Origin of the sequence: Alcaligenes sp. GCM10023179 (assembly GCF_042653705.1) — a bacterium.
Taxonomy (GTDB): Bacteria; Pseudomonadota; Gammaproteobacteria; order Burkholderiales; family Burkholderiaceae_B; genus Alcaligenes; species Alcaligenes phenolicus.
Map to the genome: position 1 here is coordinate 631,704 of NZ_JBHSIQ010000002.1, position 369,594 is coordinate 1,001,297.

Genomic DNA, 369,594 nt, shown 5'->3' on the forward strand with positions numbered 1-369,594 from the left:
GTGTCGCTGCGCGTCACGGGCAAGGCGTTGCAGCAACTCGAAGCGCAATTGCTTGCCTGCGCCGCTGCTGGCGCAGGTGTGGGCCTCGTCAACGATGATGCATTCGGGGGCGGTAGCGAGAAACTGTTCGCGGTGGCGTTCGCTCTTGATGTAGTCCAGGCTGACGACCACCACGGGATGATGGTCGAACAGGCGCACTCCATGCGGAAGATCACGTTCGATGCGGGAGGCCGAAGACGAAGTCAACGCCACGGCCTGAAGGTTGAAGCGGGTTTCCAACTCATTTTGCCACTGCTCGACAAGGTGTGGCGGGCAGAGAATGGCCAGGCGGGCGATTTCGCCACGGTCCATGAGCTCTCGTGCGATCAGGCCGGCTTCGATGGTCTTGCCGATGCCAACGTCATCAGCGATCAGCAGGCGCACAGTGGACAGGCGCAGCGCCATCAGCAACGGCACAAGTTGATAGCCGCGAGGCTCCACCGCGATATTGCCAAAGGAGCGGAACGGGCCGGCGCCTGCGCGCAGGGTCAGGCGCAAGGCATCGCGTAGCAACAGCGCGGCGGCATGGTTGCCGGCGCGTGCAGGATCGGGCCAGTCGAAGGTGGCAGGTTCGACGGGATGCAGTTCCAACTCGGGGATCAGGGCGATGCTTTCGTCATCGGCGCCGCTCAATGGGCGCAGGCGCAGCCAGTCGCGGCGGGAGTCGCTCTGCACCACCCATTCGCGGCCTCGGGCGCGCACCAGGTTGCCGGGTAGAAAGTCGTGTTCGAGGATCGTCATGCGCCTTTATTCCTTGGAACCGAACACATCGGCGTGCGCGGCGAATTGTTGTGGCCAGCGTGAAGCGTCCGAGAAATCGAGCACCTGCCAGCCTTTGTCCTGCAGTACGCTGGTGGTCTGATCATCCACAGCGGACAGAAACACCAAAGCACGAGATGCCTTGTACTGGGCCGCCGCAGTGGCTGCGCCATTGTTGACGGACACGTTGACCGCATCAGGTTGCACGGCCCCCGCCTGGCTGAGCGCGGACAGCCAGGCGTCGAGTGGCTCGTCTGCCAAGATCACCGCTGCAACGGGGGCCGCGCTGCATTCCACAGGCTGTACCTGAGCATTGGCCAGCGCGACCAGCAGCTTGAGCGCATCCGCATTGCGGCGGTTGATGTGTTCGTGATCCGGCTGGTTGAAGTAGGACAGCAGGCACTGATAGCAGCCGGCTTCGCACTGATGATTGCCAAGTGCATCGGTCTGTTCCAGCGACGGCAAATCGTCCAGCGTCCAAATGCCGCTCTGCGGTTTGCGATAGTGAATCAGTTGCAGGGCATTGCTGGCTACGAGTGCAAGGTCGTCGCGATTGTTTGCCAGGCGAGTGAGCACACCCGCACCGCCTTCCGCCGCTTCGTAGAACAGCAAGGCGCGGCGCTCATCGGACTTCGGCAGTGGCTCGACCACCAGTTCGGATTCCTCGATCTGGAAAGTCATTTCGATGCCGCGCTTGAGCGCGGCCTGCAAAGTGGCCATGGCCTCCAGCGACAGGGCATGTACGGGAGCGAAGATCAGCAGATTGCGATGATCTTCCACAAAAGGAACGATGCGCTGGTTGGGCACCTTCTCCAGCAAAGCATCGTCGCCGCCCTGATCGTCTTCCGCATCCGGTGCGTCCTGCTTGCTCCAGGTGCCCGTGATTGGGTTGATGTAGAAGCCCAGTTGCTCCTTGTCTTTGCGCCTGCGCCAGCCGCGATTGATGCGCCAGATTTGCGCAGCGGGCGCGTAGGTGAGCTCGCCTAGCACGTCCTCACCTTGTTGGATCGTGGCCTTCTGCCGCTGGATACGGCCATCGGGGCCGGGTAGAAAGCGGTAGGTGGTTTGCAGCTCGAAGCCCTGACGCTGGCGCTCCTCGTCGTTGATGGAGATGCGCTCGGTGGCCACGGTCTCCACGGTTTCGATGCGGTAGAGCTCGCGCACCCAATCGTGCTCGGTGAGCAAGGCGTCGCAGTTCTCGCAGCGATTGACCAGCGGCTGTTCGCCGCCCGGCTCGCCGAGATGGCCGTAGCCGCATTGGCTGCACACCAACGAGGCAATGGTGGCCAACTGGCTGTTGCCGGAAATGTGGTCTGTATTGCCTACGTTGAGTTTGGCACGCACCACGCGGTACATGCGGCCTTGGTGATAAATGAGGCTGCGGGGACCGAATTCGGACAGGGCCAGGAAGCGCGGCCGGCTGACCATGCTGCCTTCGTCATCCTTGCCATTGACGGCCTGGCCGCCACGGGCGGGAATCCAGGCCATCAGCGGTAGGCGCGGGAAGTTGTAGCCTGGCAGGAAGCCTTGGCTGGCCAAGTAGCGATAGGTATAGAAATCATTGTTCTGGCCGTTGCCGGACTTGAGCAATACGGCGTACTGGCGCGCAGCGTCGCCGTAGCGGCGCTGGGCATTTTGGCGTTCCGTGTGCGAGGCGGTATGGCTCTTGACGATGCGATCAGCCATATCCATCTGTTGGCGGGTGGCATCGAACAGCACGCGCCAGCGCTCCAGCGCCCCAGAGAACGCTTGCGCCGCGTTGTCGATGACCTGGCGCACATAGTCAGGAGTGAACCAGGCGCTGCCTTCAAGCTCGCCCTCAAGCTGGTCGATGACCCGTCCGGCACTGGCCAAGGCACGCTGCTGGACAGCCTGCGCCCGCAGTGCTTCGTGCAAGGGCTGTTTCAGTGGTTTACCGGGCTGGTCGAGATCCAGCATGGGCGCAATGCTGTCGTCCAGTGGCACCTGGGTACTGGCAAGCCAGACCGCTTGCAGGTGGCTGTCGATGAGATCACGATTGCTCAGATCGAGGGTTGGCGCGCGCACGACGCCATGCACCATCTGCTCGGCATTGTGGAAGAACCACTGGTCATGCGGACTGAGCGCCGCGCAATAGGTGATGACCAGCGCCTGCTGACCCGAGCGACCCGCACGACCGCTGCGCTGGGCGTAGTTGGCGGGGGTCGGCGGCACATTGCGCAGGTACACGGTGTTGAGCGCGGAGATATCCACGCCAAGCTCCATCGTGGGGGAGCAGAACATCACCGGCAGACGTTCCAACGGCGCTTCGTAGGCCGGGTTCTGCGCCCAGTCCTGCCTGTCTTTTTCGGTGTAGCGAAAACGCTGCTCCAGCAGTTGCCGGCGTGGCGCATCCACCTGGGCTGTGTGTTCCTGGGCCTCGAAGTCGAACAGCGGATGCGAAGGCTGACGCAGCAGGTCGGCAATGCCGAGATACAGGGCGCGGAAATACTGGTTGATTCGATTGCTATCAGTTTGCGGCTGATCGGCAATCAGGCACCAGTCCAGGGCAGCCGCGTTCAGGCGCCAGCCTGCGAGCTGGGCGTCGATAGGTTGGCGCTGCACATAACCATAGTCCTTGGCGGATTCCAGCAGCGCTTCGATCAGCTTAGCCCACTCGACATCTTTCCACTGCACGACCTCGCTGGCGCAGGCGCTGTCGCGCCAGAAGGCGGCCGTCTTTATTTGCCGTAGCAGACGGGAGCGTGGACCACCTGTCACCAAGTCGGTGCGCGGCTTGCCCTTGTATTCCGGGCGCTTGCCGAGGATGAGATAGCGGCCGGTATCGAGTTTCTCGTCTGGAGCGAAGGCCCAACGTTCATTCAGGTAGGTGTGGGCGCTGGTGCGTGCCTTATCCTGCTCAACCGGGTCGAGGTAACGACTTTCCAGGCACAGATGGCGGCGCAAGGCGTCGAACAGTAATTCGAACAGAACTGTCCGTTGCACTGCCGTCAATTTGGTCAAGGTGCTGTTTGCAGCAAAGATACTGGCGTCAGCGCAAAAGGCATCTAGGTCTCGATACCGAATCTGCAACAGGCCGAGTTGATCCAGATTCGGATTATTGAAACGCCAGCCACGCCGCAGATCACGCAGTAGCCGGTAGGCGATGATGAAGCGCAATGTGCGTTGCGCTTCTTGTCGGGCCAGTCCCATGAGCTTGGGGGTGCGCAGATACTCCACCAAGGTCGCTTCATCGACCCCTTGAAAGCCGAGGGCCTTGAATACGCTTTCGGCCAAGTGTTCTTCATCGAGTTGGCCGCCGCTGCCCTGTAGTGCACCGATCAAGCCGGCACGCAGCGTCAGCAGGAAAATGAAGTCGTTGAAATGTCCCGCCTGCAGAGCGGCATCCTGGCGGTTGTCGGTAAACCCAAGCAACTTGCGTGGGTCAGGCTGCCCTGGCGCAGGTTCGGAAAGTGCGAACAATTGCTGCAAGGCCGCCAGGGCAATCATGGTAGTGGCCGAAGAGCGGCCTTCGCCGGACAGACTGGAGAGGCGGTTGGCATCCTTGCCGTGGGCTTCGTGTGTCGTGCCGCAGTTCAGGCAGAAGCGGAACTTTCCTGGAATGAACCAGAACTCCGTCCCCGAGCCCGTTTGCCCTTTGGCATCGACCGTGACCATATAGGGAACGGCATTCTTGTAGGCTGGCTTGATTTTGGGTTCGCTCCGGCTGAGGTCGATCCAGGTTTCCGGCAGGTCTTCGAGCAGGCCGCCGTATTGCTGCCCGGGCACCAGGGGACACAGGAAGCCATAGCTGGCGTCGTCTTCTGCCGCGATATCGTCGATTTCACGTGAGCTGAAGCCGACCGGTTGCTGTGCGTACCAGACAGGTAGGTACTCCTGGCCGCAATCGCGGCAGAAGTGCGTCGGGTAAAGCAGCACATTCTCTTGCTGTCGCCCCGGCGCGAAACGCTGAGCATCGAGCGTGACATGGCGCTTACCTCGTGCCTCCAGCGTGGTGAGCACCTTGCCGGGACCGCTGATGAACTGGTGCAGCTTGAACGCGAAAGGCGGCCTGCCCTGGGGCGTGCGCACATCATGGGCAGCCACTAGGAAGCGCTGCAGGGCGGTGCGAGCGGCTTCAGGCTGGCAACCCGCGTCTTCGGCGAGACGGCGGCTGGCCTCTTCCAACATCATGGGTCTCGCCCGCCTAGGAGGCTCGTCGGCAGGTAGTTCGATACCCAAGTTCAATTCCACCCAGATGGATAACGGATCATTGCGAAAGGCGTCGAAGTCAGCCCAGATATCCTGCTTTCGCGTAATGGCCGCCGGTAGTTCTGTGCGGATGGCGTTGACGTCCTTGAGCGGGTTGGTGACGCGCTCCAAGGTCTCGCCGATGACGTCATGCTCGCTGATCTGGGTGCCAAAAAGTTTGCTAGCCACATCGGCCACCACGCGGTTGCGGTCGGCTTGGCTACCTGTGCTGGACATGGTGGCCGACGTGCCGATGCAGACCAGTTGCTCGGCTTTCAAGCGCTCTCGCAGGCGCCGCACTAGCAAGGCAACGTCCGCCCCTTGACGGCCACGATAGGTATGCAACTCATCCAGCACCAGGAACTCAAGTCCCTCGCAGTGTTCCACCACACGCCGATCCACTTCGTCGAAGCGCGTGAGGATGTACTCCAGCATCATGAAGTTAGTGAGCAGGATATCGGGCGGGTCATCCGCGATGGCGCTGCGTTCCGCCTTGCTTTCCTGGCCGGTGTAGCGCTTGACGGTGAAGGGACGAAGCTCTGGCGCATAGCCATGCAGAAACTTGTCGAGTTCTTCCAGCTGGCTGTTGGCCAGAGCATTCATCGGATAGATGACAATGGCCCTGGTACGTGCTTTGCCATCGGATTGCTTGGCCTTGAGTATGCGGTCGATGATCGGGATGAAAAAGGACAGGGACTTCCCCGACCCCGTTCCGGTCGTGACCACATAGCTTTGGCGTTCCTGGCCTTTGGCCAAGGCTTCCATCTGGTGCTTGTAAAGATGCAGGGGTTCTGGCGAACCTTCAGACTTCCCGACCTCGAAGATCTCTGCGCAGGCAGCATGCAAGACACCCTGTGCCGCCAGGTTCTGCACCGTGCCCTGGCGTTGGTAATTCGGGTTGATCTGCACCAGCGGCTCAGGCCAATAGCGACCTTGCGCATATTGATGTTCGACCTCGGCTCGGATATCAGGCGCAGCGATGCGAACGAAACTGCGGGAAAAGCTGCCGTATCGTTCGATGAGCTGGTCGCGGAATTGGAAAACGTTATCCATGGAGAGTCCTCACTGATCCATCTTGTGGCCAATCGCCAGAACCGCTGTACTACCGGATGTGCCTGCTGTGATGCGCTTCCATTTGGCCCCTCGCCCCTTGCCAGTCGATTCGATCACCCCCTCTGATTTCATCGCTCGCAGCACTAGTCGAACCATGTCCCGGCTCACGCCCGGGCAGGCCTCTTCAATCTCGGAAATCGAGAACGGCAGGGTGCGCCCCAGGACTTCCGCACGCACCCGGTCTCCTTTACTGCCACGGCCACGCTCGATGGTGCCGACACGCTCCTCGAACTCGCGGTATGCCCGTAGCAAGGCTCCCCAGAAGTAGTCGAGCCAGGGCTTTACGTCGTGCTGCCCCTGGTGCCAGCCCTGCAAGCTTGCTTCCAGCGTCTCGTAATAGCTTTCCTTGGTATCTTCGAAGATGCGTTCCAAGCTGATGTAGCGGCCCACGGCATAGTCGAAGTGGTAGAGCAGCAGCAGGGTCAACAAGCGGGACATGCGACCGTTGCCATCCGGGAAAGGGTGGATGCACAGGAAGTCGAGCATCGCCAGCGGCGCCAGCACCAGCGGATCGGCCAGATGCTGGTCCAGCGCGGTCGCGTAGCGCCCTGTTAGATCAGCCATGGCCATCGGCGTGAGATGCGAAGCCACCGGCTGGAAGCGCAGACGCGAAGTGCCATCCGGGTGACGCTCGACGATGTCGTTATTGGTGGCCTTCCAGCGTCCACCCGCCTGCGGCATGTAGCGGTACAGCAGGGTATGTAATTGCAGCACAACACCCTCGCTGAAGGGCATGTGCGCGGCGGACTCGTGGATCAGTGCCAGAGCATCACGGTAGCCGGCGATCTCCTGTTCGGAGCGGCTCTTTGGCGTTGCGTTGCGGATGACCAGAGACTTCAACCGCGAGGGTGCGACGACAACGCCTTCCAGCCGGTTGGATGACTCGGTGGACTCCACCACCGCGATCTGGCGCAGGCCCTTGAGGGCTTCGGGCGACTGCGCGGCGTAGAGTTGCTGCTTGCCCTGGTACTCGCCCAGTGTGCGCAACGTGGCGGCCTGGGTGCCATCGAAGCGAAGCGCGGAAAGGTACTCGGGTGTGAGCGAGTGCATGGAAATGTAAGCCCAGGCTGTCTAAATGGGGTAATCATAGCCTTTAAATGGGGCATTGTCTCTAGAAATACCTCATTAACAGTGTTTGACTCCCCCATTTCCTGAACATTGGACCGGTCGCGAGAGGTTGGCATGGCTGACCAAGAAGGAAATGAGCGACATGAGCCTCAAAAGGGCAATCAATTCAAAATTACCCCATTTATTCCATTGTTTACCCCATTCCCAGCACCCAGCCTTGGGCAAAGGCAAATGGCAAGGGAACGGCACTCAAGGGACAACGGCCCTATCCAGAAAAGGAAAAGGCCGCTCCTGTCCATTCGTTCTACAACACCCGGCCAACTCTTCCCTATGCTGTGCCGCTTCCCTCCGCAGCACTCAGATAGTCCGCCCAGTCCTGCAACAGCGTCCTTCTCTGATCCAGCAGCAGCGCCTTGTTGTACGTCGCCCGCACCTTGTTGCTTTCCACGTGGGCAAGCTGCCGTTCAATTGCATCAGGCCGGTATCCGTTCTCGTTGGCCCAGGTCGAAAAGGTCGTCCGCCAGCAATGCGGCGTCGTACCCCGCCCCAGATTCATGTCACGCATGGCGTAGGTCAGCCGGTTGGGTGTAGTAAAGCCCTTGCCGCTCCGGTGTGGGAATAGATAGCGCCCACCACTTGTGATGCGCTGCAAGTCTTTCAGTACCGCTATGGCCTGCTTGGACAAGGGCTGACATGGTCACGCCGCGCCTTCATCTTCGCCGCAGGCCGACGCCACAGCGCATCCTCAAAGTCGAACTCGCACCACTCGGCATCCGCCGCTTCCCCTGGACGGCAAGCCGTCAGAGCAATTAGCCGCAGACACAATGAGGTTTCCGGATAGCCCCGGTAGCCGCGCAACTCCTGATAGAACTTCTGGATTTGCTCTCGCGTCATCGCCGCCTTGCTCTCGCTGAACGGCACGCGCAGCAGCCCACGAAGACTGGGAATAGGATTGGCCTCGACTAAACCGCGCACCACCGCGAACTCGAAGATGGCCGAAAGATCGCCTTTGACGTGAATCGCCGCCCAGGCTCCGTGGGACTTGCATTCCTCCAGTAGCGGGCGAATCTGCTTCACGCCAATGTCGCTCATCGGCATCCCGTCGAATTTGGGCGACAGGTACTTCCTGATGCGGGACTCTTTTGTGCGGTAGGAACTGAGCGCAAAGACAGGCTTGATCTCGGCCAGGTAAGCCTGCGCCACCTTGGCAAACGAGCTTTCGCGAGCGCGCTTGCGCTCCTCCAGTGCTTCCAGGTTGCGCTGCTTGACCTGCTGCCGTTCATGGGCAGGATGGATACCTTGCTTGACCAAGGCACGCGCTTTCTCTCGGGCCGCACGCGCCTCCGCAAGGCTTACTTGAGGAAAGCCGCCAATGGCAAAAAGGTTCTCCTTGCCTTGCAGGCGGTACTTCCACCGCCAAAGCTTGCCGCCGTTGGGCTTGACCAGCAGGAACAGGCCCCCGCCGTCTGAAAGTTTCCAATCTCGATCAGTCGATTTGGCCGACCCGACCTTGAGGTCGGTGAGTAGGTTTTCGGGCATCGTTGGACTCCACTGCGGGGAGATGTACCCCCACGGTTGAACACGAGTACCCCCAACGCTACCCCCGAATTTTTCAGACCTCGATGAACAATAGGAACGCTCAGTAGACCGTATTGTTTATACAACCCATTGATTTCAAATGGTCCAACCTGTCTACCAAGCGCTACTGAGCGCCACCGAGATCCAGCAAAAATCGTCAGACGTTGAACAAGAAGTTCAGCACGTCACCATCTTTCACAACGTATTCCTTGCCTTCAGCGCGCATCTTGCCGGCTTCCTTGGCACCTTGTTCGCCCTTGCAGGCTACGAAGTCGTCAAAGGCGATAGTCTGTGCACGGATAAAGCCGCGCTCAAAGTCGGTGTGGATCACGCCTGCAGCTTGAGGGGCGGTATCGCCCACGCGGATGGTCCAGGCGCGGACTTCTTTAACACCTGCAGTGAAGTAAGTTTGCAGGCCCAGCAGGCTGTAGGCAGCGCGGATAACGCGGTTCAGGCCTGGCTCTTCCATGCCCAGATCGGACAAGAACTCAATCTTGTCAGCGTCGTCCAGTTCAGCGATTTCAGCTTCTACGGCAGCACATACAGCCACAACAGGAGCGCCATCAGCGGCAGCATAGTTCTGTACGGCTTCCAGGTGTGGGTTGTTGGTGAAACCGTCTTCTTTCACGTTGGCCACGTACATGGTGGGCTTGGCGGTGATGAAGCCGTAGGATTTGATCTGGTGCAGTTCGTCTTCGTCCAGCTTCAGCGAACGCACGGACTTGCCTTCTCCCAGTGCTTTCTCGATACGCTCCAGCAGGGCTACCAGCTTGGCAGCGTCTTTATCACCCGAGCGAGCCAGTTTCTGGTTACGGTGCACGGCTTTTTCAACCACGCCCAAGTCGGCCAGCGCCAGCTCGGTGTTGATGATTTCGATGTCAGCCAAGGGGTCAACCTTACCGGCAACGTGAATGACGTTGTCATCGGCAAAGCAGCGCACCACGTGCACGGTGGCGTCGGTTTCGCGGATGTTGGCCAGGAACTGGTTACCCAGGCCTTCGCCCTTGGAAGCACCGGCGACCAGACCAGCGATGTCTACAAATTCCACCACGGCAGGCAAAATGCGCTCGGGGTTCACGATCTTGGCCAGATCTTGCAAACGCTGGTCAGGAACTTCGACCACACCGACGTTCGGTTCGATGGTGCAGAAGGGGTAGTTTTCAGCCGCAATGCCGGCTTTGGTCAGAGCGTTGAACAGAGTGGATTTACCAACGTTGGGCAAGCCAACGATGCCGCATTGCAGTGCCATGAGTATCCTGAAAATCAAAGAGTTATATAAACGATGCGCTATTGTAGCGCCCTTGGGCGCTACAGAGCCTGCAGACGGGTCAGAACAGTCGTGCCGGGGACACAGGCTAGCGCCTTGAAACCCGGGCTTGCCTATACAGGAATGCCGTCAAACAGCTTGAGCAGGCCAATAATCAGCAAGACCGGGCCACCATTGAAGATGGCATGCAGCACGATCGATGCACCAATGCCTCGACGCACTCGCAGCCAGGCCAGTACCAACCCTGTCAAACATTGGGGCAGCACCAGCATGGGCAGCAAATACCAGCTCATACTGTTGAGCTGGAAGTTATACAAATGCAGCGCTCCAAAGGCCAGCGTTGCACCATAAAACACCCAGGGAAAGAAACGCCAATAGCGTCGCATGGATGAAAAGCGCCATGCCCTTCCCTGCAAGGCACCCACCAACTTGCGCCACCAGCTACTGCCTGCGGGCAAGGCTTGGCGTGGCATGCCGGTATAACGGCTGATCCAGATTGCCAGACAAAAGACCAGCAAGCCTTGTATCAACCACCAGCCTGGTCCCTGAAACATCAGGAACACCGCCAGCGGAACAACCGTCAGCCATTGTGACGGCCGTCTCAGCACGAAACGAAAGACCAGCTCTTCCACAATAGGTGCCCAGATAATGGCTTGCACCCAGGGAATACGCGTCGGGTCCAGGCGATGCTGCGCACCGCCCACACCTGCTACCGAGACAGCGATCGGGCCCAGTACCAGCGCATTAATCAGCCAAAGCATGCCCGCCCATTGCAGCAGACGCTTCCAGGGCAAGGGAGCAAACCAGTCCAGATACCAGCCGTCACCCTGGACTCTGCCAGGCAAACGCCGGGCGCTGCGAGGGTGACGCAGAAAATAAAAGAAATCTTTAAGCTCGTCCCGGAAACGCATCTGGCTGCTTGGCGCTGGCTTCATGCGTCAAGCCTTCTGGGGCGCGTAAAGCTGGCGGGTCGCCTGCTCAAAGTCGCCACGCAGCAAAGCAGGCATCATGACGCGGCAGCGATTCATGCCGTCCTCGATCTCGCGCAGCTCTTCATTGCGAGGGGTATGCAGTACAAAGTTCACCACTTGCTGGGCCAGGCCCAAGGTGCGAGGGTGACCAATGCCCAGGCGCAAGCGCCAGAAATCCGGTGTCCCAAAGGCGGACTGGATGTCGCGCAGGCCGTTATGCCCGGCGTGCCCACCGCCTTTTTTCATCTTCACCTGACCGGGCAGCAAATCCAGTTCGTCATGCAGGACCAGCACCTGTTCGGGCTTGAGCTTGTAGAAACGCATCAAGGCACCGGCGGCTTGCCCGGACTTGTTCATGAAGGTAATGGGTTTGGCGATGATGACGTTTTCACCTTCAAAACGCGCTTTGGCCACCCAGGAGAAAAAGGATTTTTCCAGGTTGAACGTTGCATGCAGATCATCAGCCAACTGGTCTGCCAACCAAAAGCCCGCATTGTGACGGGTGGTTTCGTACTCAGGGCCAGGATTACCCAGGCCAACAATCAAACGGATAGGCTCAGACATGAATGTTTTCGCAGAAAGCGCCTGCTCCGGCAAAGGCGCAGGCACAAATAACAAACCCCCGCCAGCATACGCTGACAGGGGTTGATTCGCCAAGCTGCGAGCCGACCGAAGCCGGCTGGCAATCTTGATTACTCGGCGCTTTCTTCTGTTGCTTCCGAAGCAGCAGCACCACCGCCAACTGGCAGAGCAGCAGCCAGCAGAGGGTTGGCTTCGTTGCCAGCGTAAGTCACGCCACGTGGCAGCTTGATGCTGTCCAGGTGCACGTTGGCGTTGGCAGTCATGCCGCTCAGGTCCACAGTGATGGACGCTGGCAGGTTGGCTGGCAAGCAGGTGATTTCCAGATCGGTCAGGATGTGGCTGATAACTTGGCTGCTCAGCTTGACGGCTGGGGACACGTCGCCACCTTCAAAGTTCAGAGGAACTTTGGTGGTGATGGCTTGCGAAGCCAGAACGCGTTGGAAATCAACGTGCAGAACTTGCTGCTTGTAAGGGTGCCACTGAACCGAGCGCAACAGCACTTTTTCAGCTTTACCGTCCAGTTCCATCGTCAGGATGGAAGCGTGGAAGGCTTCTTTGCGCAGGTTGTGGTAGGTCTCGTTGTGATCCAGAGCGATCACGACGGGTTGTTCGTCGCCACCGTAAACGATAGCTGGAACCTGGCCAGCGCGACGCAGGCGGCGGCTCGCACCCGTACCCTGTACATCACGCGAAGTAGCGGTGAATTTCATGTAGAACTCCAATTGCAGAACGCTTAATACGTACTGCGGAAAGTGGTAGCGAACTACCAAGTTGACGTGCGCCGCGACCAGCGCACGCTAAAAAACTTAATCAGTGAACAAGGAGCTGACGGACTCGGCGTTGGAGATACGCAAGATGGTCTCGCCCAACAGTGCTGCACAGGACAGCTGGCGAATCTTGCTGCATTCACGTGCCTTGGCGGACAAAGGAATGGTGTCCGTTACAACCAGCTCGTTCAATTGGGACTGCGTAATACGTTCGATAGCTTCGCCCGAGAGTACAGGGTGCGTACAGTAGGCGTAAACCGCCTTGGCACCGCGCTCTTTCAGAGCTTCAGCCGCTTTGCACAGCGTACCGGCCGTATCCACCATATCGTCCATCAGGATGCAGGTGCGTCCGTTGACATCACCAATGATGTTCATGACTTCGGAGACGTTGGCACGTGGGCGACGCTTGTCGATAATGGCCAGGTCCACTTCCAGTTGCTTGGCCAGTGCACGTGCGCGCACCACACCACCGATGTCAGGCGAGACAACCACCATATCCTGGTAGTTACAGCGCCAGATATCGCCCAGCAAAATGGGGGAAGCGTAGATATTGTCGACAGGGATATCGAAGAAACCCTGGATTTGGTCAGCGTGCAGATCCATCATCATGACGCGATCGACACCGACCACTTGCAACATATTGGCCACGACTTTGGCAGAGATCGACACACGCGCCGAACGGGGGCGTCGATCCTGGCGGGCGTAACCAAAGTAAGGGATGGCGGCGGTGATGCGACCGGCCGAAGCACGGCGCAAGGCATCGACCATCACCATGATTTCCATCAGATTGTCGTTGGTGGGAGCACAGGTGGGCTGCAGAACGAAAACATCGCGACCGCGCACATTCTCGTTGATTTCAACCATGGCTTCCCCATCAGAGAAGCGACCCACCGTCATTTTCCCCAGCGACATATCAAGGTGGTTGACGACATCGACAGCAAGGCGAGGATTAGCCGTGCCGGTGAAGATCATGAATCGGTCTTGTGCCATGATGGGAGATAGATTTTGATGCAGGAAAAGCAAAGCTGTTGATCGAAACCCCTACAAGGAAACGACTCAACAGCTTTACATTATCGCAGGCTAGGCCTGAAAGGTGGCTGGGGAAGAAGGATTCGAACCTTCGCATGCTGGAATCAAAATCCAGTGCCTTAACCAGCTTGGCGATTCCCCAAATACTTACTTAATCCAGTCGCGTAGCGGATGATCTTGCAAACCTGAACAAACCCAAGTTTGTTCGACAAGCAATTTACCACTATTTGATTCTTCGCTACCAGAAAAATCTATTTTACTGCTAATTTGGTCAATTTCAAACTGACCTGTCTTGGCGCTTTGTTCGTCTCTGCACTCAACAAACAAACAAGAACCTGAGCCCGTCATTCTAGCATTCAATTTTAATCTTTGCAAGCCCTGTTTTAAATTTCTTAAACCAGGATAAAGACTGAATGCTACTGACTCCAGATTGTTTCTGCCAAAATAAGGATTGCCGCCCTTGGCTTGCCAGAATTTTTCTTGCCAATCAGTAAAGAACGTCATTGTGATGGGTTTTTCATCACGTGTCAAGCATTCGGAAGTAAATATTTCCCCCGTGGATATAAATTGCGGCGGACGGATGATGATGTAGTGTCGTGGCGGCATTTGAATGGCCTGCAACTGCTCGCCTATCCCTTGCGCAAATGCGGCCTGTCCGAATATAAAAACCGGCACATCAGCACCCAGGGGCAAGCCAATATCCATCAAGGCCTGACGGCTCAGCCCCAGGTTCCACAAACGGTTCAAGGCAATCAAGGTCGTGGCCGCATCGCTGGAGCCACCGCCCATCCCCGCTCCCGAAGGGATGTTCTTGATACAAGAGATGTCTACGCCTTGCCGAGTGCCCGTCGCTTGTTGCAGGGCACGAGCCGCTTTGATCACCAGATCCTGTTCAGGCTCCACATTGCTCAGGGTGCTGTGTGCGCGATGGATCTGCCCATCGCTACGTGGAACGAAGCTCAGGTAATCATTCAGGTCCACAAAACGAAAAGCAGTTTGCAAGAAATGGTAGCCGTCCTCACGACGACCCGTAACGTGCAAAAACAGATTGATCTTGGCCGGAGCCGGGACGTTGTAGAGCGCCATTACACAAACCTGCTCGGGACTTTACTGATCCACGACCAAGCGCACGCTGATGGAGCGGTTGGCTTCATGACGATTCAATTGCAGCAGGCGCGGGCCTTGTTCGTCGTAACGCGAGAGCGTCACACGCCAGCCGGACTGCTCGAAACTGCTTAGCTTTTGCTGGTCATCCCGGCGTTCGCTTTGAACCGGGGCACTACCGGTGCGGCCATGCAGCCAGTCACGCAAGCCTGCAACAGGAACAGGACTGCCCAAGACCTGTTCAACCAGGGCATCGGGATGGGAGGCGATTTCCTGACTACCGTTTGTGCGTTCCAGAATGGCGCGCCCCGGTAACACCCAGACTCGCGCCAAGGTATTACCCAAAGGATTGCTCAAATCCAGCATCAGCTTTTGGCCGTCGTCGCGCCAGGAAAAGCCCCCCTGCACGGCTTCGACCTGCGAACTGGAATGAGTCACGCTCAGCGCAAAACGGCCTGAACGAGACAAGGCGCTTGCCTCTTGCGACGCATCCGTAACGCTGCCAAGGTCAGATTTGGGCGGTGTCGCACAAGCACTGAGCAAAGCAACCAGGGCCAAAGCCCCTGCTCGGGTCCAAGCCCGCTGTTTCAAGATACTCACGGCAGCGGTACTCCCAGACGCTTGATGGTTTCTGTCAGTGTTCGGTTTTCGGGGTCTTTGCTCAAGCCAGCCCGAAAGACCAGCATGGCATCATCACGACGGCCTTTGACCCACAGCACTTCACCCAAGTGGGCGGCAACGTCCGCTTCAGGCAGGCGCTCGTAGGAACGCTGCAAGTATTCCAGCGCGGCTTGCAGATCGCCAACACGGAACAGATACCAGCCCACGCTATCCAGAATATAAGGATTGTCCGGCTCCAGCTCCATGGCGCGTTCCAGCAAATCCTGGGCCTCGTCCAGACGGCGATTCTGATCCGCATAGGTGTAGCCCAAGGCGTTATACGCATTGGCATGGTCCGGGCGCAGCTCAATAACACGACGCATCAAGGTTTCAAACTTGTCGTGCTTGGCGCGCTGCTCGTACAACATGGCCAGGTTGTATTTGATCTCGGCACTATCGGGCAACTCACGGTCCGCCCGCTCCAGCACTTCCAGAGCCTGGTCGGTACGACCGCTGTCTTGGTAGATAGAAGAATACGTCAAAGCCACAACGACCTGTTCGCTCATGTCGCGTGGCCGGGAGTTTTCAAGGGTACGACGTGCTTGCGGCAGATTGCCTTGGCGAGCCTGCAGGACGGCTTTATGAATCTGGGCCTGGAAACGCAGCGCGGGCTCTTCAATCAAGTCCAGCTGGCGAATGGCTTCGTTCATATCGCCCTGAGCTTCAGCAATTTGCACCAAGGACAAGCGGGCTTCAGAAATACTGGCCAAAGCCGTATTGACGGCGTCGTTCAAGGACTGGCGGCGCTGCTGCTGGACCGCAATGTATTGCTCCAGCAATTTACGGGCCTGGTCAAACTCCTGGGCACGAATATGAATTTCGGCCTGGGTGTAGAGCAGATCAAAATCTTCAGGATTGGCGCGTTGCAAGGCGCTGACGATGGATTGGGCTTCGTCGAACTGCTGGCGCTCTACCAGCCGGTTGGCCAGCAGCAGTTGCAACTTGCGGCTATCCGGATTGGCTCGCACAAAGGTACGTGCACTTTGCAAGGCAGCCGAAGGATCAATCTTGATACCGTATTCCAGCACGCGCTGCGCGGCGGCTTCGGAATGCGGGTCCAGCTTCAGGGCTTCCCGTGCTTCGCGCTCGGCCCGGCTCATATCCCCGGCGCTCCAGGCAGTATCTGCCAAAGCCAGACGGGCTATGGGCAAGGAGCGCACGGGTTGCTGCAAGGCCTTGTCCAGCACTTCCAGCGCCAAACGGCGATCCACCATCTTGCTGACCATGCTCATGGCTTGGACCACGGCCTGCTCTTTATCCTGGGCGCGAGAGATACGCAGCCACAAGGCATCGGCCAAGCCTTCGGTCTGACCGCTGGAGGCTTCCAGGGCCAGAGCCGTTGCTTTAGCTTCGGGATCATTCGGGGCCAGCAAGGCCCATTCTTTAGCGGCACGCAGCGCACGACCCAAATCACGGTCGGCCATGGCGTATTGAAAGGCGTTTTGAGCCAGGCGAGGATCGCTGGTGTCACGCGCCAAAGACAGGAAAGTCTGGCTGGCAACGTCATATTCACCACGCGAAGCAGCCACTTCGGCAACCAGAATGCGATACAGAATGTCCGAAGTCAGGCTGACCAAAGGCAATTGCCCGCTGCGCAAACGAATCTTGTCAGCAGGCGGCTCCGCCTTGAGTATGGGAAGTGAGGGTTGGGCTTGCACCGAAACCGCTGCAAGCAACGACATCAGGCCCAGCTTTAGTGCTAAGGTCAGAGCATTCATCCAGAAAAACCCGTGCCCTGATACGCGCGACAAAACGCCCGATGGCACAATAAAGGAATCAGATTTGTTGATGGTATCACCCCCCCATGCCTGAACTGCCAGAAGTTGAAACAACTCGTCGCGGAATTGCGACGGTTATCCAGGGAAAAAATGTCCGACAATTCCTGGTTCACGAGCCCCGTTTGCGCTGGCCCGTGCCTGCCTCTTTGCCGCAATGGATTGAAGGCCAGGCCGTCCAGAATTGCACGCGTCGAGGCAAATACTTGTTGTTGCATTTTGAACAAGGCGTCCAGATCATCCATTTAGGAATGTCCGGCTCCCTGCGTCGTGTGGATCTGGATGAAGAACGCCGCAAGCATGATCATGCGGAATGGATCTTTGATGAGGCCCGCTTCCTGCTGCACGACCCACGACGATTTGGTGCGATATTATGGCACGCCCATAGGGACGGCCCTCTGGAAAACCACCTTTTACTACGTACTTTAGGCGTAGAACCTTTCGATCCCCTGTTCACCCCCGAGTATCTGCACCGACATCTGCAAGGGCGGCGCGTCGCCATCAAACAGGCCCTGCTGGGCGGCAAGATTGTGGTGGGAGTAGGCAATATCTACGCTTCCGAATCCTTGTTCCTGGCCGGTATTCACCCCGAACTGCCCGCCGGTGAAGTTTCCTTGCATCGCTGCGAAAAACTGCACTCGGCCATCTTGAGCACCTTGCAATCCGCCCTGGACTCCGGGGGCAGCACCTTGCGCGATTACGTCAATGCCAGTGGTGAACCGGGCGCTTACTTCGACATTCACGCCAATGTGTATGAGCGTGCCGGCAAACCCTGCCCACGCTGCCAACAGCCTATCAAACGGATAGTCCAAGGCCAACGCGCGACCTATTACTGCTCGCGCTGCCAGCGCCGCTAAACCCTCCCCCTTTTTTCTGACAGCGTCTGATGCCGGTTCCGGCAGGCAGGCGCTCGTCTATTCTTTTGCCAATTAAGCTTGCCCTATTCAGGTATTCACCTATATCTAACTGATTCACCATAAACTAATCTGACACCATCCCTATCGACTGTGGAGTCATTTTCATGAGCAAGTCCTTCGCCTCGCATAACGACCTGGAAGACAAAGTCGTTGCCTTTGAAAAACTGTCCGACAACGCCTACGCCTATACGGCTGAAGGTGATCCCAACACGGGCATCATCATTGGTGACGAGGCCATTATGGTGATCGACACCCAGGCCACGCCGGTCATGGCTGAAGACGTGATTCGCCGCATCCGCGAAGTCAGCGACAAACCGATCAAGTATGTCTTGCTGTCGCACTACCACGCCGTGCGCGTGCTGGGTGCCTCGGCCTACAACGCCCAGGAAATCCTGGCCAGCCGCGACACCTACGACCTGATCGTGGAACGTGGCGAGCAGGACAAAGCCAGCGAAATCGGCCGCTTTCCCCGCCTGTTCCGCAACGCCGAATCCATTCCTCCCGGCCTGACCTGGCCCACCATGACCTTTGAAGGTCATATGACGGTGGACCTGGGCAATCTGGAAGTACACCTGATGCAAGTGGGTCGTGGCCACACCAAGGGCGACACCATCGCCTGGCTACCCAAGCAGAAAATCCTGTTCGCCGGTGACCTGGTGGAATACCAATCCACCCCGTACGCAGGCGACTGCTACTTCCGCGAATGGCCACGCACACTGGACCGTCTGGGCGACTTCAAAGCTGAACAAATGGTTCCTGGCCGTGGCCCGGCACTGAAAAACGCCACCGAAGTGCGTCAAGCCCTGGCTGGCACACGCGCGTTTCTGACAGACCTGTACTCCAGCGTGCAGCAAGGCGCAGCCGCCGGTAAAGACCTGAAGACCATTTACCGCGAAACCTACGATTTCATGAAGCCTCGCTACGCAGACTGGGTCATTTTTGATCACTGCATGCCCTTTGACGTGTCCCGTGCCTACGACGAAGTCAACGGACACGAAGACCCACGCATCTGGACCGCCGAACGCGATCTGGAGATGTGGAAACAGCTCGAAGGTCAGTAAGACGCAAGGCCAGGGAGAAAGAAAATGGGAGACATTAATTACCAGACCCTGGAGCTGACGCAAGCGCCCCCACCGGCTACCCATGCCCGCCACCCCGTTGTGGTGGTGGGTGCCGGCCCGGTGGGGCTGACCATGGCCCTGGATCTGGCGGCCAAAGGCCACCGGGTCGTGATTCTGGACGACGACACCACGCTGTCCAAAGGGTCACGGGCCATTTGCTTTGCCAAACGCACCCTGGATATCTGGGATCGATTGGGCGTGGGCTCGCGCATGATGGACAAAGGCGTGTCCTGGAATGTGGGCAAGGTTTTTTTCCGCAATCAGGAAGTCTGGAGCTTCAATTTGCGGCCCGAAGAAGGCCACCAGCGCCCCGCTTTTATCAATTTGCAGCAGTATTACTGCGAAGGTTATCTCTACGAAGCAGTCTGCGCTCAGCCCCTGATCGAACTGCGTTCCGGCCATAAAGTGCTGAACGTGGTGAATCAGGCAGAAGGCGTGCATCTGGATATAGAAACCCAGCAAGGCAATTACACCCTGGAAGCAGAATGGCTGCTGGCCTGCGACGGCTCGCGCTCGGCCATTCGCCGTGCCTTGGGTGAAAGCAGCAGCGGACGCGTATTCAAGGACCGTTTCCTGATTGCAGACGTGCGCATGCAAGCCGACTTCCCCGCCGAGCGCTGGTTCTGGTTTGACCCGCCCTTCCACCCCAATCAATCTGTCTTGCTGCACAGCCAGCCGGACAACGTCTGGCGTATCGACTTCCAATTGGGCTGGGATGCCGACCCGGTTGAAGCCGTCAAACCAGAAAACGTGCTGCCCCGCATTCGTGCCCTCCTGGGTGCCGACGCCCCCTTTGAGCTGGAATGGGTCAGCATTTACACCTTTGCCTGCGAGCGCATGGAGCGCTTTCGCCATGGCCGTATTCTGTTTGCCGGAGACTCGGCCCACCGTGTCTCGCCTTTTGGCGCACGCGGCGCCAACAGCGGTATCCAGGACGCCGACAACCTGGCCTGGAAGCTGAATCTGGTTCTGAATGCCCAGGCTCCCGACAGCCTGCTGGACAGCTACAGCCATGAACGTGAATTGGCTGCAGACGAGAACATTCGCCATTCCAGCCGTTCAACAGATTTCATCACGCCTAAAAGCGAAGTCAGCCGCCTGTTCCGTGATGCGGCCCTGATTCTGGCGCGTCGCCACGCCTTTGCCCGTGTACTGGTCAATAGCGGCCGCCTGTCCTTGCCCAGCGCCTACCCAGACAGCCCCTTGAATACGGCTGACACACACGAGTTCTCCGCCACGGCCACACCGCTAGGAGCCTGCGTCCCCGATGCACCTATAGAACAAAACGGTCAGCAAGGCTGGTGGCTGGGTCAATTGGGCAGCGGCTTCACCCTGCTGGAATTTGGCGAAGGCCAGGCCAGCCAGTCTGAAGTGGTAGACGAACTGGTCGCCCAAGGTCTCTTGACCCGCCTGCGTGTCTGGCCCGCTGGCACCAGCGCTACCCAGGCCCAGGGCGGCATCATCGACAGCCAGGATATGCTGCGTCAGCGTTACGACGCCCAACCCGGTTCCTGCTATCTGATTCGCCCCGATCAACACCTGTGCGCCCGCTGGCGTCATCTGGATGGGCAAACTGTCCAGGCTGCCTTGCACAAAGCCTGTGGCCATTTCCTGGAGAGTGCTTCATGTCTACACTGAATACCGATACCCCCCTGGAACGGGCTGACGACTTCTACCAAATGTTGATCGATGCCCACCAAGGCCTGAGCACAGCACAAAGTCATGCCATGAATGCCGCTTTGGTGCTGTTGCTGTGCAATCATGTCGGCTCGCTGGATGTGATCAAGCAAGCCTTGGATGCCGCCCGCCAGACCTGCCTGGAGCAGGCTGCCTGAATCTGGAGACCCCTAATGAGCTCTTTGAATTATCAGATTGGTTTTGGTAACGCTTTTGCCACCGAGGCTCTGCCCGGCGCGCTGCCACTGGGACGCAACTCGCCGCAGCGCTGCCCTTACGGGCTGTATGCCGAGCAGTTGTCCGGCACGGCCTTTACCGCGCCACGCGCCGATAACCGCCGCTCCTGGCTGTACCGCATTCGCCCCAGCGCCAAGCAAGGAGCATTTACGGCATTTGAAGGCGCTCCCCACTGGAATGAAGACTTTGGTCAAGGCCCGGCCAACCCCAATCGCCTGCGCTGGAGCCCGCTGAATCTGCCCAGCAAGCCGACCGATTTTCTGGCTGGTGTCCATACCTGGGCAGGCAATGGCAGCAGCGACTCGCAAAGCGGCGTTGCCATCCATCTGTACGCCATCAACCAGTCCATGGGTCGGCGCGTGTTCTACAACGCCGACGCCGAAATGATGTTCGTGCCCGAACAGGGCCGCCTGCGGCTGGTCAGCGAACTGGGCATCATGGAAATCGAGCCTTGCGAGATTGCCGTCATGCCGCGTGGCGTGCGCTTCAAGGTGGAGTTGCTGGACGATGTGGCTCGCGGCTATCTGCTGGAGAACTTCGGTGCGCCTTTGCGTCTGCCCGAACTGGGTCCGATCGGCTCTAACGGCCTGGCCAATGCCCGTGACTTCAAAACGCCGGTAGCCTGGTACGAAGATGTCAGCGAGCCTCATGAGTTGGTCACCAAATTCACAGGCGGCTTCTGGGTTGCGCAACTGACGCACTCGCCGCTGGACGTGGTGGCCTGGCATGGCACGCACGCCCCCTACAAATACGATTTACGCGACTTCAATGTGATCGGCTCGATCAGCTACGATCACCCCGATCCCTGCATTTTCAGTGTATTGACCTCGCCCTCCGACACCCCCGGCACGGCCAACCTGGACTTTGCGATTTTCCCGCCACGCATTCTGGCCATGGAAAACACCTTCCGCCCCCCTTGGTTCCACCGTAACTTCGCCAGCGAATTCATGGGCCTGATCCAGGGTGTGTACGATGCCAAGGCCGATGGCTTTGCACCCGGCGGCTCCAGCCTGCACAATTGCATGAGCCCGCATGGCCCCGATGCCAACACCTTTGACAAGGCCAGCAGTGCGGACTTGAGCAAGGCAGACTATCTGCGCGGTACCATGGCCTTTATGTTCGAGACCCGCAAAGTCATCCGCCCCTCGCCACAGGCCTTGCAAAGCGGCAGCCTGCAAGCCAATTACGATGCCGTCTGGGACGGACTGGAAAAACACTTCTCTACGGAACAAAAGGCATGACCCGACCTTATCTGAATGACACTCACGACCCCAAGCTGCAAAGCTGGGTGCCCGGCGCCAACGAGGCCGATAACGGTTTCCCCATCCAGAACCTGCCCTTTGCCGTGGCCCGTCGCCGTGACAGTCAGGAAGACTTCCGCGTCATGGTGGCCATTGGCCCTTACGCGCTGGACCTGGGCCTGCTGGCCTGCGATACCCCCTGGCACGGCAAAGCCGCCGACGCTCTGGCCGCTTGCGTCAAACCGGCACTGAATGGCCTGATGGCTTTAGGACAGGAATACTGGAGCGCACTGCGTGCCGCCTTGTCGCACGACTTGCGTCAGGGCTCTTCGGCCGAATCACGCCTGCGCCCCATGCTGATCGAACGCAGCAAGCTGGAATACGCCCTGCCCGCCCAGATTGGCGACTACACCGACTTCTACATTTCCGTGCACCACGCAACGGCGGTGGGCAAACAGTTCCGCCCCGACGCCCCCTTGCTGCCCAATTACAAATGGGTGCCTATTGGCTACCACGGCCGTGCCTCCAGCATCGGCGTATCCGGCCAGCAGTTCCCGCGCCCCGTCGGCCAGACCCGCCCACCCGAAGGGCAGGAGCAGCCCAACTTTGGTCCTTGCCAGCGCCTGGACTTCGAGCTGGAGATGGGCATTCTGATTGGCAAAGGCAACGAAGCTGGTCACCGTATTCCTATCGCTCAGGCAGACGAACACGTTTTTGGTCTGTGCCTGTTCAACGACTGGTCGGCGCGCGATCTGCAAGCCTGGGAATACCAGCCTCTGGGCCCCTTCCTGGCCAAGAACTTTGCCTCGACGATCTCCCCCTGGGTAGTGACGCTGGAAGCCCTGGCTCCCTTCCGTCGCCCCTTCAGCCGCCCCGAGTCCGATCCCCAGCCTCTGCCTTATTTGCAGGATCAGACCAACCAGGAAAGTGGCGTTCTGGACGTGGAACTGGAGGTGTACCTGAGCACCGAGCAGTCTCGCCAGCAAAAGAAAGACCCCGCTTTGCTCTCGCGCAGCAACTTCAAGGAAGCGTATTGGACTGTGGCCCAACTGGTCGCCCATCACAGCGTCAACGGCTGCAATCTGCAAACTGGAGACCTGCTAGGCACCGGCACCTTGTCCGGCCCGGCCAAGGGTCAGGAAGGCTCCTTGCTGGAAATGAACCAGGGCGGCAAGAACCCCATCGACCTGCCTTGGGGCGAACAGCGTAAATTCCTGGAAGATCAGGACGAGATCATTTTGAAAGGCCTGTGCCGTCAAGATGGCTACCCGACCCTGTCTTTTGGTGAATGTGCCGGTCGAGTATTGCCTGCCGTTCCTTAAATTCAAGACACCTTTGTAAACGACACCCCGCAGCCGGTATCTGGCTTCGGGGTGTTTTTACGTAAAGCTTTATCGAAACAGGCTCGCAAAAACAAAAAAGGGACTTGAAGTCCCCTTTCTGCAAACTCGGAGAGCCTTAGGCAGGCAATTGCTTATGTCTGGCCCAAGACCAGAGGATATAAAACAGAACGCAGCCATACAGCCCCAGCACAGCGCCTGAAGCCAGCACCTGGCTAAGAAAATGGTAGCCCTGCATGATGCGTAGAAAGCCGAACAGCAAACCGGCGCTGATACCCAGCACAAAGCCCCCGGCGGCCAGTTTGCGGCAGCCTGTCATGACGCCCACAAAGGACAGGGACAGGAGCACAAAGCCGGATGCGGCATGAGCACTGGGCAAGGCATTGCCTGCCTCAGCCCAGGAATGCGCCCAGAAGTAGGTGGGCATGGATTCTATACCGCCAAACATGGCCAGATTAAAGGGCCTTGGCATGGCGGTCAGATGTTTCAGTACGCCTACCATTAACGGGCCACTACCCATGAAGAAAGCCGCCCCCGCCCAAGCCAGTTGGCGGCGGGAACCCTTGGGCTGCCGCCAGGCCACGATCGTCCATACCACTGCGCCGCCAAAGGGAACGAACCACACCAGCCTGCGCCCGAACAAATCGACAAAAGGCTGCAATCGCCAGGAAAAGTCCTGGATTTGTGGGTCATAGAAATAGGCACTGAGTGACAGGTCCGTTGCTGAACCCATCGTCACTGCCGCGACGATTCCCAAAACAGTAAAAAAAACGGCACTGGCAACGATATAAGGACGAAAAAACATCTACACACCAAGTAGCTTCAATCAGTCGGGCAATACTTTACCGGGGTTCATGATCCCCAAAGGATCCAGCGCCGTCTTGATCTGCTTCATCAAGGCCAGGGAAACCGGGTCTTTATAACGGGGCAGCAGTTGGCGCTTGAGCTGGCCTACGCCATGTTCGGCACTGATGGAGCCATGGAAACGGTGCACGCTGTCATGGACCAGCGCATAGATCTCGTCCTGACGCTTCAGCAGCTCTTCCTCCGTGAAGGCCGTGCCACGCGCAACGTTGTAGTGCAGGTTGCCATCACCCAAGTGCCCGAATGTCACGTTTTCCAGACCCGGGAAGGCTTCTTGCAAAGCCTTGTCTGTCTCGTGCACGAACTGGGACATCACGGACACAGGGATGGACACATCATGCTTGATGCTTTTCCCATAGGCTTTCTCTGCCAGTGGAATGCTTTCACGCAAATGCCAGAGCGCCTTGCTTTGTGCGATGGTCTCGGCGATAACGGCGTCTTGCACCAGATCTTGCTCCAGAGCCTGGCCGATCACGCTTTCAAAACGCTCGCGGGCATGCTCCAGGCTTTCGCTATCAGACAGCTCCAGCAAGGCATACCAGGCTGCTTTTTCAGCCGGGCCCTGGAAAGGCATACGTTGATCGGGATAGCAATGCAGCACGGCTTGCAGACAATTGCCTGCAATCAGCTCAAAGCCGGTCAAGGACGCCGCCAGCCCCTGGCGCGCCAATGCAAGCACCTGAACGGCATCTTCAATCGTATTCAATGCCAGCAAGGCGGTGCACGCTGCTACAGGCTGGGGATAGAGCTTGATGGTCGCGGCGGTGATGATACCCAGGGTGCCTTCGCTACCAATAAACAAGTTGCGCAGGTCGTAACCGGTATTGTCTTTGCGCAGCCCAAGCAGCCCATGCAGAATTTCACCTTGGGCAGTCACCACTTCCAGCCCCAGGGTCAGGTCACGAGCATTGCCGTAACGCAAAACCTGTGTACCGCCTGCATTGGTGGCCAGATTGCCGCCAATCGTGCAGCTGCCTTCTGCGGCCAGACTCAAGGGGAACAGACGCTGATGATCACGGGCGGCCTGCTGCACATTTTGCAAAATGCAGCCTGCTTCCACCACCATGGTGTCGTTGTCGGTATCCACGCTGCGAATCTTGTTCAGGCGCTCCAAAGACAGCACCAGCGCAGTGGCGCTGTTGTCCGGCGTTGCGCCCCCGCACAAACCGGTATTGCCGCCTTGAGGGACGATGGGCACGCGGTGCTGCGCGCATAGACGCACGACCTGGGCCACTTCTTCTGTCGTTGCAGGCCGGGCCACCGCCAAGGCAGTACCGGTATAGCGTCCACGCCAATCCTCCAGGTACTGCTGCATGGATTGTCCTGTCAGCACATGTTGCTGACCAATACGCTGTTCAAGTTCGTTCAGAAAAGTCATGACCCAAGCCACTCAAGAAAAACAATCAGGCGCTCTTGCTGTCGCGCTACAGCTCTTAATGGTAACTCACGAAAGCCGGTGGCATTCGCGCTAAACTTCTTTCTTTGTGTATTCGTTCAGGACGCGACAGTGACCCACATTCCCGCTCTACCGACCGCTGTATTCAAAGCCTACGATATTCGGGGCACCGTTCCCGAGCAACTGAATCCCGACTTCGCCTACCAATTAGGTCTGGCCCTGGCGGCCCTGGCCCGTGAACAAAGCGTGCAAACCCTGGTAGTGGGTTACGACGGCCGCCACAGCAGCCCTGCGCTGTCTCGTGCCCTGCAACAAGGGATCCAGGCAGGCGGAATCAACACAGTCGATCTGGGTATGGTTCCTACTCCCGTCGTCTATTTTGCGGCCAATGTACTGGAAACCGGCTCGGGCGTAGCCATCACAGGTAGCCATAATCCGTCCAACTACAACGGCTTCAAGATGATGATGGCCGGCAAGACCTTGCACGGCCAGGATATCCAGGGTCTGATGAAACGCATGCAAGCCGGTATTGAGCCTGCGGCTCAAGCAGGCACCGGCGAGAAAAAGGACTTGCTGGACCAGTACGTCAGCACCATCGCCGAACGTGTCAAACTGGCCCGTCCCATGAAAATTGCCCTGGACTGCGGCAACGGCGTGGGTGGCGTCGTGGCTGCCCGCCTGTTCAAGGCCCTGGGTTGCGAAGTGGACATGCTGTTTGAGGATGTAGACGGCAGCTTCCCCAATCACCACCCGGACCCGGCCGAGCCGCACAACCTGCAAGACCTGATCTCCCATGTTCAAAACACGGACTGCGAAGTGGGTCTGGCCTTTGACGGCGATGCCGACCGCCTGGGTGTGGTGACTCGAACGGGTCAGATCATCTGGCCTGATCGTCAGTTGATTCTGTACGCGCGCGATATTTTGCAGCGCGAACCTGGCTCCACGATTATTTTTGACGTGAAATGCAGCCGCCACGTCGCTCTGGAAATTGCCAAGGCCGGGGGTGAGCCCTTGATGTGGCAAACCGGCCATTCGCTGATCAAGGCCAAACTGGCCGAAACGGGTGCCCCTTTAGCGGGCGAAATGAGCGGCCACGTGTTCTTCAAGGAAGGCTGGTACGGCTTTGATGATGGCTTGTACACAGGCGCACGTCTGCTGGCGATTCTCTCGCGCGGTGACAACCCGACGGCAGAGTTGGAAGCCTTGCCGCAAGACCTGTCCACACCGGAACTGAAACTGCCGCTGGCCGAAGGCGAGCCTCATGCCTTGATTGCCCGCCTGCAAAAAGAAGGCCGTTTCCCCAGTTCCAATCAGCTCAACACGATTGATGGTGTACGTGCCGAGTACCCGGACGGCTTCGGTCTGGCTCGCGCCTCCAATACCACTCCAGTGATTGTGCTGCGTTTTGAGGCCCAGTCCCAAGAGGCGCTGGATCGGATCCAGGGAGAATTCCGGGCGGCACTGCTGGCTTTGAAGCCGGATGCAGCATTGCCTTTCTAAGGCCGTGGAAGTTCACTCATACCCAGATCCCTGCTCGCTGGTCTCTAGTCTCTAGTCTCTAGTCTCTAGTCTCTAGTCTCCAGCGCAGTATAAAAATGCCTCCACGCGGCAACTTTGGCTTGCTGTCCCCAAAGGGGGCACTTTTTACCGGGACGACTAGCCCTGGGGCAGCACAGCGATAAAAAAAGAGCTGCACTGCCTCTGAAACCTTGGATTCAACCCCAAGTCACAGCAAGCAGTTCAGCCCGTTTTTTATGCCTTGGCCCAAGCCCCAGGCAGCCAAAGCCTTAACGGCTCAAATACTGATACAGATCCAGATGAGCCTCGCTGATACGGCCTATATCAAAAGCCTCTTCAGCCAGACGGCGGCTTTCCGCCCCCATGGCTTGCCGCTTGGCCGTATCTTCACCCAAGTCCATCACAGCCGCCGCCAATGCCTGCGCATTACGCACTGGCACCAGTACACCGGTCACGCCAGGTTCGATGGCATCACGGCAACCGGGTACATCCGTTGTAACCACCGCGCGCCCGCAGGCTGCGGCTTCTACCAAGGACTTAGGCAGGCCCTCACGGTAGGACGGCAGCACGGCAATGTGTGATTGAGCGTAAAGCTGCGCAATATCGCTACGTTCGCCCAGACACTCCACCACGCCCTGCTTTTGCCAGCTCTGCCACTCCTGATCGCTGATACTGGCCGGATTACCGGGGTCGGGACTGCCAGCCAGTACCCATTTAACCGGGCTACCTTGAGCAGCGCTGATGCGTGCAGCTTCAACAAACTCACGCACACCTTTATCTACCAGCAGGCGCGATACCATCAGGGCAACGGGCGGGCCTTCGGGCTCTGGCAAAGCCTGAAACTGATTCAAGTCCACGCCTGAGCCACGAATCAGGACGCACTGATCGCGTTTGACAACACGGTCTTCCAGCAAGACATCACGGTCATTGCTGTTCTGGAAAATCACGCGGCTATTCGGATGTCCCAAGGCAATGCGGTAAAGCTGCAGGGCAATCCAGCGCACCGGATCAAAGGACTTGTCGCGCTTGGTAAATACATAGCCCAGCCCGGATACAGCGGCCAGAAAACCAGGCACGCCGGCCAGTCGCGCTGCAATCCCTCCATACAGAACCGGCTTGATGGTGACCGCATGCACCAGCTCCGGACGCTCACGGCGAAACAAACGCCACAGGGCCCAAATAGTTTGCAGCTCTTGCAAGGGGTTGGTCCCGCTGCGTGTCATGGGCAAAGCATGGTGATGCAGGCCGTGACGCTCGATCTCGGCAACCGCCGGGCCGTCCATGGTGGCGACATGCACGTCATAACCCTCACGTTGAGCGGCTTGCGCCAAAGGCAAACGATGCGACAGGAAAAAAGCGGGGTTATTGACCACGAACATCAGCATGCGCGTTTTCTTGCTGGTATCGTCCGTCAAGGCACTCAAGGCCTGACGGCTGCGCTTGCGCTTGGGGGGATACTGCGCCGTCAAGGTCTTCCAGGCCTGCGTGTAATTCTTGACCATGCCTTCCAGGGAGAACAGGCGGGCAACCCGTTCACGCGCATGCTCATGACGAGCCTGCCAGGAAGGCGCACCCAGTTCATCCACCGCGCTATTGATCGCGCCTGCCAAAGCTTCAGCATTGCTGGGGGGAACAATCCAGCCCTCATTACCAACGATCAAGGCAGCATCACCCACATCGGTGACCACATTGGACACCCCCGCAGCCATTGCTTCGCAGACCACGTTGGGAAAACCTTCTGCCGAGCTGGACAAGACATGCACGTCCAGCGCATTCATCAGGCGAGGGACATCGCTGCGTCGTCCCATCAGGATGACGCTCTCGCGCAACTGATGCTGATCCAGCAAGCGCATCAAGGTTTCGTTATTGCTGTCCATGCCATCGCCAATCAAAAGGCAACGCAAGCCCGGATGACGGTGCAGGCTGCGAGCTAAGGCGGCCAGCAGATTGGGATGATCTTTAAGCGGATTCCAGCGGGCCACACTGCCAATGACAGGCGTATCCAGTGACAGGCCCAATTCTTCGCGCACTTCTTCACGTGCCTGCGGGTCAGGATGCCAACGGCTTAGATCGTAGCCATTGGGAATCACTTTCATGATGTCGGCGCGATAGCCCCACTGCTTGTGACGTCGGGCGGCATTTTCTGCGCAGGACACAATCAAATTGGGAATAAAGCGTGACAGGCGGGCGCACAGCCAGGCCACCATACGAGCTTTCGGGCTGCCTTGATACAGATTCGCGCCGGAATTACGAATACCCCAGGACACAGCCGGAATGCCGACCAGTCGCGCTGCGGCACCACCGATCAGATCGGAGTGATACATCCAGGTCTGCACCACATCGGGCTGCAAATCGCGCAGCAAGCGCGTCAGCGATCGCAGACCTTTCAAAAAGCCCAGCGGCGAGTGCATGTGCAGGCAGTACAAAGGAATGTCTGCAGCCCGTAGTTGCGGCCCGAAAACATCTTCCTCGCCCAGAGAAATCACAATATGTTCGGTATCTTGACCGGGTGCTGTCACCAAGCGGAACAAGACGGTTTCTGCCCCACCCTGCCCCAGTCCCGCAATAATATGCACGACTCGCAAGGGCGGCGTTACTTTCTCCAGCTTGTCATCCACGGCGTCTGTGTCCTGATTGAACGACCTTGGCTGCATTGCACTCATGCTTTGGCTCCCTCTTCGATACCGCCACGGGCGGCCTGAAAGACCTGGTCCCAGTTAAGCAAAACCTGCTCTAGTTCATAACGCTGACGCACCGCTGCAGCGGCACGACGGCCCAAGACGCCCCGAAAGACGCCATCCCCCATCAGCTCGGCCAGGGCGGCAGTCAAGGCACCTTCATCCCCTACCGGCACCAGCAGGGCATCCTTGCCATCGGAACTGATTTCGCGCGGGCCGCTGGGGCAATCAACCGTCACGGCGGGCAGGCCCATGGCCATGGCTTCCAGCAACACGTTCGGAAAACCCTCTACTTCCGAAGTCATGACAAAGGCATGGGAGCGCGCCATTTCCTGCCAGGGCTCAGCGGTCTTGCCGGCCAGTTCGATACGATCGCCCGCGCCGGACATGGCAATCTGCTGCACCAATTGGGCTCGCTGCGGGCCATCGCCCCAGATTTTCAATTTCCATTCCGGATGCTCGGCGGCCAGGCCTGCAAATACGCGGATCAAGACATCAAAACGTTTGGAGGGCACCAGACGCCCCATGGCCATCAAGGTGCAGTGACGGTTCTCCTCCACCCGCACCTCGCGCTGCACGGCATTCAAGGCCTGCGGCAAGGGGTTGGGAACCACCATGACCTGCTTCATGCCCGGCACCATGGCCTGGAACGCCGCCACACTGGCTCGGGTTTGCACAGTCACTACCTGCGCCTTGGGGTACAGACGGCGGCGCAGGCTTTGCAGCAGCTTGCCTGCGCTGCTGCTAAAGGCCGGGTTGGTGCGTTCACCCACCACAATAGGGACGCCCATGCCGCCCAGCCCCAGCAACACATTGATATTCACATTGGTCAGAAAAGACACGATGACATCAGGCTGTTTTTCATGCACCAGCTTGCGCATGGCGCGCAGCTTGGCCAAGGGTTTGGGCAACCAGCTACCGCGCATGCGATGGGCCAGCCACACCAGTTCCACCTTGGAGTCAATAGGGTAAAAGGCGCTGCCTCCTCCACTATAAGTAGGCACCAGGGTGACCTGATCGCCCCGCAAACCCCAGGCATTGGCCAGGGTGGAAGCGACGCGCTCGGCGCCGCCTGCGTTCAGGGAGCTGACGAAAAACAGAATATTCACTGGGCCTCCGTGGGCTCATCGACCGGGTAGCTTGGGCCTGCTGGCACTAGGCAAAGCGCCATTTTAAGGCCGACGCAAGCACTGTTCCAACACTTGCTGCCATAGCGCCAGAACTCGGGCCGAGGAAAAACGATCGCGCACATCCGTGGCGCGGCGCGCCAATCGCTGACGCTTGTCGTCGTTGGACATCAGGTCGGATAAATGGGCTGCCAGGGCTTCCACGTCTTCAATCGGGCGTACCAAGACGCCGTCAATATTGGCACGGATAATCTCGCGCGGGCCGGTATCGCAATCAAAGGCAACCGCGGTCAAACCGCTGGCCATGGCTTCCAGCAGGCTGTTGGACAAGCCTTCCATGCGGGAGCTGAGTACATACAGATCTGACTGCTCGTACCAGTCCGCCATATTGCCGACGCGGCCGGGAAGCTGAATCCGCTCTTGCAGCTCCAACTCTTCAATTCGTGCTTCCAGAGGAGCACGCTGCTCGCCTTCGCCCAGAATCACCAAGTCCCAGTCCGGGAAATAGTTGGACAACATGGCAAAGGATTCGATCAGGGTGTCAAACCCTTTAACCGGGTGCAGTCGCCCCACAGCCAGCAAACGTTTGCGGCCTTCTGGCAGTTCGGGCACCGGCACGACAGGCTCGGCACTATCCATAGGCCAGCGTACGGCATTAGGAATTACCTGAACCTGGCTGCCGGGCACATGCTCGCGCAACCAGTCTGCAGTACCAGCAGTCAGCGCGATCACGGCATGAGCTTGCGGATAGGTACGCAAACGGGCTTTTTGCCAGAAAGAGGACAAGGATTGGGAGGGCGGATGCGTATGCTCGGTAGCAATCACCATGCAGGGCAAGCCTTTGGCGGCAGAAATGGCCAGTACCGAGGAAGTGGTCATCATGCCCAGAACCACATCGGGTTTGGTCTTGCGTATCAGGGATCGCACCCGGCTCACGCGCCGCCAGTTCTTCCACAAGGCATCCAGGCGGCCACGACTGCTGCCTGCCGTTCCCAGCACGTGGCGCTCTACGCCCTCTGCTACGGTATACGCGTCTTTGTCACGGCCGGCCTGCGTCACCAGAGACACTCGATAGCCGCGCGCCACCCAGGCTGCGCTTAAATCGACGGCGACACGTTCTGCCCCGCCCCCACCCAAAGAGTGGATAAGCAGCATGATATGAGGGCGAACTCCCGAATGACTGTGCACGTTTTCCTATTCCTGCGAACCAGGCGCAAAGGCACTGGCTGGCTTCAAAGCCAAGATGAAATAACAAGTGAAAGAAGCCGCATACATCAGGCTGGTCGCCAGCATGATGCCCGACGGACCCATGCGCGCCGCCAGAATCGGGTTCAGGGCCGCTTTCACCAAAAAATTGATCACGGCAATAATTGCCATGGATTTATAACGGTTCTGACTGGCCAATAGCTGCACCAGAATCAGCACCCCAAAATAAAAAGGCAGTTGCACCAGTCCCCAGCTAAAAACCTGGGCGACGGTGGCCGTATCCTGCGCGGTAAACGCGCCACGCTCAAACAGCAGTGCCACGCCCCAAGGAGCCAGCAGGACGCCGATGGACGCCGCTACTCCACCAGCCGCCAACATCATGACCGACCATTTCAAGGCCATGGAACGAGCACGGGCGTTATCGCCCCGACTTTGAATATCAGCCAGCACAGGCAAGGCAGCACGACCTACAGAGGCCGCACCCACACCTAGAACCAAGGCCAGCAAGCGCGTGGCATAACCCAAGGTCGCGTTGGCATTCGCGCCCAGATTGGCCGCCGTATATTGGTCGATAGGGCCGACAAAGCTCATGGCAACCTGCCCCACTAGCATGATCGTGGCGGCCTTGAGCAAATCCGGCCACTGTTCGGCACGCAAGCTGATCGTGGGACGAGCCCAGATCTGATCAGCCCGAGAAGCCAGAATCATCAGCCACACGGCCTGGATCGTCATACCCAGCAAGGTGCCCCACAACAAGGGGCCAATGCCGGCATTGGCGCCTGCGGCCAGCACCCAGATCAGGATGACAAAGGCAGGAACACTTTCCAGCAAGGTGTTGATGTGACGCTCATGCGCCCGCAAACGGGCGGCACTCAGGCCAATCATCAGGGTCAGAACCGCCGCTGGCGCAAAGGCAAACAGCAGTTCCTGGCTCATTTCATGGACTGCAGGACTTAAACCCTGTCCCGTCCATTGCAGCACCCAGGGCCAGCTAATCCAGATCAATGCACCCAGCACGCAGCCCAGCACAATGCACCAGGCCTTGAGTTCACCCAGAAAACGGCTGCGCGCAGCCGGTTCCAGACGATGCAAGCGCACCAGAACGGGAATCAGCACAACGGACATGGAGCCAACGATTGTCACTGGCAGCCAATTGGCCATGACCATCGTGAACTGATAGGCATCGACTACATCGCTCACACCGTAGCGATAAGCCACCGCCATTTCTTTGAAAGCGCCCGCTGCCTTGCCCAGCAACAGAAAAAACGCCACCCGCATCGCCCCCAGGGCGATGCGACGGTGGTCGTCATGCAAACTAGACAGACGTGCTTTCAGGCTGGCCCAAATCAACTCAGAAACGCCACGTACCAGGGCATGGCTGTGTTCAGGCCCTGCAAAATCGTGTGAGTCGGCTCGTAACCCAATTGGGTGCGAGCCTTAGTGATATCGGCTTGAGAGTGCAGCACATCGCCCGCGCGGAAGTCCGCATAGATGGGCTGTTTGGTGTAGTTCACACCATTTGCACTCAAGGTCTGCTTCAAGTGCTCGAACAGCTCGTTCAAACTGGTGCGAGCATTGACGGCCACGTTATAGACTTCGGCCACAGCAGGTTTTTGCTGCACGGCGGCCAGGATATTCATCTGAATAACGTTGTCGATAAAGCAGAAATCGCGGCTGGTTTGGCCATCCCCATTGATTTGCACATCCTGGTTCTGGATCATGGCCGATACCCATTTCGGGATCACCGCAGCGTAAGCACCGTTAGGGTCCTGACGTTTGCCAAATACATTGAAGTAACGCAGGCCCACGCTGGAAAAGCCATAGGCACGGGCAAACACGTCCGCATACAGCTCGTTCACGAACTTGGTGACGGCGTAGGGGGACAGTGGACGACCAATCGTATCCTCCACCTTGGGCAAACCGGGATGGTCGCCATAGGTGGAACTGGAAGCCGCATAAACAAAGGCTTTAACCTGTTCGTCACGCGCAGCCACCATCATGTTCAGGGCACCGTTCACGTTGACCTCATTGGAAGTCAGCGGATCGTTCAAGGAACGAGGCACCGACCCCAAAGCGGCCTGGTGCAGCACATAGTCCACGCCTTTAACAGCTTCGCGACAGGTATCCAGATTGCGGATATCGCCTTCAATAAAGCGAAAACGGGCCCAGCGCTCGGCACCAACCTGATCGCGCACTTCGTCCAGATTGTATTGATGGCCGGTTGCAAAGTTATCCAGACCTACCACCTGCTGATCCATTTTCAGCAGAGCTTCCAGCAGGTTGGAACCGATAAAGCCGGCACAACCCGTAACCAGCCAGGTTTTAGGCTGATTACGCAGTTGCTGGCTCGCCTGTTCAAATGCAGCGCTCATAATGCTTTCCAAAATTAAAGACGCAGATCGGATTGTTCGCGATCAAACACATACTTCAAGTCGTAGAGCACATGCTCGGGCTTACCCCATTGGCGCACACCCTCCACACCCAGTTCCTTGAACTGCTTGTGGGCTACAGCCACGATCACCCCGTCGTACTCACCCGCTTTAGGAGTTTCAACCGGAGTAATACCGTATTCATGTTGCGCTTCTTTAGGGTCAACCCATGGATCGTATACATCTACGTGAACATCGTATTGCTTGAGTTCATGCACGATATCGACAATACGGGTGTTACGCAGGTCCGGGCAGTTTTCTTTAAAGGCCAGACCCAGCAACAAGACGCGCGAACCTTGCACCTGAATGCGGCGCTTGGTCATGGCTTTAACCAGTTGGGAGGCCACATAGCCGCCCATGGAGTCGTTCAGACGGCGGCCAGCCAGAATGATCTCGGGGTGGTAGCCAATGGCTTGCGCCTTGTGGGTCAGGTAATAGGGGTCCACGCCAATGCAGTGGCCGCCTACCAGACCGGGACGGAAAGGCAGGAAGTTCCACTTGGTACCCGCCGCTTCCAGCACGTCCAGGGTGTCAATGCCCAGGCGGTTGAAGATCAGAGCCAATTCGTTGATCAGGGCGATGTTCACGTCGCGCTGGGTGTTCTCGATCACCTTGGCCGCTTCTGCCACACGAATGGAGCTAGCCTTGAAGGTACCCACCACAATGATCTCGCGGTACAAGGCGTCGACCAATTCAGCGACTTCAGGGGTCGAGCCGGAAGTGACTTTCTTGATGGTGGAGACGCGGTGTTCCTTGTCGCCTGGATTGATACGCTCCGGACTGTACCCCGCGTAGAAATCTTCGTTAAAGCGCAGGCCCGACACTTGCTCCAGCACAGGCACACACACTTCTTCGGTCGCGCCGGGGTAAACCGTGGATTCATAAACCACGATGTCACCACGCTTGAGCACTTTACCGATGGTCTCGGAAGCGCGGACCAGGGGAGTCAGATCAGGCTGTTTGAATTCATCGATAGGCGTGGGCACAGTCACAATGAACACATTGGCCTGGGCCAGTTCATCGGCCTCGCAGGAGTAGCTCAAGCCACTGGCCTGGGCCAGTTCTTCGCTCTCGACCTCCAACGTGCGGTCTACCCCTTCCTTGAGTTCGGCGACACGACGCGCGTTAATGTCAAAACCAATAACGGAACGCTTTTTGCCAAACTCTACAGCCAAAGGCAAACCGACATATCCCAAGCCGATGACGGCCAGTTTCACATTCTCAAGTTGCAACTTCATTCTCCAGTTAGCGCTATGCGCAAGGAATAATCTTGAACGCCTGACAGTATCAGTCCCGATCTATCCGCCGCCGTACCGAGGGTAGCAGCAGCCAGGAAGGGCGACGCCACGAAACCAGACGGGAATAGAGCCAGATATAAACCAGTGAGAAGGCCAGCATGCTGGCACACAAAGCCCAGGTATTGTCCCACCAGATCGTGGCCGGCACCAAACCGATCAGGGCCAGTACCCACAGGTACGGCGAGGTCATGGCATTACAAAACGCGGGCAAGGCTCCGCCACTGTCACGACTGAACGTGGAACGCACCAGACGACGGAACACCAGTTGATGCAGGTGCAGCGCGTCCGGCTGATCCACAGGCACACCGCGTTTGAAACGGCGACGCCAGATCGAAAACATGGTTTCAAAAACAGGGTAAAACAGCACGGCCAAGGCGTAAAACGGCGACACACTGGGGTTGCGCACCACCAGTTGCACAGCCAGTTCAGCCAGCATGAAGCCCAGGAAATACGCGCCGCCATCCCCCAGAAAGACCCGTCCAAAAGGAAAGTTCCATACCAGAAAGCCCAGGGTGGCCGACGCCAGCGAGGCGGCAATCAGGAAAATCGGAATGTCCTGCACCTGCAAGGCCACCAGAGCCAGGGACAGCGCCATCAAGGTGGCGATCATGCCGGCCAGGCCATTCATACCGTCAATAATATTCAGGGCATGGGTACAGCCGCCTACCGCAATCATGGTAAAGAGCAGCGAAATGGGCCAGAAACCCAGAACCCAATCAGCCCAGCTCACCCCAACACGCGACACACCGCCCAGCAACCACCAGGCAATCGCGGCCGACAGGAAAGCGGCCAGCAAGCGTTTCAGGGAACCTACGTCCTTGGTGATGTCCTCGACCAGGCCCGCCACAAATACCGGCATGGCAGCCAGAAACAAGACCGGCCACAGCCAGGTCAGTGTCATATTGCTGGGCCCAAGGACCAGCAAGCCAGCCAAACTGCCTGCCACCACGGCCAGACCACCCACACGCGGGGTAGGACGAGAATGGGACGCTTGGGGTTTACTAAGGTCGCTGTCCCCGGTCAGACGGCCATGCCAACGTTCGGAGGCCACGATCAGCCCGCCGACCATAAAAGCCACGACACAGATATACAACCAGGTAAGAGACTCCCCCATCTGAGGTAAAGACACCGCAAAACACCTGCTAGGTTAGGAACTACACATTATCAACCTGCCTTCCGGCTTGTGTCCGTGACCAGTCGCATTAAATGCAACAATTTCCGTCAAGTCCCGTATCACTTTCGTGTAGGCAGGAGTAGCTCGCTAATTTGCCCGAGCGCGAGCCCGAAAGCAAGTATTTTGCGGGATTGGGGCTCAGGAATCGGGTTGCGGCAACGGTTCTGTCGAGGCCAGCTGATTACCGCACTCGGTCAGGAGTCGCCGTAACCAGCGATGGCTGGGCGAATGCCGGTTACGTTCATGCCAGAGCTGATAAAAGCGCATGGGCGGAAACTCCAGCGGGGCCTCCAGAATCGCCAGGGGCAATAGTCGACAATAAAACTCGGCGAAATGACGCGAAGTCGTAAAAATCAGGTCTGTATTCTGTAGCAAATACGGTGCTGCCGAAAAGGACTGCACCGCCACGCTTTCATCACGCTGAATACGCAGGGTCGCCAAGGTCGTATCGATGACACCGCGCTGGTTGATGGAATACGGCATGGGCACCACATGGCGCGCCCGCACGTAATCATCCATGGTCAACCCCTTGCGAGCCAAGGGGTGCGTTGCCGCTACCAGGCAGACAATCTGATCTTCCAGCAGCACGGACAGGTGCATGCGATCGGGCGGTTCGGGCCAGTTCCCAATAACCATATCCAGGTCGCCTTCCGCCAAAGAACGCTCAAAATCAAAGCTGGCATCCAGAGAATGCAGATTCAAACGCGCCCCCGGTGCCTCGCGACGCATGCGCTCGACCACTCCGCCAATAAAGACAGGCGCCAGATAATCTGGCGCTCCGATATGAAACTCACTGCGACTTACCTGAGGGTCGAAACTGTCGGGTGCATTAACCATACAGTCGATCTCGGCCAGAGCTCCTTTAGCGTGGGCCAGCAGGCCAATGGCGCGCTCAGTAGGCACCATGCCCCCTTTTTCGCGCACCAGCAAAGGATCGCCAATAATGTCACGCAAGCGTCGTAAGGCCGCACTGATAGCAGGCTGCGACTGGTTCATTTTGAACGCGGTACGCGAGACGCTGCGCTCGGTAACGAGTAAGCAAAATACCCTCAAGAGATAGGTATCAAGCGGGTTATCCCCACGTCGGGCGGCCATCTTATTCTCTCCTTCTTACGCTTTTTTCCAGCATGATAATGACATACATGCACAATACGAGATGGCATATATCATTTATACGCCTAATTCTATTTTATTTATAAACAGAAAACTTAAACTGGTCCCATATAAGAAAATCATAGCCCACAGGCGGTGGTTTATAAGGGTTTGAATAAATCAAACATACCGTGTAAACGCCCACCCACTACCCTTGATAAAACGGCCTCCAGGCCTGGTCCTGGAGCCGCCTCGGCTCGCACTATTTACGCTTAGATAATCGGACTGACACATGACTACTCAAACCCTTACCACCACACAGGCGCTCACCGAACTCTCCAGCCTGGATCAGAGCCAATTTGTGGACAAGCTCGAAGGTATTTTTGAACATTCCCCCTGGGTCCCTGAGCGTAGCTGGAACCAGCGTCCCTTTGAAAGCGTGGATCAGTTGCACGCCTGCATGGTGCAAGTGGTCCAGGAAGCATCGCACGAAGAACAGAAGAACCTGATCTGTGCTCACCCCGAGCTGGCTGGTAAAGAAGCCGAGCAAGGGACACTGACCACCGCATCGACAGGCGAACAACGTGGCGCCGGCCTGGATCAGTGCTCGGCCGAAGAGCTGGCCCGTCTGCGTGGCCTGAACGCCCAATACCGTGAGCGCTTCGGTTTTCCCTTCGTGATTGCCGTCAAGGGTTTGAGCCGTTACCAAATCATGGATACAGTAGAAGCTCGTCTGAACAACAGTGCTGAAACCGAGTTTCAAGCTTGTCTGACTGAAATCGGCAAGATTGCCCGTTTCCGTCTGGATGCGCTGCTGGGCTGATTTTGCTGCCTGCCGGGTCTTGTTGACCCATCCAGTTCACGGGGTAGCGCCAGCCTGCGGGCACGCTGCCCTTTGTTTCCTCTGACCCTTCGTGGCGCGGCTGCTTTCAGCCCCACGCGGGTCTGCCCTACCAAGGACCTCTGCCATGACAATCACATTGAAGTTGGAAACCCTGACAGCCGAAGCCTTCGCCCCCTTTGGTGATGTCATCGAGGCCTCCGACACGGTTCAGCACTTCACCATCAATGAAGGCAATACCGAGCGCTACCACGACCTGGCCAAGATCGAGCCGGGTGCAGACGGCCACGCGATTGTGTCCATTTTCCGTGGTCAGCCACGCACCCTGCCCTTTACCGTGGAAATGATGGAACGCCACCCCAAAGGTAGCCAGGCCTTCATTCCGCAGTCCGGCCAACCGTATCTGGTGATTGTGGCCCCTGCTGGCCCGACTCCCAAGGCAAGCGATCTACGCCTGTTCCTGGCCCGTGGCGACCAGGGCGTGAACTACGCAACTGGCGTTTGGCACCACCCCTTGATGGCACTGAATCAAGTGGCCGACTTCATCGTGATTGATCGCAAAGGTCCCGGCGACAACTGCGATGTGATTCAGCTGGAAGAAAAAGCCATCATTGCTGAACTGGAAACCACAGCAGCGTGAGCCAGTCCTGCCCCATCACGCCGGACATAGCGGCCATTTACGCCCATCGTCCGGCCGATATTGATCCCGAGCACTGGCGCGCCCGTGTCAATCTGGCCGCCGCCTACCGGCTGGCGGCCCGCCAGGGCTGGGACGATATCATCTACACCCATATTTCCCTGCGCCTGCCCGGCCACGACGACACTTTCCTGATCAATCCCTTCGGTTTGCGCTTTGATGAAATCTGCGCTTCCAATCTGCTCTTGATTGATACCCAGGGCCAGGTTGTGGACGGCACAGGCCGTCGTGCCAACCCCAGCGGTTTTGCCATTCACGGCGCCGTTCACCGCGCCCGAGCGGATGCACACTGTGTCATCCACTTACATACAGATGCCTCGATTGCCGTCTCGGCTCTGTCCTGTGGATTGCTGCCTCTATCGCAACACGCCATGCGGTTCTGGCAGGATATTGGCTATCACGACTATGCCGGTCTGGCCTTCCCGCCCCAGGAGCAAGAGGCCCTGCTCCAGCAATTAGGCTCCTATCCCGCTCTGCTCTTGCGCAATCACGGCGCCCTGACCTGTGGCCGTACTGTTGCCGAGGCTTATGTCCTGATGGATGCCTTGGAGCGCGCCTGTCGCATTCAGCTCTCGGCCATGGCTGCCAGCCCGCAACTGCACCTGCCCCCAACGGATGTGCTGGATTTGACACATCGCCAGCTTTTACCCGGGGATGAGCCAGAGGGCTTGTTAGAATGGCCAGCCTTGCTGCGCAAGCTCTATCAGAGCGAGCCGGATTTTTGCCGCTAAGACCCTTTCCACCCCTACGGAGCTTTTATGCCTTCTATTAACGTACAACTATTCGACGGCCGTCCCGTGGAAATCAAGCGTGAGCTCGCCCAGGCCCTGACTAAAGAAGCCTGTCGCGTGCTTGGCTGTACCCCGGAGGCCGTCGATGTGGTCTTTACCGACGTCAAACGCGAGGACTGGGCCACGGCCGGCGTCCTGTGGTCGGACAAATAACTCAGACCCATGAAAAAGCGGCCACAGGGCCGCTTTTTTTATATCTTTCAGTACCTTAACGGCTCTTCAAACATAAATCAAACGGTAGTTTGGAGGCTGCTAACATAGATTTCCAGGACGGACTAGGTGGGCAATACCCCTAGCACTGAAAAATGCATGAAAAAAGCAGGAATCTGCTAGGGCGTGGCCTGAACACAGGCCCCATCTACAGGGCTTATATCCTTTCCCCCCTGTCAGCATCAGCCTGCCATACGCTTTTACGTATTCTACTTATCAAGCCGTACTGCCTTCCAGTGATACGGCCCATCCGATAACTTTATGCTTACGCGGCCCAGGCATCGGCTGCGCATAACGTATTAATAAGGAGACCCGGATGTCCGCCAACCCAGAAGTGTCCACACCTGCTGCTTGTGACGGTGTAGACGAACGCCTACCAACGGGGCGCCTGGCAACCCTTGGTTTGCAACACGTCATGGTGATGTACGCGGGCGCAGTTGCTGTCCCCCTGATCATTGGTGCGGCCTTGGGCCTGTCCAAGGAACAGATCGCATTCCTGATTAATGCCGACCTGCTGTGCTGTGGCCTGATCACCATCATCCAGGCTCGTGGCCTGGGTATGTTCGGTATCAAACTGCCCGTCATGATGGGCGTGTCCTTTGCAGCGGTCAGCCCCATGATCGCCATTGGCCTGGATCCGCAACTGGGCCTGCCCGGTATTTTCGGCGCCACCATTCTGGCCGGTATCTTCAGTATTCTGATTGCTCCGGTATTTAGCCGTCTGATGGGCCTGTTCCCCCCGGTCGTGACCGGCATCATCATTACCGTGATTGGCGTGACGCTGATGCGCGTGGGTCTGAACTGGATCGGCGGCGGCTCCCCTACTATTACTGACGCCGCCACCGGCCTGTCCATCCCCAACCCAGAATACGGCTCGCTGGAAAACCTGGGCATTGCCCTGATGGTGCTGACTGTGATCCTGCTGATCACCAAGTTTGCACGCGGTTTCCTGGCAAACGTGGCAGTGCTGATTGGCCTGCTGGTCGGTTTCTTTGTCTCTTTGGCCATGGGTCGCATCACCTTTGAAGGTCTGGATCAGACCAGCTGGTTTGCGGTGGTGACTCCATTCCACTTTGGCGTGCCTACTTTCAGCTGGGCCCTGCTCGGCGCAGCGGCAGTCCTGTCCCTGATCATGGTGGTGATCATGGTTGAGTCTCTGGGTATGTTCCTGGCATTGGGTTCCATCTGCGGCCGTCCTACCGACCGAGAAGCGCTGGTGCGCGGTCTGCGTACCGACGGTCTGGGTACCCTGGTGGGCGGCATCATGAACACCTTCCCGCATAGCTCGTTCTCGCAAAACGTGGGCCTGGTCAGCGTGACAGGCGTGCGCAGCCGCTGGGTATGTGTCATGGGCGGTGCCTTCCTGATCATGCTGGGCCTGTTCCCCAAAATGGCTTTCATTGTGGCCTCCATCCCCAACTACGTTCTGGGCGGTGCTGGCATTGTGATGTTCGGCATGGTGGCCGCTACCGGCATCAAGATCCTGATGTCGGCCAACCTGAACCGTAACCCTTACAACCCCTATATCGTGGCCATCAGCCTGGGCTTTGGCATGATTCCCCTGGTTGCCGAGCACCTGCTGGACAAGATGCCCCCTGCTCTGGCTCCCTTGCTGCATAGCGGAATCTTGCTGGCTGCCGTATCTGCCATCTTGTTGAACCTGTTTTTCAACGGCATGGAAAAATACGCCGACCAAGGTCACACCGTTGAATCCACCGCTGCTACCCAGGCCCGCAAACAGGCCGCCGCTCAAAACGCGACTGAAGACAGCGGCAATCACCTGGCCTCGCAAAACGGCTAAGCCCCTTTTTGATCAGCCGCCCTGCCTGAAATGGGCGGCTGTTCAAATTTCCGCAGTACCTTCATAAAAGTATCGACTGTCCATAATTAATCTAAGCAAGGTCAGTAACACCCACTCAAAGAAAACTAAGGCCGCAGGCCGTAAGGGACATCAGATCCCAAGGACCTGCTTGCGCTCAAACAAAGAGGAGACACCATGAAAAAGCTACATCCTGCTCGCTGGGCATGCGCCCTGCTGGCCGCCCCACTGCTGTCCAGCCCCGCCTTGGCAGCCGACTGGAGCGACACCTTTTTAGGCTACCGCTTCAGCACGCAATACACCGAGCCGATGAACGATCGGACTATCCAGAAGCACATCCTGAGCCTGACACACGTTAACGGCTACAGCCTGGGCCAGAACTTCTTTAACCTGGATATTCTGCAGTCGGATCGCTACGACCCGTCCAGCGGCAATGGCAGCAATGGCGCCACCGAGTTCTACGCCACCTACCGTCACCAGCTCTCCATGGGCAAGGTATTCGACAAGGATCTGAGCTTCGGTCCCGTGAAAGATGTGGCCATTACTGCAGGCTTTGACCTGAACACCAAGAACACTGCCTTTGCACCGCGCAAACGCCTGCTGGTACTAGGCCCGACCTTCAAATTCGATGTCCCCCGAGGTTTTGTGGACCTGAGCCTGATGGTAGGTAAAGAATGGAACCACTGCGGTCTGGGTGCTCCCGCCTGCCCGGACAGTCGCAGCTCCTTCCACACCCAGTTTCTGGCCAGCCTGAACTGGAACCTGCCCTTCGATGTGGGTTCGGTCCCGCTGAAGTTCCAGGGCTTTGCCAACTACGCCGGCCCCAAGGGTGACGACTACGCAGGCATCAGCACCAAGTCTGAAGTGCTGGTCCGTACCTCCCTGATGGCTGACGTGGGTAAAGTGGCCTTCGACAAGAAGAACACCCTGTGGGTGGGTATTGGCTACGAGTACTGGTACAACAAGTTCGGTAATCGCTATATGGCGAACGGCAACCTGAAGCCTGGCATCAAAACCAGCGCCCCCACCGTACAAGTGGAATGGCACTTCTAAGCGCCATGCAGCATAAAAAAACCGCTTTTCGAAGCGGTTTTTTTTATTCAGAAGACCAAAGCAGTTAGAACTGCACCTCGCCGTCCCAATAACCCGGGGTGTTGTAGATGGCTCGCAAATAGTCGATAAAACGTCGCACTTTGGCTGGCAGATAACGCTGCTGCTGATACACCGCCTGGATGTCGTAGCTGGGAATCTCGAACTCATTCAGCACCGTCACCAGCTCGCCCCGCTTGAGTTCTGGCTGAATTTCCCAGGTGGAGCGCCAGCCAATCCCCCAACCTTGCTTGACCCAATTAAAGAGCAATTCACCATCATTGCAGTCCAGATCACCATCAACCCGTACCGCCAAAGGACGACCATCCCGCAAGAAGGTCCAGCCGCGTTGCTGCCCACCCTGCAAGTTGAACGCCAGGCAGTTATGACGAGCCAGATCTTCCGGTACGCGCGGCACCCCGTGACGCTCGAAATACTCGGGCGTACCACACACCACACGCCGGTTCGGATACAGACGTACCGCCACATAGTTGGGGTCGGTGACCTCGCCAATACGCAAGGCCATGTCATAACCTTCGCGCACCAGATCTACCACGCTGTCGGTGAAGTTGAAAGACAGCTTCAGCTCGGGGTAACGCTTCTTGAAGGACAAGGCATGCGGTGCCACATGACGACGCCCAAAGGCAGCCGGAGCCGATACCACCAGGTGCCCGCGCACCACTTTACGCTGGGCGCTGATGCTGGCTTCGGCCTCTTCAAAGTCCTTCAGAATTTGTTTGCACTGCTCCAGAAACTGCTCGCCAAGATCAGTCAACGTCAGCCCGCGCGTGGACCGGTGCATCAAACGCACTCCCAGTCTCTGCTCCAAGGCATCCAGGCGCCTACCCATCACCACCGGGGTAACGCCTTCGATCACGGACGCAGCCGCAAAACTGCCTTTTTCAGCGACCAGCGCAAAACTTCGAATTTCGGTATAACGGCTCATTCAATACTCCAAGTATCGATAGAAACAATCGTACCACCATTTCTAGGCAGGGCTATCACTCCTTATTATCGAGTTGTGAATTTCGTCAAACGATGATCTAGGAGATATCAATGGCTCGAATGAGAGCAGTGGACGCCGCCGCCGCGATTTTACGTAAAGAAGGCGTGAGCACCGTATTTGGCGTGCCTGGCGCCGCAATCAACCCCTTCTACTCCGCACTGCGCAAGGAAGGTGGCTTTGATCACATTCTCGCCCGCCACGTGGAAGGCGCTTCCCACATGGCCGAAGGTTTTACCCGTGCCAATCCCGGCAATATCGGCGTATGTATCGGTACTTCCGGCCCCGCTGGCACAGACATGATCACCGGCCTGTACTCCGCATCGGCTGACTCGATCCCAATTCTGTGCATTACCGGCCAGGCCCCTCGTGCCCGCCTGTACAAGGAAGACTTCCAGGCCGTGGACATTGAATCCATTGCCAAGCCCGTGACCAAGTGGGCCGTCACCGTGCGCGAACCCGATCTGATCCCGCGCGTGTTCCAGCAGGCTTTCCACATCATGCGCTCTGGCCGTCCTGGTCCTGTGCTGATCGATATGCCTATCGACGTGCAAATGACCGAGATCGAATTTGATCTGGATACCTACTCCCCGCTGGAAGCCTACAAGCCTGCTGCCACCCGTGCCCAGGCTGAAAAAGCCATCGAACTGCTGAACGCTTCCGAGCGTCCGCTGATCGTATCCGGTGGCGGCGTCATCAACGCCAACGCATCCGAGCTGCTGCAGGAATTTGCCGAGCTGGTCAACGTACCCGTTATCCCGACCCTGATGGGCTGGGGTACTGTGGCCGACGATCACCCATTGATGGCTGGCATGGTTGGCCTGCAAACCTCGCACCGCTACGGCAACCAGACCTTGCTGGCATCGGACTTTGTATTCGGTATCGGTAACCGCTGGGCCAACCGCCACACCGGTTCCGTAGACGTCTACACCGAAGGCCGCAAGTTCGTGCACGTGGACATTGAGCCTACACAGATCGGCCGTGTATTTGGCCCTGATCTGGGTATTGCCTCGGACGCTGGCGCTGCACTGAAGCTGTTCATTGAAGTGGCCAAGGAGTACAAGGCTGCCGGCAAGCTGCGCGACCGCGCCGCCTGGGTAGCCGACTGCCAGAAACGCAAGGCCACCTTGCAGCGCAAGACCAATTTCGACAACGTGCCCCTGAAGCCTCAGCGCGTTTACGAAGAAATGAACCGCGCCTTTGGCCCTTCGACCACCTACGTCAGCACCATTGGTCTGTCGCAGATTGCTGCCGCCCAGTTCCTGCACGTGTACAAACCACGTCACTGGATCAACTGCGGTCAGGCAGGCCCATTGGGCTGGACGATTCCTGCTGCACTGGGTGTGGTTGCGGCTGACCCCGGTCGCGAAGTGGTAGCCATTTCGGGCGACTACGACTTCCAGTTCATGATTGAAGAGCTGGCCGTAGGCGCACAATTCAAGCTGCCTTACCTGCACATTCTGGTCAACAACGCCTACCTGGGTCTGATCCGTCAGGCACAGCGCGGCTTTGAGATGGACTATTGTGTACAACTGGCCTTTGACAACATCAACGCCCCTGAAACCGAAGGTTATGGTGTGGATCACATCACCGTGGTGGAAGGCCTGGGTTGCAAGGCCATCCGCGTACACAAACCCGAAGACATCCAGCCCGCCATTGAACAGGCTCGCGCATGGATGAAAGAGTTCAGCGTGCCGGTTGTGATCGAACTGATCCTGGAGCGCGTCACCAACATTGCCATGGGTACCGAGCTGCACAATGTGACGGAATTCGAGTCCCTGGCCGAAGCGGGTATTGACGCCCCCACCGCCATCTCGCTGATGGACTGATTGCTGATTTAAAAAACGGAGTAGCACTATGCCAAAATTTGCCGCCAACCTGACCATGCTGTTTAACGAGCACGACTTCCTGGATCGCTTCCAGGCAGCGGCCGAAGCTGGTTTCAAGGGAGTGGAGTACCTGTTCCCCTACGCCTACGACAAACAGCAGCTGGCTGACAAACTGCAACAACACGGTTTGACCCAAGTGTTGCACAACCTGCCTGCGGGCGACTGGGACGGCGGCGAGCGCGGCATTGCAATCCTGCCCGAGCGCGTGGGTGAATTCCAGGACGGCGTAGGCCGTGCCATTGAATACGCCACCGCGCTGGGCTGCAAACAAGTCAACTGCCTGGCTGGCAAGCTGGCCGAAGGTGCAGACCGCGAACTGGCTCACAAGACCTTGGTCAGCAATCTGCAGTTTGCTGCCGCCAAGTTGAAAGACGCCGGCCTGCGCCTGCTGGTTGAACCCATCAATACCTTCGACATTCCAGGTTTCTACCTGAACCGTACCGAACAGGCCGCGGCGCTGTTGCAGGACGTGGGTTCGGACAATCTGTTCATCCAGTACGACGTCTACCACGCCCAGCGCATGGAAGGCGAGCTGGCCGCCACCATGAAAAAGCACCTGGACAAGATTGCACACATCCAGATCGCGGATAACCCAGGCCGCAACGAACCGGGCACAGGCGAGATCAACTACGCCTGGCTGTTCAAGTACATCGACAGCATTGGCTACCAGGGCTGGATCGGCGGCGAGTACAAGCCCGCCGGCGTGACCAAGGATGGCCTGGGCTGGATGACTGAACTGACTGAAGTCACTGCCTGATCGTCGAATACCTGCAGATAATTATTAGGAGATTACACAATGGCTAAAATCGGTTTTATTGGTTTGGGCATCATGGGCGCACCCATGGCCGTCAACCTGATCAAAGGTGGTCATGAGCTGTTTGCCTACACCCGTGGCGACTTCCCCAAAAGCGTGAAAGAAGCCGGCGCCACCGTTTGCGCCAACGGCACCGAAGTAACCCGTCAGGCTGACATCATCATCACGATGGTGCCCGACACCCCGCACGTGGAAGATGCGCTGTTTGGCGAAGACGGCATTGCCGCCGGTCTGAGCGCTGGCAAGATCGTGGTGGACATGAGCTCCATCTCCCCCGTGGCCACGAAAGACTTTGCCGAGCGCATCGTCAAGCTGGGCTGCGAATACCTGGACGCTCCTGTGTCCGGTGGCGAAGTCGGTGCCAAGGCTGGCTCGCTGACCATCATGGTCGGCGGCAAGCAGGAAGCCTTCGACAAGGTCAAGCCCCTGTTTGAACTGATGGGCAAGAACATCACCCTGGTCGGCAGCTACGGCGACGGCCAGATCACCAAAGTGGCCAACCAGATCATCGTGGCCTTGACCATTGAAGCCGTGGGCGAAGCCCTGTTGCTGGCCTCCAAGGCCGGTGCCGATGCGGGCAAGGTTCGTGAAGCGCTGATGGGCGGTTTCGCCAACTCCCGTATTCTGGAAGTTCACGGTGAGCGCATGGTCAAGCGCACGTTTGATCCAGGCTTCCGCATCGAACTGCACCAGAAAGACTTGAACCTGGCCCTGACCACGGCGCGCCAGCTGGGTGTAGCACTGCCCAACACCGCAACGGCCCAGGAGCTGTTCAATACCTGCGCCGCCCACGGTGGCGCCGCACAAGACCACTCCGCCATGGTCCGCGCTCTGGAAATCATGGCCAACTACGAGATTGGTCAATAAGATCGGTTCAAGGATGCTCCCGTCCGGACTGGTTTTTTCCAGATATCAAGCCAGTACGACCGGGACATCCAGCAAGCGGGCTGCGGCCCGCTTTTTTTTACCGCCAAGCCCCCCCCAGACAGCACACCCTTTCTAGAAGGCTGCAAGTCAAAGCGGGGATGTGAAGGCGTGTTGTAGCGCAGTAAGATGGTTTGTTGCCGTCGCTCTGCATTAGGATTGACCCATGAAGATCGAGCCACAAGACTTACTCAGCAAAATGTTTCAAGCTGCCGTCAACGCGGCTCAGCCTGAACATTGCATCCCGCCTTATCTGCCCGATGCGCCCAAAGGCCGCACCATTGTGATCGGTGCTGGCAAAGCATCGGCGGCGATGGCCCAGGCACTGGAGCGTCACTGGGACAAAGGCCCCATCAGCGGTGTTGTCGTCACCCGCTATGGCTACGGCGTGCCTTGTGATCACATCAAGATTCTGGAGGCCTCTCACCCGGTCCCCGATCAAGCCGGTGAAGACGCGGCCCGCGAAATTTTGCGCACGGTCAGCGATCTGAACGAAGACGATCTGGTTATTTGCCTGATTTCCGGTGGCGGCTCGTCTCTGCTGCCCTTGGCCGGAGAAGGCATCACGCTGGCGGACAAGCAAGCCATCAACAAAGCGCTGCTCAAATCGGGCGCTTCAATTGGTGAGATGAACACGGTACGCCGCCACTTATCTGCCATCAAAGGTGGCCGTCTGGCAGCGGCTTGCGCCCCCGCCCGCGTCCTGAACCTGCTGATTTCCGATGTTCCCGGCGACAAGCCCATGGACATCGCTTCTGGCCCCACGGTGGCAGATCCCACCACGTGCGAGCAAGCGCTGGAAATCATTACCCGCTACGGCATCGAGATTCCAGCCGCAGCCCGTGCCCTGCTGGAGAGCGGCGATGGCGAAACCATCAAACCCGACGATCCACGCCTGGCTCATGTCACCACCCATCTGGTTGCTACACCCCAATTGGCCCTGCTGGCTGCAGCTCGTGTCGCTGAAGCCCGTGGCGTGCGTCCCGTCTTGCTGGGCGACAGCATTGAAGGCGAAGCGCGCGATGTAGGCAAAGTCATGGCTGGTATTGCCCTGAGCGTTTCCCAGCATGGCCAGCCTGCCCAGGCCCCCTGCGTGCTGCTCTCGGGCGGAGAAACCACCGTGACCTTGCGCGGCCAGGGCCGTGGCGGTCGCAATGTGGAGTTTCTGTTGTCCACCGCCATTGCCTTGAACGGGGCACCCGGTATCTACGGTTTGGCAGGCGATACCGACGGTGTGGATGGCCAGGAAGAAATTGCCGGAGCCTTCTGCGGTCCGGACACTTTGGAGCGTGCTTGGCAACAAGGTATACGCCCAAGGGCCAGTCTGGACAATAATGATGGTCATGGCTTCTTTGAAGCCTTGGATGACGCATTGGTTACGGGCCCTACCCTGACCAACGTCAACGATTTCCGTGCAATTCTGGTTTTACCCCCTAGCGATTAACGCTTTTCTTAAAGGACTGGACATGAGAGACACGAAAGTACTGACCCTGGCCGATGTTAAAAAAATTGCTGCTGCTGCCGAGCAAGAAGCGCTGAAGAACAACTGGGCTGTCAGCATCGCCATTTGCGATGCAGGCGGTCACGCGCTCTGGATGCAACGTATGGACGGCGCTCCCTTGATGAGCGCGCAGGTTGCTCCCGCCAAGGCACACACATGCGTGCTGGGCGGTGGCAAGCCCAGCAAGGTTTTTGAAGACATGGTCAACAATGGTCGCTTTGCCGCTCTGTCCATGCCCATCACGCCACTGGAAGGCGGCGAGCCGATTGTGGTGGACGGTCAAGTCATTGGTGCAGTCGGCGTGTCCGGCGTAAAGGCACCTGAAGACGCTCAGATCGCCCGCGCCGGTATCGCTGCTCTTTGAGCTATCGATCCCCCTAAGGACAACAACCCATGAAACGTCAACGTCATTCCCGCATTCTGGCTACCCTGGGTCCTGCCAGTTCTACGCCAGAACGCATTCGTGAACTGTTCGAGGCCGGCGCTGATGTGTTCCGCCTGAACTTCAGCCACGGCACACATGAAGACCATGCCGCGCGCTATCACACCATTCGTCAGATTGAAAAGGAAACCGGTCGCAGTATCGGTATTCTGATGGACCTGCAAGGGCCCAAGCTGCGCGTTGGCAAAATGCAAGATGGCCGCGTGACATTGGAAACCGGCCAGAAATTCCGCCTGGACCTGGACCCCGCCGAAGGGACCAGCCAGCGTGCCTACCTGCCTCACCCCGAAATCTTCGCTGCACTGGAAGATGGGACAGACCTGCTGCTCGATGACGGCAAGCTGCGTCTGCGTGTGGACAGCTTTGGTCCGGATTTTGCAGAAACCACGGTCATGGTCGGCGGCCCGCTGTCCGACCGCAAGGGCGTGAACGTACCCGGCGTGGTACTGCCTATCTCGCCCTTGACCGAAAAAGACCTGATCGATCTGAAGTTTGGACTGGAATTGGGCGTGGATTGGGTTGCGCTGTCCTTTGTGCAACGTCCTGGCGACATCCGTGAAGCCCGCGAGCTGATCGGCGACAAGGCCTGGATCATGGCCAAGCTGGAAAAACCGCAAGCGCTGGAACACCTGGAAGAAATTGTCCAGCTGTGTGATGGCGTGATGGTGGCACGTGGCGACCTGGGCGTGGAAGTCCCACCCCAGCGCGTGCCTGTGTTGCAGCGTCAAATCGTGCGTACTGCCCGTGCGGCAGGCCGTCCGGTGGTCGTCGCTACACAGATGCTGGAATCCATGATTACCTCGCCGGTGCCTACACGTGCTGAAGCTTCCGACGTGGCTACCGCCATCTATTCGGGTGCCGATGCCGTCATGCTGTCCGCCGAATCGGCCTCCGGCCAGTTTCCACTGGAAGCGGTGTCCATCATGGACAGCATCATCAAGGAGATCGAAAACGATCCTAGCTGGCGCACCATTCTGGAAGCCAACCACAGCACCGCTGAAGCCAGCACCGCAGACGCGATCTGCTGCGCCCTGCGTCGCGTGGCCAGCATTCTGGAACCGGCAACGAACGTGGCCTACACCACGACTGGCTTTAGCGCCTTGCGTGCCAGCCGTGAACGGCCCATCGCCCCTATCCTGGCACTGACACCCCGTGTGGAAACCGCACGCCGTCTGGCCTTGGCCTGGGGCGTCCATGCCGTGCCTTGCGAGGACGTCAGCGATCTGGGCGAGATGATCGACCACGCTACCGATATGGCAGCGCAACATGAGTTCGCCCAGGCGGGCGACACCATCGTGATGATTGCCGGTGTTCCTTTTGGCACCAGCGGTCGCACCAACCTGCTGCATGTGGCCACAGTTCCACAGAAGTAAGGTCGCTCGACCTTGGCGATAAAAAAAAGCCTTGTCCATCTACATGATGGGCAAGGCTTTTCCTATTCAGACTGTGCAGTATTTTTTTCACGTGAAGCCAAAACAGCGACGGCGAGCCGCACGGGCATCAACAAGGCCAGAAGCCCCGTGAATGCTGGCCCTTCAAGACAGGACACTCACAAACAAAGGATACGGGCAAAAAAAAACCCGAGATCTAGAGATCTCGGGCAAATCCACCAAAGGAGGAGGGTGGAGGAGACAATCGTGGCAAGTTGGGCTACCAGATAAAGTATCGAGCCAGAAAGCTAAGGGTTATTACGCTTGTGCTTTTTTCCCGCTTTCTTTTCAACATCCAATAACTAAAGTCTACCCACAAAAATGGTGCAATGCAAGATAAATGCTGTGGAAAACCCTTAGATGCCCATCTTGTCGCTTTAATGCATCAATTCCCTAGCGCAAATCTCATTCCAGGTATCTAGTCGTTAACCCTAAGCCGCCAAACAAGCTCCAAACCTACAAAGCAAAACGGGTCAATTACTGACCCGTTTTGCTACTTGCATCCATGAAGGCTCGGCACTCATCAATAAGTGATTTGGCCCAGAACCCCGTTTTACAGGCGATAAGCCGTCGTCGTCATGACTTTGGACATCATGCGCATCAAGGTTTTAACGGGTGGAGGCAAACCCACAGCCCCGTGATTCTCGGCGGTACGACGATGCTCAATCTCGTCATCGCGCATTTTTTCTACGATCCGGCGCGAGCGATTGTCTGTAGCAGGCAAGGACTCCAGATGGCTTTCCAGATGCTCTTCAACCTGGCGCTCGGTCTCGGCCATAAAGCCCAGGTTATAAGGCACCCCTGCCCGGCTGGCGAGCAAGCCTAACGCGAAAGAACCGGCATACCACAAGGGGTTGAACACGCTGGGGCGGCTATCGAGCTCGCGCAAACGGTCATCGCACCAGGACAGGTGATCCACCTCTTCCTGCGCAGCTTGCAGCAGCACTTCGGTTGCCTGGGGATCTTTGCACAACATGGCCTGGCTACGGTACAAGGCTTGGGCGCAAATCTCGCCTACATGGTTCACACGCATCAAGCCGGCAGCATGGCGGGCTTCGTCAGCCGTAATCTCGGACACTTCCTTGCCAGCGGGATTCGGGCGCGACGCGCGTGCCGAACGTCCCAATACTTCCAGGGCCCGATTCGTCTCGCTCAGAATCTGGTCAAAAAAGCTGTTGCGTCGGTACAGACGGGTATCGCTGTTGGAAACGGTATGGCTCATGAGGACACCTGCAAAACAAAATGGATGGGTATTATTGCCGCAAAAAGGCGATCACTGCCTTGCTCTCAGACAAGAGCCAAAGCAATGGCAGCACACAAGCCATGATAACCAGGCCTATGCCGGCAATCTCTTGGTCAGACTGCAGATAGAAATTACAGAGCCGAACCGGATTGTCGTAATACAGCAGACCAACAATGGCCATCATCCAACTGAAGTTACCAAAGAAGAACAGACGAAACACCAGATGGGCGCGGCGCCAGGACTCCATGAACAACATGCCCATCAAGACCAGACCGATATATTTGGCAGTGGCCATGGGAGGCGATACCAGCACATCGTCCAGTGCTTTGGGAACCATCCAGTAAGCCGCCGCAAAGCTGACCATGATCAGGCCAGGCAAACCATATTCATTCAAGGCGTAATACGGGCGTAGTAAAGACTGCATGGCAGCCGAACGTCCAACTCCCTGGTAGCGCAAGGCCAGTTGCAAGGTAATGCCCGACAGGACCAACAAGGGAATATGCACCAGCATGTGCAGACTCATGGAGGCGGTCAGCGGGCGATCCCAGAAGGCTGCGGCAGCAAACAGCAAAGCTGCCACCAATGCCAGGGCACTACCAAAATAAGGACGTACTTTAGGGGATTCGACGACACGTTTTAAAGACATTACATCGCTCCCTTCTTATCCAGATCCTCGAGGGCACGCTTGGCATACGCCAGGGCCAACATAGGTTCACCGTAATCCACGATACGACCCAGGCGCGGTTCGGCACTGACAACGTGATAGGCCGCGTTGTGCTCGTACTCATCAAAAGGGGCGGGAATAACGACGATACCAAAATCATCCAGCACACGTTGACGCTGTTCGCCGGGCATCATGGTGACAAATTGCCAGACATCCGGGTTGGCCTTCATGGTTTTGCTATAGCGGCGCAGGTGATCAGGCGAATCGGTGGGATCAAAACTGATGCTCAGCAGGCGGATACGGTCCTGCAAGCCTTCGTCCACAATCGCTTTTTGCAGTTGCTGATACTCCGAGCCCATCGCCAGACATAGCGTGACACAGCGGGTATAGATGAAATTGACGATGGTGATACGGCCATCGTTTTGCAGCAGAGAGCTTAGCTGGGTACTGCCCCCGGCAGGGAGCAGTACTTCGACATCGGAGATCAGACGCGGCGAAGCGGCAACATCATTGCGACGGGCCGTCTCGGCTGTCAGGGCGGAGAACCCTTGCGTCAAATGGGCCAGTGCCCCAATACCCAGGGCGAAGACCAGGAGAATACTTATAAATAGTCTCATCGCTGGCCCATCATTTCAGTCTTACTCTTCCATGGGAGCCAGATCAGCGTCCCCATTCCAATGATCGGTTTTATCAGCTGTTTTTTCACGTTCGGCTTTGACAAAGGCCACGTCCACAGGATCGGCGCTATTGCCACCCAATTCTGTACGCAGGTAATTAACAACGGCCGTCATTTCCTCGTCATTGAACTTCTCGCGGAACTCGGGCATCGCACCATTGTACTTATTCCCCTTGACCGTGATCTCACCCGTAATACCGTGCAGCATGATCTGGACCAAAACTTCAGGCTTGCGCAGTACCCATTCGGAACCCACCAGCGGAGGGAACACGCCTGGAACACCGGCGCCCGTTGCCTGGTGACAGGCGGCACATTGGGCTACGAACAGCTGCTGACCATCTACCGCGCCTTCTGGCAATTCGAAGTCGGCAACGATACGGTTGTCGCCCACGGTTGCGTCATGGCTCAGGTCACTGCTGAAAATATAGTAGATGCCCCACAGGAACAGACCTGCAATGATCAGCAGAACCACCCAAGGGATCGGTGCTGCGTTTTCTTCCGGATCGGAATGCTCACGCAGCTGTGCTTCATATTTACGATTGTCGCTCATTCTAATTCTCCGAGGCGCCCCGCCTTGCGGGGCGCGCTAGCTCAGCAATGCCTGTTTATTTGATAACGCTGGCTGGCGCTACGGGATACGTACGATCCAGCGCCAACAGGTATTCAACCAGGTCCAGGGCCTCTTGCTTGGCCACAACCACCTTGCCTTCTGGTGCGAAATCACCTGGCAAGTTGACAACCTTGTCGCCTTCCTCTGCCTTGTCCTTGAGCTCGAACATGAAGGGGTAAGAAGGCATATTGCTGCCAGGAGTATAAGCACGAGGCTGATACAAGTGACCCAGGTGCCAGTCCACGCTAGGCTGACGAGCACCAATATTGAGCAAGTCTGGACCAGTACGCATGGTGCCGAGCAGGTGAGGTGTGTCGTAGAAGTAGTCGCCTGCTACCGAGGCACGACCCCAGCCACGCTGGAAGTCAGGAGCCTGGTTCTGGCTGCGTGGCTGCTGCGAGTGACAGTAGACACAGCCCATATCAATGTATTGCTGACGGCCGCGCAGTTGCACTTCCGTGTAAGGCTTCAGGCCTGGAGAAGGCTCCACCTTTTTAACTTGCAGGTAAGGGACAACGACCAGAGCCGATGTGGCCAGGGCGAGCGTCACCATGGCGCCGCCCAATAGTTTGTATTCGCTTTCCATGACTAAATCATGCCTCCACTACATTGCGAGTTGCCGAGCGCTGGTGAAACAGGGCTGGACCAATACGACGGCTGCCATAGCGCAAAGCCATTGCCACAAAGTGGAAGGCAAACACAAGGTGACCCAGAGTCATCAAACCACCACCAATCGAGCGCGACTTCAGGTAAGGCATCGTGACAAACACCGATTCCATGAAGGCTTTGGCAGGATCAAGCATGGCCAGACCTTGCAGCCAACCGCCAATGCTCAGACCAATAGCGTAGATGGAGAAACCAATCACAACCAGCCAGAAGTGCAGGGAGATCAGTTTGGGGTAAGGCCACTCCCAGGACAGCACGCGCGGCATCACGTAGTAGATGGCACCGAACATCACGATGGTAAAGAAGCCGTACAAGCCGATGTGGGCGTGGGCAACCGTGAAGTGCGTGAAGTGGGTAATCGTGTTGATGCTGCGCAGCGCTTCAAAAGAACCTTGAATGGAGCTGACGGTGTACATCATGCCGCCCAGCACGATAAAGCGCAGGGTGGGCGAGTGAATCAGGGTACGGAAGTGACCCTTCATGGTGTAGTGCTGGTTGATCGAGAAAGCCAGCACAGGGATGATCATCATCATGCTTTGCACGATGGACAGGGTAACCATCCACTGGGGCACAGGACCGCCAACCAGGTGGTGACCACCAACCTGACCGTAGAAAAATGCCAGACCCCAGAAACCCACCAGAGACAGGTTGTAGGAGCTGATAGGCTGACCGATGATCTTGGGCAGGAAGTAATACACCGAAGCCAGAGCCATCGGGGTGTAGAACAGACCCAGCACGTTGTGGCCAAACCACCAGTTCATGGTTGCTTGTTCAACACCCACGTGCACGGCAGGCAGGTTACCGACCAGGAACAGGATAGGGAACCAGAACAGGGCTGCGCCCATGTACCACACCGACACATACAGGTGGTGAGCACGACGGTTTTGCAAGGTGAAGACCAAAGGCAAGGCAGCCAGAGCACCACCGATAACCATCAGGATATCAACCTGCCAAGGCATTTCCAGCCATTCCATACCGTCGGTGATACCCATCGCGATACATGTCAGGCCGATAGCCAGGCCAATGTTCCACAAGATCCCGCCCGTGATGGCATAACGCGCACCGATCAGGGGAGTCTTGAGCAAACGAGGCAGCATCCACATGGCAACGCCGAACGCGGCCATTGGAGCCCAGCCGTAAGCCACACCGTTCAGGTGCAGCGTACGCATGCGACCAAAGGTCATCCAGGCGTGTTGCGTCAGAAATTCGGGATCGTGCAGCTTGATCGAGCTGATCAAGCCTGCCGTCGAGGCAAAGATCAGCCAGAAGACCGAACAGGCCAGCAAAATGAAAGTGACCTTGGCGGAGGAGCGGTCGGCTTCCACGCGTTCTGCCAATTCAAGGCTCAGCGCCTGACGATCTTCAGCCGAAATTGCCTTGCGGCCCATTTCTTCTTGAAGTGCCTGACGTTGTTCAGGGGTGGCGGAGGGGTCATCTACCTGCCCGATTTCGCCTTTGGAGAAGATCTCTCGCGAAGCAGCGGGACTGTGGTCAAAGAAGTTACGGCGTAACGACCAGATGAAAACAAAGAGTCCTGTAACGGACAATATGAAAGCTAGTAGCAGTATTGAAACGGTATTCACAATGATCCAGGCCTGGTTAATGTGAAGCTGCCAAGCAGCTCGGCGGCACCTTGACGCGTCGCAGATCAAAAGAGCATGGACGCAAAAAATCTGCGACTGCCTAGGTCGCGAGAGCCGTCATGTTAAAACACCCGCTTGTGACGTCCGAATAAAGCCCCCATTGAAAGCAAGGTTTATTGAGACAGAACAAATACGAGCACGACATTTTTTGGTATACGGGCGACAGCCATTATAGGCGAGGGTAAACCCCTGTGACATATCTGTTTCAAAATGCCGTGTACCGCACAGCATTTTATCCTAGGACAAATAACAAAACCAGTCTAAATCTTACAAAGAGCATGGTTCTGCTCTGATTTGTCCATATGGAATTTCTTATACGGGTGCCACATCCGCCACCATCAGATGCCCTGAGAAGTAACAAGGCTCACATCCGGGCTTCACATTTCAATTAGCAATAAAGCTGCAAAAATCCGCGTCAAATCACGCTAAACCTGGTTTCCATCCAGGCGCGACACAGCCCTCATCAAAAAGTACAATCACCGCTATCAATCTACTGACGAGTCTTGGCTCGCACTGCAAACAAAGGAATTCATATGGAATGCACAATCGACTGGGGCGGCAAAGACGGAATGTTGTTCGTTGCCCGTACAGGCAGTGGTCATGTGACGGCCATGGACGGTGCACCCGAAGGTGGCGGCAATAACCTGGCTCCACGCCCCATGGAAATGCTGCTGACCGGCGCCGGTGGCTGCGCAGCCTACGACGTGGTGCTGATCCTCAAGCGTGGTCGGCACGCCATTACCGGCTGCCAGGTCAAGCTGACCGCCGAACGCGCCGACACCGACCCCAAAGTCTTTACCAAGATTCACTTCACTTTTGTGGTCACTGGCAAGGATCTGCCCCAGGCCGCGGTTGAGCGTGCCGTACAACTGTCGCACGACAAGTACTGCTCCGCTTCGGCCATGCTGGGCAAAACAGCCGAGATCACCTATTCCGTCGACATTCAGCAAGCCTGAGGCCACCATGTCCCTGTATCCCTACGAAGACCTGCTGCGCCTGGTCTACACCCAAGGCACTCCCAAAGGGGACCGCACCGGCACCGGCACGAACTCGGTATTTGGTCACCAAATGCGCTTCGATCTGTCGCAGGGTTTCCCGCTGATCACCACCAAGAAACTGCATACCCGCAGCATCTTTATTGAGTTGCTGTGGTTTTTGCGTGGTGAGTCCAATGTGCGCTGGCTGCAAGAGCGCGGCGTATCCATCTGGGACGAATGGGCCGATAAGGACGGCAATCTGGGCCCGGTCTATGGTGTGCAATGGCGTTCCTGGCCCACTCCCGATGGCCGTCATATCGACCAGATCAGTCAGTTGGTGGAACAGATCCGCAAAAACCCCGACTCACGCCGCCTGATTGTTTCGGCCTGGAACGTAGCGGATGTGGGCCAGATGGCCCTGCCCCCATGCCACGCCCTGTTCCAGTTTTATGTGGCAGACGGCAAGCTGTCTTGCCAGCTCTACCAGCGCAGTGCCGATATTTTCCTGGGCGTGCCCTTCAATATCGCCAGCTACGCCTTGCTGACTCACATGATGGCGCAGCAATGTGATCTGGAAGTGGGCGATTTCATCTGGACCGGCGGCGACTGCCACCTGTACTCCAACCACTTCGAGCAAGCAGAGCTACAGCTCTCGCGCGAGCCTCGCCCCTACCCCAAGCTGACGATCAAGCGCAAACCTGCCAGTCTGTTTGATTACGAGTACGAAGACTTCGAAATCACCGACTACGATCCTCATCCCCACATCAAGGCGCCGGTTGCCGTATGAGTTCCACTCCTTTCATTCGCCTGGTCGTTGCCTATGCGGCCAATCGCTGCATTGGCAAGGACAATGACCTGCCCTGGCGCCTGCCTTCCGATTTGCAGCACTTCAAACGCGTAACCATGGGTTTGCCCATCATCATGGGCCGCAAGACCTGGGAGTCGCTGGGCCGTCCTTTGCCTGGCCGTCCAAATCTGGTTATCAGCCGCAATGCGGATTACCAGGCAGAGGGTGCACAGGTGTTCAGCAATCTGGACGACGCCCTGGCCGCTTGCCCTGGCTTTGAGACGGCTTGTGTGATTGGTGGCGAACAGCTTTTCCGTCTGGCCCTGCCTGTGGCGCAGGAACTGATCGCAACCGAGATCAAGGCTGATGTGGACGGGGATACTTTCTTTCCCGAACTGCCCGCCGGAGAGTGGCAAGAAGTGGAGCGCCTGCCTCAGCCTGAGGAAAACGGTTTCACTTACGACTACGTGACCTACCGTCGCCGTAGTTAAGAAAACCGGCTACTTGGCCCAAGCTATCCGTCTCACTGCACGCTTAACCGCGTAGGCTCGAAACCAAATAAAAGGCCTGAATCCGATGACACGGATTCAGGCCTTTTTTGCGATCAGTCCGCCGAAATCAGGCAAGACCAAGGCGTATTCCTGCTAACTCAATATCTGAACTTACTCAGCCACCGCTGCATAAGCAGGGCCATCCAGCAAACCTTGCAGATCAGCCGGATTGTCAGCCTTGAGCTTGAAAATCCAGGTATCAAATGGAGCTTCATTGATCAGATGCGGTGCATCGGACAAGGCCTGGTTGAACTCCACCAGCTCGCCCGCTACAGGCGCGTAAATGTCGGAGGCGGCCTTCACCGACTCCACCACACCCGCTGTAGCACCCGCAGCCAGACGCGTCCCTGGGGTGAAGTCACCCACAAACACCAGGTCGCCCAACTGATCTTGAGCAAAGTCGGTAATGCCAACCAGCACAACACCGTCTTCATCTTTGGCCCACTCGTGGCTTACCACGTACTTTCTATCTCCTGGCAGCTGCATATCGCCTCCCTGACTGACCAGCCAACAATTCCGATGATTTCAGAAACGGCAGCAGACCATGCCCACTGCCCTTCCTGCTCGCATACTTAACCCCTGCTCTGCCTGTGCCTTCAAAGCACGTGCACACGCTGCTGCCGACGCCCAGGCCCATTGGAAGTTATACCCGCCCAGCCAGCCGGTGACATCGACCGCTTCACCGATGAAGTACAGACCAGGTACTTTACGCGCTTCCATGCTCTTCTGATTGAGCTCGCGTGTATCCACGCCACCGCTCATCACTTCCGCCTTTTTATAGCCTGCGGTGCCACTAGGTTTCAACTCCCAGCCATTAATCACCTGTCCCACCGTGCGCAACACGCGATCCGGCAGATCAGCTAGACGTTGCTGTCCCACGCCTTTGGGCAACAAGTCCGAGGTATCCAGCCACTGCTCGACCAGACGGCGCGGCCACAAGGTCGACAAGACCGTGACCAATTGCTGACGGTTACCCGCTTTCAGATCCAATAATTGTTGCGCGATGTCCTGACCGGGAGCCAGGTCCACACTAATGCTCTCGCCCGACTGCCAGTAGCTGGAGATCTGCAAGATACCCGGCCCGGACAAGCCACGGTGCGTAAACAGCAGATCTTCCAAAAAGGCCTGACGTTGCTTGCCCTGCCCTGTGCTGACCTCCACCTCCAAAGCCATGCCGCTCAAGGCAGAAAATGGCTTCCAATCCCGACCGTCAAAGGTCAAAGGGACTAGAGCGGGGTGTGGCTCAATCACTTTCAGCCCAAAGTGACGCGCCACGCGCAAGGCATAGTCCGTGGAACCCAGCTGCGGAATCGCCATGCCGCCCGTGGCAATCACCACTTGCAAGGCATTCAAATCCCCCTGACCGGTGCGCAGCACAAAGCCTTCCTCGGTACGGCCAATGGACTGCACCGAACAGGGCATGCGCCAGGACACCTGCCCTTTCAAACACTCCTGACGCAGCATCTGGATGATGGACTCGCTGGAGTCATCACAGAACAACTGGCCTTTGTGCTTTTCATGAAAGCCGATGCGGTACTCCCGCACCAGCTCCAGAAAATCCTGAGGGGTATAGCCCGCCAAGGCCGAACGGCAAAAATGCGGGTTCTTGGACAGAAAATTCTCGGGTGAGGTGCCCGTATTCGTGAAGTTGCAGCGCCCTCCACCGGAAATACGGATTTTCTCGGCCAGCTTTTCAGCGTGATCAATCAGTACCACTCGCAAGCCACGCTGGCCTGCGATACTGGCAGCCATCATACCGGCCGCACCTGCGCCGATGACGGCAACATCAAAAAAAGGGATCACGCGGATTTACTCGTTGGTTTCAGACTCAAGCACACAATCTACGTAGTAGCGTGGCAGTCCATCAGGGCCGATATCCTGCGCCAGTCCATGCACATAGGTCTCAAAGCCAGGGAAGCGGGCATTGAACTCGCGCGCAAATTGCAGGTACTCCACAATGCGCGAGTTAAAGCGTTCGCCAGGAATCAGCAAAGGAATGCCTGGGGGGTAAGGCGTTAGCAAGACACCCGTCACACGGCCTTCCAGTTCGTCAATGCCAACGCGCTCGATATCGCCGTGCGCCATCTTGGCATAGGCGTCCGAAGGTTTCAGAGCGGGAATCATGTCGCTCAGGTAAACCTCGGTCGTCAGGCGAGCCAGATCGTACTTGCGGTAAGCCTGGTGAATCTGCTGACACAGGTCACGCAAGCCCATGCGCTCGTAGGTAGGCTGAGTCTTGCAGAAGTCCGGCAAAATGCGCCACATGGGCTGATTGCGGTCGTAATCGTCCTTGAACTGCTGCAAGGCGGTCAACAAGGTATTCCAGCGGCCCTTGGTGATGCCAATGGTGAACAGAATAAAGAAGGAGTACAGGCCGGTTTTCTCGACTACCACGCCGTGCTCAGCCAGATACTTGGAGACCAGAGCGGCAGGAATACCCTGTTCAGCAAAGGTGCCGGAAATATCCAGGCCAGGAGTCACTACCGTGGCTTTGACCGGGTCCAGCATGTTGAAGTTGGTCGACAACTTGCCAAAGCCGTGCCACTCCGCATCGGAGCGCAGAATCCAGTCGTCGCGCTCGCCTATGCCTTCTTCGGGCAGATTGTCCGGTCCCCAAACCTTGAACCACCAGTCGTTCTCGCCGTATTCCTTGGACACCTTGCGCATGGCGCGACGAAAGTCCATGGCCTCGCAAATGCTTTCCTCGACCAGGGCGGTGCCGCCGGGCGGCTCCATCATGGCCGCCGCCACATCACAGGACGCAATAATCGCGTACTGCGGGCTGGTGCTGGTGTGCATCAGGTAGGCTTCATTGAACACGTTGCGGTCCAAGGGGCGGTTCTCCGCATCCTGCACCGTAATCTGGGACGCCTGCGACAGGCCAGCCAGCATTTTATGCGTGGAGTGCGTGGCGTAGATCATGGTGTCTTTGGTGCGCGGACGGTCCGCACCAATGGCGTGCATGTCGTGATAGAAATCGTGGAACGCCGCATGCGGCAACCAGGCCTCATCAAAATGCAGCGTGGGGATCTTGGAATCCAGAGTCTCCTTGATCATTTCCACGTTGTAGATCACGCCATCGTAAGTACTTTGCGTCAGCGTCAGAATACGAGGCTTCTTGTTCTTGGCCTTGCTGGCAAAGGGATTGGCCTCGATCTTGCGCGCAATGTTTTCCGGCAGGAATTCGTCTTGTGGAATGGGACCAATAATGCCCAGGTGGTTGCGCGTGGGGCGCAGGAACACTGGGATAGCGCCCGTCATGGTAATGGCATGCAGGATCGACTTGTGGCAGTTACGGTCCACTACCACCACGTCGTTATTGGCCACATTGGCGTGCCAGACGATCTTGTTGGACGTGGACGTTCCGTTCGTCACGAAAAAGCAGTGGTCGGCATGGAAGATGCGGGCAGCATTGCGCTCGGCCTCGGCCACCGGGCCGGTGTGGTCCAGCAGCTGGCCCAATTCATCGACCGCATTACAGACGTCGGCACGCAGCATGTTTTCACCAAAAAACTGGTGAAACATCTGGCCAACCGGGCTTTTCAGAAAGGCTACGCCTCCCGAGTGCCCTGGGCAGTGCCATGAATAGGAGCCGTCAGAAGCGTACTTGACCAGCTCGCGGAAAAACGGCGGCGCCAGGCTTTCCAGGTAGGAGCGGGCTTCGCGGATGATGTGACGCGCCACGAACTCGGGCGTGTCCTCAAACATGTGAATGAAGCCGTGCAGCTCGCGCAAAATATCGTTGGGGATATGCTGCGAGGTGCGTGTCTCGCCGTACAGATAGATGGGGATGTCCTCGTTGCGGAACCGCAGCTCGCCAATAAAGGAGCGCAGGTTCTTGATCGCATTGGCGACATCCTCCGGGGAATCCACATCGAATTCCTCATCATCAATCGACAAAATGAAGGCGCTCGCGCGGCTTTGCTGTTGCGCAAAAGAACTAAGGTCACCATAGCTGGTGACCCCGAGAACCTCTACGCCTTCGGCCTCTATCGCCGAGGCCAGGGCTCGAATGCCCAGGCCCGACGTATTTTCGGAACGGTAGTCTTCGTCGATGATGACGATGGGAAAACGAAACTTCATCCAGAACTCCTAGGTACGAGGCAGGGTAACGCCTAGCTGACCTTGATATTTGCCGCCGCGGTCGCGGTACGACACTTCGCACACTTCATCGCTTTCAAAGAACAACATCTGTGCACACCCTTCACCGGCGTAAATCTTGGCTGGCAGCGGGGTGGTGTTGGAAAACTCCAGGGTGACGTGGCCTTCCCACTCGGGTTCCAGCGGAGTCACGTTCACGATGATGCCGCAACGGGCATAGGTGCTCTTGCCCAGACACATGGTCAACACACTGCGAGGAATACGGAAGTACTCAACCGTGCGGGCCAGCGCGAAAGAATTGGGCGGAATAATGCACACATCACCGACAAAATCCACAAAGGATTTCTCATCGAAAGCCTTGGGGTCCACGATGGTCGAGTTGATGTTGGTGAAAATTTTGAATTCGTTGGCACAACGCACATCGTAGCCATAGCTGCTGGTGCCGTAGCTGACGATACGTTGTCCGTCTACATTGCGCACTTGGCCTGGTTCGAAAGGCTCGATCATGCCCTGGGCAGCAGCCCGCCGAATCCAACGGTCGCTTTTGATACTCATAAGAAATTAGCCGCCTTAAATCAGTAACCGGTTATTTTATCGTTTAGATACACACACAAGCCAATTGCGGCGCAAATATGTCATTTGCGCCACAATTCTCTGCCCGCTTTGCGCCGGGCAAGCCCGCATCAATCCTTCGAGAACCAGCGGTAAATCAGGGCCAGACCGTTTACCGTACCGGTGCTGACCTCAGCCGTCAGGCCTCGTGCCAGGCGGTAGCTGGCTCGACCCACCGTTCCGGTATCGGCCATGGCCTGCTCCAGGCTAACGGAAATATCCGCCGTCAGTGCCTTGGTGATCGCAATAAACTTGCGCTCTTCGTTGCTGGTGCCGCTGTTCAGGGATTTGACCACACTTTCCACCGGCAAAATGCTACCGGCACTGCCCAGGTCGCCCGAGCGCATGGCCACTTCATCAATCCCGAACTTGCGGTAGAAGGGCTCGCCATCGCCCAGGAAGGACGTTCCGACACTGAGCAGCAAGGCCATGTCACCACCAGAATCATCCGGCCCGTGGCCCAGCAGGAGCCAGGACAGTTTTTCAACTTCGCTGACTTCCGGGTAGGACACCAAATCAATTCTGGGCTTGCGAGCCGTACCGGCTACCTTAACACCTGCTTCTACTGCCTGACCGGTACGCAAGGCTTCGATGTCCAGAATAGGCGAGGTAATGTCACCCTGGAAGGTCACGGTTCCGCGCTTGAGCAGCAACTTCTGACCATAGAGCTCAATTCGCCCACCACGAGTGCGCAAGGCACCCATGCCGGTCAACTTGCCGCCGATCATGGTGACCCTCAGGCTGCCAACCAGACCGGAGTTCACGCCGTAACCCGTCAGGTAAAAACGCGGCCCCAGATCCACATCAATTTCCATGCTCATGTCGGTTGCAGCCTGGGAAGGCTCGGAAGCCGGTTCGTCGCCTGCCCGCACAATCACCACATCGCTATCAACAGTGGGAATACCACCCAACATGTCCAGGTTGAACCAACCCGCATCAGCAACAACCTTGCCGGTAATGGCAATACGCGGCAGTTCCATGTCCAGATTGATATTGCCGGACATCATGGCGTAACGATCGGAGCGCTGCAGAATCGGGAAGCGGAAAATATCCACGTCAAAGGCCCCTTGCTGAGTGCTCAGGTTCCACTGCCCCGACACAGTCAGCTTGCCATCCTTGGCGTCCGGGCTCTCTTTCAGCCAGGTTGCGGTACGCCATTCCTGCGGCTCTACTCGTGGGCGAGCCGGGAACGTCAAGGACTCCAGGCGGAAAATGTCACCATCGAAACGGGCATCCAACTGACCGTCAATTAGACGGATGCCGTCATCCAGACGTGTGAAACGCAACTCGCGGCCCCTTACCGTGCCACGACTGGTCCAGGCCCATTTCGCACCCACATCAATATTCACGTCTGCATTCAAGCGACCGCCCAGCTCCATGGCATCGCCCAGGAACAGGCGCGTCCAGCTCAAGTCATCAATATTGGCTTGTATGCTGACCGTTTTGCGATCGTTCTCATTCAAGGCCAGCCCGTGAAGGGGAGTCTGGGCCTTGGCTGTGACGTAACCCATTTCCTTGGTACGCACATCCATCTGAGCATCCAGACGGCTGGTCGTGGCCGAGGTAGGTTTCGCATTGATGACGATACTCAGATCTTCCAGCCCCAGGGACATGGGCGGCTCAGCAAAAACCTGTACATCCCCCGCCACGCGGTCGACGCGCACCTGGCCGGACAAGGCGCCATTAAATTTCAGGTCCCAGCGCGCTTTGATATCAATTTCGGGCGGCTGGGTTTTCTTGTTCTTGGCAATCTTGACGCCACCCTTGGCCTTGTCAGCGTTTTCTTCTACGCCGACTTTACGCAGCAAGCGCGCGATGCGAGGCTCGGACAGCACCAGATCCAACAACTCACCACGGCTGGCCCATTGTCCAGGCTGGTAAGTGGATTCCTGATGACGCAGATTGATCCAGGGTTCGCCATCAACTGTGGTGCTCAACGTACCGGCACCAACTCGCACTGACCAGGGAGCCAATGGCTCGGGTGCCTTGGGAGCGTTTGCTGTTTTATCGGCTGCGTTTTCGGGAACGCCAGCCTGTGCCTTCGCTTGCTCTGCTGCCGCTGAAGCAGACGGAGCAGCAGACTTAGTATCAGGGTTGTCCTTCGTTTCCGGATTTATACCGGCCTGAGCCGCTCCTTCTTCCTTGGCGGCCACCTGGCCTGCTACATCACCTTCAACCTTGGATTGGTCCTTGGCCTCTGCTGTGGCAACTTGAACAGGAGGCTCCGGCGCCCGCAGAGCATCGGTAAAACGCACAGGCAGTGCCGACTGCAAACGCACGATCAAACCGGCATGGTCGGCCACCAAACGGTTTACCTTGCCATCCCAATACGCGGCCTTGCCCTGATCGGCAAAATGCCAGCCACCTTCCAGTGCCAGATCGGCCTCGGCCATGCCTTGGCCCAACTGCCCCTTGGCCTTGCCGCCCAAGTCGTACTGGCCCTTCAACTGCAGGGTGTGATGAGCGATATCGCCACGCAACTGCCCTTCTGCCGACGCCTTGCCCAACTCCAGGCCAGGCCACAATTGTTCGGCACGAGGAATCTTCGCCAGCAAATCCAGCTCGGCCTTGCCGGACATGCCAAAACCACCTTTCAGCTGAACCTGGTTATCCCCGATCTTCATATCGGTGAGCACATCCGAAACCGACAGCAAACGCCACCAATCCGCTTGGCCCGGCTGAGCCGGAGCCGACGCTTTTGCCTTGATCTGCCCGATAGCGGCCTGCTTGTTCCAGCGACTGCCCTGCAAAAGCTGCACATCCACATCCGCGGAGAGCAATTGTTCTTTATCCGCCAAGACCACATCGAACTGGCCTTGGGTATTGATCAGAGCGTCGGGCAGCACATCGCCCAACAAGGCATGCAGATCCAGCTTGTCGCTGCGGAACTGACCTTTGAAATGATCCTGAACGTGCACACCTTCCTGCGTGGCATCCCAGGCGAAGTCTGCATCCAGCGAGGACTCGTCCGGCAGTTTCACCGCCACCTTGGCCTGACGCACTGGCACGGAATCCAGCGGGCTCAATTCTGCGCTGGCGTCCAGGCTATAGCTCTGGCCCTGACCGTTAAGCAGCAAGGTGGCTTGTTCCAGAGAGCCATTCAAGGTGATTTGAGCGTTGACCACACAATCGGGCAAAGGCTCGGGCTCAGGAACAGCAACTGGTTCCTGGATACGTTCTTCATCGACAAGACCCGTACTACCCTCGGGCTCGGAGCTGATGACTCCGGCGACACCATGGGCGTCTACGGGCTGATCGACTGGCGGGCTGGCAGGAGTTGCATGACTCGGGGCGCTGGCCTCAGCTTGACCTTGCTGTGTTATTGCAGCCTTGGCACTGGTCTTGGCCGTTTCAACCGTGGCTGTTTTTTTGGACCGATCGACTACTGCCTTCTCGGCAGGTTTGCCGGATTTCGACGGCTCTGCATAAGCAGGCAAATACTGTTTCGCACAAATAGGCGAATCGGCCGTCAAACCGCGAGCAATGATTTGAATATCGGCTCGTGCCGGGTAAGGCGCTTGCAGTCCCGCCAGTTCCACCTCACCCTGAAAGCCGGCGCGGATGGACTCATTAGCCACCATCAAATCGTACAGTCGAAGCTGCGCGCTGTCGGAATCCAACGCCAGTGCCGAAGACAAATCCGCAATCGCGACCGGCAAGGGCGTGCCATCCTGCGTTAACAAGAACTGCCCCAAAGCCAGCTTGTCCACGGCAATACTGATAGGCAGCTCGGGCATTGTGAAGAGCTCCTCGGACTTGGGCTCGTCCGAGGAGGTCAAGGCCACATCCACTTTCTGAGCACTAAGCTCTACCACGTGCAGGCGGCGTTCCCACAGTTCTTTCCAGTTGGCCTGCAAGCGCAAACGCTCGATATCCACATGGGTGTCCGGCAAGCCCAGCACCAGGTGGTCGATACTCAAGCCATCCCAAATGGTTCCGCGCACGCCTTGGGCGCTGCCCTGCGCATAGGGCAAAGCAGTGCGCAAGGCCCAGCTTGTACCGGCCTGACTGGCCAGCACCCAATACACAAAGCCGCAAACAAGCAGCAGGGCAATCACCACAAAGGGAATGCCCCACAAAGCGAAATATCGGAACCAGCGCCGAACCCAAGCCATTAAAATGCGATTCCCAAAGAAAAGCTCAAACGTACGCGTTTGTCTCGCTGACCATAGGCCAGATCAAGATTGAAAGGGCCAGCAGGGGTGCGCACCACCGCACCCAAACCGTAGCCCCAGGCTAAATCCATATCACCAAAGCTGGGCGCAGCATCACCCACGTCAACAAAAGCGCGCATGCCATACATGCTGGTGAAAAAGTGCGTGTATTCCACACTGGCTACGGCCATGGCTGGCGCACCCACCACGGCATCGCCTTGTCGAAGGCCAATGCTTTGATATTTGTAACCACGGACACTGCGAGCGCCCCCGGTGCGATAACCGAAGTCAGGCGGTGTGCGGTCCGTCATGCGCCAAACCTTACCGATTTCACCCCGCAGGGACAAAATATCCCGCTCCCCAACTGGCCACCACTGCTGCAATCGCAAATTACTGCGGTAAAAGGTCTCGCCCTTGTCCAGCGTGACACCGGCACCTACGCCGAAATCAATCAGATTGCCTTCGCGCGGATCGTACTTCTTGTCTACGTCTCGACGCAGCCATTGCCAGGTTGCAATGGCAGAAGGTGTTTCACGGGTGGGCAGACCGGAAATCTTGGTCTTGTCCCAGGCGCCCAGTAAGCCCCATTCGGTTTCATATTCCACGCGGCTATTGCCCGCTGCCTGTCGTTCCTGGCGCAGCTTCCAGCCCAGGGCCGCCCGCTCCGTGTCCAAACCTTCAATGTCGGAACGATCGTACAAGACACCAAAACTGTTCTTGTAGCCGCTAATGGTGGGCGGCAAGTGAATGTCATAAAAGGCCCGCTGACGTTTTTTATCCACGCCAATACCGGCCTCGGTCCAGATCGGCAGGCCAAACACAATATTCTTTCGATACAAGGCCTCAACACGCGCACCGTGGTCGCTGTCAAAACCCAAAGAACCGGTGAACTGCCTGGATGGCGCTTCTGTAACCCGTACACGTACAGGCAGTTCTACATCACCATCTGGAAGCTCTTTCTTTTTGCCGGCTTCTTCATCCAGGGTGACAAAGGCACCCCGGAAAAAAGTGGTGGCAGCCAAAGATTGCTGCCACTCGTCCAGCTTGTCCTGATCGTAAGGATCACCGGGGGTATAGCGCACATAGCGGTCTACCAGAGACTGGGGAACTCGCTTCAGGCCAGTGGTTTCCAGCGGCCCCATGCGAACCCTCGGCCCGCTATCCACTTTCAGGGAAAGGTCGGCCACGCCTTCATCGGCCAATACGGTCGCCCGCGTGTCTATGTAACGAGCGTAGTAAAAGTCCTGGCGCTGTACGCTTTCCAGTAGATCCGATTTGGCGGAGGACCAGACCGAATTCAAAAAGGGATCGTCCACTTTCAAAGGAAAGCTGGCTTTGATCCCTTCCAGACGCACCTGATATTCCGGCTCCTGAATCTTGCCTTTGAAGTCCAGGGCAATGTCTCGTACACGCGTGATTTCGCCCGGCTGAATAATGATGTCCCAATACTCACCGCTGGAATCCTCGCCCACCTCCAGCGTGACTACAGAATCAAAATAACCCTGAGTCTGCAAGGCGGAGACGGTCGCATCGTGAGCCCGGCGCCGCAGACGCGAGACCTCTCCCAAGTCCTGGTCTTCCGCCAAACGTGTAATGGCACTGACCGCGCGCTGAATTTCTTTCAGCGCCTGGGGGGGCACGCCCCCCGGATCAATAATGACATCGGGAACGGAAGACTGAGCCCATACTGCAGGGCTCAGGACTATCGAAAACAACAGGCAAAAGCCGGATTTGCGCATACGTACTCAAAGAGGACGAGGAACAACCTTGGGGCGCTGCCCCGACGTGTCTGGAGGAAGTTGCGACAAGTTAGCCGAAACGCGATTGGCAATCTCGTGATACAGGCGGGCCTCGGGACTGTCTGCGCTGGCAATCACCGTCGGGGTACCGGAGTCGGTCTGAGCCCGAATGCTCATTGCCAACGGCAAGGCACCCAGCCAAGGCACGTTGAACTGGCTGGCCATATCGCGACCACCATGCTGACCGAAGACCGGGTCAGCATGACCACAGTTCGAGCAGATATGGACCGACATGTTTTCCACAATACCCAGAACAGGCACATTCACCTTCTGGAACATGTTCAAGCCACGCTTGGCGTCGATCAGCGCCAGATCCTGAGGGGTGGTCACAATCACTGCACCCGTCAAAGGCACTTTTTGCGACAAGGTCAAGGCGATATCGCCAGTGCCGGGAGGCATATCGATAATCAGGTAGTCCAGATCATCCCAACGCGTTTGTGTAAGCAGCTGTGTCAGCGCCTGGGTTGCCATCGGGCCGCGCCAGATTGCGGGAGCGTCTTCGTCCAGCAGGAAACCAATCGAGTTGGCTTGCAGACCGTGACCGATCAGCGGCTCCATCATCTTGCCGTCTGCACTGCGCGGGCGCTCGTGCAGGCCCAGCATGGTGGGCACGCTAGGGCCATAAATATCCGCATCCAGCAAACCAACACGCGCACCTTGCATATGCAAGGCCAAAGCCAGGTTCACCGACGTTGTACTTTTACCCACACCGCCCTTGCCCGAGGACACCGCGATAATGTTGCGGATATTGGGCATGGGTCGCAACCCTTCCTGCACAGCATGCACGCCAATGCGGGGATTCAAATGCAGCTTGGACAGGGTGGCACCCACGCCTGCCAAGGCTTGCTCGATACGTTCGCGCAGCTGTCCCTGAATGTCATAAGCCGTATAGGGCAGGTGCAAAGTCAGCTCAACCTGGTTCTGGTCAATGCTCAGCTCGCATCGACCCGCATCGACCGATAACTTCTTTAACGTGTTGGGATCGGTCACACTCGCCAGGGCTTGCAACACGCGCTCGGAACTCACTGTCATTTATCCAAAACCTTGATATAAAGAAACATCACCATACCTTTAAACCAGAAAATTAGCGGTTCAAGAGGAATTTTTTTACACTTATGATGTCATACTAACCCTATGAACACATTTAACCAGATTATCCGCACAGCCCTCTTTGTCTTGCTGACAATTTTCGGTGCAATCATGGCGTTTATCTTCATGGTTTCTACCGCTATTGCGATCGGCATTTTATACATTGTGGCGCGTATTAGTGGCCGTCCTTTCGGCGTTAAAGCCTACTGGGACCAGCGCCGCCGCCCTGCCGCTGCCAGCAAACAGTCGACCACACCACGTTCGCGTGATGTCACCGACATCGAGATGCGCGAGATTCCTTAACAGTTCTTGACTGTTCGCCAAGCCTTTGACGAGCAGCAACGCTGATTAGGCACTGCCCCCGAACACCCTGAGTCGTCAAAGGCTCAGGGTGTGTGCATTTGTATCATTCGCAATTGCCGATCAGCACTTTGCCCGTGGACATTCCTCGGTCTGGCGCAGCACAAGTGTGCAATAGACCGTAGAATCCTTGTTCCCTTTCTCTTTTATTTTGTTAAGTCATGTCACGAACGATATTTGTTACGACCGCCCTGCCGTATGCCAACGGCTCGTTTCACATCGGCCACATCATGGAATATATCCAGGCCGACATCTGGGTTCGGTCCATGCGAATGTCGGGACATACTGTGCATTTTGTGTGTGCGGACGACGCCCATGGCGCGCCCATCATGCTCAAAGCAGAAAGCGCTGGCATTACCCCCGCTCAGTTGGTAGACAAGATCGCGGCCGAGCGCCCCACCTACCTGAACGGCTTTAACGTCAAATTCGACCACTGGCACCGTACGGACTCGCCAGACAACGTCGAACTGGCCCAGGATATCTACCGCACGCTGAAAAGCGCCGGCTTTATTGACACCCGCACCATCGAACAGTTCTACGATCCGGTCAAAGGCATGTTCCTGCCCGATCGTTACATCAAGGGCGAGTGCCCCAAGTGTCACGCCAAGGACCAGTACGGCGACAGCTGCGAAGTCTGTAGCGCGGTTTACGCTCCTACCGAACTGATCGAACCCTACTCCACCCTGACCAATGCGCGTCCGGTGTTAAAGACCTCGGAACACTTTTTCTTCCGCTTGTCCGACCCGCGCTGCGTAGCCTTCCTGCAAGAGTGGACCACGGGCAAGAACGCCCAGGGCAAGCCGCGTCTGCAATCGGAAGTGCTGGGCAAGACCCGCGAATGGCTGGGTACAGGCGAAGGCGCAGAGGCCTCTCTGAACGACTGGGACATTTCCCGCGACGAGCCCTACTACGGCATCCCGATTCCGGACGCTCCCGGCAAATATTTCTACGTCTGGCTGGATGCGCCTGTTGGCTATCTGGCCTCCTTGAAAGCCTACTGCGCCAAGGCCGGTCTGGACTTTGATGCCTTGCTGGATCCGGAAGGCAGCACCGAGCAGGTCCACTTCATCGGCAAGGACATCGTGTACTTCCACGCCCTGTTCTGGCCTGCCATGCTGAAGTTCTCCGGCCGTAAAGTGCCTGACGCCTTGAACGTGCACGGTTTCATCACAGTTAGCGGCGAGAAAATGTCCAAGAGTCGCGGCACCGGCATTTCGCCCCTGCGCTACCTGGAGCTGGGCATGGATGCAGAGTGGATGCGCTATTACATGGCCGCCAAGCTGAACTCGCACGTCGAAGACATGGATTTCAATCCTGACGACTTCATTGCCCGCGTCAACAGCGACCTGATTGGCAAGTACGTGAACATCGCCAGCCGTGCCGCCAACTTCATCAGCAAGCATTTTGATGGCAAGCTGGCTTACCAAGGCGACACCTCCGAACTGCAAAACCAGCTCAAGGAAGTCGCCGAGAAAGTCCGCGCCGACTTGGAAAGCCGCGAGTATGGTCGTGCCGTGCGCCAGATCATGGCTCAGGCCGACATCATCAACCAGGCTTTTGATACCGCCCAGCCCTGGGTCATGGCCAAAGGCATTGCGACCGCCGAGCAAGCTCAGAAAGATGCGCTGCAAGATATTTGCTCGCGCACCCTGGCTGGCTTCAAGGGCTTGTCCGTCATGCTGACCGCCATCTTGCCCACCCTGACCCATCGCGTGGCCCACGAACTGTTTGGTCTGGACCGCGACTTTGTCTGGGACGACGTGGCTGCCTTGCCTGATCACATCGCTCCCTTCAAGCATCTGATGCAGCGTGTAGACAGCGCCATGGTGGACGAGCTGCTGGCTCCGCCACCCGCTCCCGTCGTGCTGCCCGGTGGTGAAGCCATTGCCGACACCATCGACATCAAGGACTTCATCAAGGTGGACCTGCGCATTGCCAAGATTGTGAGTTGCGAAGCCGTGGAAGGCTCGGACAAGCTGCTGCGTCTGAGCCTGGACGCTGGCGAAGGCCGCTTGCGCCAAGTGTTCTCCGGCATCAAGTCGGCTTACCAGCCCGAAGATCTGATCGGCAAGCTGACGGTACTGGTCGCTAACCTGGCTCCTCGCAAGATGCGTTTCGGCGTATCCGAGGGCATGGTTCTGGCGGCCAGCCATGCGGATGATGCCGTGGATCAAGGTATCTATATTCTGGAACCATTCCCCGGTGCCCAGCCCGGTATGCGCATCAATTAAGACGCATTCCTGATACGCAAAAGAGCCTCGCCGAAAAAGCGAGGCTTTTTTGTCTACATATACCAAAGAACAGGCTCAAAACAGCCTGTCAAGCCCCTTTCAGCGACCCGTAACCCAGGAAAGCCGATACACTCTTTATCTTGAAACTGCTGTATTGATGCACAGTCTGCTGCTTTGAATGCAAGGACCTCTTGGCATGGAAAACATCCCCCCTTCTGAACTGGATCGGCACCTTGGTGCACAGCGCTCCACCTGGGTCAGTGTCATCGTCAATATCAGTTTGAGCGTGCTGCAAATTGTGGTGGGTCTGTTTGCTCATTCGCAGGCCCTGATTGCTGACGCCATCCACTCCCTGTCCGACCTGCTGTCGGACTTTGTAGTGCTGATCGCCAACCGCCATAGCCGTCGAGGTCCGGACGCAGATCACCCTTACGGACATTTGCGCTACGAAACGGCGGCCACCCTGGCCATTGGCGGCCTCTTGCTGGCCGTAGGACTGGGCATGTTATGGAATGCTGTGTCTTCCTTGCGCGACCCCAGCAGCATCGAAGCAGTACACCCGATTGCCCTGGCCATTGCCTTCATCGCGCTCTGTAGTAAAGAACTCCTGTTTCGCTACATGTTACGTGTCGCGAAGCGCTTGCGCTCGACCATGCTGGTTGCCAATGCTTGGCACGCGCGCTCCGACGCAGCCTCCTCGCTGGTCGTTAGCGTCGGGGTGATGGCCAACCTGGCAGGTCTGCCTTTGGGCGACCCCTTGGCCGCCAGTATTGTGGGTTTGATGATTCTGCGCATGGGCTGGAAGTTTTCTATTGGCGCATTTCACGACCTGACCGATAAAGCGGTCGATCAGGAAACGGAAGAGCGCATTGCCAAGCTCTTGCGCGAGACCCCGGGTGTGGAAGGCATACACCAGCTACGAACCCGCAAACTGGGGGACATGATCTGGGTAGAAGTGGATCTGGAAATGGACAGCACCCTGACTATCGCACAAGGTCATGCCATTGCCGTGGCCGCACGGGACCGTGTAATGGCCGAAGAGCCCGTGCTGGATGTCATGACACACTTTGATCCGGTCACACCCAAGCGCTAAACCCTGTCTAAGCTCTACGAGCCTCGCCAGCCCAACAGCAGGCTATCCAGGACGGCGGGCGCTCTCGGGCGCCAGCATCTCCACCAGCACACGGGACAAGGCCGTCACCATCTCATTGGCATGGGGTCGATGCAAAATCGCCAGTTCAAAAGCATCGATACGGGGCAGACCTTGTGCTTGGCCCAATTCAATATGGTCATCGCGCACCGCACGCCGCGGCAGCAAGCTGATCCCCATCCCGTCTGCCACCGCCCCTTGAATACCGCTCAAGCTGGAACTGGTAAAGCTGATACGCCAACGACGTCCCAAGGACTCGACAGCACTGATGATTTCCTCTCGATACACACCCCGACGCGGGAAGGTCACCAAGGGGATGGGGTCCAGATGAAAGACCGGATCAGTCGCGCTATCCACCCAGGCTGTCTGCTCGGGTAGACAAGCCACCGCTTCACGGGCATTGTGACGCTGCTTGACCAGCACCAGATCCAGCTCACCCTGATCGTACGCGGCCAGCAGGTCGCTGCTCAAGCCGCTACTGACTTCCAGACGCACCTGCGGGAAGCGACGGTTGAAGCCCGCCAAGGCCCGCATGGTCTGTCCATTGGTAAAGTCCTCAGGCACGCCAAGACGCACGGAAATAGTCACCAGAGAACCGGACAGGGCTTCAGACAGCTGATGATTCAAAGCCAGCATCTGGCGGGCGTAACCCAACAGGGTCTGCCCCGCTTCAGTCGTGCTGACACCCCGGCTGGCCCGGTCCAGCAGACGCAGCCCGGCCAGTTCCTCCAGGCGCCGCACTTTCTGGCTGATCGTGGACTGCGTGGAATGCAAACGCGTTGCGGCCGCCGTGAAGCTGCCGCAATCGACTACCGTCAACAAGGCCAGCAGCAGGTCCAGATCATACAAAGGCCGATTCAGGCTGGGACTGCTTGATAGTTGATGATCCATATGCTCAAACCCTTTCTGAAATCCGCCAGGGCAATCCACCCCACCGCCCTTTTATTCAAAAAACAAATACTAGAGATTTATACATTTAATTTGTAAATATCACCAGCAGTCGTTAAGGTGTATTGGTCCCGCGCATTACAACGACATCCCGCCTGTGCCTTTTGCCAGCCGCCGGGATTGCGCCGTGCCGTTCGACAGATTTTTCCTTACTGAATTTCAATGGGAATCAACATGTCCAAAGTCAATTACTACGCCCCTCCAGGTGGCCATCCTCCTCAGACTCAGTTGCTGACGGACCGCGCCATGTTCACCGAGGCCTATGCCGTGCTGCCCAAAGGCGTACTGCAAGACATCGTGACCAGCTACCTGCCCGGTTGGGAAAATACCCGTCTGTGGGTATTGGCACGTCCTCTGTCCGGCTTTGCCGAGACCTTCTCCCAATACATCATGGAAGTAGGCCCACAGGGTGGCAGCAACAATCCTGAGTCCGACCCCGAAGCCGAAGGCGTGATTTTTGTCGTCAAGGGCCAGCTGGAACTGGTTCTGGAAGGCACCAAGCACATCATGGAAGAAGGCGGCTATGCCTTTATTCCTCCTTCCACCAACTGGACCTTGCACAACCGCACGGGCGAGCTGGCCAACTTCCACTGGATTCGCAAGCGCTACCAGCGTGTGGAAGGCCTGGATGCCCCTGAAGCCTTTGTGACCAACGAAAAAGACGTGAAACCTGGCGTCATGCCCGACACCGAAGGCCGTTGGAGCACCACCCGTTTCACCGACATGTCCGACCTGCGTCACGACATGCACGTGAACATCGTGAACTTTGAACCCGGTGGCGTGATCCCCTTCGCTGAAACGCACGTGATGGAACACGGTCTGTACGTTCTGGAAGGTAAGGCGGTGTACCGTCTGAATCAGGACTGGGTTGAAGTGGAAGCCGGTGACTTCATGTGGCTGCGCGCTTTCTGCCCGCAAGCTTGCTACGCAGGCGGACCAGGCCGTTTCCGCTACTTGCTGTACAAAGACGTAAACCGTCATGCCAATCTGACACTTGGCGGCACTCGCTAATATGGTCTGAAACAGAACAGCCGCTGCCCGTCAGCGGCTGTTTTGCATTACAAACACGCCACGTCCCCCTGATGCCGCCTGTGCCCGCAGGGTTCCCACACGGCACAAATAGAGACTCTGGTTTCAAGGCTCATTCCAACCTTGCTTCTCTACAGGAGAAAAACATGAACGATAAACACTATCTGCTGCGCTCCATCCAGATCGCCGAAGAGAATGTCGCCCGCGGCGGCCAGCCCTTTGGCGCAGTGCTGGTGCGCGATGGTCAAGTTCTGGCCGAAGGGGTTAATGAGACCTACATTGCCCATGACCCCACCGCGCACGCTGAGATCCAGGCGCTGCGTACTGCCAGCCAGAACGTGAAAAGCAGCAGCCATGCAGGCAGCACCATGTATGCCAGTGGCATCCCCTGCCCCATGTGCATGGCCGCCATGATCGCCTCGGGCGTGGAGCGCGTGGTGTATTGCGCCGACGATGAGGAAGGCGAGCCCTTTGGCTGGTCTACCGAATCCTTCTACAAAAAAATGCAGCAGGACTTTGGCAAGCAGGGCGTGAAAATGGAGCACCTGCCCTTGCCGGAAAAACGCAAAGTGTATGAAGCCTGGCAAGCCCGATTTGGAAACGGCTCCAAGCAGGACTAAAACAAAGGCCATTCAAAACCCTGCCATCAAGCAGGGTTTTGCGTATTTACATAGACAGACAAGTCAGAAAAGTTTATAAAACAGAGCAGTTATAGTAACGATTCTCATTTATTGAATCCCAAAGGAAATACATGATTGCGTCCCGCCCAGCCTCTTTAAAAATGATTGTTGCCTCCGTAATGGGCGCTTTGCTGCTCAGTGCATGCCAGACTGCACCGCAATCGCAACAAGCGGGCCAAACATCGTCCTTTAATGCGACTGCGCCTCAGGCACAGGTCACTTTCCGTCAGGACACCATTGATGGTGCCTACGAAATTCTGGCCGCCAAGGACAGCAAGCAGTTGTTTGTTGCTGCTACTCCTTTGTTTGAAGACCGTGCTGCTGGCTTCCTGCACGTTCTGGACCAGGACACGCTGCGTGAATCGCAGCTGATCCAATTGCCGCGCCGTGCCTTTGCACTGGGCCTGAACCAGAAAACTCACACTCTGTACGTGGGCAACACCCTGGACGGCTCGCTGCTGGCAATCAACAGCCTGAATGGCACCGTCAAGCAACTGATCCAACTGGGTCAAAAAGAAGACAAGGGCGGCTGGGAACACACCCGTAAAGTCGTTATTGACGAGCAAGACAACCGCATCTTCGTGACCAATCCCTCCGAAGGAGGCCGCGTATGGATTGTGGATGGCGCCGACGGTCGTATCCTGCACAATATCGATAACGTGGGCTTGTGGCCTGCTGGCGCTGCCTACGATGCCAACACCAAGCGTCTGTTCGTGGGCCACGGCGGCAAGGATGAAATTGCCGTCATCAACCCGGCCACCGGCGCTATCGAACAGCGCTTCACCACTGGCGATGCAAAAAGCGATAAACGTGAAGATTCCCGCCACTTCTTCGTGAACATCGCCCTGAGCGCGGATGGCAAGAAACTATTTGGCGCTGACGCCAATACCGGCAAGATCTACCAATTCGACACCAGCTCCGGCAAAGTGGAAAACACGGCTGAAGTGGGTCTGGGGCTGCTGGATATCGTGTACAACGACGCTCGCAAAGAGCTGATCGCTACCAACCGTGGCGTGGATCGTGAAACACCAGCCGGTACAGGTTCGGTCACCATTCTGGATGCCAACACCTTGGCTGTTAAACACCGTATCAGCGCCCCTGTGCACCCCAACAGCGTCACGCTGAGCGCTGACGGCCAGACCGCTTTTGTCACTATCAAAATCCCTCATGGCGACAAGAGCCCGCACTACCTGAAAGGTGCCAAGGACAGCGTTCTGCGTCTGAACCTGAATCAGCTCTAAGCCCCTGGCTTAAAGCCTGGTCCCAAGCCGAGACTGCCCACAAGGCAGCTCGGCTTTTTTTGTACCTGCCACTTTGGTCTGCCAGGCGGCCTGCCCCTCATCTGTGCCTTGGCCGCAGGATAGTTTTGTCCGCTGTTCAAGCTCTAAGCCAAGGCCCGCCATCACTGGCTCTTGGGCGTTTCAACGCTGTTTTAGCAATGCGGTCTGGAAACAAGCAGCAAAGCGGATTGCTGCAACCGGCCACTTGCTCAATAGAATCAATTAGTGGCCTAGCAAGACGCCTCTTGTCTCCCGGCCCCACACTCCCTTTCCCGCCTCCAGCTGTGCCACAGATTGGCATTTCTGGAGCGTTTTCTATTGAAGACAAGTCATGGTTCAGCTGAACGCGTATCACCAGCCTATTGGCCCCTCGCTCCCTCATTGGCAGGCCCGCCCGCAGCCAGCACGCTGCGTTCTGCACGGCAAATACTGCCGTCTGGAAGCCGTGAACCCGGAACAACATGGCGACAGCCTGTACGAGGCCTACAGCAACGCCAGCGATGGCCGCGACTGGACCTATTTGTCTGTAGGCCCCTTTAACAACCGCGCACAGTTCGACCAGCACCTGCAAACCATCAGCCAGGCCAGCAATGCCGTGCATTACGCCGTCGTCGAACAAACCACGGGTCGCGCATTGGGCACCTTGTCCCTGATGCGAATCGACCCACAAAATGGCTGCATTGAAGTGGGCTTTGTAGCTTGGTCGCCCGCTCTGAAACAAACCCGTATGGCCACCGAAGCCCACTACCTGTTGATGGCTTATGCAATTGATGGACTGGGCTACCGTCGCTACGAATGGAAGTGCGACACACACAATGCCCCCTCCCAAGCCGCTGCACGACGATTGGGCTTTCGTTATGAAGGTATCTTCCGTCAGGCGATTGTGTACAAGGGCCGCTCGCGCGATACAGCCTGGTTCTCCATTACCGACCAGGACTGGCCAGCCCTGAAAGCGAATTTCCAGGCCTGGCTGGCACCTGAAAACTTTGACGATCAAGGTCGTCAGAAACATCGTTTGGGACAGCAAACAACTGTCGCTCCAGCCGGTCCCGGGGCCCGCCGCTTAAAGCAAATGCTGGCCCTGCAAACCGAGCTGAATCAGCTGATTGATCCGAACTGGCGAGTGGCCAAGCAGGACTACTACCGGGCGATCTGGGTGGAATGTGCGGAGCTGGCGAATTACCTGGACTGGAAGTGGTGGCAGCATAACGAGCGCAATCTGCCGCAACTCCAACTGGAGCTGATCGACATCCTGCATTTTGGTCTGTGCGATGTACTGCGTGCCAACGATGCGCTGCGCGAGCAAGAAGCCGCCACCGCACTGGATCAGCTCCAGCACGCTTCAGCCACCGCCAGCGACTCTACGACCATCATGACGGCTCTGGAACGCTTTACCTTGCGCGTTCTGGAGACACGCCAGTTCGATTTCAGCGGCTTTGCCCAACTGGCTGCTCTTTGTGGTCTGACACTGGACACGCTCTACCACTCCTACGCGGGCAAGAATGCCCTGAACCGCTTGCGCCAACTGCGCGGCTATCAGCACGGCCACTATCACAAGCAGTGGGGCGGGCAGCAGGACAACGAGCATCTGGCACAGCTGCAATTGCGTCTGCCCACCGAGCATGACAATTACCCCGAAATGATCCTGCATGCCCTGCAAGACAGCTACGACACGTTTTTTTCGGGAGACACTCAGGTCCGGAACGGAGCCTGCGTACCGCCTCCCCTTTCTTCACGTTGACAAAGGACTGTCCATGTACCTCGATTGCGATTGTTCCATCAATGTCTTTCTGGACTCGCCTAAACCGGACTCCAATCCCGTGGAAAGCAATGACACGCGACATCCACCCGACCCCCGGCCACAGCCGCATAAGGTGCAGCATCCTTGGTCCCGCTCGCGACGCCGCGAGCGCTCCCGCTGGCGCCAGGGCTAATGCCCTAGCGCTTGTCTCCCGGCCCGGCCCCACTGCCGGGCTCGTCCCCTTGATAAGGCCCCAAGCAAATGGAATAGGAGCTATGAGCCAGCGCGCATAGCTCCTCTTGATGTAAATCAAGACAATGAATCCCATCGTCGGCACAAGGATCGACGAGGCCTACCAAAGGAGACAAGCACATGGATACCCCACTCAGAGACAAATCCTATTTTGACGAACGCGCCACCAAAGAGATGGCCACTCATCTGCAGCAAGTGCAACGCGACACCCGCGAAACCATGGCATTTGCCTGCCGCATCCTGGCCATGACCGAGCAGGAAGCTGGTTTGGCCGGCCAGATCAGCGTCCGTTCCGAGCGCCCCGGTGCGTATTGGACCTTGCGCTTTGGTCTGGGTTTTGACGAAGCCACGCCCGAAGACTTCATTGAAGTTGACCGCGACTTGAATACCCTTAGCGGCGAAGGCATGGCCAACCCGGCCACCCGCTTTCACCTGTGGGTCTACGAAGCTCGCCCCGACGTCAATTCCATCATCCATACACACTCGCCCTGGGCCACGGTATTGGCCACCGCCCGCCAGCCCTTGGTGATTTCGCAAATGGACATGACGCCTCTGCACAATGACTGTGCATTTTTGGGCGAATGGCCTGGCGTGCCCATTGCCGATCAGGAAGGCGTCATCATCTCCAAAGCCCTGGGTGACAAGCGTGCCATTATTCTGGCCCACCACGGTTATCTGACCGCAGGTAAAAGCTGCCAGGAAGCCACTTACCTGTCGGTGTATCTGGAACGCGCCGCACGTCTGCAAGTGCGTGCACAAGCGGCCTTTGGCCCACTTACCCCTGTGGACGATACCTTGGCGGCCGAAGCGCACGACTATCTGCTCAAGCCCTCCATTGTTAACGCTACCTTTGACTACTGGTCCCGTCAGACCCAAGGCATTGCGCCCTTAACTAAAACTCGCTGACGCCCGCAACCAATACCCCGCTTCCACCAGGAGGTCGCCATGACGATGCCTAACAATGGACAGGCGCGTTCGTCGCGCCAGTACGTTACCGCTGGCTTGGCCAGCATGATGGGAACCACCATAGAGTGGTATGACTTTTTCCTGTACGGCACCGCTGCCGCACTGATTTTCAACAAGATCTTTTTCCCCGCCTTCGACCCGATTACGGGCACGCTGGCGGCCTTTGCCACCTACTCTGTGGGCTTTTTCGCCCGTCCTTTAGGAGGATTTGTTTTCGGCCATTTTGGCGACAAGCTGGGCCGAAAATCCATGCTACTGATCACGCTCTTTCTAATGGGAATCCCCACCATCCTGATCGGCCTGATTCCCTCTTATGAAAGCATTGGCTACTGGGCCGCTGTGCTGCTGGTGCTGATGCGCTTTCTGCAAGGTATCGCAGTAGGCGGAGAATGGGGCGGAGCCGTGTTGATGGCGGTTGAACATGCCCCGGAAGGCAAAAAGGGGTTTTTTGGCAGCTTGCCGCAAACAGGGGTAGCCCCCGGCCTGATCCTGTCTTCCCTGGCTATGGGAGCCGTCGCCAGCTTGCCTGAGGAAGACATGCTGTCCTGGGGTTGGCGCCTGCCCTTTCTAGCCAGCGTCGCCCTGCTGCTGGTGGGTTGGTGGATACGCGCCAAAGTGGCCGAATCCCCCGACTTCGAGCAAATGAGCAAAAAGGGCAAACAGGTTCCAATTCCTGCTCTGGAAGTTCTGCGTCATTACCCACGCGAAGTCCTGCTGGTCGTGGGAGGCCGTCTGGCAGAAGTGACCTGGTTCTACACCGTGGTGACCTTTGCCCTGGCTTACGCCACCACCACCTTGGGAGTAGAGCGCAGCGTCATGCTGGATGCCACCGTCTGGGGTGCCTTTGCGGCCTTGTTCACCATGCCCCTGTTTGGCGTATTGGGCGACCGAATCGGCTTCAAATGGGTCTTTATGGCAGGCACGATCTGCATGCTGGCATTCTCCTCCACCTTCTTTTCCATGCTGGGCAGCCTGGATTCCAGGACCATCACCCTGGCTTTGGTGATTGCGATTGGGCTGGTGTATGCCGCGCTGTATGGCCCGCAAGGTGGCCTGTTTTCCACGCAATTTCCACCTGAAGTGCGGTACAGCGGCATCTCCATTGCCGTGCAGGTATCCGGTGCCATCGGTGGCGGTCTGGCTCCCTTGGTGGCGACGTCCCTGCTGGCCTATGGCGACGGTCAACCCGACTACATCGTCTGGTACCTGAGCGCGCTGGGTCTGATTGCTTTTGCCAGTACCTGGTTCATGCATGGACCGACGCACTTCTCCCTTCCCGCCCTATCCAGCCGAAAGGTACGCACATGAACGCAGCCGGTATTCACTACTACTTCTGGATGAATTCGGACTGGGCCTACCTGGGAGCCGACAGACTGGAAGCGATTGCTCGCAAGCATGGCATCCCTATCCACTACAAACCCGTGGACTTGCCGCAAGTCTATGCACGTACAGGCGGTGTCCTGCTGGGACAGCGCTCACCAGAACGTCAGGCTTATCGCATTGCAGAGCTTAAACGCTGGTGTCGCAAATTGGGCATACATGTCAATCCCACACCGCGCTTCATGTGCCCAGACGCCACGCTGGCTTCCACCCTGGTGATTGCTATCAATCAGGCTGGTCTGCCGGTGCTGGATCTGTACAAAGCCATTTTGCGGGCACAATGGTGCGAGGAGCAGAACATTGCTGACCCCACGCAACTGGCTCGAATCCTGCAAGCACAGCAGCTGGATGCAGACTACTGGCTGAAACAGGCACCGCTGATGCAGGCGCAGTATCAAGCCCACACCGAAGAGGCCATTAAAGCCGGTGTCTTCGGTTCGCCCTCCTATGTGTATCAGGGCGAACTGTTCTGGGGTCAGGACAGGCTGGACATGCTGGACGAAGCCATCGCCCTGCATCCTGCGCCAGCTTGAAGCACAACCCCGACACCAAGCCTGACTGTTTTTAAAACAAGGGCGGGGCAAGGTTTATCCACCTTGCCCCGCTCTACTTGTTTACAGCTTGGTTCGCAGGCTCAAGCCCTGCCCCCAAGCCATCAAAATGATTCAAACGGTCTATCCCGAAATCGCTCTAATAGCCATAACAGTCATCAACGGCGAGCATCCGTGCTTGGTCAAAATCCAACAAAAAAGCGGCAAATAAACGCCTCGCTACGGGCTGCACTTGCTGCTTGAACAAATCGTCATCCAAAGAGCCTCACAATCTTCCCCGGACGGCCTCATCCAGATGCACACTAGTGCGGGCAAAACCGCGGCTGGCCTGCCTGGACATAGTCCTTTATTCAGAGGTAAAAGCCGTAGAATCACGCCTTTTCCTGCCAGGAAAATTCACCGATACGCCAGCGTAGCATTCCTGAAATTGGACTTTTGGGTCCGCCTTAAGGCCCGAGTTTCGGGCTTTCGGCATGCCGCCTGCCAAAAATGAAATGCAATGAGCAATTTTGAAAATTTACTTTTTCCATTGATACAGAATGTTATGTCTGCCGTACGAATCATATCGATAGATTTTATCTATTCATTGAGTCTGTATTCTGAGGAAATTGGCTACTTGAGCAATGCCAGTAAAGGTAGCCGTCTTCGTCAGAAGAAGGGCGCGGGGCTTTATATTGAACAAATACGCCACTATAAAGTATCAGCCAGATCAAAAAATCAGGATTCTGCTGATCTCCAATAACACTCGACAGCACGAACAACTTCTTCAAGCCCTGCTGGCTGGTGCTTTTCGGGTTTCTGTTGCTGCTGACGGAGTGCAAGGATATACCAAGGCCCAATTAACGCTACCCGAGCTTATCCTGATGGATAAGCAATTGACGGGGATAGACGCTTTGTCCTTGACCCATATGTTGCAAGGATTAAAAGCCACGGCTCAAATCCCCATCATCATTCTGGATTCACGCATGGATGGCAGCAGCGATGAATGCGTCACTTTTCTAAAGGCTGGTGCGGTTGATTACATTGGCAATCCGTATGCGGTCGATGAAGTCAAAGAACGTATCAACGTGCCCTTGCGCTGCCCCAAGCAGATGGCACCTGCACTTGTACCGGGCAAGATGCCAAGCCAGCGGCCCAGCACGACAGCCGAAACCAGCATGCTGATCCATGCCATTCAGAAAACCATTGATGCCAATCTGGGTGCACCGCCCAGTCAAAAAGAACTGTGCGATATGTTCAAGATTTCACGTCGAAAAATCATGAATATATTTCAGCGTAATTTTGGCCTAAGTGTGAGCAGTTATATCCGATTGCAGCGTATGTATCGGGCCGAGTATTTGCTGAAGACTACGGCCTTGAAAATTGATGTGATTGCAACCGATTTAGGATTTTCCAGCCCGGCCAATTTCTCTACCGCATTCAAAACGTATGCGGGAGTGTCTCCCGGAAAATTCCGCCAGGCTATGGAGAAGAACAAACCCTATACAGAAAACACACCATGTATTCGCTCCATGGGCCCACCTGTTTTCTCATCTGGATGGTGTCCGCCGTAAATAGCAACAGGAAAAGAACAAGGTCCACAGGAGACTCGCGCCAGACTCACACAAAAATAAAACAGCCGAACGAAACAATGTCAGGAAGGTGATAAAGGAACCCGCCCTTCACGCCTCCACCGTGGCCAGATACAGAAAAAGATGGCTGCACGCCACACAAATCCGGTTTCAGAGGGTCCGCACTTGCCGCCAAGGGGCAAGGTGATAAAATCGTGGCTACTTGAATAGTTCAATTCAAAACAGATCCGGGACGACCTGGATCTGCCTTTTCAGTACAGGGACGGCCCTACCTCTTTGGCGGAGCATCCACGATGGCCCACCCTGCATCACCCTCAACTCAACTCATTACTCCCATCACCTGGCTGCGTCTGCTCGGTTCCTGGTCCATTGTTGTCCTGTTCATGATTTTCGGCGGGCAATGGCTGGGAGACTCCCTGAACGGCACCACGGCGGCCATCGTCTTTCTGGTGCTGTTCGTGACCATCCTGGCGGCCTCGTTTGGTGTGGTCCGTGAAGCCGACCACCTGGCCCACCAACTGGGCGAGCCCTACGGCACCCTGATCCTGACCCTGTCCATTGTGCTGATCGAAGTTATCCTGATTGCCTCGGTACTGCTGGGGCCGGGCGACTTTCCCACCATAGGTCGGGACTCGATCTACGCCGTGATGATGATCATCCTTAACCTGATCACCGGCCTGTGTCTGATTGCCGGCGCAGCGCGCAATGGCGATCAGGAGTTCAATCGCCAAGGCACCAATACCTACTTGTCCATGATCGTCTTGCTGACCAGTGTGGGCCTGATTCTGCCCAACTACACCAGCAATGCGGGCGAATTCGGCACCACCCAGGCCATTGGCATTTCGGTTCTGACGGGCCTGGTCTATGCCACCTTTCTATATCTGCAAATGGGCAGTCACCGCCATGACTATGTGCAGCCTGATCAGGCGATACAAAGCACTGACGATACGACACCCACACCGCGTGATCCCCAGGCGACTCGCGCGATGCTGATACGCAGTCTGGTGCTGATCGCCCTGATCCTGCCTATCGTCCTGTTGGCACACGATCTGGCCATTGTGACGGACTACGGTATCGCCGCCTCGGGCGCCCCCGTTGCCGTCGGCGGTGTACTGATCGCAATTATCGTATTCACCCCGGAGTCCATCACTGCGATCAAGGCGGCCATGAATAATGAAATGCAGCGCGCCATCAATCTGTGTCTGGGTGCCTTCGTCTCTACCGTGGGGCTGACTGTGCCGGTAGTGCTGATGATTGGTCTGATCACCGGCAAGCAAGTGATCATGGGCATCAGCAATATGGAAATCGTGTTGTTTCTGATCACGGCACTGCTCAGTATCTTGAGCTTTAGCGGCAAGCGAACCTCGCCCATTCAAGGCTATATGCACCTGATGGTTTTCGCCGTGTTCGGGCTGCTGCTGTTTTATCCCTGAGAAGAACAAGGCAAACAGAGCCAAACCGGCTTTGTTTGCACCTATCCAACGGGACAGACAAGCATAGCGGGCCTTCGTGGCCCAAGCGCCTGTCACTCAAGGTCTATGATTTACTGACAGAAACCGAGCTGCTCAGGATCGATCCGGTTCCGAACGAACACACTTGTACTCGAACTCGTTCATACCATCGGCAAAGTCCACGTGCTCCCACCCCAAGCGCGTAAAAAAGCGGCAGGCACGCTGGTTTTCCGGGAACACAAAAGCCACCCATTTACGACATGGGGGATGGCCTGGCCAAGCCAATACCGCTTCCAGCATGGCTCCGGCCTGACCATTGCCGCGTAATGGCGGCGCAACGGCAATATCGGTAATTGCATGTGGCAGATTTCGCCCATCTCCCCAGGCACACCCAATCAAACCAATGGGCTGACCGTTCTGCTCGGCAACCAGCTGGGCGCCATCGCTTTGGTTCAACACGTGCTCCAGCCACTCCTGATCCAGTGGCCCCAACTCGCGGTTCAAGTCCTCGTCCTGGAACCATTGCTGTATCCAGTCCCAGTCCGTCGCACGAATTCTTCTGATTTCCATCGCTACCCCGTTTTGAGTTGTCCGCTGCAGCTTGGAGCAGCCCCAGACAAAAACGTTCGAGACCAGCCTCATTCCAAGGCGGAATGACGCAACAAATTTTCCAGCCAATCCGCAAACACCTGAAAACGACGCGACAAGTGTTGGCGATGCAAATACAGCAAGGACATGGGCATGGGAGCGGCACGGTGATCCGGTAGCACCTCCACCAATTCACCTGATTGCAAATGCGCCTGCACATCGTAAGCAGGGATCTGAATTAGCCCCAAGCCGGACAGACAGCAGGCGATATAGGCCTCGGCATTATTCACCGTCACACGACCTGGCAGATCCAGCACCTGACGCTTGTCCTGCTCCATCCACTCCCAAGGAGCCACACGCTCGCTGGTGGGCGAGGCATAACGCACCACTTGATGGTTTTCCAGATCCGTTGGCGTCTGGGGCATGCCATAACGGGCAAGATAAGCGGGGCTGGCTACATTGATCAAGGGCAAGCTGCCCATTTTTCTGGCGATCAGGCCCGAATCACTTAGGGGTCCCACTCGCAGCACACAATCCACCTGCTCCTCGATCAGATTCACCTCGCGGTCCGTCACGCCCAGATGCACATGGACATGCGGATAGCGCTCCAGAAACTCCGGCAGCGCAGGTGCCACAATCAGGCGGCCTACCCGCCCCGGCACATCCACCTTGATCGTGCCACTAGGCCCCACACTGGCCTGGCGAAACAGGTTTTCGGTTTCCTGCACATCAGCAATCACGCGCAGACAGCGCTCGTAAAACGCCGCACCATCTTGCGTGACTGTGACTTTGCGCGTGGTGCGATTCAACAGGCGAGCGCCCACTCGCCCTTCCAGCTCCTGAATGGCGGCCGACACCGAAGAGCGCGGCATACCCAAGGTATCCGCCGCGCGGGTGAAATTGGCACACTCCACGACCCGCGTAAAGATGCGAAACAGGTCAATGCGGTCTATAACTTTCTCCAGATAAGCAGCGGCAAAACACAGGCAGAATGGCTAGAGCCGGTGATTCAAGCAGCGGTGCGTATTGTTCGTTTTTTCAGACAAATGATGTCAGAACTAGATGATTTAAACAATTTCAGCGACTTATATCATGAAAAAACGAAAAGGCTTGCAGCCCGCAGCCCACACTAGCAAGGAGTCATCATGGCAAAGCACAGCATCAAAGGTAAAACCGTTCTGATTGCAGGCGGGGCAAAGAATCTGGGCGGCCTGATCGCCCGCGACCTGGCAGAGCAAGGAGCGCGCGCCATTGCCATTCACTACAACAGCGACAGCTCCCAAGCGGATGCCGAAGCCACCGTCAAAGCCATCCAGGCAACTGGTGCCCAAGCCGTCGCCTTCCAGGCCGACTTGCGTTCGGCTAGTGCCATGGAAAAACTGTTTAGCGATACCGTCGCCGCAATTGGCCGCCCTGATATCGCCATCAACACGGTGGGCAAAGTACTGAAAAAGCCACTGACCGAAGTGAGCGAAGCCGAGTACGAGGAGATGAGCGACATCAACTCTAAAACTGCTTTTTTCTTCCTGAAAGAAGCCGGCAAACACGTACAGGACAATGGTAAAGTCTGCACCCTGGTCACATCCCTGCTGGGTGCCTTCACCCCCTTTTACGCCGCGTATGCCGGCACCAAAGCGCCGGTAGAACACTACACCCGCGCCGCCGCCAAAGAATATGGCGCACGCGGTATTTCCGTCACGGCGGTGGGCCCTGGTCCTATGGATACGCCCTTCTTCTATCCAGCCGAGGGGGAGGATGCCGTGGCCTATCACAGGACCGCGGCCGCCCTGTCCCCCTACTCCAAGACCGGGCTGACGGACATTGAAGATGTCGTGCCCTTTATCCGTCATCTGGTCAGTGACGGCTGGTGGATTACCGGCCAGACCATTCTGATCAACGGTGGTTACACCACCAAGTAAGAAGGCAAGCCAGTGTCTGAGCCTGCAAGATCACTGCTTCGGGCTTGAGCACTGGCTTTTCCCAATACCTGCGCATGGATGTCCAAAAGGCATCCACAAGTGGGAATGCCAGCCAGAACGTAACCGTGTTCAAGCCCGAGATTCCTGATACGGGTTCTCGAAAATATCTTCTACGGTCTGCTCGAACAAGGCACTAATCTTGAATGCCAAATCCAGGGACGGTGCATGTTTGCCCGTTTCCAGCGCATTGACCGCCTGCCGGGACACCCCCAAGCGCTCCGCCAAATCTGCCTGCGTCCAGTTCGCCTCGGCCCGCAATACACGCAATCGATTTTTCATTTAATCGCTAGTCCGGACAAAGGGTGAAACCAGAGCGAACACCGCCCAAAAGAAGGGGTAAATCAGCCAGGCAGGAATATGGGGCGCAGCGGCGTAGGTTTCCCCAAAGCCCCAGGCTGTCCACAAGGTCAAGGTTGCGCCTGAGGCCAGCACAAAACACTTGGCCACGATCACCCGCACGAACTCATCGCTTTGCGCCATCAAGCGCAAGGTGGCCCAGACTTGTCCGGCCACAGGCAAGGCGACGGCTATGGCAATCAGCCAACCAACAGGCCGACCGAGCAGGCTGTCAAACAGGCCCAGAATGGTCAAGGCATTGACCAGGATATACACGCCCATAAAGAGCAAAGTGCGAATCAGATAGCTGCGACCTGGTGACGGCGCAGAGGAAGAGTTCCGGTTGGCAAGCATGGTTAAGCACCTGAATGTAAAGTAAACCTGACTTTATAGAAGTCAAAACTACTTGTCAATAAGTAATGTTTACTTTACATTTTTGAATATAGAGCCAGTCAACCAGCAAGCATTCCGATTGGCTGGCTGGTCTATTTGGGCCTACACGTTCTGCCCATAAAAACGAGATTTGCAGCTGGCACCTGCGCGCGTTGCTACCCCCCAACACGCAGCCTGGATATAAAGCCACTTGAACAGGCAAAGTTCAAGACCTGCCCGTGTAGCCTAGCGTCGAGGGAGATTGCCCAAACCGCGCCTGAAATAGACGGCTGAAATGAGAGAGGTCCTTGAAGCCACAGGCCATGGCCACTTCGGTCACCCGTTTAGGTTTCCCGCCCTCCAACAAACGATAGCTCTGGATCAAACGCTGCTCCCACAGCCATTGCATGGGTGTGGTCGCTTCAAGCGCAAAGAGCCGATACAGAGTGCGAGTCGCCATGGACGAAGCACGGGCAATCTGGTCCACATCCAGCCTATCCTCATGCAAATGTGCACGCATATAAGCCTGAACCTGCTCCAGCCGCCGCTCCTGATGAGTGCCCCGAGAAAGCGCAGGAGCGTCAGACTCGAATACCGCGGAGAAGATATCCAGCACAGAAGCCGTCACACGCCGATCCATACCGTCCGCTGCCGCCTCCCCCAAGCTAAGCAGTTGCTTGACCAAGGCACCAGCCATCGGCCCCAGACGCGAGTTGGCTGCAATACGACGCGCTGCCAGATTGCCCACCGAGGGCAAGCGCGATGCCAATAAGGGGCGGGGAATCATGACCATGGCCGCGTTAGCCAAAGAGCCCAGCTCCAGATCAAAAGGCCGAGATTGATCCTGAAGTACCAGATCCCCTGCTCCCAGGCTGACGTAGCGTCCGTCCTGGCTCAGTTGAATATGACCATCCAGCATGAGCCACAGCATGAAACAGTCGCGCTGATCTTTACGGATATCGGCCTGCCGTCTGCTCACCCGTATCGCCTCCCCCTGAGGGGTGACAGACCAGATGCTGCTCAGGCCCAAACCACCAAAACTAGTGAGGGTGACCCGCGCCTGAAACTGGGGCCGGGCAATCTGGCTGCACTCGGTCTGTGAAAACTGCCTGCAAGTGACCTCGTGCCAGTGCTCAAAGCTGTCTCCGGGCTTGACCGCTATGATCGCTGTCATAGGTTCAGTCTCCATAATCGGGGCTATCTGCACCGATGGATTAATCGTTTTTCAACAAGATTACGTCCATTACCCAAAGACAGACAAGCCCTGAAAATACCAAGCCTCAGCTCCCTGCCCGTGTACTGTCCAGGATGGCAGGCACAGTCAAAAAAAACGTAAAACTGGCAGTGGCAGCCAAGCCAGAACTGCGCCACCCTCCTACTCTACAAGCGTCTATGACACCGGCAGCGGCAATACCAAATACACAGTCGCCCGGCCGTGAACAAACCAAAGGAGAATGAAATGGCTATTCAGATTGATCAAATCAACCCCAGCAGCACGGCGGTCATTGTGATCGACATGCAGAACGACTTCATCGCACCCGGCGCCCCACTGGAAACACCCATGGGCATGGAGTTGATGCCCCGCCTGCAAAAACTGCTGGGCCACGCTCGCCAAACTGGCATGGAAGTGATCTTCACCGCCCACGCCCACCGCCGCAACGGCTGCGATATGGGCCTGTTCGGAGAGATTTACCCTCCAATTCAGAACCAGGTGGGGCTGGTAGATGAGACAGCGGGCGTTGATATCTACCCCGAAGTAGCCCCACAGGGGGATGAAGTCGTCATCAAGAAGCACCGTTACAGCGCGTTCTTTGGCACCGACCTGGACATCATCTTGCGTACTCGCAAGATCGACACCGTTGTCATCACCGGCGTGACCACCGAAAACTGCTGCCACGCTACGGCTCGCGATGCCATGTTCCATGGCTACAAAGTGGCCTTTATCTCTGATGCCACAGGCACCTACAACTACCCGGATATGGGCTTTGGGGCGATTCCGGCTGAAGAAGTACACCGCGTCACCTTGGGGGTGCTGGCGGTATCCACCGCGCATGTCATGACGACGGATGAGCTTATTCACAAATCCAGACAATAATCACGAACCGGACCAGAACCTGCATGCATTGAGCCTCCAGCTCATCAGGCAGCACCACAGGTCTTGTGAACCGCCCCACTTTTGAGGATCGCTTCCCAAGACCTGAGGTTATTTTTCTTGTGCCACAACAAGTTGCGCCAGCCGCTGTATGGAGAGCGGCGCACAGCCTTCCGCATCATTGCTGATCGTCACATATGCCGCCTGCCCCGCCCCCGTGATCCCGCGAATCGTGCGGGCCAGCACCGTGCGAGTATGCACGTCCTCGCTGACAATGGCATCGAATGGGGTATGCTTTTTTTGAGCATCGGCATAGCCGTAAGCACCAAACTCCCGGTTCAAGTTCCAGCGACACACCAAGGGTCCCGGCCACAAGGCGCGCAAGACGGGCAGTTGCTCTTCAATCGGCGGCATCTTGCCATGCAGCCCCAGACAAAATGTCGCGCCATTGGCCTTGAGTGTATCGACAAGATGTTGAGTCAACAGCTCTGGATCTCTTACCTCTACCGCAAGCACCACCTGTGAGCCTTGCGGCAAAGCCTCACGCGCCGCTGCCAGCATCAGCCCCAACTTGTCGAACAACTCTGCCGGACGACTCAACCAGCCCCAGGACAGAGGGCTTAACTGGAAGACCAAGACGCCCAACTTGGCACGCAAGCCCTCGACTGCAGGCTGCACGAACTGCTCTACAGCCAGACGAATATCCAAAAAGTCCGGATTAGATTTGCGTACCTTGCCCTGCTCATCACGAACTTGAGCGTCCGTAATCATGGAAGGACATTTCACAACGAAGCGGAAATCTTCATCAACCTGAGCGGCATAGGCGGAATACTGCGTGACCGTCAAAGGACGCCAGAAGGTGCGATCCACACAGACGGTGCGCATCAAGGGATGCTGGTGATAGGCCTCCAGGCCGTGTTTGGACAAGATGCTCGACTCGTACTCGCCATCCCAGATCAAGCCTTCCCAACCGGGGTAGGACCAGGTGGAGACACCGAAACGCAAGGTTTCAGGAAGCTGAGCGGCCAGATCGCTTAGCTCCAGCGCGGAAGCAGCAAGGCTGACTTTGGTGATTTTGCGTCGGGAAGGAGCAGCGGGCTTTGAGGCGGGTGGCTGGGGAATGGCATCGCCGAAAAGATCTTCTTGCATGCTGGGTATAGTGCCATGGGAATGAAGTTAAGCAAATGCCGGCTCAAAATCCACCAGATCCGTACTTTGCATGCCTAGCCCTTTGGCGACGCTACGCCAACGACTAACAGCCTGAACAATCTCCGCCCAGATTGCTTCTGCTTCCTTCACCGTTAACCTGAAGTATGGTGCCCCACAACATGCGCACTGGAACCTGGAACCCAGGTGCACCTCCAGGTCTGAGCGCTTGGCAGATCGTGTCGTCATCAGAAACCTTCCAACTTGTCAGGATTCACAGAGGCCGAATCATCTTGCGACTTGGCCCCCGAGGTTTGATCCGCTTTGATACGTCGTGGCCGCCTGACGCGCTGGGGCAACTGCTCACGCAGCAAGTCCATCCCCAAGGCATCATTTTCCATGGTCATTACTTTAGTCACATCATTCAGGCGTCCCAACACATGCAAAGCGCTTAAAAAGGTATGCAAGGCAGTACCGGCATTACCATCCTCCATGCGCCGGACTGTGCTCAACGACGTACCAATACGCTGGGCCAAATCCTCTTGGCTTAATCGTCGCGCACGGCGAGCCGCAGAGATATCCCGCCCCAGCCGCAGCAAGGCACGGTCTACAGGACGGGAGATGACACTACGAGGAGCATTTTTATTCTCTGAATCAGTCATATTTTTATCCATTCATATATGAACAAATATAAATCATAAGAACTCAAATATGAACAATAAGGACGCAGTATATGCTTTCAGTGAAACTCTCCATACCCAAGTGGGTACAGGTGCTTGATCACACGCCAAGAAGCGGCACAGCGCTACAAGACACCTGTACAAGCAAATGGCCAATATGCTCATCACGCGACAGTGCGGTGAACAGCCGATAAAAGTATTGGGGGAGATATCAGAACTGGAGCGGGTGATGGGAATCGAACCCACGACGGATGCTTGGGAAGCATCAGTTTTACCATTAAACTACACCCGCCCTGATGGAGAGGTCTGCCTCAAAAGCAGACGATCCCGCGAATGGGGAAGCGAAAATTATAGCGCGATCTTTTCTTCATGCGTCGCCCCGGCCCTATCTTTTTCGCGCGCCACCACATGAATTCGGCGGCAAGACTCACTACAATAGAGTTTTCCCGCTTTTAGCTGATACGCGAGCCATTCCTGATGCCCGCGCCACAACCATGACCTCCAGCAACGAAAAACAATCCCTGCTGTCGCCCAATGTCGCGAACAGCAATTCCGGCGAGACCCATATCCGTAGCTTTGTTCATCGGCGCGCGCACATTACGCCCAGCCAGGAGCAAGCCCTGGCGCGCCTCTTGCCCCTGTGGTCGATCAGCTACCGCGACAACATCCTGAAACCGGAAACGGTGTTTGGCAATGACAATCCCCTGATTCTGGAAATCGGGTTTGGCATGGGTGAAACCACCCAGAAAATTGCCCAGGCTCGTCCCGACGACAATTTCCTGGGCGTGGAAGTCTTTAATGCCGGTGTCGGTGCCTTGCTCAAGCGCATTGATGACAACCAGATCAGCAATATCCGCATCATCCAGCATGACGCGGTGGAAGTGGTGCGCGACATGATCGCTCCCGGCTCGCTGGCCGGTATTCATATCTACTTCCCCGACCCCTGGCCCAAGAAGCGCCATCACAAGCGTCGTCTGGTGCAATCGCCCTTTATTCAGTTGCTGACCAGCCGTCTGAAACCCGGTGGCTACATCCATTGCGCCACCGACTGGGAAAACTACGCCGAACAAATGCTGGAAGTGCTGTCCGCCGAGCCCATGCTCAGCAACACGCACGAAGGCTACGCACCCCGCCCCGACTTCCGTCCACTGACCAAGTTCGAGAACCGTGGGCTGCGTCTGGGTCATGGCGTGTGGGATCTGATCTTCACCCGCAATGACACCCCTACCCCTGAACTGAACTGGCCCAAGAAAGAACAATGAGCGCTACCCTGTTCCCGCCTATAGAGCCTTACGCCCAAGGCACGTTGCACACCGATGATGGGCACCATATCTACTGGGAATGCTGCGGCAACCCGGCAGGTAAACCGGCCATTTTCTTGCACGGTGGGCCGGGATCAGGATGTTCTACCGATCACCGTCGCCTGTTCGACCCGCAAAAATATAATGTGCTGCTGTTTGATCAGCGCGGTTGCGGGCGTTCCTACCCTCATGCCAGTCTGGAGAACAACACCACTTGGCATCTGGTTCAGGACATGGAGCGGCTGCGCAAGGAAAAGCTCAAGGCCGACAAGATGCTGGTGTTTGGCGGCTCCTGGGGCTCGACTCTGGCGCTGGCCTACGCCCAGACTCACCCCGAGCACGTCAGCGAACTGATTGTGCGCGGTATCTTCATGGCCCGTCCTGAAGAGCTGCATTGGTTTTATCAGGAAGGTGCCTCGCGCCTGTTTCCCGATATCTGGGAACAGTATCTGGCCCCCATTCCCAAGGAAGAGCACGGGGACCTGATTACCGCCTATCACAAGCGTCTGACAGGCGATGACCCCGCTGTGCAGTTACGGGCCGCACACGCCTGGTCGCAATGGGAAAGCAATACCATCACGCTCTTGCCTAGCCAGAATCACCTGGATGCCAAGTCCAGTGATAAAGCCGCTTTGGCCTTTGCGCGTATTGAAAACCACTATTTCATGAACCGGGGTTTTCTGGAGCCGGATCAGTTGCTGAAAAACGCCCACCGCTTGCATGGCATTCCCGGTGTCATCGTGCAGGGACGCTATGATGTGTGCACTCCGGCGCATACAGCCTGGCAACTGCATCGCGCCTGGCCCCAAGCAGAATTTCATATGGTTGCGGACGCAGGCCACGCCTACGACGAACCCGGCATTTTGGCCCGGCTGCTGGCCGCCACCCAGAAATTTGCCATCTGAATCACTCGTCCGGCCCTGGCCGGACCATATCCAGAGACAAGAATGAACATTACCCTGAACGGCCAGAGCAAGACTCTGGCAAACTCCGACACGGTTGGCACGCTGATTATCGAGCTGGGCTACGAGAACAAGCGTATTGCCGTGGAACTGAACGGCGATATCGTGCCCAAAAGCCAGCACGCCAGCACCCCGATCAAAGAAGGCGACACCATTGAAATCGTGGTTGCCGTCGGTGGCGGCTGATACTCGCCCTTTAAAATGCACAATTGCTGACATTCAGCTACGGCTTCGGGGATAAAAATGAGGTCATAATGGGCCGTCTCGCCTGCCATCAAGCAGGCAGCCGTAGAACCCTAACTTCAGGAGCAAAGCGATGGGCGTATTCAGTTTTCTTAAAGATGTCGGCGAAAAACTCTTTGGTGCCAACGAAGCCAAAGCAGCAACAGCTGACGAACTCCAGAAAGAACTGGCCAAACACCAACTTTCCGCCGACGGTCTGAATCTGACGGTTGATGGCGACAAAGTCACGGTTAGCGGCCAAGCCGCCTCCACCGAACAAGCCGAAAAAATTGTGCTGGCTCTGGGTAACACCCTGGGTGTCTCTCAAGTCGACAACCAGCTCAGCGTTGCTCAGCCTTCCGCAGAAGCCACCATGTATACCGTACAGAAAGGCGACACCCTGTGGAAAATTGCTGAAACCAACTACGGCAAGGCAAACGGCGCAAAATACACGGTTATTTTTGAAGCCAACAAGCCTATGCTCAGCCATCCTGACAAGATCTATCCCGGTCAGGTACTGCGTATTCCTGCGCTGTAACAACAACAGCTCAGGACGAAAAAAAGCCCGCGTATGCGGGCTTTTTTTGTTGGTGGTCCTGCCAGAGCGATTCACGCCTTTGCGGCAAGCTCCAAGCGCTTCTTAGCGAAAGCCCTTGAAGCCCTTGCCAGCCAGACCTTTCAAGGCACCCATACCGCCCAGGCCGCGCATCATCTTGGCCATGCCGCCTTTTTTCATCTGCTTCATCATGCCTTGCATTTGCTCGAACTGATTGAGCAAGCGGTTGACCTCTTGCACTGGCACGCCAGAACCGGCAGCGATACGACGCTTGCGCGAGGCTTTGAGCAGTTCGGGCTTGGCACGCTCGGCCGGGGTCATGGAGTTCAAGATCCCTTCCGTACGACGCAACTGCTGTTCAGCCTGACCACCTTGCAACTGGGACGCGGCTTGCGAGAACTGGGCAGGCAGTTTTTCCAGTAAGGAGCCCATATCACCCAGCTTCTTGACTTGCTGCAGCTGGTCACGGAAGTCATTCAGGTCGAACTTGTCGCCCGATTTGATCTTGTCGGTAATCTTCTGCGCTTCGGCGATGTCGATATTGCGCTGGGCCTGTTCGACCAGCGAAACAATATCGCCCATGCCCAGCACGCGCTGAGCCATACGCTCGGGGTGGAATGGCTCCAGACCATCCAGCTTTTCGGAAACACCCACAAACTTCAGCGGCTTGCCGGTGACATGACGTACGGACAAGGCCGCACCACCACGTGCATCACCATCCAGCTTGGTCAGCACCACACCCGTCAGCGGCAAGGCATCAGCAAAGGCCTTGGCCACGTTGACCGCGTCCTGCCCCTGCATGGCATCGACCACGAACAAGGTTTCAATCGGGTTTAGCAGATCGTACAGAGCGCGAATTTCGCGCATCATTTCTTCGTCAATACCCAGGCGACCGGCCGTGTCGACAATCAGCACATCAAAGTGATGACGCTTGGCGTGATCCAGGGCATTACGAGCAATGTCGGCCGGTTTCTGGCTGGGATCGGAGGGCAGGAACTCGACGCCCACCTGGGCGGCAACGGTTTTCAGCTGCTCGATAGCGGCTGGACGATACACGTCGGCACTGACCACCAGAACTTTCTTCTTGCCTGTCTTGCGGCCATGCTGAACGTGGCCGCCTTCGCTCAGCCATTTGGCGAGCTTACCGGTGGTGGTGGTTTTACCCGCACCTTGCAGACCGGCCATCAGAATAATCGCGGGTGGCTGAGCCGCCAGGGACAGCTCGCTGGCGTTGTCACCCAGGTCTGCGCCCATCAGATTGGTCAGCTCCTGGTGAACAACACCCACCAGTGCCTGGCCAGGATTCAAGCTGTCGGCAACTTCAACACCAAGCGCCTTTTCTTTGACCCGTGCGACAAACTCGCGCACGACGGGCAAGGCCACGTCCGCTTCCAGCAAAGCCAGACGCACTTCCCTCAACATATCCTGAGTATTGGATTCGGTCAGACGAGCCTGTCCGCGCATGGTTTTCACCACACGCGACATACGCTGGGTCAGATTTTCAAACATAGGACTGGGTTCGCTTAAACTAGGTTATCGTGTGGTCTACGAATAAGAATAAAATGGCCACTTGAGGTACGCCCCGTACCGTTTTTCAGGAAATCCGGGACTTATGTCTGCAAGTATTGTATTTCACTTGCTCGCCGCACTGGCGTACATCGTGCTGTCGATCTCGCTCTGGCGTCCGTTGACTCGCGGCAGCACCCGAACCGTACTGAATGCCCCCAGCCGGGTGGCCTTGCTCTGCGCCATCATTGTGCACGGAGCGGGCCTGCTGCTGACTATTGTGCTGCCCCAGGGGCTGCATCTGAGCTGGGCACTGGCCCTGTCAGCGGCAATATGGCTGGGCATGGTGGTGTTCTGGTTCCAAAGCCTGTATCTGCGTCTGGACAGCCTGTTGCTCATTCTACTGCCTGCAGCCACAATCGTCAGCCTGCTGGCCATGGCCTTTCCCGAAGGCCATATCGTCAACCATGTCGGCAATGAATGGCTACGGATTCACTTGATGATTGCGCTGGTCGCCTATGGGCTTAGCACCGTGGCGGCTTTGCACGCCGTCTTGATGACGGCTCTGGACCGTCAGTTGCACCGCCCTATTCTTCATCAGGAGCAACGTGGTTTGTTCAGCCGGGTTCTGGACACCATGCCGCCCCTGCTGGTGCAAGAGGAGCTGCTGTTTCGCCTGATCCGTGTCTCTTTCGTGATTCTGACCTTCACGATTCTGAGCGGTGCCGCCGTCTCCATGGCGATAGACGGTAAATTTTTGCCCGCCGACCACAAAACTGTCTTTACCTTGCTATCCTGGGTTACATTTGGTGGCTTATTATGGGGTCGGAAACAGTATGGATGGCGTGGTCGCGTTGCCTTGCGCTGGACCTTGGCCGGTTTTGCCTTCCTGCTGCTGGCCTATACAGGCAGCCACTTTGTACTAGACGTCATCTTGCAACGAGGGAAAATTGGGTAAAGTCTTATTTTGGGTTGTCGCCATCCTGGCGGCCATGATCATTGCCCGCATCGTGTCGCAAAACAAGGCCCGCAAGCGCAATCCACCCAACCCCACCATGCGTCCCCCGCGCAAGCAAGGTGCTGCTGAAGAAATGGTCCGTTGCGCACACTGTGGGATTTATCTGCCACGCTCCGAAGCCTTGATGAGCAATCATCACACCTGGTGCAGCCTGGAACACGCCAAGCGCGGCCCACGCAGCTAACGCCATGGCTCGCATGCACCACGCCTACGACCTGGACCGACAGGGCTGGCTGAAACCTCATGCCAATGTCTTGCGCGCCCTGTCACCCAATCAGGATGACCGCCCCGAGGGCGACACTCCGACTTTGCTGGTGCTGCACAATATCAGCCTGCCACCGCAAGAGTTCGGCGGGCCCTACATTCGGGATTTTTTTCAGAACAAGCTGGATATCAGCGCCCACCCCTGGTTCGAGAACATCCGGGACCTGAAAGTTTCGGCTCACTTTCTGATCCAGCGCACTGGCCACATCATCCAGTTTGTTCCCACTACCCGCCGCGCCTGGCATGCGGGTGTGTCGCGCTTTGAAGACCGCGAGCGCTGCAATGATTTCTCTATTGGCATTGAACTGGAAGGCAGCGATTTCGAGCCATTTACAGAAGCGCAGTACCGGGAGCTGTCCCGCCTGAGCCGCGCTTTACGTATGCGCCATAATTTGCGCGCCGTACGTGGCCATGAGCACATCGCTCCGGGGCGCAAGACAGATCCGGGCCCTTTCTTTGATTGGGAACGGGTGAAGCGGGAACATGGCTGGCCCAAAGAAACCTTGCCGGAACAAGAGTTGGGACCAAAGCAAAGACCAGAGCCAGATCAAGACCGATAAAGTAGTTCAGGGCCAATAACAAGAAAAATGCTACAGCATTCACTATCGTGATCCGCCCTAAAGCCCACTCATAGATACAGATGCAAAAAGCCCCAATCATCGTAAGACGATCAGGGCTTTACCTGATTAGTATCTAGCCCTGCTTGACGCAGAGCCAGCAAGATTCAGGTTTACAGATTCAACAGCAAGCGGTTCACACGCTTCACAAAACTGGCGGGATCTTGCAATGCGGCACCTTCGGCCAGCATGGCTTGTTCCAGCAGCAACTGTGCCCACTCACCAAAAGCCTCGTCGTCAGCGGCCTGGACTTTGGCGATCAAGGCGTGCTCCGGGTTGATTTCCAGAATCGGCTTGACCTCGGGAGCTTCCTGGCCAGCGGCTTGCAGCATACGCAGCAGGTGCGGGCTCAGTTCGTTAGCATCGACCACCACGCAAGCAGGGGAATCGACCAGACGGGCAGTAATGCGCACTTCCTTGACCTTCTCGCCCAGTGTGGTTTGCAGGCGCTCGACCAGAGGTTTGAAGGTTTCAGCCACTTCTGCCTGATGTTTCTTTTCTTCCTCGTCCGCCAGCGAATCCAGGTCCAGGCCACCCTTGGCCACGGATACCAGTTGCTTGCCTTCAAATTCGCGCAAGTAAGACAACATCCACTCGTCCACACGGTCGGACATCAACAGCACTTCGATGCCTTTCTTGCGGAATACTTCCAGATGCGGGCTGTTAGATGCAGCGGCAAAAGTGTCAGCCGTGACGTAGTAAATCTTGTCCTGACCTTCTTTCATGCGACCGATGTAGTCGTTCAAGGAAACGACCTGCGCCGAACCTTCCTGATTCGTGGACGCAAAGCGCAGCAAGGCAGCGATACGGGCCTGATTGCCCATGTCTTCGCCAGTGCCTTCTTTCAGGACCTGGCCGAACTGGTTCCAGAACTCGGCATATTGCTCGGGCTGGTTCTCGGCCAGATCTTCCAGCAAGGACAGGATGCGCTTGGCACTACCTTCGCGGATAGCGCGGACATCACGGCTTTCTTGCAGGATTTCACGCGAGACGTTCAACGGCAGGTCGGCCGAATCGATCACACCGCGCACAAAGCGCAGGTAAGCAGGCAGCAGCTGCTCGGCGTCGTCCATGATGAATACGCGTTTCACGTACAGCTTCACGCCACGGCGAGCATCGCGGTCCCACAAGTCAAACGGAGCCTGCTTGGGGACAAACAAGAGCTGGGTGTATTCACTACGGCCTTCAACACGGTTATGTGTCCAGGCCAGAGGATTCTCGTAATCGTGAGCGATGTGCTTGTAGAACTCCTGGTACTGCTCGTCGGTGATTTCCGACTTGGAGCGTGTCCACAAGGCGCTGGCCTGGTTCACGCTTTCCCACTCGTCCTGCTTTACTTGTTGCTGCTTTTCTTCGTCCCACTCTTCCTTGCGCATTTGCACGGGCAAGGAGATGTGATCGGAGTAGCGACGCAGCACGTTGCGCAGTCGCCAGCCGTCCAGGAAATCGTCCTCGCCTTCACGCAGGTGCAAGGTGATGGTGGTTCCGCGCTCGGCTTTTTCAGCGGCGGCAATGGTGAACTCGCCTTCACCGGCGGACTCCCACAGCACGGCTTCCTGATCGCCACCGGCACGACGTGTCAGCACGGACACTTTATTGGCCACGATAAAGGAGGAGTAAAAGCCCACGCCAAACTGACCAATCAGTTGGGTGTCTTTTTGCTTGTCGCCCGTCAGTTGGGAGAAGAACTCTTTGGTGCCCGAGCGCGCGATGGTGCCCAGGTTGGCAATGGCTTCATCACGGGACATGCCAATGCCGTTGTCGGAAATGGTGATCGTGCGCTGGTCCTTGTCGAACTCCACGCGGATACGCATCTCTGGGTCGCCTTCCAGCAAAGCTGGATTGTCGATAGCCTCAAAGCGCAGTTTGTCACAGGCATCCGACGCATTGGATACCAGCTCACGCAGGAAAATCTCCTTGTTGCTGTACAAGGAGTGAATCATCAAATGCAGTAATTGTTTGACTTCAGCCTGAAAACCCAAGGTTTCGGACGTATTCGCAGTGTCAGTCTGGCTCATGGTGAAAAAGCAAAAAAATGGGTTGATTGCCGCACGCCAAAGCGCGCCCTATTGCAGACAGATAGGGACGACCCACCATATTTCAAGAGACGGATCAGGCCGCCGGCCCGGATGTCAGGGCAATGACTCCGCTGATCATGATGGCGCAACCGAGCAAACTCCAGACATTGGCCTTTTCGCGCAGGACGACCATACCCAATATGGTGCCGGCCATCATGGACATTTCACGGGCGGGCGCCACCATGGACAAGGGTGCGCCCATGCTTAATGCCTGCAAGACCAGGATGTAGGACATGGGCGATAACAAACCCACTGCAGCCGCCAGTTTCCAATAAGGTTTGAACTTGACGAAGCCTGCCCGCCCCCGCTTGGCGATAAAAGGGGCCAGCATCCCCAGGCGCAACACATTGCTGAACCAGTCCAGCAGGAATGGCGAGATCAGCAGCACCTTGACGCCATAGGCATCGACCACGGTATAGGCCGCAATCAGAATCCCGGTCTGCATGCCCCAACGCACACCCGTCAGCGCTGCAGGGCTGAAAAAACGGCGCAATCGACCTTGCGTGGCGATCAGCAAAATCCCCATCACGACCAGCAAGATGCCGAGCACTCCCAAAGGACGCACAGGCTCGCCCAGCAGGATAAAAGCACCAATGGAAGAGAGCATGGGGCCCGTACCACGGGCAATGGGATACACCACGGACAGGTCTGCAACCTGATAGCCTTTTTGCAAACTCAGGCTATAGCACATGTGCAGCAAGGCACTAAGCACCAAACAGGTAATGGTCTCGCTGGTCCAGGGCATATTGCCTTGCGTAAAGACCACCCACAGCGTGATGGGGAAATAAAACAGAATGGCAAAAAAAGAGTACGCAAATACAAAATGCGCCCCTGCCATCGCCGCCCGTTTAGAGAGCAAGTTCCAACCCGCATGAATGAACGCAGCACACACCACCAACAACAAAGCGGTCCAGGACATGAGGGCTTCCACCAGCAAATAGCAAAAGAAAAACTATACGCCCCCTTCAAGGGGGAGGCCAGCCAATCACGGGCCTTTCAACGTCCCATGACAAATAAGAGACAGTACTGGACAATTCAAACATCAAGGTATGATGTTCGACACGTATTTTGATATGGAGCCGATCATGAGCACCCTGCTGTATGTTGATTTTCCTTACCCCGGCCCTTGGGGTTCAGAGATGAGCGAAGCCATGCAAGAACTGGCGCAATCCATCTGCCTGGAACCTGGCTTGATCTGGAAAATCTGGACCGAGAATAAAGAACAGTCCAAAGCAGGTGGCGTGTATCTATTCAGCGATCAAGCCAGCGCGCTGGCGTATCTGGAGATGCACAGCAAACGGCTCAACAGCTTTGGCATCACCGGCATTGATGCGCGCTTTTTTGATGTGAACCAGCCGCTGACAGCTATCAATTCCGGTCCCTTGTCAGCCAAATAAAACACAGACAACAGACGCAAGAAAACCCGCCTGCATATCAGCAAGCGGGCTTCCATATCGATGCTTAGGCAGTCAGCTCAACGGCCTTGAAATCCACCGGAACCTCCAGCGCATTGTTGATGTAGTTGGTGAACAGGTTCAAGGCAGTCACACCGACCAGTTCCACCACCTCACCTTCGGAAAAGCCGGCATCGCGCACGGCTTGCACATCGGCAGCTGAAACTTGCCCACGCTGATCCACCAGCTTGAGCACAAATTTCAAAGCGGCGGCGGTACGCGGGTCATCCGACTGACCACGCTGAGCCTGGGCCAGTGTCTCCGGACTTAGGCCAGCATTGGCACCCAGCACATTATGGGCAGCCAAGCAGTATTCGCAACGATTACGGTCGGCAATGGCAACCGCCAATTGCTCGCCCAATTTCGCACCCAGCTTGCCACCGGCAAAGGCGCCGAAAGAGCCCCACATGCTGCGCAAGGCGGCGGGCGAATTGGACACCATACGGAACATGGCAGGCACGCTGCCACCAAAGGCTTTTTGAATTTCCTGCAAAGCAGGCTGGCTGGCGGCGGGAGCTTGAGCAACGTCAGGCAATGTAAGACGGGACATGATGATCTCCTGGTGAAGTAGGCCGGGGTGGCCGGAAAAAGCTTGCAGGGATAGTGTCTCGCCAAGATCAAGATCATTGGATAAGATTAGTCCCGACAACTTACCTTTTCATCCAGATGAGGATGTTTTCATGAACCTGGATCGCCTCTCCCTTCTGCTGGAACAATTCCGTGTTCGGGCTCATTTGTTCTACAACGGCTCTTTGTGTGGCGTAACCCGCTTTGCGGCCCAACCCGGACGGGCCTTCTTGCACATTCTGCGACGCGGCCAGTTAAGCGTGCGCCACGATCCGCGCGATCCCGTGCCGGAAGTCCTGACCATTGACCGCCCCAGCCTGCTGTTCTACCCCCGTCCGCTGGAGCACGCTTTTTACGATCTGCCCAATGAAGGCTCGGATTTCACCTGTGCCACCCTGGATTTTGATGGGGGTGAGCATCATCCCTTGGCCCGCTCCCTGCCCGATCTGATTATTGTGCCGCTGGAAGAAGCGGCCGGCCTTGAACAGGCACTGGGCCTGCTCTTTGCAGAAACGGAGTCCGTGCGCTGCGGCCATCGCCTACTAGCAGACCGTCTGTTCGAGATCGTGTTGCTGCAATTGCTACGCTGGCTGTTTGACCATCCTGATCGTTGCGAGATTCCCGTAGGCCTGTTCCGAGGTTTGTCACACCCACCCATCGCGCGCGCACTGCTGGCTATTCAGGCCGATCCCGGTCGGGACTGGACCGTGCAAACACTGGCACAGGAAGCCAAGATGTCGCGCAGCGCCTTTGCCGTGCAATTCAAGCGCTGGGTGGGCGACACACCGGCAGACTATCTGGCCCAATGGCGCCTGTCGCTGGCCTGCCAGCGGCTGGCACAAGGCCAGTCTGCCAAACGTATTGCTCTGGATCTGGGCTACGCCAACCCCTCTGCCCTGTCCCGCCTGTTTCGGCAGCGCACGGGTCAATCCATGCGGGAATGGTTGGCCGCCCGTCAATCAGCTTGAGCGATTCTGTTCCAGCACCGCCAGAAAATTCACCAAGGCCGGGTTGGTATTGTCCGAGACATAAGCACTCATCAGCTCTGCCGCAATATCGTCTGCATCCAGCAGAGGCAGATACTCCAAGGTATCGGTGCGCAAGCGCGCCAGGGAAGCGGGAACAATAGCTGGAGCAATGCCCGCTTCAACCATGACCAGCACCGTGGGCACCATGCTTTCCTGTGCAAAGCGCGGCAGACAGCCTGAGCGCTGCAACATGCGCTGCTGCAAGAGATGAAAGTAACGCGACTGTTGCCGCGAATACGCCACCATTTCGTAAGAGAAAGCCTGGTGCAAGGTCAGCCCCTGACTATGCTCCTGAGCACGTGGATCATCCCGCCTGACGACAAACATCATGGGTTCGGACTCCACCAGCTGCGGGTTCAAATCGGGCACGGCAAAGGAAGGCCGAATCAAGGCCACATCCACCCGGCGCTCGTAAAGAGCCGCAGGCATATCGCTGGAGTTCATCTCGTAGATCTGTATATCCACCTGCGGGAAGTCCTGTCGAAAGCGATACAAATGCTTGGATACCCCCGCATAGGCGCTGCTGGGGGTCAGGGCTATGCGCAACATGCCAGTCTCGCCTCTATGCACTTGCTGTACCGCTTGCAAGGTCTGCTCCAGTTCGTTGCCGATCAAGCGCAGGCGGCGCTGCAACTCCGCTCCCGCCGCCGTCAATTGCACCGTGCGTGTGGTGCGGATAAACAAGGTCGCCCCTACCTGCTCTTCCAGCCTGCGTATGGCCTGACTCAAGGGCGGCTGGGTCATGAACAAACGCTGGGCGGCTCGACCAAAATGCAGCTCTTCCGCCACCACCAAGAACATCTCGCTTAATTTGGAGTCCAGCATATGCCCGCCAATTAGGTTAGGAAAAAGATCAATAACGATTATTTTTAATATTAGACAACATAATTAGCTCTTACTACCATCCGTCCTGACACTTATCAAAAACAGGGCCATACTGCACGTCACTGCGAATATTGGCCCAACGCAGGAGATAGACATGACGGTATTCAAGCATCGCGCCCCTTTACTGAGTGGCCTGCTCACACTGACTTTGTTGGGTTCCGGTTCGGCCATGGCCGACGCGGCTTACCCTTCGCAGCCCATTACGTTTGTGGTGCCCTACGCTGCAGGTGGCAGCTCGGATACCCGCTCGCGCATGCTGGCTCAAAAAATGAGCGACAGCCTGGGCGTGACAATCGTGGTGGAAAACAAGCCCGGTGCCAGCGGCAATATCGGCACCAGCATGATTGCGCGCGCCAAGCCCAACGGCTACACCATCGGCCTGGGCAACTTTGGCCCCATGTCGGTGAACAAGGCGCTGTACGGCAGCAACCTGCCGTTTGATCCTGAACAGGATTTGCAGCCCATCGCCCTGATCGAACGCGGTGCCATGGCACTGGGTGTAAACAGCAACTCGCCCTACCAGTCTCTGGCTGATCTGGTCGCCGACGGTAAGAAGAACCCCGAAAAACTCGACTACGCCTCGACTGGCGCTGGTGGTGCCTCGCACTTGCTGACTGAACAGTTCAAGGCCACCTCCGGCTTTGACGCCGTACACGTGCCTTACCGTGGTGGCGCTCCTGCATCGAACGACTTGCTGGCCGGCAATATCTCCTTTTATCTGGAATTGGCCAGTCTGTTCCTGCCCCACATGCAAATCGACAACCCACGCCTGCGCGTACTGGGTGTGACCTCGGAAGAGCGTCTGAAAGCCATGCCTGACACCCCCACCTTCAAAGAACAAGGCGTGGATCTGGTGGCCTCGAACTGGTTTGGCGTGATTGCCCCCGCCGGCTTGCCTGCTGATGTACTGGAAAAACTGAACAAGGCTGTCAACGACGCCCTGAAAGACCCCGACTACCGTCAGATTGTGGAATCCCAAGGCGCGGAAGTTGTAGGTGGCACACCTGAAGAATTTACCGCTTTTGTGAAAGAAGAAACCAAACGCTGGACCGCGCTGATCAAGGCACAGAACATCTCGATTCAGTAGTTCCAGTTCTCGCTTATGACTGCAAACCCTTCCCCTCTCGCTACGCAGGACCAGGCTATCCAGGCCTGGTCCTGGCTGGCTGATCCCGCCACCTGTATCAGCACCAATCCCACTGGCCCCTTGGCGGGTTTGAGCTTTGGTGTGAAAGATGTGCTGGATGTTCAAGGCATGCCCACGTGCTACGGCGCGCATTTCCCCAATGCGCTACCCGCCGAGCGGGACGCCGCCTGTGTCGCCCTGCTGCGTCAGGCTGGTGCCATTGCCCTGGGCAAAACCGTCACCGCCGAATTTGCCTACGCAGCCCCCGGCCCCACCCGTAATCCACTGAACCTGGAGCACACGCCCGGCGGCTCTTCCAGTGGTTCGGCTGCGGCCGTAGCAGCTGGCATGGTTGACTTTGCATTGGGCACCCAAACGGGAGGCTCCATGATGCGCCCCGCTGCGTTCACCGGCATTCTGGGTTTCAAACCCAGCTTTGGAGCGGTGCATCGCAGCGGTCTTTTCTTGTTGTGCGACAGCCTGGACACGATCGGCTACTTCAGCCGGGACTTGTCCGTGCTGCGCCGCGTGGCCACTGTCCTGCAAGGCTTACCTGATAGTCGAGTCCCCACCGCGCCGCGAATTGGCGTGCTGGATGGCAAAGATCTGGGCCCGATCACACCCGCAGCACTGGCCGCGTTGGAACAAGGCTGTGAGCATCTGGAGCAACAAGGCGCCCACCTGGAGCGTCTGCCTGCGGACCCACAACTGAAAGAGCTGCTGATCCTGCAAGGCCAGATCATGGCTTATGAAATGGCCCGCAGCCTGCTACCCGTCTGGCAAGCCAGCCCGGATGCCTTGCGCCCCATTACCGTGCAAGCCATCAAACAAGGCCTGGAATTGCCTGCAGCGGATTACCACGCCTGGCAGGCGCGCCGTCGCCAATTGCAAACAGAATGGCAGGATCGTTATGGTCATTTCGACGCATTGCTAACTCCAGCGGCTCCCGGCCCGGCTCCCTATGGACTGGATAGCACGGGCTCTTCGATACTGAATCGTCCTTGGTCCTTGTTGGGCTGGCCTACCTTGAGCCTGCCCGCGCCCGGTCAAAACAACCCACTGCCCTTGGGTTTGCAACTGATCGGACAGCCTCACCAGGACGCGGCTTTGCTGGATCTGGCATCGCTTATCTGCCCGGCTTGATGGGCCTGAAAAGCAATCAAAAGAACTACTCTGCAACAAGCTGAAATAGAGTAAACAGCAACCAGAATCATTAACAAATGCTTTAAATAACAAATATTTAGGAGTGCTTTGAGTTTTCTCAAAACACTCTTGAATATTGGCTCCGCAAACGGCTTGGCAGCGTACTAACATCAATAAGGTGTTCCCGGTGCGCTGCGTCGGTACGTTCATCACATCGCGACTACGCAGCACCCGGCTCTTTCAAACAATCCGGAAAAGACCATGCGTCGCCCTCTCTTACTGCTGCTCTCCACTTTCTTTCTGATCTGGGCTGTTGAAGCCCTGTGGCTGGCCCCCTCGCCACCGGGCGATATGCTGTGGGTGGTCCGACAAGAAGGCATGCTGTTAACCGGGATTCTGGCACTGGGCACCATGACGGCCATCATGATTCTGGCCCTGCGTCCCCGCCGTCTGGAACCCTGGTTAGGCGGCATGGACAAAGCCTACAGGCTGCATAAATGGCTGGGTATCATCGCCATTTTGCTCAGTCTGGCCCATTGGCTCAGCAAGGAATCCAAAGGTCTGATCTCGGCAGCGATCGGCACGGGCGGCCGTCTGGCCAAAACCCCGGTTCCTGAATGGGTCAGCCTGTTCAAGCCCTATGCAAAATCACTGGGTGAATGGACGTTTTACGCGCTGATTCTGATGCTGATCATCACCCTGGCGCACCGCACGATTTCCTATAAAAAGTGGTACAGCCTGCATCGCCTGATGCCAGTGGCCTATTTGATCCTGATCTTTCATGGCGTGGTACTGACGCCCCCTGCTTACTGGAGCGGTATAGGCGGCTGGGCACTGGCCATCACCATGGTGATCGGGACAGCAGCAGCCGGCATCCAGCTGCTACGCAATTTGAGTTCGGCCTACCCGCATACGGGCACCGTGATCTCCTGTACGTCACAAGGTGATGTGCTGGAAGTGCAATGCCGCATGGACCAATCCTGGCCAGGTCACCAGGCTGGGCAGTTTGCCTTTTTGCGTTTGAAGGGTGAATCCGAGTCCCACCCCTTTACCTTGTCCGATGCGGATCAGGACAACCAGATTGTGCGCTTTCATATCAAGCAGTTGGGCGACTGGACCCGCAGCCTGCCCGAGCGTTTGCATGTTGGCCAGAACATTGAGCTGGACGGCCCTTATGGACGCTTCACTCAGCCGGACCGCGATGACAAGGGCATTTATATCTGGGTGGGTGCGGGTGTCGGGGCCACGCCATTTCTATCCTGGTTAAGCCAGGAACATCAGGACGGTCACGCTCCCTACGCCTATCTGCAATATGCCTGTCAGCATGGTACTGACCCATTGGCTCAGGCCTTGAGCAAGGCTGCCAAAGAGCACCCGGACGTGAATCTGGAAATTTATGCCGATGGCCGTCGCTGGACGCCCAAAGAGGTGCTGCAGCATTACCATGCCGACAAACCTCTGCATATCTGGTTCTGTGGACCGGCTGCAATGGGCCGACAGTTGCGACGTGAGCTCAAGCAAACACTGCCTGCAAAATCCTGGACCTTGCACAAGGAACACTTCCAGTTCCGCTAAGCCTTTGCTCATCCAGCAACTGGCCTTGTTTAGAAATCAGAACAAGGCCAGTTCTGCGTATGCTGAGTGCAGCAATCCAGTGCGGCTAGAACAGCCTACATATTTTGGTGAGGCGGCGTCGCCCCGAGCATAGACACAAAAAGAGTCACCAGATTGTTCTCCATGACGGCCCACTGCTCTGCAGTTTCCAACCCCATATTGTCGACCGCGCCATGCATGCCCTGGTAGATCACCCAGGCGGTCAAATCCACGTCGGCCACAGACCAGGCCCCCGCTTGCTGCCCTTCGTTCAGGATCCTGTGCAAGGGCTCGGTTACCGTGTTGCGTTCGCCCTGGTAATTGCTGCGCATATGGTCTGAAAACACCAGATCATGCATCTCCAGCGTGTCCCTATAGGCCTGAACCGAAGCGCGAATCCAGCAAGCCAGACGCTGCACCCAATCCTCTGCCGGCGCCTGCTCCAGCGCCCCCTGCACCCGGTCATGAAACTGCTGGATGAACTGCTCTCGCAGGGCAGCCAGAATCTCTTGCTTGGAGCTGAAGTAGTGATAGAACAAGCCCTTGGACATGCCCGCCCGCGACACAATTTCATCCACCGGCGTGGCATCAAACCCTTGTTGCAAAAACAAGGTGGCAGCCGCCTCCAATAAGTCTCGGCGACGAACTTCAGAGGGTTGGGTACGAGGTGTTTTGGCAGCGGTCATGGATGTCAAAGTATCAGAAAAACCCCGACAAAGTGCCTCGTCGGGTGTCACGGCGCTATTTTAGCCAGCCTGTTTATTTTTCATTGACTGACAGTCAGTCAATATTTTATAGTCGTCGATAATAATTCTCATTTATCAAATATCATGACTCGCCGACTTGCTCTAACCATCGCCATTTACCTGGGGACTTTTATGGTCACCCTGGACATCAGCATCGTGAATCTTGCCTTGCCACGCATGCAACAAGCCTTGCAAACCGATATGGCCGGGCTGCAATGGATCGTGGATTCCTATGCGCTGTGCCTATCCGCCTTCATGTTGTCTGCCGGGCTACTGGGGGATCGCTACGGACGCAAGAAGAGCTGGTTGCTGGGCGTGCTGGCCTTCACCGTCGGCTCCATGATGTGCGCCTTGGCCGGTTCACTAAGCGCCCTGCTCTGGGGTCGTGTCGTGCAAGGCATGGCCGGGGCTTTACTTATTCCTGGAGCCCTGTCGATCCTGACCCACGCCTTTCCAGACCCGGCCCAGCGTGCCCGCGTCATTGGCGGCTGGTCTTCCTTCAGCGCCCTGGCTTTAGTACTGGGCCCGATTCTGGGCGGTGTGCTGGTCGATGTAGCCGACTGGCCTTCGATCTTCAGCCTGAATCTGCCACTGGGCCTGCTGACCCTGGGCTTGGGCATGTGGGGTATTCAGGAGTCGGCCAATCCCGAACACGCAGCTTTCGACCCTGTCGGCCAGTTGCTTAGCGTTATCTGGCTTGGCTCCCTGACCTATGGCCTGATCTGCGCGGGTGAGCAAGGCTGGCACGCCACCGAGACGATTCGTTCCCTGGGCGTGGCCGCGCTCACCTTCGTGGCGTTTATCTATGCCCAAACCCGTGTCGCCCGCCCCTTGCTGCCTCTGAGTCTGTTTCGGGACTACCGCTTCAGCACTGCCAATATCGCCTCCTTTGTGCTGGGCTTTGCCGCCTATAGCAATGTGTTTTTCCTGTCCCTGTTCTTCCAGAACGCCCTGGGCTGGAGTGCCACCCAAACCGGCTGGGGGCTGGCTCCCCAGTTCATTGGCATGGCTGTGCTGGCCTCCCGTTTCGGTGCCTTGAGCCAGCGCTTTGGATTGAAGCTGATCCTGACTGTGGGCTTTGGCCTGATGGCAGCCGGTTCCTGGTTGATGATGTTGCTGCAACCCGGCGCTTCCTACTGGATGGCTGGTTTCGCCTTGGCCGTACTAGGCATTGGCATGGGTTTGTCGGTGCCGGCGTGCAGTACCTTGGTCATGAATCTGGTGCCGCGTGAGCGTTCCGGCATGGCATCAGCCACCACCAATGCCATCCGCCAAACCGGCATGACCCTGGGCGTTGCCCTGCTGGCTTCCTTGATGAGCCAAGGAGCAGTCAGCTCCCTGTCCAGTCGTCTTGATCCGGTCAATCCCATGCTGGAACAGGCACAACAAATTATCAGCTCCGGTCAGGTGACTCTGCCTGCCTCAGCAGATTCCTTGTTCTGGATGCAAGCCATCCAGCACGCCTGGGCAGACGGCTTTCACCGCGTCATGTTCTGGGCCGGATTGCTGGCCGTCTTCAGTCTGGTTCTGCTGCTGCGTCTGCGTTTGCCTCGTGTACAGGCTGCTCCTGCCGCTGCGGTGGAACTGCATTAAGCCCAGCTTTTGCAGACTGGATTTACAATAGCGCATGGACAAATTACGACTGGATAAATGGCTCTGGGCAGCGCGCTTTTACAAGACGCGCAGCCTGGCTTCCGAGGAGATCACCAAAGGGCGGGTTTTGCTGAATCAGCAAAGCACCAAGCCTGCCCGCGAAGTCTCAATCGGTGATGTGATTACCTTGCGCAAGGAGACTCCTGCCATGGAGGTTCACGTCACCGCCTTAAGCAGTGTACGTGGCCCCGCGCCGGTTGCTCGCCAGCTGTATCAAGAGACGGAAGAAAGCAGCACACGACGCGCGCAAGCCGCCGAACAACGCCGTCTGGCACCTGAACCTGCACTGGACTTTGATGCTGGACGTCCGACCAAAAAAGATCGTCGTCAGATGCAGTTGCTGCGGGGGAAATAGACCGCTCCCTGCTCGTACTTCGCGACATAGAAAAAGCCCTGCCAAGCTGCCCTGCCTGGCAGGGCTTTTTTTATGATTCGTTCTTTCGATGAGTCTATCGCCAGCGTTTCACGGCGATCTGCACAGGGACTAACAACCCGCTCCTGCTTGCCTCTTCCCCGCCGGTCTACCTGCTTATGCCGCAAGCGCCTGCACTGCTTTTGAGCACCCCACAAAACGTCTGCACCCCCGTCCGCTAAAGCATCTGCCGATGCAGAAAACCTTCAACTAAAAACCTTAAAAACAACGCTGCAAACCCTTTTTGATATATCAGATTGCGCTTTTATATATCAATTAAATCAAGGGTTTACACCATTGATTGTGCTTGCAACAAAACGCTATAAACCTAAAACAATTACATGCAAACGCATTCAAAAAGCGTGAGGAGACAGGAAAATGAAAATCACGGCAGTACGCGCCATTCCCTTGAACGTGCCTTTCAAGTTCGATAGCGCGGGCATCCAGAAACCCACCAACCTGGCCATCTGCCATGTGGAAATCGAGACCGATGAAGGCATCACCGGCTATGGACTTAGCGCCATTACCGAAGAGCACCCTGTTGCCAGCACGATCAACGATATTCTGGCCAGCGACCTGATCGGGCAAGCCCCCCTGAACACCGAGCGCCTGTGGGATCGCATGTACTGGAACGTGTGCCCTCGTGGCCAGACGGGCTATGCCATGCACGCTATCTCTGCGTTGGACATTGCCTTGTGGGACATCAAGGGTAAAGCCCTGGGTCTGCCCGTATGGAAACTGCTGGGTGGTGCCCGTGAAAAAGTACCGGCCTACGCGACCTTCGGCTTTGCTTTCCTGGGCGAAGAAGAGTTGGTTAAAGTCGCGCGCGACTGCGTGGATCAAGGCTTCAAGGGCCTGAAGATGGTGGTAGGCCATCATGGCTTGCAACGTCGCGACGAACCGCGCCCCCTGTCCGAACTGATCCGCCAGGACATGCGCCGCATGAGCCTGGTACGCGAGGCCATCCCCGCCGACATTCCGCTGTACATCGACGGCAATTGCAGCCTGGACTATGTGCACGCCAAAGCCATCGCCCGCCACGCCCGTGATCTGGACGTCGGCTTTTTTGAAGAACCCATTACCCAGAACGACACGGGCCGCTTGCGCGAATTGCGTCAAAGCACTGGGATCACCATTGCCGCTGGTCAAAACGAAGGCCAGTCCTACCGCTTTCGGGATCTGTTGATGCAGCAGGCTGTCGACATTCTGCAGCCCAACGTGCTGATTTCTGGAGGTTTCACCCAGTCCCGCAAGATCTTCGCTCTGGCGGAAAGCTTTAACGCGTCCGTCGCCAATGGCGGGGCGTTCCCCTCCCACAACGGTCACCTGCACTGCGGATTGCTCAATGGAGGCGATGTGGAATGGCACCTGGCCGCCAGCGCCATGATGGCCGAGATCTACACCGGCCTGCCTCAGCCCGAACAAGGCTGGCTGCGCATGCCCGACGCCCCCGGCCTGGGGCTGACACCACGACAAGATCAAATCGACAAGCTGCGCAGCAACCCCGGCAGCCTGGGCTCCGGCAAAGGCTGAAACCGACGACTACCGAGGAGGTAAAAAAACATGAAACCCTGGTCCCGTGTTGTACTTGCCCTCAGTTTTATCTTTGCTGCCGCGCCCCAAAGCTGGGCAGCTCCCCCCGCCTGGGCCGAACGCCCGATGCGGCTGATCGTCCCTTCTGCCGCGGGTGGTTCGGGCGACACCCTGGCTCGTCCTCTGGCCGAAGCTCTGGGCAATGAAATAGGTCAAACCGTTGTTGTAGAAAATAAAGGAGGTGTAGGCGGCGTGCTGGGTGCCAGCATGGTGGCCAACTCCAGCCCCGCCGACAATCAGCTCTTGTTTGGTGCCGTGCACCACATGATTGCGCCTGCCGTGTTGAAGAACTTCCCCTACGACACACGCAAGGACCTGAAAGCCGTCACCCTGATTGCCGCCATGCCCAATGTGCTGGTGGTGAACGCCAATTCGCCCTATCACAGCGTGGAGGACCTGCTGGCCGCCGCCAAGCAAGGGGCTGGTGTGAACTATGGCACCAGTGGCGTCGCTACCATGCTGCATCTGATGGCCGGCAAGCTGGAAAAGAAATCCGGCACCACCATGACCGCCGTGCACTACAAAGGCAGCGGCCCGGCTGTGATGGCGCTGATCAGTGGCGATCAAGTGGACTTCATGTTCGAGACCATGCCGTCGGCCGTGGCGCAGATACGCAATGGTCGCCTGCGCGCCCTGGCCGTATCCAGCCCGGAACGCGCTCCTGCCTTGCCGGATGTTCCCACGCTGAAAGAACTGGGCATGGATGAGATCAGTGCCCAGACTTGGTACGGGATTTTCATGCAAGGCGATGTACCGGATGCCACCGTGCAAAGCGTGGCGGACAGCATTCACCGTGCCTTGAATACCGACAAGATCAAGGAAATCTGGGAAGGGAACGGCGCGACCCTGGTCACCAACAGCCCAGCCGAGTTCACGGTCTATGTGGATCAGCAGTTGAACTATTGGGCCGACTCGGTCAGTGATCTGGGGCTGAGCAACTTCTAACTCTAAAAACTGCAACTCACCTTCAGGGCTGCCACTGGCAGCCCTTTTTCTTGAGCCTGTCCTGCCCCTGCTGCTTCGCGTTATGCTGTGGCACCCGTTACAGCAAACCATAGCCATGTCCAGCCTGTTCCACCCCTTTGAAAAGCTTGCCGCCCAACTCCTGCCCCATAGCAGCACCAGTCACAACGACGGCTCCCACGACCAATCGCACTTGCAGCGCGTCTGGAAGAACGTCTGTGCGATTCAGGAAAAAGAAGGTGGGAATCTGCGGATTTTGCTGGCAGCAACGGTGCTGCACGACTGCGTGGCAGTAGAAAAGAATTCGCCATTGCGCTCTCGGGCTTCCACCCTGTCAGCAGAGCAAGCGCAACACATTCTGACCACTATGGGCTGGTCCGAGCAGGACTGTGAAGCCGTGGGCCAAGCAATTCAAAGCCACAGCTTTTCAGCAAACATCCCGCCCGTCAGTCTGGAGGCCCGCATCTTGCAGGATGCAGACCGCCTGGATGCCATTGGCGCTTTAGGGATAGCTCGCTGCTTCTATACAGCGGGGCGAATGGGCTCCAGCTTGTATGAGCCGGAAGACCCAAAAGCAGAGAGTCGTCCTCTGGATGACAAGCGCTACGCGCTGGATCACTTCCCGGCCAAATTATTCAAATTGGCCGAGGGTTTTCAGACTGAACGGGGGCAAGCAATCGCGCGTGAGCGACACGCGCGGATGGAACGGTTTATAGAGGAAATGCTGGGGGAGCTGTAATCCCTAGCCCCTTTTACAACTCCGTATATTTCTTGTTCGTCCCCCGCACTTTGTCAGCGGGGTATTTCCGGGCGTTTTTTACCAGCTTGTTGGTAACAGCCTCATTCATATCCACACCCAGAACGAAAGCCAGACGGCTCAGGTAGATTTGCACGTCAGCCAGTTCATCGCGCACGGCTTCAGCAGTTTTCGGGTCTTTGCCTGCTTCGCGGGACTGGTCTTCTGTCAGCCATTGGAAGATTTCGATCAGCTCGCCCACTTCGTTGGTCAGGGCCATGGCCAGATTTTTGGGGCTATGGAACTGGTCCCACTCACGCTCGCGGGCAAACTGGGCGACGGCCTCGTTCAGGCCAGTCAAATTCATCAAGGGGCGTTTTGAGTCTGTCATTACGTACTTCACTCTAAAAATTTCAATCCAGCGACAGACTCACACAAGGGCCGGGGGGATGGCAAGTCTGTTTACGATCTCGCAGCCGTTTGCAGGCTCATCATCAGGCGGTCCAATGCGTTGGCAAACTCACGCCGGTCGGCCTGGCTAAAGGGGGCCGGGCCTCCGATATCCACTCCAGTGCTACGCAGCTCTTCCATCATGTCGCGCATGGCCAGGCGCTCGCCTATGCTGTTGGCGTCCAGGCGTTCGCCCCTGGGTGTCAGGACCAGAGCTTTACGCTCCAGCACCTGGGCAGCCAGAGGGATATCGGCAGTAATCACCAGATCTCCCACGCTGGCGTGCTGGACGATGTAGTCGTCCGCCACGTCAAAGCCCCGTGCCACCTGCACCGCCCTCAACCAGGGCGATGGCGGGGTGCGCAGCATCTGATTCGCCACCAGGATCACATGGCGACTCCAGCGCTGCCCGGCGCGGTACAGAATCTCTTTGATGACTACGGGACAAGCGTCCGCATCGACCCAAATCTGCATGGGTTACAGGCCCAGAGTTTGAGCCAGCAGCCGATCAATGACCTCATTGGTCGAGACGCCTTGCTCGGTAGCACGAGCGCGCACGGCATCAATAACTGGCTGGGTCAGCTTGACGGGGAAGGACACCAGGCCAGCAGCCTGATCCAGACGACGTTGTTCGCGCCGATCGGCCACGGCGGAGTCACCTGCAAAGCGTTGTGGCGTACCCGCTTTTTTTACATTGCTCAGCAGTTTGACGGCGCTGAGTTTTTCCATATCGGTGCGTTTCATCGGATTTCTTTATAAGAATGGGCTGGTTCGCTCACGGTAAGCAAACAATACGGCGACAAGGCCGTTAGCCGGTATGGCTGGCATACTGCGCAGCTTGCAGGAAAATGTCCAGGCTTTTTATGTATAAGCCCTGATAATCAAAGCTTTAGTTTCTGTAAGCAGCCACCGCCCGGCCCCACACCTAACCACCAGTCACCAGTCACCAGTCACCAGTCACCAGTCACCAGTCACCAGTCACCAGTCACCAGTCACCAGTCACCAGTCACCAGATCAGCATGCGCAAAAAAACCCGCCGTAGCGGGTTTTTTATTGGCCTGATCGTATCAGTCCTGACGTGCAGTCACTTCTACCAGGTGGTAGCCGAACTGAGTCTTGACGGGGCCTTGCACAACGCCAACGGGGGCGCTGAACACAACCTGATCGAACTCGGGCACCATTTGGCCACGGCCAAATGTTCCCAGCTCACCGCCCATGCGGGCCGATGGGCAGCTGGAATTTTCCTTGGCCACCTGAGCAAAGTCAGAACCACCTTCGATAGCGGCTTTCAGTTCGTTCGCTTTCTCTTCGGTGCTGACCAGAATGTGGCGTGCGGAGGCTTGTGCCATGGTGTACTCCTTTTTTTAGAAAATCGTTTGAGCTTAACCCAGAACCATGCCGGAAGCGAAGCCCCCGGCACCGGTTCTACACCTGCTGTTTCAATTTCAGGCCTGGGCAGCTTTCTTGCGCTTGGCCGCGGCAATGCCATGACCCAGGGCAACGATCAGCAAGGCACCCACCACTTCAGCAATCAGCTTGGTGCTGGTGGAGGCTTCACCAAAGAACTCGATGAACTTCACGTCGGTCACGATCATGCCACCGGCAATCCAGCCCAGCAGCGCGGCGCCTAAGGTCACCACGATAGGGAAGCGATCGATCAGCTTCAGAACCAGGGTGCTGCCCCAGATAATGATAGGCACACTTACGACCAGACCAAAGACAACCAGACCGATCTGATGATCCGGATCGGCGGTTTGCGCCGCACCGGCAATGGCGATCACGTTGTCCAAGCTCATCACAAAGTCGGCAATGATGATGGTTTTAACAGCTTTCCACAGGGTGGCACTGCCTTCCACATTACCGTGGCCTTCATCTTCAGGGATCAGCAGTTTCACACCAATCCAGACCAGCAACAGGGCACCGACCACTTTCAGGTAAGGCACGGCCAGCAAGGTCAGGGCAAAGGCAATCAGGACGACGCGCAGGCCAATGGCACCGGCCGTACCCCACAAAATACCTTTGACACGTTGTTTGGCAGGCAAGTTACGGCAAGCCAATGCGATAACCACGGCGTTATCGCCCCCCAGCAATATATCGATCAGGATGATCTGAAATACTGCCGCCCAACTCATTGTTTGCAAAAACTCCATCATGTGTAAGACCGCCTTTTCATATTGTTTGATTGAAAGCTGACGACCATCTTGCATGACTGTACAACGAGAAAATGACGACTCGTGTACAAAACAAAAATGGCCTGATCCATTAAGGACGCAGGCCATATCGTTTCTAGAGGATACACCTTGCCCTTTAATGGCAAGGTCTTGCTTGCAACCCTAAGGTTGCCCGGGCACCGGGAACATGTGCAAAAAACACAGATTGCCGTGATGACGATGCGCCGGAAAGTAAGCTACTCCCCCTGATAGTTCGCAAGTATAACGATCTTGTATGAAACAACAAAGCTTTTCGCCGGACATGACGATTTTTCGATGCAAGTTCCGGATCGACGTTGCAAGCTGGCCTCACGCCCCGATAGGGCCTGAATAAAGCGCCATTGAGTTAATGAGAACTATTTGCAATAATTTGCTTTTTGTCATTCAAGCTCCCTGCCCCCATGTCCAATTCGGACCTCTCCCGCAAAAGCTGGCTGGCCTATTATGGCGAGTTCATGCAGTCCTGCCTGCGCCGCTTTGGCGGCGCCGCGGACGCGGAAGACGTCGCCCATGATGCGGTAGAGGCCCTGCTTCGAAAAGATCAGAAAACACTGACAGCGGTCCATGCACGCAACTTTCTGTACAAGTCCGCGCGCCATCGGGCCATTGATCTGTGGCGTCGCAACAGCCGCTTCCAGCACCTTGCCTGGGACGAGCTGCATGAAGACGCTCACCCCATCACCGATGGTGCCGATGCCCATGCCAGTGCGGAGCAAGTGCGCCACGCCCTGGTTGCGGCCCTGGAAGCCTTGCCTTTGAATCACCGACGGGCTTTTGTCTTGAATCGCATCGAAGGCTGGACCCAACCTGAAATTGCCCGTCATCTGAAACTGTCCATTGCCAGCGTGGAGCGTTATATTGCGCTGGCCAGCCAGTTTATCCGCGAGCGCCTGCGCGATGAGTTCTGAATCCCCTTTCTACCCCAGTGATGCCACCTCCCCCGCCGAAGCCGCCGCCCAATGGTCGGCCCGCCTGCATTCGGGCCGCTTCAGCCCGGCTGACGAGCAAGCGCTGGAGGAGTGGTTGCAGGCTGACCCGGAAAATGAGCGCGAATTTATGGCGGTGGAGCAGTTAAGCTCCCTGGCCAGCACGCTGGACAAGGATTTGGTCAAGCTGCTGTATGGCGGCAAAGTGCCCCAGCGGCCCGATCTGCGCCGCCGCAAACTGATCCGTAATACCGGCGCCCTGGTCGCTGTCGCAGGCTCTGCCGGTTTGGCAGGCCTACTACTCAGCCCCCAGGCTGTTTACGCTGCTAGCCTGCAAACACGTGTGGGCGAGCGCCGCTGGGTTCCTCTGCCGGACGGCTCCAGCCTGGAGCTGAATACCGCCACCCAAGCCGAGCTGCGGTTTTATGAAGACAGCCGTCATCTGGACCTGATTCAGGGCGAAGTGATGTGCGCGGTAGCATCCAGCCCGCAGCGCCCTTTTATCGTCAAAGCAGGCAATACGGTGGTGCGCGTTACCGGCACCAGCTTTACGGTTCGCCGCGATGCCGAGCAAGTCAAAGTGCTGGTCGAAAGCGGTAGTGTGGAAGTGTCCAGCGGTAGCTGGTGGAACCGCCAGACCCGGTATCTGGCCGCTGGCTCTGGCGCCACCGTTTCCGTTCAGGATGGGCTCAGTATTCAGCCCGAGGTTGATGTGGCCGCTGCCACCGCCTGGCGGCAAGGACGCCTGATTGTGCGGGACCTGTCCTTGTCCGAAGTCGTTGCTGAAATCAACCGCTATCGCGAGCATCCCATCCGCATCGCTGACACCAGAATCGGCCAGCAGCGTGTCACCGCGTCCTTCCTGCTGGACGAACAAAGTGCGGTGCTTCAAGCCCTGCAACAGATCCTGCCACTGCAGGCCAAGACACAAGACGATGGCAGTGTCTTGCTGAGCAGCGTCTCGTAATTACAATTAGTTTCAAATAAATCGATTCAAGCTGAGGGGTTTAGTAAGACTGACTCGTATTTAGATTCAGCGTTCCTCAACATCGCGTTTGACGAACATCTCTGAATCCGGGCGTCGCCCTGCCCGCCCCTACCCTGAATCTGCTCCGTGAACCGAACCGCTTTCCTACCCCGCCTGCGCCCCGTCCTGCTCGCTTTGATGCTGGCCAGTGCCAGCACCCCTGCCCTGGCCCAAGACAATCCTGTCCCTATTCACATTCCGGCCCAGCCCTTGTCTGAAGCGCTGCTGAAACTGGCCGAACAGACCCAGCTGCAGGTGTTTTTCTCTCCCTCGCTAGTGCAAGGTCTGAGTACGACACCGATTCAGGGCCGCATGCGCCCGGAAGACGCGCTACGCAGCCTGCTGCAAGGCTCTGGCCTGGAATACCGGCGCGAGAACAACACCATTACTCTCTCACGCCCCAATACGGACGCCACGATGCTGGACCCGGTGCGCGTCGTGGGCCGTCGCCTGCCCGTGACGGAAGGCAGCCAGACCTATGCCAGCCACGGCGCGACCACCACGGCCACCAGGCTGAACATGACGCTACGCGAAACACCACAAACTGTCAGTGTCATGACGCGCCAGCGTATTGAGGACCAGTCACTGGACAATATCGGCAGCGTGCTGCAACAAGCGCCCGGTATTTCCATCCAGCACATAGGCAGCGACCGCTACACCATCTACTCGCGTGGCTATGCTATCGACAACTATCAGCTGGACGGCCTGTCCACGCTGTCCGATATCGTCAGCCAGAACATCCCACAGGGGCTGGCGGATATGGCGATTTATGACCGCGTGGAAGTGCTGCGTGGTGCCTCTGGTTTGCTGGCTGGTGCAGGCGACCCATCTGGCGTCGTCAATATGGTCCGTAAACGTCCGACAGCCGATTTTCAGGGCCATGCTGAAGTGAGCTACGGGTCATGGGATCAGATGCGCGCTCAAGTAGACCTGGGCGGCCCGATTAACGAGAACGGCAGCCTGCGCGGCCGTCTGGTTGGAGCCCATCAGGAAGGCAACAGCTATATGGACTACTTCACAACAAAAAAAGATGTGGTCTACGGCATACTTGAGGCCGACATTACGGACACCACGCTTGTCACCTTGGGGATGGATTATCAAAAAAATGATCCGCGCGGCTCCTCTGGCTCCGGCTTTCCTTTGTTCTACGACACCGGCGAACAGACCGATTTTGATATTTCCACCAATGCAGGGGCTCGTTGGAACACCAATACACTGGAGTCTCACAACACCTTTGTGAAACTGGACCAGCAACTGGGGGCAGACTGGTCACTGGCCATGTCCCTGAATTACCTGAAGGCCCGCCGAAGCGGGAAAAGCGCGGATGCTTCCTGGGGCTATCCCAACCGTGAAACGGGCGACGGCGTGCAGCTTTACGGAGGTGTTTCAGATGCCACACAGTATCAAACCAGTTTTGATATTCACGCAAAAGGCCCTTTTCAACTATTTGGACAGGACCACGAACTGATCGTCGGCTTTAATTCGTCGCGCTACAAGAATCGCCATGACACCATGGACGACGATATCGAAGGCGCCTCCATCAATCTCCACAACTGGAACAACAACCCGGCCCTACCCAATACGACTGGAGAAAAGCTGTTTGACTATGATCTGACCGTCAAACAGTACGGTGGGTATTCGGCGCTACGCCTGAAACCCAGCGACAAGCTGGCTGTCATTTTGGGTGGTCGCCTTAGCAACTACCGCTACAGTCTTTCCCAAAGCTATCCTGACCCTGGTATGCAGCGCTTTAACAGCCTGAAAACCATGCACGAAGACAATGTCTTCACTCCCTATGCCGGCATTGTGTACGACCTGAATGAAGAGCATTCGATCTACGCCAGCTACACCAGCATCTTCAAGCCACAAAGCTATCGCGACCGTAGCGGCAACTTTCTGGACCCGCGCAAAGGTAATAACTATGAGATCGGTCTGAAAAGCGAAATGCTGGACGGCCGCGTGAACAGCAGCATTGCGCTGTACGAAATCCGCCAGGACAATCTGGCCGTGGCCGACAGTGGCTTTATCGTGCCGGGTACCGAGCGCGAAGCGGCCTACACGGCGGTCAAAGGCGCCAAGACCCAGGGCCTGGATATGGAAGTGACGGGCGAGCTGCTCGATGGCTGGAACATGGCCTTTAGCTACACCTACAGCCAGACCAAAGACGCCCAGGGCGAGCGCATCAAAACCCTGGTGCCACGCCATATGGCCAAGCTGTGGACCACGTATCGCCTGCCCGGCAGCTGGAATCGCCTGACGATTGGGGGTGGTGTGAACTGGCAAAGCCAGATCCATTTCACCGCCACACCGTGGGATTTGGGCAAGACTGTCACCGGAGAACAAAGCAGCTACGCCGTCGTCAACCTGATGGGCCGCTACGACTTCAGCAAGCAATTGACGGCCACCTTGAACGTCAACAATCTATTTAACCGCAAGTACCTGAGCGCGCTGGATCAGACCTTCTACACCGGCTATTACGGCGCACCGCGTAATGCCATGCTGAACCTGCGTTATTCCTTCTAATCACGTGAAAGCGGCTAGCAGGCAAACAGCCCCCGTAACCTGGAAAATAATCCAGGCCGCGGGGGCCACTGCGGGTTTGCTGATCGCGACCGCCTTGTGCCAGCGTTGCTGAACCCGGAAGGCTTACACGCACTTCAGGGCACTCAAGTCCCCCGTATACGGAAAGCGCAATTCCTCGTAGCCAAAGGGCTGAAAATGCACCGTCAAACCATCTGCGTTGGGCAAGATAAGCGCGTAACTGGCAGGCTCGAAAGTCGATGTTGCGGCCCCCTCGCGCTCCAGATCCAGTTCGTGCTGATGGTTGGTGCCATTGACCGTCACAAAATGCAGGCCGTTCCACACGCCACTGGCGCAGCGATGCACGTGGCCGGAGAACAAATGCACGGGCGCGGGATGAGCCTTGAGCAAAGGCAATAAATCCGACGCATTACTCATACGCAGCCAATCCATGGACGGATACTGCAAGGCAGGTAAAGGATGGTGCGAAAACAGCATGACCGGGCCACTATGCGCGGCCAGCTCCTGCTGCAACCATTGCAGACGCCGCGTGCACAAATAGCCGTTGGTGTAGCCGTCCTCCAAGGTATCCAGATAGATCAGGCGCCAATCGCCCAGGGTCTCGGCATGCTGTACAAAGCCGGGTAAATCGGTCGAGATCTGCGGAAATACACTGTAAAAAGCGCTGCGGCTGTCGTGGTTGCCCATCATCAAACGTACAGGCGGAATCAAATCCTGCAAGCCTTCACGCAGGCGCTCGTATGCGCGTGGATGACCGGCGTGGGTCAGGTCGCCCGTCAGCACGCACAAGTCTGCATCGGCATGATGACGATTGACGTGCTGTACACAGCTACGCAAGCGATCCAGAGGGTCCGAGCCAAACAACAGGCCATCGGGCGGGGTAATGTGCAGGTCCGAAAACTGGATGATCTTCATCAGAATTCCTTAACGAATGCCGGCGCGTAAAAAGGCCTGCATGAACTGCTTTTGAAACAGCAAAAAGCCCAACAAAAGCGGCAAGATAGTCATTAATGTGGCGGCACTGATCAGGGAGATACTGACCCCGCTTTCCGGTGCGCCAAACAGGGATAAACCTACGGTCAAAGGACGGGTATGGTCAGAGCTGCTGATCACCAAGGGCCATAGAAAATTGTTCCAGTGCGTCGACACCGACACCAGGGCATAAGCCAGGTACACAGGCTTGACCAACGGCACGTACACTCGCCAGAGCACACCCAGGCGGCTGCATCCTTCCAGTCGCGCCGCATCCTCCAGTTCACGCGGCACTTGCTTGAAAGCCTGGCGCAACAAGAACACGCCAAAGGCACTGGCCATATAGGGCACACCCATGCCCCAGACCGTGTCCGTCCAGCCCAGCAAGGCCACCATGCGGTAGTTCTCCACAATCAGCACTTCAGGCAGGATGAACAACTGCAAAAGCAACAGCATGAACAAAAACTGACTGCCAAAGAAACGAAAGCGGGCAAAGGCATAAGCGGCCAGGGTGCACAGCACAAACTGTCCGAGCAGAATGGTCAGCACCAGCACGGTGGTGTTGAAGATGTAGCGCAACCAGGGCGCACGGTCCCAGGCGGCTGCAAAATTGCTAACGGTCCAGCCTGCGCTCCAGTCAAAACTCAAGGCGGCGGACGGGTCGCGAAATGCAGCCCAGCAGGCGTATAGCAAAGGGGCAATCCACAGCAGGGCCAACGCATGTGCCCCCACCGTATCCAGGGATGGCAAACGCAAGCTGCGGCCCGGAGCAGTCAAAACAGTGTCCATGTTCATCACTGGTAGTGCACGCGTCGTTCAGCGTAGCGAAATTGAAAGATGGCGACAGCACCCAGCCCCAACAGGAGCACAACCGTCAGCACGGCGGCACTAGGCGTATCCATATAGGCAAAGGCGGTTTCCCAGATCCAGTACAGCATCAGCTTGGAGGCATTATTGGGGCCGCCCTTGGTCAAGATAAACAGGTGATCAACCAGCTTGGCCGAGTTGATCAACGCATTGATCAAGATGAACAAGGTGGTAGGTGCCAGCAAGGGCAAGAGCACACGGCGGCCATACTGCCAACGGGTCGCGCCTTCCAGACGAGCGGCATCGCGCAGCTCGGGCGGGATGGTTTGCAAGGCAGCCAGATAAAAGATCATGAAAAAACCGGCTTCTTTCCAGATCGTCACCACGATGACCGCGCCCAAGGCGGTTTGCGGCTGGCCCAGCCAGTTGGTGGCCCCGGCGCCAAACAGCTTGGCAATCTGATCCAGTAAACCCAGATCCGGTGTGTAGAAAAACAGCCATAGATTGGCGGCGGCAATCATGGGCAGCATGGTGGGCGTGAAGTAAGCACAACGCACCCAGGCCCGCATGCTCATGGCCCGGTTAGCCCACAAAGCCATCAATAAAGCCAGGGCCATGGACACCGGAATCACAATGGCGGCATACCAAAGATTGTTCTTCAGAACCAGCCAGAACGTCGGGTCAGCCAGCATGGCATCGTAGTTGTCCATGCCCACAAACTGGGCCGGACGACGCGCCGTGCCTTTACTCAACAGGCTGGACCAGAACGTGTGCAGCGCCGGGATAAAGGCAAACACGCTTAGCAGCACAAACAGCGGCGTCAACAAGAGGTACGCAAATACCCACTCTTTACGCAGCACACGCAATGGTTCAGCCATTCCTGCACCTGCTTAGTTGAAAGGACGCAGCAGACGTTCTGCAGCAGCCTGGGCTTCATCCAAAGCGGCCTTGGGCGTCTTGGCATTGGTCAGCACGGCTTGCACGGCGTTGGACAGCAGCTCGCGTACACGTGCTGTCTCGTAAGTGGCAAACTCGGGCGAAGCTACGGCCAACTGATCGCGGGCGACCACAGCCTGCGGGAACGTTTTGGCGTACTCGACCAGAGCAGGCGTTTCGTAGGCGGCAGGGCTGACACCGACATAGCCCGTAGCCATGGACCACTTGGCGGCACGCTCAGGGGCCGTCATCCAGCGCACAAAATCCAGAGCCGCTTTCTTCTGTTCCTCGTTCGCGCCCTTGAACAGGTAGAAGTTGCCACCGCCGGTAGGCGAAGCCGCTTTTTCCTTGGCGGGCAGCATGGCAACACCAAAGTCGAACTTGGCTTCATTCTTGACGGCCGTCAGGTTGCCCGTGGTGTGCCACATCATGGCCGTCTTGCCTTGGACAAAAGCCTGACGCAGCGTGCCCCATTCAATGGTGCCAGTGGGGCTGACTTTGTGCTTGTAGGCCAGGTCATGGAAGAACTGCAGCGCTTCCACCGACTTGGGGTCATTGAAGTAAACCTGCGTGCCTTCTTCATTCATCAGCTGACGGCCATTTTGCAAGGCCATGGCCTGGAACATCCAGTAGGGGTAGCCCGTCGACGGAATCATCAAGCCGTGATGCTGGTCATTAGTCAGTTTCTGGGCGGTTTGCACCAACTCGTCCCAGGTCTTGGGAGCTTGATCCGGATTCAAGCCTGCTTCACGGAACATGTCCTTGTTGTAGAACATGACGATGGTGGAGCGCTGGAACGGAATGCCCCAGACCTTGCCTTCCAAGGTGCCGTTAGCCATCAAGGCAGGATAAAAGCTTTTCAGCCAATCCTGGCTGGTGGCGTCCTGGGCGACATCGCTAAAGGCTTCAACCAGGCCTTGTTCCACCAGATCATGCGTATCCAGTGCGCCCAGCACAGAAAGCTGCACCGGCTCGCCCGCACGCAGGGCCGACAAGGCACGTACACGGGTTTCATCGTAGTTACCGGAGTAGACGGCTTTAACGGTGACTTCCGGGTTTTGGGCCTGATAGTCCTTGATCATTCCATCGACCACATCGGTCAGCGGGCCGCCTACGGCAATGGGGTAGTACATGGTCAATTCCACCGCGCTATGGGCATTGGCGCCCAGGCCCATCAACAGGGCGCTGGAGGTGGCAAGCAGACAATTCTTCAACATGGGTAGACTCGCAGTACGTTTAGGGAAGAACAGCAGGAGGAACAGCGAAAGGAGCAGCAGTCAGAGCATCCGCAGACGGCAGGCGAGCCCCGCTGTCCTGGTTAAAGTAAAAAGCGTGAACAGGGTCCCAGCTCAAGCCACAGCGAGCACCCGCCTCGACGCTGCGGCTGTGCGGCGCGCGCACGATCAGGGTGTGGCCATCATCAAGCTGCACATACACATAGGCATCGGCCCCTTGAAACTCCTGGTGCACCACGGTAGCAGCCACATACTGCTCGCCCGCTTCGTGCAAGTTCAGGTTCTCCGGGCGCACGCCCACCAGCACACGATGCGGCTGGTCGTACTGACGGCGCGAGGGCCACAACTCCAAGGGCACGTGGTCACTGTGAATCATCATCATGGGTGGGCTGCCGATAAAGCCGGCGGTAAAGACGCTATTGGGCTGCCCGTACAGGTCCTGGGCACTGCCCTGCTGCTCAATATGTCCAGCGTTAAGCAGCACCACGTGATCGGCCATGCCCATGGCTTCGGTCTGATCGTGGGTGACGTACACCACGGTCAAACCCAAGCGTTGCTGTAGAGCACGGATTTCATGGCGCACGGTGTGGCGCAGCTTGGCATCCAGGTTCGAGAGCGGTTCGTCCATCAGGCAGATGCGATGACCCGACACAATGCTGCGCGCCAGGGCTACACGCTGCCGCTGCCCGCCCGACAGCTGGCCGGGCTTGCGCTCTTCCAGACCTTCCAGATTGGTCAGCGCCAAGGCTTCACGCAAACGCTCTTTTTGCTGCTGACGATCGGCACGGCGTACTTGCAGGCCGAACAAGATGTTGTCAGCCACATTCAGATGCGGGAACAGGGCGTAGGATTGGAACACCATGCTCAAGCCACGCTTGGCGGGCTCCAGATAGGTGGCGTCCTGCCCATTAATAAAAAGACGACCCTGATCGGGGGTTTCCAGCCCGGCAATAATGCGCAGCAAGGTGGACTTACCGCAGCCCGAAGGCCCCAGCAAGGCCGTAAATTTACCTTCCTGAATGGACAGGTCCATTTGCTTGAGCACGGCCTGTTCGCCCCAGGCTTTGCCTATGCCTTGCAACTCGATAGCGGCGCGATTCATGCCTGCACCTCGTCAGCAATCACGATCTGAACACGCGCAGGAATTTGCTCGCGGTAAGGCTCGGGAATAGGCTGGTCACTGACCAGAATATCCACATCATCTAAAGAGCCACTGCGCACAGGAGCACGACGGCCAAACTTGGTGTGATCCAGCACCAGAATCCGCACACGACAATTGCCGCGCAGGGCTTTGTGGCAATCGGACTCGGCCATATCAAAGTCCAGCAAAGCACCGTCCGAGTCAAAGCCCCCTACCCCGGACACGCCAAAGTCCGCCTTGAAGCTGTTGAACAGGCGTTCGGCGCCGGGGCCCAGAATTTCGGGGTTGGGTTGACGCAGTTCGCCACCCGTCAGTACCACGCGGTGGCTCAAATTGTGGGACAGGGCCAGAGCGGCACTGATGTTGTTGGTGACCACGGTCAGATCGCGATGGTCGGCCAGCGCCAGGGCCACTTGCTCGGGGGTGGTGCCAAAACCCAGCAGCAGGCTGGCACCGGGAGGAATCAATGTGGCAACGGCTCGCCCGATACGGGCCTTGGCTTGCAAATGGGTAATGCGGCGCGTTTGGAAAGGCACATTACGCTCGACCACGTTCAACTCGGCACCACCATGGCGGCGGCGTACCAGATCGGCTTCATACAAGTGGTTCAGGTCGCGCCGGATAGTCTGCGGCGTCACCCCGAAATGCGCGGCCAAGCCATCCACTGACACCGCCCCTTGGGCGGCCAGCAGATCCACAATAATGCTTTGCCTGACAGATAGGTTCATAACACGGCGTATGGGTTTCGTTTGAATACCCGGCAGTGTAGGAACGCGAAGTTACGAGTCGGTGACGCTCAGATGAAAGTTTTATGACGCATAAATGTTCATATGAACATTTCAGACTGGAAAAAGGCGTTCGTTTCGCGGCCAGAAGCGGTGTGGCCGGTCGCCACAGGGGAACGAAACGAAGCTCTGCGACGTAAAGCCAAATCAGGCTACAGCTTTACTTCGCCCCTTGTTGCGCCGCCAGATCGCGCACGGCCTGCAAGGTTTTGCTGACATGCTCATCGGGATCCATAGCCGTGTATTCGTACACAATCTTGCCTTCGGGCGAGATCACATAAGACATGCGGGCAGCCCGTTCGGTATGCGTTCCCAGTCCTGCGTCATAAGCCTTGATAACCTGGCCTGTGGTGTCCGCCCCCACCGCGAACTTGCTACCGCAAGGCCCCGTGGAGAAATCTTTCAGGGTATCGATATTGTCCGAGGACAGCCCGATAACCGTGGCGCCAAAATAAGCGTACTCATCAATCGCCTCGGCGAAAGTATGCGCTTCAATGGTGCAACCTTTGGTGAACGCAGCGGGATAAAAGTACAGCACCACCGGCCCATTTTTCAGGGCTTCTTTCAGGGAGAAATCAAAGGTTTTACCGGCCAGAGCGGCCTGCACGGTAAAGTCCGGCGCGGGGGTGCCGACGTCCAAAGCGGCCTGTGCGCCACCTGCCCCCGCCAGCAGGGACAAACCCAAAGAGAAAGCTGCTATTGCCTGTTTCATGCCATTGCCTCCGTATGTGTGCGCTGCACCAGCAAGCAGCGTAATCCGCACAGACATGAAAGCACAAGGCCTGGTTTTCCGGTCCCGATCAGGGATGAACGATGCCGCTCCACAGCAGGACAAACACATTATGGGGTGCATCATGGCGGGCCAGACGGCCAGCTCGAATCAGCCTGGCAGCCTTGCCCAGCAAGGCAAACAAGGACTCGCATAACCAACTGGCCGCCAGATCGCGCCGCAAGTCCCCGCTTTCCTGCCACTGTTGAAACTGCTCAATCAACGCCTCTCGTACCGCTTCACTGCGGGCCGTGGAATACTCCTCTACCTGCAACTGCAGCTCAACGTACATGTACAGATCCACAATAGGCAGCAGTTCCTGGATTAGTCGTTGAATGGCTTCTTGTGCCCTCCCGTCGCACAGACGGGCGCGTTCAATAGCCTGCTCCGCACTATTTACCCCTTCCTGGAAGATCTCCATCATCATGGCTTCGCGAGACGGGAAGTAGCGGCACAGGGTTGCGCGACTCAAGCCCACCAGACCGGCCAATTGCCCCATGGACGCCCGCGGCTGGTCAGCCAAAGCGCTTACAAGGCGCAATAGCAATTCCTCGCGAGGCCGAGGCTTTGCTGCAGTCATAATTCTTCCCCTAGGTAATACAGGACTGGATCGGGCACGGGCTATTGCCAGATCGCTGCGAATCGGTCTTCTTGTTTGGCACCACTGGAGATCAGGAAAACGAACAGGCACGCTACCTGGGTGGAGCGTGCGCTAGTGTAACGTCATTCATTGAGAAACCGTATTTCACCCATGGAATAATGACTATGCGGGTGATTTTTTAAACGCTCAGACCGGCACGCGGAGCCGGCCAGAAAGCATCTGTCAGCAAGGTATCCGGATCCAGATCCAAAGGGCCGGGCCGGGTTTCCGGCACGCAGCGGCGCAAGGCTTGCTGCATCCGGTGCAAGGCCAGCTCGCCCGTGGCCCCGGCAGTGACCCGATCCCACCAGAAGCGATGCACATGGCGTACCTGCACGGGTACGCTAGGCAGGCCCAGCCTCTGGGCCATGGCCAATCGGTGCAGACCACGATTAATTTTCAGAATACGGCCATCACGAGAGATCACCACACCCAAGGCATCTTTGCCGCGCCTGGGATCAAAGCCATCACGAGCCATATCGTCCAGAAAACCCAGGTAAATGCGCAGGTACTCAATAATCTTTTCCGGCGTATCCAGAAATACACCTTGCTGATACGACTCCCAAGGATTGCCTTGTTCAATACGCTTCATCAGCTTTTTGAAACGCGCCGTTTGTTCCAGCTGATGCCGGTTTTCATCCAGATCGCTGATCAGGGAGTAACGCGTTCCGACGCGCAAATCCTCACGCCGCTGGTCCCAGCTTCCCTCCCAGATAAAGGCCAGGGAGGACGGCCGTTTTTCCTCTTTGCGAGGCGCCTGAATGGCCATGCGGATCAGCTCACGCGGGTTCACATGCAAGGTTAAAGCCTGCTCCCCCAAGGTTTCATGGACGATATGACGCGGCAGGCCAAACGCCTCGATCCGACGGCTGCCAGCTTTGCTGTGCATCCAGCGCTGCAGCATGATGCGGCCCAAGGGGAAACCCAAGTACTGCTGGGTCTTGTCCCGGCTATGGGCCACCCAATGGGCCAGCAGCACGCGCTGCCGAATCTCGGGCGCCGCCAAGCTGCTAAAAGCAGCATCCGCGCCAGGGCCCAGAACGACTGACAGCGGCCTTCTTGAGCAATCACAATACCAAATGATACATAATAGTCTCAAATAATACACATTTTCATTGAATCGATTCTCCGCAATCCGCAAGGCTGACAAAGATCAAACCGGCCCCACACCACATCCTTACCTGTTCAGACACACACGCCTCAACATCAGTACGCTCCCGCTGTTATCCGACGGGACGAGCTTCTTGAAACGCACGCTGCAAAAAAAAGCCCCTGCCAAGGCAGGGGCTTGTTCAAACAGAGCCAGAAAGTCAGATCACTCAGGCAGCCTTACGAGCGCCTCGTACAAAGTAAATCACGACCAAGGCAAGCAGGAACGGCACACCAAACAGCAAGGTGTAGTGAAAGATATTGATGAACCAGGTAGTCACCAAAATCGCCACAATGCCAATCAAGCCCAGCAAGGTGCCGATGGGATAGGCCGGCATACGGAAACGTAGCTGCACACCGTCCTGTGCCACGCGGCGGCGGAAGAACAAATGAGTCAGGAAGATCATGCCCCATGTGAACAAGGCGCCAAACATGGACAGGGCGATCATCACCGGAAAGGCGGTTTCCGGATTGTTGGCATACACCACTGCGGCCACGGCCACACCGCTGGCCGATAAAGCCAGGGCATTCAAGGGCACACCATTGCGCGCCACCTTGCCCAGCGCAGCGGGCGCATCACCGGCACGCGACAGGCTGAACATCATGCGGGTCGAGATATAGAGCATGCTGTTCATGGCCGACAAGGCCGCAATAATCACAATGAAGTTCAGGATGCTGTCTGCATAGGGAATGCCGACGGACTGCATCACCGTAATGAAAGGACTGGTTGTGCCTTCCGCTACCAGCACCTGCCAAGGCACCAGCATCACGATAAGCGACAAGGACAGCAGGTAGAAAATGATCAAGCGCCAGATGGTGGCCTTGAAGGCCTGGCGCACGGCTTGCTCGGGGTTTTCTGCCTCGCCCGCCGCCACGGCAATCATCTCGATACTCAGATAGCTGAAGATGGAAATGATCACCCCTACCCACACCCCATACCAGCCATTGGGCATGAAGCCACCCTGGCCAAACAGGTTTTCCTGTACCTGTGCGGGCTTGTAATAGCCCGTCAACATGCCAATGGCCAGCACGATGAACGCAATAATGGCAAACACCTTGATCAGGGCAAACCAATACTCCACCGAACCAAAAGCCTTGACGCTGTAGGCATTGACGGCAATCAGCACGGCCGAGAAAAAGGCGATCCAGATCCAGGGTGAGACGTCCGGGAACCAGAACTTCATATAGTCCGCCACCGCCGTCACCTCGGTGCCCACGGCCAGAACAATGCAGGCCCAATAGCTGTAGCGCACCAGGAACCCGGCCAGCGGATGAATATAGAACTCCGCATAGGCTCCAAAAGAGCCCGATGTGGGGTGTTCCACCGTCATCTCGGCCAGGCAGCCCATCAGGACCAGAGCAATGAAGCCGCCAATCACATAACTCAGTACAACGCCGGGACCCGCAAAGCCAATGGCAAATTTGCTGCCCAGGAACAAGCCGGTACCGATGGCGCCCCCGATCGCAATCATGCTCATTTGGCGGGCGCTCAGTTTTTTATGCAGCCCGGCTTCGCGCGATTGAATTTGCTCAAATCGGCTCATGTCTCCTCCTTTATGCTTATTTTTTATATCAGCCTGATCAGGTCACCTTGGAGCGTGTTTTATAGGCGGGCTTGTCCCATTCCTTATCGGTCAGTACCGCCTTGATATGCTGCACAGCCTGCCAAATATCCACAAAAGACAGATACAAGGGCGTAACACCAAAGCGCATCACTTCAGGCTCGCGGTAGTCCCCAATCACACCACGGGCGATCAGGGCCTGCACCACGGCATAGCCTTGCTCATGGGCAAAACTTACATGGCTGCCACGGTAGTGGTGATCGCGTGGAGTCACCAGACGCAGGCCAAATTCCGCACATTCCTGTTCCACCAACGCGATGAACAAGTCCGTCAGCGCCAGGGATTTACGGCGCACCGCCTGCAGGTCGGTTTGCAGGAACACGTCCACACCGCAAGCCACCAGGCTCAAGGAAACAATGGGCTGAGTACCGCACAAGAAACGCTCGATACCGTTGGCGGCTTCATATGACGGGCTCATGGCAAAGGGGTGCTTGTGGCCCCACCAGCCGGACAAGGGCTGGCTGATCTGGCCCATCAGCTTGGGGTTCACCCACAGCAGGGCCGGAGCACCCGGACCGGCGTTCAGGTACTTGTAGGTGCAGCCAATGGCAAAGTCGGACTCGCTGTCTTTCAGCTCGATAGGCAAGGCACCCACGGAGTGGCACAAATCCCAGATCAACAGGCCATTGTGTTCATGCACCAGGCGGTTGGTCGCCTGCATATCGTGCAAGTAACCCGTGCGGTAATTCACATGGGACAGCACCACCACAGCGGTTTCATCATTGACGGCTGTTTGCAGGTCTGCCGGGTCATCAATCAATTCAAGCCTATAGTCTTTGCCAAAGAAGGCGTTAAACCCTTCAATGATGTAAAGATCCGTAGGGAAGGAATCACGCTCGGCCAGGATCACTTTCTTTTCCGGATGGCGCTCTTTTTGCAAATTGACGGCGGCAGCCAGCACCTTGAACAGATTGACCGAGGTGCTGTCGCTGACGATGGTTTCACCTTGACCGGCACCGATCAGGGGCGACATCTGGTCGCCCAGACGCACGGGCAAGGTCCACCAGCCTGCCTTGTTCCAGCTATTGATCAGGTCGGTACGCCATTCCTGAGCAATAACTTCCTGGGCGCGCTCCATGGCGTGTCGGGGCATGGCGCCCAGCGAATTCCCGTCCAGATAAATCGTGTTGGGTGGCAGGTCGAACTTGGCTTTGAAGGCAGCCAGTTCATCGGCCTGATCCCACTGCTCGCATTGCTGCAAGGTAATCATATTCATGCTCCTCGATTCTGCTTTTTAAGCTATTTAGTCTAGCACCGAGCCTCTGGTAAATTATTCCAAAGCGATGAAGATTATGATTAATACTGGAAGAAAATTCGGTTTTTAAAAACCTTTTTCATAGAAAATTCTAAAATATGAGACTAGATGAGACAGACCTGAAAATCCTGCGTCTTTTACAGGACAACGGCAGGCTCAGCAACCAGGAACTAGCTGACCTGGTAGCCCTTTCGCCCTCCTCCTGCCACCGGCGCGTAAAGATTCTGGAGCAGGAAGGCTTCATCGAAAACTACAGCGCCAACTTGAGCGCAGGCAAACTGGGCTTTGCCATTGAAGCCTTTGTGGAAGTGAATATCGGGCAGCTCAACGAGAGCGAGCATCAGTACCTGAGCAAAGCACTGGCTACCATGGATGAAGTGCTCCATGCCTACATCGTGACCGGGCAGGCGAACTACATGCTGCACATACGCACGCGCAACTTCGAGACTTTTTCCAATTTTGTCATTCACAAGCTCAACACGCTGCGCGGCGTCACCAAGATCCATTCGCAGATCGTGCTGTCTTGCATCAAGGCCAAGGGGCAACGCTTGCCTGTGTAAACCGGCATACCGGCAAGGTCTGGCCAGGTGCCAGGCCGCGGGCTTAGTCGTAGTTCAGTTTGAAGCGTCGCTTGAAATGCTCGCTGCGCCACCAGCCCTTGCCGCTTTGCACCGGTTTGTTATCGGTATTGAACAGATCAATACGCTGCACAATCACGGCCTGGTTCTCCTTGATCCAGAGCTGCTTGGCCATGTCTGCCGACGCGTTGGCCATGCTGATCTCTTCTTGCGCATGCTTGATGGGCACGTTCAGCACGCCAGTCAGCATCTCTACCATGGTGTGTGTTTCCAGAGCCTGTTGCTCGATACGTTCTCCTATCGAGCGTAGCAAGTAGTTCTCAGCAAAATAAAGGGGCACCGCTGACCTGTAGCGCACCGCTTGCAGCTTATAAACCGGCTCATCGGAAGCGAAAAACTCAGCAATGTCTGCTGGCGGGGCGACCAGCCCCCAGCTGGCAATCTGGGTGGTGGTGTCTTTGCCCAACTGCACCAGATCATTGATGGAGCTCAGCTCCCAGGAGCCGGTGTTCTTGCGTTCCAGCACAAAGGAGCCTCGGCTGGGAAAACGCTCGATCAAGCCATTGCGCGTCAAGATCGCCAGGCCCTGGCGCACGGTGATGCGGCTGACGCCGAACATCCCCCCTAGCTCGGCCTCCGTAGGCAAGCGGTCGCCGGGCTTCAAGCGACCGTCCTGGATATAGCGGGTCAGCTTGTCGGCAAGCTGCTCATACAGTGGTTTTGTACTCACTTTTTTATCTCATCCCTGTTGATGACACTCTGCTGCTGGCTCTCCCTACGTGCTGTGTTCCACCTGCGGTATCAACAGAAAATCGTTGGTTCCCCTGCCAGTAAGCCATCTTCTTATTCGCGTTCCAGCAGGCCTTTGATCAGAAACATCTCGGCCTCATGGACACAGGAAATCTGCTCCCATGCCGCATCGCTTTGTGTAGCCAAACGCCAGGTCAGCAAGCTCACTACACATTTGTCTGCGCCCAGCTTGAGCACCTCGCCTGGGATAACACGCGACATATTACGAAACTGCATCGCCTCCTTGCTGGCGCCCACCTCGTAATCCACCTGAAAGCGGTCTGCATCCACATTCAGGCGCACATAGGTTTCCTGGCCGCTAAAGACCGAGGTCCCCTTGAACAGGCCCGGTTCCACTTCGCTGCGATTCGCACTGCCCCAGGCCCACTGACCTTGCAAGATGCCATCGGACATGATTTCAAAAGCGACCTTAGCCGGGCGCTCCACCAGGATGCTACTGGAATGACAATGTGGATCTTTCACGTACTTGCTCCTGTGACGAATGCTTATTGTTATGACAATGTTTTTATTGTCATGCCAAAGGAAAACCGAGACTAGACGGGAAAACACGTACAGTTCAGCGAAAGATTGTCCATAACAAAGCCGCTGCCTCTCAACCCGGAGACGCAGCGGCTTTGAAACCTGAAGCAAAGCGCTATCAGGCGATGGACTACTGTCTGTTATGTCCTAACTTGCTGTCACCCACTGCTGGATGAAAGCGCGCAGCTCGTCGGGGCTGGAGGCCACACCCCCGGGTACGCGATAGACCTTTTCCAAAGGCCCCACCATCTCCTGCAGGGCAGGCAGATTAGCAGGGTCATCGCACATCATCACAATCCCGCGGCAATAACGACCGAAGCCTTCACGATGTGCCTTTAACCACAACACCGCTTTCTTGCGCCCTTCCGGGTCGCCGGGAGTGGAAGGATCGGGCAGGCTTTCGTAGACCAGAACGAACTCTTTTTCGGCCTTGATCAGGGTTTCCATATCGTCCAGCCATTGCGTGGCCAGCTCCAGGGTCAAGGGAAACTCGCGCACCCTTGCTATCGGCAAAGCGGATGTATCCAGAAACTGGGTGGAAAAGTCAGGAGAAATGTCTTGCTCACTCATTGCTAAAGCTCCTTGAATCAGGGCTGTCATGCCCAATTGCAATATGCCCTCCATCTCGACCTCCTCCACGACCCGTTCCACGGCTGCACGTGGCTCCCGGCCAGCCACGGCATAGACCGTATCGGCAACCGCCAGGCAATGAAAGGCCACCGTTCCCATCAAGTAACGCGAGCGCTCAAAGGACACGCCATAAGCCTGAGCAATGTGCTCTTGATGCTCCCGGATCTTGTCCAGCATGGAAGGAGTCGCCACCAGCCTGCGTATCACATAGGGCGTGATGCCCGGATTGGCTTTCACAAAAGCCTGTGTCGCCGCACTGAACAGCTGCAGATAGTCTTCCAGGCTGCCTTGAACCGGAATCGTGGCCCGAGGTACTTGCCAGCGGCTGAAAATTTCTTCGGCCACCAGTTGTTTAAGCCCTTCCAGATTACCCACATGCTTGTACAGCGCCATCTGGCTGACACCCAAAGCGGCCGCTACCCCCACAAAGGTGATGTTGGGCAGGCCAATCTGAATGCCAGCGTCGGCAATCCGTGCTCGGGTGATGGTGGGAGGACGTCCGCGTGGCGCGGGCGCCTGAGGGGTTGGCATATCTATGTTGACCCTTTTGATGACAGCAGCGCGGTAGTACCTGCCACTGCCTCTTATTTAATTTATGAAACTCTACTAATTAGAAGCCTAGTTTACATCCACGATAATGATTCTCAATATCATTTTTTGCAAAGCGAGTGTTCCTGCTGATGAAGTCGCAAGACATCGACCTGAACGAGCAACAGCGTAACCCGATTCCTCCCGCCCTATCCTGGCAAAAATAGTCAGGCACAAAGACTTTTCACGCCTGAAAACCGTGTGACAGCCCCTGCCCGTTCCACCTCTCATTTCTGGTTTTTCACCTAAATTGGTCAGACCAATTAATTGAATAAAAAATTGTTTATTCTTGAATTGTTAGGGTAAACACTTAGATTCAATAAAATAATCCTTTCTATACAATGCGCTCTGTTCTTGACGATCTCAAGAAATGGTCAGACCAATTTAACGACCTTCAGGCTCGCTTGCGATACAAGCGCCTCCCATTTGCTCCTGCGGAGATAGAACAACATGCAACAAGCGTGGCTGCAGCAATACGATCCCACCGGCAATATCTGGCTGTCGGCACTGATCGCCCTTATTCCGATCATCTTTTTTTTCCTGGCCCTGACCAAGTTGCGCATGAAGGGGTATCTGGCAGGGACGATTACCGTCTTGCTGGCCCTGGGCGTTGCCCTGTTTTTCTATCGCATGCCGGTTTCCACTGCGCTGGCCTCGGTGGTGTATGGCTTTTTCTATGGGCTGTGGCCGATCGCCTGGATCATTGTGGCCGCCGTTTTTCTGTACAAGATTTCGGTCAAGACCGGTCAGTTCGACATCATTCGCGCCTCCATCCTGTCCGTCACGCCTGACCAGCGCCTGCAGCTGATTCTGGTGGGCTTTTGCTTTGGCGCCTTCCTGGAAGGGGCAGCCGGTTTTGGTGCGCCCGTTGCCATTACTGCCGCCTTGCTGGCTGGCCTGGGTTTCCGCCCCTTGTACGCGGCCGGTCTGTGCCTGATTGCCAATACCGCCCCGGTGGCGTTCGGTGCCATGGGTATTCCTATCATCGTGGCCGGTCAGGTATCGGGTATTGATCCCTTTGAAATCGGCCAGATGGCTGGTCGCCAACTGCCTTTCATGACGGTGATCGTGCTGTTCTGGCTGATGGCCATCATGGACGGCTGGCGCGGTATCAAGGAAACCTGGCCTGCCGTACTGGTCGGTGGCGGCTCCTTCGCGCTGGTGCAGTTCCTGACCGCCAACTACATTGGCCCCGAGCTGCCGGACATTACCTCGGCTCTGGTTTCCCTGGTTGTGCTGACCCTGTTCCTGAAAGTGTGGCAACCCAAGCGCATCTTCCGTTTTGAAACACAAGAAGGCTCGCCTGCTCAGGACAATCTGGCCGATCAGGCCCCTACCGTGCTGAGCACTGGCCGCATCATCAAAGCCTGGTCGCCCTTCATCATCCTGACTGCCATGGTCACGATCTGGAGTGTGCAGCCCTTCAAAGCCTTGTTTGCTGCCAATGGCCCGCTGGCGTCGACCATCGTGAATATTCCTGTGCCCTTCCTGCACAATCTGGTCGACAAGGCCCCACCCGTCGTGGCCTCGGCCACTCCGTATGGCGCGGTCTACTCCTTTAACTGGCTCTCTGCCACCGGCACCGCCATTCTGATTGCCGCCTTGCTGACTATCCTCTTTTTGCGCATGAAACCGGCAAAAGCGGTGGAAACCTTGGGCGAAACCTTCAAGGAACTGGCTGTACCGATCTACTCGATTGGCATGGTGCTGGCCTTTGCCTTTATCGCCAACTACTCCGGCCTGTCCGCAACTTTGGCGCTGGCCCTGGCTCACACCGGCAAAGCCTTCACCTTCTTCTCGCCCTTCCTGGGCTGGATCGGTGTGTTCCTGACTGGTTCCGACACCTCTGCCAACGCCTTGTTTGGTGCCTTGCAGGCAACCACGGCACAGCAGCTGGGTCTGCCTGAAGTGCTGATGGTGGCCGCCAACACCACAGGTGGCGTGACCGGCAAGATGATCTCACCCCAGTCGATCGCCATTGCCTGCGCGGCAGTGGGTCTGGCCGGCAAAGAATCCGATCTGTTCCGCTTTACCGTGAAACACAGCTTGATCTTTGCGGTTCTGATTGGCCTGCTGACTACCCTGCAAGCCTATGTGTTACCTTGGATGATTCCCTAAGGGCCCGCCCTCATCCTTCATCTGCAAGGCGCGTATACGCGTGCCTTGCAGATTTATTTTTCCGGTATCTCAAGAACTATGCGCCTCTCTGATCACGTTGCCCAACAATTGCTGGCGCTGATTCAATCCAGCGATTTCAAGGCCGGGCAAAGACTGCCTGCCGAGCGTACGTTGGCAGCTCAATTGAATGTGTCGCGTGCATCGCTGCGCGAGGCTATTCAGCAACTGAACAGCCAGGGCATTTTGCGCAGTCAGGTAGGTTCAGGCACTTACCTGGCCTCCCAAACGCCCCAATGGACCCAGCGCTCGGTAGACCCGCTGGCCGCCCTGATGCTGTCCGATCCCCAGTACCGTTACGACGTGCTGGAAGCGCGCATTGCTCTGGAGAGCAGTACCACCTGGCACGCCGCCCTGCGTGCCTCGCCCGAAGACAAGGACAAGATCCTGCAATGCTTCGAGCAAATGATTCGCTACCAGCAAAGCGGCGATACCGTGCAGTCCGCCCGCGCTGATGCCCAGTTTCACCTGGCCGTGGCCGAAGCCTCGCACAATCTGGTGCTGGTTCAGGTCATGCGGGGCCTGTTTGATCTGGTGCTCAGCAGCGTGACGCAAAACCGGGACATCATCATGTTCGTGCATGACTCACCCGAGACCATTGTCAATCTGACGGCGCAACACGAAGCCCTGGTCAAAGCCATTGTCGATGGCGATCCCGCTCAAGCACGCCACGTTGTGAACGAACACCTGGGCTACGTACGCAACACCCTTCTTCAGGCTGACGAAGACCTTGCACGCCGCGAACGTGCCGCGCGCCTGCAAACCCCTCCTTCCGTCTTATCCGACCCGACTCTGCCATGATTATTTCCTCCTCGACCGACTACCGGCGTGCCGCCCAAAAACGACTGCCTCCTTTCCTGTTCCACTACATTGACGGCGGTGCTTACGCCGAGCACACGCTGCGCCGCAATGTGGACGATCTGGCCAATGTCGCCCTGCGCCAGCGTGTCCTGAAGGACATGAGCCAGCTCGATACCAGCATTGAGCTGTTTGGTGAAAAACTGTCCATTCCGGTGGCCTTGTCCCCGGTAGGTCTGACAGGCATGTACGCGCGTCGAGGTGAAGTCCAGGCTGCCCAGGCAGCCGATGCACATGGCATTCCTTTCACCATGTCCAGCGTGTCAGTCTGCCCGATCGAGGAAGTTGCCCCGCGCCTGAAGCGGCCCATGTGGTTTCAGCTGTATGTGCTGAAGGACCGCGGCTTCATGCGCAATGCACTGGAACGCGCGCAAGCTGCAGGCTGCAGCACCTTGGTCTTTACCGTAGACATGCCCGTACCCGGCGCTCGTTACCGCGATGCGCATTCGGGCATGAGCGGCCCGAATGCCGCTCTGCGTCGCTATGCACAGGCTGTCATGCACCCGCGCTGGGCCTGGGATGTCGGTCTGCTAGGTCGCCCGCACGATCTGGGCAATATCTCGCGCTACCTGGGCAAGCCTACGGGTCTGGAAGACTATATGGGTTATCTGGGCGCGAACTTTGACCCCTCGATTTCCTGGAAAGATCTGGAGTGGATACGCGATTTCTGGAAAGGCCCCATGCTGATCAAAGGCATTCTGGACCCCGATGACGCCCGCGATGCCGTGCGCTTTGGTGCCGATGGCATCATCGTCTCGAATCACGGCGGCCGTCAGCTTGACGGCGTCTTGTCCTCGGCACGCGCGCTGCCTGCCATTGCCGATGCAGTCAAAGGCCAGATCAAGATTCTGGCAGATTCGGGTATCCGCAGTGGCCTGGACGTAGTGCGCATGATTGCCCTGGGAGCCGACGCTGCCATGCTGGGCCGCGCCTACATCTATGCCTTGGCCGCCGCCGGGCAATCCGGCGTGGACCACCTGCTGAGCCTGATTGAAAAAGAAATTCGGGTCGCCATGACACTGACCAGTGTCAGCAGCATTTCCCAGATCACCTCTGACCTGCTTGTACAGGAGTCTTGACCATGTCAGTTTCCACCAGCGCTGCGGATTTGTTGCAGCAACTGCGCTCTATTGTCGGCAACCCTCACGTCCTGACGGACGACCGCAGTACGCGTCGTTACCGCAAGGGCCATCGCACGGGTGAAGGCAAGGTATTGGCCGTTGTGCGGCCCGGAACGCTGCTGGAACAATGGCGCAGCCTGCAAGCCGCTGTCGCTGCGGATTGCATCGTGATCATGCAGGCGGCCAACACCGGCCTGACAGGCGGCTCCACCCCCGACGGAGACGACTACGACCGTGACATCGTGCTGATGAACACCATGCGTCTGCAAGGCATACAAGTCATCAACGATGGCCAGCAAGTTGTCTGCCTGCCCGGTGCCACGCTGGACCGTCTGGAACAGACCCTGGCCCCGCTGGAGCGTGAACCCCACTCGGTGATTGGCTCCTCGTGTATCGGCGCCTCTGTGCTGGGCGGGGTCTGCAACAACTCAGGCGGTGCGCTGGTACGACGCGGCCCGGCCTACACGGAATTGACGCTGTACGCGCAAGTGCTGGACGATGGCACCCTGCAACTGGTCAATCACCTGGGCATCAATCTGGGAGATACCCCGGAAGAAATTCTGAGCCGCCTGGAGCAAGGCAAATACAGTGTTGCGGATATCATCAACGACCCGGAACGCAAGGCCAGCGACCCACGCTACGCCGACGATGTGCGCGATGTGGATGCCCAGACCCCGGCTCGTTTCAATGCCGACCCTTCGCGCCTGTATGAAGCCTCCGGCTCGGCCGGCAAGCTGTGCATTTTTGCCGTGCGTCTGGATACCTTTCCCAAAGAAGCCAGTACTGTTTTCTACATCGGCACCAATGACCCGAACGAGCTCACGGCCGTGCGCCGTCACCTGCTGACAGAACTGCCCCGCCTGCCCATTGCGGGCGAGTACATCCATCGCACCGCCTACGATATTGGCGAGCAATACGGCAAAGACACCTTCTTGCTGATCGACCGTTTTGGTACCGCCAAAGTGCCATCCGCCTTTGCCATGAAAAGCCGTGTGGATGGCTTTTTTGAGCGCTTTGGCTGGCGCGGCGTCACTGATCGCGTAATCCAGGCCATCATGAACCGCCTGCCCAGCCACCTGCCGCCGCGTATGCGTGAATGGCGCGACCGTTTCGAGCATCACCTGTTGCTGCGCGTCTCCAACGACACCGCGCAGGCCACGCGCGAATTTCTGAGCCAGCAATTTGAAGGCAGCCAGCAAGGTGCCTATTTCGAGTGCGATGCCGAAGAAGGTCGCAAAGCCTTTCTGCACCGTTTTGCCATTGCCGGTGCTGCCATCCGCTACCGCGAGGCGCACCCCGACAGCGTGGAAGATATTGTGGCGCTGGACATTGCCTTGCGCCGTAATGACAAGGAATGGGTGGAGCAACTGCCGGACGATATGGAAAAAGACATCGTCCACAAGCTCTATTACGGCCACTTCCTGTGCCACGTATTCCACCAGGACTACATCGTCAAAAAAGGCGTGGTTCCTCTGGATATGGAACACCGCATGTGGAAGTTGCTGGATGAACGCCGTGCCGAATACCCGGCCGAGCATAATGTTGGCCACCTCTATATCGCCAAACCTGCCCTGGCCGGCTTCTACCGCGAGCTGGACCCGACCAACACCTTCAACCCTGGCATCGGCCACACCTCGCGCCGCAAATGGTGGAGTGTGTGCTGCGGCGGCAAACACGACTAGCCCCCCCTTTTCTTGAAGGCACTCACGGGTTGCAAGCCATTCCCTTGCTTGCAGCGCAGTCCGCCCCTTCAATAAACCGTCCTTCATGCAAACCAGCAGGCCCCCAAGCTCGACTTGGTGGGCCTGTTTTTTTGTGCATTGTGACAAACAGAACACAAAAATATTCTGCCGCCTTTCCTATTTAGTTTAATAGGTTCCACTAATTCAAAATTTAGATTACATTATCGATAATGATTCTCAATACCTTATATTGAAGAGCCGAATTCTCCGGCTTTTTAGATACATACCACCGCTCATGACCACTCGTGAAACTGCTACGGACGTGCGTAAAGAGCCTGGCCCCATCAGCCAGATCCTCAGCTCTATACGCTCACGTCTGATTGTTGCCGCCGTTCTGGCGGCCTTGGGTTCAATGCTGACCCTGGTGCCTTTGGCCGGAATCGCCCACATCGCCAAGCTGACTTTGGGCAATACCCTGTCTGGCGAGCTGCAAGGCGATATAGGCTGGACGGTGCTATTGAGCATCATCAGCATGTTTGCAGGCCTGGCCCTGATCTCGGCAGGCGAGCTGCTGGCCCACCTGGCCGACAATCAGCTGACACGCGGTCTGCGTCTGAGTGCCGCCCAGAGGTTAGCCAAGGTGCCCCTAGGCTGGTTTACCGGCCAGGCTTCAGGCGAAGTGAAACAAGCCATGCAGGATGACATCGCCACCCTGCACAGCCTGACCGCACACTTTTACACCTCGGTCGGCCGCGCCGTCGGTGCTATTGCGATCTCGGTGCTGTACCTGTTCGTCATGGACTGGCGTATGGCCATCGTGGCTTTGCTGCCCTTCCCCGGTTTTTTTCTGTTCCTGCGCCACGCCATGAAAGCCAGCAGCGCGAACATGCAGGGCTTTGTCGAAAAACTGGGTCGCTTGAACAGTGCCACTGTGGAATTTGTCAGCGGCATTCCCGTGGTCAAGGCCTTTGGTTCCAATGGGCAGGCACATGGCGGCTATAGCAAGGCCGTGGATGGCTTTGCCGACGCCTTTCTGAACTTTGCCCGCCCTTTGGTGGCCCGCATGGCTCACGCCCATGCCATGATCGCTCCGGTCACGGTTCTAGGTGTCGTGCTGATCTTCGGTGCCCTCTTCAGCTATTTGAACTGGATTGCCCCGGTAGACATTCTGCCCTTCGCCCTGGTGGCTCCTGGCATTTGCGCCCCCCTGCTCTTGTTGCATACCCTGCTGCACGATCTGGGTGGCGCAACGGGTGCGGCACAGCGCGTACAAGCCTTGATGAAAACACCCGTACTGGAACCGCTGAGCACTGATCAGCAACAAGTCCCGGCAAATCACGAAGTGCGAGTCGAAAACGTCAGCTATGCCTACGGCGAAGGCCATCAGGCACTCAGCAATATCAGCTTCACCCTGGAACCGGGCACAGTCACCGCGATTGTGGGCTCTTCCGGTTCTGGAAAATCCACCATCGCCCGCCTGCTGCTGCGCTTTTTTGACCCCAGCGAAGGCCGCATCACCCTGGGCGATGCCAATCTGCGCCAAATCGAATCCACCGAACTTTACCGCCGCATTGGCTTTGTGCTGCAAGAGGTGCGCCTGATCAATGCCAGCGTGCGCGAGAACATTGCGCTGGGCCGCCCCTCGGCCAGTCAGCAAGAGATTGAAGACGCCGCCCGCGCCGCCAATATTCACGACCGTATCTTGACCCTGCCTCGTGGCTACGACTCTGTCGTGGGTGAAGACGCCCAACTCTCGGGCGGCGAGCGTCAGCGCGTCAGCATTGCGCGCGCTGTCCTGCTGGACCCACCCATTCTGGTGCTGGACGAAGCCACCGCCGCTGCCGATGCCAGCAATGAAGTGGCTATTCAAGATGCTCTGTCACGCTTTGCCCAAGGTCGCACCTTGCTGGTCATTGCTCACCGCCTGGACACCATCATGCACGCGGATCGCATTCTGGTGCTGGAAGACGGCGCGATTGTGGAGCAAGGCAATCACACCAGCCTGCTGGCTGAACAAGGCCGTTACGCACGACTCTGGACCCTGGGTGGCTACGACAACCGTTCCAAGGACACATCATGCTAAAGACCCTGATTCAGTTGCTGGGTACGGATGCCCCCATTTTCCGCCGCTATGGCTGGATGGCTGTCTTATACGGCCTGCTGTGCGGCCTGACCATGACTACCTTGGTCCCCGTTTTCACTCATCTGCTCAATGGCGAACCCAAACAAGCAGGCGGCTGGTTGCTGGTCCTGCTGCTTGGCGTGGCTGTCTGCTGGGCTTGGCGCCGCCATGTGGAGCAAGCGGGTGTAAATGTTGGGGCCGCCATCCTGCAAGGTGGCCGGCATCGTCTGGGCGAACATATCGCCCAACTGCCCGTAGGCTGGTTCTCCGCTCAAAACACCGCACGGCTGGGGCACATCGTCACTCAAGGCATGATGTCGGTGGCCCAATTACCTGCACACGTCTTCACCCCGCTGATCGCCGGAGTTGTGACGCCGCTTGTGCTGGTCGTGGCGCTGTTCATTCTGCATTGGCCGCTGGGTTTGATTGCCCTAATCGCGTTGCCTTTGCTGGCGGGTGTTCTGGCACTGACTGCCCATTTGGGACGCAAGGCTGATGATGCCTTCCAGGCTCATTTCGCCCATGCCAGCCAGCGTGTGGTGGAGTTTGCCCAAGCCCAATCCGTGCTGCGTGCCTTCAATGGCGAAGGCGGTGGCACCCGTCTGCTGGAAGAAGCGATTGAACGCCAACACCAGGCGGGCAAGAAACTGATCTGGCAATCCACGGCCTCGGCGGTACTCAATGCCTGGGCCGTACAAGCAGCCTTTGCGGCCTTGCTGATTGCCGCCACGCTTTGGCTAAACAGCCATACGGGTCTGGGCCTGAGCAGTGCAGAAGTCATCGCCGTCATCGTGTCCTTGCTGCTGAGCGCACGCTATATCGACTCCTTGCTGGAAGTGGCCAGCTACGGTGAAGTGCTGCGCGGTGCACGCGGCCAACTTGATGCGATTCAAGAACTGTTTGCCGTTCAGCCCCTGCCCGAACCCGCTTCGCCCCAAACTCCAAGCGACGGCTCGATTGTCCTGAACAATGTGCATTTCCGCTATGCCGCCGACAAGCCCGATGTACTGAATGGCGTCAGCCTGAACATTGCACCTGGCAGCATGGTGGCCTTGATCGGGGAATCCGGCTCGGGCAAAACCACACTGGCTCGTCTGATTGCCCGCTTCTTTGATGTCAGCCAGGGCAGTGTCTCCATTGGAGGCGTGGATGTGCGCCAGATCGGCAGCCCCGTACTGGCCACGCAAATCAGCCAGATTTTCCAGGACGACTATCTGTTCGCAGGCAGCATTGCCGAGAACATACGCCTGGGAAAACCGGATGCAACCGAGTCCGAACTGATGGAAGCGGTAGAACAAGCCGGTGTCAGCGAAATCATCGCGCGCTTGCCAGAAGGTCTGAACACAACGGTGGGCGAAGGCGGGGCCCGCCTGTCCGGGGGCGAGCGTCAACGCATCGCCATTGCGCGCGCTCTGATCAAGAACGCCCCCATTTTGCTGGTGGACGAAGCCACCGCCGCACTGGATGCCGAAAACCAGGCGGCCATTGCCCAGGCTTTGGCCCGTCTGCGTGGCAAGCGTACCCTGATCGTGATTGCTCACCAACTCTCTACGGTAGCCATGGCCGATCAAATCGTGGTGCTGGAAAACGGCCAGATTATCGAGCAAGGCCCGCCGGCCCAACTGCGCGAAACCCAAGGCCTTTATGCCCACTTCCTGAACCAGCGTCATGCCGCCAAAGGATGGCGTATTGCCACCGCAGCCCAGAATAACGGTGTGTGATGCGAGCTAGATCTTTTGTGCTGGTGTTTCTGATCTTGTGCAGCCTGTCTTTGCTGATAGGTGCGAGGCAAATCAGTTGGGCACAATTATGGAGTTTTTCAGGCGATGCCTGGCTGACACTGAGCGCCAGCCGCCTGCCCCGTCTGGCGGCGCTGGTCTTGAGTGGCATAGGCCTGTCTGTCTGCGGGGTGATCTTGCAGCACATTGTGCGCAATAAGTTTGTGGAACCGGCCACCTCGGGCGGGCTGGATGCCGCCAAGCTGGGCATTCTGATCGCCCTGACTCTGGCCCCCACCAGCGGCACATTGGGCAAGCTGCTGTTTGCCCTCTTGTTCTGCTTTGCCTCCAGCCTGATCTTCATCGCTGTGGTACGCCGCATCCGCTTCAAGAACACCGTGCTGGTACCGGTGATTGGCTTGATGTATGGCGGTGTGCTTAGCGCCATTGCCGAGTTCTATGCCTACCAGCACCAGATTTTGCAAAGCATGCAGGGCTGGATGCTGGGCGACTTTTCCAAGATCGTGCAGGGCAACTACGAAATCATTTATTTGATCCTGCCCATTGTGTTGCTCACCTATCTGTATGCGCATCGCTTCACAGTGCTGGGCATGGGCGAAGGCATGGCCACCAGCCTGGGCCTGAACTATTCTGCCACCGTGGCCCTGGGTTTGATACTGGTCGCGGTTACCGTCTCGGCCACTGTTATTACCGTAGGGGCCATTCCCTTTATCGGCCTGGTCATCCCCAATCTGGTGGCGCTGCGCTATGGCGACAACCTGGGCCGTACCTTGCCCATTGTGGCGCTGGGTGGTGCTTGCCTGCTGCTGGCTTGCGACATTCTGAGCCGCCTCATTATCTACCCGTTTGAAGTACCCATCGGCCTGACCGCCGGTGGCGTGGGTGGCCTGCTGTTTCTGTTCCTGATCTTCTGGAGGAACCGATGAAACGGCAACATCTGGTCTGGATACTATTGCTGGTGCTGGCATTGAGCTTTGTGTTCTATCGCTCCGGCCTGGACTTCGACTACATCATCCCCAAACGCCTGAACCGTTTGGCGGCTATGGTGATTGGCGGCATCTGCATTGCCTGGTCCTCGATTATTTTCCAGACCATAACCGGCAACCGGATTCTGACACCCGCCATCATGGGATACGAAGCGGTTTACCTGCTGTTCCAGTCCCTGCTGATTTTGCTGCTGGGCACACAAAGTCTGGTGATGCTGGGCGCCAATGGCAATGTAGTGCTGTCCATTGTGCTGATGCTGGCCTACTCGCTGGCAATCCATCACTGGCTGTTTCGCCAGGGCAAGAACAATGTGTATTTCCTGCTGCTGATGGGGCTGGTACTGACCATGATCATCAGCACCTTCACCCAGTTTGTGCAGCTAAAGATCAGCCCCGGCGAGTTCTCCATTTTGCTGGGTTTTAGCCAAGCGTCCTTTAACCGGGCCGAGCCTTTGCAACTGCTGGTTTCCGCCCTTCTGGTGGGGGGCATTTGCCTGGGCAGCCTGCGCAGCTTGCCCACGCTGGACGTGCTGTCTTTAGGCCGCGAGCAAGCCATTTCTTTAGGTGTCGACTATCGCCGTACCGTGCGCATCCAGCTGGCACTGATTGCTGCCCTGGTGGCTATTTCCACCAGCCTGCTCGGGCCCACTGCCTTCATGGGGATTTTCGTAGCCAACACCAGCTATGCGCTGGCCCGCAGCTTCCGACACCGAATCACGCTGCCGCTAGGCTGCGCCATCGCCATCGTCATGTTTTTGCTGGCGCAGATAGCAGTGGAACATGTTTTCAATTACCGCACGACCGTCGGGATACTCGTCAACCTGGTGTGTGGCGCGTACTTTCTGGGACTGATGGTTCGTACCCGAGGCACTGCATGATTACGATCAATCAGCTCTCCAAACACTACAAGAACAAGACCGTGCTTTCCAAAGTCAGCACACAGTTTCCTGCCGGACAGCTCAGCTCCCTGATCGGCCCCAATGGTGCCGGTAAAACCACCTTGCTGATGAGTATCGCCCGCTTGCTGGAGACCGACGAAGGCCAGATCCAGCTGGACGGCCGCAACATTGCGGATATACGTATTGCCGACTATGCGCGCCGGGTAGCCACCTTGCGCCAATCTCCTGATTTCAATTTGCGCCTGACCGTGGAAGAACTGGTCGCCTTTGGCCGCTTCCCCTATAGCCGCGGCGTGCTGACGGATGAAGATCAACAAGCCATCTCCGACGCTATTCAGTTTCTATCGCTGGAACCCTTGCGCCAGTCCTATCTGGACGAGTTGAGCGGCGGTCAGCGACAGATGGCTTTTCTGGCCATGACCATTGCGCAGCAAACCGATTATTTGCTGCTGGATGAGCCGCTGAACAATCTGGACATCAAGCACGCTGTTCAGATCATGGGCGCCTTGCGTCGGCTCTGTGACGAGTACGGCCGTACCGTGATTCTGGTGGTGCATGACATCAACTTTGCCGCCAACTATTCCGATCACATTGTGGCCATGAAAAACGGTGCGCTGTACTGCGCAGGACCGGTGTCAGAGGTCATCACGCAAGCACGGCTGACCGAACTTTATGGCCTGGATTTCGAGATTACGCACAGCGAGCGTGGCCGCCTGTGCAATTACTTCACCCCATCAGGAGAACCAGCATGATCGCCAAACACAGATACGGGCTGATAGCCCTGTTTGTGGCCGCCAGCTTTGCCTTGCAAGGCTGCGAGAAAAAGACCCAGGCAGCGACGGAAACCCCGGCACCGCAAGCCGCCGTCAGCCCGCAGGCCAGTGCCCGCTATGAACCGATTGTGGTCGAACACAAGCTGGGCTCGACACGCATCGAAAAACTGCCACAACGCGTCGTGGCGCTGGACATGAACGAAGTGGATTTTCTGGATGCCTTGGGTGTCCCGGTGGTGGGCATGCCCAAAGACTTCATCCCGGCATTCCTGCACAAGTATAAAAATGCCCCTGAAATCCAGGACACCGGCGCAATTGTGCAACCCAATGTGGAACAGGTGTACGCCGCCAAACCGGACCTGATTCTGATCACCTCCTTGCAAGCCAATCACTACAAGGAACTGAGCCAGATCGCCCCCACCATTCACTTTGACGTGGATTACCGCGATAGTCAGGTCAACCACATTGAAGTCATCAAGAATCACCTGCTGACTCTGGGCTCGATTTTCAAGAAAGAAGAGTTGGCCCAACAAAAAGTGGCCGAGCTGGATGCCAAAGTCGCCCAGGCCAAAGAAATCACCCAGGATCGTCCTGAAAAAGCCCTGATTGTTCTGCATAACAACGGCTCGTTCAGCTCCTTCGGGGTGCAGTCCCGCTACGGTTTTGTATTCAATGCGCTGGGCGTACAGCCTGCCAGCCCGACGGTAGAAACCGGCCTGCACGGACAGCCTGTTTCCAGCGAGTTCATCCAGCAAGCCAATCCGGACATCATTTACATCATCGACCGTACCGCCGTAATGGAACGTCGCCCTGCCCTGAACGCCGACAGCCTGAGCAACCCGCTGCTGCGTGAAACCAAAGCCTGGCAAAACGGCCGTGTGGTATTTGCCAATGCCGAAGCTTGGTACGTAACTGCCGCCAGTGTCACCTCGCTGAAATTGATTATTGATGACGTGATCAAAGCCTACCAACAACCATGATCTAACGGTATTTACACGGGCAAATAGACAGTAACGCGACTCAATCCAATTTCTATTTGCCTTAATCAAAGCAAAGAAACACACCCCGCTACATAAAGGAAACTGGCATGTACACACCACGCCACAATGGGACGTTTGCGCCCTCGATACGTAAAATCGGCAGTTCCAGCCGCTCCGGCTTTGCCCTGGACCGCACGTTCAGCGCCGTGCAAATGGCATTAATACTGGGTTTGGGAGCCAGCGCGCTGGCCTTGATGGCCTCGCCTGCGCGGGCACAAAACAGTACGGCTGCCCAGGCTGATGAAGTCGTCACCCTGCCATCCGTTACCGTCAAAGGTCAGCGTGACAAGACTGTAGAAAGCTATGCAGGCGGACAAGTCGCCACCGGCGGACGTGTCGGCTTGCTGGGCACCAAAGACTTCATGGAAACGCCCTTCAACACCATCAGCTATACCGAGCAATACATAGCCGATCAACAGGCGCGTGACATCAGCGAAGTGATCGCCAAAACCGACCCCAGCGTGTTCATGAGCGGCATCGCAGGCGAGAGCAACGAAAGCTACTCCATCCGCGGCTTCCGCTCCGATGTGGGTGATGTCACCGTCAACGGTCTGGCTGGGATGGGCGGCTACTACCGCAACTCGCCCGAAGCCTACGAGCGCGTCGAGGTCCTGAAAGGCCCCTCTGCCCTGCTCAACGGCATGCCGCCCAAAGGCTCTGCAGGCGGCGCCGTCAACCTGGTCACCAAACGCGCCGGCGACGATCCCCTGTTTCGCGTCACAGGCAGCTATATGTCCGACTCGCACTTTGGTGGCCACGTGGATCTGGGCCGTCGCTTTGGCGAGAACAAACAGTTCGGCGTACGCCTGAACACGGCCTACCGCGATGGTGAAATTGCCGTCAAAGACCAGGACAAGAAAATTACCCAGACCTCTTTGGGCCTGGACTGGCGCGGTGAGCGTGTCCGCTTGTCTGCCGACCTGTTTCACAGCAAAGACCGCGCCTACGGCCTGACACGCGGCCTGACCTTGAATCCCGGCGTAGAACTGCCCAAACCACCCAAACCCGATGTGTCGTGGAACCCGCCTTGGGCTTTTTATGACACCACCGATAAAGGCGCCATGATCCGTGGCGAGTTCGATCTGAACGATCAATTCACCGCGTACGCTGCCGCCGGTATCAGCCGTACCAAATTCAGATCCAATATGGGCGCTGGTCAGGTAATCAATAACGCAGGCGACTTCAGGATCAACTTCAGCGGCGTGGCCGACGAGATGCGGCGCAAAACCGCTGAAGTGGGTCTGATGGGTAAGCTGCAAACCGGCCCGGTCAGCCATCAATTCGCGATCAACGCCACGCAGTACAACGAAGACTACGACCTGAGCGGCTTTCGCAACTTGCTGCCCACCGCATGGGAAACCAATATCTACGATCCCGTCTGGGGTCCAGAGCCTTCCTTGCCGAACAATATTCCGCTGATCAGCACCACTAAAACTCGCTTGAAGAGCATCGGTTTTGCTGACACCCTGTCCTTTGCCGAGGACCGCGTACAAGTGACACTGGGCGCACGCCGTCAGCAAGTGATCAACGAGAGCTTTAATGGCACCACCGGCCAGCGTACAGGCGAGCGCTACAAGGAAAGCGCAACCACTCCCGCCGTCGCTTTCCTGGTGAAAGCCACTGATCAAGTCTCGGTCTACGCCAACTACATCGAAGGCTTGTCCCAAGGCGCGATTGCTCCCAACACCGCCGCCAATGCAGGTCAGGTTTTTGCCCCCTTCAAAACCAAGCAGAAGGAAGTGGGCCTGAAGCTGGATCTGGGTGACTTTGCCCATACCCTGGCCCTGTACGAAATCAAGCGCCCCAGCAGCTATACCGACCCATTTACCAACGTGTTCTCCTTTGGTGGCGAGCAACGCAACCGGGGCATTGAATGGGGCTTTTTCGGCTCCCCCATGGAAGGTGTTCGCTTGATGGGTGGCGTGGCTTACTCCGATCCGGAAATCACCAAAGCCGCCAACCCGGCTGAAGAGGGCCGCCAGGCCACGGGCCTGCCCAAGTGGCAAGCCAAGCTGGGCGTGGAATGGGATGTACCCAACTTGCAAGGTCTGACCGTGATGGCCAACGCCACCACCTCATCCAAGCAATACCTGAGCGCGGACAACTCCCTGTCCATCCCAGGCCACACCGTGTTTGATCTGGGCGCACGCTATCGCACCAAGATCTCCGGCCGTCCGCTGACCTTGCGGGCGACGGTGAATAACGTAGCGAACAAGGCTTACTGGGCCAAGCCGCACTTCACCAGCCTGGGTGTGGGCGCACCACGGACTTTCATGTTGTCAGCAACGATGGATTTCTAAGCTGAAGAGCTGAATTTGATGACAGGGCCTTGTTGCAGCTGAGTGGTGTGACAAAGCCCTTGTTTGATGACAAGCAGATGCTGCCATCGGTATTTTCAGGTGAGCTCACCAGCGGTCGACTCACCAGTCAGCTAACTGGCGTACAACTGAGCAATTTCTTAAGCCACGAAGCACAACAGGTGAATATCTTCCGGGTCCAGCTCAAATAAACGCGGGTCTGGCTCTGGCGCGATTTCAAAGCCGTGAGCCATATAAAAATCCACCGTATTCACCGAAGGCGTGGCCGAGGCATAGACCGCCTTCGCGCCCCACTTAACAGCCTGCTTCTTGGCCTGATCCAGCAGCCATACGCCCATCCCCTGACCGCGCAAGGACTGGCTGACATGCAGAAAGAACAACTGACGCCACTCCCCCTGTGGTCCCAAGGGCAGGCTGTCCAGGCCGACGGCGGCCAGCAGGCTATCACCCTTGAATACGCCCATGAACCAGGAGCCTCGATGAAAAGCGTCCTCATGTTCCGGGTGATATTTCTCCGGGTCACCTTCCGGCCAACCCCGCAAATCAATATCAGCCGCTTGCTTGTGCAAGACGCCATCGCGCAGCTCGTACAAACCGTCAATCCGTTCACTACGGTCTATAGACCACAACAGATTCAGTTCGGTTTCTTTCAAAGGGCGCAGCGTCAAGCCTGGAGGTAAAGAGGGCATGGTAATCAAGGTGATGTATTTCGGGTTTGTAGAGGATTGAATCCGCCTCAACGCTCAACCAGGGAACTCGCCTGGCCAAGTCCCGCATGAAACTTGCCCCCTGAGTGAACGCGCCCGATTATAGGCGTACATCGCTCTGAATGCCTCGGCGAACAGGACGGCGCAAGACCGTAGCAGCTCGCAAATCGGGCTGTGGATCACGATCCTCTGCCTGCGCCAGCGTACTTAAAATCGAGCAGTCAGGCTGTTCATCACCCGGACAACAACCAATGGATGCTTCCAGCGCCAAGGCCATGTCCTGCATGTTTTTAATGCGGCTGCTCAGCTCAGTCAGATGCTGTTGCGCGACCCGCTTTACATCTGCACTCTGACGCGACGGGTCGTGCCACAGGCTCAACAAATCACCAATGGCTACCATGGAAAATCCCAGATCGCGAGCACGTCTTATAAAGCGCAAGCGCTCCACATCTTTTCGGCTATACGTCCGGTAACCCGCAGCAGTGCGCTCGGTTTCCGGGATAAGGCCAATCTGCTCGTAATAACGAATCATTTTGGCCGACACTTTGGATACCTTGGAGGCTTCACCAATATTCATCTTGCTCCCCTTGCTCAATGAAAGGACTCGAAAGTCGGGTGTCAGTGATGGCAAAAGGTGGCAGGCCTTGTCCAAAGCCCCATCAGTCTTTTCTGCCTGCCCAGGCCTGTGTTGCCAGCACTGACAACACACAGTGTGAAGATTCCCACGGTAGGAAGGTCAAGCGCCCGCGTGGCCCAAGCCTCCGGCTCCAGAACGCTATGGCGTAAAAAATACATCCACATGCAAATCCTGCACTTTCAAACCGCGCTTGAGCACCATGCCCATCGTGGCATCCACCATGGATGGCGAGCCCGCCACATAAACCTTCCAACCGCTTAAATCAGGCTGATCGTGGCCAACGATATCGGTGACAAGCCCCCGGCGATAGTGAGTGGCCGGTATCCCGGAGATGACAGGAGTAAAAGCCAGATTGGGGTATTGGCGCTCCAGCGCCCGGAAGTCATCAATAGCATATAAATCCCGCAGTTCGCGCGCTCCAAAATACACATGAATGGGCTGATTCATGCCACAGGCCAACGCCGTTTCAACAATCGATTTGATAGGGGCCAGGCCCGTGCCTCCCGCAATGCACAAGATAGGGCCGCCATGCCCCTCGCGCAGATAGGAGGAGCCGCGAGGCACGTCCAGGCTGAGCTTCTCGCCCGGCTGAAGCACGGTGTGCACATACGAAGACGTCACCCCACGGGGAACACGACGTATGTGAAACTCCAGCTCGGGTGCACCAGGGCGGTTGGCCATGGAGTAACTGCGCACGGGCGCCTGTCCGAATTTGATATCCGCGTACTGACCGGCAAAAAACATCAGAGGCTCAGGCTCATCCAGACGGATACGCACAAGGCGCACATCGTGCGTCAGTTCTCGCAACTCGGACACCGTACCGGTCACGCTACGCGAGGGTGCCAGCCCCCGCACATCATCCGTGCCAATCCAGTCTACGGTCACATCACTTAAGGGGATCGCCCTGCAGGCCAGAATCAGACCGCGGGCTTGCTGCTCCTCGGTCAGGGCAAAGCGGGAGTGCTCCAGCCGGTCAATTTGCCCATCAACCAGCCGGGTTTTACAGCCCCCACAACGTCCCAGACGACAGCCATGCGGATAGGCCAGGCCGCTTTGCAAGGCAGCCTGCAAAATGTTTTGCCCCTCCTGAGCGGCGATCTGCTGACCGGTCTGACGGATAAGAATTGTTTTGCTGCTCATTGCTGCCCCCTTCACGTATAGCCCCACGGGCCACGCATTACTCTCAGTTCCCGCCCGGTTCTTGTTGACCAATAGGGATCTGGCTGTCTCATTCTTGTATTTGACATGGCGACTCCACACAAAGTTGCTGTTTAACGACACAAAAGGCTTATTTCTCAATGCCTTGTGAACAAGCTAAAGCTTCCAACGATTGGAGAGTCAACACCTTCAACAAGGTGTGCAGACAAACCTTGACCTTCCAATCGTTGTAATGCCTAGCCTTGGCTAACAACTTTGCACAGACGCTTCGGAAGGGCCGAAGCCCTGCTGCAGGAAAGGGATACAGCCATGCGTCGAACATTCAAATTTGCTTTAGCGGCAAGCGCCATCGCCGCCATCGGAACCGCCTACGCTGCCCGCGATGGTTCCGATCATAAAGACAAGGCAGCAGAACCGCCACCAGAAGCCACCAGTGCGCCCGCAGGCCCCAGCGTGCCTGTTGCTCAAGTTCTGGAGCGCAGCATTCTTCCCTCTACGGATTTCACCGGATTTCTTGCCGCCCCTCAATCGGTAGAACTACGTTCGCGCGTAAGCGGAGCGGTCGAAGCGGTCAGCGTCCCGGAAGGCAGTCTGGTACGTAAAGGGGAGGCTTTATTTCATATAGACCCGCGCCCCTTTCAAGTAGCTCTGGATACAGCCACAGCGCAATTACGTCAGTCCGAGGTCCTGGCCAAACAAGCGCAAGACGATCTGAACCGGGTACAGAAACTGGTCGAGACCGGCGCCGTTTCCCGCAAGCAATACGATGATGCACTGGCCATACGCAACGCCCAGCAAGCCCAGGTCCAGGTTGCCAAAGCAGCGGTCGCCGCCGCGCAGCTGGACCTGTCCTACACCCATATCCGCTCGCCCATCTCGGGTCGGGTAGACCGGGTCCTGGTCACGGCAGGCAATCTGGTCAATGGCGGCGCCACTGACCAGGCCAGCCTGTTGACCACCATCGTCTCCACAGACCCTTTGTATGCGTACTTCGACATAGACGAAGCCACCTACCTGAAAGCCATCCGCCAGACCCGCCCCGAAAAGGATGACAACACCTCCGGGCTACCCGTTTCCGTTGGACTGGCAACAGATCAGGGCTTTCCGTATCAGGGGACACTGGACTTTGTGGGAAACCAGATTGATCGCAGCACCGGGACCGTACGGGCGCGCGCAGTCATTCCCAATCCCGACGGCATGCTGGCCCCCGGCCTGTTTGCGCGCGTCAGACTGGCTACAGGGGCAGAACAAACCGCTATTTTGATTGACGATCAAGCTCTGGGCACTGATCAAGGGAAAAGATATGTACTGGTTGTAGACCCGAACAATCAAGCCCAATACCGCGTGGTCGAACCTGGACCGATGGTCGATGGTTTACGTGTCATTAAAAGCGGTCTGCAAGCCGGTGAAAAAGTCATTATCAAAGGCTTGGTACGCCCCGGCATGAGCATCACTGCCCGCCTCGTTCCCATGCAGGCGAGCAGTGAAACAGCAAGCGCTGCGGTCCACCCCGCGGAGGCCCAGCCATGAAGTTCCCTCACTTTTTCATCGGCCGGCCCATCTTTGCCATCGTGCTGTCCTTGCTGATGCTGATCGCCGGTGCCATGGCCTTCTGGCAACTGCCACTAAGCGAATATCCGGCAGTCACGCCCCCTACCGTGCAGGTAACAGCCAAGTATCCAGGTGCCAATCCCGAGGTCATTGCCGACACGGTGGCCGCGCCGCTGGAACAAGCTATCAATGGCGTGGAGAACATGCTGTACATGAACTCCCAAATGGCGACCGACGGCCAGATGGTCCTGACCATCGCCTTCAAGCAGGGAACGGATGCCGACATGGCCCAGATCCAGGTGCAGAACCGGGTTTCTCGCGCCCTGCCTCGTCTGCCCGAGGAGGTTCAACGCATCGGCGTTGTCACCCAGAAAACCTCGCCAGATGTGCTGATGGTGGTCCATCTGGTCTCCCCGGAGAAACGCTACGACTCGCTGTATCTGTCCAACTTTGCCATCCGGCAGGTACGAGACGAACTGGCCCGCCTTCCTGGGGTGGGGGATGTACTGGTTTGGGGGGCTGGTGAATACTCCATGCGCATCTGGCTGGACCCGTCCAGCGTGGCAACACGTGGGCTGACAGCCAGCGACATCGTGGCGGCCTTGCGCGAACAGAACGTGCAGGTCGCTGCCGGTTCTGTGGGGCAACAGCCCAATACGGACTCGGCCTTTCAAGTCACCGTCAATACCCTGGGGCGTCTGTCCACGGAAGAACAGTTTGGTGAGATTGTGGTCAAGACGGGCGAGGACGGACAAGTGACCCGTCTGCGCGATGTAGCCCGAGTCTCTTTGGGGGCCGATGGCTACACACTGCGCAGTTTGCTTAATGGCGAATCCGCCCCTGCCCTGCAAATTATTCAAAGCCCAGGTGCCAATGCCATTGATGTCTCCAATGCGGTACGCGCCAAGATGCAGGAACTGCAAGGCGGTTTTCCGCAAGACATTGAATACCGCATCGCCTATGACCCGACAGTCTTCGTTCGGGCCTCCTTGCAATCCGTAGCCATCACCTTGCTGGAAGCTGTCTTGCTGGTGGTGATTGTGGTTGTCCTGTTTCTGCAAACCTGGCGTGCTTCCATCATCCCACTGGTCGCCGTGCCAGTGTCCCTGGTGGGCACCTTCGCCTTGATGCATATATTTGGTTTCTCCCTGAACACGCTCTCGCTGTTCGGGCTGGTCTTGTCCATCGGCATCGTGGTTGACGATGCCATTGTGGTGGTAGAGAACGTGGAACGGCACATGGCGCTGGGCGAGTCGCCCAAGCAAGCGGCCTTCAAAGCCATGGATGAAGTAACCGGCCCGATTATTGCCATCACATCCGTTTTGGCAGCGGTCTTTATCCCCTCCGCGTTTCTATCCGGACTGCAAGGCGAGTTTTATCGACAGTTCGCCCTGACGATCGTGATTTCCACCATTTTGTCGGCCATCAACTCCTTGACCCTGTCGCCCGCGCTGGCCGCCATCCTGCTCAAACCTCATCACAGCAAGACACGTCCAGACTGGCTGACACGGCTGATCGATACCCTGTTTGGCGGATTCTTCCGCCTCTTTAACCGTTTCTTTGACCGCGCTGCCAGCTCTTACGTAGGGACAGTGCACCGTGCAGTCCGTGGCAGTGCGATTGTTCTGATGTTGTATGCCGGCTTTGTGGGTCTGACCTGGTTGGGTTTTCACCAAGTACCCAACGGCTTTGTGCCCGCTCAGGACAAGTACTTTCTGGTGGGCATCGCGCAGCTTCCTAGCGGAGCCTCGCTGGACCGCACCGAAGCGGTGGTCAAGCAGATGTCGAATATTGCCCTGGCCGAGCCGGGCGTGGAAAGTGTGGTCGCGTTTCCAGGCCTGTCCGTCAACGGGCCGGTCAATGTTCCCAATTCCGCTCTGATGTTTGCCATGCTCAAGCCTTTTGACGAGCGTCAGGACCCCTCGCTTTCTGCCAACGCCATCGCCGGCAAGCTGATGGGCAAGTTCAGCCAGATCCCTGACGGATTTTTGGGGATTTTCCCACCGCCACCTGTCCCAGGCTTAGGCGCCATGGGTGGCTTCAAACTGCAAATTGAAGACAGAGATGGTTTGGGCTTCGAAGCTCTGGTGCAAGCACAAGGGCAAATCATGGCCAAAGCCATGCAGGCCCCGGAGCTGGCCAATATGCTGGCCAGTTTCCAAACGAATGCGCCCCAAGTGGATGTGGAGATTGACCGGGTCAAAGCCAAGACCCTGGGCGTCTCCATGACAGACGTATTCGAGACCTTGCAGATCAACCTGGGATCGCTGTATGTCAACGACTTCAACCGCTTCGGGCGCACTTACCGCGTCATGGCACAGGCTGACGCGCCATTTCGCGCCCAGGCTCAGGACATTGGTCTGCTGAAAGTACGCAGTAATAAAGGCGACATGATTCCCTTGAACGCCTTTGTCACCCTGACCGAAGGCTCCGGCCCCGACCGGGTGATCCGCTACAACGGCTTTCCCTCCGCCGACATCAGTGGCGGCCCTGCCCCTGGCTACTCATCCGGGCAGGCCACAGACGCGATCGAAAAAATCCTTAGGGAAACCTTGCCCGAAGGCATGGTCTACGAATGGACAGACCTGGTCTATCAGGAAAAGCAGGCCGGCAACTCTGCCCTGTACATCTTCCCTCTGGCCGTCCTGCTGGCCTTCCTGATTCTGGCCGCCCAATACAACAGCTGGTCCCTGCCCTTTGCCGTCTTGCTGATCGCCCCCATGGCCCTACTCTCGGCCATAGGCGGTGTCTGGCTATCCGGTGGCGACAACAACATCTTCACGCAGATTGGTTTTGTAGTACTGGTCGGGCTGGCCGCCAAAAACGCCATTCTGATTGTGGAGTTTGCCCGCACGCAGGAAGAGGCGGGAGCTGACCCATTGACGGCCGTCCTGGAGGCCGCCCGGCTACGGCTGCGCCCCATCTTGATGACCTCTCTGGCCTTTATCGCTGGCGTGGTTCCCCTGATGCTGGCCAGTGGAGCAGGTGCAGAAATGCGCCACGCCATGGGGGTGGCCGTGTTCGCCGGCATGTTGGGCGTCACCCTGTTCGGCCTGCTACTGACCCCTGTGTTCTACGTGCTGGTGCGCAAACTGGCACTGCGCCGCCAACAGCGCCGGGCCCCTGACCGCAACGACCAGCAACACGCATGAAGCCAAGGACAAGCATGAACATGATTTTCCCCTACCTGCCCCGCGTTCGACGCCTCAGCCCCCTTGCCCTGGCATTGATACTGACAGGCTGTACGCTGGCCCCCAAGTACGAGCGGCCGGCCGCCCCTATCGACGCTACGTATCCCGCTTCCCCCCTTACTACGGAAGAGGCTAGCTCTGCTGCAGTCATCGCTGCAGAAATAGGCTGGCGCGACTTCTTCCGCGACCCGCTACTACAGCAACTGATAGAAATTTCACTGGCAAACAACCGCGACTTTCGTACAGCAGCCTTAAATGTCGAAGCGGCACAGGCGCTGTATCGCATTCAGCGCGCCAAACTGCTACCAGAGCTGGGGGCGGCCGCCAGCGGTGCCTCCGAGCGCCTTCCCGCCGACCTAAATCCAACTGGCACCAGCCAGCTTAATCGTCGCTACGAGGTGGGCGGTGTCAGCACAGCCTGGGAGCTGGATCTATGGGGCCGCATCCGCAGTCTGAACGAACAGGCACTGACCAACTATCTGGCCCTGGATGAAACTCGCGTAGCGGCCCAAACCAGCCTGATCGCCGAGCTGGCCAATACCTATCTGACGCTGCGGGCCGACCAGGAGCTACTACGTCTGAGCAGCGACACGCTGGCAACGCAACAGCGCTCCTACGAATTAAGTCGCCAGTTAAAGGAACTGGGCCATGCCACCCAACTGGACCTGCGCCGCGCGGAAGTCGCTCTGCGACAGGCAGAATCCAGCTATGCCGCCTATAGCCGCCAGGCAGCCCTGAATCGCAACGCTCTGGTCCTGCTGTTGGGACAAGCACTCAGTGCCGATCTATCCAGACAGCTGGATGAGGCGGTTACGCTGCCCGATCAGATCCTTGTGGCGGATCTACCTGGCGGCCTGCCCTCCGACCTGCTGGTACGCCGACCCGACATTCGGGCTGCCGAGCAAACCCTTCGAGGCGCAAACGCCCATATTGGCGCAGCACGAGCTGCTTTTCTTCCTACCATCAGCCTGACTGGGTCCATCGGAACCGCCAGCGCTTCACTGGAAGGTCTGTTCGACTCGGGTACACGGGCCTGGAGCTTTTTTCCCAGCATTAATCTGCCCATTTTCAAGGGCGGTGCCCTGCTGGCAAATCTGGATGTCGCCCATGTGCGCAAACGGATAGAAATCGCCCAGTATGAAAAAACCATTCAGGTCGCTTTCCGGGAAGTTGCGGACGGGCTGGCAAGCAAAAGCCTGCTGGACCAGCAGATCCAATCCGAGAAGCTGGCGGTCACGGCCAGCCTTGAGGCTCAAACCCTGGCCGAGCAACGCTTTCAGGAAGGTATGGACGACTACTTGAGCGTTCTGGATGCACATCGCAGCCTGTACAGCAGCCAGCAAACACTGATCAGAACGCGCCTGGCACGACTGAGCAATCTGATTGACCTGTACAAGGCTTTGGGGGGTGGGTGGAAGGAGTACACAAACTCGGCGGATCACAACACTTGAACCTCGCTTTTGTGCCCGAGGCAGGACAGCATGTGCATGGCGTGCATGGATGGACCTCCCGCTCTGGCCCTGACACTGCTCTAGCAGTGCCAGGGCAGCACGGTTGATCTTAACGATTCCGACGGGCCCGCTCCTGCACGACGTTACTTTCCAGCATCAATGCCGCCCGGCTAGTAACCCGATCCAGCATGCTGCTCAGGGCCGATATTTCTGCTGCACTCAAATCCTGAAAGATCTCCTCGTTCAAGGAGGCAACAACCGGCATGACCTCCTCATAACGCTGCACTCCCAACTCCGTCACCGAGACATGCACAATGCGCGAGTCTTTGGTATCGCGCGTCCGCTTTAGCAAACCTTTCTCGCACAAAGTACTGACCGCTCGTGAGCAACGAGCGGTATCCAATGCTGCCGCCTCGGCCAAAGCCGTGCCTGTCAAAGCAGGATGCATGTTGGCAATTGCCAGAATGCGCCATTCACGGCGAGTGATATTGAAACGCCCCTCGCACAAGCGAATAAAAATCGGATTACTGGCAGACCAGGCTCGATACAGCTGGAACATCATCATGGCCGGCAGCGTAAGGGGCGCCGCACTGCCTGCAGTGCTTGCCAAGGCAGGGGAAGGCTTGGGGGAGCTGACCATGGGATGACCTTTAACCTTGAAGATACTTGATTAGAACAACTATCAGCCCCCTTGGTAAGCTGCGGTAAAAACTGATGGAAATCAAAAAAAAGGAGACAAATCATGGCCCTGAACCGCCTTCGCGCCACGGTAACAAGCTGTCTGCTGTCAGGACTGCTGTTCACTGGTTTATCCCACGCAGCAAGCCCCGTTGAAACCCTGACTGTCGTTGTGCCCTATGCGCCCGGAGGCGCGTCTGACCGGGCCGCACGCATTGTGTCGGACGGTCTGCACAAAAAACTGGGTATTCCCATTGTGGTCGAGAACAAGACCGGCGCCGGGGGCCGAATTGCCGCCCAGTATGTCAAAAGTACGGCGGCAGACAAAAATGTGCTGATCCTGGCCAACCCCGCCGTCATGGTCGTCGCCCCCCTGGTTTTCAATGACATCCCCTACAAACCCGACACCGACTTCCAGGCCGTTTCCATGGTGACTGAATACGGTTTTGGGGTAGCGGTGTCGGCAGACAGCGACATTCAAACCATGGACCAACTGATTGCCTGGGCCAAAGAGCATCCCGGTGCCTTCAATATTGGCGTCCCGGCCACCGGCAGCCTGCCGCACTTTTTCGGCCTGATGCTATCTCAGCAAATTGGCTCCAAGGGCGAGATCATCGGCTATCGCGGTTCGGCCCCAGTCATTACAGACTTGATCGGCGGCGTACTGCCCTTGGCTATCGATACGCTGGATGTACTGACGTCTCAGCACCAGGGCAAGCGCATCCGCATTCTGGCCACCTCGGGCAGCGAACGAGAGACCACCCTGCCAGATGTACCTACCTTGAAACAGTCCGGTGTGGACCTGGAAGCCTCAGGCTGGAACGCCTTCTTTGCCCCGGCCTCCATGCCAGCCGATAAAGTCGCCTTCCTGGGCACGGCCATTAAAGAAGTCACCAGCGACCCGGCCCTGCAAGAAACACTGCTGAAAAATGAATTGATTCCCGTATCTACCGATGCAGAAGAAACCCGCGTCCGCATTGAACAATTCCGCCAGCAATGGGCTCCGGTCATTCAAGCCTCCGGCTTCAAAGTCACGCAATAAACCAGCAACACAGACAACATGACACAACGCAAGAACGTCCTGTTCATCATGGCCGATCAGCTGCGGGCCGATCACTTGGCCTGCTACGGCCACCCTCATATTCGTACCCCCCATCTGGATGCTTTGGCCGCCAAGGGGGTGCGCTTTGATAGCGCTTTCGTCAATTCCGGCGTCTGCGGCCCATCCCGCATGAGCTACTACACGGGTCGCTACCCGTCGACGCACGGAGCCACCTGGAACCGCGTGCCCTTGTCGGTAGGCGAAGTCACCATGGGCGAATACTTGCGCGCCGGTGGGCATAAACTGGTGTTGGCGGGCAAGACCCACATCATGGTCGACCACAAGGGGCTGGAACGACTGGCTCTGGATGGTGGCAGCGAACTGGCCCGCCTGCTTAAAACAGGGGGGTTTGAAGAGATAGACCGTTACGACGGCCACCACGAACCGGGAGAAGAAAGCGGCTACCCGGCTTACCTGCGACGTCATGGTTATGAATCCGACGACCCATGGACAGACTTTGTCATCTCTGCGCACGGGCCCGATGGGCAGCCAGTCAGTGGCTGGCACATGCGCAATGCTTGCTACCCGTCCCTGGTAGAGGAAAAGCACTCGGAAACGGCCTATATGACGGACCAGGCCCTGTCCTTCATGGAGCGCATGGGGGATGAACCTTGGGTGCTGCACCTGAGCTACGTCAAACCACACTGGCCCTATATCGCTCCTGCGCCCTACCACGATATGTACAGCGCCGAGCAATGCCTGCCCGTAGTGCGCAACGAGGCCGAATTAAGCAATGCGCATCCGGTCGTAGAGGCCTACCGCCAGCAAGAGGAATGCGTCAGTTTCGCCAGCGAAACCTGCATCAACACGGTCAGACCCGCCTACCAGGGCCTTATTACCCAATTGGACGACCACCTGGGCCGCTTGTTCGACTTCATGTCCCGCAATGGCCTGATGGACAACACCCTGATCATCTTCACGGCCGACCATGGGGATTTCCTGGGCGATCATTGGCTGGGCGAGAAAGAGCTGTTCTACGACACTGTGCAGCGTGTACCTTTCATCGTCTACGACCCGTCACCGGAGGCGAATGCTACGCGGGGAACAGTCGATGACAGAATGGTCGAAGCCGTGGATGTGCTACCCACCATGCTCTCGTGGCTGGGCCTGCCGCTGGCTTCCCACCGCCTTGAGGGACGAGACTTGCTGCCCCTGCTACATGGCACCCAGCCACCTTGGCGCGACTGCGTGTTTTCCGAACTGGATTACAGCTATCGCCTGGCCCGCGTGAAACGCGATAAATCACCATCCAATGCCAGAGCCTGGTCCCTGCGCAGTGACCGCTGGCGCTATGTGTATTGGCTGGACGAGCCTGAGCAGCTCTATGACCTGCATGCCGATCCTGAGCAGTTCAACGACCTGGGCCAATCTCCAGACCACGAAGACGTACGGGTTGAATGTCGGGAGCGCTTGCTGCAGTGGTTCACAAGCCTGAAACGCCGAACGACCGTGACGGACGAAGAAGTAGAGCGCGGTACCAATGCGTATAAAAAAGCAGGGGTATTTTTCGGGCAGTGGTAAGCCCAAGAGCAGAAAGGGCAAGCGTGTAGCATCAAGCGCTTGCCCCCTTCCTAGTCCGGGTTCTTCGGACCGCGGCGCTTGGGCAAGATGGCGGGCGTATCGTCATGTGGCTTGAACAAATACGGACTCTTATCGGGTTCCGGATTCGGAGAACCATCAAACTGCGTGGCTTTATGGTCTACCGGCCACCTTCGCTCCTTGTCTTTGCCGCGTTCATTTACTTCTTTCAGGTCTTCCTGCACCCGCCCGGCAATATCCACTTGGGATTCGCTGCTGGGCTCCGGTGCTTTGGCTTGATTCGAGCCTTCGGTGTTGCCTTTGCGTGTGGGACTCATGCGGACTCTCCAAAGATCAGGTTTCACAGACAGGCTCCAGCAAACAGCGTGCCTGGCGGCCTTGGTGCTCGCCTCCAAGCTACTAGCCTGTCGGGCGAGGCCATGAACAGGCTGGGACTAAGGCTTGGCCTGACTGTGACCTTCATTGGCACGAGCCAGAAAAATCCGTATCAACTCCGGTGAGTGCTCTTCCAGCCAACGAGCCATCGCACGCTCTTGCTCCAGGATTTGATGGCACACCATCGCCGTCTCCGTATCGCCCACAAAATCAGCGGCCTCCTTGAGCTGGCTGTAAGCCGCAATTTCCAGGTTTTCGAAGGCAAAGCTGAACATCGTGCCTTTCACCACCTCATCAGAGGCAAAGATCCCGGAAAAGCCCTGAAACACTGCCATAACTTTCCCGCCCAGGTCTTTGAGCAAGGACGTATCCCCACCGCGCCGCTCTATACATTCGCGCACCAGCCCCTGCTGTGTCTGAGTTTCCTTGATATGTTGCTGAATACGCTGATGCAACTCCGGGTAGTTCTCCACCCGCGAGAGCATACTGTTGAGCATCGTCTCAGCCTGTTCTTCCATTGCATGCGCGTCTCGAAGCCAGTCCATCAAGTGTTTGTCCGCGCGTGATTTATTGGTATCCATGACATTCTCCTGTCGGTTTGCCTTGCCGCAACTGCGACAAGCAACTGATACCCAGCATATGGCGTTCCCAAGGCGCCAGCGCCCCGCGCACACCTTGAAAAACACCAAACAGCTACCTGCTTCCTCTTGAATCAGCCCCCACACATCCCGGACCGAAAAATTGGAGCCAGGCAATCACGCACGGCAAGCAAAACACTTAAATAATCGACATTAGAAAGGCGCCCAGCCCCGCCAAAAGCACAACCAACGCCGGTGGTACACGCCCCACCGTCAACAAGCCAAACAAGAGCAAGGCCAAGCCAAAATCCGCCTTGTCATGAATGGCACTGGTCCATACCGGGTCATACAGCGCGGCCACCAGGATACCGACCACCCCTGCATTAATCCCTGCCATCGCCGTGCGCACGCCAGCCCGATGTCGCAGCCCTTCCCAGAAAGGCAAGACGCCAATCAGAATCAAGAACGCTGGGATAAAAATAAGCGCCAGCAGAGCCAAGCCGCCCAGCCAGCCTTGCAAAGGCCATTGAGCCATCGCCCCGATATAAGCCGCGAAGGTAAACAGTGGGCCCGGCACTGCTTGCGCTGCTCCATAACCCACCATCAAGTCCGCATTGCTGACCATTCCTGTCGGTACGACAGAGGCCTGCAAGAGCGGCAACACAACATGCCCCCCTCCAAAGACCAGTGCCCCGGATCGGTACACCCCCTCCAGTAACTGAACAATCGATGAGCCTGTTGCCGCAGCCCACACGGGCAAAACAAGCAAGAGCCCGACAAAAGCCAGCAGGGCAGCCATCCCTAGCCTGCGAGACACCGGATACGAATGAGCCTGAGCCACTCCTGCTTGAGCAAAGTCCAATTTCCACCATGCGATCAAACCTGTCACCGCAATGGCCAGAACCTGCCCAAAGGCCGAGGGCAAGGCCAGACTTAACAAAGCAGCCACCATCGCCAATGCAGCACGAGATCGATCAGGGCATAAGGATCGAGCCATTCCCAACACCGCCTGGGCCACAATTGCTACCGCCACAACCTTGAGCCCATGTACCCACGCTGACTCTGCAATCCCCTGCTGTCCCGCCAATCCCAAGGCAAACAAAATCAATGCAATGGCCGATGGCAAGGTGAAACCCGTCCAGGCTGCCAGCAAACCCATCCACCCAGCACGCCCCAGCCCCAGCGCCATCCCGACCTGGCTGCTGGCCGGACCCGGCAAGAACTGACACAGGGCAAGCAGATCGGAGTAGCTGCGATCATCCAGCCAGCGACGGCGCTCTACGAACTCGGTACGGAAATAACCCAGGTGCGCGATCGGGCCGCCAAACGAAGTCAGCCCGAGTTTCAGAAAGGCCCAGAAGACCTCCAGCGGGCTGCCTGGCCTATCCGACGCCTGCCTCTGCACTTCTGCCGGTACTGATGTGGGTGTCTGTGTCTGCACAGGTTCGTTCGAATTATTCATTGCTGCCTGTTCCCCCCCTTGATCAACATCCGGCACACGTCATCTGCACCACCTGTTTTTACTGCTGATTAGTTGTCTGCTTACCGCCCGATAGACAAGCTACAGGCTCCTTAGCCTCGCAACATATGAATACTGTGATGTAGAGCGTCAGAACCGTCCTCATCACGCGCTATTTCGTTCCACCCAGCCCTGCCTCCCAGCACTCACTCAAATAGCTTACAAACGTGGAAATCCGCGCCGATAAAGCCGTATTGCGGTAGTACACCGCATTGATAGGCTGACACATCTCCAGCGTGCGTTTCGGGAACAACTGCACCAAACGTCCTGCCTCGCGATCCCGGTGCGTCATGAAGTCCGACAACGACACAATCCCCACGCCATCCAGCGCCAATTGCCGCAAGGTTTCCCCACTGGAAGCGGCAATACTTGGCTTGATATGCACCGGCATCCCGTCCTGCGCAGGCAAGGGCCATTCATTCAGGGATAGCGGCTGGGTAAAGCCCAGCAAAACATGATTATCCAGGTCGGCCACGTCACGAGGATGACCGTGCTTTTCCAGATAAGCAGGTGAAGCCATCACGCGTAGACGCGTGTTGCCAATAGGTCGCGCATGCAAGGTAGAGTCCTTGAGCCGACCAATCCGAATAGCCACATCCGTGCGATGCTCCAGCAGATCAATCCATCCTTCATTACTGGTCAGCTCCAGGCTGACCTGCGGATAACGCTCCTTATAGCCGCGCACAATCGGCACCACGCAATGCAGAATAAAAGGCGAGGCAGCATCTACCCGCAAGCGCCCTACTGGCTGCTGCCGGCGTATGGCCAAATCCTCCTCCGCCTCCTCCACATGGGCCACAATGGATCGGGCTCGCTCCAGAAAAGCCGCCCCTTCCTCCGTCAGTTCCAAGCGCCGTGTGGTACGCCGTAGCAAGGTGGTGTTGAGCTTCTCCTCCAGCCTGTTCAATGTGCGGCTGACCGCCGACACCGTCAGCCCCAGATGCTCGGCCGCCCGCGAGATGGCACCGGCATCCACCACGGCTATAAATGCCTGCATTTCATCCAGAGTTGTTTTCATTGTTGACTTTAAATCAAATGTATTTCGACCAACATGGACTTTTTAGACTAAATCATCAAGAACACAATGGCATCTTCTGCAATGCTCCACGCAAGGATGCCATCATGCCTATAGCTCTACTGGCGCTGACCATCAGTGCCTTTGCCATCGGAACGACAGAGTTCGTTATCGTTGGTCTTTTACCCACCATCGCCGCAGACTTGGCTGTGGACCTGCCCTCTGCCGGGCTGCTGGTCAGCTTGTACGCCCTGGGCGTTGCCGTAGGTGCCCCCGTCCTGACCGCCCTGACCGGCAAAGTCCCCCGCAAAGCCTTGATGCTGGGTTTGATGGCCCTGTTCACCATCGGCAATCTGGTGGCCTGGCAAGCACCGGGTTATGAATCCCTGATCGTGGCCCGTATTCTGACCGGCCTGGCTCATGGCGTGTTCTTTTCTATTGGCTCCACCATAGCGGCCAGCCTGGTCCCCAAAGAAAAAGCCGCCAGCGCCATTGCCATCATGTTCACCGGCCTGACCGTTGCCCTGGTGACGGGCGTACCGCTGGGCACCTTTATCGGCCAGCAGTTCGGCTGGCGCACCACCTTCCTGGCTGTCTCAGCCCTGGGTGTGATCGCCTTCCTGGGTAGCCTGCTCTTTGTGCCCAAGAACGTAGTACACAGCAAACCGGCCACACTGCGTCAACAAATCCGCGTCTTCGCCCAACCGCGACTGTTGCTGGTGTACGCAATGACAGCGGTGGGCTACGGCGGCTCTTTCATTGCCTTCACCTTTCTGGCGCCCATGCTGGAACAGATTACGGGCTTTTCCATTCACGCCGTGGGCGGCGTCATGCTGGCTTACGGGGTGTCAGTTGCCATCGGTAATCTCTGGGGTGGCAAGCTGGCCGATCAACGCGGCCCCATCCCCGCCCTGAAACTGATTTTCCTGCTGCTGGCCATCGTCCTGCTGGCCCTGACCTTTACCGCCGGCAACCCTTGGTTGATGCTGGCAACCGTACTGGCCTGGGGTGGTGTGGCATTTGGCAACGTACCCGGACTGCAGATCTATGTTGTTAACCAGGCCCAACGCTTTGTCCCTGAAGCAGTCGATGTGGCCTCCGGCCTGAACATCGCCGCCTTCAATATCGGAATTGCAATTGGAGCCTGGGGTGGTGGCCTGATCGTCGCCAACATCGGCCTGATTCATACCGCCTGGATCGGGGCCATCGTCGTCCTGCTGGCCCTGGGCCTGACCGTCTGGGCCGGCAAACTGGATCAGCGAGATCAAGAAGATCAACTGGACGTAAAGGCAAGGCCCCTGGCGGCTTGCTAAAAATCAAGCCCCAACAACGCATCAGCCCAGCAATACAGCTTCACCAAAGCACCGAGCACGCTCCCGAAATCAGCACTGGAAGCGTTCCCCCATACGCATCAACGGGCTGCTCTTGCTACCCGTACAAATTTACTCAAATGGAGTTACCACTATGTCTATCCCACAAATCGGCATCGGCACCTTCCGCCTGAAAGAACAAGCTGCCATTGATTCGGTACGCACGGCCCTGGACGTTGGCTACCGCGCCGTCGATACCGCCCAGATCTACGAGAACGAAGCTGAAGTTGGCCAAGCCATTGCCGAATCCGGAGTGCCTCGGGACCAACTGTTCATCACCACCAAGATCTGGATCGACGAGCTGTCTGCCGACAAACTGATCCCTAGCCTGAAAGCCAGCCTGGAGAAACTGCGCACCGACCACGTAGACCTGACCTTGATCCACTGGCCGTCGCCACAAGGCGCTGTGCCTTTAAAAGAGTCGCTCCAAGCCTTACAGCAAGCACGCGAACAAGGCCTGACCCGCCAGATTGGCGTGTCCAACTTCACCATCGCTCTGCTGGACGAAGCCATCAACGCCATTGGCGCAGAAAACATCGCCACCAACCAGGTAGAAATCAGCCCCTACCTGCAAAACGCCAAGCTGGCTGCCTTTGCACGGGAGAAAGGCGTGCACCTGACGTCCTACATGACCTTGGCTTACGGCAAGGCGGTGCAGGATACGGTGTTGCAGGAGATCGCAGCTAAACATGGAGCGACTGCGGCCCAAGTGGCACTGGCCTGGGCGATGCATCAAGGGTTTTCGGTGATTCCTTCGTCGACCAAACGGGCGAATCTGGAAAGCAACCTGAAGGCTGGCGAGCTGAAGCTGGATGCGGAGGATTTGCAGAAGATTGCAGAGCTGGATCGCGGGGAGCGTTTAGTTGATCCTGAGGGGTTGGCGCCGGTTTGGGATTGAGGCCAAGGATTCAATAAGCCCAAAAGCAGACGACACGTCTACGGGCATGTCGTCTGCTTGCCTTCTACTGCAGTGAACCGTTTAGAAGCGTGTGCGTATACCCACACCAAACGTATCGCCACGCAACAAACCAGTCAGTTTGTCGCTGTAATACGCGGCATAAACATCCGTGCGCTTGGAAAGCTCATAGTCGTAACCCAAGGCCCAACTGTTGCGCTTGACGTCACTCGCCCCGCTGCTACGAGTATGACCATACGAAGCCAGTACCTTGCCGCCGCCCATAGGGACAGACACACCAAACTGCCCGCCCTTCATCGTTATGTCGCCACTAGTAATGGTGTTCTTCACGTACTGAAACTGAGCAAAAACCTTGGCAAAATCAAAGTCATAAGCCATGCCTAACTGACTTGCTCGCTGATGACGAAAGCCCACAATGATGTTTTCCAGATCATCCGCCTGATTATCGAACTTGATCTGCTGATAGGCTAATGTCGCCGAGAAAGCACCATTGAAATACAGCGCATTGCCACCCCATTTATTGGAGCCAGACTTGTTAGGCTCGTTACTGAACCCGTAAATCAAGTTCGCCGTCAGGCCATTGAAGTCTGGCGTGGTGTACTTGACTGCATTGCTCCAGCCCGAATCGCCCAGCACACCTTGGCCCTCCATCCCCAGATACGTGTGAAACACCGACGGGGAGAAAGTGTAGGAATCGCCAAACGGGTTAAACAAAATGGTGGAGACGAAATAAGGCGTAGTCAGCCGCCCCAGCGTCAAAGCGCCAGCATCATCACTTTGCAAACCCACATAAGCACTACGCGAAAACATGGGATCGCCATTGAACCGCCCCGCCTGACCTGTCTCTGGTCGGAAAAACCCTTCCATGGCAAACACGGCGCGGACACCGTTGGACAACTCCTCCTGGCCTTTCAAGCCCCAGTAAGAGGTTGTCATCCCTCCCCCGCCTACCGTCCCTTCCCGCTTGTTGCCTCCTACAGGCTTATGTATGCCTGCCCAGGCATCAACCAGACCGTACAGCTGTACATTGGTTTGCGCGTGGGCAGTTGACCCTATTCCCAGCAAAGCGGCCAGCAGCCCGCCTGCCAATATCGGCATCTTTAGAACCATTGTGTCTCCGTTATCGTTTTCAGTATTGTGGTGATCCCCCTTCCCTTTTTCTAAGGGGGAGCCCTGACTGGGTGTCATCCACTTCGGCAGTACAAACAGGCAAAGCGAACAACCCCAGTTTTTCTAGGGGCTTTTAATTTTTACTGTCACTTACAAGTGGTTTGGAAAGATGCGGGTGATAACGGTTATTCAAGCTTGTGCGCTTAGTGTCCTTACAGACGGCTTGGATTTTTCTTCTGTGGCGTCGAGTGCTTAAGCAAGCGGCACTTCGACTCTGGAGGTTTAGTTTTTAAAAGTGGCCAAAGAAGATTCGCATAGCTTAATCGTAGATGCAACAAATGCACTCTTGCCCCTGCAGCGCAAATACTTGGAGAACGAGCTACACGCTCTGGTACATTGATGAGCTATCCGATACTCAAATTATGTTTTAAAGCTGATAGACGCCCGTGTGTTGAAACTCCTCATCGTCACGCCGTCTGGAACTGAAAATATGGCGAAAATGAGCCTTGATTGATCTACTTTCTGAATCCATCCCCATAAAGAAAGGGACTAATAAAATGAACTTCTAGAAGATGCTAACCCGGGCTTTGCATTAGCTTGACATCACCAATCCATCGATTAGTTTAATAATTTGTCTGCACTGTACAGGGCCTAGGAAAGTTCAGGTAGGATTCTTCCCTCGAAGAGAGCGCTAGCGGCATGCTTGTAACGGTGATATAAAGTCCGTACTGTTTTGTAATTTTTATTGAAGCACTCTATGGCGCAACCGCTCTTTGAAGTCTTTGGGTTCCCGTACTATTCTCAGTCAGCCGAAGCGATTCATCACCGAGCACGAAAGCTCTGCCCATTCCAGCCCGAAATGGTGCCTTGTACTAAAGTTTCTGTGTCGAACCCTCTTGGCGTCTGTTCCGTGGCAGACGGCTCAAGCGAGGCAATAACTTGCCCCACCCGCTTCAAGGAAGACTGGCTAATTGCACGTAACGCTGCTGCGTTCTTCTTTCCCCCTGGAGCCAAATACCACATTCTACCTGAGGTGCGCATTAAAAGTGGAACAGGAGAGTCTGCTGGGAATATTGATGTTGTGCTAGCTCAAGTTGACTCAGCTGGTGAAGTGGTCGATTTCGGCTCAATTGAAATACAAGCCGTTTATATCTCCGGCAATGTTCGCGAACCTTTCGAATTTTATATGCGCGACCCAGCCGCGAATGGGGCAATTGGCTGGACAGGAACAAATAGCCCTCGAGCCGATTATTTATCCTCATCTCGAAAGAGACTAGCACCTCAAATGCTAATGAAGGGAGGAATACTCAAGTCGTGGGGGAAAAAGCAAGCTATTGTGCTACACAAAGGCTTCTTCCAAACACTTCCCATATTGGAAGAGATCCCCGAAACCAAGAAGGAGTCGGCGGATATAGTATGGCTTATCTATGACTTAGTTCAGCATCCAACGGAAGAACGGTTTGTACTTACATTGGTAAAATCCATTTACACTGAGTTCGGAAGCGCGTTGGCTACTATCACGACCCGCCAAGCCGGAGAAATAGCGAGCTTTGAAGCAGTGTTGCGTAGTAAGTTAGCAAAAATTTGACGCTGGAGGGGTTATCACCAACTCCAACGTCTCTCGATGATGCGTTCCGCGCATGGGAATTCGACATACTTTTAAGCCTCGCTCGTTTGCCATCTCTATTACCTCCGGGTCGTCATCGTACGTCATTAAGAAATCACCTTTCGCAATCGCAGCTAAATTAAAAAGACGATGATGGTCCAATTCGAAGTGAGCATATAGTCGACTGCCAGCCCGCTTCCCTTTTGTTCCTGCTGTATACGGCGGGTCGATAAAGTAAGCAACGTCCGGGTCTGAAAGATGCTCTTCCATAATGGCCATGCCGTCTCCTTCAATGAAGGTAAGCTTGTGGCGTATAGCATCTATCGCTCTTATCCGCTTAGCTAAAGTTGCAGGATACCACCTGGACGCAATGCCTTTCCCAGCTTCTCCTCGCTTCAACATCCCAGAACCAGCAGCCAAGATACCACCGTGGTTAATTCGGTTCTTTAAAACTGTACGAAACGCTTCCTCTTTAAGCTCGACTTCTTGCCTGGCCAAGACGGTACTGCAATTTTCAACCGTTAATTCAAAGCCAAGTATGCGCTGAGCAAGCCACTCAGCATCGCCACTTAAAATGGTTTGCCATACTGCCGCAACCATGGGGTCTTTTTCTACAAGAATGACGTGATCAGCCAACCCTTCAAAGGCGGCTGTAAGCCCTACAATAGCCCCCCCAGCAAAAGGTTCGACTAGCAACCGAGGACTTTTTGCTGGGGCTAACCACCGTCGGAGCTCTGGTACGAACCAAGTTTTCCCCCCTGGATATCTAAACGGACTGCGCTGCGGTACAGACGCAACATTCGTAGGCTTACGCTGAGTACTCGCTGTCAGAGCAACAGGGAAAAAATCTGCTTGGTTCACGTACCGAGGCCTTTACAGAGGAGCTAGTTAACGAAGCTGGCTGTGAAAACCGCCGAGATTCATGACATGCATCTATAATAAGACATAGATTTATCAATGTCAATAATTTGAATAATCAAAACTATGAATTTGATGGTCAGTACACCAATTTTAAAGGAACTCGCTTTAGCTGGAGCAGTAGAAGCTGCAACCGCAACGCGGAAGGGAGACGGATTTTTGCTGACTATTCAAATAAACGGTGCGTGGAGAACGTTAGAAGCTCAGCGAGGAGGGCCACGGCTTTTCAAAACTCTCGACTCGCTGTCCCGCTACATTGAGGCGCTTGAAATAAAATGCTTTACGGTCTGTATGCGTTAATAACTACGTTTTGCTCCTGAAACGTAGCCAATTTCTTGTGCCTACCACCAGTAGTTGTTAGTAATACACCACTGTAGACTATTGAAAAAACGCAAAACCCGCATAGCTAAGGCTAGTGCGGGTTCTGTGTACTACAAGAGACTGCTGTAGATTGTAATTTGGTGCCCGGGGCCGGAATCGAACCGGCACGCCTTGCGGCGGGGGATTTTGAGTCCCCTGCGTCTACCAATTTCACCACCCGGGCTAGGTATGGCAACCTGGGAATCCAGGCTTGGAAGGAAAGATTGTTATTATACGCAGATTCCTCGGGGTTTTGGCAAGTGCTACAGCAATTTTTTTAAATTTAGCCTGGCACTGAAAACATTTCCACCTAAAGTCCGTCTGAAGCTCCGTTTTCCGCCTACTTTGTCACAACTGCTTAAGCATTAACGGACGGTTCTCGGCGGGCAGACACCTGCACCACTTTTGGCCATACTCAAACCTGGATTCCAAATAAAAAACAGGCCAGGTACACCGTCCTGGCCTGCTCAATCTTTTTGTTCTAAGTACGGGGTCCTTAGTCCCCTGCCACAGCCTGCCCGTTACGAATCCACTCTCTCCAGATCGCGACCAACAAAGCCATCAGGACCGGGCCGATGAACAAGCCCACGATGCCCATTGTTTGCACACCGCCAACCAAACCAAAGAAAGTCGGCAAGAACGGCAATTTTACCGGGCCACCCACCAGGCGTGGTCGCAGTGTTTTGTCGACAATGAACAGCTCGATAGCGCCCCACAGGAACAAGCTCACGCCAGCCACCAGGTGACCAGAGCCTATTAAATACAAGGACACCATTGTGAATGACAGGGGAGCACCGCCGGGGATCAACGCCATAAAGCCGGTGATCACACCCAAGAGTACGGGCGATGGAACACCTGCAATCCAATAGGCAATACCCAAAACCACACCCTCACCCAAGGCGATCAAGCCCATCCCGGTGACAGTGGAGTTAACGGTAGCAGGCACGACACGGGAAAAACGCTGCCAGCGGCCTGGCAGGATGCGCTCACCAACAATATCCAATTGCACCAACAGCCTGTCGCCATCTTTAAAGATGAAGAACAGCGTGATCAGCATAAACAGCACGGTCAGCAGCAGGTGAAAAACGTTGCCGGTAGCGGACAGTACCATGCGGTAGATATTGCCCAGATGCTGGCCGCTGACCATCTCGACCAGCTCGCCCAACGCGTGGGGTTCGCCTAAATAGACTTGCCAGTATTCGGTCAAGCGCTCGCCCATCAGGGGCATGGCTTTGATCCATTCTGGAGTGGGTGTGCCGTAGCGGTTGGCGGCCAGCGCCCAGGTAATGAAGCTGCTGGCTTCCTGGATCGCAAAGGACAAGGCCAGGGACAAGGGTACGACCAGGACCACGATGACGACCAGCAAGGCCAGTGTGGCCGCCAGTGCGGTGCGGCCATTGCAGCGTACAACCAGCCGTTTATATAAGGGCCAACCGGCCAGGCCTATGATCAACGCGGCGAGGACAGGGACCAGAAATCCCTTTAAAAAGTAGACGCCTGCGGCCAGCAAGAGCAGCAATAGCCAGCGAGCGATAAGGAATGCGGGTAAGACGGGTTGCATAAACGGTGGAGACCCTCTTGTCTATTGGTCTGGGCATGGGTCGGTGCCCGAAAGTTTTTTGACGATAGCATGATCACAGCCCGAGGAATACCCGTTTCTTACAACAAGCTGATAACACTTTTTAAGGTGGAAGCAGGCTCTAAGCGGCACCCGCGATCTGCATAGGGTCAAGACTCATCATTGCGGGCTGGTTAGCAGCATCAGGACTCGGTCGGTTCGATTGGACTGACTCGAATCTGACTCTTAATGAACTGCACCTCACACCGCGTCTTGCCAAGTCTACTCCTGCTGCTGTGAAGCAGCTTAAATGCTGCACACGAAAGCTTGAAATCTACAACAGAGGTTCAAGTCTTGTGATCCTCAGTCGCCTGAGAGCTGCAACAGGCATCACGTGCGAGTGCTGGTGCTGGTGCTGGTGCTGGTGCTGGTGCTGGTGCTGGTGCTGGTGCTGGTGCTGGTGCTGGTGCTGGTGCCTTCAGTCTGCTCTTGCAGAGCTCCCGACTTCTTTTTTTGTGGGCAATAAAAAACGCCCTTAGGCTGGATGCCTCAGGGCGTTTCTCTATATTCGGGGGCTTCTTTAGACAAAGCCCTGCCGGCTGTGGCTGTTTTTATCCCCTCAAGTCATGCTCAGGGCGCCACCGGCAATGCACGTTTATGCGCCGAAGCACGGAAGGTTTTGATGATGATCTGCGTGGCTTCATCATCAATCACCTTGCCTTCCAGAAAATCATCAATCTGGTCATAGCTGACACCAAAGGCGTCTTCATCCGGTTTCAAGGGGCTAAGGCTTTCCAGATCAGCAGTGGGGACTTTGAACACCAAGGCGTCAGCGGCGCCCATCGCACTAGCCAAAGCACGCACACGGCGTTTGTTCAAGCCAGCTAAAGGCGTAATGTCAGCAGCGCCGTCACCAAATTTGGTGAAAAAGCCCATCAAGGCTTCAGCGGCGTGGTCTGTACCGACTACCAGGCCACCGTTCGCACCAGCAATCGCATACTGCGCCACCATACGTTGACGGGCTTTAATGTTGCCCATCAGAAAATCCTGCTGTGCCGCGTCGCGGAACTTCAGGCCGGAGGCCAGCAATTGCTCCAGCATGGCGTCCGATGCGGGCTTCACATTCACGACCAAGGTCTGATCGGGATTGATAACCTTCAGACCGCCTTGGGCGTCTTTCTCGTCAGCCTGCTCACCGTAAGGCAAACGCACGGCGATGAATTGCGCTTGATGGCCTTGCTGACGTGCCTGCTCTACGGCTCGCTGAGACAGACACCCTGCTGCCAGGGAGTCCACGCCCCCGCTGATCCCCAGGACCAGGCTGCGGCAGCCGGTACGCAGCAGATAGTCACTTAGAAAGCGGACGCGACGTTCGATTTCTTCCTGAGCATCGAAATGATCCGTGATCCCCAATTCCGCACGGATACTGGCTTGCAAAGCGCGTTGATCATCAGTCATGGCGCAGGCTCTCTACACAAAGTGAACAATAGTTCGATTGTAAAGGACTGGGAGAGCTGTGCCATACCGCCTTATCAGGGGCTTTTAAAAAATTGGGATCCTTATTCATTAAAAATGGATTCTGTATATAATCTTCAGTCAAGAAAAACAAATCGCCCTTACTGAGACAAGCCCCTTAGCTACTGCTCGGGCACCATAAAACCAGCCCATGCCATCCGGTGCCTTGCGCGACATTGAGCGTGCCTACGCGCCCGGCTGGCAGCAAGCTCACCAGACGTATCCCATGAGATCCTCAACTGAAATCGCAGACGAAATCCTGAGACGTATTCAGTCCGGCCACTACCGGCCCGGCGACTCGCTAAGTCAATACGAGCTTGCGGAGGAGTTTCAGACCAGCCGCACCCCTGTTCGGGAAGCCCTGCGTTTTCTGGAGGCACGCCGCGTGACCTCGTTGACCAAGACCGGGCGCACGATTGTGGCTATTCCTTCTGCCAAATCAATCCGCGAGGCATTTCAGATTCGGGCCGAACTGGAAGGCTTGGCAGCGCAACTGGCGGTGGACTGGATCAAGGACTCGGATCTGGAGATCTTGATGCAGCATCAGTCCGACTATGCCCGCACCTTGCGAACGCGTGTGCGCAGCGAGGAGGGGTCAGAATGGTTGCAACACAACCGCGCTTTCCACGACTTGATCACGATCACCAGTCACAACGAGCGCCTACACGAGCTGATTCAGCAGTTGCAGAACGACAGTGTCTCCAGCGCCTTGAGCTTTGCCTCCAAAATGCCGCCGCGTTTGATGGAAGAAAATATTCTGGAGCACGAAGCAATCATCTCTGCACTGGCCGAACGCAATGGGACAGCAGCACGCGAAGCCATGACCGAGCATGTTGCCAAGACCATGAATCTGGTCCTGGACTGGTTGCCAGAGCGCTAAGCAAAAAAACAGTGCCACCCGCAAGGAGAGGTGGCACCGCACAATCAAGGTGGTTTGCGATCCCCCGGACAAACCACCCGACTGTTAAAACCGCGGCCTGCGCACCTGCAGGCAATCCTCTACCAGTTGGGCAACATCCACCAGCCATTCATCCTGATATAAACCCGCCACCAGTTGCAGCCCCACGGGCAAACCGGAGGCGCTGATACCGGCTGGCAAGGAAATGGCGGGCTGCCGCGTCAAATTGAAGGGATAGGTATAGGGATTCCAATCCAGCCAATTCTGCGAAGCGGTGTCAGACGGCGCTTCCCGGCCCGCCTCAAACGGCAATATCGGAACGGTAGGCGTCAGGACCAGATCAAACTGCGCAAAGTGTCTAAGCATGGCTTCACCCAGCTTTTGTCGGCCAATCAGGGCTTGGTAATAGTCCGGCAAGCTGTTCTTCTCGCCCTTACTGGCAACCTGGCGCAGACCTTCGTCCACTAAAGGACGCTGTGCCGCAGAGACTTGATTCACCAACCAGGCCGTACCAGCCTCCCAATGCGCTGTAATCAGCTCTTTTGCACCGGCCAGGGGTAGCTCGGTAGGCACAATATGCGCCCCCTGCTCTTGCAGCTTGTCAGCCGCCGCCTGGATGATGCCCCTGACCTCGGGGCTGCACTGCTCATCCAGATGCAAACCGATACGCAGGCCCTGCAAGGTACGAACGGGAGCTCGCACATGACGCGGCAAAGGTACCGAGTTCCAGTCGCGTGGGTCGGCTTGCATCATGACGCTCAGCAAGCCTTTCAGGTCCGCCACGGATCGGGCCATGGGGCCTACATTGGATAAAGTCAGCATCGGGCCAGCAGGCCAGGCCGGTACGCCCCCAAAGCTAGCTTTCATGCCGGTGACACCGCAAAAGCTGGCGGGAATCCGGGTGGATCCGCCGCCATCTGTACCGATTTGCAGCGTCCCCATCCCCGCTGCCAGCGCCGTGGCCGCACCGCCGCTGCTGCCTCCGCTGGTCAGACTGAAGTCCCAGATATTACGGGTGACTCCCGTTAAGGGACTGTCCGCCGTTCCCTTCCAGCCAAACTCCGAGGTCGTCGTTTTGCCGATCAGTACCGCCCCGGCCTCACGCATCCGCGCCACCGAAGGCGCGTCATCCTGGGCAGCGTCCGCCATCTTTGCTGCACTTGAACCATAGCCAGTCGGCAAGCCACGCACCAGAAGCAAGTCTTTAACTCCGTACGGAATACCATCCAAAGGACCACGTGCCGCACCTGCCATCCAGCGAGCCTCTGATTCGGCAGCCTCTTGCAAGGTCAAGGCACGGTCCAGATAACAGTAGGCATTCACAATGGGGTTCCAGCGATCCACTGCATCCAGCGTAGCCCGTGCCACATCTACAGGAGACACCACTTTGCTTTGATACAAGCGCTGCAGTTCATCCGCACTGGCATAAATCAGATCCATAGAAGTGGGAGACTTCATGTCCACGGCGCTCTCAGATTTGGCGATTGGCTCATCCTTATGGGAACTGCACATCATGCTGACGCCTCCATCAAACGAACCAGCACCAAGGAGATCTCAGGCACATAAGCCAGGATGAACAGAACGATGATGGCTGCAATGACAAAGGGCATGACCCCTCTCACTACCACCTCGTAAGGCTGGCCTGATACGGAGACCGTCGTAAACAGATTCAAGCCAAAGGGAGGGGTAAAGAAACCCACCACCAGATTGACGCAGAACACCACACCCAAATGGATAGGATCCACACCCAAGGCAATGCCGATAGGAACCAGAAGCGGTGCCAGGATCACAATGCTGGCTGCAGCATCCATCACGCAACCAACCAGCAGCAAAAACACCACCAGCAAGGCCAGGTACAGGAACTGTGTATCAAGCAAAGGCGTCAGTTCCGTCACCATCAGCATGGGGATACGCGCCGAGGCCAGAATCCAGCCAAAAATACCGGCTGCACCCAGAATAATGCCCACCATGGAAGAGGTTTCTACCGAGCTTTTCATGACTTGCCACAGAGTGCCTACAGTGAACTGGCGGTAGCACACGCCCAACACCAGGCTGAATACCACACCTACGGCGGCGGCTTCGGTAGGCGTGAACACACCACCATAGATACCGCCCAGAATCACAACAGGCATCAGCAAGGACGGAATCGCCTTCAAAGCCACCATGACCATCTCTTGCGAGGTATAGGAACGCGTTGCGCTTTTAGGCACTTTCAGCTTTCTGGTCAGCAGCATGTGGGTCAGCATGAAAGCCAGAGCCATCAACAAGCCGGGCAGGATATTGGCTACAAACAGCTTGGGGATAGAAACGTTGACGGTTGCGCCATACAGAATCAAGGCAATGCTGGGCGGAATGATATTGCCCAAGGCACCGGACGAAGCCGTAATTCCTGTCGCCAAAGAAGCCGGGTATTTCTGTGCGATCATCGCGGGCATCATGATGGCACCAATAGCCGCCACCGTTGCCGGAGCCGAGCCAGTCAAGGCACCAAACATGGCACAAGCAATCACCGTCACATAGCCCAGTGCGCCATGGACGCGCCCGACCAGCATGTCGATCAGATCAATCAGGCGCCTGGACAGGCCCGCCTTTTCCATCAGGTTTCCCATCAGGATAAACAGCGGCACCGCCAGCAAGGGGAAGGAGTCCAGCCCCGCCATCACACGCTGCGGCACAACAATCAGTGGCCGCATGCCGGTAAACAGCAAAAACAGCGCACTGCACAGCAATAAGGAAAAAGCGATAGGAATGCCCGCGATGAACAGCGTGAACATCAAGCTAAAAAGTAAGAGAGCTTCTTGCATTTACACCCCCTGCGCCGCTGGGCTGGGCTGATCCCGATACCCGTCCAGCAAGGCATTCACACACTGCACGGCAATGATGGCGCCGCCTACCGGCAAGGCCGCGTACACATAGGCCATGGAGATGCGCATGGCAGGACTAAGCTGTTGGTAAACGATGGCAATCAGTTGCAAACCCTGCACCAGCAGGACCAGTGCGCAGGTCAAAATCGCAATCTGAACCAAGCCGCTATGCACTTGGCGGGCTTTGCCTTTCAGTCGCATCACCAGCAGGTCAATCACGGCATGACCATTGCTTTTAACCAGCACAGCCGTTCCCAGCATGATCATCCAGATAAAGCTGTAGCGTGTGATTTCCTCAATCCACGGTGGGGAGTAACCCATAAAATAGCGCCCGGCCACCTGTATTGATGCGGCCAGCACAATCAGCCCCAGAAATGCCGCCCCCAAGGTTCTGCATAAGCTATCCAGGCGGGTACTGACTCTATCGGCCCAATCGAGCAAAGAGTGTTTCATGATGGTTATCCGCCAGGATTATTGAGCAAGCGCCGCAGCACGGGTGACCAGATCAGGATCAATCACCGTCTTGTATTTTTCGTAAATCGGCATGACGGCTTTGCGGAACTGCGCTTTATCCACATCGGCATTAATGGACACGCCTGCCTCCCTCAGTTTCTTCTCGATCTGCGCTTCGCTCTGGATCAGGAACTGACGTTGCTCCTGCACCGACTCGCTGGCCGCTTTCTGGAAGATGGCTTTTTCATCAGCCGATAAGGTGTCCCAGACCCGCCCGGAAATCACCAAAGGAATCGCCACATACACGTGCTCGGTTCGGGACAGATAAGGGGCCGCTTCGTAAAAGCGACTGGTATAGAACAAGGCCGTGGGGTTCTCTGCACCATCAATGGTTTTTTGCTGCAGGCCGGTAAACAGCTCCGGATACGCCATGGAGGTGACATTCACGCCCAGCGCCTGCCAGGTATCCACATAAATAGGACTTTCCGGCGTACGCACTTTCATGCCGCTCAGATCCGACAAACTGCGGATGGCGTGCTTGGAGTTATACAGATTCCGGAAACCGCCATGCCCCCAACCCAAAATTTTCAGGCCGGACTTTTCCAGATCTGCTTCAATCGGATCCGTGAAACTGGAGTCCAGGGTTTTGAAGGCGGTCTGGTAGTCCTTGAACAGGTAAGGCAGGTCAAACACCATCGCTTTTTTCTCAAAGGTGCCCAAGGTGAAGCTGGCCAGCAGGCTCATGTCCACCGTGCCCAACTGCATGCCTTCAGCCACATCGCGCTCGCCACCCAGTTGCGCACCACCCAGCACCTGGACCTTGATGGCCCCCTTGGTTTGATCTTCCACTCGCTTGGCAAAATTCGTTGCCAGGTGGTGGTACATATCTTCGTTCTGCTCTACCGAAACGTGGGCAAGCTGTAATGTTCGCGGGCCTTTGCTTTCATGCTTTGCCGTATCGCCCGAACCGCCCTTGCCACATGCGCTCAGTGCGCCCAGCATCGCCAGAACCGCGATTCCCACTCGTGTCATTCGTTTCATGATCGTCCCCCTGCATCCTGTGGTATTGAATTTCTGTTCAGTTTTATTTGTGTTTCAAGCCAGCCCTGATCGGGCTTTTTTTGCTTGTTGATGCTGCCCATACGCAAAGGCATGGGCAGCTTTCCTGTAGCTCGCTGTTAAAGCGGGACTGCTTACACCGCTCTGGACTCTTCCTCTAGGGAACGGCGGGTTTTCATATTGAAGCGGCCTTCATAAATCGCAGGCTGGCGGGTGGTCGGACCCATGTACTGCACGTACAGAATCTCGCCATCTTCCAGGGTCGTCAGTGCGTGCTCGTAATGCGGGTCCGGGTGAAACACCATGGTGCCCTCGCCGTAGATCACGCCATTGATCTCGAACTTGCCCGCCAGGATGTACCAGATCTGGGCAAAGTAATGGCTGTGCAAAGGGTGCCCGGAGCCCTTCAGATACTTCACGACCCCGGCGTTGGGAATGGTGGGGTCGTCTTGCGTGGGGTGGAACATCATCTTGGTGAACTGCCCTTCGTAGCGCAGGTTGTCCCACTCCAGATCATCCCGATGCTTGACCGCCATTTCCCGGTGAGCTGCCGTCAGCGGGCCACCAATGCCACCCGGATTCAGAATCGGAGCCAAGGTAATTGGATCTATTTCACTCATCACTTCCTCCTTAAAAACCAAATTAACAAAATGGGATCCCGTTTTGCATGAAATGGATTCTATCAGGACGATGGCACCGGAATATTCGTATTTACCCGGTACGTTTCTACCAGGCATAAAAAAACCCCACCTGCTTCAAGGCAGGTGGGGTTTTCACAAGCAGAACTAGTGCTTAGCGGTCCAGTTGCGACACATCACGCACGGCACCACGGTCAGCCGATGTTGCCAGCGCGGCATAGGCTTTCAGTGCTTGCGACACAACGCGCTCGCGGTTCACTGGCTTCCAGGCCTTGGAGCCACGCGATTCCATTTCGGCACGGCGTGCGGCCATTTCTTCATCGCTGATAGCCAGGTGAATACGACGGTTGGGGATGTCGATCTCGATGGTGTCGCCATCTTGCACCAGGGCGATATTGCCACCCTCGGCAGCTTCAGGCGACGCATGACCAATCACCAGACCGGACGAGCCACCGGAGAAGCGACCATCGGTGAACAAGGCCGAGCTTTTGCCCAGGCCCATGGATTTCAGATAGGAGGTGGGGTACAGCATTTCCTGCATACCTGGGCCGCCTTTGGGGCCTTCGTAGCGAATGATGACCACATCGCCTGCCTTGACCACGCCGTCCAGAATGGCGGCAACGGAATCATCCTGGCTTTCATAAACACGCGCCGTGCCGGTGAAGGTCAGAATGCTTTCATCCACGCCAGCGGTTTTCACGATACAACCGTTGATGGCCAGGTTGCCGTACAACACGGCCAAGCCACCGTCTTGCGAATAAGCATTAGCCTTGTCGCGGATACAGCCCTTGGCGCGGTCTGTGTCCAATTCCTGGTAGTAACGGTCCTGGCTGAAGGCCACTTGCGTTGGGATACCACCGGGGGAGGCACGGAAAAAGTCACTAATGGCTTTGACGTTGTCGCCCTTGACGTCCCAACGCTTGATGGCTTCACGCAAGGTGCCACTGTGTACGTTGCCCACATCCAGGTTCAGCAAGTCGGCCCGGGCCAGTTCGGCCAGAATAGCCATGATGCCGCCCGCGCGGTGCACGTCTTCCATGTGGAATTCGGGGGTGGCGGGAGCCACTTTACACAGGCAAGGGACGCGACGCGAGATCTTGTCGATATCGGCCATCGTAAATTCCACACCGGCTTCCTGGGCTGCGGCCAGCAAGTGCAGCACGGTGTTGGTGGAGCCGCCCATGGCCACGTCCAGGGTCATGGCGTTTTCAAAAGCCTGATAGGTGGCGATGTTGCGTGGCAGAACGGATTCGTCGTCTTGCTCGTAGTAGCGCTTGGCCAGATCCACGATCAGGCTGCCAGCGCGCTCGAACAAACCTTGGCGACGAGCGTGGGTGGCAACAATGGTGCCGTTACCGGGCAAGGACAGGCCCAGCGCCTCGGTCAGACAGTTCATGGAGTTGGCGGTAAACATGCCCGAACAGGAACCACAGGTCGGGCAAGCGCTGCGTTCAACAGCTTCAGCCTGTTCATCAGTGACGTTAGGGTCAGCGGCTTGAATCATGGCGTCCACCAGATCCAGCTTTTGCACTACGGTCTTGCCGTCTGGCGAGTAGACCTTGCCCGCTTCCATCGGTCCGCCCGACACAAACACCACAGGGATGTTCAGGCGCATGGCGGCCATCAACATGCCGGGGGTGATCTTGTCGCAGTTGGAGATACACACCATGGCGTCAGCACAGTGGGCGTTGACCATGTATTCCACCGAGTCGGCGATCAGTTCGCGCGAAGGCAGGGAATACAGCATGCCGCCGTGGCCCATCGCAATACCGTCGTCCACCGCAATGGTGTTGAACTCTTTTGCCACACCGCCGACCGCTTCAATTTGACGGGCAACCAGCTGGCCCATGTCTTTCAGGTGTACGTGACCCGGTACGAATTGCGTAAAGGAGTTCACCACCGCAATGATCGGTTTGGAGAAATCCTCGTCTTTCATACCGGTGGCGCGCCACAGGGCACGCGCGCCGGCCATATTCCGACCGTGGGTCGAGGTACGGGAGCGATATTGGGGCATGACTACTCTCTGAACAGGAAAATTATGTAAAGATACCTATCATAAACGTCCCAAGGCGCTTTGTGCGCGTCAAGGTCGGGAAGGCGTCTTACCGTAGGGCGGCTACCGATCTGGCACCCAGAATCCTTTGCAGCAAAACCCCTTATTTAACAGGAGATATATTATGCCGCAGGCCGTGCCTGACCTTTCCAACCTGCTTCGACAGGACATCCGCTTTCTGGGCAAGGCCCTGGGAGAGGTGATTCGTGATAGCGAAGGAAAGGCGACCTTCACGCTGATTGAAGCCCTGCGCCGGGCGGCTGTCAGTTTCAGACGTGAACACGATCCGCAGCAAGCACGGATTCTGGAAAAAGACATTCCCAAGCTGAACGACGCGCAGGCCCGTTCCGTGGCCCGTGCCTTTGCCTACTTTTTGCACCTGTCCAATATTGCCGAGGACCGCGACCAGAACCGTCGCCGCGAAGAGCAAGATCCCGAAAAGCTGCTGGGCAGCCTGCAACATGCCATTCAAACCTTGATGGACCAGGGTTTGAGCGCCAAGAAAATTCGCCGCTATCTGCAAGAAGCCTGTGTGATGCCGGTGCTGACGGCTCACCCTACCGAAGTTCAGCGCCAAAGTACGCTGGCTGTGCATATGGCCATTGCCGATGAATTGAACGGCCTGGATCACAAAGCCAGCGCCACACAGTCGGCCCGCACCCAGGAGAAGCTGACCGGTCTGGTGTCCCTGCTGTGGCAAACCCGCATGCTGCGCGACCACAAGCTGACGGTGATGGACGAGATCGATAACGCCCTGGCCTATTACGGCTCCACCTTCCTGCCCACCATTCCGCAGCTGTACCACGATCTGGACCGTTTGCTGGAACCGGGCAAAAAAAGCCTGCTGGATCAGAAAACACGCTCCCTGCCCGCCTTTTTGCGCATGGGCAGCTGGATTGGCGGTGACCGCGATGGCAACCCCAATGTGGGCCCTGAAACGGTTGAACAAGCGGTGCTGCGCCAGTCGACACGCGCACTGCAACACTATCTGGAGCAGATTCGTTTGCTGGGTACGGAAATCTCCGTATCCGACGCACTGAACCGTGTCAGCAAAGACCTGGCGGCCTTGTCGGCCAGCAGCCAGGACCCGTCGCCACACCGTGTAGACGAACCTTATCGCCGCAGCTTTATTCATCTGTACGCCCGTATGGCGGCCACAGCGCAGAACCTGCTGGGCCGCGACCTGGCCGATCGCCCCACTTACGCCGCCCCACCCTACGCAAACCCGCAAGAATTCAAGGCTGATCTGCAAATCATTGCCGACTCCCTGGCTGAAAACAAAGGCGGCGCCATTGCCGGCCTGCGTTTGAACGAATTGATTCAAGCTGTGGAGGTTTTTGGCTTCCATCTGGCCACTTTGGACCTGCGCCAAAGCTCGGACGTGCACGAGCGCGTACTGGACGAACTGTTCCGCGTGGCAGGCACGCTGTACAAGGACGAACCCGTCAATTACCGCCAACTGTCCGAAGAAGACCGCATCACTTTGCTGCGCTCGGAGTTGCGCCACCATCGCCCCCTGGTTTCGCCCTGGTATCGCTACTCGGAAGAAACCGAGAAAGAACTGTCCATTCTGCGCAAAGCCGCCGAATGCCGACGTCGCTTTGGTGCGCGTGCGCTGGAACAAACCATTGTGTCGCACACCGAAACGCTCAGCGATTTGCTGGAAGTGCTGGTGCTGCAACAGGAAACCGGCCTGATCGTGCCCAATTCCAACGAGCCGGAGCATCAAGGTCTGATGGTTGTACCACTGTTCGAGACCATTCCTGACTTGGAGCGTGGCCCGCAAATCATGCAGGAATGGCTGGATATGCCTGAAATCCGCCAGCGCGTGCGTCACGCTCAGGACAGCGTGCAGGAAGTGATGCTGGGTTATTCGGACAGTAATAAAGACGGTGGCTACCTGACCTCCAACTGGACGCTATACCGTGCCGAACGTGAATTTGCGCAGGTTTTCTCGCGCCGCAAAGTGCGTTTGCGCCTGTTCCACGGTCGTGGCGGTTCGGTAGGCCGAGGCGGTGGTTCCAGTTTCGACGCTATTTTGGCGCAACCTCCAGGCACCGTGAATGGTCAGATTCGTCTGACCGAGCAAGGCGAGATGATTCAAGGCCGCTACAAGGATGCGGACGTGGGCCGCTGGCATCTGGAGCTGTTTGTCGCTGCCACGCTGGAAGCCAGCCTGGGATCACGCAAGGGCTCGTCCAATGACGACGAACATCTGGCTGCGTATGGTGACGCCATGGCCTGGATGTCCGAGCAGGCTCATCAAAGCTATCGCCAACTGGTCTACGGTACGCCGAACTTTGATCAGTACTTCTTCCAGTCCACGCCTATCAAGGAAATTGCTGGCCTGAATATCGGCTCGCGTCCTTCCTCGCGCAAGGCCACGCAAAGCATTGAAGACCTGCGCGCCATCCCCTGGAGTTTCTCTTGGGCGCAATGCCGTCTGCCTATTCCTGGCTGGTACGGCATGGGCACAGCCTTGAACCGCTATCTGGAATCGGGGCTGCCCAATGACGGCCTGAACCGCAGCAAGCGCTTGGCTCAGTTGCAAGCCATGGCGCGCGACTGGGCCTTCTTCCGCACGCTACTGTCCAATATGGAGCAGGTGCTGGCCAAGACTGACCTGGATATCGGCCTGAAATACGCCGGTCTGGTCGAGGACGAGGAACTGCGCGAGACCATCTTCACGCAAATCCGTGACGAGTTCGAGCTGACACACCGACTGTTCCGTGAAATCACCGGCCACGAGCTGCTGGCGCACGATCAGGCTTTGCAAGATGCTCTGGCCGAACGCTTTGCCTATATCGACCCGCTGAATCACTTGCAGGTGGAACTGCTGCGCCGCCATCGCCGTCAAGGTGAAAAGGCCAACAAGCCCACACGCAGCGGTGTGAACAAGCAGCACGTCATTCACCTGACGATCAACGGTATTGCGGCTGGCCTGCGTAACTCGGGCTAAAGCGAAACCATCGAAATTGGTCTTATTAATTACTTTTATAAATAAGCTAATTTCCAAAAGAAGTTAAGAGCGTACAATAAGCCATTACTACGCTTTCTGAAAAAGGCGTGATCCCTACCGGGGTCACGCCATCTGGCTTATGGCGCTTGCAATCATCCTGGGAATTCTGACTGGCCTGTCGCTGGGCCTGACTGGCGCGGGTGGCGGTATTTTGGCCGTGCCCGCTCTGGTGCTGGGCATGGGCTACAGCATGACAGCAGCCACACCGGTAGCCTTGCTGGCTGTAGGCGCCGCAGCCCTGGTCGGCGCACTAGATGGTTTGTACAAACATATCGTGCGCTATAGAGCTGCCATGTTCATGGCCGTTACAGGCGCTTTGGTCACGTCTTTGGGCGTACGCATCAGCCATGCCTTGCCGGAAAAAGTGCTAGTAACGCTGTTTGTCGCCATCATGCTGTGGATTGCCACCAAAATGCTGCGTCGTCCGGCGGCAACGGCCCATGCTCATACACCCTGTTGTCTGAACCCGGAAACCGGCCGCCTGCGCTGGACACCAGCAGGCACGGCCACCTTGGCTTCAATTGGTGCGGTAGCGGGTTTGTTTTCAGGCATGTTGGGCGTGGGCGGCGGCTTTCTGATCGTGCCTGCCCTAAAACGTTTCAGCGACCTGTCCATGCACAGCATTGTGGCCACATCCCTGATGTTGATCGCCCTGATTTCCCTGAGCGCTTCGGCCATGAGTCTGGCACACGGGGCGGAGATTCCCCTTAGCGGCTGGGTTTTTGTGGCCTCGGCCATGGGTGGCATGGTGATAGGCCGACAACTAGCCCCTCATATTCCTTCTGTGCGCTTGCAACAGGGTTTCAGCATCCTGACCGCTGTTGTGGCCCTGTCCATGCTGGCACGTACCTATCTGTTTTAAGCCGCGATTCTGTACACGCGCTCAAGCAACACCGGATACATGGTTTTGAGCCAAGCGCCGCGCCTGGCTCAAAACTGCACATGCTTTACTCGCAAATACTGCCACCACCGTCTTGCGGATTCAGACGGTAATCGCTGAAAGAGCCGCCCTCACGCGGACGCACGGCGACAATGCGCTGAACAATATGGTCCGGATCGGCCCGGAAACCATGCTCATACGCCACGATATCCAGGTCCGCACACCAGCGCAGCAGCTCCCCCGGCTGCAACAGAAAGTCCGGATTACGCGGCGTGTTGTATTGCTCGTTGCCCACCCCAAAGGTTTCGTAAACCAGCACCCCACCTGGCTCCAGGCTCTCCAGCAAAGTCGGCATCAAGGGACGCCACAGATACTTGGTCACCACCAGGGCATTGAACTTGCGCCCCGCGAAAGGCCAGGGACCATTTTCGATATCAGCCTGGATAATTTCCCCGTAAGGCGAAGTCGCTGCCACCGCTTCCGGATCCCGGTCTACACCGATCACGGTATTGCCGCGCTCGGCCAACCAGCGGGCATTGCGCCCCCGACCACAGGCCACATCCAGAACTGTGCCCGGATTCGGAATCAAATGGGCCCATGCCTGTAACCAGGCGCTGGCCTGTCCCCTGTCGTTCATCCTTACCCCTTTGCTAAGCAGACAAAACGCCCATGGTAACGCAGCAGTGGGCAAGCTCAAGCACAGCACTGGCCTGGGCTACAATTGGCCCCGATTCCACGCTATTTTTTTGAGGGTGTATGAAAGTTCTGCTGCAAAAACCCATATTGCTGATGGCCGTTCTGTGCCTGCCTTTGTGGTTTGTCTACGGCAACTTCATCCTGGCCGCTGCCACCTCCATCCTGATCGGGATGCTGGTGGGCATGATCCGCACCCTGCACCAAGTGACCCAGGCCAAGAAAGCCAGCGCCAAGAGCGCCGCCCCGGCTTCTTCCGAGACACCTAACGACAAGCCCAACTGACGCCATGAACGTACTGTCCGCCCCTGCCCTGCCACACGGTTTGCCTCCCCTGTCCGAGGAACTGAAGAAACACGTCGCACAGGTTAACGATTACTTGCTGGACCGCATTGCCGATGAAGGCGGTTTCCTGTCTTTCGACCAATGGATGCATCATGCGCTGTACGCCCCGCATCTGGGCTACTACACCGGTGGCAGCACCAAGTTTGGCAGCAATCAGCCCACGGGCGACTTTACGACGGCCCCCGAACTCTCCCCCCTGTTTGCTCAGACCTTGAGCCGTCAGGTCATGGAAGTGCTGGAAGGCAGCCAATCCCTGTCCATTCTGGAGTTTGGCGCGGGTAGCGGCGCTTTGGCCGAAGCGCTGATTACGGAGTTGCGCAAGCAAGGTATCGAGCCGCAGTATTCAATTCTGGAAGTATCGCCTGATTTGCGTGCGCGTCAGCAAGAGCATCTGGCCCCCCTGCAAGCACAAGTGCAGTGGCTGGACAGCACACCGCACAGCTTCAAGGGTTGCGTGGTGGCTAATGAGGTTCTGGATGCCATGCCTGCCAGCCTGTTCACCTTTGATGTGGCTGGCAAGGTGCTGGAAGTAGGTGTCATTGCCGCAGACGACAGCACGGCCCAAGGCCTGCCAGCGCCTTTCTACCTGGCTACCCGCCCGGCTCCCGACCATCTGGCTTCGCTGGTGGCCGAGCGCGTGGAAGCGCAGCCCTTCTACCTATCCGAGATCAACCTGCAAGCCGAAGCCTGGGTGCGCAGCATGGGTACTTGGTTAAAGCAAGGCGCGGCCATTTTGATCGACTACGGTTTTCCGCAGCGCGAGTACTACCACCCGCAACGTGACAAAGGCACCTTGATGTGCCACTTCCGCCACTTTGCTCATGCCGAGCCGCTGGTGCTGGCTGGCTTGCAGGACATTACCGCCCACGTGGACTTCACCGCCATGGCGGATGCCGCCCTGGAGGCCGGTTTGGATGTTCTGGGCTACACCAGCCAGGCGCGCTTCCTGATGAATTGCGGCATTACCAATTTCCTGGCATCTCCGCCGGAAGACCCATCCCCCGCCGTGCAACAGCAATGGGCACAGACCATGAGTGCCGCCAACAAGCTGCTGTCTGAAGCGGAAATGGGGGAACTGTTCAAGGTGCTGATTATTGGGCGCGATATTCCGGCTCCCGTGCTGGGCACGATGAGCGGAGATCGACGCGAGCGTCTGTAAGTGTTTTCAGCTCCGGCCTTTGGCCGTTTCTGACTAAAGGGCGGTAAACCTGAACGGTGAAATGGCAAGGCACGTACCTTGCCATTTTTTTGCTGTAAATAACCACGCCCAAGCCAAGACCTCTAGCTACGGCAGCGGTGCAAAGAGGATCTTGCAGATCATCCTGTCTTGAAACCAGAAACCAGCTTGAATGGTCTATCTGTTCCTGAACCCAGAACAGAACCGCACACACGGCTCCAAGCCCACAAAAAAGATAAGCGGCCAATGGGCCGCTTATCTACTTGTGTACTCCGGACTGATCACTCACTACTCAACTGATTGCTCCAGGGCCGCCAGTCTGGCCGCACGCACCTCTTCACGGATTCTGCCAGGCTCAGCCTTGAATTTCGCCGCCACTGCACCTGCGTCCACACCAGCCATAACCATGCGCAGCTTATCCCACTCCCATTCCGGGACCGCTTCCAGACATGCAGCCGCATTGACCAACTGCATAAAGCGATCCGGCTTGCGCAAGGCATCCAGCGACTCCATCACCTGCAAGGCCGACTCCACATCTGCACGGGGTTGCTGCAAAGCAGGACTGCTCAGCAGTACGGGCAACAGACGGGCCTGATCGCGCCATTCCGACGGAGCACGAATCTGCTCCGCCACCTGCGCAGGCGTTTCTGAGACATGGCACAAAACAGCAAAGCAGCTTGCCAAATCCAACTGACGTTCTTTAGCGATCTGAACTTGCTCGCCCACCTGATCGCTGTAGCTCAAACCGGGCATGACACGCTCTAGTGCGCCGACTTCCCGCAGTACCTCGAACATGCGAGCGGGCTGCTTGGCAGACAAGCCTTTGGCTATTTCCAGATAAATGCGCTCGGGCACCAGCTCGTCCACTTCACCCTGCTCAACCAGATCACGTGCCAGAGCCCAGGTATCGTCGGCCACGGTGAACTCGGAAAAGCGGGCCGCAAAACGTGCCAGACGCAGCAAGCGTACCGGGTCTTCGCTAAATGCGGTGCCCACATGCCGGAATAGACGGGCCTGCAAATCCGCCAAACCATTCAAGGGATCATGCAGATTCCCCGCCGCATCCACGGCCATGGCATTGATGGTCAGATCACGGCGACGCAAATCGTCCGCCAGGCTCACGTCTGTGCCGGTGTAAAAGGTAAAGCCCTTGTAACCACGGCCCGACTTGCGCTCAGTTCGGGCCAGGGCAAACTCTTCTTTGCTATGGGGATTCAGAAAGACAGGAAAGTCGCCACCTACGGGAACAAAGCCGCGCGCGGCCAGGTCTTCGGGCCGGGCACCGACTACGACCCAATCCTTGTCACCCGCTGGCAGCCCCAGCAAGGCATCGCGAACCGCGCCACCCACCACATAGACCTGCAAGCCTTCCAGAACAGGATCTGGCGGCCCCATCAGGGCCGCCAGAGCTGCTTGCTGTCTGTCATCTAGCATGGACGGGCTCATCAAGGCGAAATCGTACCCAAACGCCCTTTGAGGGACTGCGGCTGACCGCTGAACATCATGGCGTAATAGGTCGCGTTGGAGAGCACGTTTTTCACGTACAAGCGCGTTTCAGTAAAAGGAATGGTTTCTGCAAAAATGGCCCCTTCTACCGGAGTGTTCAAGCGCGAGCGCCACTGGCGGGGACGTCCTGGCCCTGCGTTATAGCCTGCCGATGCCAAGACCTGCGATCCATCCAATTGGCCCAGAACCATGTTCAGGTAATTGGTACCCAGCACCGTATTCACCTCGAACTCGTTCACACGGGAGGGAGAGAAGTCGCGCATATCGATCTTGTTGGCCACCCATTTGGCGGTGGCAGGCATCAGCTGCATCAAACCCGACGCCCCGACTCCCGAGCGTGCATCGGTAATGAAGCGCGATTCCTGACGGATCAGGCCATACACCCAGGCCGGGTCCAGATTGATGGACTTGGCCTGCTCGGTTACGCGGCCTTCAAAGGGCGCGATAAAGCGCTGGCTGAAGTCGATCTCGTTCTTGGTCAACAGGGAGGTATTCACCACGCGATCATAGATATGCTGCTCGCGCGCGAACTCGGCTGCTGCACGCAACTGTCTGTCGTTCATGCCACGCAAGGCAAAGTTCCACTCGGGTACCGCTTCCGGACGCCAACCCAGCTTGAACAGCTCCACCGCACGCAGCAAGCCCGCATTGGTACGGGCATCCTGCATGTCCAACGGCGTCAAAGGCTGTGGCTGAGGGGGCAAGGAAGGTGTCAGACCCAACTCTTCTGTGGCCAGCTGACCGTAGAAGTTCAGATCACCCACAATGGACTGGAACTTGGCACGAGCCTGATCTTTATGACCCAAGGCTTCATGGGCACGCCCCGACCAGTACACCCACACCGGCTCGGCCTTTTGCGCATCGTTCATCTTGTCGATGGCGGCAGAGACATGCTTCCACTCGATGGTGCCCTGACGCAACTCGGCGCGCACTTGCCAGGCATTGTTGTAATCCGTCATGGGGGTACGACCGGAGCGGCGATACCATTTGGCCGCATCGTCTTCCACCCGCAAGGCACTGATCAGACCGAACTGGCCCCACACCCAATTCAGGTTTTCCTGAGGGATTTTGCCGGCCCAGGTACGGTCGATATAGGCCGCTGCAGCATCACGCTGACCACGACCCAGACGGGACAAGGCCAAGGACACCAGCTCCGGATTGACCGAACTGTTGTTCACATTACGATCCAGCCACTTCTGCGGCGAAGCCATCAAGGCGGTGTAATCCTTCATTTGCGGCGCAGTGAAGATAATCGCAGCCAGGCGGCGGGCCTGGGATGTGCGGTTATTTTCCAGAGCATCACGCATCAGATCACGGACCTGATTCTTGCTGATCACTTTACGGGCGTACAACTGGTCCAGTGCCGACCAGCAGGCCTGGCTTGGAGAGAACGACGCCAGCAAGTCCTGCACATCCACAGGCTGACCGGCCACATTCTGTGCCGACGCTACTGCACACTTCACAGCCGAGGTAGGGGCGTGAACGGGGGCCAGCTCACGCACCAAAGCATAGTTGCCGGTACGCGCGGCCGCCACAATCCAGTCGGACTTCAGGCGATTTTCCAGATATTCGTCTTGATTGCCGCTCAGGAACAAACGAATTTGCTCATCGGGCACGGGCGTGGTCGTATCCTGCAAAATCCGACGCAAGCGCCAGTATTCGGCGTAAGAACCCAGAACAGGATCATTCGCGGCAACCGGAGCCAGAGCATCGAGCGCCGTCCAGCGCTTGGCCTGCATGGCATCACGGGCGTCAATCAAAGCCTGACGGGCCGTTGGCGGCACAGGCGGGACTCGATCCCAGCGGCGCACGGCTTCTTTGGCAGGCTGCAACACGACAGCTTGCTTGGCAACGGCAGGATCCGGGGAATGGGTCTGGGCTTGCGGCGACTGCGACCCCGCACAGCCGACCAAACCCAGAGCAAACACCACCAAAGCGCTCAAGGGCGGGCGAGGAAGCATGGATGCCATGCCCCAAGCTGGTGTTTTCTGGTACTTTAGCTGGTTGATACCCATAGTGACGGCCTTTAGAAAATCACCCATGATTCAGAACGTAGAGCATAACGCAGCCGCGCTGCGCACGCGACTAAAAGACCTGCGTGCAGGACAGCCCTCCATCGACACCAACCGGGGCGCCTTGCTGATCCGGGGCCGTCTGTTCACCTGGCTGGCCACCAATCGCAGCCGCCTGCGTGAGCAAGGCCGTACCGAACCCACCACCATTGCCGCTTTCTGGCCTATGGCCCAGGAACCGGACCTGCGTCCATTGCTGGTGCAATGGGTGGAAGAAGAAGGCATCAATGTCTGTCTGCCCGTTGTCAAAGAGGCCGATGCCCCGTTGAGTTTTGTCGAGTGGACACCCGACACGGACATGGAAAAGGGACGCTACGGCATCGAAATCCCGGTTTCCACCAAAACCATGCAACCGGACATTGTCCTGGTCCCTACCCTGGGCTACACCAGACAAGGTGATCGCCTGGGGTATGGCAAGGGCTACTACGACCGGACCTTGGCGGCGCTGAAAGAACAAAACCACACGTTTACCAGCATTGGTATTGCCTGGGCTGTGGGCGACTTGTCGGGCCAATCCTACCAGCCTGCCCCGCACGATCAACGTCTGGACAGTATTCTGACTGATAAAGGCTGGGCTGTGCCCGCCCCGGAACTATAAGTAACCCGCTACCACAAACTGTTTAATCGAGAACTCTGTTTACAAAGCAGTCGATCAAACCGGAAAAAGTCCAGGCCATATAGCCGCTCCATAAAAAAACCCGCCAAGACCTCTGGCGGGTTTTTTATTGAACATCTGAGAGCCTAGCGCCAGGTCAGATTCGGCAAGATAGCCATGCTCGCATCTGCCCCGTTCAGGGTGTACATGTGAATGCCAGGAGCGCCGCCATCGAGCAGGTCCTGACACAAGCGTGCCACCACATCGATACCGAAAGCACGAATCGATGCACGATCATCACCAAAATCGGCCAGTCGCAGGCGAATCCAGCGCGGCACTTCTGCACCGCACATGGTCGAGAACCGCAGCAACTGCGACGAGTTGGTAATGGGCATGATGCCCGGTGTGATCGGAATCGTGACTCCTTGCGCCTGGGCTCGCTCAACAAAGCTGAAATACGAGTCCGGGTTGAAGAAGTACTGCGTGATCGCACCGTGCGCACCTGCCTTGACCTTGTTCACAAAGTGACCCAGGTCGTCGCTAAAGCCTGTGGCCTGAGGGTGCATCTCGGGATAAGCGGCCACTTCGATATGGAAGTGTTCGCCATAGTTTTCACGAATGAATGACACCAGATCGCTGGCATAGCGCAGTTCGCCCGCGTCACCACCCATACCCGAAGGCAAGTCACCGCGCAGGGCCACGATACGTCGTATGCCCTGATCGCGGTAATTGTCCAGCATCTCGCCAAGCTGCGCGGGTGCCGTACCAATGCACGACAAGTGCGGTGCGACATCAAAGCCCAGTTTTTGCAGCAGTGCTACCGCATCGACCGTGCCAGCACGGGTGGAGCCACCGGCTCCAAACGTCATGCTGACATAGGCGGGGTTCAAGCCCATCAAGGACTTGGCGATGCGCACCAGTTTTTCCTGCGCCGCGATATCTCGCGGCGGGAAAAACTCCAGGCTCAAGGTTTGCTTGTTGCTCATTTCATTAACAATCCCGACAGCAGCCCGGAAACCAGACTGTAGACGATCGCCCCAATCACGGCCCACCAGAAGCCTTCAACCTGGAAGCCTTTGAGGATGGAGCCCGCAAACCAGAACACCAAGGCGTTGAGCACCAGAAGGAACAAGCCCAACGTCACAATAGTGATGGGCAAGGTCAGCACAATCAGCAAAGGTTTGACCAAGGTATTGAGCAGGCCCAGTACCAGCGCAGCGATCAGTGCCGAGCCAAACGAGGCAACCGTAATACCAGGCAGGATGTAGGCGACAACCAGCAGGGCAACAGCATTCAGGATCCAGACAAGTAGCAAAGTCATGATAGGGCTCCAAGAATAGGCGTCCGAAGACGCCGGTGCGTTTTAGTAGCGGTAGTGCTCAGCCTTGAAAGGCCCTTGCACAGGTACGTTGATGTAATCCGCCTGCGCCTGAGACAAGGTCGACAAGTTCACACCCAATTTCTTCAAGTGCAAACGAGCGACTTTTTCGTCCAGATGCTTGGGCAGTACATATACTTTACCCGTTTCGTAGTTCTCGCCACGAGTGAACAGTTCAATTTGTGCAATGGTCTGGTTCGTGAACGAAGCCGACATCACAAAAGAGGGGTGGCCAGTAGCACAACCCAGGTTCACCAGACGGCCCTTGGCCAGCAGAATGATGCGCTTGCCATCAGGGAAAATGATGTGATCAACCTGAGGCTTGATCTCTTCCCACTCCAGATCTTCCACCGAGGCCACGTCAATTTCATTGTCGAAGTGACCGATATTGCACACGATGGCCTGATCTTTCATGCGTTCCATGTGCGAGCGATCGATCACGTGGTAGTTACCAGTGGCGGTCACGAAGATGTCAGCCTTGTCGGCGGCTTCTTCCATGGTCACAACGCGGTAGCCTTCCATCGAGGCTTGCAGGGCGCAGATAGGGTCAATTTCGGTAACCCAAACCTGGGCGCGCAAGGCGGCCAGTGCTTGAGCACAACCTTTACCCACGTCACCGAAGCCGCAAACCACGGCGATCTTGCCGGCAACCATCACGTCGGTAGCACGCTTGATACCGTCTACCAGGGACTCGCGGCAGCCGTACAGGTTGTCGAACTTGGACTTGGTCACCGAGTCGTTCACGTTGATGGCAGGGAAAGCCAGCTCGCCTTTCTTGGCCATCTGGTACAGACGGTGCACGCCTGTGGTGGTCTCTTCGGTCACACCCTTGATCTGGGCCAGACGGGTGGAGTACCAGGTTTTGTCGTTTTGCAGACGGGCACGAATGGAGGCGAACATGACGCGCTCTTCTTCGCTGCCGGGTTTGTCCAGAACGGACAGGTCTTTTTCCGCACGGGCACCCAGGTGCAGCAACAAGGTAGCGTCGCCACCGTCGTCCAGAATCATGTTGGCCTGCTCACCGGGCCAATCGAAAATGTCGTGGGCGTATTGCCAGTATTCTTCCAGGGTTTCGCCCTTGACGGCGAACACAGGCACGCCAGATGCGGCAATGGCAGCGGCAGCGTGATCTTGAGTGGAGAAGATATTGCACGATGCCCAGCGCACTTCAGCGCCCAGGGCAGTCAGGGTTTCAATCAGAACCCCAGTTTGGATTGTCATGTGCAAACTGCCGGCAATGCGCGCGCCCTTCAGGGGCTGGGAGGCAGCAAATTCCTCGCGGGTGGCCATCAGGCCAGGCATTTCGGTCTCGGCAATGGTCAGCTCGCGGCGGCCCCATTCAGCCAAGGAAATATCGGCAATTTTGTAATCGGTAAAAGTCACAGTCGGGCTCCGTTATACGGCACGCAGACTGCAGGGAGAGCAAATGAATTCTCACCAGCAGCCCGCCATGCAGGTCGTGGTGAGCGTCGTTCTCCAAGGTGGATACCACCTATCCATGCCCCGAGCCTGGCAAGACCGTGAGTCTTGTCGCAACGCCCCTCGAGGATGGCAAATGAATGTGGGTGATTGTACTCGTTTGGATCGTCTTGGGAAGACAGCTCCACGGGTAAAAATCATAATTTCTTCTCATGAGACTGGCACTTGCCCGTCCCACCCAGCGTTGCTGGCTGACTGGTTTCCCGGCCCAGACAACGCTGTCAAACTGCAGCAAAGCGCCGCCCGCAAGCGGCCTTTGCCTATCCGCACATCGCTTAGATAGCCTGACGCAAAGCCTGGGCCTTGTCCGTGGCTTCCCAGCTGAACTCGGGTTCGCTGCGGCCAAAGTGACCGTAGGCAGCAGTCTTGGTGTAGATGGGACGCTGCAGATCCAGCATTTCGATGATGCCGCGTGGGCGCAGGTCGAAATGTTGACGAACCAGCTTGGCGATCTCGGTGTCCGGGATCACGCCTGTGCCTTCGGTGTAGATAGTGATATTGATAGGCTCGGCCACACCAATGGCGTAGCTCAGTTGCACCTGACACTGGCGAGCCAGACCGGCTGCCACAATGTTCTTGGCCACGTAACGAGCGGCGTAGGCAGCGGAACGGTCCACTTTGGAGGGGTCCTTGCCGGAGAAAGCACCACCGCCGTGAGGGCATGCGCCACCGTAGGTATCCACAATGATCTTGCGACCAGTCAGACCGCAATCGCCTTGAGGGCCACCAATCACGAACTTGCCGGTGGGGTTTACCAGGAAGCGGGTTTTCTCGGTCAGCAGGTCCGAAGGGAAGCATGGACGAATGATGTGTTCGATCACGGCTTCGTGAATGTCTTTCTGGGACATTTCAGGCGCGTGCTGAGTGGACAGCACCACAGTATCCACTTCGGTAGGACGGCCATCCACGTAGCGGAAGGTCACCTGGGATTTGGCGTCAGGGCGCAACCAGGGCAAACGGCCATCTTTGCGCAGCTCGCTCTGGCGCTGCACCAAGCGGTGGGCGTACCAGATAGGAGCAGGCATCAGATCAGGGGTTTCGTCGCACGCGTAGCCAAACATCAGCCCCTGGTCGCCAGCGCCCTGGTTCAGCAACTCTTCTGGGCTGCGATCCACACCTTGGGCGATATCGGGCGACTGCTTGTCATAGGCCACCAGAACGGCGCAGGACTTGTAATCAATGCCGTAATCGCCATTGTCATAGCCAATGCGCTTGATGGTGTCACGGGCAACCTGGATGTAATCCACGTTGGCGTGCGTGGTGATCTCGCCAGCCAGCACCACCAGACCGGTATTGCACAAGGTCTCGGCAGCAACACGTGCCTGAGGATCTTGCTCGAAAATAGCGTCCAGGATAGCGTCGGAGATCTGGTCAGCTACCTTGTCGGGGTGGCCTTCAGAAACGGATTCGGATGTAAAGAGAAAGTCGTTGTTGTTCACAGCGTAGCTTCCTTGAATAAGGGCTGATAATCAGCACGAGGTTGAACAAACTGCGTTGCACCTCGAAGCCAGCGATGTGGATACGATAGACGGGGCGCGACGCTTTAGCGGTTTATAGTGGGCAGTTTGCTGCCCGATCGCTCCGCAAGTTGTCGTTTAACTCAGCGATACAATCCATTTTAAGCGAAAATACGTATTTATTTCAGCAAAACTTCACACTAAAGGATTGCCTGGCCCATGCTCGCGGCACTTTTACGTCTGATGGCTCGTCTGCCTTTACCCGTTCTTCATGGGCTGGGCAAAGGAATCGGACGCCTGATTTACGCTTTTCCCGGACGCTACCGCCGCCGTCTGCAAAGCCACTGCCGACAAGCGGGTTACGACTCCCCTGCCTTTTTCCGGCAAGCGGCCGGACAAACCGGCGCCATGATTCTGGAAACACCGCGCGTCTGGCTGCATCCGCAAGCCTGTCTGGCCCGCTGCACCGTCGATGATGTGGCCTTGCTGGAAGCCACCCATGCCGAAGGACGCGGCGTGCTGTATCTGACCCCGCACTTGGGTTGCTTTGAGATTACGGCACGTTATCTGGTGGGTTTAGGCCCACTGACCGTGATGTTTCGCCCACCACGCCAGGCCGTACTGGAACCCCTGATGGTGGAGTCACGTGAACTGCCCGGCCTGCATGCCGTCCCCGCCAATATGAAAGGTGTGCGCGAATTTGTCCGCGCGTTTCGCAAGGGCGAATCTGTCGGCATGTTGCCCGACCAGGTTCCTAGCGGTGGCGATGGCGTATGGGCACCCTTTTTTGGCCGCCCTGCCCTGACCATGACACTGGCTGGCAAGCTGGCCCGTCAGTCCAATGTGCCTGTGATTGTGACCGCTGCCGAGCGCCTGCCTAAAGGGCGCGGCTGGCATATTCACACCTTGCGCCTACCCGAGCCGTTGCCCGAAGACCCGACGGAACTGGCCACCCTGATCAACGAATCCATGGAAAGCTTGATACGCCGTTTCCCCACCCAGTATCTGTGGGGCTATAACCGCTACAAGATTCCCCACGATGCGCCCCCTTTGCCTGGCGATACCACCCCATGAGTTTTAATTCTTACCCGCTGCTCAAATCCGTTTTCACCTACTTTGGCCGTGCCTCGGTACGCACGCGCCAGCGTTGGGGTGCTGTACTGGGCGGGCTGGTGCATCGCTTTGCCTCCCGCCGCCGTCATATCGTGCGTACCAATCTGGATCTATGCTTTCCAGACACGCCCGAGAGCACCCGTCGCGAGTGGGAAAAGCAGCACTTTCGCCTGCTGGCCCAATCCTATCTGGACCGGGGCCTGCTCTGGTTTGGTTTACCCAGCACTATTCTGAACACTCTGCACCTGACGGGCGAAGAACACATCACCCAGGCTCTGGAACAGGGTCGCAAGGTCATGCTGCTGGTGCCTCACTTTCTGGGTATGGATGCGGCGGGTACACGCCTGTCCATGTCCATCTCGCCCTTGGTTGCCTTTTACACTCCCCAACGCGACCCCCATGTGGATCGCCTGATGTACGAAGGCCGTAGCCGCTTCTCCTCCGTCCCGCTGATTTCTCGCAAAGACGGCATTCGCGGTCTGATGCGTGCGCTGCAAAAGGGCCAGCCGATTTATTACCTGCCTGATATGGACTTCGGCACCAAGGGCTCGGCCTTTGTACCCTTTTTCAATGTCCCGGCGGCCACACTCTTGTCCACCGCCCAGATCGCACGCAACCAGGACGCACTGGTGATTCCGGTTATTTCCCGCGTGGACGCCGAGACTGGTCACTACCATATTCAGGTGCTGGAACCCATGTCCGACTTTCCGGGTGAAGGCAGCCTGGAAGAAGCCACGGAACGCATGAATGCCCTGATCGAAAAATATGTGCGCGAGGACCCGCCGCAGTATTATTGGGTACATCGACGCTTCAAAACCCGTCCTGAAGGTCAACCCGGCATCTACTAGGCCCCATCATGCACAGCCCCACCACACCCCAGCCCGCTTCCTCGCTTTGGCGTTTCAGCAAAATGCACGGCGCGGGCAATGACTTTGTCATGCTGGATGGTGTCAGGCAAGGCATTGAAATGACGCCTGAACGAGCTCGCGCGCTGGCGGATCGTCACTTTGGCATTGGGGCAGACCAGATCTTGCTGGTGGAAGCCGCAACCGAACCCGGTGCAGATTTCCGATACCGCATATTCAACGCTGACGGTGGCGAGGTCGAACATTGCGGCAACGGCGCTCGCTGCTTTGTCCGCTTCGTACACGAACAAGGCCTGTCCTCGGCCAACCCTTTACGAGCACAAATTCGTACCGGCATCATCAGTTTGAATGACGATCCGGAGCTTGGCGTAGATGTCATGATGGGCACCACCCGATTTGCCCCGGCCGATGTCGCTTTTGACCCTAGCGGGCTGGAACAGAAAACTCAGGGCGAAGATACGCTGTGGCTTCTGCCCGTACCCGATCAAGCCGAACCTGTCGCCCTGTCGCTGGTGTCCATCTCCAATCCGCACGCCGTGCAGGTGGTAGACGATGTGCTGCAGGCGCCGGTTGCCAGCGTCGGCCCCTTCATCGAATCTCACCCGCGTTTTGCTCAGAAGGTCAACGCCGGTTTCATGCAGGTTCTGGACGCCCATCACATCAAGCTGCGCGTCTACGAGCGCGGCGCCGGTGAGACCCTGGCCTGCGGTACAGGCGCTTGTGCGGCTGTGGTGGCAGGCATACGGCGGGGATTGCTCCAAAGCCCGGTTGTCGTTGATACTCGTGGAGGCAGTCTGCGCATTGAATGGGACGGACAGGCGCTACGCATGAGCGGCCCGGCCCAAACCGTCTTTACCGGACAAGTCGATATAGATGCACTGTGTGCGTCCCTAGCCAGAAAGGAAACCTTCTAGACATGGATACCCCCAACAGCCTTAGCGCCGTGGAAGTGGCCCAGTTTTTGAAAGCCAACCCTGATTTCTTCGACGCGCATGCCGATGTTTTTTCCAAACTGATGGTGCCGCACCCCCATCAAAGCCGCGCTATTTCACTGGGCGAGCGCCAGATCATGCTGCTGCGCGAGCGCGGCAAGAAAACCGAGCGCCAACTGGCCACGCTGGTCGCCAATGCCCGTGGCAATGAAAAAATTTCGCGCCAACTGCACCAATGGAACTGCCAAATGCTGGCCGAGTCCGACCCGGCAGCCCTGCCCCAACTGATCTGCAGCAGTCTGGAGCGCATTTTTGAAATGCCCGTTGTCCGTCTGCACTGCTGGAATCCGGACGAAGTGCTGGCTGACGACGCCCTGGTCAGCTGGGCCTACACCTTGATCAACCCCTATTGCGGCGCTCGACGCGAACAGGATTTTCTGGCCGATTTGCAGCAAGACGCGCAATCGGTGGCCATTGTGCCCTTGACGTTTCCGGAGTCGAACACCCTGTTTGGTCTGCTGGTTCTGGGCTCGCCTGAAGCCACGCGTTTTACGGCCGATATGGGTACGGACTTTCTGGAAGGCATTGGCGAATTGTGCAGCGCCGCCCTGCAGCGTTTGTACAAGCCCAGCAGTGTTGATCAAAGCGAATGTCCGGCCTGAAAAAACAAGATCACTCCCCTTCTGGGGACACGCCTCAAAAGCAGCCAGCCGCCCCCCAGGCCCTCAGCCCGGCCATGCAAAGCTGGCTGCATCAACTAAGCCACGAAAAACGCTATTCGGAACACACCCTTAGTGCGTACCGTAATGATTTGCGCCACTTGCTGGCGCAGTACCCAGGTACAGACCCCGACACACTGACTCAAAGCCAGTTGCGACAGGCTGCCGCCCGCTTGCATGCGCAGGGCCTGGCGCCACGCAGCCTGGCCCGCATTCTGGCAGCCTGGCGTGGTTACTATCAAGCGCGCACTAAAGAACTGGGTTGGCCCTTGAACCCTGCAGCCAGCCTGAAGGCACCCAAGATAGGCCGCCCTCTGCCCAAGGCCTTGTCCGTAGACCAGACCCAGCAGCTATTGGACCGCCCCACCGCCCCCATTCAGGACGACCCGGTCAGCTGGCGCAATCAGGCCATGTTTGAATTGTTTTATTCCAGCGGACTACGTTTGTCCGAGCTGGTCAGCCTGGACACGCACTATCACCAGGACGCGCACTACCAGTCCAAGAGCTGGTTACTGCTGGATGATCGTGAGCTGGTAGTCAGTGGCAAAGGCGGCAAGACACGCCGCCTGCCTGTCGGAGAGAAAGCGCTGCATGCCTTGCAGCAGTGGCTGGAAAAACGCCCGGCTTTGGCATCACTGGCGACCAGCGCAGATGCCAGTGCGGCCCTGTTTCTGGGTGCCCGCGGAGCCCGCATTCACCCACGCGTGGTGCAGCAAGAACTGGAAAACTATGCCCGCGCCAGCGGCCTGCCGGTGCATGTCCACCCGCACAGCTTGCGTCACAGCTTTGCCAGCCATTTGCTGCAATCAGCACAAGACTTGCGGGCGGTGCAGGAACTATTGGGTCATACCAATATTTCCACGACTCAGATTTATACCCGTCTGGACTTCCAGCATCTGGCCCAGGCTTACGATCAGGCCCACCCTCGGGCACAACGCAAGAACCGGGCCAGTGACAAGCCGGAGGAGTGAATCAGGGCTGCAAGGCCTTGACCAACTGGTCTGTATTCGAGCGCATCATGCCCAGGTAGGTATCCACGCCCGAGCCTGGGGCTCCCAAAGCATCGGAATACAAGGTGCCACCAACTTTGGCACCAGTCTCCCGTGCCACTTGCTCGACCAGTTTTGCGCTGACCGTATTTTCCACAAAAATGGCCTGAATCTGCTCGCTACGCGCTTGCTGGATGATCTGCGCAATATCACGGGCTGAAGGCTCCGCCTGGCTGGAAACACCGACCAAGGGAATGAAACGGATGTCGTAGGCCTTGCCCATATAAGAGAAAGCATCGTGCGAGGTGATGACCTTGCGCTTCTCCACAGGCACCGCCTGCAGGCGGGTTTTGATGGAATCGTCCAGCTCCTGAATGCGCTGTGCGTAATCCTTGGCGCGACGCTGGTAGTACTCGGCATTGGCCGGATCAGCCTGCTCCAGACCTTTGCTGATATTACGAACATAGATCTGTGCCAGGCCCAGGCTTTGCCAGGCGTGGGGGTCCTGGCTGCCGTGCTGATGACTATGGTCATGCCCGCCGTGGGACTGTGTATCCTCTTTGGCGTGGGTCTGCTCATGGTCGTGGGCATGCTCAGGTTCGGAGCCGTGACCGTGGTCATGGTCATGGTCATGGTCATGGTCATGGTCATGGTCATGACCAGCATGATCCTCGTGTCCGCCACCTTCAAATGCCAAAGGCGTAATACCTTCTGTCGCCACGACTTGCGGCCCTTTATAGCCTGCTGCCTGCTGCAAGCGTGGCAACCAGGTCTCGAACTCCAGACCATTGATCACCAGCAGTTGCGCGTTAGCCAAAGTCTTTGCATCACTGGGACGCGGCTCAAACGAATGGGCATCCCCATTGGCGGGCACAATCGTGCTGGCCATAACCTTGTCGCCGCCTATCTCCTTGACCATATCGTTCAAAATCGAGAAGCTGCTGACCACACGCAAAGGCTCCGCCTGAACCGACAGGCTGGCCGCCAGCAAGCCCAGGGCCAGCACCGTGCGGCCTGAGTAAATGTCTCGCATTTTCATCAATCGTGCTCCAAGAGAGAGGCCATGCGCCGACGCCGTGCACGCCATTGGGAATAAGCACGCAGCAAACCGCCTTGGGGGCCAAAGGTGATAGAAAGAAAATAGAAGGCGCCGGCTGCCAAAATAATCGCGGGCGAAGCAGGCACGTTGTAATAGTACGAGAACAGCAGGCCCAGATAGGCGCTGATCATGCCCAGCAAGGCCGCCACCAGCATCTGACGACCAACGGAATACACCCAGAATCGGGCCGAGGCAGCGGGCAGCATCATGATCCCCACCACCATCAAGGTTCCCAGCACCTGGAAGCCAGCCACCAGCGTGATGACCAGCATGAACAAGAACAACATATGGACGACGGAACCGCGCCCGCCTTGCGTGCGCAAAAAGATCGGGTCCATGCACTCCAGCACCAGAGGCCGGAACACCAAAGCCAGAATAATCAGCGTAACCGTGGTGCTGCTGGTCACCAGCAGCAAGGAGGCATCATCCAGGCCCAGCACCGTGCCAAACAGCACATGGATCAAATCCATATTGGAGCCGCGCAAGGACACCAGCAGCACCCCCAGCCCCAGGGATACCAGATAGAAGGCCGCAAAACTGGCGTCCTCCCGTTGTGGTGTCAGGCGGGCCACCAGTCCGGCCAGCAAGGCGACAACCAGACCGGTAATCATGCCGCCTATGGCCATCGCGCTTAAAGACAGGCCCGCCGTCAGAAATCCAACCGCCACACCGGGCAGGATGGCATGTGCCATGGCATCACCCATCAGGCTCATGCGGCGCAACACCAGGAATACCCCCAAAGGTCCGGCCGCTGCAGCCAGGGCGAAAGAACCAGCCAGTGCGCGCTTCATGAAACCAAAGTCCATGAAGGGGCCAAACAGCACATCAATCAGCGCCATCATAGGTAGTCCCCCGCACACAAATGGCGAGCCAGATGCAGGTTCTCGGGAGTTAGCACCGCTTCAGTTTCCCCCCAACCCACTACCTGACCGGCAAGCAGCACGGTTTGCGGAAAACAGCTACGCACCATATCCAGATCATGCAGCACGGCCATCACGGTACGGCCCTGTTTGTGCCAGTCCAGAATCAGGTTCATCAATTCGTCCGAGGTTGCACGGTCCACCGCGGCAAAAGGCTCGTCCAGCAAAAGGATCTGGGCATCTTGCATGATCATGCGGGCGAACAAGGCGCGCTGTAACTGACCGCCCGACAAGGTGCCAATAGAACGACGCGCAAAGTCGGCCAGACCCACCTGCTCCAGCGCATGACCAATGCGTTCGTGCTCGGCTTTGGGGAAACCACCCCAGGCGCCCACACGCTTCCAGGCTCCCATGGCCACCAGATCATGCACCGTCACCGGAAAACTTTTGTCCAGATCGCCCATCTGCGGCAACAAGGCCAGCTGATTCAGAAAACCGCTGTCGACAGCAATGCGCCCTTTCAAGGGATTGATCTGCCCGGTCAGCCCTTTTAGCAAGGTGGATTTCCCAGCACCGTTAGGCCCGACGATAGCCGTCAAAGAGCCTCGGTTAAAACAGCCGCTGATATCACGCAGAGCGATTTTGTCTTTCCAGCCCAGCGCGACATGCTCGAGTTCGATCAAGGTTTGATGTGAACTCATGCCCTTACCACGCGCCCAATGCCCAGGCGGTCAGTAGCCACAGGGCTCCTGCCACGCACAAGGCGCCCAGTACGCGCTGTCCGGCCGAGGCCAGCAAGAGCGAACGACGAGGTGCCGGACTGCGGAAAGTCGAGGGAAATTGAGGACAGGACATGAAACAGGGATAATGCGGCTAGATTGGGAATAATTTAATTTTCCAAAGATGTTATAACATAACAAACAACCCATCAAGCGCCATGCCTGTACATATTCTTACGCCCAACGCCATTGAAGATCAGCTCGCTACCGCTGAACAGCTTTGTCTGGAACGCGGTAAACGGCTGACTTCAATTCGCCGCCAGGTGCTGGAAATCCTGATTCAGGCCCAGCGCAGTTTGCGCGCCTACGAACTGCTGGATCTGGTTCGCGAGTTCCAGCCCGGCGCCAAACCCCCTACCGTTTACCGCGCCCTGGACTTTCTGACTGAAGAAGGCCTGATCCACCGCCTGGATGCCGTCAATGCCTGGACGGCCTGTGTGGATGCCGGCGGCCATCCCCACGACTTGCTGATTGTCTGCACCCAGTGCGGCACCGTGGTGGAGCTGTGCGCTCCGGACCTGAGCCAAAGGCTGGCCGACTGTGTGCGCGGAGCGGGCTTTGCCCTGTCCGGCCACGAAACTGAACTGCGCGGCCTGTGCCAACGTTGCGTTGCAGCTAAAAACGAGCGAAAACCCTTATCTGCCCCCTAAAACGTGGTATTTTGCCGCCAATCGGTATATATTCCCCGATCTATTGGCAAACCTCTGTGAATTTTTACAGATCACCGTTTGCCCAACAGGCAAGGCTGTGATGTAATCGCACGTTGTTTTCGTGCGGAGCAGATGGGTGCAGGAAGCCGCGGTTGGTGCCGTGCCTTGTACCTTTCGCCCGCCACTGCGAGGCATGTTTATGAACGCGGCATCAGATCTGAACAACATGGTTCCAGTCACTGTTCTGACTGGTTTTTTGGGCGCTGGTAAAACCACGCTGCTCAAGCGCATCCTGAGCGAATATCACGGTCGACGCATTGCCGTCATCGAAAACGAATTCGGGCCCGAAGGTATCGACAACGAACTGTTGGTGCAGGACTCCGAAGAAGAAATCGTTGAGCTGAGCAATGGTTGCGTATGTTGCACCGTGCGTGGTGACCTGATGCGCACCCTGAATGATTTGCGCGTTCGCCGCCAGGCAGGCGAACTGAAGTTCGAGCGCGTCATCATCGAGACCACCGGCATGGCTAACCCCGGCCCGGTCTGCCAGACCTTCTTCATGGACGATGATATTGCCGACTACTATCGGCTGGACGCGGTCATCACGGTCGTGGATGCCAAACACGGCATGGCCACACTGGACCAACAAGAAGAAGCTCAAAAACAAGTTGGTTTTGCGGACCGCCTGTTGATCTCCAAAAAAGATCTGGTCAACGACGTGGATTACGAGGCCCTGCGTGCCCGTCTGATCCGCATCAACCCGCGAGCCACGATTACGCCGGTTCACTTCGGTGAAACCGACATCAAGGATTTGCTGGAAGTCAGCGGTTTCAACCTGAATTCCATTTTGGACATTGATCCTCAATTCCTGGCAGAGCAACACCCCGATGCGGCGGACGGCCATGATCACCACCACGATCATGCCCACGGCGACGAAGGCGAGTGCGGTCCGGGCTGCGGACACGATCACCATCATCACCACCACGAGCACGCAGCTCACAATGACGAGATCGGGGCTTTCGTGTTCCGTTCGGACCGTCCTTTCGACCCCGAGCGTCTGGAAGATTTCCTGTCGGGCATTGTCCAGGTATTTGGACCAGATCTGATGCGCTACAAGGGCATCCTGTATCTGAAGGGCATCAATCGCCGTATGCTGTTTCAGGGCGTACACATGATGATGAGCGCCGAGCCTGGCAATGCCTGGCTGGCCAAAGATAAAAAGGGCACCAAGCTGGTCTTTATTGGCCGCAAATTGCCACAAGACATATTCACCCAGGGCCTGGAGAATTGCCTGGTTTGAATTAATAATTATTCAGTAAATGCGGAGCGATTGCGCGTGACGACAGTTACAGGCTCCCAGACGTCAACAAGAGGTAAGCATCATGGCAACTAAGTCACATGACAGTACTACAACCCTGCTGACCGAGCAGGAGCTTTTGGCGATGCCTGAGTCAGACTACATGAACGCCGCCCAGCTGGAGTTTTTCAAGCATCGCTTGCGCCAGCTGGAGCAAGACATTCTGGCCAACGCGGGTGCTACAACGGAAAACCTGCGTGAAACCCAGTTCGTTCCTGACCCGGCTGACCGTGCCACGATCGAAGAAGAACACGCTCTGGAGCTGCGTACCCGCGACCGCGAACGCAAACTGCTCAAGAAAGTGCAACAGTCCATCGCCCTGATCGATTCGGGCGAATACGGCTGGTGTGAGGAAACTGGCGAGCCCATCGGCCTGCCACGTTTGCTGGCACGCCCAACGGCTAACCTGTCTCTGGAAGCCCAGGAGCGTCGCGAGAAGCGTCAAAAGATGTTTGGGGATTGATAGGCGGCAAGGCCCATCACCCTGATAAAAAGCCCGCCCGATCATTCTGGCGGGCTTTTTTGTGGGTCACCCAACTCGATCCAACCCACTTGTGTACGCTGCTGAAAATAAGCAGGCTCAAAAAAGCCGGCTGCGTCTACCGCTAGCAGGCCAACAGGCTGCTTGCACGCCAAGAAGCCAGGCGACATACGAGAACAACCCCTGCAGCAGCCCCTGCCAAGGGAAGCCACCCTGTTTCAGCCCGGTTTCCAGGCACGACCCTCAGTCGGCAAAAACTTCCTGCTGTCATGCGCTTGAAATTTCCTGCCCGGCCCCCAGATGGGAACCTTAAAGGAAGGAAATCATGGAACAATTTCACGCCACTACTATTGTCTGTGTACGCCGCGGAGATCAGGTCGCCATTGGCGGCGATGGTCAGGTCACCCTGGGCAATATAGTCATCAAGGGCACGGCCCGCAAAATTCGCCGTTTGTACAACGACAGCATCCTGGCCGGTTTTGCCGGTGCGACGGCTGACGCCTTCACCTTGCAAGAGCGCTTTGAAGCCAAGCTGGAAAAGCACCAGGGCAACCTGCTGCGCGCCGCCGTCGAACTGACGCGCGACTGGCGCACCGACCGCGTTCTGCGCCGTCTGGAAGCCATGCTGTTGGTGGCGGACAAGGAGCACACGCTGGTGCTGACCGGCAATGGCGACGTGCTCGAACCCGAACATGGCCTGGCCGCCATCGGCTCGGGCGGCTCCTATGCCCAATCTGCCGCCATGGCCTTGCTGCAAAACACCGATATGGCTCCTGCCGACATCGTCAAGAAATCGTTGGAGATCGCAGGTGATCTGTGCATCTACACCAACCAGAACCATATCGTCGAAACACTCTGACAGCCGGATACACCACCATGTCTACACCTAATATGACTCCCGGAGAGATCGTCTCCGAACTGGACAAGCATATCGTTGGCCAGGGCAAGGCCAAGCGCTCCGTGGCCGTGGCCCTGCGCAATCGTTGGCGCCGCCAGCAGGTTGCCGAGCCCCTGCGTAGCGAGATCGTCCCCAAGAACATTCTGATGATCGGACCCACCGGCGTGGGTAAAACCGAAATCGCCCGTCGTCTGGCCAAGCTGGCCAACGCGCCTTTCATCAAGGTCGAAGCCACCAAGTTCACGGAAGTGGGCTATGTAGGCCGCGACGTTGAAACCATCATTCGCGATCTGGTGGATATTTCGGTCAAGCAAACCCGCGAAATCGAAATGCGCCGTGTCCGCACCCAGGCCGAGGAAGCCGCTGAAGACCGTATTCTGGACGTGCTGGTGCCCCCTTCGCGCGATGCCCACGGTCAACCCCAACGCGAGGACAACTCGGCACGCCAGGTGTTCCGCAAGCGCCTGCGTGAAGGCAAGCTGGACGATACCGAGATTGAAATCGAGATGGCCCAGGCCATGCCTCGCATGGAAATCATGGCCCCTCCCGGCATGGAAGAGATGACCGAGCAGTTGCGCGGCATGTTCTCCGGTCTGGGTCAGGAAAAGACCAAAGCCCGCAAGCTGACGGTCAAGGAAGCCTTCAAGCAACTGACCGAAGAAGAAGCGGCCCGTCGCGTCAATGAAGACGATTTGCGCACTGCTGCAGTGGCCAACGCCGAGCAGAACGGCATCGTGTTCCTGGACGAGATCGACAAGATCACGGCGCGAGGCGAGAGCCAGGGCAGCGGCGGCGATGTGTCCCGCCAAGGTGTGCAGCGCGACCTGCTGCCTTTGGTAGAAGGCACCACCGTCACCACCAAATACGGGGTGGTACGTACCGACCACATCCTGTTTATTGCCTCGGGTGCGTTCCACCTGTCCCGCCCATCGGATCTGATTCCTGAACTGCAAGGCCGCTTCCCCATCCGTGTGGAACTGGAATCGCTGAGCGCCCAGGATTTTGTACAGATTCTGTCCACGACCGACGCTTCGCTGACCAAGCAATACGCAGCCTTGCTGGGCACCGAAGACGTACAGCTGGACTTCCGTCCCGACGGTATCCAGCGTCTGGCCGAGCTGGCCTTTGAGGTCAACGAGCGTACCGAAAACATTGGTGCCCGTCGCCTGTACACCGTTATGGAAAAACTGCTGGAAGAGCTGTCCTACAGCGCTGGCAGCCACGGTGAGCAAAACGTGGTCATTGATGCGGACTACGTGAACAAACAGCTGCAGGAAACCGCAGCCAGCCAGGATCTGGCGCGCTACGTGCTGTAAGCCTGACTTCGGTCGGACATGAAAAAGGGGCAGATTTCTCTGCCCCTTTTTTCACATTCCGCTTGCAGACCACACCCAACACGGCGGTAAGCGGCGGATTAGCCAGCACGGCAACAGACTCTACCTTGTCATCTCGACCACGAGCCCACGCCAGTGTTTCGCCTGCGTCGGAGATGAAAAAAACCGGGCGAACCCGGCTTTTATCAACCCACTCAAGCAAGCTTACTTGCTGATCTTGGTGACCACGTAATCACCACCGTCACGTTTGGCAGTGAACTTTACCTTGTCACCCGGTTTGATGTTGGCCAGCAAGGCGGGATCAATTTTGTACACCAATGTCATGGCGGGCAGTTCCAGGTCGCTGATCTCACCATGCTTGATGGTAATTTTGCCGGCCTCGGCATCCAGTCGGCGCACTTCACCCGAGGCGCTGGCTTCCTGAGCCTGGGCGACCACGACATAGGCCGAGCCAGCTACCACACCCAAAGTTCCCAACGCCAAGGCTGCGCTTCGTTTCGTCCACGTCATTTTTCACTCCTGCAAATTGGGCAGAGCCAGACAATTAGCTCATAATGCCTACTTTCGGACGCCTGATGCGTCTGTTTCCGATCAAGCATAACGCTAAACCTTTGCAAAAGCATGAGCGAATTTATTAAAGGGTATGTGCTGCGTCCAGCCACCCCCACAGACCTTCCGGCCATTTTGGGCCTGATGCGCGATATGGCCGCCTTTGAGAAACTGGAGCATATTTTCAAGGCCAGCGTTGAGTCTCTGCGCAACAGTTTCTTCTCCGACGAGCCCAGTGCCTACTGCCTGGTCATTACTCCCGAAGATCAGCCCGACGCACCAATTTCTTACATTATGTGGTTTTACAACTACTCCAGTTTCCTGGATCGCCGCGGCATCTATCTGGAGGATTTGTATATAGACCCGGCCCACCGCAAGCACGGTCTGGGCGCTGCGGCCCTGCGCCATCTGGCTCAAATGGCCGTGGCCCAAGGCTGTGGCCGCCTGGAGTGGGTAGTACTGGACTGGAACCAGAACGCCATCGACTTCTACAAGTATCAGGGGGCCCAAGTGCTGGAAGACTGGCGCGTGGTACGCGTCACTGGCGATGCCCTGGTCAATTTGGCTCAAGGCACCCCTACTCCTGCCGAAACATAAGGCTTCTTCATGTCCACACGACTTTCCATTATCAGCACCCGCACCGGCGACGATGGCACAACGGGCCTGGGCGATGGCAGCCGCCTGCCCAAGACTGCCCCCCTGATTCATGCCCTGGGCGACGTGGATGAACTGAACAGCCATATCGGCGTCTTGCGCAGCATGGCACTGCCCGAGGATGTTGATGCCCTGCTGTCCGACATTCAGCACGACTTGTTCGATATGGGGGCCGAGCTGTGCATCCCTGGCCATCAGGTCATAGGCAGCGTCCATGTGGAACGTCTGGACCAAGCGATTCGTCACTACAACGAGCCCTTGGGCATACTCAAAGAGTTCATTTTGCCCGGTGGCAGCCCGGCAGCCGCACAAGCACATGTACTGCGTTGTGTGGCGCGTCGTGCAGAACGTAGCGTCGTGGCGGTGCCCTCAGAATCCTTGCCACAAGAAGGCCCGCGCCTGTATCTGAACCGCCTGTCGGATTTGTTGTTTGTGCTGGCGCGTACCTTGAACCGCCATGCAGGCCGCTCTGACGTGCTGTGGGAGCCCAAGCGCAACGAGCCTGGCAAGGGCTGATCGCCCCATCGCGACTGCAACTATAAAAATAGGGCCCTGCTTTAGCAGGGCCCTATTCCTTTTCAGGCTAGATCAATGCGAGTGGTATCCGCAAACTTCAGCACAGGTTCGTCCGTGGGGTCTTCGTAGACCTGCCACTTCAAGGACTGGCTGCCCACCTGAATATCCACAGTAGCCAGGGTGTTTTCCGCGTCACTGTCCGCCGGGTCACAGCGCCAGATCGGAAATTCCGCATGGTGCTGATCCGCCAGGACAGTCAAAGGATCAAGCGCAGCACCGGCTTGTGCCAACAATTGATCCCCACGCTCCTGCCGCAGTTCGGACGACCGGGTAATACGCTGTTCAAAGCCTTTCATAGACGGATGTACCGCATGGTTGGCGTGCAGATGGTTTTGCTCAATGGTCTGCACAGAAACGGCCTCGGCACTGAACTCCACGCTCAGCAAGCGTGGATCGCCACGCTGCGCCAGGCTCAAATGAAAAGCGCCGGAACGCGGATGATCCCGCAGGATACCCACCGCCTGATCCAGATCGGGCTGATCCAGCATGGCGCGGGTCAGGACCATGCGCGGCACCCCAGGTGCCACATGACGAGCCCGCACATTATTCACCGTCATGGCCAAACCGGCCTGGGTCACTGCAAAGCTATGGCCCGGCAAGGAAGCAGGGTAAAGAAAGGAAACAAAGGACATGCCGCTGTCGGGGATGAATTTGGCCACCCCGCAGTAACCGGCAAAACCTGGATCACCATCTTCGTTATGCACCAGACGAGGCTCGCCCTGGGCGGGCATTTGCACGGTGGTGCAACCATCGGGAGCCATGGCCCACAAGTCGCCCCGGCAATTCCACAAGAAAACGTCTTCAAAGGGGAGCTCCAGACCCAATGCCAGGCCCTGGAGCTCGGTCCATATTCGGGGGAAATAACGCTCGGTGTACTGAGCCAGCTGACCGGCTACAGCCGTCCCCTTCGATTGCATGATGCCTTGCCACGCTGCTGAGTTCAGCAAGTAGGCATGCACGGCGGGGGCTCCGAAACGTCCCAAAGAATGGCCAATTTCTTTGGGACCACCACTTAACTCCAGATAGGACAACTTAGCCATTGCGTCTATTTCCAGTAAGCACCGGACTGGTGCAATTGATTTTCAACCAACTCAATACCGCTGACAGCACGACTGCCCGCCTTGGCCAGAACCTGTTCCAGCAAGACCTCCACCAGTGCCTGTGCAGCAACCAGAGAAGGAAAAAAAGACGGACTGTCGGTTCCAAACAATAATGTGGCATCTGCCTGCTGCGCAATAGGGGCAAGCAAGCTGTCGCAAATCGCCAGAATTTGTGCATCTGCCTGTCGGGCCGCTGCATGGGCCAGCACGGCTTCCTGGGAATACGGTGCAAAACCGAACAAGACCAGCACATCCCCTTTTTGCAGCGCCCGCAGATCCATATCCAGAGTGCCGGACTCGCCACGCAACAAGCCAATCGAGGGCCGGAACAGACGGTACTGATAATGAAAGGAAAAAGCGGGTGCAAAAGAGGCTCTGAACCCGGCCACAAAAACCCGCTTGGCCTTGTTCAGCAATTCCACAGCCTGTGGCAAGCGTGCTTCATTCACCTCGCGCAGCAGCGCCAGAGTATCCATTTGTGCTGTCAGCGTCTGCGCCAGGCGATCTTCTTTATTTCGATTGCGTACCACCGCCCGGGCCTGATCGGCATAACGCCGTGCACCCTGTCCATGCAGCGCCTGGGTGAACACAGCCTTGAACTCTGCCCAACCGCCAAAGCCCAAAGACTGGGCAAAGCGCAGCAAGGTGGCAGGCTGCACCTGTGCCTGCGCGGCCAACTGACGCATGGACATCAAGGGCACCTGTTCGGCGTGATCCAGCACATAGCGCGCGCTTTGCTGGAACTGCGGCGACATGGTGGCAAACGCTGCCTGAATACGCTCGGTCAGATTGCTCAAGGAGTTCATGGGCCAACACGCTTAAAAAGGGGACATCAAGTATATATCGGGCGCAAATGCAGTCTGGGCGCAACAGTGAGGCCTTTATCCACCTGTCCCAACAAATCAATGATGATTTATTTGTTGAAAGTATTATTATATATTCAACATACGTTGAAAATCCTTCCGGGCCTACTTTCTGGATCTGCGCCATGACACATGTCTTTCATCGCAACCCCAAACAAACCTTGCCCTGCGCCGTCAAAGGCGATGGTATCCGCATCGTGGACAGCAATGGCAACACTTATATAGACGCCAGCGGTGGCGCGGCCGTATCCTGCCTGGGCCATAGCCACCCTGTTGTGATCGCTGCCATCAAGCAACAGCTGGACCAGATTGCCTACGCCCACACCTCCTTTTTCAGCAGCCAGGCCGCCGAGGACCTGGCAGATTTTTTGACCAGCCGATCCCCCGGTGATCTGGACCATGTGTACTTTCTGTCCGGAGGCTCGGAGGCCGTAGAAGCCAGCCTGAAGCTGGCACGGCAGTATTTCGTGGAGATTGACCAGCCCGAGCGTCATATTTTCATCGCACGCCGTCAGAGCTATCACGGCAATACGCTGGGGGCTTTGGCCATTGGCGGCAATGAATGGCGTCGCAAGCCGTTCCTGCCTCTACTGGCTCCGGCCCAGCATGTCTCGCCCTGCTACCCCTACCGCGACCAAGGCAGTGATGAAAGTGCCGAGCAATATGCCGACCGTCTGGCTCAGGAACTGGACGACATGATTCAAAGCCTGGGTCCCCAGAACGTCGCGGCCTTTGTCGGCGAGACTGTAGTGGGCGCGACCGCTGGTGCCTTGGCGCCAGTAGGCGATTACTGGAAAAAGATCCGTCGGGTCTGCGACAAGCACGGCGTGCTGCTGATTCTGGATGAAGTCATGTCGGGCATGGGGCGTACCGGCTATCTGTTCGCCTGCGAGGAGGACGGAGTCGTGCCGGACATCATGGCCATTGCCAAGGGTCTGGGTGCGGGCTATCAGCCTATTGGTGCGATGCTGGCCAGTGACCGGATTTACCAAGCCATCCTGAATGGCTCGGGCTTTTTTCAGCACGGTCATACCTATATGGGTCACGCCACAGCCTGCGCTGGTGCTTTAGCCGTGCAACAAGTGATTGAGCAAGACCAGTTGCTGGAAAACGTCCGTCAGCGCGGCGAGCAATTGCGCCGGGAGCTGCATCAGGCGTTGGACAGCCACCCCAATGTGGGTGATATACGTGGTCGTGGCCTGTTTGTCGGAGTCGAACTGGTGCAAGACAAGGTCAGCAAGCAAGCGCTGGACCCTGGCTTGAAAACCCACGCCAGGATCAAGCAGCATGCGTTTTCCCAAGGTTTGATGCTCTACCCTATGGGTGGCACGATAGATGGAGTTCACGGCGACCATATCTTGCTGGCACCGCCCTTTGTCTGCACCGAGGCCGACATTCACGAAATCGTGACACGTCTGACCCAAACCATCGAACACATCCTGCCCCGATAAACCCGTCGAGCAGAGCGTCGAACAAACAGTCAGAACGCTCTGCTGACTGCGCTGCGGCAAGCCAGCCGCAAGAGGCACCGCTAGTTATACATAAAGGAGAACCATGGCCCGCCTACCCTATGCTGACCTGAAAGCCCCCGACGCCGCCCCATTGGTAGAACAGATCATTGCAGAGCGCGGCAGCGTCTTGCACCTGTACCAGATGCTGCTGCACAGCCCTCCCATTGCCAAAGGCTGGCTGAATCACCTGACCGGCATACGCCACAACAGCAGCCTGCCAGGCGATCTGCGCGAACTGGTCATCATGCGCGTAGCCCTATTGAACCGTGCCCCTTACGAGGCCGATCAACATGCCCCTATCGCGCTGGCAGAGGGGCTGAGTCAAGCCCAACTGGATGCCCTGCCCGACTGGCAAGACTCCGATGCCTTCACGCCCATTCAGCGTGCTGTGCTGGCTTACACCGATGCCATGACTCTGAATGTGCAAGTGGAGCCCGCTGTTTTTCAGGACGTACGCCAGTATTTTGATGAAAAACTGACGGTTGAGCTGACCGCCACCATCGCTACCTACAATATGGTGTCGCGCTTCCTGGAAGCCTTGCACATTCATTCCGACGACTCGCGTTAAAACGGCACCCTGAGCGCCTCCGTCCGGCCACCTCCCAGGCGCCCCGCCAGAAACTCCACAAACAAACGCAGTTTGGGAGGCAAATGGCGGGTGGGCGGATACAAGGCCCACAAGGCACCACAATACTGCGTACGGAACTCCCAATCGGCCAGCACGCGCACAATACGCCCTTCCAGCTCCGGCTCCCTGGCCACAAAGCAGGGCAAACTGCCTATCCCCAAGCCGCGCTCTACCGCATCCAGACGCACACCCGTATGGTTAGCCGCATAGCGCCCGCTAACCGACACATTCAGCACACGCCCGCCTTTATTGAAACGCCAACGTGAATCGCTGGGTGCCTCGCCCAGGTAGATGCAGCTATGTTCGCGCAACTGCTGAGGATGAACGGGCAGGCTGTGTTCGGCCAGATACTCCGGACTGGCGTACAAGCCATGCCGAATATCCGTCAGATGACGCCCCATCAAACCGGGCGGCGGCTGATCCGTGATGCGTATCGCCAGATCCAACTGATCGTCGATCAGGTCTGCATAGCGATCATCCAGATTCATCAGCACATTCACTTTGGGGTGCGCCGCCAGGAAATCCGGCATATGCGGATGAATCAGAAAATGCCCCACGGCTTTGGGAACACTCAAGCGAATCTGCCCCTCCGGCTCGGTCTGGAACTGCCCCGAGATCTCCATCGCGGCCTGGGCGCAGGACAGCATGTCACGGGCATGCTCGTAAATCGCCTGGCCACTGTCGCTTAGCCGTAATTTACGCGTCGTGCGCTGCAATACCCGCGTTCCCAAACCTTTCTCCAGACGCGCAATGGAACGGCTGACTGCCGACGGGGTATAGCCCAGTTGGCGAGAGGCTTCGGAAAAGCTGCCTGTCTCCACCACTTTGACAAAAACCACCATATCGCTCATCAGGGAGGTGAGATTACTTGTGCTCATAGGGAATAAATTATTTCAATGAATTGCAATTATCAGGACTGCTCACTATGCCTACAATGCCTTAAAACCAACCTACAGGTAATAAAATGCAAGATAAATTATATTTGACTAGCAATAGCCTTACCTGCATAGCGGAAATCCTGGAGTGTTATCACTCCGAAAATGAGCGTTATGCTGTCAGGCTGGATAAAACCTTATTTCATCCCCAAGGCGGGGGTCAGCCTTGCGACAAAGGCACGATAAATGGGCACGAGGTCCTGCATGTGGCTCAAAACCGCGACGGTCACGTGCTGCACTACCTGCATGTGCGCCTGCCGCTGGGGCCCGTAGAGCTGCATATTGCTCGCGCTCACCGACTGGAGCACGCCCGCCTGCATACGGCCGGCCACCTTATCGGCCATCTGGTTGAACGCATAGGCTGGCAGGCCGTAAAGGCGCATCACTGGCGGGGCGAGTCACGGGTGGTCTTTCGCAACCCCAAGGATGCTCTGCCCCCCTTCCTGGATGATTTGTCCAATCGTTGTGCTGAACAGATTCAATTGGCTCAGCCAATTTCCATCAGTTTTCAGGAAGGGCGCCGCGAGGTTGCGATTGGTAGCCTGGGGTGCTACCCCTGCGGCGGCACACATGTTGAAAACACATCCGAATTAAATGGACTGAAAATAATCCGTATAAAAAACAAAAAAGATGAATTGAGCATTCATTATGAAATGATGAATTAATAAATAATAAAAATCATGGCAGTTTATTAGCTCTGGCTATTATCGGAAAAGAAAAACAATTCTTTTAGAACCCCCAAGGGAAGTGAGATATGTATTTAGAGACCGAACGATTGCGGACTGAGCATATGCAGTCCCTGCTAAATGGCGAACTCCTGGCTATCCGCCTCTCCGGCTTCATTGATGCGCCCACCTCACAAAAGCTGGGCGAGCAAATCATAGACAAAGGCTTTGATCGCTATGTGAACGCTCCGAGCATCGGCCGCATTGGCATGGCTTTTTACGAAGCCGAAAACCAGCCCGAACGCATGGCCTCCTATTTCGAGGGGGTTTTTGACAATATCGACGAACTGCGCCGCCGCTGCGCCCCCTACCTGTCCCCGATTGACGTGCTGCGTTGCACGCTGGATGAAGTCTGGCCTGCCGGAGCCACACTGGAGACCTTGTACGGAAAGAAAATGTATGTGGGCTTGTCGCGCGTGGTGCAACCCGATGTGCGCTTTCTGGCGCATCACGACATTTTGGCCAAGGACGCCCCCGGGAATTACCAGGCCATCAGTCTACAAGGCCAGTTGGCCGCCAATGTCTATTTGAAAATGCCCGAACAAGGAGGTGAACTGCAAATCTGGCAAACCGAACTGAGCCCGGATGAATTTGATGAAATGCGTGGCGACAGCTATGGCATCCATCCTGATTTGTTGGGCACCCCCGAAGTACAGATACGCCCCGGTCCGGGCGATCTGATTATTTTCAATTCTCGCAAAATGCATGCCGTCACCCCCGGCAAGGGCGATTTGCGCCTGAGCCTGTCTTGCTTTGTGGGCTATCGCGGCCCGGCCATGCCGCTGACCTTCTGGAGTTAATGTGTTGCAAACCTATTGGCCAGAGTTCGCTACTCTGGCTTTGATTCATTTTTTGGCCGTTATTGCCCCTGGACCAGATTTTGCTGTCACCATCCGCCAAAGTGTGCGGCTAGGCCGCCAGGCCGGTATTGCCACTGCCATTGGTATTGGCGCCGGAATCTCCGTGCATGTGATCTATACCTTGATGGGCGTGGGAGCACTGCTGCACTCCACCCCCTGGCTGATGAGTGTGGCCGAGGTATTGGGAGGTGCTTACCTTCTCTATATAGGCTGGGGATTCCTGCGCCAGGCCAGCACACCGATGGAAGTGAGCCTGGCCGAGTCCGACAATGGCAAACCCGCTGCTGTCAGCGTACGCCAGTCCTTGACGCTGGGCTTCATGACCAATGCCACCAACCCTAAGGCGACGCTGTTCTTTCTGGCCGTGTTTACTACCGTGGTCAGCGCCAGCACGCCTTTGACGACCCAGATGCTCTACGGCGTCTGGATGTGCCTGGTTAATGCGGGCTGGTTTATTGTGGTCAGCCTGATCTTTACCAATCCTCGCGTACGTCAGCGATTCCTGCGTATGGGGACCTGGTTTGAGCGCGTGACAGGGGTTCTACTGCTGGGGTTTTCGCTGCGCCTGCTGATCCATGCCGGTCAGCGCATCCTGCTTTAAGCCCGCCGACAAGCCATGGAGCCCAAGGCTACGAGTGATAAGGTCTGCGCAGCAGAACCATCAGACGCTAAACAGCACACAGGTTTGACTTCATGCCTGTACTCACCATCTTGGCCTGAGCACCGTCTGGCACCTATGCGGCGCTTTGGTCTTGGCTTGGGCTCTGCACACCATAAAAAAATCCCCGCCCTGAAAACAGGGCGGGGATTTTTACTCCTTAGACCATGGACTCACCCGTCTTGCGGGCGTTGCGCCAGTCACGGACCAGGTTACCGACCAGCAGAACCAGAATGATGGCTGACATGACTGGCCAGACCAGAAAGTAAATCGTCATAAGCATAGTGTTCTCCTTTTAACGTCTTGTCTCATACCCTCAAGCACGAGCCGAGGCTGGCTCACCTTGTTTCGACTCCCGAACTTTCTGCTTGCTCGGTGCAGGTGTGTCATCGTAATGAAACGACTGCACACGCTCGGCAAGCACAGAGAAATCAAAACGTTCCTGACTACGCAAGCTGATGGCCACACACACCACAGCGCTAACGCCATAGGCGGTCAGGGAACCCATCAAAACAAGGTACTCACGCAAAAAGCCAATGAAGTTGGGCAAAAGAATCGCAGTGGCAATCACCCCCACCGCAATCGCAATACGGCTGCGGAAGAAGGCAAAAGCCATCAAACCGGCAACCACACCGCCACCAATCGAAGCGGTAATCTCATAGAACACGGCCACCGCACCTTCGATAGGAATCAACTCAAAACGCACGATCGTAAACAGCACGACGGCACACAAAACCGACCAGCTAAAGGCTTTGTTGGTAACACGATCCCAGTAAAAGCTGACAATGACCGGGAACACAATCGCGCCCCACAAGGCCCCCACAAACACCAGCATGACCAGAATATCCAGCTTCAGGCTGGCGAAGATCACACCCACCATCGTGGCAACCACCATGGTGATACGGCCCCACCACAACATGCGGGCTGGTTTTGGACGACCACGAGCAATGTTCTTGGCGTAAATGTCGGTCATCACGATAGCCGACAATGCAGCCAGGTCCGAGTCCGCCGTGGAGGACAAGGAGCCCACCACCAGGATGAAGAACAAGGCAATGCCAAATGGCGGCAAGTAGGTGGACGCCATCTGCGGGATGATGTTGTTCATGTTTCCATCCACAGGCTGCAAGCCGGTGAACAGAGCCAGCAAACCCAACATGCCCAGACCAATCACCACAGCACCATAGCCAATGGTGGCCGTCAGGAAAGTGGGTTTGATCAGGTCCTCGCGTACGGCGAACAGGCGCTGGGCAATGGTTTGGTTACCAATCGCATAAGCCAGCACCGCCACAAAATACGGCGCCCCCTGCTCCAGAATTGCCTTGGTGGAATAGAAGTTGGCTTGCTCGGAATCCAGACGCCACCAGTTGGCCTGCACCATCTCCGGGCCACCGGCGTTAAAGAAGATCAGCGGAATAATGACCACGGCCGACAAAATCATGGCAACCAGTTGGGCAAAGTCCGTCATCACCGAGGCGCGGAACCCCGACCACAGGGTGTAGGACAAGACGCCCAGACCCGCAATCAGCACACCTTGAATAAAAGTCAGAGGGCTAAGGATCGAGACCAACGCACCCGCGGCGGTGAAGTTCACCATCAGGCTGATACCGCTGCCTACCACGTTGGAAATCGCCATAATCATCTGGCTGGACGAGCCGTGCCGTGCATGCAGCACCTCGGCCAGAGTGTGTGCCTGCGGGGCCAACTGACGAAAGCGTCGCCCGAAGGGGTAGATGAACAAAATCATCAAGGCACCCCATAGCCCGTAATGCAGGGGGCCGGACAAGCCGTACTTGTAGCCTGACGTTGCGCTGGCGTAAAACGACGCCGCCCATACCCAGGTGGCAATCATGCTGGCCGCTGACAGGCCAAACCCCACCGCACTGTTGGATACCATGTATCCGTCCACGTTCTCTTTCTTTTGGCCGATCATGAGCGACATCAGGAACGTCGCGCCATAAAAGCCGACCAATAACAATATGGCCGTCGTGGTTGAAAGCGTAAAAAACTCCGCCTCTTGCATGTCTTTCCTTTTCTCTTCTGCGCGGGAGCCCTTTGAACTGCCGGACTCGCTCGCATGCATGCCGATTCCGCATAACGCGCTGGGCGACACCCATCCCAGGACCAGAACCGAAACACATGAACCGAACGCGCGCGCAAGCGCCTTCGCCCTTGGCATGAGCCAAAGCGAAAAAAAGCAAGACACAGCGCAAAGTGCCTCACATTGCGGCGAGTCTGCGGGCCTTACAGCAAATAAATAGGGCCAGAGACAAGCCGCTCTGTTGCAGGCCGATGTCGTATGAGACAGTCGGCTGGTTGTTCCGCGACCCAAGGGCCGGGCAAGGTGTTTCGGGCTAAAGCCGGGTTGTTGTGCAACAACCTGTTGAAGAACGAGCCGTCATTTTTTTATGCAATTTTGTCGCACCTGAACGGCCTGTTCGAGAAGCTGATTCAATGAACCAGAGCGATCAATTATACATATTTAAAATTTAAGGGTCTATATCATGCTGTTTCAGCATCGAGAAAGGGCGTTCCAGCCCTTTACTAATCATTCGTAGACCTCATCATTGCTAAGGCTCACGCGTGTCAGCTCCTGACATGCAGCGGGTACTTTGCCCACAAAAGCGTAGCCTTCCCCGCGCACCGAACGAATGGGCAGCTCCTCTCCCATCGCGGTTAATTTACGTTTCAAGCGACTGATCAAAACGTCCACAGAACGGGCAGTTGCCTCCCGCCCCTCTTCCAGCGGAAAAAGGCGATCGCGTTCTACGGTTTCTGGACAGACGGAAAACAGAACCTGAACAATCCGACGCTCACCGCGGGTCAACATGACAGAATGGCCTTTAGGCGTCATCATGGTCCAGCCGTTTTCGGTCAAATCCCATAACTGGGACTGCGGTTTCACATCCTGTTTTCGCATGAAGGTGATGGCTGGAGGCAAACCGTCTTGCGCACCGCGCAGACTCTGTTGCAAGGCAAAACCACGACGACGCAAGGCTTGTACGCAGGCCACCACCTCTACCGGCAAGGCATCTTGATCGAAGCAGGCATCAGCTCCCACCAGCAGCAGATGACCCCGTTCCAGACCAGCCATTTTGTCGCGCCGCACAACAATCACCCCCGCAGCCGGAAAATCCATACGCAAGCGATTAATGTGCAGGAAAACGTTGTCAGCATGACACAGCAAGGCCAATACCATTTCGCCTGCGGCGATGTGCGCCAGCGACAAGCATTTCTCCATGGTTTCAACTGTCTGAACTCTCACCCCCCACTGCTCCGACTCCAAAACGATCTGCCGCAAACTGGCCTTGTCGTCATGCAACAGGAAAGTCTGTTCAACCGTCATAGTCCTCATCCTTGCAGGCCCTCTAAGGCACCTGTATTTCTTCTAACCTTGGACCTGCCTTAACAGACGCTGAGCAGCATCAGGCATGGATAGGTAAAGCATTCCCTGTTTCAGGGACTCATCAATTCGGGCAACCTGGGCTATCCGATCTTCCATGCCTAAAATCCGCGAGGCTCCCACATTAGCAAAGCCAACGTCAGCCAGTCTATGCGTGGCCAATAAATTAATTTGAAAGTTCGCTAAACACTGGCGCTGATAGGCTCAAACTGCCCTTAGCCGTGAAATCATTGATTTGACAACCACAAAGACCACTTCCCCTCCTCAACAGACCTTGACGACAAACCTAAATCCCCATTCATGGAAACCTCAATTAAATTCTCTCCATTATTCTATAATTTGATGTTTTCTATTCCCATCGAGACCCATTACGCCCTTCCAAAACAAAAAATATAAAATAAATTCCCTATTTTAATTTTGTTTTAAATTTCAGTACCATTTCACTATCAACGAACGAAACAGCTAACAGGCACACCACCGTGCGCATAAATGTATCGCCCCACAAGCAGGGCAGATAGTATTCACTCAGCACAAAACCCAGCTACAAAGACCAACACCGTGCCAGCCCCTGCTGCGCGCCCAAGGCAAAACCAATACGTAATAAAACCAGCAAATTCTGGAGCAATAAGAAAAACATGAGCTTCAGACGAAACATACTTAAGCAATTCACCTCTTGAGACACAAAAATTTACTTTCACTCAAGCTGATGTAATTCTAATAATTAAAACCGCGCATACATTAACACTCTGCGTCTCAAACACGCTATATTTCTATTTAGTCCCACAACAAAAGTTACATTATTTCAGTTCATTTCTTTTTAAACCCATTAAACGCCGCCTCAAATCGCAAAAATGCGAAAAGGAGGACTCATTACATTCAAATATTTGTCTTTTGTTTCAGATTAGTAAATGAAGCATCCAAACAATACACAAACACACAAATAAAAACCCCGCCGTAGCGGGGTTCATCATGTCCAGCAGACTCAAGGGTCAGGCACGGCGGGCATAGCCTGCACGAGCCAACACACCCAGTGGGCCAATTTGGCGAACCAGATCTATTTGCTCGGGAGTGCGCACATAAATACAGCCTGCATACGACAGTGCATTGACCGAAATACCGTCAACCAATTCCACGCTACGGGGCACCAATAACAACCAGCCCTGACCTGCCAACATATTATGTGGCGGTAACAAGCCATCCTCTGCGGGCACCAATCCCAATGCATTGCAGGCGCTGCGGTAGGAACTCAAAAGACTGGTTGTTAATGCATCCGGCTCCTGCGTATCCTGCAAACGCACAAAGCAATGCTCAAAGGCCAGCGCGGGATGTTGATGCGCGCTGCCCGCAGCAGCCTGAGCGGGGAGCTTGTCCAGATACAGGGCCAACGAACCGTTGCTGTCCGCCTGCGGAATCCATTGAGTATGTTTATGACGCTGGCTAGCGCCTGCCGGTCCACCACCGTTATAAAACCCTAGACCACCTTGCAAGGCCAGAAAATCCGCCAGAATCCGAAAATCAATCTCGCGCAGCGGGCTAAGCTGTTCGGAAAACACCTTGTCGGCCAGCACCAGATGCAGATCACAGACGGCAAACTTGTTCAGCACAATATTGTGTGTACCGCTGGCGTCATCCACTGTCAGTGCTGGAGCCGGGGGCAGAAAGGGATTGAAATTGGGGTCACGCGGGCCACCTGGAATCGAGACGCTGGCAGCATCCTTGGCCGCCAGAGTGGATACCCAACGCACAAAAAATGTCAGCCCCTGATCGTGCATCAGCTCTTCCTGAGCTTGCACGGGCAACAAATCACCGCTGGCCAGCGCAGCCTGGCTTAGTTGGTCCAGGCGTTGCAAAATTTCCTTGCTCACGTCGTCTCGCTCCTCATCTGAAGTTGTATAGTGACGCCTTATTGTAGGCAAGAGACGCGAATAAACGCGCATTGCAGCCTAGTGCGAATTTTCCACCATCCCTATCAGGAGTACTCCATGTCCGGTATCCGCCGTATTGCCAGCCCACTGCCACTGCCCTTCTCGCGTGCCACCATGGCTGGCGGCTTTCTGTTCTTGTCCGGCCAGATTCCTTACGACGCCCAAGGTGAAGTGGTGCGCGGTTCCATCCAGGACCAGACCCACGCCGTATTTGATCGCCTGATCGAAGGCCTGGCTCTGGCTGACGCCACCTTGGCTGATGTGGTCAAAGCCACTGTCTGGTTGTCCGATATGGCCTTGTTTGCCGACTTCAACAAAGTCTACGCCGAGCGCTTTGGCGACACCCTGCCTACTCGCTCGCTGGTTGAAGCCAAGCTGGCCAAAAACGTAGACGTAGAAATCGAAGTGCAGGCCTGGCTGGGCGATCGCGCCTAAGCAGCCTTAAGGCCGACGGGCCGTCACACAAATTAACGCTGCCTGGCCCTGGCTATGGCACACTGAATTCCCCTAGTCCAAGGAGAATCCTGATGCGTTTTTTTGCTTCGGCCCGTCACATTTTGCTGGCTTGTTCTGCCTTAGGTCTTGGCGCCAGCAACCTCGCCTATGCCGCCAACACGGGCAAAACCGCAGAACCGACTGCGATCAAACGCTATCTGGGCGACTCGGACATGCCTTTTTCCCGCGCCGTGCAGGCCGGGGACTTTCTATTCCTGTCGGGACAAATCCCGCTGAATGAAAAAGGCGAAATCATACGCGGCAGCATTGAAGATCAAACCAATGCCACGCTGGACCGGATTGAAGAGACCCTGAAGCTGGCAGGTGCCGACTTCAGCCATGTCGTCAAAGCCACGGTCTATTTATCCGATATTGCCTTGTACGAGCAATTCAACAAAATCTATAAAGAACGCCTGGGCAGCAACTTCCCGGCCCGCTCTCTGGTACAAGCCAAACTGGCGGGTGGTGTAGATGTGGAAATCGAGGTTCAGGCCTGGATGGGTGCGCAAAACAGCCCCGCCAAGCATTGATGCAGGCCACTTACTATAGGTAATTCGATATAAGCAGCCCGCTTACAGCCTGGCTATCTTGTATGGCACACTAACACCCTTAGCCAGACCCTTTACCCACGCCAGGCTTGCCGCCTGGCGTTTTCGTGCCTTTACGGAAACTCTCATGATCTACGCGATTACTGCCCTATTCGCCTTTCAGCTATTAGGCGAGATCCTGGTGCAGACCTTGTCCTTGCCATTGCCAGGCCCTTTGGCCGGCATGCTGCTTCTGACTGCCGCCTTGCTGATTCGAGGCGGCGTGCCCAGCTCTTTGGAGAGCACGGCCAGTGTCATGCTGCAGAACCTGATGCTGCTGTTCATCCCCGCTGTCACGGGCGTGATGTTGTATTTTGATCGGGTAGCCGAGGAATGGCAGCCCTTTTTGATCGCCACCCTGGGCGGCACCGTCATCACCATGGTGGTCACAGCCCTGGTGCTCAATCGTCTGCTTAAGAATCGTCAGGAAGAAGAATAATGACGGACGGACTTTTTCAAATCTGGGTCTTTTTATCCAGCTCGCCCCTGCTGTGGCTGACCTTGACCTGCTCGGTCTACGCAGGCTCGGTCTGGATGTACCGCCAGTCGGGCAGTAGCCCCTTTTTGTTGCCGATTCTGGTCTCGGTCGTTGTGATTGTGGCCCTGCTCTTGCTGACCCGCACGCCTTACCCCGTTTACTTTGAAGGGGCCAAGTTCATTCACTTCCTGATTGGACCGGCAACCGTCGCCCTGGCTGTACCGCTCTACAGTCAACTGCGTCAGCTGCGCAAGATCTGGAAGCCGCTGACCATTGCCCTGATCATTGGCTCGGTTACCGCTATTTTCAGCACGGTCCTGATTGCCTGGGCTTTGGGCGGATCAATTGAAACCATCATGTCGGTTGCCCCACGCTCGGCCACCATGCCGATTGCCATGGCCCTGGCAGAACAATTTGACGGTCAGCCTTCCTTGGCTGCTGTGGCGGTTGCCATTACCGGGATTGCGGGCACTATCATGGCGCGCCCGCTGTTGAACTTGCTGCGTATTGATCGCCCCGAGGCTCGGGGCTTTGCGGTGGGTGTAACGGCACATGCCATTGGTACGGCACGTGCCTTGCAGGTTCACGAAACGATTGGGGCATTTTCCGCCATTGGCCTGAGCCTGAACGGGATCATGACCGCCGTGCTGGTTCCTTTTGTTCCTATAGTCCTGCGCTGGTTAGGCGTGGCCTGACCCGGCAAGACAGGCTGGCTCTAGCGCCACTCGTCTCGATAGACGAAGCGGGGCATCTGCCAATTGCGGTGCAGAGCCAGCATACGGAAACTCAGGCCGATAATCATGGGACCCAGCAGGGTCACATACGGGTGCCAGTCCAGATGCTGGGCACCCAGATACAAAGCGCCGGTCAGCATGGATACGCTGGCATACATCTCCTTGCGTAGCAGCAAGGGGATGTCATTACACAAGATGTCGCGCAAGACGCCACCGGCACAACCGGTAATCATGCCGCTTAGCAGCACCACCGTAATGGGCAGCTTCATTTCCAGCGCGATCTGACAGCCAATCACGGTAAAGACCACCAGCCCCATGGCATCGAGCAGCAGGAACAGGCTATGCAAGCGCCGCATGATCGGAGCGATCAAAGCTGTGAGGATGGCCGCGCCTGCCGTGATCCAGAGGTATTCAGGATGCTGCACCCAGGTCAGCGGGTAATGCCCTAAAAGCACATCCCGCACCGAGCCACCGCCCAGAGCGGTGACACAGGCGATGGTACAGACCCCCACCCAATCCATGTCACGACGGCCCGCAGCCAGCGCTGCGGTCATGGCCTCTGCAGTGATGGCGATAATGTAGAGAACAAGTAAGAGCATGATATTTTTTACGCATCAAGCTGTTGAATAAGACCCCGATAACAACGCAGCATCAGCAAGCCAGGCACAGCAATAAAGACGGTACAAATAAAAAAGCCTGGCCAACCCAGGGATTCAACCAGCACAGGCGTCAGAGGCCCGGCCAGATAGGTACGCCCCACTGCCGACAGGGCCGACAGCAGCGCAAATTGAGTGGCGGAATAGGTCCGATTACACAAAGCCATCAGCAAAGCGACAAAAGCCGCTGTGCCCAGGCCACCACACAGGTTTTCCAGTCCGACCACAATCCCCATCAGCCACATGGATGGCGCGGTTTCAATCGCGATCAGCCAATAGCCCAGGTTGGAGACGGCCTGCAAGATACCAAAAATCATCAAGGCCCGGTATAGCCCCAGGCGGGCCATGATCGCCCCACCCATCAAGGCTCCGACGACCGTAGCAGCCAGACCAAACACCTTATTGATAGTGCCGACCTCGGACAAGGTAAAGCCGGCTGCACGAATCAGAAAAGTGGTGGACAAGGCACCTGCAAAAGCATCACCCAGCTTGTAGAGCACAATCAGCGCCAGAACACTCCAGGCACCTGGACGCGAGAAAAAATCGGCCAAAGGCGCGATCACGGCTTCTGACAAACTGCGCGGTGGACGGCTTTGTTCCTGTGGGTCGGGTGAAATCAGGGTCACCAGCGCGCACAGCGCCATGAAGGCACCCATCAGAAAATACGTGTTGGACCAGCCCAGCCAGCGGTCCGCCAGAATCAGGGCCAGGCCGCCGGACACAATCATGGCAATGCGATAGCCCATGACTTTGACCGCCGCCCCCGCCGCTCGCTCATGTGCTTGCAGCACGTCCGTGCAATAAGCATCGAAGGCTATGTCCTGCGTGGCCGACAAGAAGGCCACCCACACGGCCAGCAAGGCCAGTGCGGTCAAATTCACCGAGGGAGAAAACAGGCCCATGGCCGCAATGGAGGCGGCCAGCAGCAGTTGAGTGACCAGGATCCAGCCGCGCCTGCGCCCCATGAACGGCGGCGCGTAGCGATCAATCAGGGGAGCCCAGAGAAACTTCAGCGTGTAGGCCGAGCCGACCAGGGTCAGAAAACCAATCTCGGTCAGTGAAACATTTTCAACGGTTGCCCAGGCCTGCAAGGTGCCTGAAACCAGGGCCAGAGGCAGGCCGCTGGCGAACCCCAGAATCAGCAAAGGCAAGACTCGGGGACTGGTATAGACACGTGACACGTCAGGCCTTATTAGCGCTAAGCAGCAAGAAAATGGGGAGACTCGAAACGATACATGGCCAGGGTACTGCGCCAGCCCGGCAAAAAACGCACCGTGTCGCGACCATTGAAGGCAGCACGATCAAGAATACGTACGCCCACCGCCTGGGCCAGATCCTGAAAGTCTTTCATGGTGCACAAATGGATGTTGGGCGTGTTGTACCACTGGTAAGGCATTTCGCCCGTGACTGGCATGCGCCCGCGCAAAATGCTCCAGCCATGCGGCCAATAACCGAAGTTAGGAAACGAGACGATACCATACCGCGCCACCCGCGCCATCTCGCGCAGGATGTGCTCGGTATGGTGCATGGATTGCAGTGTCTTGGACAGGACAACGGTATCGAACTGCTGGTCGCTGAACAGCGCCAGGCCTTTTTCCAAGTCCTGCTGAATGACATTGACGCCGCGGCGTACCGAAGCAATCACAAACTGGTCGTTCAGCTCCACCCCCGTTCCGACAACCTGGCGCGTGTCACGCAGATGCGCCAACAAGGTGCCATCGTTACAGCCCAAATCCAGCACACGCGAACCTGGCTCAATCCACTGCGCAATGCGCAGCAAGTCCGGTCTTAACATGGCGGCATCCACCTGAGTTTGCGGCTTAGTCATTCTGCCAGCACCCCTGTAGTACGGGTGCGCGCAGGCAAGCCCAAATTAGCGGCAATCTGGTCATAGTATCCCTGCACAACGGCATGATAACGAGGGTCCTCAAGCAGGAAAGCGTCGTGCCCGTGCGGAGCATCAATTTCGGCGTAAGTGACCTCACGCTGGTTGCGCAACAAAGCCTGCACGATTTCGCGCGAGCGCTCGGGCGAGAAACGCCAATCCGTGGTGAAAGACACCAGCAGGAATTTGGCCTGCACCTTTTCAAGCGCCTTGACCAGGTCCCCCTGGTGCTGACGCGAAGGATCAAAGTAATCCAGCGCACGGGTGATGATCAGATAGGTATTGGCGTCAAAGTAACGCGAGAACTTCTCGCCCTGATAACGCAGATAGGACTCGACCTCAAATTCCACGCCGTAGTTGTAGTGATACTCGCCGCCCTGGGCTGGGGCACGCTGGTTGCGGCCAAACTTCTCGGCCATGACGGTGTCGGACAGGTAGGTGATGTGGCCTACCATGCGAGCAACACCCAGGCCAGCCTTGGGCACCACCCCATGTTCGTAGTAATTACCACCGTGAAACTGCGGGTCGGACAAAATGGCGCTGCGGGCCACTTCGTTAAAAGCGATGTTCTGGGCCGACAGGCGCGGGGTACTGGCAATAACCACGCAGTTTTCCACGCGCTCCGGGCAGCTGATGGCCCAGCTCAGGGCCTGCATGCCACCCAGGGAGCCACCCATAACGGCCGCAAACTTGCGAATGCCAAAGTAGTCGGCCAGACGGGCTTGGGCACGCACCCAGTCTTCTACCGTCAAAACGGGAAACTCGGAGCCCCAAGGTTTGCCAGTGGCCGGATTGATGCTGGACGGGCCGGTAGAACCAAAGCAGGAGCCGATATTGTTGACCCCGATGACAAAAAAACGATCCGTATCAACGGCTTTGCCGGGGCCGACCATATTGTCCCACCAGCCAGTGCTTTTAGGATCGTCGTCGTAATAACCGGCAACGTGATGCGAGGCATTGAGTGCATGACACACCAATACCGCATTGTTGCGTTCTTCGTTCAGGGTGCCGTAGGTTTCGACCGCCAGCTCGTAGCTGGGCAGCACTTGCCCACTGCGCAGATGCAGGGGTTCGTCAAAGGCGATGAGTTCGGCATGTACAGGGCCCACAGAACCTTCGGGGATCAAACCGCAGGATGGGCTAAGGGCGCCAGTGTCGGCGCTAGGGACGGAATCAGTGGCCATCAGGACCTCTTTAGCTGGATTTATGGAGCGCCCGCAAGCGGATCAGGCAAATCGGCGCAAAACGTATAAGACAAAATTCTAGCATCGCTGCGGCGCGGCGTCCAAATCGACCAGCCAGGATCGATTCAGAACTCTGGGCAACGGTAACGTCATAGAAAAGACAATGCTTTGATTTACATCATTATTTTCATGCACATTTGTCTGCCAGCTAAGCTAAATTTGAGTACATTGGCCCGACGTCTACCACGAATGCATGAGGAATGGCTTTACCGTGACGCACTTAACTTCACGCGAGCAGTCCTGCCTGAACTGGGCTGCCCATGGCAAGACCAGCTGGGAAATCAGCATCATCCTGGGCATTACTGAACGCACGATCAACTTCCACTTCCAGAACGCCTACGCCAAGCTTGGAGTCTATAGCCGCCAAGCTGCCATTACCCTGGCCTTGCAACAGCACCTGATCAGCGGCGACCCGGCTAGCGAGCTAAGCCGTCAAAGAAAACCTTTGCCTGAGCCGCGTCCGGGGCCTTCCCGGAATCCGTCATAACAAAGCCCTGCACCAGCCAGCCCGGCTCCATGCGTATCATCGCTTCCAGGCGCAAGGCCACACCGCCCACATCGCGCGTCATGAAGAAAATCTGTCCGGGTGGTGGCAACTGTATCTGGTTTTTCTCGCTGACTTGCCCATCGGGTATGAATTTCTCGCGCAGGGAATCGTGCAGTGCCTCGTACAAGCGTTGGCGAGCGGCCTCGTCCTGCTGCAGTTCCTTGGGCAAAATCACATGGCCCACGGTATAGCTTTGCCCACCCGCCGTGGCGGTAGTCAGGTAAAAATCCAGTTGATGCTGCTCGAAATCCAACAGTCGGTGACTAGTCGTGGGCTTGCCGGGCAGCATGGCCGACAGGCCCGTTTGTTCAAGCTGAACCTTGCGCCAGTTAAACTCTGGGCTGCAGGCTGCCAACATCAAGAAAGCCGCCAGTACCGCGGTAATGCGCCTGATCATCATGGTGCTAATCCCATATCCCGTTTCATGCTTTTCATCGGCTGGCTAAACAGCCGTCTTATACTCGCCCTGCCCGATACGCCTTTTGGCGCAACTTAACAAAGCAAGTCTGGTCGGACTACTATTTATAGACGGGGCCAGGCCCCCTTGAACAGTCCCGTATCTTGCACCCGATTTCGAAAGTGGGAAACACCACCATGAACACCAGCCACGAACGCCGCCTTGCCCTGCAACAGAATCCCGAGATTTTGACGGGAATCTTGCGCGGCATCGAAAAAGAAGGACTGCGCGTCGATGCGCTGGGCCAATTGGCAAACACCCCCCACCCGCAAGCCATTGGGTCGGCCCTGACCAACGGTCATATCACGACCGACTACGCCGAAGCCCTGCTGGAGCTGATTACCGAGCCACGAGCCCGGGTCGAGGACGTGCTGCAGGAGCTGACCGATATCCACACCTTTGTGGCCGGCAAGCTGGACCAGGAAATTATCTGGAACCAGTCCATGCCCGCGCTGCTGCCCGCCGAAAAAGACATTGCCATTGCCTGGTACGGCAAGTCCAACACCGGCATGCTCAAGCATGTATACCGCCGTGGCCTGGCCGAGCGTTATGGCAAGCCCATGCAATGTATTGCGGGTGTGCATTACAACTTTTCCCTGCCTGATGGCATCTGGCCCTTGTTGAATGTCTGTGGTGACAATCTGCAAGACCAGCGCTCCAACGGGTATTTGGCGCTGATCCGCAACTTCACACGCTATTCCTGGCTACTGATGTACTTGTTTGGCGCCTCGCCCGTGCTGGATGCGAACTTCCTGCAAGGTCGCAGCAACAATCTGGACAAGATCGACGAGGACACCTTGACCATGCCCTGGGCAACCAGCTTGCGCATGAGCGATCTGGGCTATCACAACAAGGAAGCCCAAGCCGAGCTTCAGCTTTGCTACAACGACCTGGACACCTTTGTGATGCGTATGTATCACGCTGCGGTGACCCCTTGGCCGGATTACGAAAAACTGGGTACTCACCGCAATGGCGAGTGGATTCAGCTCAACACCCATATCCTGCAGATTGAAAACGAGTACTACTCCAGCATTCGCCCCAAGCGCACCACCCAGCGCAGCGAGCGCCCGGCTACAGCCCTGGCCCAGCGCGGTGTGGAATACATTGAAGTTCGCTGCCTGGATATAGACCCTGAATCACCCACTGGAATTTCCGAGCAAACCTGCCGCTTCCTGGATACGTTCCTGCTGTTCTGTGCCGTGCAAGACAGCCCCTTCTTCCCGGACGGCGGCTACTGTCAGGACAGCAAGAACAACTTTGCGACTGTTGTGCGTGAAGGCCGCCGCCCCGGCCTGATGCTGACCAATCAGCAAAAAGCAAGCGTCAGCCTGCAAGACTGGGGGCACGAAATTCTGGAATCGCTGCTGCCGTATGCGCAAATGCTGGATCAGGCCCTGGATACCCAAGGTCACACCGAAGCCGTGCAAGCCCAAATCCGCAAGCTGGAGAATCCGGAGCTGACTCCGTCGGCCCAACTGCTGAGCCGTTTGCGCGAAACCGGTTTGAGCTTTCACGACTACGCCTTGCAACGCAGCCGCGAGCACCACCAAACCTTGCTGGCCCATCCCTTGCCTGACGACAAGCAAGCCGCTTTCGAGCAACAGGCCAAAGAGTCTTTGCAAGCCCAGATTGATATCGAAGCGCAGGATCAGGAATCCTTTGAGGACTACGTCCATCGCTACGAACGCAATCTGATTCCGCCTGAACTGGAAAACAGCTAAGCGACACACAGCGACAAACCGCCGCCCCAAAGGGCGGCTTTTTTTTGGCCGCTCCCTGCAGGCTCATACAGCAGCCGACTTTCCCCGGTCACCCAGCAAAAAGTTTCTCTTTCTCCCTTTTCTCAAAATGGCTTTTCCTCTATTTCGAATAATTACTGTTATGTTATAACATCTCGAAAATTAACAAACCGGAAGATGAGATGCGTTTCCAAGCCCGTCCCCTGCCACTAGCCCTGGCTCTGCTTTTGTGCACCTCGGCCCAAGCCAATGAAATTGAAGAAGCTGTTCCTGAACTGGCCCCTATCCGAATCTCTGCCAGCCCCCTGGCCTTGCGACAAACAGAGCTGGCCACTGCCAGCACGGTCCTGCAAGGCCCCAAACTGGATTTGCGCCGCAGCAGCACCTTGGGTGAATTGCTGGACGGTGAAGTCGGCATCCATGTAGACAGCTTTGGCAGCGGTGCCAGCCGCCCCGTCATTCGCGGCCAAACTGCGCCCCGCGTCAAAGTCCTGAGCGATGGCGCAGAGGTCATGGACGCGTCGGCCATCTCGCCCGACCACACCATCACGGTCGATACCTGGCAAGCGGACCGCATCGAGGTGCTGCGCGGCCCATCGGCCCTGCTTTACGGAGGCGGTGCTATTGGCGGCGTGGTCAACGTGCTGGATCGCAAAATCCCCACAGCCATCCCCGAAAAAGGTTTTGAAGGCTCGGTACGTGCCCAGGGCTCCACGGCTGATCGTGGCAGAATCGGCGCAGTCGAGATGACAGCCGGCGAAGGCAATATCGCCTTGCACGTAGAAGGTGCCTCGCACCGTAGCCGCGACTATCGCGTCCCCAACTGGACCGATGGACGCGTCAAGGACTCCGACTCCAGCACGGACACAGGCAGCGTTGGCCTCTCCTTTATCGGGGACCGTGGCTATATAGGCGCGGCCTACTCCTACCGTGAAGGCAGCTACGGTCTGCCCGGTCACAGCCACGAATACGAGGACTGCCACCCGCACGGTGCCACTCTGCATTGCGGCGGCCACAGTCACGATCACGGCCATGACCACGATCATGGCCACAGCCACGAACATGATCACGAACACTCGGCCACCGCTCACCTGCGTACTCAGCGTTTCGATATCCGTGGCGAACTGCGTGACCCTCTGCCCGGCTTCAAACGGGCTCGCCTGCGCGCTGGTGCGACCAACTACCAGCACGTTGAAAAAGATGGCGATATTGATGGCACCCGCTTCACCAATCGCGGTTACGACACGCGCCTGGAGCTGGAACACAACCCTTGGGGGCCGTTTGAAGGGGTCATCGGCCTGCAAACCAGCCAGTCTGATTTTGCGTCCCGCGACGGTGCTGAAAACTTCATTCCGCCCACCCGTACTCGCAGCCAGGGCCTGTTCCTTCTGGAAAGCGTGAACTGGGACGACTGGCGTCTGGAACTGGGCGCACGTCAGGAATGGCAAACCGTCACGCCCGACTCGCAAACGCTGGAACGCCGCAAAGGCACGGCGACCTCCTTCTCTTTAGGTACGGTCTGGGACTTCGCACCCGAATACGCCGCCAGCCTGTCCGTGTCCCGCTCTCAGCGTCTGCCCACGGCTCAGGAACTGTTTGCCAAAGGCGTGCACTTTGCCACGCTGAGCTATGAGCGTGGCGATCCGAACCTGGATCGTGAGACCAGCCATACGGTGGACCTGGGGCTACAAAAACACCTGGGCGATCTGCGCTTTGATCTACGTACCTTCTACACCCGTAGCTCGAACTACATTTATGGCCGCAGCCTGGACCGTCACGAAGACTTTCAGCTGATCCAATACAGCCAGGACAAGGCTCAATTCTGGGGCCTGGAAGCAGAAGCCTCTTACCCCGTCACATCCTGGGCCTCGGTCAGCGTGTACGGCGATCTGGTGCGCGGTAAACTGCAAGATCCTGGCCGCAACCTGCCCCGCATGCCCGCTGCCCGCCTGGGTATTCGCACGGATCTGAACTGGCAGAACTGGTCCGGCTTTGTCGGCTACACCCACACCTTTGCCCAGGACCGACTGGCTGAACATGAAGAGCGTTCGCCGTCTTACGGTTTGCTCAGCATGGGTTTAAGCTACCGCCTGCATATGGATCAGAACACCTACACCCTGTACCTGAGAGGAAATAACTTGCTGAACAAGTTGGCTTACCGCCATACCTCCTTTATTGCCCGTCAGGCCCCGCTGATGGGACGCAACATCCTGGCCGGGATACAGGTGGAATTTTGAGCAAGACCGCCATACACACGGGTAGCCGCCTCTACCAGATCGTGGCCGACATGCAGGGCGAGCGCCCTTGGGGCAACTTTCTGGATGCGGGCACCGGCAAGGGTTCGCTGCGCTGGTTGCTGACGCTGGACACAGAACGCTGGACGGCCATTACCGCCTCTCCCAGCATGGCTGAACAAGTCACCCGTGAGCTGGGCGATCAAAAACGCCCCGAGGACCGTCTGCTGGTGGGCAACTGGAGTGACCCTGAATTTTTGCAGGGCGAGCGCTTTGATACGGTTCTGGCGGACTATCTACTAGGTGCCATAGACGGCTTTGCCCCCTACACCCAGGACCAGTTGTTCAGCCGCCTGCGGCCGCTTACCGGCCAGCGTCTCTACATTATTGGTCTGGAGCCCTACGTGCCCTATAGCAGCACGGACCCGGCGGGCAAATTGATTGTGGAAATAGGCCGTTTGCGCGATGCCTGCCTGCTGCTGGCAGGCGAGCGCCCGTATCGCGAGTACCCGATGGACTGGGTCCTGCGCCACCTGCGACAGTCCGGCTATCGCTGTGTGGATGCGCAGCGCTTTGGCATTCGTTACGGCGACAGCTTTATCCACGGTCAACTGGATATGTGTGACGGGCGCTTGCGCCGTCTGAAGGACCGCAACCTGGCCATGGCCTTGTCCGAGCATGTCCAAGCCTTGCGCAAGCAAGCTCTGGCCTTGAGCCAGACCTTGGGTGGTCTGCGTCATGGCCACGACTATGTGATTTGTGCCGAAGCTATTTAAAAACCAGAAAGCTGCTCAGGAAAAAGCAAAAGGGGCTTCGGCCCCTTTTGTCTTGCATAGACTGCGATGGCAGCACATCTGGTTGTAGCGACGGCCACAAGTTCAAGACTCCAGGCACTGCCTGTCCAGACATCGCCTATACGCCTGATCGTCGTCCCGGCCAAACTCCCAAGCGCAAGCTCGCCTGTCAACGCAGGCAAATACGCAATTTCGTCCCAGGCCAAATGATCAGGATCAATAATTAGCCCACTTCACCTGAGCCGCGCATGAGGCCGTGTTTTGACAAACAACAGACACAAAAAAAGCAGCCTTTGGCTGCTTGCATCGCGACACTTTATAACTGGAAATTCAAACCAGGTCTTGAAAAGCAGCCCTAAAGAGCCGTATAAACAAGAAGTTCTGGCGCGTCCGACAGGAATCGAACCTGTATCGAGGGCTTCGGAAACCCTAATTCTATCCATTGAACTACGGACGCCAAGCTCGCTATTGTAGCGCGAGTTTGGAGTTTTTTTCAGCATCTATCCGGCAATTATGAGTGCGCTAAATCAAGAGTCAGATACAAGAGCGACACACTCCGCTATAATCCATGGTTGCGCGATCTGGGTCGGTGGCTTGGTAGACACGTCCTTGCGCACACCCATTAGGTAGGCGCAAGCCTTTATTGGTGGCCTTTAAAGGCCCTCCCGTCATTTCTTGTACGAACTCGCAGGATCCGATAATGAGCAACACGGAACAAAAACCCGAAGAACACAACGAGGGTCACTCAGCCATGATCAAAACCCCTAAACAATTGCTTGTGACCGTGGCTCTGGCTTTCTTGGTGCCCATCGCGATTATTGTCATGCTGGTCAGCCTGGTTACCTCCACCATGGGTGCAGGTGCTGGCTCCGCCGCCCTTTCCCCTGAAGCCATTGCAGCCCGCATTCAGCCTGTTGCCGGTTTCAAACTGGTTGACGCCAATGCCGTCAAAGAGCTGAAGACTGGTCAGCAAGTTTACGAAACCACCTGTACCGCCTGTCACGGCGCCGGTGTAGCCGGTGCGCCTAAATTTGGCGACAAGGGCGCTTGGGGCGAGCTGATCAAGCTGGGTCAGGACGAACTGGTCAAGAACGCTATTCACGGTATCCGCGCCATGCCTGCCAAGGGTGGTAACCCTTCGCTGGACGACATCGAAGTGGCTCGTGCCGTTGCTTACATGGCTAACGCCGCTGGCGCTGACTTCAAGGAACCCGACGCTCCCGCACCAGAAGGTGAAGAAGCTGACGCCAAGCCTGAAGCCACTGCGGCTGCCGATACCAAGCCTGCTGAAGAAGCTCCTGCTGCAGAAGCTCCCAAAGCAAGCCAAACCGCTGCTGCGGATGACAACAAGGTCGACCCGGCCGGTATCAAGCTGTACGACACCATCTGTTTTGCCTGTCACGCAGCCGGTGTTGCTGGCGCGCCCAAGTTTGGCGATCAAGCGGCCTGGAAGCCATATATCGAATCCGGTATGGACACTATGGTTCAAAAAGCCATTCACGGTGTAGGCGCCATGCCTCCACGCGGTGGCTCTCAAGCCTCCGACGACGAAATCCGTGCTGCCATCCAGCACATGGTTAACGCCGCCAAGTAAGACTGCGACAAGGCTCTGGCACCGTACAGAGCCTGCGAATACAAAAAGCCCGATGAATATTCATCGGGCTTTTTTATTGCCTGAAGCGGTTTGCTGATGACTGATGCAGAAGCTGCCCCCTACAATCTAGCCCTCGGATCACTGCACCCTGCAGCTATCAAACAGCTGCGGATACTTACCATGACACGTATTACTTCCGCTGCCCGTCTGACCTTTACGGGCATCCTGTCGGCCCTGGCTGTTTTGATCTTGCCTTCGGCCCAGGCCTTCGCCAATGAGTCGACAACGGCAGCCACACAGAGCACAGCGCAGGCTACCAGCATCCTGAATCGAGATAGCCTGGAGCAGGCTATGCACACGCTGCTGCAAGCCACCATGGCCAGAGACCTGGAAACCATTCTGCAATTTCAGTCGCCGCGCAAGATCCAGAAAATTTCAAAAGCCATGGGCAAGGACCATGCAGAGACCATTGCCGAACTGATCCGGGTCGGCCGCTCTATGGATGAACATCAGCCCGTACAGATTCTGTCTGGACACTATGACGTGGATACTGCACAGTTCGGCAAAACCAGCACAGGCCGCGACTACGCCGTGCTGAACTACAGCCGTACTTTCAAGAAAGACGGCAAGACCTTTGAGCTTAGCTATCCCACATTGGCCAGCGTAGATGGCAAGACGATTTTCATCATCCCGCTCAGCGAGGATACGCTGCTGCCCGAACTGATCGAGCTGTATCCCGATCTGGCTTCGGTGAAAATACCCGCGACCAAAACACAGAAGTAATAGTTTGCTCTCCTGGAGCCCTGAGCCCGGCCTAAGCATCCGTTTATTGAGCACCTGGTTCAGGCTGCCAATAAAAAAGCCTGAGTCCGGTGTCATCCCGGACTCAGGCCGACTCATAAGCTTGTAGGCTGATCTACCTCTAGAACACGCTATAAAGCGTCCAAGAGAGCAATCTCAGGCCTTACTGCGCCTTGCACTGAGCCAATGCCGTCAAGGACATACCCAGTTGGACACGGCGTTGCAGCCAGGGGCTGGCGCGGTAGCGCATATCGCCCGTGACAGCTTGCAGGGTGTTCAATACATCCAGCAAATCACGCGAGCCGACGGCATCACCCATGGACAGCGGGCCATTGTGAGGATAACCCAGGCCCAGACGCACAGCGGCATCGATATCTGATGGGGTCGCTATCTGCTGCTGAGCAATATCGCTGGCGATGTTCACGATGGTAGCCACCAAACGCTGGGCCACAAAACCGGCAGAGTCTTCGATCACGCTAACCGCCGTACCATCGCTGGCCAGCATGGCCCAGGCTTGATCACGCCATTCAGGTGTGGTCGCAGCCGAGCACATCAGCACGCGGCGGCGGCCTTTCTCCAAGCCGAACAAGGTATCCAGCGCCACGGTGCGAGCTGGGTCCAAGCCATGCAAGGACACCAAAGTCGCCACGTCTTCACCGTAAGGCGTTAACAGAATCAGTGCATCGGCAGGTGGCTGGTCGCCTTCCACCACTTTCACGCCCAGTTCGCTCAGCAATTGCAGCGCGCGCGCCTGACCTTGTTCGTGGTAAGGCGAGACCCACACAGGAGCAAAGGTCGTGACAGCGGGAACAGCAGGCTCTTGAGGAACCTGTTTCTTGCCATCTTCATACTTGTAGAAGCCTTCTCCGTTCTTGCGACCAAACAATTTACCGGCGTGACGCACGGCGGTAATGGGCGAAGGACGGAAGCGCGGCTCGTCGTAGAACTGACGGTAAATGGACTCCATGACCGGATGGGACACATCCAGCGCGGTCAGATCCAGCAGTTCAAAGGGCCCCATGCGGAAACCGGCCTGCTCGCGCATGATGGCGTCGATCTGGTAGAAAGGCGCCACGCATTCCTGGGCGATTTTCAGGCCCTCGATGTTCATGCCACGACCGGCGTGGTTCACGATAAAGCCGGGCATATCCTTGGCGCGCACAGGCGTGTGGCCCATGTCGCGCGACACTTGCATCAAGGCATCGCCCACTTCCGGCGAGGTGCGCAGGCCGTCGATAACCTCGACCACTTTCATCAGCGGTACGGGGTTGAAGAAGTGATAGCCAGCCACGCGTTCGGGGTGGCGGCAAGCTTGGGCAATGGCGGTAATGGACAGCGAAGAGGTATTGGAGGCCAGCACACAGTCGGCCGACACAATCTCTTCCAGCTGTTGCAGCAAGCCTTGCTTGACGTCCAGACGCTCCACAATGGCTTCCACAACCAGATCGGCAGGGGCCAAGGCTTGCAGATCGCTGGCGGTTTGCAGACACGCTTTGGCCGCGTCCACCTGTTCAGCCGTCATACGGCCTTTTTCTTGCAAACGACTCCAGACGGCGTGTACATCCGCCAAAGCAGCCTTGACCGAGTCCGCATTCAGGTCATACAGCAAGACCTGCTTGCCAGCCTGGGCAGCAATCTGGGCAATGCCCCTTCCCATAGCACCTGCGCCAACAATAGCGATGGTTTGTATCTGTTTCATGATTCACAACCTGATCGAAAAGCAATAAAAATTAAGCCTGTGCAGCGGAGCCGGACATCATGGCCTCGACCTTGTCGGGCGACAGCTCCAGCACTCGTGCCAGGACCTCGCGGGTGTGTTCTCCCAGACGCGGGGGCGCACTGCGATACTGCACCGGCGTGGCCGACAAACGTAAAGGACTGGCTACCGAAGGCACGCTACCCCCCTGCCCGGTCGGCAAGTCCAGGCGCAAGCCGCGCGCCAGCACCTGTGGGTCCTGATAAACCTGTTCCATCGTATTGATGGGCCCGGCTGGAATACCTACGGCTTCCAGCGTCTGCAACCAGCTATCGCGCGTGCGGATTCGCATGATCTGCACCAGCATGGGCACCAACTCGTCCCTGTGCATGACTCGTCCGGCATTGCGCGCAAAACGGGGATCATCCGCCCACTCGGGGTGGCCCAGCTCCCGCGCAAAACTGCGAAACTGGGCATCGTTGCCCACCGCCACAATCAAATGCCCGTCACTGGCCTCAAAGACCTGATAGGGCACCAAATTCTGATGTGCATTACCGGGGCGCTGTGGTGCCTGTCCGGTACACAAGTAATTCATGTTCTGGTTAGCCATCATGGCCACCTGACAATCCAGCAGAGCAATATCCAGATGCTGACCCAGGCCACTACGGTGGCGCTCCACCACGGCTGCCAGCACAGCCACGGTGGCGTACATGCCTGTCATGACATCGGCCACAGCCACACCCGCTTTTTGCGGTTCACCACCTGGCTCACCTGTCAGGGACATCAAACCACCCAGCCCCTGGATCATGAAGTCATATCCTGGACGACTTGCATAGGGGCCAGTCTGCCCAAATCCGGTAATCGAACAATAAATCAGGGCCGGGTTGATGGCTTGCAGGCTTTCATAGTCCAGTCCGTACTTTTTCAGGCCACCGACCTTGAAGTTTTCCACCAGAATATCGCAGCGACTGACCAGCTGACGCACCACCTCGGCACCTTGTGCAGTGCCTATATCCAGGATGATGGACTCTTTATTACGGTTGGCAGCCCCAAAATAGGCCGCATCCTCCGTGTCCGCCCTGTGACCATCCTGCAGATACGGCGGCCCCCAGCCTCGGGTGTCGTCCCCGGCACCGGGACGTTCGACCTTGATGACTTCCGCACCCAGATCAGCCAGGTTTTGAGTACACCAGGGCCCGGCCAGCACGCGCGTCAAGTCCAGAACACGCAATCCCGCCAAGGGCGCTTTTCGTTCAGTCGTGGTCATAGCAAACAAAAATCCTTCAAGTCGCTTATTGTGCACTACGTCTTCTTAGTCCGGTCTACGGACAGAAAAAAGTGCTCAAACCATGGTCATTTTCGAGGCCGGAGGAATTTGTGCAGCGCACCAAGCCGGGCGACGATAAACCGTCCTAGAATAGGTGACGATAGATTATCAGCGGCAGATCTTCCTTGCAGGACCCCGCCCCTTCAAGAGGCAGGGCACTTCTTTCGATAACAGGAGACCGACCTTATGCCATCGGCATTAACGCAGCAGCTTTATCAATCTATGACCCTGCCTGTAATGGCAGCGCCCATGTTCATTGTTTCGAACCCCGCCCTGGTGATTGCACAATGCGCCAGCGGCATCATCGGTTCCGTCCCCGCCTTGAACGCCCGCCCCCAGGAAAAGCTCAAGGATTGGCTGGACGAGATCGACGACACCCTGGCCGAACTGCGCGAGCGCCATCCCGAGCGCCGCATCGCCCCCTACGCCATCAACCACATCATCCACCAATCCAACGACCGCCTGGAGCAGGATTTGCGTGTGTGCGCCGACCACAAGGTGCCGCTGGTGATTACCAGCCTGCGCGCCCCGCAAGACATCGTGCCGCATGTGCACGCCTGGGGTGGCAAAGTCTTCCACGACGTGACCACCTTGCGTCATGCTGAAAAAGCGCTGGAAGCGGGTGTGGATGGCCTGATCGTGGTGGCTGCAGGTGCTGGCGGCCACGCCGGTACCTTGAGCCCCTTTGTGCTGGTTAACGAAATCCGTCAGATTTTTGATGGCCCGATTGCCCTGTCCGGCGCTATGAGCCGGGGTCGCGACATTCTGGCGGCCCAAGCCATGGGGGCCGACATGGCCTACATCGGCACGCGCTTCATTGCCAGTACCGAAGCCAATGCCTCGGACGATTACAAGAGCATGATCGTCAAGGGTCGTGCCGCCGATATCGTCTACACCCCGCTTTTTACCGGCATCCCCGGCAACTACCTGAAGGACAGCATCCGCGCTGCAGGCCTGGACCCGGACAAGCTGGACAGCGAAAAAAATGCCGACACCGCCTTCGGTTCGGGCATGAGCAAAGCCTGGCGCGACATCTGGGGCGCTGGTCAAGGCATTGGTGGCATTGACTCGGTGGAATCTACTGCCGACATCGTGGCCCGTTTGCATCGCGAATACCAGGAAGCCAAGGCAGCACTGCTGGCCTCCCCCTTCGCCTGAACAGGAGCACGCCATGATACGGACTCATGACGCAGGCCATTGGCTGGAAGTCATTCTGGACCGCCCGGAACGACGCAATGCCTTGACTGGCCCCATGTACGAAGAGCTGGCCGACATCATCGACCAGGCCAATCAGAACCAGAAATATCGTGCCCTGATTCTGACCGGCGCGGGCGAGCATTTCTGTGCCGGCAACGACATCTCGGAGCTGTCCAATGTGCGCAATAGCGACATGCCGCCACCGATCAAATTCCTGCGCAGTCTGGTCCAGGCCGACGTCCCACTGATCGTGGCCGTAGAAGGTCACGCGGTGGGTATTGGCGTAACCTTGCTGCTGCATGCGGACTTTGTGTACGCGGCCCGTGACGCGCGTTTGCGCATGCCCTTCACCGCATTGGGCCTGTGCCCGGAAGGCGCCTCCAGCCACCTGCTGGCACAGTACGTGGGGCCACGCCGTGCCAACGAATGGCTGCTTCTGTCACAAGCCTTCAGTGCCGAGCAAGCCATGGAAGACGGCCTGCTCACTGAACTGACCGACCACGGCAATAGCCTGGAAGCCGCCCGTGCCTGCGCCCACGCGTTGTCCGAGCAGCCTCCCATTGCCTTGCGCACCAGCAAGCGTCTGCTACGAGAACCCCAGCGCGAAGTTTTGCTGGAGGTTCTGGAACGCGAGCGCAAGCTGTTTTCCAAACTGCTGGAAGGCGAAGAAGCTCTGCAGATTCTGGGGCAAATGAGCCAGAACCGCAGCGGCAAATAGCGCTTGTGTGGACCTGATTTCTGCGCAAACCCGCATGTGCAGCGATCTTGCCACACTGCACCCGGTTCAGACGGGTGATAAGGGGCCTGTGAGAGCAGGTCCCTAATTTTTTTTACCGTATTCGCAAAAAAATCTTGCGTGCAAAAAAAAATCGCTGTATTTTATTTTTTGCGCTGCAACAAATGCACCGCTTTAACACGTTCTTTGCGGATACGCCCATGACACACTCCTGTCCCCCCCAAGCCCAAGGCTTGTACCTTCCCGCTAACGAACACGACGCCTGCGGCGTCGGATTTATCGCACACATCAAAGGCCAGGCGAGCCACGCCATCATCACCCAAGGCCTTAAAATCCTGGAAAACCTTGATCACCGCGGCGCTGTAGGCGCAGATCCCTTGATGGGCGACGGTGCAGGCATTCTGATCCAGATCCCCGACCAGCTTTACCGCGAAGAAATGGCCGCTCAGGGCGTGACCCTGCCGCCCCCCGGCGAGTACGGCGTAGCCATGGTGTTCCTGCCCAAGGAAACCGCTTCCCGCCTGGCCTGTGAACAGGAGCTGGAACGTGCGGTACGTGCCGAAGGCCAGCACATGCTGGGCTGGCGCGATGTGCCGGTGGACAGCACCATGCCCATGTCGCCCACCGTCAAGGCCAACGAACCGGTGATTCGCCAGCTGTTCATTGGCCGCGGCCCGGATGTGATGGTGCCCGATGCGCTGGAGCGCAAGCTGTACGTGATCCGCAAGACCGCCAGCCACGCCATCTACCGCATGGCATTGGCCCACGGACAGGAATACTTTGTGACCTCGGCCTCGGTGCGTACCATCGTCTACAAAGGCCTGCTGCTGGCTGACCAAGTTGGCCGCTACTACCGCGATCTGGCCGACCCTCGCGCCTGTTCCGCCCTGGCCCTGGTCCACCAGCGCTTTTCCACCAACACCTTCCCCGCCTGGCCTCTGGCCCACCCCTACCGCCTGATCGCCCACAACGGCGAAATCAACACGGTACAGGGCAACTTCAACTGGCTGCGTGCCCGTGAAGGCGCCATGGAATCGGCCGTGCTGGGTTCGGATCTGCAAAAGCTTTACCCCATCGTGTACGAAGGCCAGTCCGACACGGCCACCTTCGACAACTGTCTGGAACTGCTGGTGATGGCCGGCTACTCGCTGCCGCACGCCATGATGATCATGATGCCGGAGGCCTGGGAGCAACACGCCGAGATGGACGAAAGCCGTCGCGCTTTCTACGAGTACTACGCAGCCCAGATGGAACCATGGGATGGCCCTGCTGCTATCGCCTTTACTGATGGCCTGCAAATTGGTGCGCTGCTGGACCGTAACGGCCTGCGTCCCGCCCGCTACGTCATTACCGACGACGACATGATTGTGCTGGCCTCTGAAGCCGGTACCCTGCCTATTCCTGAGCACCGCATCGTCAAGAAATGGCGTCTGCAACCGGGCAAGATGCTGCTGATCGATCTGGAACAGGGCCGCATCATTGACGATGCCGAGATCAAGTCCCAACTGGCCAACACCCACCCCTACAAGCAGTGGATTGAACGCCTGCGCTTGCGCCTGGACTCCCTGCCCAGCGTGCCCGGCGTGCGTCCCCAATTGGCCACCCGCGACCTGCTGGATCAGCAACAAGCTTTTGGCTGGACCCAGGAAGATATCAAAGTCGTCCTGCAGCCCATGGCCAGCAAGGGCGAAGAGGCCACCGGCTCCATGGGCAACGACGCTCCGTTGGCCGTGCTATCCGACAAATCCAAGCCCTTCTACAACTACTTCCGCCAGCTGTTCGCTCAGGTTACCAACCCGCCTATCGACCCGATTCGCGAACAGATGGTGATGTCGCTGGTGTCCTTTATTGGCCCCAAGCCCAATCTGCTGGACATCAACAACGTCAACCCACCGCTGCGTCTGGAAGTGTCCCAGCCCGTGCTGAGCCCGGCTGACATGAACCAGATCCGGCGCATTGAAGCGGCCAGCAATGGCAAGTTCCGCAGCCAGGAACTGGACATCATCTACCCCAGCGCCTGGGGCCCGGAAGGCATTGAGGCCAGCGTGGCCGCACTGTGCGCCCGTGCGGCAGATGCCGTGCGCGATGGCTACAACATCCTGATCCTGACAGATCGCCGATGTGACGCCGAGCATGTGGCCATCCCCGCCCTGCTGGCAACCTCGGCCATTCACCAGCACCTGATCCGCATCGGTCTGCGTACCCGCACGGGTCTGGTCGTGGAAACTGGCTCGGCCCGTGAAGTGCATCACTTCGCCCTGCTGGGTGCGTATGGTGCCGAAGCCATGCACCCCTGGCTGGCTTTTGAAAGCCTGCAGCATCTGGCCCAGGACCCGATCAACCAGATCGACGCCTCCCAGGCCGAGGGCTACTACATCAAGGCCATCAACAAGGGCTTGTACAAGGTCATGTCCAAAATGGGCATCTCCACCTACATGTCCTACACCGGCGCGCAGATTTTCGAGACCATCGGCCTGTCGCGCTCGCTGGTAGACAAGTACTTTGTGGGCACCTCCTGTCCGGTAGAAGGGATTGATATCTTCACCGTGGCTGAAGAAGCGCTGCGTCAGCATCGTGCCGCCTATAGCAAAGACCCCGTGCTGGAGAATCATCTGGAAGCCGGTGGCGAATACGCAGTACGCGTGCGCGGCGAAGCCCATATGTGGACCGCCGACTCCATCGCCAAGTTGCAACACGCCACCCGCAGCCAGAACTACAGCACCTACAAGGAATACGCCCAGCTCATCAACGAGCAAAGCCGCCGTCACATGACACTGCGCGGTTTGTTCGAACTACGTCTGGACCCGGCTCAAGCGATTCCTTTGGAAGAGGTGGAACCGGCTAGCGAGATCGTCAAACGCTTTGCAACCGGCGCCATGTCGCTGGGTTCGATTTCAACCGAAGCCCACGCCGTACTGGCCGTGGCCATGAACCGGATTGGCGGCAAGTCCAATACTGGTGAAGGTGGCGAGGACGAGTTGCGCTACCAGCATGAAATGCAGCACGGTAAAAGTGGCATCCGCCAGGGTGATACCTTGGCCAGCGTCCTGGGCCAGGATCGCGTGTTTGCCGACATTGATCTGCAAGAGAACGATTCGCTGCGCTCCCGCATCAAGCAGGTAGCGTCCGGCCGCTTTGGTGTGTCGGCCCAGTATCTGTGCAGTGCCGATCAAATTCAGATCAAGATGGCACAAGGAGCCAAACCCGGTGAAGGCGGTCAATTGCCCGGTCATAAAGTGTCCGAGTACATCGCCAAGCTGCGTTACTCCGTTCCCGGTGTGGGCCTGATTTCTCCTCCCCCCCATCACGACATTTACTCCATCGAAGATTTGGCCCAGCTGATTCACGATTTGAAGAACGTGAACCCGCAAGCGGATATCTCCGTGAAACTGGTGTCCAAAGTCGGTGTGGGTACTGTGGCTGCCGGTGTTGCCAAAGCCAAGGCCGATCACATCGTGATTGCCGGTCACGACGGTGGTACGGGTGCTTCGCCCCTGTCCTCCATCAAGCATGCCGGTACCCCGTGGGAACTGGGTCTGGCTGAAACCCAGCAAACCCTGTTGCTGAACCGCTTGCGCAGCCGCATCCGCGTGCAGGCCGACGGCCAGATGAAAACCGGCCGCGATGTGGTGATCGGTGCCTTGCTGGGTGCGGATGAATTTGGCTTTGCCACCGCTCCGCTGGTCGTGGAAGGCTGCATCATGATGCGCAAATGCCATCTAAACACCTGTCCCGTTGGTGTTGCCACCCAGGACCCCGTGCTGCGCCGCAAGTTCAAGGGCAAGCCCGAACACGTAGTGAACTACTTCTTCTTCGTTGCAGAAGAAGTGCGTGAACTGATGGCCAAGCTGGGTGTACGCCACTTTGACGATCTGATCGGTCGCAGCGACTGGCTGGATATGCGCAGCGGTATTGAACACTGGAAAGCCCAGGGCCTGGACTTCTCCCGCCTGCTGCACAAAGTGGACAATGAAGAGTCCCCACGTCAGATCGCTACCCAGGATCATGACCTGGAACACACGCTGGATCGCCAACTGATCGAGCGCAGCGCCGTGACCTTGAATCAGGGCACCCCACTGTCCTTCATCACCCCCGTACGCAACCGCAACCGCAGCGTCGGTGCCATGCTCTCGGGCGTATTCACCAAGAAATATGGCCATCAAGGTCTGCCTGACGACAGCCTGCACATTCAGTGCAAAGGTACAGCGGGTCAGAGCTTTGGCGCTTTCCTGGCGCAGGGCATCACCCTGGATCTGGTGGGTGAAGCCAATGACTACGTAGGTAAAGGCTTGTCCGGCGGCCGCATTATCGTGCGCTCACCCAACGACTTTCGTGGCTACGGCCCGGACCACATCATCGTGGGCAATACCGTGCTTTACGGCGCCCTGTCCGGTGCGGCCTACTTCAACGGCGTGGCCGGTGAACGCTTTGCCGTGCGTAACTCCGGTGCCAGCGCGGTTGTGGAAGGCGTAGGCGATCATGGTTGCGAATACATGACGGGCGGTACCGTGGTTGTCCTGGGCGAAGTGGGCCGCAACTTTGCAGCCGGCATGTCCGGTGGCGTGGCCTACGTGTGGGACCCGCAACGTCGCCTGCAACTGCGCTGCAACCCCGGCATGGTGGATCTGGAGCCGGTCCTGAGCAAGGCCGAGCAAGAGATGAACAGCAGCATGGCGCAATGGCACAGCCGTAGCGCCCAGGGCGAACGTCAGACCGACGATGCCATCTTGCAAACCCTGGTTCAGGAACATTTCAAGGCCACGGGCAGCTTCCAGGCCCGCGAGCTCTTGAAAGACTGGGACAGCGCCCGCGCACAATTCGTCAAAGTCATTCCACGCGAGTACCGCCGTGCATTGAGCGAATTGTGGCAGGGCCCGCAAGCCAGCAAAGCCGCGCCCAAAAGCAGTAAAACCCGCCGTTCGGCTTCGGCCTGAACCCTTCCCATCACCATCAGGAAACGACACATCATGGGAAAGACGACTGGATTTCTTGAGTTTCAACGTCTGCAAGAAGCCGTAGAAGCTCCTTTAAAGCGGGTCAAGCACTGGAAAGAATTTGTCCAGGTATTGAACGACGAGCAGGCAGGCCAGCAGGCCGCCCGCTGCATGGATTGCGGCATCCCTTTCTGCCACAACGGCTGCCCGGTCAATAACATCATTCCTGACTGGAATGATCTGGTTTACCGTCAGCAGTGGAAAGAAGCGCTGGACGTGCTGCACTCCACCAATAACTTTCCGGAAATTACTGGCCGCATCTGCCCCGCTCCTTGCGAGGCAGCCTGTACCCTGAACATCGACCGTGCGCCCGTGGGCATCAAATCCATCGAGCACGCCATCATCGACAAAGGCTGGGCAGAGGGCTGGGTTGTGCCACAAGTGCCTACCCACAAAACCGGCAAACGCGTGGCCGTCATTGGCTCCGGCCCTGCCGGCTTGGCCAGTGCCCAGCAATTGGCACGCGTCGGCCACGAGGTCACCGTGTACGAGAAAAGCGACCGCATTGGTGGCCTGATGCGCTACGGCATCCCCGACTTCAAGCTGGACAAACACTTGCTGGATCGTCGCATCGCCCAAATGCAGGCCGAGGGTGTGCAGTTTTGCCCTTCTACCTATATTGGTCAGGCACAAGATCAAGCCGCCCAGGAACCGGGGCTGACCGTGCTGTCCCCTACCGAGCTGGAACAACAGTTCGACGCCATCATCCTGGCAGGCGGCTCCGAAACCCCCCGCCTGCTGGAGGCCCCCGGTAGCCAGCTGCAAGGCGTACATCCCGCCATGGACTTCCTGCGCATCCAGAACCAGCAAGTTGCCGGCTCACGTGGCACCCCCGCCATCAGCGCCCAAGGCAAGCATGTCGTGGTGATTGGTGGTGGTGATACCGGCTCGGACTGCGTGGGCACCAGCACACGCCAAGGTGCAAAATCGGTCACCCAGTTCGAACTGATGCCCCGCCCGCCCGAGCAGGAAAACACAGAGCTGACCTGGCCCTACTGGCCCATGAAGCTGCGCACCTCGTCCTCGCACGAAGAAGGCTGCGAGCGTGACTGGGCAATCAACACCGTAGAGCTGGAAGGCAAGAACGGCCAAGTCAAAGAACTGCGCGCCGTGCGCGTGGAATGGAAAACCGATCCAGCAACAGGCCGCATGAGCATGACCCCCATCGCCGGCTCCGACATGACCTTCCCAGCCGACCTGGTCCTGCTGGCCATGGGCTTCACCGCCCCCGTACGCCAAGTGCTGGACGCCTTCGCCGTAGAAGCCGACCAGCGCGGCAACGTCGCCGCCAACACAGACGACTACCAAACCAGCCGAGCCAAAGTCTTCGCCGCCGGAGACATGCGACGCGGCCAGTCCCTGATCGTCTGGGCCATCCGTGAAGGCCGCCAGTGCGCCCGTTCCGTAGACGAATTCCTGATGGGGAGTTCGACACTTCCCCGCTAAGCCTTCTTGGTAGTACCAGTACACAAACAGCCAGCCGCGATAAACGGCTGGCTGTTTGTCTTCAAGCGAACGAGATCACTTCCAGGCCCCCTGACTTCGCGGGTTCTTATTTGTTGTTTGCGGCTCGCTGCCTGCTGCCTGCTGCCTGCTGCCTGCTGCCTACAACTAGCCTACGAGCCTGTCATCCATATCTGCCAGCTTTATTTGCCTGGCAACGGATTGCAGCAAGAAGCAGCCAGAGCGATTAGTTGTGGGTTGTCGGCTGTTGGCTGTTGGCTGTTGGTTGTTGGTTGTTGGTTGTTGGTTGTTGGTTGTTGGTTGTTGGTTGCCACCATTCTGAAGCCCTTGCTGGCTTGAGGCTGGGTTGGAGCATTCAGGGGGCTTGCCGCCGTCTGGGGCTGTCGTAGGGATGCAAGCACCTTGCTGTTTGAGTTCGGCGCTTGTGGTTTGTCCGGGGGACAAACCACTGAACGAGTTCAAGGTGCGCCCTACAACAGCCCCAGACAAGGGCACCGGTGCGCAGCACCGGCAAGCTTCCGCTCCGACCCAGCCTCAAGCCAGCAAGGGCTGCCGCAAGGACTCCACTCCCCACCTAAAACCCGCAAAACCCTACAAACCCCACCCCCATAAGCCTTTGATTTAATTTCCCTTTCCAAACAACCCTAGGGTTTTCCCCTAAAAACCACAGGCTAATCCAATTCCTAGGGTTTACCCTTGCTTTTATACTAGGGAAAACCCTATAATGAGGACTCGTAACTTAGACCTTCACCTTAAAGGGAAAGCAAATGTCTACCATGACCACTTACTCGCACTACATTCACTGGAGTGATGCTGTTGAGCGTGGGGTAATGCAGCATGCCCTGGAAAATGGTGAATCCGTGTCTTTAACTGCACTGACCAAAGCAGCGGCCAAACAAGTTTCCAAAGCCGCAAACGTGGTGTTCAAGTACATGGTCGAACTGACCCGTGCCTTGAACGAAGCCCGCATCCGCGATTCCCGCATGTCGGCCAGCTACTGGTAAGCCACGCATCACCGTCGTAACGCTCAAGCAAAACACCGCTTGATGTTGAAAAGCCTGCTGATTTAGCAGGCTTTTGTTTTTTCTGCGTTTGCCAATGCAGCCTTTCCAACTGCACACCTTCATCCATCGCAGAACCTTGGCTCATTGGGCGCAAGCACCTCACAAGGCGTCTCCCCAGCCCCAAGATCAAGACAAGCCAGGCACGGAGAGCGTTTCTTCCCGCGCCGCAGAACATGAAAAAGGCCAGCAAAAGCTGGCCTGCAGAACTACGACGCCTCACAAAACATAGGCCCAGCACTAAATCGTCCTTGATCAAAAAGCACTGCTCAAGACTTGTTCAACAAGTTCTTCAACATATCCAGTCGCTGCTTGGGACTTAAAGCCGCCTGCGCCGGATCTTCCTGGGCACCAGGGTCTTCGATCTTCATCTCATCAATAAAGCGTGAGCGCTCACGCACCAGATTCTCACGTGCGCGTCTGCGCTTCTTGCACCAGCTCAAGCGCAAGCTGCGCTGCGCACGCGTAATACCCACGTACATCAGACGCCGCTCTTCCTGAATACGCTGGGCCAGAATATCGGCTTCTTTATCCGGGTCTATATCTTCGTCATCGCGCCCAATGTGCGGCAGCAACCCCTCTTCCACCCCCACCAGGAACACATGCGGATACTCCAGCCCCTTGGAAGCATGAAGCGTGGACAATTTGACCGCATCCGGGTCTTCATCCTCACCGCGTTCCAACATGGTGATCAGGGCAACTCGCTGCACCAAGTCATTCAAACTCAGCTGATCGTCTGCCGCTTTGGACTTCAGCCAGGTAATCAATTCCAGCACGTTTTCCCAACGAGTCTGCGCGGGGCGCTCGTCGAACATATCGTAGAGATAGCGCTCGTAATCAATCGCCCGCAGGAGCTCGTCCAGCAATTCGCTAACGGCCGTCTCGTATCCTTCCTGATCGCTCTCTACCCGGTCCGCTCTTTGCTGGATACGGCCAATAAACTGCGCAAAGACACTTAAAGGCTCCAACTGCCTTTCCGGTAAGCGATCCGTCAGAGCGATTTGCGAGACGGCGGAATATAAAGACAGCTTTTGTTCCGCCGCAAACTGACCCAGCACCTGCAAGGTAGCCTGCCCAATTCCGCGCCTGGGTGTCGTCGCTGCGCGGATGAAGGCTGGATCATCATCGTCGTTCGCAACGACTCGCAAGTAAGACAGGATGTCGCGAATCTCGGCCTTGTCAAAGAAACTCTGCCCACCCGAGATGGTGTAGGGAATGCGCAGATTGCGCAGCGCCTGCTCAAAGATGCGGGCCTGATGGTTGCCACGGTACAGCACCGCAAAATCTCGCCACTCGGCCTGACGCTCAAAGCGCTCTGCCGAGATACGCATAGCCACTGAATCGGCCTCGTTCTGCTCGTCGTCCGTCACGTGGACCTGGATAGGCTCACCAAAGCCCAGGTCAGACCAGAGCTTTTTACCGAACACGACGGGATTATTGCCAATAACATTATTCGCAGCCTGCAAGATGCGCTGCACCGAGCGATAGTTCTGCTCCAGCTTCACGACTTTCAGGTCCGGGTAATCCTTGGGAAGCTGCGCCAGATTCTCCACGGTAGCGCCACGCCAGGCGTAAATGGCCTGATCGTCGTCCCCCACCACGGTAAACATATTGCGCTGCCCCGTCAGAGAACGCACCAGCCGATACTGACAGAGGTTAGTGTCCTGATACTCGTCCACCAGCAGATACTGCACCCGACGCTGCCAGCGCTCGCGTACTTCCTGATTGTCTTCCATCAACTGCGCAGGCAAGCGGATCAGATCATCAAAGTCCACCGACTGATAGGCAATCAAGGTGGCGGCGTAGTCGCGGTAAATACGAGCCGCCTCGATCTGGCTTGGCGAGTTTGCGGCACGCTCCGCATCGTCCGGCCCCATCAAGGCGTTTTTCCATAAGGAGATTTCCTGCTGAACGGACTTCAGGCGGCCTTTATCCGTGGTAGCCAGCAGTTCCTGAATAATTGCCAGCGCATCGTTGGAATCCAGAATTGAGAAGCGTGGCTTCAAACCCACGTGCTGGGCTTCCTCACGCAACATGCGCAAGCCCAGAGAGTGAAAGGTGCTGACGGTCAGCCCTCGCAACAGCTTGGGATCTACCAGGGCGCGAATCCGCTCGTTCATTTCACGCGCGGCTTTATTGGTAAAAGTCAGCGCGACCACTTGCCGGCCCGTGTACCCACACTCACGCAGCAGATAAGCGATTTTCTGCGTGATCACCCGTGTCTTGCCACTGCCCGCTCCGGCCAGCACCAGGCAAGGCCCATCCATATACAACACGGCCTGACGCTGCATGGCGTTCAGGTCGGTGGGGACGGTATGGCCTGGTGTAGTGACAGAGGTGGACATGGTGGAATCAGTGAATACTAGGCAAGAAAACGAGGTTCAAAGCCAAACAGCGTGCAAAACTAAAAGTGGAATCCCGGCCAAGCCGAGTATGGTTTGATGACAAGCGAAAGGCCAACACAGAGATACAGCGGAAACGAGGTACAAGAGCATGACAGCGGCAGGGCAACAACATCGCGCCACAGCCTCATCGCTTCCTGCCTCTTGGCTCATAGCTGCATAGCGGTCAAGGATACACCCTGCTGTACCCGAAATGCTCCTACTGTTTCCGTCCGCACATGAGCCTGGAGAGTCTTAAATTTCGAGAGGATCGACCTCAATCGTAATGCGCACTTTATGCTGCTTGGCCAACTGCGCGACCTGTGGCCCCCAATAGCGCACAAAGGCTTGCAAGGCCGGACGATGGGCGCTTTCCAACAGCAACTGGGCGCGCTCGACTTTGGCAACGCGCAAAACACGTAAGGGCACGGGATCGTACAGGAAAACCTGATCCGCGCCCGGAAATTCATTCGGATATTCTTCAGGCAAACGACGTGCCTGGGTCAACAAGCGAATCGCATCTGCCAATTGCGGGGCTTCGGCAGACAGGAGCACCTGATAGGCAAAAGGCGGCAAGCCCACGGACTCGCGCTCGTTCAAGGCGCTTTGGGCAAAGCCTATGTAATCGTGCTTGATCAGACTTTGATAAACGGCCTGCTCCGGGTAACCCGTCTGGATGATGACATCCGCCCCTTCGGTATGGCGACCGGCCCGGCCTGCTACCTGCATCAGTTGAGCAAACAGACGCTCGGGCGCGCGGAAATCATGGGCGAACAATGTAGCATCGGCATTGAGCACACCGACGACGCTCAAGCGGGTGAAGTCATGACCTTTGGCCACCATCTGGGTGCCCACCATGATGTCCACTTCGCCCGCATGCACCTGCTCGAACAATTGCTGCGCGCTGCCCTTCAAGCGGGTGCTATCCGCGTCGATACGCACCAGGCGGGCATTGGGAAAACGCTCGCCCAGAAACTCTTCAATACGTTGAGTGCCACGCCCCATAGGCTGCAAGTCCTGATCGCCGCAATCCGGGCAAGCACGCGGCACGGGGGCCTGATAACCGCAATGGTGGCACTGCAAATTGTGCTTGAAGCCATTTTGCCGGTGCAGCACGGTGTACACCGTGCAACGCGGACATTGAGACAGCCAGCCGCAAGAGGCGCAATGCAGCACAGGCGCGTAGCCACGCCGATTAATGAAAACCAGCGATTGCTCGCCGCGCTCCAGACATGCTTCCAGCGCATCCAGCAGTTGGGGAGAAAAGCCCGACTCCAGGCGCAAATGGCGGGTATCGACCAGACGCACTCGGGGCAAGGAAACCTCTCGCGCACGCTTGGGCAGGCTCAACAGGCTATAGCGCCCTTGTCGAGCATGATTCCAGCTTTCCAGCGAAGGGGTGGCTGAACCCAATACCACCGGCACTTTCAGATCGTAGCCACGCCACACAGCCAGGTCCCGAGCAGAGTAACGCAAGCCATCTTGCTGCTTGTAAGAAGCGTCGTGCTCCTCGTCCACAATAATCAGGCCCAGCTCGGGCATGGGGGTAAAAATGGACAGCCGTGTTCCCAACAAAATGCGCGCCTGACCACTGTTGACGCGCAACCAGGAGCGCAGCCGTTCACCTTCGGACAGACCACTATGCAAGACAGCCAGCACATCGCCGGGCAAGACGCGCGCCAAACGAGCCCGCAAGACCTGCTCGAACTGAGGTGTCAGATTGATTTCGGGCACCATGAACAGGACTTGCCGACCAGCGGCCAGCACTTGTTCCAGCACCCGCATATAGACTTCGGTTTTCCCGCTACCCGTTACGCCATGCAGCAACATGCAGCTTCCGGGTTTGGCCGCCACAATGCCATCTACCGCAGCCTGCTGCTCGGCATTGAGCACGGGCAGGACGTCGCTGTCCACCGGCTCCACCTTCTTTTCCTTGCGCTTGGCCATGCGCAATACCGGCCCACCAGCGGAACGCTTGCCCAGATAGGCAGAGGGTTTGCGCAAAGGCCCTGGCAAGGACGGCATCATGACCTCGCCCAGCGGACGGTGGTAATAGGTAGACGCAAAGCGCGCCATCCGCAACCAGTCCTGCGGGAAAGGCGGCAAGTCATCCAGCAGCTGATCAATCGCCTTGACCTGCTCGGGCGGGTAGGAAGGTTGCTCCGGCAAAGCCACCACCACGCCTATCATCTGCCGCCGCCCAAAATGCACAATGACCCGCTGTCCGATCAGGACGGGTTCGTGGTGCTGATAATCAAACACCCCATCCAGGGGAACGTCCAAAGCCACATGCAGCCAGAAAGGTCCGGTGCTTGCCGATGCAGAAATAGCGTCAGGAGTGGCGGTCATGGATGGTGGTTCAAAAAAGGGCTGGCCTGGCTGAAAGCCTGATAAGTCAAGAGCTTAGCGACCTGTGGATAACTTTGGGGAAAATGACATGAACAAAAAATACAAAGAAGCAAGCACAGATACAATTTAATTTTCAATATCTCTGAAATAAGGATAAAACGCAGAGAAATCAACTAATTAAAACTGGGTATTGAAATTAAACCTTAAATATAAAGACCTCAAACCCAGCCCTGTCTGTGTGCATAACTTTGCGCACAAGCTGCGACAGCCCGTGCGCAAAGACTATCAAACGCTGTGGTATCGACGGCTGTAGGAATGCACTTCGTCGACCAGAATGCCCACGGCTTCCGGATCGGTGAAACGCGAAATACCGTGGCCGAAGTTGAACACGTGACCGCCCTGCCCCACAGGGCCAAAGTCATCAATAACACGACGGGCTTCACGACGGATGGCTTCTTCGCCACCGAACATGGTCATGGGGTCCAGATTGCCTTGCAAGGCCAGTTTGTCACCAATACGAGCGCGCGCACGGGAAAGGTTCACCGTCCAGTCCACACCCATGGCATCAGCGCCACAGCCAGCAATATCTTCCAGCCACATGCCGCCGCCCTTGGTAAAGACGATGACAGGGACGCGCTTGCCGTCATGCTCGCGAATCAAGCCATCCACCACTTTACGGGTGTAGGCCAGGGAGAATTCCTGGAACAGGGAGTCGGACAATACACCACCCCAGCTATCGAACAGCATCACAGCCTGTGCGCCGGCACGGATCTGATTGTTCAGGTAGTCGCAGGTGGTTTGGGCATTGATTTCCAGCATGCGGTGCATCAGGTCCGGACGCTGATACATCATGCTTTTCACCAGACGGTAGTCGTCCGAGCCCTGGCCTTCCACCATGTAGCAGGCAATGGTCCAGGGGCTGCCGGCAAAGCCGATCAGCGGTACTTTGCCGTCCAGTTCCTTGCGGATCAGCGAGACAGCATCAAACACGTATTGCAGCTTGGCCATGTCCGGCGCTTCCAGCGCCATGACGTCGGCTTCGTTGCGTACAGGACGGGCAAAACGCGGGCCTTCACCAGCGACGAAATCCAGACCCAGGCCCATGGCGTCTGGCACGGTCAGGATGTCCGAGAACAGAATGGCGGCATCCAGATCGAAACGACGCAGGGGCTGCAAGGTTACTTCGCACGCAAATTCGGGATTCTGAGCCAATTGCATGAAGGAGCCAGCCTGGGCACGGGTGGCATTGTATTCAGGCAAATAACGCCCGGCCTGACGCATCAGCCAGATGGGGGTGTACGGCACAGGTTCGCGCAACAGCGAGCGCAGGAAAACATCGTTTTTTAATTGAGGTAAAGACACGGCAATCCCTATTGAAAAATGCCTGTTAATTTTAACCATCGTGTTCGTCGTCTGGGTTTGACGCGGATCGAAAGCGTGCTGCATCGATATGGTGTTTGCGCATCAGTGCCCAGAAAGCACGCCGGTGCTTTTGCGCGGAGCGGGCCGCCATGGCGATATTGCCGCTATGGCGATCAAGGGCGGCGTGGATATAAGCCTGCTCGAAGCGGGCCACTATCCGTCCCTTGGCAACTTTGAAAGATTCCTGGCTGCTGGCGTAGCGCGAGGCTACCGCAGCGGCATAGGCTTCCAGCGTTGTCCCCTCCTGTTGCAAGATCGTTTGCGACAGGCGCTGCTCCGTTGGGCCGGGGTGCAGGACCAGATCCTGGTTTTCCTGCACCCTATAGTGTATCCGACCCGACAGCCCCGGTTCATTCAAAGCGTGGGAAGAGGTCTGTAAACGCTGACGATTGATGCGGGCGCGCAAATCGTCCAGGCATAAAGGCTCGCGCACGTAGTCTGCCAGACCCAGTTCCAGCAGGTCTGTCAGGGCCGCGGCCTTGATAGCACCCCGCAGCAAACCAAAGACCGGCACTGGCAAATGACCTTGGGCCACCGACAAGGCTCGACGCACGTGAATCAGGGTGGCCGCTTCGATGGGAATCAGACAGGCATCAAAACGCAGCAGCAAGGCCGATGCGCTGCGCAAAAACAAATACTCCTGATCGGGATGGGGCGGTGGTGGCGCCTGCAGAACATGCAGCTGCAAACGCTCGCAAGGCGGGATGATGGCCAGTAGATTCTGACCCCACGATGGCTGGGTGTGCAGCAACGCACAATCGAGGTGTAGACGCATAAGACTGTCCTTGAGAAGCCGGGCGAACCTCACCGGCCGCCCCATAATCATGAGCCTCTAGGATAGAAATCCGACCCGTCTGCGATAAGTCGGAGTTGCGTCTACGTAGCTGTACTTAATCGCCGCAAATACGGCTGCGACGCCATTCGCTGGGCGATACGCCATAGCGTCGCCGGAAGGCGTGGCTGAACACGGCCGCGTCGGAAAAGCCCATTTGCCAGGCCAGCTCACTGATCTGCCGACCAGGTTTGCCGTCCACCAACAATTGACAGGCGCGCTCCAGACGGGCGGCCATGATGTAGTCGGCAGGCGCTTGCCCGCACAGCTCGAACAGCTTGTAGAGATAACGGCGTGAAATGCGAAATTGCAGCGCCAGGGACTGGGCATTCAAACCGGTATCACCCAGATGATCCTGCACGTATTGCTGAATTTGCAGCAGCTGCCCGCGCCGCACTTCGTCCAGGGCGGACTCGGTCGTCACCGGGCGACCATCGGCCAGGCTCAGAGCCATCATGCGAATCACGGTCTGGGACAGTTCGCTCAAGGCCGAGGGCGACAAGTGCCCGCGCTCCTGCAAACCCAAACGCAGCATATCCATGGCAATTCGGGCCGGACCTGTCGTGGCGGAGAACGAGCGGGCCACCGCATCGCTTAGCCAGGGCAACCAAGGCAGCAAACGCTCTTCCTCGAACTGCAAGACCAGAAAATGGGATTGATCCTGCACGGCCACTTCGTAAGGGCGGGTGGTGTCATAAATGCCCCACTCCCCGGCGTGCAAGATGCCACTGCGATTATCCTGCTGAATCTGACTACTGCCACTGATCTGCAAGGTGACCTTGTACAGCGCCTGCTCGGATCGGCTGGCCAAGGCCTGGGTACGACGCACGCGCTGCGCGCTGGTACACAGTTCCATGACATCGACCGAACCCATGCGATCGGTGGCCGCCCGGTTGGAGAAACCACGGCGAGAATCCGGCTGAACTTCCAAGGGCACAAAGTACGCGCACACCACTTCCTGCCAAGCAGCCAGGCTCTTGAAAGAAGCAGAGGGAGTGCGCAATAACATAGACATTGCCTGAGTGCCCTTTCGGCCAACGCAATTGATCGGGGTAAGGGGCAGAATATGCCCCCTTTCTTATAGCCCTAAAAAATTCAAGCGTCTACGGTCGTTAACCCGCTGTATCAGCGATCCATGGAGCCGTACAGGTAGGGCGCAGGCTCCAGACCCATACTGTTCATCTTGACGGTTAGCTCCGTACGCGCCTTGAGTACATCATCAAAACGATGCCGGCGCGATGCCCCTACCTCGGCCGAGGTAAAGGGTCGGTAATCGGGTGTCATTTCTTCCGGGCTGAACTTGGCCACAATCCAGTTCAGCACACGAGCCAGATCGGCATTATCCAGTTGCGACTGCGAGGCACCGGGCACTCGAATCATATAGTCCCGTCCAGCTGGCAGGCGTGTAAACAAGCCAATGGACTGGTTGAAATTGGGGATGCCCCGATGCGTCAGGCCCTGGCCATCGTAGCGATGGCAACCTGCGCATTGCAGCATATAGTCTTTGAAAGCCTGCGAACTTTGCAGGTAATCGCCCGTTCCGGCCATCTCTTCTTGGGCATGGGCCCAAGGCGTAAACGCCAGGAGTACGGCGCCCAAACAGGCCAGGCGCAAAGATGTCCACACAGTGATGCCTCCTTAAGTGACCGAACGCCATCCTGGCCGCCCGGCACCTTGTTCAAACCCTGGGGCTGCCTATGCAGGAAAGAACTGGCGTCCCAAGGACCGTTCTTCCCGCATGACTGGCAGCCCGACGGGCCCTTTTTTAGTTTTTAGCCAAGCCAACCAGTACCGATGTCGTGCAATGGAAGGTGCTGTTCTCATTCGCCATGCACCAGTTCACGTCATTGTGCAGGAAGAACTCGTAACCAGGACGCTCACGGGTCTGCGTGTTGCACTGGCAGCGGCCGCAAGCGGTCTTGCCGCAGCAGTCGTGGTAGCTGATCAGGTAGTCCTTGCCATCATGCGGGTTGTGGCAAGTGCCAATCCACGAGATGGGCGAAGGCGTCGAGCCCGGAGGGCAGGTGGTGGTCGTGCCACCGCAGCAAGAGCACAGGAACCCGTCCACCGCACAATGACGCCAGTAGTCGCAGGAGTTCACTTCGTCTTCATTCGCCAGATCGGGATTCAGACTGATGTGATCGGCACCACTGCTGCTGCCACCACCACCGGCGGCGCGAGCCACCGGCAATACAGGCAACACAAAGGCCGAACCGACCATTAATTTGCCCACCGAGCGCAGCACGCTGCGACGCGAAGTCTTGTGGGCCACAGAACGGGAGAGGTTCTCCCCAAATTTATCCAGCCAACGCATTGACGTTCTCCTTTCGTGATACCTGCACTTGCTTCATGCCCGAGTCACCGGCCAAGTATTCTTGCGCCGAGGCCACGCCCAGGTCTTTGGCGGTAAACAGGCTTTCCAGCTGTTCACGCGAATTGACCAGACCCTTGCCGCGCACCACACCGTTCTCGTCGATCAGGACGGCGTAAGGCAGTTTGCTGATCTGAAAGCCCATGCCCAGCTGTGTGGACAGGACGTAAGGGAAGGCGTCCAGTTGTGCTTTCTGGTAGAAAGCCAGATGCTCGGGCATCTCGCCATCACTGGCCAGCACAATATCTACCCACTGACCTTCCGAGCCCTGAATGGACTTCAGAATCGGCAAGAGCTTCTTGCACACCGGGCAGGTAGGCGACATGAAGAAAATCAACTGGCTACGCGGGCCAGCCACGCCCACGGTAACGGCACGACCGCGCAGGTCCTGCAATTCCATGACGGGAGCGGCATCACCCACCTGCGGGCCTTTATCCATAGTCAGGGCGCCCATGGGGGCAACCCGTTCATACAACACGCCAATCTGGCGCGACAGGGCAAGTACAACCAGCACCAGGGCCAGTACGATTACCCATAAAATGACGTTGGAAATCATTAAAGCGGTCATTTAGGTCTCCTAAGAATTCTGCATTTTCTGGAATTTCAGATGGGATTCGATCAGCTGGTTGGCCGCATAGTACAGGCCCAGCAAGGCCAAGGTGGCACCAAAGAAGGTCAAACCGTCCACCCAGACCAGTTCACGGGCGCTGCTGATGGCCCAGTCACCGCTGGCCACGGCCAGCGCAGCCAGCAAGGCATTGCGAGCCACCAGCCACCAGGACAGACCACCGGAGGATTCCCCCAGCCCGGAGCAGCCGCAATCCACATCGCGGCGGCCACGCAGCAGGTTCATCACAATGCCACTGGTGGCGACCAGCAGGACGCACAGGGCCAGAACCGCCCCCAGCGAACGGCTGGCTGGCCACAGCAGCAAAGGCGCACTCAAGGCCTCGGCAGCGACAAACAGCACACTGAACGGTCGTAACAACACTTCCGGCAACAATCGATAACCGCCAACGGCTGCCTCGAACAGGCTGAAGTGACGCAGTTTATCCAGCGCCCCCAGTCCCATCAGCACGGCCAAGCAAGCCAGGCTGGCGTAGGTCAGGACCGGGTCCATATCAGACACCCCCAACTGGGTGGAACTGAACTTGCAAGGATGCTTCTGCGGCGCCTTCAATGGTGCGCAGCAACTTGGGTTCAGGCTGGCTGATGTCATAGACGTTCACATTGCCACCGTCCAGGGTCAGCATTAGATTGCGCTGCTGATCAATGGTCATGGACAAGGCATCACGCCCTGGAATGCGGGCTACACGCTGCTTGGTCTTGGTGTCCATGACCCAGATCTCGGCTGCGGGGAACTTGTGAGTGCCCTCTTTGCCATCGGGATGCATGAACACATACATGCGACCGCTGGCGCGATGCAGACCCACCAGGTTGTAGCCACCGGGCACCCAGTTCTTGGCCTTGTCCTGGTCGTTCAGCAAGGACCAGGGGCCATCTACCTTGACCTCGTCACCGCTGAAATCAGCACTGTAGACATTGCCGTAGTAGGACACGAAGTGAGCCTTGTCCTTGTCCAGGGCAGGAGCGATAAAGATCGGATCATCCTTCACGGAGAACATCTGCTTGCTGCGCGACTGGCTGGCAACTTTGCCATCCTCGCCCAGATTGATGGTCAACAGGCCACCATCGCCACAAATAGTCATGAAGCTGCGTGGGCGGTTGGGCTGGGGGATTACGCTCCAGCAACCGGCGGCAGCTGTGACGTCTTCCACATAATCACCCTTGGCCACGTCCACGATCCCGATCGAGGTCGCTGGCGAGGCGTTTTGCAGCACGATGAACTTGCCGTCCGTCGTCTGACGGAACAGACCGTCATAGTTCAGACCTTGCACACGCTTGGGTGGCAGGGAAATTTCCTTCTCGAAGGTCAGCTTGTCGGCATCCCACACTTCCACTACATCCGAGCGCTTTCCACGCGTAATGCGCTCGTGATAGGTGGTCATGGTGTAGATTTTCTTGCCGTCGTTGGACACCTGCACGTGGCCGTTGAAGGCGGTGGGTACCATGCCCAGGAACTTGCCGTTGGTGTAGTCATAAACGTGCACACGGCTTTCGGTCAGGTGCATGAACACCGAGTCCATGACATAGATACGGTTTTCCTGCGGGGCAGACACACTGTGACCACCTGTCAGGACTTCGCGCGGCTTGTCCTGGGCCTGCGCGCCACCGGCCAGTACCATCAGCCCCAACATGGCGGCGGCGGTCGTTAATTTAAATTTAGACTTCATTGGATGTCTCTCCTCATGGGCGTCCACGCTGTCAGAACGCATAGGCATAACGGAATTGCAGGCCGCGCATGCGCGGGCCATTCTCGACTTTCAAATCATGGATGTACTGCAATTGCACCTGGTGAGCGTCAGTCAACTGGTGGGTAATCTCGGCGGCCAACTGGTGGTTACGTGCACGCGTCGCCGTGGTCTGGCCATTGACCCGCTCACGGCCACCTGTCTCGTAGCGGTAGCGCATACCCACATAAGTCTTTTCAGTCAGGTTGGTTGAAACCAGGGCCATCAGGCGGATTGCCGTGTCTTTTTTCAGAGTCTGGCCGTAGTAGTTCTTGTTGTTGCCAAAGAACTCGAATTCCGCCACACCTTCAATAAAGGAAGACTCCCCAAAGCCTTTCACAATCGCAAAGTCCTGGATGGTGCTCCAGCGGTTCTTGCCGGAAGACACATCGGCCTGCGAGCCGTGGTAACGACCTGTAGGAGCCGTAATGAAAGGTTCCCACGCGAACCAGAAACGGTTCTCCGGATCGTTGTGCAGCCACACGGCCGCACCAGCAGTCACATCACCAATACCGGTCATGCGATCGCGGTCTTGCCCTGGAACATCCAGCGTGTTGCGAAAACCGGGCACGATCAGCTCGTACTGCACCGTCTTGCCGGCCAGTTCGCGAAAGTGCATCTGACGATAAATCATGCCTTGCACATTCAACTTGGGGCTGTCGCCAATTCGTGAACCCTGATCATAAAAACCGTGCGACTTCAGACCCATCATGTAGACGGCCAGGATATTGGTCCCTACCGGAGCAGGAATCCAGTCCCGCGCACTGGGGTCGCCCGCAAGGGCGGCACCGGCACTGACGCCGCTCAAGGCCAAGGCCAGAGCGGTCCGCTGCAAAATTGCATACATTATTGTTGTCTCCTCAAAGAGGCGCGAACGGTATCGTTATTGTGTTCGCGCCTTTATCCCTAGCTAGGCTGCCGGGTAGGCCATGCAGACCGATTTGGTCTCCAGGTAAGCCTCTACCGCAGCGCGCCCGTGCTCCCGACCCAGGCCGGACTGCTTGTAGCCACCAAAGGGCATGCTGGGGTCCAGCATGTTGTGGGTGTTGACCCACACAGTTCCGGCCTTGATACCAGCGGTCAAACGCTGGACGCGGGCCAGATCCTGACTCCAGACGCTGGCACCCAGGCCAAAGTCTGTATCGTTGGCCAACTGCAATGCCTGCGCCTCGGTGTCAAACGGGGTCGCGACCACCACGGGACCAAAGATTTCTTCACGCATGATGCGAGCATCAGGAGCCACATCGGCAAACACGGTGGGGCGTACAAAGTAGCCCTGCTCGGGGCGAGCACCCTCACCTGCCAACATGCGACCGCCTTGCTGGCGACCCACATCGATATAGTTCTGCACGCGCTGCTGATGACGGGCGGAAATCAGCGGAGCAATCTGGGTGGACTGCTCAAAGCCCGATCCCAGAGTCATGGAAGAAGCCAGATCGGCTACGCCCTGCACCACGCGCTCGTAAATGCCTTTTTGCACGAACAGACGCGAGCCGGCAGTACATACCTGGCCCTGGTTAAAGAAGATGGCGTTGGCCGCACCTTGAATGGCCATGTCCACATCGCAATCGTCCATGATGACCACGGGGGATTTGCCGCCCAGCTCCAGAGACATGCGCTTCATGTCATTGACGGCCTGATGACCGATCAACTTGCCCACTTCCGTGGAGCCGGTAAAGGAGATCTTGTTCACGCCAGGGTGAGCCGTCAAAGCCGCACCTGTGCTTTCGCCACGACCCGTGATCACGTTGATCACACCGGCGGGGAAACCAGCTTCCAGAGCCAGTTCGGCCAGACGAATGGCGGTCAGTGGAGTTTCTTCAGCAGGCTTCAGAACCACGGTACAACCGGCGGCCATGGCAGGCGCAATCTTCCACACCGCCATCAGCAGCGGGAAGTTCCAGGGCACGATGGCGCCCACCACACCAACCGGTTCCTGGCGGGTGTAAGCGTGGTATTTCACGCCGGGAGGAAAGCCGATGGAAGGCGAGAGCAATTCGCCATTCATCTTGGTGGCCCAGCCAGCCATGTAGCGCAGCCATTGTGCGCTGGCCGCCACTTCCAGGCCGTAGGAGAAGAACAGCAGCTTGCCGTTGTTCAGGGTTTCCAGACGAGCCAGCTCATCCGCGTGGGATTCAATCAAATCAGCCAAACGCAACAAGAGGCGCTCGCGCTGAGCGGGCAACATCTGAGCCCATTCGCCCTGCTCCAGAGCCTGGCGCGCAGCACGCACGGCCAGATCCACGCCTTGAGCACCGGCCTCGGGCTGGTGCGCAATCACTTGTCCCGTTGCGGGATCGTAGACGGGAATCGTGGGCCCTTGAGATTCAGTGACGGGTTTGCCGTCAATAATCATGTGTTCGCGAATCGCCTTGCGCTCGGCTTGTACGTCCTGCCCCATAGTCTGTCTCCACACGGAATAGTTGATTCTTAACGAATCCAGTATAGGGACGAGGACAAGCCCGGACTTGTGATTCTGTGCACGGAGGCTTGTTGATTTGGGTACGGAGTGAGCCCTGTCCTGCTTTAGAACAAATCCAGCTGGGCGGGCATGCTGGCCTGGATGTCGCCCGTGCCAGTCAAATGCACGCGGCGTTCAAAGTCCAGCAGGCTGGCTTTGCGATGCAAGCCGGAGCTAAAGCCGGTCAACATGCCATTGGCACCCTGCACGCGATGGCAGGGCACGATGATGCTGATGGGATTGAGGCCGCAGGCCTGGCCCACAGCACGGACCGCCTTGGGACGGCCCAGATGTTCGGCCATCTGGCCATAGGTCCAGGTCTGACCATAGGGAATAGTCAGCAAGGCCTGCCAGACCTGTTGCTGAAACTCTGTCCCTTGCAGGCTGAAAGGCAGATCAAACTGCTGCAGCTTGCCGGCAAAATACGCGTCCAGTTGAGTCTGCACGGGCTCGGCCAAAGCAGGTTCCGGGATCAGCCCGGCCAGTTGCTCGGGTGTCAGACCATGTACGGTCTCTTCCTCGAAGTCCAGACGCAGCAAGGCTCCTTGAGCGTCCACCAGCAGACGCATTGCCCCTAAAGGCGTATCAAAGCAGGCAGTACGCAGCCCGACATAGGCAAACATGGCAATCCCGATCCAAGGGCAGAATGTCTGATCATACTGCGCGACTCCAGCCACTTCAAAAACTCTGGCAGCACCCAGGCAGGCTAGAGGCCAGCTCCTGATCAAAGGCTTTTCAACCCAAAGCCGCCTGGCCGTAGCACCTCTCGTCCTTGTACCAACTCCTTATGCGCCTATAAAAGCGCCTGAGTGAGCAAGAAAACCTAAAAGAACAAGAGACTGAGACAACAACAATCACCGTGACAAGCGCATTGGCTCTGGCGTCAAAGACGCACGACAAGCTCCCGATTACGCACAACATTGTTTTGAGCGGGATATCCTGAGCAAGGTTCATGCTCCCATGAAGTGCCTGGCACTCAATAGTTAGTGCTTGGCTCCTATTTTTGCGTCCCCCCACACCCACCGCTAACTATTGAGAGCGACGATCCACACGCAAACCTCTCCCTCCTCAAGTCCCTCACACCGCGACAGCAACCCAAAGAGCCACATACCGCCAGACTCCAAAAGGAGGAAGGGCTCATATTGATAGTCATTGTGAGCCGGTCTGGGCCGGGGGCCGTCCTCTGGGCGATTCAGGCTTCTTGCCGCAGGCAGGCTTGCTATTCGGGGTACAAGCGCCCTGCTGTTTGAGCGAAATGCTTGTGCCTTGTCCGGGGGACAAGGCACTTTCGCGAGTTCAGGGCGCGCCCGAATAGCAAGCCTGACCAGGGCACCGGTGCGCAGCACCGGCAAGGAGCCAAGCCCGGAGGACGGCCCCCGGCCCAGACCGGCGTTTCCACGAAGCACTATCTAAACATGCAGGCTCTCTGCGCTCCTTGTCTCACAAACCTCCTGCTCTGCACACAAACAGCGCCACTCCCCAACGCTCAGGAAACTGAAGAAGAAGAAGAAGAAGAAGAAGAAGAAGAAGAAGCGCAAGCAAAAAAACCGGGTAAATAACGCCGGGGCCCCCCAGACGTTATTTACCCGGCAAATCCAACAAATGCAGCAGTTACTCAAGAACAGCAAGGTTTAAACGGTTTGCACACCCGTTGCCGACAAGTCCAGACCCACACGGCGCACCACAGCCTCAAACTCATCCCGGCTGATATGGTCCAGAGCCGTCGCCGGATCACGCGTCGCATCGCAGGCGATGATGCCACGGCGCATATAGGAATACTTGCGCAAGGCCAGTGCCACCAAAGGCTGAAACTCGTAACGGATCAGCGAACAATAACGGTCGAACACACGGGCGGCTTCCTCCTGCTCGCCCTGACGATGCAAGGCATAGACCTTGAGCAGAATTTCCGGGAAGGAGAAGCCGGTAACCACACCATCCGCGCCCCGTTGCAACTCCTCCAGAAAGTGCATGCCACCCAGGCCACTCAAGATAGGCAGGGCATCACCCGACAGACCCCGCACAGCGGTAATCTTCTGTCCAACGGGAGGGTCTTCGGAATTCAGAATGGACACACCCGCCTCTGCCTTCAAACGCACAGCCAAGGCCGGACTGATGCGGGCGGCGAACAGTTCCGGGAAGTCGTGAATGACCACCGGCAAACGAATAGCCTGCACAATCTGGCGGTAAAAGGACACCTGCATATCGTCATCCGCCCCCGCCAAGGGAGCGACAAAAATCGCATCGGCCCCCAGATCTTCAGCGCTGCGAGCCTGCTCCACCGCCGCTGCCGTTCCCATGGCCCGCACCCCCACCCAGACCGGCACCGCACCGCGCACTGCCGCCACGACGGTTTCAATGACACGCCGACGCTCAAAGGTACTGAGCTTGTGCAGTTCACCCATCACTCCCAAAATCGCCAAGCCGTGAATACCGGCTTCCAGCTGGAAATTCACCAGACTGACCAGGCTTTGCAAATCCAACTCACCACCCGGTTTGAAGGGAGTGGGGCAAATGGAAAAGACACCTTTATTTTTCATAATTACGCTTAGGCTCAACGTGGAATAACAAATGGCTTTTGCATACGCGAAATCATGCGTACCAAGGGCCAGAGAAGAATGAAGTAAATCAGCGCAGCGGCCACCAGAGGCGTCTGGCTATAGGTCTCGCCCTGCACGATCTGGGCCGAACGCAGCAGTTCAGGCAAGGCCACAGCCGAAGCAATCGAAGTCTGCTTGATGGCTTCCAGCGTGTTGCTGGCCAGATCCGGAATTACATTGCGCACACCTTGGGGCACAACCACATAGGCCATGGCCTGACGGGCGTTCAAGCCGGTCGAGCGCGCCGCCTCGTTCTGGCCGGGGGACACCGACTCCAGCCCGGCACGGAAAATCTCCGCGAAGTAACCACTGCTGTTCAAAACCAGCGCCAGCACCGTGGCGGAAAACTCATTCAAGGGCAGGCCCAGGAACGGCAGACCGTAGTAAATGAAGATCAGCAGCACCAAAGGCGGGAAGGCACGGAAAAAATCCACGTACAGCAGAATCAGGCGGTTCAGCCAGCGATGTTGCTGATAATGCAGGCAAGCGATCACCAGACCCAGCAAGGCAGCCAGCGGCACGATGATCACCGAGAGCTTGACGGTCAGCCACAAGCCCTGAAGCAGCAAGGGCCAACTGGCGGCAAGAATCTTCGGGTTCAGAAAAGTATCGATCAGTTCCATAGCGCGTCACTCCTACGACTTGATCGCATAGCGCCGTTCCAGCACCCTCGTCAGATGAACGAAGGGGAAGAAAATCAGGCAGAACAAAATGGCCCCGGCCGTAAAGGCGGTGGGGTTGGCGATGTTGGACTGGATATTGCTGGACACATTAAGGAGCTCAGGCACGGCAATCACCGAGCCCAAGGTGGTGCCTTTGGTAATCCCGATAGCGCGATTGGTCAGTGGTGGAATCGCCAGGCGCACGGCTTGCGGCAGGATGATGGCAAACAGAGTCTGACTGAAACCCATGCCGGTGGAGCGGCCCGCTTCCCACTGACCCGTGGGCACCGCAGCAATGCCAGACCAGAAGATTTCTTCAGCAAAGGCAGACAGCACCAGGCTCAAGGCCAGAACGGTGGCAGGAACGGGTTCAATCACAATCCCCAGGGACGGCAAAGCGAAGAACACCAGCACAATAATGACCAGCTGCGGAATCGCACGGAACACGTCCACATACAAGGTCATCAAGATATTGACGGGACGCCAGCCGTAGCAACGCAACACGGCCAGACCCAGGCCCAGGACAGTGCCCAGAACCACGGTCATCACGGCCATTTGCAGCGTGACCCAAAAGCCCTGCATGATCTCGGGCAAATAGGGGCTGATCAGCGTCCAGTTAAAGAAGTAATAAATTATCTGATCCATGGCCGGCCTCAGTTCATGCGGCTCAGAAAATCCTGAATACGCTTGTGACGCGGCTTACACAGAATTTCATCGGGACTGCCCTGGTCCAGAATCACGCCCTGGTCCATGAACACAATGCGGTCCCCTACTTCGCGGGCAAACTGCATTTCGTGCGTAACAATCACCATGGTCATGCCCGCATCGCGGGTGCGTTTCATCACGTTCAGCACTTCACCGACCAGCTCCGGGTCCAGACCCGAGGTAGGCTCGTCAAACAGCATGACTTTGGGCTCCAACGCCAGCGCGCGGGCAATGCCCACTCGCTGCTGCTGGCCGCCGGACAACTGGCTGGGATAGTGTCCGATACGCTGGGCCAGACCCACCTGTTCCAGATGATGGCGGGCCTGCTCTTCGGCCTGCGCCTTGGGCACTTTTTTCACCTTGCGCAGCGCCAGCATCACATTGCCTAGCGCCGTCATATGCGGGTACAGGTGTATGCCCTGAAACACCATGCCTATGTTCTGGCGCACCTGGTTCAGGTCGGTGCGCGGACAGGTCACATCACTGCCAGCCACCACAATCGTGCCGCTGGTCGGGGTTTCCAGACGGTTGATGCAGCGCAGACAGGTACTTTTGCCCGAGCCCGAGCCGCCAATCATCACGACAACTTCGCCGGTGTTGACGCTCAGGTCTATGCCTTTAAGAATTTCGGCCTGCCCAAACGATTTGCGCAAGCCCTGGATGCGGACAATTTCACTCATGGTCGCTCCTTGACCGCCTGCCAGTCGGGCAGGCGGGGACCGGCCCCTGCAGGGCCATATAGCTAGAGAAACAGCGCGAAGGCGCTTTTAAGGACGGGAGCAGTCAGGGGTGTGCTCGGTGGGCTCGTAGCCAGGGAAGTCGGGCACGCCATAGCCGGGGAAAATCACCGTCATGGCCGTACCAGCATTGGGTTCCGTACCAAACCACTTCACATGCAGCTTGGACAGGGAGCCGTCCTGCTTCATGCATTCCAGCACTTCATCCACGCGATTACGCAGGGCCGTGTCGTCCTTGCGGAAGGCAAAGGCGTAGTTAGCCTCGGTGGTCATGTCGTAGACCGGGGCCAGTGCGGGGGTCTGGGTGGCGATATAGCGTGCCAAAGGAGTCTCGGACATATTGGCAAAGGCGCGACCAATAGCTACGGCCTGCACAGCATCCGTGTTCTTGTTGAAGCGCTGGATCTTGTAGCCGTATTTTTCCTGATTGTCCTGCAACCAACGGTCCGAGAAGCTGCCGTTATTGACGGCAATGGTCTTGCCTTTCAGGTCTTCCAGCGCATTGACGGTCGCGCCCTTTTTAGCCAGAAAGCTCAGGCCGCCCGCCATATACGGCTCGGCAAACAGCATTTGCTCCGCACGTTCACGTGTGGTGTTGGTGGGAGCCGCCACCATGTCGTAACGACTGGAAAACAAGCCCGCAAAAATAGCGGAAAACGGGGTGTCGATGACCTCCGCCCCCTCGTAACCCATGCGTCGGGCCACTTCCTGGGTCAGATCATTGGAAAAGCCATCCAGCTTGCCATCGGTGCCGCGCATGAAAAACGGAACCAGGCCCACATCTGCAGCCACCTTGAACATCTTGCCCTGATTGGGGTTGACCGCATGAGCGGGCAGGCTCAAGGCCACGCCGGCAGCCAATGTGGCCAGCATCAAGCCAGCTTTGCTGCTGACACGTCCCCAGCGGGACAGGGTGTTTTTGCGGGATACAGCCGCAGCCAACGGGGCGATTGTGTATACGCCTTGCATAAGGTCTCCTTGCCATCCATTTTCTGTTTGTAGTGCTTTAATTCTAGGATTGGCAAAACCTTGATGTCATATGCTTTTTTATTAACCCTTCATAACACAGGGTTAAGCAAATACCCGTACCCCTTATACGCGGCGCAATACGCGAACACGCACATTTCCCGACAGTCGCCCTTGATAAGGGTAAGTCCCCCCCTGGAGAGGCCGCCAAGCAAAAGCGCAGCGTGGGGGGACGATGTATTTATGGATGAATCACTCAAGCCCAGCCTGCCCGCATCCCTCGGGAGGCGGTAGAAATGACCACTTTCATGAAGTCGTGAGCCAATTGCGACACCGGCACCACATTGGAATGCAGCATGTGCAAAGGCATGGTGGTGCGCGGATTAATGGGGCGCACCACCACATCCGGCCAGACCCGGCCTGCCACGGCCAGTTCATCCACAATCGCAATCCCGGCTCCGGCCTGCACCATGGCACAGGCAATATGCGTCAAACGCACTTCTACCGCCAGTTGCGGCACACCAGGACGGTTACCAAATAACTGCTGCACCATCTGGCCATAAGGAGTGTCATTGCCATAACCAATCAGGTCCAGCCCTTCCAGATCGCTGGCGTCCAGTTCCTGCTTGTCGGCCAGCGGATGACTGGCTGGCAACACCGCCACCAGATGGTTTTCATAAATGGATTGGGCATGCAAGCTGGGATGCGTCAGCGGCACGATAGCCACACCGACCTCGGCCTGCTGGGTGACCAAAGCCTGTACCAGATCACTGGAAATCAGCGTGCGCACATACACCTTCACGTCCGGGAATGCCTGGCGAAAACGCGTCACCGCCATGGGGATCAAGGTCTGGCCCAGACTGGGGCTGACGGCAATGTGCAAGCTGCCGTGGCGCTTTTCGATCAGGTCGGTGGCCACCTCGTTTACCCGCTGCACGCTGTTATGAACCTGCTCCACTTCCTGATAGAGCCGACGCGCCTCGGGCGTGGGGTACAGACGCCCCTTGATGCGCTCGAACAGCACCAGACCAATACGCGATTCGGTATAGGACAACAGGCGGCTGATGGCCGGTTGCGACACGTTCAGCAATTGCGCCGCCTTGCTGATAGAACCGGTCAGCATGATCGCGCGAAAAACCTCGATTTGACGAAGATTGAGCAGCATCCCTTAACGTAGCCTTATGTTTCGAGCACAAATAAGCATAAGACATTTTGATTTGCCTATGTTTCAATTTTTTCAAGCTGCCATCCCGGCGCGCCTTGATCGCAACGGGCTTACAGAGCGGCTTCATAACTACGACACGGAGACAAAATCATGCAAACCCTGCTTGCTCGCACCCTGGCGGTGCTGGGCTTGGGACTGGCCGCCGCTGCGCCCACTGCCCACGCCGCTGACAACGTTCATCTCATGCTGGACTTCATCCCCACCGGCGACTATGCCCCGTATTACTCGGGCATTGCCAACGGGATTTACGAGAAACACGGCATCAACCTGAAGATTACCCGTGGCACCGGTTCGGGTGACACAGTTCTGAAAGTGGCTGGCGGCGCGGCCGATATTGGCTTGGCCGATATTTCCGCCATTCTGACCTCGCGTCAGAACAGCCAGACTCCTATCAAGGCCATTGCTTCCACCTTCTCGCACTCGGCCCATTCCCTGTTTGTGCGCAAAGACTCGGGCATTACCGATTTCTCCGGCCTGGAAGGCAAGAAAATTGCCGTCTCGCCCGGTAACAGCCACAAGCTTTACTTCCCCATGGTGGCGCGCAAGGCCAACACCGATCCCGACAAGATTCAGTGGGTGACCGTTGACGGCTCCTCCATGGCACCGCTGCTGATCAACGGCAAAGTGGACGCCGCTCCTTTCCTGGCCACCAACTACTACTACCAGAACAAGCAGGCCAAGCGTTTTGGCAAGGAAATCGTGGTGCTGCCCTTTAGCGATCAGGGTTTCAACATCTACGCCCTGTCCGTATTCGCCACCGACAAGACACTGACCGAGCGTCCACAAATGGTGCAGAACTTCCTGGACGCCACCATCGAAGCCTGGGAAGCCGCCCGCAAGGACCCGGACACGGCTTGTCAGGCCCACGTAAAGGCCAATCCGGAAATCGACCTTGATGACTGCATGGGCAACCTGAACGCGGTGCTGGGCTACATCTACACCGATTTCAGTGCCGAGCACGGAGTAGGCAGCCTGGAAGAAGGCCGCATGAAAAACACCTACGAGGCCGTTGCAGAAGCCCAAAGCCTGGATCCCGCCTGGGACTATCACCAAGCCTACGACACCCAGTTCATCGTCAAGGCCAACGGCACGGCCAAGCCCTGAGCTGAACTGATTTTCGCGCGTGCTCCGGCTTGGCCCAGGCGGGCCGGCGCGCGCCTAGGAGCGCATTGTGATACGCATTCAAGACGTCAACCTGATCTACGGTCGTAATACCGAGCGAGAGACTCAGGCGCTGAAACAAATCAATCTGGACATCCAGGACAACGAAATCATTGCCATTGTCGGCGCTTCGGGCTGTGGGAAATCCACGCTGCTACGCCTGATCGCCGGCTTGCTGATGCCCACCACCGGCACCGTCAGCATTGATGATGAAATCGTTGCCCACCCCCGCCAGGACACCGGCATCGTGTTCCAGGCCCCGACGCTGGTGCCGTGGGCCAATATTCTGGACAACACCCTCTTGCCATCGAGCATCATGGGTCGTCTGGACGATCAGGCCCGCAGCCGCGCCACGCGCCTGCTCACTACCGCCGGGCTGGGCAATTTTCTGCACCACCACCCCAAGCAATTGTCCGGTGGCATGCAGCAACGCGTAGCCATTTGCCGCGCCCTGGTCCACAACCCCAAAGTCGTGCTGATGGATGAGCCCTTCGGCGCCCTGGACGCACTGACACGCGAAACCATGACGCTGGAGCTGCTGCGCCTTTGGTACGAAGACCCCAAAACCATTGTCTTTGTGACGCACTCAATTTCCGAAGCCGTCATGCTGGGCCACCGCATCGTGGTCATGTCGCCGCGCCCCGGCCAGATTACCGAAATTCTGGACGTGAACCTGCCCCGCGAACGCGACTTTTCCCTGGTGGGCACGCCCGAATTTACGCGCTGTGCCGCTGCCGTCCGTGAACTCATTTTCCAACACGAGGTGGCTTGATGAGCGAGCAAACTCAAACCCTGGGCGCCGCGCCCGTGCGCAAGCGACGACTGCGCCTGCGCGATTTCAATGAAATTACCGTCCCGGCCATCACCCTGATTGCCGTGGTCATCCTGTGGGAGCTGGCCAGCCGCCTGTTTGATATCCCTGAATATCTGGTGCCTGCCCCCTCGCGCATCTGGGCCGATTCCATGCAAATGAAAGAGGCCATGCTGATGCACACGCTGGTGTCCACGCGCACCATCATGCTGGGCTTTTTGCTGTCGATTGTGATCAGCTTTCCGCTGGCCGTGCTGATTACCTACTCACGCTTTTTCGAGCAGGCCATCTACCCGCTGCTGATCCTGACCCAGTCCATCCCCAAGGTGGCCCTGGCTCCGATTCTGGTCATTATCTTTGGACCCACTGAGCTGCCACGCGTCGTGGTGACTTTTCTGGTGGCCTTCTTCCCGCTGGTGATCTCCATGACCTCCGGCCTGCTGGCGGCCCCGCCCGAGCTGATCGAGCTGGTCCGTGCCTGCCGCGCCACCCGCTTGCAAGAGTTTTTCCGCATTCGCCTGCCCTTTGCCGTGCCCTTTATTTTCTCGGGTCTGAAAGTGGCCATCACCTTATCCGTGGTGGGTGCAGTAGTCGGTGAATTTGTAGCCGCTGACCAAGGTCTTGGCTACTTGATCACCACCTCTACGGCCTTCTTCAAGACACCGGTTGCCTTTGGCGCCATGGCGATCTTGTCCGTGCTGGGCATTGTGTTCTTCCAAGTGATTTCTGCCGCCGAACGCATCCTGTTCCCTTGGGCAATCAAGGACAATCGGAGCTAATCATGACATCAAGTTATACCGTCATCCGTGGGGGCCTGGTGCTGGCCCACGCCCAAGCCAAAGCCGAACCTCTGGACATTCTGATCAAGAATGGCGAGATCGAAGCCATGGGCCCGCCCGGCCTGCCCGCGCCGTCTGAAGCCACGGTGGTGCAAGCGGATGACCAACTGCTGCACCCCGGCCTGATCAACGCCCACACCCACGGCCACGGCACCTATGCCAAAGCCATGGGGGATCGCTGGTCGCTGGAGCTTTTATTGACGGCTGGCCCCTGGATCAATGGCGACCGCCATCTGGAAGACAAATACCTGAGCACTCAGTTGAACGCGGCAGAAATGCTGCTCAAAGGCTGTACCGCCAGCTACGACCTGTACTCCGAAGTCCCGGTCCCGACGGCGGAAGGCATGAACGCGGTTGCCCAGGCCTATGTGGATGCTGGCATGCGAGCCACGGTAGCGCCCATGATGGCGGACCTGTCCTTTTACCAGTCCGTCCCCGGCCTGATCGAAGCCCTGCCGGAAGAGCTGCAACGGTTTGTGGCCCAACTGGCCCCCCAGTCGTTCCGGGCTACGATCTCGGGCCTGACGGACTTTCTGGATCAGCAGCGCAACCCCGACCGCATTCGCGTGGCCTTGGCCCCGACCATTCCCATGCTGTGCTCGGACGAGTTCCTGCAAACCTGCGGTGAAATCAGCGCGGAGCGCAATATCGGCCTGCACAGCCACGTTGGCGAGTCCTATGTGCAAGCCCTGACCGGCATGAAACGCTATGGCACCACCATTGTTCAGCATCTGGACAAGCTGGGCCTGATCTCGCCCCGTTTTACCCTGGCACACGCCATCTGGCTGGACGAGCGCGACCTGGACATTCTGGCCGAACGCGGTGCCATGGTGGCCCACAACCCCGGCAGCAATATGCGTTTAGGTAATGGGATTGCCGATGTGAACTCCATGCTGGAACGCGGCATTACCGTGGGCCTGGGCACGGACGGCTCCAATAGTGGCGATAACCAGAATATGTACGAGGCCATGCGTCTGGCCTCCTTCTCGTCCAAGGTGCGCGGCCCGGATACAGAACGCTGGGTCACAACCGCACAAGCGCTGTACGCCGCCACCGAAGGCAGCGCCCGCTGCCTGGGCATGGGCGAGCAGTTGGGACGTCTGGAACCGGGTCGCAAGGCCGACATCGTGTTTCTGGATCTGGCCCATATCAACTGGATTCCGCATAACAACACGGTCAATCAGCTGGTGCATCTGGAAGACGGGCTGGCGCTGCGCCATGTGATGGTCGACGGCCAGTTTGCCGTGCGCGACCGACAGTTAACACAAGTGAATATGCCTCGCCTGCGCCAACAAGTGGAGCAGGCCCAGGAACGCATCACACGCAATACCTACGACAAGCGCCACATCACGGAAAAACTGGCCAAAGCCGTAGGTTCGTTCTGCCTGTGCCTGGGCCACGACCGCTATCACGTGCAGCGCTGGGCGCACTCCAAGCAAGACTTAACATGACGTTATGTTTTACAGATAAATAGGCATACGACATTCATGGCTGGATTTGCTTCAATCATGGAAACGAACACGATTGCGGGCACGCGAGATGCGCGGGTCCGAGCCATCCAAGGAGGAAGATAATGAGCGACTTTGATCTGGTAGTACGAGGAAATATTGTTGAACGCGACCGCATCATCACTGATGGCTGGGTGGCCGTGCGTGAAGGCCGAGTAGCGGCCCGCGGTGTTGGCGCGGCTCCTTCGGCCCGTGAACATGTGGATGCGCGTGGCATGTGGGTCATGCCTGGCGTGCTGGACGGCCAGGTGCACTCCGGCAGCCAGGCCAATCAGGAAGGTCTGGGCTGGGCCTCGCGTGCGGCTGCCGCCGGTGGCGTGACCACCATGGTGGAAATGCCGTACGACGATCCCGAACCCGTTGCCTCCCGCCCACAGCTGGAAGACAAGATTGCCCGCATTGAAAGCGATTGCCACGTGGACGTGGCCTGCTACGGCACATTAAACGACCAGCACGGTCTGGAAGCAGCCGCTGGCCTGATTGAAGGCGGCGTTTGCGGTTTCAAATTCTCTACCTTTGAAGCCAGCCCCAACCGTTTCCCGCGCGTGGAAGAAGACATCCTGATGGAAGCCTTTCGCCTGATCGCCCCCTCCGGCCTGGCCTGCGGTGTGCACAACCAGGACCAGGAACTGACACGCAAGAACATCAAGCGCATGGTCGAAGCCGGTGATACGGGTTGGGACGCCTTCTTGCGCGCTCACACCCCTCTGATCGAAAACCTGGCCACCAGTGCCATTTATGAAATCGGTGCCCAGACCGGTGCCCGCGCCCACGCCGTGCACGTATCTCTGTCGCGCGGATTTGAAATCTGCAATATGTACCGTCAGGCAGGCCACAAGGCCTCAATTGAAACCTGCGTGCAGTACCTGATGCTGAACCACGAAGAACACACCCGCCGCTTCGGTGCCAAGACCAAGCACTACCCTCCCATTCGCCCCAAGGCGGAAATGGATCTGCTCTGGACCCACATCGCCAACGACGAATGTACCTTCGTGTCCTCCGACCACGTCAGCTGGGGCCTGGAGCGCAAGCAGTTTGACAATGTGTTCCAGAACTCCTCCGGTGGCCCTGGTCTGGAAACCCTGCTGCCTGCCTTCTGGACCGGCTGCGCCGAACACGGCATTTCTCCCACCATGGTCGTCAAGCAATTGTGCTGGGGCCCTGCCCAACACTTCCTGCTGGAACACCGCAAGGGTTCGCTGAATGTGGGCGCAGACGCCGACATCGTGATCGTCAAACCCGAAACCTACCGTTTTGACCCGTCCACCAGCCTGTCCGCCGTCACCTGGAGCTCCTTTGAGGACCGCGAGTTCCAAGTGCGTGTGGAAGCCACCTATGTGCGCGGCCAACTGGCCTGGGATGGCAAAACCGTACGTAACGCGGCGGGCGATGGCCAGTTCATCCGTCCGCACAAGGCAGGCGAATTGTCATGAGCCTGGCCATGCCCTTGTTGAATCAGGAACGCCTGTGGCGCAGCACCCAGGAGCTAGCCGCGTTCACGCTGCCTGACCAGCCCTGGACACGCCGCGCCTTCTCCGATCTGTTTCTGCAATCGCGTCAGTGGTTGCTACAACAGTTCGAGGAAGCGGGCCTGACCGTACGCATGGACGCCGCGGGCAATCTGATCGGTCGCCGCGAAGGGCGCAAGCCCGGACTGGCACCGATTACGACTGGCTCGCACTGCGACACCGTGATGTATGGCGGACGCTACGACGGCATCATCGGCGTGCTGGCCGGGCTGGAAGTGGCCCGTTGCCTGAACGAGCAGAACATCCAGCTGGACCATCCTTTTGAAGTAGTAGATTTTCTGTCTGAGGAGCCCAGCGACTATGGCGTATCCTGCGTAGGCAGTCGCGCCATGGGCGGGGTCTTGTCCGAAGCCATGCTGGCCGAACGCAATCCTCAGGGCGAAACGCTGGCGCAAGGCATTGCTCGCATCGGTGGCCGCCCCCAGGAGCTGGCCCAGGCCCGTCGTGCGCCCGGTGATACCGCCGCCTTTGTCGAGTTGCATATCGAACAAGGCCCGGTGCTGGAATCGCGCAATCTGCCTATTGGCGTGGTCAGCAATATCGTGGGCATTTGCCGCCACCGCATCATCATCACAGGTCGCCCGGACCATGCAGGCACCACACCCATGGACATACGCCGTGATGCTCTGGTCGGTGCCAGCCTGATCATCGGTGAAGTGGACCGCAAGGCCCGCCGGGCTCTGGGGGGACCAGACTATCTGGTCGCTACCATTGGCAACCTGAACCTGACACCCAACGCTTCCAATGCCGTCCCCGGACGCGTGGAGATGATGGTGGAGGTGCGCAGCGACCGCCAGGAGCTGATGCAGAACTTCACCGAGGAACTGCTGGCCCAGTTGCGCCCGGAAATCGAGGCCATGGGCCTGGGTCTGGACGCGGCGCAAGTCAGCCTGGCCAAGCCCACAGATTGCACGCCCGAGGTGATGAGCATCATCGAGCAGGCCGCCAGCGCTTTGGGTTACCAGAGCATGGTCATGCCTAGCGGCGCCGGTCACGATGCGGTCTACATGGCACCCAGCGGCCCCATGGGCATGATCTTCATTCCCTGCCTGAATGGTCGCAGCCATTGCCCTGAAGAATCCATCACGTCCGAGCAGCTTCTGGACGGTACGCGGGTTCTGTATCAGACCGTTGTCATGTTGGACCAGAGCCTGGAGAGCTGACATGGACTGGTCCTGTGATCAGCTTGGCGAACGCGAACGCTACCGCTTGTTGGTCAACACCGTGTTGCCGCGCCCCATTGCCCTGGTCACGACCTGTGACCAGCAGGGGCGCGTGAACACGGCCCCGTTCAGTTTTTTCAATGTGATGGGCTCGGAGCCTGCCGTACTGGCACTGGGCCTGGAAAACGATGCGCACTCTGCCGATGGTCTGAAAGACACCACCCGCAATATCCTGGCCACCGGCCAGTTTGTGGTGAACCTGATCAGCGCCAAGATGGCACGCGCCATGAACATCTGCGGCATTGCTTACCCGACCGGTCAGGCCGAGCACCTGCAGGCGGGCCTGGATCTGGCCCCCAGCGTGCAAGTGCAGCCGCCCCGTATCGCCCAATGCCCAGTGCAGTTTGAATGCCGCTTGCACACCGCGCTGGACCTGGGCCCGCTACGCCATATCGTCATTGGCGAAATCCTGCATTTGCACTGCGACGACGCCATCCTGACACCTGAAGGGCGCATTGATATAGACGCTTACGACCCAATCGGACGCATGCATGGTTCTGACTGGTATGTCGGCCTGCAAGGCCGCTTTCAGTCAGAAAAACTAAGCCACCAAAACGGGCTACCGCCCACCCAAACATAAAAACATCATGAACCGTCGCCCTCATATCTACGTTCTGAACCCCAATTCCAGCCAGATCGTAACGGATGGCCTGGACCGTGCTGTCCAGCCTCTGCGTCTGGCCGATGGCCCGGCCATCTCCTGCCTGCGCCTGCCCCAAGGCCCGGCGGGTGTACAAAGCCAGACCGATATTGACACCCTGATCCCTCACTTGCGCGCCCAGGCCCTGAGCGTCAAAGAAGACGCCGCTGCTTATGTGGTGGCCTGCTTTAGCGACCCCGGCCTGTACACCTTGCGCGAAGCAGTGGATGTGCCTGTATTGGGCATTGCCGAAACCGGCGTGCTGACTGCCTTGTCACTGGGCCAGCGTTTTGGGGTGCTGTCCATTTTGCAGGCCTCCATCCCGCGTCACCTGCGCTACTTTGGTGCAATGGGGGTGACTGATCGCCTGGCCGCCGACCTGGCTATCAATATGGGCGTGTCGGAGCTGGCTGACGAGAAAAAAGCCCTGCAACGTCTGACAGAAGTCGGCCAGCGCCTGCGCGATGAGCACGGTTCTGATGTGGTGGTGCTGGGTTGCGCTGGCATGGCCAATCAGCGCGAGGCGCTGGAACAGGCTTTGGGCATTGCCGTCGTGGAGCCCACGCAGGCCACCGTTGCGGTAGCCTTGGGCCGTTGCTTATTAGGCTGGTAAGCCTTGATGAGCACCACACTGCAAACCGACTGCCTGGCGACGGCACAACGTCTGCTCCAGGCCCGCCAAGAACACCGTCCCATCGAAGACTGGCCCGACGCGCTGCGACCTGTGTCTTTTGATCAGGCCTATCGCGTCCAGGCCGTGCAAATGGAAACCCTGGGCCCCATAGGAGGCTGGAAAGTCGGCGCGGCCAATAGCGTGGCCCCGCCCACCTGCGCCCCCCTGCCCCAGCGTTCTCGTTACGCCAGCCCGGATGTACCATCCAGCAAGGAGCTGTCCTTGCGCGGCATAGAAGTGGAAATCGGCCTGATTCTGGGACAAGACTTGCCGCCCGGCCAGGCACCGTATTCCATAGAACAAATCTGGCAGGCGGTCAGCCAGATCTGTGTGGCCGTTGAAATTGTGGAATCCCGCTTTGCGCAGCGTGACACCGTAGGCCGTCTATCCACCTTGGCCGATCTGGCCAGTCACGGTGCGCTGGTCTATCAGCCGCAAGGCGTCGCCGCGCAGGATATGGCACTGCTACAACCTGAATGGGCACGCCTGCAAGTGGGGCAGCAACCCTTGCTGCAAGGGCCGAACCAGAATCCGGCGGGTGAGCTGACGCGACTGCTCATCTGGCTGGCTAATCAAGGCAGCCACCACCTTGGCGGGCTGCAAAAAGGGCAGGTCATCATTACGGGCACCTGTTTACCCATGCTGTATGCCGCCCCCGGCGACCGAATTCAGGCGGCCATTCAAGGGATCGGCGAGCTGAATTTTATCTGCGCCTAAGATCACATCGCCAGCGTCCGAAACGGCGCTGGTTTTGCCCGACAGAGCCTCTCATCAGGCAGCACAAGCCCTGCACTGCTGCTCTAGGAAATGCCGCGTGCAAAGCCGATTTGCCAATAGTGGCTGACCTTGGGAGACAACGACCAGTCGGGTTTAAAAAAACTCATCTAACAGGCAGAAGAAAGCGATGCGCTCGGCATCCATTTCCACGCCGTACAAAGCAAAGAAAGGCGCTAGCCACTCCTTGCCCAAATTGCACTCTATGCTGCGCGCCGTCAGCGCCAGATCCTGATAACGATCCGCCACGCCCAAGCGTCCGCAGTCGATAAAACCGCTGAACTGCCCTTGATGCACCATGAAGTTGGGCAAGCAGGCATCGCCATGGGTGACCACCAGATCTTCTTGTCCTGGGCGGCTGGCATATAGCTCGTCCAGCAGGCTTTGAACCGGCATGCCCTGACGCTCATCGTCAAAATCTTCTTCATCAATCAGGCCCGCTTCCGCCCTGGCACGTGCATCGGCCAACCGATGCTCCAGGCGATGATCGAAGGGGCAAGCTTCAAGTGGCAAGCGGTGCAGGCCTTGCAAGGACGAAGCCAGTAACTCCACGGTTTGCTGGGGAGACAAGCCCTCTGTGCAGGCCAGATCGCGCCCAGGAACAGCACTCATCAGCAGCCAATGGCGGCCCTGCGCCAACAAGGTATCCAGCACCTCTGGGCAAGGCAGACCTTGCGTATGCATCCAGCGCAAGCGCTCAATTTCATCGGGCAGCTCGGCCAAAGGCAGATCGTCTTCTGCCTTCACAAACTGGCAGGAGCCATCCGGCCAGTCCAGACGCCAGACATCAGCCCCGGACTCCCCAATGGTTTGACGTTGTACCTTGGCGGCAGCCAGTCGGGTTTGCCAGGCAAGAGGAAAACTCATACTTAAAAACCTTGCTGAAAACAGTCGATAAAAACGGAGGGAGGGATCAAGCCAAACGAATCAAACCGTGATGCCCATCAGACCTGATACTGCAGGTGAATCAGCGGGTATGGCTTGCCCTGATCATCCACGGGCGAGCGTCCAATACGCTTGAAGCCCATTTTTTCGTAAAAGCCTACAGCCTGCTCATTCTGTTCATTCACATCAGTGGTCATGCTGGGATGCAGGCTCAAGCCGTGCAGCACCAAAGCCTTTCCTACGCCCGTTCCCCGGCTGTCCGGGTCCACAAACAAGGCCTGCATATGGCCCTGCTCAAGCGACATGAAAGCCAGCGGGTAATCCGTCTCATCCACCGCAAGCCATAAACTGGCCCGGGGCAGAAAACCGCAGACCATGACATCAATTTCCTGACGATCCTGCACGGATAAAAAATCGTGCGTGGCATCCACGGCCTTGCGCCAGATTTCAACCGCACGTTGCCCGTCCTCCGGGCGCGAATGACGAATCCTCATGGGGCGCATCCTGTTTGTAAAGTGTTAGCTGGCAAGCAAGACACTGATGTCAGCGGTAGGTACGTCAAGGCTGCAGCCGGGACAAGAACACCGGCCAGGCTCAAGACGACAGTCCCTGCGATGCAAAAATCTTTTGATAAATATTCCGCACTACTGCCTGCTTTCGCTGGTTGTAATCCCGCACACTGCCAGCCCCTTCTTTAGCCTGCATTTTGGCCTGGGCATAGCGCTGCAAATCCTCGGGATGCGTACCCAACCAGTCCCGAAACAGGATATGGCGAATATGCTCAGGGCAATCCGGGCCGAACACATGCAGATTCACACGCGGCTCTTCCTGACGCAGCATGCGGTGCTGATACCAGGAGCGCTCACGTATGCTCAACTCATAACCCAAGGCATTCAACGCAGGAACATAGTCCTCTTCCTGCTCCGGGTCGGCCACCAGCACATCAATATCAATCACAGGCTTGGCAGGCAGGCCGAGCACCGCGGTCGAGCCCACATGCGCAATAGTCAGGGCCTTATTGCCCAGGGCCGCCTGAATTTCCTGACTCAAGCGCTGATACAGCACCGGCCAGTTCGCGTCGTAGTCCTGAACCTCGATCAGCTCTGCTTTAGGCTCGCCTGCCACCCAGGGGTTCTCATTGGGGTCGCCATCCTCGAAGGTGGTGATTTTGCTTAGTGCCGATGCAGACACGGTCCTGTTCTCGCGATTCACACAAATTCTCCTTGATACGACTTTCAACTTTTCCACGTCCACCTCACATGGACTGACCGGCTTTCAAAAGTTGGGCATACACACCGTCCAGCGCAGCCAGTTCCTGATGGCTACCCTGCTCAACCAGCCTGCCCGCCTTGAGCACAAAAATGCGGTCGGCATGACGGACGGTAGACAGGCGGTGCGCAATCGAAATAACGGTACGAGTTTCCGCCATTTTGGCCAAGGCGGCTGACATGGCATTTTCCGTGGTGTTATCCAGCGCACTAGTGGCCTCATCCAGCAAGAGAACGGGCGGGTTGCGCAGAATGGTACGAGCCAGAGCCAAGCGCTGTTTTTCGCCCCCGGAAAAACGATACCCTCGCTCGCCCACCGTAGTTTCATACGCCTGCGGCAAGGACATGATGAAGTCATGAATCTGCGCGGTTTTGGCTGCGGCCAGCAGCTCCTCATCACTTGCCTCAGGCCGTGCAAAACGCAAATTCTCCGCAATGCTGGCATTCAACAAAAAGGGCTCCTGATTCACCACGCCCAGCACACTGGCCAACTGCTCGAAACTCATCTGGCGCAGATCAATACCATCAATCGTGATGCTGCCTTGATTCGGGTCGGCCAGACGCGCCAACAAGTAACCCAGGGTAGTTTTACCAGCGCCTGTCGGTCCCACAATCGCCACATGACTGCCCGCAGGAATATCCATATTGATGTCGGACAAGGTAGCGGTCTCGGATTGATAGCGGTAGCTCACTCCTTTGAGCCGCACATGACCTCGCGGTCCCGTAGCCGGGAAAGGACGGGGCTGGGCAGGCTCTGTCAACTCGGGCGGCGTATCCATGTACTCAAAAATCCGGGTGAACAGCGCTCGGGTAGTGCGCAGACGCACCCCGCTTTGCAGCAGTTCTTCCAACGGCCACATCAACTGCTCCTGCAAGGCAATCAGGGCAACCAGGGTTCCGATGGTGACCACCATCCCCTGGCCGATCAGCCAGCCGCCCAGCAACAGCGTCAAAGCGGGCAAGGCACTTAAAAACAGATAGATCAGCGACCATTGCCATTCACCAGCCGTGTGCGCACGCACTTCCAGTCGGGCTACCTCCGAGGAGACCTGTGCAAAGCGCCGCGTCAAAAAACCGCCTTGTGCCAAGGTACGGGACAAAATGATGCCCGGAGCTGACAAGGTTTCCTGCACTGTCGCCGACATATTCGCGTGACCAGCCTGCTGATCATGCGTCAAACGCTCGCGCAGTTCCCCTACCTTATTACTCAGCCAGATCAAGGGCGGCAAGACAGCAAAGGAGAACAGAGCCAAGCGCCAGTCCAACAGCAACATGGCAATGGCCGTGGTGACCACCACGCTCAAGTTACGCGCCAAATCAGTGGCTGTGTTGCTGACCACAGCCTGCAAGCCACCAATATCATTGGCGATACGGGACTGAATTTCACCTGTACGAGTACGAATGAAAAAGCCCAACGACAGGCTTTGCAGATGACGATACAAACCGACCCGCAAATCGTGCATGATGGCCTGCCCGATCTTGGTGGACAAAATGGTTTGCAACACACTGATGCTGGCACCCAAGGCACTGATACCCAGCAGGCCCAGCACCAGCCAAACCAGCAGTCCAAAGTCCTGGTCCGGCAAAGCTGTGTCGATAATCTCGCGCAGCAAAAAAGGAGACACCACGCCAATCACTGCACCAAAGGCAATCAGCAGGGCCACCATAAACAAGCGCATGCGCCAGGGTTTGAACAAACCCAAAATCCGGCCCACGGAGGTATGGCGGGAGGATAGCGTTTTGTAATCAGTATCGATTTCCATCATCAAACTACTTAAGGCAGGCCGACGGATTCAGGCTAAGTCGGCCGGGTTTCCAGAAAAAATAAATGTCGCAAATGCTGTTCGGCCTGGGCAGGGCTCAGATCCGTAAAATCGGTCAACAGCATATTGGCCAAGCCGTCATACATCGCAGATAAGCGCAGTGCCGTGCCCTGGGCATCGGGTACCTGCCAAAAACCTTGCTCCGTGCCCCGACTCAGGTAAGAGGCAAGTTGTTCCAGCATTCTTTTATGCACGCGGGTGGTCACTACGGCCAGGGCTGCATCGGTTTTGGCCAGATCAGTGGCATCAATCCACAAAAACCAATAGATGCGATTGCGCTCTTCAAAGGCCGTCTTCAGGTAATCCTCCATCAGAACCCGAGGGTCTGCAGATTGCGCAGCCTCCCATTCCATGAGCTGATCGAAGATCTCGCCCCAAGCCTCGGCCCGCAATTCGGACCAGCGAAAGTAATGGTTCAACAGTCCACGGCCCACACCAGCCCGTTCGGTCACCATGCGAGTGGTGGCGGCACGAACACCAACTTCCATCAGGACCTCAACCGCGGCCTGTCGAATTCGTGTGGCACTGTCTTCTTTTTCACTCATCACCTTCCCTCCCTATTGACACATTGAGCAAGCGCTCAATATTATGGCATTGAACAAGCGCTCAATCAATAAACATCCATGTCTACGGCTTCTCGCAACTCCTCCATCGACCTGATTCGCACCGCTGCCCTGATCGGTATTTGTGTGGTGAACCTGCCCTATCTGGCACTGAGCGACAGTGGCCCGACAGCCACATCCTCCTCCTATGACCACATGGCTGCCTTCCTGATCGAATTTCTGTTTCAGGGCAAATTCTTCCTGCTGTTCTCGCTGATTTTTGGCTGGGGTATAGAAATCCAGGCGCGCTCTGCCGAACGTGCTGGCGTCCCCCTCAGCAGCCGCTACTTCCGCCGCATGTTCGGCCTGGCCGTGCTGGGTTGCTTGCACGCGACGCTGGTTTTTACCGGCGATATCCTGCTGCTTTACTCGGTGCTGGGTGTGCTGATCTGGCCGCTACGCAAGCTCTCCCCGCGCGGGTTGATCAAGGTGGCGTTGTTGATGGTGCTGGTAGAAATTGCCAGCCTGGCACTGATCGCTTATCTGCTGGCCGGTAGCGAAGACATGGCCCCGGTGTACTCCCTGGGCGGTGCCTTCTCCGAGGCAACGCTGGCACGCATCAGCGAATGGCCGGAGTCCTTTGCCTTCCTGTTTCTGTACCAGGGTCCATTGGCCTTTGGAGCCATGCTGATGGGCTTGGCCACGGCCAAGAGCAACTTCTTTGAAGCCCATAGCGCCGGACAACAAAAGCTGGGGCGCGCCCTGCCCTGGCTCCTGCCACTGGCTTTGGCGATCAACTTCTTTAGCGCCTCCGTGACCAACGAAGAAAACCTGATGGGGCTGACGGGTCTGTTCAGCATCGCCATCGGCGCGCCCTTGCTAGCCACGGTGTATCTGTACCTGCTGCTGCGTTGCGGACAATGGCTCAGCCTGCCCAATGTACTGATTGAGGCGGGCCGCAATTCACTGAGCGCCTATGTCAGCCAAGGTATTTTGGCGGGTCTTGTTTTCAGCAGCTATGGCCTGGATCTGTTTGACTCCTTTGGCAATGCAGCACTGCTATTGATCTCCATTGGCCTGGCTTTGCTAGCCATGAGTCTGACAGGCCTGATCGCCCAGCGCTGGGGACGTGGCCCACTGGAGGCGGTTCTACGACGCATCACCTACGGGTCCAAACACGCCTGAACCGAGCGCCTTTTAACTGAACATGAAACCTTGAATTCATATGAGTGAACAAACCGTTTCCAAAGACGCCACCGTCTCTTTTCGTCGCATCAACTCGCAATCCGTCTACGAGGTATGTGAGCTAAGCGAGACCCTCTCTCCCGCACAGCGCAGCATGATTGCCGACAATGGCACCTCCATTGCAGAGGCTCACTTTTCCGAGAATGCCTGGTTCCGTGCCATCTACGCCGATGACACCCTGGTGGGCTTTATCATGCTGCATATCGGTGCCGACCACGACGAAGGCATTCTGTATCCTGGTGCCTTTTTATGGCGTTTCATGATTGCAGCCCCCTTCCAAAACCTGGGTTTCGGGCGCAAAGCAATTGCACTGCTGATTCATGATCTGAAGTACCAGGGCTACAAGGAAATTCGGCTAGGCTATAGCCGAGGTGAAGGCAGCCCGGAAGCGTTCTACTCGAAACTGGGCTTTGAGCTGACAGGCGGCACCTATGGGGAGCACGAGCTGGAAGCCGTGCTGAAATTTGCTTGATAGCCAAATGGGCAAGGTGCTGAACGACGGCCTTCGCAAACCGTGTACAGCCCTTGTGCAAACCGCATCCTAATCACCAAATAGGCTTAGCGCTGCCCGAACAAATCCGAAATGGCCGTGCGCAACCAGCGCACGCCTTCGTCCTGTCGACTGCGCTCATGCCAATGTACGCGCACATCAAAGCTGGGCAGAGCCAGCGGCGTAGGCACAATGCACAAGGCGGCAGGGTCCTGGAAAGACAGGACGGCCACATTGGGCACGGTCAGCAAATAATTACTGTTGACCAGAATCTGCTCCGCAGCCAGATAGTGGGGAATCGTCAGGCTGATATTGCGCCGCATATCCAGGGAGCGCAGGGCGTTTTCCACCAGAGAATGCCCGCTGCTGGTGGCATCAATAGCCAGATGATCAGCCGCCACAAAGGCTTCCAGATCCAGCTCATTTCTGGCCAGGGGATGGCCTTTGCGCATGGCTGTCACATAACGCTCGTGGCGGAACACGCGCGAATGCACTCGCCCTTTAATCATGGGCAAAGAGCCAATCGCCAGATCAATCTCGCCCGAACTCAAACCACTTTCCAGCGATTCCCAGCCCAGATTCTTGATGACCAGGCGAATACCTGGCGCGTGTTTGGCGACAAAATTGTTCAGCCCCGGCAAAAAAACCAGTTGGCCAATATCCGTCATATGGACCTTGAAAACACGCGTAGACTGAGCAGGATTGAAGCCTTGGGTTTGCGTCAAGGCAATGCCCACTTCTTCCAGCAACGGTTGCAGTTTTTCGCGCAGTGCAATGGCGATCTGCGTGGGTGCCACACCATAGCGCGCCCGTACAAACAAAGGATCACCCAGCGCCTGTCGCCAACGTTGCACCATCAGGGAAATAGCCGACTGGCTGATCCCGATACGCAGCGCGGCCTGACTCAGGTTCTGACATTCACAGATCAGGCAGAAAGCATGCAGCTCGGCCAGCGTCCAGTTATATGTTTTGTAAATATCAGATAGCACGCTGACACCACCTCAAGTCGTTTTTTGCTCTCTATTATGTGTGTTGGAAATAGTACAACGACAAGATAAATTGCCACTACGTCCCAACAAAACCAGGAGGAAAGCCCCATGAGTAAAAATGAAATCACGTGGTCCAACGGTCAATGGAATAGCACCAGCGCACCTTTGATTGGCGCGACCGACCATGCGTTCTGGATGGCCACCACGGTCTTTGACGGTGCCCGTTCTATTCAAGGCCATACTCCGGATCTGGACCTGCACTGCGAGCGCTTGAACCGTTCTGCCCTCACCCTGGGCATGGAGCCCGTGATGACGCCGCAGCAAACCGTGGACCTGGTGCGCGAGGGCCTGAAAAAGCTGTCTCACACTACGGACTACTACATCAAGCTACTGTATTTCGCACCCGGCGGCTTCTTGTTGCCCGACCCGGCCACCACCCAGCTGGCAATTCATATTTTTGAATCCCCACTGCCTGCTGACAGCGGTTTTAGCGCGACCTTCAGCGAATTCCTGCGCCCTGATCCGTCCATGGCTCCTACCGATGCCAAAGCCTCCTGCCTGTATCCCAACACCCAGCGTATTTTGCGTGATGCCAGCGCACGCGGTTTTGACAACGCCATCGTGCTGGACTCCAAGGGCAAGGTGGCCGAGTTTGCTGTTGCCAATCTGTGGATTGTGCGTGACGGCGTCGCCCTGACCCCGGCGCTGAACGGCACCTTCCTGAACGGCATTACCCGCCAGCGTGTCATGCAGCTGCTGCGCGACGACGGAATTGAGGTACGTGAAGCCAGCCTGACACCACAAGACGTACTGGATGCCGATGAAGTATTTAGCACCGGCAATAACGGCAAGGTCCTGCACTGCAATCGCATTGACGATCGCCACTACGCCCGCGGCCCGATTGAAACCCGTGCTCATGAGCTGTACATGGCTTATACGGCCCGCAACTGATTCATGGATAGCTTGTCATGCCCGCTTATCTGATTGCCCGAGTGCAAGTCCATGACCCGGACACCTACGCCAACTACACGGCACTGAGCCCCGCCATCATTGCGGCCCACGGAGGCCGTTTTCTGGCCCGCAGCCAGGCGCCCATCACCCTGGAAGGCCCTGCCGACACACGCCGCACTGTGGTGGTGGAATTTCCTGATGTGGCCCAGGCCCAGGCCTTTTATGAGTCAGCCCAATACCAGGCCGCCAAAGCCATCCGTGAACCCGCTTCCGAAGCGCATTTCATTGTGGTGCCGGGTTTTGAGGCCTGAACGCTTCTGCCCCTGTATCTGGTGTCGCCAACTACCCGGTTCGTGACGCCAGACCTGATTCTTTAAGCTATCGAAATCAAGCGGTACGCCACTCAGGCGCTACTGTCTCGCTTCCCCGCAGGGCTGCAAGGCGCAGCACCTGGCGCGATCACACGACTCCCTTTCTACTTCAGGCCCTGTTTTTCGTCGGTTTCAGCCCCTCTGACACCCCTGTTGCGACTGCCTGTGATTTGTATAATGGGCGCTTCTTGTCCTTCGCTAACGATCTGTCGCCCGGAAACGCTCCCCATGTCGCTTGGAAAAGTCATCAACGCTGCTCGCAAACGCGCCGGTCTCTCATTGCGCGACCTGGAAAAAGCGACGGGCGTGTCCTTGGCCAAGCTCTCCAAGATTGAGAACGACAAGGCCACATTGCGCCATCCGGAACTGTTCGCCGTCTCCGAAGCTCTGGCAATTCCTGCTGTAGCCCTGCTGGGCGCGCTGAACGGCAGCGAGCAAACTGCCACGCTGACAGGCCGGCGCGCCATAACCCGAGCTAATGAGGGCCGGGCTTTCGAGCGCTCTGGCCGCAGCTACCGCGTGCTGTGTGGGGACTTGAGCCAGCCGGACAATCTGTTCTGGCAAGTCACCATCACCGAGAAGGCACCGGGCACACCGGCCTCCTTTCTGGCCCACCCTGGCGAAGAGTTCATCTATGTTCTGAAAGGACAGGTCGAACTGCACTCTGCCCTTTACGAGCCCGTGATTCTGGGGCCCGGCGACAGCATGCTGTTTGATGCCAGCGTGCCCCATGCCTACTTCGCAGTACGCCGGGAAGCCTCGGTCTTGATGAGCAATTCCACTCCCAAGGCCTGAGGCCTGCCAGATATCAGCCAGGACCGTGCCTTGCTGTGCGAACCCTGGCCCCTCTTGCAAGCCCGCAAAGCTGAACTTAGCCCGGAAAACGCCGTATCAGATCCGCCGCCTTTTCACCAATCATGATAGCTGGCGCATTGGTATTGGCACTGGGCAGACTAGGCATGATGGACGCATCCGCAACACGCAAACGACGTACCCTACGCACCCGTAGCTGAGGGTCCAGCACCGCGTTCCTATCCCCGTCCGGCCCCATGCGGCAGGTTCCAACCGGATGGCTGAAACGGATGCAATGGCTACGCAAAAAAGCGTCCCACTGCTCGTCCTCTGTCACCTGCGCACCGGGGTGCAGCTCGCCTTGCATGTAAGGGGCAAAAGCGCCGGTCTGAAAGAATTGACGCGCCATCTTGGCCCCATCACGCAGCCTGCGCCGGTCGTCTTCCTGGCCCAGCATCACATGTTCAATACGTGGCAGTTCCGCCGGGTCGGCAGAGCGCAAGGTCACTTGTCCACGCGCCAGGGGACGACACACATTCACTGCAATCACCACTGCGGGCATGGGGAAAAACAAGGGACCATCGCCCACTGTGTTGTAGCCGATAGGCGTGAACGTCAATTGCACATCCGGTTCTGTTTCCTCTGGCCGGGTTTTGGCAAACGCCACTGCATGTCCAATCGGTGTTGCGCCCGGCCCTCGACCACGGAACAGCCAGTTCGTGCCGTGCTTGATCACACTCCAGGGATCAGTTTCCACGTTATAGGTGCGTACATTCACCTCGGCGCTGATCATCACGCCCGGATGCTCTTGCAAGCCCTGGCCCACGCCGGGCAAGTCACACACCAAGGGAATGCCGTGCTCTCGCAAAGTCTCGGCGGGCCCGATGCCCGACAGCATCAGGAGCTTGGGCGAAGCCAGGGCTCCTGCGCTAATAATGACTTCCTTGCGAGCCCGAGCACGGAGCACCTGGCCTTTTTTCTGGTACTCGATGCCAACGGCCTGCCCATTCTCGACCAGGACGCGGCGAGTCAAGGCGCGAGTCAGAATCGTCAGATTGCAACGCTTGCGGGCAGGCCACAAATAGGCTTTGGAGGCGCTATGTCGCCAGCCCCGTTTCTGGGTTGCCTGCAAGGCCCCTACTCCGTATTGAGACGCGCCATTCACGTCTTCGTTAAAGGGCAAACCACACTCCATGGCCGCCTGGGTAAAGGTCCGAACCAACTGATGCGGCGTGCGCACATCCGAGACTGACAATGGCCCCTGCCCACCATGAAACGGGTTCGCACCTCGCGTATTGCTTTCAGCCCGCACAAAGTACGGCAACACGTCCTTGTAGCCCCAGCCCTCATTGCCCAGCGCCTCCCAGCCATCGTAATCGGCTGCGCTGCCACGCAGATAAATCATGCCGTTAATAGAGCTGCTGCCACCCAGCACCCGCCCCGCCGGCCAGACCTCAGCCCGGTTATTACGGCTGGGATCAGCCTGCACCTGATAGGACCAGCTGTACTTGGGGCTGGCTATGGCGCGTTCCTCGCCCGCTGGCACCCACAGATACGGCGACAGATCCCAGCTGCCCGCCTCCACCAGTAAAACGCTGACACCGGGCTCTTGCGACAAGCGACTGGCAATGACGCTGCCCGAGGAGCCTGCACCGACCACGATGTAATCCCAGATACCACTGTCTCGCATTTTTTATCCTGTTTGAAAGGCCGTACCCAACCCGGTTCTGTCGCCTTGGACAGACACACTGGACGAATAGCTGATGCCTAAAACAATTTCGTTGACAAGTTGGCAGGTTAGCATAAAATCTCCTGAAATGTTTCCAAAATGGAACGTAACAGAACTACAGAAACAATCAAAACACGTCTAAACCATAGTCGCTTCAAGGGAAGGCTGTTCAGGAGATGAAATGGATATTCGATCGATCAAAACCCTGGAAGAAGTACGAGCGCTGATCAATGCCAGGCAGCCGCAACACGTCAATATTGGCTTTGCCGATATGCAGGGACAGATTCGCGCCAAGTACGTATCGCGTGAAAAGTTCCTGCAAACCATAGACAAGGGCATCCTGTTTCCCCAAGCTACCCTGGCACTGGACTTTAACGACGTACTGCGGCCCATGCCTGGCGGGCAGTCTTTGGCGGACGCCAAGTTTTCCGACAATCTGTGCCGCCTGGTTCCCGATAGCGGGCGTGAGATCCCTTGGGAAAGCGCCTCGCGCAATCTGTTTTTCCTGTTTGACTATGTCGAGGAAGAAGAGCCGATTTTCCCGCGCAACGTCTATCACCGCGTGGCCAGAAAGGCTGAGCAAATGGGCTACCGCCCCTTTCACTCCTGCGAGTACGAGTTCACCCTGTTCAATGAAAGCTCCCGCTCCATTCGCGAAAAAGACTATCGCAATCTGGACCTGGCAACGCTGGGCAAGTCCTACAACCTGATGCTGCGTCAGGGCGTGGACACGGACTTCTACAACGCGCTGCTGGACTGTTTCGCCTGTCTGGATGTGCCTTTGGAAGGGGTCCACGAGGAGATGGGCGCAGGCTTCATGGAAGCCGCGCTGGGGTATCAGGAAGGGGTGCTGGCCGCCGACAATGCTATCTTGTTCAAGACCTTTGCCAAGATTCTGGCGCAACGTCATGGTCGTTTAATGACCTTCATGGCGCGCTGGTCTAATGATGCCGACGGGCAAAGCGGCCACGTCCATGTATCCTTGCGTCGCCCCGATGGCGAGTCGGTTTTCCACGACGCGTCCCAGCCCAATGCCATCAGCCAGGAGATGCGTTACTTCATTGGCGGCATGCAAAAGCTTCTGCCGGACTTTCTGATCATGTTTGGCCCGACGGTCAATTCCTTCCGCCGTTTTCAACCCTGGATCTTTGCGCCGATTACCGCCACCTGGGGTTGGGAAAACCGTACCTGCGCCTTGCGCGCGATTGGTGGCTCGCCCTCCTCACAACGTATTGAATGCCGCGCCCCCGGCGCAGATACCAACCCGTATCTGGCCCTGGCCTGCGCCTTGGGTATGGGTTTGTGGGGCATTGAAAACAAGATCGAGCCAAGCGAAGAAATGCAGGGCAACGTCTACGAAAGAATGTCGGAAATCCCCGCTGAACTGAAGTTCCCCAGCTCCTTTGGCGAAGCCATTTACCGCTATGATCGTTCTCCCGTCGCACGCGAGATTTTCGGCAATGCCTTTGTCGATACGTACGTAGCCAGCAAGTACGCCCAGGAACAAGAGTTCGCGACCCTGGTTACCGACGTTGAACGTCAACGCTTTTTCGAGTTTGCATGATGCTTGCCCACCCTACTCCTATTGTTTCCCCCATCGACGGCCAGATTGTGGGCTCCCGCCGCATTCTGAGTGATGAACAGGTCCAGGCTGCCGTGCAGCGCGCCACCCTGGCCTTCAAGGATTGGCGCAAGGTGCCGCTGGAACAGCGCATCACACAGATTCAAGGCTTTGTAGCGATTCTGGAGCAGCGTCGTCAGGCGCTGGCAGACTTGTTGATGAAGCTGATTGGTCGCCCCGCGCAACAATCGGACGAGCTTTCACGCGTTCTGGCCGTCACCGAGGACATGATTATCCGTGCCCGCCAGGAGCTGCAAGACATCAGCATGAACTCCAACGCCCAAGCGCAGCGGCTGGTACGACGCGAGCCCAAGGGCGTGTGCCTAGCGATCAGTGCCTGGAACTACCCGGTCGCCATGGCAGGTGGCATGAGTGTGGCCGCCCTCTTGGCGGGTAATGTGGTGTTGCTTAAGCATGCCCATCAAACAGCCCCCATTGCCGACTTTATGGAGCAAGCCTGGCGTGATGCAGGCGGGCATCCCGATCTATTCCAGGCAGTCCACCTGGACCACACAAGCACCGAGCAATTGCTGGCGTCCGGGCACGTGCACGCGGTCCAGTTCATTGGCTCCGACCAGGGCGGCAAAAGCGTGTATCAGGCGGCAGCAGCCGGACTGGTCAGCACCGGGCTGGAGCTGGGCGGCAAAGACGCCGCCTATGTGCGCGCCGATGCCAATCTGGCCAGCACCATCCCTGCTCTGGTAGCAGGCAGCTTCGACAATGCCGGGCAATCCTGCTGCTCGGTAGAGCGAATTTACGTACACGAATCGCTCTACGAACGCTTTGTCGAGGGCTTTGTCAGCGGCATGAATAAATTGACCGTGGGCCACCCCGACAGCACGCCGGATATAGGCCCGGTTGTCAGCACAGCGGCAGCCCAACGGCTGCGCAAGCTGATTACCCAGGCAGAAGCAGAAGGCGCCACCGTTATTAGCCATCCGGTGCAGTTCGACCCAACTTCCGCCTATGTCACACCTGCCGTCCTGCTGAATGTGGCGCAAGACTCCAGCTTGATTCAAGAAGAGGCCTTTGGTCCGCTTGTTTGCATCACGGCGGTGGCAGACGACCAGCAAGCACTGGGCATGATGAATGACAGCCGCTACGGTCTGACTGCCTCGATCTGGTCGCAGGACATTGATCAGGCTCTGGCCTTAAGCCGTGATGTGGAGGCGGGCCTTTGCTACGTCAACCGCTGCGACCATGCGGATCTGAACCTGCCCTGGGGTGGCGTCAAAGCCTCAGGTCTAGGCAGAACCTACGGTGCCGCTTCCTTTGATGAATACACGGTTCTCAAGGCTTTCCATGTCAATCTCCAATCCTGATTCCGGCCTCCACCCGCAGCCCTGGCCAGCAGCCACGGTGTTCAACGCCGAGGGACGCACCCCCGTTCTGCTAGTGTGCGAGCACGCATCCAATCAAATGCCGCCGGACGCCAATAATCTGGGCTGTAGCCCTGAGGATCTGGGGCGCCATATTGCCGTGGATCTGGGAGCGGCCGATTTAACCCGTGCCTTGGCGCTGCGTATGGGTGCGCCGGCCGTGCTGTGTACCACCTCACGGCTGTATGTAGACTGCAACCGCTCCAGCCACGATGCGGACTGGATTCCCGAGCGCTCCGACGGCAGCCTGATTCCTGGCAATGTGGGTCTGAATGACACGGCCCGAGAGCAACGGGCCCAGCGCGTGTTCGAGCCTTTTCACCAGCAAGTAGCCCAAACCTTGAGCGCCTTGCGCAAGCATCACCCCACCGTGCTGATCTTGCCTATCCATTCCTTTGCGGCTTCCTTGAATGGACAGGAGCGCCCCCACGCCGCCGTCATCTGGGAGCAGGAATGGCCTGCCTCCCTGATGCTGCAAGGCTTGTCACGACATGCCAGCTCCGTGGGGAATAACTACCCCTACGACGGACGCGAGCTACGCGGGCATACCTTCTTGCGCCACGCAATTCCAGCAGGGCTACCGCATTTTGCCATTGAGGTCCGACAGGATCTGCTGGCTCAGCCAGGAGCTACTGAACATTGGGCCGGATACCTGGCTGATGCACTTGATGATGTACTGGCTGGACTGGAAAAAGCGGCAGTCTGAACGGCAGTAGTAAAGGCACCCAGTCTGCAAACACCAAGGGCTGCCCCCGTATTCCTACGAGTGCAGCCCTTGAACAGACTGGCGACAAGATCAAGGCTCGGTGCGTAGAGCCAGAACCCTGATCCCAGAAACAGAGGACTGAAGGTCCCTTGGCTGGGAGCCTTCATACATTACAAGCTGACGGCAGCAGAACCATCCTGCCCTGGGCCCTGGTCTGAGCCTGTCTCCTGCGCCGGGCTCAAACCACTTTCCTGCTGCGCCTGCGCCTGCTTCATCTGATTAAGCAAGCTATGCAGCATCTCTGTAGACAGACCGTGCAGCACCAAACGGTAACCTGCTCGCAAGGTCGACATGGGCACCAAGGGGTGACCATTGTTCACCAGAATCAAATGCTCGGGTGCCTGCAAAATCTTGGCCGCGTAAATCCCGATGGTCTCGTCCAGCTGCAGGGAATTGGCCGCACGCCAGAAGTCGTTATCAGTCAGCAGCAACTGGTACAGGGGCGTGAACAGTTCGATGGCGCTTTGCAGATCCATCTTGTTCAGCGGGCCTTGCGGCATATCGTCCAGCGCCAAAGGCACGGGCTGGATCATGGAGAAATCCACGCGCTGCGGCGGGCCGATTTCCTGATTATTGTCCCGCAAGGTCTGATTGAGCCGGATCACGAAATTGAACAGATTCAAATCGTGCTTCACAAAGGTGTGATCGCGCAATTCGTCGATGTTCATGGGCGTGAGCGGCGTAGTCGGCACCTTGGTAGGCGAGTTGGCCGCAATAAAGGCCAGCACCTGTGAACCCAAATGGAAGTGACGCAGAATCAGCCAGTTGGCCTGTGGCGAGACAAAGCGCTTCAAGCCCCAGACCAGAATGCGATGCAACAGCCCCGAATGCGACCATTTGCGCGGCAAAAAGGTTTTAACGACCTGAATCACGATAATCATCAGGCGCGCCAATGGCCGCAGGAATGGCAGCAGGTACTGGCGTGACGACGAACTGGAGTCGGCCAGCCAGGCCTGCTTCACTTCATCAGGCAGGGGCGTGCTGCGATCCAGATACAAGGCCCGCCAAGGATTGGGGTCCTGCGGGTCATGCGGCTTGCTTAAAAAATCCGGGATTTGATCCATGACTTAAAACTCTTTCGCGTATTGGAACTGCATCAGGTACAGGGCGGCGGTACGACGCGCGGTTTCAATAATAATCTGCTCGGCGCGGCCTGTTTCATCGCAATCCAGAGCCAGTTCAACGGCCACCAGCCAGCGGGCCAGGTGATGCTCGTCGTTCATGCCATGGTAGTGCAGGAAACGGTACATATTCGGTTCCAGCGACAGCGAGGATTTCAGTAGAGGCAACAAGGCCGGAACAATACGCTGGCCGGTGCCTTCGATAATATAAATCGCACCCAGCAAGCCAATCGGGTCCTGGCTGGCCGCCAGCGCATGCAGATATGAGTTCAAGGCCTGACCGCCGGGATTACGGCTCAGTTGCTCGATCTCGGTCGCGGTACCACCGGCATGCTGATAGTCCTCGAACAGGATCTTGAAGTCGTCCTGTTCTTCACCGGCGTGCAAACGGATCAGCTCGGCCAACGGAGCATAGGTGGGCGACAGGGAATCGCACGCTTCGCGCATCCACTTGGCGCCTTCACGTACCTGGGGAATCCAGTCTGCCATCCACTTTTGATAATCCTGCATGCAGATCGAACCGTCGTGCAGGCTGCGCAGCAAGGGCGTACGCCACACTTGGGAGCGATAGTCGTGCCAGATGGGGGCCAATTGCGTCAGCAGATCGCGCAAACCCTGCGGGGCTGTGGCCGGGTCATGCGGAGGGGCAATATCCACCTGATCCACCGAGGCCGGAGCCGACTGTTTGGCAGACGGGTAAGACACAGCCGCCGCGGGGGCATCGCAGGCTTCCACTTCCAGCAGCATGTAGGCCGTCATGAAGCGGCCAGACTCGGGCACGTAGCACAGGATTTGCTCGCCGGGCGTCAAGGTCCGGTCGCGCATGAACTCGGCCAGCATGATCAGAATGGACGCTGCGCCCGTATTGCCGCGCCAGCGCAAATTGCTGTACCAGCGCTCGGCAGGAATGCCCAGGCCAGCCTGTTCCAGCAAATCTGCCACCACGGGGATGAATTTTTCGGAGGAGTAATGGCACAGGAAATGGCTGATGCGCTCGGGGTCTACCCAGCCATCGCGCACCAGTTTTACGTATTCGTGTATGCCGATGTCGAACAGATGCGGCAGCAGGCGAATGTCCTGGCGCAGGGACAAGGCACCATCTTGCTCGGCCTCGGCCCAGGAATCGTAATCCAGATGGCTGCGGGTGGAATCACGCGTTGCTCCCAGCTGCATGCAAACCGGGTAATCACCCGAGAAGGATTTTTGATGAATCCAGCGCAAGCGCAGGCGGACGCCGGGCTGCGTTGTGGGCAGAACCTGATCTTGATGACTTAACAAGGCCGCGCCCGCACCATCGGACAACATCCAGCGCAGGAAGTGCGAGTCAAAGTCCGCCTGATAGCCTTGCGAGGCAAAGCGCGATCGGCGGAACAAGCGCGATGGCATTTCACTGGCCACGGCCATGCCGTGACGGTGCGCACCCAGCTCGATCCCCTGGGCAACGGCCTGCAAGGCGGTCACGCCAGCGGCGCAAATTCCGTGGACCGAATGCACCTCCAGTGGAGGAGCGGCCAATTCACCTTGAATGGCATTGGCAAAGCCGGGCATCAACAAATCCCCGCCCGAGGAGCCGCTGGCCAGCAAGCTCACGTCCGCCATGCTCAAACCCGCCTGCTCCAGGCACGCACGCACGGCATTGGCGGCCATGGCCGTATTGCTCCAGCGCGTGCTGCCATCTTCACCAATGGCGTAGTAGCGCTGCTGAATACCGTTCTCGGCCAGAATGCGTTGCTTGATGCGCCCCGAAATACGATTCAAGGGGGCAATAAAGTTATCCATTGCGGTGTTATCGACCGGCTCTCCGGGCATAAACCACTGGGCCTGATGGATAACAACGTGCTCAAAGGCCACGGGCATAGAAATACTCCTGATTACACGGAATCACGCCGACGCTCCGTCTGGCCCACGGCGTTCAAGGATTGACTGCGGTAGCGGGGCATGAACAGGCCCAGCACAAAAACACGCAGCATATAAGGCACCAGCCCCCCTTCGTTCAAGGCGTCCGGGGTGCGGGCTCGGTATTCGGTGTCGTGCAGCCAGGTCAGCTCGGACCAGTGCGTACGCGAATGCTCATGATGGGCCACATGCAGGCCGATATTAAAGAGCAAGGGATTGACCAGGCCCTCGAAATTGCGGGCATAGGCTAGCTGCTCGCCATGACGGCCCTCATGGCTGCCATCAGCATGGGCATGTTGCAGATAATTCGTGGTCAGCAGCCAGTGCAAACCGTGCAGCTGCGGCAGGATCACGTACAAAAAGCCTTTTACCGGGTCCAGCGCCAGGGCCAGCGCCCAGCTTCCCAGCCACACGCCGTACTGCGCCATGCAATAGGCCCAGACGCCCGGCCAATGACGGCGCAGGCTACCCAGCCAGCCAAAAATTGTGGGGTACAGCGCAGGCACGGCCTCAAAGGGGTGCATCAGCCAGCCCAGCGTGTCGTTGGTGTCGCCCCGCCAGAAGCGGTAGGTGCGGGCCACATCTTTTTCACCATGTTTATAGCGGTGATGATTACGCCCATGGGCAGGCCAGAACACGCAAGCGGGATGGCCTTGTACCAGGGTCAGCCAGAAGTCCGTCAAGCGATTGGGGAGACGACCCCGCCACATGCGCAGATGATGATGGTTGTGGTTGATGACTCCAACGCCCAGCGTCAGGAACAGCAGCAAGCCATACAGAATCCAGGAGAAACCGCCCCGCCACAGCGCGACCACCAGCACAGGGTAGGCAATCAGGTACAGCAGGCTTTGCCAATCGCGCGGCTGGCGCAAACGCCACGCAGCGCTCATCCCCGCGCCTCCTCGGGACGGTCGGGCAAGCGGGTGCCAAACAGGCGATCCATAAAGCTAAATTGAAAACCGTAATTGCCGTTGTACTGCGCGTGATGGCGTTGGTGGCGACGGCTGGCCGCCAGCCAATGGCGGCTGGAGACATGGGGGAAAAAGTCGTAATTGGAGTGGCCGATGCTGTTGAAAAACAGGCTGAACAAGGGCACGGACAAAAGCGACCAGAAACTGAAGTCATGCACGACCATGGGCAGCAAAATCACATTGCCCAGCATGATCGACTCCAGCGGGTGGAAACTGTAGGTGGAGAACGGCGTCACCACAACGGAAGAATGGTGCGGGCCGTGATAACGGCGCAACCAGCGGGTATGCAAGAGACGGTGATTGATCCAGAAGTGCACGTCGTTCCAGATCACCAGAGCCAGAATTTCCAGAACAATGCGGGTCGCGCTGGCATCAGGCGTCAAATGCGCCCAGCCTAGCTGCAAAAAACCCCAGGGAAAAATCATGCCGGTGCCAAAAATCAGAATGGCCGTACCGGATTGCTTCAGTTCCCGGCGCAGTTGGCCAGGACGCAAAGGGCGCGTGTCCAGGGGGCGTCCCCAACCCAAGGCAGGTAAAAGCCAATGTGTCAGCGCCAAGGTGCCCAGTGCAAACAGCACGTAAATGCCGCCGAAGAACAATAAGCCCACGCCCATTACCTGCCAGACGCTCAAGGCCTGAAAAGCCTGCCCCATTCCACTCTCTACGTAACAAAGTGCGCTAATGCTAGCGCGGTCAGGAAGATTACGTTTGTTAATTTGGTTACTAATTGCTCGCATTCGTCCAGCCCGCCCAAGCAATACAGTTTTGCAATAGCGGGGGCTAATCATAGCGGGGTTTCGCCCCTATCCTTGAAGGCATGCGCTTTCAATCGGAATCCATGCCATGAAAAAGGTCGTCAGCATCCTCAGTCCATGCCCCTCTTTGGCGGGTGACGATGGTCTGGCGGCGCGTACCTTGTTCAGCCATCAGGACCACGCGGACCGGCACAGCCCCTTTCTGCGCTTGAATTATGCCGCTCCCACCCCCTACCCGGCCCGTAGCCGTCGGCACAAGGTGCATGGCTCCCCGCAACGCGGCTTTGAAACCGTCACGCTGGTGTATCAGGACGAGCTGGAGCATCGCGACTCCAGCGGTCATAGCGGCACTCTGGGTCCGGGCGATGTGCAATGGCTAAGTGCGGCCTCCGGCCTGCTGTATCAGGCCAGCCATTCCGAGCCGTTCGCCCGTCAGGGTGGTACCTGGGAAATGGTGCAGCTATGGATCAACCTGCCTGCTTGTGCGAAAACCCTCCCACCCAGCCAGCAGTCTCTGCCCTGCGCAGACATTCCCGCTCTGGCCCTGCCCGATCAGGCCGGACAGATACGAGTGATTGCCGGGCAATACCGGGAGCAGCCCGGCGCGGCCCGGCATCACAGCCCGCTCCTGTTGTGGGACATACAGATCAAGGCCGGGCATCAAGCCTGTTTTCAGGTGCCCGAGGGCTGGAACACCAGCTTGCTGGTGCGAAGCGGCGAAGTACAAGTGAACCAGCAAACGCGAGTGCGCCCCGCTCAGGTCGTGTTGCTAAGCCTGGAAGGCCAGACTATCCGGCTGAACGCCCAAAGCGACACCCAGCTACTGTTGCTGGGCGGCGAGCCCATTGATGAGCCCGTTTTGACCTACGGCTCTTTTGTGATGAATACACAACAGGAAATTACCCAGGCAATTGCCGACTTTGATCAGGGCCGGTTTGGCTGCCTGGGCTGAGCTTTCCCTCTACTATTTCCAAGCTGCCACGCGCCCCGATGGCGGCCCCTGCCACCCCGACCTGACCATCCATCATCACAGCACACTTGCATTGAGCCAGCCCGCATACGATATACTGAACCGTCATCGACTTCCCTTAGACACTATGAGACGCTGGTTCGTCGTCGTCTTGCTTCTTATTCTTCCCCTGCAGGCTTACAGCTCCCACTACCACGCAACCGTGCAAGGTGGTCAATCGGCTTTATTCGCTCAACACGAATCCGATGCAGCCGAGTCTGCGGAACGCCGTGTCTCATCCGCCAATCATCCTTTGCATCAGCTCAGCGCCATTTTGGCGCACACGCCCATGCAACAGTACGCCGATCACGCGGATACCCCCTTGCCCTGCCCGGTTCAGTCTTTCTGGCTGCATGCCTGGCCATCGGCTTGTCCGACCTATTCCCTGCCAGCAATTTGCTGCGAATTTGCCCCGGAGCACCGCCCGCCCCGCGTCTGACGCCTGACGCGCCGCGGCGCCCTGCTTCTTTGCTTTTTTGCACTTATTTATCTGTCTAACAGGACAACATCATGGAATGGCTACTCGATCCCAGCATCTGGGTCGGCTTATTAACTCTGGTGGTGCTGGAGATTGTTCTCGGCATCGACAACCTGATCTTTATCGCGATTCTGGCCGATAAACTGCCCCCGCATCAGCGCGACCGTGCTCGCCTGATCGGCCTGTCGCTGGCGCTGATCATGCGCCTGGGTCTGCTTACTATCGTCTCCTGGCTGGTCACCCTGACCACGCCACTGTTCTCCATTGGCCCGCTCAGCTTCTCCGGGCGCGACCTGATCCTGCTGCTGGGCGGTCTGTTCCTGCTGTTCAAGGCCACCAGCGAACTGCATGAGCGTCTGGAAGGTGGCGATCATCACTCCAGCACCAACAAGGCCTATGCCAGCTTTGGTGTCGTGGTAGCCCAAATTGTGGTGCTGGATGCCGTGTTCTCGCTGGACGCGGTGATTACTGCCGTGGGGATGGTGGATCAACTGCCCGTCATGATGGCAGCCGTCATTATCTCGATTGCGCTGATGATCTGGGCTTCCAAGCCACTGACCACCTTCGTGAACAACCACCCCACCGTGGTGGTGCTGTGCTTGAGCTTCTTGCTGATGATTGGCCTGACGCTGACCGCCGAAGGCCTGGGCTTCAAGATCCCCAAGGGCTATCTGTACGCGGCCATTGGTTTCTCCATCCTCATCGAGTTCTTCAACCAGATTGCCCGCCGCAGCCTGCAGCGCTCGCAGTCACGCCGTCCTTTGCGTGACCGTACTGCGGAAGCCGTACTGCGCATGCTGAGCAACCGCAAGAATGAAGACAAGGACGACAACGGCAACGATGGTCAGCTGGAACTGGACGAGCAGGCTTTCCGCACCGAAGAACGCAATATGGTCAGCGGTGTGCTCAGCCTGGCCGAACGCCCGATTCGCTCCTTGATGACGCCTCGTCAGGAAATTACCTGGCTCAATATCGAGGACTCCGCCGATACCTTGCGCCAGCAACTGCGCTCCACCCCACACAGCTTCTTGCCGGTGTGCCAGGGCGATCTGGACCAGGTGGTGGGTGTGGCTCGCGCCAAGGATTTGCTGGCTGATCTGGACGACTACCCGCAAGTCAAACTGTGGCCGGATCTGCGTGAACCCATCATCGTTCACGAGCACACCGATGTACTCAGCGCGATTGCCATGTTGAAGCAGTCCAATGGCCAGTTCGTGCTGGTAACGGACGAGTACGGCGCGATTGAAGGCCTGCTGACCCCCATCGACATTCTGGAGGCCATTGCCGGCGAGTTCCCCGACGAGGACGAACAACCCGCCATTCAGCAGATTGGCCCCAATCTGTGGCAAGTGGATGGCAGCATAGACCTGCTCTTGCTGGCCCAAGCCGTGGAAGCGGACGACCTGCTTTTGAAAGACAGCAGCTTCAATTCCGTGGCCGGTTTCCTGCTGGAGCGTCTGGACTCCCTGCCCACGGTAGGGACGGTCGTTGAAGCAGACGGCTTGCGCTTCGAGATTACCGAAGTCAGCCAGCGTCGTATTGCAACGGTGCACGTCAGCCGCTTGCAGGAACCCGAGCAGACACAGGAGTAAAAAAAAAGCCCGCTGCAAAGCGGGCTTTTTTCAATCAAGCACGACTCAAAAGCGCGATTCCGCCAGGCAAGCGCGTCACCGCCACGCCATATAACTGCTGCAAAATGTCCAACGCCTCAGGCAAGTTATCCAGACTGACGGCAAAGCTGACCAAGGCAGAGCCTAACGTGGCGTCTCGCAAAATCAGATGTCCTGACCAATAGCGGTTCAGCTCGGCCAGCACCTGCGACAAAGGCTGCTCATGAAAAGTCAGACGGCCCTGACGCCAGGACGGGAAATCCTCCGCCGCAACTGTCTGCACCGAGCTGATCGCATGGCGACCGTAAACAAGTTGCTCACCGGCAGCCAGCCGATATCCCTGTCCACCAAAATCCACCTGCGCACTGCCGGACAAACAGGTGACTTCGGTTTTGCCATCCAGATAGCGGATATTGGTACGGCCATTAAAGGTCTGAATGGAGCCAGCACCCGCAAACACCGTACACACCGAGGCCGAGCGCTCGGACTGTCGCACTTCCACTTCCCCATCCAGCAAAGCCACAATTCGACCCAGATGCGGGTCGTCACCGACGTTCAGGCGACTGCGCGTATTCATATCCAGCCAGACATGGTCCAGCAACTGCACGCGCCGCTGCTCGCCCGCACCCGTGCGATAGTCAGCACGCAAATCAGCCAAGGAAGGCCACAACTGCATAGGAGGCTTGGCGACCAGATACAGGCCACCACCCAGCAGCAAACCGCCCAACAAGGCGCGACGCAAAGGCTGGTGGCCACGTTTTTTCATCAACTTGGCTTCGCGCAGCCAATCTTCACGATCTTGGGGCATGGCATCCCACATTTCGCGCGCGTGCGCAAAAGCGGATGCATGAGAAGGACTGCGCCCACACCAGCGGCGCAGCTCCCGAGCCTGACGAGAGGTCAGCGAGGACGTTTTCAGGCGGCTGACCCAGGCTCGTGCCTCCTTGTGCAAGGTGTCTTCATCCAGATTCAAGGCATTAGCAGGGTTCATCAACAATCAATTCAAAAAGCACTACACAGGGACTGACAAACGCAATCCAAAACGTTTTATCCAGCCGTTTAAACGGATAAAAACGAGAATTCAAAAGTAAACATAAATTGTCGGAAACTGCAGGCCCTATCGTCAAGCCATAGCCCGTCATAAAGAGTAAAGACGGGCTTTAACAGCACTGCATCAACTGCTGGCGCAGCCAGACATGAGCCGGGTCCGCGTGGCGACGGCTATGCCAGACTTGCTGAAACAAGACCGAGGGAATGGGCAGAGGAGGCTGGAAAAACACCAGTTCAGCCTGTTCGCGCAAGTGCTCGGCACTGCGGCTGGACACCGTCAAAATCAGGTCCGTGCCCGCCAGGACTTGGGCTGCCGCACTCCAATGCGGCAAGGACAAGGCAATCTGCCGTTTAAGACCGAGCCGATTCAGGACGTTGTCGACCTCACTTTCCCCTCCCGGACGCATGGCCAGCAACACATGCGGGCGCAGCAACCACTCTTCCAAAGCAGGGGCTTGCCCGCCGCTCAGACTGGCCCGATCCGCAATGCAGATCAGGTGTTCCTCAAACAAGGTCTGCGCCTGCAAGCCGGCCGGAATTTCCGAGAACACGCTCAAGGCCAGATCAATCTCGCCATCCCGCAGCTGACCCTGCATGGCTTCCCGGCTGGCCTGGCTGACCGCCAGCCGAATACCCGGTGCGTCACGACGCAGGCGGCGCATCAACGGTGGCAAGACAATTTGCGCGCCGTAATCCGACATGGCCAAGCGAAATTCACGTTGTTCACTGGCTGGATCAAAGCCACCCGCATCCAGCAGGCCATTGAGCTGCTGCAAAGCCTGCTCCAGAGGACGCTGCAACTGCAAGGCCAGCGCGGTCAGCTCCAAGCGGGAACCGCGGCGTATCAACAAAGGATCGTTGAACACTTGGCGCAAATGAGCCAAGGCATGACTGACGGCAGGCTGGCTTTTATGCAGACGCTGGGCAGCCCGCGTCACATGCTGCTCGGTCAACAAGGCATGCAGGCTCAGCATCAAATTCAGGTCTATACGGCGCAGTTCATCCATAGAACGAATAATGACTGTGCACACTATTAATTTCAATAAGAATTGCGAATAGTGCAAGATAGAGCTTTGATTCTTATGGAGATACGCTCATGCCCGGTCCCGCTTTGTTCAGTATGTTGGTGGCTGTCTTTGCCGGTTCGGCCGTGCCGTTTCAAGCTGCCAGCAATGCCGTTCTGGGTAAGGTCCTGGGGCATCCGCTCTGGGCCACACTGGTGTCGCTCTGTATCAGTGCGGCTCTGGTGCTGCCCACAATCTGGCTGATGCGCGCCCCCGCTCCCCTGACCGCGCAACTGGCGCATGCCCCCTGGTGGGTATGGACGGGTGGCGTTGGCGGGGTCATTTACATCAGCGCCGCCCTGATTCTGACGCCACGCATGGGCGCCGCCAGCTTTATTGTCTGTGTGGTGGCCGGGCAAATGCTCAGCTCCATGCTGATCGACCACTACGGTTTGATGGGCCTGACCCCACGCCCGGTACATATGGGACGCATTCTAGGCGTGCTGCTGATTTTGGCTGGTATGGGCTTGGTGCAATGGTTTACGCCTTCCGTTTCTGCGGCGGCTGAAAGCAAAAGCGCCACTGCAGATCACAGTGGCGCTCAGGAAAACAATCCAAGCCTGGCTCAACGCGCTGGCGCTGACAGCAGCACCCGATCCTGATAGGGCTTAGGCGGAAGCCTCGGTCGATTTGGAACGGAACTGGCTGCACCACCAGAATCCGGCCGACAAGGCAGCCGCCGACAACATGCCCAAGGCCAACAGCAAGCCGCTATCGAACAGCAGCGGAGCCACCACACCGGAAACGGTGGCGAACAAAAGCATTTGCCAGGCACTTTGTACCGAGGAAGCCAGGCCGCGCATGGTGGGGAAGGTGCCCAAGGTCACCACCGTCATGCCCGGCAAGGCCATGGACATGCCAAAGGCGTACACAAAAATAGGCATCACGGCCCACGGCACTTCTGCCTGGAACAGGAGGTTGTACACGGTGTTGAACGCCGCGCCAGCCAGCATAAGGGACAGGCCCAGACGAATCATGCGTGCCGGAGCCAGCTTCTCGGCAAAGCGGGCATTCAGAATAGAGCCACCCAACATACCGCCAATAAAGGGCAGGAACAGCCAGGCAAAGGCGGTTTCTGTCAGGCCCAGCACACCAATCACAAAGCTGGCCGCCGACGAAATGTACAAGGCAAAGCCGCCAAACGCACAGGCAATGGCGGAGATCGCCAGCACGAAGCGACCATTGCTCAAGGCCCGTGCGTAATTGGCCAGAATCACCCACAGCTTCAAGGGCTGGCGCGAGGCCACGGGCAAGGTTTCAGGCAGTTGCCGCCAGCACAGCGCAATCAGGGCAATACTGAGCACCGTCAGCATCCAGAACACTGAGCGCCAGCCCGAATAACTACTTAAATAACCGCCCATGACCGGTGCAAGCGCCGGGGCCAGGCTAAATACCATCGTGATGTGGGCAAACAAGCGCTGAGCTTGCACCCCTTGTACACAGTCGCGCGCCAGGGCCTGACCGACGACACGTCCGGCACCTGCCGAACAGCCCTGGATCAAACGGAAGAACAACAGCCAGGAAAAGCTGGGGGCCAGCGCCGAGCCCACCGACCCGATCAGAAACAGGATCAGTGAGGCCAGAATCACGGGACGCCGCCCGAAGCTGTCGGACAACATGCCCCAGAACAGGCTCATGAAGGCAAAACCAAACAGATACAGACTTAAGGTCTGCTGAACCATTGACTGGTCAACGGAAAATTCAACACCGATACGGTGAAATGACGGCAGATAGGCATCGGTAGCAAAAGGCCCCAGCATCGCCAACGCCGCCAACACCAAGGTCAGCTTGCGGTAATTCATAGATAGCTTTGGAAAACAGGGAGGGCGCCAGAATCAGCGCAGGGATAGGGGCATGGTACCCCTTAACCGGACCGTACGGACACGTCCGCACGGGGCATAGTGTATCAAACGATATAAAGCGGATCGAGCCAAGTCGCTTTCATGCTAGCTGGCCCGGTAGCCACTTGTCTGAAAAAAAGATCAGCGTCTGCCCGGCGACGGCGTACCAAAAGCCTCGCGGCTGGTCTGTCCGAAACCGCTTTGATGCAGCAGGCTGCGCTCAATAAAGCGGCTGACCTGGGAGCGCACTTCCGGCAACCACGGGCCTTGGTCAAACACTTGCGGGAACTTCATGCTGAACCAGGCATAAAGGCTGATCTGCTTGCTGAGCAATTCGGCGTCTTCCAGGCGGGAGGGGCTGGCGGATTTCAGCCAGGACGGCGCCGGTGGCAAGGCCATGGGGCGTTGTGCCACATAGGCAGACAGGCAACGCTTGAAGTAATCCAGCTCCGTATCCTTATCCACGGACACCGGCGCGCAGGCAAAGGTGAACTTCTCGCGCAAATCCAGCTTGGGAGCCAGGCGGTCTACACAAAAGCCCAGCTCAATGGCGTCTTTCAAGCCCGCTGTCTGAAACAAGGGGCTATCGGAAGCCACTTTCTGCGCAAAGTACTGCAGCACAGCGCCGATATTGTTGTTATCCAGTAAAGAGGCCAGCGCCTGCACGTGCTCGGGGCTGGGTGCAATGGGCAAGCGCAAATCCACGCTGGGGGCGTCGCTTTGCAATTGGGTACGAATATGGTTCAGATCCTGCTTGTCCATCGCCCCCACATAGCCTTTGGGGTACAAGCCATAGCGGCCTGCCCGTCCGGCAATCTGGCGCACTTCGGTTGCGTTCAAGGCTCGCATGGAGCGGCCGTCAAACTTGTGAACCGTAGAGAACAGGACGCGGCGAATCGGCAGGTTCAAGCCCATGCCAATCGCATCGGTGGCCACCAGCACATCGGCCTCGCCTTGGGAAAAGCGCTCGGACTCGGTGCGGCGCACTTCCGGAGCCAGCGCGCCGTAAATGGTGGCGACTTTCCAGCCTTGGGCGCGGTAACGAGCACTTAGCGTTAGGACATCCTTACGGGTGAAGGCCACCACCGCATCACCTTTGGACACGCCCTGAGCTTCACGCTGACGATCTTTGCGCCCCCGCCACGGCGCTTCCTGACGCCCTTGCTTGCCTGTGGCTCGCGGCGGGTCTACCGGATAAGGCATGACCACCAGCGGGGTTTTGCGTTCGGTAAATTCCAGCTCCATGGTCTCTTCCATGGAACGCACCAGACGCTCGCACGGACGCAGGACGGAAGCATCACCACAGACAAACAGGGTACGGGCCGGAACACCGACCAGGGCTGCCGTCCAGGCCCAGCCGCGCTGTTCGTCTTGCAGCATTTGAATTTCGTCCAGGACGGCCACGCGCACTTCCATCGTGGGGTCCATCATCTCAACCGTGCAGGCAGTGTGCTGGGCACCGGGCACCATCACCCGCTCTTCGCCCGTCACCAGATTGCAGGGGATGCCCGCGTTCATCAGGCGATCGCGCACTTCCATGGCCAGCAGTCGCAGCGGGGCCAGATAGACGCCGGATCGGGCTTCCATCAAAGCTTCCAGGGCCTCATGCGTCTTGCCCGAGTTGGTCGGGCCCAAACGGAACACCAGATGGCGGCGGATGCCTCGGGCCAGGCTGAACATTTCCGGGAAGTCGCCCAAGCGCATCAAATCTTGAGCGCGCTGCTGCTCCACACTTTCCAGAATGCGGCGCACCGGGCCATTGAGCAGACGCTTTTCAAAATCCCCGGCCTCGATTTCCTTTTGCTCGATGCCCTCTTCCAGAGCCATGCGCAAGGCTTTGGCCAGTTCCAGAAAGGACGAGCCATCAATCAGGGGGCGCTGGGTTTGCAAAAACGCATCCAGCGAATCTTCCAGACGCTGGGACAGACGGTTTTGAGCTGCCGTGTTGAACAAGACCGAAACACGAGCGGGCAATCGATCCAGCTCCGAGCCGGTACGTGGCAAAGGCACGGCGGCCTGCATACGAACATTGGCGCGCCAGTGCTGACGCTCGCCCGCTACGGGCACATTCACCGCCAGCCACAAGTCCTTATGCCACCACAGGCGCAAGGGATCTTCCGGGTCAATTTCGTAATCGCACGCTTCTTGCTTCTTGATCTGGTTCAGCACTTGTTGCTGACGCCATTGTGTGCGCGCACGGTCAGCCGCTCGCTGGTACTGCGCACGTTCACGATTGCTCAAGCTGCTGGCGTATTGCTCGCGCCATTGCTCAATCTGGCTTTGATCAATCGCTGCTAATAAATCCGGGTGATGGGCGACACGATCACGCCCGCCAACGGTTCCACCCCGCACTTCCAGCTTGGTACTGGGCAAACGGCGATCGGCCAGCCACAGCTCGTACTCCTGCCGGGTAATACCCAGCAAGGCCATGGTCTCTTCCGAGCCTATGCACTCCTGCTCCCAGGCCCAACGCTGCTGGCGTTGCTCGCGCTGACGTTCCTGGCGTTGTGCTTGAGCCTGCAGCAAAAACTCCTGCTGCTCGGCATCCAGCTTGAACTCCTGGGTCAAGACAGCGGCACTGGCATTGCGGCCATACACCGTCATGAACCAATGGGCAGGTTCCCCGGCTTGCAGGCCCTCGAAGGCCTCCAGGGTGATGCGTTGCGGCTCGCAACCTTGCTCTTTCAGCCAGGCTGTCAAACGCTCCTGGGCCTGATTGAACTTGCGCTGTTTGTCGTTTTGTTCCTTTTGACGCGCTTGTTCACGTTCTTTTTGGGCCTGCTCCCAGCGCTGACTGCGTTGCTCGCGATCGCGCTGTTCGGCCTGTAACTGCCACAAATAGGTCTGCGCCAAAGGCATGGACTGCCAGGCCTGCACTAAAGCCTGCAAGCGCGGGCCGCGCTCGGCTTCGGGCCAGTTCTCGCTTAAAGGCAAGGACTGGGAGGCAATCGCTCCGGCCAATTGAGCGCGCTGTTCAAGCAGTTGCTCACGCAAGGCTTCATAAATATCCGCTTCCAGCTTGTCCACGCTCATTTGATACAGCAGGCGCAGGGTACGAATCACGACCTCGGGCACACCTTGGGACTGTAAACGCTGGTCCGCATCCTTCAAACCCAGTTCGGCAGCGATGATCTGATTGAAAAAGGCGGCGTCCTGCGGCAAGCGCCAGGCTTTCAGCCACACGCGCCGTATGCCTGCCCGGTCCTGAAAACGCGCTTTCTTGGCGACCTGACGAGCCACACCTTCCAGACGAGGGTAATCCAGCCATTGAGGATGGAGCAGCAAGCCCGCTTGAGTGGGAACGGGAGAATCGGAAACAGACGAAGCGCGACGCGCAGCCATAGGGCGGGGACCTGAAAATACGGGAAGAAGAGAACGAGAAAGGCAGACAAGCCGGTTCAAGCAAGCATGAGCAGCATTATACGGGTCTGCTCGGGGACGTTCAGAGGATACAGGCAATCACCGTGCTGCACGTCTTTGTGGGCAAGAAGACACAGGACTACTCAGCCAACCATTCCAGACAAGCTTGCGGCAAAGCAGCCAAACCGGACTGGCTGTGATTACAACCCGGCACGATGCGAAAACGCGGCTCACCACCTTGTTGCTGCGCCAAAGCCTGTGCCAACTCCCGGGTCCCGTCCACCATGCGGCGCTCCTGCAAACGCAAACGACGCAGCTCGCGCTTGTCCTCGGGCATGGCTTCCTCTGCCGGGCCCAGGCTTTGCTCGAACTCGCCAACGGAGAACTGTACGGGCATCGTCATAGCGGCTTTGGGCAAGGGTTGGGCCAGCAGTCGAGCCAGATAGCCCTCCCCCCACCAGACCGAGGGGCTGGACACCACCAGTGCATCGAATAATTCTGGCTGTTGATACAGCAGTTGCAAGGCAAACAGGCCACCCAGGGAATGGCCGCAGAGCAGACGCCGCTGCGCATTCAAAGGAGCCTGTGCGTAGGCCCAGGGCAAGAAAACGTCCTGCATCATGGCCAGAAAATCCGGCGCGTGACCTGCTTCTCCATTCAGCGCGGGCGTGAAGTCCTGATCGCGCCAGACCTCCCCGCCATAACCTATCCCCAGCACGGCACAGGCTTGTGGAGCCTGCTTCTCACAGGTGGCCAGCACCGCTTCAAATTGCGGTAGATCAAGCACGCACAGCAATGGCCAGCCATCCGCAGGCGCTGGCGTGTCCGGCCAGGCCAAAGTCAGACGATACTGTCGGCCCAATGGGGAAAGAAAATCCAAATGTTCAAGCTGCATAAAAGAATCGCGGTAAGGGCGCCAAAGCCCGGCTGATGAACTATACTTTCTTTCTATGTAAACGGTTATCATTCAGACACTTAATGTCCACATCTGCTGTTCCGGCCCCTGCGCTGGCCGACTATCAACACATCCTCAGACGTCGCTGGCTCCTTGTTGGGGCCCTGGTTCTTGTGATTCTGGCCTCGATTGTGGCCGATTTCATGTTGGGGCCCTCGGGTCTTAGCCTGGGAGAACTGAGCCACGCGCTGTTCAACCCGGAACAGTCCGACCCGACCACCCGCGTCATCGTCTGGGAAATCCGCCTGCCTTATGCCTTGATGGCCATGGCCATTGGTTTGGCACTCGGCCTGTCCGGTGCGGAAATGCAGACCATTTTGAATAACCCGCTGGCCAGCCCCTTTACCTTGGGGATTTCCTCGGCGGCGGCCTTTGGCGCTTCCCTGGCCATTGTGCTGGACCTGTCGATTCCCGGCATTCCGCAAGCCTGGACCATTGCCGCCAATGCCTTTATTTTTGCCCTGCTATCCGCCATGCTTTTGGACGCGGTGGCCCGCTGGGGCGCCATGAGTACCGCCAACCTGGTGCTGTTTGGTATCGCGCTGGTGTTCTCCTTCAATGCACTGGTTTCGCTGGTGCAATTTGTGGCCAGCGCCGAAGCCCTGCAAGGGCTGGTGTTCTGGACCATGGGCAGTCTGTCGCGCTCCTCCTGGGGCAAGGTCGGCATCATGCTGGCGGTGTTTGCATTGATTCTGCCGCTGTCGCTGCGTGATACCTGGAAACTGACCGCCCTGCGTCTGGGTGAAGACCGCGCCACCAGCTTTGGTATCAATGTCTCACGCCTGCGCCTGGTGTCCTTGCTGCGTATCAGCTTGCTGGCCGCACTGGCCGTATCCTTTGTGGGCACCATCGGCTTTGTGGGCCTGATTGCGCCGCATATTGCCCGCCGCCTGTTTGGTGAAGATCACCGTTTCTACCTGCCCGGCAGTGCGCTGGTCGGTGGGGTGATTCTGTCGCTGGCCTCGATTGCCTCGAAAAACATTGTGCCCGGCATCATTATTCCGGTCGGCATTGTCACCTCGCTGGTGGGTGTGCCCTTCTTCCTGGGCGTTGTGCTGCGACGCCAAATAAAGTGAACCATGCTTGAAGTCCACGATCTGAGCCTGTCTTACGGCAAACGCGAAATTCTGTCCAAGTTGACCATCGAGCCTTTGCAGCCCGGTCAGCTGGTGGCTTTGCTGGGCCCCAATGGTAGCGGCAAATCCACTCTGCTCAAGTCCCTGGCGGGGCTGCTCAAGCCCACCACCGGCGAGATCCTGCTGGACGGTCAGGAGCTGAGCGGCGTCAGCTTCGAGCAGCGCGCCCAAAAAGTGGTGTACCTGCCCCAATCCCTGCCCGCCTCGGTCCACCTGCGTGTGTTTGAATCCGTACTGGTGGCGGCCAATGCCTCGGCCCCTGGTGGCCACGCCCGCGATGTGGATCATGAGCACATCATGCACATCCTGCAACGCCTGGGCATTGCGCACTTGTCCATGCACTATCTGGACCAGCTTTCGGGCGGTCAGAAACAGCTGGTGGGCCTGGCGCAAGCCCTGATACGCAAGCCTACCCTGCTGCTGCTGGACGAACCCTTGTCGGCTCTGGACCTGAACTATCAATTCCACGTGATGGACTTGCTGGCCCAGGAAACCCACGACAACAATCTGATCACTCTGATCGTGCTGCATGACCTGAACGTAGCTCTGCGCCATAGTGACTATGCGCTGATGATTGAAGGCGGTGGTCTGCTGGCGCAAGGCGAGCCTGCCAAGGTGATTACTCCCAACTCGCTGGCCCAGGCTTATGGCGTACGCGCCCGCGTGGAGAGCTGCTCGCAAGGCACCTTGCAAATCATTATCGACGGGCTGCAAGAGCCTGTGCTGTGACCTTCGGAGAACCCATGAACATCCTGCGCCACCTGCTGCTGTCGCTGACCTTGCTCTTGCCTTTGGGCGTGCAGGCCCAGCCCATCGAAGTTACTGATGCCATGGGTCGTACCGTTACCCTGCCTGGCCCCGCCAAACGCATTGTGCTGACTCAGGCACGTCACTTCCCGGTACTGGCTTTGGTCCACCCCGAGCCTGCAAACCTGATTGCAGGCTGGTCGGACGAGTTCAAAACCTCCTTCTCCAACGAGTACGAGACCTATCTGAAGCGCTACCCGCAACTGGCCAGTATCCCTATTGTGGGTCGCCATACGGCAGATACCTTCTCGATCGAACAGGCCCTGGCCCTACGTCCGGATCTGGTCGTGCTGACGGCTGCCTTTGCGGGCCTGACTCCCGGTCAGGACACACGCGACTCGGCCCTGATCCAGCGCCTGACTGCCGCCAAAGTGCCCGTCATTGTGATCGACTTCTTTGTGAACCCGCTGGAGAACACCGTACCCAGCCTGCGCGCATTGGGCTACGCCGTGGGTGAGAAAGAACGCACCGACGAGTTCATCCAGTTCTACGAAGAACACATGCAGGGCGTTGCCCAGCGACTGGCCGATCTGCCCAAGGCGGATCATCCGCCCGTTTTTGTGCATGCCCATGCAGGCAGCACGGACTGCTGCAACTCGCCCGGCGCAGGCACCTTTAACGACATGATCAGCTATGCAGGCGGCCACAATATTGGCGCGGATGTCCTGAAAAGCTCCACCGGCAAGCTGAATTTTGAATACATCAATTCCCGCGCGCCTGTGGTCTATGTGGCTACGGGCACAGGCGCAGGCAAGCGCACCACCTCCGGTGGATTGGCTATTGGCACAGGCGTCAGCGAAGACCAGGCTCGTAAAAGCCTGCAAGCCATTATTGACGGCAATCGTCTGCAAGCCCTGCCAGCCGTGCGCAGCGGCAATAGCCACGGCATCTGGCATGCCTTCAACGATTCACCTTTGCACATGATCTTTATCGAAGCTCTGGCGGCCTGGATTCACCCCGACCGTTTTCAGGGCGTATCGGCCTTGAAGACATTGGAAGAAGTGAACCAGCGCTTCCTGACCGTGCCGATGGAAGGCACCTACATGATTGATTTGAAGCCCGCCCCCTAAGCCTTCATGTCACGCCTGATTCCACTGGAACTGCCGCCTGCGGGCGGCCATCCCCATCACGTCTTGCTACGCCTGCCAGACAGCAAGCCAGAACAAGGCCCCCTGCCTTTGCTGTGCCTGCTCGATGGTCAGTGGACCTTGCCCTTGCTGGAAGAAAGCGGCCACCCCGCCTTGCAGCACTGCGCGATTCTGTCGCTGGGTTACCAAGGCGAGCGCGATCAGATCACACGTTATCGCGCCCTGGATTACACCCCGCCCAGCCCGGACAGCACTCTATGGGAAGACCCACGCGTCCCCCAATGGCAGGCGGGTGGCGCTCCTGCCATGATCGAACAAGTGCGTATGGCACTAGTCTTGGCCCAAAGCATGGAGCCTGCGCTGACCCGTTCGCGCATCAGCCTGTACGGCCACTCCTACGCTGGCCTGTTCGTGCTGTATGCCCTTAGCCGGCAAAGCCTGCCCATTCAGCACTACCTGTGCGCCAGCCCTTCCTTGTGGTGGCGTGATCCCCTGATCTGGACCTTGCTGGAGCGGGTAGACAAGCCGGTGCTGGTAGATATTCTGGCCGGCGCCTCCGAGGCCTGGTATCCGCTTAGCGCTCAGGCAGCGGGCCCGGAAGGGCGCAAAAATGGTGTGCCTACCCTGCCCACCATGCAAAAACTCCAAGCGCACTTGCAAGCCCAAGGCATGCAGGCGAATCTGCATGTTCTGCCCGGAGCCGGCCACGGCCACGTTCTGGCTCAAGCCACCTTGCGTGCCCTGGAACTGGCTTGTGGCGCGGCTTAGCCGTGTTCTCCCGGCGCGCATAACGCGCCTTTTCATTTCATATCCAAGTTTTCCCGCCCTAGGGTAACTCCCCCCATTCATCCTCTTGTTTTAGGCCTCAACTTCTTTTAGTCTGTATTTATATGCAAGTGCATAGAAATCAAAAAAAGAGATTGGAGACAAACATGAAGGTAGCGGTATTAGGTGGCGGGCACGGTTGTTACGCAGCAGCGGCAGACTTGAGCGAACAGGGCCACGAGGTCCGTTTATGGCGTCGTGATACGGCCCAGTTGCAGCCCTTGCTGGACCGTCCAGTCATGACCTTGAAAGACGAAGCAGGCGAGCGCGAAATCCCCATTGCCAAAGTCTGCGCCGATATTGGCGAGGCCATCGCCGGTGCCGATCTGGTCCTGATTCCTTCGCCCGCCATTGCCCAAACCGATATTGCCCGCGTCATGGCTCCGCACCTGACAGACGGCCAGGTCGTATTTCTGCCCCCAGGCACCTTTGGCTCCTTCATCATGAGCGAGATCGTGCGCGGCACCGGCAACAAGGCCGATGTCAGCTGGGCCGAAACCGGCACCCTGCCCTGGCTGGCCCGCAAACATGGCGATACCGTCATCAACATCACCACCCGCGCCACCCGCCTGCCTACCGGCGTGTACCCCGCGCGCAATACCGACCACGCCCTGGAGGTGATTGGCAAAGTGTTCCCCAGCGTGGAGCGCTGCGAAGATGCCCTGTCCGGTGCCTTGATGAACGCCGGCCCCATCATCCACCCACCGCTGATCATGATGAACGCAGGTCCGCTGGAGCACTTCCCGGCCTGGGACATTCATAACGAAGGCACTCAGCCTTCGGTCCGTGCCGTGACCACGCAACTGGACAATGAGCGCATGCGCATTCGTGAAGCGCTGGGCTACGGTGCCCCGCACTTCCCGCTGTCCGACCATTATGAAAACGATCAGTGGATGTATGGCGACCGTTCCTCGCACTCCAAGCTGGTGAAAAGCGGCGACTGGCGCGAGAAGATCGACCTGCACGAACACCGCTACATGCGTGAAGACACCATGCTGGGGCTGGCCTTCTTTGCCTCGGTAGCCGACTGGGCCGGTGTAGATGCTCCCGTCACCAAAGGCTTGCTGGCGATTGCCGGTGCCATCGTGGGTGAAGATTTGCGCCAAGGCCAACGTACACTGGCCAGCCTGGGTCTGGACACGATGAGCCGCGAGCAACTGCAAGAGATGCTGCAAGCCGGGAGAGCCTGATGAACGCGCCCGCCCCGATCAAACGTATCGTTGCGGTGGGCGCAGGTCGCATGGGGCGGGGCATCGCCCTGGCCTATGCGCTGCGCGGCCAAGCCGTGACCTTACTGGATTTCAAACCCCGTCAGCCTGCTGATAGTGCCCGTCTGGAAGCCGAAATACGCCAGGAATTGCGTGCCACGCTGGAACAACTGGCCGACCTGGGCATGTTCGCCACCGAACAGATCGACGACCATCTGGCCTGCATCAGCGTCGCCCCCTTGAGCGCAGCGGCGCAAGTGCTGGGCCAGGCCGATCTGATTTATGAAGGCGTGCCCGAAACACAAGAAGCCAAGACCGACGCCCTGGGACGTATCGGTGAACTGGCCCGGCCCGATGCGCTGATCGCCTCCACCACTTCCACCATGTTGGCCTCGGATCTGGCCCCCATGTTGAGCCATCCGGAGCGTTTCCTGAACGCACATTGGCTTAACCCGGCATTCCTGATTCCACTGGTCGAAATCAGTGCCCACCCCGGCACCAGCGAGCAGACCTTGAGCCGTCTGCAAAGCAATCTGGAATCCATCGGCAAAGTGCCCGTGGTCTGTGGTTGCCACCCCGGTTTCATCGTTCCACGTCTGCAAACCCTGATCATGAACGAGGCCGCTCGCATGATTGAGGAAGGCGTAGCCAGCGCAGCCGATATTGATAAGGCCACCCGCTACGGCCTGGGTTTCCGCTTTGCCAGCATCGGCGTGCTGGAGTTCATCGACTACGGCGGCAACGACATTCTGTATCACGCCGGGCAATACCTGTCGCAGAACCTGGACCCGGAACGCTACGCCGTACCCGACATCATCACCCGTTATATGGAAAGTGGACGCAACGGTCTGCGCAGCGGACAAGGCTTTCACGAATACCCGGTGGACCAGCAACAAGCGTATCGACGCGACGTGCTGGCCCGCGTACTGGGAATGCTGGATCACATCGGCCTGGCCCCTGCCCGCGCCGAACACCTTGCCAAGGAGACACAGGAATGAAAAAAGACTCCCACGCTGCGCCTTCGTCTTGCTGCCCTCCAAGAGGGCGCTCTTCATCTTGGGACGGCCCTGCGATGAAGAAAACCGCTGCGTTGCTGTTTGCCCTGATGAGCTGTCACGGTCTGAGCCAGGCTCAGGAAGTCCCCACCTTGCGGGTAGGCTGGACCATTCCGGGCGAGGAAGCCAAATACCTGATGGCCAAGCGCCCCGAGCTGTTCCCGCAACTGGGCAAGAAATATCAAATCCAGTGGACTCAGTTCCAGGGCACCTCGCCCATGGTGCAGGCCATGCGCGCTGGCGTTCTGGAATGCTCCACCATGGCCCCCATGTCGCTGGCCAATGGCGCTATTGAAAGCGGTCTGGAAGCCTATATCGTGGCCCAGCACGTGCACTCGGACGATGATCACTTCTCCGTCTACTGGGCCGTGAAGGAAGACAGCCCGATCAAGACCGCGGCGGACCTGAAAGGCAAGGTCATTGGCACCAATGCTTATGGAGCCGGTGTGTACTTCGACATGCTGCTGTGGCTGCGCCAAAACGGTATCGACCCGGACAAGGACGTGAAAATCGTCGAAACCGGCTTTCCCCCTGCGGCCGACGCCATTCGCAGTGGCCGCATTGATGCCGGTCCCATGGCCCAGCCCTTTGCCCTGCTGAACGAGAAGAAAGGCGGTTTACGCAAACTGTTCTCCCTGTCCGAAGTGGCCAGCCCATCCGTACAGATTTTCGAAGCCTGCAGCAAATCCTATAGCGACGCCAATCCCGAAGTGGTGCGCGCCTATGTGCAGGACTTGAAAACAGCCATGGGCATGCTCAGCAAAGATCCTGCACTGGCCGTAGAAGTCACCGCACAAATTACCCGTGCGCCCAAGGACTTGCTGGCCCAGTACCTGTTCACCGACAAGGACTTTGCCCGCGTCCCGGACATGCAGCCTAATCTGGAATCCATCCAGGGCACCTACGACCGCTATCACAAGGCGGGTTTCCTGAAAAAAGCCTTGAACGTGCAGGACTTCTATCGGGCTGATTTACGCGAGGCAACACCATGATTGAACTGGATGGTGTCGGTAAAACCTTTAACACCCGGCAGGGCCGCAGCCATACGGCCCTGCAAGACATCGCCCTGAGCATTCCGGCAGGGCGATTCGTGTCTATTCTGGGACCCAGCGGTTGCGGCAAAAGCACCCTCCTCTATATGTTAGGGGGCTTTGAGTCCTGCTCCAGCGGCCAGATCCGCGTCAAGGGCAAGCCCATTACCGGCCCAGGCCCGGACCGGGGCCCGGTGTTTCAGGAGTACGCCCTGTTCCCCTGGAAAACCGTGCTGGGAAACGTGGCCTACGGCATGCGCGAACAAGGCATGCCCAAGGACCAGGCCGAACAGCGCGCCAGCGAATGGCTGGACAAGGTCAAGCTGGGGCCTTACGCCTCCTTCTATCCACGTGAACTGTCCGGCGGTATGCGTCAGCGTGCGGCCATCGCCCGCACCCTGGCCTATGAGCCGGACATCCTGCTGATGGACGAGCCCTTCGGGGCGCTGGATGCCCACACGCGCGTCACCCTGCAAACGGAACTGCTCAGCTTGTGGGAGCAGTTACGCAACACCGTGGTCTTTGTGACGCACGGCGTGGACGAGGCCGTCTTCCTGTCCGATACCGTGATTGTCATGACTGGCTCGCCCGGCCGTATCAAGGAGGTGGTGGAGATTGACTTGCCCCGCCCCCGCGTCCGTAGCGAGCTGCTGCGCAATCCGGTCTATCAGGAAACCATTATTCGTCTGGAGCAATCCTTGATGGCGGAGGCCCACCCATGACGCCACAGCACTGGTATGAACATCGCTGGGCCTCCTTGGTCATGGCGGCCATTCTGGTGCTGCTGGCCTGGGCAGGGCTGGCCCGTTGGGTAGGGCTGGATTCCTTCCCCAGCCCTTGGGCGGCCTTGGGCGAACTGCCTGCCCTGATCAGCGACCCGATGGCCTGGTCGGCAATCCTGCAGTCGGTTGGCCGCATGTTTGCCGGTTATGCCCTGGCACTGGTCGTGGCCGTCCCCCTGGGTCTGGCCATGGGCCGCAGCCGCCTGGTCTATACCGCTTTCTATCCTCTGGTGGCCCTGGCCTATCCCATGCCCAAAGCGGCCTTGATGCCGATCTTGATGCTGTGGTTCGGTCTGGGGGATTTCTCCAAGATCCTGGTTATTGCGCTGGGCGTGTCCCTGCCTTTGCTCTATCACAGCTATCACGGCGCAACCCGCATCGAGCCCAAGCTGATCTGGGTCGCCCAGTCCATGGGCATGGGGCCCATTGCCCGTCTGGGCAAAATTGTTCTGCCCGCCTCCTTGCCGGAAGTCATGATTGGCTGCCGGGTCGGGGTGGTCATGGCCCTGATCGTGATGGTGTCCTCCGAGATGATTGCGCGTCAGGAAGGTATAGGCAATCTGCTGTTCACCTCCATGGATATGGCGCAGTACTCCACGGTGTATGCCGTCATCATGCTACTGGCCGTGCTGGGCATTGCCTGCGATGCGCTGTTCGAGTTTGTCCGCAAACGCTGCACACACTGGCATGACTCGACCCAGAGCCTGATGGACAAAGGATGACGCTATGACCACCAAAACCTTAGCCTCACCGGGACAAGCTATGCGTTCTACTCAAACCCGCCCGGCCAAACGCCGGGATTTGTCGGGACTGTCTTTATGCATCAGTCCGGCCCTGATGCTGATTGTCTGGGAGCTGTGCACCCGCTCGGGCTGGGTCAGCCCGCAGTTGCTGCCTGCCCCCTCTTCCATTCTGATGCGTGTATTGGAACTGGCCGGTCAGGCGGACTTCTGGCAGAACCTGGGCATCACCGTCTACCGCCTGATCAGTGGTTTGCTGATTGCCTGTGTGGCCGGTGTGGCCCTGGCGCTGATTGCACAGCTGACGCGCTGGAGTTCGTTTCTGCTGGATGCCCTGATCCGTCTGCTGGCCCCTATCCCCAAGATCGCCCTTTACCCGGCACTAATCCTGATCATGGGGTTTGAAAGCTCATCGAAAATCGCTCTGGTGGTCTCGGATGCGATTTTCCCTGTGCTGATGGCCAGTTGGGTGGCTGCGCAAACGGTGGACCGCAAGCTGATCTGGTCGGCGCGTGCCGCCGGGACATCTCGCAGCGCCTGCCTGTGGAAAATCATTTTGCCCGCCATCAGCCCGACCGTGCTGGCCGGTGTACGGGTGGCAGGCGTCATTGCCTGCGTGGTGGTCTTTCTGGCCGAGATGATTGCCTCCACCGACGGTCTGGGCCATATGCTGACCGCCGCCGCACGCAGCTACCGCACGATTGATATGTTTGTACCCTTGGTCTGGATCTGTGTGCTGGGCTTCGCACTGAACCTGACGATTGCCGCTTTGCAGCGCAAAGTGGATCATACGAACTGATACTGAACCAACCACTTGCCCGGCCAATGGCAGCGCTGGCCGGGCTTTCGCAGGCTCACTCAATCACTCTGAACGAGTAGCCTGCTTTTTTTTTGCATCAAGGAAGCCGCTTCACTATGGCCAGCCGTACTCTGACTGACGCCTATACCGGGCACGATACGTTTATCCCCTATCTGCTCAATCGCAGCACCTCGGCCTTAAATGCTGACTTTCAAACCTTGCTGCGCAGCCATGAACTGACCTTGCTGCACTGGCGCGTGCTGGCATTTCTGAACGAAACCGACGGTCTGGGCGTCAGCACCCTGGCGCAATATACCGACGTGGATCAAACCACCTTGTCGCGCGCCCTGGTGGTAATGGAAAACGCGGGCCACCTGTCCCGCCAGCCCGACCCGCTGGACCAGCGCCGTGTACTGATCCATCTGCATGAGCAAGGTCGCCAGCACTTTCTGCGTGTTCTGCCCGCGGCTCTGGACATTCATCACCGCGCCATCCAGGGCTTTTCGGCGGAAGAACTGACCCAGTTGCGCCAGTTCCTGAACCGCATTCGCGCCAATATCAATGGAGATGCGCGCTAAATAGCCCGCCCCTGTGCTTTTTTATAAAGCGTCCGCGTGGCCGTTTTCATGCCGTTATCACCCTGAATCCGCCCCCAATCGGGGCGCGTTGCCTTTAAAGACCCACGCACGAAATGGACATTCAAGGGTATGAGCCTTTATTTACGTCAGGAAAGACCATAAAATGATAATGATTAACATTTAGTAGCGCAGCCTCCTGCCTGAGATGTCCTGCCAGGCAAGCTTGGCTTTCTTACGGAAAATAAGATCTCGTGACTCTCTCCCCTACCCGTGCTGGACGTCGCCAGCTTTTGCTGGCTGCCGCAGCCAGCCCTTTGCTGTTTGGCGTTCCCCGCCTGCTTCGCGCCCAAGACGGTCCCCTGAAAATTGCCCTGCTGACATCCTTGTCCGGCCCCTTCGCCTCCTTGGGCGAAAGCATGCGCGCCGGTCTGGAGTTGATGCTGCAACAGTGCAATTACGAGATGGGCGGGCGCAAGGTGCAGTTGCTGGTAGAAGACGACCACGGCAAACCGGACGAAGCCATCCGTAAAGTGCGCAAGCTGATCGAGCGCGACAAGATCGACGTTCTGGGCGGTGTCATCAGCGCCAATATCGCACTGGCCATTCGTGACATCGTGCACGATGCGCAACTGCCTACCTTCATTTCCAATGCCGCTGCCAATGGCCTGGCTCGTGAAGCAGCCAGCCCCTACGTATTCCGCCCCACCAAAACCAGCTGGATGCTGGGCCACACCGGCGCCTTGTGGGCCTTCGAGCACATTGAAAAATCCGGCGGCATCACGCTGGGTTCGGACTACACCGCTGGCCGCGAATACATTGAAGACTTCGCCAATACTTATCAGGAACAAGGCGGCACGCTGGGCGAGCGCATCTGGACACCCCTGGGTACGCCCGACTTCGCGCCCATCCTGATGAATCTGGCTGCCAGCAACCCCAAGTTTGTCTACACCTTCCTGGCCGGTGCCGACGCTGTGCGTTTCCACCAGCAAATGCAGGACTACCAACTGCACGGCAAGATCCAGATCGTGGGCCCCGGTGCCCTGTTCGATCAGGAAGACGTGATTACCGCTGTGGGCGAAGCTGCTTTAGGTGGCGTCAGTACCTTCCATCAATCGCCCGGCGCTCCGGCTGCCCAGGACTTTGTGGCTGCTTACCAGGCCAGCCGTGGCCGTTTTCCCGGCGAAGCCAGCACCTCCGGTTACGTGACCGGCCAGGTCATCAAGGCCGGTCTGGACGCGGTCAAGGGTGATCTGTCCAACAAGGCGGCCTTCAAACAGGCCCTGCTGGACAAGCCTATCAACACCGCCTTTGGCCCCATGGCTTTTGACCCGCGCAATAACCAGTCCATTCTGGATATTTACGTCAACCGGGTGGAAAAAGACGCGCAAGGTCGCCCCTTTAACACGGTGGTCCACACTTACCAGCGTATCCAGGACCCCGGCCCGCGTTCTTGAGCTCCACCTTGTCTTATTTTCTGCTTCAAATCCTCAATGCCCTGTCCTTCTCAGCACTGCTGATGTTGGCGGGGCTGGGGCTGTCTTTAGTGCTCAGCCTGATGAACTTCATCAACCTGACACACGGCTCTTTTTTCCTGCTGGGCGGCTATATCAGCGTCCAGTGGCTGGCATCCGGCGCGCCCTGGTGGCTGGCCTTTCCCGCCGCTTTCGCACTGTGCGGGCTGATGGGCCTGTTGCTGGACCGCTTCCCCTTTCGCCAGTTCTACCAGCGCACCCACTTGATGCAAGTGCTGCTGACCTACGGCCTGTCCGTCATTCTGGCGGATTTGATGCGCTGGGGCTTCAGCGCCGACACGCTCTCGCCCATGCTGCCGCAAGTGCTGCGGGGCGGTGTGTGGATCATGGGCCTGCCCTTCCCCACCTATCGTCTGTTCCTGATCGTCACCGGCCTGACGCTGGCCTTGCTGTTCTGGTTCCTGCTGGATCGCACCCTGTGGGGTGCCGCCATTCGCGCTTGCGTGCAGGACGCCCAGATTGTCGAAACCCTGGGCTTGAACTCGCGTCGCCTGTTTGCCATCGGCATGGCGCTGGCCGCCGGACTGGCCGGTTTGGGCGGCGCCCTGGGCGCTGGCATGCTGTCGGTTTACCCCGGTCTGGATGAAGAAATCCTCTTGCTGGCCTTGCTGGTGGTGGTTATTGGCGGCTTGAACTCGGTACGCGGCACCTTGCTGTGCGCGCTGATTCTGGGTTTCGTCACCACCTTTGCCCGCGTCTGGGTTCCAGCCTTTGCCAATGCCGCCACCCTGGCCGTCATGCTGGGCCTTCTGCTTTGCTGGCCCAATGGCTTGAGCAAATCCGCTACGCGTCAGGTTTAAATGAACAAGCTCAACACCTGCCTGCTGCGCACTGGACTTTGGCCTGCTCTGGCTTGCCTGGTCTTGCTGAGCAGCTATTTCTGGGGCGACGCCTTCTTGTGGCGCTTTGGCACCGAAGCCCTGCTGATTGCTTGCGCAGTCCTTAGCGTCAATCTCCTGATAGGTTACGGCGGTCTGGTATCCCTGGGCCACGGTGCCGTCTTTGGCTTTGCCGCCTATGCCACCGCTGTCAGCAGCCAGTATTGGGGCGCGTCCCTGCCGCTGATGCTGCTGGTGGGCATTGGGGCGGGCACCCTGCTATCCATATTGATGGCGCTGATCAGCCTGCGCAGTTCCGAGCTGTTTTTCATGGTGGCTACGCTGGTCGCCGGGCAATTGATCTGGGAAGTTGCATTTCGCTGGCGTGATGTCACGGGCGGTGCCGATGGCCTGCGCGGTTTCCCGCGTCTGAGCCTGGGCGATCTGCCCTTGAGCGCCCCTTACACCCTGATGATTCTGGCCCTGGCGCTGGCGGTCATCTGCTGGTTGCTGCTGCGTTCTTTCAGCCGCGCCCCAATCGGGCTGGCCTTGACCGGTCTGCGCGATCAGCCCTTGCGCATGGCCGCCCTGGGTTATCAGGCATGGCGTATCCGCCTTTACACCTTCATGATTGCAGGTGCGGTAGCAGGTGCTGCTGGCGGCCTGTATCCCTTTGCGAATCAGTACGTCAGCCCGCAACAAGTGCATTGGAGCTTCTCGGCCACGCTCATCATCATGGGTGTGATCGGTGGCATACGCACCTGGCGCGGCGCATTTATTGGGGCCACCTTCTATCTGTTTGCCCAGACCTACCTGAGCTCCTACACGGATCGTTGGCAGTTACTGGTAGGTTTGATCTTTGTGCTGACAGTTCTGTTCATGCCCAATGGTCTGGCAGAACGACGCAAGAGGTCTGCATGAGCGTTTTATTAAGCACTCGCGAACTGGCCTTGCATGTAGGCGGTCTGGATATCCTGACGGACGTCAGCCTGGAGCTGCGTGCGGGCGAAACCCTGGGGCTGATTGGCCCCAATGGCGCAGGTAAAACCACGCTGTTCAACATCATCAGTGGTCTGGCCTCTCCTTCCAGCGGTCAGGTCTTCCTGGAAGGCAAGGACCTGCGCAGTCTGGGCCCGATTGAACGCGCCAAACAAGGCATGGTGCGCAGCTTTCAGACCAGCCGTATTTTTCCTGAACTGACCCTGCTGCAAAACCTGGCTCTGGCCGTGCGCATCAAAAAAGATTGCGCCTACCACTGGTGGGGCCGCAAGGCCGCCCGCGCTGCCAGCCAAGAAGCAGCCGAAGCATTGCTGGAACATAGTGCCCTGGCCGGCCGGGGCCATGTGCTGGGTCGATCCCTGTCCTATGGAGAGCAGCGCATTCTGGATTTGCTGATCGCCCTGGCGCAGCAACCCCGCGTGCTCTTGCTGGACGAGCCTACCGCTGGTCTGTCCGAGTCCGAATCGCGTGAAGTCATGGCATTGGTCCACGCCATGCGCGGCCAATGTGCCGTGCTGCTGATCAGCCATGACATTGATATTGTTTTCCAGGAATGTGACCGGATTGCCGTGCTGTCATCGGGCACCTTGTTGACCTGCGACACCCCGGACGCCGTGCGCCAGCACGAAGGCGCGCGTCAGGCCTATCTGGGCGAACTGGCTTTGGAGGCGGCATGAGCACAGCGCTGAACATCTCCGGCCTGCATGCACGCTACGACCGTGCCGACATTCTGCAAGAAATTTCGCTGGATATCCCCGCCGGGCAAAGTGTGGCCCTGCTGGGCCGCAACGGCGCCGGAAAAACCAGCCTGCTGCACTGCCTGTTCAATATGGGCCCGCAGTGGAGCGGACAAATCAATGTGCACGGGAAAAACATTGCAGGTTGGCCCACGCACAAAATCGCCCTGCTGGGCATGGCTTTGGTGCCACAAGGCCGGGGCCGTTTCCCAACGCTGACCGTGCAGGAAAGCCTGCGTTTGGCCGGGCTGGCACGACGTCCGCGCTCGGATGATCGTTGGACGCTGAACAGTATCTACGAAGCCATGCCGCGCCTGTACGAACGCCGCCAGTCCTCCTGCTCCGCCTTGAGCGGTGGCGAACGACAATTGCTGGCACTGGCCCGTGCGCTGCTGACGCAGTCCTCCATTATTGTTCTGGACGAACCCAGCGAAGGCCTGGCTCCCATGACGATTCAGGACACCTTGCTGCCGCAGCTGCAAACGCTGAACGAGCAAGGCATTACCGTACTGATCGCCGAACAGAATTTAAGTCTGGCTCTGCAGTTGGCCGAACGCGCTTTGTTATTGGGTAATGGTCAACTGGTGTATGACGGCCCTGCCGAGCAACTGCGCCAGGACGCCGCCCTTTTGCAACGCCATTTGGGACTTTGACATGCTGTCTGTATACAGTTTGTCGCTTCCCTTGCCCGACGGTATGGAATCCTGGTTACGAAACCAGGTTCCCGACCACACCTTGGCGGTGATTGCCCGTCGCAGACAGCAGTCGGACCAGCATTTAAGCCTGCTGGCCCACGGTGCGCTGCGCCATTTTCTGGCGCCCTTGCTGGGCTGCACGCCACGCGCTGTTCCTATCGCCCATCTGGAACATGGCAAGCCCGTGCTGGATCTGGACGATGCCGATCTGCACTTTAGCCTGTCGCACAGCGGCGAGCGAGTGCTGATTGGAATTGCCAACCGAACTATAGGCGTAGACATCGAGGCCATGCGCCTGCCCGTCAAACCAGGGCTGGTCGAACATTGCAGTGTGCCGTCCGAGCGTTCCTGGCTAAAGAGCGATCTGGACTTCTACGCGCTTTGGTGTGGCAAAGAGGCCGCCCTGAAACATGCAGGCACGGGTTTTCATATTCAGCCTCAAGAATTATCCTTGGACGGTCACCCAGATCATGGATGCACCGTACAATCCCCCCATCCCATCTTGCAAGGTTTGGTGGTGCACAGTCACCGGCCGGTGGAAAACTATGCCGCCGCCATCTGCCTGAACACCCCCTTTGCTCCGTGGACAGTCAGCTTTTTGGACAGCGCTCAACTGCCTGACACCAAGCTGACTGAGCACGAGTAAATCTGACAAGCCTACTTATTTATGTAATAGTTCTCATTACCATGATGAAATCTATTCCTGTTGAACAAATTTGGCCTGACGCTTTTGCCCAGCGATACCGCGATGCTGGACACTGGCAAGGGGAAACTTTTGGCGCTTTGCTGCGCACGCGCGCGCAAAACCACCCGGAACGCGAAGCCATTGTTGGCGGCACCCAGCGCTGGACCTATGGCGCGCTGGACCAGTACGCCAGTCAGATCGCGGCGGGCCTGCTGCAAGCCGGTCTGCGCAAGGGCGACCGCGTCCTGGTGCACCTGCCCAACATCCCTGAGTTTGTCAGTGTGATCTTTGGCCTGTTCCGTGCCGGTCTTTTGCCCGTGTACGTCCTGCCTGCGCACCGCATCACCGAAGTCGAACACTTTGCCAATACTGCTCAAGCGCGCGCCTATATTGGTGTGGACGCTCATGCCGGTTTTGACTACCTGCCTTTGGTGCGCGAACTGCGTGAACGCTGCCCACAGGTCGAGCAGGTTTACATCGTGGGCGACGCACAAGAATTTACGTCCCTGGCCCAGTTGCAAAGCAGCGCTGCCAATGTAGACGTACCCGTATCGGCGGCCCAGCCTTCCGAAGTGGCGTTCCTGCAAATCTCGGGGGGCAGCACCGGCTTGTCCAAGCTGATCCCCCGCACGCACGACGACTACATCTACACCTTGCGCGAGAGCGCCAAGATTGCCGGACTGGACGAGAACAGTGTGTTTCTGGGCGCTTTGCCCATTGCCCACAACTTCCCCATGAGTTCACCCGGTTTTCTGGGTGCACTGTACGCCGGAGCCAAAGTGGTGCTGAGCCCCGCCCCCAGCCCGGACGTTTGCTTTGAGCTGATCGAGCGCGAAGGCGTAACCGACACCAGTCTGGTCCCCCCGCTGCTGATGCTGTGGATGGATGCAGCCACCAAGACCGATGCCAAGCTGGATTCGTTGAAAGTAATCCAGGTGGGTGGTGCCAAATTGAACGCCGAAGCGGCCAAGCGCGTACGTCCCACTCTGGGTGTGACCTTGCAGCAGGTGTTCGGCATGGCCGAAGGTCTGGTGAACTACACCCGCCTGGACGATCCCGAGGACACCATCATCAACACACAGGGCCGTCCCATCAGCCCGGACGATGAAATCCTGATCGTGGACGACAACGGCAATCCGGTCGCCCCTGGGGAAACCGGCTATCTGCTGACACGGGGTCCTTACACGATCCGTGCCTACCACAACAACCCCGCGGCCAATGCCCGCTCCTTTACCGAGGACGGCTTCTATCGCACAGGCGACGTGGTACGCATGACGCCCGAAGGCTACTTGATGGTTCAGGGCCGTGCCACTGACCACATCAACCGCGCTGGCGAAAAAATCTCCGCCGAGGAAATTGAAGATCATCTGCTGGCTCACCCGCAGGTGTTTGATGCTGCCGTGGTATCGGTGCCCGACGAGTTTCTGGGCGAGCGCAGCTGCGCTTTCATCATCCCCAAGGATGACAAGCCCCGCGCGATTGAACTGAAGAAATGGATACGCAGCCGCGGTCTGGCCGACTTCAAAGTGCCGGATCAAATCGTGTTTGTGGACCGTTTCATGGAAACTGCGGCCCTGAAGATCAGCCGCAAGGAATTGCGCGCCCAACTGCGCGAACAACTCGAAAACACAACGCAAGAACAATCATGAGCACTGCACTTACCCTGGAACGCATGCGCGCAGATATTGCCGCCATGCTGCATGAAGACCCCCAGGACATTCTGGATGATGACAATCTGATCGACCTGGGTCTGGACTCCATGCGCGTCATGACCCTGGCCACCCGCTGGCGCGAAGCTGGCGCTCCTATCGAGTTTTCCGAGATGGCCTCGGTGGTCACCTTGGGCCAGTGGTGGTCCCTGATCGAACGCGCCCAACAAAACGGCCGTTGATTTTCTTACTGCAACACGCTTATGTTTAGCTCCCCTTCCGAACTGCCATTGCGCCCCCTGACCGAAGCACAAGAAGGTCTGTGGTACGCCCAGCGTTTGGACCCGCTCAACCCGATTTTCAATACCGGGCACTGCACGCATATCCATTCGGCGCTGGACACCGCGCTGTTTGCGCAAGCCATCAATCTGACGCTGACCGAAGCCGATGCCTTGACCTTGCGCATGGTGGACACGCCCGACGGCCCGGCCCAGTACCTGCGCCCGCAAGAGCCCATTCAACTGGAAATTGTGGACCTGTCTGCCCACGCAGACGGGGCCGAACAAGCCCAAGCCCAGCTGATGGCGGACCTGCGCACACCGCTGGACCCAACCGTTGCGCCACTGGCACGGCACATCCTGTTTGTACTGGGGCCCAAGCACCATCTTTGGTATCAGCGTATCCATCATCTGGCCGCTGACGGCTATGGCATGGCACTGATCGAGACGCGAGTGGTCAAGCTCTACAAGGCCCTCCTAAGTGGCCGTGAAGATCATGGGCATGAGCTGGAATCGTTCACCCTTTTGCAGGATGACGATCAAAACTATCGGAGTAGCGAGCGCCGCAGCAAGGACAGACAGTTCTGGCTGGACACATTAAGCGATGCAGAACCCGCCCAAAGCCTGAGCGAATCCCAGGCTTTGAGCGACCATCATTTCCTGCTGGCACGCAGCGCCGTCAAGCCCGAACTGACAGCCAGCCTGCAAGCATTGGCACAAAGCAGCGACATCAGCTGGCCAGACATTCTGACGGGCCTGACCGCCGCCTATGTGCGCCGTCACACCCGCCAGGACGAATGCACGGTGGGCGTGCCCTGGATGGGCCGTCTGGGCCATATCAGTGCCCGTATCGTCTCCACCGTCATGAACGTGGCTCCGCTGCGTTTGCAGATCGACGAATCCCAGCCCTTGAATCAGTACCTGATCCAAGTTTCCAAGGCTCTGCGTCAGGCACGTCGTCATGGCCGCTACCGTAGTGAACAACTGCGCCGTGATCTGGGTTTGCTGGGTGGCATGCGCCGCCTGCACGGCCCCATCATCAACGTGCTGCCGTTCGATGCGCCCTACGAACAAGCGGGCCTGACCGCCAGCCAGACCGTGCTGTGCGCTGGCCCCGTGGAAGACTTGAACTTCACCTTCCGCGCCCAACCCGATGCCAGTGGCTTGCGTCTGGAAGTGGAAGCCAACCCGCGTCTGTACACCGACGCACAGATTCAAACCCATCTGGTCCGTCTGGAGCAGTTCCTGCTGCGCGCTTTGCAGGCTGAAACCCTGTCTGCCGTGCCGACCTTGACGGATGCCGAACACCACCACTGGATTGAGACCGTCAACCAGACTGCTCACCCGGTCCCTGAAACAACGCTATGGGCACTGATCCACGCCCAGTTGCAGGCTCACCCGGAACAAAGTGGCCTGGAATTTGAGGGCAAGAAGCTCAGCTACGCCCAGATCAACGAACAAACCGCCAATCTGGCCGCGCAACTGCGTCTGGCCGGTGTGCAGACCGGCGATATTGTCGCCGTGGCCCTGCCTCGTTCGCTGGAGCTGGTGCTGTCCTTGCTGGCTATTCACCGTGCTGGTGCTGCCTACTTGCCGCTGGATCTGGACCAGCCTGCCGATCGCCTGAACACCATCTTGCAGGCCGCTCAACCGCGACTGCTGGTCGGCCAGCCCGGTTGCACGCTCAATGCCTCTTTGCTGGTCCCGCAGCCTGAACAAACCTGCAGTGCCCCAGACTGGGCCGCCGCCGGTCCGCACGATCCTTCCTACCTGATCTACACCTCCGGCTCTACCGGCACACCCAAAGGCGTGCTGGTTAACCACGACGCCATCGTCAATCGTCTGGTATGGATGCAAACGCACTACAGCATTGGTGCCGGTGATCGAATTTTGCAGAAAACCCCGGCCACGTTTGACGTGTCGGTGTGGGAGTTCTTCCTGCCCTTCCTGTCAGGTGCAACCTTGGTCGTCGCCCCACCACAAGCGCACCGCGATCCGGCTCATATTGCCCGCCTGATGCGCGAACAAAGCATCACAGTGCTGCACTTTGTGCCCTCCATGCTCAGCGCCTTCCTGGATGAGCCTGCCGCTCGTGGACTGGCTCCGCGTCTGGTGTTTTGCAGTGGTGAAGAACTGTCGGCCGCTACCCGCGACCGCTTCCATTCTCTGCTGAACGCCGAGCTGCACAATCTGTACGGCCCAACCGAAGCCGCCGTGGACGTGTCCTACTGGCCTGCGTCGCGAGATGACCAATCGCAGCCTGTGCCCATCGGTTTCCCCGTATGGAACACCGCCCTGTACATTCTGGACGAGCAGTTGCAACCTGTACCGCCCGGCGTGGCCGGTCATCTTTACCTGGCTGGCCGACAGTTGGCGCAAGGCTACTGGGGCCGCCCGGACCTGACTGAAGAACGCTTTGTGCCCGACCCTTACGCCCTGCATGGCGACCGCATGTACGCCACTGGCGATGTGGCCCGCTGGCGTGAAGATGGCGCGGTTATTTTCCTGGGCCGCTCCGATCACCAGATCAAGCTGCGCGGTCAACGTATCGAGCTGGGTGAAATTGAAGCCTTGCTGGCGCGTCACCCCGATGTGGCCCACGTAGCCGTGATTGCCCGTGAAGACATACCCGGTCAAATGGCGATTGTGGCTTACTGGGTACCGCAAGCAGGCAGCCAGTGCACGGACAACACGCTGGCCGCTTATGTAGGCGAGCACTTGCCGTCCTACATGGTGCCCAGCGCCTGGATCAGCCTGGATGCCCTGCCGGTGACGGCCAACGGCAAGCTGGATCGCAAGGCCCTGCCCGTCCCTGCCTTGCAGGCACGTTCGGCTGGCTTGCCGCTGGACGGTGCCACTCAGCACCAAATTGCCGCCGCTTTCGCCACCGTGCTGGAAAGCAGCGAAGCGTTTTACGCCGACGACGACTTCTTCGCCCTGGGCGGACACTCGCTGCTAGCTGCCAAACTGGCCTTGATACTGCGCGAAGCACGCGGTCAGGCCGTATCAATTGGCACTATTTTTGAATACCCCACTATTGCCCGTCTGGCCAAACATCTGGATCAGTCTGGCAGCGCAGCAGCCGATGGTTTTGGTCCCATCATCGCCTTGCGTCCGGGGCTGAACGACCAGCCCGCGCTGTTTGTGGTTCACCCGGCCGGTGGTTTGTCCTGGTGCTATGGGGCACTGGCACGTCACCTGCCTGCTGGCCGCGCTGTTTATGGCTTGCAAGCCAGTGTGCTGTCTGACGCCTCGTTGGGTCTGGATGGCAGCCTGGATGCCATGGCCAAGGTGTATGTGGATCGTATCGAGCAAGTTCAAGCACAAGGCCCCTACCATCTGGCAGGCTGGTCCGTGGGCGGCATTATTGCTCAGGCCATGGCCGTGGAGCTGCGTCGTCGCGGTCAACTGGTAGGCATGTTGTCCTTGCTGGACGCCTATCCCAGCGACGCGTGGCGTAACGAACCGGCCCCCGAGCCCAATGCCATCTACAAGGCGCTGCTGCATATTGCGGGCCACGACCCAGACAGCTTGCCCGACGTTTCCCTGACCCGTCAGGGTGTGGTGGACTTCCTCAAGCACAGCGGTCACCCGCTGGCCGAGCTGCCCGACACGCGTCTGGACAGCGTATTTCAGGTGGTGGAGAACAATAACCGCCTGGTGCGCCTGTACGAGCATCACGTCTATGACGGCCCCATGCTTTATTTCCGCGCGGCGCTGGATCACGCCGGCACACAATTGCATCCCGATTTGTGGAAGCCCTATGCAGGGCAACTAGACGTGCATGACATTGCCTCCTTGCACGCGCATTTGACCGGTACTGAAGCCGTGGCCATCATGGCCCCGCTGATGGACTCGGCCATGGCTTTTGCCGAACAGGCACAAGCCCAACCTGAACTCGATGTATAAGCCATGTCTGTAAGACGTTTCTTTCTGGATATCTCGCCACTAATCGAAAGTCGAGCCTTCCGCTTTGCCTACTTCGCTCGGGCCGCCACGGTGCTGGTCACCGGCATGTTGATGGTGGCTGCCAGCGTGCAGCTTTATGAGCTGACCAAATCCAGTGTGGCCGTTGCCTTTCTGAACGTATCCATGGCCACCCCCATGGTGCTGGCACTGATTGCCGGCGGTGTCTTGTCGGACCGCATGGACAGGCGCAGCCTGATGGTCTGGTCGCGCAGTGTCTACATCATCAGCGTGGTGCTGTTCCTGCTCAATACGCTGCTGCCCAACCCGCAGGTCTGGTTGATCTATGTGGCCGCTGCCATTGGTGGTGCGGCAGGCGGGATCAGCGTCCCGGCCATGATGTCCGCTACCCCGGCACTGGTCGGTCGAGACAAGCTGGCCGCTGCGGCCGCCCTGTCCGGTCTGGCCATGCAGTTGGGCGGTATTATCGGCCCTGCCTTGGCAGGCGTACTGATCTCCGGTCCTGGTCTGATTTTCTGCTACGTGATTGTCCTGTGCGGTGTCATCGTCACCCCTTTACTCTTGCGTGCTCTGCCGCCCTTGCCTCCGCAAGCGGGCAAGCAGCCCCAGAAAAATGCCTTCCAATCCCTGCGTGATGGCCTTGGTTTTGTGGCCAGCCACCCCTTGCTGCGCGCCCTGTTGCTGATTGATCTGGCTGCCCTGATTCTGGCCACGCCTTTGGCCCTGATGCCCGAGTGGGGCGACACCATTCTGAAAATGGGCGCCACCGCCACCGGCTATCTGTATGCCGCTCCGGCTGTGGGTGCCACGCTGGCCGCCCTGTCCAGTGGCTGGTGCCGTCAGGTATCCCGCCCAGGTGCCGCCATCGTGATTGCCGTACTGATCTGGGGCCTGGCGGTAGCAGCCCTGTCCGTGCAAGCGACCCTGTGGTGGGCACTGGTTTGCCTGGCCATCATGGGTGCTGCCGACACCATCTCCAAAATCATGCGTATGGCGCTGGTTCAGCACCACACCCCCGATTACCTGTTGGGCCGTGTCTCCAGCTTGTGGATGACGCAATATTCCCTGGGCCAGGCCCTGGGCAATATGCAAATGGGTTATCTGTCCCGTCTGCTAGGCCCGGCAGTCGCCGTAGCCGTGGGTGGTTTGGCCTGTGCCGCTGTCGCTTGCGGTTTCGGCGTGTTTAACCAAGGCCTGCGTTCGGCCAGCAAACAGGATGGCCCGCCCAATGCCTGACATCTCGCTTTTGTTCTACCCACGCCTGCTGCACGCCTGTAGAAAGATCTCCTACATGGACCGTCTTGTCGACCGAACCTTTATTTAGGATTAAAAGATGCTAATCAATGTCAATTGCATTCGCCGTACCCCTGCCGCACTGCTGCGCAAGGCCGGCCTGAGCGCAGCCGTCCTGTCCCTGTCCCTGGCCAATGCCTTTGCGGCCCCCGCTTTTGACCAGCCTGATGCTGACTTTCGCGGTTCCCTGAATGCTGCTGGCGTGGTCTATGCAGGCTCCGAAGCCCAACTGGCAGGCCGTGGTTTCACCCCCGGCCAGGAAGTGATCCTGCTGCAAAACGGTCACTCTCTGACCCCTCAAGCCCTGGTTGCCGACAAAGAAGGCAATCTGAGCACCAAGATCGCCATCCCCGCTGACGCCGCTGTGGGTGTGCACCCTGTCGTCATGCAAGTCAGCAAGCCCTCGACGGCCGACATCTTCAATCTGAAGGTGTCCCCAAAAGTTGAGCTGAGCGGTCAGGACAAATTCGAACTGCAATCCCAGCACCTGGTTCCCGGCTTGTACCAAAGCGCCTACAGCCCCAAGAACAAAGTGCTGTTCGTGACTTCCGCCGTGGGCCGCCCACCCGTCAAGCAGTCGCAATTGGTGAAAGTGAACCCCAAGACCTTGGCGGTTGAAGCCAGCGTGACACCTGCCGCCCAAAAAGGCCGTGACGATGGTCAGGTTCAAGCCGTTTACGGTGTGGACGTGGACGACAAGCAAGGCAATGTCTGGGTCACCAACACCCGCAGCAGCTCCATTGCTGTCTACAGCCAGAAAGACCTGAAACTGGTCAAACAGTTTGAAGACGGCGTCGTCAGCCACCCACGCGACGTGGTTGTAGACGAGAAAACAGACCGTGCCTACGTGTCCTCGCCCGGCGCCAACACCATAGCTGTATTCGACACCAAGAAGCTGACTCAGCTGGACCCGATCGAGCTGCAATCGAAGACCCGCAACAAGCCCGGCAGCATGAGCCTGATTCTGGACGCTGAAAAAGACCGTCTGTACACCGTCAGCGCCAGCACCAACGAGCTGATCATTATTGACCTGAAAAACGGCAATGCTCAAACCGTCTTCCCCGTGCCCGGTGCACGTGGTCTGGCTGGTGTGTCGGTAGACAGCAAGAATGACCAGGTCTACGTCGCCGCCCAAGGCAGCGACAACCTGCTGATCATCAATGCCAAAGACGGTGCCGTTCAGCACGACATCAAGATCGGTGCCGGTGCCCTGAACGTGGTCTTCGATCCCAAGACATCCCTGGCTTACGTGGCCTCCCGCGGTGCGGGCACCGTGACGGCCGTGAACGGTAAGGGTGAAATCGTTGCCAACCTGGACGGTGGCAGCTTCCCCAACCACGTCTCCCTGGATGGCGAAGGCAATGCCTATCTGGTCAACAAATCCAAAGGTAAGGATGACCAGACGGCTGACCGCATCACACGCCTGCACCTGAAGTAAACCGCCCGATGCGCCCCTTCCATGAAAAGGGGCGCCAAGGCAAAACCCTTGCCCCAAAAAGGACTCCTATGAATAGCCGTATAGCCGACCAAGTCCGCCATGCCACCATTGAAGAATGGTTAGGCCATTACCAGGCCGACAGCAGCGTATTTGCCTCTCCCACCGTCAGTTTGATGGCACACGGCACGGCACTGGAGCGGCATACCAACAATGCCCAAGGGCAACTGCTCTCTGATGCCCAAGCCTTGCTGGCGCAAGCCGCTCAGCAAGGTCTGGACGCCCCCCTGTTGATGGGAGTGATCCCCTTTAACCCGACTCGCCAGGCTTACCTGCGCGTTCCCAAAGAATATCAGCGCGATCCCGTCCTGCTGCGCCCGGTACAGCGCCCGCCGTTGGCCAAATCCAGCAACAGCATTGCCAGCCAAAGCCTGCTGCCTGATGGCGAAGGCTACGAAGACAGCGTCAGCCGCATCCTGGCAACGATGCGCGAACAGAACATTGCCAAAACCGTGATGGCCCGCACTGTCACCATCACCCTGAACGAAGCCCTGGACCGTCAGACTGTGTTGAGCAATATGCTCCACAGCAATCCTGCCGGTTACACCTACGCCCTGCCCTTGCCGGGCGGCAAGGCTCAAGACCCGGATCTGTTTTTTGGGGCTAGCCCCGAGTTGCTGGTGCGTCGCCAGGGCGATCTGGTTACCGTCAACCCGCTGGCAGGCACCGCCCCCCGCTTTGCCGACCCCCAGCGCGACCAGGCCAGCGCCGACAGCTTGATGGCCTCCAGCAAAGACCTGCGCGAGCACGCCTACGTCATTGAAGACGTGGTGCGTATCCTGTCCCAGTTCTGCGACTCCCTGGACGTGCCTGATGGCCCCAGCCTGACCAGCACCGCCAACCTGTGGCACCTGTCCACCCGTATCAGCGGCCGTTTGCGTGACCCGTCCGTCACCTCTTTGGAACTGGCACTGGCCATGCACCCCACACCGGCCGTTTGCGGCCTGCCTACCCAGCCCGCCATGCAGGCCATCGAAGCCACTGAAGTCTTTGATCGCGGCTACTTTGCAGGCGCCATAGGCTGGAACGACCACGAAGGCAACGGCGAATGGGCAGTCGCCATTCGTTGCGGCCATTACACCCAGCAAGGGCTGACCTTATCGGCTGGCGCCGGCATTGTGGACGGCTCCGTCCCTGCCCTGGAACGTCAGGAAACCGGCAATAAACTCATGACCCTGATCAACTCATTGGGTCTGGCCCAGAACATAACCATCTAAGGGAGACACGATTCATGACCATTCACGCCTTGCCCAGCTACGAGCTGCCTCAAACCCCCGTAGCCAACCGCGTCAATTGGCGCCCACAGGCCAATCGTGCCGCCCTGCTCATTCACGATATGCAGACCTACTTTCTGCAGAAATACGATATGAGCCAGGCTCCTATCCCCATGTTGATCGAACGCATTGCCGCCCTGCGCGAGGTTTGCCACAAGCTGGGAATACCCGTGTTCTACACCGCCCAGCCTACCGAACAACCCGAGAAAGACCGGGCCTTGCTGAACGACTTCTGGGGCCCCGGCCTGACCGCCAGCGAATTTCATGAGCAACAAGCCGTGGTTCCCGAGCTGACACCGGCCGAAAACGACATCATGCTGACCAAGTGGCGCTACAGCGCCTTCCAGCGCTCCGACCTGCGTGAGCAACTGCGCAATCTGGGCCGCGATCAACTGATCATCACCGGCGTTTACGCCCACATCGGCTGCATGACCACCGCCCTGGAAGCCTTCATGCAAGACGTGCAGCCCTTCCTGGCCATCGACGGCGTTGCCGACTTCTCGCTGGAAGAACACCACATGGCGATCCGCCACGTCTCGCAACGCTGCGGCGTCAGCCTGACCTGCGCCGAAATCCAGGACAGCCTGCAAAGCTAAACAGGAAGCACACATGAGCACACAAGAATTTGCAGGTGAATGCATAGCCGTCACGGGCGCGGCCCGTGGCATTGGCGCTGCCGTCACCCAACTACTGCTGGAACGAGGCGCCAGCGTCATCGCCCTGGACCTGGACGTAGAAGGACTGACCCAACTGAGTCAATCCGAATACAGTGATCGGGTGTCCTGCCACCTGGTCGACATCAGCCAAGCCGATGCCGTCGATGCAGCGCTGGCCCAAGGGCAGGAAAAACTGGGTCCTATTCATCGTTTGGCCTGTGTCGCGGGCGTCCTGCAAATGGGCCGCATCACTGAGCTGAGCAACGAACAATGGGATCGCACCTTTGCCATCAACACCACCGGCGTCTTCAACGTCTGCCGCAACGTGGCCAAAGGCATGATCGAGCGCAAGCAAGGCGCGATCGTCAACGTCAGCTCCAACTCCGCCGCCACACCACGCATCGCCATGGGAGCCTACGCCGCCTCCAAAGCCGCCGTCACCCAACTGAGCCGCTGCCTGGGCCTGGAACTGGCCCCCCACGGCATCCGGGTGAACATCATCTCCCCCGGCTCCACCGACACCCCCATGCAACAAGCCATGTGGGCACAAGGCAGCTCGCGCGAAACCGTCATCGCGGGTTCCGGCGAAAACTACCGTCTGGGCATCCCCCTGCAAAAAATCGCCACCCCCGAAGAAATCGCTGAAGCCGTCCTGTTCCTGCTCTCGGACCGCGCCAGCCACATCACCCTGTCCGACCTGCGAGTAGACGGCGGTGCCACACTGGACCAAGGCTAAACAGCCAGACGCAAAAAAGGGCGGAATCTCCGCCCTTTTTTATTGCCCATCGGAACGAGGCCGGACAAAAGCATACGAACATCCCTACTAGTGACAGTGCCGATAAGGACTGACCACCTATTGCCAAGTCAAGGAAGAATACGAACGAACCGAAACATCGTAAATGCGGCTCAATGAAGACAGACTCAGTCAGGTCAAATCGGATCGAATCAGGTCAGGTCAGGTCAGGTCAGGTCAGGTCAGCATCAGATTAGACCTGCTCAGTGCAGGTAGCCTCCTATCAGCTACCTCTTGATTCCGTCGAGTCTGTGAACTGGATCGAGCAGCTCCAGCGTGCCAACCGCCCCCGCCAACAACCGTTGAAAGCAGGCCCACTCAAGAGCACTGCCACCATGCTGTTCGGGTCGGGGCAGGCTCAGGCGGGGCGGATCAGAGTGCTTGCCGCGGGCATCAGATTGCGTAGGGATGCAAGGGGCCTGCTGTTTGAGCCGGACGTTTGTACTTGGTCCGGGGGACCAAGTACCCGGCGAGTTCAGGCCCCGCCCGTAGCAATCTTATGCCAAGGGCACTGGTGCGCAGCACCAGCAAGCGCTCAGCCCCGCCTGAGCCTGCCCCGATCCGAACAGCCCCCCGGTCCAGCCTCCTGAGCCCGCCTATAGCCCGTCCCTCACAACTTAAGTCCAGCTACTTCTTGTTCTCGACCGGAGCCTCAACCTGCTCAATCCCGAACAAATGCTCCAAACCCAAGGCCAAAGCATCCCGCCACGCCACAAAATCATGTGCCGTCGCACTTTCCACGTAACGCACGTCATACCCCCGCGCCCGCAGCACATCATCCAGATGACGATTAGCCTGCACCAGGCTGACATCCCGGCTGGAGCCTGAAGACTCAAACACCCCGGCGCTCATATAAATCTTCACTGGCACAGCTTCTGAGTCCGCCATCTGCCGCGTCAGCCACTGCCCACGAGCATCACCCGTCGGAGCCCACCAGAACGACCCCGACATGCTCAAGACGTTGCCAAACAGCTGCGGCAAACGCCAGGCGGCATTCATGGCAGCCAAACCACCGTAGCTGGAGCCGCCAATCGCCGTCTTGTCCGCTGTCGACTGCACCCCTTGGGCCTTGAGCCAAGGCATCAATTCCTTATCCAGAAACTTGATATAAGCCTCATTAGGCGGCAACTCACGAGCCCGTTCCGCCATGCCCGGATTGTCCACCAGGACCAGCCACATAGGCTCCACGCGCCCCTGCGCAATCAAAGTATCCAGCATGGCCGGCGCGCGCGCCAAATCCCGATAGTCCCGACCATCGAACAAAATCAAGGTGTGATCAATTTCCTGAGCCCGAGTGCCCGCAGGCTGATAAATCTGCACCTGCCGTTCCACACCCAAAGCCTCGCTGGGCAAGCGCTCCGTACGCCATTGCCCCTGCCCCAACTGCTGCGGCTCCAGGCTCACCACCTCGGCAGGTGCCTGCGTCAAACGCAAGACCGACTCACCATCAAACAGATCCTTGCTGTTTTCCGGCAAAGCCTTGGCATTATGAGGATCGCGCTGCAACGCCGCCCGCAGCACTTCGCGCGCCAGGTTCTGGCCCACATAAGGCACATCCGGCGCCATGCGATAGGCAAAGCGGGCATCACGCGGCAAATCGTAGGTGATGTACCAGATATCCGACTCACCCAAACGATGCATGCGATCGGTATACGAGAAAGGCCCGCCATGCAGACGCACCTCGTTCTGAGCACCGCGCCAGACAAACGTGACGCGATCATGCGTAGTGCTGTAGCGCTCCACCAAAGGCGAACCTACACGCTGCACATAGTCCCAGAAACCGCGAGACGGCTCGCCCGCGCGCAAGCGCATGCTCCACTGACGGATCACATCGCCTTGCAAAGGCTCGGCCTGAGCCGGCGCCTGGGGAGCCGTAACCGATTTAACCTGCCACTGATACTCGCCCTGCCCTTGCACACGCAAACGATACTCGCCCGCCGTGCTGGCAATAAAGCCAAAAGGGCCACCCCGTTCCGGTGCATCTGCCCAATGACGAATCGCCTTGCCATCCGGGCCGAACAATTCCAGCGCTACATCACCACTGTGCTGCCAACTGCCTTGCACCAGCTCATTTTGCTGCAAGCTCAGTATTCGTTCATGATGTTCGTGCGCCTGAACCTCACCTTGAGCCGAAGGCAGCGTAGCCGCCCAAGCCGACCCAACCATTCCCACCATCAATACAGCAACAACAGGTGCGCGCAACATACATCCTCCTAAATGCCGGTTTGCCGCAGGACAAGCCCAGTACCAAGAAGCAGTATACGATCAAAAATAATCAGCGCACCCCTTGGCTGGCGCGAGGCGGCGCCATTTATCACCCCAGACGGAAAGCCTGAATCAAACGATCCAGCTCTTGCACCTGCTCCTGCAACTCGCTGGAGGTGTGCGCCACCTGGTTCACCATTTCCGCGTTTTGCTGAGTGGCCGAATCCAACTGCCCCACCGCCACGTTGATTTGCTCGATACCAATGGTTTGCTCGCGAGTAGAAGCCGCAATCTCGTGCACAATCGTCATCACTTGCGAGCTGCCGGTGACCATCTCATCAATAACCTCACCGACCTGCCCCATCAATTGCACGCCTTCGCGGGTGCTATTGGAGGACGCTTCCACCAATTGAGCAATCTCCTGGGCTGACGCCGTCGTGCGCTGCGCCAGAGCACGTACCTCACCCGCCACCACCGCAAAGCCTCGACCTTGCTCACCGGCTCGCGCCGCTTCCACAGCCGCGTTCAAGGCCAGAATATTGGTCTGGAAGGCAATCGAGTTAATCACCGTGGTGATGTCCGCCACCTTGCCACTGGTATCGCGAATCGCGCCCATGCGGTCCACCAGTTCACTGACCATCTGACCACCATGCTGGGCAGTTTTCTGCACCTGGCTGGAGACTTCCTCGGCACGCATGGCGTTTTCTTCGCTCATGCGAACGGTACCCGTCATCTCTTCCATGGCCGATGCTGTTTCCTGCAAGGCCGCAGCCTGCTGAGTCGTGCGACTGGACAGCTCCAGATTGCCCACAGACAGTTGCGAGGTATCGTCCGCAATCACACCACTGCTGTGTTGCAGCGTGCGCATGACCTCGTTCAGCTTCAGGCGCATCTGCTCGATGGAGGCCATCACGCTATTGTCCGGAATCGAGCGTAGGGAATGAGTCACACGCAAATCGCCATTGGCAATGGCTTGGGCCGCTTCATGCAAAATTTTGGGCTCAGCCCCCAGCTCGGCAAAGATCTGGCGCGCCAGAAACACAGTAACCGCTGATACCAGCAGCACGATCAGAACGAACACGATTGACGAGCTGAGCAGATTGCTCAGGAAGCGCGCCTGAATATTGTCGATATATACGCCCGAGGTCAGCACCCAATCCCACTGCGTCACCCCTTTGCCAAAGGCCAGTTTGGGGGCATTGCTCTTGTCGCTAAGTTTGGGCCAGTGATACTCCAGAAAACCTTCGCCACCATTGCGGCCGATGCGGCTCATCTCGGCAAAAGGGTGCACGCCGTTGCTGTCGACCACGGCACTGACGTCCTGGCCGTCCAGCTCCGGTCGGCTGGGATTCATGATGGACACCACATCGGTCGATAACACCGACACATAACCTTCCTGCCCAAAACGGATACTAGCGATGCGTTGCAGCGCCTGCTTTTGTGCCTCTTCCTTGCTCAGAACGCCTTTGCTGACCAGTTGCTGATAGTCCTGCGTAATGTTTGCTGCAATATTGACGATGTGCTGCAAACTACTTTTTCGCTCCTCCATCTGTGCCTGATAGAGCTGATAGTTCACAAACGCAAAAACCGCCACCAACGCCATCAAGCACAAGATCAATGGCAACCACAACTTCTGTTTCAAGCCCAAACGCATCATATTCCCCGAGCAACGCTGAAAAGACAGGTCCCAGGTACGCAAAAACCGACCGTGTCACCACGGTCGGCCTGCATGGAGGCCCCATCGAACAAGCTGGGTAACGGCCTCGGGCTTGAAATACTTAATTAAAGTTACATATCGAGATAATTGGATGCTAAGGCGGCTTACAAAACACTACCGCTCAAGCGTCGGGAAGCTTCGTGGCCTTGGCCAAAAGAGGGTTCGCTGCTGGCCAGAGTCAGCAAGAAGCCATCTTCAGACATCAATTCCGAGGTCAGACGCCCCTGGTAATGACCCAGCTCCAGATTCAAGGCAAGATCGCGCTGTTCCAGGTTATCGACGCCTTTGATAACCAGCTCAAAGCCCTGCTCGGTCAGTAAATGGCACGCGGTTTCCAGCAATGCCTTGAACGTCGATTCACGGCAGGCGCGTTGAATAACCTCGGCTTCCAGTTTGACGCCGCTAATTGGCCAGCCACGCAAACGGTTGAGCTTGTTGTTCTCAATATCGGGGCTGGTCAGCCAGACCTGAATGTCCTGTTCTTTCAGAAACTGCAAAGCCTGGATCAGTTCTGGTGTTTCTTCCAATTCCTCGTCGCTGAACAAGTCCAGTTCCACACAGCAAGGCTGCAGCTCGAACTGACGCAACATGCTGGGCATGCGCTTATAGATAGGCAGCAGCATATCGATGGGCAACTTCAGGCCAATATGGCTGGCACGCAGCGAATACTCCTGCCACCAGCGACGCACGTCAGCCATCAGAGTACGCAGCATCCATTCGCACAAAGCCTGACGGTGAATGGCGTCAGGCATATGGCGCAGCACCAGATCCGATGACAGACGCAAGCCTGTGGGCGAGGTCCAGAACACCTGGGCGTCCACACCACTGTATTGGCCCGTACTGGTCGCCACGCGCAACTGATAAGAGAAAGACAGCGCTTCGCTGGCCTGGGGATCAAGCACATCCAGAGTTTCCAGCGCACGCAAGAGTTCCAGCGGCGTGGGCTGGGACGCTTCCTGCTCGTCGCGCTGGGCGTAAAACTCCATGATTTCAGTATCTTGCGGCTCTTGCTGGGCGATCAACTTGCCCGTAAAGGTGTAGCCCCAGCCGTGCACCGACTTGATCGGCAAGGCCACCCCTGCCTGACTGGCCTTGCGGCGCAAACGGCTGATCAGGGAATCCACTGCACGGCTGTCACTGGCAGCCAGGCCTTTGTCGCGCATCAGGTCTTCACGGCTGAAACGGGCATCCGCATGGCGGATGAATGCGTCCATCAATTGACGTTCGCTATGCGTCAGTTCCAGTCCCACCCCATTGGGAGCCACCAGAGTCCAGCCTTTATCGCGCAAGATCCATTCCTGCTGGCCACTCTGATCCTGAACCTCTTCCATCGCCTGGGCGGCACCCACAGCGGCATAAACATTACGGCGGCGCACGGCATGGCACCAGGCCATCAGCTCGGGAACTTGCACATCCATAGCCAGACACGCATCAGCACCCGTCAGCAGCAACTGCACACGAGCACTGGCAGACAGGCCGGACTGAACGGCCACAATACCCAGCGAGCCAAAGTCATTGCGCAATTTGGCCACCATCAAAGGCACGTAGCCCGTCTCAACAGGAAACAGCAACAGATCGGCCTGGCTCAGACGCGCCTCGGCTACCTTCTCCAGGGATCTGACAACGCTTGTCTTGGTACCGAAAACCCGCAGTTGCTCCAGCCAGTAGTGCAAGCCTTCGCCTTCTTCCAAAACAATCAACACGCAGCGTGCATGTTCCATAAGCGCCTACTATTTAATTATTGTCAGTCCCACGACGGTCCCGGCGAGGGCCGACAATACTATTTTTATCAATAGTTAGAATTATCACTTCTAGAATACGGAGCACAAAGTAAAGAATGGTCAAATGTGGCGTTTGAAATTTTTTGTCTTCAAAATAACGTCCGCCTTACCGCCTGAACCATCTCGGGATTATTTTCTAATCGCTGCTCTTTTAAAATCATGCCCCACAAATAATTATAGTTTCCATAACGATGGGACATAAAAAACCCGCTCGAAAGCGGGTTGTTCTAGCTCAAGACCAGCCAGAATACTTACTGGGCGGCAGCGTCCAGGCGAGACTGCAACTGAGCAGCAGGCAGCCAGCCATCAGCGCGGCTGCCATCAGCAAAGTAAATGGCCGGGGTGCCTTGAACACGCAGTTTTTGTCCTACTGCCAATAACTGATCCAATGGATGCTCACACGAGGCTTTCTCGGGTCGCGCTCCGCCCCCCATCCAATCACTCAAGGTTTTAGCGGGGTTTTGGGCGCACCAGATGTCCTCGGCTTTGCGGCGGCTGTCCGGTCCCAGGATGGGAAACATCAGGCTATAAACCGTAACATTGTCGATCTCCTGCAAAGTTGTATGCAGACGTTTGCAATAGCCGCAATTGGGATCTTCAAAAACCACCATTTGACGGCTACCGTCGCCTTTTACCAGCTTGATGGCCTTATCCAGCGGCAAATCATTCAGCGACACACGATTGAGTTCCTGCATGCGCTGCTCGGTCAGATCAACACGAGTTTTGCTATCCAGCAAAGAACCCTGCATCACAAAGCTGGCCTGCGGGTCGGTGTAGAGCAAGGTGCCGCCCACTTCCACTTCCAGCAAATTGGGAAATGGTGTGGCGCGAATACCATCGACCGTCACGCCTGGGAAAGCGGCTTCAAAGGCCTGGCGGGTAGTCTCGAAACGTGTGTCTACTTTGGCGGGGCTGGCGGCCTGAGCCAGGCTGCACAGCGACAAAAGCGCCAGAGCCAATACAGAACGAAGGTGCAACATCATGACGTACTTCCTTTGCTAATCGACAAGACCCTAGCGGCCTTAGAACAAGAGCGCGCCGGGGCTGACGCCGGCAGCATGCGCGATCAGGCGGCGTTTCACCCAGGGCAGGCGGTCCACCACTTGCATACCGGCATTGCGCAGCATGGAAGCCGGTGCTCCCGGTGCCGCAAACAGACGATACAAGCCATCGGTGGCTGCCCGCATGGCCGCAATCGGTTCAGCGCGAGCGCGCTTGTAGCGATTGAGTACACGCATATCACCGACCGAATAATGCGGGCCACGCTCGGACAAGACCTTGATCAGGGCTTCGATATCGCCCAGACCCAGATTCAAACCCTGGCCAGCCAAAGGATGGACGCGATGCGCCGCATCACCCACCAAGGCCACACCGGGCGACACCAGGCCGCTACGCTCAAAGGTCAACGGGAAACCGTGTACCGGGCTACGCAAGCTTAACTGCCCCAAACGGCCATTGGATAAAGAGAACAAGCTGTTTTGCAGATACTGCGCCTGCTCCTCTGAGGGCATGGCCAACACCTTGTCGGCCTGCGCTTGCGGCACGGACCAGACCATGGAGACTTGCGGTTTGCCATCCACATCCGGCATAGGCAACAAGGCCAGAATCGAATCGCCAGTAAACCACTGCAAGGCGACTTGCTGGTGCGGGCGCTCTACGTTGAAGTGGGCCACCAAACCGGCGTCCCCATACTCACGACCATGATGCTCAATGCCAGCAGCAGACCGCAGGCCGGAACGGGCACCATCTGCCCCCACAAACAAATCGGCGCTGACGCGCTTCTGTCCGGCGGTGATGATGGTATTGCCTTCCAGACGCTCGAAACGGTCTTCAATCCAGGGCACACCAAACACTTGCAAGGCCTGATACAGCGCCTGCTCCATCTGTCCGGACTCAACGATCCAGGCCAGATAATCCTGCGCGTCCTGCCAAGCATGCAGATTCAGGCAACCGCCGCCATCACCATGTACTTCCATGGCCTGCACTGGCGAAATGCGCTGGGCCGACATCAAGTTCCAAGCACCCAACTGCGTCAGAAAACGCTGGCTGGCGACCGAGACGGCGTAGACACGGGGGTGATACTGCCCCGCCGCCAGTTCCATAGGCTTGTAAGCGGGGGACAAGATGCTGACATCAAACCCGGCCTTGCGTAAACCCAGAGCGCTGGCCATACCGGCCAAGGCCCCGCCACACACCACAATTCGTTCTTTGCTCATCGTGCGCTCGGTGCTCCTGCCTGACGTGGCCACAACAGCCACATTTGACCTTGCTGCTTCATGCGCCCTGCCTGCGCACCTGCCTGATCGCCCGTGCCCCAGTACAAGTCGGTACGTGCGGCACCTTTAATCGCCGCGCCCGTGTCCTGAGCAAAAACCAGTCGCTGCAAAGGCTGGTTAGAAGCAGGCTGCGAGGTAGCCAAGTACACAGGCGTACCCAAAGGCACGTAAGTGGGGTCAATAGCCACGGAACGCAGACCAATCAAGGGAATGCCATAGGCACCTTTAGGGCCCAGCTCCGGATCCACAATGGCCTCTTCGCGGAAGAACACCATAGCGGTATTTACATTCATCATTTCCTGAACGCGATGCGGATTGCGCTTGGCCCAGGCCTTGATGTTTTGCATGGAAGTCTGCGCCAAAGGCATCTCGCCCTGCTTGGCCAGCCATTGGCCTACCGAGGCATAAGGGCGACCGTTATGGTCGGCATAGGCCAGACGCACGGCGCTGCCATCGGGCAGGACCGCACGACCCGAGCCTTGGATCTGCAGAAAAAAGCCTTCTACCGGATCTTCCGCATACACGATCACGGGTGGCTGGCGATCCTGCTTGGACACGATCTGCTCGCGTGTGTCGTAGGGCACAATGCGTTTGCCCACTTGCTTGCCGCGAATACGCTTGCCAGCCAGCTCGGGGTACAAGCTACCCAGGTCAATCGTCAGCAAATCATCCGGCGCAGCGAAAAGCGGCCATTGATAGCTGGAACTACGGGTACGCGAGGCCTTGAGCAAAGGCTCGTAATAGCCCGTGACCGTATTTTGAGCCACCTTGCCGTCGCCGGTCAGCAAACGCCAGGGCTGCAACTGTTGCTGCAGAAAATCACGTACAGCGGCCGTATCTTTGGTGTCAGCGCTCAGACCGGCAGAAGCCGCAGCCTGACAAACGGGCTGCCAGGCACGGGGATTGGCACGTGCGGGCATGGCCAGCGAACCGCTGACAGGGCGCATCAGGCCCTTGCAGTTATTGATGAAACCTTTCCAGACATGGTCCAGCGAATCAGCCTGCCAGCCCGGCAAGGCGGACCAGTTCACGGCTTGATAACGCCCTGCCAACGCACGCGCCGGGGTGTCCGGCAGTGCCGACAAGGACGGCACGCGCAACGGTTGCAGAGCGATATCAGGACCGCCTTCTGCTGTACCCGGAGCCGTTGACGAAGAACCCTGATCCCCAGGAATGGTGGAACAGGCACTTAATGCCAACAGTACGGCTGGCACGCAATAAATTATCTTCATGGCTGGGTTTGGCCCTTAGTGCAAGGTACGGGGAGAGGAAAGGATGAACTCCTGAATGGCGACCTCAAAGGGCACACCATTTTCACCAACACATTGATAGCTGCCGCGCATGGTGCCAAACGGCGTGTTCAGGGGGCAACCACTGGTGTATTCAAAGGTCTCACCTGGAGCCAGCACCGGCTGTTGTCCTACAACGCCCAGGCCACGCACTTCCTGAACCTGCTGATTGTCGTCCGTAATGATCCAGTGACGACTGATAATCTGGGCCGTCTGCTGTCCATTGTTGGTAATCCGTACGGTATAGGCAAAAACATATTGATTGCTATCGGGCTCGGATTGCTCAGGCAGGTACTGGGGCGTGATCTGCACCTCAATATCGTCAGGCTTCATGATGGATTCCAGGTTACGGCTGTACAAATACGGGGCGCTGCACAGCCCCCCGCTTGAAACTATAATGATGACATATGGCCACGATTTTCGTGATGTCTAATCTTTACGGCACCTATTATGTCCCAAGCCAGCTCCACACGTATCGCTCCCAGTATTTTATCGGCCGACTTCGCCCGCCTGGGTGAAGAAGTCCGCAATGTTATCGCCGCCGGTGCCGACTGGGTTCACTGCGACATCATGGACAACCACTTTGTACCGAACCTGACTTTCGGCCCCATGGTCTGTGCTGCGCTGCGCCCGCACACCACTGCCCCCATCGACGTACACCTGATGGTGGAGCCCGTGGACGCGCTGATACCCGAATTTGCCAAAGCCGGTGCCGATTACATCAGTTTTCACCCCGAAGCCTCGCGCCACGTGGATCGCACCCTGTCGCTGATCCGTGACCACGGCTGTAAGGCCGGCCTGGTATTCAACCCGGCCACCCCGCTGAACTGGATGGATCACCTGATGGACAAGCTGGATCTGGTCCTGCTGATGTCCGTTAACCCCGGCTTTGGTGGCCAGACCTTTATCCCCAGCGCCATGGACAAGCTGCGCCAAGCCCGCGCCCGCATTGATGCGTGGACTGCAGAAGGTGGTCAGCCCATCCTGCTGCAAATCGACGGTGGCGTGAAGGTGGACAATATCGGCGCCATCCGTGCAGCCGGTGCTGACACCTTTGTGGCCGGTTCGGCTATTTTTGGTCAGCCCGACTACGCTCAGGTCATCCGCGACATGCGCGCGCAAATCGCTCTGGCAGAGCAGGCCTAAATCCTGCGTTCGGTTTGCTGTTCCCGCTACTGCAGCATCGTATTGCGGCTATAACTGCCCTGCCGAACCGCACTGTCGGGGCGGCGGCGCTCCACAAACAAGGCATTGCCCTGCACCCGCTTGGCCTGTGCCTTGGCAGAACTGGCCAGCTCCGCAATTAAAGAGCCCGAATACAATTCGGGCTCCTCGACTGTGACCACACCTAAAGACAGGCTCACCAACGGGTGAAACACCAGCACGCCTTGACGGTTTTCAGCCAAATAGCCGCCTGCTTGCCGATGCTCCAGTCTATACAAGGACTCCAGCTCTTTTTCCAGCTCGTCCAGAATGCTTTGGCAGCGCTCGGCCCAGTCCGGGCTGGTAAACACCAAAATAAAATCGTCCCCCCCCACATGGCCTACAAAGTCCATGCGAGCCACCGCGTAACGGGTGAAGAGCTCGGCCATGGAGCGTAACAGCTCATCGCCTTTGCGATAGCCGTACAAATCGTTGTAGGGTTTGAAGTGGTCCAGATCCGCATAGCACACAGCGAAGTTCTGCCGATTACGCAGCAAACCATCAATATGCTCATCAATCGGCACATTACCCGGCAATTGCGTCAGTGGATTGGCATAACGCGCCGTCATGATCTGAATCTGCGTAATTTCACGCATCAGCTCCACACTGGAGCCCAGGCCCAGATACTCACCCGCCCCGGTAATGATGAAACCATCACTCAAGGCATCCCCCGCTCCCTGCGTCATCAAGGTGCCCAGCTCCAGCAAGCTGGTATCGCAGTCAACAATCAGCGGTGGGGTTTCAATAAACAGGGAGCACGGCTTGTTGCCGTACAGTTCGCGGTGATAAGGCCGGGCAAGCTGATCATAAAGCTGGCTACGACGCAAAATACCCGTCGGTCGATCCCCTCGCACCAGAGCCACGGCACTAAGATCTGGATGGCTTTGAAACAGCTCATACACACGATTCGTGGGTGTATTATCAGGCACCGCAGGCGCGGCACGCAGTAAACGCCGCACGCTCATGGAATCACGGCCTTGCACTTGACGCTGAGTGCGCACAGTGGAAGGTCCAAACAGCGCGGCTTGAGCGGGCTCCAACTGAGGCGGGGGGTTAGGTTGAGGGCGACATAGCAAATAGCCCTGCCCACAGGCCACGCCCAAGTACCGCAAGGTGCGTAGTTCCGCGCCGGTTTCAATCCCTTCAGCAATCACAACGGATTGAGCATGGCTGGCAATATCGCAAATGGAGCGTACCAATTGCTGCTTGAGCACATCGGTATCAATATCGCGCACAAAGTATTTGTCGATCTTGACGTACTCGGGCCGCAATTCGGACCACAAACGCAGCGAGGCATAGCCTTCACCCAGATCATCAATGGCAAACTGCAGGCCTTCTTTTCGATAAAGCTCAATAGCCTGATTCAGATAGTCGTAGCTGTCAGTACGCTCGGACTCGGTCAATTCGACCACCACCCGGCTCCAGTCAATGCCATCCAGCTGTGGCATACCGGTACGCGGTTCGATGCGGGCCGAAGGCAACATGCGCATCACCACATCCGGGCTGGAGTTCAAAAACAGTTTGCCCGCCAAACCCTGCTGCTTGAAACTGCTGACCAAGGTATGGCAACACAGCTCTTCCAGATCCCATAAGCGGCCACATTGCCGGGCGGCGTCAAACAAGGCCAAGGGCGAATAAAAACTGCTGTCCTTTGGCCCTCGAATCAAACCCTCGTAACCCAGAATCAAGCCGGACTGCAAATCCACAATGGGCTGAAAGACCGGCGTAACTTGTTTTTCTACGAGAATCTGATGAAATGTATCGAGCATCATACTTCCGCTCCTAGGGCCTTTCTGAACGGACTATCGAAAGCCAATCTTGTACCAAAATACGGTTTGCTCACTAAATTGATAAGCCCGCGTGCAGTAAGGAGCTTTAACATGATGAATCAAACGAAATGAAAACCCGACGTTCCGAAAACTTTTTTCTGCTCGACCTTAACAGGAATTTGACAATATTTTGTCACAAGTCCGCTACAAAAAGATGAATATTTTCTCTGTGCTGTTTGATTTGGATGGAACCCTGCTCGATACCATTCCCGATCTGGCCTCGGCATGTAATGCCATGCGTATCGACCTGGGTTTACCCCCGCTCCCAGAGGAGCGCATCGCCACTTTCGTGGGTAAAGGCTCGGAAAACCTGGTGCGACGCGCTCTGACCGATCTACCTGAACCTCCTGCCGACTACACCCCGGCATTGGAATCATTTTATTACCATTACCAATTATGTAATGGCCAACACAGCCGCCTGTATCCGGGTGTACTAGAAGGATTGGATGACTTTAAAAGCCAGGGATTGCGTCTGGCTGTGGTCACCAACAAGCCCGAACAATTTGCCCGCCCCTTGCTAGAACAAACAGGTTTGGGCCCGTACTTCGAACTGGTGGTGGGCGGTGATACCTGCCCGCGCAAAAAGCCCGACCCCATGCCTTTTGTCTACGCCTGCGAGCAAATGAAACTGGCTCCCGAACAGGCCTTGGTCATTGGGGATTCCATGAATGACGCCCAGGCAGCGCGTGCGGCGAACATCCCCGTACTGTTGGTTCCTTACGGCTATAACGAAGGCAAGGATGTGCAAAGCCTGGATTCCGATGGTATAGTTGCCTCTATTGCCGACGCGGCCACCTGGCTGCGCAATAAACGCAACACCATATTTACGTCATAAAATTCATGTCTACTCGCACTCACGCATCCACAATCTACGGCGCTTATTGGCGCTGGTGGCGTTCGTGTATCGGGTAGATATAACCTTGAAGTCTGGCGTCCCTGCAAAGTAGTACACAGCGGACCGCCTCCAGGAAAATAAGCCCGGTAATCACAACGACCGGGCTTTTTTTGTTTCTGTCCGGCTCGTCGTACCCACTGACCCTCGAGATCCCAATGACAGAAATAGAATTCAATGCCCTAGCAGCAGAAGGCTTTAACCGCATTCCCCTGATTGCGGAAACCTATGCCGACCTGGATACGCCCCTGTCGATTTATCTGAAACTGGCGCACAACGGCCCCGAAGGCGGACGTTACAGCTGCCTGATGGAATCGGTTGTGGGCGGCGAGCAGTTCGGTCGCTACTCCTTTATTGGCCTGCCTGCCCGTACCGTGATCCGCAGCTACGGCCGTCATACCCAAGTGCTGCACGATGGCAAGATTGTCGAAACAGCCGAAGGCGATCCGCTGGAATTCATCGAGCAATTCCAGGCCCGTTTCAAAGTAGCCCTGCGTCCTGGCATGCCCCGCTTTGCGGGTGGTCTGGCCGGTTACTTCGGCTACGACACGGTGCGTCACATCGAACCGTCCCTGGGCATGAACCGCAAACCCTTCCCTTCCGACCAGGAAGAAGGCGTGCCGGACATCATGCTGCTACAAGTAGACGAGCTGGTGATTGTGGATAATCTGGCTGGCCGCACTTACCTGCTGGTCTACGCCGATCCCGCCCAGCCCGAAGCCTACGTACTGGCCAAGCGTCGTCTGAAGGATCTGCGCGAAAAGCTGCGTTCACCCGTCGTGATCCCTTACGCCTACGCCAGCATGCAAACCGAATGCGAGCGCGACTTCGACAAAGAGGATTACCTGAAGGCCGTGGCCCGCGCCAAGGAATACATTGCAGCCGGTGACCTGATGCAAGTACAGATCGGCCAGGTCATCACCAAGCCTTTCCGCGACTCGCCCCTGTCCTTGTACCGCGCCCTGCGTTCGCTGAACCCATCGCCTTACATGTACTTCTGGAACTTCGACGACTTCCAGGTCGTGGGTGCATCACCAGAAATCCTGGTGCGTCAGGAAGAGCACCGCCAGGATGGCCGCAACATGGAGCGCGTCACCATTCGCCCACTGGCCGGGACCCGCAAACGCGGTGCCACGCCTGAAGCCGATGCCGCACTGGCCGCCGAACTGAAGTCCGACCCTAAAGAACGCGCCGAACACCTGATGCTGATCGACCTGGCCCGCAACGATATTGGCCGTATCGCCAAAACCGGCTCGGTACAAGTCACGGACACCATGGCGATCGAACGCTACTCGCATGTTCAGCACCTGGTCTCCAACGTCTGCGGTGAACTGCAAGACGGCATGAGCCAGATGGACGTGCTGCGCGCCTCCTTCCCCGCGGGCACCCTGACCGGCGCCCCCAAGGTACGCGCCATGGAAGTCATTGATGAACTGGAGCCCGTGCGCCGTGGCGTTTACGGTGGTGCCGCTGGCTACCTGAGCTACTCGGGCGAAATGGATCTGGCTATTGCCATACGCACCGGCGTCATCAAGGACGGCATGCTTTATGTGCAGGCCGCCGCCGGTGTCGTGGCCGACTCCGATCCCGAAAAAGAATGGCAAGAGACCGAAGCCAAGGCACGCGCCGTAATCCGCGCTGCCGAACAAGTGCAATTCGGTCTGGACGAGCCTATTTAATCGCCCCACTGCCATCCTTTTTTGCCGGAGTATTCCCATGCTGTTCATGCTCGATAACTATGACTCGTTTACCTACAACCTGGTCCAGTACTTTGGAGAACTGGGTCAGGAAGTAGTGGTACGACGCAACGATCAAGTCACACTTGAAGAAATTGAAGCCTTGAATCCCAGCCATCTGTGCGTCTCGCCCGGCCCCAAGTCCCCTGCGGATGCGGGCCTGTCGGTTGCACTGATCCAGCACTTTGTCGGCAAGCTACCGATTCTGGGCGTCTGCCTGGGTCATCAGGCGATCGGGCATGCTTTTGGTGCGCGCATTATCCGTGCGCAGCAAATCATGCATGGGAAAGTCTCCCCTATTACTCACCAGGGCACGGACGTATTCAGCAACTTGCCCTCGCCCTTTAACGTCACCCGTTATCACTCCCTGGCCATCGAGCGCGACAGCCTGCCCGACTGTCTGGAGGTAACCGCGCAAACCGAAGACGGCGAGATCATGGGTGTCCGTCACCGCGAATTGCCTATTTATGGCGTGCAGTTTCACCCCGAGTCGGTGCTAAGCGAGCATGGCCACGCCTTACTGAAGAACTTTCTGGACCTTTAAATCATGAACACCATCACTCCTACCGAAGCACTGGTGCGCTGTATCGAACACCGGGAAATCTTCCACGACGAAATGCTGCATCTGATGCGCATGCTGATGCGCGGCGAAATGTCGCCTCAGATCGCGGCTGCCTTGCTGATGGGCTTGCGCGTGAAAAAAGAAAGCGTGGGTGAAATTTCTGCCGCCGCCCAGGTGATGCGCGAATTTGCCACCCCCGTCATTACGCCCAATCCGGACGAACTGCTGGATATGTGCGGTACAGGTGGCGACGGCTCCAATACCTTCAATATCTCCACCGCCTCCATGTTTGTGGCCGCCTCCGTAGGAGTGAAAGTAGCCAAGCACGGCAACCGCAGTGCCTCTTCCTCGTCCGGTAGTGCGGACGTGCTGGAAGCCCTGGGCGTGAACCTGACCTTCTCGCCCGAGCAAGTGGCGCAAAGCATTGCCGAAACCAATATTGGTTTCATGTTCGCCCCCGCTCACCACGGCGCCATGAAAAATGTGGCTGCTGTCCGCAAAGAGCTGGGCGTTCGCACTATTTTCAATATTCTGGGCCCACTGACCAACCCGGCCGGAGCAACCAACCAATTGATGGGCGTCTTCCACCCGGACCTGGTGGGGATTCAGGTGCGCGTAATGCAACGCCTGGGGGCCAAACACGTGCTGATCGTGCACGGCAAGGACGGTATGGATGAAGCCTCTCTGGGTGCGGCCACCCTGGTGGGCGAACTGAAAGACGGTCAGGTGCGGGAATACGAAATTCACCCCGAAGACTTTGGCATGGCCATGACCTCCAACCGCAGCATTCGCGTCTCCAGCAAGGAAGAATCTGCCGTGATGATTATGGAAGCCCTCAATAACCAAGAGGGTACGGCTCGTGATATCGTGGGCCTCAATGCTGGTTTGGCCATCTATGCTGCCAACCACGCCGACTCCATTGAACAAGGCCTGCGCATGGCTTTTGAGGCCATTGCCAACGGTGCCGCACGCGAAAAACTCGAACAATTCCGCGCTTATACAAGGAAGTTAAATCCATGAACGACATTCTGGCCAAGATCCTCGACACCAAAAGAGCTGAAGTCGTCACCGCCCGCCAACTGCGCAGCGAGTCCGATCTGCTGCGCGAAGCGAAGAACCGGAACGACCTGCGCGGCTTTGCCAGCGCCATTGAAGACAAGATTGCTCAAGGCAAGCCTGCCATTATTGCTGAAGTCAAAAAGGCCTCCCCGTCCAAGGGTGTGATCCGTGCCGACTTCAACCCGACTGAGATTGCCTCCAGCTACGCCGCCCACGGCGCGGCCTGCCTGTCGGTCCTGACCGATATCCAGTATTTCCAGGGTTCCTACGACCACCTGCGCCAGGCCCGTGCCGTATGCGCACTGCCCGTACTGCGCAAAGACTTCATTATTGACCCCTATCAGATCATCCATGCCCGAGCCATGGGTGCCGACTGCATCTTGCTGATCGTCGCCGCGCTGGAGAAGGATCAGCTGATGGAGTACGAAGAAATGGCCCACGAACTGGGCATGGACGTACTGGTTGAAGTACATGACCGCGCTGAGCTGGATATTGCCTTGCAAATGAAGACCAGCCTGCTGGGCATCAATAACCGCAATCTGCGCACCTTTGAAACCAGCACCCAGAACACGCTGGACCTGCTGCCTTTTATCCCCAGCGAAAAACGCGTTGTCACCGAAAGCGGTATTCACACCATTGAAGATGTGGCCCTGATGCGCGAGAACCAGGTGCAAGCCTTCCTGGTCGGTGAGGCCTTCATGCGTGAACCTGATCCAGGCGTTGCCTTGCAGAACCTGTTCTTCGGTCAGCCTGCATGAGCACCCACGCTTGCCCCCTGTGTGCCTTGAAACCCGATCAATTGCTATGGTCGGGTGCAGGGCTGCAGGTACTGGCCGTCACGGACAGCCCGTTTCCCGGCTATACACGGGTAATCTGGCAAGATCATGTGGCTGAAATGACAGACCTGTCTGAAGAACAACGGCAGCACATCATGGCAGCCGTATATGTGGTTGAGCAGACTCAGCGTGAACAACTGGGAGTCGCCAAGATCAATCTGGCTCAATTCGGAAATCAGGTGCCGCATCTGCATTGGCACATCATCCCTCGCTGGAAGGACGACCCTTTCTTTCCGGATTCAGCCTGGTCGCCCGCCCCCACACGCACAGAAGAGCAGAAACAAAGCTGGGCTTCCCACGAGGAACGCCTGCTTGAACAAGTCAGCGATTATCAGCAGGCACTGCGTACTGCGCTAGAAGCACGATTCACGCACTAAACCCGCTATTCAAGTCCTGCTATTCAAGAAATACCCGCTGGCCTGTAAAAAGTCAGCGGGTATTTTTTTGCCTCTCGGAAAAGAGACGGCGCACTGTAACAGACAAGTACACCGCTTATCCGTGGAGCCCGCTACAGTGCGACTCCACCGGCAGGAGCCAAGCTGCTGTTGTGCTACTTGCACGCAACCCACATAAACAGCTTGCTTGCTTGCTTGCTTGCTTGCTTGCTTGCTTGCTTGCTTGCTTGCTTGCTTGCATAGCATGGCCATAGCCAACTCTTTATACCTGGCAGCACGACCACCTCGACTTCATAAATCTCCACCTACGAACGATCAGGCTAAGGAGTGCCCAACGACTTCTTTCCGACAAAACCCTTGACCCAGTCACTTCGAGCACAAAATTAACCTAGATCAAGCCTGGACGACAATCGCCTAGCCCCTTCAAAAACCACCATATATAGTGTCGTGAATCCTAAAAATGACTACATATAGGTTTTGGTGAAAAATATGGCTACCCAGGAAACTGCATCGCGCCCAGCTGCTCAGCTGGACATCATCCGTTCCATTACTGAATATCTGGACCGCCAAGACTGGCGCGTGCAAGCCAATGCCAACCAAGGCTATTCGCTGGGCGGTCTGATTCTGAACAGCTCGGGCAAGATGATTGCCAACTACTGGCTCAGCCACGTTTACCCCGAAGCGATCGGCCAGGCACACCGTCAGGCCGACCTGCACATCCACGATCTGGACATGCTCTCTGGCTACTGCGCCGGCTGGTCCTTGCGCACTTTCCTGAACGAAGGGCTCAATGGCGTACCCGGAAAAATCGAATCCGGCCCACCCCGTCATCTAAGCAGTGCGGTCGGTCAGGTCGTCAATTTCCTAGGCACCCTGCAGAACGAATGGGCCGGTGCCCAGGCCTTCAGCTCCTTTGATACCTATATGGCACCCTTCATCCGCAAGGACGGCCTGAGCTACAAGCAGGTGCGCCAATGCATGCAGGAACTGATCTACAACCTCAACGTACCCTCGCGCTGGGGGACGCAGACGCCCTTTACCAATCTGACCTTTGACTGGGTGTGCCCCGACGACCTGCGCGAGCAAGTTCCGCAAATCGGTGGCGAAGAAATGCCGTTTTGCTACGGGGATCTGCAGACCGAAATGGACATGATCAACCAGGCCTATATCGAAGTCATGAGCGAGGGCGATGCCCGTGGCCGTGCCTTCACCTTTCCGATCCCCACCTACAACATCACCCGGGATTTTGACTGGCACAGCCCGAATGCCGAGCGCCTGTTTGCCATGACGGCCAAATATGGCCTGCCCTACTTCCAGAACTTCATTAACTCCGAGCTGGAACCCAATATGATCCGCTCCATGTGCTGCCGCCTGCAGCTGGATCTGCGCGAGCTGCTCAAACGCGGTAATGGCTTGTTTGGCTCTGCCGAACAAACTGGCTCCCTGGGGGTGGTCACCCTGAACTGCGCCCGCCTGGGTTATCTGTATCAAGGCGATGAAGCCGGACTGTTTGCCCGTTTGGATGAACTGCTGGAAATGGGCCGCGACAGCCTGGAAATCAAGCGCACGGTGATCCAGCAGCATATGGACCAAGGGCTGTTTCCCTACACACGCCGCTATCTGGGCACCTTGCGCAATCACTTCTCCACACTGGGAGTTAACGGCATTAACGAGATGATCCGCAACTTTACCCAGGACAAGCAAAATCTTTGCACGCCGTGGGGGCACCGCTTTGCCCTGCGTTTGCTGGACCATATTCGGGAGCGCATGGTGGAGTTTCAGGAAAGTACCGGCCACCTGTACAACCTGGAAGCCACCCCTGCCGAGGGCACCACTTACCGCTTTGCCAAAGAAGATCGCGCCCGCTGGCCCGACATTCTGCAAGCAGGGACCGAGCAAATGCCCTACTACACCAATTCCTCACAACTGCCGGTGGGCTTTACTGAAGACCCCTTCGAGGCATTGGAGCGACAAGACGAGCTGCAAGGCAAATACACCGGCGGCACCGTGCTGCACCTCTATATGACCGAAGCACTGTCCAGCACTGATGCCTGCCGCAATCTGGTGCAACGAGCCTTGAACCATTTTTCCTTGCCTTACATCACCGTTACGCCCACATTTTCTATCTGCCCCAAGCACGGCTATCTGTCTGGAAAACATGAGTTTTGCCCGCATTGCGACAGCGAATTGCTGGCCAACAAGATAGCTCAAGCTCGGGCCGAGGCTGACGTTCAAAACGAAGTTATTGCGGACACGTCAACGCCGTCGTCGACACCGACACCGACACCGACACCGACACCGACACCGACACCGACACCGACACCGACACCGACATCAGTCCATTAAAGCCGATCTCTTCAAGTCAACTTTTTACCAAGACAGGCTAAACCCAATCCACTTGGCTCAACTAAAACCAGGCTTTTAGTTGTCCTCAGCCTTTATCTACAACCAGCCTCTTGGCACACACCCAGGCTAGTCACATCCGCATAGCGTGACGGCCCTTTTTTCCAAGGAGTTATTCATGAATACCGACACCATCACTCTTCAAGATTCCGAACGCCAGCCTTGCGAAATCTGGACACGCGTCATGGGCTATCACCGTCCCATGTCGTCTTTCAATATTGGCAAGCAAGGTGAGTTTCATGAGCGACGCTACTTCACCGAAGCCAGCGCCTGCGCAAGCAATGCCGTCCCCACCCTATAAACAGCCCGGTCAAATTCCATGACTTACGCCACGCGCCATCTTTACCCGGCCACGCCTGCCCACAAAGTGGCATTGAAAGTGGGTGGCTGCGCCCCTTTCTCGGCTACGGATTACCCCGGCCAATTAGCCGCTGTCATCTTTGTGCAAGGCTGCCCCTGGCGCTGTGGCTACTGCCACAACCCCCACCTGCAAGAGCGCACACCAGACAGTGCTATTGATTGGAACGCCTTGCTGGACTTTCTGAATCGCCGCGTCGGCCTGCTGGATGCCGTCGTCTTTAGCGGCGGCGAGCCCACACTGGACCCGGCCCTGGGCTCCGCCATCCGCGCGGTGCGCAGGCTGGGTTTCAAAATCGGTTTACACACCGCAGGCACACATCCGGCCAGACTGCTGGAAATCCTGCCTTGGGTGGACTGGATAGGCCTGGATATCAAGGCAGAGTTCAGTCACTACGACGCCATTACTCAACGCAGCAATAGTGCCGCTGCGCCCTTACGCAGTTTGCAGTTGCTGCTGAACGAAGACGTTCTGTTTGAGTGCCGCAGCACTATTCATCCCCAACTGCACAGTCCCGCCTCGGTACAAGCTTTGGGACAACACCTGCATGAGCTGGGCGTCCAGCGCTATGCCGTGCAGATTTTCCGCACACAAGGCTGTGATGACGATTTCCTGAATGAAACTGGGCAGGCTTTGCAGGCCTACCCAGGAGCGGAGATTTTGGAAAACCTCCAGAAGCTGTTTCCGCACTTTGAAGTGCGACGCTCTTAATTGTCTCAGGAAGAAGCGGGGGTGCGTATCGGGCGGCGCAGTACATCCTGTAAAGCCGCTTTACCCTGTTTAAGCACTGCACGCGGATGCAGAATATCGGGGTCCAAGGCGTCCAGAGTGTTTTTCACCATCAGGCCCAATTCGGTATCGCCCTCAATCGACAGACGTCGATTAAAGAACAAGGTATCCGGATCTTCCTGCCGCTGCAAAAGCTGATAAAAAGCCCAAAGATCCGCTTTCAGGGTCAAATCCGGACGTTGTGTACGTGCCGACAGAGGGTAAAAAGCCCCTTGGCGCCACGTATAGTCAAACGCTAAACCGGCATCTGCCACCTGTATGCGTAAAGCTCGACCTTCCAATCGTTCCGCAATGTCAGCCGGCAAGTGCGGACGCATCAGCACGTTCAAGCCCGTACAAAACAAGCGGGAGCCGGGCCACGGGGGTAAACGGCTTAAAACACCCGCCACAACAGCAGGTAAACGGGGAGTCGTTATTTCATTCATTCTTCCATCCCTCCCTTAAAAACGCTCTGACACCGGCGACACCCATTCCAAACCGGGGCGACCATGCCAGAAACCGTTGCAGGCCTTAGCGGGCAGTAAAGGCAGCATATCCTCGTGGGCATCCCTTGCCTGAATACGCCCCTGAATCACGTCATTAAACAAATGCACGACCGCATCCATATGCTGAGATTGCGGACTCAAACGCAGCATATTCACACCCAAATCGCGCAAATCCTGTACCTGCTCCAGTAAGGTGTACACCCAGGCGGATTGAGTCTGGATACCGTTAATCGTCAGAAAACCCTGCCCTTCACGAGTTTCCAGCAGCAAGCCATCGGGATAGTCCATGCATACGTACTGGCAATTGTCCTTGGGCAGATTGCGGTTACGCGCCGCAAAGCAACGGGCCGAGAAAGCCAGGGGCAAACGCCCGAAGGCAAAGACCTCGGTTTCCAAACCGGCAGGTCTGTCTTGCTGCAACTGCGCCAATCCTGCACGGCCCATTTCCAGAGGCATCACCCAACGCACCGCGCCTTGAGAAGCAATCAAATCCAGCACTGGCCCGTTATAAACATTTAAAAAAGGGCCGGCGACAAAGTCCCGACCCTGCATCAAACGTACTGCTCCCATATCATTGGCTTCGACCAGATAATCAGCCTGTTCGGTGACCTTGCGTAGCGTATTCACGTCCCGCCCGGACTCCAGCAAGACCTGACTAGACAGAACCGGCACCTTGCCAGCCTGGGCCAGCATCTGGGCAATATCCAGCCAATCATCCAGTCGTAGCTCGTGACGACGCGAACATACGGTCTCGCCCAGATACACCACATCGATCGGCCAGTCGCAGGCCGACTCATAAAACTGCATCGTGGCAACGCGGGACCAGTAATACTGCAAGGGGCCTAAAGATAATTTCATGATTGAGCCTCCCATGCTCTACTTCCAGGGCCGAGAATAGGCACCCAGCGTATGTTGCTGCCCTTCGGCCAGTTTGTTCAAAGCCCCCATCCAGGCCGGATGGACTGAATAACGGGCTGGCGTGGATTTGGCCGAATCAATGGCTTGCCGCCATACCTGAGTAACTTGAGCCACATAAGCCGGGCTGCGCTGTCGGCCTTCAATCTTGATTGCGCTGACACCCGCCGCCAACAGTTGTGGCAACAAGGACAAAGTGTTCAGGCTGGTGGGCTCCTCCAGTGCGTAATAGTTTTCGCCCGCCACATCAAAACGCCCTTTGCACAAAGTGGGGTAAGCCGCATTTTCACCATCCTGATAGCGGTCGATCAACACACCATTCAGACGCGACTCCAGCCCCTGATCTGTCTGCTCCCAGCGCACATGCCCGGCGGGGGAACAGACTCCATGTGTATTGGGGGACTCACCAGTGGCATAGGAGGACAAGGCACAGCGGCCCTCCACCATCACGCACAAGCTGCCAAAGCCAAAAACCTCAACCTGAACAGGGACCTGCTCACAGACCTGCTCCACTTGGGTCATGGACAGGACACGCGGCAAAACCACGCGCTGAATACCGAAGTTCTGGTGGTAATACTTGATGGCTTCCGGATTGGTGGCTGAACCCTGCACCGACAAGTGCAAGCGCAGATTGGGATGTGCCTGACTGGCATAGGCCATCAATCCTGGGTCTGCCATGATGACCGCATCGACCTGAGCCTGGGCAGCTCGGTCCACCGCGTCGCGCCACTGTTGCCAGGCATTGGGTTGCGGGTAGGTATTGAGAGCCAGCAAAACTTTGCGGCCGCGCTGGTGTGCGTAATCAATCCCTTGTGCAATCGCCTGTGCATCAAAATTAAGCCCGGCGAAGTTCCGGGCGTTGGTGGCATCCCGGAACCCCAGATAGACACTATCGGCTCCGTTATCAATGGCTGCTTTCAAGGCAGGTAAGCTGCCCGCTGGGCAAACCAGTTCCATCTGCGGGTTATCGGACGCGGCTAAAGCCGTGGACGCTGTATTCATGACACTCCCCGATCAGCAATCTGGCCAGGGTGGATCCTGGCTCGACAAGACCACCACTATGCCTGCTCTGAAATTAAGGGGCCTTAACGCATATCAAATTCTTCCCACCTCCTGACCCGTGGCAAACAAGTCCCACTTTGCCTGCGCCATAGGCGGGCAGAATGGTCCACAATGCCTTCCAAGCCTTTCGTGCTGGAGTCTTGATGACACAAACTGAGATCACGCTGGATACTCGCGGCCTGCCCGCACCCGAGCCTTTGGAGCATTGCCTGGAAGCACTGGCTGAACTGGCTCCCACCCAGGCCTTGCTCATGTGGCTGGATCGAGAACCTTTCCCCTTGTATGAAATCCTGCGACGCAGCGGCTTCAAGTATCACGGCACCCACCAAGAAAACGGCTTCAAGCTCATCATCCGCAGGAACTAAGTCTATGCAACGCGCTTTATCGCTGGATCAGTCACCCTCTTTGTCACTGACCTTGCCCTTGTTTGCGAATGTCCCTTTTTTTGGACTGCTGGCTGCCATGCTGGCGCTCTATAGCGGACCGGAATTATTCAACTCCCGCTGGCACCCCGCCACCTTGGCCATAACCCATGCCTGGACCTTGGGGATCGTGGGCAGTGCCATGTTTGCCTCTTTGGCACATATTCTGGCCGTGGCCTGCAATGTGCGTATTCAGGTGTCACGCGGTCAGGCGCTAGCTTTTTGGGGCTTGCTCAGCGCTGGCACACTATTTCTGATGACAGGCTTTCTTAGCTGGCAAAGCTGGGCTTACACGCTGGCAGGCGCTTGTCTTGCCTTTGCTTTGGGGGTTTATCTACTGACTGCCATGCTGGCCTTGTGGCGCTCTCGGCGCGACGTCTTTCGCGGCGCCAAAGAAATAGTGGCTCCTATCCGACTGGCTTTGCTGGGACTGTTGCTGACTGTCTCAACGGGGCTTGCCATGCTGGTCGCCCTGGCAAGCGAACAAGCCGTCGCCAATTTGCTGAATCTGCACATGACGATGGGCCTGGCAGCTTGGGCAGGCTTGCTGCTGATTGCCATGTCGTTCCAACTGCTGCCTATTTTTCAAATCACCGAACTCTACCCAGCGCCTCTAGTACGTTGGCTACCTTGGGTCGTAGGAGCCCTGTTGATTGCACAGTGGGCCCTGGCCTCCTTACCTGGCTCCTGGTTACCTGTGCGTGATCTGGTCACCTACCTGATCTTTTTAAGCTACGGCTTATGGGCGGTGATTACGTGGGCGCGCCTCTGGAAACGCAAGCGTCCGACAGCAGGAGCCAGCACTTTATTCTGGTATAGCTCCTTAAGCAGCCTGTTGATTGCTGTTCTGTTGAACTTCTGGACCCACAATCCCGCCGCCTCCAACGCAGAGCTGGCGATTGGTGTCTTGCTCATTATGGGAGCCTTGGGTTCCGTCGTCTGTGGGATGCTCTATACCATCGTGCCCTTTCTACTTTGGCGAGAGGCCCAGGAGTATGTCAGCATGGATACGGACAATACCGAGCACACGCGTGCCCTCTTGCGCCTTATTCCCAAGACTGCCAACTACATCCCGGCATCCAGCGCCCGAGCACATTGGGCTTTGCATAGCCTAAGTCTGGTGCTTTGGACAGGTGCGAGCTTGGGGATCGAGTCTTTCGCCTGGATAGCTGCTCCTGCTTTGCTGCTGTCTTTTGCAAGCTTGACTTGGAATCTATGCACAGCCTGGCAGCGCTATCGCCGTAGCCTGCGCGCTATCCGCGCATATCAGGCAGAGCACCATATTGCCGCAAAGCCGCGCTGTCCAGAATCGTAAAATTACGTCGCTGAACCCGAATCAGATCCCGGTCCATCAAATCACGCAAGGTACGTGATAAGTGCTCCGGGGTCAGATTCAGGCGGGAAGCAATGACGGACTTACCGACATCGATCCTGAAGGGGACACCCTCTTCGCCCGGCCACTCCTGCAAAAGGTAATTCACCAGACGTTGCACACCATTTTGCAGCGTATAGGCCTCCAACTCGCCCATCAAGCGATAAAGCCGCTCACTTAAACCAGCCAGCATCAGGCGAGCAACATCACTGCCCTTCTCCAGCTGCTCCATCAAGGTGTCTCTGTTGATATGCAAGAGCAGAGAATCCACCAAAGTCTGGGCCGTCACAATGTAATTACGGCCCATGAACATCAGCGCCTCACCAAACCCCTCTCCTGGCTCCACCAGGCGAACGACGCGCTCTGAGCCCGTGGACGAGACAAATACCAGCTTCACCCGACCATAGACCAACATGTGAAAGCCCAAACAAGGGTCACCACTGTGAAATAAAGTCGTCCCACGCAAAGCATGTATTTCCTGAGTGCCTTTAGCGATGGGCTCCAGCTGTTCCGGTGGCAGCTCCTTGAATATAGGCAGATGAGCCAGCTGGGCCTGTATCCGCTTCCAGCGTCCCGGCCCTTCACCCTGCACTAGCCTAGTGTCTGACAATTCTTCATTGCTTGCCTGCGAGGCCATATCTTGAGCCGCCATATCTTTTCCGTATGCCAAATAGAACCATAGCTAGACTGACATACTCCGTTCCCTCTTGTTCAGATTAGCTCGGTGCCTGATTGATACACGTCAAACAGATAAATCGAGGCTTTAAAGAGGACGTAAAAAGATAGTCAGAACTGCTAGTTCAGCATGACTTAGGAACAGATCCAAGCAAGAAGCGGTCAAATTTGACCATGTTAGAGGTAGGGAATATTGAGAGGGGAAACTGATTGGGGACAGCCTCATTTCCAAATCGACTTGAATTCTGAATGGATGCAATAGGCCTTAGCAGAGCCAGCTACGTCGACGTTAAAGAGAAAACTGAGTAGGAATTTCGGAGGGCTCAGGGAGGACGAATACAGGCAGTGACTAAGTACGCTACAGCCCTAAGCTAAGGAGACAGATGTCTGCAGTTGCAGGCCCCATCTTGGTAGACAAAGCTGATTGGTGCGAAAAGCTCAGCTGCTAATGCTACGAGCGCGAAGAGTAGAGCGACCACTCTGCAGCGATGATCCAGCCACGTTGTCTGCAACTAAAGCATTAAACGCTATGCGCACCAATCATAGAACAGGCACCGTGCATGCCGATTAGAGTCACTACCCGTGGCAATCAGCAGCAGAAGAAGAAGAAGAAGAAGAAGAAGTGGTCTGTCGCCGCGTCTCAACAACAAACAATCGGCACAGCAAGAGTAGAACGACCGAGCATTCTGAAGGTAAACAGCGACGCATTGTCCGTCAATCCTATGGTGCCGGGACAGAATGTCATGACCAACCTACTAGGCTTAGGCCAAACGGCGTCGGTAAGAACACGGAATATAAACAGCCCGGAACGGGCCAGGAGGGGTGGCGGTGCGCCTGAACCGAGCGGTCCAGGGTCAGGCCTTCGAGCAATCCGAGACAGGCCGGTAGCCTGCGCTTTTGTCGCCGC

336 protein-coding genes, 4 tRNA genes, 1 pseudogene and 2 riboswitches (1 of these 343 cut by a window edge) are annotated in these 369,594 nt (G+C 57.3%); of the genes and pseudogenes, 175 read left to right on the forward strand and 166 right to left on the reverse strand.

Translation table 11 applies throughout. The annotated features are described in order from the left end of the window. From ACFPDR_RS12250 to ACFPDR_RS12315, 14 genes are all read right to left on the reverse strand, one after another. Nucleotides 1–780, reverse strand: partial view of a helicase-related protein gene (locus ACFPDR_RS12250; protein WP_376911178.1) — the 5' portion only. It extends 2,010 nt beyond the left edge of the window; only the first 780 of its 2,790 coding nucleotides appear in the window; it begins with the start codon at nucleotides 778–780; its stop codon lies off the left edge, out of view. A gap of 6 nt (nucleotides 781–786) precedes the next feature. Then, nucleotides 787–6,060: a DEAD/DEAH box helicase gene (locus ACFPDR_RS12255; protein ID WP_376911179.1), complete on the reverse strand. Its 5,274-nt coding sequence runs from the start codon at nucleotides 6,058–6,060 to the stop codon at nucleotides 787–789. A 9-nt stretch (nucleotides 6,061–6,069) separates the two neighbouring features. Continuing rightward, on the reverse strand, nucleotides 6,070–7,170 hold the full coding sequence (locus ACFPDR_RS12260) for a Fic family protein (protein WP_376911180.1): 1,101 nt from the start codon (nucleotides 7,168–7,170) through the stop codon (nucleotides 6,070–6,072). A 346-nt stretch (nucleotides 7,171–7,516) separates the two neighbouring features. Further along, nucleotides 7,517–7,873 carry a tyrosine-type recombinase/integrase gene (locus tag ACFPDR_RS12265; protein ID WP_376911181.1) on the reverse strand — a complete coding sequence of 119 codons (357 nt, stop codon included), beginning with the start codon at nucleotides 7,871–7,873 and terminating at the stop codon, nucleotides 7,517–7,519. Next, entirely contained in the window at nucleotides 7,855–8,727 is an 873-nt protein-coding gene (locus tag ACFPDR_RS12270; RefSeq protein ID WP_376911182.1) for a tyrosine-type recombinase/integrase, read from the reverse strand. The genes ACFPDR_RS12265 and ACFPDR_RS12270 overlap by 19 nt, the downstream gene beginning before the upstream one ends. 196 nt (nucleotides 8,728–8,923) lie before the next feature. Then, nucleotides 8,924–10,015 (reverse strand): redox-regulated ATPase YchF, encoded by a 1,092-nt coding sequence (gene ychF, locus ACFPDR_RS12275; protein WP_009461081.1) that lies wholly within the window; start codon nucleotides 10,013–10,015, stop codon nucleotides 8,924–8,926. Between the two features lie 131 nt (nucleotides 10,016–10,146). Beyond that, entirely contained in the window at nucleotides 10,147–10,968 is an 822-nt protein-coding gene (locus ACFPDR_RS12280) for a type II CAAX prenyl endopeptidase Rce1 family protein (protein WP_009461082.1), read from the reverse strand. Nucleotides 10,969–10,971: 3 nt separating this feature from the next. Further along, on the reverse strand, nucleotides 10,972–11,568 hold the full coding sequence (pth, locus tag ACFPDR_RS12285) for an aminoacyl-tRNA hydrolase (RefSeq protein WP_009461083.1): 597 nt from the start codon (nucleotides 11,566–11,568) through the stop codon (nucleotides 10,972–10,974). Nucleotides 11,569–11,696: 128 nt separating this feature from the next. Continuing rightward, nucleotides 11,697–12,296, reverse strand: coding sequence for a 50S ribosomal protein L25/general stress protein Ctc (locus tag ACFPDR_RS12290; RefSeq protein ID WP_035271240.1), 600 nt, complete (start codon nucleotides 12,294–12,296; stop codon nucleotides 11,697–11,699). Nucleotides 12,297–12,392: 96 nt separating this feature from the next. Then, nucleotides 12,393–13,343 (reverse strand): ribose-phosphate pyrophosphokinase, encoded by a 951-nt coding sequence (locus tag ACFPDR_RS12295; protein ID WP_009461085.1) that lies wholly within the window; start codon nucleotides 13,341–13,343, stop codon nucleotides 12,393–12,395. Between the two features lie 104 nt (nucleotides 13,344–13,447). Beyond that, nucleotides 13,448–13,524: transfer RNA gene (locus ACFPDR_RS12300), tRNA-Gln, on the reverse strand. A gap of 5 nt (nucleotides 13,525–13,529) precedes the next feature. After that, nucleotides 13,530–14,468, reverse strand: a complete 939-nt coding sequence (gene ispE / locus ACFPDR_RS12305) for a 4-(cytidine 5'-diphospho)-2-C-methyl-D-erythritol kinase (RefSeq protein ID WP_376911183.1) — start codon at nucleotides 14,466–14,468, stop codon at nucleotides 13,530–13,532. A 21-nt stretch (nucleotides 14,469–14,489) separates the two neighbouring features. Further along, nucleotides 14,490–15,080, reverse strand: coding sequence for an outer membrane lipoprotein LolB (locus ACFPDR_RS12310; RefSeq protein ID WP_376911269.1), 591 nt, complete (start codon nucleotides 15,078–15,080; stop codon nucleotides 14,490–14,492). 2 nt (nucleotides 15,081–15,082) lie between these two features. Then, nucleotides 15,083–16,828, reverse strand: coding sequence for a tetratricopeptide repeat protein (locus ACFPDR_RS12315; RefSeq protein WP_226348149.1), 1,746 nt, complete (start codon nucleotides 16,826–16,828; stop codon nucleotides 15,083–15,085). A 122-nt stretch (nucleotides 16,829–16,950) separates the two neighbouring features. On the opposite strand from ACFPDR_RS12315, the gene mutM reads away from it, so the two are divergent. From mutM to fahA, 6 genes are all read left to right on the forward strand, one after another. Next, nucleotides 16,951–17,778, forward strand: coding sequence for a bifunctional DNA-formamidopyrimidine glycosylase/DNA-(apurinic or apyrimidinic site) lyase (gene mutM / locus ACFPDR_RS12320; RefSeq protein WP_035271243.1), 828 nt, complete (start codon nucleotides 16,951–16,953; stop codon nucleotides 17,776–17,778). A 164-nt stretch (nucleotides 17,779–17,942) separates the two neighbouring features. Further along, a complete protein-coding gene (locus ACFPDR_RS12325; RefSeq protein ID WP_009461090.1) occupies nucleotides 17,943–18,899 on the forward strand; it encodes an MBL fold metallo-hydrolase in 957 nt (318 codons plus the stop codon). A 24-nt stretch (nucleotides 18,900–18,923) separates the two neighbouring features. Further along, the gene (locus ACFPDR_RS12330; RefSeq protein WP_376911184.1) at nucleotides 18,924–20,597 is read left to right on the forward strand and encodes an FAD-dependent oxidoreductase; all 1,674 of its coding nucleotides are present in this window, start codon (nucleotides 18,924–18,926) and stop codon (nucleotides 20,595–20,597) included. Beyond that, nucleotides 20,585–20,794, forward strand: coding sequence for a DUF2783 domain-containing protein (locus ACFPDR_RS12335; RefSeq protein ID WP_009461092.1), 210 nt, complete (start codon nucleotides 20,585–20,587; stop codon nucleotides 20,792–20,794). Before ACFPDR_RS12330 ends, ACFPDR_RS12335 begins: the two co-directional genes overlap by 13 nt. Before the next feature lie 15 nt (nucleotides 20,795–20,809). Beyond that, nucleotides 20,810–22,114, forward strand: a complete 1,305-nt coding sequence (gene hmgA / locus ACFPDR_RS12340; RefSeq protein WP_060186280.1) for a homogentisate 1,2-dioxygenase — start codon at nucleotides 20,810–20,812, stop codon at nucleotides 22,112–22,114. Beyond that, nucleotides 22,111–23,436: a fumarylacetoacetase gene (gene fahA, locus ACFPDR_RS12345; RefSeq protein WP_376911185.1), complete on the forward strand. Its 1,326-nt coding sequence runs from the start codon at nucleotides 22,111–22,113 to the stop codon at nucleotides 23,434–23,436. The genes hmgA and fahA overlap by 4 nt, the downstream gene beginning before the upstream one ends. Before the next feature lie 136 nt (nucleotides 23,437–23,572). Here fahA and ACFPDR_RS12350 read toward each other — a convergent pair whose 3' ends face one another. Next, entirely contained in the window at nucleotides 23,573–24,259 is a 687-nt protein-coding gene (locus tag ACFPDR_RS12350) for a phosphatase PAP2 family protein (protein WP_376911186.1), read from the reverse strand. Nucleotides 24,260–24,280: 21 nt separating this feature from the next. Continuing rightward, the gene (locus tag ACFPDR_RS12355) at nucleotides 24,281–25,696 is read right to left on the reverse strand and encodes an FAD-binding oxidoreductase (protein ID WP_009461095.1); all 1,416 of its coding nucleotides are present in this window, start codon (nucleotides 25,694–25,696) and stop codon (nucleotides 24,281–24,283) included. Between the two features lie 129 nt (nucleotides 25,697–25,825). Here ACFPDR_RS12355 and ACFPDR_RS12360 point away from each other — a divergent pair, with 129 nt between their 5' ends. Further along, on the forward strand, nucleotides 25,826–27,214 hold the full coding sequence (locus tag ACFPDR_RS12360; RefSeq protein ID WP_060186277.1) for a phosphomannomutase/phosphoglucomutase: 1,389 nt from the start codon (nucleotides 25,826–25,828) through the stop codon (nucleotides 27,212–27,214). Between the two features lie 287 nt (nucleotides 27,215–27,501). On the opposite strand, the gene ACFPDR_RS12365 is transcribed toward ACFPDR_RS12360, so the two are convergent. The 9 genes and pseudogenes from ACFPDR_RS12365 to ACFPDR_RS12405 all read right to left on the reverse strand — a co-directional run bounded on the left by ACFPDR_RS12365 (nucleotide 27,502) and on the right by ACFPDR_RS12405 (nucleotide 38,239). Next, the gene (locus ACFPDR_RS12365; RefSeq protein WP_060186330.1) at nucleotides 27,502–28,617 is read right to left on the reverse strand and encodes a glycosyltransferase family 4 protein; all 1,116 of its coding nucleotides are present in this window, start codon (nucleotides 28,615–28,617) and stop codon (nucleotides 27,502–27,504) included. Nucleotides 28,618–28,824: 207 nt separating this feature from the next. Further along, nucleotides 28,825–29,895: pseudogene (locus ACFPDR_RS12370) on the reverse strand (glycosyltransferase family 4 protein); the annotation flags it as partial. After that, on the reverse strand, nucleotides 29,892–31,019 hold the full coding sequence (locus ACFPDR_RS12375; protein WP_009461098.1) for a glycosyltransferase family 4 protein: 1,128 nt from the start codon (nucleotides 31,017–31,019) through the stop codon (nucleotides 29,892–29,894). The pseudogene ACFPDR_RS12370 and the gene ACFPDR_RS12375, both read right to left, overlap by 4 nt. 63 nt (nucleotides 31,020–31,082) lie before the next feature. Further along, entirely contained in the window at nucleotides 31,083–32,192 is a 1,110-nt protein-coding gene (locus ACFPDR_RS12380) for a glycosyltransferase family 4 protein (protein WP_376911187.1), read from the reverse strand. A 39-nt stretch (nucleotides 32,193–32,231) separates the two neighbouring features. Further along, nucleotides 32,232–33,593, reverse strand: a complete 1,362-nt coding sequence (gene murJ, locus ACFPDR_RS12385; RefSeq protein ID WP_376911188.1) for a murein biosynthesis integral membrane protein MurJ — start codon at nucleotides 33,591–33,593, stop codon at nucleotides 32,232–32,234. Beyond that, entirely contained in the window at nucleotides 33,590–34,615 is a 1,026-nt protein-coding gene (locus tag ACFPDR_RS12390; RefSeq protein WP_239055115.1) for an SDR family oxidoreductase, read from the reverse strand. Before ACFPDR_RS12390 ends, murJ begins: the two co-directional genes overlap by 4 nt. Nucleotides 34,616–34,629: 14 nt before the next feature. Continuing rightward, nucleotides 34,630–35,910: a Vi polysaccharide biosynthesis UDP-N-acetylglucosamine C-6 dehydrogenase TviB gene (tviB, locus tag ACFPDR_RS12395; RefSeq protein ID WP_022983251.1), complete on the reverse strand. Its 1,281-nt coding sequence runs from the start codon at nucleotides 35,908–35,910 to the stop codon at nucleotides 34,630–34,632. 49 nt (nucleotides 35,911–35,959) lie between these two features. Next, nucleotides 35,960–37,084, reverse strand: coding sequence for an MraY family glycosyltransferase (locus ACFPDR_RS12400; protein ID WP_009461102.1), 1,125 nt, complete (start codon nucleotides 37,082–37,084; stop codon nucleotides 35,960–35,962). A gap of 198 nt (nucleotides 37,085–37,282) precedes the next feature. After that, nucleotides 37,283–38,239, reverse strand: a complete 957-nt coding sequence (locus tag ACFPDR_RS12405; RefSeq protein WP_009461103.1) for a LysR family transcriptional regulator — start codon at nucleotides 38,237–38,239, stop codon at nucleotides 37,283–37,285. 289 nt (nucleotides 38,240–38,528) lie between these two features. Here ACFPDR_RS12405 and uraD point away from each other — a divergent pair, with 289 nt between their 5' ends. The 6 genes from uraD to ACFPDR_RS12435 all read left to right on the forward strand — a co-directional run bounded on the left by uraD (nucleotide 38,529) and on the right by ACFPDR_RS12435 (nucleotide 43,647). Then, nucleotides 38,529–39,059 carry a 2-oxo-4-hydroxy-4-carboxy-5-ureidoimidazoline decarboxylase gene (gene uraD / locus ACFPDR_RS12410; protein ID WP_035271248.1) on the forward strand — a complete coding sequence of 177 codons (531 nt, stop codon included), beginning with the start codon at nucleotides 38,529–38,531 and terminating at the stop codon, nucleotides 39,057–39,059. A 145-nt stretch (nucleotides 39,060–39,204) separates the two neighbouring features. Further along, nucleotides 39,205–39,717, forward strand: a complete 513-nt coding sequence (locus ACFPDR_RS12415; protein ID WP_035271249.1) for an ureidoglycolate lyase — start codon at nucleotides 39,205–39,207, stop codon at nucleotides 39,715–39,717. Further along, nucleotides 39,714–40,505 carry a class II aldolase/adducin family protein gene (locus ACFPDR_RS12420; RefSeq protein WP_080748030.1) on the forward strand — a complete coding sequence of 264 codons (792 nt, stop codon included), beginning with the start codon at nucleotides 39,714–39,716 and terminating at the stop codon, nucleotides 40,503–40,505. The genes ACFPDR_RS12415 and ACFPDR_RS12420 overlap by 4 nt, the downstream gene beginning before the upstream one ends. A gap of 27 nt (nucleotides 40,506–40,532) precedes the next feature. Further along, the gene (locus ACFPDR_RS12425; protein ID WP_009461108.1) at nucleotides 40,533–40,718 is read left to right on the forward strand and encodes a 4-oxalocrotonate tautomerase; all 186 of its coding nucleotides are present in this window, start codon (nucleotides 40,533–40,535) and stop codon (nucleotides 40,716–40,718) included. A gap of 373 nt (nucleotides 40,719–41,091) precedes the next feature. Next, the gene (locus tag ACFPDR_RS12430) at nucleotides 41,092–42,576 is read left to right on the forward strand and encodes a nucleobase:cation symporter-2 family protein (protein ID WP_060186274.1); all 1,485 of its coding nucleotides are present in this window, start codon (nucleotides 41,092–41,094) and stop codon (nucleotides 42,574–42,576) included. Nucleotides 42,577–42,771: 195 nt separating this feature from the next. Beyond that, nucleotides 42,772–43,647, forward strand: a complete 876-nt coding sequence (locus ACFPDR_RS12435; RefSeq protein WP_115634274.1) for a hypothetical protein — start codon at nucleotides 42,772–42,774, stop codon at nucleotides 43,645–43,647. A gap of 64 nt (nucleotides 43,648–43,711) precedes the next feature. On the opposite strand, the gene ACFPDR_RS12440 is transcribed toward ACFPDR_RS12435, so the two are convergent. Beyond that, complete coding sequence (locus tag ACFPDR_RS12440; RefSeq protein ID WP_026485032.1) at nucleotides 43,712–44,629, reverse strand: LysR family transcriptional regulator; 918 nt, start codon at nucleotides 44,627–44,629, stop codon at nucleotides 43,712–43,714. 110 nt (nucleotides 44,630–44,739) lie between these two features. Here ACFPDR_RS12440 and gcl point away from each other — a divergent pair, with 110 nt between their 5' ends. The 6 genes from gcl (at nucleotide 44,740) to pyk (ending at nucleotide 51,629) form a co-directional block, all read left to right on the forward strand. Then, a complete protein-coding gene (gene gcl / locus ACFPDR_RS12445; RefSeq protein WP_376911189.1) occupies nucleotides 44,740–46,515 on the forward strand; it encodes a glyoxylate carboligase in 1,776 nt (591 codons plus the stop codon). A gap of 28 nt (nucleotides 46,516–46,543) precedes the next feature. Beyond that, nucleotides 46,544–47,332: a hydroxypyruvate isomerase gene (hyi, locus tag ACFPDR_RS12450; protein ID WP_026485030.1), complete on the forward strand. Its 789-nt coding sequence runs from the start codon at nucleotides 46,544–46,546 to the stop codon at nucleotides 47,330–47,332. A 39-nt stretch (nucleotides 47,333–47,371) separates the two neighbouring features. Then, the gene (locus ACFPDR_RS12455; RefSeq protein WP_203145114.1) at nucleotides 47,372–48,256 is read left to right on the forward strand and encodes a 2-hydroxy-3-oxopropionate reductase; all 885 of its coding nucleotides are present in this window, start codon (nucleotides 47,372–47,374) and stop codon (nucleotides 48,254–48,256) included. A 223-nt stretch (nucleotides 48,257–48,479) separates the two neighbouring features. After that, nucleotides 48,480–49,757, forward strand: a complete 1,278-nt coding sequence (locus ACFPDR_RS12460; RefSeq protein ID WP_060186272.1) for a glycerate kinase type-2 family protein — start codon at nucleotides 48,480–48,482, stop codon at nucleotides 49,755–49,757. 22 nt (nucleotides 49,758–49,779) lie between these two features. Then, entirely contained in the window at nucleotides 49,780–50,178 is a 399-nt protein-coding gene (locus ACFPDR_RS12465) for a GlcG/HbpS family heme-binding protein (RefSeq protein WP_009461115.1), read from the forward strand. 29 nt (nucleotides 50,179–50,207) lie between these two features. After that, nucleotides 50,208–51,629 carry a pyruvate kinase gene (gene pyk / locus ACFPDR_RS12470; RefSeq protein WP_009461116.1) on the forward strand — a complete coding sequence of 474 codons (1,422 nt, stop codon included), beginning with the start codon at nucleotides 50,208–50,210 and terminating at the stop codon, nucleotides 51,627–51,629. Nucleotides 51,630–52,239: 610 nt separating this feature from the next. Here pyk and coq7 read toward each other — a convergent pair. The 6 genes from coq7 to ACFPDR_RS12500 are packed head-to-tail and all read right to left on the reverse strand — an operon-like array spanning nucleotide 52,240 to nucleotide 57,128. Continuing rightward, entirely contained in the window at nucleotides 52,240–52,908 is a 669-nt protein-coding gene (coq7, locus tag ACFPDR_RS12475; RefSeq protein WP_009461117.1) for a 2-polyprenyl-3-methyl-6-methoxy-1,4-benzoquinone monooxygenase, read from the reverse strand. 31 nt (nucleotides 52,909–52,939) lie between these two features. Further along, nucleotides 52,940–53,575: a hypothetical protein gene (locus tag ACFPDR_RS12480; RefSeq protein WP_035271257.1), complete on the reverse strand. Its 636-nt coding sequence runs from the start codon at nucleotides 53,573–53,575 to the stop codon at nucleotides 52,940–52,942. Beyond that, the gene (locus tag ACFPDR_RS12485; RefSeq protein WP_009461119.1) at nucleotides 53,575–54,210 is read right to left on the reverse strand and encodes an SCO family protein; all 636 of its coding nucleotides are present in this window, start codon (nucleotides 54,208–54,210) and stop codon (nucleotides 53,575–53,577) included. The genes ACFPDR_RS12480 and ACFPDR_RS12485 overlap by 1 nt, the downstream gene beginning before the upstream one ends. A 21-nt stretch (nucleotides 54,211–54,231) precedes the next feature. Further along, the gene (locus tag ACFPDR_RS12490; RefSeq protein WP_026485026.1) at nucleotides 54,232–54,819 is read right to left on the reverse strand and encodes a c-type cytochrome; all 588 of its coding nucleotides are present in this window, start codon (nucleotides 54,817–54,819) and stop codon (nucleotides 54,232–54,234) included. 55 nt (nucleotides 54,820–54,874) lie between these two features. After that, nucleotides 54,875–55,465, reverse strand: coding sequence for a cbb3-type cytochrome c oxidase subunit II (locus tag ACFPDR_RS12495; RefSeq protein WP_026485025.1), 591 nt, complete (start codon nucleotides 55,463–55,465; stop codon nucleotides 54,875–54,877). A gap of 7 nt (nucleotides 55,466–55,472) precedes the next feature. Next, a complete protein-coding gene (locus ACFPDR_RS12500; protein ID WP_035271261.1) occupies nucleotides 55,473–57,128 on the reverse strand; it encodes a cbb3-type cytochrome c oxidase subunit I in 1,656 nt (551 codons plus the stop codon). Nucleotides 57,129–57,721: 593 nt separating this feature from the next. Between ACFPDR_RS12500 and ACFPDR_RS12505 the strand changes: the two genes are divergently transcribed. Genes ACFPDR_RS12505 through ACFPDR_RS12515 form a run of 3 tightly spaced genes read left to right on the forward strand, consistent with a single transcriptional unit; the run spans nucleotide 57,722 to nucleotide 59,443 of the window. Beyond that, complete coding sequence (locus tag ACFPDR_RS12505) at nucleotides 57,722–58,144, forward strand: OsmC family protein (RefSeq protein ID WP_009461122.1); 423 nt, start codon at nucleotides 57,722–57,724, stop codon at nucleotides 58,142–58,144. A 7-nt stretch (nucleotides 58,145–58,151) separates the two neighbouring features. After that, nucleotides 58,152–58,952: a thymidylate synthase gene (locus ACFPDR_RS12510; protein WP_009461123.1), complete on the forward strand. Its 801-nt coding sequence runs from the start codon at nucleotides 58,152–58,154 to the stop codon at nucleotides 58,950–58,952. Continuing rightward, entirely contained in the window at nucleotides 58,949–59,443 is a 495-nt protein-coding gene (locus ACFPDR_RS12515) for a dihydrofolate reductase (RefSeq protein WP_376911190.1), read from the forward strand. Before ACFPDR_RS12510 ends, ACFPDR_RS12515 begins: the two co-directional genes overlap by 4 nt. A 171-nt stretch (nucleotides 59,444–59,614) precedes the next feature. Here ACFPDR_RS12515 and gcvH read toward each other — a convergent pair whose 3' ends face one another. The 7 genes from gcvH to apbC all read right to left on the reverse strand — a co-directional run bounded on the left by gcvH (nucleotide 59,615) and on the right by apbC (nucleotide 71,201). Next, nucleotides 59,615–59,989, reverse strand: coding sequence for a glycine cleavage system protein GcvH (gene gcvH, locus ACFPDR_RS12520; protein ID WP_021446974.1), 375 nt, complete (start codon nucleotides 59,987–59,989; stop codon nucleotides 59,615–59,617). Nucleotides 59,990–60,028: 39 nt separating this feature from the next. Further along, a complete protein-coding gene (locus ACFPDR_RS12525; protein WP_376911191.1) occupies nucleotides 60,029–61,306 on the reverse strand; it encodes an NAD(P)/FAD-dependent oxidoreductase in 1,278 nt (425 codons plus the stop codon). Between the two features lie 6 nt (nucleotides 61,307–61,312). Then, nucleotides 61,313–63,586, reverse strand: coding sequence for an arginine/lysine/ornithine decarboxylase (locus ACFPDR_RS12530; protein ID WP_026485019.1), 2,274 nt, complete (start codon nucleotides 63,584–63,586; stop codon nucleotides 61,313–61,315). A gap of 9 nt (nucleotides 63,587–63,595) precedes the next feature. Next, nucleotides 63,596–64,159, reverse strand: coding sequence for a dCTP deaminase (gene dcd, locus ACFPDR_RS12535; RefSeq protein ID WP_009461128.1), 564 nt, complete (start codon nucleotides 64,157–64,159; stop codon nucleotides 63,596–63,598). Nucleotides 64,160–64,287: 128 nt separating this feature from the next. Further along, the gene (locus tag ACFPDR_RS12540; protein ID WP_376911192.1) at nucleotides 64,288–68,331 is read right to left on the reverse strand and encodes a translocation/assembly module TamB domain-containing protein; all 4,044 of its coding nucleotides are present in this window, start codon (nucleotides 68,329–68,331) and stop codon (nucleotides 64,288–64,290) included. Further along, a complete protein-coding gene (locus tag ACFPDR_RS12545; protein ID WP_060186267.1) occupies nucleotides 68,331–70,109 on the reverse strand; it encodes an autotransporter assembly complex protein TamA in 1,779 nt (592 codons plus the stop codon). Before ACFPDR_RS12545 ends, ACFPDR_RS12540 begins: the two co-directional genes overlap by 1 nt. Before the next feature lie 6 nt (nucleotides 70,110–70,115). Continuing rightward, a complete protein-coding gene (gene apbC / locus ACFPDR_RS12550; protein WP_060186266.1) occupies nucleotides 70,116–71,201 on the reverse strand; it encodes an iron-sulfur cluster carrier protein ApbC in 1,086 nt (361 codons plus the stop codon). Nucleotides 71,202–71,303: 102 nt separating this feature from the next. Between apbC and ACFPDR_RS12555 the strand changes: the two genes are divergently transcribed. From ACFPDR_RS12555 to ACFPDR_RS12565, 3 genes are all read left to right on the forward strand, one after another. Continuing rightward, the gene (locus tag ACFPDR_RS12555) at nucleotides 71,304–71,561 is read left to right on the forward strand and encodes a hypothetical protein (RefSeq protein ID WP_009461132.1); all 258 of its coding nucleotides are present in this window, start codon (nucleotides 71,304–71,306) and stop codon (nucleotides 71,559–71,561) included. Nucleotides 71,562–71,779: 218 nt separating this feature from the next. After that, complete coding sequence (gene metG, locus ACFPDR_RS12560; RefSeq protein ID WP_060186264.1) at nucleotides 71,780–73,849, forward strand: methionine--tRNA ligase; 2,070 nt, start codon at nucleotides 71,780–71,782, stop codon at nucleotides 73,847–73,849. Between the two features lie 196 nt (nucleotides 73,850–74,045). Then, a complete protein-coding gene (locus tag ACFPDR_RS12565; protein WP_035271268.1) occupies nucleotides 74,046–74,942 on the forward strand; it encodes a cation diffusion facilitator family transporter in 897 nt (298 codons plus the stop codon). A gap of 42 nt (nucleotides 74,943–74,984) precedes the next feature. Here the strand turns inward: ACFPDR_RS12565 and ACFPDR_RS12570 are convergent, their stop codons facing one another. After that, nucleotides 74,985–75,860 (reverse strand): LysR family transcriptional regulator, encoded by an 876-nt coding sequence (locus ACFPDR_RS12570; RefSeq protein WP_196784069.1) that lies wholly within the window; start codon nucleotides 75,858–75,860, stop codon nucleotides 74,985–74,987. Nucleotides 75,861–76,121: 261 nt separating this feature from the next. On the opposite strand from ACFPDR_RS12570, the gene ACFPDR_RS12575 reads away from it, so the two are divergent. From ACFPDR_RS12575 to ACFPDR_RS12620, 10 genes are all read left to right on the forward strand, one after another. Next, nucleotides 76,122–76,958 carry a bifunctional allantoicase/(S)-ureidoglycine aminohydrolase gene (locus ACFPDR_RS12575; protein WP_026485011.1) on the forward strand — a complete coding sequence of 279 codons (837 nt, stop codon included), beginning with the start codon at nucleotides 76,122–76,124 and terminating at the stop codon, nucleotides 76,956–76,958. A 164-nt stretch (nucleotides 76,959–77,122) separates the two neighbouring features. Further along, nucleotides 77,123–77,596, forward strand: a complete 474-nt coding sequence (locus ACFPDR_RS12580) for a nucleoside deaminase (protein ID WP_042482892.1) — start codon at nucleotides 77,123–77,125, stop codon at nucleotides 77,594–77,596. A 131-nt stretch (nucleotides 77,597–77,727) separates the two neighbouring features. Beyond that, nucleotides 77,728–78,897 carry a YncE family protein gene (locus ACFPDR_RS12585; protein ID WP_009461136.1) on the forward strand — a complete coding sequence of 390 codons (1,170 nt, stop codon included), beginning with the start codon at nucleotides 77,728–77,730 and terminating at the stop codon, nucleotides 78,895–78,897. 370 nt (nucleotides 78,898–79,267) lie between these two features. Then, a complete protein-coding gene (locus ACFPDR_RS12590) occupies nucleotides 79,268–80,677 on the forward strand; it encodes a GNAT family N-acetyltransferase (RefSeq protein WP_376911193.1) in 1,410 nt (469 codons plus the stop codon). Between the two features lie 13 nt (nucleotides 80,678–80,690). Next, on the forward strand, nucleotides 80,691–80,870 hold the full coding sequence (locus tag ACFPDR_RS12595) for a hypothetical protein (RefSeq protein ID WP_137430725.1): 180 nt from the start codon (nucleotides 80,691–80,693) through the stop codon (nucleotides 80,868–80,870). A 179-nt stretch (nucleotides 80,871–81,049) separates the two neighbouring features. Next, complete coding sequence (locus ACFPDR_RS12600; RefSeq protein WP_026485007.1) at nucleotides 81,050–81,835, forward strand: aldolase; 786 nt, start codon at nucleotides 81,050–81,052, stop codon at nucleotides 81,833–81,835. Between the two features lie 39 nt (nucleotides 81,836–81,874). Next, nucleotides 81,875–83,203, forward strand: a complete 1,329-nt coding sequence (locus ACFPDR_RS12605) for an MFS transporter (protein ID WP_009461140.1) — start codon at nucleotides 81,875–81,877, stop codon at nucleotides 83,201–83,203. Next, nucleotides 83,200–83,808, forward strand: coding sequence for a 2-hydroxychromene-2-carboxylate isomerase (locus ACFPDR_RS12610; protein WP_137430726.1), 609 nt, complete (start codon nucleotides 83,200–83,202; stop codon nucleotides 83,806–83,808). Before ACFPDR_RS12605 ends, ACFPDR_RS12610 begins: the two co-directional genes overlap by 4 nt. A gap of 641 nt (nucleotides 83,809–84,449) precedes the next feature. Next, nucleotides 84,450–85,379: a DNA-binding response regulator gene (locus tag ACFPDR_RS12615; protein ID WP_376911194.1), complete on the forward strand. Its 930-nt coding sequence runs from the start codon at nucleotides 84,450–84,452 to the stop codon at nucleotides 85,377–85,379. A gap of 311 nt (nucleotides 85,380–85,690) precedes the next feature. After that, nucleotides 85,691–86,830 (forward strand): calcium:proton antiporter, encoded by a 1,140-nt coding sequence (locus tag ACFPDR_RS12620; protein ID WP_302357248.1) that lies wholly within the window; start codon nucleotides 85,691–85,693, stop codon nucleotides 86,828–86,830. A 132-nt stretch (nucleotides 86,831–86,962) separates the two neighbouring features. Here the strand turns inward: ACFPDR_RS12620 and ACFPDR_RS12625 are convergent, their stop codons facing one another. Both ACFPDR_RS12625 and ACFPDR_RS12630 read right to left on the reverse strand, forming a co-directional pair. Then, a complete protein-coding gene (locus tag ACFPDR_RS12625; protein ID WP_137430728.1) occupies nucleotides 86,963–87,418 on the reverse strand; it encodes a GNAT family N-acetyltransferase in 456 nt (151 codons plus the stop codon). A gap of 68 nt (nucleotides 87,419–87,486) precedes the next feature. Further along, nucleotides 87,487–88,389 carry a LysR family transcriptional regulator gene (locus tag ACFPDR_RS12630; protein WP_060186258.1) on the reverse strand — a complete coding sequence of 301 codons (903 nt, stop codon included), beginning with the start codon at nucleotides 88,387–88,389 and terminating at the stop codon, nucleotides 87,487–87,489. A 192-nt stretch (nucleotides 88,390–88,581) separates the two neighbouring features. Here ACFPDR_RS12630 and ACFPDR_RS12635 point away from each other — a divergent pair, with 192 nt between their 5' ends. Next, nucleotides 88,582–89,355, forward strand: a complete 774-nt coding sequence (locus ACFPDR_RS12635; RefSeq protein WP_251196522.1) for an SDR family oxidoreductase — start codon at nucleotides 88,582–88,584, stop codon at nucleotides 89,353–89,355. 129 nt (nucleotides 89,356–89,484) lie between these two features. Here ACFPDR_RS12635 and ACFPDR_RS12640 read toward each other — a convergent pair whose 3' ends face one another. From ACFPDR_RS12640 to ACFPDR_RS12650, 3 genes are all read right to left on the reverse strand, one after another. Continuing rightward, complete coding sequence (locus ACFPDR_RS12640; protein WP_060186256.1) at nucleotides 89,485–89,694, reverse strand: helix-turn-helix transcriptional regulator; 210 nt, start codon at nucleotides 89,692–89,694, stop codon at nucleotides 89,485–89,487. Beyond that, entirely contained in the window at nucleotides 89,695–90,105 is a 411-nt protein-coding gene (locus ACFPDR_RS12645; RefSeq protein WP_009461148.1) for a hypothetical protein, read from the reverse strand. A 244-nt stretch (nucleotides 90,106–90,349) separates the two neighbouring features. After that, nucleotides 90,350–91,297: a helix-turn-helix domain-containing protein gene (locus tag ACFPDR_RS12650; RefSeq protein ID WP_376911195.1), complete on the reverse strand. Its 948-nt coding sequence runs from the start codon at nucleotides 91,295–91,297 to the stop codon at nucleotides 90,350–90,352. Nucleotides 91,298–91,582: 285 nt separating this feature from the next. On the opposite strand from ACFPDR_RS12650, the gene ACFPDR_RS12655 reads away from it, so the two are divergent. Next, complete coding sequence (locus tag ACFPDR_RS12655) at nucleotides 91,583–92,218, forward strand: cysteine hydrolase family protein (RefSeq protein ID WP_009461152.1); 636 nt, start codon at nucleotides 91,583–91,585, stop codon at nucleotides 92,216–92,218. Between the two features lie 108 nt (nucleotides 92,219–92,326). On the opposite strand, the gene ACFPDR_RS12660 is transcribed toward ACFPDR_RS12655, so the two are convergent. The 3 genes from ACFPDR_RS12660 to ACFPDR_RS12670 all read right to left on the reverse strand — a co-directional run bounded on the left by ACFPDR_RS12660 (nucleotide 92,327) and on the right by ACFPDR_RS12670 (nucleotide 94,333). After that, complete coding sequence (locus ACFPDR_RS12660; RefSeq protein ID WP_137430731.1) at nucleotides 92,327–93,364, reverse strand: DUF72 domain-containing protein; 1,038 nt, start codon at nucleotides 93,362–93,364, stop codon at nucleotides 92,327–92,329. 245 nt (nucleotides 93,365–93,609) lie between these two features. Next, nucleotides 93,610–94,023 carry a helix-turn-helix domain-containing protein gene (locus ACFPDR_RS12665; protein WP_009461154.1) on the reverse strand — a complete coding sequence of 138 codons (414 nt, stop codon included), beginning with the start codon at nucleotides 94,021–94,023 and terminating at the stop codon, nucleotides 93,610–93,612. A gap of 236 nt (nucleotides 94,024–94,259) precedes the next feature. After that, nucleotides 94,260–94,333, reverse strand: a tRNA-Gly gene (locus ACFPDR_RS12670). 202 nt (nucleotides 94,334–94,535) lie between these two features. Here ACFPDR_RS12670 and trmB point away from each other — a divergent pair. The 4 genes from trmB to lysM all read left to right on the forward strand — a co-directional run bounded on the left by trmB (nucleotide 94,536) and on the right by lysM (nucleotide 97,064). Beyond that, nucleotides 94,536–95,303 (forward strand): tRNA (guanosine(46)-N7)-methyltransferase TrmB, encoded by a 768-nt coding sequence (gene trmB / locus ACFPDR_RS12675; RefSeq protein WP_009463250.1) that lies wholly within the window; start codon nucleotides 94,536–94,538, stop codon nucleotides 95,301–95,303. After that, nucleotides 95,300–96,247 carry a prolyl aminopeptidase gene (pip, locus tag ACFPDR_RS12680; RefSeq protein ID WP_009463248.1) on the forward strand — a complete coding sequence of 316 codons (948 nt, stop codon included), beginning with the start codon at nucleotides 95,300–95,302 and terminating at the stop codon, nucleotides 96,245–96,247. The genes trmB and pip overlap by 4 nt, the downstream gene beginning before the upstream one ends. Before the next feature lie 42 nt (nucleotides 96,248–96,289). Then, nucleotides 96,290–96,490, forward strand: a complete 201-nt coding sequence (gene thiS / locus ACFPDR_RS12685; protein ID WP_060186249.1) for a sulfur carrier protein ThiS — start codon at nucleotides 96,290–96,292, stop codon at nucleotides 96,488–96,490. Nucleotides 96,491–96,620: 130 nt separating this feature from the next. Beyond that, nucleotides 96,621–97,064 carry a peptidoglycan-binding protein LysM gene (gene lysM, locus ACFPDR_RS12690; protein WP_026484988.1) on the forward strand — a complete coding sequence of 148 codons (444 nt, stop codon included), beginning with the start codon at nucleotides 96,621–96,623 and terminating at the stop codon, nucleotides 97,062–97,064. A gap of 102 nt (nucleotides 97,065–97,166) precedes the next feature. On the opposite strand, the gene ffh is transcribed toward lysM, so the two are convergent. After that, nucleotides 97,167–98,591, reverse strand: coding sequence for a signal recognition particle protein (gene ffh, locus ACFPDR_RS12695; RefSeq protein ID WP_009463242.1), 1,425 nt, complete (start codon nucleotides 98,589–98,591; stop codon nucleotides 97,167–97,169). Between the two features lie 103 nt (nucleotides 98,592–98,694). On the opposite strand from ffh, the gene ACFPDR_RS12700 reads away from it, so the two are divergent. From ACFPDR_RS12700 to ampD, 3 genes are read left to right on the forward strand one after another with little or no spacing between them, the layout of a single operon-like run. Further along, nucleotides 98,695–99,546, forward strand: coding sequence for a cytochrome C assembly family protein (locus ACFPDR_RS12700; protein ID WP_009463240.1), 852 nt, complete (start codon nucleotides 98,695–98,697; stop codon nucleotides 99,544–99,546). Next, nucleotides 99,539–99,790: a PP0621 family protein gene (locus tag ACFPDR_RS12705; protein ID WP_009463238.1), complete on the forward strand. Its 252-nt coding sequence runs from the start codon at nucleotides 99,539–99,541 to the stop codon at nucleotides 99,788–99,790. The genes ACFPDR_RS12700 and ACFPDR_RS12705 overlap by 8 nt, the downstream gene beginning before the upstream one ends. Nucleotides 99,791–99,794: 4 nt before the next feature. Then, a complete protein-coding gene (gene ampD, locus ACFPDR_RS12710) occupies nucleotides 99,795–100,430 on the forward strand; it encodes a 1,6-anhydro-N-acetylmuramyl-L-alanine amidase AmpD (protein ID WP_376911196.1) in 636 nt (211 codons plus the stop codon). A 170-nt stretch (nucleotides 100,431–100,600) separates the two neighbouring features. Here the strand turns inward: ampD and htpG are convergent, their stop codons facing one another. Beyond that, on the reverse strand, nucleotides 100,601–102,505 hold the full coding sequence (gene htpG / locus ACFPDR_RS12715; protein WP_060186243.1) for a molecular chaperone HtpG: 1,905 nt from the start codon (nucleotides 102,503–102,505) through the stop codon (nucleotides 100,601–100,603). Between the two features lie 94 nt (nucleotides 102,506–102,599). Continuing rightward, nucleotides 102,600–103,484, reverse strand: coding sequence for an EamA family transporter (locus ACFPDR_RS12720; protein ID WP_060186242.1), 885 nt, complete (start codon nucleotides 103,482–103,484; stop codon nucleotides 102,600–102,602). A 166-nt stretch (nucleotides 103,485–103,650) separates the two neighbouring features. Here ACFPDR_RS12720 and ACFPDR_RS12725 point away from each other — a divergent pair, with 166 nt between their 5' ends. Further along, the gene (locus tag ACFPDR_RS12725; protein WP_376911197.1) at nucleotides 103,651–103,962 is read left to right on the forward strand and encodes a monooxygenase; all 312 of its coding nucleotides are present in this window, start codon (nucleotides 103,651–103,653) and stop codon (nucleotides 103,960–103,962) included. A gap of 64 nt (nucleotides 103,963–104,026) precedes the next feature. Here ACFPDR_RS12725 and ACFPDR_RS12730 read toward each other — a convergent pair whose 3' ends face one another. Continuing rightward, nucleotides 104,027–104,569 (reverse strand): carboxymuconolactone decarboxylase family protein, encoded by a 543-nt coding sequence (locus ACFPDR_RS12730; RefSeq protein ID WP_083054202.1) that lies wholly within the window; start codon nucleotides 104,567–104,569, stop codon nucleotides 104,027–104,029. A gap of 130 nt (nucleotides 104,570–104,699) precedes the next feature. Between ACFPDR_RS12730 and ACFPDR_RS12735 the strand changes: the two genes are divergently transcribed. Further along, a complete protein-coding gene (locus ACFPDR_RS12735) occupies nucleotides 104,700–105,554 on the forward strand; it encodes an AraC family transcriptional regulator (RefSeq protein WP_376911198.1) in 855 nt (284 codons plus the stop codon). On the opposite strand, the gene ACFPDR_RS12740 is transcribed toward ACFPDR_RS12735, so the two are convergent. Then, complete coding sequence (locus ACFPDR_RS12740; RefSeq protein ID WP_026484978.1) at nucleotides 105,546–106,439, reverse strand: LysR substrate-binding domain-containing protein; 894 nt, start codon at nucleotides 106,437–106,439, stop codon at nucleotides 105,546–105,548. The genes ACFPDR_RS12735 and ACFPDR_RS12740 overlap by 9 nt on opposite strands. Before the next feature lie 154 nt (nucleotides 106,440–106,593). On the opposite strand from ACFPDR_RS12740, the gene ACFPDR_RS12745 reads away from it, so the two are divergent. The 3 genes from ACFPDR_RS12745 (at nucleotide 106,594) to ACFPDR_RS12755 (ending at nucleotide 110,343) form a co-directional block, all read left to right on the forward strand. Beyond that, the gene (locus tag ACFPDR_RS12745) at nucleotides 106,594–107,586 is read left to right on the forward strand and encodes a Bug family tripartite tricarboxylate transporter substrate binding protein (protein ID WP_009463220.1); all 993 of its coding nucleotides are present in this window, start codon (nucleotides 106,594–106,596) and stop codon (nucleotides 107,584–107,586) included. A gap of 15 nt (nucleotides 107,587–107,601) precedes the next feature. Continuing rightward, a complete protein-coding gene (locus ACFPDR_RS12750) occupies nucleotides 107,602–108,768 on the forward strand; it encodes an amidase (protein WP_060186237.1) in 1,167 nt (388 codons plus the stop codon). Nucleotides 108,769–109,029: 261 nt separating this feature from the next. Further along, nucleotides 109,030–110,343 carry a ferric reductase-like transmembrane domain-containing protein gene (locus ACFPDR_RS12755; RefSeq protein ID WP_060186236.1) on the forward strand — a complete coding sequence of 438 codons (1,314 nt, stop codon included), beginning with the start codon at nucleotides 109,030–109,032 and terminating at the stop codon, nucleotides 110,341–110,343. Nucleotides 110,344–110,438: 95 nt separating this feature from the next. Here ACFPDR_RS12755 and ACFPDR_RS12760 read toward each other — a convergent pair whose 3' ends face one another. Then, entirely contained in the window at nucleotides 110,439–111,047 is a 609-nt protein-coding gene (locus ACFPDR_RS12760) for a TetR/AcrR family transcriptional regulator (protein ID WP_060186235.1), read from the reverse strand. A 144-nt stretch (nucleotides 111,048–111,191) separates the two neighbouring features. Here ACFPDR_RS12760 and ACFPDR_RS12765 point away from each other — a divergent pair, with 144 nt between their 5' ends. The 5 genes from ACFPDR_RS12765 to ACFPDR_RS12785 all read left to right on the forward strand — a co-directional run bounded on the left by ACFPDR_RS12765 (nucleotide 111,192) and on the right by ACFPDR_RS12785 (nucleotide 116,467). Continuing rightward, nucleotides 111,192–112,700, forward strand: coding sequence for a DHA2 family efflux MFS transporter permease subunit (locus ACFPDR_RS12765; protein WP_035271336.1), 1,509 nt, complete (start codon nucleotides 111,192–111,194; stop codon nucleotides 112,698–112,700). Nucleotides 112,701–112,734: 34 nt separating this feature from the next. After that, complete coding sequence (locus ACFPDR_RS12770; protein ID WP_060186234.1) at nucleotides 112,735–113,115, forward strand: RNA-binding S4 domain-containing protein; 381 nt, start codon at nucleotides 112,735–112,737, stop codon at nucleotides 113,113–113,115. A 435-nt stretch (nucleotides 113,116–113,550) separates the two neighbouring features. Further along, complete coding sequence (locus tag ACFPDR_RS12775) at nucleotides 113,551–114,705, forward strand: mandelate racemase/muconate lactonizing enzyme family protein (RefSeq protein WP_376911199.1); 1,155 nt, start codon at nucleotides 113,551–113,553, stop codon at nucleotides 114,703–114,705. 30 nt (nucleotides 114,706–114,735) lie between these two features. Continuing rightward, entirely contained in the window at nucleotides 114,736–115,710 is a 975-nt protein-coding gene (locus ACFPDR_RS12780) for a Bug family tripartite tricarboxylate transporter substrate binding protein (protein ID WP_060186232.1), read from the forward strand. Nucleotides 115,711–115,825: 115 nt separating this feature from the next. Beyond that, a complete protein-coding gene (locus tag ACFPDR_RS12785) occupies nucleotides 115,826–116,467 on the forward strand; it encodes an HD domain-containing protein (RefSeq protein ID WP_376911200.1) in 642 nt (213 codons plus the stop codon). A 13-nt stretch (nucleotides 116,468–116,480) separates the two neighbouring features. Here the strand turns inward: ACFPDR_RS12785 and ACFPDR_RS12790 are convergent, their stop codons facing one another. The 5 genes from ACFPDR_RS12790 to ACFPDR_RS12810 form a co-directional block, all read right to left on the reverse strand. Further along, a complete protein-coding gene (locus ACFPDR_RS12790; protein WP_009463202.1) occupies nucleotides 116,481–116,855 on the reverse strand; it encodes a nucleotide pyrophosphohydrolase in 375 nt (124 codons plus the stop codon). Between the two features lie 71 nt (nucleotides 116,856–116,926). After that, a complete protein-coding gene (locus ACFPDR_RS12795; RefSeq protein ID WP_009463200.1) occupies nucleotides 116,927–117,388 on the reverse strand; it encodes a YaiI/YqxD family protein in 462 nt (153 codons plus the stop codon). A gap of 3 nt (nucleotides 117,389–117,391) precedes the next feature. Then, nucleotides 117,392–117,658, reverse strand: coding sequence for a hypothetical protein (locus tag ACFPDR_RS12800; protein WP_009463198.1), 267 nt, complete (start codon nucleotides 117,656–117,658; stop codon nucleotides 117,392–117,394). A gap of 323 nt (nucleotides 117,659–117,981) precedes the next feature. Then, on the reverse strand, nucleotides 117,982–118,263 hold the full coding sequence (locus ACFPDR_RS12805; RefSeq protein ID WP_009463196.1) for a peptidylprolyl isomerase: 282 nt from the start codon (nucleotides 118,261–118,263) through the stop codon (nucleotides 117,982–117,984). A gap of 96 nt (nucleotides 118,264–118,359) precedes the next feature. Continuing rightward, nucleotides 118,360–119,067 carry a TerC family protein gene (locus ACFPDR_RS12810; RefSeq protein WP_009463194.1) on the reverse strand — a complete coding sequence of 236 codons (708 nt, stop codon included), beginning with the start codon at nucleotides 119,065–119,067 and terminating at the stop codon, nucleotides 118,360–118,362. 458 nt (nucleotides 119,068–119,525) lie between these two features. Here ACFPDR_RS12810 and ACFPDR_RS12815 point away from each other — a divergent pair, with 458 nt between their 5' ends. The 3 genes from ACFPDR_RS12815 (at nucleotide 119,526) to ACFPDR_RS12825 (ending at nucleotide 123,600) form a co-directional block, all read left to right on the forward strand. Then, nucleotides 119,526–120,032 carry an RNA polymerase sigma factor gene (locus ACFPDR_RS12815; RefSeq protein WP_083054212.1) on the forward strand — a complete coding sequence of 169 codons (507 nt, stop codon included), beginning with the start codon at nucleotides 119,526–119,528 and terminating at the stop codon, nucleotides 120,030–120,032. After that, nucleotides 120,022–121,017 (forward strand): FecR family protein, encoded by a 996-nt coding sequence (locus ACFPDR_RS12820; RefSeq protein WP_203145136.1) that lies wholly within the window; start codon nucleotides 120,022–120,024, stop codon nucleotides 121,015–121,017. Before ACFPDR_RS12815 ends, ACFPDR_RS12820 begins: the two co-directional genes overlap by 11 nt. A gap of 147 nt (nucleotides 121,018–121,164) precedes the next feature. Further along, a complete protein-coding gene (locus ACFPDR_RS12825) occupies nucleotides 121,165–123,600 on the forward strand; it encodes a TonB-dependent siderophore receptor (protein WP_137430746.1) in 2,436 nt (811 codons plus the stop codon). A 123-nt stretch (nucleotides 123,601–123,723) separates the two neighbouring features. Here the strand turns inward: ACFPDR_RS12825 and ACFPDR_RS12830 are convergent, their stop codons facing one another. From ACFPDR_RS12830 to kynU, 11 genes are all read right to left on the reverse strand, one after another. Further along, nucleotides 123,724–124,533, reverse strand: a complete 810-nt coding sequence (locus ACFPDR_RS12830) for a phosphodiesterase (protein WP_239055083.1) — start codon at nucleotides 124,531–124,533, stop codon at nucleotides 123,724–123,726. Nucleotides 124,534–124,542: 9 nt separating this feature from the next. Beyond that, entirely contained in the window at nucleotides 124,543–125,385 is an 843-nt protein-coding gene (locus ACFPDR_RS12835) for a carbohydrate ABC transporter permease (RefSeq protein ID WP_052159361.1), read from the reverse strand. Then, on the reverse strand, nucleotides 125,385–126,275 hold the full coding sequence (locus ACFPDR_RS12840; protein WP_376911201.1) for a carbohydrate ABC transporter permease: 891 nt from the start codon (nucleotides 126,273–126,275) through the stop codon (nucleotides 125,385–125,387). Before ACFPDR_RS12840 ends, ACFPDR_RS12835 begins: the two co-directional genes overlap by 1 nt. 12 nt (nucleotides 126,276–126,287) lie before the next feature. Continuing rightward, nucleotides 126,288–127,550: an ABC transporter substrate-binding protein gene (locus ACFPDR_RS12845; protein ID WP_035271356.1), complete on the reverse strand. Its 1,263-nt coding sequence runs from the start codon at nucleotides 127,548–127,550 to the stop codon at nucleotides 126,288–126,290. A 19-nt stretch (nucleotides 127,551–127,569) separates the two neighbouring features. Next, nucleotides 127,570–128,670 (reverse strand): ABC transporter ATP-binding protein, encoded by a 1,101-nt coding sequence (locus ACFPDR_RS12850; RefSeq protein WP_009463178.1) that lies wholly within the window; start codon nucleotides 128,668–128,670, stop codon nucleotides 127,570–127,572. Beyond that, nucleotides 128,667–129,437, reverse strand: a complete 771-nt coding sequence (locus ACFPDR_RS12855) for a DeoR/GlpR family DNA-binding transcription regulator (RefSeq protein ID WP_376911202.1) — start codon at nucleotides 129,435–129,437, stop codon at nucleotides 128,667–128,669. Before ACFPDR_RS12855 ends, ACFPDR_RS12850 begins: the two co-directional genes overlap by 4 nt. A gap of 217 nt (nucleotides 129,438–129,654) precedes the next feature. Further along, nucleotides 129,655–130,206 (reverse strand): peroxiredoxin, encoded by a 552-nt coding sequence (locus tag ACFPDR_RS12860; RefSeq protein WP_239055080.1) that lies wholly within the window; start codon nucleotides 130,204–130,206, stop codon nucleotides 129,655–129,657. A gap of 88 nt (nucleotides 130,207–130,294) precedes the next feature. Then, on the reverse strand, nucleotides 130,295–130,804 hold the full coding sequence (locus ACFPDR_RS12865) for a TetR/AcrR family transcriptional regulator (protein ID WP_247966012.1): 510 nt from the start codon (nucleotides 130,802–130,804) through the stop codon (nucleotides 130,295–130,297). A gap of 238 nt (nucleotides 130,805–131,042) precedes the next feature. Then, entirely contained in the window at nucleotides 131,043–131,909 is an 867-nt protein-coding gene (locus ACFPDR_RS12870) for a hypothetical protein (RefSeq protein ID WP_376911203.1), read from the reverse strand. A 313-nt stretch (nucleotides 131,910–132,222) separates the two neighbouring features. Next, complete coding sequence (locus ACFPDR_RS12875; RefSeq protein WP_026484954.1) at nucleotides 132,223–133,596, reverse strand: amino acid permease; 1,374 nt, start codon at nucleotides 133,594–133,596, stop codon at nucleotides 132,223–132,225. A gap of 37 nt (nucleotides 133,597–133,633) precedes the next feature. Then, nucleotides 133,634–134,884 carry a kynureninase gene (kynU, locus tag ACFPDR_RS12880; protein ID WP_009463162.1) on the reverse strand — a complete coding sequence of 417 codons (1,251 nt, stop codon included), beginning with the start codon at nucleotides 134,882–134,884 and terminating at the stop codon, nucleotides 133,634–133,636. Between the two features lie 143 nt (nucleotides 134,885–135,027). Here kynU and ACFPDR_RS12885 point away from each other — a divergent pair, with 143 nt between their 5' ends. Continuing rightward, complete coding sequence (locus ACFPDR_RS12885) at nucleotides 135,028–135,489, forward strand: Lrp/AsnC family transcriptional regulator (RefSeq protein ID WP_021447021.1); 462 nt, start codon at nucleotides 135,028–135,030, stop codon at nucleotides 135,487–135,489. 43 nt (nucleotides 135,490–135,532) lie between these two features. On the opposite strand, the gene ACFPDR_RS12890 is transcribed toward ACFPDR_RS12885, so the two are convergent. From ACFPDR_RS12890 to ACFPDR_RS12900, 3 genes are all read right to left on the reverse strand, one after another. Then, nucleotides 135,533–136,237 (reverse strand): GntR family transcriptional regulator, encoded by a 705-nt coding sequence (locus ACFPDR_RS12890; protein WP_035271366.1) that lies wholly within the window; start codon nucleotides 136,235–136,237, stop codon nucleotides 135,533–135,535. Between the two features lie 113 nt (nucleotides 136,238–136,350). Next, nucleotides 136,351–136,779, reverse strand: coding sequence for a hypothetical protein (locus ACFPDR_RS12895; protein ID WP_035271368.1), 429 nt, complete (start codon nucleotides 136,777–136,779; stop codon nucleotides 136,351–136,353). A 204-nt stretch (nucleotides 136,780–136,983) separates the two neighbouring features. Then, entirely contained in the window at nucleotides 136,984–137,997 is a 1,014-nt protein-coding gene (locus tag ACFPDR_RS12900) for a TetR/AcrR family transcriptional regulator (protein WP_226348066.1), read from the reverse strand. A gap of 507 nt (nucleotides 137,998–138,504) precedes the next feature. Here ACFPDR_RS12900 and lldP point away from each other — a divergent pair. The 11 genes from lldP to ACFPDR_RS12955 all read left to right on the forward strand — a co-directional run bounded on the left by lldP (nucleotide 138,505) and on the right by ACFPDR_RS12955 (nucleotide 153,749). Then, nucleotides 138,505–140,172: an L-lactate permease gene (gene lldP, locus ACFPDR_RS12905; protein WP_035271369.1), complete on the forward strand. Its 1,668-nt coding sequence runs from the start codon at nucleotides 138,505–138,507 to the stop codon at nucleotides 140,170–140,172. A gap of 78 nt (nucleotides 140,173–140,250) precedes the next feature. Next, nucleotides 140,251–141,030: a transcriptional regulator LldR gene (lldR, locus tag ACFPDR_RS12910; protein ID WP_009462556.1), complete on the forward strand. Its 780-nt coding sequence runs from the start codon at nucleotides 140,251–140,253 to the stop codon at nucleotides 141,028–141,030. Next, the gene (lldD, locus tag ACFPDR_RS12915; RefSeq protein WP_376911204.1) at nucleotides 141,027–142,166 is read left to right on the forward strand and encodes an FMN-dependent L-lactate dehydrogenase LldD; all 1,140 of its coding nucleotides are present in this window, start codon (nucleotides 141,027–141,029) and stop codon (nucleotides 142,164–142,166) included. The genes lldR and lldD overlap by 4 nt, the downstream gene beginning before the upstream one ends. A gap of 2 nt (nucleotides 142,167–142,168) precedes the next feature. After that, entirely contained in the window at nucleotides 142,169–143,890 is a 1,722-nt protein-coding gene (dld, locus tag ACFPDR_RS12920) for a D-lactate dehydrogenase (RefSeq protein WP_060186218.1), read from the forward strand. 295 nt (nucleotides 143,891–144,185) lie between these two features. Continuing rightward, complete coding sequence (locus ACFPDR_RS12925; RefSeq protein ID WP_376911205.1) at nucleotides 144,186–145,973, forward strand: ABC transporter ATP-binding protein; 1,788 nt, start codon at nucleotides 144,186–144,188, stop codon at nucleotides 145,971–145,973. Further along, nucleotides 145,967–147,733: an ABC transporter ATP-binding protein gene (locus tag ACFPDR_RS12930; protein ID WP_376911206.1), complete on the forward strand. Its 1,767-nt coding sequence runs from the start codon at nucleotides 145,967–145,969 to the stop codon at nucleotides 147,731–147,733. Before ACFPDR_RS12925 ends, ACFPDR_RS12930 begins: the two co-directional genes overlap by 7 nt. Next, the gene (locus tag ACFPDR_RS12935) at nucleotides 147,733–148,677 is read left to right on the forward strand and encodes an ABC transporter permease (protein ID WP_376911207.1); all 945 of its coding nucleotides are present in this window, start codon (nucleotides 147,733–147,735) and stop codon (nucleotides 148,675–148,677) included. The genes ACFPDR_RS12930 and ACFPDR_RS12935 overlap by 1 nt, the downstream gene beginning before the upstream one ends. Beyond that, nucleotides 148,674–149,615, forward strand: coding sequence for an iron chelate uptake ABC transporter family permease subunit (locus ACFPDR_RS12940; protein WP_376911208.1), 942 nt, complete (start codon nucleotides 148,674–148,676; stop codon nucleotides 149,613–149,615). The genes ACFPDR_RS12935 and ACFPDR_RS12940 overlap by 4 nt, the downstream gene beginning before the upstream one ends. Beyond that, nucleotides 149,612–150,388 carry an ABC transporter ATP-binding protein gene (locus ACFPDR_RS12945; protein ID WP_376911209.1) on the forward strand — a complete coding sequence of 259 codons (777 nt, stop codon included), beginning with the start codon at nucleotides 149,612–149,614 and terminating at the stop codon, nucleotides 150,386–150,388. The genes ACFPDR_RS12940 and ACFPDR_RS12945 overlap by 4 nt, the downstream gene beginning before the upstream one ends. After that, complete coding sequence (locus ACFPDR_RS12950; RefSeq protein WP_376911210.1) at nucleotides 150,385–151,389, forward strand: siderophore ABC transporter substrate-binding protein; 1,005 nt, start codon at nucleotides 150,385–150,387, stop codon at nucleotides 151,387–151,389. Before ACFPDR_RS12945 ends, ACFPDR_RS12950 begins: the two co-directional genes overlap by 4 nt. Nucleotides 151,390–151,496: 107 nt before the next feature. Then, a complete protein-coding gene (locus tag ACFPDR_RS12955) occupies nucleotides 151,497–153,749 on the forward strand; it encodes a TonB-dependent receptor (protein WP_083054237.1) in 2,253 nt (750 codons plus the stop codon). Between the two features lie 158 nt (nucleotides 153,750–153,907). On the opposite strand, the gene ACFPDR_RS12960 is transcribed toward ACFPDR_RS12955, so the two are convergent. From ACFPDR_RS12960 to ACFPDR_RS12970, 3 genes are all read right to left on the reverse strand, one after another. Further along, nucleotides 153,908–154,456, reverse strand: a complete 549-nt coding sequence (locus tag ACFPDR_RS12960) for a GNAT family N-acetyltransferase (protein ID WP_021447025.1) — start codon at nucleotides 154,454–154,456, stop codon at nucleotides 153,908–153,910. A gap of 118 nt (nucleotides 154,457–154,574) precedes the next feature. After that, complete coding sequence (gene cueR / locus ACFPDR_RS12965; protein ID WP_009463760.1) at nucleotides 154,575–155,051, reverse strand: Cu(I)-responsive transcriptional regulator; 477 nt, start codon at nucleotides 155,049–155,051, stop codon at nucleotides 154,575–154,577. 198 nt (nucleotides 155,052–155,249) lie between these two features. Then, nucleotides 155,250–156,251: a 2Fe-2S iron-sulfur cluster-binding protein gene (locus ACFPDR_RS12970; RefSeq protein ID WP_369326224.1), complete on the reverse strand. Its 1,002-nt coding sequence runs from the start codon at nucleotides 156,249–156,251 to the stop codon at nucleotides 155,250–155,252. Nucleotides 156,252–156,578: 327 nt separating this feature from the next. On the opposite strand from ACFPDR_RS12970, the gene ACFPDR_RS12975 reads away from it, so the two are divergent. From ACFPDR_RS12975 to ACFPDR_RS12985, 3 genes are read left to right on the forward strand one after another with little or no spacing between them, the layout of a single operon-like run. Further along, complete coding sequence (locus tag ACFPDR_RS12975) at nucleotides 156,579–157,799, forward strand: efflux RND transporter periplasmic adaptor subunit (RefSeq protein WP_376911211.1); 1,221 nt, start codon at nucleotides 156,579–156,581, stop codon at nucleotides 157,797–157,799. Beyond that, entirely contained in the window at nucleotides 157,796–160,972 is a 3,177-nt protein-coding gene (locus ACFPDR_RS12980; RefSeq protein WP_376911212.1) for an efflux RND transporter permease subunit, read from the forward strand. Before ACFPDR_RS12975 ends, ACFPDR_RS12980 begins: the two co-directional genes overlap by 4 nt. 14 nt (nucleotides 160,973–160,986) lie before the next feature. Further along, nucleotides 160,987–162,462, forward strand: a complete 1,476-nt coding sequence (locus ACFPDR_RS12985) for an efflux transporter outer membrane subunit (RefSeq protein WP_376911213.1) — start codon at nucleotides 160,987–160,989, stop codon at nucleotides 162,460–162,462. A 109-nt stretch (nucleotides 162,463–162,571) separates the two neighbouring features. Here the strand turns inward: ACFPDR_RS12985 and ACFPDR_RS12990 are convergent, their stop codons facing one another. After that, nucleotides 162,572–163,102, reverse strand: coding sequence for a MarR family winged helix-turn-helix transcriptional regulator (locus tag ACFPDR_RS12990; RefSeq protein WP_083054244.1), 531 nt, complete (start codon nucleotides 163,100–163,102; stop codon nucleotides 162,572–162,574). Between the two features lie 102 nt (nucleotides 163,103–163,204). Here ACFPDR_RS12990 and ACFPDR_RS12995 point away from each other — a divergent pair, with 102 nt between their 5' ends. Together ACFPDR_RS12995 and ACFPDR_RS13000 are read left to right on the forward strand one after the other, a co-directional pair. After that, on the forward strand, nucleotides 163,205–164,182 hold the full coding sequence (locus ACFPDR_RS12995; RefSeq protein ID WP_376911214.1) for a tripartite tricarboxylate transporter substrate-binding protein: 978 nt from the start codon (nucleotides 163,205–163,207) through the stop codon (nucleotides 164,180–164,182). A gap of 18 nt (nucleotides 164,183–164,200) precedes the next feature. Next, nucleotides 164,201–165,763 (forward strand): sulfatase-like hydrolase/transferase, encoded by a 1,563-nt coding sequence (locus ACFPDR_RS13000; RefSeq protein WP_376911215.1) that lies wholly within the window; start codon nucleotides 164,201–164,203, stop codon nucleotides 165,761–165,763. 50 nt (nucleotides 165,764–165,813) lie between these two features. Here ACFPDR_RS13000 and ACFPDR_RS13005 read toward each other — a convergent pair whose 3' ends face one another. The 4 genes from ACFPDR_RS13005 to ACFPDR_RS13020 all read right to left on the reverse strand — a co-directional run bounded on the left by ACFPDR_RS13005 (nucleotide 165,814) and on the right by ACFPDR_RS13020 (nucleotide 169,271). Next, nucleotides 165,814–166,098, reverse strand: a complete 285-nt coding sequence (locus tag ACFPDR_RS13005) for a hypothetical protein (RefSeq protein WP_321290221.1) — start codon at nucleotides 166,096–166,098, stop codon at nucleotides 165,814–165,816. Between the two features lie 117 nt (nucleotides 166,099–166,215). Next, the gene (locus ACFPDR_RS13010; RefSeq protein WP_254002627.1) at nucleotides 166,216–166,737 is read right to left on the reverse strand and encodes a ferritin-like domain-containing protein; all 522 of its coding nucleotides are present in this window, start codon (nucleotides 166,735–166,737) and stop codon (nucleotides 166,216–166,218) included. 196 nt (nucleotides 166,738–166,933) lie between these two features. Then, nucleotides 166,934–168,196 (reverse strand): chromate efflux transporter, encoded by a 1,263-nt coding sequence (gene chrA, locus ACFPDR_RS13015; RefSeq protein WP_376911216.1) that lies wholly within the window; start codon nucleotides 168,194–168,196, stop codon nucleotides 166,934–166,936. A gap of 169 nt (nucleotides 168,197–168,365) precedes the next feature. Then, the gene (locus ACFPDR_RS13020; protein ID WP_376911217.1) at nucleotides 168,366–169,271 is read right to left on the reverse strand and encodes a LysR substrate-binding domain-containing protein; all 906 of its coding nucleotides are present in this window, start codon (nucleotides 169,269–169,271) and stop codon (nucleotides 168,366–168,368) included. 104 nt (nucleotides 169,272–169,375) lie between these two features. Between ACFPDR_RS13020 and ACFPDR_RS13025 the strand changes: the two genes are divergently transcribed. Both ACFPDR_RS13025 and dkgB read left to right on the forward strand, forming a co-directional pair. After that, nucleotides 169,376–170,581: an MFS transporter gene (locus ACFPDR_RS13025; RefSeq protein WP_376911218.1), complete on the forward strand. Its 1,206-nt coding sequence runs from the start codon at nucleotides 169,376–169,378 to the stop codon at nucleotides 170,579–170,581. 151 nt (nucleotides 170,582–170,732) lie between these two features. Next, nucleotides 170,733–171,536 carry a 2,5-didehydrogluconate reductase DkgB gene (dkgB, locus tag ACFPDR_RS13030; protein ID WP_376911219.1) on the forward strand — a complete coding sequence of 268 codons (804 nt, stop codon included), beginning with the start codon at nucleotides 170,733–170,735 and terminating at the stop codon, nucleotides 171,534–171,536. A gap of 81 nt (nucleotides 171,537–171,617) precedes the next feature. Here the strand turns inward: dkgB and ACFPDR_RS13035 are convergent, their stop codons facing one another. Next, the gene (locus ACFPDR_RS13035; protein WP_376911220.1) at nucleotides 171,618–172,664 is read right to left on the reverse strand and encodes a porin; all 1,047 of its coding nucleotides are present in this window, start codon (nucleotides 172,662–172,664) and stop codon (nucleotides 171,618–171,620) included. 757 nt (nucleotides 172,665–173,421) lie between these two features. On the opposite strand from ACFPDR_RS13035, the gene ACFPDR_RS13040 reads away from it, so the two are divergent. Further along, nucleotides 173,422–174,252: a NotI family restriction endonuclease gene (locus tag ACFPDR_RS13040; protein ID WP_376911221.1), complete on the forward strand. Its 831-nt coding sequence runs from the start codon at nucleotides 173,422–173,424 to the stop codon at nucleotides 174,250–174,252. Here the strand turns inward: ACFPDR_RS13040 and ACFPDR_RS13045 are convergent. The 3 genes from ACFPDR_RS13045 to ACFPDR_RS13055 all read right to left on the reverse strand — a co-directional run bounded on the left by ACFPDR_RS13045 (nucleotide 174,238) and on the right by ACFPDR_RS13055 (nucleotide 177,109). After that, the gene (locus tag ACFPDR_RS13045) at nucleotides 174,238–175,131 is read right to left on the reverse strand and encodes a DNA adenine methylase (RefSeq protein ID WP_376911222.1); all 894 of its coding nucleotides are present in this window, start codon (nucleotides 175,129–175,131) and stop codon (nucleotides 174,238–174,240) included. The genes ACFPDR_RS13040 and ACFPDR_RS13045 overlap by 15 nt on opposite strands. 516 nt (nucleotides 175,132–175,647) lie before the next feature. Continuing rightward, nucleotides 175,648–175,732, reverse strand: a tRNA-Leu gene (locus ACFPDR_RS13050). Nucleotides 175,733–176,044: 312 nt separating this feature from the next. Beyond that, a complete protein-coding gene (locus tag ACFPDR_RS13055; protein ID WP_021447032.1) occupies nucleotides 176,045–177,109 on the reverse strand; it encodes an AI-2E family transporter in 1,065 nt (354 codons plus the stop codon). Between the two features lie 391 nt (nucleotides 177,110–177,500). Between ACFPDR_RS13055 and ACFPDR_RS13060 the strand changes: the two genes are divergently transcribed. After that, complete coding sequence (locus tag ACFPDR_RS13060; protein ID WP_376911223.1) at nucleotides 177,501–177,632, forward strand: hypothetical protein; 132 nt, start codon at nucleotides 177,501–177,503, stop codon at nucleotides 177,630–177,632. Between the two features lie 104 nt (nucleotides 177,633–177,736). On the opposite strand, the gene nadE is transcribed toward ACFPDR_RS13060, so the two are convergent. Next, nucleotides 177,737–178,564 carry an ammonia-dependent NAD(+) synthetase gene (gene nadE / locus ACFPDR_RS13065; protein WP_021447033.1) on the reverse strand — a complete coding sequence of 276 codons (828 nt, stop codon included), beginning with the start codon at nucleotides 178,562–178,564 and terminating at the stop codon, nucleotides 177,737–177,739. 283 nt (nucleotides 178,565–178,847) lie between these two features. On the opposite strand from nadE, the gene ACFPDR_RS13070 reads away from it, so the two are divergent. Next, complete coding sequence (locus ACFPDR_RS13070) at nucleotides 178,848–179,501, forward strand: GntR family transcriptional regulator (protein ID WP_026484136.1); 654 nt, start codon at nucleotides 178,848–178,850, stop codon at nucleotides 179,499–179,501. An 84-nt stretch (nucleotides 179,502–179,585) separates the two neighbouring features. Here the strand turns inward: ACFPDR_RS13070 and ACFPDR_RS13075 are convergent, their stop codons facing one another. The 6 genes from ACFPDR_RS13075 to ilvD form a co-directional block, all read right to left on the reverse strand. Further along, nucleotides 179,586–181,034, reverse strand: a complete 1,449-nt coding sequence (locus ACFPDR_RS13075) for an amidase (protein ID WP_376911224.1) — start codon at nucleotides 181,032–181,034, stop codon at nucleotides 179,586–179,588. Beyond that, complete coding sequence (locus ACFPDR_RS13080; RefSeq protein WP_376911225.1) at nucleotides 181,031–182,323, reverse strand: TRAP transporter large permease; 1,293 nt, start codon at nucleotides 182,321–182,323, stop codon at nucleotides 181,031–181,033. Before ACFPDR_RS13080 ends, ACFPDR_RS13075 begins: the two co-directional genes overlap by 4 nt. After that, a complete protein-coding gene (locus tag ACFPDR_RS13085) occupies nucleotides 182,324–182,836 on the reverse strand; it encodes a TRAP transporter small permease (protein WP_021447035.1) in 513 nt (170 codons plus the stop codon). 18 nt (nucleotides 182,837–182,854) lie between these two features. Then, the gene (locus ACFPDR_RS13090; RefSeq protein WP_035273590.1) at nucleotides 182,855–183,877 is read right to left on the reverse strand and encodes a TRAP transporter substrate-binding protein; all 1,023 of its coding nucleotides are present in this window, start codon (nucleotides 183,875–183,877) and stop codon (nucleotides 182,855–182,857) included. Between the two features lie 152 nt (nucleotides 183,878–184,029). Beyond that, nucleotides 184,030–184,515 carry a cupin domain-containing protein gene (locus tag ACFPDR_RS13095; protein WP_009462584.1) on the reverse strand — a complete coding sequence of 162 codons (486 nt, stop codon included), beginning with the start codon at nucleotides 184,513–184,515 and terminating at the stop codon, nucleotides 184,030–184,032. Nucleotides 184,516–184,687: 172 nt separating this feature from the next. After that, nucleotides 184,688–186,547: a dihydroxy-acid dehydratase gene (gene ilvD / locus ACFPDR_RS13100; RefSeq protein WP_026484131.1), complete on the reverse strand. Its 1,860-nt coding sequence runs from the start codon at nucleotides 186,545–186,547 to the stop codon at nucleotides 184,688–184,690. Between the two features lie 163 nt (nucleotides 186,548–186,710). On the opposite strand from ilvD, the gene ppc reads away from it, so the two are divergent. Together ppc and ACFPDR_RS13110 are read left to right on the forward strand one after the other, a co-directional pair. After that, complete coding sequence (gene ppc / locus ACFPDR_RS13105) at nucleotides 186,711–189,545, forward strand: phosphoenolpyruvate carboxylase (protein ID WP_321328238.1); 2,835 nt, start codon at nucleotides 186,711–186,713, stop codon at nucleotides 189,543–189,545. 139 nt (nucleotides 189,546–189,684) lie between these two features. Continuing rightward, complete coding sequence (locus ACFPDR_RS13110) at nucleotides 189,685–190,467, forward strand: sulfite exporter TauE/SafE family protein (RefSeq protein WP_035273584.1); 783 nt, start codon at nucleotides 189,685–189,687, stop codon at nucleotides 190,465–190,467. 85 nt (nucleotides 190,468–190,552) lie between these two features. Here ACFPDR_RS13110 and ACFPDR_RS13115 read toward each other — a convergent pair whose 3' ends face one another. Then, on the reverse strand, nucleotides 190,553–191,122 hold the full coding sequence (locus ACFPDR_RS13115; protein ID WP_009462587.1) for a class I SAM-dependent methyltransferase: 570 nt from the start codon (nucleotides 191,120–191,122) through the stop codon (nucleotides 190,553–190,555). Nucleotides 191,123–191,241: 119 nt separating this feature from the next. Between ACFPDR_RS13115 and ACFPDR_RS13120 the strand changes: the two genes are divergently transcribed. Both ACFPDR_RS13120 and ACFPDR_RS13125 read left to right on the forward strand, forming a co-directional pair. Next, entirely contained in the window at nucleotides 191,242–191,463 is a 222-nt protein-coding gene (locus ACFPDR_RS13120; RefSeq protein WP_009462588.1) for a hypothetical protein, read from the forward strand. Between the two features lie 4 nt (nucleotides 191,464–191,467). Then, complete coding sequence (locus ACFPDR_RS13125) at nucleotides 191,468–192,682, forward strand: class I SAM-dependent methyltransferase (RefSeq protein ID WP_083054269.1); 1,215 nt, start codon at nucleotides 191,468–191,470, stop codon at nucleotides 192,680–192,682. A 306-nt stretch (nucleotides 192,683–192,988) separates the two neighbouring features. Here ACFPDR_RS13125 and ACFPDR_RS13130 read toward each other — a convergent pair whose 3' ends face one another. Beyond that, nucleotides 192,989–194,134, reverse strand: coding sequence for a tRNA CCA-pyrophosphorylase (locus tag ACFPDR_RS13130; RefSeq protein ID WP_251196466.1), 1,146 nt, complete (start codon nucleotides 194,132–194,134; stop codon nucleotides 192,989–192,991). Nucleotides 194,135–194,145: 11 nt separating this feature from the next. Then, the gene (locus tag ACFPDR_RS13135; protein WP_230940618.1) at nucleotides 194,146–196,248 is read right to left on the reverse strand and encodes a lytic transglycosylase domain-containing protein; all 2,103 of its coding nucleotides are present in this window, start codon (nucleotides 196,246–196,248) and stop codon (nucleotides 194,146–194,148) included. On the opposite strand from ACFPDR_RS13135, the gene ACFPDR_RS13140 reads away from it, so the two are divergent. Beyond that, nucleotides 196,247–196,876 carry a 5-formyltetrahydrofolate cyclo-ligase gene (locus ACFPDR_RS13140; RefSeq protein ID WP_086059771.1) on the forward strand — a complete coding sequence of 210 codons (630 nt, stop codon included), beginning with the start codon at nucleotides 196,247–196,249 and terminating at the stop codon, nucleotides 196,874–196,876. The two genes, ACFPDR_RS13135 and ACFPDR_RS13140, sit on opposite strands and share 2 nt — an antisense overlap. 143 nt (nucleotides 196,877–197,019) lie before the next feature. Here the strand turns inward: ACFPDR_RS13140 and metF are convergent, their stop codons facing one another. The 4 genes from metF to metK all read right to left on the reverse strand — a co-directional run bounded on the left by metF (nucleotide 197,020) and on the right by metK (nucleotide 201,169). Continuing rightward, nucleotides 197,020–197,859: a methylenetetrahydrofolate reductase [NAD(P)H] gene (gene metF / locus ACFPDR_RS13145; RefSeq protein ID WP_376911226.1), complete on the reverse strand. Its 840-nt coding sequence runs from the start codon at nucleotides 197,857–197,859 to the stop codon at nucleotides 197,020–197,022. Continuing rightward, the gene (locus ACFPDR_RS13150) at nucleotides 197,856–198,194 is read right to left on the reverse strand and encodes a phage holin family protein (RefSeq protein WP_009462594.1); all 339 of its coding nucleotides are present in this window, start codon (nucleotides 198,192–198,194) and stop codon (nucleotides 197,856–197,858) included. The genes metF and ACFPDR_RS13150 overlap by 4 nt, the downstream gene beginning before the upstream one ends. Nucleotides 198,195–198,236: 42 nt before the next feature. Next, nucleotides 198,237–199,634 (reverse strand): adenosylhomocysteinase, encoded by a 1,398-nt coding sequence (gene ahcY, locus ACFPDR_RS13155; RefSeq protein ID WP_026484121.1) that lies wholly within the window; start codon nucleotides 199,632–199,634, stop codon nucleotides 198,237–198,239. 74 nt (nucleotides 199,635–199,708) lie between these two features. Then, nucleotides 199,709–199,801: riboswitch (S-adenosyl-L-homocysteine riboswitch) on the reverse strand. A 204-nt stretch (nucleotides 199,802–200,005) separates the two neighbouring features. Further along, nucleotides 200,006–201,169, reverse strand: coding sequence for a methionine adenosyltransferase (gene metK, locus ACFPDR_RS13160; RefSeq protein ID WP_026484120.1), 1,164 nt, complete (start codon nucleotides 201,167–201,169; stop codon nucleotides 200,006–200,008). A gap of 237 nt (nucleotides 201,170–201,406) precedes the next feature. Between metK and ACFPDR_RS13165 the strand changes: the two genes are divergently transcribed. From ACFPDR_RS13165 to ACFPDR_RS13185, 5 genes are read left to right on the forward strand one after another with little or no spacing between them, the layout of a single operon-like run. Beyond that, a complete protein-coding gene (locus ACFPDR_RS13165) occupies nucleotides 201,407–202,261 on the forward strand; it encodes a lysophospholipid acyltransferase family protein (RefSeq protein WP_060186174.1) in 855 nt (284 codons plus the stop codon). Further along, nucleotides 202,258–203,148 (forward strand): lysophospholipid acyltransferase family protein, encoded by an 891-nt coding sequence (locus ACFPDR_RS13170; protein WP_009462598.1) that lies wholly within the window; start codon nucleotides 202,258–202,260, stop codon nucleotides 203,146–203,148. The genes ACFPDR_RS13165 and ACFPDR_RS13170 overlap by 4 nt, the downstream gene beginning before the upstream one ends. A gap of 8 nt (nucleotides 203,149–203,156) precedes the next feature. Further along, nucleotides 203,157–204,080: a diaminopimelate epimerase gene (dapF, locus tag ACFPDR_RS13175; protein WP_376911227.1), complete on the forward strand. Its 924-nt coding sequence runs from the start codon at nucleotides 203,157–203,159 to the stop codon at nucleotides 204,078–204,080. Nucleotides 204,081–204,082: 2 nt separating this feature from the next. Beyond that, nucleotides 204,083–204,760, forward strand: a complete 678-nt coding sequence (locus tag ACFPDR_RS13180) for a DUF484 family protein (RefSeq protein ID WP_376911228.1) — start codon at nucleotides 204,083–204,085, stop codon at nucleotides 204,758–204,760. Further along, nucleotides 204,748–205,788, forward strand: coding sequence for a tyrosine recombinase XerC (locus tag ACFPDR_RS13185; RefSeq protein ID WP_009462602.1), 1,041 nt, complete (start codon nucleotides 204,748–204,750; stop codon nucleotides 205,786–205,788). Before ACFPDR_RS13180 ends, ACFPDR_RS13185 begins: the two co-directional genes overlap by 13 nt. Before the next feature lies 1 nt (nucleotide 205,789). Here ACFPDR_RS13185 and ACFPDR_RS13190 read toward each other — a convergent pair whose 3' ends face one another. The 4 genes from ACFPDR_RS13190 to ACFPDR_RS13205 are packed head-to-tail and all read right to left on the reverse strand — an operon-like array spanning nucleotide 205,790 to nucleotide 208,620. Next, nucleotides 205,790–206,845: a metal ABC transporter substrate-binding protein gene (locus tag ACFPDR_RS13190; protein WP_376911229.1), complete on the reverse strand. Its 1,056-nt coding sequence runs from the start codon at nucleotides 206,843–206,845 to the stop codon at nucleotides 205,790–205,792. Beyond that, nucleotides 206,845–207,744 carry a metal ABC transporter permease gene (locus ACFPDR_RS13195; RefSeq protein ID WP_031232761.1) on the reverse strand — a complete coding sequence of 300 codons (900 nt, stop codon included), beginning with the start codon at nucleotides 207,742–207,744 and terminating at the stop codon, nucleotides 206,845–206,847. Before ACFPDR_RS13195 ends, ACFPDR_RS13190 begins: the two co-directional genes overlap by 1 nt. Beyond that, the gene (locus ACFPDR_RS13200; RefSeq protein WP_035273564.1) at nucleotides 207,744–208,466 is read right to left on the reverse strand and encodes a metal ABC transporter ATP-binding protein; all 723 of its coding nucleotides are present in this window, start codon (nucleotides 208,464–208,466) and stop codon (nucleotides 207,744–207,746) included. Before ACFPDR_RS13200 ends, ACFPDR_RS13195 begins: the two co-directional genes overlap by 1 nt. A gap of 4 nt (nucleotides 208,467–208,470) precedes the next feature. After that, the gene (locus ACFPDR_RS13205) at nucleotides 208,471–208,620 is read right to left on the reverse strand and encodes a hypothetical protein (RefSeq protein WP_165589481.1); all 150 of its coding nucleotides are present in this window, start codon (nucleotides 208,618–208,620) and stop codon (nucleotides 208,471–208,473) included. An 82-nt stretch (nucleotides 208,621–208,702) separates the two neighbouring features. Here ACFPDR_RS13205 and ACFPDR_RS13210 point away from each other — a divergent pair, with 82 nt between their 5' ends. The 5 genes from ACFPDR_RS13210 to hslU all read left to right on the forward strand — a co-directional run bounded on the left by ACFPDR_RS13210 (nucleotide 208,703) and on the right by hslU (nucleotide 213,246). Further along, a complete protein-coding gene (locus ACFPDR_RS13210) occupies nucleotides 208,703–209,194 on the forward strand; it encodes a Fur family transcriptional regulator (protein WP_009462608.1) in 492 nt (163 codons plus the stop codon). Between the two features lie 199 nt (nucleotides 209,195–209,393). Next, nucleotides 209,394–210,494, forward strand: coding sequence for a CobW family GTP-binding protein (locus ACFPDR_RS13215; protein ID WP_009462610.1), 1,101 nt, complete (start codon nucleotides 209,394–209,396; stop codon nucleotides 210,492–210,494). Nucleotides 210,495–210,576: 82 nt separating this feature from the next. Beyond that, a complete protein-coding gene (gene dksA / locus ACFPDR_RS13220; RefSeq protein WP_026484112.1) occupies nucleotides 210,577–211,014 on the forward strand; it encodes an RNA polymerase-binding protein DksA in 438 nt (145 codons plus the stop codon). A 343-nt stretch (nucleotides 211,015–211,357) separates the two neighbouring features. After that, nucleotides 211,358–211,891, forward strand: coding sequence for an ATP-dependent protease subunit HslV (gene hslV, locus ACFPDR_RS13225; RefSeq protein ID WP_009462614.1), 534 nt, complete (start codon nucleotides 211,358–211,360; stop codon nucleotides 211,889–211,891). A 17-nt stretch (nucleotides 211,892–211,908) separates the two neighbouring features. After that, on the forward strand, nucleotides 211,909–213,246 hold the full coding sequence (hslU, locus tag ACFPDR_RS13230; RefSeq protein WP_026484111.1) for an ATP-dependent protease ATPase subunit HslU: 1,338 nt from the start codon (nucleotides 211,909–211,911) through the stop codon (nucleotides 213,244–213,246). A 222-nt stretch (nucleotides 213,247–213,468) separates the two neighbouring features. On the opposite strand, the gene ACFPDR_RS13235 is transcribed toward hslU, so the two are convergent. Beyond that, nucleotides 213,469–213,774, reverse strand: a complete 306-nt coding sequence (locus ACFPDR_RS13235) for a copper-binding protein (protein ID WP_009462618.1) — start codon at nucleotides 213,772–213,774, stop codon at nucleotides 213,469–213,471. 111 nt (nucleotides 213,775–213,885) lie between these two features. Between ACFPDR_RS13235 and ACFPDR_RS13240 the strand changes: the two genes are divergently transcribed. Together ACFPDR_RS13240 and ACFPDR_RS13245 are read left to right on the forward strand one after the other, a co-directional pair. Continuing rightward, the gene (locus ACFPDR_RS13240; protein WP_203145159.1) at nucleotides 213,886–214,410 is read left to right on the forward strand and encodes a GNAT family N-acetyltransferase; all 525 of its coding nucleotides are present in this window, start codon (nucleotides 213,886–213,888) and stop codon (nucleotides 214,408–214,410) included. A 9-nt stretch (nucleotides 214,411–214,419) separates the two neighbouring features. Beyond that, nucleotides 214,420–214,983 (forward strand): cob(I)yrinic acid a,c-diamide adenosyltransferase, encoded by a 564-nt coding sequence (locus ACFPDR_RS13245; RefSeq protein WP_035273561.1) that lies wholly within the window; start codon nucleotides 214,420–214,422, stop codon nucleotides 214,981–214,983. Between the two features lie 62 nt (nucleotides 214,984–215,045). Here ACFPDR_RS13245 and ACFPDR_RS13250 read toward each other — a convergent pair whose 3' ends face one another. Then, nucleotides 215,046–216,083, reverse strand: a complete 1,038-nt coding sequence (locus ACFPDR_RS13250; RefSeq protein WP_115635276.1) for a C45 family autoproteolytic acyltransferase/hydolase — start codon at nucleotides 216,081–216,083, stop codon at nucleotides 215,046–215,048. A gap of 5 nt (nucleotides 216,084–216,088) precedes the next feature. Further along, a complete protein-coding gene (locus tag ACFPDR_RS13255; protein ID WP_060186169.1) occupies nucleotides 216,089–216,949 on the reverse strand; it encodes a MurR/RpiR family transcriptional regulator in 861 nt (286 codons plus the stop codon). Nucleotides 216,950–217,131: 182 nt separating this feature from the next. Between ACFPDR_RS13255 and ACFPDR_RS13260 the strand changes: the two genes are divergently transcribed. Continuing rightward, nucleotides 217,132–218,457 carry an aspartate aminotransferase family protein gene (locus ACFPDR_RS13260; protein ID WP_203145161.1) on the forward strand — a complete coding sequence of 442 codons (1,326 nt, stop codon included), beginning with the start codon at nucleotides 217,132–217,134 and terminating at the stop codon, nucleotides 218,455–218,457. 103 nt (nucleotides 218,458–218,560) lie between these two features. Then, nucleotides 218,561–219,085: a carboxymuconolactone decarboxylase family protein gene (locus tag ACFPDR_RS13265; RefSeq protein ID WP_026484105.1), complete on the forward strand. Its 525-nt coding sequence runs from the start codon at nucleotides 218,561–218,563 to the stop codon at nucleotides 219,083–219,085. On the opposite strand, the gene ACFPDR_RS13270 is transcribed toward ACFPDR_RS13265, so the two are convergent. Next, nucleotides 219,082–220,023 carry a LysR family transcriptional regulator gene (locus ACFPDR_RS13270; protein ID WP_052159245.1) on the reverse strand — a complete coding sequence of 314 codons (942 nt, stop codon included), beginning with the start codon at nucleotides 220,021–220,023 and terminating at the stop codon, nucleotides 219,082–219,084. The two genes, ACFPDR_RS13265 and ACFPDR_RS13270, sit on opposite strands and share 4 nt — an antisense overlap. 86 nt (nucleotides 220,024–220,109) lie before the next feature. Between ACFPDR_RS13270 and ACFPDR_RS13275 the strand changes: the two genes are divergently transcribed. From ACFPDR_RS13275 to ACFPDR_RS13285, 3 genes are all read left to right on the forward strand, one after another. Continuing rightward, complete coding sequence (locus tag ACFPDR_RS13275; RefSeq protein WP_371477635.1) at nucleotides 220,110–220,745, forward strand: threonine--tRNA ligase; 636 nt, start codon at nucleotides 220,110–220,112, stop codon at nucleotides 220,743–220,745. 125 nt (nucleotides 220,746–220,870) lie between these two features. Beyond that, a complete protein-coding gene (locus ACFPDR_RS13280; RefSeq protein WP_009462634.1) occupies nucleotides 220,871–221,605 on the forward strand; it encodes a 2OG-Fe(II) oxygenase in 735 nt (244 codons plus the stop codon). A 4-nt stretch (nucleotides 221,606–221,609) separates the two neighbouring features. Beyond that, nucleotides 221,610–222,266 (forward strand): LysE family translocator, encoded by a 657-nt coding sequence (locus ACFPDR_RS13285; RefSeq protein WP_009462636.1) that lies wholly within the window; start codon nucleotides 221,610–221,612, stop codon nucleotides 222,264–222,266. 217 nt (nucleotides 222,267–222,483) lie between these two features. Here ACFPDR_RS13285 and ACFPDR_RS13290 read toward each other — a convergent pair whose 3' ends face one another. The 4 genes from ACFPDR_RS13290 to ACFPDR_RS13305 form a co-directional block, all read right to left on the reverse strand. Further along, on the reverse strand, nucleotides 222,484–222,606 hold the full coding sequence (locus ACFPDR_RS13290) for a putative transporter small subunit (protein ID WP_009462638.1): 123 nt from the start codon (nucleotides 222,604–222,606) through the stop codon (nucleotides 222,484–222,486). A gap of 33 nt (nucleotides 222,607–222,639) precedes the next feature. After that, nucleotides 222,640–224,343 (reverse strand): sodium:solute symporter family protein, encoded by a 1,704-nt coding sequence (locus tag ACFPDR_RS13295; RefSeq protein ID WP_203145162.1) that lies wholly within the window; start codon nucleotides 224,341–224,343, stop codon nucleotides 222,640–222,642. Nucleotides 224,344–224,868: 525 nt separating this feature from the next. Further along, entirely contained in the window at nucleotides 224,869–225,666 is a 798-nt protein-coding gene (locus ACFPDR_RS13300) for a winged helix-turn-helix domain-containing protein (RefSeq protein WP_376911230.1), read from the reverse strand. 1,046 nt (nucleotides 225,667–226,712) lie between these two features. Next, nucleotides 226,713–227,588, reverse strand: coding sequence for an ATP adenylyltransferase family protein (locus ACFPDR_RS13305; protein ID WP_239055043.1), 876 nt, complete (start codon nucleotides 227,586–227,588; stop codon nucleotides 226,713–226,715). Between the two features lie 117 nt (nucleotides 227,589–227,705). Here ACFPDR_RS13305 and ACFPDR_RS13310 point away from each other — a divergent pair, with 117 nt between their 5' ends. From ACFPDR_RS13310 to ACFPDR_RS13325, 4 genes are all read left to right on the forward strand, one after another. After that, nucleotides 227,706–228,083, forward strand: coding sequence for a RidA family protein (locus tag ACFPDR_RS13310; RefSeq protein ID WP_009462650.1), 378 nt, complete (start codon nucleotides 227,706–227,708; stop codon nucleotides 228,081–228,083). A gap of 92 nt (nucleotides 228,084–228,175) precedes the next feature. Beyond that, nucleotides 228,176–228,673 carry a RidA family protein gene (locus ACFPDR_RS13315; protein WP_115635281.1) on the forward strand — a complete coding sequence of 166 codons (498 nt, stop codon included), beginning with the start codon at nucleotides 228,176–228,178 and terminating at the stop codon, nucleotides 228,671–228,673. Nucleotides 228,674–228,818: 145 nt separating this feature from the next. Then, complete coding sequence (locus ACFPDR_RS13320; protein ID WP_009462654.1) at nucleotides 228,819–229,169, forward strand: CidA/LrgA family protein; 351 nt, start codon at nucleotides 228,819–228,821, stop codon at nucleotides 229,167–229,169. Continuing rightward, nucleotides 229,169–229,903 (forward strand): LrgB family protein, encoded by a 735-nt coding sequence (locus tag ACFPDR_RS13325; RefSeq protein ID WP_021447054.1) that lies wholly within the window; start codon nucleotides 229,169–229,171, stop codon nucleotides 229,901–229,903. The genes ACFPDR_RS13320 and ACFPDR_RS13325 overlap by 1 nt, the downstream gene beginning before the upstream one ends. Nucleotides 229,904–229,923: 20 nt before the next feature. Here ACFPDR_RS13325 and ACFPDR_RS13330 read toward each other — a convergent pair whose 3' ends face one another. The 4 genes from ACFPDR_RS13330 to metX all read right to left on the reverse strand — a co-directional run bounded on the left by ACFPDR_RS13330 (nucleotide 229,924) and on the right by metX (nucleotide 233,667). Next, complete coding sequence (locus ACFPDR_RS13330; RefSeq protein WP_009462658.1) at nucleotides 229,924–230,541, reverse strand: trimeric intracellular cation channel family protein; 618 nt, start codon at nucleotides 230,539–230,541, stop codon at nucleotides 229,924–229,926. 8 nt (nucleotides 230,542–230,549) lie between these two features. Continuing rightward, nucleotides 230,550–231,779, reverse strand: coding sequence for a muropeptide transporter (locus ACFPDR_RS13335; protein WP_080655531.1), 1,230 nt, complete (start codon nucleotides 231,777–231,779; stop codon nucleotides 230,550–230,552). Between the two features lie 17 nt (nucleotides 231,780–231,796). Beyond that, the gene (gene metW / locus ACFPDR_RS13340; RefSeq protein ID WP_009462662.1) at nucleotides 231,797–232,426 is read right to left on the reverse strand and encodes a methionine biosynthesis protein MetW; all 630 of its coding nucleotides are present in this window, start codon (nucleotides 232,424–232,426) and stop codon (nucleotides 231,797–231,799) included. Beyond that, nucleotides 232,423–233,667, reverse strand: coding sequence for a homoserine O-succinyltransferase MetX (gene metX / locus ACFPDR_RS13345; protein WP_035269235.1), 1,245 nt, complete (start codon nucleotides 233,665–233,667; stop codon nucleotides 232,423–232,425). The genes metW and metX overlap by 4 nt, the downstream gene beginning before the upstream one ends. Continuing rightward, nucleotides 233,657–233,735, reverse strand: a riboswitch (SAM riboswitch). Its footprint overlaps the gene before it by 11 nt. A gap of 203 nt (nucleotides 233,736–233,938) precedes the next feature. Here metX and ACFPDR_RS13350 point away from each other — a divergent pair. Continuing rightward, nucleotides 233,939–234,214, forward strand: coding sequence for a response regulator transcription factor (locus tag ACFPDR_RS13350; RefSeq protein ID WP_009462666.1), 276 nt, complete (start codon nucleotides 233,939–233,941; stop codon nucleotides 234,212–234,214). Here the strand turns inward: ACFPDR_RS13350 and ACFPDR_RS13355 are convergent. Then, entirely contained in the window at nucleotides 234,144–234,674 is a 531-nt protein-coding gene (locus ACFPDR_RS13355; protein WP_026484092.1) for a hypothetical protein, read from the reverse strand. The two genes, ACFPDR_RS13350 and ACFPDR_RS13355, sit on opposite strands and share 71 nt — an antisense overlap. A gap of 194 nt (nucleotides 234,675–234,868) precedes the next feature. Here ACFPDR_RS13355 and gshA point away from each other — a divergent pair, with 194 nt between their 5' ends. From gshA to ACFPDR_RS13370, 3 genes are all read left to right on the forward strand, one after another. Continuing rightward, on the forward strand, nucleotides 234,869–236,452 hold the full coding sequence (gene gshA / locus ACFPDR_RS13360) for a glutamate--cysteine ligase (protein WP_376911231.1): 1,584 nt from the start codon (nucleotides 234,869–234,871) through the stop codon (nucleotides 236,450–236,452). Nucleotides 236,453–236,652: 200 nt separating this feature from the next. Beyond that, nucleotides 236,653–238,707: a TonB-dependent receptor domain-containing protein gene (locus ACFPDR_RS13365; RefSeq protein ID WP_371477629.1), complete on the forward strand. Its 2,055-nt coding sequence runs from the start codon at nucleotides 236,653–236,655 to the stop codon at nucleotides 238,705–238,707. Beyond that, nucleotides 238,704–239,480 (forward strand): class I SAM-dependent methyltransferase, encoded by a 777-nt coding sequence (locus ACFPDR_RS13370; protein ID WP_137430799.1) that lies wholly within the window; start codon nucleotides 238,704–238,706, stop codon nucleotides 239,478–239,480. The genes ACFPDR_RS13365 and ACFPDR_RS13370 overlap by 4 nt, the downstream gene beginning before the upstream one ends. Before the next feature lie 400 nt (nucleotides 239,481–239,880). Here ACFPDR_RS13370 and ACFPDR_RS13375 read toward each other — a convergent pair. Further along, nucleotides 239,881–239,955: transfer RNA gene (locus ACFPDR_RS13375), tRNA-Arg, on the reverse strand. Nucleotides 239,956–240,198: 243 nt separating this feature from the next. Here ACFPDR_RS13375 and ACFPDR_RS13380 point away from each other — a divergent pair. Then, entirely contained in the window at nucleotides 240,199–241,092 is an 894-nt protein-coding gene (locus tag ACFPDR_RS13380) for a c-type cytochrome (RefSeq protein ID WP_203145166.1), read from the forward strand. A 180-nt stretch (nucleotides 241,093–241,272) separates the two neighbouring features. Continuing rightward, nucleotides 241,273–241,875, forward strand: a complete 603-nt coding sequence (locus ACFPDR_RS13385; RefSeq protein ID WP_321216882.1) for a hypothetical protein — start codon at nucleotides 241,273–241,275, stop codon at nucleotides 241,873–241,875. Between the two features lie 181 nt (nucleotides 241,876–242,056). On the opposite strand, the gene ACFPDR_RS13390 is transcribed toward ACFPDR_RS13385, so the two are convergent. Together ACFPDR_RS13390 and ACFPDR_RS13395 are read right to left on the reverse strand one after the other, a co-directional pair. Then, a complete protein-coding gene (locus tag ACFPDR_RS13390; RefSeq protein ID WP_226349507.1) occupies nucleotides 242,057–243,592 on the reverse strand; it encodes a 3-hydroxyacyl-CoA dehydrogenase in 1,536 nt (511 codons plus the stop codon). Between the two features lie 31 nt (nucleotides 243,593–243,623). Then, the gene (locus ACFPDR_RS13395) at nucleotides 243,624–244,856 is read right to left on the reverse strand and encodes a CaiB/BaiF CoA transferase family protein (RefSeq protein WP_376911232.1); all 1,233 of its coding nucleotides are present in this window, start codon (nucleotides 244,854–244,856) and stop codon (nucleotides 243,624–243,626) included. 246 nt (nucleotides 244,857–245,102) lie between these two features. On the opposite strand from ACFPDR_RS13395, the gene ACFPDR_RS13400 reads away from it, so the two are divergent. The 5 genes from ACFPDR_RS13400 (at nucleotide 245,103) to ACFPDR_RS13420 (ending at nucleotide 254,311) form a co-directional block, all read left to right on the forward strand. After that, nucleotides 245,103–246,074: an NAD(P)H-dependent flavin oxidoreductase gene (locus ACFPDR_RS13400; RefSeq protein WP_371477625.1), complete on the forward strand. Its 972-nt coding sequence runs from the start codon at nucleotides 245,103–245,105 to the stop codon at nucleotides 246,072–246,074. Between the two features lie 13 nt (nucleotides 246,075–246,087). After that, on the forward strand, nucleotides 246,088–246,831 hold the full coding sequence (locus ACFPDR_RS13405) for an enoyl-CoA hydratase/isomerase family protein (RefSeq protein WP_371477623.1): 744 nt from the start codon (nucleotides 246,088–246,090) through the stop codon (nucleotides 246,829–246,831). A 218-nt stretch (nucleotides 246,832–247,049) separates the two neighbouring features. Next, entirely contained in the window at nucleotides 247,050–251,783 is a 4,734-nt protein-coding gene (locus ACFPDR_RS13410) for a glutamate synthase-related protein (protein ID WP_088453090.1), read from the forward strand. Nucleotides 251,784–251,816: 33 nt separating this feature from the next. Then, nucleotides 251,817–253,289 (forward strand): glutamate synthase subunit beta, encoded by a 1,473-nt coding sequence (locus ACFPDR_RS13415; protein ID WP_083054303.1) that lies wholly within the window; start codon nucleotides 251,817–251,819, stop codon nucleotides 253,287–253,289. 785 nt (nucleotides 253,290–254,074) lie between these two features. After that, on the forward strand, nucleotides 254,075–254,311 hold the full coding sequence (locus ACFPDR_RS13420; protein ID WP_022983381.1) for a hypothetical protein: 237 nt from the start codon (nucleotides 254,075–254,077) through the stop codon (nucleotides 254,309–254,311). Between the two features lie 326 nt (nucleotides 254,312–254,637). Here the strand turns inward: ACFPDR_RS13420 and ACFPDR_RS13425 are convergent, their stop codons facing one another. From ACFPDR_RS13425 to ACFPDR_RS13485, 13 genes are all read right to left on the reverse strand, one after another. Next, entirely contained in the window at nucleotides 254,638–256,713 is a 2,076-nt protein-coding gene (locus tag ACFPDR_RS13425; RefSeq protein WP_376911233.1) for a UvrD-helicase domain-containing protein, read from the reverse strand. A 291-nt stretch (nucleotides 256,714–257,004) separates the two neighbouring features. Then, nucleotides 257,005–259,098 carry a primosomal protein N' gene (locus ACFPDR_RS13430; RefSeq protein ID WP_060186150.1) on the reverse strand — a complete coding sequence of 698 codons (2,094 nt, stop codon included), beginning with the start codon at nucleotides 259,096–259,098 and terminating at the stop codon, nucleotides 257,005–257,007. A gap of 285 nt (nucleotides 259,099–259,383) precedes the next feature. Then, nucleotides 259,384–260,460, reverse strand: a complete 1,077-nt coding sequence (gene hemE, locus ACFPDR_RS13435) for a uroporphyrinogen decarboxylase (protein WP_376911234.1) — start codon at nucleotides 260,458–260,460, stop codon at nucleotides 259,384–259,386. 31 nt (nucleotides 260,461–260,491) lie between these two features. After that, nucleotides 260,492–261,295 carry a hypothetical protein gene (locus tag ACFPDR_RS13440; RefSeq protein WP_321291303.1) on the reverse strand — a complete coding sequence of 268 codons (804 nt, stop codon included), beginning with the start codon at nucleotides 261,293–261,295 and terminating at the stop codon, nucleotides 260,492–260,494. A 115-nt stretch (nucleotides 261,296–261,410) separates the two neighbouring features. Next, nucleotides 261,411–262,367, reverse strand: coding sequence for a helix-turn-helix domain-containing protein (locus tag ACFPDR_RS13445; RefSeq protein ID WP_230940616.1), 957 nt, complete (start codon nucleotides 262,365–262,367; stop codon nucleotides 261,411–261,413). 110 nt (nucleotides 262,368–262,477) lie between these two features. Beyond that, nucleotides 262,478–262,978 (reverse strand): hypothetical protein, encoded by a 501-nt coding sequence (locus ACFPDR_RS13450; protein ID WP_021447058.1) that lies wholly within the window; start codon nucleotides 262,976–262,978, stop codon nucleotides 262,478–262,480. A 139-nt stretch (nucleotides 262,979–263,117) separates the two neighbouring features. After that, a complete protein-coding gene (locus tag ACFPDR_RS13455) occupies nucleotides 263,118–263,666 on the reverse strand; it encodes a methylamine dehydrogenase light chain (protein WP_137430807.1) in 549 nt (182 codons plus the stop codon). Next, nucleotides 263,650–264,291 carry a methylamine dehydrogenase accessory protein MauD gene (gene mauD / locus ACFPDR_RS13460; RefSeq protein WP_009462707.1) on the reverse strand — a complete coding sequence of 214 codons (642 nt, stop codon included), beginning with the start codon at nucleotides 264,289–264,291 and terminating at the stop codon, nucleotides 263,650–263,652. The genes ACFPDR_RS13455 and mauD overlap by 17 nt, the downstream gene beginning before the upstream one ends. A gap of 9 nt (nucleotides 264,292–264,300) precedes the next feature. Next, nucleotides 264,301–264,843: a MauE/DoxX family redox-associated membrane protein gene (locus ACFPDR_RS13465; RefSeq protein WP_009462709.1), complete on the reverse strand. Its 543-nt coding sequence runs from the start codon at nucleotides 264,841–264,843 to the stop codon at nucleotides 264,301–264,303. 1 nt (nucleotide 264,844) lies between these two features. Then, complete coding sequence (locus tag ACFPDR_RS13470) at nucleotides 264,845–266,017, reverse strand: amine dehydrogenase large subunit (RefSeq protein ID WP_083054306.1); 1,173 nt, start codon at nucleotides 266,015–266,017, stop codon at nucleotides 264,845–264,847. Between the two features lie 31 nt (nucleotides 266,018–266,048). Next, nucleotides 266,049–266,921, reverse strand: a complete 873-nt coding sequence (locus ACFPDR_RS13475) for a transporter (protein ID WP_051316325.1) — start codon at nucleotides 266,919–266,921, stop codon at nucleotides 266,049–266,051. 63 nt (nucleotides 266,922–266,984) lie between these two features. After that, entirely contained in the window at nucleotides 266,985–268,475 is a 1,491-nt protein-coding gene (locus ACFPDR_RS13480; RefSeq protein WP_021447061.1) for an aldehyde dehydrogenase family protein, read from the reverse strand. Nucleotides 268,476–268,600: 125 nt separating this feature from the next. Next, on the reverse strand, nucleotides 268,601–269,158 hold the full coding sequence (locus ACFPDR_RS13485) for a methylated-DNA--[protein]-cysteine S-methyltransferase (RefSeq protein ID WP_009462720.1): 558 nt from the start codon (nucleotides 269,156–269,158) through the stop codon (nucleotides 268,601–268,603). Nucleotides 269,159–269,950: 792 nt separating this feature from the next. Here ACFPDR_RS13485 and ACFPDR_RS13490 point away from each other — a divergent pair. Next, nucleotides 269,951–270,094 (forward strand): hypothetical protein, encoded by a 144-nt coding sequence (locus tag ACFPDR_RS13490; RefSeq protein WP_376911235.1) that lies wholly within the window; start codon nucleotides 269,951–269,953, stop codon nucleotides 270,092–270,094. A gap of 72 nt (nucleotides 270,095–270,166) precedes the next feature. On the opposite strand, the gene ACFPDR_RS13495 is transcribed toward ACFPDR_RS13490, so the two are convergent. From ACFPDR_RS13495 to ACFPDR_RS13520, 6 genes are all read right to left on the reverse strand, one after another. Next, nucleotides 270,167–271,072: a dihydrodipicolinate synthase family protein gene (locus ACFPDR_RS13495; protein WP_021447062.1), complete on the reverse strand. Its 906-nt coding sequence runs from the start codon at nucleotides 271,070–271,072 to the stop codon at nucleotides 270,167–270,169. Nucleotides 271,073–271,086: 14 nt separating this feature from the next. Beyond that, nucleotides 271,087–271,755 carry an amino acid ABC transporter permease gene (locus tag ACFPDR_RS13500; protein WP_009462726.1) on the reverse strand — a complete coding sequence of 223 codons (669 nt, stop codon included), beginning with the start codon at nucleotides 271,753–271,755 and terminating at the stop codon, nucleotides 271,087–271,089. Between the two features lie 12 nt (nucleotides 271,756–271,767). After that, nucleotides 271,768–272,439: an amino acid ABC transporter permease gene (locus ACFPDR_RS13505; protein ID WP_060186146.1), complete on the reverse strand. Its 672-nt coding sequence runs from the start codon at nucleotides 272,437–272,439 to the stop codon at nucleotides 271,768–271,770. A gap of 8 nt (nucleotides 272,440–272,447) precedes the next feature. Continuing rightward, on the reverse strand, nucleotides 272,448–273,179 hold the full coding sequence (locus ACFPDR_RS13510) for an amino acid ABC transporter ATP-binding protein (protein ID WP_060186145.1): 732 nt from the start codon (nucleotides 273,177–273,179) through the stop codon (nucleotides 272,448–272,450). 87 nt (nucleotides 273,180–273,266) lie between these two features. Next, a complete protein-coding gene (locus ACFPDR_RS13515) occupies nucleotides 273,267–274,205 on the reverse strand; it encodes a substrate-binding periplasmic protein (RefSeq protein WP_026484057.1) in 939 nt (312 codons plus the stop codon). Nucleotides 274,206–274,458: 253 nt separating this feature from the next. Next, a complete protein-coding gene (locus ACFPDR_RS13520) occupies nucleotides 274,459–275,367 on the reverse strand; it encodes a LysR substrate-binding domain-containing protein (protein WP_083054310.1) in 909 nt (302 codons plus the stop codon). A 150-nt stretch (nucleotides 275,368–275,517) separates the two neighbouring features. Here ACFPDR_RS13520 and ACFPDR_RS13525 point away from each other — a divergent pair, with 150 nt between their 5' ends. The 9 genes from ACFPDR_RS13525 (at nucleotide 275,518) to ACFPDR_RS13565 (ending at nucleotide 284,528) form a co-directional block, all read left to right on the forward strand. Further along, nucleotides 275,518–276,531 carry an ABC transporter substrate-binding protein gene (locus ACFPDR_RS13525; RefSeq protein WP_035268378.1) on the forward strand — a complete coding sequence of 338 codons (1,014 nt, stop codon included), beginning with the start codon at nucleotides 275,518–275,520 and terminating at the stop codon, nucleotides 276,529–276,531. Between the two features lie 67 nt (nucleotides 276,532–276,598). Next, complete coding sequence (locus ACFPDR_RS13530; RefSeq protein ID WP_009462739.1) at nucleotides 276,599–277,360, forward strand: ABC transporter ATP-binding protein; 762 nt, start codon at nucleotides 276,599–276,601, stop codon at nucleotides 277,358–277,360. Further along, nucleotides 277,360–278,178 carry an ABC transporter permease gene (locus ACFPDR_RS13535; protein ID WP_021447064.1) on the forward strand — a complete coding sequence of 273 codons (819 nt, stop codon included), beginning with the start codon at nucleotides 277,360–277,362 and terminating at the stop codon, nucleotides 278,176–278,178. The genes ACFPDR_RS13530 and ACFPDR_RS13535 overlap by 1 nt, the downstream gene beginning before the upstream one ends. A 2-nt stretch (nucleotides 278,179–278,180) precedes the next feature. Next, nucleotides 278,181–279,689 carry an amidohydrolase family protein gene (locus tag ACFPDR_RS13540; RefSeq protein WP_371477605.1) on the forward strand — a complete coding sequence of 503 codons (1,509 nt, stop codon included), beginning with the start codon at nucleotides 278,181–278,183 and terminating at the stop codon, nucleotides 279,687–279,689. A gap of 122 nt (nucleotides 279,690–279,811) precedes the next feature. Then, a complete protein-coding gene (locus ACFPDR_RS13545; protein ID WP_009462747.1) occupies nucleotides 279,812–281,179 on the forward strand; it encodes a dihydroorotase in 1,368 nt (455 codons plus the stop codon). Next, nucleotides 281,176–282,438: a Zn-dependent hydrolase gene (locus ACFPDR_RS13550; protein WP_376911236.1), complete on the forward strand. Its 1,263-nt coding sequence runs from the start codon at nucleotides 281,176–281,178 to the stop codon at nucleotides 282,436–282,438. The genes ACFPDR_RS13545 and ACFPDR_RS13550 overlap by 4 nt, the downstream gene beginning before the upstream one ends. Before the next feature lies 1 nt (nucleotide 282,439). Further along, on the forward strand, nucleotides 282,440–283,078 hold the full coding sequence (locus ACFPDR_RS13555) for a flavin reductase family protein (protein ID WP_060186140.1): 639 nt from the start codon (nucleotides 282,440–282,442) through the stop codon (nucleotides 283,076–283,078). 7 nt (nucleotides 283,079–283,085) lie between these two features. Beyond that, a complete protein-coding gene (locus tag ACFPDR_RS13560; protein WP_115635294.1) occupies nucleotides 283,086–283,751 on the forward strand; it encodes an aspartate/glutamate racemase family protein in 666 nt (221 codons plus the stop codon). Between the two features lie 6 nt (nucleotides 283,752–283,757). Beyond that, entirely contained in the window at nucleotides 283,758–284,528 is a 771-nt protein-coding gene (locus tag ACFPDR_RS13565) for a 2-keto-4-pentenoate hydratase (protein WP_257112892.1), read from the forward strand. A gap of 153 nt (nucleotides 284,529–284,681) precedes the next feature. Here the strand turns inward: ACFPDR_RS13565 and ACFPDR_RS13570 are convergent, their stop codons facing one another. From ACFPDR_RS13570 to ACFPDR_RS13590, 5 genes are all read right to left on the reverse strand, one after another. After that, a complete protein-coding gene (locus ACFPDR_RS13570) occupies nucleotides 284,682–285,452 on the reverse strand; it encodes an APH(3')-II family aminoglycoside O-phosphotransferase (protein WP_376911237.1) in 771 nt (256 codons plus the stop codon). Nucleotides 285,453–285,529: 77 nt separating this feature from the next. Further along, complete coding sequence (locus ACFPDR_RS13575) at nucleotides 285,530–285,964, reverse strand: acetyltransferase (RefSeq protein ID WP_257112891.1); 435 nt, start codon at nucleotides 285,962–285,964, stop codon at nucleotides 285,530–285,532. A 100-nt stretch (nucleotides 285,965–286,064) separates the two neighbouring features. Further along, the gene (locus ACFPDR_RS13580; protein ID WP_035268397.1) at nucleotides 286,065–286,682 is read right to left on the reverse strand and encodes a GrpB family protein; all 618 of its coding nucleotides are present in this window, start codon (nucleotides 286,680–286,682) and stop codon (nucleotides 286,065–286,067) included. A 43-nt stretch (nucleotides 286,683–286,725) separates the two neighbouring features. After that, on the reverse strand, nucleotides 286,726–288,504 hold the full coding sequence (locus ACFPDR_RS13585) for an ABC transporter ATP-binding protein (protein WP_137430816.1): 1,779 nt from the start codon (nucleotides 288,502–288,504) through the stop codon (nucleotides 286,726–286,728). Nucleotides 288,505–288,536: 32 nt separating this feature from the next. Then, entirely contained in the window at nucleotides 288,537–289,106 is a 570-nt protein-coding gene (locus ACFPDR_RS13590; protein ID WP_035268401.1) for a TetR/AcrR family transcriptional regulator, read from the reverse strand. A gap of 78 nt (nucleotides 289,107–289,184) precedes the next feature. Between ACFPDR_RS13590 and ACFPDR_RS13595 the strand changes: the two genes are divergently transcribed. Continuing rightward, entirely contained in the window at nucleotides 289,185–290,288 is a 1,104-nt protein-coding gene (locus ACFPDR_RS13595) for a DUF418 domain-containing protein (protein ID WP_376911239.1), read from the forward strand. Nucleotides 290,289–290,328: 40 nt separating this feature from the next. Then, nucleotides 290,329–290,820 (forward strand): GNAT family N-acetyltransferase, encoded by a 492-nt coding sequence (locus tag ACFPDR_RS13600; RefSeq protein ID WP_254002591.1) that lies wholly within the window; start codon nucleotides 290,329–290,331, stop codon nucleotides 290,818–290,820. 86 nt (nucleotides 290,821–290,906) lie between these two features. Here ACFPDR_RS13600 and ACFPDR_RS13605 read toward each other — a convergent pair whose 3' ends face one another. Further along, nucleotides 290,907–291,827 (reverse strand): LysR family transcriptional regulator, encoded by a 921-nt coding sequence (locus ACFPDR_RS13605; RefSeq protein ID WP_060186133.1) that lies wholly within the window; start codon nucleotides 291,825–291,827, stop codon nucleotides 290,907–290,909. Between the two features lie 108 nt (nucleotides 291,828–291,935). Between ACFPDR_RS13605 and ACFPDR_RS13610 the strand changes: the two genes are divergently transcribed. From ACFPDR_RS13610 to ACFPDR_RS13620, 3 genes are all read left to right on the forward strand, one after another. Then, nucleotides 291,936–292,778: a branched-chain amino acid aminotransferase gene (locus tag ACFPDR_RS13610; protein ID WP_376911240.1), complete on the forward strand. Its 843-nt coding sequence runs from the start codon at nucleotides 291,936–291,938 to the stop codon at nucleotides 292,776–292,778. 17 nt (nucleotides 292,779–292,795) lie between these two features. After that, entirely contained in the window at nucleotides 292,796–293,089 is a 294-nt protein-coding gene (locus ACFPDR_RS13615; RefSeq protein WP_376911241.1) for a DUF1330 domain-containing protein, read from the forward strand. 288 nt (nucleotides 293,090–293,377) lie between these two features. Further along, the gene (locus ACFPDR_RS13620; RefSeq protein ID WP_376911242.1) at nucleotides 293,378–293,944 is read left to right on the forward strand and encodes a helix-turn-helix domain-containing protein; all 567 of its coding nucleotides are present in this window, start codon (nucleotides 293,378–293,380) and stop codon (nucleotides 293,942–293,944) included. 76 nt (nucleotides 293,945–294,020) lie between these two features. Here ACFPDR_RS13620 and ACFPDR_RS13625 read toward each other — a convergent pair whose 3' ends face one another. After that, entirely contained in the window at nucleotides 294,021–295,631 is a 1,611-nt protein-coding gene (locus ACFPDR_RS13625) for a GMC family oxidoreductase (protein WP_376911243.1), read from the reverse strand. A 220-nt stretch (nucleotides 295,632–295,851) separates the two neighbouring features. Here ACFPDR_RS13625 and ACFPDR_RS13630 point away from each other — a divergent pair, with 220 nt between their 5' ends. Genes ACFPDR_RS13630 through ACFPDR_RS13640 form a run of 3 tightly spaced genes read left to right on the forward strand, consistent with a single transcriptional unit; the run spans nucleotide 295,852 to nucleotide 299,376 of the window. After that, nucleotides 295,852–297,234 carry a glutamine synthetase family protein gene (locus ACFPDR_RS13630; RefSeq protein ID WP_376911244.1) on the forward strand — a complete coding sequence of 461 codons (1,383 nt, stop codon included), beginning with the start codon at nucleotides 295,852–295,854 and terminating at the stop codon, nucleotides 297,232–297,234. Further along, complete coding sequence (locus ACFPDR_RS13635) at nucleotides 297,231–298,613, forward strand: aldehyde dehydrogenase family protein (protein WP_376911245.1); 1,383 nt, start codon at nucleotides 297,231–297,233, stop codon at nucleotides 298,611–298,613. Before ACFPDR_RS13630 ends, ACFPDR_RS13635 begins: the two co-directional genes overlap by 4 nt. After that, entirely contained in the window at nucleotides 298,594–299,376 is a 783-nt protein-coding gene (locus tag ACFPDR_RS13640) for an N-formylglutamate amidohydrolase (protein ID WP_376911246.1), read from the forward strand. Before ACFPDR_RS13635 ends, ACFPDR_RS13640 begins: the two co-directional genes overlap by 20 nt. 170 nt (nucleotides 299,377–299,546) lie before the next feature. On the opposite strand, the gene ACFPDR_RS13645 is transcribed toward ACFPDR_RS13640, so the two are convergent. From ACFPDR_RS13645 to ACFPDR_RS13660, 4 genes are read right to left on the reverse strand one after another with little or no spacing between them, the layout of a single operon-like run. Continuing rightward, on the reverse strand, nucleotides 299,547–300,500 hold the full coding sequence (locus tag ACFPDR_RS13645) for a DUF6999 family protein (protein ID WP_376911247.1): 954 nt from the start codon (nucleotides 300,498–300,500) through the stop codon (nucleotides 299,547–299,549). 3 nt (nucleotides 300,501–300,503) lie between these two features. Beyond that, complete coding sequence (locus ACFPDR_RS13650; protein ID WP_302357329.1) at nucleotides 300,504–302,414, reverse strand: beta-ketoacyl-ACP synthase III; 1,911 nt, start codon at nucleotides 302,412–302,414, stop codon at nucleotides 300,504–300,506. 14 nt (nucleotides 302,415–302,428) lie between these two features. Further along, nucleotides 302,429–303,343 (reverse strand): fatty acid desaturase, encoded by a 915-nt coding sequence (locus ACFPDR_RS13655; protein ID WP_376911248.1) that lies wholly within the window; start codon nucleotides 303,341–303,343, stop codon nucleotides 302,429–302,431. Beyond that, nucleotides 303,340–304,077, reverse strand: coding sequence for a sterol desaturase family protein (locus ACFPDR_RS13660; protein WP_026484040.1), 738 nt, complete (start codon nucleotides 304,075–304,077; stop codon nucleotides 303,340–303,342). The genes ACFPDR_RS13655 and ACFPDR_RS13660 overlap by 4 nt, the downstream gene beginning before the upstream one ends. 190 nt (nucleotides 304,078–304,267) lie before the next feature. On the opposite strand from ACFPDR_RS13660, the gene ACFPDR_RS13665 reads away from it, so the two are divergent. The 3 genes from ACFPDR_RS13665 to ACFPDR_RS13675 all read left to right on the forward strand — a co-directional run bounded on the left by ACFPDR_RS13665 (nucleotide 304,268) and on the right by ACFPDR_RS13675 (nucleotide 307,258). Beyond that, complete coding sequence (locus ACFPDR_RS13665) at nucleotides 304,268–305,131, forward strand: pirin family protein (RefSeq protein WP_376911249.1); 864 nt, start codon at nucleotides 304,268–304,270, stop codon at nucleotides 305,129–305,131. A 145-nt stretch (nucleotides 305,132–305,276) separates the two neighbouring features. Then, nucleotides 305,277–305,627 carry a hypothetical protein gene (locus ACFPDR_RS13670; RefSeq protein ID WP_035268424.1) on the forward strand — a complete coding sequence of 117 codons (351 nt, stop codon included), beginning with the start codon at nucleotides 305,277–305,279 and terminating at the stop codon, nucleotides 305,625–305,627. Nucleotides 305,628–305,698: 71 nt separating this feature from the next. Next, the gene (locus ACFPDR_RS13675; RefSeq protein ID WP_035268426.1) at nucleotides 305,699–307,258 is read left to right on the forward strand and encodes a TerC family protein; all 1,560 of its coding nucleotides are present in this window, start codon (nucleotides 305,699–305,701) and stop codon (nucleotides 307,256–307,258) included. Between the two features lie 34 nt (nucleotides 307,259–307,292). On the opposite strand, the gene ACFPDR_RS13680 is transcribed toward ACFPDR_RS13675, so the two are convergent. Beyond that, complete coding sequence (locus tag ACFPDR_RS13680) at nucleotides 307,293–308,267, reverse strand: FecR family protein (protein WP_376911250.1); 975 nt, start codon at nucleotides 308,265–308,267, stop codon at nucleotides 307,293–307,295. Between the two features lie 169 nt (nucleotides 308,268–308,436). Then, the gene (locus ACFPDR_RS13685; protein WP_060186125.1) at nucleotides 308,437–309,333 is read right to left on the reverse strand and encodes a LysR family transcriptional regulator; all 897 of its coding nucleotides are present in this window, start codon (nucleotides 309,331–309,333) and stop codon (nucleotides 308,437–308,439) included. Between the two features lie 89 nt (nucleotides 309,334–309,422). On the opposite strand from ACFPDR_RS13685, the gene ACFPDR_RS13690 reads away from it, so the two are divergent. Next, on the forward strand, nucleotides 309,423–309,992 hold the full coding sequence (locus ACFPDR_RS13690) for a DMT family transporter (RefSeq protein ID WP_060186124.1): 570 nt from the start codon (nucleotides 309,423–309,425) through the stop codon (nucleotides 309,990–309,992). Nucleotides 309,993–309,998: 6 nt separating this feature from the next. Here ACFPDR_RS13690 and ACFPDR_RS13695 read toward each other — a convergent pair whose 3' ends face one another. The 3 genes from ACFPDR_RS13695 to ACFPDR_RS13705 all read right to left on the reverse strand — a co-directional run bounded on the left by ACFPDR_RS13695 (nucleotide 309,999) and on the right by ACFPDR_RS13705 (nucleotide 315,471). After that, a complete protein-coding gene (locus tag ACFPDR_RS13695; protein ID WP_060186123.1) occupies nucleotides 309,999–311,192 on the reverse strand; it encodes a multidrug effflux MFS transporter in 1,194 nt (397 codons plus the stop codon). 180 nt (nucleotides 311,193–311,372) lie between these two features. Further along, nucleotides 311,373–314,573: a helicase-related protein gene (locus ACFPDR_RS13700; protein ID WP_376911251.1), complete on the reverse strand. Its 3,201-nt coding sequence runs from the start codon at nucleotides 314,571–314,573 to the stop codon at nucleotides 311,373–311,375. Between the two features lie 157 nt (nucleotides 314,574–314,730). Beyond that, entirely contained in the window at nucleotides 314,731–315,471 is a 741-nt protein-coding gene (locus ACFPDR_RS13705; protein WP_321291301.1) for an alpha/beta hydrolase, read from the reverse strand. A gap of 98 nt (nucleotides 315,472–315,569) precedes the next feature. Here ACFPDR_RS13705 and ACFPDR_RS13710 point away from each other — a divergent pair, with 98 nt between their 5' ends. The 25 genes from ACFPDR_RS13710 to ACFPDR_RS13830 all read left to right on the forward strand — a co-directional run bounded on the left by ACFPDR_RS13710 (nucleotide 315,570) and on the right by ACFPDR_RS13830 (nucleotide 342,369). After that, nucleotides 315,570–316,622, forward strand: coding sequence for a FecCD family ABC transporter permease (locus ACFPDR_RS13710; protein ID WP_021447070.1), 1,053 nt, complete (start codon nucleotides 315,570–315,572; stop codon nucleotides 316,620–316,622). 3 nt (nucleotides 316,623–316,625) lie between these two features. Then, nucleotides 316,626–317,411 carry an ABC transporter ATP-binding protein gene (locus tag ACFPDR_RS13715; protein ID WP_021447071.1) on the forward strand — a complete coding sequence of 262 codons (786 nt, stop codon included), beginning with the start codon at nucleotides 316,626–316,628 and terminating at the stop codon, nucleotides 317,409–317,411. Between the two features lie 14 nt (nucleotides 317,412–317,425). Then, nucleotides 317,426–318,559: an ABC transporter substrate-binding protein gene (locus ACFPDR_RS13720; RefSeq protein WP_376911253.1), complete on the forward strand. Its 1,134-nt coding sequence runs from the start codon at nucleotides 317,426–317,428 to the stop codon at nucleotides 318,557–318,559. Nucleotides 318,560–318,565: 6 nt separating this feature from the next. Beyond that, a complete protein-coding gene (locus tag ACFPDR_RS13725) occupies nucleotides 318,566–319,345 on the forward strand; it encodes an alpha/beta hydrolase (protein ID WP_376911254.1) in 780 nt (259 codons plus the stop codon). Between the two features lie 164 nt (nucleotides 319,346–319,509). Further along, nucleotides 319,510–320,592 (forward strand): NAD/NADP-dependent octopine/nopaline dehydrogenase family protein, encoded by a 1,083-nt coding sequence (locus ACFPDR_RS13730; protein ID WP_083054348.1) that lies wholly within the window; start codon nucleotides 319,510–319,512, stop codon nucleotides 320,590–320,592. Continuing rightward, nucleotides 320,592–321,608: a 3-hydroxybutyryl-CoA dehydrogenase gene (locus ACFPDR_RS13735; protein ID WP_376911255.1), complete on the forward strand. Its 1,017-nt coding sequence runs from the start codon at nucleotides 320,592–320,594 to the stop codon at nucleotides 321,606–321,608. Before ACFPDR_RS13730 ends, ACFPDR_RS13735 begins: the two co-directional genes overlap by 1 nt. A 74-nt stretch (nucleotides 321,609–321,682) precedes the next feature. Beyond that, complete coding sequence (locus tag ACFPDR_RS13740; protein WP_009462834.1) at nucleotides 321,683–322,657, forward strand: ABC transporter substrate-binding protein; 975 nt, start codon at nucleotides 321,683–321,685, stop codon at nucleotides 322,655–322,657. Further along, nucleotides 322,654–323,418: an ABC transporter ATP-binding protein gene (locus ACFPDR_RS13745; protein WP_009462836.1), complete on the forward strand. Its 765-nt coding sequence runs from the start codon at nucleotides 322,654–322,656 to the stop codon at nucleotides 323,416–323,418. The genes ACFPDR_RS13740 and ACFPDR_RS13745 overlap by 4 nt, the downstream gene beginning before the upstream one ends. Further along, nucleotides 323,415–324,200: an ABC transporter permease gene (locus ACFPDR_RS13750; RefSeq protein WP_035268452.1), complete on the forward strand. Its 786-nt coding sequence runs from the start codon at nucleotides 323,415–323,417 to the stop codon at nucleotides 324,198–324,200. Before ACFPDR_RS13745 ends, ACFPDR_RS13750 begins: the two co-directional genes overlap by 4 nt. Before the next feature lie 40 nt (nucleotides 324,201–324,240). Beyond that, entirely contained in the window at nucleotides 324,241–325,017 is a 777-nt protein-coding gene (locus tag ACFPDR_RS13755) for an ABC transporter permease (RefSeq protein WP_226349577.1), read from the forward strand. A gap of 116 nt (nucleotides 325,018–325,133) precedes the next feature. Further along, on the forward strand, nucleotides 325,134–325,595 hold the full coding sequence (locus ACFPDR_RS13760) for a MarR family winged helix-turn-helix transcriptional regulator (RefSeq protein WP_009462841.1): 462 nt from the start codon (nucleotides 325,134–325,136) through the stop codon (nucleotides 325,593–325,595). Between the two features lie 251 nt (nucleotides 325,596–325,846). Further along, nucleotides 325,847–327,049 (forward strand): ABC transporter substrate-binding protein, encoded by a 1,203-nt coding sequence (locus ACFPDR_RS13765; RefSeq protein WP_257724144.1) that lies wholly within the window; start codon nucleotides 325,847–325,849, stop codon nucleotides 327,047–327,049. 8 nt (nucleotides 327,050–327,057) lie between these two features. Then, complete coding sequence (locus ACFPDR_RS13770; RefSeq protein WP_035268872.1) at nucleotides 327,058–327,927, forward strand: branched-chain amino acid ABC transporter permease; 870 nt, start codon at nucleotides 327,058–327,060, stop codon at nucleotides 327,925–327,927. Continuing rightward, complete coding sequence (locus tag ACFPDR_RS13775; RefSeq protein WP_009462849.1) at nucleotides 327,928–328,866, forward strand: branched-chain amino acid ABC transporter permease; 939 nt, start codon at nucleotides 327,928–327,930, stop codon at nucleotides 328,864–328,866. After that, nucleotides 328,863–329,621, forward strand: a complete 759-nt coding sequence (locus tag ACFPDR_RS13780; RefSeq protein ID WP_035268459.1) for an ABC transporter ATP-binding protein — start codon at nucleotides 328,863–328,865, stop codon at nucleotides 329,619–329,621. Before ACFPDR_RS13775 ends, ACFPDR_RS13780 begins: the two co-directional genes overlap by 4 nt. Next, a complete protein-coding gene (locus ACFPDR_RS13785; RefSeq protein WP_009462853.1) occupies nucleotides 329,618–330,334 on the forward strand; it encodes an ABC transporter ATP-binding protein in 717 nt (238 codons plus the stop codon). Before ACFPDR_RS13780 ends, ACFPDR_RS13785 begins: the two co-directional genes overlap by 4 nt. 1 nt (nucleotide 330,335) lies before the next feature. Then, a complete protein-coding gene (locus tag ACFPDR_RS13790) occupies nucleotides 330,336–331,022 on the forward strand; it encodes a 4'-phosphopantetheinyl transferase family protein (RefSeq protein WP_376911256.1) in 687 nt (228 codons plus the stop codon). A 41-nt stretch (nucleotides 331,023–331,063) separates the two neighbouring features. Then, nucleotides 331,064–332,710 carry a (2,3-dihydroxybenzoyl)adenylate synthase gene (locus ACFPDR_RS13795; protein WP_035268463.1) on the forward strand — a complete coding sequence of 549 codons (1,647 nt, stop codon included), beginning with the start codon at nucleotides 331,064–331,066 and terminating at the stop codon, nucleotides 332,708–332,710. Next, nucleotides 332,707–332,952 carry a phosphopantetheine-binding protein gene (locus tag ACFPDR_RS13800; RefSeq protein WP_003804459.1) on the forward strand — a complete coding sequence of 82 codons (246 nt, stop codon included), beginning with the start codon at nucleotides 332,707–332,709 and terminating at the stop codon, nucleotides 332,950–332,952. Before ACFPDR_RS13795 ends, ACFPDR_RS13800 begins: the two co-directional genes overlap by 4 nt. Before the next feature lie 21 nt (nucleotides 332,953–332,973). Then, nucleotides 332,974–336,897: an amino acid adenylation domain-containing protein gene (locus ACFPDR_RS13805; protein WP_376911257.1), complete on the forward strand. Its 3,924-nt coding sequence runs from the start codon at nucleotides 332,974–332,976 to the stop codon at nucleotides 336,895–336,897. Between the two features lie 3 nt (nucleotides 336,898–336,900). Then, complete coding sequence (entS, locus tag ACFPDR_RS13810; RefSeq protein WP_115635319.1) at nucleotides 336,901–338,151, forward strand: enterobactin transporter EntS; 1,251 nt, start codon at nucleotides 336,901–336,903, stop codon at nucleotides 338,149–338,151. Nucleotides 338,152–338,248: 97 nt separating this feature from the next. After that, complete coding sequence (locus tag ACFPDR_RS13815; protein WP_115635320.1) at nucleotides 338,249–339,646, forward strand: YncE family protein; 1,398 nt, start codon at nucleotides 338,249–338,251, stop codon at nucleotides 339,644–339,646. Nucleotides 339,647–339,714: 68 nt separating this feature from the next. Beyond that, entirely contained in the window at nucleotides 339,715–340,920 is a 1,206-nt protein-coding gene (locus ACFPDR_RS13820) for an isochorismate synthase (RefSeq protein ID WP_060186110.1), read from the forward strand. Nucleotides 340,921–340,934: 14 nt separating this feature from the next. Continuing rightward, entirely contained in the window at nucleotides 340,935–341,573 is a 639-nt protein-coding gene (locus ACFPDR_RS13825) for an isochorismatase family protein (RefSeq protein WP_203145190.1), read from the forward strand. Between the two features lie 13 nt (nucleotides 341,574–341,586). Next, nucleotides 341,587–342,369 carry a 2,3-dihydro-2,3-dihydroxybenzoate dehydrogenase gene (locus ACFPDR_RS13830; protein WP_035268474.1) on the forward strand — a complete coding sequence of 261 codons (783 nt, stop codon included), beginning with the start codon at nucleotides 341,587–341,589 and terminating at the stop codon, nucleotides 342,367–342,369. A 684-nt stretch (nucleotides 342,370–343,053) separates the two neighbouring features. On the opposite strand, the gene ACFPDR_RS13835 is transcribed toward ACFPDR_RS13830, so the two are convergent. The 7 genes from ACFPDR_RS13835 to apaG form a co-directional block, all read right to left on the reverse strand. Then, a complete protein-coding gene (locus ACFPDR_RS13835; protein ID WP_035268476.1) occupies nucleotides 343,054–344,631 on the reverse strand; it encodes an alpha/beta hydrolase-fold protein in 1,578 nt (525 codons plus the stop codon). Nucleotides 344,632–344,740: 109 nt separating this feature from the next. Next, on the reverse strand, nucleotides 344,741–346,273 hold the full coding sequence (locus ACFPDR_RS13840) for a methyl-accepting chemotaxis protein (RefSeq protein WP_226349740.1): 1,533 nt from the start codon (nucleotides 346,271–346,273) through the stop codon (nucleotides 344,741–344,743). Between the two features lie 179 nt (nucleotides 346,274–346,452). Beyond that, nucleotides 346,453–348,069, reverse strand: coding sequence for an EAL domain-containing protein (locus ACFPDR_RS13845; RefSeq protein WP_376911259.1), 1,617 nt, complete (start codon nucleotides 348,067–348,069; stop codon nucleotides 346,453–346,455). 311 nt (nucleotides 348,070–348,380) lie between these two features. Further along, nucleotides 348,381–349,112, reverse strand: a complete 732-nt coding sequence (locus ACFPDR_RS13850; RefSeq protein ID WP_035268481.1) for a DsbC family protein — start codon at nucleotides 349,110–349,112, stop codon at nucleotides 348,381–348,383. 39 nt (nucleotides 349,113–349,151) lie between these two features. Next, nucleotides 349,152–350,345, reverse strand: a complete 1,194-nt coding sequence (locus ACFPDR_RS13855; RefSeq protein WP_257112863.1) for an FAD-dependent monooxygenase — start codon at nucleotides 350,343–350,345, stop codon at nucleotides 349,152–349,154. Further along, on the reverse strand, nucleotides 350,342–351,637 hold the full coding sequence (locus ACFPDR_RS13860) for a murein transglycosylase A (protein ID WP_376911260.1): 1,296 nt from the start codon (nucleotides 351,635–351,637) through the stop codon (nucleotides 350,342–350,344). Before ACFPDR_RS13860 ends, ACFPDR_RS13855 begins: the two co-directional genes overlap by 4 nt. A gap of 15 nt (nucleotides 351,638–351,652) precedes the next feature. Further along, entirely contained in the window at nucleotides 351,653–352,027 is a 375-nt protein-coding gene (gene apaG / locus ACFPDR_RS13865) for a Co2+/Mg2+ efflux protein ApaG (RefSeq protein ID WP_021447080.1), read from the reverse strand. A gap of 117 nt (nucleotides 352,028–352,144) precedes the next feature. On the opposite strand from apaG, the gene rpe reads away from it, so the two are divergent. Next, on the forward strand, nucleotides 352,145–352,840 hold the full coding sequence (gene rpe / locus ACFPDR_RS13870) for a ribulose-phosphate 3-epimerase (protein WP_254002571.1): 696 nt from the start codon (nucleotides 352,145–352,147) through the stop codon (nucleotides 352,838–352,840). Nucleotides 352,841–352,866: 26 nt separating this feature from the next. Here rpe and ACFPDR_RS13875 read toward each other — a convergent pair whose 3' ends face one another. Next, on the reverse strand, nucleotides 352,867–354,669 hold the full coding sequence (locus ACFPDR_RS13875) for a GGDEF domain-containing protein (protein WP_035268491.1): 1,803 nt from the start codon (nucleotides 354,667–354,669) through the stop codon (nucleotides 352,867–352,869). A 211-nt stretch (nucleotides 354,670–354,880) separates the two neighbouring features. On the opposite strand from ACFPDR_RS13875, the gene ACFPDR_RS13880 reads away from it, so the two are divergent. The 9 genes from ACFPDR_RS13880 to ACFPDR_RS13920 all read left to right on the forward strand — a co-directional run bounded on the left by ACFPDR_RS13880 (nucleotide 354,881) and on the right by ACFPDR_RS13920 (nucleotide 363,678). Then, the gene (locus ACFPDR_RS13880) at nucleotides 354,881–355,561 is read left to right on the forward strand and encodes a phosphoglycolate phosphatase (RefSeq protein WP_021447082.1); all 681 of its coding nucleotides are present in this window, start codon (nucleotides 354,881–354,883) and stop codon (nucleotides 355,559–355,561) included. 215 nt (nucleotides 355,562–355,776) lie between these two features. Next, a complete protein-coding gene (trpE, locus tag ACFPDR_RS13885; protein ID WP_009458527.1) occupies nucleotides 355,777–357,297 on the forward strand; it encodes an anthranilate synthase component I in 1,521 nt (506 codons plus the stop codon). Between the two features lie 37 nt (nucleotides 357,298–357,334). Continuing rightward, nucleotides 357,335–357,898 (forward strand): anthranilate synthase component II, encoded by a 564-nt coding sequence (locus ACFPDR_RS13890; RefSeq protein ID WP_376911262.1) that lies wholly within the window; start codon nucleotides 357,335–357,337, stop codon nucleotides 357,896–357,898. A gap of 3 nt (nucleotides 357,899–357,901) precedes the next feature. Continuing rightward, entirely contained in the window at nucleotides 357,902–358,936 is a 1,035-nt protein-coding gene (trpD, locus tag ACFPDR_RS13895) for an anthranilate phosphoribosyltransferase (RefSeq protein WP_035268496.1), read from the forward strand. Further along, nucleotides 358,933–359,733, forward strand: a complete 801-nt coding sequence (trpC, locus tag ACFPDR_RS13900; protein ID WP_009458523.1) for an indole-3-glycerol phosphate synthase TrpC — start codon at nucleotides 358,933–358,935, stop codon at nucleotides 359,731–359,733. Before trpD ends, trpC begins: the two co-directional genes overlap by 4 nt. Beyond that, nucleotides 359,730–360,188, forward strand: coding sequence for an HIT family protein (locus ACFPDR_RS13905; protein WP_257112861.1), 459 nt, complete (start codon nucleotides 359,730–359,732; stop codon nucleotides 360,186–360,188). The genes trpC and ACFPDR_RS13905 overlap by 4 nt, the downstream gene beginning before the upstream one ends. 507 nt (nucleotides 360,189–360,695) lie before the next feature. Further along, the gene (locus tag ACFPDR_RS13910) at nucleotides 360,696–362,552 is read left to right on the forward strand and encodes a ribonucleoside triphosphate reductase (RefSeq protein WP_376911263.1); all 1,857 of its coding nucleotides are present in this window, start codon (nucleotides 360,696–360,698) and stop codon (nucleotides 362,550–362,552) included. A 175-nt stretch (nucleotides 362,553–362,727) separates the two neighbouring features. Continuing rightward, entirely contained in the window at nucleotides 362,728–362,910 is a 183-nt protein-coding gene (gene nrdD / locus ACFPDR_RS13915; protein ID WP_009458520.1) for an anaerobic ribonucleoside-triphosphate reductase, read from the forward strand. Nucleotides 362,911–362,928: 18 nt separating this feature from the next. Continuing rightward, complete coding sequence (locus tag ACFPDR_RS13920) at nucleotides 362,929–363,678, forward strand: anaerobic ribonucleoside-triphosphate reductase activating protein (protein ID WP_226349734.1); 750 nt, start codon at nucleotides 362,929–362,931, stop codon at nucleotides 363,676–363,678. Between the two features lie 5 nt (nucleotides 363,679–363,683). Here ACFPDR_RS13920 and ubiT read toward each other — a convergent pair whose 3' ends face one another. Genes ubiT through ubiU form a run of 3 tightly spaced genes read right to left on the reverse strand, consistent with a single transcriptional unit; the run spans nucleotide 363,684 to nucleotide 366,113 of the window. Then, entirely contained in the window at nucleotides 363,684–364,181 is a 498-nt protein-coding gene (ubiT, locus tag ACFPDR_RS13925) for a ubiquinone anaerobic biosynthesis accessory factor UbiT (protein ID WP_239054999.1), read from the reverse strand. A 15-nt stretch (nucleotides 364,182–364,196) separates the two neighbouring features. Next, a complete protein-coding gene (ubiV, locus tag ACFPDR_RS13930; RefSeq protein WP_031232782.1) occupies nucleotides 364,197–365,099 on the reverse strand; it encodes a ubiquinone anaerobic biosynthesis protein UbiV in 903 nt (300 codons plus the stop codon). A gap of 18 nt (nucleotides 365,100–365,117) precedes the next feature. After that, the gene (gene ubiU, locus ACFPDR_RS13935; RefSeq protein ID WP_009458516.1) at nucleotides 365,118–366,113 is read right to left on the reverse strand and encodes a ubiquinone anaerobic biosynthesis protein UbiU; all 996 of its coding nucleotides are present in this window, start codon (nucleotides 366,111–366,113) and stop codon (nucleotides 365,118–365,120) included. Nucleotides 366,114–366,361: 248 nt separating this feature from the next. Here ubiU and ACFPDR_RS13940 point away from each other — a divergent pair, with 248 nt between their 5' ends. Then, nucleotides 366,362–366,583, forward strand: a complete 222-nt coding sequence (locus ACFPDR_RS13940) for a DUF2249 domain-containing protein (RefSeq protein ID WP_035268878.1) — start codon at nucleotides 366,362–366,364, stop codon at nucleotides 366,581–366,583. A 4-nt stretch (nucleotides 366,584–366,587) separates the two neighbouring features. After that, the gene (locus ACFPDR_RS13945) at nucleotides 366,588–367,955 is read left to right on the forward strand and encodes a hypothetical protein (protein WP_137430847.1); all 1,368 of its coding nucleotides are present in this window, start codon (nucleotides 366,588–366,590) and stop codon (nucleotides 367,953–367,955) included. Here the strand turns inward: ACFPDR_RS13945 and ACFPDR_RS13950 are convergent. Then, nucleotides 367,894–368,664, reverse strand: coding sequence for a Crp/Fnr family transcriptional regulator (locus ACFPDR_RS13950; protein ID WP_376911265.1), 771 nt, complete (start codon nucleotides 368,662–368,664; stop codon nucleotides 367,894–367,896). The genes ACFPDR_RS13945 and ACFPDR_RS13950 overlap by 62 nt on opposite strands. Nucleotides 368,665–369,594: the final 930 nt, after the last annotated feature.

Bases quoted from the DNA above. Each gene is read 5' to 3' on its own strand.
- ACFPDR_RS12255 (WP_376911179.1), bottom strand. From the start codon at position 6,060: ATGGATAACGTTTTCCAATTCCGCGACCAGCTCATCGAACGATACGGC.
- ACFPDR_RS12260 (WP_376911180.1), bottom strand. From the start codon at position 7,170: ATGCACTCGCTCACACCCGAGTACCTTTCCGCGCTTCGCTTCGATGGC.
- ACFPDR_RS12270 (WP_376911182.1), bottom strand. From the start codon at position 8,727: ATGCCCGAAAACCTACTCACCGACCTCAAGGTCGGGTCGGCCAAATCG.
- ychF (WP_009461081.1), bottom strand. From the start codon at position 10,015: ATGGCACTGCAATGCGGCATCGTTGGCTTGCCCAACGTTGGTAAATCC.
- ACFPDR_RS12280 (WP_009461082.1), bottom strand. From the start codon at position 10,968: ATGAAGCCAGCGCCAAGCAGCCAGATGCGTTTCCGGGACGAGCTTAAA.
- pth (WP_009461083.1), bottom strand. From the start codon at position 11,568: ATGTCTGAGCCTATCCGTTTGATTGTTGGCCTGGGTAATCCTGGCCCT.
- ACFPDR_RS12290 (WP_035271240.1), bottom strand. From the start codon at position 12,296: ATGAAATTCACCGCTACTTCGCGTGATGTACAGGGTACGGGTGCGAGC.
- ACFPDR_RS12295 (WP_009461085.1), bottom strand. From the start codon at position 13,343: ATGGCACAAGACCGATTCATGATCTTCACCGGCACGGCTAATCCTCGC.
- ispE (WP_376911183.1), bottom strand. From the start codon at position 14,468: ATGGCGCTCTACAACGTCCCGGCTCCGGCCAAGATCAATCTGTTTTTG.
- ACFPDR_RS12315 (WP_226348149.1), bottom strand. From the start codon at position 16,828: ATGTCGTTGCTTGCAGCGGTTTCGGTGCAAGCCCAACCCTCACTTCCC.
- mutM (WP_035271243.1), top strand. From the start codon at position 16,951: ATGCCTGAACTGCCAGAAGTTGAAACAACTCGTCGCGGAATTGCGACG.
- ACFPDR_RS12325 (WP_009461090.1), top strand. From the start codon at position 17,943: ATGAGCAAGTCCTTCGCCTCGCATAACGACCTGGAAGACAAAGTCGTT.
- ACFPDR_RS12330 (WP_376911184.1), top strand. From the start codon at position 18,924: ATGGGAGACATTAATTACCAGACCCTGGAGCTGACGCAAGCGCCCCCA.
- ACFPDR_RS12335 (WP_009461092.1), top strand. From the start codon at position 20,585: ATGTCTACACTGAATACCGATACCCCCCTGGAACGGGCTGACGACTTC.
- hmgA (WP_060186280.1), top strand. From the start codon at position 20,810: ATGAGCTCTTTGAATTATCAGATTGGTTTTGGTAACGCTTTTGCCACC.
- fahA (WP_376911185.1), top strand. From the start codon at position 22,111: ATGACCCGACCTTATCTGAATGACACTCACGACCCCAAGCTGCAAAGC.
- ACFPDR_RS12350 (WP_376911186.1), bottom strand. From the start codon at position 24,259: ATGTTTTTTCGTCCTTATATCGTTGCCAGTGCCGTTTTTTTTACTGTT.
- ACFPDR_RS12355 (WP_009461095.1), bottom strand. From the start codon at position 25,696: ATGACTTTTCTGAACGAACTTGAACAGCGTATTGGTCAGCAACATGTG.
- ACFPDR_RS12365 (WP_060186330.1), bottom strand. From the start codon at position 28,617: ATGCTGATGTTCGTGGTCAATAACCCCGCTTTTTTCCTGTCGCATCGT.
- ACFPDR_RS12380 (WP_376911187.1), bottom strand. From the start codon at position 32,192: ATGCTGCTTATCCACTCTTTGGGTGGGGGCGGGGCAGAACGTGTCGCC.
- ACFPDR_RS12390 (WP_239055115.1), bottom strand. From the start codon at position 34,615: ATGAGCGCTGCATTTGAACAGGCGAGCCAGCAACTGCGTAATCAGCCT.
- tviB (WP_022983251.1), bottom strand. From the start codon at position 35,910: ATGAAGTTGCAACTTGAGAATGTGAAACTGGCCGTCATCGGCTTGGGA.
- ACFPDR_RS12400 (WP_009461102.1), bottom strand. From the start codon at position 37,084: ATGGGGGAGTCTCTTACCTGGTTGTATATCTGTGTCGTGGCTTTTATG.
- ACFPDR_RS12405 (WP_009461103.1), bottom strand. From the start codon at position 38,239: ATGGCCGCCCGACGTGGGGATAACCCGCTTGATACCTATCTCTTGAGG.
- uraD (WP_035271248.1), top strand. From the start codon at position 38,529: ATGACTACTCAAACCCTTACCACCACACAGGCGCTCACCGAACTCTCC.
- ACFPDR_RS12415 (WP_035271249.1), top strand. From the start codon at position 39,205: ATGACAATCACATTGAAGTTGGAAACCCTGACAGCCGAAGCCTTCGCC.
- ACFPDR_RS12425 (WP_009461108.1), top strand. From the start codon at position 40,533: ATGCCTTCTATTAACGTACAACTATTCGACGGCCGTCCCGTGGAAATC.
- ACFPDR_RS12430 (WP_060186274.1), top strand. From the start codon at position 41,092: ATGTCCGCCAACCCAGAAGTGTCCACACCTGCTGCTTGTGACGGTGTA.
- ACFPDR_RS12435 (WP_115634274.1), top strand. From the start codon at position 42,772: ATGAAAAAGCTACATCCTGCTCGCTGGGCATGCGCCCTGCTGGCCGCC.
- ACFPDR_RS12440 (WP_026485032.1), bottom strand. From the start codon at position 44,629: ATGAGCCGTTATACCGAAATTCGAAGTTTTGCGCTGGTCGCTGAAAAA.
- gcl (WP_376911189.1), top strand. From the start codon at position 44,740: ATGGCTCGAATGAGAGCAGTGGACGCCGCCGCCGCGATTTTACGTAAA.
- hyi (WP_026485030.1), top strand. From the start codon at position 46,544: ATGCCAAAATTTGCCGCCAACCTGACCATGCTGTTTAACGAGCACGAC.
- ACFPDR_RS12455 (WP_203145114.1), top strand. From the start codon at position 47,372: ATGGCTAAAATCGGTTTTATTGGTTTGGGCATCATGGGCGCACCCATG.
- ACFPDR_RS12460 (WP_060186272.1), top strand. From the start codon at position 48,480: ATGAAGATCGAGCCACAAGACTTACTCAGCAAAATGTTTCAAGCTGCC.
- ACFPDR_RS12465 (WP_009461115.1), top strand. From the start codon at position 49,780: ATGAGAGACACGAAAGTACTGACCCTGGCCGATGTTAAAAAAATTGCT.
- pyk (WP_009461116.1), top strand. From the start codon at position 50,208: ATGAAACGTCAACGTCATTCCCGCATTCTGGCTACCCTGGGTCCTGCC.
- coq7 (WP_009461117.1), bottom strand. From the start codon at position 52,908: ATGAGCCATACCGTTTCCAACAGCGATACCCGTCTGTACCGACGCAAC.
- ACFPDR_RS12480 (WP_035271257.1), bottom strand. From the start codon at position 53,575: ATGTCTTTAAAACGTGTCGTCGAATCCCCTAAAGTACGTCCTTATTTT.
- ACFPDR_RS12485 (WP_009461119.1), bottom strand. From the start codon at position 54,210: ATGAGACTATTTATAAGTATTCTCCTGGTCTTCGCCCTGGGTATTGGG.
- ACFPDR_RS12490 (WP_026485026.1), bottom strand. From the start codon at position 54,819: ATGAGCGACAATCGTAAATATGAAGCACAGCTGCGTGAGCATTCCGAT.
- ACFPDR_RS12495 (WP_026485025.1), bottom strand. From the start codon at position 55,465: ATGGAAAGCGAATACAAACTATTGGGCGGCGCCATGGTGACGCTCGCC.
- ACFPDR_RS12505 (WP_009461122.1), top strand. From the start codon at position 57,722: ATGGAATGCACAATCGACTGGGGCGGCAAAGACGGAATGTTGTTCGTT.
- ACFPDR_RS12510 (WP_009461123.1), top strand. From the start codon at position 58,152: ATGTCCCTGTATCCCTACGAAGACCTGCTGCGCCTGGTCTACACCCAA.
- ACFPDR_RS12515 (WP_376911190.1), top strand. From the start codon at position 58,949: ATGAGTTCCACTCCTTTCATTCGCCTGGTCGTTGCCTATGCGGCCAAT.
- gcvH (WP_021446974.1), bottom strand. From the start codon at position 59,989: ATGCAGCTGCCAGGAGATAGAAAGTACGTGGTAAGCCACGAGTGGGCC.
- ACFPDR_RS12530 (WP_026485019.1), bottom strand. From the start codon at position 63,586: ATGAAGTTTCGTTTTCCCATCGTCATCATCGACGAAGACTACCGTTCC.
- dcd (WP_009461128.1), bottom strand. From the start codon at position 64,159: ATGAGTATCAAAAGCGACCGTTGGATTCGGCGGGCTGCTGCCCAGGGC.
- ACFPDR_RS12540 (WP_376911192.1), bottom strand. From the start codon at position 68,331: ATGGCTTGGGTTCGGCGCTGGTTCCGATATTTCGCTTTGTGGGGCATT.
- ACFPDR_RS12545 (WP_060186267.1), bottom strand. From the start codon at position 70,109: ATGCGCAAATCCGGCTTTTGCCTGTTGTTTTCGATAGTCCTGAGCCCT.
- apbC (WP_060186266.1), bottom strand. From the start codon at position 71,201: ATGACAGTGAGTTCCGAGCGCGTGTTGCAAGCCCTGGCGAGTGTGACC.
- ACFPDR_RS12555 (WP_009461132.1), top strand. From the start codon at position 71,304: ATGAACACATTTAACCAGATTATCCGCACAGCCCTCTTTGTCTTGCTG.
- metG (WP_060186264.1), top strand. From the start codon at position 71,780: ATGTCACGAACGATATTTGTTACGACCGCCCTGCCGTATGCCAACGGC.
- ACFPDR_RS12565 (WP_035271268.1), top strand. From the start codon at position 74,046: ATGGAAAACATCCCCCCTTCTGAACTGGATCGGCACCTTGGTGCACAG.
- ACFPDR_RS12575 (WP_026485011.1), top strand. From the start codon at position 76,122: ATGTCCAAAGTCAATTACTACGCCCCTCCAGGTGGCCATCCTCCTCAG.
- ACFPDR_RS12580 (WP_042482892.1), top strand. From the start codon at position 77,123: ATGAACGATAAACACTATCTGCTGCGCTCCATCCAGATCGCCGAAGAG.
- ACFPDR_RS12585 (WP_009461136.1), top strand. From the start codon at position 77,728: ATGATTGCGTCCCGCCCAGCCTCTTTAAAAATGATTGTTGCCTCCGTA.
- ACFPDR_RS12590 (WP_376911193.1), top strand. From the start codon at position 79,268: ATGGTTCAGCTGAACGCGTATCACCAGCCTATTGGCCCCTCGCTCCCT.
- ACFPDR_RS12595 (WP_137430725.1), top strand. From the start codon at position 80,691: ATGTACCTCGATTGCGATTGTTCCATCAATGTCTTTCTGGACTCGCCT.
- ACFPDR_RS12600 (WP_026485007.1), top strand. From the start codon at position 81,050: ATGGATACCCCACTCAGAGACAAATCCTATTTTGACGAACGCGCCACC.
- ACFPDR_RS12605 (WP_009461140.1), top strand. From the start codon at position 81,875: ATGACGATGCCTAACAATGGACAGGCGCGTTCGTCGCGCCAGTACGTT.
- ACFPDR_RS12610 (WP_137430726.1), top strand. From the start codon at position 83,200: ATGAACGCAGCCGGTATTCACTACTACTTCTGGATGAATTCGGACTGG.
- ACFPDR_RS12615 (WP_376911194.1), top strand. From the start codon at position 84,450: ATGCCAGTAAAGGTAGCCGTCTTCGTCAGAAGAAGGGCGCGGGGCTTT.
- ACFPDR_RS12620 (WP_302357248.1), top strand. From the start codon at position 85,691: ATGGCCCACCCTGCATCACCCTCAACTCAACTCATTACTCCCATCACC.
- ACFPDR_RS12625 (WP_137430728.1), bottom strand. From the start codon at position 87,418: ATGGAAATCAGAAGAATTCGTGCGACGGACTGGGACTGGATACAGCAA.
- ACFPDR_RS12635 (WP_251196522.1), top strand. From the start codon at position 88,582: ATGGCAAAGCACAGCATCAAAGGTAAAACCGTTCTGATTGCAGGCGGG.
- ACFPDR_RS12640 (WP_060186256.1), bottom strand. From the start codon at position 89,694: ATGAAAAATCGATTGCGTGTATTGCGGGCCGAGGCGAACTGGACGCAG.
- ACFPDR_RS12645 (WP_009461148.1), bottom strand. From the start codon at position 90,105: ATGCTTGCCAACCGGAACTCTTCCTCTGCGCCGTCACCAGGTCGCAGC.
- ACFPDR_RS12650 (WP_376911195.1), bottom strand. From the start codon at position 91,297: ATGACAGCGATCATAGCGGTCAAGCCCGGAGACAGCTTTGAGCACTGG.
- ACFPDR_RS12655 (WP_009461152.1), top strand. From the start codon at position 91,583: ATGGCTATTCAGATTGATCAAATCAACCCCAGCAGCACGGCGGTCATT.
- ACFPDR_RS12660 (WP_137430731.1), bottom strand. From the start codon at position 93,364: ATGCAAGAAGATCTTTTCGGCGATGCCATTCCCCAGCCACCCGCCTCA.
- ACFPDR_RS12665 (WP_009461154.1), bottom strand. From the start codon at position 94,023: ATGACTGATTCAGAGAATAAAAATGCTCCTCGTAGTGTCATCTCCCGT.
- trmB (WP_009463250.1), top strand. From the start codon at position 94,536: ATGACCTCCAGCAACGAAAAACAATCCCTGCTGTCGCCCAATGTCGCG.
- pip (WP_009463248.1), top strand. From the start codon at position 95,300: ATGAGCGCTACCCTGTTCCCGCCTATAGAGCCTTACGCCCAAGGCACG.
- thiS (WP_060186249.1), top strand. From the start codon at position 96,290: ATGAACATTACCCTGAACGGCCAGAGCAAGACTCTGGCAAACTCCGAC.
- lysM (WP_026484988.1), top strand. From the start codon at position 96,621: ATGGGCGTATTCAGTTTTCTTAAAGATGTCGGCGAAAAACTCTTTGGT.
- ffh (WP_009463242.1), bottom strand. From the start codon at position 98,591: ATGTTTGAAAATCTGACCCAGCGTATGTCGCGTGTGGTGAAAACCATG.
- ACFPDR_RS12700 (WP_009463240.1), top strand. From the start codon at position 98,695: ATGTCTGCAAGTATTGTATTTCACTTGCTCGCCGCACTGGCGTACATC.
- ampD (WP_376911196.1), top strand. From the start codon at position 99,795: ATGGCTCGCATGCACCACGCCTACGACCTGGACCGACAGGGCTGGCTG.
- htpG (WP_060186243.1), bottom strand. From the start codon at position 102,505: ATGAGCCAGACTGACACTGCGAATACGTCCGAAACCTTGGGTTTTCAG.
- ACFPDR_RS12720 (WP_060186242.1), bottom strand. From the start codon at position 103,484: ATGTCCTGGACCGCTTTGTTGTTGGTGGTGTGTGCTGCGTTCATTCAT.
- ACFPDR_RS12725 (WP_376911197.1), top strand. From the start codon at position 103,651: ATGAGCACCCTGCTGTATGTTGATTTTCCTTACCCCGGCCCTTGGGGT.
- ACFPDR_RS12730 (WP_083054202.1), bottom strand. From the start codon at position 104,569: ATGTCCCGTCTTACATTGCCTGACGTTGCTCAAGCTCCCGCCGCCAGC.
- ACFPDR_RS12735 (WP_376911198.1), top strand. From the start codon at position 104,700: ATGAACCTGGATCGCCTCTCCCTTCTGCTGGAACAATTCCGTGTTCGG.
- ACFPDR_RS12740 (WP_026484978.1), bottom strand. From the start codon at position 106,439: ATGCTGGACTCCAAATTAAGCGAGATGTTCTTGGTGGTGGCGGAAGAG.
- ACFPDR_RS12745 (WP_009463220.1), top strand. From the start codon at position 106,594: ATGACGGTATTCAAGCATCGCGCCCCTTTACTGAGTGGCCTGCTCACA.
- ACFPDR_RS12750 (WP_060186237.1), top strand. From the start codon at position 107,602: ATGACTGCAAACCCTTCCCCTCTCGCTACGCAGGACCAGGCTATCCAG.
- ACFPDR_RS12755 (WP_060186236.1), top strand. From the start codon at position 109,030: ATGCGTCGCCCTCTCTTACTGCTGCTCTCCACTTTCTTTCTGATCTGG.
- ACFPDR_RS12760 (WP_060186235.1), bottom strand. From the start codon at position 111,047: ATGACCGCTGCCAAAACACCTCGTACCCAACCCTCTGAAGTTCGTCGC.
- ACFPDR_RS12765 (WP_035271336.1), top strand. From the start codon at position 111,192: ATGACTCGCCGACTTGCTCTAACCATCGCCATTTACCTGGGGACTTTT.
- ACFPDR_RS12770 (WP_060186234.1), top strand. From the start codon at position 112,735: ATGGACAAATTACGACTGGATAAATGGCTCTGGGCAGCGCGCTTTTAC.
- ACFPDR_RS12775 (WP_376911199.1), top strand. From the start codon at position 113,551: ATGAAAATCACGGCAGTACGCGCCATTCCCTTGAACGTGCCTTTCAAG.
- ACFPDR_RS12780 (WP_060186232.1), top strand. From the start codon at position 114,736: ATGAAACCCTGGTCCCGTGTTGTACTTGCCCTCAGTTTTATCTTTGCT.
- ACFPDR_RS12785 (WP_376911200.1), top strand. From the start codon at position 115,826: ATGTCCAGCCTGTTCCACCCCTTTGAAAAGCTTGCCGCCCAACTCCTG.
- ACFPDR_RS12790 (WP_009463202.1), bottom strand. From the start codon at position 116,855: ATGACAGACTCAAAACGCCCCTTGATGAATTTGACTGGCCTGAACGAG.
- ACFPDR_RS12795 (WP_009463200.1), bottom strand. From the start codon at position 117,388: ATGCAGATTTGGGTCGATGCGGACGCTTGTCCCGTAGTCATCAAAGAG.
- ACFPDR_RS12800 (WP_009463198.1), bottom strand. From the start codon at position 117,658: ATGAAACGCACCGATATGGAAAAACTCAGCGCCGTCAAACTGCTGAGC.
- ACFPDR_RS12805 (WP_009463196.1), bottom strand. From the start codon at position 118,263: ATGGCACAAGCCTCCGCACGCCACATTCTGGTCAGCACCGAAGAGAAA.
- ACFPDR_RS12810 (WP_009463194.1), bottom strand. From the start codon at position 119,067: ATGATGGAGTTTTTGCAAACAATGAGTTGGGCGGCAGTATTTCAGATC.
- ACFPDR_RS12815 (WP_083054212.1), top strand. From the start codon at position 119,526: ATGTCCAATTCGGACCTCTCCCGCAAAAGCTGGCTGGCCTATTATGGC.
- ACFPDR_RS12820 (WP_203145136.1), top strand. From the start codon at position 120,022: ATGAGTTCTGAATCCCCTTTCTACCCCAGTGATGCCACCTCCCCCGCC.
- ACFPDR_RS12830 (WP_239055083.1), bottom strand. From the start codon at position 124,533: ATGAAGATCATCCAGTTTTCGGACCTGCACATTACCCCGCCCGATGGC.
- ACFPDR_RS12835 (WP_052159361.1), bottom strand. From the start codon at position 125,385: ATGAACATGGACACTGTTTTGACTGCTCCGGGCCGCAGCTTGCGTTTG.
- ACFPDR_RS12840 (WP_376911201.1), bottom strand. From the start codon at position 126,275: ATGGCTGAACCATTGCGTGTGCTGCGTAAAGAGTGGGTATTTGCGTAC.
- ACFPDR_RS12845 (WP_035271356.1), bottom strand. From the start codon at position 127,550: ATGTTGAAGAATTGTCTGCTTGCCACCTCCAGCGCCCTGTTGATGGGC.
- ACFPDR_RS12850 (WP_009463178.1), bottom strand. From the start codon at position 128,670: ATGAATCGCGCCGCTATCGAGTTGCAAGGCATAGGCAAAGCCTGGGGC.
- ACFPDR_RS12855 (WP_376911202.1), bottom strand. From the start codon at position 129,437: ATGAACCTATCTGTCAGGCAAAGCATTATTGTGGATCTGCTGGCCGCC.
- ACFPDR_RS12860 (WP_239055080.1), bottom strand. From the start codon at position 130,206: ATGAAACAGGCAATAGCAGCTTTCTCTTTGGGTTTGTCCCTGCTGGCG.
- ACFPDR_RS12875 (WP_026484954.1), bottom strand. From the start codon at position 133,596: ATGAGCCGATTTGAGCAAATTCAATCGCGCGAAGCCGGGCTGCATAAA.
- kynU (WP_009463162.1), bottom strand. From the start codon at position 134,884: ATGATTACCTTGCAGCAATGCGAGCAGTGGGATCAGGCCGATGAACTG.
- ACFPDR_RS12885 (WP_021447021.1), top strand. From the start codon at position 135,028: ATGAGACTAGATGAGACAGACCTGAAAATCCTGCGTCTTTTACAGGAC.
- ACFPDR_RS12900 (WP_226348066.1), bottom strand. From the start codon at position 137,997: ATGCCAACCCCTCAGGCGCCCGCGCCACGCGGACGTCCTCCCACCATC.
- lldP (WP_035271369.1), top strand. From the start codon at position 138,505: ATGCAACAAGCGTGGCTGCAGCAATACGATCCCACCGGCAATATCTGG.
- lldR (WP_009462556.1), top strand. From the start codon at position 140,251: ATGCGCCTCTCTGATCACGTTGCCCAACAATTGCTGGCGCTGATTCAA.
- lldD (WP_376911204.1), top strand. From the start codon at position 141,027: ATGATTATTTCCTCCTCGACCGACTACCGGCGTGCCGCCCAAAAACGA.
- dld (WP_060186218.1), top strand. From the start codon at position 142,169: ATGTCAGTTTCCACCAGCGCTGCGGATTTGTTGCAGCAACTGCGCTCT.
- ACFPDR_RS12925 (WP_376911205.1), top strand. From the start codon at position 144,186: ATGACCACTCGTGAAACTGCTACGGACGTGCGTAAAGAGCCTGGCCCC.
- ACFPDR_RS12930 (WP_376911206.1), top strand. From the start codon at position 145,967: ATGCTAAAGACCCTGATTCAGTTGCTGGGTACGGATGCCCCCATTTTC.
- ACFPDR_RS12935 (WP_376911207.1), top strand. From the start codon at position 147,733: ATGCGAGCTAGATCTTTTGTGCTGGTGTTTCTGATCTTGTGCAGCCTG.
- ACFPDR_RS12940 (WP_376911208.1), top strand. From the start codon at position 148,674: ATGAAACGGCAACATCTGGTCTGGATACTATTGCTGGTGCTGGCATTG.
- ACFPDR_RS12945 (WP_376911209.1), top strand. From the start codon at position 149,612: ATGATTACGATCAATCAGCTCTCCAAACACTACAAGAACAAGACCGTG.
- ACFPDR_RS12950 (WP_376911210.1), top strand. From the start codon at position 150,385: ATGATCGCCAAACACAGATACGGGCTGATAGCCCTGTTTGTGGCCGCC.
- ACFPDR_RS12955 (WP_083054237.1), top strand. From the start codon at position 151,497: ATGTACACACCACGCCACAATGGGACGTTTGCGCCCTCGATACGTAAA.
- ACFPDR_RS12960 (WP_021447025.1), bottom strand. From the start codon at position 154,456: ATGCCCTCTTTACCTCCAGGCTTGACGCTGCGCCCTTTGAAAGAAACC.
- cueR (WP_009463760.1), bottom strand. From the start codon at position 155,051: ATGAATATTGGTGAAGCCTCCAAGGTATCCAAAGTGTCGGCCAAAATG.
- ACFPDR_RS12970 (WP_369326224.1), bottom strand. From the start codon at position 156,251: ATGAGCAGCAAAACAATTCTTATCCGTCAGACCGGTCAGCAGATCGCC.
- ACFPDR_RS12975 (WP_376911211.1), top strand. From the start codon at position 156,579: ATGCGTCGAACATTCAAATTTGCTTTAGCGGCAAGCGCCATCGCCGCC.
- ACFPDR_RS12980 (WP_376911212.1), top strand. From the start codon at position 157,796: ATGAAGTTCCCTCACTTTTTCATCGGCCGGCCCATCTTTGCCATCGTG.
- ACFPDR_RS12985 (WP_376911213.1), top strand. From the start codon at position 160,987: ATGAACATGATTTTCCCCTACCTGCCCCGCGTTCGACGCCTCAGCCCC.
- ACFPDR_RS12990 (WP_083054244.1), bottom strand. From the start codon at position 163,102: ATGGTCAGCTCCCCCAAGCCTTCCCCTGCCTTGGCAAGCACTGCAGGC.
- ACFPDR_RS12995 (WP_376911214.1), top strand. From the start codon at position 163,205: ATGGCCCTGAACCGCCTTCGCGCCACGGTAACAAGCTGTCTGCTGTCA.
- ACFPDR_RS13000 (WP_376911215.1), top strand. From the start codon at position 164,201: ATGACACAACGCAAGAACGTCCTGTTCATCATGGCCGATCAGCTGCGG.
- ACFPDR_RS13005 (WP_321290221.1), bottom strand. From the start codon at position 166,098: ATGAGTCCCACACGCAAAGGCAACACCGAAGGCTCGAATCAAGCCAAA.
- ACFPDR_RS13010 (WP_254002627.1), bottom strand. From the start codon at position 166,737: ATGGATACCAATAAATCACGCGCGGACAAACACTTGATGGACTGGCTT.
- chrA (WP_376911216.1), bottom strand. From the start codon at position 168,196: ATGAATAATTCGAACGAACCTGTGCAGACACAGACACCCACATCAGTA.
- ACFPDR_RS13020 (WP_376911217.1), bottom strand. From the start codon at position 169,271: ATGAAAACAACTCTGGATGAAATGCAGGCATTTATAGCCGTGGTGGAT.
- ACFPDR_RS13025 (WP_376911218.1), top strand. From the start codon at position 169,376: ATGCCTATAGCTCTACTGGCGCTGACCATCAGTGCCTTTGCCATCGGA.
- dkgB (WP_376911219.1), top strand. From the start codon at position 170,733: ATGTCTATCCCACAAATCGGCATCGGCACCTTCCGCCTGAAAGAACAA.
- ACFPDR_RS13035 (WP_376911220.1), bottom strand. From the start codon at position 172,664: ATGGTTCTAAAGATGCCGATATTGGCAGGCGGGCTGCTGGCCGCTTTG.
- ACFPDR_RS13040 (WP_376911221.1), top strand. From the start codon at position 173,422: ATGGCGCAACCGCTCTTTGAAGTCTTTGGGTTCCCGTACTATTCTCAG.
- ACFPDR_RS13055 (WP_021447032.1), bottom strand. From the start codon at position 177,109: ATGCAACCCGTCTTACCCGCATTCCTTATCGCTCGCTGGCTATTGCTG.
- nadE (WP_021447033.1), bottom strand. From the start codon at position 178,564: ATGACTGATGATCAACGCGCTTTGCAAGCCAGTATCCGTGCGGAATTG.
- ACFPDR_RS13070 (WP_026484136.1), top strand. From the start codon at position 178,848: ATGAGATCCTCAACTGAAATCGCAGACGAAATCCTGAGACGTATTCAG.
- ACFPDR_RS13075 (WP_376911224.1), bottom strand. From the start codon at position 181,034: ATGATGTGCAGTTCCCATAAGGATGAGCCAATCGCCAAATCTGAGAGC.
- ACFPDR_RS13080 (WP_376911225.1), bottom strand. From the start codon at position 182,323: ATGCAAGAAGCTCTCTTACTTTTTAGCTTGATGTTCACGCTGTTCATC.
- ACFPDR_RS13085 (WP_021447035.1), bottom strand. From the start codon at position 182,836: ATGAAACACTCTTTGCTCGATTGGGCCGATAGAGTCAGTACCCGCCTG.
- ACFPDR_RS13090 (WP_035273590.1), bottom strand. From the start codon at position 183,877: ATGAAACGAATGACACGAGTGGGAATCGCGGTTCTGGCGATGCTGGGC.
- ACFPDR_RS13095 (WP_009462584.1), bottom strand. From the start codon at position 184,515: ATGAGTGAAATAGATCCAATTACCTTGGCTCCGATTCTGAATCCGGGT.
- ilvD (WP_026484131.1), bottom strand. From the start codon at position 186,547: ATGCCCCAATATCGCTCCCGTACCTCGACCCACGGTCGGAATATGGCC.
- ppc (WP_321328238.1), top strand. From the start codon at position 186,711: ATGCCGCAGGCCGTGCCTGACCTTTCCAACCTGCTTCGACAGGACATC.
- ACFPDR_RS13110 (WP_035273584.1), top strand. From the start codon at position 189,685: ATGGCGCTTGCAATCATCCTGGGAATTCTGACTGGCCTGTCGCTGGGC.
- ACFPDR_RS13115 (WP_009462587.1), bottom strand. From the start codon at position 191,122: ATGAACGACAGGGGACAGGCCAGCGCCTGGTTACAGGCATGGGCCCAT.
- ACFPDR_RS13120 (WP_009462588.1), top strand. From the start codon at position 191,242: ATGAAAGTTCTGCTGCAAAAACCCATATTGCTGATGGCCGTTCTGTGC.
- ACFPDR_RS13125 (WP_083054269.1), top strand. From the start codon at position 191,468: ATGAACGTACTGTCCGCCCCTGCCCTGCCACACGGTTTGCCTCCCCTG.
- ACFPDR_RS13130 (WP_251196466.1), bottom strand. From the start codon at position 194,134: ATGCTAGATGACAGACAGCAAGCAGCTCTGGCGGCCCTGATGGGGCCG.
- ACFPDR_RS13140 (WP_086059771.1), top strand. From the start codon at position 196,247: ATGATTCAGAACGTAGAGCATAACGCAGCCGCGCTGCGCACGCGACTA.
- ACFPDR_RS13135 (WP_230940618.1), bottom strand. From the start codon at position 196,248: ATGGGTGATTTTCTAAAGGCCGTCACTATGGGTATCAACCAGCTAAAG.
- metF (WP_376911226.1), bottom strand. From the start codon at position 197,859: ATGAGCAACAAGCAAACCTTGAGCCTGGAGTTTTTCCCGCCGCGAGAT.
- ACFPDR_RS13150 (WP_009462594.1), bottom strand. From the start codon at position 198,194: ATGACTTTGCTACTTGTCTGGATCCTGAATGCTGTTGCCCTGCTGGTT.
- ACFPDR_RS13165 (WP_060186174.1), top strand. From the start codon at position 201,407: ATGCTCGCGGCACTTTTACGTCTGATGGCTCGTCTGCCTTTACCCGTT.
- ACFPDR_RS13170 (WP_009462598.1), top strand. From the start codon at position 202,258: ATGAGTTTTAATTCTTACCCGCTGCTCAAATCCGTTTTCACCTACTTT.
- dapF (WP_376911227.1), top strand. From the start codon at position 203,157: ATGCACAGCCCCACCACACCCCAGCCCGCTTCCTCGCTTTGGCGTTTC.
- ACFPDR_RS13180 (WP_376911228.1), top strand. From the start codon at position 204,083: ATGGATACCCCCAACAGCCTTAGCGCCGTGGAAGTGGCCCAGTTTTTG.
- ACFPDR_RS13185 (WP_009462602.1), top strand. From the start codon at position 204,748: ATGTCCGGCCTGAAAAAACAAGATCACTCCCCTTCTGGGGACACGCCT.
- ACFPDR_RS13190 (WP_376911229.1), bottom strand. From the start codon at position 206,845: ATGAAAATGCGAGACATTTACTCAGGCCGCACGGTGCTGGCCCTGGGC.
- ACFPDR_RS13195 (WP_031232761.1), bottom strand. From the start codon at position 207,744: ATGGCGCTGATTGATGTGCTGTTTGGCCCCTTCATGGACTTTGGTTTC.
- ACFPDR_RS13200 (WP_035273564.1), bottom strand. From the start codon at position 208,466: ATGAGTTCACATCAAACCTTGATCGAACTCGAGCATGTCGCGCTGGGC.
- ACFPDR_RS13205 (WP_165589481.1), bottom strand. From the start codon at position 208,620: ATGTCCTGTCCTCAATTTCCCTCGACTTTCCGCAGTCCGGCACCTCGT.
- ACFPDR_RS13210 (WP_009462608.1), top strand. From the start codon at position 208,703: ATGCCTGTACATATTCTTACGCCCAACGCCATTGAAGATCAGCTCGCT.
- ACFPDR_RS13215 (WP_009462610.1), top strand. From the start codon at position 209,394: ATGAACGCGGCATCAGATCTGAACAACATGGTTCCAGTCACTGTTCTG.
- dksA (WP_026484112.1), top strand. From the start codon at position 210,577: ATGGCAACTAAGTCACATGACAGTACTACAACCCTGCTGACCGAGCAG.
- hslV (WP_009462614.1), top strand. From the start codon at position 211,358: ATGGAACAATTTCACGCCACTACTATTGTCTGTGTACGCCGCGGAGAT.
- hslU (WP_026484111.1), top strand. From the start codon at position 211,909: ATGTCTACACCTAATATGACTCCCGGAGAGATCGTCTCCGAACTGGAC.
- ACFPDR_RS13235 (WP_009462618.1), bottom strand. From the start codon at position 213,774: ATGACGTGGACGAAACGAAGCGCAGCCTTGGCGTTGGGAACTTTGGGT.
- ACFPDR_RS13240 (WP_203145159.1), top strand. From the start codon at position 213,886: ATGAGCGAATTTATTAAAGGGTATGTGCTGCGTCCAGCCACCCCCACA.
- ACFPDR_RS13245 (WP_035273561.1), top strand. From the start codon at position 214,420: ATGTCCACACGACTTTCCATTATCAGCACCCGCACCGGCGACGATGGC.
- ACFPDR_RS13250 (WP_115635276.1), bottom strand. From the start codon at position 216,083: ATGGCTAAGTTGTCCTATCTGGAGTTAAGTGGTGGTCCCAAAGAAATT.
- ACFPDR_RS13255 (WP_060186169.1), bottom strand. From the start codon at position 216,949: ATGAACTCCTTGAGCAATCTGACCGAGCGTATTCAGGCAGCGTTTGCC.
- ACFPDR_RS13260 (WP_203145161.1), top strand. From the start codon at position 217,132: ATGACACATGTCTTTCATCGCAACCCCAAACAAACCTTGCCCTGCGCC.
- ACFPDR_RS13265 (WP_026484105.1), top strand. From the start codon at position 218,561: ATGGCCCGCCTACCCTATGCTGACCTGAAAGCCCCCGACGCCGCCCCA.
- ACFPDR_RS13270 (WP_052159245.1), bottom strand. From the start codon at position 220,023: ATGAGCACAAGTAATCTCACCTCCCTGATGAGCGATATGGTGGTTTTT.
- ACFPDR_RS13275 (WP_371477635.1), top strand. From the start codon at position 220,110: ATGCAAGATAAATTATATTTGACTAGCAATAGCCTTACCTGCATAGCG.
- ACFPDR_RS13280 (WP_009462634.1), top strand. From the start codon at position 220,871: ATGCAGTCCCTGCTAAATGGCGAACTCCTGGCTATCCGCCTCTCCGGC.
- ACFPDR_RS13290 (WP_009462638.1), bottom strand. From the start codon at position 222,606: ATGCTTATGACGATTTACTTTCTGGTCTGGCCAGTCATGTCAGCCATC.
- ACFPDR_RS13295 (WP_203145162.1), bottom strand. From the start codon at position 224,343: ATGCAAGAGGCGGAGTTTTTTACGCTTTCAACCACGACGGCCATATTG.
- ACFPDR_RS13300 (WP_376911230.1), bottom strand. From the start codon at position 225,666: ATGACGGTTGAACAGACTTTCCTGTTGCATGACGACAAGGCCAGTTTG.
- ACFPDR_RS13310 (WP_009462650.1), top strand. From the start codon at position 227,706: ATGTCCGGTATCCGCCGTATTGCCAGCCCACTGCCACTGCCCTTCTCG.
- ACFPDR_RS13315 (WP_115635281.1), top strand. From the start codon at position 228,176: ATGCGTTTTTTTGCTTCGGCCCGTCACATTTTGCTGGCTTGTTCTGCC.
- ACFPDR_RS13320 (WP_009462654.1), top strand. From the start codon at position 228,819: ATGATCTACGCGATTACTGCCCTATTCGCCTTTCAGCTATTAGGCGAG.
- ACFPDR_RS13325 (WP_021447054.1), top strand. From the start codon at position 229,169: ATGACGGACGGACTTTTTCAAATCTGGGTCTTTTTATCCAGCTCGCCC.
- ACFPDR_RS13330 (WP_009462658.1), bottom strand. From the start codon at position 230,541: ATGCTCTTACTTGTTCTCTACATTATCGCCATCACTGCAGAGGCCATG.
- metW (WP_009462662.1), bottom strand. From the start codon at position 232,426: ATGACTAAGCCGCAAACTCAGGTGGATGCCGCCATGTTAAGACCGGAC.
- metX (WP_035269235.1), bottom strand. From the start codon at position 233,667: ATGGCCACTGATTCCGTCCCTAGCGCCGACACTGGCGCCCTTAGCCCA.
- ACFPDR_RS13355 (WP_026484092.1), bottom strand. From the start codon at position 234,674: ATGATGATCAGGCGCATTACCGCGGTACTGGCGGCTTTCTTGATGTTG.
- gshA (WP_376911231.1), top strand. From the start codon at position 234,869: ATGAACACCAGCCACGAACGCCGCCTTGCCCTGCAACAGAATCCCGAG.
- ACFPDR_RS13365 (WP_371477629.1), top strand. From the start codon at position 236,653: ATGCGTTTCCAAGCCCGTCCCCTGCCACTAGCCCTGGCTCTGCTTTTG.
- ACFPDR_RS13380 (WP_203145166.1), top strand. From the start codon at position 240,199: ATGAGCAACACGGAACAAAAACCCGAAGAACACAACGAGGGTCACTCA.
- ACFPDR_RS13385 (WP_321216882.1), top strand. From the start codon at position 241,273: ATGACACGTATTACTTCCGCTGCCCGTCTGACCTTTACGGGCATCCTG.
- ACFPDR_RS13390 (WP_226349507.1), bottom strand. From the start codon at position 243,592: ATGAAACAGATACAAACCATCGCTATTGTTGGCGCAGGTGCTATGGGA.
- ACFPDR_RS13395 (WP_376911232.1), bottom strand. From the start codon at position 244,856: ATGACCACGACTGAACGAAAAGCGCCCTTGGCGGGATTGCGTGTTCTG.
- ACFPDR_RS13400 (WP_371477625.1), top strand. From the start codon at position 245,103: ATGCCATCGGCATTAACGCAGCAGCTTTATCAATCTATGACCCTGCCT.
- ACFPDR_RS13405 (WP_371477623.1), top strand. From the start codon at position 246,088: ATGATACGGACTCATGACGCAGGCCATTGGCTGGAAGTCATTCTGGAC.
- ACFPDR_RS13410 (WP_088453090.1), top strand. From the start codon at position 247,050: ATGACACACTCCTGTCCCCCCCAAGCCCAAGGCTTGTACCTTCCCGCT.
- ACFPDR_RS13415 (WP_083054303.1), top strand. From the start codon at position 251,817: ATGGGAAAGACGACTGGATTTCTTGAGTTTCAACGTCTGCAAGAAGCC.
- ACFPDR_RS13420 (WP_022983381.1), top strand. From the start codon at position 254,075: ATGTCTACCATGACCACTTACTCGCACTACATTCACTGGAGTGATGCT.
- ACFPDR_RS13425 (WP_376911233.1), bottom strand. From the start codon at position 256,713: ATGTCCACCTCTGTCACTACACCAGGCCATACCGTCCCCACCGACCTG.
- ACFPDR_RS13430 (WP_060186150.1), bottom strand. From the start codon at position 259,098: ATGACCGCCACTCCTGACGCTATTTCTGCATCGGCAAGCACCGGACCT.
- ACFPDR_RS13440 (WP_321291303.1), bottom strand. From the start codon at position 261,295: ATGCGTCTACACCTCGATTGTGCGTTGCTGCACACCCAGCCATCGTGG.
- ACFPDR_RS13445 (WP_230940616.1), bottom strand. From the start codon at position 262,367: ATGTCTATGTTATTGCGCACTCCCTCTGCTTCTTTCAAGAGCCTGGCT.
- ACFPDR_RS13455 (WP_137430807.1), bottom strand. From the start codon at position 263,666: ATGCGTTGGCTGGATAAATTTGGGGAGAACCTCTCCCGTTCTGTGGCC.
- mauD (WP_009462707.1), bottom strand. From the start codon at position 264,291: ATGACCGCTTTAATGATTTCCAACGTCATTTTATGGGTAATCGTACTG.
- ACFPDR_RS13465 (WP_009462709.1), bottom strand. From the start codon at position 264,843: ATGGACCCGGTCCTGACCTACGCCAGCCTGGCTTGCTTGGCCGTGCTG.
- ACFPDR_RS13470 (WP_083054306.1), bottom strand. From the start codon at position 266,017: ATGAAGTCTAAATTTAAATTAACGACCGCCGCCGCCATGTTGGGGCTG.
- ACFPDR_RS13475 (WP_051316325.1), bottom strand. From the start codon at position 266,921: ATGTATGCAATTTTGCAGCGGACCGCTCTGGCCTTGGCCTTGAGCGGC.
- ACFPDR_RS13480 (WP_021447061.1), bottom strand. From the start codon at position 268,475: ATGGGGCAGGACGTACAAGCCGAGCGCAAGGCGATTCGCGAACACATG.
- ACFPDR_RS13485 (WP_009462720.1), bottom strand. From the start codon at position 269,158: ATGTTTGCCTATGTCGGGCTGCGTACTGCCTGCTTTGATACGCCTTTA.
- ACFPDR_RS13490 (WP_376911235.1), top strand. From the start codon at position 269,951: ATGCAGGCTCTCTGCGCTCCTTGTCTCACAAACCTCCTGCTCTGCACA.
- ACFPDR_RS13495 (WP_021447062.1), bottom strand. From the start codon at position 271,072: ATGAAAAATAAAGGTGTCTTTTCCATTTGCCCCACTCCCTTCAAACCG.
- ACFPDR_RS13500 (WP_009462726.1), bottom strand. From the start codon at position 271,755: ATGGAACTGATCGATACTTTTCTGAACCCGAAGATTCTTGCCGCCAGT.
- ACFPDR_RS13505 (WP_060186146.1), bottom strand. From the start codon at position 272,439: ATGGATCAGATAATTTATTACTTCTTTAACTGGACGCTGATCAGCCCC.
- ACFPDR_RS13510 (WP_060186145.1), bottom strand. From the start codon at position 273,179: ATGAGTGAAATTGTCCGCATCCAGGGCTTGCGCAAATCGTTTGGGCAG.
- ACFPDR_RS13515 (WP_026484057.1), bottom strand. From the start codon at position 274,205: ATGCAAGGCGTATACACAATCGCCCCGTTGGCTGCGGCTGTATCCCGC.
- ACFPDR_RS13520 (WP_083054310.1), bottom strand. From the start codon at position 275,367: ATGCTGCTCAATCTTCGTCAAATCGAGGTTTTTCGCGCGATCATGCTG.
- ACFPDR_RS13525 (WP_035268378.1), top strand. From the start codon at position 275,518: ATGCAAACCCTGCTTGCTCGCACCCTGGCGGTGCTGGGCTTGGGACTG.
- ACFPDR_RS13535 (WP_021447064.1), top strand. From the start codon at position 277,360: ATGAGCGAGCAAACTCAAACCCTGGGCGCCGCGCCCGTGCGCAAGCGA.
- ACFPDR_RS13540 (WP_371477605.1), top strand. From the start codon at position 278,181: ATGACATCAAGTTATACCGTCATCCGTGGGGGCCTGGTGCTGGCCCAC.
- ACFPDR_RS13545 (WP_009462747.1), top strand. From the start codon at position 279,812: ATGAGCGACTTTGATCTGGTAGTACGAGGAAATATTGTTGAACGCGAC.
- ACFPDR_RS13550 (WP_376911236.1), top strand. From the start codon at position 281,176: ATGAGCCTGGCCATGCCCTTGTTGAATCAGGAACGCCTGTGGCGCAGC.
- ACFPDR_RS13555 (WP_060186140.1), top strand. From the start codon at position 282,440: ATGGACTGGTCCTGTGATCAGCTTGGCGAACGCGAACGCTACCGCTTG.
- ACFPDR_RS13560 (WP_115635294.1), top strand. From the start codon at position 283,086: ATGAACCGTCGCCCTCATATCTACGTTCTGAACCCCAATTCCAGCCAG.
- ACFPDR_RS13565 (WP_257112892.1), top strand. From the start codon at position 283,758: ATGAGCACCACACTGCAAACCGACTGCCTGGCGACGGCACAACGTCTG.
- ACFPDR_RS13570 (WP_376911237.1), bottom strand. From the start codon at position 285,452: ATGAGTTTTCCTCTTGCCTGGCAAACCCGACTGGCTGCCGCCAAGGTA.
- ACFPDR_RS13575 (WP_257112891.1), bottom strand. From the start codon at position 285,964: ATGAGGATTCGTCATTCGCGCCCGGAGGACGGGCAACGTGCGGTTGAA.
- ACFPDR_RS13585 (WP_137430816.1), bottom strand. From the start codon at position 288,504: ATGATGGAAATCGATACTGATTACAAAACGCTATCCTCCCGCCATACC.
- ACFPDR_RS13590 (WP_035268401.1), bottom strand. From the start codon at position 289,106: ATGAGTGAAAAAGAAGACAGTGCCACACGAATTCGACAGGCCGCGGTT.
- ACFPDR_RS13595 (WP_376911239.1), top strand. From the start codon at position 289,185: ATGTCTACGGCTTCTCGCAACTCCTCCATCGACCTGATTCGCACCGCT.
- ACFPDR_RS13600 (WP_254002591.1), top strand. From the start codon at position 290,329: ATGAGTGAACAAACCGTTTCCAAAGACGCCACCGTCTCTTTTCGTCGC.
- ACFPDR_RS13610 (WP_376911240.1), top strand. From the start codon at position 291,936: ATGAGTAAAAATGAAATCACGTGGTCCAACGGTCAATGGAATAGCACC.
- ACFPDR_RS13615 (WP_376911241.1), top strand. From the start codon at position 292,796: ATGCCCGCTTATCTGATTGCCCGAGTGCAAGTCCATGACCCGGACACC.
- ACFPDR_RS13620 (WP_376911242.1), top strand. From the start codon at position 293,378: ATGTCGCTTGGAAAAGTCATCAACGCTGCTCGCAAACGCGCCGGTCTC.
- ACFPDR_RS13625 (WP_376911243.1), bottom strand. From the start codon at position 295,631: ATGCGAGACAGTGGTATCTGGGATTACATCGTGGTCGGTGCAGGCTCC.
- ACFPDR_RS13630 (WP_376911244.1), top strand. From the start codon at position 295,852: ATGGATATTCGATCGATCAAAACCCTGGAAGAAGTACGAGCGCTGATC.
- ACFPDR_RS13635 (WP_376911245.1), top strand. From the start codon at position 297,231: ATGATGCTTGCCCACCCTACTCCTATTGTTTCCCCCATCGACGGCCAG.
- ACFPDR_RS13640 (WP_376911246.1), top strand. From the start codon at position 298,594: ATGTCAATCTCCAATCCTGATTCCGGCCTCCACCCGCAGCCCTGGCCA.
- ACFPDR_RS13645 (WP_376911247.1), bottom strand. From the start codon at position 300,500: ATGGATCAAATCCCGGATTTTTTAAGCAAGCCGCATGACCCGCAGGAC.
- ACFPDR_RS13650 (WP_302357329.1), bottom strand. From the start codon at position 302,414: ATGCCCGTGGCCTTTGAGCACGTTGTTATCCATCAGGCCCAGTGGTTT.
- ACFPDR_RS13655 (WP_376911248.1), bottom strand. From the start codon at position 303,343: ATGAGCGCTGCGTGGCGTTTGCGCCAGCCGCGCGATTGGCAAAGCCTG.
- ACFPDR_RS13660 (WP_026484040.1), bottom strand. From the start codon at position 304,077: ATGGGGCAGGCTTTTCAGGCCTTGAGCGTCTGGCAGGTAATGGGCGTG.
- ACFPDR_RS13665 (WP_376911249.1), top strand. From the start codon at position 304,268: ATGAAAAAGGTCGTCAGCATCCTCAGTCCATGCCCCTCTTTGGCGGGT.
- ACFPDR_RS13670 (WP_035268424.1), top strand. From the start codon at position 305,277: ATGAGACGCTGGTTCGTCGTCGTCTTGCTTCTTATTCTTCCCCTGCAG.
- ACFPDR_RS13675 (WP_035268426.1), top strand. From the start codon at position 305,699: ATGGAATGGCTACTCGATCCCAGCATCTGGGTCGGCTTATTAACTCTG.
- ACFPDR_RS13680 (WP_376911250.1), bottom strand. From the start codon at position 308,267: ATGAACCCTGCTAATGCCTTGAATCTGGATGAAGACACCTTGCACAAG.
- ACFPDR_RS13685 (WP_060186125.1), bottom strand. From the start codon at position 309,333: ATGGATGAACTGCGCCGTATAGACCTGAATTTGATGCTGAGCCTGCAT.
- ACFPDR_RS13690 (WP_060186124.1), top strand. From the start codon at position 309,423: ATGCCCGGTCCCGCTTTGTTCAGTATGTTGGTGGCTGTCTTTGCCGGT.
- ACFPDR_RS13695 (WP_060186123.1), bottom strand. From the start codon at position 311,192: ATGAATTACCGCAAGCTGACCTTGGTGTTGGCGGCGTTGGCGATGCTG.
- ACFPDR_RS13700 (WP_376911251.1), bottom strand. From the start codon at position 314,573: ATGGCTGCGCGTCGCGCTTCGTCTGTTTCCGATTCTCCCGTTCCCACT.
- ACFPDR_RS13710 (WP_021447070.1), top strand. From the start codon at position 315,570: ATGTCCACATCTGCTGTTCCGGCCCCTGCGCTGGCCGACTATCAACAC.
- ACFPDR_RS13715 (WP_021447071.1), top strand. From the start codon at position 316,626: ATGCTTGAAGTCCACGATCTGAGCCTGTCTTACGGCAAACGCGAAATT.
- ACFPDR_RS13720 (WP_376911253.1), top strand. From the start codon at position 317,426: ATGAACATCCTGCGCCACCTGCTGCTGTCGCTGACCTTGCTCTTGCCT.
- ACFPDR_RS13725 (WP_376911254.1), top strand. From the start codon at position 318,566: ATGTCACGCCTGATTCCACTGGAACTGCCGCCTGCGGGCGGCCATCCC.
- ACFPDR_RS13730 (WP_083054348.1), top strand. From the start codon at position 319,510: ATGAAGGTAGCGGTATTAGGTGGCGGGCACGGTTGTTACGCAGCAGCG.
- ACFPDR_RS13735 (WP_376911255.1), top strand. From the start codon at position 320,592: ATGAACGCGCCCGCCCCGATCAAACGTATCGTTGCGGTGGGCGCAGGT.
- ACFPDR_RS13740 (WP_009462834.1), top strand. From the start codon at position 321,683: ATGAAGAAAACCGCTGCGTTGCTGTTTGCCCTGATGAGCTGTCACGGT.
- ACFPDR_RS13745 (WP_009462836.1), top strand. From the start codon at position 322,654: ATGATTGAACTGGATGGTGTCGGTAAAACCTTTAACACCCGGCAGGGC.
- ACFPDR_RS13750 (WP_035268452.1), top strand. From the start codon at position 323,415: ATGACGCCACAGCACTGGTATGAACATCGCTGGGCCTCCTTGGTCATG.
- ACFPDR_RS13755 (WP_226349577.1), top strand. From the start codon at position 324,241: ATGCGTTCTACTCAAACCCGCCCGGCCAAACGCCGGGATTTGTCGGGA.
- ACFPDR_RS13760 (WP_009462841.1), top strand. From the start codon at position 325,134: ATGGCCAGCCGTACTCTGACTGACGCCTATACCGGGCACGATACGTTT.
- ACFPDR_RS13775 (WP_009462849.1), top strand. From the start codon at position 327,928: ATGAACAAGCTCAACACCTGCCTGCTGCGCACTGGACTTTGGCCTGCT.
- ACFPDR_RS13780 (WP_035268459.1), top strand. From the start codon at position 328,863: ATGAGCGTTTTATTAAGCACTCGCGAACTGGCCTTGCATGTAGGCGGT.
- ACFPDR_RS13785 (WP_009462853.1), top strand. From the start codon at position 329,618: ATGAGCACAGCGCTGAACATCTCCGGCCTGCATGCACGCTACGACCGT.
- ACFPDR_RS13790 (WP_376911256.1), top strand. From the start codon at position 330,336: ATGCTGTCTGTATACAGTTTGTCGCTTCCCTTGCCCGACGGTATGGAA.
- ACFPDR_RS13795 (WP_035268463.1), top strand. From the start codon at position 331,064: ATGATGAAATCTATTCCTGTTGAACAAATTTGGCCTGACGCTTTTGCC.
- ACFPDR_RS13800 (WP_003804459.1), top strand. From the start codon at position 332,707: ATGAGCACTGCACTTACCCTGGAACGCATGCGCGCAGATATTGCCGCC.
- ACFPDR_RS13805 (WP_376911257.1), top strand. From the start codon at position 332,974: ATGTTTAGCTCCCCTTCCGAACTGCCATTGCGCCCCCTGACCGAAGCA.
- entS (WP_115635319.1), top strand. From the start codon at position 336,901: ATGTCTGTAAGACGTTTCTTTCTGGATATCTCGCCACTAATCGAAAGT.
- ACFPDR_RS13815 (WP_115635320.1), top strand. From the start codon at position 338,249: ATGCTAATCAATGTCAATTGCATTCGCCGTACCCCTGCCGCACTGCTG.
- ACFPDR_RS13820 (WP_060186110.1), top strand. From the start codon at position 339,715: ATGAATAGCCGTATAGCCGACCAAGTCCGCCATGCCACCATTGAAGAA.
- ACFPDR_RS13825 (WP_203145190.1), top strand. From the start codon at position 340,935: ATGACCATTCACGCCTTGCCCAGCTACGAGCTGCCTCAAACCCCCGTA.
- ACFPDR_RS13830 (WP_035268474.1), top strand. From the start codon at position 341,587: ATGAGCACACAAGAATTTGCAGGTGAATGCATAGCCGTCACGGGCGCG.
- ACFPDR_RS13835 (WP_035268476.1), bottom strand. From the start codon at position 344,631: ATGTTGCGCGCACCTGTTGTTGCTGTATTGATGGTGGGAATGGTTGGG.
- ACFPDR_RS13845 (WP_376911259.1), bottom strand. From the start codon at position 348,069: ATGGAACATGCACGCTGCGTGTTGATTGTTTTGGAAGAAGGCGAAGGC.
- ACFPDR_RS13850 (WP_035268481.1), bottom strand. From the start codon at position 349,112: ATGATGTTGCACCTTCGTTCTGTATTGGCTCTGGCGCTTTTGTCGCTG.
- ACFPDR_RS13855 (WP_257112863.1), bottom strand. From the start codon at position 350,345: ATGAGCAAAGAACGAATTGTGGTGTGTGGCGGGGCCTTGGCCGGTATG.
- ACFPDR_RS13860 (WP_376911260.1), bottom strand. From the start codon at position 351,637: ATGAAGATAATTTATTGCGTGCCAGCCGTACTGTTGGCATTAAGTGCC.
- apaG (WP_021447080.1), bottom strand. From the start codon at position 352,027: ATGAAGCCTGACGATATTGAGGTGCAGATCACGCCCCAGTACCTGCCT.
- rpe (WP_254002571.1), top strand. From the start codon at position 352,145: ATGTCCCAAGCCAGCTCCACACGTATCGCTCCCAGTATTTTATCGGCC.
- ACFPDR_RS13875 (WP_035268491.1), bottom strand. From the start codon at position 354,669: ATGATGCTCGATACATTTCATCAGATTCTCGTAGAAAAACAAGTTACG.
- ACFPDR_RS13880 (WP_021447082.1), top strand. From the start codon at position 354,881: ATGAATATTTTCTCTGTGCTGTTTGATTTGGATGGAACCCTGCTCGAT.
- trpE (WP_009458527.1), top strand. From the start codon at position 355,777: ATGACAGAAATAGAATTCAATGCCCTAGCAGCAGAAGGCTTTAACCGC.
- ACFPDR_RS13890 (WP_376911262.1), top strand. From the start codon at position 357,335: ATGCTGTTCATGCTCGATAACTATGACTCGTTTACCTACAACCTGGTC.
- trpD (WP_035268496.1), top strand. From the start codon at position 357,902: ATGAACACCATCACTCCTACCGAAGCACTGGTGCGCTGTATCGAACAC.
- trpC (WP_009458523.1), top strand. From the start codon at position 358,933: ATGAACGACATTCTGGCCAAGATCCTCGACACCAAAAGAGCTGAAGTC.
- ACFPDR_RS13905 (WP_257112861.1), top strand. From the start codon at position 359,730: ATGAGCACCCACGCTTGCCCCCTGTGTGCCTTGAAACCCGATCAATTG.
- ACFPDR_RS13910 (WP_376911263.1), top strand. From the start codon at position 360,696: ATGGCTACCCAGGAAACTGCATCGCGCCCAGCTGCTCAGCTGGACATC.
- nrdD (WP_009458520.1), top strand. From the start codon at position 362,728: ATGAATACCGACACCATCACTCTTCAAGATTCCGAACGCCAGCCTTGC.
- ACFPDR_RS13920 (WP_226349734.1), top strand. From the start codon at position 362,929: ATGACTTACGCCACGCGCCATCTTTACCCGGCCACGCCTGCCCACAAA.
- ubiT (WP_239054999.1), bottom strand. From the start codon at position 364,181: ATGAATGAAATAACGACTCCCCGTTTACCTGCTGTTGTGGCGGGTGTT.
- ubiV (WP_031232782.1), bottom strand. From the start codon at position 365,099: ATGAAATTATCTTTAGGCCCCTTGCAGTATTACTGGTCCCGCGTTGCC.
- ubiU (WP_009458516.1), bottom strand. From the start codon at position 366,113: ATGGAACTGGTTTGCCCAGCGGGCAGCTTACCTGCCTTGAAAGCAGCC.
- ACFPDR_RS13940 (WP_035268878.1), top strand. From the start codon at position 366,362: ATGACACAAACTGAGATCACGCTGGATACTCGCGGCCTGCCCGCACCC.
- ACFPDR_RS13945 (WP_137430847.1), top strand. From the start codon at position 366,588: ATGCAACGCGCTTTATCGCTGGATCAGTCACCCTCTTTGTCACTGACC.
- ACFPDR_RS13950 (WP_376911265.1), bottom strand. From the start codon at position 368,664: ATGGCGGCTCAAGATATGGCCTCGCAGGCAAGCAATGAAGAATTGTCA.